The sequence below is a fragment of the Herbiconiux aconitum genome (assembly GCF_024979235.1).
Lineage (GTDB): Bacteria > Actinomycetota > Actinomycetes > Actinomycetales > Microbacteriaceae > Herbiconiux > Herbiconiux aconitum.
Map to the genome: position 1 here is coordinate 911715 of NZ_JANLCM010000002.1, position 459343 is coordinate 1371057.

Sequence of the window (459343 nt, forward strand, 5' to 3'; positions counted from 1 at the left end):
GCCGTAACCCTCGTTCATGAGGTGCACCGCCACCGACCCCACCGCGCTGACGGCCCATTCGAAGGCCGGATCGGCGTCGTCGTCGGAGCCGGACTTCCAGCGCGTGGCGCTGTCGCGTGCGAAGGAGTGGGCGTCGAGCACGATCACCGCGTCCTGGTCGTTGCGCTGGTCGTCTTGCCGCACCATCAGTTCGCCGTGCTTGGCCGTCGCCGGCCAGTGCACCCGGCGCATCGAGTCGCCCGGCAGGTACTTGCGGGCGATCACGTCCTGCTCCCCCGCCCCGACCAGTCGGCGCGAGACCTGCTCGGCGCCGTCTCCCGTCGACAGACGCAGATCGATGCGGGCCAGGTCGTAGACGGTCGGCGTCACCAGCACCGTGTCGGTGCCGCCGAATCGCACCCGGCGGATGGCGCAGCCGAACGGATCGGTCAGCGTCACTTCGAACGGGCCGATCTGGTGCGCCCCGCGGTAGGAGGTGTCGAGCCGGTACCGCAACTGGTGCAGGGCCGGCTCATCGAGGGTCGACGAGGTGTAGCCCGGCAGCGTCGGCAGCGCGGTCGGATCGCTCGAGCGCAGCGGCGCCTCGGCCTTCTCGACCCAGACCGCTGCGGGGCTGCGGAGGCTGCCCCAGTTCTGCACGAAGATCGTGGCCGTCACCGTCTGATTCACCGACCCGGATTCGGGCGAGAACCGCCGCCGCACCTTCAGGGCGACCCGGCGCAACGCCACCCAGGCGAGGGAGAACACCGGCACCGCGAGCAGGAAGCAGGCCAGGTAGGCGATCTCCTGCCGCCGGAACACCTGCGTGAGCACGAAGGCCACGATCGAGGCCGCGACGAGTCCCCACCCCCGCACCGTGAGGCGCGGAACGGTGCTGGTGGATCGCGGCCGGGCCATGCGATCAGACCGAGCGCGAACGGTTCAGCGGCACGGGGGTCGACGCCACGATCGCCCGCAGCGCATCCGCGATCGCCTGCGATCCGCCACCCCGGCTGTCGCTCGCCGCCCGCCGCGTGGCGACGATTCGATGCGCGAGCACCGGCACCACCAACTCGTTCACGTCGTCGGGCACCACGAATTCGCGACCGTTCAGCGCCGCCAGCACCTTCGCCGCCCGCACCAGGTGCAGCGTGCCGCGCGGGCTCGCACCGAGCCGGAACTCGGGGTGCACCCGCGTCGCCTGCACGATCGACACCACATACGACTCCACGGCCCGGCTGACGTAGACCGAGCGGGCCGTCTCGATCATGGCGTGCAACTGCTGCTTGTCGACGACGGCGGTCAGCTTGTCGAGAGGGCTGGCGAGTTCGCGCTGGTGCAGCATGGAGAGCTCGGCCGCGGCATCCGGATACCCCATCGAGATGCGGGCCATGAACCGATCGCGCTGCGCCTCGGGCAGGGCATAGGTGCCCTCCATCTCGATCGGGTTCTGCGTGGCCACCACGATGAACGGCCGGTCGAGCGGATGTGTCGTGCCGTCGAGCGAGACCTGCCCCTCCTCCATGCACTCCAGCAGCGCCGACTGGGTCTTCGGGGAGGCACGGTTGATCTCGTCGGCGATCACGATGTTCGCGAACACCGCACCGCGTTTGAACTCGAAGGCGTGGTCGACCTGGTTGTAGATCGAGACGCCCGTGACGTCGGAGGGCAGCAGATCGGGAGTGAACTGGATGCGCGCGACCGAGCATCCGACGCTCGTCGCCAGCGCCTTCGCCAGCGTTGTCTTGCCCACCCCGGGCACGTCTTCGACCAACAGGTGCCCCTCGGCGACCAGCACGATCAAGGCGAGGGTCGCCGCCTCGGTCTTGCCGTCGATCACGCTCTCGAGGTTCGACATGATGGCGCCGGCGTACTCGTCGAACTCGGCCAGACTGAGCGGCGCGTTCGAACTCGGCGCGCTCTGTGTGCCGGTGACGGCGGAGGCGGTGGATTCGGGGGTCATGGACGGTGCTCCCATCGGGTGGCGAGGAGGAAGAGGGTACCGATCAGGGTAGCCAGCCCGATCGCGACCAGCCAGGGGGCCAGCTGGGCGAAGAGGACGCCGACGATGTAATCGGTGGTCGGTCCGTACGACGAACTGCTGAAGCGGACCATCGCGTTGGTGACCCCGATCACACCGAACACGAGCAGACCCACTCCGATCGCCCAGAGAGCGATCACGAATCGGTCGACGAGCGGCCGGGCACGCGGGGCGGGTGACCCCTCGAGCGGCCCTGCGGTGGGTGGCGTCTCGACGCCCCGCGGGACCTCCGCGAAGCCGATGCCCGCCAGATCGTCGAACCCGGGCTGAAAGGCGGCGTCGAACCGGGAGTCGAACTCCCTGTCATCGGTCGTCTCGCGCACATCGCTCCTCGTTGATCCGCAGCTCTCGCCGTCGTTCCACGATAGGCTCACACACCGACATTTGCGATAGCCATGAAGGGCTGGTGCAGGATGACGAGGTTCGTGTTCGTGCCGGGTGCGGGAAGCGATTCCTGGTTCTGGCACCTCGTGACGCCGCGACTCGAGGCCGCCGGTCACGACGTGCTGGCAGTCGACTTGCCGTGGGCCGACGAACGCGCCGGGCTGCCGGAGTACGTCGACGTGATCGTCGAGGCGATCCGGGCTGCTGAAGCGGCCTCCTCGGATGCTCCTCCGCAGTCCCCCGTGCTGGTGGCCCAGTCGATGGGGGCGTTTCCCGCCGTGATGGTGTGCGAGCGGCTGCCCGTGGCCGAGCTCGTGCTCGTGGCGCCGATGATCCCCGCTCCCGGCGAATCGGCCGGCACCTGGTGGGAGAACACCGGTCAAGGGGCCGCCATGCGGGCCTTCGCGCGGGAAGAAGGGCGCGACCCCGACGCCCCGTTCGACGAGGTCGAGGTGTTCTTGCACGACCTGCCGGCGGCTCTCGTGGCCGAAGGCGCCGAGCATGAGGGCACCGTGCCGGCCGACGTGCCCTTCGCTTCGGTGTGGACGGCGGAGCGGTGGCCGGATGTGCCGACCCGCGTGATCGCGGGCCGCTACGACCGCCTCTTTCCGCTCGACTTCGTGCGCCGGATGTCGCGGGAGCGCCTCGGCGTCGAGCCCGCCGTCATCGACACGGGCCACATGACCGCGCTGGTGCGCCCCGACCAGCTCGCCGAGCTGCTGCTCGTGCCCTGATCGAGTGGGCACGTTTCGTCGCACCGCCGCGCGAGTTGCAACGAAACGTGCCCACTCGATGGCGGTTACCGCGCCATGCGGCGACGCAGGGCCGCGGGAGCCAGAGTGGCTGCGCCGAGGAGGAGCGCCAGCGTTGCCAGGACGAGTGCCGGGGCGGGCGCCGCTCCGGTGGCCGCGAGGGCACCCTTGCCGCCGGTGCCGGAGCCGGAGCCGGCCGTTGGCGAACCCGGGTCGGCGGGCACGACGGCCGCCGCGACGGTGATCGTCACCGTGGTGACGGTCTGCGTCGCAGGAAGCTTCGTCAGGTCGACCTCGAGGTACTCCCCCTGGTCTTGCGTGCCGTCGGCGTTGATCTTCGGATCGAGCACGAAGGGCGAGGTCGCGTCAGCGACCGTGCCCTTCAGGCCGAAGTCGCTGTCGTTGGAGATGAAGAGCTTGCTGCCGCCATCGATCGGGAACACACCCTCGACCTTGTCGTGCCCGAAGAAGGTGCCTTCGGGGCTGAGCTCCGCCAGGGTGTCGGTGAGGTTCAGGTAGTCCGACTTCGCGCCCGGCGTGATGCCGCGTGCGGTCAGTGCCGCTTGCGCCGCATCCGTCGTCACCGCTCCGACGAAGCTCTCGATCGTCTGGCCGCCCTGGTCGTCGAGCAGCAGGCCGCCGTTCGCCGCGTCGTAGGTGGAGTCGGCCAGGGTGGAGTCGGGGCCGACATCCGTTGCTCCGCTGATATCGACCTGGTAGATGAGCTTGCGGTTCGGCGCCGGAGGCAGGTTGCCGTCGCGCTCGAGCACGAGGAACTTCGTGGCCGAGAGGGCCGTGATCTCGCTGCTCGCGTCGGCGGTGGTGGCCGGATCGGTGGTGAGGTAGAGGTATTCGTGCACCGACTGATCGATCAGGCTGATGGTCACGATGCGGGTGGCCGGCACCTTCTTGGCGTTCACGGAGCCGAGGTCGGGCTGCTTCAGCGCGCTCTGCATCAGACCGACGAGGCTGGTGCCGTCGGGCGTGATGGTGAGGCCCTCCATTCCCTGGTTCGCGGTGCGGTTGCGGAGTTCTTGGGGCAGACTGCCGTCGAAAGGCGAGAACTGCCCGAGCCGCTTGCCGTCGGCGTCGAAGTGGGCGATGTAGGGGCCGTACTCGTCGGAGACGTAGAAGGTGCCGTCGGGCATGGCCACGAGACCCTCCGAGTCGAAACCGTAGGGCGAGGGCGGCAGCGGGTTGCCGTCGAGGTCGACGATGGTCTCACCGGTGGTGGCCTCGGTGCTGACTTGTCCGTTCAGGGGCGACCCGTCGGCATCCTTCAGCGGGATGTCGCGCACGAGCACCGCCTGGCCACCGACGAGTTGGAACTCGCCGATCGATGGGGTGAAGTCGGGCAGCGGTTCGACCTTCACACCATCGGCGCCGTCGACGTTCGGTCCGCGGTCGGTGAGACCGTAGACGAAGCCGGGCTTGCCGGGCACGGCGACCACGGAGGAGCCGTAGCCGTTGCCGGTGACCGGCACCCCACCGAACACACCGAGGTCGGCGCCTCCGGTCGTGTAGAGCTTCACAGCGTCGGAACTCGACACGGTGAAACTGTCGGTGCCGATGAATCCGGCCTTGGGTGTGTAGGAGTAGTCACCGTTCGGGCCGATCGAGAGCGTGCCGTTCGCCGGCTCGGTGTGACTGATGACCGCGTGCGCATACCCCTCGTTCGTGCCGAATGCGTTCGCGCTGAGCTCGCCGCCGGGCGTGACGGATGCGCCCGACCCACTGGGCGCTGAATCGGTCGGCGCAGCGGCCAGGGCCGGCTGGGCGCCGAGCAGGCACACACCCGCGAGGGCGCCGGCTACGGCGAGGGCCGCGGTGGTGCGGGCCGCCGGGGCGACACGGATTCGTCTGGTCACTTCGTTCTCCTCTGTCGACATCGCGGTCGCCGTCATCGGCGACCCGACTAGCGCACGCTAGGGCGCGGAGGAGGACACGAGTTGGCCTACCGGTTAACGAACGGCAACGACCGCGCCGGCGGGCGGGAGAGCGAGGAGATCAGTCGCTCCAGCGGGCCCTGACCGACGAAGAGTCGCCACAGGGTCGCGAACACCAGGCTGCATGCGCTGAGCGCGAGGAACGGGAACCAGGTCTCGAACCCTGGCGCGCCGAATCCGCGCCAGGTCGCCAGCGCCAGCACGTGGGCGGTGTAGATCGTGAGGGGCATCGATCCGACGGCGCGAAGGGGAAACAGAATGAAGCCGGCGATGCGGGCGACGGTACCCATCCCGCTCGTCACGAGGAGCAGACCGGCGATCAGTGCTACGGCGAAGCCGATCGCCGAGACGTGCACGAGCAGGTCGCCGAAGAAGGTGTCCGACGACCCCGGGGCCGAGGTGGTGAACGCCGCATCGACCACGGCGGCGAAAAGCACGACGCCGATCACCAGCAGCACGAGCTGCGTGCGGCGGCGCGACAGGTCGAGTCGCGAAATGGCGTAGCCGAAGCCGAGGAAGGCGAGCCAGATCAGCAGCGGGTAACTGCCGGTGGTGAGCCAGTCGAGGAGTTGCAGCAGCTCGGTGTGCAGCACCAGCACGGGATTCACGGCGGTGCCGACCCAGAGCTTCACCGCCGTTCCGACGAGGAGGAGAACGGTGGAGCCCGCGAGCAGCGGCACGTTGCGCACCCGCAGGAAGGGCAGGGCGATGAGGAAGAGCAGCCCCCAGGTGTCGAGCACGACGGAGACGCCGGATGCCATGGTCTGCAGGAACAGGCCGAGAGCGATCAGGAAGACGCCACGGATGGCGATGGTGCGCCGCAGTTCCCGGAGGTCGCCCCCGCGACGGAGTCCGGATGCGACGAACAGGCCGAGAGCGAGCCCGCCGGTGATCGCGAACAGTGTGCGCGGCCGTTCCCCGCCGCCCGCGATGGTGAGGAGGTGACCCCATCCGCTGGTCTGATCGGGTTGGGCGTGGGCGATGAACATCGTGAGCACCGCGTAGCCGCGGGCGATGTCGATCGCGGCGATGCGGTGGGCGTCGAAAACCCTCAAAGACCGTCCCCCTCATCGAGCAGAAATCGAGAAGCCCCCGTGGCGGCACATCCGTAGCATGGGACCGACCCCCGACGGAACGCGCATGAAGGAGCCTATCAATGAGCGACACCCCGACCGCCGCCCGGAAGACCGACAAGTACGACGGATTCACCGAGGAGGAACGGGAGGCGATGAAGGAGCGCGCCAAAGAGCTGAAGACGGCAGCCCGCCGCCCTGCGCGTTCGAAGAAGGTCGACGGCCTCACCGATCTGCTCGAGAAGATCGCCGAGATGCCTGACGAGGATCGCGCGATCGCCGAGCGGGTGCACGCCGTGATCATGGCCAGCGGGCCCGACCTCGAGCCGCGCACCTGGTACGGCCAGCCCGCCTACGCGAAGGACGGCCAGGTGGTGTGCTTCTTTCAAAGCGCGTCGAAGTTCAAGACCCGCTACTCGACGCTCGGCTTCAACGAAGCGGCGAAACTCGACGACGGGCCGATGTGGCCCACCTCCTTCGCCCTCGTCGACGTCACCCCGGGGGTCGAGAAGCAGATCGCCGCGCTGGTGCAGAAGTCCCTCGGCTGACGGATCGTCGGGGAATGTCGCCCGACCCGAAACCGTTCTGACCGATGCAACCCTGACCCAGGTGGAAAGAAGAACATCGTCATGACGGACACCGTGCTGCCCTACACACAGTCGAACACCGCCGAACTGCTCGAAGCGTGCGACGAAGGCCCGGCCAGCGGCGAATTCGTTCGCGACCTGGTGAGCAAAGTCGGCGACAAGTGGTCGATCTTGACCCTGTCGACCTTGGCACGCGGGTCATTGCGTTTCACCGAACTGCAGCACGCGATCCCGGGAATATCGCATCGGATGCTCTCCGTCACGCTGCAGTCCCTCGTCAGAGACGGACTCGTCGAGCGCGAGTCGTTCGGCGAGGTGCCCCCGCGCGTCGAGTATTCGTTGGCACCGCTCGGCGAGACACTCCTCGGCCCGATCCGGGCGCTCGTCGTCTGGGCGAACGAACACAGTGCCGACGTGGAGAGCACGCGCAGTTCGGACGCGAACCGCACCGCGTGAGGCAGGCACCCGGCAGACCGGCTGGTCTCCGCCAGCCGGTCGGTGCCGAGGTGCACAGCCCGTGAACGGGGTTCGCTCAGACGATCACCACGCGGTTGCGCCGCCGTCGACCGCGTAGTTGGCGCCCGTGATGTAGGAGGCGCGGTCGGATGCCAGGAACGCCGCCAACTCCACGATCTCCTCGGGTCGGGCGAATCGCTTCAGCAACGTCTTGCTGGTGATGGCGTCTCGAGCAGCTTGGTCGTCTCCGAGGTCCCGATCACTTGCTGGGGTCAGCACCGGGCCGGGGCTGATGGCGACCGCACGAATGCCGTGAGGTGCGCCCTCGAGCGCCATCTGCCGCGTCATCCCGATGACACCGGCATTGGCTGCCGTGTGCCCGACCATCGGTGGAACCTGGCCGGCGATCATGCCGGCCTCCGACGCGACGTTGAGGATGACCCCGCCGCCGCGCGCGATCAGGTGGCGCCAGGCGTACTTCGAGACGAAGAACGGGATGTCCAGTTCCCCGGCGATGGTCTTGCGCCAGTGCTCCACAGAGAAGTCCGACATCGGCCCGAAGTACTGGATGGCCGCGTTGTTGTAGACGACGTCGAGTGCGCCATAGGCAGCGACGGCGCGTTCGACGAGAGCTTCGGCCTGTTCAGGGTCGGTCAGGTCGATCGGTGCGATGCCGGTGATCTCGCCGCCCGCACGCCGCACCATGTCGATTGTTTCTTCGTTCGCGGCAGCGTTGATGTCCGAGCCGATCACCCTGGCGCCTTCGCGAGCGAAGACGCCGGCGGCGACGCGGCCTTGGCCGCCGCCGGTTCCGGTGATGAGAACGATCTTTCCGTCGAGAATTCCCATTGTGTTTTTCTCCTTGCTGTTCTTTTTCTTTGACTTCGACTAGCGGGCCGACGCCGCTGCGTCGCGATACGGCTTGAGTGCCTCCGACCAGCCCTCGATCTGGAGGAAGAGGTTGCTCAGGGCATCGTTGTGCTGCGGTCCGGGCGCGAAGGTCACGAAGTCCTTGTAGTCGGTGAAGAGCGAGAGCGCGACCTGCGAACGCACCGTGGCCATCTGGAGCTCGGCCGCGATCAACCGGAGGTGCTCCACAGCGCGGGTGCCGCCCACGCTTCCGTAACTCACGAACCCGGCTGCCTTGTTGTTCCACTCGGCGTAGAGGTAATCGATCGCGTTCTTGAGTGCCCCGGAGGTCGAGTGGTTGTATTCCGGGGTCACGAAGATGTAGCCGTCGTGCTTCGCGATCTCTGCGGCCCATTCCTTCGTGTGCGGGTTGGCGTACTGGCCCATGGCCGGTGGCATCGCCTCGTCGAGGAGCGGTAGCGGGAATTCGGCCAGATCGATGATGTCGTAGGTGACGCCGGGGCGTCCTGATGCGGCTTCCTGCACCCAGCGGGCGATTTCCTCACCCTTACGTCCGGGTCGAGTACTGCCGATGATGATTGCTATGGAGGTCATCTTCTTCTTTCGTCGTGCGGCAACGACTCGCCGAGAACCGGCGAATCACAGGTGCACAACGAACGAGAAACGGCAGTATTCCTACCGGTCCATACGCACTATTTCCTGCGTATCAACACGCACGTCGAGGTAATCGACGCTCGAAAAAGTAACAATCGTCAGAATGCGGGCAAGGCGGAGCCGTCCCGGTGAGAAGGTCTGTTCAGTAGGGCGGACGGGACTTGAACCCGTGACCGACGGATTATGAGTCCGCTGCTCTAACCAGCTGAGCTACCGCCCCGCGCATCCACCAGGCCCGCGAGCGGGCGGCGGTAAGAGCGCCTGACCACGATACCGCGGCTCGGCGTCGACGCAGGTCAGGCCCGTTCTTCGGCCGACGCGTCGACGTCGCTGAGCTCGGACTTCGGCACCACGACGACGGGCGCCGTCACCGGCTCGCCACGGTAGAGGTGCTCGAAGGTGTTCAGAGTGCGCTGGATGTCGTGCGCCGCCACGATGGTGAGCGACTCCCGCTTCAGCACGTCGAGCTCCTCCTGCGGCAGACGCAGGATGTGCTCCAGCCGATCGGCCAGCTGCTGCGCGTTCCCGGGCTCGAACAGGAAGCCGTTCTTGCCGTCGTGCACGAGGTGCGGCAACGCCATCGCGTCGGCGGCGACCACGGGCAGACCGCTGGCCATCGCCTCCATCGTGGCGATGCTCTGCAACTCGGCGATCGACGGCATCCCGAAGATCGTGGCGCGCGTGTAGGCCCGCCGCAGCTCTTCTTCGGTGACGTATCCGGTGAAGGTCGCGCGGTCGCCGATGCCCAGCTGGTGCGCCATCGCCTGCAGGTTGCGGAGTTGATCTCCACCGCCCACGATCTCGACCTTCGTGTCGAGATCGGCCGGCAGCAGCTGGATGGCCTTCAGCAGCACGTCGATCTGCTTCTCGCCCGCCACGCGACCCACGAAGAGGATGCGGTTCTCGGTGCGCGGGGTGAAGTCGGCGACGTAGTTGTCGACGTTGATGCCGCAGGAGATGGCATAGACGTTGTCGATGCCCGTGGCCTTCTCGAAGAAGTCGGCGGCACGGCGCGTGGGGGCGGTGACCGCATCCGCTCGGCTGAAGGAGCGGCGCGCGGCCGCCCAGGCCAACCCGATCGCCCAGTTCTGCAAGAACTTCGGGATGATCACGGTGAAGGCGAGAAGGTTCTCGGGCATCACGTGGTTGGTGCCCACGATGCGGATGCCGCGCTTCTTGGCCTCGGTGGAGACGCCGCGACCCACGATGATGTGCGACTGGAAGTGCACGACGTCGGGGTTCACCTCGTCGATGATCTTCGCGCTGTTCTGTTTGATGCGCCACGGCAACGCGAAGGTGAGCCAGTCGTGCGGATACCAGCGCCAGCTGTAGAGACGATGGACCGTGATCTTCTGGCCGTCGTAGACCTCGGTGTGCGTGCCCGTGGGCAGCTTCGCCGATGGCGCCACGACGTGCACGTCATGCCCGCGCGAGGCGAGGCCGGAAGCAAGGTGCTCGGCGAAGCGCGCAGACCCGTTCACGTCGGGCGAGAACGTGTCTGCGCCGATGAGTATCCGAAGAGGCCGGCTCGTCGTGCCGGGCGCGTCAGGCGCATCCGTGCGAGTGTGCGGATCTCGGGAGTCTGTCAAACCGTGTCTCTCCTGCTCGGGTTCCGGGGGCGTCGCTCGTGGCTCGGCGTCTCGGGGGCTGTGAAAGAACTTACCCTAGCGCTGGGCCTGAGGGTGGTAGCGCGCCAGGCCGAACACTCCCAGGATCGCGATCAGCCCCGAAGCGAGGAACGCGAACGTCGCCCAGAGTGGCGCCTGCGACGCCTCGCCGAGCACGATGATGCCGATCGCCACCGCCACCAAAGGATCGATCACGGTGAGCCCGGCGATCACGAGGTCAGGGGGCCCGGATGCGTAAGCGTTCTGCACGAAGTAGCCGCCGAGTGCCGCCGCGGCCAGCAGCCCCACCAGCGCGAGCACGGTGAGCCATTCGAATTGCGCCTGGAAGATGCGGCTGATCACCGCTTTCGCGAGGGTCGCCACGAATCCGTAGAGCACGCCCGCCCCGACGATGTAGGCGATGGCCTTGAACCGCTTGCGGAGGAAGGCGAAGGTCACCGCGAACAAGGCCAGCACGACGGCCAACACGATCAGGATGATGATGAGATCGGTGGTGCTGACCGGCTTGTCGACCGCCGTGAACGCCGCGACGAGCACGAAGAGGCCGACGCCACCCACGCAGAGCACGATCGAGATGATCGAGCTGCGGTTCAGCTTCACATGACTGATCCGCGAGTTCAGGATGGCGGTCATGACCAGTGCGACCGCGCCGAGCGGCTGCACCACGATGATCGGCGAGAAGCCGAGGCTGGTGAGCTGGAAGACGATGGCGAGCCCGAGCATCAGGGTGCCGATGACCCAGGAGGGCCGACTGAGCAGCGCCATCAGCTGACGAACGCTCAGGCCTTTGTCGGCGTCGTGCGTTTTCGCCTCGACCTTGGTGACCCCGCGATACTGGAACTGGGCACCCAGGCTCAAGAAGATGGCACCGACCAGAGCGAGCGGGATGCCGATGAATTGCTTCGGGTCGAGCGCGATCTGGTCGCTGAGCTCGAACAGTTCAGGAGGCACTCATCGACAGTACCCCGGAAGGCTCGCCGTTAGGCTTAGCGAATGGCTGTTCTCCCGATTCGAATCTCCGGAGATCCCGTTCTCCACTCCCCCGCCGCCCCGGTCGCCGTGATCGACGACGACGTGCGCCGACTGGTCGAGGACATGTTCGAGACGATGGATGCGGCCCCGGGCGTCGGTCTCGCCGGCCCGCAGGTGGGCGTGCCGCTCCGCCTCTTCGTCTACAGCTGGACCGACGACGACGAGGTGCTGCACCGCGGAGTGGCGATCAACCCCGAGCTCTTCATCACCCCCACTTCGATCGAACCGGCCGACCCCGAAACCTCGTCGGAGGGCTGCCTCTCCTTCCCCGGTCCGCGCTTCCCGCTGGCTCGTGGCGCTGCGGCGATCCTGCGCGCATCCGATCTCGACGGCAACCACTACGAGATCGAGGCCACCGGATGGCTGGCCCGCATCTTCCAGCACGAGTTCGACCACCTCGACGGCGTGCTCTACGTCGATCGGCTCGACCGGGAGTATTCGAAGGCCGTCGCGAAGATCATCCGCAAGCGGGGTTGGGGCGTCGACGGCAACGCCTGGCTCCCCGGGGTCGACGACCTCGACGCGTAGGGCGTGTCGCGGCCGGCCTAGGTGACGGCACGGATGAGGGCCGCGACCCCTGCGGCCACGATCACCACCACCACGAACGGCACGCGCAAGGCGTAGAGGCCCGCCGCCACGAGCACCGCCGGCACTCGCGCATCCACTTGGATGGACTGCCCGGCGCCGAGCGTCTGCACCGCGATGAGCGCGGCCAGCAGCGCGACCGTCATCAAGTTGGCGATGCGGGCGACCGTCGGGTGCTCGAAGGCGCGCGGCGGGATCAGGTAGCCGGCCACCTTGAGCCCCAAGCAGATGACCGACGCGAGAATGACGATGTTCCAGCTGCTCACGCGGCATCCCCTCGGCTACTCGATCGGCGGTCACGGCCCAGCAGATTGAACGCGCCGACCACGATGGCGACGACCGCGGCCACCAGCACGGGCAGGCCGGGCGTGAGGAACGGTGTCAGGAGGGCGGCGACGAAGGCGGCTCCCACCGCCACGGCCTGGGTCTGCCGCTCCTTCAGTCGCGGCCAGAGCAGCCCGAGGAACGCCGCAGCGGCCGCCGCATCCAGACCGTAGGCACTCACGTCGCCCAGCAGGTCGCCGATGAGGGCGCCGACGAGGGTGGTGAGGTTCCAGCCGAGGTAGATCAGGATGCCCGTGGCCCAGAACCCGACCCGCTCGGCGGCGGGCGTGCGCTGGGCGGCGGAGACGGCGACCGACTCATCGATGGTGAGCTGTGCGGCCGCGGCTCGTTTGAGGAATCCGGGGCCGATGACGGGCGACATCCGGATGGCGTAGAAGACGTTTCGCGTGCCGAGCAGCGCCGCACTCGTGACCGCGGCGGGCCCCGCCGCGAGACCACCCGACGCGAGCACGCCGATGAGGGCGAACTGGGAGCCGCCCGTGAACATCACGAGGCTGAGGAAGCAGGTCTGCCAGATGTCGAGACCGGAAAGGGTGGCGAGGGCACCGAAGGAGATGCCGTAGGCGGCGGTGGCGAGGCCGACCGCGAGGGCTGCCCGGATGGCGGCCGTCTCTTCGGGGGTTCGCCGGGATGCGCGGGGCATCATCCGATGATGGCAGAGCCCATTCGAAACTGGGAAAACAACCCCTTTCCACCAGGATGCGGTCGGCGTAGATTCTGACTCGACGCACAGTGGAAAGTAGACGGTCCATGCCGATTGAACACGAGTACAGCCGCGTGATCCACCACGGTGGACGCAGCTTCTTCGCCACGAGCACGATGGCGGACATCTTCATCGCTCACGCCCGCGACACCGCGGAGCGCGGCGACACCGAACTGGTTCCGCTCCTGCACAAGGGCGGCGTGGAACTGCTGCTGGTCGGCCCGCTGACACGGATCGCAATGAGCGAGATCGAGGTGGGCACGGCCCTCGACGAGGTTCCGCCCCCGAAGTCGCCCCGACGCCTTCCCGCGCCCGCTTCGGCGGGTTCGTCTTCGTCGTCTGCGCGCCGCCACCGCGTCGCCGGCTGACGAGTTCCTCACCGGCGATCCCTCGGGTCGCGGGCTTTTTTCGTGTGCCGCAAACGAAGAAAGGCCCCGCGGGTGGAGCCGCGAGGCCTTCGCTCCCCGACTTGGACTCGAACCAAGAACCTGCCGGTTAACAGCCGGCTGCTCTGCCAATTGAGCTATCGAGGAATGTTGCTGAAACAGCGTCAATACATTATCACTGTTTCGGCACCCGCTTTGACCACTCAGTAGCCCGCCTGGGGGTCGACCCGTCCGGCGAAGTCTCCTTCGCCGAGCAGAGCACGCACGTTGTGCCGAACGCGCGCCGCCAACAGCGGCGCCGTCATCTCGGGCGTGTCCGCCGTGTGGGGCGTGATGAGTGCGCGGGGCTCCGACCAGAGCGGATGCCCGTCGGGCAGGGGTTCCGGATCGGTGACGTCGAGCCCCGCACCGGCGATCTGTCCTGAGGCCAGTGCAGCGGCCAACGCGTCGGTGTCGACCAGTCCGCCGCGGGCGATGTTGATGAGATATGCCGTTTGCTTCATATGACCGAACTGGGCTTCGCCGAGGAGCTTCTCGGTTCCCGCGGTCAGGGCGGCGGCCACGACGACCACGTCAGCGGCGGGCAGCACCTCGTCGAGACGGTCGTTCGTCACCGTGCGGCCCGCTCCGGGCACAGCGAGCTCGGAACGGCGCACGATGGTCGACTCCACACCGAAGGGCTCCAGCAGCCGCAGGAGCTCCAGGGCGATGCCGCCGGCGCCGATGACCACCACGTCGAGACCGTAGAGCGACAGTCCCGTCTTCGCACCCCAGGTGGTGGCGCGAACACGCTCGGGCAGGTGGCGCAGCAGAGCCAGCATCAGCGTCAGCGCATGCTCGGCCACCGGCTGGGCGTAGGCGCCCTTGGCGCTGGTCCAGACCAGGCGGGGGCGATCGTGGCTGCGCAGCACCTCGGCGAAGGCGTCGACCCCGGCCCACGGCAGCTGCACCCATTCCACCTGCGGGTTCGCCTCGAGGGCGGCGGCGAAGTCGTCGGCGCCGCGCGAGCTCAACCAGACGATCCCTCGGGTCTCCGGCCCGAGTGGCGCCACGGCGCCGCCCGCCTCCTCGATCGCCTGCACGAAGAGTGGTTCAGCGGTGGGCAGCACCGCGATGGGCCCCGGGTGCGGCCGTTCATCGACCGGCAGGGATTCGGCGGGAACCGCGAGCACCTCGCGGTGGCGACTCGGGGTGGTAGCTCGGTGCATCAGCGATTCTCCTCGCGGCGAGCTTCGGCTCGGGCGCTGTCGGCGTCTTCGTTGGCTTCATATTCGGCTTCGGCCGAGGCGTCATCGTCGTCACCGCCGGCCTCATCCATCTCGTCGCCCTCGTCGCTCTCGTCCTCATCGGCGTAGGTCTCGCGCGCCAGCCCGGCCACGTAAGGGTGCCGCGGGTCGCCGAGCACCTCGTCGATCGGGCCGAGCCCCACCACCACGCCCTCGTGGATGACGGCGATGCGGTCGACCGCCCGGCCCAGCGCATCCAGGTCGTGGCTGACGATCAGTGCGCTCGCTCCGCGCGAGCGCTGCAGGCCGGCGATGACGTCGACGACGGCGCCCCGAACCGAGACGTCGACGCCCGCGGTGGGCTCGTCGGCGATCAGCAGCACCGGATCGAGGATGAGCCCGCGGGCGATCGCCACGCGCTGTCTCTGGCCGCTGGAGAGCTCGTGGGGCTGCTTCAGCATCGTTCCCACGGGCAGGAGCAGAGCATCCACCAGCGTGGCGGCTTTCAGCCCGGCCTCCTGACGGTTGAAGCGCTTGTCGCGGAGGAACAGCGGTTCGGCCACCAACTCGGCGACCGTCATGTTCGAGGTGAGGTTCGACCCGGCATCCTGTGCCACGTAGCCGACGCCGAGCGTCAGCTTGTTGAGATTCGCGCGCTTGAGCCCGCGCATCTGAAAGCCCAGAACGTCGAGACTGCCGCCGATGATACGGGGCGAGTTCTCTTTCGAGCCCCGGATGGCGGCCTGGCCCGACGCCACCTGGGCGAGCGTCGATTTGCCCGACCCGCTCGATCCGACGAGCCCGACGATTTCGCCGGGTTCGATCACCAGGGTGAAGCCCTTCACCGCCGTGAACGCCGAGCTCACGCTGTGTGCCGGGTATTCGATGGTGACGTCGGAGGCGGTGAGTACGTTTCGGTCAGCCATAGGATTCGAGCCTAGGCGTTCGCCGCTACTCCGCCTGCAAGGCGCGGCGGTCGGCCTCGAGTTGCACCAGTTCGCGCTGGATCTCGCGGTAGATTTCGGGATTCTCGACCGCGTCGGTGCGCTGCAACCGCCCTTTGACATCTTCTTTGCGGCGCAGAAGGTGCCGCTGGATGAGGTCGCGGGTGATGCGGCGCAGATAGATCTGCGGCTCGCGATCGGGTCGCTCCGGCAACGGCGCCACGGCGATCTCCTCGACCAGCCGGCGATACTCCTCGGGCACATCGGCCTGGATCACCGTCACCCAGTCCTGGCGTTCGAAGGAGTCGACGTTGCGGCCGATCGCGTCGCGGATCGCCGCGAGCGGCGCATTGCTGAACCCGCAGCCGCTCGCCTGCAACAGCAGGTCTCGACCGACGACGGTCGGAGCCTGCAGCATCGCCATCAGTGCGTCGCGCTCGGTGCGGGCGGCGGTCGTGGCGGGAAGCTGGGTGATGGTGACGCTCGGGCGCACCACCGGGGCCTCTTGGAGGGAGGTGACGGAAGCCACCAGCGGATCGCCGGCCGGGTCGATCGAGCGCGGACGCTCGGCGACCACCACGGCCGCAGCGCCGCGCTCCGGGCCACCCCGGTCGGACGCACCCCGGTCGAGGGCTCCGCGGTCGAGAGTGCCGCGGTCGCTTCCGGATGCGCCGCGCGAGCGGGACCCGCTGCTCTCCACAGCACGCTGCACGTCGTCGAGCTCCATGGCCAGCATCTTGGCGAGCTGGCGGGTGTACGCCGGTCGCAGCGCCGAATCCCGGATGTCGGACACGATCGGTGCCGCATCCCGCAGGGCCGCGACGCGGCCCTCGACGGTCTCGAGGTCGTAGGCCGAGAGCTTCTGCTTGATCACGAACTCGAACATCGGCTTCTTGCCCTTGATCAGCCGTCGCACGGCGTCGTCGCCCTTCGCGAGCCGGAGGTCGCAGGGGTCGAGACCGTCGGGCGCCACCGCCACGTAGGTCTGGGCGGCGAAGCGCTGCTCCTCGCTGAAGGCGCGCAGGGCGGCTTTCTGGCCGGCCGCATCCGGATCGAAGGTGAAAATGACCTCACCGAGACCGGCACTGTCGTCGGAGAGCACCCGACGCATGATCTTGATGTGCTCAACGCCGAAGGAGGTGCCGCAGGTGGCGACCGCGGTGGTGACACCCGCGAGGTGGCACGCCATCACATCGGTGTAGCCCTCCACCACCACGACCTGCCGGCCGCGCGCGATGTCGCGCTTGGCGAGATCGAGCCCGTAGAGCACCTGCGCCTTGTGATAGACGAGCGTCTCAGGGGTGTTGAGATATTTCGGGCCCTTGTCGTCGTCGAAGAGCCGACGAGCGCCGAAACCGACGGTCTGCCCCGTCTGATCGCGGATCGGCCAGATCAACCGGCCCCGGAAGCGGTCGTAGCTTCCCCGGTCGCCCGAACTGAGGAGACCGGCTTCGCTGAGCTCCTTCTCGGTGAAGCCCCGGCTCTTGAGGTGCTTGCCCAGGTTGTCCCACCCCTGCGGTGCGTAGCCGACACCGAAGTGCGCGGCGACAGAGGCATCGAAGCCGCGTTCGCCGAGGAAGGCCCGCGCGGTGTCGGCCCCCGGCATCGTGAGCTGCTCGGCGAAGTACTCGCGCGCCGCCTCGTTGGCGGCGAGCAGGCGAGCCCGATTGCCTTGATCGACCGCGGCGCCGCCGTCTTCGTAGTGCAGCTGGAAGCCGATCTTCGCCGCGAGGCGCTCGACCGCTTCAGCGAAGGTCACGTGATCCATCTGCTGCAGGAACTTGTAGACGTCGCCGCCCTCCCCACAGCCGAAGCAGTGGTAGAAGCCGACCCCCGGCCGCACGTGGAAGCTCGGGGAGCGCTCGTCGTGGAACGGGCAGAGCCCTTTCATCGACCCGGAGCCTGCGCTCTTCAGCGTGACGTAGTCGCCCACCACATCGGCGATGTTGACCCGGGAACGGACTTCGTCGATGTCGCTTCGACGTATCAGCCCTGCCATGTCTCTAGGATACGTTCCGGCTACCGACACGCAGCCCGGTGGAGTGGGGTTCGACCAACCGGGTGTGCCAGGCGTCGGCCGTCTGATCGGTGAGGCTCGCCACCTGGTCGACCACGATGCGCTTGCGTTCGGCGTCGCCGGCGGCCAGGCGCCAGTCTTCTGCGAACGCCGTGTCGAGCGCCCGGCCGTCGGACTCCCAGAGGGCGTCGGCCAACTCGAGCAGCTGCGTTCGCTGGGTCTGGTAGATCGGCTGCCGGGCGTCGTTGCTCATCACGAACACCGACACGATGCCCTTGAGCGTCGCGATCTCGGCCTCGACCCAGGGCGGCACCACGACATCGGCCCCATAGCGCGTGATGCTGGTGGCCGGGAAGGACTCCCGGGTGGCGCGGGTGGCTGCGCCGGCGAATCGGCCGATCAACTGGCTGGTGAGGTTCTTCAGGCGAGCGTGCGCCTGGCGCGAGTCATCCCACTCCGACAGCCAGACCTGCAGCGAGTCGAGCCGTTCGAAGGCCTCCGTCAGATCGTCGAGGCTGAACGCCCCGCCGGCCCGCGAGTGGATGCTGCGGATGAGCGCCGCGTGATCGGCACGCGCACCGAGCACCGAGACGTCGATGTAGCCGTTCAGCACCGCGTCTTCGAAGTCGTGCACCGAATAGGCGATGTCGTCGGACAGGTCCATCACCTGGGCCTCGACGCAGAGCTTTCGATCGGGCGCACCGTGCCGGAGCCACTCGAAGACCGGCGCGTCGTCGTCGTACACCCCGTATTTCAGCCGACCGCTCGCATCCGGAACCGGGGCGGACACCGTCCACGGATACTTGCAACTCGCATCGAGGCTCGCCCGCGTGAGGTTGAGGCCCACACTGCGGCCCTCGCCGTCGAACACCTTCGGTTCGAGCCGGGTCAGGATGCGCAGACTCTGCGCGTTGCCCTCGAACCCGCCGATGTCGCGGGCCCAGTCGTTGAGGGCCCGCTCGCCGTTGTGCCCGAACGGCGGATGCCCGAGGTCGTGCGCGAGGCACGCGCTGTCGACCACATCGGGATCGAGATCGAGGCTGTTGGCGAGCTCGCGGCCGACCTGGGCCACCTCGAGCGAGTGCGTGAGGCGGTTGCGGGCGAAGTCGGCCACCACGGCCGGGCTCAGCACCTGCGTCTTGGCCGCGAGTCGCCGCAGCGACGAGGAGTGCAAGAGGCGCGCCCGGTCGCGCGCGAAGTCGCTGCGACGGGTGTAGTGCTCCTCGGGGAGGAATCTCTCGGCGTCGGCTTCGGAGTAGCCCTTCGTGGGCGTCGCGGTCGACAGGTTGTGCAGGGGCTCAGCCACCACTGTGACTCAGTTCTGCCTCGGCGAGGTCGACCCGCCCGGCGCTCTCGAGCGAACGGGACTTCAGCCATCCGTCGGGCAGCGCCGGGTTCTTCGGGCTGCCGGCCCGGCCGCGCGGGCCCTCGGCGTCGGCGCCCGGGTAGGGCTCCGACCAGTCGAGGGTGGCGAGGATCTCATCCATCTGGGCCAGGCTCGTGACGGTGCTGAGCGCGGCCCGCACCTCGTGGCCGGCCGGGTAGCCCTTCAGATACCACGCGACGTGCTTGCGGATGTCGCGGCAGGCGCGATTCTCGTCTCCGAAGAACTCCACCAGCAGCTCGGTGTGCCGGCGGAGCGTGCGCGCCACGTCGCCGAGCGACGGGGCGGCCCGCAGCGCTGCCGCCTCGTCGGCCGTGAGCTCACCGGCGCGCACCCGGAACGCCGCCGCGAGGTCGCCGAACAGCCACGGGCGGCCGAGGCAACCGCGCCCCACGACGACCCCGTCGCATCCGGTCTCGTCGACCATGCGCAGCGCGTCTTCGCCCGACCAGATGTCGCCGTTGCCGAGCACCGGAATGCTCGTGATGGTCTCTTTCAGCCGCGCGATGGCCGACCAGTCGGCCTGACCGCTGTAGAAATCGGCCGCCGTGCGCGCGTGCAGCGCGATGGCCTTCACACCGGCACCCTCGGCGGCGCGGGCCGCTTCGAGGTAGGTGAGGTGGTCGGTGTCGATGCCCTTGCGCATCTTGACGGTGACCGGGATGTCTCCGGCCGCGTCGACCACCGACTCGACGATCTCGCGGAAGAGATCGAGCTTCCAGGGCAGTGCTGCACCCCCACCCTTGCGCGTGACCTTGGGCACCGGGCAGCCGAAGTTCATGTCGATGTGATCGGTGCGGTCTTCGTCGACCAGGATGCGCGCCGCCTCGGCCATCGTGGCCGGATCGACCCCGTAGAGCTGGATGGAACGAGGCGTCTCGGACGGGTGGTGGGTGATGAGCCGCATCGTCTCGGGCGTGCGCTCGACGAGGGCCCGGCTCGTGATCATCTCGCTCACGTAGAGGCCGGCGCCGAACTCGCGGCAGAGCCGTCGGAACGCAGTGTTCGTGATGCCCGCCATGGGCGCCAGAACGACGGGCACGTCGAGCCGGATGGGCCCGATGGCGAGCTTGTCGTCGACGGAGGTCAGCGCGTCGCCGACGGCCTTCGGTGCGGGGGCGGTGAGTGTTGGAGTGGACATCGTGGTCAATTCTCCCAGACTGGCGCCGGGGGTGTGTCGGGATCGGGAATCCTGTGGAGAGTCGGGCTGTTGAACACGATTGTGAGTGACAAGAACGGTATCGACAGAGTGCTCCATGACGCCGAGGCCCGGGGCATCCCGGTGGAGGTCGTCGAGCGGCCCGCCGCCGACTCGCTGGAGGCGGCTGCCGCGCTGCTCGGGCTCGCACCCGGCGACGTGATGAAGAGCCTCGTGGTGAAGCGTCACGACGGCGGCTTCCTGTTCGCCCTCATCCCGGGCGACCGTCAGATCAGCTGGCCGAAGCTCCGCACCCTGGTCGGGGTGAACAGGCTCTCGATGCCGCATCAGGATGTCGCGCACGAGGCCACGGGCTACGAACGCGGCACGATCACCCCGCTCGGCTCGACCACGGCCTGGCCCGTCTATCTCGACGCCTCGTTCGTGGGCAAGCGCGTCGCGATGGGCGCCGGCGCCCATGGGCACAGCGCTTTCGTCGACGCCGACACCCTGGCAACGGGGCTGGATGCGGTGGTCGCCGACATCTCCGACCCGATCCCCGCGCGCGACTGACATCGAGTGGGCACGAATCGTCGCCCAAGCCCAGGGGAACCGACGAATTGTGCCCACTCGATGATGCCGAGGGCGCCTGAGCGTCAGATCGCGCAGGCGTCGCCCTCGCAGGCGGCACCCGGGTCGCCCACGAGGGTGAGGGTCAGCGGTGCGCGAGGCAGGATCTGTACGGGCTGAGGGGGCGTCGCGGCGGGAGCAGCCTCGCCTGCGGCATCGGCGGTCACGCGCCGACCTCCGTCTTCTCGTCGGTCACCTGGCGCAGCACCTGCGCGAAGGTCGCCGGGTCTTGCGCGCCCGAGACGCCGTACTTCCCGTCGATCACGAAGAACGGCACGCCCTGGATGCCGTAGGCGATCGCGGTCTGCTGATCGGCGCGCACGTCGGCCAGGTACTCGTTCGAGCTCAGCGAGCGCACGACGTCGTCGCGGTCGAAGCCGAGTTCGGCACCGAGATCGGCGAGTCCGTCGATCGTGCCCACCTGACGGCCCTCGACGAAGTAGGCCTTCAACAGCCGTTCCTTGGCCTCGAGCTGCACTCCCCGAGCTTTGGCGTAGTGGATGAGTTGGTGCGCGAGCACGGTGTTCGCGTGCTTGAGGTTGCCGTAGTCGTAGTCGAGACCCACCGAGGCGGCGATGCCGGTCACCCGCTCGATCATCGGCCCGATCTGCTCGACCGGGAAACCCTTCGTGGCCAAGAACTCCTCGTGGCTGCCGTCGAAGTCGACCGGCGTATCGGGCGAGAGCTCGAAGCTGTGGTATTCGATCTCGACGGGTGCAGCGCCCTCGTCGCCTTCGTATTCGGCGATGCCGTATTCCAGTTTGCGTTTTCCGATGTAACACCACGGGCAGGCGATGTCGGACCAGATGTCGATTTTGATGGCTTCAGTCACGAAGAAGCCAACGCGGGCATCCGCGATCTCATTCCGCGACGGAAGGGCGTCAGACCCCGATCTCGTCTTCGGTCGGGTCAGGCGCATCCACGGCCCCGCCGAACCGCCGGTTGCGTCCGGCGTAGTGCTCGATCGCCTGCCACAGGTCGACGCGCGTGAAATCGGGCCAGAGCCGGTCGAGGAACACCATCTCGGCGTACACCGACTGCCAGGGCAGGAAGTTCGAGGTGCGCTGCTCCCCCGAACTCCGCACGAAGAGATCGACGTCGGGCAGCTCGGGCACGTAGAGACGCTTCTGGATCAGCTTCTCCGACACGGCCGAAGGGCGGAGGCGCCCGGCCGCGACGTCGTCGGCGATGGTGCGCACCGCATCCGTGATCTCGTTGCGGCCGCCGTAATTCACGCACATGGTGAGGGTGAGGGTCGAGTTGGCGGCCGTGAGGCGTTCGGCGAACTGCAGTTCCTTGATGACCGAGGCCCAGAGCCGCGGCTTGCGGCCGGCCCAGCGGATGCGCACACCCCACTCGTTCAGCTGGTCGCGCCGGCGGTGCAGCACCTCCCGGTTGAACCCCATCAAGAACCGCACTTCGTCGGGAGAGCGTTTCCAGTTCTCGGTGGAGAAGGCGTAGACGCTGATGTGCTTCACCCCGATCTGGATGGCGCCGGCCACGACGTCCAAAAGCGCCGCCTCGCCCGCGCGGTGCCCCTCGATGCGGGTGAGACCACGCTGGTTGGCCCACCGCCCATTGCCGTCCATGACGATCGCCACGTGCTTCGGAACGGCGCCGGCAGGAATCGACGGCGGGTGGATGCCCGTCCAGTCGAGGGGCCGGAACGGCTCCGCCAACGGGGAGGTCTTCTGAACGGGACTCACTGCGGTTGAACCTTCTTCGTCTGCGACCGTTCGACGTGCTCGAGCGATCGGAGCCCGCGTTCCAGGTGCCATTGGGTGTACGCCGCCACGATACCGCTCGCGCGTGAACGGGTGCCCGACTCCGCGGCGTCGGCCGCCGCCCAATCACCCGTGAGCAGGGCGCCGAGCAGGCCCAGGGTGGCGGTGTCGAGTCGCGGCGTGCCGGGCGGGGCCACCTCGTCGCTCACCACGCCGCCGAGCTGCACCACGAAGGCGGAATGCGGCCCCGCCTCACCGGTGACCGCGCAGTCATGGAAGCTCGGCGCCCAGCCCGCCATCGAGAGGGCGCGCAGCAAGTAGGAGTCGAGCGTCATGGTGGGTCCGTGCTCGCCGCGAGCGAGCGAGCGCAGGGCGCCGACGAGCAGCAGGTACTGCTGCAGCGAGGGCTCCTCCTCGGTGAGCTTGTCGGCGGTCTCCACCATCGCGCTCGCGGCCGTGTAGCTGGCGTAGTCGGCGGTGATCTCGGCCCCGTACGACCCGATCGTGACCGCCTGGGTGATGGTGTCGAGGCTTCGGCCCTCGTAGAACTGCACGTCGGCCACCATGAAGGGTTCGAGCCGTGCCCCGAACTTCGAGGCCGTGCGTCGCACCCCCCGGGCGACGGCGCGCACCTTTCCGTGCTGCCGGGTCAGCAGCGTGACGATGCGATCGGCCTCACCCAGCTTGTGGGTGCGCAGCACGACGGCTTCATCTCGGTAAACGGGCACCCGTCAAGTATCCCGCCGACCGCTGACAGGATGCCGGAGCGACCCGGATCGCCCGACCAGAACGCGATCAGAACGCCTCGAATGCCCGCCCGAGCTGGAGGGCGCCCAGGATGACGAACAGCACCGCCATGATGACGTTGTTGTGCCGGATGAGCCCCGACTTCGCCGAGGCCAGAGCATCCGCCACTGTCCGCGACCCGGAGCCGCCGACGATGGTGAGCACGATGAGGCCGAGGCACGAGGTGGCGGCGAACACCGCCGCGCAGAGGAACACGAGCGACCACGCCATGTCGGCGGAACCGATCGTCGCACCGGCCGCGATGGCAATCGGCACGTTCTTGATGTTGGCCACGCCGAGCAGCAGACCGAGTCCGGCCGACTTCACGACACCGAAGGAGTCCATCGCAGCGAGCCATTTCGGTTCGACCGGTGCGACATCCTTCTTCGGCCGCTTCTGCCAGCTGCGGAACGCGAGGTAGAAGAACAGCGCCGCGAACGCGAAGCCGATCACGATGTGGAACACCGTGGCGAAGAAGGAGTCGTTCTCGGTGGTGCCCTTCGACCCGGAGGCGAGCCCCAGGGTCAGCGCGAAGAACGACACTGCGAAGGCGACCGTGAAGGCGACGGCGTTTCCCCGGCCGCGCGGCCCGAGCAGCAGCGTGATCACGGCCACCAACGGCATCGGAGAGATGATGACCGCGAACGCAAGAGGAACGACCTCCCCCAAGGCTTGCCAGAACATACCCCGAGCCTAGCGAGCCGCAACATGCCCGACATATTCGCCGTATACCCTCTTTCGAGTGCCACTCCCGCTACAACGCTCCCGGGCCGGAGTGTCCTTTCTCCTCGCGCTCGGCGCGGTCGTTCTGATCGCTGTCGCACTCCTGGGGGGCACGAGCAGCTTCCTGGCCGGTTCGACGCTGCAGGCCATGCGCACCACGTTGGCCGACGCTCCCCCGACCGAGGCCGCCCTGCGCGTCTCGAGCTCGTTCGACCCCGCGACCGCTGGCGCTCAGGATGCCGCGACCCGCGTGGTGGTCGACGACGCGTTCCCTGGAGTGCCGCTCGCGGTGTGGCGCACCGTGCGCACGGCGCCGGTTCCCCTGCAGATCCTCGACCCGAAGGCGCCTCCGGCCGGAGCCGACGGTGGCTCCGGTCTGCCCGCCGTCGTGCTGCAATCCGACGACCGGTCCGATACGGGCATCACGACCGTGACCGGCACCTGGCCGACCGCGCCGGGCGAGGCCGCGCTCGAGGAGCGCGCCGCTGCCGCTCTCGGTGTCGACGCCGGCGACCGTGTGCTCGTGGGCCCGGACACCGGCCGCAGCGAATTCCTGGTCACCGCCCTCTGGCACGCCGACGACCCGACCGGCGCGCGGTGGTTCGCCGACCCCGCAGTGGCCTCCGGACACGCCGGCGACGCGGTCGGACCCCTCCTCGTCTCCGACGCCGACCTGGCGGGCGTGACCGCTGCCGCCACCACGCGATGGGTGATCCAACCGGATGCCGCCACCCTCACCTCCGCGGACTGGACCGCGGTCGAGGCCGCCTCGCGCGACGGCGCTCTCGCCGAGCTGCTGGCCCGGGCGGACGTCTTCGGCGCCCAATCGGTGACCGTCGAGGGCGACCTGCACGCCGAGACCGCGCGTGTGACGCAGGAGGCCTCGGCCGCCCAGGCCGTGACGCTCGTGCCCGCGGTGCTCGTCGCCACACTCGCGGTGATCGCTCTGCTCCAGCTCGCCACCTTGCTCGCGGGCAGCCGCTCCGCCGACACCCATCTGCTGCGCGCCCGGGGCGCATCCGTCACCCAGGTGACTCTGTGGACGGCCGCCGAGACCGCGGTCGTGGCGGTGGCCTCGGCCGTCGTCGGCGGCACCCTGGGGGCTGTTGCGGGATGGGTGCTCGCCGGCGGTGTCGGCGGCCTCGCCGAAGCGTTCGCTGCCGGCGGCGTGATCGCGGCCGCCGCCGCCGTGGTGACCGTGATCGTGGTGACGGCACGAGGAAGTGCCGCGGCCTGGGCAGCCGGGCGGCGCGCACTCGCACCGCGGTCATCCGGAGCGCCGGCGCTCGTCGCTGCGCTGTTCACGGCGGCTCTGGCCGCGTTCGCGGGGTGGCAGCTCCTCGCTGCGGGCTCTCCCCTGATCGCGGGCGGATCGGTCGGTGGGCCCGGCGGAGCCGACGTGAATCCGATCGCGGTGCTGGCCCCGGGTGTCGGGATGCTCGCGCTCGCCTTGTTCGCGGTGGCCGGGATCTCCCCCATCACCCGTCTCCTCGGTGCCGGTGCCGCGCGCGGCCGCTCCCTCACCCGACTGCTCGCGGTGCGCACGCTCACCCGGCGCGCCTCTCTCTTCACGGTCGCCGTTCTCGTCACCACCCTCGCCGCGGGCGGAGCCGTGTTCGCCGCCGCCGTGTCAGGTTCGCTCCACGAGACCGACCTGCGCACGGCCGCACTCCAGACCGGCGCCGACGTGCGCGCCCAGGTCGCGGTGCCCGCCAACGTCGACCTCGATGGCCCCCGGGTGTCCTCGCTGCTCGCGGCCGGGGCACCGGGGACGTCCGCCGCCGCCACCGCGCTGTCGACGACCGCGACCCTCGGCACCGACGACATCGGCCTCATCGGACTTCCGGTCGCGAGCGTGCCGCAGGTACTCCCGGGCACGCAGCTGGCCGGCGCGGTCGGCGATCTCGGTGCCGCCTCCGGCGCAGCACCCGGTCTCGGAGTAATCCCTGAACAGTCCACCTCACTCACCCTCACGGTGACTCTGACCGGAACGGACTCGGCGGAGCTCACCGACACCGCGGGAACCGTCACCGTCGCCGCCTGGCTCGCGGACAGCAGCGGCGCGATCTCGGAGATCTCCCTGGGCGAGATCGACGCCGCGACGACCGCGAACGGGGCCGGCTTCAGCGCACCGCTCCCTTCCGCCGTCGGCGAACTCACCCTGCTCGGGCTCGATGTCGCACGGGTCGGGTCGGCCGAAGGCTCCCGCTCCGCCCTCGTGCTCGACGCCGCGGCCGTCGCGAACGCTGACGGTCAGACGGTGCCGGTCGAACTCGTGGCAGGCGGCAGCTCCGGAGCCCTCTCGACCACCGTGACGCGCCAGAACCCGCGCGGACGTATCCTCGCGCCCGCCGCCCAGGAGCGCGTGCCCGTGCTGTTCACCGCCGCCCTCGCCGAGCGGTTGGGGGTGAACGCCGGTGCCACGTTGACCCTCATCCCGTCGACGGGGCGACCCGTCGAGATCGTGCTCGCCGCGACCGTCGACGCGGTGCCCGGCTCCGGCCGCGAACTGGTCGCCTTCGCTGACACGACGGCGCTCGCCCAGGGCATCCTGCAGGCGGGCGGGGCTGTTCCCCTTCCCGCTGAGGTCTGGGTCGCGACATCCGATCCCGCCGGCACCGCCACGACGATCACGACCGCGTCGGCCACGGCGGTGACCGTGACGACGCGGGCGAACTCCTCCGCCGCACCGATCTTCGAGCCGGCGGTGGCCGCGGTTCGGGCCGGGGTGGCCGGAGGGGTCGTCGTCGCGCTGGTCTGCCTCGTCGCGGTGACGGCGGCACTGCTGGGCGCCCGCCGCGGCGAATCCACCGTGCTCGGAGCGCTCGGCAGCGTGCGCCGCGACGACGTGGCCGAGCGTCGTGGCGAAGCGGGCGCGGCGGTCGTCTACGGTCTGCTCGCCGGGGTGGTCGCGGGCGCGGTCGTGGCGACGGCCTTCGCGGGTGTGTTCGCCCGAGCCGCCGTTCCAGGGGCCGATGTCGTCGAGGCACTGGCCGGCTTCGATCTGCCGCAGGCAGCCATCGCCTTGGCTGCGCTGACCGTCGGTGCAGCCGCGGTCGTCGGGGCCTACGGATCGCTCGTCAGGAGGTCGCGATGAAGGCTCGTCATGTGCCGACAGGGCACGGTCGCGCGCTTGCCACGGGCGGGCTGCTCCGCCGCTCCATCCTTGCGGGTCCGGCAGCCACGATCGCGCTGGCGGTCGTGGTGGGGTTGACGGCGGGGCTCGCCGCGGCCGCACCGGATCTCCTCTCCCGCTCGGCGACCGCAGCCGTGCGGTACGACGTCGCGACGGATGCGCCGGCCGATCAGGCCGACGTCATCGCCCAGGCCACCGGTGGGCCCATCACGGGAGCATCGGCCGGCGGCGCGGCATCCACCGGGCTGGCGCCCGATGTCGACCCCATCTGGGGTGCTCAGGAAGACGCTCTGCGCGAACTCCGCGACAGTCTCCCGCAGCCGCTCGACGAAGCGCTCGGCGACCCGGAGATCACCGTGACGAGCGACCGGCTTCCGCTCACCGAACTCCCGGGCCTGCCGCCGACGCGCCATGCCCAGCTCGGCTTCGGGTTCGACCCCCGCTACAGCGACCGGATCGAACTCGTCTCCGGCGCTTGGCCCGGCCCTGGCGACGACTTCTTGTCAACCGGCTCTCCGATCGAGGTCGTGCTTTCGCAACCGGTGAGCGACGCGATGGAGTGGGCAGCCGGCGAGACACGCCAGGTCGTCTTCGGAGACGGGCAGACGCATCCCGTCATCCCCACCGGCATCATCCGGGCGATCGACCCGGACGCCCCGTACTGGTTGCACAGTCCGACCATCGTGGAGCCAGGGCTCGTGCAAGACGGCTCCGGTGGCACCAGCGTGGTGGCCGAGGCCTTCGTCAATCCCGCCGCGTGGGTCGCCGCAGCCCGCTTGCCCGTGCACGAGCAGACCCGGATGTGGTTCCCGGCGATCCCGGATGCGCTCACCGTGTCATCGGCACCGGTCGTGAGTCGCCAGCTCCGCGAGTTCGTGAGTTCGCCGCATCCGATCGCTCCCGCCTCTGCAGCCTCGAACCTGCCGCCCCTGCCCACCGAGCCGGGCGCGCCACCCGCCCCGCTTCCGGCGTTCGAGCCCGGCGTGACCTCACTCTCGTTCGGCTCTCGACTGCCGACCCTGATCGACGACTCGCTGGCGCGCAACGCCGCCACGAACGAGGTGATCGCCATGGCCGTGAGCGGTCCGGTCGGGGTGCTCGCCGGCGTGGTGCTGCTCGGTGCATCCCTGCTCCTGCGGCGGCGGGGCAGCACTCTCGCGCTGCTCGGCGCCCGCGGCGGGTCTCCCGGCCAGCTCCGCGGCCTGCTCGCGGTCGAAGGAGCGGCCATCGGGCTCGCCGGGGCCGCGATCGGCACGGCGGCGGGGCTCGCCGTCTCCGCCGCCCTCGTCGGGCCGAGCACGTTCACCATCACTCGTGTGCTCACCGTTGTGGGCATCGGCCTCCTGCTGGCGGTGATCCCGGTCGTCGTTCTGGTGCTGCAGGGAGGGCGGAGCCGCGGCGGGCGGTTGGTCGGAGTCGGAGCCGCGACGGAGCCGGGGGCGAACGGGTCGGGAGCGAACGGGTCGGGAGCGCGCCGCATCCGCTGGATCGCCGACGGCGTCATCCTGCTCGCGACGGCGGCGTCGATCGTCGTGCTCGCCGTCGGTGGGTCGGCCTCCTCCTCCTCGTCCTCCTCCGGGGCGTCGTTCGACCCGGTGCCCGCCGCAGCACCGCTCCTCATCGCCCTCGCCGTCTGCGCCATCACGGTGCGCGCCTACCCCTCGATCCTTCGCTGGACCGCCGCCTGGGCGCGATCCCGATCCGGTGTCGTGGCCTTCGTCGGGGCGACCCGAGCCCGCCGCCGCCCGCCCGGCGGCACGGTGCTCGTGTTCGCTGTCGTGATCGGCGTGGGCATCGCCCTGTTCTCGACGGTGTTCCTCAGCACGGTGCGGTCGGGCATCGAGTCCGCGGCGGTCGCCGATCTGGGCGCCGACATCTCGATCCGCGGACAGGGCATCCCGGAGGCGGTGCTCGACGACGTGGCCGAGGTGCCCGGGGTCGAAGCGACCGCGGCTGTCTTCGCCGACCAGCCCGTCGTGGTCATCGTCGGCGGCTCGCGCACGCGCATCCGCGCCGTCGTGGTCGACACCGACCGGCTCGCCGAGGTGCAGCGCGGCCGTCCGGGCGCCATCGCCGTTCCGCCGGGCCTCGCCGCCGACACCGGCGACGGCCAGGACTCCGTCATCCCCGTGTTCGCCTCCGCACCGGCGGTCGCCGATCTCGGCGGCGCCGAACCGCGCCTGAACGGGCATCCGCTCGACGTGCTCGCGACCTCGGCCACCGCTGCTCTGCCGTTCACCACCGCGACCTCGTGGCTTCTGGTCGACCGCGAGAACGGCGCGTCGGTGGTGGGCGACATCACCTCGGCCGAGCGGGTGCTCGTGCGCGTCGCCGCCGATGCCGACACGGCCGAGGTGGCGAAGGCCGCACAGGCGGTCGTGGACGACGCCACCGGCACCAGCTCCGTGGTCACCACCGCCCAGGACATGGCTCGCTCGACCGCCGCGAATCCGCGGATCGCCACGTTGCAGACCGCGCTCCTGTTCGCGATCGGCTTCGCACTGCTGCTGTGCCTCGGCGCGGTCGTGATGACCCTCGCGCTCGGCCGGAGCGCTCGCGCCCGACTGACCGGACTGATGTCGGCTCTCGGCGCGGATGCCCGTCAGAATCGCGCCCTCGCCGTGTGGGAGATGGCTCCGACCATCCTGATCGCGACCGTGGGCGGCGTCGTCGCCGGTGCCGCCGCCTCGGCCCTGGTGCTCACGCTCGCGGATCTCACCGCGTTCACGGGAGGCACGGAGAGACCGGGCGTGACAGTCGACCCGTTGACCGCCGCGAGAGCGGTGGCCGGGTTCCTGGTGGTGGCCGTTGCAACACTCTTGATCAGCACGGTGCGCCGGTCGCGGTCTGCGATCCCTCGTTCGCCCGGTGAGGAAGGATGACCAGATGACCGTCGAGAGCACCGCATCCGTCGACCCGCACATCCTGTGCGTCGACCTGGTGCGCATCTTCAGCACCCGCGGGGTCGAGGTGCAGGCGCTGCAGGGCCTCAACCTGCGCGTGGAACCGGGCGAGATCGTTGCCGTGATCGGAGCCTCGGGCTCGGGCAAGTCGACCCTGCTCTCCATTCTGTCGGGGCTCGACACGCCGACCGCCGGCTCCGCCAGCGTGGCCGGCCACGACCTGCTCAGCATGGGCGGCCGCGAGCGGGTGCAGTTCCAGCGTGGCAGCGTGGGATTCGTGTGGCAGCAGACCTCGAAGAACCTGCTCCCCTACCTCACCGCGGCCGAGAACATCGAGGCGGTCACCGCGATCGCCCGGAGCGGTGCCGCCCGCGACCGCCGCCGGCGCACCGACGAGCTGGTGGAGTTGCTCGAGCTCGGCGACATCCGGAACCGGCGACCGGATCAGCTCTCGGGCGGACAGCAGCAGCGCGTGGCCATCGCGGTCGCCATCGCCAACGAGCCGCGCGTGCTGCTCGCCGACGAGCCGACCGGTGAGCTCGACGAGGCGTCGAGCGTCGACGTTCTCGACGCCCTGCGTTCGGTCAACGAGTCGCGCGGCGTCACCACGCTCATCGTGACGCACGACCCGTCGGTGTCGTCGCACGTTCGGCGTACCGTGCAGATCCGCGACGGCCGCACCTCGACCGAGGTGCTGCGCAGCACCCGCATCGCCGACGACGGGTCGGAGCACGCCGTCGCCGAGGAGTTCGCCGTTCTCGACCGGGTGGGCCGCTTGCAGCTGCCCGAGAACTTCACCACCGAGCTGGGCCTCCGCGATCGGGTGCGCCTGGCGCTCGAGAGCGATCACGTCGGGGTGTACTCGGGTGATTCCGCCGCCCCGCCCCGGGCTCTGAACCGCACCACCCGGCCCCGCTCGACGGTCGAGACCGTGCCAACACCCGCGCCCGCCGTCGAGGCCTCTGCGTCGCCCGGCTACCCCACGGAACCGGCCTCCGTGCCACGCCGGCGCGCGCGCCACGCCGGGCCGTTGGAGCAGCCCGCCACCCCACAGGAGGAGACCCCGTGACCGATCCGACAGCGAACACGGCGCCGCATCCGCCGACTACAGCACGAACGGCGCCGGCCCGCGCGCGCAGCGCAACCGGCTCAGCATCCGGGCCCGCCACCACCCCGCCCGTGCTCAGCGCGCGCGGCCTCACCCGCGTGTTCACCACCCCCGCCGGTGAGGTGCGCGCCTGCGACGACATCTCGTTCGACGTCGCCCCCGGCGAACTGGTGGTGGTGCGCGGCCCCTCAGGGGCGGGCAAGACGACACTGCTCAACCTGGTGGGCACCCTCGACCAACCCACCTCGGGCTCGATCGAGATCGACGGAGTGGCCGTCGCAGGCCTCGACGCCGACAGCGTCGCCCGGTTGCGGCGCGACGCCCTGGGCTTCGTGTTCCAGGGCTTCGGCCTGCTCGACGTGCTCACGGCCGCCGAGAACGTCGAGGTGCCGCTGCGGCTGCGTCGAACGGATGCCGCCGAGCGCGACGCCCGGGTGCGCGAAGCCCTCCGCACGGTCGGTCTCGCGGATCACGCCGATCAGCTGCCCGACGAGCTCTCCGGCGGTCAGCAGCAGCGGGTCGGCATCGCGCGAGCACTCGTCGCGAATCCGCGCCTGCTCCTCGCCGACGAGCCCACCGGTCAGCTGGACAGTCAGAACGCGCAGATCGTGATGGATCTCATCGCCGAGCTGGTGCACCAGCGCGGGGTCGCTGCCGTCGTGGCGACGCACGACCCCGTGTTCGCGGCGCGTGCCGACCGCGTCATCGAGCTCCGCGACGGCCGTCAGCAGCCGCGCAAGAACGACGTGAAGTAGCGCAAAGTCGCCCTTACGAAGCCCGCAAAGGCGACTTTGCGCGACCTGGCGAGCACCCGCGGGTGCTCGAGATCAGACCGCGGCGAGCTCGCGGTCGGCGTCACGCACGCGGATGGCGCGGTTCACGGCCGAGACCACGGCCTTCAGGCTCGCCGTCGAGATGTCCGCGTCGATGCCGACACCCCAGAGGCGCGTGCCGTCGACCTGCAGCTCCACGTAGGCGGCCGCCAGCGCGTCACCGGAAGCGCTCAAGGCATGCTCGACGTAGTCGTACAGTTTGATCTCGATGCCCTGCTCGCTCATCACGTTCAGGAACGCGGCGATCGGGCCGTTGCCCGTTGCGCCCGTCTCGATCACCTCGTCGCCCACCCGCAGCTCGACCTCGAGCGAGACCGACCCGGAGAGGTCGCTCGCCGTGCGGGTGCGCGTGAGCTCGAACCGGCCCCACTTGTCTTCGGCCCGGTCGGCCGGAGCGGGCAGGTACTCGTCGTTGAAGATCGACCAGATCTCGTCGCTCGTGACCTCGCCGCCCTCGGCATCCGTCTTCGTCTGCACGACCCCCGAGAACTCGATCTGGAGCTTCCGCGGCAGGTCGAGCGCGTGGTCGGTCTTCAGCAGGTAGGCGACGCCACCCTTGCCCGACTGCGAGTTCACGCGAATGACCGCCTCGTAGCTGCGCCCCACGTCTTTCGGGTCGATCGGCAGGTAGGGCACTGCCCAGACCAGCTCGTCGACTGTGACGCCCTGGCGGGCGGCATCGGCCTCCATCGCCTCGAAGCCCTTCTTGATGGCGTCTTGGTGCGATCCGCTGAACGCCGTGTAGACGAGGTCACCGGCCCACGGGCTGCGCTCCGGCACCTTCAGCTGGTTGCAGTATTCCGCGGTGCGGCGGATGTCGTCGAGATCGGAGAAGTCGATCTGCGGGTCGATGCCCTGGGTGAAGAGGTTGAGGCCGAGCGCCACCAGGTCGACGTTGCCGGTGCGCTCCCCGTTTCCGAAGAGGCACCCCTCGATGCGGTCGGCGCCGGCCAGGTAGCCCAGCTCGGCTGCCGCGACGGCGGTGCCGCGGTCGTTGTGCGGATGCAGCGACAGGATGATGTTCTCGCGGTGGGCGAGACGGCGGCTCATCCACTCGATCGAGTCGGCGTAGACGTTCGGCGTGGCCATCTCGACGGTGGCGGGCAGGTTGATGATGACCTTGCGCTCGGCCGTGGGCTCGAACACCTCGATCACCTGGTTGCAGATGTCGACCGCGAACGCCAGCTCGGTGCCGGTGTAGCTCTCGGGCGAATACTCGTAGTAGACGGCGGTCTCGGGAATCGTCTTCTCGAACTCGCGGCACAGGCGCGCGCCCTCGAGGGCGATGTCGACGATGCCCTGCTGGTCGGTGCGGAACACGACGTCGCGCTGCAGGATGCTCGTGGAGTTGTAGAGGTGCACGATCGCCTGCTTGGCACCGGCGATCGACTCGTAGGTGCGGCGGATGAGGTGCTCACGCGCCTGGGTCAGCACCTGGATGGTGACGTCATCCGGAATCGCGTTCTCTTCGATCAGCGACCGCACGAAGTCGAAGTCGGTCTGCGACGCGCTCGGAAAGCCGACCTCGATCTCCTTGTAGCCCATGCGCACGAGCAGGTCGAACATGATGCGCTTGCGCTCGGGGCTCATCGGGTCGATGAGCGCCTGGTTGCCGTCGCGCAGGTCGACGGCGCACCAGCGCGGTGCCACCTCGATGCGCTTGGTGGGCCAGGTGCGGTCGGGCAGCTCGACGTCGATCTGCTCGTGATAGGGCCGATACTTGTGGATCGGCATGGCCGAAGCGGCCTGATTGTTCTTCATCGGTGCGTTCCCTCGTGAATTGGTGTGGTGGTCAGCCGACAGCGAACTCCGCGACGAGGGAGGCCTGAGAACTAGGACTCGTCGCGGCAGCTAAGAAGGAGCAGACCGAAAAGCACGGGGTCAGCGTATCACGGAGCCCTACGGGGCCACCCGCCCGTTGGCGTCGAAAGCCGCTGCCGTCAGAGGCATCAACTCGGCCCAAACGGCCTCCATCTTCTCGGCGCACATCTCGATCTCGCGCTGCGGGAAGCTCGGAAAGTGTGTGTCGGCGCGCTTCGTGCGCAGCGACAAGAAGTTCATCAGCGAGCGGGCGTTCATCGTGACGTACATCGACGAGTAGATGTTCAGCGGCAGCACGATGCGCGCGACCTCGCGGGCGATGCCGGCTTCGAGCATCCGTTCGTACGACTCGAAGGCGGCGGTGCAGACGGCACGCACCTCCTCGGTCACGAGCTCGGTCTGCGACGGCGTGCCGGGCAGGAAGTCGTAGGCGCCGGGCTTGCCCACCTGCACGAGGTTGCGCGACGCGCCGGGCACATAGAACACCGGACGCAGCTCCCGGTAGCGGCCCGATTCCTCGTTGTAGCTCGCGATGCGGTGCCGCATGAACTCACGGAACACGAAGATCGGCGCCTGCACGTAGAAGGTCATCGAGTTGTGCTCGAACGGCGAACCGTGCCGGTCGCGCATCAGGTAGTTGATGAGACCCCGGTCGCGCTTCGGGTCGGCCTCCTCCCCGGATTCGGCCGACGAGAGCGTCTGCTCGCCCTGCGTCGACACACGCGCCGCGAACAGCACATCGGAATCGTGGGCACTCGAGCGCACCAGCTCGACGGTCACATCGCTTCGGAACTCGATCACACTTGACCATAGCTGCCGGAGGGCCCGTGCTTCGCGCGGGCTCTCCGGGCGTCGCCGGTCCCTGCCCGGCGCCGCGCGACATGTTCCGGTGAGGTCGCTTCGCGGCCTCGCCGTCACCCTGGGTCGTTGAGTAAGGCCTGTTGCGTTCGAATTTCGTTTCGCTCTTCCTCCCTTTCCTCTGCTCTGCTGTGCTCTGGTCGTAACAATCGTCATGAACGGATGCGACGGGGCGGGGCCGCCTACGCTGCGATCACCATGAATCTTCTCGTCGTCATCGCGTTCCTCATCGGCCTCGTCGCCGTGAGCACCCTCGTGGGCTTCGCATGGAAGTCGCGGCAGGGCGCCGCTCGCGCCGTGGCGGCACAGCCATCCGTGCCACCCGAGCTCTTCGACGCCGCCGCCGGAACCACACCACCCCGATTCGGCGAGCGGGCGACCCTGGTGCAGTTCTCCACCGAGTTCTGCTCGGGCTGCCCCGCCACCCGCCGCGTTCTCGCCGAGATCTCGACCCGCACGAGCGGTGTCTCCTACCTCGACGTCGACGTCACCCACCGGCCCGATCTGGTGCAGCGCTTCAGCATCCTGCAGACCCCGACCACGCTCATCCTCGACCGCGACGGAGTGGTTCGCACCCGCATCGGCGGCGCGGTGCGCCGGGCCGTGGTGGAGACCCGATTGAAGGAGCTCGCATGATCGACCCCCGCGCCCCACGGTTCACGGCCGGCATCACCGCCGTTCTGCTGCTGGTCACGATCGTGCTGAGTTTCGCCTATCCCACCGATACGCAGTTAGCGCCGGTGGCACGCATCCTCTCCCCCGCCTTCCTGCTGCTGGCCGCCCTCAGCCTCCTCTTCCTCTGGGGCGCCACCGCCGGCGTCAAGCGGCACCCCTTCGGCTGGTTGTTCCGCACGCTGGTGCGACCGAGGCTGGCCCCTCCGGCCGAACTCGAAGACCCGAAGCCGCCGACCTTCGCGCAGCTCGTCGGCTTCATCGTGACGCTCGCCGGTCTCGTGCTCGGAGCGCTCGGCGTGCCGTTCGCCATCACCATCTTCGCCTCGCTCGCCTTCGTGGCGGCCTTCCTCAACTCCGTCTTCGGCTACTGCATCGGCTGCCAGCTCTACCTGCTTCTCATCCGGGTGAGGCCGGTTTCGCCCCGCACCTGAGGAAATGGCCTGACGCTTCGGGCGAAAGCGAATAGTCTGGACGCACCGACGGAGAGGTATGTCCCATGACTGTCACCAGCGAGTCCACGACCGTATGGCGCGGAGATCTGCTCACCGGGTCGGGAACGACCACGCTCGACACCTCGAAGGCCGGCACCTTCGCCGTGAACTGGAAGGCGCGTTCCGAAGGAGAGGGGGCCGACAGCGTCACCACACCCGAGGAGTTGCTCGGCGCGGCGCACGCCTCCTGCTTCTCGATGGCGTTCGCGAACGCCCTGGCCCGCTTCGGGTCGAGGCCGGAGTCGTTGCAGACCACGGCCGCCGTCACCTTCGACCCCGCCGAAGGCGTCACCGGAAGCCACCTGCTGGTGAGCGCGGTCGTTCCCGGCATCTCGGAGACCGACTTCCAACGCATCGCCGAGGAGGCGAAGGCCGGCTGCCCGATCTCGCGTGCCCTGGCGGGCATCCCGATCACCCTCGAAGCGAGCCTCGCGTAGTGATCGCACCGGGGATCGTCACGGCGGCGAGGACGAGCTGATGACCGAACCGCGCACCGTGCTCATCGCCGGTGGTTCGGGCTTCATCGGAACCGAGCTCGCCGCCCAGCTCCGCGCCGACGGGCACACCGTGCTGATCCTCGTGCGCCGCCCGGCGCGCACCCCGCTGGAGCGCACCTGGGACCCGGAGGCCCGCTGGATCAAGTCCAGCATCATCGACGGCGCAGATGCCGTGGTGAACCTCTCCGGCGCTTCCATCGCGAGATTGCCGTGGACGCTGTCGTACAAGCGGGAGATCCTGCAGTCGCGCATCCAGGCCACCTCGACGCTCGCCGATGCGATCCTGCGTTCGGAATCGCCGCCCGACGTCTTCATCAGCGGCTCGGCCGTCGGCTTCTACGGAGACCGGCCCGGTGAGTTGCTGACCGAGGCCGCGCCGGCCGGCGATGGCTTCCTCGCCAAAGTCGCGGATGCCTGGGAGCGCGCGGCAGCACCGGCCGCGGCTCGCACACGGGTCGTCGTCGTGCGCACCGGACTGGTGGTGGGAGCGGGCGGTGGCGCCCTGAAGCCCCTGAGACTGATGGCCAAGGCCGGCCTCGCCGGGCCGCTCGGCACGGGCGATCAGGTCTGGCCGTGGATCGGCCTCTACGACGAAGCCGCCGCCATCCGGCACCTGCTGAACTCGTCGCTCGACGGCCCGGTGAACCTCGTAGGCCCGGAGCCCGCCGCCGCGAGTCTGGTGGTGCGCGAACTGGCCGAGCAGCTGCACCGGCCGTACTGGCTCCGCGCGCCGGCCTGGGCGCTGAAGGCGGCTCTGGCTGACGCGGGCAAAGACCTCCTACTGTCCGATCAGGATGTCTCGAGCCAGCGCCTCGCGGCCGACGGCTTCACCTTCCGCGACGACACCCTCGAGAAGGCCCTGGCCGCCGTCTAGAGCAGCTAACGCCCCTTGCGTTCCAGGGCGATCGCCGTGCGCAGAGCCCCGCGCGCACGACGGCGGTCGCCGCTGGCGTCGTAGGCGAGGCCCAGTCGGAACCAGGCGCGCCAGTCGGTCTCGTCGGCCTCGACGGCGTCGCGGTACTGCGGGAACTCCTCGTCGGCGGCCGCGCGGAGTGGCCTCCCGCTCGCTTTCTTCGGCAGGTCGTCGACCGGCAGCTCGCCTTCCCTCTCGAGCTGCTCGACGAGGCGCTGGGTGCGCATCCCGAACATCAGCTCGCGCACGAGCGCCCAAGCGCCGACGATCGGCAGGATGATGAGTGCCACCCCGATCCCGATCGCGATCGGCACCCCCGTCAGCACGAACTGCACGGCGCGCACCCCGACGAGCACGATGTAGACGGCCAGCAGCACCGCCATCAGGAGGGCGGCGAAGCGGTTCTTCACGGATGCACACTCGTGGCGGTGGCCGCCTGTCCGGACACGTTCTCGGGGTCGGGGTCGGTCGGCAACGATGCGGAATCGGTCGACGCGGCATCCGTCGCCCCGGCGCCGGCGACGGGATGGCCGCCCTGGGCCGACCCGGAATCGAGGCCGAGCAACTGGTCGAGCCCCAGGATCACGCCGCGTGCAGTGGCCGCCGCTGCGAGAGCCAGCGTGATTCCGGCCGCGTAGGCGCTCGGCGAGATGGTCTCATGGGTGATCGTGAGCACTTCGCCGGTGCCGCCGAACACGACGTCCTGCTTGGCCACGATCCCGTTCAGGCGCAGGCTGTGGATGGGGATGCTCGCCACCTGCTGCCCGCGCGCCCGCTGGTCGGTGTGAGGAGCGGCGACCGGTCCGATGGCGGCCCGCGCCGCACCCATCAGTTCGGCGGTGCGCACGGCGGTGCCCGAGGGCGAATCGACCTTCGTGGAAGCATGCGTCTCGACGATCTCGATCGAGTCGAAGTACCGCGCCGCCATCGCGGCGAACGACGTGGCGAGAACGGAGCCGAGCGAGAAGTTCGGAATCACCACGATGCCCGACGTGGGCTCGTCGCCGAGGCTGCGACGGAGGCCCGCGATGCGGTCGGCCGACCATCCGGACGTGCCGATCAGAAGGTTCTTGCCGTTCGCCACCGCGAACTCGACGACCCTCTGGGTGACACCAGGCACCGTGACGTCCACCACGAGCTCGGCCACCAACATGTCGTCGAGGGAGCTCCGCGAATCCAGCGAGGCGACGAGTTCGAACTCGGGCGACTCCTCCACGAGACCCGAGATCAGTCGGCCCATCTTCCCTGTCGCACCGACGACGGCAACCTTCGTAGTCATTGTTCCAGCTTATTGCGCGCCGCCGCCGCTGCGGCGCGCCTTGCGAAGTGGTCGTGGGAGCCCACGCACCGGGCGCTCTCACCGCAGAACGCGCCGTCACGCCGCCGCGTTCCGCCGACCCCATTTCGTTGACCGCGCTTCGTTGACCCCATTTCGTTGACCGCGCTTCGTTGACCGCGTTTCGCCGACCGCGTTACCCCGACCCCACTTCGCCGACCGCGTTACCCCGACCCCACTTCGCCGACCGCGTTCCGCCGGCCCCGTTCCGCCCGGGCCCGTTTCGCCGGGCCCGCTTCGTCGTGCCCGCTCGGTCGGCCGGCGGCTCGTAGGCTGGGGGCATGCGCATCCGAACCGGCGACGTCACCGGCGGCCCCGAACGAGCTCTTCTCGACGACTACTTCGCGTTCCGTGCCGGGGCGTTTCCGCAGTCCGGCGGGCCGTACACCGTGTCGTACCCGTCTCCCGTGGACTTCGACGGCGTGAACGGCGTCTTCCTCGTGGTCGAAGACGACGAGGGAACCCCGGTGGGCTGCGGCGGCATCCGGATGCTCGCCGACGCGGATGCGGGCGTCGTGCGCTTCGAGGTCAAGCACGTCTGGCTCTCTCCCGCCATGCGGGGGCGCGGTTGGGCCGGGCTGCTCATGGCAGACCTGGAGCACCGGGCGCGCACCTTCGGCGCCACCGAACTCGTGCTCGACACCCACGACACGCTCGACGGGGCGGCCCGCCTCTACGCACGCCTCGGCTACGAGCAGATCCCGCCCTACAACGACAACCCCAACGCGACCCGCTGGTACCGCAAGCTCCTTTAGAACTTGAACCGGGAATGTGGGTACCGCTTCGCCCCTTCCCGCGCTCGCCCGGCCTTCGGCTGGTCGGGCGCTCATTGCTCGCGCCGCCGCTGCTGCGGCGCGAGGCGACATGTTCGCGAGCGGTCGCTGACGCGGCCGCGCGCTCACCTTGGGTCATCGAGCGCGGCCCGCAGCCTGCGCTCTCGTTCCCAAGTCAGAGGGCGGTGGGATGTGGCGGCAAGCTAATACGGCTGCGGGTCGTTCACACCGGTACGCAACTCCACCGGCAAGTGGCCCAGGTCGTTGTAGGCCACGAGCTCAGGCAGGCGGCCGGCCTTGAATCGGATGATCGTGAGACCCGCGTGCGCCTGGTTCAGCCCGGCCCAGCGCCACTCCGGCGCATCCATCGCCTCCCGCACGAACCAGGCGATCACGAAGTTGTGCGTGATCAGCAGGTCGTGGGTGGTGGCGCGTGACGGGGTCAGGAATTCGGCCACCGCATCCGACATCTGGGCGCGTCCGGCCTCCACCTCGTCTTCGGTGACGGAGTTGAAGAAGGGCTCGAAGTTGTGGGGCATCTGCGGCGAGTATCCGGTCGGCACACAGTCGAAGAGCAGGGCGCTCGGCTTGGGGTCGAGGGCCGGCAGGTGCTCGCTCATGATGAGCGCGGTCTGCTCGGCGCGCTGCAGGGGCGAATGCCAGACGTTGTCGAAGGGCACACCGCCGAGCCGATCCGCGATCAGCCGTGCCTGGCGTTGGCCGCGCGGGGAGAGGGGTCCGTCGTCGACGCCGTGCTCGGCGTCGAGCTGCTCCCCGTGACGCACGAGGTAGAGGGTGTGGGCCATCAGATGTTCACCACTTGGCGAAAGGCGTCGTCATCGACCGGGCCGACCGCGGCGATGCTCACCGGATGCGCAGCCAGCTCCTGCGCGAGTTCCTGCACGTCGTCGCGCGTCACGGCCATCAGGCGGCGCACACTCTCGTCGAGGTCGACGAACTCGCCCAGGGTGAGTTCGGAGCGGCCGAGCCGCGACATGCGCGTGTCGGAGTCTTCGAGTGCGAGGGCGGCAGAGCCCGAGAGCTGGCCGTGGGCGCGATCGAGTTCGTCGGCCGAGATGCCGTCGGCAGCGAGGCGGCGCAGCTCGCTCAGCATGAGTTCGCTGACCGTGCCCGAGCGCTCGGGGGTGCAGCCGGCGTACATCGTGAACACGCCCGCATCCGAGTAGCTGGCCGCGTAGGAGTAGACGGAATAGGCGAGGCCGCGCTTCTCACGCACCTCCTGGAACAGTCGCGACGACATTCCGCCGCCGAACGCGGAGTTCAGCACGGCCATCGTGGTGCGACGGTCGTCGGTGGCGACGAGTCCGGGCATGCCCACCATCACACTCGCCTGTTCGGTGGGTTTGGCGACCACGCTGACCGGGCGAGGGCGACCGAGCACGGCCGGCTCGACGGATCGGCGGGGGCGCGGGGCAGCGATGATCGAGAGGTCCCAACCCGACGCATCCAGAGCCGCCGTCACGGCCGCCACGATGGCATCGTGATCGACGGCACCGGCTGCCGAGACCACGAGGTCGTTGGGCCGGTAGGAGGCGGTGTAATGCTCCCACACGGCGTCGCGAGTGACGGCGCGGATGGTCTCCGGCGTTCCGCCGACCGGGCGGCCCAACGGATGCTCGCCGAGCACGGCTTCGAACAGACGCTCCCCCACGAGATCCGACGGGTCGTCTTCGGCCATGGCGAGCTCTTCGAGGATGACGCCGCGCTCGGTTTCGAACTCACCGTGCTCGAGGAGCGAGGAGGTCAGCATGTCGGCGATGACCGTGACGGCCATCGGCAGGTCGGCGTCGCGAACCTTCGCGTAGTAGCAGGTGTACTCCTTGGCCGTGACGGCGTTGTGCTCACCGCCGACCGAGTCGAACGAGATCGCGATGTCGAGTGCGGTGCGACTCGGCGTGCCCTTGAAGAGCAGGTGCTCGAGGAAGTGCGTCGACCCGAATCGCGACGGCACACCGGCAACGGCGCCCAGCTCGTCGCGCGAGCCGGCGGCCACCCAGTAGCCGATGGTGGCGCTGCGACTGCCCGGGATGTGCTCGGTGAGGATGCGCACCCCGCTCGGCAGGATCGTTCGCCGCACCAGCCCTTCGGCGACGGTGCCGATCGAGAGTTCCGGAAGGTCAAGGGGTAGTGGCACGGCGTTGTTCATCAGGGGCAAGCCTACCTTCCCTCGCTCCGGGAACGTGGGTACCGCTTCGCCGCTTTACCGCGGGCGTCGAGTAGGGCCCGTTGCGTGCCGCGCCGCATTCGAGTGTGCGAAACGACGGAGTTTCGCGCCCCAGACCGGAAACGACGGAGCCTCAGCCCGCAGTTCCGCGCCCCCTCCGTCGTTTCGCTCTCGTTTCCCAAGTCGTGGGGAACGAGACCGCAGGCCGCGGGCCGCGCTCGACGCCCCAGGGTGAGCGCGAGGCCGCGAAGCGACCTCACGCGAACATGTCGCCTCGCGCCGCAGCAGCGGCGGCGCGAGCAATAAGGGCCCGCCCAGCCGAAGGCCGGGCGAGCCCGAGGGGCGGCGGGTCGGCACCCGCGAATCTGGCGGCCCTCCGGCAGGCGGCACCCCCGCTCACCCCCACAAACGACGGATGCCCGCCCCGACGAATCGGGACGGGCATCCGGTGCTGCAGTGAGACCTAGCCTTCGGCCGGGTCGGTCGGGCCCTCGCTGTGCGCGGCGGAACCCTCGGTGTCTGCAAGCTCGGCGAGCACCGGAGCGAGCGACAGCTTTCCGCGGTCGTCGATCTTCGTGATCTCCACGAGGATCTTCTGGCCGACGCCGAGCACGTCTTCGACGTTCTCGACACGCTTGCCACCGGAGAGCTTGCGCACCTCGGAGATGTGCAGCAGGCCGTCCTTGCCCGGGAGCAGCGAGATGAACGCACCGAAGGTCGCGAGCTTGACGACGGTTCCGAGGAACTGCTCGCCGATCTCGGGGTTCTGCGGGTTCGCGATGGCGTTGACCTGCTGGCGGGCAGCCTCGGCCGAGGGGCCGTCGACGGCGCCGATGTACACGGTGCCGTCTTCCTCGATCGAGATGTCGGCGCCGGTCTCGTCCTGGATCGCGTTGATCGTCTTGCCCTTCGGGCCGATCAGCTCGCCGATCTTGTCGACCGGGATCTGAACCGAGATCACGCGGGGCGCGGTCGGGGCCATCTCGTCGGGCGCGTCGATCGCGGCGTTGATCACGTTGAGGATCGCGTCGCGAGCGGCCTTGGCCTGCTTGAGGGCACCATCCAGAACCGAGGTCGGGATGCCGTCGAGCTTGGTGTCGAGCTGGATCGCGGTGATGAACTCAGACGTGCCGGCGACCTTGAAGTCCATGTCACCGAGGGCGTCTTCGGCGCCGAGGATGTCGGTGAGAGCCGCGTAACGCGTCTCGCCGTCGACCTCGTCCGACACCAGACCCATAGCGATACCGGCGACCGGGGCGCGCAGCGGCACACCGGCGTTCAGCAACGACAGGGTCGAGGCGCAGACGGAACCCATCGAGGTGGAGCCGTTGGACCCGAGGGCCTCCGACACCTGACGGATCGCGTAGGGGAACTCCTCGCGGCTCGGCAGCACCGGCACGAGCGCGCGCTCGGCCAGGAAGCCGTGCCCGATCTCGCGACGCTTCGGCGAACCCACGCGGCCGGTCTCACCGGTCGAGTAGGGCGGGAAGTTGTAGTGGTGCAGGTAGCGCTTCTTCGTGATCGGGCTCAGGGAGTCGATCTGCTGCTCCATCTTGAGCATGTTCAGCGTGGTGACACCCAGGATCTGGGTCTCGCCGCGCTGGAAGATCGCCGAGCCGTGCACGCGCGGGATGACCGCGACCTCGGCGTCGAGCGGCCGGATGTCGGCCAGTCCACGGCCGTCGATGCGCACGCCCTCTTTCAGGATGCGACCACGCACGACCACCTTGGTGACCGACTTGTAGGCGGCGGAGACCATGGGCGGCACGTCGCCACCCAGCTCACCGGCGTCGACCTTGACCTGAACGGCGGCCTTGACGCGCTCCTTGAGGGCGTCGTCGGCGTTCTGGCGCTCGATCTTGTCGGCGATCTGGTAGATGTCGACGAGCTCGGCGTAGGCCAGCTCGGCGACCGCGTCGTAAGCAGCCTGCGAGTAGGGCAGGAACACGGGGTACTCCTGCACCGCCTTGTTCGCCTGCTGAGCCATCGAAGCCTGAGCCTCGACGAGCTGCTTGATGAAGGGCTTGGCGGCCTCGAGGCCCTCGGCCACGATGGCCTCGTTCGGCTTGGTGGCGCCGCCCTTGATCAGGTTCCAGCTGTTCTCGGTGGCTTCGGCCTCGACCATCATGATCGCGACATCCTGGTTGCCGTTCTTGTCGGTCACGACACGGCCGGCCACGACGAGGTCGAACACGGCCTCTTCGAGCTGCGAGTACTTCGGGAACGCGATCCACTGGTCGGGCTCTGAGCCGTAACCCGGCATGAGCGCGAGGCGCACACCACCGATCGGACCCGAGAACGGGATGCCCGAGATCTGCGACGACGCGGAAGCGGCGTTGATCGCGAGCGAGTCGTAGAACTCGTCGGGAGCGATGCTCAGAACGGTGATGACGACCTGGACCTCGTTGCGGAGGCCGTTGACGAACGACGGACGCAGCGGGCGGTCGATCAGACGGCAGACCAGGATGGCCTCGGTCGAGGGGCGACCCTCGCGGCGGAAGAACGAACCGGGGATCTTGCCGGCGGCGTAGGAACGCTCTTCGACGTCGATCGTCAGCGGGAAGAAGTCGAAGTTGTCTTTCGGGTGCTTGCTCACGCTCGTGGCGGAGAGCAGCATGGTCTCTTCGTCGAGGTAAGCGGCAACGGCGCCCTGGGCCTGCTGCGCGAGGCGGCCGGTCTCGAAGCGAACCGTGCGGGTGCCGTACTTGCCGTTGTCGAGAACGGCTTCGGCGAATTTGATCTCAGGACCTTCCAAGAGGTCTGTCTCCTTTGTTTAGCGTCGCAACCCCGTGTGGGTCGCGACTCCTCGCGTGGGAGCAGGCGTGACGGCAGCGAAAACGAGCCGTTACGTGTGTCGATGGGCGACGCTGTGAATGAACACATGCTGGCCACCAGTAGAAGACCTCCGCGACGCGTCTGCATGATGCAGAACGCGATTCGGAAAACCACCACCGAGGACCAGCTTCCTGCCAGCCTGCTCTCAACCTCTTTATCCTAACAGGCGGGGGGCGGAGAACCGAGGAACGCTCGCCGTGGGTCCAGCGGGCACTCAGGCCGGGATTTCGCCGAGGCCGAAGTCGACGGTGAACGGGCGCGCCGACCCGTGGATCGTGACCGGCACGACGACGGCAGCCCGGCGTGCCGCCAGGCGCCGGAGAGCGGCGCCCAGCTCGAGATCGACCTCAGGCGGTACGAACCCGGCGCGGTAGATCTGGCCGTCTCCCCCGATCAGGTCGACGGCCACGCGCAGCTCGCGGCCGAGCCAGCGACTCGCATCCGGCGTCAGCACCGCTGTCACGGGGCCTGAGGTCTTCGCCTGCGCGGCGTCGATCGCGTTCTGCCGGCGATCGGAATCGACCACCCGCAGCGTCTTCGTCGGGTCGACCTCGAGGAGTTCGACGCCCTCGAGGCTCTTCCGGGTGTTCTCACTGTCTCGGCCGTTGGGGAGGAACAGCGGCAGCACGAGCAGCACGGCGATGCCGACGGCCCCGACGAGCAGCACGATCGCAAAGATCGGACCCAGCACCGGCCAGTCGGCCCGGGTCACGAAGTTGGCGGCGATCGCCAGAACGAGAACCATCGCGAAGAGGAAGGCCTCCCACCGCCAGAACGGCTTCCATCTGCGTGTGTAGTTCATAGGGGTATTCTGCCGTGTCGGTACCGCTTCGCCGGTTCCCGCGATGCGCGGCCGGCGGTCGCGCGTCGCTTATTGCTCGCGCCGCCGCTGCTGCGGCGCGAGGCGACATGTTCGGCTTCGGTCGCTCGCGCGGCCGAGGCCTCACCCTGGGTCGTCGAGCGCGGCCCGCGGCCTGCGATCGCGAACCGCACCTTCTGCAAGTGACCTGCCGCTTCGGCTCAGCCCAGCATCAGCGCGTCGCGGTCGGTGGGGCTCACGCGGAACGGGTACATCGCCCCGGGCTGCCAATTCGGCAGCGCCGCCTGCGCGATCACGGTCTTGTAGACGGTGCGGTAGGGCTCCGCGCCCGGCAGCGTGACGTCGAGGTCGACCGCGAAGATCACGTCGCCGCCGATGCGTCCGCCGGTGTCATGCAACGCGACGACCGTGCCCGAGCCCTGGATCATCGACGCGTACATGCTCAGGTTCGTGAACGGATTCGCCGTCGCGGCGCCGTGCGTGCCAAGTGGTGCGTTCGGGTCCTTCCCGGCGAACTGCTCGGCGAGATCCGCCGACTGCCGCAGGTTCTCGGCATAATCGGTCTGCGCCGTCTGCTTGGCTCCCGCCTTCACGAGACGCCACACGTCGTTGAAGACACCCATTGGTGCGTCGGTTCAGCTCGTGAGGGCGATGGCCTGCGGGTTCGCCGGGTCGACGGCCACGGTGTGCGTGGTGCCCTCGGCGTAGTTCGCGAGGAACTGCGGCGGCACCATCTCGCGTTTGGAGACCGTGTACGGAGTCTGGCCGGGAAGCGTCACCTCGATCTCCAGCTGGTACCAGGGGTTGCCCGAGGTGCGCTCCCCCGTGTCGACCGAACTGCGGATGACGGATGCCCCGGGTGCGCCGACCGCGATGATGCGGTTGAGCTCCTGGCCGTAGGCGTTCAGTACGTCGTGGTCGGCCGACATCTGCGCGCCGACCGATCCGGCGTTCGCCATCGTGACCGGGGCGCCGTCGGTGTATCCCGCGTCGCGCATGGCCTGGTCGGCCATCTGCTGCGCTGCGGCCGCCTGGGCCGCCATGTCTCCCCCACCGAACGCGTTCTTCGCTTTGCCGAACAGACCCATGACCATCCCTTGTCTCGCCTTGTCGCTCAGTGTGCCAGAGCCGGAACCTCCGAACAAGGCACACCTCGACACCTGTCGCACTCGGCGATCCTCAGAACCGATTCAAGGAATCCTGACGGTGGACTGCCGCGGAACGGCCGAGGAGTCGTCCGACCAGGTGACCAGTATTCGTTTCGCAGCGAGTGTCGACCGGGGGGATGTCCGGACGACGAAGGCCGCACCCGGAATCAGGGTGGGGTGCTCCGCATCGGAGACCAGAAGTCCCGCGTGCTCGGGCGGGTCGGTGCTGAGGGTGACGTCACGCGCCTCGATCGATCCGACGTTCCGGAGACGGAAGGAGTTGGGTTGGTCGCGTTCTTCGACGATCCACTCCACGCCGGACTCCAGCACCAGCGCGTCAAGATCGTCATCGAGCGCTTCCGCGAGGAGGGTGCCGGCCTTGGCGCCCGATCGTTGAGCCGCGATCAGTTCGACGGCGGTCGCAATGCGCTCGGTGGCTTCGGCGCTCTTCACCAGGGCCGCTGAGGCATCCGCTTGAGCATCCGCGGCCGCGGCCTCGGCCGCATTCGCGCGTCGACGGGCGAACACCGAAACGACGAAACCGATCGCACCGCCCGCCAGACCGATGCTCGAAAGGATCAGGCTGGCAAACTCGAACGGAGTCATGGCCGAAGCCTAGCGAGGTGTTTCACGCGCCAGAAGCCCGATTGGGCCAGTAGTCCGGTTCACTCAGGTAGTCCGATTCACTCAGAGGGAGTGCATCGTGAAGGCACGCGCCAGGCGGTCGTGCAGCGCAGGAGTCGACGCCGCCCGCACCACCAGGCGGCGGGCCGCGAATCCGAGCCGTGTGGTCGGCCGGCCCATGACCATGTTGAACTCCGCCGTGCGCGATGCCCGGGCCGCCGAACCGAGGCGACCCCGTTCGAACTCGCGCACCAGGGCCGATGCCCGGGCGCCCGCGTTCCGCTCGGCGGCCAGCAGGTCGGGAACGATGCCGGCCAGCGCCTCCGCGTCGAGCCAGCCGAGGTTCATGCCTTGCCCGCCGATCGGGCTCACCTCGTGCGCGGCGTCGCCGATCAGCAGCATCCTGCCGTCGCCCATCCGCGGCACCGTGCGCCGGCGCACCCCGAACACGCTCGTCATGGTCGATGTGCGGGCGTCGGTACGCACCCCCGTGCGCTCGAAGATCAGCCGAGAGAGTTCGGCCGCCACGACCGGGTCGTTGGTCTCCCCGGAATCCGGCGCGGCCGCGTTCGCCAGCGCTCCCCCGTTCGGCAGATGCGTCACCCAGCGCCGCCGCCCCCCGGGCAGCGGGAACGATTCCACGATCCCCTTCGGGTGCAGGTGCAGCACTGCCACCGGGCCCTCGGCGGTCTCGTCGAGCACGTCTCCCATGACGTAGCGGTAGGGATACGGATACACGGTGTCGCGGATGCGGGCCGCCGACCGAACCGCACTGAGCGGGCCGTCCGCACCCACCACGAGACGCGCTTCGACGCGCAGATCATCGCCGCGTGCCGTGTGACCGAGCACCCCGACACCCCGTGCCCGGCGCTCGAAGCGCTCGACCTGCACGCCGCCACGCAGCGCATCCGGTGCCCGCGTCGCCAACTGCGACCTCAGGATGCGCTCGGTCGCCACCTGCGGCAACGACACGACGAACGGAAACGGCTCCGGCACCCCGCTGAAGTCGAGCTCGGCCACCATCTCGCCGTCGATCCGCACGATGCCGCGATCGATGCGCACCCCCGCCGCCAGAACCGGCTCGAGCACACCGAGTCGGTCGAGCGCCGCCAGGGAAGGCGGGTGGATGCCGATGGCGCGGGAATGCAGGCGCGGGCCACCGCGCCGCTCCAGCACCACCACGTCGATGCCGCGCTCGGCGAGTGCGGCGGCCAGGAAGAGCCCGGCCGGGCCCGCGCCCACCACGGCCACGTCATGCATCCGGTTCTGGTCCTCCGCTCCGGGCGGCGCTGCTCGCCGCATAACTCAGCAGGTTGCGAAACGGGAACAGCGCCTCGACGGTCCAGCCACGACGCGCCGCCACGCGGAGTTCGGCCGTCGTGTAGCTGCGACGGATGGACGTGAGTCCGTCGACGCGGATGTACGAGCGACGGAAGAACGGCAGCGTGCCGGCCGAGAAGGCACCGTAGGCGACGGCGCTGCGACGGATGTCGCCGTGCAACGCCAGCCCACGGCAGAGCAGCTCGCTGTCGATCTGCAGGTCGGCGAGCTGCTCGGAGCTCAGGTGGTGCAGCACGTGGTTCGAGATCACGAAGTCGAAGCGCTGCGCGGCATCCACCAGTTCGCTGCTCTCGGCGAGCAGGAACCGCACGCCGTCGGGGTTCGGGGTACGCCGGGCGAACTCGAGGGCGCGGGCATCCGGGTCGATCCCGGTCACCTGCAGCTGCAAGCCGTCGGCCGCCGCCCAGCGGGCGAGGGCGCGGGCGATGTCGCCGCCGCCGCAGCCGATGTCGAGCAGGGTCGACGGCAGCATCGGCGATAGCAGGGGGCGGATGCGGTCACGGTAGATGCCGTGCCAGCCCGAGACGAGCGAGTTCACGATGCGGAACTGATCGTAGGTGCGGGCGAGGAGCACCGGATCGCAGTCCGGATCGTCCATCAACTCGTGCGCGTCGATGGCGCGCCGCCGGAGAGTCGATCGGGCCACGACTACGCCTCCGACACCTCGGCCAGCACCCTCGCCGGAGTCGTCGCGGGAGAAGGGGTCGGTGCAGGAGAAGGAGCCGGTGCGAGAACCGGAACCGATGCCGTTGCAGGCACCTCGACCAGCGCGTCTGCCGCCACCGCTGCCGTCGCGTCGGCCGGCACCGCGCGCACCGTCATCAGTCCGGTTTCGACGGTGAGTCCGGGCCCGAAGGCCATGGCGCACACACGATCGCCGTCGCTCGGCGGGGTCTCCGATTCGAGGATGGCCTTCAAGACGAACAGGATCGTGGCGCTCGACATGTTGCCGTAGTCGTGGAGCACCGCGCGCGACTGCGCCATCTGCGCCTCGGAGAGGCCGAGCTTCGACTCCACCTTGTCGAGGATGCTGCGCCCGCCGGGGTGCACCGCCCAGTGGGCGATCGACTCGTGCGGAGCGGAGACCAGCTCAGGTTGACGCGCGAGCAACGGCTCGAGCGCACCCGCAATGTGCTCGTCGATGATCTTCGGCACATAGGAACTGAGGATCATCTCGAATCCCTCGTCGCCGATCTTCCAGGCCATGTCCTGCTCCCCCACCGGGGTGAGCACGCTCTCGAAGAAGTCGAGGTCGAGCACGAATCCGTCCTCCGCACCGGCGGGCATCGGCTTCGCCGTGATGACCGCCGCGGCGGCGCCGTCGGCGAACACCGAGGAGGCCACGATCTGGTCGGGCTCGTTCGAGGAGCGCACGTGCAGGGTGCAGAGTTCCGCGCTGACGACCAGCACGACGGCATCCGGATCGGCCTCGCAGAACGACTTCGCCATCCGGAGCGCGGGGAAGGCGGCGTAGCAGCCCATGAAGCCGACGTGGTAGCGCAGGGTGCTCGGCGCGAGGCCGAGCTCGCGCACCAGCACGTAGTCGGGTCCGGGCGCGAAGAACCCGGTGCACGACACGGTGACGACGTGGGTGACGTCGGCCGCTGTGAGCCCCGGCACGGCGTCGAGTGCCTTGCGGGCGGCTTCGGTGTAGAGCAGGGAGGCGCGCTCGATGTAGAGCTCGTTGCGCACCCGGGTCGAGGGCGCCAGCAGGGCCCCGGATGCGAGGTCGAAGAACTGCGGATCGTCGAACTGCCGATCGAGCGTCAGCTCGTCGATCACGGAGTACCGCGTCTCGATGGCCGATCCGTCGAAGGAGGCCGTCACGAGTCGTTGACCCAAGCGGGTGAGCCCCTCTTGGCTGGCGAACACGTCACGCACTTCGTGCTGGGTCAACACGGTTGCCGGAATCGCGGTCTGGATGGTGCGAACAGTCACTGCCATAGGCCCATGTAAGCACGATCATGTGCTTGCATGGGCCCAACTCAGCAATGTCGGATGCGTCGCGCCGCTGCTCCGCCGCTACTGCGCTCCGTAGCCGCCGACCGGGCTGAACGAGGCGTCGAGCGCGAAGGGGTCCACGACGCGGCTCGAGCGCTCGGAACGCTGCACCGAGTCGGCGAGTTCGCTCGCGGCGCGGTGGATGCGATCGGGCAGCGAGGCGACGCCATCGGCCCCTGAACCCCAGTCTTCCGACGAAGCGTAGACGCTCGTCGGCATGACGGGTGCGCGCAGGTAGCTGAACAGTGGTCGAACGGCGTGCTCGAGCGCCAGGGAGTGGCGCGGAGTGCCGCCGGTGGCCGCGATCAGTGTCGGCAGACCGGTGAGAGCAGTGTTGTCGATCACGTCGAAGAACGACTTGAACAGGCCGCTGTAGCTGGCGGTGAAGATCGGGGTGACCGCGATCAGCCCGTCGGCTCCGGCGACCGCGTCCAGCGCGCTCTGCAGCTTGGCGCTCGGGAACCCGGTGACCAGGTTGTTCGTGATGTCCTGGGCGATGTCGCGGAGCTCGATCGTGCGGAGCTCCACGTCGACGCCGCGGTCGCGGAGATCGGCGACCGTCGCATCCGCGAGCCGGTCGGTCAGCAGTCGGGTCGACGACGGCTGGCTGAGGCCCGAGGAGATGGCGACGAGCTGCTTGGGGGCGGTGTTCGTGGTGTCGGTCATGATCAGGCTCCCTTGATGCCGAAGGCTGCGCCGGTGTGGGCGGAGGAGCCCCCGGCACGCGTGGCTTCGTCGGCGACGGCGGACCGGCCGTCGACGTCGGCGACCTGACGGGCGGCCTCGCGGGCACGCATCCGCTCGATCTCGGAGGCGTGCGTCGGGCCGTCGGGCACGTGGGCGGGGCGCTTGGCGTCGAGCTCCTTGCGGAGCGTGGGCACCACGAGCTCGCCGAGCATGTCGAGCTGCTCGAGCACGGTCTTGAGGGGCAGGCCGGCGTGATCCATCAGGAACAACTGGCGCTGGTAGTCGCCGAACGTCTCACGGAAGGTGAGGGTGCGGTCGATCACCTGCTGCGGGCTGCCGACGGTGAGCGGGGTCTGCTCGGTGAAGTCTTCGAGGCTCGGGCCGTGTCCGTAGACGGGCGCGTTGTCGAAGTAGGGGCGGAACTGCTTGATCGCGTCCTGCGAGTTCTTGGCCATGAAGACCTGGCCGCCGAGGCCCACGTAGGCCTGGTCGGCCTTGCCGTGGCCGTAGTGCTCGAAGCGCTGACGGTAGTAGTTCACCAGGCGCTGGAAGTGCTCCTTGGGCCAGAAGATGTGGTTGGCGAAGAATCCGTCGCCGTAGTAGGCCGCCTGCTCGGCGATCTCGGGGCTGCGGATGCTGCCGTGCCAGACGAACGGCGAGACGTCGTCGAGCGGGCGCGGGGTGCTGGTGTAGCCCTGCAGCGGAGTGCGGAACTGGCCCTCCCAGTCGACCACCTCTTCGTCCCAGAGGCGGCGGAGGAGCGCGTAGTTCTCGATGGCGAGCGGGATGCCCTGACGGATGTCCTTGCCGAACCACGGATACACGGGGCCGGTGTTGCCGCGGCCCATCATGAGGTCGACGCGGCCGTCGGCGATGTGCTGGAGCATCGCGAAGTCTTCGGCGATCTTCAGCGGGTCGTTGGTGGTGATGAGGGTCGTGGCGGTGCTGAGGATGAGCTTCTCGGTCTTGGCCGCGACGTAGCCGAGCATCGTGGTGGGGCTCGACGGCACGAACGGCGGGTTGTGATGCTCGCCCGTGGCGAAGACGTCGAGTCCGACCTCTTCGGCCTTCTGCGCGATCGTCAGGATCGCCTTGATGCGCTCGCCCTCGGTGGGGGTGGTGTTGTTGGTGGGGTCGGTGGTGACGTCTCCGACGGTGAAGATTCCGAACTGCATGTCGACCTCGCTGCTGTCTCTCTGCTGCTGTCTCAAGTTCAATGCGTTTGCATGAATATTACTCTCAACAGCCGGGCGTCGAAACTATTCCCTCCCCAGATTGCGGCGTCGAGCCGTCTGCGCCGCATCGCTCGACTTGACTGCTTCCATGAGCGAGCAAGGGGAATCTTTCGGTCGGGCAGCCACGCGGCGATACCAACTTCGTCTCCTCGTCGACGAGGTCGCCGCGATCGATGGGTTGCTCGAACTGCTGGAGATTCGCCGAGCCCGCGTGCACCTGGAGGTCCGCCTGCTCCTCGATACCCCACTCCATCCAGTGTCGGTGGCTGGTGATTGAATTATTCTCATGAACGAGAGCGGGATGCGCATCGACGTCATCCTCGACGAATTGGTCGCCGAGGAAGCGATTCGGGCTGCGTCGTCGGCGCGCACCGCCGTGCTGCTGGCCGAGGCGACGACGCTTCGGCTGGCGGAATCGCGGTCGGATCAGCACGGACTGGCGATGCGCTCGCTCGCCGCAGAGATCTCGTGCGCGACCCGTCTTCCGGAGGGGACGGTGATCCGATTCCTCAACGAGGCGGAGATCCTCGTCAACACCCTTCCCGCCACGCTCGAGGCGCTGACTGCCGGCGCGATCAGCTACCGACACGCCCAGGTCATGGCTTCCGCTGCCGGCTCGCTGCCGCGGGAGGCTCGCGGTGCCTTCGAGCGCGAACTTCTGCCGGTCGCTGCGTCTGCGACAGCCGCACGGTTCGAGCGCACGGCGCGGCACGAACGCGAACGCCTGCACCCGGAGACGATCGAGACCCGAACGGCCACCGCGGTCGCCGAGCGTAGCGTCGAACTCACTCCGGATGCGGATGGCATGGCGTAGCTCACGTGCCACCTCCCCGCGGTCGCCGCGGTGGCGATCGACACCCGCCTCACCCGGATCGCGCGCGCCGCCCACACGAGTGCAGAACCGCGGACGCACACGCAGCTCCGTGCCGACGCGCTCACGACCCTGCTGCTCGGCGATGGCGTGCGGTCCAGGCATGCCGAGGCATCATCTCGCGGAGACCAGGCGCGGAATGGCCGCTCGCTCGACGACTCCCCCCTCGGATCAGCATCCGCCGCAGGCAGGCTCGCCGACGCGCTGCCGGCCGACCACGCACCCTCAAGCCCTGTGGCCGCTGACGTCGCCGTCGACGCCGACGACTCGGCCGGCCTCGAACCGGGCGACTATTCGCTTGCCGCGACGCCACCGGTTGCGAGTCAGGATGAGCGATTCGAGATCGATGACGCATTCCTCGGGATCGTGCCGACCGTCGTGGTGACCGTGCCGGCGCTATCGTTGCTCGGGCACGACGCCGGTGCGGCTGAGCTGCACGGGTTCGGGCCGATCGACATCCGCACCGCCCGGAGGCTCGCCGCGCGGGCGCCGAGCTTCGTGCGCATCCTCACCCACCCCGACACCGGGGAGACGATCTCCGTGGGGCGCACACGATACCGGCCGCCGCCCGACCTGCGGCTCGCGCTACTGCTCGACGACGAGAGCTGCCGGTTCCCGAACTGCAACCGGCGGGCCGAATCCTGCGAGCTCGACCACACCGCCGACTGGGCCCACGGGGGTGAGACGGGGCGCGCCAACCTGCACCACCTGTGCCCCAAGCACCACCACCTGAAACACGACTCGACAGGGTGGAGCGTCGCCGCGCGACCAGGCCGCACTCTCGAGTGGAGGTCGCCCACCGGGCGGCACTACGTAACTGCGCCGCGAGACCGAGCGAGCAAGCCAGCACGCCCGACCTTCGTGCCTGCGGGCGATCCTCAGGGGGTGGTCGCCTGATAGCGCGAACGACGAAGGCCGCCACCCCGCAGGGTGACGGCCTTCTGAAGTAGATCGTGTCAGCGGCGAAGAGCTGCCGGTGTCATCGATGCCACGGTGTCGCCTGGAGGGCGAACAGTCAATACTGTGCCCAGAGGGCGGACCATTGGCTCAGCGGCGCAGGCCGAGTCGCTCGATGAGCGAACGGTAGCGGTCGATGTCGATGTCCTGCAGGTAACCCAGCAGGCGGCGACGCTGGCCCACGAGCAGCAACAGACCACGACGTGAGTGGTGGTCGTGCTTGTGCTCCTTGAGGTGCTCGGTGAGATCCTTGATCCGCTTGGTCAGGATCGCAACCTGAACTTCGGGGGATCCGGTGTCACCGGGGTGGGTTGCGTACTCTTCGATGATCGCCTTCTTGACGTCTGCTTCGAGTGCCATAGATGGGATCCCCTTTCTCTCGTTGCGCGGTGCCAATCAGCCGGATGCTGTGGCTCTCTTTATCCGCGGCCGTCTTCACGGCAACCTGTAGAGACTACCAGAAACACACCCGTAACATTCAGGCCGCCGAATCGACTCCGGAACGGGAACACTCCATAGTGGGAAGTCGTTAGTAGTTCGCGGAACGGAAATACTTATGACTCTCAGCACCCCCGGCACGGCGACCCTTCCCGTGCTCGACTTCTCGCGGCTCGCCGAGGGCGACGCAGAAGCCGCGGCCTTCCGCACCGAACTGCGCGAGGCCACTCACGACTACGGCTTCTTCTCCCTCGTGGGCCACGGAGTCCCCCAGGAGCTGATCGACCGCATCATGCTCACCGCCCGCCGCTTCTTCGACCTTCCCGAAGCCGACAAACTGGCCATCGAAAACCTGAAGAGCCCGCATTTCCGCGGTTACACCCGGGTGGGCGGCGAACTCACGCAGGGCAAGGTCGACTGGCGCGAACAGATCGACATCGGCACCGAACGCGAACCGGTCGCGATCACCCCCGAAACCCCTGACTACCTCCGCCTCGAGGGCCCGAACCAGTGGCCCGCCGCATTGCCCGAGCTGCGGGAAGTCGTGACCGAATGGCACGACGAGCTCACCCGCGTGAGTCTGACGCTGTTGCGCGAATGGGCGCTCTCGCTCGGCGCCGATGAGCACGTCTTCGACGCCGCCTTCGCGGAGCGCCCCTCGACCCTGATCAAGATCGTGCGCTACCCGGGCAAGAGCGACCCGGAACCGAAGCAGGGTGTCGGCGCCCACAAGGACTCCGGCGTGCTGACACTTCTCCTCGTCGAACCCGGTAAGGGCGGCCTGCAGGTGGAGAAGGATGGCGAGTGGATCGACGCTCCCCCCATCCCGGGCGCCTTCGTGGTGAACATCGGCGAGCTCCTCGAGGTGGCGACGAACGGCTACCTCAAGGCCACCGTGCACCGGGTGATCTCGCCGCGCATCGGCGACGACCGCATCTCCATCCCCTTTTTCTACAGCCCGGCATTGGATGCGACGATCCCCGTGCTTCCGCTGCCCCCCGCGCTCGCGGCGCAAGCACGCGGTGTCACCACCGACCCCGACAACCCGATCTTCACCACCTATGGGGAGAACGCGCTGAAGAGCCGCCTGCGGGCGCATCCTGACGTCGCAGCCATCCACCACGCCGACCTCGTGTCGAAAGCGGTCACCCCCGCATCCGTCGACGAGTGAGCGACCAACCCGCAGCAGCACCGGGGCCGGTACCGGAGGCCGACGCCGACGAGCCGGCCCGGCGGCGCAACCCCTTCGCCGACCTGACCCCCCTCCGTGCGAGCCCCGCGTTCGCGCGCCTGTGGGCCGGTCAGGCGATCTCGGGAATCGGCAGCCAGATGACAATCGTGGCCGTAGGGCTCGACATCTACCGCCTCACCGAATCGACGCTCGCGGTCGCCGGCGTCGCGCTCTTCGCACTGGTTCCGATGATCGTGTTCGGTCTCTACGGCGGCATGCTGGCGGATGCGTTCGACCGGCGAGCCGTCGCCCTGATCGCGGCCATCGTGGCCTGGTCGTCGACGGCGGCCATCGCGATCCTGGCCTGGTCGGGCGCCGACAGCGTCGTTGCCCTCTACGCGCTCTCCACGGTGAACGCCGTAGCCGCGACCGTCATCACGACCACGCGCTCGGCGATCTTCCCGCGCCTGCTCCCCCGCGAGCTGCTGCCCGCGGCGGCGGCTCTGAACGGCATCACCTTCGGCATCATGGTGACCGTGGGCCCGGCTTTGGCGGGCGTACTCGTGGCGACGGTCGGCTTCGGCTGGACCTATTCGGTCGACGTCGTGCTCTTCGTCGCCGCGTTCCTCGGCATCGCGAGCCTCCCGCGCATCCTGCCCGAAGGCGAGGTGCAGCGACCCGGCTTGGCGTCACTGCGGTACGGATTCGCGTTCCTGAAGCGAGCCCCGAACATCCGGGCGTCGTTCCTGATCGACATCTTCGCGATGACCTTCGGTCAACCCCGCGTACTCTTCCCGGCGATCGGGGTGCTGGTGCTGGGCGGCGGAGCGATCACGGTCGGCATCCTCACCGCCGCGTACGCGATCGGCTCGACGCTCACGGGCGTGTTCTCGGGGCGACTCGGCCACGTGCGGATGCAGGGCCAGGCGATCGCGCACGCCGTGCAGGTCTACGGCGGGTTCATCGCGGCCTTCGGCGGGGTGGTGCTCATCGCATCCACCGCCGGAGCACCGGTGTCGCAGGATCTCGGCGACGCGAACGTGCCGGCCCTGGTTCTGGCCGCTGTCGCGCTGATCGGCGCCGGCGCCGCCGACGAGGTGAGCGCCATCTACCGAGGCACGATGCTGCAGACCGCCGTGCCCGACAACATGCGCGGACGCCTGCAGGGCGTGTTCACGGTGGTGGTGACCGGTGGGCCACGGGTCGGCGACCTCTACGTCGGAGCTCTCTCGGTCTTCGCCGCGCTCTGGTTCCCGCCGCTGTTCGGCGGCGTCGTGATCGTGGTGGCGGTCACGATCATCCTGCGTCTGGTGCACTCCTTCCGCGCCTATGACGCGGTCGACCCCCGGCCCTAGGAGCCGGCGGCCCCAGGGAACCTCGGCCTCAGCAACCCTCAGCCCCCCACGAACGCTCGCCTCAGAGCCCCGCGGGTGGCTCCTCGCCGGGCGCCAAGAGGAGCGCGAGACGCTGAGTGGGGCGCGTCATCGCAACGTAGAGAGCCGAGGCGCCGCGGGTGTTCTCGGCCACGATCCCGGCCGGTGAGACCACGACCACCGAGTCGAACTCGAGGCCCTTCGCTTCGGCCGGCTCGAGCAGGGCTACCCGGCGCGAGAGGCCGGCGACACCGACGCCGACACCGGAACCGAACGCATCCGTCAGCACTCGCGTCAACGACGGGATCAGTGAGACGGGCGCGATCACGGCGACCGTTCCGCCCGCGGCGGCCATCGCGGAAGCCTCGTCGGCTGCATCCGCGACGAGCGACGCCTCCGAGTCGCTCGACCTCGCCGTCACCGGCCATTCCGTCGTGCGCACCGAACGCGAGCGTGTGACCGTCAGTCCGCTGGCGTGCGCCACCCGCTCGGCCGCATCCACGATCTGTGAGGGCGTTCGGTAGTTCACCGTCAACTCCTCGAGCCGCCAGTTCTCGCCGATCAGCGGTTCGAGAGTCGATGACCAACTCGTCGACGAGGCCGCCGAACTCGCCTGCGCGACATCCCCCACGATCGTGAAGGAGCGCAGCGGCGACTTGCGCAGCAGCACACGCCACTGCATCGGCGAGAGCTCCTGCGCTTCGTCGACCACGATGTGCCCGTACGTCCACGAGCGATCGGATGCCGCACGCTCCGCCGTGGTGAGGCGCACCGTCGACTCCTCGAAACCGGCCACCACCGACTCGGCCGAGACCAGACCGCCGACCTCCATGTTGCGGATGGCGTTCTTCGCGTTCTCGAGATCGCGCTTGCGTTGCGCCTTCTCGGCACGTTTCACGGCGGCGTTCCCCGGGTCGTATTCGCCGAGCAGTTCGGCCGCCTCGTCGAGCAGCGGAACATCCGAGACCGTGAAGGCGCTTCCCCGCTCTCGGCTCAGCAGCTCGCGCTTCGCCTTCGACCAGTGCCCCGTGATCGTCGCGAGCCATTGCGGGCGGGCGTAGAGGTCTTCGACCAACTTCTCGGGGGTCAGGGGCAGCCAGGCCGTGTTGAGCGCGACGCGCACGTCGTAGGCGGTGCGGATATCCTCCCGGAGGTAAGCGAGATCGGAATCGTCGACCGTGCTCCCCCGCCGCCGCAACTGGTCGGCCAGCTGACGCGTCAGCTGCGCCAGCACGTTCTTCACGAACTGCACGCGCCCCTCGTTGTAGGGCTTGCCCGACTCGCGCGCCTTCGCCATCGCGTCGGCGATCACCGCGGGTTGGAGCAGCAGCTTCTCGCCGTTGATCTCGAGGGCGATCGCTTCTTCGGGCACGCGCTGCCGCGATCGCACCGCGCGACGCACCAGCGCCGCCATCTCGGCCGATCCTTTCAGCGCGGCGACGGCGGGCGCATCCTCCTCGAGCGCTTCGAGGCCGGGGTACAACTGCCCGAGACTCGACAACACGACGCCGGTCTCGCCGAGGCTCGGCAGCACCGCATTGATGTATTGCAGGAACGCCGGGCTGGGGCCGACCACGAGCACACCGCTCGACCCGAGCCGCTCCCGGTAGGTGTAGAGCAGGTAGGCGGCGCGGTGCAGCGCCACCGCCGTCTTGCCCGTTCCGGGGCCGCCCTGCACCACGAGCACGCCACCCAGTTCCGACCGGATGACGCGATCCTGCTCGGCCTGAATGGTGGAGACGATGTCGTGCATCTGTCCGGTGCGCTGTGCGGAGAGGGCCGCGAGCAGGGCGCCCTCGCCCTGGAGCTGGGTGCCCTCCTCGTCGAGCAGGGTGGAGTCGAAGACCTCGTCCTCGATGCGAACGACCTCACGGCCGCGCGTGGTGAGGTGGCGACGGGCCCGGGCGCCGAGCGGTGTGGCCGCCGTGGCCTGGTAGAAAGCCCGGGCCTGCGGGGCACGCCAGTCGAGCAGCAGCGGTTCGAGGTCTTCGTCACGCAGGCCGATGCGTCCGATGTAGCGCAGCCGGGAGCCGTCGGTGTCGGGATCGATCAGTTCGAGCCGGCCGAACGCTAGTCGTTCTCCGACCTCGCGAAGCTGGTGGATGCGATCTTCATACGCACGGGCGAAGGCATCGCGCTCCGAACGGCTCTGGTGATTGCCACCGACATTCTCGCGCCGCACGGCGGCGAGTTCTTGCTCGGCCTCGCTGCGCAGATGATCGAGGCGAGCATAGAGTCCTTCGACGTAGTCACGCTCGCGCGCCAGTTCTTCCTCCGCCACGGCACCTCCCGGATTCGGCAAGCAAGTCTACGCCGCGAATGCCGGGAAGATGCCGAGGCGAAGGTTTCCGGAGGGTGAATCCGAGGTGTTAGGGAACGTCGACCAGGTCGATCACGAAGATCAACGTCTTCCCGGCGAGGAAGTGGCCGCTGCCCTCGGGGCCGTAGGCCAGGTGCGGCGGGATGGTGAGCTTGCGACGACCGCCGGCCTTCATGCCCGGGATGCCTTCCTGCCAGCCGGCGATCAGGCCGTTCAGCGGGAAGGTGATGGTCTCGCCGCGGTTCCAGGAAGAGTCGAACTCCTCGCCGGTCTCATATTCGACGCCGAGGTAGTGAACCTCGACGGTCGCGCCGGGAGTGGCCTCCGCGCCGGTGCCCTCGACGACGTCGACGATCTCGAGAGCGGTGGGGGCCGGGCCCTCGGGGAATTCGATTTCGGGCTTGGTGCCGATGGGATCTGTCATGTCTCCATCCAATCCCACCCCGGGGGTCAGGTCAAAGCGGACGCCGCGGCCAGCGCGACCCTGTCGGCCAGGATCGCGTCGAGCAGCTCCGCCTCGTCGTGCTTCGGCGCGATGTTCGCGCGGTCGACGAGAAGCCGTTGCCGCACGAACGCCAAACGGGTGGAGTCGCGGATGAACGACTTCAGTGCGGCGGGACCGTTGCCGCCCGGCAGCGTGCGCGCCCAGCGCCGCGCCTGCCGCCTTCCCGCTCCCGACGAGAGCATGTCGACCTCGGCGGGGCTGAACCAACCGGCCTCCGCGTATTCGCCGAGCCTCGCCCGGGTGAGTCGCGCCTCTGATTTGCGCAGCAGCACAACGAACACCACGGCCAGGGCGAAGAGCGGCACCTGCACCACGAAGTAGATGAGGAAGAAGCCGTCGAGGCCCTCGACCACGAAGGTCGAGCCGTTCCAGAGCGCGTGCAGCGCGATGGCCAGCAGGAGGCCGGCGAAGAAGATGCCCACGCCCTTCAGCCAGCCCTTGCGTCGAGCGGCGAAGCCCAGCGCGACACCGGTGCAGGCCGTGAACATCACGTGCGCGAACGGCGACATGATGCCGCGCAGCACGAAGGTGAAGCCGAGCCCCACCCCGCCCGACTCGATCAGCGCCTGACCGAAGTAGAGGATGTTCTCGGTGAAGGCGAACCCGGCGGCCACTGTGGAGCCGTAGACCAGTCCGTCGACCGGACCATCGAACTGCTTGCGGAAGAACAGCAGCAGGATCAGGACGCCGACGGCTTTCGCCCCCTCTTCGACGATGGGAGCCTGGATCACCGACCCCCACAGCTCGCTCGTCGTGCTCTGGCCGTCGCTTGCGATGGCGACGGCCACCTGCACCCCGAAATCGACGATCAGGGCGATGGCGATGGATGCCGCAGCCCCCCAGAGGAACGCGAACCAGAGTGCGGGCCGGGGTTCGGGTTCCCATCGGTCGATCACCGTGATCGCGGTGACGACGACGGCAAGCGGCACCAGGGCGAGGATGGCGCAGATGACGAACGCCGCCGGCCCGAGCCCGAGCACGAGATAGCCCACGACGGCGAGGAAGACGAAGCCCAAAAGGATGAAGCCCACGATCGCCAGCGCGAACACCGCGGTGCGGGTGCGGCGCGGTGGGGGGCCGGGCGCGATGACGGGCATCGGTGGCAACGCGACCGTGGGCGGCTGCACCGCTCCGGGTGCGGATTCGGGGGCAGCGCCGTTCTGCGGCTCCGCGGACACGGGATCGAACATCGTCAAGAGCAATCCTCACCTTCGCAACACTCGACAGCGTAGCGGACCGGGGCCCCGCACCGCAGCTTCTGACTGCCGCCGAGCTGCCATCCGGTACACCGGTCGTGCCCGATAGCCTGGGCAGGTGAGATTCGCGCACCTGTCCCCCCGTTCCACAGCCGGAAGGGAGCCCGCAGGCTTCTACGTCGTCGACGGGCACCGAGTGCTTCCGGTCGGAGCGGTCGCCGACGATGCTCCGCGAGACCTCCAAGAGCTGATCGAGCGGGGAGACGGCGAACTGCAGCGCCTCCGTGCCGCCGTCGCCGCTCACGGATGGAACGACGCCGCCGACCTCTCGGGGTTCGAACACGCTCCCGCGGTCTCCCGGCCGCCCTCGATCATCGCCATCGGGCTGAACTACGGCGCGCACGCCTCCGAACTCAACCTCGACATGGCGGCGGCGCCCACCGTCTTCGCCTTCTGGCCGAGCTCGCTCGCGCCGCACGAGGGCACCACGAGCTGGCCAGAGTCGCTCAGCAGCGAGGTCGACTACGAGGCCGAACTGGGCGTCATCATCGGCAAGCCGGCCAAAGACGTCAGCATCGCGGATGCCCTCGACCACGTCTTCGGATACACGATCGTCAACGACATCACGGCGCGCAACGTGCAGTTCAGCGAAGCCCAATGGATCCGTTGCAAGAGCTTCGACGGTTTCACCCCGGTGGGGCCCGTGGTGGTCACCGCAGACGAAGTGCCCGATCCGCAAGATCTGCGACTGGGCACGGTGCTCGACGGTCGCACGGTGCAGGACTCCTCGACGAGCGAGATGATCCACAGCGTCGCGAAGCTGATCAGCGTGCTCTCGCAGTCGACCACGCTGCTGCCCGGCACGCTGATCTCCACCGGTTCACCGGCCGGCGCCGGCTACTCGCGGAAGCCCCAGATCTTCTTGAAGAACCACTCCACGGTCACCATCTGGATCGACGGCATCGGCCAGCTCACGACGCACTGCCGGGTGATCGGGGAGTAGCGCTCGCTGGGGTTGACCTGGAGTGGGGTCCAGGTTGCAGCATGGGGGTATGCCTCCTGTCCCGCTTCCCCGTCTCGACGTACCGGTGCCGGCCGACGGACTGTCAATCGGCGATGTCGCACACGCGACCGGGCTGAGCATCGACACCCTGCGGTACTACGAAAGCGCCGGGCTGATGCTCGACCCCACGCCGCGTGATCCCGGCGGTCGCCGCCGCTACACACGCAACGACCTCGACTGGATCGCCGGGCTGATCATGCTCCGCGAGACCGGCATGTCGATCGCCGACGTGCGACGGATGGCCGAGCTCAGCCGCGAGGCCGGCACCGAGGCCGACCGTCTCGTCGTGCTCGAGGGCCACCGCGCCCGCGTGCTCGCCGACCTCGCCCGAACGCGGGCGCACCTCACCGCCCTGGAGAAGAAGATCACGTCGTATCGCGCGGCAATAGAGGCAGATACGAACGCAGATACGAACGAGACCGAAAGCCGCGGGCCGCACTCACCCACCCCGGGGTGAGCGCGCGGCCGCGTCAGCGACCGCACGCGAACATGTCGCCTCGCGCCGCAGAAGCGGCGGCGCGAGCAATAAGGGCCCGCCCAGCCGAAGGCCGGGCGAGCCCGGAAAGCGGCGATTCGGCACCCCCACCCACCCGAAAGGACCCCGCATGACCACCCCCACATCCCCCCTAGGCGACGGCCTCTCCGTGTCGGCCATCGGACTCGGCGCCATGGGCATGAGCGCCTTCTACGGCGCGAGCGACGAGACCGAATCGATCGCCACCCTGCGCCACGCCCTCGACCTCGGTGTCACGTTCATCGACACCGCAGAGGCGTACGGCCCGTTCGAGAACGAGAAGCTGATCGCGCGTGCGCTCGGCGACCGCCGCGACGAGGTGACGCTCGCCACGAAGGCGTCGGCCGAGACCGACGACGACGGCACCGTGCACGGTCGCAACGGCACCCCGGCCTACATCCGCAAGGCCGCCGAGCGCTCGCTGCGCCACCTCGGCACCGATGTGATCGACCTCTACTACCTGCACCGCGTCGATCCCGGCGTTCCGATCGAGGAGAGCGTCGGCGCCATGGCCGAGCTCGTGGCCGAGGGAAAAGTGCGGCACATCGGGCTGTCGGAAGCCTCGGCGACGACGATCCAGCGGGCGCACGCCGTGCATCCGCTCGCCGCCGTGCAATCGGAGTTCTCGCTGTTCGCGCGCGACGTGCTGCACAACGACGAGAAGGCCACCACCGACGAACTCGGCATCGGGTTCGTCGCGTTCTCGCCACTCGGACGCGGATTCCTCACCGGCGACATCCGCTCGGTCGACGACCTCGACCCCGACGACGCACGGCGGGGCCTGCCGCGGTTCCAGCCCGATGCCATCGCCGCGAATCTCGCACTCGTCGACCGGGTGAACGCGATCGCAGCCGAGAAGGGCGTCTCGAACGCCCAGATCGCCCTGGCCTGGCTGATGGCGCAGGGCGTGGTGCCGATCCCGGGCACACGCAGCCGCCGGCGGCTCGAGGAGAACGCTGCGGCGACGAGTATCCGCCTCGACGCCTCCGAGCTCGCACGCCTCGCCGACGCGCTGCCTGACGACGAGATCGTCGGCGGCCGCGACTTCGTCGAGCACGCCGCAGGCGTCGATCGCTGATGAGTTACTACGGATTCGAAGAGGAGTGGTGGCCTATAGGGCACCGGTCCCCTTCGAATCGGTAGTAACTAGTCACCACCCCGTGATGCGAGCTGGGGCGACGGATACGGCAACGGATTCGCGTGCCGCGGCAGCAGGCCGTCCAGCGCCAGCGCGAGGTAGCGACGCCAGAGGGCGGGCTCGCTGCGGGCCAGCGGCGCTGCCGTCTGGTAGATGCCGCTCAGCAGCAGGGCGATGTCGTCTCCCGTGACGTCGGCGCGGATGGCGCCGGCCTCCCGGGCGCGCGCCGTGAGTGCGCCGACGAGGGCGTGCAGCCGCTCGATCGACTCCTGAACCCGCTCGTTGTCGGCGGATGCTCCCGCCACGACCTCGCAGAACGCGCGGTCGTCGGCCTGCCGGTGAATCGCCTCAGTCATGAACTCCCGCAGCGCGTCGGCCGGCGGGAGCGTCGCCGCGAGCTCCTGGCCGCGAGCGAGCAGCGTCTCGAGCACGTCGCACACCACCTCAGCGACCAGCGCGTCCTTCGACGCGTAGTGGCGGAACACCGTGCCCTTGCCGACGCCCGCACGAGCGGCGATGTCGGCGACCGAGACCTCCGTTCCGTCGCGCGCCAGCAGTTCTCCCGCGGCGGTGAGCAGGCGCTCTCGATTGCGTCGGGCATCCCGTCGCAGGGCCGGTGCCTGCTCGGGCGCGGTGTTCGAAGCCTGTTCGCTCATGGCTCAAGGATAACCTGACCGCGTGGTCCGATTGCCGGGGGAAGTGCCATTACGATCAAACTGACCGAGCGGTCCGCTTAGAGGACCCGGGGATTCAAGGAGATCGATCAGTGACCGACATGTCGAAGACCAGCCAGACGATGAGCGGAAAGGTCGTGCTCGTCACGGGCGCGTCATCCGGGATCGGGGAGGCGGTGGCACTGTCGCTCTCTGCAGCCGGCGCGAAAGTGGCCGTCGGAGCGCGACGGGTCGACCGGCTCGACGCGCTGGCGCAGCGAGCGGAGGGCGAGGTGTTGCCGCTCGAGCTCGACGTGGCCGATCAGGCCTCCGTGCGTGCCGCCGTCGCGGCCACCCTCGAGCGGTTCGGGCACCTCGACGTGCTCGTGAACAACGCCGGCCTCATGCTGAGTGGCCTGATCGACGGCGCCGACACCACGGAGTGGGATCGGATGGTGGGCACCAACCTGCTGGGCACCCTGTACATGACCCACGCGGCGCTGCCCCACCTGCTGGAGAGCAAGGGCACGATCGTGCAGCTCTCCTCGACCTCGGGGCGCATCGCGAACGCCGGCGGAGGCGTGTACGCGGCCACGAAGTTCGGGGTGAACGCGTTCTCCGAGGCCCTGCGCCAGGAGGTCACCACGCGGGGCGTGCGGGTCGTCGTGGTGGAGCCGGGGTTCACCTCGACCGAGCTCACCACCCACATCTCCGACCCGGTGTCGCGCGCGATGGCCGCGCAGCTGGCGACGCAGATGCGCACCCTGCAGCCCGCCGACATCGCCGCTGCCGTGCTCTACGCGGCCTCGCAGCCGGCGCACGTCGCGGTGAACGAGATCCTCATCCGTCCGACCGATCAGACGCAATGACCTGAGGTCGTCACGGATGGCGGGTGCATCCGGTCGGAGTTCGTGAGGGCCGAGCAGCACACGTCTGGCCGGTCTAGCTGCGCCGCCAGCGGTACGGGGTGGTCGTCGAGACCTTCTGCAGACCCGAACGCTCGAGGATCGGTCGCGAGTACTCGGTCGAATCGCTGTGGATGAGCGACTTCCCCGCGGAGATGGCTGACTGCGCCCGCGCGGCGGTGAGCGCGCGGTAGAGGCCACGACCCCGCCACTCCGCGCGCGTCGCCCCGCCCCAGATGCCGGCGAACGACGTGCCGGCAACGGGTTCGAGGCGACCCGCGGACACGATCTCGCCCTCCACTTCGACCACCCAGAGCTCCATCCCGTCACCGAACCCGAGTCGACGAAGCAGCGCGTTCGCCATCTCATCGGAGGGTGCGTCTCCGAAAACCTCGTCCTGCATGGCGCTCATCGCTCGAACGTCGGCTTCCACGCTCACCTGGCGCAGCGTCGCGCCGGCGGGCAGCGGAATATCGACCGCGAGCGCCTCCGCCGAGCCGATCATGATGGACTCCTGCTCGTCGGGGGTGAACCCGTGGTCGAGGAGTGCCTCATGGAGGCCGGGTGCGATGTCGTGCCCGCGAGTCTTCCACTCCACCCGGGTGATCTCCGGGTCGGCGCGGTAGTGCGCCAGGGCCTCGGCGACGAGTCGTCGGATCTCGCCCGCATCGGCTCCCCCGAGGTCGCGGTAGGTCACGAATCCGCGGCCGTTCGCGAAGGTCACGAGGCGCAACGGCCCCAGAAGGGCGACTTCGATGGCGCTCGGCGTCTCGGCGTCGGTGCGCAGTTGGTCGTCGTAGGCGGCAAGGAGTTCAGCAGTGCTCATGGATCACCATGATGCCGGATGATCGCCCGCCCTTGCCGACCCGAGCCCGGTGCGGCGACCGCCGTCGGGCATGCCGGATCGGCTTCCACGGTTGGAACCATCATGAGTACCTTCTTGATTCTCGGTGGCACCGGCAAGACCGGGCGCCGCCTCGCCCAGCAGCTCCGCATCGCGGGCCACGCTCCTCGACTGGCGAGCCGCGGGCCTCGCGGCGACGTGGTCTTCGACTGGCGAAACCCCTCGACCTACCCCGAGGCCCTCCGCGGCGTGGAGGGCGTCTTCGTGGTGGGCCCGGGATCGGCGACCGACTGGACACCGCAGCTCACCGAGTTCCTCCGCGTCGCCGATGCCGCCGGGGTGGCACGCGTCGTGCTGCTCTCGGCCCGGGGCGTCGAGTTCCTGCCCACCGGGATCGTCGCCCGGGCAGAGGATGCCTTGCGCTCGGGGCCTGTGCCGAGCACCATCCTCCGGCCCTCGCATTTCGCCCAGAACTTCACCGAGGCGATGTTCGTTCCCGTCGACGGGCGGGTCATCGCGCCGGTAGGCGACGGCGCCGAGCCGTTCATCGACGTGGCCGACATCGCCGAGGTGGCTGCCGTCGTGCTGGCCGACGACGGCTTCGACGGCGAGGTGCTCGAGCTCTCGGGACCCGAGGCGATCACCTTCGATCAGGCCGTCGGCGCTCTCAACGCTGTCACCGGTCACAGCGTCGTCTTCGTCGACGAGAGCGACGATGACCACATCGCGAGACTGCGAGCCGCGGGCACGCCCGAGGCCTACGTGACATGGCGGATGGCGATGCTCAGGGGCATCCGGAGCGGCGCGGATGCCCGGGTCAGCGACGGCGTGCAGCGTGCGCTGCACCGGGCGCCGACCTCCTTCGCCGACTGGGCTGCCCGAGAGGCCGCTTGACTTTTGTTGACCGATCGTCTATGAATGTCTCATCAGTAGTTGACTGATCGTCTACCAACATCGGAAGAGAACGGAATCATGAGCACACAGAAGAAGGTCGTCGTCGTCACCGGAGCATCCCAGGGCATCGGAGCGGGTGTCGTGGAGGGCTTCAGGAAGCGCGGCTTCGCGGTCGTCGCGACCTCTCGATCGATCACACCCTCGAACGACCCCGACGTCGTCACCATCGCCGGCGACATCAGCGATCCCGAGACCGCCCGGCGCGTGGTCGCAGCAGCCGTGGAGAATTTCGGCCGCATCGACACCCTCGTCAACAACGCCGGAGTCTTCGCCTCCAAGCCGTTCACGGAGTGGACGCAGGAGGACTTCGAATCCACCCAGGCCGTGAACGTCGGCGGCGTCTTCCACGTCACGCAGGCCGTCGTCGCCCGCCTGCTCGAGCAGGGTGAGGGCGGCCACGTGGTGAGCATCACCACCGCGCTCGTCGACCAGCCCGATGCCCGCGTTCCCGCCGCCCTGGCGTCGATCACCAAGGGCGGTCTCAACGCCCTCACCAAGGGTCTCGCCATCGAATACGCGAGCCGCGGCATCCGGGTCAACGCCGTCGCCCCTGGCTTGATCAAGACACCGATGAACCCCGAGGCCTACCACGAGACCCTGGCCGGCATGCACCCGTTGAACCGGATGGGCGAGATCGACGACATCGTCGACGCCATCCTCTTCCTCGACTCCGCGACCTTCGTGACGGGTGAGATCCTGCACGTCGACGGTGGCCAGAACGCCGGGCACTGAGATCATGGCCCAAAGCGAAAGCGAGACCGACACCATGAGCGACACCGAACGCACGGTCGCAGCCGTGCTCGACGGCTGGAAGGCCGCCATCGAGAACCACGAGCCGGAGAAGGTCGCCACCTTCTTCACCGAGGACGCCCTGTTCCAGGGCTTCCGCCCGACCCATTCGATCGGTCGCGCCGGAGTCACGGAATACTATGCGTCGCAGCCGCTCGGCCTCACCGCCGACTACCGCATCCTCGACGCCCGGCAGCTGGCCGACGACGTGATCGTGGGCTACCAGACCGTGGACTTCGGGTTCACCGATCGCCCCACCATCGCGGTGCACCTCACGGTGGTGCTGCGGAAGGTCGGCGGGGAGTGGCTGATCAGCCATTACCAGGTGTCACGGATCGACTGAGACAGCACCCCGATCGAGGCCGCCGCGACTGAGCGCAGTCGTCAGGAGAGGGCGGGGATGACCCGTTCCTCGAGCAGACGGATGCCCGAGAGGTCGTAGGCGGCCTCCGGTGCGTAGAAGATGCTGTAATCCAAGCCGCGCGCGGCCATGTCGGCGAGGCGTTCGGTGACCTGCTCGACCGTTCCGACTCCGAGGGCGTTGGGGCCGCGGTAGGCCTGCATGAAGGTCTCGGTGGTCTTCTCGCCGAGGTGGGGCGCGACGCGCTCTTCGATGATCCGGAGGCGGTCCTCCACCTCCGACTCGGTCTCCCCCACGACCGCACCGTAGTTGGTGGTGCGGGTGATGGTGCCGAAATCGCGCCCGAGGCGGTCGCAATGCGCGCGCAGCACGGCACTCTTGTGGTCGAACTCCTCCGGCGTGCCCCCGAAGTTCGTGTAGTCGGCGTACTGGGCGGCGATCCGCAGAGTCACCTTCTCGCCGCCACCCGCGACCCAGATCGGGATGCCGCCCGGCTGCAGCGGCAGGGGGCGGACGATCGCACCGTCGAGGGTGAAGTGCGCGCCCTGGTGCGAGACGACACCGTCGGTCCAGGCCGCGCGGAAGATCTGCACCGTCTCGTCGAGCATGCCGAGCCGGTCGCCGATGGCGGGGAATCCGTAGCCGTAGGCACGCCATTCGTGCTCGTACCAGCCACCGCCGATGCCCATCTCGACGCGGCCACCCGAGATCGCGTCAACGGTGGCGGCCACCTTCGCGAGGTAGGCCGGATTGCGGTAGCCCGCGCAGGTGCACATCTGCCCGAGCCGCACACGGGAGGTGGATGCCGCGAGCGCGCTCATCAGCGTCCAGGCCTCGTGCGTGGCCTCCTCACTCGGCACCGGGGTGGTGTGGAAGTGGTCGTAGACCCAGACCGACTCCCACACACCGGCATCGGCGTGTGCGGCGATCGACCGCATCGTGCTCCAATGATCCTCGGTGGGGATGCCCACCAGATCGAAACGCCAACCTTGGGGAACGAAGAGACCGAAGCGCATGGGCCGAGCGTAGCGCGGTCACCCCGCGAATCCGGGACCCCACTTCGTTAACGTGTGGCAAATAAATGCGGGTGACCCATTAGAGGGGCTCAGTGCACCAGGATCTTCAGCAGCACCGCCATGAGACCGAGGCACGCGGTCGCGAGCGCTCCCCCGACCCGCCAGTACCAGCGGTTACCCCGCCCTTCGAAAGCGATCCAGCCGATCACGGCGAGAGACGCGACCCCCACCCAGAGCGCCGCCCAATAGGCGACGATGCCCTCGTTGACACCGAACAGCCCGATCACGAGGAAGACGGTCGGCAGGATCGCGGCGAACAGGAAGCCCCGCGATTTCGCCAGGGCGATCCGGAGGGACTTGCCGAGGTCGACGGAGTCGTCCGACGTGCGTCGACGCTGCTCCGCCACGGTGTGCGAGAAGACTTCGGTGAACCAGAAGACGAGCACGCTCACCACGGTGATGGCGAAGACGTCGAGCACACCGTCGTTCTGGTCGGCCACGGCCACGAAGACGCTGACCAGAACGATGCCGGAGACCAGCTCGGGCGTGACGAGGGTCTGACGCAGGGTTCGCTCCGACACCATCCGCACTGACTCCATCCGCACTGACAGCATCCGCGCTGACAGCATACGCACTCACACCATCCGTGCTGACACCATCACCTAGCTGTTCGCCGTGATCCGCCCCGACTCGGCCGCCGCCCGCACACTCTCGTAGTCCGCGTCGTTCTGATCAGCGTAGCGGTCAGCGAACTCCGCAACAGCCTGATCGAACACGTCTCGGGCGCCCAGGTAGGCGCTGATCTCGAGCCGGCTTCCGGCTCGGGCGTGCGCCCGGGCGAGGGTCTCCCCGCAGAGCCGGGCGTAGATCAGCGCACCCGCAGGCCGAGCCCGCTCCATGTCGACGGATGCCTTGCCGTCACTGAGCTGACGGATGTAGTAGTCCCGCGACGTGCCGTCGACCCGATCCACCCGTTGCCAGCCGAGGAACGAGTCGCTCGCAGCCTGCATCAGCCGCTGGCCCCGCACCACCCGTTCGCCGTGGTTCTCGTACTCCGGCGCATCCATTCCGAACTCGAGAACCGATCGCTGGGCTTGCTTCGCCTGCAGCAGCAGCGGATCGCCCGCATCCGTGCCCTGCAACAGAATCACCCATGCCCGGGTGCCGACGCTCCCGACTCCCACCACCTTCCGGGCGAGATGGTAATAGCTGAACTCCCGCAACGGATGCGGCTGGTCGAGCAGCGTGGACTGGTAGCTGCGCAACAGGGCCGGGATGGCCACACGGTCGTCGACCAGGTCGCCGCCGCCGAACCCGCCCTCGTCGGGGGGCAGCTCCTCGACCGGCACGATCAGCGGCGGCGTGGAGACGAACTTCAGTCGGCCGTCGACCTCGCGCACCAACTTCGAGAAGGCCCGGGCACTGTCGTGCTCGTTGGCCGACGCGATCGTCGACTCGGTGACCTTCATCTGGTGCTGCTTGGCGGTGCCCTCGGCGGCGGCCTCGCGCAGCAGAGCGCGCACCTCGTTCGCCTCGAGGCGCTCGTACCAGCTGTCGAGAACCCTGCCTGAAGCGGCGCGGCGGATCGCACTGCGGTAGGCGCCCGCCACGGCCAGAACGGTCGCCCGCCGGTCGGCGTCGGAGAACCCCCGATGCCGCGCGGCGATCTCGAAACTGGCCGCGAGCCGCTTCACGTCCCACTCGAAGGGGCCTCGCGCGGTCTCGTCGAAGTCGTTGAGGTCGAAGATCAAGGATCGCTCGGGCGTCTTGAACAGGCCGAAGTTCGCCAGGTGGGCATCGCCGCAGAGTTGCGTGACGATGCCCGAGTCGGGCAGGGCGGCGAGATCGCCCGCCATGATGGCAGCGCCTCCCCGGTAGAAGGCGAACGGCGAGCTGAGCATCCGTTGGTAGCGCACCGGGATGAGGGAGCGCACTCGCGACTCCGCCTGCTTCTCGAGCGTGTCGACGACGTCGGTGCGGTCGTCGGCTGGTCGCCAGACGGCGTGGCTCCGCCGGGGAGAACGGGCTCGAGCGGAACGCCCCGCATCGGTACGCTCGGCGTTGCTGCGCGAGAGGGGCACCCCGCTGTCGGCCGCGATGGTGACGAGCGAGTTGGTGGTCATGATCGTTCCTCCTCAGAGCACCACGGGCTTCAGTGCGGGTGGATTCCAGGTGCCGTCGAGGGCCGACGGCTGGGGCGAGTAGAGCCGCATGATGATCCGCAAGGGTCCGGCCGGCGCCGGCAACCAGTTCGCGGTGCGGTCGCCGCCGGGGTCGGTGGCGCTGTAGTAGAGGTCGAGCGACCCGTCGGGGTTGTAGACCAGCGGATCGCGGTCGCCGAGCGCGAAGCGATCCAGCGGATTGGCTGCCTGGAAACTGTCCTTGTCGTACATGGTGACCGACCAGAAGGCGTCCACCGGGGGCAGCTCGGTCTTCTCGAAGTGCTGCAGATACGATTTCTCGCCCACGATCGGTGATCCGTCGGAATCGGCGACGACCATCGGGTACACCGCGTCCTCGGCGGGGTTCGCGCCGAGACCCACCATCGCCACGATGGCGCGTTTGAGGTAGAAGTTGCCGTACACCCCCATCGTGTCGGTGTTCATCACCCACCCGTTCGTGACGCGGGCCAGGGTCGGCAGCTCGGCCAGCTGGTGGGCGAGCGCATCCGCCTTGCCGGCTTCCAGCGCGGCCAGCCCGTCGGCATCGAGGCCGGAGGCATCGAACTCCTCCCCCGGCATGAAGCCGAGGCGGGCGATCCGGGCGAGCACCGAGAAGTCGGTGGCGTGCGGCGGATACTGCTGCACGAGCCGTGCCGCGTAGCCGAGGAAGTCGACCGCCGAGAGTCCGTTCACGATGTGCAGCGGCTCGCCCGTCAGGTCGACACCGGACGGGGCGACGGATGCCCGCACCTCGTGTGTGAGGTCGCCGCCGTCGAGCGCACTCAGCGTCAACCCGCTCTGAAAGCGGTGCACGGCGTCGTAGTCGGCCGGCCCGTCGGTCTGGGTGCGGCCGATCAGCCACACCACCGAGGTGGTCGCACGGATGAGGTGCGCGCCCGCCGGCACGTCGCCGCTCCAATCCGGCCCCGCGATGACGAAGGTTCCGGCGCCGGTGCCGGTGGTTCGTTTCCCCGGCACCGCGAACACGTCGGTCCACATGTCGAGCAGGGGGAGCAAGTAGTAGCGCCCGCCGGAATCCGCGACCCCGAGCACGATCGGGCCGTCTTCGAGGTCGAGCCAGACGACGCTGTACAGGGTGTCGAAGTTCGGCGCGACGACGCTCCGGAAGTCGGCCGGCGGAAACTGCTGCACGTGTGAGAACGCGTTCGGGGCGCTGTGCCCGACGGCGGTGGCGTCGGTGGTGTCGGTCAGCTGCATCCGGGTCACGTCCATGGTGACGATCGGGTACAGATAGGAGAAGGCCTCAGCGGCCAATTCGCGGATCTCGCCCGCGTCAATCGTGCTCATCGTCGTTCCTCCGGGGTCGCTGCTGCGAGTCAAGCGGAGCCCGGTAGCACTGTCGTCATCCCACTCGGGTGATCCCGACAGGGGCACATCCGCCTCAGAGTCGCGTGATCCCGTCGCCGATGACGACCACGCCGATGATCAGCAGGATGAGCGTCGTGACGGTCGCGTTGTTCTTCTCGATCCAATGGCGCATCGCCTGCAGCCAGCTCTGCGCGTGCTGCGGCGAGGCCGCGGCGATCACGATCGGGGCGATCACGGTGGAGGTGGCGAGAAGGGTGAACACGAGCACCAGCACGGTCAATTCGCCCGGGGAGAGCCGGTCGCCGCGCACCGACAGCCCGGCGGCCGCGCAGATCAGAATCGACTTCGGTCGGAAGCAGAGCAGCAGGCCCAGCCCCGCGGAGCGCAACGGGCCGAATCGCGTCACGATGTTCATCCACTTCGGCACGCCCGGTGATTGGTTGTGCATCGCCTGCACACCCGACACCACCGCGAGCACGACGAGGGCAGCGCCGATCACGATCAAGGCGATCCCGAGCGCGGATTGCGGATGCTTCACGACCGGTGTCGGAATCACCTGGGCCAAGGCGATGCATCCGGTGAACACGCCGGCGACCCCCACCACGAACCCGATCAGAAAGGGGAACGCCGAGCGCCGCGAATTCGGCGAGAGCAGGATGAGGATCGTCACGAGGATCGGCACCGAACTGATCGCCAGCGCGACCGCCAGTGGGAGCACTCGTCCCAGCGCATCGGCCATCGTCACTCCAGGGCGGAGGTGAGGCGGGCGACTCCGTCGAACACCGTCCGGCTGAGCGGCTCCCGCTCCCACTCCTCCCGGGTCAGCTCGTGCCCGATCGCCCGGTAGTGCTCCTCGACCGCGCGCATGCCGTCGACGAACGAGCTGCCGCGCACCAGCAGCGAGATCTCGAGATCGAGGTTGAACGACCGGATGTCCATGTTGCTCGATCCGATCACCGCGAGATCGTCGTCGATCGACAGGTGCTTCGCGTGCAGGATGAACGGGGCCGGGTACTGGAAGATGCGCACCCCCACCTCGAGCAGCGCGCCGTAGTACGAACGCTGGGCGTGGAACACCGGCCCCTGGTCGCCGATCTCCGAGACGAACAGCTGCACCTCGAGCCCACGCTGGCAGGCCGCCGTGATGGCGTACATCATCGCCTCGTCGGGAACGAAGTAGGGACTCGTGATGATGACCTTGCGTTCGGCCCCGTAGATGAGGCCGAGGAACATGCGCAGGTTGTTCTCGAAGGCGTACCCGGGGCCGCTCGGCACGAGCTGGCATTCCAGGGCGTCGGGCCCGGAGGCGCGGGGCTGGAGAGCCGCGGGAACGTTCTCTTCGGTGATCAGCTCGCCGGTCTCGGTGAACCAGTCGCCGAGGAAGATCGCGTTCACACTGGCCACGACCGGTCCGCTCAGCCGTGTCACCAGTTCCTGCCATTTGAGACCCCGTTTGAGGTTCTTGGGCGTGTTGTAGGTGCGGTCGATGAGGTTCTGCGACCCCATGAACGCCACCCGGCCGTCGACCACGACGAGTTTGCGGTGATTGCGCAGATCCGGTCGCTGGATCTCGCCTTTGAACGGGCGCACCGGCAGCATGTACGACCAGATGACCCCGATCCGGTCGAGTTCGGCGAACGTCTCCTTGCTGTGCACGGCACGGGTGGACGAGAGGTGGTCGGCGAGCAGGCGCACGGTGACACCGCGCTTCACGGCCGCCTCCATCGCGGCGAAGAAGTCCTTGGTGGTGGCGTCGAAGGAGACGATGAAGTACTCGACGTGCACGAAGGTGGTGGCCAGCTCGATCTCCGCCGTCATCGCGGCGATCGAGCCCTCGTAGTCGCCGTAGAGCGTGGCGGTGTTGCCGTCGGTCGGCGGGATGCGCGTCAGCCGCTCGTTCTGGATCACCAGATTGTCGAACCACACCGGCCATGACGATCGCCGCGGCGTGAGGTCGAGGCCCGCGGCCTTCTCGGCGATCATCCCGTCGACCGTGTCCTGCAGGGCGAGGCGCTTCTTCGGCAGCTTCGTGCGGCCGATCACGAGGAAGAGCAGGATGCCGATGAACGGGATGAGGAAGATCGCGAGCAGCCAGGCCATGGCCGCGGTGGGCTTGCGACCACGGGGCACGATGATGAGCGCCGCGATCCGGATGGCCAGATCCGCCGCGACGACGACGATCCAGATGAGGTTGGTGAACAGGACGTCGCTCATGAGGGGAACCTAGCGAACCGCGCCGCCGCGCTGCATCACCCTGACGGGATGACGACAGCCGCGCGGCCGCCCGCCTACCGTGAGGGCATCTGAACGAGCGGGAGCACGCCGATGACCGACAGCACCGAGTCACGATCGCCGTATCCGCGCGGGGCCATCATCCTGGTCGGGCTCGCCTCAGCCGTCGTCGTGGCCATCGGGATCAGCTCGCTGCGGGGCATCCTGGCGCCGGTTCTGCTCACCTTGATCCTCACGATCTGCGCGAGCCCGGTGCGCACGGGCCTCGAGAAGCACGGAGTGCCGCGGGGCCTGGCCACGGGAGCGGTCATCCTGGTGGTGTTCGGCCTGCTGGCCGCGTTCACCTACACGATCCTGATCGCGTTCTCGCAGTTCGTCTCGATGCTCCCCGACTACGCGTCGCAGTTCCAGCAGATCGGGCAGGCGATCGGCAGCTGGCTGACCGGTCTCGGCATCGACCAGGCCCAGATCCAGGACATCGTGAAGGGCATCGACCCCGGCAACATCGCGGCCGCGGTGAGCGGCGCCCTCGGCAGCGTCGCCGGCATCACGGGCGCGCTGGTGATCGTGCTGACGATGATGATCCTGATGGCCGCCGATGCCGTGTACGCCAAGACGATCCTCGGTCAGCTGAAGACCCGCAAACCCGCTCTCGTGGCCGCGATCACCTCCTACACCTCGAACGTGCGGCGCTACATGGTGGTGACGACGGTGCTGGGCATCGTGCAGGGCGTGCTCGACACGATCGCGTTGGTGATCCTGCAGGTGCCGGCCGCTCTGCTCTGGGGTTTGCTGGCGTTCCTCATGAGCTTCATCCCGAACATCGGATACTTCTTCGCCATCATCCCGCCGGTCATCTTCGGGTTCCTGGTGGGCGGCTGGCCGACCGTGATCGCCATCGTGATCGTCTACGGCATCATCAATGCGGTGGTGCAGTCGATCATCCAGCCCCGGGTGGTCGGGCAGGCGGTCTCGCTCAGCCAGACCATCACCTTCTTCTCCGTGCTGTTCTGGGCGGTGGTGATCGGCCCGATCGGCGCCATCCTCGCGGTGCCGCTGACCTTGCTCGGCAAGATGATCCTCATCGACGCGAATCCGGATGCGCAATGGTGGCGACCGGTGCTCGGCCCCACGGCCGAGACGCGCGGCATCCTGCAGTCCGACTACGTGGAGGAGAAGACCGCGCGCAAGTCGGCCAAGGCGCAGAAGGCTGCTCTGGCCGGCCGGCGCGGCGCGGCGCCGCCGGCGGCGGCGAACGAGCCGGCACCCGACGAGGCGCCCGAGTCGCCTACCGCGCCGCCGCCGGGTTGACCGACACCAGGTCGATGTTCAACTCCCCGAACATCGAGAGCAGACCGTGCAGGGCAGCCTGATCGACCACGAGCCCGGTGACGTGCGTGAAGGAGTCGTCGTCGACGAACACCTGGTAGCCGGTCAATGACGCCGCGAGTTCGGGGCTCAACCGGCCCCGCACGACGATCTCGAACGTCTGCTCCCGCACTCGCGCCTCCGAAGCGTCGCCGATCGAGGGAATCTCCCTCGTCATCGAGTGTGCGCCGCCGGGCGAATCAGGGCGTCATCCGCCATGGATGACTTCTGCCCTTCGCTGCCATACTGGGGTTCGGGCGCGGGAAAAGAGGCCGGATGGGTCAGCTGCATGTTCCTCCGCGTCACGCGGTCGACCGACCGGGCCTGCGGCATCTGCTCGACGACGGACAGTCCGGTCCGGCCACGTTGATCGTCGCCCCGGCCGGCTCCGGTAAATCGGTGCTGATCAGCCAGTGGGCGGCCTGCCGCAACGATCTCGTCTTCGTCTGGCTCGACGTCGGCCCCGAAGACAGCGATGCTGCCTGTTTCGCTCGACGTCTGACGGCCGCGCTCACCCCGCTCTCCCCGGGCATCGCGACCATCGGGTCGAAAGTGGTCGCCGCCGGCGGCGGTCTGGGTCGGCCCTTCGTCGACGCGCTGAGCGATCGGATGCAGTCGTTGCCGGAATGCGTGATCGTGCTCGACGACCTCCACCTCCTCGCGAACGAGAAGGTGCTCGCCGATCTCTGGACCCTCGTCGACATCGTGCCTCCGCAGATCCACTTCCTGCTGTCGTCGCGGCGCGACTTCCGGCTGGGTTGGGGGCCGCTGCGCCTGCGGCACAACCTTCTCGAGATGCGGCAGTCGCACCTCGCCTTCGACGACGAGGATGCCGCGGAGGCGGTGGTGCGCATCAGCGGCCGTGCGCTCGCCCCCGAGGACGTCTCGGTGCTGGTCGAGCGCACCGAGGGCTGGGCGGGCGGTGTGCAGCTGGCGGCGCTGACACTGCGCGACTCCGATGATCCGGAGGTCTTCGCCTCGGTGATCGCCGGAAGCGATCGGCTGATCGCCGACTACCTCGGCGAAGAGGTGCTGCTCGCCCAATCGGAGGGGCGCCGCGAGAGCTTGCTCCGACTGTCGGCCCTGAAGGAGATGAACGCCGATCTGGTCGCCGCCTGCACCGGGAAGCCGCAGGCGCAGGCCGCCGAGCTGCTCGAATCGTTGCAGGACCAGTCGATGTTCCTGCGCCCGGTGACGGGCAAACCCGGGTGGTACCGCTTCCATCACCTCTTTCGTGAGTTGCTGCGCTACCGGCTGCACGCGAGCGATCCCGACGGTGAGACGACGGTGCTCCTGCGGGCTGCCGAGTGGTCGCTCGAACACGACTCCTTCGAGAAGGCCATCGGCTACTTCATCGAGGCGGAGCACTGGGATTCGGTTCTCGCGGTTCTGCTGGCCCGCGGATCGGACGTCTTCGAACGTGGGCAGACCGCCACCATGCTCAGCTGGCTCGACGCCGTTCCGGAGGGTGCGCTGCGACACAATCCGGAGGCGCGTCTGCTCCGCGGCATGCTGCTCGGCCTGAGCGGGCGCGTGGCCCAGGCGGAGGATCTCTTTCGCGAACTCGGGGCCGACCCCGCTCTCACCCCGGGTCAGCAGCTCGTGGCCCACAGCTACCTCACGGCGCGGGTGCAGTTCCGGCCGAGCCCTGCCCTCTCGTTGAGCGACGCCGAGGTGGCGGTGGGCCTGCTCACCGCCTACGACGGTTACCCGGTGCCTGATCTCCTGCGCCTGACCAGCGTCAAGATGCTCTGGCCGTTCGTGCTGGCCGCGGGCGGCCGGTCACTGTTCTTCCTCGGCCGGCTCGACGAGGCGAGAACGTGGCTGCAGCGCGGCCTGGACACCCCGGGTGGACGGTATTCGGCCTACCGCATCCACCTGCTCGGGAGCCTCGCGCTGGTGGATGTCTGGGAGGGCCACCTCGAACGAGGTCTCGACACAGCCGACGAGGCGATCCAGCTCGCGCGAGAAGTGGGACTGCTCGGGCACCCCGCTCCCGCCGACGCCTATCTCGCCCGGTGCTTCGCGGCCATCGCTGTCGGTCGCACCGAAGCCGCCGTGTCGGCCATGCGCGAAGCCGAAGCGCTCGCGGCGCTCAACAATCGCACGCAGTTGCTCTGGTTGGTGCGTCTGGCGAAAACGCTTCTGCTCGGCCACTTGTTCGTCGACGACGAGGCCATCGGTCCTCCGCCTCCGGTCGTGGCCGCCGAACTCGGTCGCGCACGCGACGCGGTGCCGCTGGCGGCCACGACCTCGCCGCTGCCGGTTCCGCTCACCGATCGCGAGCGTGAGCTGCTGGCCTACTTCCCGAGCCGCTATTCGAACGCCGAGCTCGCGTCACGGCTGTTCGTGTCGGTCAACACCATCAAGACGCACATGGCGCACATCTACCGCAAGCTCGACGCCCCCGACCGGGACGCCGCCATCCTGCGGGCGCGAGAGCTGGGGCTGTTGTGAAGGCTTCTTCGGGCACGGCCGGGCGGTTTCCCGGGCTCGCCCGGCCTTCGGCTGGGCGGGCCCTTCTTGCTCGCGCCGCCGCTTCTGCGGCGCGAGGCGACATGCTCGGCTGAGGTCGGAGGGCCCGGCCTGCGGTCGGACCCTCCGGCCTCGGCCTCACCCTGGGTTGTCGAGCGCGGCCCGCGGCCTGCGGTCTCGTTTCCCCACGACTTGGGGAACGAGAACGAGAACGAGACCGAGACCGAGAACGAGAACGAGAACGAGAACGGAACGACGGAGGGGGCGCGGAACTGCGGGCGGAGGCTCCGTCGTTTCCGGTGTGGGGCCTGAAACTCCGTCGTTTCGTAAGCGAGGCGCGCTCGTCTCCGCGCACGGCGGCGGAGCGCAATCAGGCCAGCGCGGCCTTCTGGCCCTCGCGGAGTGCACCTCCGGGGTGGCGGTCGGGGAGCAGAGGGCCCCGGCCCTCGAAGAGGCGTTCGCGGAGCGTCTCGTTCGGGGTGTACGCGGTGCGGTAGCGGCCGCGCTTCTGGAGCTCGGGTACAACGAGCTCCACGAAGTCCTCGAAGGTGCCGGGTGAGAGGTATTGCACCAGGTTGAAACCGTCGAGCCCGATCGAGTCGGCGAGCTCCTCGATCCGGTCGGCCACCTGGGAAGGCGTGCCGTAGACGAAGAACGGATCGGAGAACGGGTCGTCGTAGTGGTCGACGACGCTCTGCACGGTCTTGTCGGCGAAGGCCGACTCCAGCGACTGCACGTGGTCGCGCGCCTTGTACTCGATGTACTCCTCGGCGCCGAGCTTCGACAGGTCGATGCCCGAGCCACCGCCGAAGTGCACCAGGTAACCCACCACGTCGCGGTACGACAGGATGTCGTCGAGCTTCTTCTTCACCTCGGCCTCGGTCTCGGCCACGACGACGTTCAGCCCCAGCAGGAACCGGATGTCGTCATCCTGCCGCCCGAGCGACACGGCGAGCTCCTTCACCTCGGTGATGACCTTCCGCGCCTGTTCCGGTGTGCGGGCGCCCACGAAGATCGCCTCGGCGTGCCGCGCCGCGAAGACCCGGCCGCGGTCGGAGGCGCCGGCCTGGTAGATGACCGGCGTGCGCTGGGGAGACGGCTCCGAGAGGTGGGGGCCGGCCACCGTGAAGTAGCGCCCGTCGTGGTCGATCTGCCGCACCTTCTGCGGGTCGGTGTAGAGGTTCGCCGCGACATCCCGCACCACCGCATCCGCTTCCCAGGAGGTCTCCCACAGCTTGTACGACACCTCGAGGAACTCCTCGGCCAGATCGTAGCGGTCGTCGTGCTTGACCTGGTCGCTCAGACCGAAGTTGCGAGCGGCATCGGGAAGGTAACCCGTCACGACGTTCCACGCCACCCGGCCTCCGGTGAGGTGGTCGAGCGTGCTGAAGCGACGGGCGTTCGGAAAGGGCTGCTCGTAGGTCGTGGTGAAGGTCACCGCGAAACCGAGGTTCGAGGTGACGGCCGCCATCGCCGGCACGAGCAGGAACGGGTCGTTGTTCGGCGTCTGCACCCCGCGAACGACCGCCGGGTCGCGGCTGCCGTCGTAGACGTTGTAGGTGCCCACGACGTCGGCGAGGAAGATCGCGTCGAAGAGCCCGCGCTCGAGCAGCTTCGCCGTCTCGGTCCAGTACGACAGCTCGGTGTAGCGGTGTCGGTTGTTCTCCGGATGCCGCCAGAGACCGTGATTGATGTGGCTCGGCGTGTTCATCTCGAAGCCGTTGAAGTGCAGCTCTTTCGTCATTCCGCCACTCTCGATGCCCTTCTCGCGCGGGCGCAAGCCGCACGTAACACGGCGCAAAACAGTTACGCCAGGCGTCGTCATGTGACGGCGGCGGCTATCGGTCGCGCCGTGCCGCCCCCTACCGTCTGAGCATCCCCCGACCACCGACCTCCCGTTCAGGAGAACAGCTCGATGTCCAATCACTTCCGAGTCCTGCCGATCGTGGCCCTCGCCACCGCAGCAGCCTTGACGCTCGCCGGATGCTCCGCGGGCGCCTCGGCCGGACCCGCCGCCGATGCGCAGCGCGTCGAGGGCGGCACCATCGTCTACGGCCACCAGCAGGAACCCGCGTGCGTGTTCGGCGGCTGGATCGAGCAGGCCTACCTCTCCACCCAGGTGCTCGACAGCCTGGTCTCACTCGACGAGAACTCCCAGGTCGTGCCGTGGCTCGCGGAGTCGTGGGAGGAATCCGACGACCAGCTCACCTGGACCTTCCACCTCAAGCCCGGTGTGACCTTCACCGACGGCACGCCCGTGAACGCCGAGGCCATCGCCTACAACTTCGACTACTGGGTCGGCGGCGGCAACAGCACCGCGAAGGTGTGGCTGCAGGGCTACTACCAGTCGGCCGAGGCGATCGACGACACCACGGTCGCCATCCATCTGCAGAAGCCCTACGCGCTGCTGCCCGAGACGCTCACCCAGGGCTATTTCGGCATCCAGTCGGAGCAGGCGCTGAAGACGCGCTCCGACGAGGACAACTGCAACAGCCCCATCGGCTCCGGAGCCTTCGTCGTGAAGCAGTGGAACCGTGGGCAGGACATCGTGCTCACCCGCAACGACGACTACACCTCACCGCCTGCGAACGCGAAGCACACGGGGCCCGCCTACGTCGACGAGATCGACTGGAGGTTCGTGCCCGACCCCACCACCAGGGTCGCCTCGCTCCGCGCCGATGAGACGAACGCCATCTACGACGTGCCGGCGATCGAGTGGTCGACCCTCGAGGGTCAGGGTTACCAGCTCGAGAAGTACGTGACCCACGGCCGCCCGCAGCAGCTGACCTTCAACACCGCCGAGGGGCCATTCACCGACGAGAACGTGCGCAAGGCCTTCGCCTACAGCCTCGATCGCGAGCCGCTGGTCGAGACCATCGGGCACGGCGTCATCCCCTACGAGGGCAACGGCGGCGTCAGCCAGACCACGCCGGGCTACAGCCAGGCAGCGGCCGACACCTACTCCTTCGACGCCGACAAGGCGAACGAGCTGCTGGATGCCGCCGGCTGGACAGGCCACGACGCCGACGGCTACCGCACGAAAGACGGTCAGACCCTCGAGGTCGTGCTGCCGTACGGCGCCGGCTCGATCATCAATGCCGACGGCGCCTCGATCCTCCAGGGCGTGCAGGAGCAGGTGAAGGCCACCGGCTTCAAGGTGAAGCTCATCCCCGTGCCGCAGAGCGAGTTCTTCTCCGGCGCCTACTCCAAGCCCTCGGAGAAGGACATCAGCGCGGGCTACTGGACGAGCGTCGGCTCCGGCATCCTGCTGATCAACTGGGGTCAGAGCACTCCGGATGCCCCGAACTACAACAACGCGGCGTTCTACAACAGCCCCGAGCTCGAGAACGACATCCTGCAGGCCAATTCCACGGCCGACCCGGATGCGCGGAACGCCCTCTACGCCCAGGCGCAGCAGTACATCGCCGACCACGCCCTGGCCATCGGCCTCTACGACCGGCTGAGCACCCTCGCGGTCTCGCCGTATCTGAAAGACGTGTGGCAGGAGAACGCACAGGGAGGCCCGGTGTTCTATGACGCCTACTTCGTCAAGTGACACGCTGACCCCGCCCGCCGCGCCGGCCCCCTCCGGGCCGGCCGGCGGCGGGGCCCGCGCCCCCCGCCGCTTTCCGTGGCGGATGATCGCCGGCAAGCTCGCCGGCGCCGTCGTGGTGCTCTGGGGCGCCGCCACCGCCGCGTTCCTGGCGCAGACCGCCCTACCGGGTGACCGCGCCACCATCATCCTCAACATCCGGGCCGGCCAGGCGATCGAGCGCACCCCCGCCGAGCTCGCCGCCATCAACCAGGAGTACGGCCTGCAGAACCCCCTGCTGGTGCAGTATCTCGAGTACCTGCGCGGCATCGTCACCGGAGATCTCGGAACCTCCTACCAGCAGCACCGCCCGGTCGCCGCCATCATCGGCGAGCAGATGTGGCCCACCATCGTGCTGACGCTCACCGCGGTCCTTCTCGCCTGGGTGATCATGGTGGTCTGGGTCACCCTGACGGCCGGCCGCGGCACGAAGGTCAGCTCGGTCGGCGCGGTGCTCGACACCGCAGTGGCGGGACTGCCCCACTACTGGCTCGGCATCATCCTGCTGCTCGTGTTCGCCCTCACGCTGGGCTGGTTCCCCGTGATCAGCGGCACCAGTCCGAACGGGCTGTTCCTCCCCGCGCTCACCCTCGCCATCCCGCTCGCCGGATTCATGGGGCAGGCCACGAGGGCGGAGTTCGAGCGCTCGCTCGACCAGCCCTTCGTGATCACCGCCCGGATGCGCGGCATGGGCGACTGGGCCGTGCGGCTCAAACACGTGCTGCGACACTCGGTGCTGCCCGCGGTCACCCTCTCGGGCTGGGCGCTCGGCGCCACCATCTCGGGTGCCGTGATCGTGGAGTCGATCTTCACCCGCTCGGGCATCGGATCGGTGCTCGTCACGGCCGTGAACACCCAGGACCTGCCCGTCGTCACAGGCATCGTCATCCTGATCGCCGCGCTCTACGTCGTCGCGAACATCCTCGTCGACATCGCCTACGTCCTCATCGATCCGAGGTTGAAGAAATCATGACCGCATTGGGCCAGCCGCTCCTCACCAAGCCCGTCTCCGCGAAGCTCGCCGCGACGCCGTGGGGCTTCTTCCTCTCGATCGCGGTGCTGCTGTTCTTCGTGGTGGCCGCCGTCTTCCCGGCGGCGCTCGCCACCCACGATCCGTATGCCATGGATTTCGCGAACGCCCTGCATCCGCCGTCGTTCGTGTTCTGGTTCGGCACCGACGAGTCGGGCCGCGATCTCTACAGCCGCGTGATCTACGGCACCCGCGAGTCGCTCCTGATCGGCGTCGGCGCGACGGCCGTGAGCCTCAGCCTCGCGCTCGTGCTGGGCTCGCTCGCCGCCCTGTCGGGGCGTTTCGCCTCTGCCGCCGTGAACCGCATCATCGAGGTGCTGTTCGCCTTCCCCACCCTGCTGTTCGCCCTGCTCCTGGTGGCGGTCATCGGCCCGTCGGCGATGTCGCAGGTGGTGGCCGTCGGCGTCGGCACGGCGCCGGGGTACGCCCGCATCATCCGCGGCCAGATCCTGAAGGCGAAGGACTCCGGATACGTCGAAGCGGCGGTCGCGCTCGGTCACCCCCGCGCGTGGATCCTCCGCAACCACGTGCTGCCGAACGCGCTGCGGCCCCTGGTGGCGATCTTCGCGCTCTCGGTCGGCCAGTCGATCGTGTGGGCGTCGAGCCTGTCGTTCCTCGGGCTCGGAGTCGCACCGCCGTCGCCGGAGTGGGGCGCGCTGCTCGACGCCGGCAAGCAGTACATCACCCAGGCGGGCTGGCTGACCGTGCTGCCCGGCCTCGTGATCGTGGTGCTCGCGCTGGCCGCGACCACGCTCGGCAAGCACATCCAGAACATCCTCGAGAAGGACGAGAAATGACGACCGCGGCTGCCTCTGCGAATCCTCTTCTGCGCGTCGACCACCTGAACGTCGGCTTCACCCGGGGCGGCGAGACCCGTTCCGTGGTGAAAGACGTCTCGTTCACACTGCAGGCCGGCGAATGCCTCGCGATCGTGGGTGAATCCGGGTCGGGCAAGAGCGTCACGGCCCGCACCATCGTGGGCCTCACCGGGGCGAACGCCGTGGTCGAGGCGGAGACGCTCGAACTCGACGGGATCGATCTCGCGACCGTGCCCGAGAAGGCGTGGCGCGGCATCCGCGGCCGCCGAGTGGGCTTCATCCTGCAGGATGCGCTGGTCTCGCTCGACCCGCTGCGGCCGGTCGGCAAGGAGATCGAGGAGGCGCTGGCACTGCACGGGTGGGGCTCGCGCGCGGCGCGCAAGCGCAAGGTCGTCGACCTGCTCGAGTCGGTCGGCGTGCCGAACGCGGCCGTGCGGGCGCGGCAGCGGCCCGACGAGCTCTCCGGAGGTCTGCGCCAGCGCGCGCTGATCGCCTCGGCACTCGCGCTCGGCCCCGAACTGGTGATCGCCGACGAACCCACCACGGCGCTCGACGTCACGGTGCAGGCGCAGGTGCTCGACCTCATCGCGGGCATGAAGAAGCGCGGCGTCTCGGTCATCCTGATCAGCCACGACCTGTCGGTGGTCGCCCGGCTCGCCGACCACATCCTCGTGATGAAGGGCGGATCGGTTCTCGAGAGCGGGTCGGCGCACCAGGTGCTCACCGCGCCGGAGCACGAGTACACGCAGGCTCTGATCGACGCCGTGCCCGGGGGGCACACCCGGGGCGAGCGGCTCGGACCGGCGCTCGACGTCGCGCTGCCGGCGCCCGATTCCCGGGTGCCGCTGGATGCGTCGGAGGGTCCGGTGCTCGAGGCCCGCGACCTGGTGAAGCGGTTCCGCGGCCCCGGCGGCGTGCCGAGCACGGCGGTCGATCACGTGTCGTTCACGCTCGAGCGCGGGGCCACGCTCGGCATCGTCGGCGAATCCGGATCGGGCAAGAGCACCACCGCGCGCATCGCGCTCGCGCTCACGGGCGCCGACGAGGGCTGGGTGAAGCTGGTCGGCCAGGACTGGTCGAGCGTGAAGGAGTCGAAGCGGCGCCACCTGCGCAACCGCATCGCGGTGGTCTACCAAGACCCTCTCAGCTCCTTCGATCCGCGCTGGACCGTAGAGCGCATCCTCGTCGACGCGGTGGGGCAGGCCGACCGGGTGTCACCGGATGCGCATGCCCGGGCCCGCGATCTGCTGCGGCAGGTGGGACTGACCGACGAGGTGCTGCCTCGGCTTCCGCTCAAGCTCTCGGGCGGCCAACGCCAGCGCGTGGCGATCGCGCGGGCGCTCGCCACCGAGCCCTCGATCATCGTGCTCGATGAGGCGGTGTCGGCGCTCGACGTGTCGGTGCAGGCGCAGATCCTCGACCTGCTGGTCGAGCTGCAGGACCGCATCGGCCTCAGCTACCTCTTCATCTCGCACGACCTCGGCGTGATCCACCACATGAGCGACACGGTGCTCGTGATGAAGGACGGCGCGGTCGTGGAGCGCGGAACGGCGGATGACGTGTTCCTGCGGCCGCAGCATCCGTACACGCAGGAGCTCGTGCGGTCGCTGCCGACGCTGGAGGAGCCGCGCGGGGCAGGGGCGGCGTCTGCATCATCGACCGGCTCCCTTCCGACCCGAGCCACGGAGGCGGCCGCACGGTGACCGAGTTCGTCGACACGATCGTCGCCGGAGGAGGCACCGCCGGTTCGGCCGCCGCCTGGCAGCTCGCCCGGCGCGGCGCCGAGGTGCTGCTGCTGGAGACGTGCCCAGCCGTCGACGACAGCCCCGGCCGGGCCTTCGAACTTGCGTACGCCGATCCGGTGTATCAGGCGCTCGCGACGGAGTCGGCGGAGCTGTGGGACTCGGTGTCGGCGGCGGGCCAGGGCGGCTCGGCGCCGGTGCTCGATCGCACCGGTGCCGTGCTGCACGGCCACGCTCCTCGGCTCGAGGTGGCCGCCGAGGCGCTCGTCCGGGCCCGGCTCGCTCACGAGATCCTCTCGGCGGCCGACGCCGAGTCACGGTGGCCGGGGCTGCGGTTCGGCGGAAGCGTGCTGTTCACCCCGCAAGGTGGACGGCTGCGGGAGGGCGCGGCGATCACGGCGCTGCGAGGGGCCGCGGTGGCTGAGGGGGCGCGGGTCGTCGCCGGCGCGACCATCACGCGCATCCGCATTCTCGGCGACGACCTCGCGCGGCTCGAGGTGCGCAGGGCCGCGGCGGGCGACGACCCGACGCCCCCGCACGGATCGACATTCGGCGAGGTGCAGGAGATCGACTGCCGGCGGCTCGTGGTGGCGCTCGGCGCGTCGACGGCGAAGCTGCTGCGCGGGCTCGTGGCGCTCCCCAGGATCACGTCGACGCGGGACTCGTCGATCGTTCTCCCGACCTCGCGGGGAACCGCTCCGGCCGTGCTGCACCTCCCCGATCCCACCGCTCCCGGGCAGCGCTACTGGCGCGGTGACGCCGCTGTGCTCGGCGGTGAAGGCAGCGTGTCAGTGGGCTGGCGCGACATCCGGTCGTCCGGGGAGTCGTCTGCGCGCTCGGGCGCGGTGCCGCCCCGCGAGCTCGCCGCGCTGCTGCGCTACGCGCGCGAATGGGCGCCAGGCGCCGATGCCACGGTGCCGACGCTGACCTCCCGGGTGCGCACCTCGGCGCACCACGGCGATTTCGTGATCGACCGGATCGGCCCCGTGATCGTGGGTGCCGGCTTCGGAGCCGCCGGTGCCGGCCTCGCGCCGGCTGTCGGGAGGCTCCTCGCCGGGCTGGTGGAGGGTACGGCTGCTCCCGGCCGCTTCGCCCTGCGCCCCGATCGCCGTCGCGCCTTCGATCCGGCCGCACCCGGGAGATCAGTTCGTCGCGCCTGACGCACGTCGCCCCCACCCGGCCCGCCGGCCGCCGCCCGCAGCAAGCGCTTGCCGTCACCACTCGTGGCGTGCACCGGCCGACCGCGCACGCTGCAGCACCGTGTTGACCCACACCGGCTCGTCGTTGGCCGACTCCGCGAGGCGCACCATGCCGGGCCAGCCCGCGTAGAACCCGTCACCGAGATCACTCGCGATCACTCCGGCGCCCTTCGCCGCCAGCGCTCCGACGAAGCTCCGCAGCTCGCGCGCATCCTGTGCAGCCGACGGCGGATCGAGCACGACCACGTCGTCCTCTCCCACCTCACGAAGCACCTCGAACAGGCTGCCCACCGAGAGGGAGACGTCGCGCGAACGCAGCAGAGTCGCGAGTTCACGGAGTCCGGCCGCGTCGAAGGCGACGGCGTCCCGCCCGTAGTGGGCGTCGCCGAACTCCTGCAACGGTTCGCCGGCGGCATCCGGGCGCGCCGTGCCCCGCAGGTACACGAATCGGGCTGCCCGCGTGACCGACGGCATCCGCTCCACCGTCTCGGCCGGTTGATCGCGCACAGCAGCGAACCGGGCCGGGTCGTGGGCGGCGGCGAGATCCTGGATGCCCGCGACCAGCCCGCCGACGTCGTCGCGCACGCTCTCCCACACCGCCATGACATCGGGGTTCGGGCTGCTGAATCCGAACCAGCCCTCCGGATGGCGCTGCAGGAGCGCGATGGCCGCCGCCCCGCCGTCGAGGAGAGGCAGGAAGCATCCGCGGATCTCCTCCGGCGCCGCCGCCGCGAGGAAGCCCGAGACGCGGCGCCGACGCGGACTTTCGAGATAGGGCGACGGGATGCGCCGGGATCGGGTCACCCCTCCATCATCCCGCGCCCTGGTCATAGCCGGGCCCGTTCGCAGACATGTAAAGAATCATTGACATCAAGTCGACTCTTCTTTACTCTGGCAGATGTCAACATTCTTTTACATTCAGATCGGAGTTCGCATGTCGTTCGAAGAGAGGAACACGTGGGCGTTCCTGTTCATCGCCGTCGCGGCCTACCTCTGCTATGTCGTGATCGTGCTGGTCGTGGCAGGCGGTCGCCCGCTCGTGGAGGTCGACTACGGGCCGATCATGCTCTCGACCATCGGAGCGGCGATCGTCGCCGGCATCCTCGCGAACATCGTGATCTCGACCATCTGGCGCAAAGGCGCCGGCAAGGCCGACCAGCGCGACAAGGAGATCAGCCGATTCGGCGACCACGTGGGTCAGGCTTTCGTGGTGATCGGCGCGGTGGTCGCGATGCTGCTGGCCATCGTGCAGTTCGACTACTTCTGGATCGCGAACGCCGTCTACCTGGCCTTCGTGCTCTCCGCCCTGCTCGGCTCGATCGCGAAACTCGTCGCCTACCGTCGGGGGTTCCAGCCGTGGTGAAGCCCACTCGCGTCACCAACAGCATCCGCTCGCTCCGCTTCAGCCAGGGCGAAATGACCCAGGCAGCCCTCGCCGACCGCATCGGCGTCACCCGTCAGACCGTGATCGCCATCGAGCAGGGGCGCTACTCCCCCTCCCTCGAGATGGCGTTCCAGATCGCCCACGTCTTCGGGGTGCCCCTCGACGACGTGTTCCACTACCCCGAACCGCACTAGAGTCCTGCTCCGGCAGGGAGAGGTCATCATGACACGCTCCGGCACGAACGACAGCAACCCCGTCCACCCGGCCACCACCGCAGGTGCGCCCGCACCCACACCCACGCCCGCACCGACAATGCGCGCCGTCACCCAACCGCGATACGGGTCTCCGGATGCGCTCCGCGTGACCCTGGTTCCCGTTCCGTCGCCCGGCCCGAACGAGGTGCGGGTGCGCATCCGGGCCGCGGGCGTCGACGCGGGCACCTGGCATCTGGTCACCGGCAAGCCCTACCTGATGCGTCTTCTGGGCTTCGGCGTGCGCGGGCCGCGCTCGGGCACGCTCGGCCTCGCCTTCGCGGGCGAGGTGGATGCTGTCGGTTCGGCCGTCACCGCATTCCAACCGGGCGACCGCGTGTTCGGCTCGCACGGCGGTGCTTTCGCTGAATTCGTCTGTGCCCCCGAGTCGATGCTGGCGCGGATGCCGTCCGACGCGGGATTCGACGCCGCTGCGACGCTTCCGGTCTCGGGCGTGACCGCCCTCCAAGCCGTGCGTGACGCGGGCGAGGTGCACGCCGGTCAGAGCGTGCTGGTGATCGGTGCGGGTGGCGGGGTCGGCAGCTTCGCTGTTCAGCTCGCGGTAGCCGCCGGCGCGACGGTGACCGCGGTGTGCAGCGGTTCGAAGGAGTCGTTGGTGCGCTCGCTCGGCGCATCCGAGGTCGTGGACTACACGCAGACCGATGTGACGGCACTCGACCGCCGCTGGGACGTCATCATCGACATCGCCGGCAACCGCCGCCTGTCGCGGCTGCGCCGCATCCTCGGCAAGCGCGGCACGCTCGTGCTCGTCGGCGGCGAGAACGGCGGACCGGTGCTCGGCGGGATGGAGCGGATGCTCGGGGCCACGGTGCTGAACGCATTCACGTCGCAGCGGCTGCGCGGCTTGATCTCGCGCGAGAACGCGGCCGACTTCGACGTTCTGGCGGCCGCAGTGACGTCGGGCGCGATCGTTCCGGCGATCGACACCCCCTACCCCTTGGCCGAGGCGGGTGCGGCGGTCACCCACGTCGCCGCCGGTCGCGCCCGCGGCAAGGTCATCCTGGTGCCGTGACCCCCGGAGACGCTCGGCGCAAACCGATCAGTCGCGGGCTGCCAGACCGTCTTCCCAGGCATGCAGCGAGCGCCGAACCGAGGCGAGGTAGGCAGCCCGGTCGTCGACCCAGATGCGCAGCACGCGCACCGATTGCGGCTTCCTGTTCACCGGCACCACGATCGGATGCTCGAGCTCGATCTCGACGTTCGTCTCCTGTTGCACCGAGATGGCGAGCAGCTCGCCGTCGATCCGGAACGTCTTGGCGCCCTCGATGTGTTCGTGGAGCGGCGCCACTGACGCGACGTCGTCCCAGCCGACCACGATCTCGGTCTCATCGCCGTGACGGATGCGCAGCCCGGCCGGGCCGACCGCGTGCGGACGCGTGAGATAACCGAGTAGCAGCCCGATCATCCAGGTGAGACCCCAGATTCCGAGCACGAGCAACGGGATGCGCACGGCCGCCCAGGAGTGCACGATCAGGTCGATGATGGGGATCTCGATCGCCGACAAGACGATGAAGACGATCAAGACCGGCCGGATCGGTTTGTCGTAGCTGAAAGCGTCGGCGCCTCGGGGAACGCGGGGTCGCAGGGTGGCCCAGCGGAAGAGGCTCCTCCAGACGCCGAGCTCCATCCGCCAGACGACGCCGGCGATCCGGCCGACCCGGTGCGCGATCGTCATTCGCCCTTCTCCCGTGGTCATGGCTCACTCATCCTCCGTCGACTCCGCCGTGCTCGTGAGAAGCGACCGGGCCGGCAGCGGCGGACTCATCCGCTTCGACAAGGGCCTCGAGACGTTCGATCGTGGCGCCGAGCCCCCGGATGAGCGCCTGGCGGTCATCCGGGGCGACAGCCCCGAGCAGCTCGGCGGAAAGCTGGTGGTAGTCGCGTTCGGTGCGCTCCATCGTCGACGTGCCGTATTCGGTGAGGGTGACGAGAATGGCACGGCGATCACTGGGATGCGGCTGCCGGGTCACGAACCCTCCGTCGGTCAAGGCGTCCACGAGACCGGTGACGTTGCGTGGAGTGACCCGCAAGCTTTCTGCGAGTTGCTGCTGGGTCAGAGGACCCCGGCCGTGCACCAGCCAAAGCAGGTGCATCCGCGACGGGCTCAGGCCGATCGCTCCGAGGTTTCGTGACATGTCGCGCTGCAGCAGCTCGTTGGCCATGAGCAGCAGATCGAGCAGGCGATGCGCATCTGTCATACCGTGATAGTACTACATTATGTATGTCATTCACTATGATATTGCGCGCTGCAATCGCTGACGCACGAGGGGCCGAAACCGTATGATCGGCCTCATGGATGCCGTGGCGCCGCTCAGACGACCGGGGCTCGTCACGTTCTCGGTCGTGCTGATCTACATTGCCGGAATCGTCGACGTGCTCCTCGGCATCGCCGCGATCTTCGTTCGCTACCTCCCCGAGGCGGAGGCCGACGGTCTGGTGTTCCCGGTGACGGTGGTGGGCGCCGCCATGATCATCATCGGCCTCGCGATCGTCTCGCTGGCCTCGGGCGTCGCGCGCGGCAGTCGCTTCGCACGCGGCGCGATCACGATCCTGCTCCTGGTCGGCCTCGTCCTCGGCATCGTGGAACTCGTGCTCGATCCCGACGACGGCCCCTCCGGCCTCATCGGCCAGGCGGTCGCGTGTGTCGTCGTCGCACTCCCCCTGTGGATCGGCCCGGGCGGGCGCTTCTTCGGCCGCTCACGCTCCTGAGGCGCCGCGCTTCGGTCACGCCTCCGATCGATCGATCGCCGCCGCCCGTGCCGCGGTGGCCCGAGCCGAGTCCCGCGCCGCAACACGACGATGCACGAACCGCACGATCTCGATCAGCCCGATCGATCCGGCCGAGACCACGAGCACCAGCACCGCCGTCGGCAGCGTCGGGTCGACGAGCTGGAGGAAATCGCGCACCAGAGGTATGGAGAACACCAGCACCAAGCCGATCATCATCGCCCCGATCACGAACGACTTGAACCGGGTCACCGGCCGGGACAGCACCACGAGAATCCACAGCCCCACGATGGTGAGGATGAGCGTCGCTCCCGTGCGGATCTCGGCCTCGGGGATCTTCCACGCCGATGCGGCGAGCGCGTACAGCGCCAACCCGAGCGTCACCACGGCGCCCGCCGGGATGGCGAAGGTCAGCGACCGTCGAAGGAATCCGGGCACGTAGCGCTGTTTGTTGGGGAGGAGTGCGAGGAAGAACGCCGGCAGTCCGATCGTCAGCCCGTCGATGACCGAGAGCTGCCGGGGCAGAAAGGGGAACGGGAGCATCAGCGCACCGAAGACCACGGCGAGGAACGTCGCATACGCCGTCTTGGTGAGGAACAGCATCGACACCCGTTCGATGTTCGCAATCACCTGCCGCCCCTCGGCGACGACGCGTGGCAGATGCGAGAACTTTCCGTCGAGCAGCACCAGTCGTGCCACGGCCTTCGTGGCGGCGGCACCGGAGTTCATCGCCACCCCGATGTCGGCCTCCTTGATGGCGAGTGCGTCGTTCACCCCGTCGCCCGTCATCGCCACCACGTGCCCCGCCGTCTTCAGGGCGATGACGATGCGCTTCTTCTGATCGGGCGTCACCCGCCCGAACACCACGTTCTCGTCGAGCACGCGGATGAGGTCGCCTTGGTCGTCGGGCAGGTTGCGGGCGTCGAATCCGGTCGGTGCATCCAGGCCCACGTCGCGGGCGATGGCGGCCACCGTCTGCGGATTGTCGCCGGAGATCACCCGCACCCCCACTCCCTGCTCGGCGAAGTACTCGAGGGTCTCCCGCGCATCCGGCCGGATGTTCTCACGGAAAGTCAGCAGAACGACGGCCTCGGCGTCGGGCGGCACCGTCTCGTCGAGCGTCGGCGAGCCCTGCGCGAGAACCAAGGTGCGGCGCCCGGATGCCGCGAGCTCCGACGCGCGGGAGAGGAGCGCAGTGCTTCCCTGCGGGAACACCATCTCCGGCGCGCCGAGTATCCACATCTCGTCGTCGAACACGACGGCGCTCCACTTGCGGGCCGAGGAGAACGCGACACGATCCGACGGCGCCACGGCGGGCTGCGCCGTGAACGAATCGGAGAGACTGCGCGCCGTGGCATTCGCGTCGTTCTGCACGCCGTACCAGGCCAGAACGCCCTCCCAGCCCGATCGCTCGACGAGCGGATGCGCGCCGTCGAACACGATGTCGCCCTGCGTGAGCGTGCCGGTCTTGTCGAGGCAGATGAGATCGACCCGGGCGAGCCCCTCCACCGCCGGCAACTCCTGCACCAGCACCTGCTGCCGGGACAGTTTCACGGCCCCCACGGCGAAGGTGATGCTCGTCATGAGCACCAGGCCGAGCGGAATCATGGCGACCACCGAGGCGATCGTTGCCACTGCGGCGTCACGCCAAGCGCCGCTCTCGATCGCCGGCCCCCAACCGCCCTGCGCCACCATCTGTGCGTTCAGCACGAGCAAGAAGATGGGCCCGATGATCCAGGCCACCCACCGCAGCACCCGGTTGATCGACGACCGGAGTTCGGATGCCACGAGCGAAAACCGCTTCGCCTCTTGGGCGAGCGTGTTGGCGAACGACGCGGCCCCCACGCGCACGACCACCGCTCGGCCTTCACCGCCCACCACGATCGAGCCGGAGAGCACCTCGTCGCCGGGCGTCTTCTCGACCGGCTCGGACTCCCCCGTGAGCATCGACTCGTCGACCTGCAAGCCGAGCGAGGAGAACACCGCTCCGTCGGCCGGGATCTGGTCGCCGGCTCGCAGCACGGCGACGTCGCCCTCGACGACCGTTCCGATGGCGATCTCCTGCTCTTCCCCATCACGCACCACCCGAGCGCTCGGCGCGTTCACCAGCGCCAGCCGGTCGAGAGCGCGCTTCGCGCGGTATTCCTGCACCGTGCCGATGACGGCGTTGGCGAGCGCACTCACCCCGAAGAGCGCATCCTGCCAGCGGCCGATGACGAGCAGCACCAGAAAACACGCCACCACGATGCCGTTGAAGAGGGTGAGCACATTGGCCCGCAGGATGCTCCAGATGCTGCGGCTGCTGTCGGGCACGAAGGCATTCGTGCGCCCCTCCGCGGTGCGGGTTGCGACCTCGGCGGCGGTCAGCCCCGAAACCGGCGCGACCGTGTCGGCTGCACTCACGCGCTCCCCCTCGTCTCGACGAGCTCGCCCACCACCCGTGCGACCAGCGGAAAGGGAACGGGTTGCCTGAGCGAGAACTTCAGGGTGTCTTTCGCCGCACGGTAGGGCGCCAGCTCGGCCTCGAGCTCCCCGTCGAACGCCGGGACGGCGTAGAGCGCGACATGCGTCTTCCACCCCGCGAAGAAGATCAACGGCCGATCACCCGTCGCATAGGTGGGCATGTGGTAGCTGATGCTCTCGCCCGCACCGGGTGCCGCCTGCTGAATCGTCTGACGCAGTTGCGACAGCACGAGCTGCACCTCATCCGGGAACGAATCGATGTAGTCGTCGACTGTGGCGAACTGCTGCTCGACCATCAGAGTCCCTGCACCAGACCGCCGTCGATCGTGATGTTCGTGCCGGTGAGGTTCGCCGCCCGGTCGCTGGCCAGGAACACGACCACGTCGGCCACCTCCTCCGGATGCGTGAACCGTTGCGTGGCCGAACCGGCGACCGCAGCGCTCGCCACCTCGGACGGTGCGAGTCCGCTCGCCCGCGACACCGTCTCGGCGACTCCCCCTCCGCCGAGCCACAGATCGGTCTCCACCGGCCCGGGGCTCACGCAATTCACCCGGATGCCGCGACCCCCGAACTCCTTCGACAGCGACTTCATGGCGTTCAGCAGCCCGGCTTTGCTCGCGCTGTAGTCGATGACCGCCGGGTCGGGCAGCAGGGCGTTGACGGATGCGACAGTGACGATGGTGCCGTGGCCCGCGGTGAGCATGCCGGGCAGCACGGCACGGGTCGTCCGCACGGCGGCCAGGAGGTTGAGGGTGAGCGAGTTCAACCACTCCTCGTCGGTGACCGAGAGGAATCCCCCCACCCTCGATGTGGCAGCACCGACGTTGTTGACCAGGATGTCGACACCACCGGCCGCCGTCGCGAGCGCGGCGGGAGCGTCGGCGGATGAGAGGTCGGCCGGCACGAATCGCACGGCGCCCGTGGCGACCAGTGCGTCGAGCTCGGGCGACGACGATCGCGACGCCGCGACCACGACGGCGCCCGCGTCGACCAGCCCGCGCGTGATCGCCAGCCCGATCCCCTTGCTCGCCCCCGTCACGAGAGCGGTCTTGCCCTCGAGCTGTCGGTCAGCGCTGTCACGCATACGATCTCCCTCGTCTCGGTCACCAACGGTGCGCGTTGGCTCTGAAGGTATCGGAGGCGCCGCCATCGTGCCAGAGTCGATGGCGAATGTGGACGATTCAGGGAATTGCACAGCCTCGTGCTGCAGGGGATGCTAGACGCATGGCTACCGAAACTGCGATCAAACCCGAGGTCCCGCCGTCCGGCACCGGCTGCGTCGAGTGCATGGAGAACAGCGGTTGGTGGTTCCATCTCCGCCGCTGCGCCGAATGCGGTCATGTCGGATGCTGCGACTCCTCCGTCGAGCAGCACGCGCGTCGGCACGCGGAAGAGACCGGGCATCCGGTCATCCAGTCCTTCGAGCCGGGTGAGGACTGGTTCTGGGACTACGAGACCGCCGACTACGCCGAAGGGCCGCGCTTGGCCGCTCCGGATTCGCATCCCGAGAACCAGCCCGCGCCCGGTCCTGACGGCGCGGTGCCGCCCGACTGGCGCGAAAAGCTCCACTGACCAGGGCTGCCGCGCCGAACGCGGCACCCGCCCGGATCAGACCCCGGGCTCGTCGAAGTACGAGACGTTGACCTCGTTGCGCTCCCGAGCGGCCGCGGCGCGCTCCTGACGCAGGCGCTCGGCCCGCTCCTGGCGCTCGCGCAGCGCATCCGGGTCGACCTCGACCTTGCGCACCGTGAGCGACCCCTTGGTGGCGGGGCTCGACCTCTTCGCGGCCGACGAACCGGCCGACGTCGAGGTGCCGGACGACGGCCGGCCACCGCTGCGGCTCGCCGCTGCAGCGCGAGCTGCGGAGACCACGGGAGCCTGGCTGCTACCGGCGCACCGCTGCCCCGTCTTGTCCTCGTGCTGGATCAGGGTCTGCGACACCAGCCCCACGGCGATCGATCTTCCACACACCGGGCATTTCGTTCCTGCACTGCTGGCCATGGTGGCGTTCGACCCTTTCGATCGGCTGATTGCGACATCCCCCGAGATTCGATTTTCGCACGGATCGGAGGCGCATTGAACCGCCCACCGGCGGCCTGCACAAACGTGCGGTGATGCATTTCTGCATCACCGCATGTTTGCACTTGCGCAATTATGCATAGTGCGCAATAATTAGCGAGTGCCATCCACTCCTCTCGGTCTCCGCGATCGCAAGCGTCAGGAGACCCGCGCCCGCATCGAACGGGCGGCCGCCGAACTCGTACTCGCGCACGGCTTGGAGGGCGTGACCGTCGACGCGATCAGCGGGGCGGCCGAGGTCTCCCCCCGCACCTTCTTCAACTATTTCGAGAGCAAAGAGGATGCGATCGTCGGCCTGCGAGGGCTCGACGAGACGCGCGAGACCATCGACGCCCACCTCGCCCGCGCCGACGAGGAGCAGAGCGATCTGGTCACCTCGATCGTGCGACTGCTCTTCGAGGTCTGGGGAGCTGCTCTGCCCGACTCCGGGCTGCGCGAGACACGCATGGAGATCCTGCGTCGGAATCCCGAGCTGCTCGAGCGCCACCTGGCGCAGATGGGCCGGATGATGCAGCAGCTCTCCGAGGCCGTGCGCACGATGGCCGACCGCACCACCACCACCGACTCCCGCCCCCTCCCCGATTCCCCCTCCTGGGCCGAACCCGTCCTCGCCCTCTGCGGGATGGCCGTCCGTCTCACTATGAAGGACTGGATCGCCGGCGGCAGCACCGAATCACCCGACGTTCTCGAGTCGCGAACCATCGCGCTCGTCAGAGAGGCAATCGAAACACTCCGATGACCCAGACACTCCCCGCGCCGGCGACCACCGGCACCGTCTCCGTGGCCGGCACCGCCCCACATCCCGCGAGACGCAACATCCTGCTCGTCTTCGCCGGGCTGATGGTCACCATGCTGCTCTCGTCGCTCGACCAGACGATCTTCAGCACCGCCCTGCCCACCATCGTGGGTGAACTCAACGGCGTCGACCACATGCTCTGGGTCACCACCGCCTACATCCTCGCTTCCACGATCATGCTGCCGGTCTACGGCAAGCTCGGCGACCTGATCGGCCGCAAGGGCCTGTTCATCGGGGCGATCGTGCTGTTCATGGCCGGTTCCGTCATCGGCGGCATGGCGCACGACATGACCTGGCTGATCGCCGGTCGCGCCGTGCAAGGCCTCGGCGGCGGCGGCCTGATGATCCTCTCCCAGGCGATCATCGCCGACGTCGTGCCCGCCCGCGAGCGCGGCAAGTACATGGGCATCATGGGCGGTGTCTTCGCCCTGTCGTCGGTGGCGGGTCCGCTGCTCGGCGGCTGGTTCACCGAGGGCATCGGCTGGCGCTGGGCGTTCTGGATGAACATCCCGCTCGGCATCCTGGCCATCGCCTCCGCCGTGCTGTTCCTGCGCCTGCCGAAGGGTGCGCAGCGCCGGCCGCGGCTCGATTTCGCCGGAATGGGCCTGCTCGCCATCGCGTCGACCTGCCTGGTGCTCGTCACCACCTGGGGCGGCACGACCTACGACTGGAACTCCCCCGTCATCATCGGTCTCATCGTGGGCACGATCGTGGCCGGCGTGCTGTTCGTGATGACGGAGCGCCGCGCCGTGGAGCCGATCATGCCGCTGCACCTGTTCAAAGACCGCAACTTCAACCTCACCACCATCGCCGGACTCATCATCGGCATCGCGATGTTCGGCGCCCTCGCCTACCTGCCCACCTATTTGCAGATGGTCACCGGCGTGAACGCGACGAACGCGGGCCTCCTGATGATCCCGCTGATGGCCGCGCTCCTGGTCACCTCGATCATCTCCGGCCAGCTGGTCAGCCGCACGGGCCGCTACAAGTGGTTGCCCATCACGGGCACGGCCATCGTCGCGGTGGCCCTGGTGCTGCTGTCGACCATGACACCGGCGCTGCCGATCTGGATTCTCTGCTCCTACCTCGCGATCATGGGTCTGGGGCTCGGCATGAGCATGCAGATCCTCATCCTGATCGTGCAGAACGCCTTCCCGGTCAGCCAGGTCGGCACGGCCACCGCCTCGAACAACTACTTCCGTCAGATCGGCGCCTCCCTGGGTTCCGCGATCGTCGGCAGCCTGTTCGTGTCGCGCCTCACGACGCTGCTGGCGGAGCGGATGCCGGCAGGCGGCGGCGCCTCGGCCGGCGACAGCAACTCCTTCACCCCGGCCATGGTGAACGCGTTGCCGGATGCGGTGCGGAACGTCATCGTCGGCGCCTACAACGACGCCCTCACGCCGGTGTTCCTCTACATGGTTCCGCTGGTGCTGGTGGCGGTGGTGCTGCTGCTGTTCGTGAAGGAGAAGCCCCTGGCCACGTCCATCGAACGCGAGATCCTGCCCGAGACCCTCGAGATCGACGGCGCGACACGCACGGTACTGTGATTCCATGCCGCTGTCAGGAGAGTACGAAGTCGGAACGTCGGATTGGGCGAACAAGCAGCTCGAGACCTACGAGGGCTCCGGCGGCACGAAGGGCACCACCCTCCGTGGCATGCCGGTCATCATCCTCACCTCGGTCGGCGCGAAGAGCGGCAAGCTGCGCAAGAATCCGCTGATGCTAGTGGAGCACGACGGCGAATACGCGGTCGTGGCGTCGCTCGGCGGTGCCCCGAAGCATCCGGTCTGGTACTACAACCTCCTCGCCCACCCGCACGTCGAGCTGCAAGACGGCCCGGTCAAACGCGACTACCTCGCCCGTGAGGTCACGGGCGAGGAGAAGTCGCTGTGGTGGGAGCGCGCGGTCGAGGCCTACCCCGACTACGCGAACTACCAGAAGAAGACAGACCGGCAGATCCCGGTCTTCGTGCTCACTCCGGTCGACGTCGTCTGACCCGAGCCCTCGGGCTTCGGGTCAGGCCTCGCCGAACCCGGTCTCGATCAGGTCGGCCAGGGCGTCGACCGCCTCCTGCGCATCCGGACTCTCCCCCGAGACCACCACGGTCGACCCTTTGGTCAGCCCCATCGACATGATGCCGAGCAGGCTCCGTGCATTCTTGCCGTTCACCGTCACCTTCACGGGAAAGGTGTTGGCGAGTTTCACGAACTCCGCGGCGGGGCGGGCGTGCAGACCGTCCTTGTTGATGATCGTCACCGTGCGCGTCGGGTTTCCGGATGCTCCACTCGGCTCGCCCGCATCCGTTCCCGTTCCCGTTCCCGACGCGGCGTCGACATCGGATTCGGCTTCCTTCTCCACATTCGCCGACTCGGCGGCCTCGAGCACGCCGGCCAGGTCGGCCCCCGTCTCGGCGGCCACCGCCGCGGCGACGCCGCCCTCCACGAGCGGCGCCGAGGCGATCCGCACCCGGGCGCGCACGTCGTCGTCGAGGAAGTCGAGGGCGGTCTCCGTCGTGAGGATCGCCGAGCCGAGGTCGCACAGCACCACGACCCCCGAACCTGAGTCGGCGGCGGCGATCGCCGAACTGACCTTCTCGAAGCTGGTGCCGATGCCCCCTTCGTCGGTACCGCCGGCCGCGACAAGGGTGGCGCCCTCCGCCATCTGCCGCGCGAGATCGACCAGACCATCGGCGATCAGCGAACTGTGCGAGACGAAGACGACGCCCACCTTGCCGGCTGTACCGGCCACCCTAGGCGCCCTTCGCGGCGTCGGCCGCCGCCCGGAGGATGAGCGACGACGACTGCGCCCCGGGGTCGCGGTGCCCGATGGCCCGCTCCCCCAAGTAGCTCGCCCGGCCCTTGCGGGCCACCAGCGGCTCGGTGGCCACCGCACCCGCCTCGGCGGCGGTCGCCGCCGCATCCAGGATCTCGGCCTCGCTCTTGCCGGCAGCGAGAGCGGCGCCGGCCGCATCCACCGCGGGAGTCCAGGCGTCGATCATCGTCTTGTCACCGGGCTCCGCCTTGCCGCGCAGCACGATGCCGTCGCGCGCCGCCGTCAGCAGAGCCACGATCGCCGCGCCGTCGAGTTCCTTCTCGGTGCCCACGGCTCCCGCGGCCTTGAGGTAGGCGGTGCCGAGCAGCGGGCCCGACGCACCGCCGACCGTCGAGATCAGCGTCGTCGCCACCATCTTGAGGGCATCACCCGGAGTGGAATCCGCCGGCAGGTCGTCGACCTTGGCCAGCACGGCCGAATACCCCCGGTCGAGGTTCTCGCCGTGGTCGCCGTCGCCGATCGCGCGATCGAGGGTGACCAATTCGACGCGGTGCTCCGAGACCACGTTCGCGGTGCGCCGGATCCAATCCGTCGTCCAGGTGATGCCCAAACTCATTCGTCTACCTTCCCCAGCGCAAGGCTGCAGTCTGTACCGGTGCGTCGTAGAGCTCGGTCAGCTCGTCGTCGAGCTTCAGCACGCTGATCGAGGTGCCCTGCATCTCGAGCGACGTCACGAAGTTGCCCACCAGCGAGCGTGTCACCTCGATGCCCTTGTCGGCGAGCACCTGGGCGGCGTGCCGATAGACGATGTAGAGCTCCACCTGCGGCGTGCCGCCCATGCCGTTCACCATCAGCGCCACCTTGTCGCCGGATGCGAACGGCAGGTCTTCGAGGATGGGCGTGAGCAGACGATCGACGATCGCGTCGGCCGGCTCGAGCTTGATGCGCTCCCGACCCGGCTCGCCGTGGATGCCGATGCCGATCTCGATCTCGTCGTCGGCCAGCTCGAAGCTCGGCTCCCCCGCATGCGGCACGACGCACGGCGTGAGTGCCACGCCCATGGTGCGCACCTGCGAGTTCACCTTCTCGGCGACAGCGGCCACCGCGGCCAGGTCGTCTCCGCGCTCAGCGGCAGCCCCGGCGATCTTCTCGACGAAGACCGTGCCGGCCACGCCGCGGCGACCGGCGGTGTAGAGCGAGTCCTTCACGGCGACGTCGTCGTCGACGACCACCGTGCGCACCTCGATGCCGTCGGCGCCCGCGAGATCGGCGGCCGTCTCGAAGTTCAGCACGTCGCCGGTGTAGTTCTTCACGATGTGGAGCACGCCCGCTCCCCCGTCGACCGCCTTCGTGGCGGCGAGGATCGGGTCGGGCGTGGGCGAGGTGAACACCGGACCAGGAACGGCGGCATCCAGCATCCCGTAGCCGACGAAACCGCCGTGCAACGGTTCGTGGCCGCTGCCACCACCGCTGACGAGGCCGACTTTGCCCGACACGGGAGCGTCTTTGCGGGCGATGAAGATCGGGTCGTGCGACACGGTGACGAGATCGCCGTGCGCTGCTTCGAATCCGGCGACCGCCTCTTCGACGACGTTCTTCGGATCGTTGATGAGCTTCTTCATTGAAAAATCCCTTCGATCGGACGTTCGTCGCCCGCGACGGGAGCCCGAACCGGGCCATCCGGTGCAAATCTACGCCGTCCGGCTCGTGCTCCGGTAGACCCCTCCGCGCCACGCCCGGGCAGCAAAGGGATATACCTGGCAAGTTCCTGGGGATATCGTTGGGGCAAACCCGATCACCACGGGGGTCACAGTGGGTGACCGAAAAGTGCGAAGGAAGGTCATCGTGGACAATCTCGGTATCGATTTCGTTTCGGAGCTGGTGGGCACAGCCCTACTTGTCCTCCTCGGCACAGGCGTGGTCGCCAACGTCGCTCTCACGAGGACGAAAGGCTTCAACGGCGGCTTCTTGATGGTCACCATCGGATGGGGCCTCGCGGTCTTCTCCGGTGTCATCGTCGCGTACGCGTCAGGAGCCCACCTCAACCCGGCGGTCACCCTGGGGCTCGTCGCCAACGGAGCGACATCCTTCGGCTCGGAGGCGACAGCGGTCGACGTCAACTTCGTGACCGTCATCGTCTACATCCTGGCGCAGATGATCGGTGCGATCATCGGTGCGGTCTTCGTCTGGCTGGCTTACAAGCAGCACTTCGACGAGGAGCCGGAGCCGGCGGCCAAGCTCGGCGTCTTCTCGACCGGACCGGCCATCCGCTCCTACGCGTGGAACCTCATCACCGAGATCATCGGCACCTTCGTGCTGGTGTTCGTGGTGATCGCCTTCGGCGGCGGCCGTCAAGGTGAAGGCGGTCTGGCGGCCCTCGGGGCACTGCCCGTGGCGCTCCTCGTGATCGCGATCGGTGCGTCTCTCGGTGGTCCGACCGGATACGCCATCAACCCGGCCCGTGACCTCGGACCGCGCATCGCGCACGCGTTCCTGCCGATCCGCGGAAAGGGAACCTCCGACTGGTCGTACGCCTGGGTGCCGGTGGTCGGCCCGATCATCGGTGGTCTGATCGCCGGCTGGTCGGCGCTGGTGCTGCTTCCGATCCTCACCTAGAACACACAGAGGGCCGGTCCACAGTGAAGTGGACCGGCCCTCTTTTCGTGCCGTGCCACCGAAGGAGTTGTCATGACGGACTACATCATCGCGATCGACCAGGGAACCACGAGCACGAGGGCGATCGTCTTCGACCACTCCGGCTCGATCGTGAGTCAAGGGCAACTGGAGCACAAGCAGATCTTCCCGAAGGCGGGATGGGTCGAACACGACCCGAAGGAGATCTGGGACAACACCCGGGAGGTCATCGGGCAGGCGCTCTCCCGAGCCAACATCACGCGGCACAACGTCAGAGCCGTCGGCATCACGAATCAGCGCGAGACCACCGTCGTGTGGGACAAGAACACCGGCGAACCCGTCTACAACGCCATCGTCTGGCAGGACACCCGCACCCAGGAGATCGTCGACCGCCTTTCCGCCGACGGGGGCGCCGAGCGGTTCAAGGACATCGTGGGGCTGCCGCTGTCGACCTACTTCGCCGGCACCAAGATCGTCTGGATTTTGGAGAACGTGGAGGGCGCCCGCGAGAAGGCGGACAACGGCGATCTGCTCTTCGGCACCACCGACTCCTGGGTCACCTGGAACCTCACGGGCGGAGTCGACGGGGGCGTGCACATCACCGATGTGACGAACGCCTCCCGAACCCTGTTCATGGATCTGAAGACCCTCACCTGGCGCGACGACATCCTCGAGGTCTTCGGGGTGCCCCGCTCGATGCTCCCCACCATCAAGTCGTCCTCCGAGGTCTACGGCACCGTGCACACCTCGTCGCTCCTCCGCGAGGTGCCGGTCGCCGGCATCCTCGGCGACCAGCAGGCCGCCACCTTCGGCCAGGCGGCCTTCGATGCCGGGGAGGCGAAGAACACCTACGGCACCGGCAACTTCCTCATCTTCAACACGGGCACCGAGATCGTGCACTCGAAGAACGGATTGCTGACGACCCTCGGCTACCAACTGGGCGACGACGTGCCCCACTACGCGCTCGAGGGATCGATCGCGGTCACGGGTTCGCTCGTGCAGTGGTTGCGCGACAATCTGGGCCTCATCGCCGCCGCCCCTGAGATCGAGGAGCTCGCGGCATCCGTCGACGACAACGGCGGCGCCTACTTCGTGCCGGCGTTCTCCGGGCTCTTCGCGCCGCACTGGCGATCGGATGCGCGTGGTGCGCTGGTGGGCCTCACCCGTTACGTGAACAAGGGCCACATCGCACGAGCGGCCCTCGAAGCGACGGCATTCCAGACACGCGAGGTGCTCGACGCCGTGAACGCGGACTCCGGTGTGCCGTTGACAGAGCTGAAGGTCGACGGCGGGATGATCGCGAACAACCTGCTCATGCAGTTCCAGGCCGACATCCTCGACGTTCCGGTGGTGCGGCCGGTGGTCGCCGAGACGACCGCCGTCGGCGCGGCCTACGCTGCGGGGCTCGCGGTCGGCTTCTGGGCCGACCTCGACGAGCTCCGTGCGAACTGGCAGGAGGACTCCCGCTGGGAGCCGCACCTGGACGATGCGGAGCGGGCCCGCCTCTACCGCAACTGGAAGAAGGCGGTCACGAAGACCCTGAATTGGGTCGACGACGACGTGCTGTAGCCCGCGATGGAAAGCCGGGGGCCGCGCTCAGACGACCCAGGGTGAGCGCGCGGCCGCGTCAGCGACCGCTCGCGAACATGTCGCCTCGCGCCGCAGTAGCGGCGGCGCGAGCAAAAGGGCCCGCCCAGCCGAAGGCCGGGCGAGCCCGGGAAGCGGCGAGGCGGTACTCAAGAATGCCTACGCCCTCTGGGTGGCCGCGATCCAGGCGTCGAGCTTTGCCGCCGCCGCACCGGAGTCGATCGCCTCCGAGGCGATCGACATCTTCTCGGCCAGGCGTTCCACGATGCCGCGGTCGAGCTCCGTGGGATCGGAGACCAGCTCGAACGCCACGAGTCCGGCGGCCGCGTTCAGCACCACCATGTCGCGCACCGCGCCCTGCTCCCCGCCCATCACACGACGCACGATGTCGGCGTTGTGTGCCGCGTCGCCGCCCTGCAGCTCCTCGATGGAGGCGCGCCGGATGCCGAGGTCACGCGGGTTGAGATCGTGCTCCTTGACCGATCCCCGCGACACCTCCCAGATGTGGCTGTGCCCGGTGGTGGTCAGTTCGTCGAGCCCGTCGTCACCGCGGAACACCAGGGCGGTGGCGCCACGGGTCTGGAAGACACCGACGATGAGCGGAACCCGATCCAGATGCGCCACACCCACGGCGGATGCCTCGGCTCGCGCAGGGTTGCACAGCGGCCCGAGGAAGTTGAACACCGTCGGCACACCCAGATCGGCCCGCACCACTCCCGCGTTCTTGAAACCGGGGTGGAATTTCGAGGCGAAAGCGAACGAGATCCCGGTCTCCAGGAACACTTCGGCGACCCGCGACGGCTCGAGGTCGATGTCCAGGCCGAGCGCCCGCAGCACGTCCGACGAGCCAGAGAGCGAGCTCGCCGCCTTGTTGCCGTGCTTGATGACGGGAACGCCGCTCGCCGAGGCCACGATCGACGCCATCGTCGACACGTTCACCGTGCCGAAGGCGTCGCCGCCGGTGCCCACGATGTCGAGCGCGAACGGATCGATGTCGAGGGGCAGCGAGTGCTCGAGGATGGCGTCGCGGAAGCCGACGATCTCGTCGACGGTCTCGCCTTTCGCCCGCAGCGCCACGAGGAATCCGGCCAGTTGCGCCTCGGTCACGTCGCCCTCCATGACCTTGTTCATCGACCAGGTCGCCTCCGAGATCGACAGATCCTCGCCAGCGAGAAGCTGGGCGATCATTCCGGGCCAGGATTGCGTGTGCGCCATAGCAGCGATCTTATGGGGCGTCGCTCGGCGAACACCGACGTGTATCCCTGCACGGACACGCCGATGACCTCGCCCCCTACCCCCCTAAATGCAAAATCAGCTGACGATTTCGGACATAATGGATCTGTGACGAGCAGCTCATTGACCCATTCTCAGAGTGCCCCAATGGTCCAGCGCCCCAACATCGTGGCGGTGGGCACCATCGTGTGGCTGGGCAGCGAGGTCATGTTCTTCGCGGGCCTGTTCGCGATCTACTTCACCCTGCGGTCGACGAACCCCGGAGCGTGGGCCGAACAGGCCAACACGCTGAACGTTCCGTTCGCTCTCGTGAACACGATCATCCTGGTTATCTCGTCGTTCTGGTGCCAGTTCGCGGTGTTCGCCGCCGAGCGCGGGCAGACCAAGCGCACCAGCTGGAAGCCGGTCGACTGGGGAATCACCGAGTGGATGTTCCTGGCCTACGCTTTCGGCGCCATCTTCGTCAGCGGCCAGGTGCTCGAGTACGCGACGCTCGTCTCCGAAGGCATCACGATCGACGGCAGCGCTTACGGTTCCGCCTTCTACCTCACCACCGGTTTCCACGCCCTGCACGTCACCGGCGGCCTCATCGCGATGCTCCTCATGCTGGGGCGCGTGTTCGCGGTCAAGAACTTCGGTCACAAAGAGGCGACGAGCATCATCGTCGTCTCCTATTACTGGCACTTCGTCGACGTGGTCTGGATCGGCCTGTTCCTGGTGATCTACGTGCTGAAGTAGCGCAGTGATCACTGTCCACCGACGTCATCCCGAACAGAGAGTAGAGAGAATGGCCCGCAAGAGCAGGAAAGCCAACAGACGCCACCCCCTGGCGACTGTCGTGCTGATTGCTATCGGCCTGGTCGTCACAGGCGGCGGGTACGCGCTTCTCAGCAGCACGACCACCGCTACCGCCGACACCAGCGCTACCAGCCAGGAGACGATCGAGGAGGGGCAGAAGCTCTTCGCAGCGAACTGCGCCACCTGCCACGGCATGAGCCTCCAGGGCACCGCCGACGGGCCGAGCCTCATCGGCGTCGGCGCTGCTTCGGTCAACTTCCAGGTCGGAACGGGCCGGATGCCGATGGCCATGCAGGGCCCTCAGGCCATGCAGAAGCCGCCGCAGTTCACCGATGAGCAGACCGCGGCACTCGCGGCTTACGTCGCCTCCATCTCCCCCGGCCCGGCGATCCCCGACCCGAGCCTCTTGCAGGGCGACGGCGACGCCACGAACGGTGGCGAACTGTTCCGCATCAACTGCGCCATGTGCCACAACGTGCACGGTGCCGGCGGTGCCCTCACCGAGGGCAAGTTCGCGCCCGAGCTCACCGGTGTCGCGGCAACGCACATCTACGAGGCGATGCTCACGGGCCCGCAGAACATGCCCGTGTTCAACGACGACAACCTCACGCCAGAAGACAAGCGCGACATCATCACCTACCTGAAGTACCTCGAGAACAACCCTTCCCCGGGCGGTGTCGAGCTCGGTTCGCTCGGACCGGTCGCCGAGGGTCTGTTCGCCTGGATCTTCGGGCTCGGCGCGATCGTCGCACTGATGGTCTGGCTCACCGCCAAATCGAACTAGCCCGCCCGGATCTCGTGAACACCGGCACAGCAGCACACACCAGCACAGCTCGAAAGGGACAACAATGGCACATGACGAGGTGAGCGGAGCAGAGTCCTCCGCCTCCGATTCGTCGGCCGTCGAGACGAGTCGAACGGCATCGACCAGCACCGCGGTCATTGCGTCCGACGTCGAGAACCCGGGCGAGCCCACCCACCGCCAGCGCGTCACCGACACCGACCCGAAGGCCGCCCGTCGGGCGCAGCGGTCGATCTACACGCTCTTCTACCTCTCGATCGCAGGCAGTGTCTTCGCGCTCGCTGCGTACATGGCGTTCCCCATCGAGAACGAGGACGTCGGCTCCGTCCGGCTGAACACGTTGTTCATGGGCATCGGCATCGCGCTGGCCCTGTTCGGAATCGGCCTCGGCGCCGTGCACTGGGCCAAGGCCCTGATGTACGACAAAGAGGGCATCGACATCCGCCACCCCGTCCAGGGATCGGATGAGACCCGCGCCCGCGCCGTCGAGATCTTCGACGAGGCCGACAGGGAGTCGGGCTTCGGTCGCCGCACGCTCATCCGCAACAGCCTGATCGGTGCGCTGATCGCGTTCCCGTTGCCCGGAATCGTGCTCTTCCGCGGTCTCGCTCCGCAAGACGAAGACCCGGCCGAACTGCTCAGCCACACGATGTGGAAGAAGGGTGCGCGTCTCACGCTCGACCCCTCCGGCATCCCGGTCAGGGCATCCGACATCACCATCGGATCGGTGTTCCACATCATCCCCGAAGGTCTGAACGACGCGCCCGACCGCCTGGAGCAGAAGGCCAAGGCCGCCGTGCTGCTCATGCGTCTGAACCCGGCCGACCTCAACATCAGCCCCGGGCGTGAGAACTGGTCGTACGACGGCATCGTCGCGTACTCCAAGATCTGCACCCACGTCGGCTGCCCTGTCGCTCTCTACGAGCAGCAGACGCACCACCTGCTCTGCCCGTGCCACCAGTCGACGTTCGACGTGGTGAACGAGTGCCAGGTCATCTTCGGACCGGCGAAGAGGCCCCTTCCCCAGCTGCCGATCGAGGTAGACTCCGAGGGATACTTGGTGGCCCAGAGCGACTTCAACGAGCCCGTCGGCCCTAGTTTCTGGGAGCGTTCATGACCAGCACAATCGAAAGATCGGATGCCCCGGCCGACGTCACGACCCCGGCGCCGGCGAAGAGCGGCGGCTTCACGGCCGCGGCAGCGAACTACATCGATGAGCGCACGAGCATCTCGGGTGTCGTCAAGGAGTTCGGCCGCAAGATCTTCCCCGACCACTGGTCGTTCATGCTCGGTGAGGTGGCGCTCTACAGCTTCGTCGTCATCATCCTCTCCGGTACCTTCCTGACCTTCTTCTTCCAGGCCTCGATGGCCGAGGTGACCTACAACGGCTCCTGGGCTCCGCTGAAGGGCATGGAGATGTCGGCGGCCATGGATTCGGCGCTGAAGATCTCGTTCGACATCCGCGGCGGTCTCCTGGTTCGCCAGATCCACCACTGGGCGGCTCTGCTGTTCATCGCGGCCATCGGCATCCACATGCTGCGCATCTACTTCACGGGTGCGTTCCGCAAGCCGCGTGAGCTCAACTGGGTCATCGGCTTCACGCTCTTCGTGCTCGCGATGGCCGAGGGCTTCACCGGATACTCGCTCCCCGACGACCTGCTCTCGGGCAACGGCCTCCGCATCATCGACGGCCTGATCAAGGGCATCCCCTTCATCGGCACCTGGATCTCGTTCCTCCTGTTCGGTGGCGAGTTCCCCGGCACGGCGATCATCGGGCGTCTGTACACCTTGCACATCCTCTTGCTGCCGGCGCTCGTCGTCGCGTTCATCGCGCTGCACCTGGTGTTCGTCGTGGTGCACAAGCACACGCAGTTCGCCGGTGGTGGCCGCACAGAGAAGAACGTGATGGGCTACCCGATCCTCCCGGTGTACGCCGCGAAGGCCGGTGGCTTCTTCTTCCTGGTGTTCGGTGTCATCGCTCTGATGGCCGCGTTCTTCACGATCAACCCGATCTGGAACTACGGTCCATACGACCCCTCCCCCGTTTCGGCGGGTACGCAACCGGACTGGTACATCGGATTCGCCGACGGCGCTCTCCGATTGATTCCACCGGGCTGGGAGTTCGTCTGGCTCGACCACACCTGGTCGTTCAACATCATCGTGCCCGTCGTGGCTCTGGTGCTGCTTCTCGCCCTCGTCGCGATCTATCCCTTCGTCGAAGGCTGGGTCACCGGCGACAAGCGAGAGCACCACATCCTCGACCGCCCGCGCAACGCTCCGACCCGCACGGGTATCGGCGCCGCCGGTGTCACCTTCTACGCCGGCCTCTGGGCGGCGGCGAGTTCCGACATCATCGCGACGCATTTCCAGCTGTCGCTGGAGAGCGTGACGCATGCCATCCAGGCCTGGGTCGTGCTCGGCCCGTTCCTGGCCTACTTCGTCGCCAAGCGCGTCTGCATCGGTCTGATGAAGAAAGACCGCGAGATCGTGATGCACGGCTATGAGTCCGGCCGCATCGTTCGTCTGCCCGGTGGCGAGTACATCGAGGTGCACGAGCAGGTCGACGACTACGAGCGCTGGAAGCTGCTCGACTACGAGGTCTACGAACCGCTGATGCTCCGCCCGAACAGCCAGGGCAAGATCACGGCGGGTGCGCGTCTGCGGGTGCGTATGTCGAAGTGGTTCTTCGAAGACCGCATCGCCCCGGCCACCCGCACCGAGCTCGAGGCCGGTCACGGCCACGGTCATGCCCCCCAGGGCCTGCACGGCGACGGCACCGATCACTCCCTCGAGGAGGGCCCGGGCCTCAAGTAGCCTCGTCCCCTCCCCCGACTCAGGGCCCAGCACCGCACTTTTGCGGAGCCGGGCCCTTCGTCGTTGAGTACCAACCCGAACCACCCGAGCCGGTCGAGCAGGGCTGCTCGCCGCCACCACTGTGTCACTCGGCGTCGTCGTCGCCACCGTGCTCGCCGCTCCCTTCGCGGCCTTCACCTGACCTCAAGGCGACGACGGGCAAGACGGTGCTTCGCATCGAGGGCGACGACCGCTTCATCGTCTCCGCCAACGTCAGTGCGGAGTATTACACCGGCCCGATCGACACAATCTTCGTCGCGACCGGCGCCAACTTCCCTGATGCCTTGGCTGGCGGCGTGCTGGCTGGCACCGCGAAGTCATCGATCCTCCTGGTGCAGAAGTGCTGCGTGGCGGCTGAAGTGGCGGCTCATCCGGGCCACTACAGCCGAAGCGCATCGTGCCCCTGGGCGGCCCGAACAGCCTCGACGCCTACCTCGAGCGCCTGCCCCTCTGCGCCTCGAAGCTGGCGTGCCGGCGGAGGGCCCAGCTGACCTAGTTTGGCGGGCCCTCCTCTGTCGTCGGTGCCCGCACGACGGGGGCCAGGAGCGGTCCGCGCTCACGAGGAGCACGGGTCCAATCGGGCGGAGTAGCCCCGGTAGTACTCGAAGACCCAGCCGACGATCGCAACGAGCAACACGGCACCGGCGATGACGGACATCCTGGACCCGACCGCGAGGCCGAACGGCAAAATCGTCCCTGCTACCCACCACCGACACCGCTGATCTGGGTAGGAATTGCTCATGTCCAATCACACGATTCCCGCGCGAAGCTTGACCTGTCTTTGGATTCTCATTGGAGTGTGCGTTGGTTGCTCAGCCTTCGGCTTCGGCCCTCCTCGATCGGGCGACCCGTTACGCGCTGTACGAATCCTTGGATGACGCCCACTCGGGCGACCGCGCGTGGAGCGAGTTCCAGCGTGCGGGCGCCCGCATGGAGGGAGATTCGAGCGAGTTCCGCGACCTCGTCGCGGCTATCGTCATCGACGGCCGAGAGGATGTACTCGAGGTGGTCGTCATGAATCCGCGAGTGCCCTTCGCGTCGATGCTCGCACTCGCCGAAAGTGGGCTCGCGGTCATGGCTATCGCTCACGTCAATCGCGGGTACGAAATTGCTCGCGTTCTGGCCGACAAGTTCGGTGCGCGCGAGGCCGTCACCACCGTTGCCGTCACTCTCTACTGCTCGCCACAACACAGCGACGAGGAGTTCCGGCGCTACCTGAATCGATATGCCGACGACGACATGGTCATGTACAACCTCGATGTTCGGCAATCTGAGGCCAGTTCGCCGGCAAAACGCGCCATTCTGCAGCCGCACCTCGACGCCTGGTTGCTCGACGTCGAGCAGGACGACGGCGGTCCCGACGACTGACAGAGCCTACGCGGCAAAGTCCCGCCTGCCTGCGTCCGACCTCCCCGGCGTGTTGACTCCGTTCGATCGGCGCCGATCGGTGCCGATCGGGTACGGATGGGTGCGGATGGGTGCGGAGGCCGTCGGCCTAACGAAAAGACCCGCGCTCTCGAGGAGCACGGGTCCAATCGGGCAAGCCGAGGGGTCAGGGAGCCTAGCGGGCGAAGTAGCCCCGGTAGTACTCGAAGACCCAGCCGACGATCGCGATGAGCAACACGGCACCCGCGATGAAGGAGATCCAAAACCCGACCGCGAGGCCGAGCACCATGAGCGCTCCACCACCGGCGAGGATGATCGGCCACCAGCTCCACGGGCTGTAGAAGCCCATCTCGGGATCCCCGTCGTCGATGTTGGAGTCGAGGCGGTCTTCAGGCAGCTCAGCACCCTGTGCCTTGTGCACGCGGCCCAGGTAGAAGGCCAAGAACGCCGACAGGATCGCAGCCAGACCGATGCCGACCGTGCCGACCCACTCGACCTGCCCGCCGTACCAGATCAGCGACCAGATGGTGTAAGCCGCATCGGCCACCACCATGAAGGCAAAGAGGATCCAGAAGAGATTGGTATTCGCCCTCATTGCGTTACTTCACCTTGCCCTGTGAGAGGTCGTACGTGGGAGCATCCGGCGCGTCTTTCGCCGGCCCGACGCCGACGGGGATGCCGGCCTCCGGGTGGTTCAGGTCGAACGCCGGCGATTCCGAACGGATGCGCGGGATCGACGTGAAGTTGTGCCGCGGCGGCGGGCACGACGTCGCCCACTCGAGCGAACGGCCGTAGCCCCACGGGTCGTTCACCGTGACCTTGGCCCCCTTGCGGGCGGTGATGTAGACGTTGAGGAAGAACGGGATCATCGACGCGGCGAGGATGAACGCACCGATCGTCGAGAGCTGGTTCATCCACGTGAATCCGTCTTCGGGCTGATACGTCGCATAACGACGCGGCATTCCGATGACGCCCAGCCAGTGCTGGATGAGGAACGTGGTGTGGAAGCCGATGAACAGCAGCCAGAAGTGCCAATAGCCGAGCCGCTCGTTGAGCATCTTGCCCGTCCACTTCGGCCACCAGAAGTAGAAGCCGGAGAACATGGCGAACACGACGGTACCGAAGACCACGTAGTGGAAGTGCGCCACCACGAAGTAGGTGTCGGACACATGGAAGTCGAGCGGCGGCGACGCGAGGATGACACCGGTCAGACCACCGAAGGTGAAGGTGATCAAGAAGCCGATGGCCCAGATCATCGGTGTTTCGAAGGTCACTGACCCTCGCCACATCGTGCCGATCCAGTTGAAGATCTTCACACCCGTCGGCACTGCGATGAGCATCGTCATCAAGGCGAAGAACGGCAGCAGCACCGATCCGGTGACGTACATGTGGTGCGCCCAGACCGTCACCGACAGCGCGGCGATCGCGATCGTCGCGTAGATCAGGGTCTTGTAGCCGAAGATCGGCTTACGACTGAAGACAGGGAACACCTCGGAGACGATGCCGAAGAACGGCAGCGCGATGATGTAGACCTCCGGATGCCCGAAGAACCAGAACAGATGCTGCCAGAGCAGCACACCGCCGTTCGCCGCGTCGTAGATGTGAGCGCCGAAGACGCGGTCGGCGCCGAGTGCGAAGAGCGCGGCAGCCAGCACCGGGAAGGCCATCAGCACGAGGATCGACGTCACCAGGATGTTCCAGGTGAAGATCGGCATGCGGAACATGGTCATGCCCGGCGCGCGCAGCGTGATGATCGTGGTGATGAAGTTCACGGCACCGAGGATCGTTCCGAAGCCCGAGAGCCCCAGCCCGAACACCCACATGTTTCCGCCGTCACCGGGTGTGAACGTCGTCGACGACAGCGGCGCATAGGCGAACCAGCCGAACGACGCGGCACCCTGCGGGGTGAGGAAGCCGGAGACCGCGATGAGGGAACCGAACAGGAACAGCCAGAAGGCGAACGCGTTCAGACGCGGGAACGCGACATCCGGTGCCCCGATCTGCAGCGGCATGATGACGTTGGCGAAGCCCGCGAACAGCGGCGTCGCGAACATCAGCAGCATGATCGTGCCGTGCATCGTGAAGAGCTGGTTGTACTGGTCTTTCGTCTGCAGCAGTTCGAGACCCGGCTCGAACAGCTGCGCGCGGATGACGAGAGCCATCACGCCACCGAGGCAGAAGAAGAGGAACGAGGCGATCAGGTACATGTACCCGATGGTCTTGTGGTCGGTGGAGGTGATCCACTTGATGAAGATGTTGCCCTTGCGGCCCACCGACTTCGACGGAGTCGGAATGGGGGTCGCGGTGCCGGGCGATACCGCCACTGTTGCTGTCATGGCGCGCTCCTACTCTTCTTCGTGCGCGGGCGTGCCGATGCCCGGGAGGTTCTGGTTGCGGTTGTACTCCGGGCCCAGTTGACCCTCTTGACCGGCGTCTTTCAAGGACTGGATGTAGTCGTCGTACTCCTGCTGCGAGACGACCTTCACGTTGAAGAGCATCAGCGAGTGGTATTCACCACAGAGCTCGGCGCACTTACCGCTGAACGTGCCTTCACGTTCCGGCGTGACGTACATGAAGTTCGTCTTGCCGGGCAGCATGTCTTTCTTGTAGAGGAAGTCGATGACCCAGAAGGAGTGGATGACGTCGCGCGACTGAAGCTCGATCTCCACCTTCTTGCCGACGGGCAGGTAGAGCACCGGGATCTCGGACTCCACGAGCGATCCGTTCGCGTCATCCGGGTCGTCTTGGCCCTGGATGCCGGGCGAGTAGACGTTCTCGTCGACGTAGTTGAAGTCCCAGGCCCACTGCTTGCCGAAGACCTGGATCTTCACATCGGGGCTGTCGTACTTCGCCTCGATCTCGCTCTGGTCGCGGGCGGTGAAGGCGAAGAAGCCGAGCACCAGGATGAGCGGAACGATCGTGTAGAAGATCTCGATCGGCAGGTTGTAGCGCAGCTGCACCGGCAGACCGGTCTGCCCCTTGCGGCGGCGGTAGACCACGATCGCCCAGATGGTGAGGCCCCAGGTGATGACACCCACGATGAGCAAGACGATCCACGACGTGACCCAGAGGCCGATGACGCGGTCGACGTTGTTGGTGGTGCCGGGCTCCGTCGGAAGCCAGCCTTGCAGCTGGTCTTGGGTGCACCCGGCCAAGACAACGGACAGTAGCGCCGCGATAGGAATCGCGACCCATCGGAGACGTCGGTTAGAGCGCACCACAGACCTTTCGGGAAGCTACACCACAGTGTATTTGACCTCCTCATAGCCTACTGGGTCGAGGTCGCCGCCGTTGCCACAGGCACACCGGATGCGGTCGCTTCGGATACGAAAAAGGGGCCGTTCCCGAAGGAACGGCCCCTGAATCCGTAGATTCGCATTGCTCTAGTGGAATGAGTCTCCGCAGGCGCAGCTTCCGGAGGCATTCGGGTTGTCGATCGTGAAGCCCTGCTTCTGGATCGTGTCTTCGAAGTCGATGGTGGCGCCCTCGAGGTAGGGAACGCTCATCTTGTCGACGATGACCTCGACGCCGTCGAAGTCGACGACGCCGTCTCCGTCGAGCATCCGCTCGTCGAAGTAGAGCTGGTAGATGAGACCCGAGCATCCGCCCGGCTGCACGGCGACGCGAAGACGCAGGTCATCGCGGCCCTCCTGCTCGAGCAGGCTCCGCACCTTGTCGCCCGCGGCGGGCGTGATGCCCACCTTGTGCGCCGGCGCCTCGACCCCGGCGGTCAGCGTTGTTTCGCTCATGTGCGATCCCTTCGTTCGGAAGTATGCAGAAAGTCTAACTCGGGCAACTGGGGGGTCGCCGCATCTATTCCCGGGAGTTCAGGCGCAGGAGGAGCAGAGCCTCCGCGGCGATGGCACGCTTGAAGACGCCGAGGTGCAGGGACTCGTTCGGGCTGTGGGCACGGGTGTGCGGGTCTTCGACACCCGTGACGAGAATCTGGGCCTCCGGGAAAACGCGCACCAGGTCGGCGATGAACGGGATCGATCCGCCGACACCGGCCTCGACCGGCTCCGCCCCCCAGGCGTCGCGCATCGCATCCTTCGCCGCAGCGACGGCCCAGCCCGAGGTGTCGACGAGGAACGGGCTGCCCGTGTTGACGTCGCTGATCTCCACCTGCGCTCCGAACGGTGTGTGCGAACGGATGTGCTCCTCGAGCGCCACCAGGGCCTCGCCCGCATCCTTCCCCGGCGCGATCCGCGCGCTCACGCGCACCGACACGCTCGGGAGGAGGGTGTTCGACGCGTTCGCGACCGTCGGGGCATCGATGCCCGTCACCGTGACGGAGGGCCCGGCCCACAGTCGCGACAGGATCGTGCCGGTGCCGATCGGCTGCACGCCGTCGAGCAGCCCGGTCTCGGCGCGGAGTGTCTCCTCCGTGTACTCCGGTGTCGGCATCTCGCGCGAGGTGAGGCCGGCGACCGCCACGGAGCCGTTCTCGTCGTGGAAGGTGCTGAGCAGTCGGATGGCGGCCAGCATCGCATCCGGAACCGCCCCGCCGTACATGCCGGAGTGCGAGGCGTGGTCGAGGGTCGAGACCGTCAACTTCAGGGTGACATTGCCACGGAGGCTGATGGTGAGCGAGGGGGTCTCCGTGTCCCAATTGTCGGAATCGGCCACCACGATGACATCGGCCGCCAACCGTTCCCGGTTGGTCTCGAGGAAGTTCGCGAACGACTGCGAGCCGAACTCCTCCTCGCCCTCGATGAACACCACAAGGCCCAGGTCGAAGTCGGCACCGGCCACTGCCGACAGCGCCCGCACCGACGCCAGGTGCGAGACAACGCCCGCCTTGTCGTCGGCCGCACCGCGGCCGTAGAGGCGGTCGCCGCGCACAGTGGGCTCATAGGGCGGTGAATCCCAGTCCGCATCCTGCCCGGGAGGCTGCACGTCGTGGTGCGCGTAGAGCAACACAGTGGGCTTGCCGTTCTTGGCCGGCCGCGTGGCGAGCACCGCCGGCTGGCCGAGCTCCCCCGACTCGGTGGAAGCGCGCAGCACGTCGACCGAGTCGAACGCCCCGGTCGCGCGGAACAGCTCCGCCACGGCATTCGCGCTGGCCGCCACGTGCGCCGGATCGAACGCCGCCCACGAGACGGAGGGGATACGCACCAGATCGCTGAGATCGGCGATGCTCACCGGGAGCCCGAGCTCGACGGCCTCGGCGAGAGCCTCTTCGAGAGCGATCTGCGGCGGATTCTGGGCGAACGAGGAGCCATTGCTGTCTGTCATGCAGGTAATCTTAAGAGACGAACGAACGAGGACACCGTGGCAAAGAAATCCAGCACGACCGAAGCGCCCATCGAGGCTCCTGTGGAGGAGCAGTCGGGTAAGGGTCACGCGACCCCCACCCGCAAGGAGCGTGAGGCGGCCAACAAGCGACCCCTCGTTCCCACCGATCGCAAAGAAGCCGGCCGGGATTACAAGCGTCGTCAGCAGGAGATGCGCGACAAGGCGCGGGTCGGCATGGCCAACGGCGACGAGAAATACCTCCCCGCGCGCGACAAGGGCGTTCAGCGCCGCTACGTGCGCGACTACGTGGATGCCCGCTTCAACCTGGGTGAGTTCCTCATCCCCGTGATGTTCGTCGTCATCCTGCTCACCCTCGTGCCGATGCCCGAGATGCAGGCCGCCGTGATGCTCGGCCTCTACGCCTTCGTGGTGATCGTGATCGCCGACAGCCTTTTCCTCGGCCTCCGTCTCATGAAGAAGATGCGGGAGAAGTTCGGGGCCGACAAGGTCGAGAAGGTGCGCTGGTACGCCACGATGCGCGCCCTGCAGTTCCGTCGGCTGCGCCTGCCGAAGCCGCAGGTGAAGCGCGGCCAGTACCCGAGCTGATCTTCGGCGCCGCACTCGGCGATCGGATGCCGCGGGTCAACCCGCGCGGGTCACTCCCCCTGGCGGGTACGCCGTAGCCGGGCCAGACCGATGTTGATGCTGCGCACCCAGAACGGGCCGCGATAGAGGAACGCCGTGTAGCCCTGCACGAGCGTCGCTCCAGCGGCGAGCCGCTGGTCGACGTCGTAGGCGGAGTCGACTCCCCCGACCGAGATGACGCACAGCGACTCCGGCACCACCGAGCGGATGAGCTTCAGCACTTCGAGCGAGCGCGCCACGAGGGGCGTGCCCGACAACCCGCCGGCGCCCGCTGCCTCGACGACTGCCGCCTCGGTTTTCAGTCCTTCGCGGGAGATGGTGGTGTTCGTGGCGATGATGCCATCGAGGCCGAGCGACACCGCGAGCCGCGAGATCGCCAGCACCTCCTCGTCGCTGAGATCGGGTGCGATCTTCACGAGCAGCGGCGTCGCTCCGGCCTCGGCCTTCACGGCGGACAGCAGGGGTGAGAGCTTCTCGAGCTCCTGCAGCCCCCGGAGTCCGGGCGTGTTGGGCGAGCTGACGTTCACCACGAGGTAGTCGGCCATCGGGGCGAGGGCACGTGCGCTCTGCCGGTAGTCGTCGATCGCGTCATCCACCTCGACCACGCGGCTCTTGCCGATGTTCACGCCGATGACGGGTCGAGGATGCGTGAGCGAGCGCACCCGGGCCAGTCGCAGCGAGGCGCTGGCGGCCCCGGCGTTATTGAAGCCCATGCGGTTGATGACGGCGCGATCCGGGATCAGGCGGAACAGCCGCGGGCGCGGGTTGCCGGGCTGAGGCCGCGCGGTGATGGTGCCCACTTCGACGTGCCCGAACCCGAGCGCCCCGAACCCGCGGATGGCCTTGCCGTCTTTGTCGAAGCCCGCCGCGAGCCCGAACGGGGTCGGGAAGTGCAGGCCCAGGGTGTGCACCGAGAGGTCGACCGGACTCTTCGTGAACCGGGAGACGACGCCGTCGAGTTTCAGGAACGGGATCGCCCGGATGACGTCGAAGGCGAGGTGGTGCGCCCGCTCCGGATCCATCTTCGACAGCACGTGCCGGAAGAGAAGGTCGTACATCCCGCTACTCAGGAGTGGCGGAGCCGTCGGCGGCGGCCCCATCGGCACCGACACCGGAGGCGGCCTGGTCGTGCTCCACTCTGAGCAGGGTGATCGCGGTCTCGAAATCGTCGAGCGAGTCGAAGCCCTGATAGACGCTCGCGAAGCGGAGGTAGGCCACCTCGTCGAGTTCGCGCAGCGGCTGCAGGATGGCGAGACCGATGTCGTTGGCCTCGATCTGCGCGGCACCACTCAGGCGTACGGTCTCCTCGACCCTCTGGGCGAGCACGGCGAGATCACTGTCGGTGACCGGCCGGCCCTGGCAGGCCTTGCGCACGCCCGACACGATCTTCTCGCGGCTGAACGGTTCGACGACGCCCGAGCGCTTGATGACGCTGAGCGACGCGGTCTCGGTGGTGCTGAAGCGCCGGCCGCAGTCGGGGCACTGGCGGCGTCGGCGAATGGCGAGACCGTCGTCGGTCGTGCGCGAGTCGACGACGCGGGAGTCGGGGTAGCGGCAGTACGGGCAGAACATGTCGCGTCAATGCTAGCCGTCGTTTGCGGTGGGGAGGTGCGTCTGCGGCATCCTCGCGTGCCGTAGGTCGATCAGGGTGGACCGGGCGCAGAAATTCGGGACTCCCGCTCGGCGTCTCGAACGCTTAGCATGATGGCGATGGAATCAAGCCGGCTCGACGCCCAGCAACTCCCTCCGCTCACGGATGCCCAGTGGGCGCGACTGCTCGCGTACGGAACCGAGCACGACGTCGCCGCGGGCGACTACCTCTTTCGCTCCGGTGACCGCGACTACGACCTGATCCTTGTGGAGTCGGGCGAAGTCGAGGTCGTGCGGGACCCCCTGGGCTGGGTCGACGAGAGCGTGATCGCCCGGATGGGCCCACGATCCTTCGTGGGCGAGCTCGGCCTCCTGCAGGGTCAGGGCGCTTTCCTGTCCGCGCGGATGAGTGAACCAGGGCGCATCCTCCGGGTGTCGCGCGGCGAGCTGCGGACGCTCATGGCCGACGACGACGAGCTGGGCGACATCGTGCTCCACGCGCTCTGGGCCCGGCGCGAAAACCTTCGGCGCGGGCCGGCGGCGCTCACCCTCAAGTTCGTGGGTGCGGGTTCCGATCGCGACTTCCTGGCGCTCCGCCGCTTCGCCGAACGGCTCGACCTCGTGCACGTCGCCGTCGAGCTGCCGCCCGGCGAGCTGGGCGCGTTGACGGGCCACAACATCACCGCCGACGACCTTCCCGTCGCCTTCGTGCAGGGCGAGCCGATCGCCCGCGCCACTCCCGGCATCGTCTCGGAGCGCCTGGGCCTCAGCTACCGGGGCCAGGCCGACGAGATCGCGGATCTCGTGGTGATCGGCGGCGGACCGGCCGGGCTCGCCGCGGCGATCTACGGCGCATCCGAGGGTCTCAGTACCGTGCTGGTCGACGCGATCGCCCCGGGCGGGCAGGCGGCTGCGACCTCCCGCATCGAGAACTTCCTCGGGTTCCCGTTCGGGGTGAGCGGCCGCGACCTCATCGGACAGGCCTGCCTGCAAGCCCTCAAGTTCGGGGTGCGGGTCTATGCCCCGTGCGAAGCGAAAAGCCTCGAGACCGTGGGTGACCTGCTCGAAGTGACGCTGATGGACGGCGCTGTCGTGCGGGCGCGCACCGCGATCGTGACCGCGGGGGCGGCCTATCGCACTCTCGATCTCGACCGTTGGGCTGACTTCGAACGCTCGGGCATCTACTACGCCGCGACCCAGCTCGAGCTGCGCCAGGTCAACGACTCCCCGGTCGTGGTGGTGGGCGGCGCCAACTCGGCCGGTCAAGCATCCCTCTATCTCGCGGCGAACGGGTGTTCGGTGCGACTCGTCGTGCGCGGCGCCGACCTGGGGGGCCGGATGTCGGCCTACCTCGTCGATCGCCTCCTCGAGGATGCGAGAGTCGAAGTGCACACCGGGTCGCGAGTCGTCGGGCTCGATGGCGGCGACTCCCTCGAGCGCGTGCGCATCGACAGCGTGGGCGAGGTGGATGCGCGAGGGCTGTTCTGCTTCATCGGCGCCGATCCCGCCACGGGGTGGCTCGCGACCCTCGATCGCGACTCGGACGGCTTTCTGCGAACCGGCACCGATCTCGCCGCTCAGTCGCTGCTGTGGCAGAAGCTGGGGCGCGAACCTCTTCCGTTCGAGACATCGATTCCGCGCGTCTTCGCCGCGGGCGACGTGCGCCGAGGCTCGATGAAGCGGGTCGCCGCCGCCGTGGGCGAGGGGTCGAGCGCGGTCGCCTCGGTGCACCGGGCGCTGGCTGGCTAGCTAGCTGAACCGCGCCGTGACGGCATCACCGTGGGCCGGGAGGTTCTCGGCGGAGGAGAGCGCCACGATACGCTCGGCCACCTGCTCGAGCGCCGCGCGGTCGTAGCGGATCACCTGTTGCGGGCGCAGGAAGGTGTATGCGCCGAGGCCCGACGCGAAGCGCGATTGACCGCCCGTCGGAAGCACGTGGTTCGAGCCCGCCAGGTAGTCGCCGAGGCTCACGGGCGAGTAGGGGCCGAGGAAGATGGCGCCGGCGTCGTGGATGTCGCGGAGCGTCGCATCCGGTTCGGCCGTCTGGATCTCGAGGTGCTCGGGCCCGTAGGCGTTACTGAAAGCCGCCGCCGTGGCCATCGAGTCGACCAGCACGATCGCCGACTGGGGTCCGTCGAGTGCGACCGCCACCCGGTCGGCGTGCCGGGTCGAGGATGCCACCCCGGCCAGTTCGGCCACGACAGCCTCCGCCAGGGCCACGGAATCGGTGACGAGCACCGCGGCGGCGAGCTCGTCGTGCTCGGCCTGGCTCACCAGGTCGGCGGCGACGAAGGACGGGTCGGCGGCGGCATCCGCGATGACGAGGATCTCGGTCGGCCCGGCCTCGGAGTCGATGCCCACGGTTCCGCGCACCACTCGCTTGGCGGCGGCGACGAAGACGTTGCCGGGGCCGGTGATGACGTCGACCGGGTCGAGGCCGATCTCGTCGACGCCGAACGCCAGGGCGCCGATCGCACCTGCTCCCCCGATGGCGTAGACCTCGTCGATGCCGAGCAGCCCCGCGGCGCCGAGGACGGTGGGGTGCACGCGGCCGCCGAACTCCTTCTGCGGCGGCGAGGAGATGGCGATCGATCCGACACCGGCCGATTGCGCCGGCACCACGTTCATCACGACGCTCGAGGGGTAGACGGCCTTGCCGCCCGGCACGTAGAGGCCGACCCGCTGCACGGGGTGCCAGCGCTGCTCGACGACCGCACCGTCGGCGAGCGTCGTGAGTCGCGCATCCGGGATCTGCGCCGCCGTCGCCTGACGCACGCGCCGGATGGCCTCTTCGAGCGCCGCTCGCACGTCGGTGTCGAGCCCCGCGACGGCCTCGGCGATGTGCCCGGCCGGCACCCGCACGTGCTCCGGCACGACACCGTCGAAGCGTTCGGACTGGTCGCGCAGGGCGACGAGTCCGTCGGTGCGCACCGCCTCGACGATCGCGGCCGCGACCGCGGCGGCGACGGCCACGTCGGTGTCGGCGCGCGGCACGACGGCGGCGAGTTCGGAGCGGGAAAGGGTGCGGCCGCGGAGGTCAATCGTCTGGATCATGGCCCGTCAAGCCTACCGACCCGGCATCCCGGCTGTTCCAGCGCCCGAACCCTCGGACTTCTCCAAACGAGACGCCAACCTGCGGCACAGGGCGTCGCGGTTGGCCGCTCGTTTGGAGTTGTCCGCAAACAGGGTCAGACGAGGTCCTTCGCGAGCATGCTCTCGGCGGCCGCCACGATCGCCTCGGAGGCGGGGCGCGGCTCCCAGCCGAGCACCCGGCGCGCCTTCTCGTTCGAGGTCAGCTTGGGCAGGCCGGGCTCGCCGGACATCGACTCGGTCGGCACCTTCGCCGCCGCGACGCCGAGTCGGTCGTGCAGCAGCGCGCCGATCTGCGACAGTTCCATCGCCGGTCCGTCGGAGAGCAGCAGGCGCTGACCGGCCGCCTCGGGCGCCGTCGTGGCAAGGATGTGGGCGGCCGCGACATCCCGCACGTCCACGACCGGAATCCACAGGTGCGGGAAGGCCGGGAACGCGCCGGCGAGCATCCGCTGCACGATCTGATTCGCGCCCGAGATGTCGGAGCCCATGACGGGGCCCATCACCGCCACCGGGAGCATCGTGGTGAGCTCCATCGAACCGCCCTCGGCGGCCATGAAGTCCCAGGCCGCGCGCTCCGCGAGAGTCTTGCTCTTGCCGTAGGCGTCGACGTCCGGGCCGTCGAGGATGGTCCAGTCGTCTTCGGTGAACACGTGGTCGCTCGCCGGGTGACCCCAGCTCACGGCGTGGAACGCCGAGGTCAGCACCACCCGCGACACACCGGCGTCGCGCGCCGCGCGAAGCACTCGCAGTGCACCGTCGACGGCGGGGCGGATGAGGTCGTCGTCGTTCTCCACGTGCCCCGGCTGCACGGGGGAAGCCACGTGCAGCACCGTGTCGACACCGTCCACCGCTTCGGCCCAGCCCGCATCGCTCGTGAGGTCGGCGGCGGCGAAGCTGAGCGCATCCGGATGCACCATGCCCGCGTCGGTGAGCACCGCGCGAACCGCCCCTTCCCGGCCCGGCGACCGCACGGTGGTGCGCACGCGCTGCCCCTGCTCGAGCAGCTGCAGGATGATGTGTCCGGCGATGAATCCCGATCCGCCGGTGACGAGAACGTGGTGCGCAGTCATGATGGTCACTCCTTGGTGGGCCGCGGCCGGCCCCTTGTCGTTCCTCGAGTCTCGGTCGCGGGTGCGCGCACAACCAGTCGTCCGGATGTCCTAGGACTGGCGGACACAGGACAAGAACGTCGTCGGCGCGCAGACTGGACCCATGGAATCGTGGGAATTCGGCCGGATGCTGCGCCATCGGCGGGACGGAGTGGCGCCCGAGACCGTGGGGCTGTCCACCGGCGGGCATCGGCGGGCGACCGGATTGCGCCGCGAGGAACTGGCCGCACTCACCGGCATCTCGGCCGACTACCTGACCCGGCTCGAACAGGGCCGTGCGACGTCGCCGTCGGCCCAGGTGGTCGAGGCGCTCGCCCGTGCCCTGCGCCTCAGCGATGCCGACCGCGAACTGTTCTACCGCCTGGCCGGGCTCACGGTTCCAGGCGTCGACGTCGTGCCTTCGCGCATCTCGCCGAGCGTGCAGCGCCTGCTCGATCGCTTCGCGAACACCCCGCTCGCCGTCTACGACGCCGCGATGACCCTTCTCGTCGCGAACGCGCCCTACGAGGCACTCCTGGGGGTGAACGCGAAAGCCCGCGGGATCGAGCGCAACGCGATCTGGCGCAACCTCGTCGGGCCTGGAACCAGAACCGTGATGACCGCCGCCGAGAAGGCCGCGTTCGAGGCCGGAATCGTTGCCGAGCTGCGGCTGACCGCCGCCCGCTATCCCGCCGACCGGGCACTCCGGCGGCTCGTGCGCGAACTCGCTGCCCAGAGCCCCCGGTTCGCCTCCCTCTGGGAGTCCGACGAGGTGACCCCGCGCCATGACCCGGCCCGGCGCAAAGTGATCGAGCACCCGACGGTGGGCCGCATCACCCTCGACTGCGACACGCTCGTGGTGGCCGGCGACGACCTCCGCGTCATGATCTACACGGCCGAGCCGGGAACCGAGGATGCCGAGCGCCTGGCTCTCGCGATCGTGCTCGGCACCCAGACACTGGTCGAGTAGCCACCCGCCGCTCTGCCCTGACGGTCGCCCGAGCGAGGAGCCCCCGTGGCTAACGTCCGGCGATCGCCCGGTCGAGCCACTCCAGGAGGAGCTGTCGTTCGGCCTCGCTCAGCGAATCGAGGCCGGGCGCGATGGCCCGGAACGCGACGGTCGTGGCGATCGCGGCTCCATCGGCGGGCTCGGGTGCATCAGTGAGGATCTGACGCAGAACCGCCTCGTAGAGGTCGTCGGCGAGACCGAGGTCCCGCTGCTCGGGCGGCGTGCCCAGCATCGTCTGAACGGCCCCGGTGCCGGCCGCCTGAATGATCCCGACCGCCCGCTGTTCGCTCACGCGGAGACGCCCGGTTTCCGCGACCCGATGCACCCGGGCTTCCAGAACGCGCTTGCCCGACGCCAGCGCGGGCGAATCCCGCACCCGATTCGATTCGCTCACGAGTCGGAAGAGGTCGGGGTTGTTCAGGCCGAAGTCGATCTGTGTCTGCCATCCGGCCCGCAGGTCGACGAGCGGATCGACGCCGTCGACGGATGCCGCCTCGACGACGGCCGCCTTCTTGGACACGTAGCTCGCCATCACGTGCTCGGCCACCGCCTCGAGCAAACCGTCTTTGTCGCCGAAGAGTCGATAGATCGTCGGCGCCTGAACCCCCGCGCCCTGGGCGACGCCGCGGGTCGTGACCGCCGCAGGGCCGTGATGCTGGAGCAGTAGCGCAGCGACCTCGATGATCTTGTCGCGCGTGCCGACTCGTGTGCTGATCGCATCCGTCATTTTTCAATGCTAACGCACTGGTGATATCAACGGAAATTCCAGTGATACGCTTTCGTTGTTTCCATTGTTAACACGAAAGGACGAACCATGATCATCGTCACCGGAGCCACCGGTTCCCTCAACGGAGCCACCGCCGACCACCTGCTGCGGCGGATGTCGGCGAGCGAGATCGTCGTCGTCGCCCGCGACGTCGCCAAAGCCCAGCGTTTCGCCGACGCCGGCATCGCGGTGCGGCGCGGTGACTACGCCGATCCGGACTCGTTGCCGTTCGCGTTCGACGGCGCCGACCAGCTGCTGCTCGTCTCGGCGAGTGACCCGAGCGCCGACGCCGTGAGCCTGCACCGGGCCGCGATCGATGCGGCCGTGACCGCCGGAGTGGGTCGCGTGCTCTACACGAGCCATCAGGGCGCCTCGCTCGAGAACCCCTTCCGGCCCGCGGTCGACCATGCCGTGACCGAGCGTCTGCTCGCCGAGTCGGGTCTGCCCTGGACATCGTTGCGCAACGGCTTCTATGCGCACAGCCTCCTCTGGTTCGCCGGCCCGTGGCGCGAGACCGGCGTGATCGCCGTGCCGGCGAACGGGCCGGTGTCGTGGACAGCGCGCGAGGACGCGGCCGAAGCGGCAGCCGTCATCCTGGCTTCCGATGGTGCGCACGAGGGCCCGATCACCCTCACCGCCGGTGCCGCACCGACGTTCGAGCAGGTGGCCGCCATCGCGTCGGAGTCGACCGGACGGACGGTCGAGTGCGCGGCGCTGAGCGAGGAGGAGTGGATGGCCGCTCAACTCACCGCGGGGCAGCACGAGGTGCAGGCGCGATTCCTGCTCGGCGTGTTCCAGGCCGCCGAACGGGGCTACTTCGCCGGGGTCGACCCGCTGCTCGGCACGCTTCTGGGCCGCGAACCGCGCACGGTGCGTGAGCTGCTGGCAACGGCCGAGGAGCCCTCCGTGCGGGCCGCGTAGGGCGGGTGGCCGCGGGCTACACCAGGCAGTTCGGCCCGAGCAGCGACTTCAGCTCGCCATACAGATCAGCCGTCACGTTCACGCCGAACGGCACCTCGAAGATGCGCACGTTGTCGTTCTTGATGAGCTTCAGTCGCACCTCGGTGTCGCCGGCGTGACGGATGAGCACATCGTTCAGCGCCTGCACGGTATCGGTGGTGGCGCGCGTCTCGGCGAGCGAGATCTGGAGTGGGCCCGCGGTTCCCACCTGCCCGAGATCGGGCTGGAACATGCTGAAGGCGTGGAGGTTCATGCCGTCGTCGCGGAGCGACACGCGACCGCGCACCACCACGATGGCGTCGTTCGTGAGTGCCGGCCCGAACTCCTGATAGGTCTTGCCCATGAACATGGCGGTGATCTCGCCGTTGAAGTCCTCGACGGTGATCATGCCGTACTGATTGCCCGAGTTCTTCGCCACGCGATGCTGCACGCTCGTGATGAGCCCCGCCACGGTGACCTGGTCGCCGTCTTGCGTGTGCTCGCTCTCGAGAAGATCGAGGATGGACGTCGACGCCACCTTCGCGAGCGGGATCTCGAGCCCCGCGAGCGGGTGATCCGACACGTAGAGCCCCAGCATGTCGCGCTCGAACGCCAGCTTGTCGCGCTTGGCCCACTCGGGGCGCACCGGGATGTCGTGAACCTCTTCGGGCGCATCCCACAGCGAGTCGAAGTCGAAGCCCACCTGGCCGTTGGCTTCGTTGCGTTTCTCTGAGACCGCGTTGTCGATCATCGCCTCGTGCACCTCGATGAGGGCACGCCGGGTCGATCCGAGGGAGTCGAAGGCGCCGGCCTTGATGAGCGATTCGATGGTGCGCTTGTTGGTGGCCTGCAACGGGATCTTCTTCAAGAAGTCGCCGAAGGAGGTGAAGGCGCCCTTCTCTTCGCGGGCGGAGCGGATCAACTCGACCACGTTCATCCCGACGTTCCGCACCGCACCCATGCCGAAGCGGATGTCGGTGTCGACGGCGGTGAAGAACCCGATCGACTCGTTCACATCCGGCGGCAACACCTTGATGCCCATGCGACGACACTCGCTCAAGTAGAGCGCCATCTTGTCTTTGGAGTCGCCGACGCTCGTCAGCAGCGCCGCCATGTACTCGGCCGGGTAGTGCGCCTTCAGGTAAGCGGTCCAGTAGGAGATGACTCCGTAGGCGGCCGAGTGCGCCTTGTTGAACGCGTAGTCGGAGAAGGGAAGCAGGATGTCCCACAGAGTCTTGACCGCGGCCTCGGAGTAGCCGTTGTCGTGCATGCCCTTCGAGAAGCCCTCGTACTGCTTGTCGAGCTCCGACTTCTTCTTCTTGCCCATCGCGCGGCGCAGCAGGTCGGCCTGGGCGAGCGTGAAGCCGGCGAGTTTCTGCGCGATCGACATCACCTGCTCCTGGTAGACGATGAGGCCGTAGGTGCCGCCGAGCACCTCCTTCAGCGGCTCTTCGAGCGAGGGGTGGATGGGGGTGATCGGCTGCAGCCCGTTCTTGCGCAGCGCGTAGTTGGTGTGCGAGTCGGCACCCATCGGCCCTGGTCGGTAGAGAGCCAGAACGGCCGAGATGTCTTCGAAGTTGTCGGGCTTCATCAGCCGGAGGAGACCGCGCATCGGGCCACCGTCGAGCTGGAAGACGCCGAGCGTGTCGCCGCGCGCGAGCAGATCGTAGGACGCCTTGTCGTCGAGGTCGAGGTCTTCGAGCACGAGCTTCTCGCCGCGGTTCGACTGGATGTTGTCGAGGGCGTCGTCGATGATGGTGAGGTTTCTGAGCCCCAGGAAGTCCATCTTGATGAGGCCGAGCGATTCGGCCGCCGGGTAGTCGAACTGGGTGACGATCTGGCCATCCTGCTCGCGCTTCATGATGGGGATGATGTCGATCAGCGGATCGCTCGACATGATGACGCCGGCCGCGTGCACGCCCCACTGGCGCTTGAGGTTCTCGATGCCGAGCGCCGTGTCGAAGACCGTGCGGGCCTCGGGGTCCATCTCGATGACGGTGCGGATGTCGACGGCCTCTTTGTAGCGCGGGTGCGCCTTGTCGAAGATGCCGGAGAGCGGGATGTCTTTGCCCATGATGGGCGGTGGCATCGCCTTCGTGAGCTTCTCGCCCATGCTGAACGGGAAGCCGAGCACGCGCCCCGAGTCTTTCAGCGCCTGCTTGGCCTTGATGGTGCCGTAGGTGACGATCTGCGCCACCCGCTCGTCGCCGTATTTCTCCGTGACGTACTTGATGACCTCACCGCGCCGCCGGTCGTCGAAGTCGACGTCGAAGTCGGGCATGCTCACCCGGTCGGGGTTCAGGAATCGTTCGAAGATGAGGCCGTGCACGAGCGGATCGAGGTCGGTGATCTTCATGGCATAGGCGGCCATCGATCCGGCGCCCGAGCCACGCCCGGGGCCGACGCGGATGCCGTTGCGCTTGGACCAGTTGATGAAGTCGGCGACCACGAGGAAGTAGCCGGGGAATCCCATGCCCTTGATGACGCCCACCTCGTAGTCGGCGCGCTCGCGCACCTCCTGGGTCACGCCGTTCGGGTAGCGCTCCTCGAGGCCCTTCTCGACCTCTTTCTCGAACCAGGTGGCCTCGGTCTCGCCCGCGGGAACCGGATAGCGCGGCATGTAGTTCGCCTTCGTGTCGAAGGCGACCTCGCACCGCTCGGCGATGAGCAGGGTGTTGTCGCAGGCATCCGGGTAGTCGCGGAACAGCTGCCGCATCTCCTGGGCCGACTTCAGATAGAACTCGTCGGCGTCGAACTTGAACCGGTTGGGATCGGAGAGGGTCGAACCCGACTGCACGCAGAGCAGCGCGGCGTGGGATGTCGCGTCATGGGCGTGCGTGTAGTGCAGGTCGTTCGTGGCGACGAGCTTGAGGTCGAGCTGCTTGGCCAGCCGCAGGAGGTCGGGCATGATGCGGCGCTCGATCTCGAGCCCGTGATCCATGATCTCGGCGAAGAAGTTCTCTTTGCCGAAGATGTCGCGGAAGTCGGAGGCGGCTTTGACGGCTTCGTCGTACTGACCGAGCCGCAGGCGGGTCTGGATCTCGCCCGACGGGCATCCTGTGGTCGCGATGAGGCCCTTGCCGTAGGTGGAGAGGAGCTCGCGGTCCATGCGCGGCTTGAAGTAGTAGCCCTCGATGCTCGCTTTCGACGACAGCCGGAAGAGGTTGTGCATGCCCTCGGTGGTCTCGGACAGCAGCGTCATGTGGGTGTACGCGCCGGCGCCCGACACGTCGTCGCCACCGCCGTTGCCCCAGCGCACCCGCGTCTTGTCGCCCCGATGGGTGCCGGGAGTGAGGTAGGCCTCGGTGCCGATGATGGGCTTGATGCCCGCTTCGGTGGCCGTCTTCCAGAAGTCGAAAGCACCGAAGACGTTGCCGTGGTCGGTGACGGCGACGGCCGGCATCCCCTGCTCTTTGGCCGCCTCAATCAGGGGTTTGACTCGCGCCGCGCCGTCCAGCATCGAGTATTCGCTGTGGACGTGCAGGTGCACGAAGGAGTCGTTCGAGGGCACTGATTCTCCGGCTGTCTCGGCTTGGGTACCAAGTCTAAACGCCGGGTGGATGCGCCGTCCGGCGTGTCGTGCCGCCCGACGCATGCCGTGTCGGCCCAGCCCGTTCGATCGGAGGTCACAGGCGGGCACTACGCTGAGCACGCCACCGGCTCCGGCGGCATCCAGGGCCGCTTGCAATGCGGCTTGCAGTGGGGGAAGAAATGACATTCACCGCGCGCACCAGCGCTTACATCATCGTCGCAGCAGCACTGGCAGCGGCCTTCGGGGCGGGAGGCACCGGGGCGTCAGCCACCGATCTCGTGCCGGCCCCCTCGACTGCCACCGTCCATCAATTGGGCAGGTCGCTTTCCGGCACCTGGCGCGCGCCCTTCTCCGTTCCTGACACCCGCACCCTGCACGTCGACCTGCCCCCCGAACTTGCCGGATACGACATCGACGGTCTGAACTGGTCGCTGAGCGGATACTCCGAGGACGTGACAGGATCGATCCCTGCCACGGTCACCTCCTTCGACATCGCTGTGCCGCAAGAATTCCCGAGGAGCTCCCTCGTCGAGGTGACGATCACAAGCGCAGCCGGGTCGTCTTCCGACCACGTGCGACTCGAAGCCATGCTGGACAACTCTGTCGGTCCTATCGGCGTCCCGCCGCGCACCGTCGCCGACGTGGACTTCTCACTCACGAAGGCGCTGCAAAGCCAGGTCGACTACTCATACTCCGCATTCCCTTCGCCCGCATTCATCTCACCCGGCGGCACACTGACGCTCGCGGGCACGTATGACCTGTGGGGCAAAGGTCCGAACGGAGACTGGAGCGACCCAGACAGTCTGTTCGTCGAAGCCGACCTCATCGACGCCGCCTCCGAATCCAGCATCCAGCTTGACTACGACATCGCCGACGATGGTGATTCTTTGCAGTTGACCGTCCCGGCCACTCTGCCGGCAGGATTCGAGGAGTCGAACGATCTGAGAGTGAGTGTGACGATCATCCCGGACGCGTCCGGTTCGGCGCTCACCACGCGCCTGAGCTTCAGCGTGCGCGTCCTCTTCGACCAGGACCCGGTGATCGACCGGATCACGGGCGCCGATCGCACTGCCGTGGCCGTGGCCGTCTCCGAGCAGGCCTACCCCGACGGAGCGCCGGTCGTCTACGTCGTGACGGGCTCGAACTTCCCGGATGCGCTGAGCGCCGGCCCCGCGGCGGCAAAAGAGGGCGGGCCCCTGTTACTGACGACGGGTGCGAGCCTTGCGCCCGCCGTAGCGGACGAGCTGCACCGGTTGCATCCGTCGAAGATCGTTGTCGTCGGCGGGCCGGCGTCCGTTCCTCAAAGCGTCTTTGCCCAGTTGAACCAGATCGCGGCCACCGATCGAGTGTCGGGAGCGGATCGCTACGAGGTGTCGCGCAACCTGCTCGCCTACGCGTTCCCGAACGGCAGCTCGTTCGCCTACGTGGCCACCGGCGCAACCTTCCCGGACGCCCTGAGCGCAGGCGCACCAGCCGGCAAAGCGGGAGCGCCGGTCGTGCTCGTGAACGGCGCCTCCGATGCCGTCGACGCCCCGACAGCGGAAGCGCTGCGCTCGCTGCACCCGGAATCGCTGACCGTGGCCGGTGGACCGGCCTCCGTGTCGCCTGGCATGGAGAAGTCGCTCGCCTCGATCGTGATCACGAACAGGATCGGAGGCGCAGACCGCTACGCGGTCTCGACGGCGATCATCGACAGCGCCTACGCCTTCGTGAATCGCGCCTTCTTGGTTACCGGGTCGAACTTCCCCGACGCGCTGTCCGGCGCGGCGTGGGCTGGGGTGCTCGGCGCACCGCTCTATGTGGTGCACACCGACTGCGTGCCGCCCGCGGACCTCGCGGCGATGCGCCTCCGTGGAGTGCAGGAGGTCACGCTGATCGGAGGCCCGGTGTCGCTCACAGAAGATGTCTTCGAACTCACACCGTGTGCTTCCTGATGCGCCGCGCGCTGTCCGGGGTGCGGTGAACGCGAGCCGCCGTCGTCAGAGCAGGAGTTCGTCGGTGTAGACCAGGCGACGCTCCCAGACCGCGTTCCCGGGATGCCCGGCCTCGTCTCCCGGGATGTCCGGGTCGCCCGCGAACTCCTCCCATTCGCGCACCCGGACCCGCCAGAGCGAGGCCGGTGGGTCGGCGGGCTCCGATCCCCCACCCGCGAGCGGACGTCGCAGCGGCAGCACCTCGGGCGAGACGAGTTCGGCGCCCCAGATGAGATCGGCGGGTGGCTGCCGATCCGCCGACCGGGCACCCCACTCGCCCATCGGGGTGTGTGCCACGGTCGTCCAGCCGAGGTCTCCCCCGATTGCCGCATCGAAGCGTTCGAGCGACGCCGACATCGCGCGGCGCCTCTCGCGCGCCACCGTGGGGTCGTACTGCTCCGCCGCACCCGAGACGAGAACCCGGATGCCGCGCTCGTCGGTGCGCAACACCGTGAGCGCGCGTTCTGGCGGCAGCTGCGCGAAATCGGCGCGCACCGCAGTGGAGAGGTGGAGCCCGGCCAGGCTGACCGGCTGGTACCGCGCCACCGCCAGCCGCACGAACGGCCACAGCGCCGGCGTCTTCTCGAATGCGATGTCGACGAACCACAGACCTCGCGACGCGCTGAAGGCCGGGGCGTAGGCGACCGCCTCGACCGAGACCATCTCGGGCACCGCATCCGTCGACAGCGGAAGGGAAAGCCGCAGCTGCCCGGTGGCGGGATGACCACCTGCGGCGTCGCCGAGCGCGAGATCGGGCGCTTCGAGGGTGATGGGCCGGATGCGGCGGGCCGGCAGGGTACGGCCGGCCCACACTGGGTCGCGACCCCACTGGCTCACCCAGTCCACGTCGTCGGCGGCCGACGCACGCGAAGGCTCCGCCGCCATCAGCACGGCGAGCAGCTCGCCCTCCCCCGTGGCGAACCAGGGCCGTTCGAGGTAGACACGCAGACCCGACCGCCGTTCCCGTCGGCGGGCGAACGGCTGATCGGCGGCCGGCTCGTCGAACCAGCGGAACAGCGGCACGACCGAGTGCACCGCCGGCGCGGGCGGACGGGCCGACGACGGGATGTCGAGCACGATCGGATCGCTCAGCACGCTCTTGCCGTCGTCGCGCGGCCAGACGGCATCGGATCGGGGGTCGGATGCCGGCAACTCCGCCGGGTCGCCCCCCGCCTCCGGTCCAGCCCCCACCGGAGAAGGCGGCGCGGGCAGCGGAACCGGGGCGATCGCATCCGGGCCGAAGTATTCACGGAACCGTGTGGTCGCCCGCAGCCGGTAGGTCACGCGGCGAAAGCGGGTGTCGGCGAACTGGTGGTTCGCCTCGGCGAGCGCCCACCCGTCGTCGTTTGCTCCGCCCGGCAGGATGCGGCCGTTGAGTTCGGCGACCGTCTGACGCGGGTCGATGCCGGCGGTGAACCCGATGTCGGTCATCCATCGGAACACCGGACCGAGCGCCGCCGGGTCGTCGACCGTCTCCCGCCAGCGCGCCTCGGCGGTGAGGGATTCGGTGCTCGATCCGTGCACCACGACGGTGCCGCGGAGGGTCGCCACGGCGGCCGCGACGTTCCGCAGCACGAACAGGCCGCCCGCGCGGGGTGCGGCGACGGGGCGGGGTACCGCGTGCACCAGACGCAGTTCTTCGGCCGGTGTGAGTGCCCACAGCGCGCCGTCACGGGCCGCGGCGGAGGCGACCGAGGTGAACGACCACGGGAGCGCCCGCCACACCCCGAAGAGGTCGAGCGAACGCCCTTCGAGCGACGACGACAGCGCGAACCGCTGCTCGGAGCCGGCCGGCAATCCGAACACGATGCGACGGCCGTCGACCCGGGCGTCGAGCACGTCGGCGGCGGCGAGCTCCAATCGGAACGGCTCGGCGAACGGCCACGTGCCGAGATAGGGAGCCGTCACCGCGGCCTCGCTGAGCACCGGCCGATACCGCTCGTCGCGCCGTGGCGGGAACGACAGCGAGAGTCCGGCGGCGAGCGGATCGGGCAGATACGGCAGTTCGGCGAACTCGGTGTCGTGCACCACGTACTGCCCCGGTGCGAGAACATCGTTCGGTCCGGGCAGCGTGGTGGGAACGTCTTTGTCGCGGAGCGCTCCCGGCTCGGTGTGGAGCGACACGTAGCCGAGCGGATGCGGGGGTGCGGCCGGATCTGCGGCATCCGAGACCTCGTCGTCGAAGAACGAGCCGCTCTCGCGGAACGACCAGGCGAGCATCGTCGACCGCGCGGCCGCCGCACCGGCGCCCGTGGTGTCGAGTGCCTCGTCGAAACGGCCGTGCAGCTCGCACTGCAGCTGACTCGTCTTCGGCGGCGCCAGATGGCGAGCGGATGCCGGCACCACCGGGTCGTGGACGGTCACCGCCCCGGTCGCGCGATCCTGGGTCACCTCGGAACGCAGCACCACCACGCGCAGCGACTCGCCCTCGGTGTAGGGCTTCTCGGGAACGATGGCGGGCGGCGGCACCGGGTCCCAGCGCAGGAAGGGCGCGGGCGGGGTGACGGCGCGGAGGGTCTCGGCGTCGGCGACCCCTGGGTCGAGCGGGCCCCGCGGGTCGGCGGTCCAGTCGTCGAGCAGATGCTCGCGCGTGTTGCCCGCGAGGTCGACGCCCCAGGCACGGAACGCGTAGTCGCGGCCGAACCGCAGTCGCGGCAGCGATCCCGGCTCGACCCGGTGGTCGAAGCGGAACGGGTCGGGCGGTGCCTCGGCGGGCTCGGGCGGCTCGGCGTCGACTTTCTCGTCGATCGTGTAGCCGCCGTCGGCGTCGCGGCTGAGCTCGTCGCGCAGCCACCGCCCGGGCCGCGGGGCGGAGAGACTCCAGCCGTCCCAGCCGAACAGGGTCTCGTGCACGTGCAGGGTCGCATCCGGGGCGTCGGAGTTCTGACGCGCGGCCGTGCCCTGCGTGAAGCCCTCGAGCGGCACGTCGTCGAGGATCAATTCGCCCGCTCCCGGTCCCCCGCGGCCACCGGTGTCGTCGAGGCGGAGCGTCGTGCGGCGCCGGTGCAGCGAGTGCCAGAGGCCCGTCGTGAGGTCGAGCGCCTCGACCCGGTATCCCCGGGTGACGTCGGTGGCACCGACGGTCGGAGCGGTCGTGACGTCGGGGTTCGCCTCGAGCTCGACGACGAGCGCGCGCTGCCGCTCGGCCTGCGGGGCCGTCTTCTGATCCTGGCGCAGCCGCGCGACCGCGAACCCGGTCGCGCGGAGGGCGGGCGGGGCGCCGGTGACGTCGTCGCCGTTGCGCTCGAGGCGCGCCATCCGGGGCAGCGCCATCACGAAGCGCTCGGTCTTGAGCGCCGACCCGTCGGGATCGACCGTCATCAGCGCGAAGGCCTCCGAGTTGCCGACCGCCAGGCGCCCCTCGCTCCACTCGGCGGCCCGCGACGGGTCGGGCTCGGCGATGAGCGATCGGTCGTCGAGCATCCGCACGAGGGTGCGCGGCGATCGCGACAGGCTCTCGTCGCCCGCCACCGCGACCACGGCGGCGATCCATTGCGACCCCGCCAAGCGCCCGGGGTCGGAAACGCGCAGGTCGAGTACGAGCCCGAGTCGTCGGAGGAGCTCAGGATGATCGCCGGCCGAGCCGACCCGGCGGTGGAACTCGGCACCCGGCACCGGGAGGGGCTGGGGCGGGATGTCGATCGCCGCCGACCGGTCGTCTTCGTAGAACCTTCGCGCCTTGTAGGAATCGGCGACGAGCGCGTGCACCCACTCCGCGGAGTAGACGGGTGCTCCCTGCTCGTCGGTCTGCCACTCCACCCGGTCGAGACTCGGGTTGTCGCCCTGACGACGCGCGATGGCCTCGGTGATTCCGGGTTCGTTCACCGGCGGAGCCGTGCGCGAATACTCCGACTCGTCGACGAAGGGCACGTCGAGCCGGCGCAGCACCTCGCGGAGCGGTTCGAACAACGGATGCCGCGAGGGCGCGGGCGGCACGCTCGGCCCGGCCAGGGTCGACGCCACGACAATGCTCTTCGACGCCTCCGACAGGCCGGCCGCCGGAAAGCTCGCCCACTCGCGGGCCGACCAGTCGGGCGGGTCGTTCGACTCGACCGGCAGTTCGGGCGGGAACACCCGTGCCCACAGCGAGGAGTCGCCGTTCGGCACCAGCTCGCACTCGATCGGTCCGTCCTGATCGAGGAGGGTCACCGTGATCTCGCCCTGGCCGAGCAGCTCACCCCAGCGTGCGAAGACTCCGAAGTCACCGAGGGGCTCGCCCGCGACATCCGGAACCAGTCGCGGGGTCACGAACAGCGACACGTGAAATCCGGACGCGGGTGCGTCGGCCGCCGAATGCGGCAGGGCGGTGGCGATGAACGACTCAGACGGCACGGCGGGCTCCTTCGCTTCTCGACCGCTGCTATTCGACGGCGAACGCGTCGAGGTACTCGTCCCAGGCGCTCGTCGAGCCGTCGGGTGCGGTGATCATCTCGCGGAAACTGGGGTCACCACCCGAGCCGGCGAAGCGCCGTTCGGCGTGGAAGCTGACGGACTTGCTGAAGCCGAACACCTCGATCGTCAAGGTCACCGTTGCCGAACCGATCATCTTGCCGGTCGAGAACTCGTAGGTGAGCACGATCGAGAGTTCGAGCGATGCCGAGGCGATGCCGAGCACGTCGACCTCGCCGCGCATCCGGAAGTATCCGGTGAGCGATCCGGCGTCGCCCTCCAACCGCAGGTAGATGCCGATCGCGACCGAGATCGAGCCGGAGGCGACCCCGAGGTCGACCGACAGATAGGCGCCGGCCTCGAGACCGAGTTCGAGCAGCTCGAGCCGCTTCGGCGACATCCTGAGGCCGAACCAGCCCCCTCCTCCGATGCAGAGCACGGTCAACGTGAACGGCCGTTCGCGACTGCAGAAGTCGAAGCCCACGCTCACCGATTCGCCGAGGAACGGCACGCGCACGTACGCACCGAGCGAGATGTTCGCCAGCGCGAAGATGCCCACGGCGAGGTTCGGCAGGGCGAGCGTGAACCCGGCCTTCAGCTCCGATGGCGAGATGTCGGTGTAAGGCGGATCGGAGAATCCGTCGAAGGGAATGAGGTCTTTCAGGGTCTGCACGAACGAGAGCACGCCGACGAACTCGATGTCGCGGAACACCACGTCGACCTCGGTCTTGCCGCTCGATCCGGAGTGGAACGAGAAACGATCGAACAGCACCACCACCATGTCGGCCCCCGGCATCAGGTGCAGCTCGAAGTCGACCAGCTCGGCCAGGATCTCGACGGAGGCGTGCCCGGTGCCGCTGGCCCGACCGGTGACCGAGAGAGTGAGGTTGCGGCCACGGTTCGGCCCGGCCAGCACGAAGACGGGGCTTCCGGCGGGCCAGTCGGTGATCTCGGGCTGCCAGTCGTAGCGGTAGACCAGCTCCGCTTTCGCGAGGTCGCCGGAGGTGAGAGCGCGGTAGGCGGCACGGATGTCGCCGATGAGGCTCGTGAGCGACGCCGCATGTTCGAGGGCCTCTCCGACGTCGGCGAGCTGGTGGCGGATGAGCGGTGGCAGCTTCGCTCCGAGAGCACGGATGTCGGCCGCCACCCGCGCGAGCCCCTCGCGGAGCTGCTGCTCGGCAGCCACGGCGGCAGCGTCGTCGGCACCGACGGCGGCCGTCACGATGTCGGGCAGGGCGGCGGCCAGCGACGCGGCGTCGGTGGCCAGGGTCTCGGCGGCCGCCAGGGTCGCCTTCGCGTCGTCGATCATGGACTGCGCCGCGTTCGTGAGGCCGGCGACCTGCTGCTGCGCCTGCTGCACCGCGTGTTCGGCGGCGGCTTTCGCGCGCTCCACGTCATCGGCGAGTTTCTGCAGAGCATCCATCGTCTGCGACACGACGGCCGGCGCCGACGAGAAGTCGTGGCCGATGATCTCTTCGAGGGGAATCAGCCCGAAGAGCTTCGGCAGAGCGCCGGCCAGCGCCGCCGACGGGTCGAACTGCTGCGTCATCGCGCCGTCGGGGTCGCCGACGATGCCGGTGAGCGCCGACAAGCCGGCGAGCGGCTGGCTCGGCTGCACGAATCCGCCGCCCGACTCGCTGCTGTGATCGGGGTCGCCGAACGAAAGGATCGGCACCTGCTGCAGGGTCGCTTCGCCGTCGAGCACGACATCGACGTAGTCGACGTTCGTGATGTGCTCCTCGGTCAGGGCGATGGCCCAGACCTTGCCGGTGTTCGCGGCCGAGAACCCCTCGGTGCGATAAGTCGAGTGGTAGGCGATGGTGAGCGAGTCGACCCCCGCGATCTGTTTCGCAGCGGTCACCACCACATCCGCGGAACTCACGCGCGGAGTGGCGGTGCCGAGGCCCGCCTTGCCCCGGAAGCGCAGGAGCCTGGTCTCGACGATAGGGTCACCGCCGCCCGGCGGCGAGACCGGGCCCGATCGCGGCAGCGGTGGGGCGAAGGCGATGCGCTGCCCGCGGGCGGGCACTGAGCGAAGCGGGCTCGCGTCGTACTCCGCGTCGATGGCCGCCTGTTGGGCCGCAGCCGACGCGTGCTCGGCGACCCAGAGCAGGGGCATGTCGAGGTGAGTGGTCTTTCCCGACTTGTCGATCCCCTCGACGTGGAACGGAAACGGCATCCCGCCCACGGTGGGCCAGAACTTGTCGCCATTCGTCGCCCCCTCGTCGAGGTCGGGGGTGATGACCGGCGACAGACGAATGCTCACGAAGGGGAACTCGTTCGAGTCATAGCTGTTGACCGGCTGGGTGACCGCCAGGAAGCGGTGCTGCACGAGCTCGGCGACCGGATCGTCGGAGGGCCGGATGACACGTTGCGTGACCTTCACCAGCACGGTGCGGTGCCCGAGCGGGTAGAGGTAGCCGGGGTAGACGACGCGCACGTACTGGTCGCGACCCCCGGTGGCGACGTGATCCCAGGCGAGGATCGACGCGATGCCCGCCGCGGAGTAGGGCTTCGTGTTCCATTGGCCGTGCAGGTCGAGTGCTGCGCCGTAGGCCGAGAGCCAGAGACGGCGCGCGGCGACGGGAACCGGCGGAATGGGGGTGGCACGACGGTTCGGAGCCCACGACTCGCTCGACTGCCGCACGAGTCTCTGGCGATCGGAGCGGTTGAGGCTGCCGAGGAAGGGCTTCTCGTCGGCGGGTGTGGCGTCGAAGAGGGCGCCACCGGCCTGGTCGGCTTTCGGATCGGTCCACTGCTGGTCGAGCAGGCCGTCGCGATCGCGGGTCCAGACGGCGCGCACGATGCGCCGACGGTCGTCGGGATCGTCGACACCCTCCGGATCGCGCACGAGGCGGGTGTGCCACAGCTCGACCAGCTCGGGTCGCCCCGTCTCGGGCGGGTCGTCGCCGTGCACGGGCTCTGCGGCGTGCATCCAGCGTGCGTCGGCAGCGGGCGAGACGGCGAGGCGGAAAGGGGCCTCGATCGAGGTCTCGCCGGCCTCGGGGGGTCGACTCAGCGTCGATGGGTCGAGCTCGACGCCCGGAAAGAGCTGCCCACCCGGAAACACCGGGCGCAACCAGTTCGGGTTGCGGTCGATCGTGAATCCGCGAGCGGGCTGCAGCGGGTTGGTCTGCAGGGCGTCGAGCACACTGCTGCGGTTCTGTGCGAAGAGGTCGCGCGTGGCGCTGCGAGACAGCTTCTCGAGGCGGGCCTTCTCCGTCGTGGTCGTGGCGGCGAGCTCGACGACGCCGTCGCGGAGGCGCGCCCGCATGCCGGTGTCGACGATGATCCAGGGCCAGATGAGGATCGGCGGGAAGTCGGGATACGCGACCGGCGCCTCACCGGGTGTGGCGAGCGGATGCACCCGCATCGTCAGAGAGGGCAGCAGCGCCAGGATGCCTGCCGTGCTGAGCGGCACCGCCAGGTCGGCGGGCAGCGCGAAGACGAGACGGGATGCGCGGGCGGGGCGGAACCGGGTCGGCCCGCCGGGCACCACCACGTCGGGTGCCGGTTCGGCCGCGCTCGTCGAGGGCAGCATTGGAGGTTGGGGGGCGCCGGCCGCCTCGTAGCGCGCGCTCTCGTGCGCGTGCTGGAACGGGAAGTGCACGGCCAGGGTCGGAGGATCGGCCGCGACATCCACGCCCCCTGCTGCGCGTAATTCGGGGCCGGTCGCGCCGTCGACGGCTTCGACCCCGTGCCAGACGGTGACGAGGGAGACGAGATCGCTCGCCCGCGTGACCGGCACGACCAGGTCTCCGTCGCCGATGGGCGGGAGGGCCACGCCATCAGACCGCGGCGCGATCGCCTTCCATTCGGCCGCGGCCCACACTCGCACGCGTTCGTCGACAGATCCTGGCATCGCTGCCCCCACCGGATAAGGCTCGCAACGCGTGAGCGTCTGCACATCCGCTCCACCGCGTCAGCCAGATTTTAGGGACTTGGCAATTCCACGACAAGGCTTTCGGGTCAATTCGCCTCGCTTCCCTCGCGCCGGCATTCGCGGCGATACCGCTGGGGCGCTCACCACGGCAGCATCCCCAGCTCGTCCTGGAACGTGCCCGTCGGGCCGACCCCACTCCCGTCAGCACCGCGCGTCGCCAGCCGCACCACGATTCGAGCACTCTCCTCGGGCGACCGCCCACCCTCGAACCCGGCGGTCATGTCGGTCGTGGTGTAACCGGGCTCGAGAGCGTTGAACGTGATGCCCGGCTGCGACTTGGCGTAGTGGACGGTCAAATCAGTCTCAACGCCGACCGGATGCGCCGGGCGGCGTGTCGCGACCGGGTCGCGCCGATGAGGACATCGAGCGACGACGTTGCCGCGATCGGGTGATACGAAGTCCGACGCTGCGACCCACGTGCAACTGGATCACCAGAGTGATCGTTCCGGCCACGATCAGCCCGACCACGTTGATCCCGAGTTGCACGAGCGACGCTAGAGCCTCGTCCCAGGCTCCGACGGCCGCGGTGAGACCGATCGTGCCGACCGCGGGAACGGTCGTGATGGAGATGAACACGCCGACGAGCGCGGACGATTTGGAGCTCGTCATCGAGAGCACGCCGGCGACACCCGCCAGCAACGCGATGACCAGAGACCACCCGTCAGGCTTGACGATGAATTCCGTCAACGGGCCCGTCGTCGCGGCGACCCGATCGACCAGGCCGATGAGATTCGCAACGGCCCAGAAGAAGTACGAAACGACCGCCGCGAGCAGGAAACCACTCACGAGCGTGAAGCCGGCCGGAGCGAGGATCGCCTTTCGACGCCTTGCGAGCGCGTAGCAGATGGCCGCGATCGGTGCGAACTCGGGCCCCACGACCATCGCCCCGATGATCAGGATCGGCTGATCGAGATAGCGCCCCACCCCCGCGATCAGCGCGGCGAGCACCAAGAACACGTAGAACGCCCACGAGGGCCGCGCGTCCTCGCGCGACCGGTCGGCCAACTGGGCCCACACCACGCCGTCGCCGGGGTGTCCTGGCGCCGCCTGCTCAGCTCGATCCGCCGCATCCGACAACACCGCCATCGGCTCACTGATCGTCACCGACCCGACGGCCGGCACTCCGAGATGACGGAGCATCCGGTTGACGTTGTTGGCATTCTCTCGTGCCATCTCGAACGAGATCAGATCGCCCGCACCGTCGTCGACAGCACCCCTCACGACGGCGAGGTTCGCGATCGTCGGGTCTGCCCGCAGCTCCTGGAGAACCTGTTGGGAGAGTTCACGGGGAGCGGTCACCCGAACCGACAGCATCTGATCAGTGTGCCATGACGTGACCTGTCGCTGCCCCCGACCCGCTAGGTGGGAGGTGCCGCCCGACGGCGACGCAGGATGAATGCCAGCGCGGCTGCAACGACCACCACGACTCCGATCGACGCACCGATCAGCCACGGAGCGAGGTCGCCACCGGTCTGCTGCGGGGCGGCCGCGGCCTCTTCGGCCGCGACGCCCGCCGGCAGGATGTCGGAGTCCGAGGCACACACGATGGGTGGATCGGTGGGGCTGACGAGGGCGCAGGCGACCGTCGCCAGCCGCAGCAGCTCAACGGGGGTCTCTCCGACGGTCATGGTGGTGCGGAGGGTGGCCGTCTCGGCCGCCTTCACCTCGATCGTCCAGCTGACCGTCGACGCGCTGAGCGTTCCGCCGTTGTCGGCGGTCGAGAAGGTGAGTCCTTCGGGCACGGTCTGGGTCAGGGTCAGATCGAACGCATCCGCCGTGCCGAGGTTCTCGACGACGACCGTGTACACCAGCTCGTCGCCGGAGGCTGCCGCGTCCACGTCGTCGCTGAGCGAGATGCTCAACTGAGGCGGCGTCGGGGCGGGGTCGCGCGGCACACCGAACGCCGGCGCCGACCCGCCCAGAACCCCGGCCAGCAGCACCAGGCCGGCGCCCGCTACCGAGGCGGCGCGGTGGAGCTCAAGTCCCGTCCGTCCGCGGTGTGGTTGGTTCGCTGTCATTATTCCTGCTCCTTGCTACTGCGCACTCACGATGTAGTCGAGCGTGCCGGTGTAGGTGTCGCCGCTGACGAACGGAATGTCGACCCGGAAGTCGTTGCTCACCGCATCACCCGACGGCGGGGTTGCCGAGTTCTGGTTCCCCACGACGATCGGGGCGGGCGACAACGGCACGAACACCGTGTCACCGCTCCCCCGCACGGCGAGGTCGGTGATCGGGATGATGTCGGGGTTCGCCGGATCGGCACCGGTCAGCGCGGAGCCTTGCGATTGCACCGACACGACGTATCCGCCGGCGCTGTTGGTGGTGACGGTCATCGTCACTGCCCCGTTCGACGTGACGGTGGTGTTCGGCATGCCGGAGAGGGTGAAGCCTTCCGTCAATCCGGAGAGGCTGATGGTTCGCGCCGCGACCGGCACCGACACGGAGCAGGGGGCGGTGGCCTCGCCACCGAGGCAGGTACTGCCGAGCGAAGTCGACGACACGGAGTTCACGAGCACCGCGGTGTCGCTGGCGCTCAGGTCGGCGGTGACCGAGTAAGTGATGGTCACCGTCGCGCCGCGCACGAGCAGTCCGCTCCATTTCAGTGTCGAACCGTCGAGGCTCAGCGAGCCGAGGCTGCTTGTCGCGTCAGCGTTGTAGACGGCGTTCGTCAGTACACCGCTGAGGTCGTCGGCGAGTTCGGCCGCCGGGTAGTCGACCTCCCCGGTGTTGGTCGCTTGAATCGTGTAGCGCAGCTCGCCACCGGCGACGACCGCGCTGCTGTCGGCCGTCTTGCTCACCGATAATGCCGGAACGAGCACGGTGACGGTCGTGGAGCATCCGGGCTCCGTCGTGGTGGCACAGGAGGCACCCGGCGCCGCTGATGCGACGGCATTCGTCAAGGTGCGGTCGCCGCCAGCCGGGAAGAGCGCGGTCACCGAGTAGGAGACTGTCACAGTGTCGCCCATCGCGACGGCTCCCGTCCAACTGAGCGCCTGGGCACCTCCGGAGTACGCGACGTCGCCGCTGGTGGCCACCGCATCGCCGTTGTAGCTCGCGTCATCGAGCACCTCGGTGAGCGAGTCGACGAAGGTGGCCGGCGCGTAATCGGTCTCGCCGGTGTTCGTGAGCGTGACCGTGTAGGTCACGATCTCTCCGGCGGCGACGCTCGTCACGTCGGAGGCCTTCGTGATGGCCAGAGCGGGCACGAGAACCTGCACCACGGTCAGGCAGGCCGAGGTCGTGCTGCCGGGCGGGCAGGTGCTGCCGGGTGCCGACGACTCCACGGAGTTCGTCATCGCCTTGTCTCCGAGGTCGGGGTCGTCGACCGTGATGCTGTAGCGGATGGTCGCGCTCGCTCCGATCGCCAGGTCGCCGGTCCAGCTGAGTACGGGCGATGCGAACTGGAGCGTGCCGCTCGAGGCCGTCGCGTCGCCGCCGTAGACGGCGTCCGTCAACACGCCGGCGAGGGAGTCCGAGACGACCGCGGCCGTGTAGAACGTCTCGCCGGTGTTGGTGATCACGATCGTGTAGCCCATCGACTCCCCCGGGGTGACGGTCGCTGCATCCGCTGTCTTGATGATCGTGAGCTGCGGCACCAGCACGGCGACGGACACGGTGCACGACGGGTCGGTGCTGCTCGGGGAGCACGTGCTGCCGGCATCCTCGCCGACGACGGCGCTCGTGAGCACCCGGTCGCCCTCGTCCGGATCGTCGACGATGGCCGCAAAGGTGATGACGGCGGTCTGACCCACGAGGAGGCCTCCGGTCCAGGTCACGTCGCCATCGACGACCTGGGCCACACCGACCGTCGCGTTCGTGGCTCCATCGATGCGCCCGTCGTCGACAACGCCGGCGAGCGAGGCGTGCACGGTCGCGGCCGGGTAGGCGGTCTGCCCCACGTTCGCCACCGTGATGGTGAACACGACGCGACTGCCCGGCGCGGTGGTGGTCTCGGATGCGGCGATGTCGATGGCGAGCCCCGGCACGAGCACGGCGACGGTGCTGGTGCAGCCGTCGACGCTGCAGACTGTCCCGGGTTCGGCCGAAGCGACCGTGGTGGTGAGGGTGAGGTTGCCGAGGTCGGGGTCGTCGACGACGAGGGCATAGACGATCGTGGCGGACTGCCCCACAGCGAGGTTGCCGGTCCACGCCAGGGTGGATTCGGCCGCCACGAACACCACGGTCCCCCTGCTGGCGGTGGTGCTCGCCGTCGACGGAGCGGCGGTGTCGTCGAGCGCCCCGGCGAGCAGCACCGCGACCTCTGCGCCCACGTAGTCGGTCTGACCCGTGTTGCTGATGGTGACGGTGTAGCCGACGGATGCGCCCGGCATCGTCGTGGTCATATCGGCCACCACGGAGAGCTCGAGCCCCGGCACCAGCACGGTCACGATGTTCGAGCACGTCGCGCCGCCGCCACCGGGTCGACAGGTATTGCCGAGCTCCGTGGAGCTCACCGAGGTCACCATCTCCCGGTCGCCCGGGTCGGGGTCGTCGACCCGGATGACGTGTGTGATGACGACCTCGTCGCCGACTCCGAGATCGCCCGTCCAGCGCAGGGTCGGGCCGGTCAGCACCAGGGCGCCCCGATCGGCGGTGCCCGACTCGTAGATGCCGTCGTCGAGCGCCCCGTTGAGCGCGATGGTGACGGATGCCGCGGTGTACGGCGTCTGCCCCGTGTTGCGGGCGGTGGTCGTGTACGTCACGAGCGACCCGGGCGCAGCGGTGGAGGTGTCGGCGGTCGTGCTGATGGTGAGCGCCGGCAGCAGCACGGTTACCGAGGTGGTGCACCGCGCATCCGCCGAACCCACCGGGCAGTTGTTCGCGATGGCGTCGGTGCTGAAGACCGTGCTCACGACGCCGTCGCCGGCCGGCGGATCGATGACCGTCACCGATCCGGTGACCGTCACCGTCTGCCCCACGTCGATGGTGCCCGTCCACACGACCTTTCCCGAGCCGGCAACCAGGATCAGGCTGCCGGAGTCGGCCGTGGCGTCTCCGTTGTAGACCGCGTCGTCGAGGGCGCCGACGAAACTGTCGCTGATCGTAACGTCGGTGTAAGGCACCTGGCCGGTGTTGATGAACGTTCCGGTGTACCGGATGACGTCGGTGGGCTTGGCGGTCGCCACGTCGACGCTGTTCACCAGCTCGAGACTCGCGATCGGAACCGAGGTGGAGCATCGGGGATCGGTGGCCGTCAGCTGGCAGTTGTTGCCGATGTCGGCGGACACGACGGTCTGCTCGAGACGGTACGTTCCCGACGGCTGATCGACGACGGTCACGGCATAGGTGATGGTCGTCGAGGCGCCGACGGCGAGTGTGCCGGTCCAACTCAGCGTCTCGTCGCTCACGGTGACCGAACCGGATGTCGCTGCCGCAGCCGTCGTGAGCACGGCGTTGCTCAGAACGCCTCCGAGGTCGACCGTGAGATCAGCGGGAGGGTAGGCCACCTGTCCGGTGTTCGTGGCGACGATCGTGTAGGTGACGGTCGCTCCTGGCTGCGTGCTGGAGGCATCCGTCGCCGAGGTGATCGTGAGGGCCGGGGTGAGCACAGCTGTCGTGACGCGGCACGCAGCGTTGCTGCTGGCGGGCGTGCACGTGCTGCCGACATCGGCTGATGAGACCGCATTGATCATGATCTTGTCGCCCGTGGCCGGGTTCAGCGCCGAGGTGGAATAGGTGATGAGCGCGCTCTGGCCGACGGCGAGGTCGCCCTCCCAGCTGAGAACGGGGGTGTCGAACGCGACTGTGCCGACGGTCGCCGTGGCGTCGTCGTTGTAGCTCGCGTCGTCGAGAACGCCGATCAGCGAGTCGGTGAAGGTCGCGCCCTGATACGGAGTCTGCCCGGTGTTGGTGACGGTGATCGTGTACACCGCACTGCTACCGGGTACGACGAACGGCACATTCGCGGTCTTCGTGATGGTGAGTCCGGGCAGCAGCACCGGAACGGCCGCCGTGCAGCGGCTGTCGGTGCCGGCCGGCGGGCAGGTGTTGCCGAGCGCGGTCGAGACGAGGGTTCCGGTCACGAGCTTGTTGCCCGGGTCGGGGTTCTTCACGGTGAGGGTTCCGGTGACGGTCACCGTTTCGCCGACCGGGATGTCGCCGGTCCAGACGATTCCCGTGGCGGTCAGCACGAGGGTGCCGGAGGTCGCCGTCTGATTGCCGTCGGGAGTGGCGTCGTCGGTCGTGTCGGCGCTCGACGCGCTCACAGTGATGCCCTCGTAGTCGACGGCTCCCGTGTTGGTGAACGTGCCGGTGAGGTGGATGACCGAGCCCGGAGTCGTCGACGCCTCCGTGTAGTGCTGCTCGATCAGAAGGGCGGCGATGGGCACCGTGCTCGTGCAACGCGGGTCGGTGCTGTCGGCGACGCAGTTGTTGCTCGTGGCGACCGACGTCGAGGTGACCGTGCCGGAGAGCGTCTGCTCGTCGGCCACGACACCATCCACCGTCACGGAGTAGGTGATGGTCTCCGTTCCCCCGGCCGGAACGGAACCCGACCAGACGAGGTTCGGGGTGGTGAAGTCCACGGTGCCCGTCGTGGCCCCGGCGTCGTCGTTGTAGGTGGCGTTGTCGAGAACGTCGGCGAGCGGGTCGGTGAACTCCGCCGGGATGGTCGAGGCGCTCGAGTTCGTGACGGTGACCGTGTAGACGACGACCGCGCCGGCGACGGTCGACTGCACGTCGGCGGTCTTGTCGAAGGTGAGACTGACCGAGTCGGTCACGGCGACGACCGCGGTGCAGCGGGAGTCGACGCCGGCCTCCGCGCAGTTGCTGCCCGTGTTCGAGGAGACGACGGTGTTGCTCAGGCTGTGATCGCCCGAGGAGGGATTGTCGATGACCACCGAGTAGGTGATGGTGGCCGACGCGGTGGGAGCCAGGCTCCCGCTCCAGGTGATGGTGCCGACGGAGTAGTCGACGGTGCCGCTCGTGGCCTGAAGACTGGCGGGGACATAGGCGGCGTCGTCGAGCACTCCGGCGAGGGAGTCGGTGAACGCTGCCGCGCCGTAAGGCGTCTGGCCGGAGTTGGTCACGACGACGGTGTAGTCCACCTCGGTTCCGAGAGTGGCGTTGTGCGCGTCGGCGGTCTTCACGATGGTGAGACCCGGGGTGAGCACGACAACGGTCGTGCGGCAGGCCGCCGAGCCGCTCGCGGGAGCGCAGCTGCTGCCGACCGATGCCGAACTGATCGAGGTGATCATCGTCTTGTCGCCCGACACCGGGTCGTTCAGGGTGACCGAGTAGCTGATGGTGACGGTGCCGCCCACCGCGATGGGACCTTGCCAGGTGAGCGACGGCGCCGCGTAGTCGACCGCGCCCGCGGTAGCGGTCGCATCGCCGTTGTAGGCTGCGTCGTCGAGCACACCGGCGAGGGCCGCGGTGAGGTCGGCCGAGGCATACGGCGTCTGTCCCGTGTTCACCAAGGTGATGGTGTATCCGACGATGGCCCCGGGAACGGCGGTCGACGAGCTGGCGGCGGTGGTGATGGTGAGGCCCGGAACCACGACCGCGAGGTGCGAGGTGCAGCGGGCATCCGACCCGCCGACCGGGCAGTTGTTGCCGGGCGCCGACGACTGCAGGGTGCCGGTGACGTCGCGGTTTCCGGTGGGTGGGTCGATGATGCGCACTCCACCCGTGATGGTGACTACCCCGCCGACCGGGATGCTGCCCGTCCAGGTGATCGCGCTCGCGGTCAGCGACAGCGTGCCCGACGACGCCGTCTGATCGCCGACGGGAACCGCGTCGTCGGAGGAGTCGGCACGGAGGGTCGACACCGAGATGCCGGTCAAGGGAACGGTGCCGGTGTTCGTGAACGTCGCCGTGAGCGTCACCGTGGATCCGGGAGTCGCACTCGCCTGCGAGAAGCTCTGTTCGAGCAGGAGCCGGGCGATCGGGATGCTGCTGGTGCAGCGTGCGTCACCGGCACCGGCCGGGCAGGTGCTGCCCGCGGTGCCTGAGACCGCCGTGTTCGCGAGCAGGTTGTCGCCACCGGGCGCGACATTCACGAGCACCGAGTACGTGATGGTGGCGACGGCTCCCGGAGAAAGGGCGCCGGTCCAGCTCACCGCCGATGCGGCGTAGCTCGCGGAGCCCGTGTCGGTCGAGAGATCGTCGTTGTAGGCCGCGTCGTCGAGCACACCGGAGAGGGAGTCGGTGACCGTGGCGGCCGTGTAGGCGGTGGGGCCGCTGTTCGTCACGGTCACCGTGTAGCCGACGTTCGCGCCCGGAACGGTGGTGACGGCATCCGCTGTCTTCACGATGGTGAGGCTCGGAACCAGCACGTCGACAGTGCTGGTGCAGCGCGAATCGGTGCTGCCGGTGGGGCAGTTGTTGCCGGGCGCGGCCGAGCTCACGGTGTTGATGAGGCGCTTGTCGCCGGGCGCCGGGTCGAGCACCTCGACCGGATAGCTCACGGTGGCGCTCTCGCCCGGAGCGAGCGTGCCCGTCCAGGTCAGCACGGTCGACACATAAGCGAGGATGCCGGTGCTGGCCGAGGCGTCGGCCGGGTCGAACGACGCGTCGGTGAGCACGGTCGCGAGGTGGTCGTCGACCGCGGCATCGGTGTAGGTGGTCTCGCCGGTGTTGGTGATCTGAATGGTGTACTCGACGGTTGCGCCCGGGCTGACCGTCGAGGTGTTCGCAGTCTTGCTGATGACGAGGCCTGGCACCAGAACGGTCACCGAAGCCGCGCATCCGGTGTTCGCCGAGAGCGGGGGGCAGGTACTGCCGGCCGCCACCGACGAGGTGCGGATGACCAGAGACCGGTCTCCGGTGTCGGGATCGGCGACGGTCAGCGACAGTGAGAGCGACGCGGTCGCCGAGCCGCCGGGTGCGAGGGAGAGCGTCCAGGTGAGGTCGCCGTTCGCATCGAGGTTCAGGCCGCCGGCCGTCGCGGCGGCGTCGAAGTTGTAGGTGGCGTCATCCAGGGCCCCGGCGAGGTCGAGCGTGACGGGGAGCGCGTTGTAGGCGGTCTGACCCGTGTTGGTGACGGTGGCCGTGTAGTTCACCACCGAACCGGGGGAGGTCGTGGCCGTGTCGAACGAGCTGCTGAACGAAAGGCCGGGCACGAGCACGTCGACTCGGGTCGCGCAGGCCGGGTCGCTGCCGTCGACCGGGCAGTTCGCGCCCGCAGCGGTCGTGCTGACCGTGCTGAGGAGTGCGAAGTCACCGGTGTCGGGATCGTGCACCGTCACCGTGTAGGTGATGGTGACCGTGGCGCCCACCGCCAAGTTCCCGGTCCACTCGAGGGTGGAGCCGGTGAACGATGTGTCTCCGCTCGAGGCGCTGGCGTCGTTGCTGTAGGTGGCGTCGTCGACCACGCCGGCGAGCTGATTCGCCACGGTGATGCCGTTTTGCGGAGTCTGGCCCGAATTCACCGCCGTCAGGGTGTAACGCACCACCGAACCGGGCGTGGTGGTGGCTCCGTCCGCCGAGGTCGAGACCGTCACGGCGGGCACGCGCACCTGCACCGTCGTGGCGCAGGCCGGGCCCGACCCTCCGGGCAGGCAGGTCGATCCCGGCGCCGAGGATGTCGTGCTCGTCGACAGCACTCCGTCGCCGGTGCCGGTGCCGTTCGGCAGCACCGTGACGGATGCGGTGACGGTGACCTCCGCGCCGATCGGGAGGGCACCCGTCCAGGTGATGGTCTTGGCGGTCGCGTCGTAGACAGCAGTGCCTCCCCCACTGAGGGTGACGTCGCCGTCGTAGGTGGCGTCATCCAGCGCCTCGTCGAGAGCGAGCACGACGCTGGTGCCGGCGGGATAGGCGGTCTGGCCGGTGTTGCTGATCGTCGTGGTGTAGGCGACGGTCGCACCGGGGGTCGTCGTCGCGGCGGGGTCGGCGGTCGTGGCGATCGCCAGTGCGGGCACCAGCACCGGCACCGTGCTGGTGCATTGTGCCGCGGGCGACACTGCTGGGCAGGGCGTGCCGGCCGATGAGGAGACGACCGTGTTGCGCAAGGTGCGGTCGCCCGCATCCGGATTCGACACGGTGATCGAGTAGGTGACCGTGACGGAGGCGCCCACCGCGAGCGGCCCCGACCAGTTCAGCACCTGACCGGAGTAGGAGACGTTGCCGGATGTCGACGCACCGTCGAGGTTGTAGTTCGCGTCGTCGAGCACACCGGCGAGGTTGTCGGCCAGCGCGGCCGGAGCGTATGCCGTCTGGCCGGTGTTGGTGACCACGATGCTGTAGTGCACGACCTGGCCGGGCGTCGCGGTCGCCGCATCGGCTGTTTTCACGATGGAGAGGCCCGGAACCGTGACGGTCGAGGTGCATCGGGCATCCGTGCCGCCCGCCGCGCAGTTCGTGCCGAGGGTCGACGAGGTGACGGTGTTGGTGAGGATGCGGTTGCCGGTGACCGGGTTCGTCACGGTGACGCCGTAAGTGATGGTGACGGTGGCGCCGGCGGCGATGGTTCCCGACCAGTTGACCGTGGAGGACGAGTAGCTCACCGCACCACTCGTCGCCGTGGCGTCGGCGTTGTAGGCGGCGTCGTCGAGCACCCCGGAGAGCAGGTCGGCGAGGGCTACGTTCGGCACGGCGGCGCTGCCCGTGTTGGTGGCGGTGATCGTATAGGTCACGACCCCGCCCGCGGCGACAGACGACACGTCGGCCGACTTCACGATCACGATGGGCCCGACACTAGTCACGAGGCTGACCGACCGGGAGGTGCTCTTGCCGTTGGCGTCGACGACCGTCACCCTGAAGGCCGACGTGCCGGTCGTGGTCGGGGTGCCGGTGAGCATTCCCGTGCTCGCTCCGAGAGAGAGGCCGGGCGGCAAAGCACCCGCGGTCGTCGACCAGGTGAGCGGCAGCGTCCCGCCGGCGACGTCGAGGGAGATGCTGTACGCGACGCCGACCTGCGCGGGCGGTGGCGTCGCGAACGTGAATGTGGGCAGGGCCACGATGATGATGGTGACCGTCGTGGAGGCGACCTGGCCGAACGCATCCGTCGCGGCCACGGTGACGGCGAAATTTCCCGCGGCGGTCGGCGTGCCGGTGATGGCACCGGTCGCGGCGTCGATGCCGACGCCGGGCGGCAGGCCACCGGCGCTGATCGCCCAGGCGAACGGCCCGGTGCCGCCGGACACCGTCGGCTGTTGCGCGAACGCGACGCTCACCTCGCCCGGGGCCGGCGTGAAGCTCAGGATGGGGGTGGCCGCGATGACCAGCGTCACGGCTTTGCTCGCGGTCTGGCCGCTCGCATCCACGATCTGAACGGTGAAGGTGGAGGTTCCCGCCGTGGTGGGGGTTCCGCTCAGCAGACCAGTGCTCGCGCCCAAGGTGATACCCGGCGGCAACGAGCCGGCGGTGACCGACCAGGTGAAGGGCGAGGTACCGTTCGTCACGGTCAGCTGCCGGGAGTAGGGCACGCCGACTTGGCCCGAGGGCGGAGCCGGGAAGGTGAGTGTGGGTGACACGTTCGGAACGACCGCGCCCGAGCGGGTGGAGGGCGCTCCGGTGCCGGCGGCGTTCTGGGCGGCGACGGTGAACGTGTACGACGTGCCCGGTGTCAGTGCGGTGACGGTCTGGGTGGTGCCGGCTCCGGTGAAGTTCCGCGGCGTCTGAGCCACGTTGTTGACATACGGGGTGACCACGTAACCGGTGATCGCGCTGCTGCCGTTCGACGGCGTCGTCCAGGTGAGCACTGCTGAGGAGTCACCGGCTGTGGCCGCCGTGATCGTCGGAGGACCCGGCACCGTGTAGGGAACGGCGACGGCCGATTTCGGGCTGGCGGGCGAGGTTCCGTAGGCGTTGGTGGCGGTGACGACGAAGGTGTAGGAACCTCCGACAGTCAGGCCCGTAAAGGTGCGTGACAGCACGGTCGGCCCCACCTCCACCGGGGTTCCGGCGACGGTGCCGAGGTACGGGGTCACCGTGTAAGAGGTGATGGCGCTTCCGTTGTTGGCAGGAGCGACCCAGGTGGTGGTGGCGCTGGTGACACCTGCTGTGGCGGCCGGGGCCGCGAGGGTGGCGGGAGCGGAGGCGTAGGTGTAGGCGGCCGCGGACGCCAGCCCCGACGTCACGACGGTGATCGAGACGGCGCTCGCGGCAGTGCGGGCGGGCATCGACGAGATGGTGATGACCGTGCCCGACTGGGTGAAGCATCCGGTAGCGGCAACTCCCCCGGGACACGGGAGCAGCACCACCGGAGTCGCGGCGGCCTGTTCCGCCGTGGTGCCGATCTCGACCGCGGTGGCGTCGTCGGTGTTCGTGCCGGTGAGCGTCACGGAATCCCCGCCGGACACGGGCCCGATGGCGGGCGAGGCGGTGACGGCCGACGGCGTCGTCGGCAGCGTGCCGGGAGTGGTGACGGTGACCGTGTCGGGGTTGGCATCCGCCGACGACACCCGGGCGACGGAGGAGTTCTGCACGATTGCGGCCGACATGCTCGCACTCGTGACGATGCCGACCACGGTGATGACGGGCAGAGTGGTGCCGTTGGCGAAGGTCGAGGCGCTCGTGGTGCAGGTGACGGTCTGCCCGACCGGTGTCTGGCAGACCCACCCGGTGCCGTACGCCCCGACCGGAACCACCCCGGAGGGGGTCGTCTGGGTCATGGAGATGGGGGCGGCCTCGTCGGTACCCACCTGCACGCTCGGCGTGATGGTGTACGTCACCGGAGCGCCCGGGGCCGGGTTCGCCGCGGTATAGCTCGTCGAAGCCACACCGAGCTGCGCCACCGGATTGAATGTGAGCACCTTCACGTCGGAGGCCTCGTGAGTGTCGATCACCGACCCCGTCGACCCCACGAAAGCGAAGGCGAGCTGACGGGGCACGCCGTCGGCGTTGAGCCAGCTCGAGGAGGGGTACAGAGTCGGTGAGACCGACGGCAGCGGCCCGGCCAGAGTTCGCACGGCCTGACCCACCGGCGTCACCACGACTTTGTAGGTCTTCGGATCGACGGTGACACCGGTGGTCGAGGTGAACGCGGTGGCTGTCGGGTTGATCAGAACCTGCACCGGCACCACGGAGCCAGCGCGAGTCGGCGCCCGCAAGGGGATCCGGGACGCCGGCGTGCCGGTATAGGTCGTCGTCAGTCCGCAGTACCCGGCCGAGTTGGTGCCCGGGCCGCGCACGACGACTGCCCCCGGTACCGTCGTGGTGAGATTCGGCACGGTGGGGCATCCGGTTCCTTGGAAGGTGGGATTGCTGAAGTTGCCGAAGACGTCGAGACCGACGCCCAGGTAGGCGTTCGGAAGCCCCTTGATCGTTCCCGCCGGGCTGTAGCCCAGGGAGCCACCGGTCGGGCCGATGGTGGTCGGCGCTGCGGGGTTCGTCGGATTGACCGCGGCCAACAGGAACGACATGCCGTCGCCCCCGTTGCCGCCCCACTGATAGGAGTTGAAGGTCACGTCGAGCCCGTTGGAGGTGGGGAAACTCGTCTCGCCGAACACGCCGCCGATCAGGTTCGTGCCGGTGGCCGTGAGGCGGAGCTTTCCCGATCCTTGAGGGTCGGATGCTCCCGCGCAGGAGAAGAGCGGCCGCGTCGCACTGTTGCCCGACGCCGTCAGGCACACGGTGTTCGTGCCGCTCGTGGGCGTCGGCACGACGACCGAACCGACGCCGTCGACCGTGCGGTTGTTGAACGCATTCTGGAACAGGATCGTGCCCGCCGCCGATGCCGACATCGGATTCAACACGCTGATGACTGCGGTCAGGAGCGCTGTCGTCGCGACCATCGCGACGAACCTCTTGTGGAAGGGTGCCCGGTCACCCATCCGCGCCGCCGGAGGCCTGCAGCGCAACCGCGGCCTGCCGGACCCCCTTCTGATATTGCTTGTAGGCGAAGACGACCAGCAAGATGACGAGTGCGATGCCGCCGACGAGGATGATCGCGGGCAGCACCGGGAAGACGATGACCTGCACCGTCTGGGTGGTGGAGACGCCCCCGGTGTTCGCGATCGACACGCTGACGTTGCAGATGCACATGAGCGGTGGCTGCCATTCGGCGGAGATCTCCCGCTCACCGCCGCGTACGACAGTGAAGTCGGGGAAGGATGTCGATCCCCCTCCGTCGATGGGCAGCGCCGTGTCTCCGCGGAAGTCCCGGTGCACGGTTCCGGTGTTCTCGACCGTTGCAGTCACCTTCACGGTGCCGCCCGCTGAGAAACCGGGCGCGGCCAGTTCGCTCACCGCCGCCGAGTCGTCGATCGGCCCGGGCACGGTGATGTACACGGGAATCGCGACACCGCGGTTCACCTTGATGTTGGCGTCGGTCTCGCCGGCGGGCACGAGAAAGACGAGGGCGACCTGGTGGTCGCCGGACTCCGGTTCCGGCGGCACGACGATGGTGATGGTGACGACCTGCTTGGTGCCCGGCTGCAGGTCGAATGTCATCGGCGAGACGTCGACCCATTCCGAGGCCGAGTAGGGAGCGTCTTCTTGGAACACGAGGGTTCCGTCGATGCCGCCGACGAAGCTCTTCGCGCTCATGTCGACGTGCACGGGTGCGGTGCCCCGGTTCACCACACTCACCTCGTGGGTCTTCTCCGTGTCATCCGGGCCGACGATCAGCCGGGTGGGGCTCACGGTCAGGTTGAACTCGTCGGGGACGGTTTGGTACGTGGTGGTCTGTCCGGGGCTCGGCACGGGGCTCGGAGTGTCGTCAGCGCGCGCCGCTACTCCCCCGGAGACCAGGAGGAACGAACAGAAGAGGGTCGTGCACGCGGCCAGAATGCGACCGCGTGCACGCCGAGTGATCACGGTGCGACCGTGAAGCGGTGAAACACGTCGGTTTCAGGTCACAAGGTGGCCGCGACGTAGGTGAGCGTCGTGGTGTATGTGTCGGAGTTCACGAAAGGAATCTCGACCGCGTAACCGTTGGTGAGGGCGTCGCCGCCTTCGGCCGACCTGTTCGCCTGCGTGTGCACGACAACGGGTGTGACGGCGCTGAGGGCCCCGCCGCCGGTGTCACCGGTGACGGAGAGGGCACCGATCGGAATCTCATCGGTGTTTCCCGCCGCCTGGGGCAGAAGCGTGGCGGTGGTGCTCTGCACGGTCACGGTGTAGCCCGCGAGGTTGTTGGTCTCGACGGTGAAGGTCACGGCGGTCGGGTCGGCCGGGATGTCGCCCGGGGCGCCCGTGAGAGTGAAGCTGTCGGTCAGGGCGGTCAGCGAGATCGCAGACTCGACAACGACGTTCGCTTCGGTGCTGTCGGTGTCTTCAGCCGCGTTCGCGCCGAGACTGCCGGCGGCGACCAGCCCCATGGTGGCCGCAACACCCCCGATGCCGAGCAGAGTGCGGTACCCACGTGGCGGGCTGACCTTTAAGCGCACGTTCATTATTTTCCCCCAAATATTAAGAGCAAGAAAACCTTTGCCCTGGAGGCACACGGTACATCGGTGCGCGACGTTTGTATATGAACTCGCCAGCATCGCTCGAATTATTATCGAGATCCACCAAAACCTGCGTGCGCCAACTCCTCCGAAAGCCGCTACACGGCGGCGCCGGGCGCGGAGAGCGCCGAGAAGCGGCGTCTCCTCATCCCAGTACGGGAAAGCTCGTCGTCCGTCCCTGATACCCGGAGTCCAGGGCATCCTGAACGATGGCGGCCGTGCGAGCCGTGAAGGCGTCTCCTGGATAGAACTCGCCGAAGATCTCCTCGGCCTCGTCGACGGAGTGCACGCCGGCCGCGGCAGCGAGGACCGCGATGTCACGGAACTCGCGCATTCCTCGGCGTTGCGCGGCCAGGAGCTTCATCGCCAGCAGCATGGTCGCCGATCCCACTTCGATCACGACGTGACCGTCGTCGTGCACGGTCACCCACTCTTGTTCCCGCCCGCCGTAACCAGCGGGCAGGAAGTGGGCGGCTGCATCGTTGATCCAATCCTTGCCCCACCCACGACGAGCGCCGACAGCCGTTGCCACGTCGAGCACTGCCGCGCGCGGCAGGAGCTGACCGTCGATGTCGACAGTGCTTCGGCGGTCGGCGTCGTAGACGAGGCTGATCGCGGCTCCGCCGACCAACCTCAGGAGAACCGGTTCGGGCGACTGCGCGAGCGCCGCAACCAGGTCAGCGAGCCCCGCCGCAAGGTCGTCACGGGTCAGGCTCACCGCCCCGGCGGTAGGGTTCCGCGGCTCAGAGTGTCGCTCGGTCACACGGATTCCAACTCGTGTTCGGCGAGCCACACGCCACGCCGTAGCAGGGGTTCAGGCACGTCGTCTGCCTCGGCGCGCACAGTGCCCGGCCAGATCGACCACTTCCACCGTGGGTCGCCGATGGTGTGGATCACCCATTCGGGCGAGGGCAGGGCGACCTGCTCGAGCCTCCATTCGACGATGCCAGCCATCGCCGCATCCCACTCCGGCGAGAGAGACCGGGGCGCTTCGGCCGCCAGAAGCAGCTTCGCGAACGGGTCAGCGACCGCGAGGTCATTCGCGAGCTGGACCAGCAGGCGGGCCTTGCCCCACTCGTCTTCGCCGGACGCCGCCACAGCGTCGGCGACTTCTGTGACAGGGTGTCGCCCCCCGAGATCTGCGACCACCAGGTGGAGGCCGGCGCCGCGGGCGGCACGATCGAGGTTGCGCGCAGTCGGTTCGCGGCTCCCGCCCTCGATGGCCGAGAGATTGCTCGCCTGAAGTCCGCTGCGCCGAGCGACTTCCGCGATGCTGAGGCGCTTTCGGCGTCGAGCGCGGGCAATCGCCTCGATGGTGCTCATGTGACCTCCTGCTATGCCGTTATCGTATCGTAAACGATACGCATGAGCAATCATCACTTCGATCATGCATCACGATCGCTGGAGCCGCAATGCCGAGCCGGGCATGCGCCCCCGAGCTCGGCAGCCGGACGTTGCGCGCCCTCGCCGACCGGGAGGCCGTGGTCGACCAGGAGCGGCACCGCGAGCGCTGGTGAGGAAGGGTCGGTCGGCAGGCATCGTCCCACGTCGGCGCTGCGTTTCAGCGGCGACCCGCGATCGCCCGCCCGAGTGCGTCACCCGAGGCCCACGCGGTCGCGACCGAGGAGCGGCCGCCCCAGGCGTCGCCGCACACCCCGATCCGTTCGTGCAGGGCGAAGGGCTCCGGATGCGTCGACGCGGCTCGCGCGAACGTCCACCGGTGGGCGTGGTTCCAGGCGGGCTGGATGCTCGGCTCGAGACCGAGCAGGGCGCGCAGTTCACCGGGCACCGCGCTGACCGCGCCCTCCGGAGCGTCGAGGTGCTCGCGAGCGAAGGCCGCGGTGCTGTGCGCGACGATCACCGGTGCGCGGTCTCCGCGACGGTCGCCGTCGTCGGCGACGAACGTCAGCACCGAGGAGCCCTCGACGAACGCGCCGTGCAGCTCGGCCGGCCAGGCGCGCTCGGCGAAACCGAGTGCCACGGCGATCGTCGGTTCCCAGGCAGCGGTGTCGAGACGAGCGATGAGAGGCGACGCGGGCGCGAGCATCCGGGCGGCCTGCGGTTCGGGCATGGCGAGCACGACGGTGTCGTACTGCACTCCATCGACCGTGCCGTCGTCGGCGACCTGGGCGACGTCGCACTCGAGGCCGACGTCGAGGCCGTCGGCGAGGTCGACGACCAGGGACCGGAGTCCGTGTGCGGCCGAGTACCTCATCGGACCCTTCGTCGTGCGCGCATCGGGTCCCGTGCCGATGACGGCGAAGGTGTCTGTCCACGGCCGCGCCAGGCCCTTCTCCACCCAGCGCTCCACCACGCCGGAAAACCCCGAGCCGGCCGGAACGGTGAAGTACGAGGCACCGAGGTCGACCACCCGGCCTTGCAGTGTGCGCCCCGACATCCGCCCACCCGGCCGCCGTGCGCGGTCGACGACCCGCACTGTCACGCCGGCGTCGCGCAGCGCTCGGGCGCAGGCGATTCCCGAGATACCGGCGCCCACCACGAGCACTCCCGTCGGAGCCGCGGAATGAGCGATCGAAGAGGTCACGACTTCAGACTGGCCCAGGTGAGCCCGGGTGGCATGGAGTCTCCCCCGCGCCGGGCGGCTCTGCTAGCGTCGGCGGTGATTTCGACTGCGCTCCTCGACCGTTCACCGCAGAGGCGCGGAGACCTCGAGACGAAGGATCGAACCATGGCCCGCGTGCGACTCGTCCCCGCAACGACACTTCACCTCGCGGCGTTCCTGCGGGATCCGCACGAACTGTCGACGCAGCTCGGGTGCGCCATCCCGGTCGGCTGGCCGGAATTCCCCGAGGCGATCCCCCACACGCTCGCGGTGCTGGAGAGTCGACCCGAAGAAGCCGGCTGGTGGATGCACTTCTTTCTCGACGCGGAGAGCGGCGTGCTGGTCGGCTCCGGAGGATTCGCCGGGCCGCCCGTCGACGGCCAGGTCGAGATCGGGTACGAGATCGCGCCCGAGCACCGGCGGCAAGGATATGCGACGGCGGCCGTGCTCGCGCTGATTGATCGCGCGATCTCCTCCGGCGAGGTCGACCGGATGCTCGCCCACACGCTGGCGACGGATGTGCGCTCTCCCGGCGTTCTGCGCGCGTCGGGTTTCACCGCGACCGGCCGGCGGGCCGATCCTGACGACGGCGAGCTGACCGTCTGGCAGCGGAGCGTGGGAGGGTGAAGGCATGAGCGACGAAGACGACGTGCGCCGCCTCGCCTTGGCACTTCCCTCGACCGAGGAGCGCACGGCTTACGGAACCCCGGCGTTCTACGTCGGCAAGAAGATGTTCGCCCGGTTGCATGACCAGCCCGGGGTTCTGGTGTGCTGGCGTGCCGATCTCGGAGAGCGGGAGGCACTGCTGCAGAGCGATCCGTCGGCATTCTTCACGACCCCCCACTACGACGGCCATCCGAGCGTGCTGGTGCGGCTCGACCGGGTGCCGCCCGAGCGACTGGGCGAACTCCTGCGGGAGGCCTGGGAGTGCCGGGCGCCGAAGCGGATCACGGGGCGGTGAACGCGGCCTCAGCCAACCCGCCGGCCCACGATCGCTCCGAGCGGGCGGTGGCCGATGCCGGTGCGCGTGTGGGTTTCGATCACCTCGAAGCCGTTCGCCTCCAGGAGATCCCCTAGTTCGGGTGCCGGCCATCGGAACGCCGGCGTCACCGCGTGGTCGAACTGTTCGACGGTCTCGCCATGGAAGAAGCCGAGCACCAGACCACCGCCCGGCCTGAGAACCCGGGCGAACTCCGCAATCGGCTCGGAGACGCGGGTCGGGTGATGATGGATGGTCGAGTACCACGACAGCACACCACCCAGGGAACCGTCGGGCAGGTCGATCTCGTCGATGCTGCCGCGCTCGAATGACACGCCGGGGTAGGTGGCTCGCGCGTGATCGAGGAAAGCGGGAACCAGATCGATGCCGCGCACGTCGAACCCGCGGGCGGCGATGTGGTTCGTCCAGTGTCCGGGCCCGCAACCCGCATCCAGAACGGGCCCGACCAGGGTGTCCAGCCAGCTGTCGATGAGCTGTCGATCGGAGGGATGCACGGCGTCCATCGACCCGAGTAGGTCGGTGTACTCGGCCGCGCGCCAGGAGTAGGCGTCGGTCACGTCATCCATCACGTCGAGAGTATCGACATCCGGGCCTCTTCGGTGGCCTGCGCTACCTCCAACCGAGCGCCGGCGCGACCTCCGTGAGGATGGACTCGATGACGTGCGCGTTGTACTCGACGCCGAGCTGGTTGGGCACGGTGAGCAGAAGGGTGTCGGCCTCGGCGATCGCCTCGTCTTCGGCGAGCTGCTCGACGAGGCGAGACGGTTCGGCAGCATAGCTGCGACCGAAGATGGCGCGCATGCTCGCGTCGATGTTGCCGATCTGGTCTTCGCTGTCGTCACCACCGCCGAAGTAGGCGCGATCTTGGTCGTTGGTGATCGCGAAGATGCTGCGACTCACCGACACGCGGGGCTCGAACGAATGCCCGGCCGACGCCCACGCATCCCGGAACTCGCGGATCTGCTTCGCCTGCTGCACATGGAACGGCTCCCCCGTCTCATCGACCTTCAGGGTGGACGACTGCAGGTTCATGCCCAGCTCCGCGGCCCAACGAGCGGTCGCGTTCGACGCGGCGCCCCACCAGATGCGCTCCCGGAGACCCTCCGAGTGCGGCTCGATGCGCAAGAGCCCCGGCGGGTTCGGGAACATCGGTCGCGGGTTCGGCTGCGCGAAACCCTCGCCTTTCAGCACCTCCAGAAAAACACGGGTGTGCTCACGGGCCAGATCCGCGTCGTCCTGGCCCTCGCCCGGCTGGTAGCCGAAGTAGCGCCAGCCCTCGATCACCTGCTCCGGTGACCCCCGGCTGATGCCGAGCTGCAGCCTGCCGCCGGAGATCAGATCGGCCGATCCCGCATCCTCCGCCATGTAGAACGGGTTCTCGTAGCGCATGTCGATGACGCCCGTGCCGATCTCGATCGTCGAGGTGCGGGCGCCGACCGCGGCCAGCAGCGGGAACGGCGAGCCGAGCTGCCGGGCGAAGTGATGCACGCGGAAGTATGCGCCGTCGGCACCCAGCTCCTCCGCGGCGACGGCGAGGTCGATCGACTGCAGGAGGGTGTCGGACGCGGTACGCGTCTTGGACTGCGGCGACGGCGTCCAATGCCCGAAGGACAGGAAGCCGATGTTCTTACGATTCGTTGCACTCACAGAGAAGGCAACGTCGACTCGTGGATGCGCATTCCGATCCGACCACCCGGATCACGCCCGGCCTTTGAGGATCAGGTTCCAGTAGACCCAGGGCAGCACGTACCGGTCGGCGACGAAGGTGAGACGCCGCTCCTTCACGAGCCCTTTCCAGAACGGGATCGTCGGCTTCGGACGGTAGCGATCGTCGAACTCGGCGAACACCACCGTCGACCGCGACACCGTGAACGGGCAGACCGAGTAGCCGTTGTACACCTGGGGCAGCGGCTTTCCCGCCACCGCAGCGACCAGGTTCTTGGCCACCACCAGGGTCTGCTGCCGGAGAGCACCACCCGATTTCGAGCTCGTCGTGGCCGCGGCGTCACCGAGCGCCCAGACATCCGGATATCGGGGATGGCGCAAAGTCAGCGAGTCGACCTCGACGAAGCCTCCGGGATTGCCGGGGTCGGCCAGAGCACCTTCCGCCAGCCAGTCCGGTGCGGACTGCGGCGGCACGGCGTGGAGCACGTCGTAGGAGAGGCGCTCCACCGGCGCCGAGGCTTCGCCGAGCTGCCCGCGGTCGGGACCGCCTTGGCGCGGGGCCTCGGCGATCGCCACCGACCGGTTCTCCGCATCCACCTCGACCAGTTCACGGTCGTAGTGCACCTCGATGCCGTATTCCGTGACCTTGCGCGAGAGTTCGGCATCGACCGACGGCATGCCGAACAACGTCGGGGTCGGCACCACCAGCACCACGCGGATGTCGCGCAGCACGCCCGTCGCGCGCCAGTAGTCGCAGGCCAGGTACATCGGTTTCTGCGCGGCGCCCGCGCAGGTGGCCGGGCCGGACGGCTGGGTGAAGACCACGGTTCCCGAGCGCACCTCGCGCAACACCTTCGACGCCTTGTGGGCGTACTCGAATTCGTAGTTCGAGATGCCGACGGGCGAATCCATGGCCTCCGGCAGGCCCGGTACGGCGTTCCAGTTCTTCTGGATTCCCGGGCACACCACGAGCTGGCCGTAGCCGACGGTCTCGCCCGTGCTGAGCGAGACCGTCTTCGCTTCGGGATCGATGGATTGCACGCGCGCCCGGAGCCAGGTCACGCCCTTCGGCATCACCGCGCCTTGGGGCTGGGTGGCGATGCCCGCGGGCGCGGTGCCGCCCGCGACGTGCGAGAACATGGGCTGGTAGAGGTGGTGCTCGCGGGGTTCGATGACGGCGACATCCTGGACCCCTTCGCGGCGCAGCCGACCGGCCACCGACAGTCCGGCGTTGCCGCCGCCGATGATGACCACGGCGTGATGGATGTCGGTGCTGGTGCCGGTCATGCGCTGTCCGCTCTCGAGGTGTCCCCTTGGTGTGAACCTAGCCCGACTAGCGGTTGACGGCGCGGCGTCCGGCGAAACGGGTCCAGATGAGCAGCACGATGATGGCGCCGATGACGGAGCCGATGATGCCGGCGGGCTGGAAGAAGCCGTCCATCGGGTCGCGCTGGAAGATGAGGAACCCGAGGAATCCGCCGACGAACGAGCCGACGATGCCCAGCAGGATGGTCATCAGGATGGAGAGGTTCTGTCGGCCGGGAACGATGAGGCGGGCGAGGGCTCCAGCGATGATGCCGATGACGATGAGGCTGATGATGAGACCGAGCATGATGTGCGTCCTTTGATTCGTAGCCGGGTGACTGGTGTCGGGTTGACAGCATTCAGCGAACCATGATGGGAGGTGGATCGGACCACCCCGAGGGGTGGTCTTTGGAACCCCCTCTCGGTGTACCGTCGGAGGATGAGTGGAACGGCACGCGGTGGCCCCATCCGGGTGGCGCTCGTCGACGACTACGACGTGGTGCTGGCCGGCCTCGCGCACATGTTCGATCGCTATCGCGACCGGGTCGTGGTGTGCGAGATCGATGCGAACGCGAACCTCGACGACGAGGTCGACATCGTCTTGTACGACTCGTTCGCCCAACCGGAGTCCGACCATCACGAACTCAGCGAGCTCGTGCGCAACCCGCGGGCGAGCCGGGTCGTGGTCTACACCTGGAACTTCCATCCCGAACTCGTCGAGAGCGCCCAGGAAAAGGGTGTCCACGGCTACCTCTCGAAGACCCTCCCGGCGCGAGACCTCGTCGCAGCCCTCGAGTCGGTGCACGCGGGCGAGACGATCATCAGCTCGCCGCCGCGGCGTGCAGGCAGCGCCCTGGGGCTCGACTGGCCCGGGCGACACGAGGGCCTCACCGACCGGGAGGCGGAGATCCTCGCTCTCATCACGCAGGGCAAGAGCAACGCCGAGGTCGCCACGCTCACCTATCTCAGCCCGAACACGGTGAAGACCTACATCCGCAGCACCTACCGCAAGATCGACGTGACCAGTCGAACGCAGGCCGTGCTCTGGGGCGTCGCCCACGGTTTCACCCCCGACCACCACCGCATCGACCACTGGCTCGGCGGCCCCTGACCGACGCCGAGAATCACCTGTATCGAGGCCTTGACGTGCCACTTGTTTTTTGCAAGTGTTGACCGTGTTCACAGTCGAACCACGAGAAGAGGACCACGATGCCCACCATGATGTTCGTCAACCTGCCGGTGACCGACCTGGAGCGCGCGAAGGCGTTCTACACGGCCCTCGGATTCAGCGTCAACCCGAAGTTCACCGACCACAACGCAGCCTGCGTCGTGGTGGAGCCCGACCACAGCGCGTTCATGTTGCTCACGCGCGAGTTCTTCCAGACCTTCAGCGAACGCCCGATCGGCGACCCGTCGAAAGACATCTCGGTGGCGACCGCGATCTTCCTCGACAGCCGCGACGACGTCGACACCGCCGTGGCCGGTGGCCTGGCTGCGGGCGGCACCGAGGCGCAGGCCGCATCCGACTACGGCTTCATGTATCAGCGTCAGCTCACCGACCCCGACGGCAACATCCTCGAGTTCGGCTGGATGGACCCGGTCGCAGCCGAGCAGGGCCCCGAGGCCTTCGCGAACCAGCAAGCCTGAGGCCGGCCTGTGGCCGCCCGCGATTACGGGCAGTACTCCGGCATCACCCGAGCCATGGAGTTGGTGGGTGAACGCTGGGCGCTGCTCATCATCCGCGACCTGCTCGTCGGGCCGCGCCGATACGGAGAACTCGCCGCAGGACTCCCCCGCATCCCGAGCAACATCCTCGCGGCGCGGCTCAAGGAGCTGCAGGCGGCCGGCGTCATCCGCCGGGCGCCGCGCTCGCGGGTCATCGTCTACGAGTTGACCGCCTACGGGCGGGAGCTCGAGCCGGTCGTGCTCGCGCTCGGGGCGTGGGGTTTCAAGGCTCTCGACGATCCGCGCGACGAGCAGATCATCACGCCCGACTCGATGACGATGGATCTCCGCACGGCCTTCCAGCCGCAGGTGGCGCTGTCGCTTCCGGCGACCGCCTATGCGGCGCGCTTCCAGGGTGCGGAGCTGCTCGTGCGGGTCGACGGCTCGGCTCTCGACGTGAGGCGGGGAGACGGGCCGGTCGACTTCGCGTTCTCCATGACGGCCGGCGCGGGCATCCGCAGGCTGATCTCAGGCGAACTCGCCCCGGAGCACGCGATCGCCACGGGAGCCGTCGAGGTGCTGCGCGGGCCGAGCGATCTCCTCAGCCGCTTCGCGAACACGTTCCATCTGGCCGCGTGAATCGCGCCGCGGCGACCGCGGCGCCCGCGGCGATCAGGTCGCGTTCGGGCCCGCCGGTGCGCTCGGGCGAATGAGCGGCAAAGCGCCCGGCTCGAGGCGCAGGAGCCGGTCGCGAGCCGACTCCAGCGCCGCCGCGACGGCTCCGGTGGCGACCGAGTTCGCTCCGAGAGCCGAGAGAACGAGCTCCGGAGCGGGCAGATCGACCTCCGCCGGAAGCCGTGTGCGCGCCACGTCGACCACATCGTCGAGACCGTCGGCCACGGCACCCGACACGATGACCCGCGCCGGGTCGTAGAGGCTGCCGAACAGAGCGGCTATGCGGGCGAGCATTCCGCCGGCCCGCTCCACGAAGGTGCGCGACCAGGCATCGCCTTCGCGCGCGAGCTCCAGAACGGCTTGACCGGTGAGTCGTTCGATCGGCACGTCGGCGAGCGGATGCCGCGGCGGCACCTCCCCCGCGGCGGCCGCCTCCCGCACCCACTCCGTGAGACGTGACCCGACGCCCGTGGCCGACTCCACTCCCGCCACGAAGTCGAGCGCGACCAATTCGCCCACCCCGCCATGAGCACCCCGGAGCAGCGCTCCGTCGATCACGACACCCGCACCGAAACGGTCGCCGGCGAGGAGCACCACGTAGTCGCGGCATCCGATCGCCGCCCCCGTCGACCCCTCGGCCACGGCCGCCAGAGCGGCGTCGTTCTCGATGCGCACGATCGGAACCCACTCCTCCAAGATCTCTTTCAGGCCGGGGTTCATGCGCTCCCAGAAGCCGTCGCGGTGCCGCGGCGAGTGACCGCGGGAATCGACCGGCGCCGGCACCCCCACGCACACCGCGACCACGCTCGACCGGTCGCGGCCGGCCTCACGCAGACCGCGATCGATCGCGTCGAGCACCGCCGAGCGCCGCGCCTCGGGATCGTCGTGGTCGGTGTCGAGCTCGACCGAGAGCCGCCCGAGCGCGGTGCCCCGCAGATCGGCCACGGTGACGGTGACGTGCGAACGACCGGCGTCGACGCCGATCACCACGGCGGCCTCGGCGCGGAGTTCGAAGCGCCGGGCCGGCCGGCCCTTGCTGTACTCGCCCACGGCGCGGGCATTCGGCAGCTCGTGCAGCAGTCCGAGATCGATCAGCTCATCGAGCGCGTCGATCGCCGTCGAGCGGGTGAGACCGGTGACCGCCATGGCGTCGGCACTCACGAAGACACCGGCGTTCCACGCGAACGCGAGCAGCGCGTCGAGGCTCGCCCTCGGGGCGGACGAGTCGCGTGGTGGTGTCGGCACGGGCTTGACCCCTTCGTGGTCCTGATGCATCATTGTTGCAGCAGATTTGATTTGATAGCTAAATCTACTCCGCGAATAAAGAGTGGACCAATGACGGTTCCCGAAAGGACGATGACGTGCCTCGACCTCTGCGCCGCACCTCCCGCGTGCTGGCAGCCACCCTGGGCCTCGCGCTCACCGCCTCAGCGCTCGCGGGCTGCGCAGGAGGTGGAGGCCCCGAGACGGTGCGCTTCCACCTCAGCAAGCCCGAGGCCATCCCGTACTTCCGCGATCTCATCAAGCAGTACAACGCCGAGCACGACGACGTGAACGTGGTCTTCGACGCGTCATCGAACCTGCAGGCCGGATTCCTCCGCGCCAATCCGCCCGACCTGGGGCTGCTCAACTACAACATGGAGATGGCCCGCTTCATGGAGCGCGGCGCGCTGAGCGACCTCTCCGACATGCCGGAGGCCGAGCGAGTCCTCCCCGAGGTGCAAGAGCTCGTCGACCAGTACGCCACCTACCCCGGGCGAACGAGCGTGCTGCCGTATTCGGTGATGGCGGCATCCGTCATCTACAACACGAAGATCTTCGAGGAGCAGGGCATCGAGGTGCCGCAGACCTACGAGGAGCTCATCGCCGCGTGCGACACCCTGAAAGCCGCCGGCATCACCCCGTTCTACGGCACTTTCAAAGACCCGTGGACGGTGGCGCAGGGTTGGTTCGACTACACCGTCGGTGGTGAGGTCGACGTGGCCGACTTCTACGACGAGCTCGGCGACCTCGGCACCGAGGTCGGCCCCGACTCCCCCGTGTCGTTCGAGAAGACTTTCGCCGATCCGGTCGAGCGCATGCAGCTGCTGATCGACGAGTACGCGAATCCGGATGCCGCGAGCAAGGGCTACGGCGACGGCAACCTCGCGTTCGCCAACGGAGAAGCGGCGATGTATCTGCAAGGCCCGTGGGCCTTCGGCGAGATCGCCAAGACGAATCCCGAGCTCGAACTCGGAACCTTCCCGCTGCCGATGACCGATGACCCCGACGACCTCCAGGTGCGCGTGAACATCGACCTCGCAGCCTGGATTCCCGAAGCGTCGAAGCACAAAGAGGCAGCGCGCGAGTTCTTGAGCTACCTCTTTCAGAAAGACGTGATGGATGCCTACAACGCGGCCCAGCTGGGCTACGGCACCACCACGGATGCCGCGCCGGTGACCGACCCGCGCATCCTCGGCATGAAGGACTACTACGACACCGCCGCGTTCTACCAGGGAGCGTCGAAGGCGATCCCCCTCACCATCCCCACCGAGAACTACATGCAGGGAATCGCCCTGGGCGGCGATGTGCAGAGCACCCTCGGAACCCTCGACGCGGACTGGGCGCGACTCGCGCTCCGACAGTAAGCAAAGGAGCTGACCATGTCGACCACCACAGCGCCCCCGGCGGACACGCCGACCCGAGCGGATTCCCCCGCTCCGGCGAGCGCCCCGACCAAGCGACCCAAACGCAAGGTGGAGGGCATCTACTACGCCTTCCTCCTGCCGAGCCTCATCCTGTTCACCCTCGCCATCACGGTGCCCGCCGTCATCGGCATCTTCTTCAGCTTCACGAACTCGATCGGGTTCGGTGACTGGGAGTTCATCGGGTTGATCAACTACGTGGCGATGTTCTCCGACCCCGCCATCCTGTCCAGCTACCTGTTCACGTTCGGCTTCGCCGCCGTCACCGTCGTGCTGGTGAACGCGCTCGCGTTCCTCCTGGCGGTGGGGCTCACCTCGAGGATCAAGCTGAAGATGGGTCTGCGGGCGGTGTTCGTGATCCCGATGGTGGTGTCGGGCATCATCATCGCCTACGTCTTCAACTTCCTCTTCTCGAACTCGCTGCCCGCCTTCGGGGCAGCGACGGGCGTCGGCTGGCTGAGTGAGAGCATCCTGGCCAACCCCGACCTAGCGTGGGTCGCGATCGTGATCGTGACGGCGTGGCAGGCCATCCCCGGCACCCTGCTGATCTACATCGCCGGACTCCTGGCCATTCCGGGCGAGGTCTACGAGGCCGCCGACATCGACGGGGCAGGCAAGCGGCAGCAACTGTTCCGCATCACCCTGCCGCTCGTTCTCGGCTACGTGGTGATCAACGTGCTGCTCGGCTTCAAGAACTTCCTGAACGCCTACGACATCATCGTGGGCCTCACCAACGGCGGGCCAGGAACAGCCACCCGGAGCATCCCGATGACGATCGTCACGGGCTTCACCGGCGGCGATTACGCCTACCAGATGGCCAACGCGACCATGTTCTTCGTGATCGTCGTGGTGATCTCCCTCCTGCAACTCCGGATCACTCGTGGAAGGAACGCGATCTGATGTCGGTTCAGCCCGCCCTCGCCGTCGAGAACATCGACGCCACCGCCACCCTCGAAGGGCAGCCCGCCCGCCGCACCCCATCACCCGACCGCCGCAGTGGCGGCTCCGGCCGGCCGGGCCGAGCAGGGTGGCCGCTCACCGTCGTGCTCCTGCTCGCCGCCGTGACCGTGATCGTGCCGCTCTACGTGACGATCTCGATGGCATTCAAGACCCAGAGCCAGGCTGTTGACGGCAACGCGTTCTCGCTGCCCGCACCCTTCAGCTTCGACGGATTCGTCACCGCCTGGAACCTCACGAACTTCCCCGCCGCGTTCGTGGTGTCGGTGCTCGTGACGGCCGGCACCGTGGCGGGCACCGTCATCCTGGGTGCCCTCGCCTCCTATGCGATCTCGCGCAACTGGAACAAGCGGCTGTTCCGCTGGTCGTTCTTCTACCTGCTGGCGGCCATGTTCATCCCGTTCCCCGTCGTGGCGTTGCCACAGATCCAGCTGACCGGGCTCGCGGGGCTCGACAACCCGGTGGGGGTGACGCTGCTGCACATCATGTTCCAGCTGAGCTTCAGCATCCTGCTCTTCACGGCGTTCCTGCGCTCCATCCCCTCCGAACTCGAAGAGAGCGCGCGATTGGATGGCGCGTCGACCTGGCAGACGTTCTGGCGGCTGATCTTCCCGTTGCTCGCGCCGATGAGCGCGACGGTGGGCATCTTCGCCTTCCTCGCCTCGTGGAACGACTTCATGATGCCGTCGCTGATCACCTCCGACCCGGCGTTGCAGACGCTGCCGGTGGTGCAGAGCATCTTCCAGACGCAGTTCAGCAACAACTACAACGTGTCGTTCGCGTCGTATCTGATGGCGATGGCGCCCGCGATCATCGTGTACCTCTTCACGCAGCGCTGGGTGATGGAGGGTGTCACGCAGGGCGCCGTGAAGGGCTGAGCCGCCTGCCCTCTCGTCTGCACGACAACAAGCCCGAACAACGAACATCGAACCCTGAACAACGCAGTCTGAGAACGAAGGAGACCCCCACCCGTGAGCATCGTCGACGTCGTGAACGCCCCCGAACGCAATGAACTCGGCGAGCCGGCGCCCTGGTGGCGACAGGCCGCCGTCTACCAGATCTACCCCCGCAGCTTCGCCGACGCGAACGGCGACGGACTGGGCGACCTCCCCGGCATCACCTCCCGCGCCGACTACCTCGCCGAGCTCGGCATCGACGCGGTGTGGCTGAGCCCGTTCTACCCGTCGGCGCTCGCCGACGGCGGCTACGACGTGGCCGACTACCGCAACGTCGACCCGCGGCTGGGAACACTGGCCGACTTCGACACGATGCTCGCCGCACTGCACCAGCGCGGCATCCGGGTGGTCGTCGACATCGTGCCGAACCACACCTCCGACCTGCACGAATGGTTCCAGGAGGCTCTCGCCGCCGGGCGCGGTTCGGCCGCGAGGGAGCGCTACATCTTCCGTGAGGGCACGGGTGCGGATGGCGCGGAGCCGCCCACCGACTGGGTCTCGGCCTTCGGCGGCTCGGCCTGGGAGCGGGTGGCCGACGGGCAGTGGTATCTGCACAACTTCGCGATCGAGCAGCCCGACCTGAACTGGGCGCATCCGGAGGTGCGGGCCGACTTCGTCACGACGCTGCGGTTCTGGTCGGATCGCGGGGTCGACGGATTCCGGATCGACGTCGCGCACATGCTCACGAAAGACCTCACCGAGCCCCTGCCCTCGCGCGCCGAACTCGATGCCCTGCCGCGTGACGGCAAGCATCCGACGATCGACCGCGACGACGTGCACGAGGTGTACGCGGAGTGGCGTGCGGTCTTCAACTCCTACGACCCGCCGCGCACGGCGGTGGCCGAGGCGTGGGTGGACCGCGCACGCGTTCCGCTGTATTCGAGCCCGGACAGCTTGGGGCAGGCCTTCAACTTCGATCTGCTCGAGGCGGATTTCGACGCGGCCCAATTTCGCGAGGTGGTGCAGGACAACCTCGACCTGGCCGCCACCTCGGGGTCGTCGAGCACCTGGGTGCTGTCGAACCACGATGTGGTGCGGCACGCCACCCGCTACGGTCTGCCGCATCCCGCGCGCGACGCCGCCGGGCATCCGACGCGCAAGCACGGCATCGACTGGGTGATCGCGGTGGCATCCGGCGGCGGGCCGGCCGGCGACGCCTCACCCGTGCTCGACCGGGAGGCCGGGGAACGACGGGCCCGAGCGGCGACCCTGTTCATGCTCGCCCTGCCCGGCTCGAGCTACCTCTACCAGGGTGAGGAGCTCGGCCTGCACGAAGTGGCGGAGATCCCCGACGCCGAACGGCAGGACCCCACCTTCTTCCGCAGCGCCGGCGACGACTTCGGTCGCGACGGATGCCGCGTGCCGCTGCCCTGGGAGGCGATGAGCGCTACGGGCTCGTCGTCGTTCGGATTCGGCGCCGACAGCTCGCACCTGCCGCAGCCGGAGTGGTTCTCGGAGCATGCCGTCTCGGTGCTCGACGGCGACCCGGAGTCGACGCTCACCCTCTATCGTCGAGCCCTGGCACTGCGTCATCGGTTGCAGACCGAGGAGCGGCTCGAGTGGATCGAGACCGGGCGGGCCGACGTGCTGCACTTCCGTCGCCCCAACGGCTGGGAGGTCGTGACGAACTTCGGTGCCGAACCCTACCCGCTCGACCGCGCCGGTGTGGTCCTCGCGTCGGAACTGCTCCCGGCCGGCATCCTCCCCGCCGACACGACGGTCTGGTGCAGCCCCCTCCGGTGAAGCCGGTGAAGCCGGTGAAGCCGGTGAAGGTGTAGGTCGGTGAGGGGGCCGGGTGCCATCATGGCCGGATGGCCTCGACTCCCCCACCCGACCGCGCCGTGCCGAACCTCCCGTCGCGGGATCTCGACCGAACGGACGGCTTCTACGGCGCCTTCGGCTTCGAGCGGGTGTTCCGCGACGAGGGCTGGCTGATCCTGGCCCGGGGCGGCCTGCAGCTGGAGTTCTTCCCGGCCCCCGATCTCGATCCGCTCTCGAGCACCTTCATGTGCTGCCTGCGGGTCGCCGATGTCGACGAGCTCTACGGCGCCATCCGCCGATCGGGTGTCGTGGAGGCCACGAGAGGGATGCCGCGTCTTCACCCGGTGCGGATGCAGGACTGGGGGCTGCGCGCGGGATATCTCGTCGACCCCGATGGCACCCAGCTGACGCTGATCGAGCAGCCCGCCTGACACGATCGCCCCGGCCGATCTCCTTGCCATGTCCAGGATATCGCCTGGCAGGGGGCTTGCGGCAAGACCCCCTCCGTCACGCAGAATGGCTGGTCGCGGGCCCGATTCCCGCGAGATCGGGGTTCTCATGTTCGACGTGATCATCAGCGGCGGCGGACCGACGGGGATGATGCTGGCCGCCGAATTGCGATTGCACGACGTCGATGTGCTCGTGCTGGAGCGGGACGTGGAGCCGAGCAAGGCCGTGCGCTCCCTCGGGCTGCATCCGCGCAGCATCGAGATCCTCGACCAGCGCGGCCTGCTCGAGCGGTTCCTCTCGCTGGGCACGCAGTACCCCGGCGTCGGTTCCTTCGCCGGGATCGCCCAGCCGCGGGCGGCACACCTCGACACTGCCCACGGCTACATCCTCGGCATCCCCCAGCCGGTCACCGATCGCCTGCTGACCGAGCGCGCCGCCGAACTCGGCGCGCAGATCCGGCGCGGCAGCGAGGTGACGGGCCTCGACCAGGATGCGAGCGGGGTCGACGTCGAACTCGCCGACGGCACCCGGCTGCGCTCGCGCTGGCTGGTGGGCTGCGACGGCGGACGCAGTCTCGTGCGCGGACTGCTCGGCATCGCCTTTCCCGGCGAACCCGCCACGACCGAGTGGCTCCTGGGCGAAGTGGAGGTGACCGCGGCTCCGGAGGAGGTGGCCGCGGCGTCGGACGAGGTGCGCAAGACCCACCGAGGGTTCGGCATCGGCCCCGCCGGTGAGGGCATCTACCGCGCCGTCGTGCCCGCGGCATCCGTGGCCGAGGATCGCACGGTTCCACCGACTCTGGAGGAGTTCCGGATGCAGCTGCGCGCCTACGCAGGCACCGACTTCGGCGTGCACTCCCCGCGCTCACTGACCCGCTTCACCGATGCGACGAGGCTGGCCGATCGATATCGGGAGGGCCGGGTTCTGCTCGCCGGCGACGCCGCGCACGTGCACCCGCCGCTCGGCGGCCAGGGCCTGAACCTCGGCATCCAGGATGCCTTCAACCTCGGCTGGAAACTCGCCGCCGAGGTCGACGGGTGGGCTCCGGAGGGCCTGCTCGACAGCTACTTCACCGAGCGCCATCCGGTCGCCGAAGACGTGCTCACCATCACCCGCGCCCAGAGCGAACTGCTCTCCCCCGAGCCGGGACCGCAGGCGGTGCGCCGGCTGCTGACCGAGCTGATGGGCTTCGACGACGTGAGTCGCTTCCTGGCCGAGAAGGTCAGCGGCACGGGAATCCGCTACGACTTCGGCGAGGGACCCGAGCCCGAACTGCTCGGCAGGCGACTGCGTGACATCTCTCTGTCGCAGGGGCGACTGTACGACCGGATGCACGACGGACGCGGCCTCCTGCTCGATGCGACCGGCGCCCTCTCCCTGAGCGGATGGACCGGTCGCGTCGACCACGTCGTCGACGTCAGCCCGGAGCTCGATGCGCCGGGGGTGCTGCTGCGACCGGACGGCCACGTCGCGTGGATCGGCAGCTCCCAGGCCGACCTCCTCGACCATCTGCCGAGATGGTTCGGGGCGGCCGAGGGCGCCTGAGTTTCCCGGTCGGCGACCCTATCCCTCCGCCGCGCACCGGCGGTACTCTGGGCGCGTGCCGTTCACTGCCGACGAATATCGAGCGCCGCTCGCGCAAGCGGTGCAGCACGCGACGGCGTGGCTGGACTCCGTTCCCACCCGGCCCGTGAAGCCGCGAGAGGGCATCGACGAACTCGAGTCGGCGTTCTCGGGGTCGCTGCCCGAACATCCGTCCGACCCGGCAGCCGTCGTCGACGAACTCGCTCGGCTGGCCGAGCCGGGACTCATGGCGATCGGCTCGGGCCGGTTCTACGGCTGGGTGATGGGCGGCACGCTGCCGGCTGCTCTCGCGTCGGACTGGCTCGTGAGCGCCTGGGACCAGAACGGCGGGCTGCGCTACGCGACCCCCGCAGCCGCAGCGATCGAAGAGCGGGCGGGAGCCTGGTTGCTCGAGCTCCTCGGCCTGCCCGCGACGAGCACGGTGGGCTTCACCACCGGTGCCACGATGGCGAACTTCGTCGGCCTCGCGGCCGGGCGCGGAGCGGTGCTCGAGGCGGCGGGGTGGAACGTCAATCGCGACGGCCTGACGGGCGCACCCAGGATCACGGTGCTCGTCGGCGGCGAGGTGCACAGTTCGGTCGAGATCGCACTCCGCTACCTGGGCCTCGGCGAACCCACCCGCGTGCCCTCCGACGAGCAGGGTCGGATTCGGCCTGATGCGCTGGCGGAGGCCCTGACGACCGTCGAGGGTCCGTTGATCGTCGCGCTCCAAGCCGGCAACCTGCACTCGGGCGCGTTCGATCCGATGCGCGAGTGCATCCGGCTCGCCCACGAACACGGCGGGTGGGTGCACGTCGACGGGGCCTTCGGGCTCTGGGCGGCCGCGAGTCCACGCTGGGCCGAGGCGCTCGACGGCCTCGGCGGCGCCGATTCCTGGGCCACGGATGCGCACAAGACCCTCAACGTGCCCTACGACTGCGGCGTCGCCATCGTGGCGAAGCCGGGCGACGCGCAGTCGGCCTTCTCGGCACAGACGAGTTACTTCATCCGAGACGGCGCCGGCATCGCCGACCCGATGGACAAAGTGCCCGAGCTCTCCCGACGCGCCCGCGGCATCCCGGTGTGGGCGGCGCTCCGCTCCCTCGGCCGCAGCGGCACGGTCGAGCTGGTCGAAGGGCTGGCGGCCAACGCGCGGTCGCTGGCCGAAGGACTGTCGTCGCTCCCCGGCGTCGAGGTGCTGAACGACGTGGTCTTCACCCAGATCTCGCTCGCGTTCGGCTCCGACGAACGCACGCGCGCCGTCACCCGGGCCGTGATCGCCGACGGTGCGGTCTGGATGTCGGGATCGGCCTGGGCCGGTCGTGACGTGCTGCGCATCTCCGTCAGCAACTGGTCGACGGATGCCACCGACGTCGCCGTCTCGATCGATGCGGTCGCGAGGGCGATCGCCACGGTCGATGCCGAGGAATCCTGAGGGCGTGAGTCCGATCGGCCACCTGCGTGCAGCCCGCGCGGACGCTACGTTTAGAGATATGCGTATCGCGGCGTGACAGCTGCCCGCGACGAACGAGCCTCAGGAGAAGCAATGACCGAATCGGCGCCCATCGACCCGACCGCAACCGACGCCTGGAAACAGCTCGAGGGCATCGCTTCCGGATTCGCTCCCGACCTGCGCGGCTGGTTCGCCTCCGACGCGGATCGCGCTGACACGTACACCTTCCAGGCCGGCGACCTCACCGTCGACCTGTCGAAGAACCTCGTGACCGAGGAGATCCTCGCGCAGCTGCTCGCGCTCGCGAAGGCTGCCGGGGTCTCCGAGCGCTACGAGGCCATGATCTCCGGCGAGCGCATCAACGTGACCGAGGATCGCGCCGTGCTGCACACCGCGCTCCGGCGCCCCGCGGCGGGCAGCGCAGGCGCAGGAGACCTCGTGCCGCCGGCCGGCTTCGTGATCGACGGCGCCGACGTCGACGCCGAAGTGCATGCCACCCTCGACAAGGTCTACGCCTTCGCCGACCGCGTGCGCGACGGCTCGTGGACCGGCGTCACCGGCAAGCGCATCGAGACCGTCGTGAACATCGGCATCGGCGGCTCCGACCTCGGGCCGGTCATGGTCTACGAGGCCCTCAAGCCGTACGTGCAGCCGGGTCTCGAGGTGCGCTTCGTCTCGAACATCGACCCCTCCGACATCTACGAGAAGACGGCCGGCCTCGACCCCGAGAGCACGCTCTTCATCGTCGCGTCGAAGACCTTCGGCACCCTCGAGACCCTCACCAACGCCCGCCTGGCCCGGCAGTGGCTGTGGGAGCGACTGGGAGCATCCGGAGCCATCGCCGACGATGACGACGCCCGCACCGCCGCCGTCGCGAAGCACTTCGTCGCCGTGTCGACCGCTCTCGATAAGGTCGCGGCGTTCGGCATCGACCCTGAGAACGCGTTCGGCTTCTGGGACTGGGTCGGCGGCCGCTACTCCGTCGACTCCGCCATCGGCACCTCGGTCGCGATCGCCATCGGACCCGACGGATTCCACGACTTCCTTGCCGGCTTCCACGCGATCGACGAGCACATGCGCACCACCCCGCTCGAGCGCAACGTGCCCGTGCTGATGGGCCTGCTGAACGTCTGGTACACCAACTTCCTCAACGCGCAGAGCCACGTGGTGCTGCCGTATGCACAGTATCTTCACCGATTCCCCGCCTACCTGCAGCAGCTCACCATGGAGTCCAATGGCAAGAGTGTTCGCTGGGACGGCTCGCCGGTCGTCACCGACACCGGCGAGGTCTTCTGGGGTGAGCCCGGCACGAACGGGCAGCACGCCTTCTACCAGCTGATCCACCAGGGCACCCGGCTCATCCCGGCCGACTTCATCGCGGTGGCCAACCCCGCGCATCCGTTGAAGGATGCGACCGGAGACGGCAAGGCCGTGCAGCCCGGGGCCGACGTGCACTCGCTCTTCCTCGCGAACTTCTTCGCGCAGACCAAAGCGCTCGCGTTCGGCAAGACCGCCGACGAGGTGCGCGCGGAAGGCACCGCCGAATCGGTGGTGCCGGCCCGCGTGTTCAGCGGCAACCGGCCGACCACATCGATCCTCGCGCCCGCGCTCACCCCGAGCGTCGTGGGTCAGCTGATCGCGCTCTACGAGCACATCGTGTTCACCCAGGGCACCATCTGGGGCATCGACTCGTTCGACCAGTGGGGTGTTGAGCTCGGCAAGCAGCTGGCACTCGAGGTCGCACCGGCGGTCGACGGGGATGCCGCGGCTCTCGCGTCGCAGGACTCGTCGACGAAGGCGCTGATCGCGAAGTACCTCTCGCTGCGCACGAACTAGCCGTCCGGGCCGCTGCGGGCCGACCTCTCAGCGCGCAGCGGCCAAGGTCAGCGCAGCCCGCACGCCTCTGACGTAGTCGTCGGGGCGTTCCCACGCCGAGAAGTGGCCGCCGTGCTCGAGCTGCTCCCAGCTCTGCACGTTCAGGTACCGCTCCGCGAACTCCCTTCCGGGGTTGACCGGGTCTTTCGGAAAGATCGAGACCGCCACGGGTGTCTCGACCCGGCGCTGCGCCTCGTCTCCCCGCGCCGGGCCCGCGTAGGGCACGAACGACGTGCCGATCGAGCCCTCGAACCAGTAGGCCGAGATCCAGGTGAGCAGTTCGTCGAGCGTGAACACCGACGTCAGCTCGCCATCGTTGTCGCTCCAGGACCGCAGCTTCTCGAGAATCCACGCCGCCAGGCCGGCCGGCGAGTCACCGAGACCCACGGCGAGCGTCTGCGGCTTGGTGGCCTGCTCGCGCATGTAGCCGCCTTCCGTGTGCTGCCAGTCGCGCACCCGCCCCAGGTAAGCGCGTTCGGCTTCGGACGGATCTTTCGGAGGATCGTCGAGCGCGTGCCGTTGCGACACGTCGGCCAGGTGCAGCGCCGACACGGATTCCGGACGGATGCGCGCAATCGCCTCGGCCACGTCGCTCCCGATGTCGCCGCCCGAGACCAGGTATCGCTCGTACCCGAGATCGGTCATGGCCGCGGCGACGACCTCCGCCATCCGGTTCGACGGGAGCCCTCCCTCCGCCAGGGGAAGAGCGAACGGAAAGCCCGGAAGGGCCGGGATGACGAGGTTGACATCGCTGAGCAGCGGCAGCACCCGCTCGAAGCGGAGCACCGAGTCGGGCCAGCCGTGAAGAAGCAGCACGGTCGGCGCATCCGGCGACACGAAGCGGTGCACGAGCCGGATCGGCGTCGATCGCCCGGCCGTCTGCCAGCCGAGCGCCCGGATGCGCTGCTCGTGTTCGCGCCAGTCGTAGCCCGACGCCCAGTACGCCACGAGTCGGCGCAGGAAGTCAGGGTCGACACCGCGCTCCCAGCCGGTACCCGCCACATCCACCGAGCGGAAGCGCTCGAGCCGGTGCTTCAGATCGGCGACTCTCTCGGCCGGCACCTCAGCGGGCGGCGTGTTCTCGGGCTGGGTCATGGGCGAGCCTTCCTGTTCGAACGGGCGTCGTGGTGCCCTCTCCTCTCCACAGTGCAGCAGAGACGCGACATCCGCCTCAGGCGAAATCCCTATCTTCGCCCCGACCTGGTCGCCGGGTGAGGCACTCAGGCCGTGAGCACCAGCGGCCCCTCGGCCGTGACGGCGAGGGTGTGCTCGGAGTGCGCTGCGCGGCTGCCGTCGGCGGAACGCACGGTCCAGCCATCCGGATCCATGCGGATGCGCGACGTCGTCTTCGCCCACCAGGGCTCGAGGGCGAAGACCATGCCTGGGCGGATGGGGTAGCCGCGACCCGCGCGGCCGTCGTTGCCGATGAAGAGGTCGCCGTGCATGGTGCGCCCTACCCCGTGCCCGCCGAACTCGAGGTTGACGGGATAGCCGTACTCCGCCGCGACCGCGCCGATCGCCGCAGACACGTCACCGATGCGGTTGCCGGGCTGTGCAGCGGCGATCCCGGCCGCGAGAGCCTCCTGCGTGGAGCGGATCAGTCGGGAGTCGGCGGGGTCGGAGCGGCCGACGATCACGGTGACCGCGGCATCGGCCACCCAGCCGTCGACCGAGACGGCCAAGTCGAGACTCAGCACGTCGCCGTCGCGCAGCCGGTAGTCGTGCGGCAGACCGTGCTGAGCGGCGTCGTTCACCGACAGGCAGATGACGTTCTGGAACGGACCGTTGCCGAAGGAGGGCGCGTAGTCCCAATAGCAGGACGTCGCTCCGCGACGGGCGACGGCCGCCCGCGCCGCGTGCTCGATGTCGAGGAGGTTCATGCCGACCGCCGCTTGCGCCGATAGGGTGGCGAGGGTGTCTCGCACGAAGGCACCGGCCGGGCGCATCCGGTCGATTTCGGCAGGCGTGTGAAGTTCGATCATGCTGGTATAATAATACCGGATTCCGGTATGAAAATACCGCCCGGTCACGATGGAGGTTCAGGATGATGGTTCGCGCTCCGCTCACCCCCGAGCAGCTCGAGGCCGGCCGCCGTCTGGGCGAGACCCTGCGGCGAGCGCGCGGAGCCCGCTCCCTGAACGAGGTGGCGGCGCAGGCGGGAATCTCTCCCGAGACCCTGCGCAAGATCGAGACCGGTCGGTTGCCGAGCCCCGCCTTCGGGGTGGTCGCGGCCTTGGCCGGAGTTCTGAGCCTGTCTCTCGACGACCTGGCGGCAGAGTGGTCCGGGGAGTCGGCGCACGCACCGGCGACGCACGGCGTGAGGAGCGCCTAGTGTCGGTCGGCCTGCTCGCCGTCGTCGATGACATCCTCACGGCCGCACTGAAAGCGAGCGCCAAGACCGCGGGCGTCGTGATCGACGACGCGGCCGTCACCCCGCAGTACGTGCAGGGGCTCACGCCGGCTCGCGAACTGCCCGTCGTGTGGCGGATCTCGCTCGGCAGCCTGTTCAACAAGTTCATCATCATCATTCCCCTCGCTCTGCTGCTCTCGGCTTTCGCCCCGTGGGTGCTGCCGTTCCTCCTCATCATCGGCGGAACGTACCTGTGCTTCGAGGGCGCCGAGAAGGTCACCGAATGGTTCGGAGTGCATCACGGCTCCGACGAGACTGAGGCGCGCGATGAGCGCAAACTCGTGTTCGGCGCCATCCGCACCGACCTCATCCTGAGCACCGAGATCATGCTGATCGCCCTGGCCAGTCTCGATCCCGATTTCGGAATCTGGATGACGCTCGGTGCCCTCGCGGTGATCGCTCTCGGCATGACCGTGCTCGTCTACGGCGCGGTCGCCCTGCTGGTGAAACTCGACGATGTCGGATTGCGGCTCATGAAGAGTCCGGCGCGAGGCGTGCGCCGCACCGGTGCGCGGATCGTGGCGGCGATGCCCGGAGTGTTCCGCGTCATCAGCGTCATCGGCACCGTCGCGATGCTGTGGGTCGGTGGACACCTGGTGATCGCCAACCTGGCCGAGACGTTCTGGCACGGGCCCTACGATCTGCTGCACACGGTGACGCATGCCATCGAAGCCGCAGGGCCGGTGGTGGTGTGGATCGCCGACACCGCGATGTCGGCCGTGTTCGGCCTGGTGCTCGGGCTCATCATCGTGGCGATCGTGACCGGGATGTCACGCCTGCTCAAGCGCAACAAGGCGGCCGCCGTCGCGCACTGATCTCGGCCGATCGAGCGCCGATCGTGCGCCTCGCGGAATGAAGCCGGGCGCCGCGGGCGTTGCAACGAGCATGAGAGCCATCGTCTACACCTCCAACGGCACCTCCGATGTTCTGCGGCTCGAGGAGCGGCCCGTTCCCGAGCCCGCGGCCGAGGAGGTGCGGGTTCGGGTCGTCGTGTCGGCGGTGAACCCCACCGACTGGAAGAACCGCGCGGGCAGTGGATCGACCGTCGAGGAGATCGAGGAGCAGTCGCCGAACCAGGACGGTGCGGGCGTGGTCGACGCTGTCGGCCCCGGGGTGACATCGGTCGCCCCCGGCGATCGGGCGTGGCTCTTCCTGGCCGCGTATCAGCGCACCAGCGGCACCGCCGAAGAGTACACCGTCGTCCCGGCGGAGCGGGTCGTGAAGCTGCCCGACGAGGCCTCCTTCGACGTCGGCGCATCACTCGGGGTGCCCGCCATGACAGCCCATCGCGCCCTGACCGTGCATGACGGCGGGCCCTCGCGACTCGCTCCGGGAGCCCTGACCGGGCGCACCGTGCTGGTGGCCGGTGGTGCAGGCGCGGTCGGTCACGCCGCCATCCAGCTCGCCCACTGGGCCGGAGCGACCGTCATCACGACGGTGTCATCGCCCGCGAAGGCCGAACTCGCCGCCGCCGCCGGAGCCGACGTGATCGTGAACTACCGCTCGGAGGATGCCGTGGCACGCATCCGCTCGGCTGCACCGGACGGCGTCGATCTGGTGGTCGAGGTCTCCCCCGCCCGCAACGCCGACCTGAACGCCGCGGTGCTGGCGAACCACGGCACCGTCGCGGTCTACACCACCGACGGCGGCTCGCAGATGTCGCTCGACGTGCGCTCCCACTTCGCCCTCAACGTGCGCTATCAGTTCCTGCTGCTGTACACGGTGGGCCCCGAGGCGTTGGCCGCGGCGGCCGACGACATCACGGCGGCACTGCGCGACGGCGCATTGCCGGTCGGCGTAGGGGCGGGGCTGCCGCTCACCCGGTTCCCGCTCGCGGCCACCGCGGCGGCACACGACGCGGTGGAGCAGGGCGCCGTGGGCAAGGTGCTGATCGACGTCGCGTCGCTCTGAGCGATCACCCCGCTTCACCGCGCTGCGCGTTGCTTCGCCTACGGCGCCGACCGCGGCCGGCGCGGAACCCAGCAGCGCACCGCGCGGCGATAGCGCAGGAACTGGTCGCCGAAACGGAGTTCCAGATCGGCCTCCTCCTGCGGGCGCACGACGTAGTTCCACACCAGCGATCCGGCCACGGCGTACACGATCACCAGCCACGACGACAGGATGAGACCGACCGCGACGCCCTGCGCGATCCCGGCGAGCGCCATCGGATTGCGCACCCAGCGATACGGCCCCGCGATGACCAACCTGTTGGCCGTCGACGACGGTAACGGGGTGCCGTCGCCGAGCGTCGACATGACGATCGCCGACCAGATGCCGAGGCCGCTGGCGAGCACCAGCGCGACGACGCCGACGACGCCCACGACCCCAGCGAACCCCGACACTGCGAGACCCACTGCCCAGCGGCGTTCGAGTGTGGCGATCACGAGCGGGATCACGACGAGGAAGAGTCCCCAGAACACCACGATCTGCGCGAAGGTGCCAGTCACGTTCGCCGCGACGGTGCGCCGGGCGTCGGCCGTGCGGAAGGCGAAGGGCCCCCGGATGACCCAGTCGGTCGGAATGCGATCCAGCACGACCACGCAGACCGCGAGAAGCGATCCGGCGGCTGCCGCGGCCATGACGACCACACCCCACCCTGCCTCGGTCGTGATCGTGGCGTACACGGCGAGCGCTGTCGCGACGAGCGTCGTCCACCCCGCTGCGACGACGGCGGCCGCCTTGAACCCCATTGCGGCGAGCGCCGACGCGACGACGAAGAGCGGGATGTCGAACACGGCGACGGCGACGGGGTCCAGGTCACCGAGGGTGGCCTCCCGCACCGCCGGCCAGGTGAAGACGGCGACCCACCAGGCACCACCGGCCACCGCCTGGAGAGCGAAGTAGGCGCGAGCCCACCGCCGGAGCCGGGTCATCGGGTGGTTTCGATCATGGGGCGCCTTCGTAGGGAGGTCGACGCGGGTGGTGAAGCGGCCGTCGACGCGTGATCGCCGGAGCCGAGACCCAGGTTAGGGCACCGTGCCACGGTCGGGCACGCAGGCCAGTTCGGTGCGCCTCAATATGAGCGTTCACAATTTGCACCGTTGGCCGGTATCACGCCGATCCGAGCGTTATTGATCCGTTATCCGATTGCCAATTGTGAGGGCTCACAATTTGTGGTTACTATGACCCATCAGCCCCGACGTGGCGGCTGCACCCGGCACCATCACGCAGCACGTTCGCGGCCGGGACGTCTGAACAGAGAGGTTCACACGATGAAGAAGAAGTTCTTCGGTATGGCAGCGGCAGGGGTCATGCTCCTCACGCTCGCCGGCTGCGCCGGTGGCGGCACGACCGACAGCGTCGACTCCGCCGCAGGCCCCAAGTCCCTCGACGAACTGGTCGTCGGCTTCGCCCAGGTCGGCGCGGAGAGCGGATGGCGCACCGCCAACACGACCGACATCCAGACCGCCTTCGAAGACGCCGGCATCGAGCTCAAGTTCTCCGACGCCCAGCAGAAGCAGGAGAACCAGATCAAGGCCATCCGCTCCTACATCCAGCAGGGAGTCGACGTGATCGCCTTCTCCCCCGTGGTCGAGACCGGCTGGGATGCCGTGCTCAACGAGGCCAAGGCGGCGAACATCCCGGTGGTGCTCACCGACCGCGCCGTCGACTCGCAAGACGACTCGCTCTACGTGTCGTTCCTCGGCTCCGACTTCATCGAGGAGGGCAAAAAGGCCGGTGAATGGGTGGTCGAGGAATACAAGGACTCGACCGATCCCGTGAAGATCATCCAGCTCGAAGGCACCACGGGAGCCGCTCCGGCGATCGACCGCGCCGAGGGCTTCGCCGAGGTGACCGGCGCCGACGACAAGTTCGAGATCGTCGCCAGCCAGACCGGCGACTTCACCCGAGCCGGCGGCAAGCAGGTCACGGAGGCGCTCCTGAAGTCGAACCCCAACGTCGACCTCATCTACGCCCACAACGACGACATGGGTCTCGGAGCGATCGAAGCGATCGAAGCGGCGGGTCTGAAGCCCGGCGAAGACATCAAGATCGTCACCGTCGACGCCGTGAAAGACGGCATGCAGGCCCTCGCCGATGGCAAGATCAACTTCATCGTCGAGTGCTCGCCGCTGCTCGGCAAACAGCTCGTCGACATCGTCAAGCAGGTCAATGACGGCGAGACCCCCGAGAAGCGCATCATCACGGAGGAGACCACCTTCACCCAGGAGCAGGCCATCGAGGCCCTGCCCGACCGCCAGTACTGATCACGGGAACGAGGTGACGGATGCCGCGACGCGAGTCCCGGCATCCGTCACGTCTCTCGAAACCGCCGTTCCACGAAGAAGCCCGATCCCTCGAAGAAGAGAGAGCTCATGACCGAACCCGTGGTCGAGATGACCGGCATCACGATCACCTTTCCCGGGGTGAAGGCACTCGATGCAGTGGACTTCCGCATGTTCCCCGGGGAGGTGCACTCGCTCATGGGCGAGAACGGCGCCGGCAAATCGACGCTGATCAAGGCTCTCACCGGTGTGTATCCGATCGACGACGGCGTCATCCGTCTCGGCGGCCAGACCGTCTCGTTCTCCGGGCCGGCGCACGCCCAGGCGGCCGGCATCTCCACCGTCTACCAGGAGGTGAATCTGCTGCCGAACCTCTCGGTGGCCGAGAACATCCTGCTCGGGCGGGAGCCGCGACGCTTCGGTTCGATCGACTACCGCACCATGCGGCGCCGAGCGGCCGAACTGCTCGCGGGGCTCAACCTCGACATCGACCCGGGGTCGCTGCTCGGCTCGCACTCGCTCGCGGTGCAGCAGCTCGTGGCCATCGCCCGGGCCATCAACGTGAACGCCACCGTGCTCATCCTCGACGAGCCCACCTCGAGTCTCGACGCCGACGAGGTGGCGGAGCTCTTCCGTGTCATCCGCTCGCTCCGTGACTCCGGCGTCGCCATCCTCTTCGTGTCGCACTTCCTCGACCAGATCTACGAGATCACCGACCGGCTGACGGTGCTGCGCAACGGCCAGCTCGTGGGCGAATACCTCACCGAGGAACTGCTGCGCATCGATCTCGTACACAAGATGATCGGCAAGGAGATCACCGCCCTCGACGAGATCGGCAAACGCGCCCACGCGGCCACCGGCTCCGCCTCGGCGAGCGCCACCGACGACGCCGCCGCCCTCGGCATCCCCGCCTTCGCGGCGGCCAGCGGCTACGGGCGCAAGGGCGCCATCGATCCGTTCGACCTCGTCGTCGGGGCGGGCGAGGTCGTGGGGCTCGCGGGCCTCCTCGGCTCGGGTCGCACCGAATTGGCCCGCATCCTGTCGGGCATCGACCGAGCGGATGCCGGACACCTCGAGATCGAGGGCAAGGCAACCCGCCTCCGCACCCCACGTCAGGCCATCGGCAAGCGCATCGCCTACTCGTCGGAGAACCGACGGAGCGAAGGCATCATCGACGACCTGACCGTGCGTGCCAACATCGTGCTGGCGCTGCAAGCCGATCGCGGCTGGTTCCGGCCGATTCCGAAGAAGCGCCAGGAGGAGCTCACGCAGAGCTACATCCAGGCGCTCAACATCCGGCCCGCGAACCCCGACGCGCTGGTGCGCAATCTCTCCGGCGGCAACCAGCAGAAGGTGCTGCTCGCGCGCTGGCTGGCGATCGCACCGCGCCTCCTCATCCTCGACGAGCCCACCCGCGGCATCGACATCGGGGCGAAAGCCGAGATCCAGAAGCTCGTCTACACCCTCGCCGAGAACGGCATGAGCGTGATCTTCATCTCCGCCGAGCTCGAGGAGGTGCTGCGGCTCTCGCACCGCGTGGCCGTGCTGCGAGACCGGCGACTCGTCGCCGACATCGAGAACGACGGGCTCACGGTCGACGCCCTGCTCGCCCTGATCGCCGACGGTTCGGTGGCCGACGAGGCCCCGCCGCCCGACCCGCACCCCTTCGGGCCCGCCTACGACGAGCCCGCCACCACGTCCCTCACCTCACCCGCAGGAGACCTCCGATGAGCGCCGTACTCACCCGCATCGTGTCGAGCCGGCTGTTCTGGCCCATCGTCATGCTGCTCGTCCTGGTGACGATCAACGTCATCGCCTTTCCGGGCTTCCTCACCATCACGGTGAAAGACGGACACCTCTTCGGGTCGGTCATCGACATCCTCCGCAACGGGGCACCGACGCTCATCATCGCGGTGGGCATGACCCTGGTCATCGCCACCCGGGGCATCGACCTGTCGGTGGGGGCCGTCGCCGCCATCTCCGGCGCCGTCGCCTGCTCGATCATCTTGAGCTCCCCCGACCCCGGCAGCGTCGGCACCGTCGTCGTGGCCGTGGCGGTCGCGCTCGTGATCGCCCTCGTGCTCGGGCTCTGGAACGGATTCCTGGTGTCGGTGATCGGCATCCAGCCCATCATCGCGACCCTGATCCTCATGACCGCGGGTCGCGGCGTCGCGATGCTCATCACGGAGGGGCAGATCCTCACCGTGAACAGCCCGCCGTTCAAGGCCCTCGGCTCCGGCTTCCTGCTCGGACTGCCGGTGGCGGTGGTGATCGGCACCGTGATCTTCGCGATCGCCGCCCTCCTCACCCGGCGAACGGCTCTCGGCATGCTGATCGAATCCGTCGGCATCAACCCCGAGGCCAGCCGCCAGGCCGGCGTGCGCGCCCGGGGCCTGTTGTTCTCGGTGTACACCTTCTGCGCATTCTCGGCCGGCATCGCCGGACTCATCCTCACCGCCAACCAGACGGCAGCGGATGCGAACAACACCGGCTTGTTCATCGAACTCGACGCGATCCTCGCCGTCGTGATCGGCGGCACCTCACTCGCCGGCGGACGCTACTCGCTCGCCGGCACCCTCGTGGGAGCGCTCGTGATCCAGACCCTCGTCACGACGGTCTACACCGTGGGCATCCCACCGATCGTGACCATGGTGTTCAAGGCCGCCGTGGTGACCGCCGTCTGCCTGTTGCAGTCGCCCGCCACGAACGCCGCCTTCGGCCGGCTCCGCACCCGGTTGACGGCACGCGCCGGAAAGGGGATCACCGCATCATGACCACCACCCTCGACGCTCCCGCCTCCGGCCCGGCTCCCGGCCCCGGCGCTCCGTTCCGGCCCACGAAGCCGTCGGTTCTCGACCGGCTGCGCGACGTGCTCACCAGCCCCAAGTCGGGGCCCGTTCTCGTCACCGCCGCACTCTTCGTGGTGGTGTTCGTGATCGGCGGCCTCCGCTACCGGGGGTTCTTCTCGGGGCAGGTCTTCCTCAACCTGTTCGTCGACAACTCCTACCTCATCGTGCTCGCGGTGGGCATGACCTTCGTCATCCTCACCGGGGGTATCGACCTCTCGGTCGGCGCCGTGGTGGCGGTCTCGACGATGATCGCCGCGAGCTTGCTGCAGTCCGGCTGGTCGCCGGGCGCGGTGATCCCGCTCATCCTGGTGCTCACCTCGGTGCTCGGACTCCTCGTGGGCCTCATGATCCACGTCTTCAAGGTGCAGCCGTTCATCGCCACCCTCGCGGCGATGTTCCTCGCCCGCGGGCTCTGCTACGTGATCTCGAAGGACTCGATCTCCATCAGCGAGCCGACCTTCGTGGCGCTCGCGGTGACCCGCATCCCGCTCGGGGGCGGATTGAGCATCACCCCCAGCGTCGTGATCGCCCTCGTGGTGGTGATCGTGGCGGTGTGGGTGCTCGGCTTCACCCGCTTCGGGCGCACGGTCTATGCGATCGGCGGCAGCGAGCAGTCCGGTGTGCTGATGGGACTTCCGGTCGCGCGCACCAAGGTGATCGTCTACGTGGTGAGCGGATTCTGCTCGGGGCTCGCGGGCATCCTGTTCTCGTTCTACACACTGTCGGGATACCCGTTGACTGCGGTCGGAACCGAACTCGACGCCATCGCGGCCGTCGTGATCGGCGGAACGCTGCTCACCGGAGGCTACGGCTTCGTGCTCGGCTCGGTGCTCGGGGTGCTCGTGCTCGGCGTCATCCAGACCATCATCACCTTCGAGGGCACCCTCTCGTCGTGGTGGACGAAGATCTTCATCGGCGGGCTGCTGCTCGTGTTCATCATCTTGCAGAAGGTGCTGACCTCCCGCCGGAGGCGTTAGCAGCCCGCGGCGCGGCGCCCAGGGGCAGCCGCGATGACGCGATAATCAGTAGAACGCGCCTGACCGCGCCCGACGAGGATCCACCGTGACAGAAGACGACAAGGCGCGAAGCGCGACCATCTTCGATGTCGCGCGTCTGGCCGGTGTGTCGCATCAGACGGTGTCGCGGGTGCTGAACGACATGCCGAACGTGCGACCGGGAACGCGGTTGCGGGTCGAAGACGCCATCAAGCAGCTGCGCTACGTGCCCTCGCCCGCCGCGCGCGCCATGGTCACGCGGCGATCGCGCATGATCGGTCTCATCACGACCGGTTCGGCCGACTTCGGACCGGGGTCGACGGCGCTGCATTTCAACGAGACGGCTCGCGACGCGCGGTATGCCGTGATCACCGCCGGGCTGCTCGAGGCCAACGCGGCGAACGTGCGTGCGGCGGCCGAGCTGCTCGTGCGGCAGAACGTCGAAGCGATCGTGCTGATCGTGCAGCAGCGCTCGGCCGTGGAGGGTCTCGGCGGATTCGATCTCGGGGTGCCGGTGGTGGCGATCGCGTCGGAAGACCGGGGGCCCGCCCATCGGGTGTGGCTTGATCAGTACGGCGGTGCGCGAGCGGCGGTCGACCATCTCGTGGCGCTCGGCCATCGCGACATCCGGCTCATCGCCGGACCCTCCGAATCGATGGATGCCGCGGAGCGCAGCCGTGGCTGGTTCGGCGCTCTCGCCGCCCACGGACTGGTGAGCCGCGAGCCTCTGGTGGGTGACTGGACTCCGGCCAGCGGCTACGCGCACGGGCGGACGCTCGCCGCCGACGGCGCCACGGCAGTTTTCGTCGCCAACGACCAGATGGCGCTCGGGCTCATGCGGGCCCTCGCCGAGGCCGGACTCTCGGTGCCCCACGACGTGAGCGTGGTGGGGTTCGATGACATTCCCGAGGCGGAGTACTTCGCGCCTCCCCTCACCACGGTGCGCCAAGACTTCGTGCGTCTGGGCCGGGAGGCGATGGAGGCCGTGCTCGCCGTGCTGGGCGAGCCGGGCAGCGCCGAACGCGCAGACGACGCCCGGGTGGCTGCGGGTACGGAACTCGTCGTGCGGGGAAGCACGGCACCGCCGCGGGCAGGCGCAGCCGGGCCTGCTGCGGCGGGCGGCGGAGGCACGGCGGTGGTGGCGGGTCAGACGACGTCGGCCGATGAACAGGACCGGTCGACGCAGGCGCGCGTCTGAGAGACCGGCGAGCGGGAACCAGCACAGCGCCTGTTCCCTCGCCGTCAGAACGATCCGCCCGCGCTGATGCTCTCGGTTCCCAGCACGTCGAGCAACGCGAGCGCCTCCGCGTCGCGCGAGCCCTGCGGCGCCGAGTACAGCACGAGGTGCTGATCGCGGTCAGTGAGCGCCAGGGAGTCGCAGTCGACGGTGACGTCTCCGACGACGGGGTGCCGGAACGTCTTCGTGAGAGCCGGCACAGTCTGCACGTCGTGCCGTTCCCAGAGTCGGGCGAAGTCGGCGCTGCCCGATCGGAGCTCATCGATGAGGGCCAGCACGCTCGGGTCCGTCGGGTATCGGGCGAGTGTCGCGCGGAGCCGCATCACGACGGTCTGCCGGAACTCCGCGCCGTCGGAGATGCCGTACAGTGCCGCACCCGACCACTCGGGTTGCGTGAGCGGCGCCGCCGGCGACACCGGCAAGAACGCCTTGCGGGCGAGATTGCGATCCGGCGGCGCGAGCGCGCCGAAGTCCTCCATGAGGGCCGTCGCGAGGTCGTTCCAGGCGAGCACCTCGAACGTCGCCGACGTCACGAATCCTGCGGTCTGCGGAAGCCGCTCCAGGAGCGCCAGGATGCTCGGGCGAACGTCGCGGCGATGGAGGCCGGTGCGGATGGGCGCCGTGCCGGCGAGCCGATGCAGGTGCTCCGACTCCTCGTCGGTCAAGAGCAGCGCAGCCCCGATGCCGGCCAGCACCTCGCCCGACGGGCGCGGTGCCCTGCCTTGCTCGAGCCGCACGTAGTACTCGGTGGAGATGTGCGCGAGCACCGCGATCTCTTCCCGGCGGAGCCCCGGCGTCCTCCGACGTGAGCCAGAGGCGAGGCCCACGTCCTCCGGTCGGAGCCGCTCGCGCCGAGTGCGGAGAAAGGCTCCCAGTTCGTGCTTGTCCATGGCTCCAGTGTGCGCCTCGTCCGGCCGGCGATCGTAGTACCGTCGGTGCCTGCCTCCGGATGCCGCCACCGGCCCACACTGGCGACATGACAAACACCATCGTCGCCACCCCCATCGGCCCGCTCTCGGGCCCCATCGGCCTGCTCACGGGCAAGGTCGTCTTCATCACCGGCGCCAGTCGCGGCATCGGCGAGGCCGCTGCCCGCCTCAGTGCTCAGGAGGGCGCATCCGTCGTGCTGGCAGCCCGCAGTACCGCTGCGCTCGAACGCATCGTCACCGAGATCCGGGCCGCGGGTGGAGTGGCCGACGCGGTCACGCTCGACCTCGCCGACCCTGCGAGCATCCGCGCCGCCGTCGAGCACGTCGACGACCTGCACGGCCGACTCGACGGCGCCTTCAACAACGGCGCCGTGATTCAGCAACCCGGCCGGCTGGATGCGACGAGCGACGACGACATCGACGCCCAGTTCGCCGTGAACTTCCGCGCCCACTGGACCGCCATGACCGCCGAGGCCGCGCTCATGCGACGCACCGGCGGCGGGGCCATCGTCAACACCTCGAGCATCGGCAGCCGCCGCGCGAACCCTGCCCTTCCCGCCTACGGCGCGATGAAGCGGGCACTCAACAGTCTCACCGAGACCGCTGCGGTCAGCTGGGCCCCCGACGGCATCCGGGTGAACGGCATCACACCAGGCGGCACCGCGACCGAGATGATCGACGCCTGGGAGAAGGCGACCCCCGGTGTGATCGAGCGGATGTCGGCCACGATTCCGCTCGGGCGGATGGCCCAACCCCGCGAGGTCGCCGAGGTGGCCGCGTGGCTGCTCAGCGACCGTGCTTCCTATGTCACCGGCGCGATCGTGCCGATCGACGGCGGGGCCGGCGCCTGAACGGAGCGACGACCCACCGACCCACTGCGTCTCAGCCGGTGGGCGGTGAGAACAGGTTGACGAAATTGCCGTCGGGATCGCGGAAGATCGTCGACCGATTTCCCCAGGGCATCGTGGTGGGCTCGAGCACGACGTCGTCGAGCACTTCGCGAAGCCGCGCGAACTCGGCATCCACGTCGTCGACCTGGAACTCGACGATGACCGTGGCGTTGCTGCCCGGGCGTGGTGCGCTCTCGCCCAGCATCGCCACGGTCGCGGTGCTGCCGATCGCCAACCCTGCGCCACCCGAGGTGCGGATCTCGGCGAACACGGGTGCCGGGCGTGCGGCAACCTCTCCGGTGACCCGTTCGTAGAAGGCGGTGAGCCGATCGACGTCAGCGGTGATGATGCGGATGGATGCGAACTCCATGACTGTCCCTTCCGGCGGGTGATTCGACCCGACGCGTCCATCCTGCGCCCAACCCCCGACATCCGTTCAGCCGGCCGCATCACCGAGCAGGCGCCGGCTCCCGCAGGATCGAGGTCATCCTCTTTCCGCGCGCGACCTCGTCGACCAGCTTGTCCATGTAGCGGATCTTCTGCATCAGCGGGTCGTCGATCTCCTCGACGCGGAGACCACAGATCACCCCCGTGATGAGGGCCGAGTTCGGGTTCATCGCCGGGGCGTCCGCGAAGAACGTCTCCAAGTCGACCCCGTCGGCGATGGCCGTCTCGAGACCGGCCTCGTCGTATCCGGTGAGCCACGCGATGACCTCGTCGACTTCGGCCTTGCTGTGCTCTTTGCGCTCGACCTTCTGCACGTACAGCGGGTAGATGCTGGCGAAGCTGGTGCCGAAGATGCGGTGACCTGCCATGGCTCGACCTCCCTGACGGTGACTGATCTCAGAAACAGGGTAGCGGGCGGGCCGCACGACACGATAGAGAAGAACCACGACCTCCACCCAGGAGCAACGACAGGAGACAGACGATGAGCACCTTTGAGTTCGAAGCCGCGATCGCCGGAGCCCGGGAGGCCGCGAGCGCGGCGAGCTACGACATCCAGAAGCTCCCGGAGGACTCGGTCGAGCGGCAGGCGCTCCATGGCATCATCACGGCGATCGACCGCCTGATCGAGGCCTTCGACGCCCAGTCCGACGACGAGGATTAGCCTGCGCCGGTGACCGGGCTGGGAGCGGTTCCCCCGTAGAGCTCGTCGGCCCGCCAGCAATACCAGGCGAGCACACTGCGATACGGGCGGAACCGCTCCCCCGCCTGCAGCAGCTCCTTCGGTGTGGGCGTCGGCACCTTCCACGCCGACCCGTACCCCTTCCGCACACCGAGGTCACCGATCGGAAGCACGTCGATGCGGCCGAGATGGATCATCGTGAAGACGTCGGCCGTCCACTCCCCGATGCCGCGCACGATCGTGAGCCCGGCGACGATCTCCTCGTCGCTGAGCTGGGCGAGCGACTCGTCGTCGACCATCACGGTGCCGTCGTGCACTTTCGACGAGAGATCGAGAATGGAGGCGGCTTTCGCCCCGGAGAGGCCCACGGAGCGCAGCTCGTCGGGGCTGAAACGCAGGATGCGCTCCGGTTCGACCGCGTTCTCGAGCAGGGCCGCAAGTCTGCCGTAGATCGCCTGCGCGGCCGATCCGGCGAGCTGCTGATAGGTGATCGCTCTGACGAGAGCCGCGAAGTTGGAGTCGGTCTGTTGCGGCAGGCTCACCGGGCCTGTCACCTCGAAGAGGTGCGCGATGACCGGATCGCGTTCGGCGAGTTCCCGAGTGCCCAGGTCGTAGAGTTCCTGCTGCGTAGTCATGATCTCGCGAGGCTAGTCGCGCTCGGGCGGCGAGGGAAGACCCCGGCAGCGCGGACTTCGTGCTCCTCGGCTACGCCCTCCGCTTCGCGATCGCCGTCGCCCTGGTCTCGGTGCCGCGGTGTTCGCCGCCGAGTACTCCTGGCCGATCCTGCTGCACGCGAGCACCGATCCGAGCATCTTCCGGCAGAGCGCGCATCCGGCCACCCGCGCTCTCTCACCGCTCGCGGGCCTCGGCACCATCGCGGTCATCCTCGTCGGACTCGTCGATCGTCTCCATCCGAGGGCGGCGCGACCCGCGATGGGATGGCGCGGCCGACCTGAGTCGACGAGGATGAGTCGGATGAGCGAGCAACCCGACAACGGCCGACCCGACAGTGAGCATCCTGATCGATGGAGCAAGGCCACGGTCTACCCCGACATGTGGGTGAACCCCGACGACGATCCGCGCAACGTCGGCGGGGGCAGCCCGGAGGGCGAACTGGCCACGCTGCACGACTTCCTGGCCGACTACCGGTTGACACTCCGGATGAAGTGCGACGGCCTCGATCCGGAGCAGCTGGCCCGCCGGTCGGTGCCACCGTCGACGATGTCGCTGCTCGGTCTCCTCCGCCATCTCGCCGAGGTGGAACGCGACTGGCAGAACTGGATCACGACGGGCGATCCGGCACCACGCCTCTACGGCGAGAAGGACGCCGACTTCGATGGAGCCGTCGCCGACCAGGCCGTCGTCGATGCGGCCTACAGCGACCTCGCTCGGGAGCAGGACGCCACCGACGCGCTGCTGGCCACGCATCCGGATCTCGGTGAGCGCGTAGGGCGCGAGGACATCGCCGTGAGAGAGCTCCTGGTGCACCGCATCGAGGAGTACGCCCGGCACTGCGGGCACGCCGACCTGTTGCGGGAGTGCATCGACGGCCGAATCGGGCAGTGAGCTCCGCAGGCGTGTCAGGCTCTCCGGAAGGATCGGCTCGGGCGTCCTGTCTCAGGCTTCTGCGACGGGCCGGCCTGGTGCTGAGGCGACCGGTTCCGCCGGCGCTGTGGTGAGTGCCTGCAGGCCCGTGACCCGCAGGAGATCGAGCTTGGCCTCATCCGCACTTCCCGGCGTCGCGGTGTAGACCACGATGCGCAGATCGCCGCCCGGCACTGTCAGCACGTCGCAGTCGACCGTGATCGGTCCGGCCGGGGTGTGCGTGATCGTCTTGCGACTCGACCGATGTTCGGCCACCCGCGCCTCGGACCACCGACGCTCGAACTCGGGCGATCGCGCACGCAACTTCGACACCAGCTGTGCGAGTGCGCCGTCTTGCGGATACCGGCCCACCGCGGTGCGCAGGTCGGCCGCGAGGTCGCTCGCGAACTCCTCTTCGTGCACGGCGTCGTACTCGATTCCGCCGTGCCCGGAGGTGAAGTGGCGCCACACCAGGTTGCGATCGATGCCGACATAGCGCGACGGATCACCGGTCAGCGCCGCCCAGAGCGGATTCCACAACAGGATGTCGTGGGTCGCCGAGAACACCGCGATCGGCACATCGCCGAGTCGGTCGACGATGCGCTGCACTCCGGGTGTGATGTGCTGCGGCACGACGCTCCGCGACGGAGGAGCGATGCCGGCGACGCGGTAGAGGTGGTCGCGTTCGTCTTCGCTGAGGCGCAGGGCGAGGGCGAGCGCGCCGAGGAGCTGGGGAGACGGATGCGTCGCCCTGCCCTGCTCGAGACGCACGATGTAGTCGACGCTCACTCCGGCCAACGCCGCCAACTCTTCACGGCGGAGGCCGGCGGTTCGGCGTCCTGAACCCGCGGGCATGCCGACATCCGCTGGACTGACGCGGTCGCGCCAGGCTCGGAGCACGCTGGCGAATTCGCTCATGCCTCCATCCTGTCTCCTGCGGATGTGTGCCGGGTGGTACTGCTGGTCCCACCGTCCACGGGTGCCTGGGCGATGCGCGGCGCCGCCCGCAATCTGGACTCATGACAACAACACTCATCACCGGCGCCAACAAGAGCCTCGGCCTCGAAACCGCCCGACGCCTGATCGACGCCGGCCACACCGTGTACGCCGGGATGCGCGACCCCAAGAACGGCGATGCGGCACGTGCTCTCGGGGCTCGGGTCGTGCAGCTCGACGTCACCGACCAGGCGAGTGTCGACGGTGCACTCGCCACCCTGCCCGAACTCGACGTGCTCGTGAACAACGCCGGCATCCTCGGAACCTCGTTCGGAGTCGACGACCTCTCCGTTGCGGCGATGTCGACCGTGTTCGACACCAACGTGCTCGGAATCGCACGTGTCACGCAGGCGGCTCTTCCTCTGCTCGGTCGATCGGCGAATCCGGTCATCGTGAATGTGGCGTCGGGCGTCGGCTGGCCGCGGTTCCTCAGCACCGAGGGGCGTGACGAGTTCCCGGTGGCGGCCATCCCATACGCGTCGTCCAAGGCAGCGGTGATCACATTGACCGTGCAGTATGCGAAGAATCTGCCCGGCTTTCGGGTGAACGTGAGCGACCCCGGCTACACCTCCACCGACTTCAACCGGCACAGCGGTCACCAGACGGTGACGGAGGGAACGGATGCGACGGTGCGGCTCGCGCAGGTCGCCGCCGATGGGCCCACGGGCGAGTTCCACGATCGGGAGGGGCGCATCGAGTATTGACCTGTCGGGGCGGAGGCGCGGGCGCGGGCGCCGGCGCCGGCGAACCTCGGGGCGATGTCGGTGGGTGGTGGTTGACTTATCCTCATGAAGCAGTCGCGCGTCGCATTCACCCCTGAGCCCTCCCAGGGCCCGGATGCGCGGGGTCGCGACGGGGTCGGTGCCGGGTTCGACGTGGGCGGTGCCGGGGTCGATGAGCTCGGTGCCGGGTTCGATGAGCTCGGTGCGCTGTTCGACGCGGAGGTGCGGTCCATCGTGGCCGAAGCGGCCGTGGTCGCCGCGTCCGACGCCCGCCGCGCCCGGCACGTCGCGAAAGCCGCCACCCTCGCCGACCGGATGGCCCGGCTCGACGGTTCCGCCGCGACCGCGGCCGGGCGGGAATGGGCCCGCCGTAGGCTCGCCACCGAGATCGCCTGCGCCACCCGCCGCTCCGAGCGCGCCATCACCATCCTGATCGGCGACAGCGAACACCTCGTCGACGAGCTCCCCCTCACCCTGGCAGCCCTTGAACAGGGCACCATCTCCTACCCGCACGCCCGAGCCATGATCGGCCACGCCAGCACCCTCCCAGCACCCTCCCGGAACCCTCGCGCGGAGCGTTCGAGCAGCACCTCCTGCCACACGCCGAGGCTCTCCCCCCGCACCGCTTCGACGACCGGGCCCGACGCCTCCGTGAGAAGACCCACCCGGAATCGATCATCACCCGCACGAAGGCCGCGCGAGAAGATCGGCACGTGCGCTTCCAGCCCGACTGCGACGGCATGGCCACCCTCTCCCACTACCTCCCTGCCGTCGATGCGTTGGCCATCGACGACTTGATCGACAAGATCGCCCGCGCCACCCGCACCACCGCTACGAGTGCCGCGCGGGGCACCGACGCCGATCCCCGCACGCATGCGCAGCGCCGCAGCGACGCCCTCACCGACCTGATCCTCGGCCGGGGCGACCGGCCCCGCATCACCCCCACCATCCTCATCACCGCACCCGCCACCACCATCGCCGGCACGTCCGACCAACCCGGCGACCTGCACGGCTACGGCCCCATCGACCCCGCCACCACCCGCGCCATCGCCGCGACCGCACCCACCTTCCTCCGCGCCCTCCTCAGCCCCGAAACCGGCCAACCAACCACCATCACCCGCCACCGCCACCGCCCCGTCGCCGACCACCCGAACCCCAGTCCAACCACCCAAACCAGAACACCACGCCACAATCACCCCAGCCCCACCGCCAATCCCCACCACCCGGACGCAGGCCCGACGGAAGCACCACCTGACGGTCGCGACCGCTACACCCCGTCACCCGCCCTCCGCACCGCGCTCACCCTGCTCGACGAAACCTGCCGCTTCCCCGACTGCGGCCGCCGCGCAGCACGCTGCGAACTCGACCACACGAAGGCCTGGGCCGAGGGCGGCACCACCACCCCCGATAACCTCGCCCACCTGTGCTCGCGCCACCACCACCTCAAACACGAAGGCGGCTGGACCGTCACTCCCGCCCAAGACGACACCCGAACCCTCACCTGGACCAGCCCCCGAGGCGCCCCCTACTCGACCGCCCCACCAGAGGCTTCACCACCACCACCACCACCACCGTCACCGTCACCGCCACCGCCACCGCCACCGCCACCGCCACCGCCACCGCCACCGCCACCGCCACCGAACACCTCACCACCAGCGACCTTCGGCAGCTATCCACCTCCCTAACGAACCCGCGGCGAGTAGGGCGGGAACTCGCACGGCCGTCCCGAGAAGTTGAGGGGTGTGGTGGGTTTCGGGTTGGGGCGCCTTTGAGCTCCGCTCAACCGAAGCCCCAACCCGAAACCCACCACAGCCCGACCCCACCACACCCCGGCCCCTCCACAGCCCGTCCCGTCCCGTCCCGTCCCGTACCAACCCCACCACCACGAAGCGCTAGACCCAACCCGACACATCCCGACGCAAACAACCGTTTACTTAACCCAGACTGGCTATGCTCAACACATGCCTCGATCGGGTTGGATCAAACCAGATGTCGACCATCGACTCTCCGACCACCTGGCCTTCGCCATGCTGACGAGGGTCTACCCGCCCGACGTCGTCGACGAGGTCATCGCCGAGGTCGGCCGTCTACAGCGCCGCACCCGGATGCTGCCCTCGCGCATCGTCGTCTACTACGTGCTCGGGCTGGCCCTGTTCTCGAACTCGTCCTACGACGAAGTCATCCGACTCTTGATCGCCGGCCAGTCGTGGTCGTCGGGGTGGTCGCAGTCCTGGCCGGTGCCCACCAAGGCCGCCCTGTACAAGGCGCGACTGCGACTCGGTCCCGAACCGCTGCATCTGCTGTTCGACCGCGTCGCCCAACCCATCGCCACCCCCGGCAGTGATGCCGGCTCCTATCGCGGCCGGCGACTGCTCGGAATGGACGTCATCTCCCTCGCCATCCCGGGAACACCCGCCAATGAAGCCGAGTTCGCGGGCCCGATCCCGCAGACCGACGCGGACCCCACGGCCGCAGCAGCCGACACCGCCACCACAGCCACAGCCACAGCCACAGCCACCACCAGAGCCGCCGCCACGTCCACAGGCACAGCCACCGGCACCAGCCCTTCGCGTCGGCTCTCGGTGCGGGTACTGGGTCTCACCGAGCTCGGCACAGGCGCGGTGATCGGCGCATCCATCGGCGGCGCGCACGACGAGCTCAGCGCCAGTGCAGCCGACCTGCTCCCCGCTCTGGGTCCAGGTCAGCTCCTGCTCGGCGCACCGGAGTTGTACGACCCACAGCTCTGGGCCCGAGCCGCGGCCACCGGAGCCGACCTGCTCTGGGAGCTCCCACCCGAGGTCGCGTTCGCCGTCGACTCGCGTCACGCCGACGGGTCGTTCAGCGCGCGAATCGCAACGAGTCCCGACGGCCCACCGCAGTCATCCGACAGCCACCCCGTGCGCATCGTCGAACATCCGGTATCAGCCGGAGGCAGAGCCGTCTCGGCGATCGGCGATTCGCACCGGCGCTACGCCACCACCCTCCACGACCCCGATGCCGACCCGGCCGTCGATCTCGTCGGCCTTCTCTCGAGGCGTCGCAGTTTGGCCTCCGCTTTCGACGAGTTCCGGGCTCACCGCAATAGTCCTCAGGTCGTGTTGCGGTCGAAGATCCCAGCCGGGGTGCGGCAGGAGATCTACGGCTATCTCTGCGTGCACTACGCGATGCGCTGGATCATGAACGCTCCCGATACGCACGCCCTCGACGTCGAATTCACCCATTAAGTAAACGATTCTTCAATTCTGCTTGTCCTGATGGACGATCCCGTGGTAGACCTCACGTGGTAGCTCCGATTGGGGGGGCGGTCCCTTCGGTGGAAAGCGTCGAGGCTGCAAGCCACAGGCACGACAAATCAGGGGGAGGCCATCATGGCCAGAACGATTCGGCGCGGAAAAAAGCGCATCACCATCGGTGTCATCGCATTGCTGACAGTCGCCGGCGCGGGGGCCGCGTTCGCGTACTGGACCTCGACGGGTAGCGGCACCGGAGCCGCCACCACGGGCGAGAGCGTCGCGTTCACCATCACCAGCGAGACCGCTGTCGGCACGATCGCCCCCGGCAACGCCGGACAGACCGTCGACTTCACCGTCACGAACCCGGGCGAGGGCTCGCAGTATCTCACCACGGTGACGGTCGCGCTGGCCACCGCCGCGGGTGTGCCGTGGGTGCCGGCGGGCGATTGTTCGATCGACGACTACGTGGCCACCATCAGCACGGCACCGCCCGCCGGACAGATCGCCGCCGGCGCATCGGTCGACGGCACCGCGACGGTGACGCTCACGAACACCGCCGAGAACCAGAACGACTGCCAGGGCCAGACGGTCCCGCTGTACTTCGAGGCGTCCTAAGCACCAACCGAGCGTCTCCGGATGCGTCGCCGTCACGCGGCGCATCCGGAGCACCCGGCCGGACCGTTCCATGAATAGATCCACTTCCACCCAGCAGGCATCTCGGATGCGCCGTACCGGCCGATCCGCGTTCGTCCTCCTCGCCTCTTTCGCGCTCGTCGCAACGGGCGCATCGTCAGCCTCGGCCTACTGGACCGCTGCCGGTTCGAACGCCTCGCAGGCCACGACGTCGACACTCGGCCCACCCACCGGCGTGACGGTGCCCGCGACCGCGGTCGCCTCCGTTCCCGTCAGCTGGACGGCTTCAGCCGGGGCCGTCACCCCCGAGGGCTACTACGTCACCCGCAGCGACGCCGCCGACGGCACCGGCACCGTCGCCGCCTGTTCAACCGGCCCGACCGCGCTCACCGCGGCGACCTCGTGTTCCGATCCGGCCGCCGCGGGCGCCTACCGCTACACCGTCACCGCGGTCTACCGGTCATGGACGAAAGCCAGCGAACCCAGCGCAGCCGTCACCGTCTCCGATCCATCACTGCTCGGGGCGGCGCAGAGCTACTCCGTGCTGGCGTACACCGCCGTGGTGAACACCTCGACCTCCGTCATCAGCGGCGACGTCGGGGTCAGCCCCAGCATCGCGGTGTCCGGCTTCCCGCCCGGGCAGGTCGGCGGCGACATCCATGCCGGCGACGCCCATGCCGCGGCCGGGCAGGTCGCGGTCGACGCCGCACTCACCGAGCTGAGCGCACGAGCTCCGGATGACGTGATCGTCGGCGACCTGGGTGGCCGCACTCTCACGGCCGGCACCTATCACTCGGTCGCCGCCCTCGCCATCACCGGAATCCTGACTCTCAACGCAGAAGGCGACCCGGATGCGATCTTCGTGTTCCAGACGGATGCCGCGTTCAACACCGCGGCGGCCAGCAGGGTCGTGCTCGAGAACGGTGCCCAGCCGTCGAACGTCTACTGGGTCGCCACCGGCGCTGCCGGCACCGGGGCGGATTCCTTCCTCTCGGGCACCATCCTCTCCCGCGGAGCCATCACGCTCGGGGCGAACACAGAGCTCATCGGCCGGGCCCTCTCTCGAGGCACCGTCACCCTGGCGAGCAACATCGTGCGGTTCACGGTGGCGCTTCCGCCGACCATCACCATCGACGGCGGGGCCGTCGCGGTCACCCAAGACACCACGCCGACGTTCTCGGGCACCTCGAACGCCGCCGTCTCCAGCCCTGTCACCGTGACGGTCGCCGGCCAGATGTTGTACACGACCGTCGGCGCGGGCGGTGTCTGGAGCGTCACCGCCGCGGATCTCACCGCGTGGACGTATCCGGTCGTGGCCAAGGTGCGCGAAGCCTCCGGAAACGGCACGGCGGCATCGCAGTCGCTCACCGTCGAGGTGAACCCAGCGACGATCGCGCTCGGCACGTCGGGCAGCTACTCGGTGCTGGCAGCGACCGCCGTCGTGAACACCGGCTCGACCTCGCTGAGCGGTGACCTCGGAGTCTCGCCCAGCACAGCCGTGACCGGCTTCCCGCCCGGAACCCTGGGCGGAGCCATCCACGCCGGCGACTCGTTCGCGGCGACGGCTCAGGCCGATCTGCTGGCAGCGATCGAGGACGGGTCGTCGCGAGCGCCGCACACCGAGATCATCGGCGATCTCGGCGGCCGCACCTTCCACATGGGCGTGCACCACAGCACGGCAGCCTTGGCGATCACGGGCATCCTGACGCTCGATGCGCAGGGCGATCCGGATGCGGTGTTCATCTTCCAGACCGATGCCGCGTTCGACACGGCGGCGGCGAGCACCGTCGTGCTCGAGGGCGGCGCTCAGGCCGGCAACGTGTTCTGGGTCGTGGAAGGCGCGGCCGGCACCGGCGCGAACTCCTTCTTGTCGGGCGCCGTGCTGGCCCGCGGCGCGATCACGCTCGGTGCGTCCACGGCTCTCGCCGGACAGGCACTCTCGCTCGGCACGGTCACGTTGGCATCGAACGCGGTCACCGGCGCCGTGCCGGCACCCGCGGAGCCGGCCGCCGGCGCACGCCTGGCACCGACGGATGCGCCGGCCGACGCGCTGTGGGGTCCGGCGGCGCCCGAGCAGATCGCGGCGCCGACACCGAGCCCTTCGCCCGATCCCACCCCGGCCTCCACCGCTGAGCCACTCCCCCCGACCCCCACCACAACCAGCCAACCGGTGATGCCATGATCTGCGACCAGTTACCGAATACGGGCTTCAGCCCGCAGCTGTGGATGATCGCGATCGGCGCCCTCGTCTGTGTCTTCGTGGGCGCCGTCGTGCTGGCTCGCCGTCGCCGGCTGGGGGTGGCTGCGGCCCTCATCCTCGTCGTCGCGCTGGGCGCGACCGCCGTGGGCCTGCCCGCTCAGCCCGCCCAAGCATCCACCGCAGGCTGCACCAGTGCGCCCGCTTCCGTCACCGTCGTGCAGACCTCCGTCATGGAGGGCCTCGCACCCGGCATCGCCCCGACCGCCATCGCCGGGCTTGTGGAGAACACCGGCACGGCGCGCATCCACGTCGTCGCCGTCGACGTCGAGATCACCACGATCAGCACGGTGCCCGGCTCCGCCACAGGTGCGTGCGACCCCAGCGACTATGTGCTCCTCGACCCGCGCATGCCCGTCGATCGCTCACTCGACGCGGGCCGGTCCACACCCTTCGCCGGCGCATCCATCGGTTTCAGCAACAAGGTCACCCGCCAAGACGCCTGCCAGAACGCGATCGTGAACCTGCTCTACACGGTGCAGGCTGTCGAGAATTGAATCCTGTCAGCTCCGGGCGAGCACGAACGACGTGACTCGCGCGGGCGGGGGCAGCGCGCCCTCGCCCCCGGATGCGCGGAAGCCCTCGATCGCCAGCGCCGCGAACCGGCGGGCGGCGGCCACGCGCAGTTCGTCCGTCGCGGCCGAGATCCCGCGTCCCGCCATCAGCACGAGCACCAGGTCGTCGAGCACGACGTCGGATCGCATCGCACCCGCAGCCTGCGCGCGCCGGCACAGCTCGGCGAGGGAGCGCAGCATGCCGGCCCGGTGTGCGGCGAAGTCGACCGCGTCGGGGAACGTCGCCATGAAGGCATCGATGAACCCCTGGTTGTGGGCGTTCAGTTCGCCGATGCGCACGAGCACCGACGAGAATCCTCGCCAGGCATCCGGGTCGGCGAATCCCTCGGCCACGATCGCCCGGCAGGCCTGCAATTCGTCGGTGAACGCCGCGTCGATGAGGGCCTGTTTGGTGGGGAACCGTCGGTAGAGCGTGGCCGGGCCGACGCCAGCCCGGCGCGCGACGGCCCGCATCGGCACGTCGAGCCCGCGCTCGGAGAACAGCTCCCGCGCGGCCGCGAGCACACGGGTGCGATTGTCTTCGGCGTCGGACCGCAACATGTGAGGCAATCGCTCGGGCATGCGTCTCAGTTTAGCCAAGTGGACGGGGGCGTCCGGTAGCGTCACCGGAGTGCTGGGCGGATGCTCGGCTTTCGATCGAACAGGAGCACGACGACGATGCAGGCAGTCACCATTCAGAGTTTCGGAGATGCGGACGGGCTGGCGGTGGTCGACCTCCCCGAACCTGAACCCGCGCCCGGACAGATGCTCGTCGAGGTCGAGGCGATCGGAGTGGGCGGTGTCGACGCGGTCATCCGGCGCGGCACCCTCGGCACGTCGGGGTTCCGCGAAGGGCTCGTGCCCGGCAGTGAGGTTGCCGGCCGCGTGATCGGGGTCGGCGACGGGGTCGACAGCGGGTGGATCGGACGGCGGGTCTGGGCGTTCACAGGCGTCGGCGGCGGCTACGTCGAGCGCGCCGTCGCCGCGGTCGACGACGTGACGGCGTTGCCCGATGGCCTCTCGCCGATCGACGCGGTGACGCTCGGAAGCGCTGCACCGGTGGCCCATTTCGCTCTCGCCCACGCGCGGTTCGCGCCGGGCGAATCCGTTCTGGTGCGGGGGGCGGCCGGAAGCATCGGCATCGCGGCGGTGCAGCTGGCAGCGGCGGGCGGGGCGCGGGCCATCGGCGTCACGACATCGTCACTCGAGCGCGGGGAACGGCTGCTGGCACTCGGCGCGACGGAGATTCTCGACCGAGCGGGCAACGCCAGCGCCTCCGCGGACTCCCCGGGCGCCCTCTCCGCACCGACCGGGTTCGACGTCGTGATCGACATCGTGGGTGGCCCGGATCTGCCCGCTGTCATCGAGCGACTGGCGCCGAACGGACGCCTCGTGTCCGTCGGTGTCGTGGCCGGTCATCCGCCGGCCGACTTCGGGATGTCGCTGCTGCGGTCGTTCCAGCGTTCCTTGTCGTTCGCGACCTTCAGTCTCAACACCGTACCCGTGCCGGAGCGCAATCGGGTGCGCGCCGACCAGTTCGCAGCAGCAGCCCGCGGCGAGCTGCGCGCCGTGGTGCACGATCTGCTCCCCCTTGCTCGAGCCGCCGAAGCGCACCGGCGCATGGACGCGGGCGAGGTCTTCGGTCGCATCGTGCTGACCCCCTGACGGCATGGAGCCACCCGCGTGAAAGGCCTCAGAGCGCCGCCGCGTGATCGGGCACGAATCGGTGGCCGTCGAGGGGCGGCCGTGTCTCGTCCTGCGCGCCCGGCCGCTCCGGGAACTCGACGTCGTCGGGGTCGAGGTGCTCGTACGGCACCTGACTCAGGATGTGGTTGATGGTGTTGATACGCGCTGAGCGCTTGTCGTCGCTCTCGATGGTCCACCACGGCGCCTCGACGATGTCGGTCACCTCGAACATCGCATCCTTCGCGCGGGAGTAGTCCTCCCACTTCGTGATGGAGAGCAGGTCGGTCTCCGAGAGCTTCCAGCGCCGCATCGGATCGTTCAGCCGCGAGCGGAAACGCTTCTCCTGCTCGGTGTCACTGACCGAGTACCAGTACTTCAGGAGGATCATGCCGTCGTCGACGAGCATCCGTTCGACCACCGGAACCTGATCGAGGAAGCGGTCGTACTGCTCGTCGGTGCAGTACCCCATCACGCGCTCGACCCCGGCCCGGTTGTACCACGAGCGGTCCATCAGCACGATCTCGCCCGTGGTCGGAAGTCGCTCCACGTAGCGCTGGAAATACCACTGCCCCTTCTCCCGATCACTCGGCTGAGGCAGCGCCACCACGCGGGCGCTCCGCGGGTTGAGGTATTGCATCACCCGTTTGATCGCTCCCCCCTTGCCGGCGGCGTCGCGACCCTCGAAGATCACGAGCACGCGCGCACCGGTCGCGGTGACCCACTGCTGCATGCTGACGAGTTCGATCTGCAGGCGCCGCAATTCGGTCTCGTAGAGTGCCTTGTCGAGGCGATGGGCGGAATGGGACTTCTTGTGGCTCATCACCCCATCCGAGCACGGCATTCCGCATGCGGCCGGGGGTTGCGCTCGGGGCCCGGCAGCACTACCGACCTGTGCCGCCGCCGTCTCGCGGGCGCCGGCGCCCGATGCCAGAGAGGCGGTTCACCAGCGCCAGCAGTCTCAGCGCTCCACGCCGCCCGACCGTGGCCTCGCTGACTGTAGGAAACATGCGGAAGGTGAGCTGCGCCACCACGTCGCCGGCGACCGCATCGACCGGAGCGCCGTCGGGGGCCCCGATGGTTTTCAGCGCCTGGCGCGCCAGATATCGGTGGAGCACCCGGCCGGCCGCCGTTCCCTGCATGTCGCGAACGGCGGTGTCGAGCGTGTAGTGCCCCGGTCGGGCGGGGATGTTGGGTGGAGACGGATGCCCGAGCAGATGCTCGAAGTCGGCCGCGGAGAATCCGAGCTCGCGCGACGGGGAGCGGTAGGCAATGGGCTCACCGGTGCTGCCCTCGAGCGCGGTGGGCCTGGTGGGCTCCGGCGCGCCGTCTCCACCGAGCTCGACGGTTCCCCGCCAGTGGATGTCGCGCGACGAGCGTCCCACCCGGATCTCGAAGCGGCCCGGCTCGAGCACCCACCCCCGTGCCGTGGGACTCCAGAAGGAGAACGCCCGACGGTCGAGACGGATGCTCAGCCTCGACGCGGCGCCGGGTTCGAGCGACACCTTCTCGAACCCTCGCAACTCCTGCTCGGGCCGGAAGATGCTGGACTCGACATCGTGCACATAGACCTGCACCACCTCCGACCCCGCCCGGTCGCCGGTGTTCGTGACGGTGAGCTGCACCGTGACCACGTCGCCATCCGCATCCGTCGACACCGCGACATCCGACCAGGCGAAGCTCGTGTACGAGAGCCCGTGCCCGAACGGGAACGCGACGTCCGACCCCACGCTGTCGAAGTACCGGTAGCCGACGTAGAGGCTCTCCCGGTATTCGACCGTGACGGGCCCGTTCGGCAGGAGGGAGACCGGATGGTCGGAGTAGGCGACCGGGAACGTCTCGGCGAGTCGACCGCCCGGTTCGGCCGCGCCCACCAGCACGTCGGCCATCGCGCTGCCCGACGCCTGGCCGCCGAGATAGCCTTCCACGATCGCGGGCACCTCATTGCGCCATGGCAGCTCCACCGGCGACCCGTTCTGCAGCACCACGACCGTCGCCGGGTTGACCGACAGCACCGCTTCGACGAGGCGATTGTGCGACTCCGGCAGACGCAGATGATCTCGATCGACCCCCTCGGTCTCGAAGACCTCGGGCAGCCCGATCACCACCACCGCGACATCCGCCGACCGCGCCGCATCCTGGGCTTCGGCGATCTGAGTGCGCGTCGAGACGCTGTGCGTGCGATCGTAGCCGGGTGCGTACACGACGGAATCGACCCCGAGGGCGTCGCCGAGCGAGGTGAGCAACGTGTCCACGCGCGTCGGCACGACGTGAGAACTGCCGGCGCCCTGGAACCGTGGATCGGCGGCGAACGCTCCGATGAGCGCGACGCGGCTTCCTGCGGGCAGGGGCAGCGTGCCCTCGTTCTTCAGCAGCACGGTGCCGGCGGCGGACGCCCGGCGGGCGAGACGGTGGTGGGCGTCGAGATCAGGAGGGTCGACCGGGTCGACCGCTGCGCCCGCATGCCGCGACACCAGCGCCAGGATGCGCGCCGCCGAGGCATCGAGTGCGTCGGGCGCCATCGCCCCCGACCGCAGCGCGTCGAGCACGTAGTCGTCGTCGCGGGCGCCGAGACCGGGCATGGCGAGATCGTTTCCGGCCGGGATCGACACCGTGCGGTCCCAGGCCGCGCCCCAGTCGGAGACCACGACTCCCTCGAAGCCCCATTCCCGGCGCAGCACCTCCTGCAGAAGCCAGGCGCTCTCGGTGCAGTGCGATCCGTTCAGTTGGTTGTAGGCCGCCATCACGGTCGCCGGATGCTCGTCGATCACCACGGATTCGAAGCTCGCGAGATACAACTCCCGCAGAGCCCGCTCGTCGACGATCGCGTTCACGCCGTAGCGACGCTGCTCGGTGTTGTTCGCGGCGAAGTGCTTGAGCGAGGCTCCGATACCGGTGCTCTGCACCCCGCCCACCCACGCGCCGCCCATGCGCGACGAGAGATGCGGGTCTTCGGAGAAGTACTCGAAGTTGCGGCCGCCGACCGGAGTTCGCTTGAGGTTCACGCCCGGGCCGAGCAGCACGGCGATACCGTGGCCGGCGGCTTCGCGGCCGAGCGCCTCGCCCACCTGGCGCACCAGAACCGGGTCCCACGACGAGCCCAACGCCGCCGCTGTGGGGAAACAGGTGGCCGGATGCGAGTCGAACATCGACATGCCCGATCCGTCGTGCGGCTTCCGCACCCCGTGCGGCCCGTCGCCGAGCCGGATGGCCGGGATGCCGAGGCGCGCGATGGGGCGTGTGCTCCAGGCATCCGCTCCGGCCGTGAGGGAGACCCTCTCGGCAGCGGTGAGCTGCGCGAGCAGATCGGCGGGAGTCGTGTCTGGCATCAGCCTCCATGCTAGACGGGCCCACGCGCTCGAGCCCAGAGAAGACGGGCCATGGCAGACGGGCCCGACCTCTGCCAGACTTGCCGCGTGACCACCACCGAACTCCTGCCGACCGTCTCGATCGTCATCCCGGCCTACAACGAGGAGGCCGGCATCCGGCACTGCCTCATCGCGGCCATCGAGCAGACCGTGGCGCCGCACGAGATCATCGTGGTCGACAACCGCTCCACCGACGGCACCCGCGCCGCGGTCGAGGCGATGCAGCGGGCGTTCCCGGAGGCCGGCATCCGACTGGTCGAACAGGATGCGGAGCAGGGCATCACGGCCACCCGAAACGCCGGCTTCAACGCGGCGACGGGCACCGTGATCGGGCGGATCGACGCCGATTCGGCGCTCGAGCCCGACTGGGTGGAGCAGGTGCAGAAGGCCTTCGCCACGGGCGAGTTCGTGGCGGCCAGCGGTCCGGTGGAGTACTACGACATGCCGATGCGGGCGTTCGGGCACCACGCCGACGACACCTTCCGCAAGATCCAGGTGAAGCTCGCGGGCAAGTACGTCTTTCTCTTCGGCACCAACATGGCCATCACGAAAGAGGCGTGGCTCGCCGTTCGCGACGACGTCTGCCCCGATCACGAAGACCTGATGCACGAAGACATCGACCTCGCTGTGCACCTCGCCCTGAAGGGACTCAAGGTCGGCTACGTCTCGGCGATGGTGGTGGGCATGTCGGCGAGGCGCCTCGACTCCTCGCCCCGCGACTATCTCTACTACGTCGAGCGTTTCGAACGCACCTACGCGCACCACGGCATCCACGACCTGCGCCTGCTGGCCCCGATGGCCGTGTTCCTCGGCATCTACCCCGCCCTCCACGCCGAGCGTCGCCTGCACGAGCATCACACGGCGCAGGCCTGGGGCGGCGTTCCCCACCCGTCCCCGACCGGCGACGCAGCTCCCGCCGACTAGAGCAGCGTCAGTCGGCGGCCACGACGTCGAGGGCGTGCTGCAGGTCGGCCGGGTAGTGGCTCTCGAACGAGACGTACTCGCGGGTCTCCGGATGCACGAATCCGAGGCGCATCGCGTGCAGCCACTGTCGTGTGAGGCCCAGTCGCGCCGAGAGCACAGGGTCGGCGCCGTACATCGTGTCTCCGCAGCACGGGTGCCGCTGAGCAGCCATGTGCACCCGGATCTGATGCGTGCGCCCCGTCTCCAGGTGGATCTCGAGCAGCGTCGCCGCCCGGAACGCTTCGAGCGTCTCGTAGTGCGTCACCGACGGTTTACCCGACGCCGTGACCGCGAACTTCCAGTCCGAGCGCGGATGCCGCCCGATGGGCGCGTCGATCGTGCCGGCGAAAGGATCGGGGTGCCCCTGCACGAGCGCGTGATAGATCTTGTCGACCTCGCGGTCGTGGAACGCCCGCTTCAGCCAGGTGTAGGCGGCCTCGGTCTTCGCCACCACCATCAGGCCGCTGGTGCCCGCATCCAGCCGGTGCACGATGCCCGCTCGCTCGGCGGCTCCGCTGGTCGCGATGCGGTAGCCCGCACCCGCGAGGGCTCCGAGCACGGTGGGCCCGTCCCAGCCGACCGAGGGATGCGCGGCCACGCCGACCGGCTTGTCCACCACGATGATGCTGTCGTCGTCGTAGACGACCGTCAGTTCGGGCACGACCACGGCGATGATCTGCGGTTCCTCCCGCGGCGACCACTCGACCGAGAGCCAGCTGTCACGCCGCAGTTTGTCCGACTTGCCGACGGTGCGGCCGTCGACGGTCACTCCCCCGGCGTCGACGACCTCGGCCGCGAAGGTGCGCGAGAATCCGAGCAACTTGGCGATGCCGGCATCCACGCGGGTGCCGTCGAGTCCGTCGGGAACGGGGAGGGTGCGCGATTCCATCAGACCTGCTCGTGCTCTTCCTGCTCGTGCTCGTCGCTCTTCTGCTCGACGTGGTCGCTCTGACGCGTGCCATCTAGGCCGATGCCGCGGATGGTGAGAATGAGGAACAGCACCATCGCGGCGGTGATCGATACGTCGGCCAGGTTGAAGATGGCCGGTAGGAGCGGGATCGTGATGAAGTCGATCACGTGCCCCACGCCGAAGCCCGGCTCCTTGAACAGCCGGTCGAGCAGGTTGCCGAGTGTTCCGCCGAGCAGAAGGCCGAACACGACGGCCCAGGCGAGCGAACGGATGCGCCGCGCGAACCAGATGATGAAGACGGTGACGGCGGCGGCGAGGATCGAGAAGATCCAGGTGTAGGCGTTTCCGATCGAGAACGCGGCACCGGAGTTCTTCACAAAGTGAAATTGGATGAGGTCGCCCACAACGGGGACGACCTCACCCAATTCAAGATTCTGAACAACCAGAAGCTTCGTGATCTGATCGATGGCGACCGACGCTGCTGCGACGGCCACCAGGACGATCAGGACCCGGGGACGAACTCTCGAACGTTCCCTATCCGCCAAAGCCGCTGAAGCTGGTCGACGGGCTCTTCTCGCCGTCGACGCTCGACGACGTCAGGTCTTTGAGCTGGTCTTCGATGTAGGTCTTCAGACCCGCGCGGTAGTCCTTCTCGAAGGTGCGCAGTTCGTCGATGCGGTGCTCGATGCCGGCCTTCTCCTGGTTGAGACGGGCCAGCTCGTTGCGCTGCTTGGTCTCGGCCTCAGCCACGATGCGAGCGGCGGTGGCATGACCTTCCGCGATGAGGGCGTCGCGCTTGTCGGCGCCTTCCTTCACGTGCTCGTCGTGCAGGCGGCGGGCCAGCTGCAGGAGGTTCGTGGTCGAACCGGTCTCGTCGTCGACATCGACGGCCGGAGCGGCGGCGACAGGTGCCGGAACCTCGGCGACGGGCGCGGGGGCCTCGACGACGACCTCTTCGACGACCGCAGCAGCCTCGACCGGAGCAGCAGCCACGGGGGCGCCGCCGGTCTCGAGCTGAGCCTTCAGCTCCTCGTTCTCCTGCGTCAGCCGACGAAGCTCGACGACGACCTCGTCGAGGAAGTCATCGACCTCGTCCTGGTCGTAACCTTCACGGAACTTGGTCTGAGAAAATCTCTTGTTAACAACATCTTCCGGAGTTAACGCCATGGTTTTCCACCCTTATTGCTTTGACAACAGTGATAACGCGTTGCTAACCGTAGCAACATTCCCGACGAACGTCCCGTGAACGGGACGATCAGTTTGAGGAGCCGTTGTGTTCAGGATACATGGGCACCCTATTGCGAACGCACGAAACCGGCCACCGAGAGCGCGATGATGACGATCAGCATCACGATGCTCCACCCGAAATCCAGCGAGATCGAGCCCACCCGGAGAGGCGGGATGACGCGCCGGAAGAACCGGATCGGCGGGTCGGTGACGGTATACGTCACCTCAGCGAGCACCAGCAGGGCTCCGGCCGGTCGCCAGTCACGGCGAACCGTCCGGACGAGGTCCAGGATGAACCGGCCCCACATCAGGAAGAAGTACAGCAGCAGCGCGAAATAGACGACGGTCGCGATGATGGTGACGAGGGAACCCACTCAGTAATTATGACTGGACGAAGAAGGAAGTTTCTGCGCGAGCTTCGCCGGCGGCGTCTCCGGAGACCGAGACATGCGACGGCGAGAGCAAGAAGACCTTGCTCGTGACGCGCTCGATCTTGCCGTAGAGGCCCTGCGACAGGCCGCCCGCGAAGTCGATCAGGCGGCGCGCATCGGCATCCGTCATCTGCGACAGATTGATGATCACCGGGATGCCTTCGCGGAAGTTCTCGGCGATGACCTGGGCGTCCTTGTACTGCTTGGGGTGGACGGTGAGGATCTCATTCATTTCAGCAGGAGCCACATTCTTCGTGTGCGAGGTCTTGCGGAGCGGCGTGACCGGGGCGCGGTTCGCGACGGGCGCCTGGGAGACGGTCGCCTGCGGGTGCGGATGCGGCACAGGAGCCACGGGCGCGGCCTGAGCGGGCGCCTCGTCGTATTCGAGTTCTTCGTCGGCGAGACCCAGGTAAACCATGGTCTTGCGCAGTGGGTTGGCCATGCGAACCTCCGGTAGCGGTAACTTTTCCTACCCCGAGATTAAACGCGCACGGGCCGGTTTCCCGTGATTGCGGTGCCGATGCGGAGGTGTGTCGCGCCTTCGGCGATCGCTTCGCGGAAGTCGTGCGACATCCCGGCCGAGATCGACGTCGCGCCGGGCACGACGCGCGCCACCGTGTCGCGGAGTTCTCGGAGACGCGCGAACGCCGGCCGAGGCTCTTCGCCCAGCGGCGCGACGGCCATCACGCCGAGCAGTCGCAACCCCTCGGCAGCGGCGATTGCTTCGGACAGGGATGGCACCTCGGCCGGCTGCGCTCCCCCGCGTTCGGGGTCATCGGTGAGGTTGACCTGCAAGAAGCAGTCGATCGGGGGCGTGCCGGCCGCCAGCGCCGCGATGAGTGCTTCGCGGTCGATCGAATGGATGACGCGGGCGTACTCGCGCACCTGACGCGCCTTCTTGGTCTGCAACTGCCCGATGAAGTGCCAGTCGAGCTCGAGATCGGCGAGTTCGAGCGCCTTCTCACGCGCCTCCTGGTGGCGGTTCTCGCCGAAGTCGCGCACCCCGAGCGCGTAGAGCTCCCGCACCAGCGACGCCGGATGGAACTTGGTCACCACGATGGTGGTGAGTTTGGCCGGATCGCGGCCCGCCGCGTGGGCGGCATCCGCGATCCGGCCGGTCACCTCGTTCAGGCGCTCGGAGAGCGAGAGTTCACTCGGGAGCTCTGTCACGCGTTACCTACTTCAGGAAGTCGGGGACGTCCAGATCGGCGTCGTCGTCTTCTGACGCGGGATCGAGCGCGACCGCACCGGTGAGCCCGAGATCGCTCGCGGGAGCCGACCAGGTCTGCTGCTGCGGAGCGGGCGCCTCTTCGACCACCTCGGTCTTCTGCTCGCGACGGAGGGTCGCGGTGGCGGCGCCCCGACCGAAGGGGTCGCCCTCGTCTTTCGCGGCGACGAAGCCGCCGCGGCGCGTGTCGATCGAGGCGTTCGGCTCACCGCCGTCGAATCCGGCCGCGATGACGGTGACGCGCACCTCGTCGCCGAGGGTGTCGTCGATCACGGCGCCGAAGATGATGTTGGCTTCGGGGTGCACCGCATCCTGAACCAGCTTGGCGGCGTCGTTGATCTCGAAGATGCCGAGGTTCGACCCGCCCTGGATGGAGAGCAGCACTCCGTGCGCTCCGTCGATCGACGCCTCGAGGAGCGGGCTCGCGACCGCCAGTTCGGCCGCCTTGATGGCGCGGTCGGCGCCCCGCGACGAACCGATGCCCATGAGGGCCGATCCTGCACCCTGCATGACCGACTTCACGTCGGCGAAGTCGAGGTTGATGAGGCCCGGGGTGGTGATGAGGTCGGTGATGCCCTGCACACCGGCGAGCAGCACCTGGTCGGCCGTGGAGAAGGCCTCGAGCATGCTGATGCCGCGGTCGCTGATCTCGAGCAGGCGGTCGTTGGGCACCACGATGAGGGTGTCGACCTCGTTCTTCAGTGTGGCGACACCGTCTTCGGCCTGGGCGGCGCGGCGCTTGCCCTCGAAGCCGAAGGGCTTCGTGACGACACCGATCGTCAGAGCACCGATCGACTTCGCGATTCGGGCGACGACAGGGGCGCCACCGGTTCCGGTTCCGCCACCTTCACCCGCGGTCACGAACACCATGTCGGCGCCGGCCAGTGCCTCTTCGATCTCTTCTGCGTGGTCTTCGGCGGCACGGCGGCCCACCTCGGGGTCGGCTCCGGCGCCGAGCCCACGGGTGATCTCGCGACCGACGTCGAGCTTGACGTCGGCGTCGCTCATCAGCAGCGCCTGCGCGTCGGTGTTGATGGCGATGAACTCGACTCCGCGAAGACCGAGCTCGATCATGCGGTTCACGGCGTTCACGCCGCCGCCGCCGATGCCGACGACCTTGATTACGGCTAGGTAGTTCTGGTTTGAAGTCACGTCCGGCCTCCGCTGAAACGTTTGGGCTAGAACCTTAAAGTTCTACTTGAAAGTTAATGTTATTCCGAGTATGTATTTCCTAGACATGAACCTAGGCGACGATGCCCGGGCCGCCCACGACGCCGCGCCGCGTGTCGCGATTGCTTCAGCGGATGACGGGGCTCTGCGGGCTCGACACGTCGTACTCGACCGGCAGCGACGGGTCTTGCGTGGCGATCAGGCGCTGCAGGATGCGCGCCTTCAGATCCGAGTCGTCGGCGTCTCCCCAGACCACGCGTTGGCCCGCGCCGGTGAACACCATCGTGACGCTGTCGGGCGTGGTGCCGCTGATGCGGTCGACCTGGGCGATCAGGGCATCCGGCAGCGACATCAGCACGGCCGAGGCCGCCCGGAAACCGGCACTGCCGATCTCGGTGCCCGTGAGATCGAGCACCGGGAAACCCGGGATGCGCTCCGGCGACTCCTGCACGGAGACACCGGCCGAGTCGATCAGCGTGAAACCGGCGTCGTTCTGTACCTGGGCGACGGGGCGCCGTTCGATGATGCGCACGGCGAGCGTGTCGGGCGGGCGGGCCTCGACCGAATACGACTCGATGTACGGGAACTGGGCCAGGTCACGCTCGATCGCCCCGTAGTCGACCAGGGCGAGCGGGCGGCCGAGCTGGTCGTCGAGGGCGGTGGTGACCGTCGTGGGGTCGAGCCGGGTGAGTCCCTCGACCGTGAGCGTGCGCACCGCGAGGAGCGGCGAATAGGCGGCCAGCAGCACCACCACGACCAGAGCGGCGACGGATGCTCCGGAGATGAGCCAGGCCATCCGGCGTCGGCGGGAGCGTTGGGTGAAGCGGCGCGACTCGGCTTTTTCGTAGCGACGGCGGTCTTTGATGGCGGCGCGGAGGGTGGCTGTGCCTATTGCCGCGCCGCCGCTACTGCGGCGCGGGGGGACATGCTCCGGGGAGGTCGCTGCCGCGGCCTCGCCGTCGCCCTGGGTTGTCTGGGAGGGCCCCGTTGTCTTCGGTCGCGTGCGTGACTTCTTGCCGAGAGGGACGGTGGCATTCGGATCTGACGGGGCAGCGGCCTCGGTGCGCGACTTCTTGCCGAGGGGGACGGTTGCGTTCGCGTCGGACGGCGCGGCGGACTCCGTGCGCGACTTCTTGCCGAAGCGGACGCTTGCGTTCGCGTCTGATGGGGTGGCGGGCGGCGGGGTGGGGTCGTCGTCGGCCGCTGAGGCGGGGGTGGTCCACCAGGGGGCGGCGTCGGTGGTGCGTCGGGCGGGGCGCGCGGGAGGTGGGGTCTGGGTGGCGCGCGGAGACGCGAGCGGCTGGGAGGGGCTCGGGGTGGTGCGGGAGGCGCGGGCCGACGGGGGCAGGGGGTCGATGGGAGCCGTTTCGGCGTCGCGCACGTCGATGGGGGCGCGGGTGGGCTTCGACGCGGGGGGCGCATCCGGGGCTGCGGGCGACGGCCGCTTCTTGGCCGGCTTGGGGCGCGCCGAACGGCCCGCAGAAGCCGGGGGGTCGACCGGCGGCGGGGGCGGCGGTGGCGTGATGCCCGGTGGCCTCTTCACTCTCCTCCCGCACCCGCACGGGAGGACGACGAGGAGGCCTGCTCGAGCGAATCGAGCAACTGCGGCACGATGAGGTTCACGTCGCCGCAGCCGAGCGTGACCACGAAGTCACCGGGCCGGGCGTACGACGCGAGGAAGTCGGCCGCGCGCTGCCAGTCGTCGATGTAGGTGACGTGCGATGCGTCGTCGAAACGCGACGAAACCGTCTCGCCCGTGACACCGGGGATCGGATCTTCGCGCGCCCCGCAGACGTCGAGCACGATCGTGAAGTCGGCGGTTCGCTCCAACGTCGACGCGAACTCCCCTGCCATCAGCTGCGTGCGGCTGTAGAGGTGCGGCTGGTGCACCGCGATGATGCGGCCCTCCCCCACCACCGTGCGCGCCGCCGTCAGCGCCGCGTCGACCTCGGTGGGGTGGTGGGCGTAGTCGTCGTAGACGCTCACGCCGCCGACGGTGCCGTGCAGTTCGAACCGGCGGCCGGTGCCGCCGAAGGAGCCCACGGCGGCGATGGCCGCATCCGGAGCGAAGCCCAGCCCCACCAGCACGGCCACGGCTCCCGTGGCATTGATGGCGTTGTGGTGCCCGGGCACACGCAGCAAGCCCGGGTAGCTGACGCCCTCGTGGTCGACGACGTACCGCACCGGGCCGGAGGTGTCGATGGAGTGCACCCGGAAGTCGGCATCGGGAGCTTCGCCGAAGGTGAGCACCCGGGGGTGCGACACCCGCGACGACACCCGCAGCGCGCCCGCGTCGTCGGAGGAGATCACCACGAGTTCGGATGCCGCGTCGGCGAACCGCACGAACGCATCCTCCACCGCTTCGACCGAGCCGTAGTGGTCGAGGTGGTCGGGGTCGACGTTCGTGATCAGCGCCACGGCGGTGTCGTAGAGCAGGAACGACCCGTCGGATTCGTCGGCCTCCACCACGAAGATCTCACCGTCACCGAGGGCGGAGCTCGTGCCGAGCTCGGAGATGACACCACCGTTCACGAACGAGGGCTCCTGCTCGAGTTCGAGCAGCGCGGTGACGATCATGCCGGTGGAGGTGGTCTTGCCGTGCGCGCCGGCGACCGCGATGAGTCGCTGCTTGTTCACGAGCCAGGCCAGCGCCTGCGAGCGATGCAGAATGGTCAGACCCCGCTCCTGGGCGGCGAGGTATTCGGGGTTGTCGGCCCAGAGCGCACTCGTCACCACGAGGGTGTCGGCGTCGCCGATGTTCGTGGCGTCGTGCCCGACGGCCACCGGGATGTCTTGGGCACGGAGCTTCGCGGCGGTCTTCGAGTCGCTGCGGTCGGAGCCCGTGACGGTGAGACCGGACGCCTTGAACAGGCGGGCGATGCCACTCATCCCCGCTCCGCCGATGCCCACGAAGTGCACGGCGCCGAGGGTGTCGGGAATCTCGATCGAGAGGTCGGGCTTGATCACGGGTGCTCACACTTTCCAGCGAATTCGGAACGCTCAGGATGCTCGGCGCGGCCGCGCATCGCAGACAAGGTTACGCTCACGCGGCGCCCTTCCCGTCGGTGGCCCCACGGAGGGACCGCTCGATCAGCGCGACCAGGCGAGCTGTCGCGTCGGGAATGCCGACACTCTTGGCCGCCGCCGTCATGCTCGCGATGCGCTCGGTGTCCGCCAGCAGCGGAATGACCTCTCGGTCGACCCAGGCCGGCAGGAACTCGGCGTCCGTCACCAGGATGGCGCCTCCCGCATCCACCAGGTCGCGCGCGTTGTAGCGCTGTTCGCCGTTGCCGACCGGATAGGGCACCAGCACGCCCGGAACGCCGATCACGGCGAACTCGCTGAGCGTCGACGAGCCGGCGCGGGAGATCGCGAAGTCGGCGACGGCGAGAGCGAGGTCCATCCGGTCGCAGTACTCCAGGAAGACATAGCCCGGCAGCTCTGGGTCGTCGACCTCCGACCGGTTGCCCGCGATGTGGAGCACATTCCACCCGGCGTGCAGGAAGGCGCGGGCGGAGGCGTGCACCGTGGCGTTGATGCGGCGGGCGCCGAGCGATCCGCCGGTCACCAGCAGCGTGGGCCGCGAGGCGTCAAGCCCGAAGAGCTCGTGGGCGGTGACGGCTGAGGCGGCGCGCGCACCGGGATCGGCGAGCGCCGTGACCTCCGCGCGTAGGGGCATCCCGGTGAGCACGGCGTGCCGCAACGGCGTGGCCGCGAAGCTTACGCCCACCCACGGCGAGTAGCGCGCGCCGAGGCGATTGGCGAGTCCGGGCTTCGCGTTGCCCTCGTGGATGACGAAGGGCACGCCGGCACGCCGAGCGGCCAGGTAGCCCGGCGCCGACGCGTAGCCGCCGAAGCCCACTACCACGTCGACGCCACGGGACCGGATGATCTCGGTCACCGAGGCGATGGTGCGGCGGAACGCGCCCGGAAAGCGCAGGGCCGCACCGTTCGGCCTCCGCGGGAACGGCAGCTTGGGAATGGTGAGCAGTTCGTAGCCGCGAGCCGGCACCAGCCGCGACTCGAGCCCCTCCGCGGTGCCGAGCACGATGACCTGGGCCGCCGGGTCGCGGCGGCGCAGTTCGTCGGCCGTGGCGAGCAACGGGTTGACGTGACCCGCTGTGCCGCCCCCGGCGAGGAGATAGGTGGTCATCGTTCCCGCGCGTTCGTGAGGGAGTTCTCGCGCGCGCTGTCCCGGGCGATGGCGAGCACGATCCCGATCGCCGCCAAGGTGGTCAAGAGAGCGGAGCCGCCCGACGATATCAGGGGCAATGGCACGCCGAGCACCGGGAGCACGCCGAGCACCACGGCGATGTTGACGAAGGCCTGCCCGATCAGCCACACCATCACGGCACCCGTGACGACCTTCGAGAACATGTCGCGAGACGAGCGGATGATGCGGATGAAAGCGATGGCCAGCGCGATGAACAGCAGCAGCACCACGATCGCTCCGACGAGGCCGAGTTCTTCGCCGATGATCGCGAAGATGTAGTCGTTGTCGGCCGCCGGTAGCCACGACCATTTGGCTTTCGAGTTGCCGAGCCCGACCCCGAAGATGCCCCCGCCGGCCAGCGCCCACTCGCCGTGCTGCGCCTGCCAGTCGGTGCCCTGGTAGTCGGTGCCCGAGCCGTTGAAGAACGACATGATGCGCGTGGTGCGGCTCTCGCTGGAGAAGGCGACCGTCACGGCGATCAGAGCGCCCGCGATCACCGGCAGCACGAACATCCGGAGCTTGATGCCGGCGAAGAACAGGGCGCCGAACACGAGCCCGGCCATGATCATCACCGTTCCGAGGTCGCCTCCGAGCAGCACGAGGAGGATCGCGCCGCCCGCCACCGGGAGCACCGGGATGGCCACGTGCCCGAGCTTGCCAAGCAGTGCCTCTTTCTTCGCAAGGATCGCGCCCATCCAGATCACCAGGGCGAGCTTCACGAGCTCCGAGGGTTGGAAGGTGTAACCGCCGATGGCGATCCAGTTGAGGTTGCCGCCCACCTCGTCGCCGAGGGGGGTGAACACGAGCAGCTGCACGCCGATCGCCACGAAGATCGCAAGCCACGCCCAGCGTTTGAACAAGCGGATGGGCAGGCGCGAGACCACGAGCATGAGCGGGATGCCGATGAGAGCGAACAGACCCTGCTTCCAGAACACGCCGAAGAAGCCCTGGCGTTCGGTGAAGGAGTCGATCGAGCTCGACGAGAGCACCATCACCAGGCCGAGCAGCACCAGGAAAAGCGTGGTGCCGAGAAGCAGGAAGTAGTTGCTCGATTCGGCGGTGAAGACCTGGCCGAGCGAGATGCGGGCGGAGTGCCCGCTCGACGCATCCGCCGCCGGAGCGCCGGCCCTGGGCTTCGCGTTCGCTCTACCGCGGCCGAATCGAGGGAGAGTCCGGGAGGGTGTCGTCACCGTCAATACCTCCCACGTGCTTCCGCACCGCCTCCGCGAAACGCGTTCCTCGGTCGGCATAGTCTGCGAACTGGTCCATCGACGCCGCCGCCGGTGCCAGCAGCACCACGTCTCCGGGCCGGGCCGCTGCGGCTGCCAAGGCGACCGCTGCGGACATTACGTCACTAGTCTCTGCGTCGTCGACCTCGAACAGCGGCAGCTCCGGCGCGTGTCGTCGTAAAGAGGCGACGACCTCCGTGCGGTCGGCTCCGATCACCACGACGGCACGCACACGGCTGCTCTCTCTGCCGGCTTCCGGGGCGACGGATGCCTGCACCAGCGGATCGATGTCGACGCCCTTCAAGAGCCCCCCGACCACCCAGACGATCGACGGGTAGGCGCGCAATGACGCCGCTGCGGCGTGCGGGTTGGTGGCCTTCGAATCGTCGACCCAGGTGACTCCCCCGGCGGTGACGACGTGCTCGATGCGGTGCCGATCGAGCGTGAACTCGGCCAGCGCGGCACGGATAGCTTCGATCGGTGCGCCGTAGCTCCGCGCGAGTGCGGCGGCGGCGAGCACGTCGGCGACGGTGTGCGGGGCGGCCAGGCCGCGCATCCGGAGCTCGTCGACCGTCACGATCTCGAGGGCTGCGTCGCGGCGGTCGTCGAGGAAGGCGCGGTCGCAGAGGATGCCGTCGACCACGCCGAAGTCGCTCGGGCCGGGCACGCCGAGACCGAAGCCGATGGCGCGGGCGCCGTCGACCACCTCGGCGTCTTCGACCATGCGCATCGTCAGCTCGTCGCCCTTGTTGTAGACGCAGGCGACCCGGGTGTTCGTGTACACGCGTGCTTTCGCGGCCGCGTAGGCCTCGAAGGAGCCGTGCCAGTCGAGGTGGTCGTCGGCCACGTTCAGAACGACGGAGGCCCAGGGCGACATGCTCGAGGTCGAGTGCAGCTGGTAGCTCGAGAGCTCCACCACGAGCACGTCGAATCCTTGCGGGTCGCGGATGGCGTCGAGCACGGGGATGCCGATGTTGCCGCACGGCGCCACCCGGAGGCCTGCGGCCAGCAGCATCGACGCGGTGAGCTGCACCGTGGTGGTCTTGCCGTTGGTGCCGGTGACGGCGATCCAGTCGGCGGGCCGGCCATCCGGTCGCACCACCTTGTCGCGCAGTCGCCAGGCGAGCTCCACGTCGCCCCACACCGGTGTGCCGGCCGACTCGGCCCAGACGATCAGGGCGTCGTCGGGATGGTAGCCGGGCGATGCCACCACGAGCTCCGGTTCGAAGTCGGCGAGTTCGGCGGGGATTTCGCCCGCCGGTGCGAGCACGAGCTTCGCACCGATCACGGGCACGAGGTCGGCGTACTCCTTCTTCGCCGATTCAGCGACGACGAGAACGGATGCGCCGAGCTCGGTGAGTGTGTCGGCGACCGAGAATCCGGTGACGCCGAGACCCAGCACCGCGACGCGGAGGCCGGCCCAGTCGGCGTGCCAGCTGGTCAGTCCGTCGAGGCGGGCCGACCCCGACGGCAGCGCGGCGTCATCCGTCATCGCGAGAGCCACTCGAGATAGAACGAGCCCACGGCGCCGGCCACGAAGAGCCCCGCGATGATCCAGAAGCGCACCACGATGGTGACCTCGGCCCAGCCCTTCATCTCGAAGTGGTGGTGCAGCGGACTGGCGCGCCAGATGCGTTTGCCCTTGGTGAGCTTGAAGTAGGTGAGCTGCACCGCCACCTGGCCGGCCACGATCACGAAGATGCCGCCGATCAGGATGAGCAGGAGCTCGGTGCGGGCGAGGATCGCCAGGGCCGCCAGCGCGCCACCGAGGGCGAGCGAACCGGTGTCGCCGAGGAAGATCTTCGCGGGGTTGGTGTTCCACCAGAGGAAGCCGATCAGGGCTCCGACGATGGTGGCCGCCACCACGGCGAGGTCGAGCGGATCGCGCACGTCGTAGCACTTGTCGAGCACGTCGGTGTCGAGCGTGACATTCGCGCACGACTGGTTGAACTGCCAGAACCCGATGATCACGAAGGAGCCGATGGCGAGGATGCTCGACCCGGGCGCCAGGCCGTCGAGCCCGTCGGTGAGGTTCACGCCGTTCGAGGTGGACATGACGATGATGCAGATCCACACCACGAAAGCGATGACCCCGATGACGGCGCCCCAGGAGAGGAAGTCGAACGGCAGGTCGCGGATGAAGGAGATCTGCGTCGATGCGGGCGTCTCGCCCTGCTTGTTCGGGAACTGGATCGCGAGCAGCGCGAACACCACGCCCACGATGACCTGCCCCGAGATCTTCGCCCAGGGGGTGAGGCCGAGACTGCGCTCCTTGTGCACCTTCAGGAAGTCGTCGATGAACCCAACGACACCGAGGCCGGTCATCAGGAAGAGCACGAGCAGGCCCGAGACCGTCGGAGGTTCCTGGGTCAGCAGGGCCGAGACGAAGTAGCCGAAGAGCACCGCCAGGATGATGACGATGCCGCCCATCGTGGGTGTTCCGCGCTTGACGTGGTGCGCATCAGGGGTGTCGACGTTGATGAACTGGCCCCAGGCGAGGCGCTTGAACATGCGGATGAACACCGGGGTGAGAAAGAGCGAGAAGGCCAGCGAGAGCGAGGCCGAAGCGAGCAGGGTGATCATGCGTTCGCCTCCGCAATCGAATCAGCGGGCGCAACCGAGTTCGCCTCCGCGATGCGGTCGCCGAGGAACCGGAGGCCGGCGGAGTTCGACGACTTCACGAGGATCAGGTCGTTCGGCCGCGTGTCGGCCTCGATCAGGGCGAAAGCCTCGTCGGCGGTGTCGACGAAGATCGCCTCGCCACCCCAGGAGCCTTCGTGCTCGGCGGCGAGATGGATGGCGCGAGCGCCCTCGCCCACCACGATCAGGCGGTGGATGTTGAAACGCACCACCATGCGCCCGATGCGGTCGTGCTCCTCGACGGAGTAGGGGCCGAGCTCGCTCATCTCGCCGAGCACAGCGGTGGTGCGTTGCTCGGGCGTCGCGATCAGCGCGATGGTCTTGAGGGCGGCAGCCATCGAGTCGGGGCTGGCGTTGTAGGCGTCGTTGATGACGCGCACGCCGTCACGGCCGCCCATCACCTCCATGCGCCAGCGTTCGGCGCGGGTGACCGATTCGAGGCCGGAGACGATGTCGTCGGCGGGCACACCGAGCACGTGGGCGGCGGCGGCAGCGGCGAGGGCGTTCATCACGTGGTGCTCGCCGAGCACGGCGAAGCGCACGGTCGGCGCCGTTCCGTCGGGCAGGTGCAGCACGAACGAGGTGCCCGCCGCGGTGGCGTCGATGTCGGTGGCGCGCACGGCAGCCTCGTCGGAGAGTCCGAACCACAAAACCCTTGCAGCCGTCTTCTCGGCCATGCCGGCCACCCGCGAGTCGTCGCGGTTCAGCACAGCGACGTCACCGGGCTCGAGGTCTTGCACCATCTCGGTCTTCGTGGCGAGGGTGGTCTCGATGCCGCCGAACTCGCCGGCGTGCGCGAGACCGACGGTGAGCACCACGCCCACGTCGGGCTTGGCCATCCGGATCAGTCGCGTGATCTCGCCTTTGCCGCTCGCGCCCATCTCGGCCACCAGGAAGCGGCTGGAGGGGGTGAGTTTCAGCATCGTGAGAGGCGCACCCACCTCGTTGTTGAACGAGTCGCGCGGCGCGACCGTCTCGCCCACGCGTTCGAGAATCGACTTCAGCAGGTTCTTCGTGGTGGTCTTGCCGTTCGAGCCGGTGATGCCCACGATTCTGAGGTCTCCGGATGCGCGCACCCGAGCCACGACATCCGTCGCGAAATATCCGAGCGCCAGCACCGAATCGGCCACCACGATCTGCGGAACGTCGACGTCGAAGACGTGCTCCACCACGACGAGTGCCGCACCCGCCTCGACGGCCGACGTCACGAAGCGGTGACCGTCGTCGAACTCGCCCCTCTTGGCGACGAAGACGTCACCCTCGCCGATCAGGCGCGAGTCGGTGTCGACCGTTCCGTTCACGACGGTGTCCGGGGAGAACCCGGCGCCCGCCGCAGCATCGGTGATCACGAGTTCGCCCTGGAGCGCCTCCGCGATCTCGGTCAGAGTGAGATCGAGCATGTATCAGAGCCATCCGTGTTCGTGCAGCGCGTTGCGTGCGTCGTCGCGAGCAGAATACGGGATCCGCTCCCCCGCGACCTCGTGGTAGTTCTCGTGTCCGGGCCCGGCGTAGAGGATCACGTCACCCTCGTCGGCGATCGAAAGCGCCTTCCGGAAAGCCGCACGGGGTTCGGCGACCTCGTGGATCTCGCGCTCGGGAACGGCGGCGCGGGCCGCGTCGAGCAGCACCCGCCGGATCGCCGCCGGGTCTTCGGAGCGCGGGTGGAAGTCGGTGATCACCACGGCATCCGCGAGCCGGGCCGCGATCGAGCCCATCTCTTCGCGCTTGGAAGGGTCGCGGTCACCGTCGGCGCCGAAGAGCATGATGATGCGGCCGTCGGTGACCCGCCGGATCGACTCGAGCGTCGAGGTGAAGGCATCGGGGCTGTGGCCGTAATCGATGTAGACGATGGGGCCGCGCTCGCCCGAGATCTTCTCGGCCCGGCCGGGGATGTACACGTCGATTCCCGCGACACGCCCCTCTTCGAGCCCGCGTTCGTGCCCTTCGGCGTCTTCGGAGGGCTCGTTGAGCGCGTGGGCGATGGCACCGAGGTCGAAGCCCGACTCCACCAGCATCACGATCGCGAGAGCCGCGTTGGCGGCCATGTAGCTGCCGAGCAGCGGCACCGAGGTGGAGAGCTCACGCCGCTCCGGGCCGCGCAGGGTGAACGCCGTGCGATCGGCCAGCTCCTCGTCGATCGTGAGGGTCCATTCCGCGTCGGATTCCGGCGAGGTGGAGATGGTGGTGAGCGGGATGCGGGATTCCTGCACCAGACGGGCACCCCAGTATCCGTCGACGATCACGACGCCGCGGCGGGCGCGATCGGGTTGGAAGAGTTCGCGCTTGGCCTCGAAGTAGACGTCCATCGTCTCGTAGTCGTCGAGGTGGTCGTGGGTGAGATTCGTGAAGCCCACCACGTCGAAGACGATGCCGTCGACGCGGTGCTGCGTGATGGCCTGGGCCGAGACCTCGAGGATGACCGAGCGCACGTGCGCCTCGCGCATCCGGGCCAGCATGGCGTGGATCTCGGTGGCTTCGGGCGTGGTGAGTTTCGACACGATCGTGACGTCGCCGATCCGTCGCTCCGCCGTGGTGCTGAGACCGGCCACGATGCCGAGCTGGCGCAGGATCGCTTCGAGCAGGTAGGCCACGCTGGTCTTGCCGTTCGTGCCGGTGACGCCGAACATCGTCGGCGGCTGGTCGCGGGTGCGGTAGATCCATGCCGCCAGTTCGCCGAGCGCGAGGCGCGGTTCGGGCGTGACGATGACCGGCAGGCCGGACTCGGCCGCGAGGTCGACGCCCTCGGGATCGGTCAGCACGGCGACGGCCCCCGCTTCCTTCGCGGCGGCCGCGAAGGAAGCCCCGTGGAATCGCTGGCCCTTCAGCCCCACGTAGAGGTCTCCGGGCATGACGTCGCGAGACGAGATCGTGATACCCGAGACCACCTCGGAGACCGAGGGGCCGACCTGCTCGAAGCCGAAGTCCTCGACGAGGTGCGGCAGCGACCGTGCGATCGGATGCTCCGGTCGGAGAGCCGAGGAACCCCGATCAGTCACTGGTCTCCTCGTGCTCAATACGTCGTGGGAAGGTCCGGACCCGGAACCGTCGAAGGCAGTACCCGGTGTTCTTTCAGAACCTGCGACATGATCTTCTGAAAGACCGGTGCCGCCGCCAAACCGTTCTCAATGGTAACGGGCTTCGCGATGGTGACCGAAACGACGTACTGCGGATCGTCGGCTGGAGCGAGTCCGGCGAGCGAGGTGATGTAGCTGTCGCCGTAGGCTCCCGACCCGTCGCTCATCTGCGCTGTTCCGGTCTTCGCGGCCACCCGGTAGCCCGGGATCAGCAGGTCGGCGGAGGCGTATCCGCCGGTCGCGACCGTCTCCAGCATGTTGATGGTGTCGGTCGCGGCCTGGGGTGAAACCACCTGCTGGCCGCTCGCATCCGGAACCTGCGTCACGGTGCCGTCGGCCTGCTTGCAGCCGGAGACCAGCTGCACCGGCAGGCGTACGCCGCCGTTTCCGAGGGCCTGGTAGACGCTGGCCATCTGCACGGCCGTGGTCGCGAGCCCCTGACCGAAGGTGGTGGTGAGGTTGGTCTGGTCGTCCCACTCGTCCCACGGGTGCAGGATGCCGCCGGACTCGCCCGGGAAGCCCACCTCGCTCGAGGAGCCGATGTGGAACTTCGTCATGTAGTCGTAGCGCTGCTGCGGCGAGAGCAGTTCGCCGAGCATCGCAGTGCCGGTGTTGGACGATTCCTGGATGACGCCGGCGAAGGTGAGCCGCAGCGGGTCGACGTGGAACTCGCTGTCGCGGGTCGAGGCGCCGTTCGGGTCGGTGAAGATGTAGGGCGCTTCCACCTGGGTGCCGACGTTCGCGAGACCGGCGTCGAGAACGGATGCCGCGGTGAGGGCCTTGAAGGTCGAGCCGGGCTCGAACGGCGCCTGGAACGCGATGGAGCCGCGGTCTTCGCTGGGCGTCGCGTCGAGGTTGTTGGGGTCGACGCTCGGGTAGTCGGCCACGGCCAGCAGCTTGCCGGTCTTGACCTCCTGCACCACGGCGGTTCCCCAGGCTGCTCCGGTCTCCTGCACGCGCGCGGCGAGAGCCTGCTGAGAGAACCACTGCAGATCGCTGTCGAGGGTGAGCATCGCGGTGCCGCCGGGCTTAGCCTCGGTGGTGGTGACCGTGCTTCCGGGGATGGCGACGCCGTCGGCGCCGCGCTCGTAGGTCTGCACGCCGTCGGTGCCGGTCAAGCACTGGTCGTCGAGCTGCTCGACGCCGGCGGTGCCCATTGCCTTGCCGTCTTCTTCGCCCATGAACCCCACCACGCTGCCGCCGACGGCGCCGTTCGGATAGGTGCGCACGGGGTTCGAGGAGTAGTAGAGCCACGGGATGCCGAGATCGCGGATGGACCGGAACGCGTCGACGTCGATCCCCTGTACCACGTAGGCGAAGTTCGAGGAGGGGTCGGCGGTCAGGATGCCGTAGACCTGGTCGGCCGTCTGGCCGGTGATCGCCGCGATCTCGCCCGCCGCCTGGGTGGGGGTGACCGTCGTGGTCTTACCGGCGTCATCCGTGCGGTCGAAGTCGGTCACCGATTTCGGCGAGGCGGTGACGTCGTAGCGCAGCACCGTGGTGGCGAGCACGGTGCCGTCATTGTCGACGATGTCGCCGCGCAGTCCGTAGGTGGTGGTCTCGGCCGAGAGCTTGTCGAAGGATGCCGCGTTCAGCGTGTCGGCCTGCACCACCTGGATGGTGACGAGGCGCACGACGAAGACGGCCACGACAGCCACCACGGCGAACACCGCCACGGTGGCTCGGCGGCGGGTGCTGCGGCTGGCGGTTGCGTTCACTGCGAGGTCTCCAGCTGGTGCGTCATGCGGGGGCGATCACCGCGTGGTCGGAGAGGGAAGCGCACCCTGCCACGGTACGTCGGGCTGCACGTCGGGTGCGGGAGGCGCGCTGTCCGCTCCGGCGGCAGCGGCTCCGGCGCCGGCCGCGGTCGCTCCCGCGACCGTCGGCGGCGTCAGAAGTGAGTTCGGCACGAGCGCCTGACCGCCCGTGACCGAAGTTCCGCCCGCGGCGACCGGCGAGCCGAGAACGGCCCCGTCGGACAGGCGCAGGTAGACCGGCGCACTGTTGGTCACCATGCCGAGCGACTCGGCACTCGCGGCGAGGTTCTGGGGCGACGACAGCTTGTCGAACTGCTCGGAGAGCACCTGGTTGCTGCGGTCGAGTTCTTTCTGCTGCGACTGCAGCGACGAGATCTCGTAGGCGCCGTCGGAGAGGCCGATCGAGAGCAGCAACTGGGTCACCACGATTGCGAGTACGCCGGTCACCACCACGGCGGCGTAGGCGATCTTGGGCCGTGCCCGCTTCTGGGTGCGGGTCGGCACGATCTCGATGTGCGGGGTTCGCGGCGTGAGGTGCGGGGTGCGGACGGGTTCGGCGATGCCCGCGCTCGGGCGGGCCATGAAGGCGCCGGCCAGATTCGTCATGCGATGCTCCTGATCTTCTCTGCGGCGCGGAGACGCACGGGGATGGAACGCGGATTGCGCGCACGCTCCTCGTCGTCGGCGAGTTCGGCGCCGCGCACGAGGAGTTTCAGTTCGGGACGGTGTTCGGGCAGTTCGACCGGCAGCCCGGCCGGCGCGGTGGAGCTCGCCCGGGCTTGGAACTCGCGCTTCACGATCCGGTCTTCCAGCGACTGGAAGGCGAGCACCACGATCCGGCCGCCGAGCACGAGGGCGTCGATGGCGCGCGGGATGGCGCGTTCGAGCACCGCGAGTTCGGCGTTCACCTCGATGCGCAAGGCCTGGAAGACCCGCTTGGCGGGGTGTCCCGAGTGCGAGAACTTGGCGGGCGTGGCCGCCTGGATGATGTCGACGAGGTGTCCGGAGCGCAGAATCGGACCGTTCGCCCGCTCGGCGACGATGCGCCGGGCGTAGCGGTCGGCGAGCTTCTCCTCGCCGTAGTCGCGGAAGATGCGGCGGAGGTCGGCCTCGGAGTAGGTGGCGATGATCTCGGCGGCCGTGAACTCGGCCGTGTCGTCCATCCGCATGTCCAGCGGCGCATCCTTCGAGTAGGAGAAACCCCGCTCCACCTGGTCGACCTGCATCGACGAGATGCCGAGGTCGAAGAGGATGCCGTCGACCCCGTCGATGCCGAGACCTTCGAGCGCCTCGTCGATCTCGTCGTAGACGCAGTGCACGAGGTCGATGCGGTCGGCGAACGGTGCGAGCCGCTGCCCCGCGAGCCGCAGCGCATTGGGGTCACGGTCGAGCCCCACGAGGTGGAGTTCGGGGAAAGCGCGGAGGAACGCCTCGGAGTGACCGCCGAGGCCGAGGGTGCAGTCGACGAGCACCGCGCCGGGTTTGCCGAGCGCAGGCCCGAGCAGCTCGAGGGTGCGCTCGAGCATCACGGAGGTGTGGATCTCGGAGTAGTCGAGGGAGTCGTCGGCCATGAGCATCCGGATTCCGGTTCGCAACCCCTGATCCCCATCCATTCCGACCTGGCACCGGGGAAGTGCGCCAGGGCTGTGAACGGCTGGGAGTCAGGGGCGACGACTCAGAACAGGCCCGGGATCACCTCCTCGTCGGTCTCGGAGAAGGCGGCTTCTTGCGCCTCGAGGTAGGTGTTCCAGGCCTCGGCGTCCCAGATCTCGGCCCGGCTGCCGGCACCGATCACGACGAGATCGCGGTCGAGCTTGGCGTAGGAGCGGAGGGGGGCCGGAACCGTCACACGGTGCTGCTTGTCGGGGGTCTCGGCGCTGGCGCCGGAGAGGAAGACGCGGAGGTAGTCGCGCGCCTGCTTGCTGGTGACCGGCGCCTGTCGGATCTTCTCGTGCAGGTCTTCGAACTCACGGGTCGAGAACACGTAGATGCAGTTCTCCTGGCCGCGGGTCATGACGACTCCCCCGGCCAGTTCGTCGCGGAATTTCGCCGGCAGGATGATGCGCCCTTTTTCGTCGAGCTTGGGGGCGTAGGTGCCAAGGAACATCACCCTCCCCTTACTCTTCCGGCCAGAATTGCGGGCTATGGCTCCACTTTACTCCACTTCCCACCACCAAACAATGAAGAGCGCTCTTCTGGCGCGTCGGAACGCCACATGATGCCCTATTTCACGCGGATCTCGCAGGTGGAGGGAAATGGAGGCACATTGGCCTTCCCGGGGAGCCGAAGGCACAAAAAAAGACCGGCCCGCGGGCCGGTCTTCTTTTCAGGGAGGGTTGTGGAGGTTACTCCTCGCGGTCGTCGCGCCGCTCCCAGCGGTCGTTCAGTCGATCCATGAACCCCGACTTGTTCGACGTGGAGCTACCCGACGAACGCGGGGCTCCGGATGCGCCGGCCGGGGTCGCGGGGGCGCCTCGCCCGCGCTTGGAGCGTCGGAGGGCGAGCAGCACGCCACCGAACATGGCGACGAAGCCCACCAGGCCGATCAGCGGTTGATGGAAGATCACGCCGCCGATCACGATGCCGAGGCCGAGGATTCCGACGAGGATTCCCAGCACAAGCGCGCCGTAATTGAGTCTCCCTCGACCACCGCCGACTGCCGAGACGAAATCGGCATCGTTGTGGTAGAGGCTGCGCTCCATCTCATCGAGGAGTCTCTGTTCTTGCTCCGAAAGCGGCATCCTATTTCACCTCAGGCTCGGGACCGACGCGTGATATTGCTGATTGTAGTGCGCGCAGTCTAGCTAGGCTAGGCGAGTGATGGAAAGCCCACGCCTAGTCAATCTTGTCGACGCACGAATCAACGAATTTCTCGCATCGCGTGATTCCATTCTCGTCCGCATCGCCCCTGAGCTCCGACCCTTCGCGCAGTTCTCAAGGGATCTTCTCAGCGGCGGGAAGCGGTTCCGAGCACAGTTCTGCTATTGGGGTTGGCGGGCGGTCTCGCCGGCCAACAGCTCCACCACCGTGCCGGGCGAAGCAGAGCTGGACGCCCTGCTCGATCTGTGCGCCGGACTCGAGCTCTTCCACGCGGCCGCGCTGGTGCACGACGACATTATCGACAACTCCGACACCCGCCGCGGGATGCCCGCCGTTCACCGGCGCTTCGAGGCCCTGCACCACGAAGAGAACTGGCGCGGCGCCGGCCGCAGTTTCGGGGAGGGCAGCGCCATCCTGCTCGGCGACCTGCTGCTCGCCTGGAGCGACGAGCTCATCTCGCGCGCCGTGCTGGCCGCGCCGTCGTTGCAGACATTGATCGCCACCCGCGAAGCGGTCGACGTGATGCGCACCGAGGTCACGCTCGGGCAATACCTCGACCTGCTCGAGGAGCGGGCCTGGGCCACCACCGATCCCGCGCGCTCGCTCGAGCGTGCGGAGCGCGTCATCGTCTACAAGTCGGCGAAGTACAGCGTCGAGGCCCCGTTGCAGATCGGCGCGTCGCTCCGCGGGGCTTCGCTCGAACAGCTCGACAGCCTGCGCCGTTTCGGTCTGCCGCTCGGCATCGCCTTCCAGCTGCGCGACGACGTGCTCGGCGTCTTCGGCGACGCGGCCCGCACCGGCAAGCCGAGCGGCGACGACCTGCGCGAGGGCAAGCGCACCGTGCTGGTCTCCCTCACCCGCGAGCGGCTCGACAACTCGGCCCGGCGTCTGTTCGACGAACTGCTCGGTGATCCCGACCTCGAGGATGCGCAGATCCGCATGCTGCAGCAGACCATGCGCGACACCGGTGCCGTCGCCTCGGTGGAGACGATGATCGGCGAGCGGGTGCGCACCGCCCTCGACGAGCTCGAGCGGGCGCCGATCGGTGACACCGCCCGCGCCGAATTGGCGAGTCTGGCGCGCACCATCACGCAGCGCGAGACCTGAGCCGTCAGGAACCCGAGGCGGTCAGGTGCAGGCGGTTACGAGCTCAGAAGGCGAGCGCCTGCGCCACCCGGCGCACCTCGGCCTTGCGGCCCGCACGGAGCGCATCGATCGGTGCGATGTCGAGCAGGTCGTTCGGCACCAGCAGCCACTCCACGATCTCGTCGTCGGTGTAGTGGTTGTCGGTCAGCAGGATGATGGTTCCCCGGAGCTCGGTGAGCGGTTCGCCGTCGCGCAAGAAGCTGGCGGGCACGGAGAGCACACCGTCGCGGCGGGTGCCGACCAGATGGCGGTCTTCGATCAGGCGGCGCACCTTGCTCGGGGTCAGGTCGAGCAACTCGACGAGGTCGGGAACGGTCAGCCACTCGGTGGCGGGCAGATCAGTCACGCATACAGATTGCCATGCATCGCGGCACGCGTGGCAATCCCCTTCCGTCACGAAAGGATAAAGATGGGTGTCGGAACCGCAACCACTCGGTGTCTATGCGGCTAAGTGGATACCCTGCTCCCTAAACTCGAAGCGTGACCACCGCACCACCTGACCCCATGATCGGACGTCTCATCGACGGCCGATATCAGGTGCGTTCCCGCATCGCGCGCGGCGGTATGGCCACCGTCTATCTGGCGACCGATCTGCGGCTCGAACGCCAGGTCGCCATCAAGATCATGCACGGACACCTGGCCGACGACGTGGTGTTCAAAGAGCGCTTCGTGCAGGAGGCGCGCTCGGCCGCTCGGCTCGCGCATCCGAACGTCGTGAACGTGTTCGACCAGGGTCAAGACAGCGACATGGCCTACCTCGTCATGGAGTACCTGCCGGGCGTCACCCTGCGCGACCTGCTGAAAGACTACGGAAAGCTCACCACCGAACAGACCGTCGACGTGATGGATGCCGTGCTCGGCGGCTTGGCCGCCGCGCACAAGGCCGGCATCGTGCACCGCGACCTCAAACCCGAGAACGTTCTGCTGGCCGACGACGGCCGCATCAAGATCAGCGACTTCGGTCTCGCCCGTGCCGTCTCGGCCAACACGGCCACGGGTCAAGCGCTGCTCGGCACCATCGCCTACCTCTCCCCCGAACTGCTCACCCGGGGCATGGCCGACGCCCGCAGCGACATCTACGCCGCCGGCATCATGATGTACGAGATGCTCGTCGGCGCCCAGCCCTACGTGGGCGACCAGCCGATGGCCATCGCGTTCCAGCACGCCAACGATCCGATGCCCACGCCGAGCGACGCGAATCCGGGCATCCCCGAGCAGCTCGACGACCTCGTGCTCTGGGCCACGGCCAAGGAGCCCGACGAGCGGCCCTCGGATGCGCGGGAGATGCTCGAGCGTCTCCGCACGGCCGAGATCGAGATCGTCAGCGCGAAGCCCTCCGCCACGCTGACGCAGCGCACGATGGTGCTGCCGCCCGACACCTTCGACGCCGACCTCGACCAGGCGCAGACGCAGGTGCTCGAGGCTCGGCGACGCACCGATCCGGTGAAGACCATCGCGCCCGATGACGCGACCTCCGCCACCACCGTCTACGGCAGTGCGGTCGCCGCGCCGGGAGGCCCCACACCGCCTCAGGGCCCCAAGGACAAGCTGGCCCGCAAGGCGTCCTCCCGCCGCAAGCGGGGGTTCTGGATCTTCGCGCTCGTGCTCGTGGTCGCCGTCGCCCTCGGCGGCAGCGCCTGGTACTTCGGTGCCGGCCCCGGGTCGATGACCACCATCCCCGACGTCGCGGGTCAGCAGCCGGATGCCGCGGTGGCGACTCTGACCGCGCTCGGGCTCGAGGCCACCCCAGCCGATCAGACGAGCGTCACCGTGCCGGCCGGCACCGTGATCGGAACCGACCCCGCTTCGGGCGCTGGGGTGAAGAACGGATCAGCGGTTTCCGTTCTCGTCTCGATCGGCCCGGCGAACATCGCCGTTCCTCAACTCGCGGGCCTGGCATCCGCCGATGCGACGGCCGCGCTCGAAGCGGCGGGATTCACCTCAGGCGACGTGAAACAGCAGTTCAACGGCGACGTGGAAGCCGGCGTCGTGATCGCCGCCCTCGGCACCGCTGGCAACGCGCTCGGGCCCGACACCCCCGACGGCACTCAGTACCCCGAGCAGCAGCCCATCGCCCTGGTCGTGTCGGCGGGTTCCTTGCCCGATGTGGTGGGCCAGACCGCCGACGAGGCGAAGGCCACCCTGTCCGGAGTGGGCCTCGTCGGGGTCGACGGGTCGCAGGACTTCAATGACGACATCCCCGAAGGCCAGGTCTACGAGGCGATCTACACGACCGACCCGGTCGTTCCGGGCGACAGCGTCACGCTGAACGTCTCTCGCGGGCCGGCACCCGTCGCCGTGCCCGACGTGCTGGGCCAGACCTGGGACAAGGCGAAGCAGACCCTCATCGACGCCGGCTTCTCGCTCGACTACAACTTCGGCGCCGACCTCGCGCCCGGCCTCGTGCGGGTGACCGGGACGAACCCTTCACCGGGCACCATGGTGCCGAAGGGTTCGACCCTCACCGTCTCGTTCGTGTAGAACGAAGGTCAGCTACCGCCGACCGTGTTCATCGAACGGCGGTCAGCGACCGCCGTTGGTGGCCACGAGCTCCTCGGCCACCAGGAACGCCAGCTCCAGCGACTGCATGTGGTTCAGGCGCGGGTCGCAGAGCGACTCGTAGCGGGTGGCCAGCGTCGCCTCGTCGATGTGCTCCGAGCCGCCGAGGCACTCGGTGACGTCGTCGCCCGTGAGCTCCACGTGGATGCCACCCGGGTGGGTGCCCACGTTGCGGTGCGCCTCGAAGAAGCCCTTCACCTCGTCGACCACGTCGTCGAAACGACGGGTCTTGTAGCCGTTCGGCGTGGTGAGGCCGTTGCCGTGCATCGGGTCGGTGACCCAGAGCGGCTTGGCGTCGCTGTTCTTGACGGTCTCGAGCAGCGGCGGCAGGGCGTCGCGGATCTTGCCCGCACCCATCCGTGTGATGAAGGTCAGGCGGCCGGGCTCGCGGTCGGGGTCGAGCTTGTCGATCAACCGCAGCACGTCGTCACCGGTCGTCGACGGGCCGAGCTTGACGCCCAACGGGTTGCGAACGCGCGACAGGAAGTCGACGTGCGCTCCGTCGAGGTCGCGGGTGCGCTCGCCGATCCAGACGAAGTGGCTTGAGGTGTTGTATGGCAGTCCGGTGCGCGAGTCGATGCGGGTCATCGGGCGCTCGTAGTCGAACAGCAACGCCTCGTGGCTCACGAAGAACTCGGTGCGCTTCAGCGCCTCGAAGTCGGCGCCGCACGCCACCATGAACTTCACGGCGCGGTCGATCTCGCCGGCCAACTGCTCGTAGCGCACGTTCGCCGGGTTCGAGGTGAAGCCCTTGTTCCAGGTGTGCACCTGGCGGAGGTCGGCGAAGCCGCCCTGCGTGAACGCCCGGATGAGGTTCAGCGTCGACGCCGCCACGTGGTAGCCGTCGAGCAGCCGCTGCGGATTCGCGGTGCGCGACTCCGGAGTGAAGTCGTAGCCGTTCACGATGTCGCCGCGGTAAGCAGGCAGGGTCACGCCGTTGCGCGTCTCGGTGTCGCTCGAGCGGGGCTTGGCGAACTGTCCCGCCATCCGGCCCATCTTGATGACGGGCATGGAGGCGCCGTAGGTGAGCACGACGGCCATCTGCAGAACCGTCTTGACGCGATCCTTGATCTGGTCGGCGGTCGCTCCCGCGAAGGTCTCGGCGCAGTCGCCGCCCTGCAGCAGGAAGGCCTGCCCGCTGGCGGCCGCGGCCAGGCGCGAGCGGAGGTTGTCGACCTCGCCGGCGAACACCAGCGGCGGGAAGGAGGCGAGGTCGCGCGACACGGCTTCGACGGCGTTCTGATCCGGCCATTCCGGCTGCTGCTTGACCGGAAGGGTGCGCCAATAGTCCAGACCCGCAATCACCGATTCATCCGCTTCGACGATTTGCTCTGTTGGATCTACCACTGGACTGTTTCCCGTATCTATTTGGTGTCTCTGCTCGGAGAGACGGTCCGCGCGACGCTCGCGCGTTTCTCCTTAACCGAAGTCGCATACACGTCGGCGTATTCCTGTCCGCCGAGGCGGTGGAGCTCGTACATGATCTCGTCGGTCACGGAGCGAAGGATGAACCGGTCGGATTCCAATCCCTCGAACCTAGAAAAATCTAGTGGCTTGCCGATGATGATGCCAATCCTCCGGATCTTCGGGATCTTCGACCCGATGGGCATCACCTTCTCGGTGTCGATCATGGCGACCGGGATGATCGGAACATGCGCTTCGAGCACCATCCGCGCCACTCCCGTGCGCCCCCGGTAGAGCTTCGCGTCGGGGCTGCGCGTGCCCTCGGGGTAGATGCCGAGCAGGTCGCCACGGCCGAGAACCTTGAGCCCGGTGTTGAGCGAGGCCTCCGAGGCCTTGCCGCCGGAGCGATCGATCGGCAGCTGGCCGGAGGCGGTGAAGAAGAGCTTCACCAGCCACCCCTTGATGCCCTTGCCTGTGAAGTACTCGCTCTTGGCGAGGAAGGACACCTGCCGGTCGACCACGACGGGCAGGAACACCGAGTCGCTGAACGAGAGGTGGTTCGAGGCGAGGATGGCCGCGCCCTTGGCCGGGATGTTCTCGAGGCCGATCACCCAGGGCCGAAAGAAGGTCTTCAGTACCGGGGCCACCACGAGGTACTTCGCGAGGAAATAGAACATCGGGCCTCAGATCGTCTCGGCGTAGCGGCGGGCGAGGTCGGCGGCACCGACCACACCGGCATCGTTGACGAGTTCGGCGATGCGGAATTCGGGCTCCGGATGGTAGCCGCGAGCGGGCAGTGCCTCGAGGAAGGCCACGCGGATCGGGTCGAGCAGCACGTCGCCCGATTGAGCGACTCCCCCACCGATCACGAAGAGCTGCGGGTCGAGCACGGCCGAGAGACTCGCACAGGCCTGGCCGAGCCAGGTGCCGAGCGTGCGCAGCGCCGAGAGCGCCCCCGGGTCTCCGATGGTGACGAGTTCGCTGATGTCCTGACCGGTCAGCACGCCGTTGCGGGTGCGAACCGAGGCGAGCACCTGGCCGATGCCGCCGGCATCCGCGAGTTCGTTGGCCATGCGGAGCAGCGCCCGGCCGGAGCCGTACTGCTCGATGCAGCCGTGCGCACCGCAGCCGCAGGGCAGGCCGTTCGGCACCACGCGCAGGTGGCCGAGTTCGGCACCGGCTCCGAAGCCGCCGCGGAACAGGCGATCGCCGCTCACGATCGCGCCGCCCACACCGGTGCCGATGGTGAGGATGACCATGTCGCTGACCAGACGGCCCGCGCCGAAGCGGAACTCGGCCCAGCCGGCGGCGTTCGCGTCGTTCTCGATGATGATCGGCAGGTCGAGGCGCTTCTCGAGCTTCTCGCGGAACGGCTCTTCGCGCCAGTTGATGTTGGGGGCGTAGTACACGGTCGACTGCGACGCGTCGATGAACCCGGCGGCGGCCACGCCGACGGCGGAGATCTCCTGGCCTTCGGAGAGGTGCTTGACCATCTCGACCACGGTGTCTTCGATCACCTGAGGCTCATTGGCGGAGGTCGGGCGGCGATCCTGCGTGATGATGGCGCCCAGTTCATCGACCACGGCCCCGGCGATCTTGGTGCCACCGATGTCGATTCCGATGGCGCGCATGCGAGGTGGTTCCTTTCGCCGGGGTGTCATCGCATCAGGGAAGCCCCGGATGCACCAAGTAGAGTGTAGATGAGTTGCACTCGACCGGTACCAAAGGAGTTGCCGTGGACCAGTATTCCGTTCCCCCCGTCGTCACAGCCGACCCCGACGCGAACGCCAGCGACCTGCTCATCGAGCGGGTCCGTCTCACCCCCGATGGCCCGTTGTTCGCCGTGCCCGAGGGCACCGGATGGCGCGACATCAGCGCCGCCGAATTCCTCGCGCAGGTTCGTGCCATCGCGAAAGGCCTGATCGGCTCCGGCATCCAGCCCGGAGACAAGATCGGCCTGATGTGCAAGACCCGCTACGAATGGACGTTGATCGACTTCGCCACCTGGTTCGCCGGTGCCGTGCTGGTTCCGATCTACGAGACGTCGGCGCCTGCGCAGGTGCAGTGGAACCTCAGCGACTCGGGCGCGATCGCCGTGATCGTCGAGACCGCCGACCACTTCGCCCGCTTCGACGAGGTGCACGCCGATCTGCCCCTGGTGACGCAGGTCTGGCAGGTGGATCTCGGCGACCTCGACAAGCTCGCCGCCGCCGGCGAGGGCGTCTCCGACGAGGAGCTGGAGCGGCGGCGCACGCTCGCGAAGGGCTCCGACCTCGCCACGCTGATCTACACCTCCGGCACCACCGGGCGGCCGAAGGGCTGCATCCTCACCCACTCGAACTTCGTGGAGCTCTCGCGCAACGCCGCCGTCGTGATGAAAGACGTCGTGCAGCCGGGCGCATCCACCCTCCTGTTCATCACCACGGCGCACGTGTTCGCGCGGTTCATCGCCGTGCTGAGCGTGCACGCGGGCGTGAAGGTGGGGCACCAGGCCGACACCAAGCAGCTGCTGCCGGCGCTCGGCTCGTTCAAGCCGACCTTCCTGTTGGCCGTGCCGCGGGTGTTCGAGAAGGTCTACAACTCCTCCGAGCAGAAGGCCGAAGCCGGGGGCAAGGGCAAGATCTTCCGTCGCGCCGCTGCCGTGGCAGTGGAGCACTCCGAGGCGCTCGACGCCGGCAAGGTGCCGCTCGGGCTGAAGATCAAGTTCGCTCTGTTCGACAAGTTGGTCTATTCCAAGCTGCGGGCAGCACTGGGCGGCAACGTCATCTACGCCGTGTCGGGCTCGGCTCCCCTCGGGCACCGACTCGGGCACTTCTACCGGAGCCTCGGTGTCAAGATCCTCGAGGGCTACGGCCTCACTGAGACCACGGCGCCGGCGACCGTCAACCTCACCGACAAGTTCAAGATCGGCACCGTCGGCCCCGCGCTTCCCGGTGTGGGCGTGAAGATCGCCGACGACGGCGAGATCTGGGTGCAGGGCATCAACGTCTTCGGTGGCTATTGGAAGAACGAGGCCGCGACCGCCGAGGTGATGGACGGCGATTGGTTCAAGACCGGCGACATCGGCTCGCTCGACGACGAGGGATTCCTCACCATCACCGGCCGCAAGAAGGAGATCATCGTCACCGCGGGCGGTAAGAACGTGGCGCCGGCTGTGCTCGAAGACCCGATCCGGGCGAATCCGCTGGTGGGGCAGGTCGTCGTGGTGGGCGATCAGCGACCGTTCATCGCCGCACTGATCACGCTCGACGCGGAGATGCTGCCGGTCTGGCTCGGCAACAACGGCCAGTCGGCGACGCTCACACTCGCCGAGGCCGCCGAGAACCCGGCTGTGCTCGCCGAGATCCAGCGGGCCGTGGATGCGGCGAACGCGCTGGTCTCGCGGGCCGAGTCGATCCGCAAGTTCGTGGTGCTCTCGACCGACTTCACCGAGGCGAGCGGTCACCTCACCCCGAAGATGACGATCAAGCGCAACGTCATCGTGAAGGACTTCGCGTCGACCATCGAGGGCATCTACAACGCGGCTCCCGCCACCGAGGGCCAGTCCCTGGTGCACTGACCCCCGCATCCTCCCTCACGAAACGCCAAAATCCGCCCTCTTCCACGTCGGAAGGGGCGGATTTTGGCGCCTCGGAGGCGGATCAGCAGGGCTTGAGCGCCTCCACCCCGGAGCCGAGGGTGTTGGGGCCGCCGAGCACGACGATCTTCGTGGGCTCGAGCCGCACCACCTCCTGCAGCACCGACGCGGGCACGCAGTTCTGCTGCACGAGGTAGATGGGGTTGCCGGCCGCGCCTGCTACCGGGGCGGCGCTCAGAGCGTCAGGGAACACCAACCCACTCGCAAGGTAGATCGTCGGCGACGTGAAGAACTCCTGATTCACTGCGACGGCCGCCTCGAAGCGGTCGGCGCCGCTGGCCCGGGTGACCACGAACGGCGTCTCCAGCGCGGTCTGCAGCGCCTGGCTCACCGTCGCAGTGCCACCGGCGATCTGGATGTTCGTCACGCCGAGCGAGTCGAGCAGGGCCGTCTCGGCCGCCGTGGGCGCAGTCTCGGCGCCGTTCACGAGCAGCACCGGGGCATTCTTGGTGACGGCCGCGGGCGAGGCGGCCAGGGCATCGGGGAAGTTGGCTCCCGTCGCCAGATAGACCCAGCTCGCTTCCGGCACACCGAAGTTCTTGTCGGCGATGAGGTTGCGCGACACCTCGAACCGGTCAACGCCGCCGATCCGCGTCACGGTAGCGGGACCGAACGTCGCGGTCAAGTCGTCGATCACCGGCTTCGAAACAGACGCTGAGCCGCCCACCACGACGATGTGTTCGGGGCGCAGTCGAGCGATCTCGGCCTTCGTGCCCGCTGTCAATTCTCCCGCCGGCGTGAGCAGCAGTGGCGCCTCGTGCACGCCGGCCACCGCGCCGGCGCTCAGCGCATCCGGGAACTTCTCCCCGCTCGCGAGGTACACCGTGTCGGCGTGACTGAACGAGGCCTTGGAGATCTGCACGGCCTGGTCGTAGCGATCGGTGCCCTGGATGCGGCTCACTGCAGGCGGAGCCGACACCACCATGGTGCAGGCGATCGTCTTCTGCAGAGCACCGTCGAACTCCGCCTTAACGGTGAAAGTCGAGGTTCCGGTAGCCGTGGGAGTGCCCTCGAATTGGTAGGGCACCCGCCTGACCAGGTCGCCGGTCAGCTTCACTCCGGTGGGGAGGGTGCCGGCCGAGATCGAGACCTGAGCGCTCTTGTCGACGAAATCGAGCGCCGGCGTGGGTGCGATCGGAATCCCTCGCACCGCCTTCGCCGGCGGACACACGGGGTTCTGAACGTCGATGGCTGCGGCGGGAGACGCGACGAGCAGGGAGCCGGCAATGGCGAGCAATGCGAATGCACCGGCGCCGTGGACGAGACGGGTTTTCACGACAGAGTACTTTCTGATGATGGCAAGGACGGGTATCCATCCATCATCAGAGCGAACCAGCTCCGAGCGTTATGAGTAGTCGTCGCCTAATTCGGAGTCAGAACCAGGTGGACTCACGCACCTGGCGCATGGCCTCTCGGCGGGAGGGCTTGTCGAGGCGGTCGAGGTAGAGCAGGCCGTCGAGGTGGTCGGTCTCGTGCTGCAGCGCCTGCGCCAGCACCCCGGTGCCCGAGACCTCGACGGGGTTGCCGTCGAGGTCGATCCCGGTGGCGCGCGCGAACGGGTCGAACGCGCTGGTGTCGCGAGCCGAGTCGACACTCTCGACCTCCTTCACGGAGGACAGCGGCCACCTCACCCCGAAGATGACGATCAAGCGCAGCGTCATCATGAAGGACTTCGCCGCCGTCATCGAGGGCATCTACAACGCGGCTCCCGCCACTGAGGGTCAGTCCCTGGTGCACTGGCCCCGCGCGGAGTCGCCTAGTTGCACCGCTTCAAGGACTCGACCTCGGGGGAGATAGTGTCAGATCCCCCGAGGACGATGACCTTCGTCACAGCAAGGCGCGTGATTTCCTGGAGGACACGGTCCGGAACACAATCGCGCGGCACCAAGTAGATCGGACTTCCGGATCTGCCCGCAATCGGAGCAGCGCTCAGCGCATCCGGGAAGACCAGTCCGCTGGCGAGGTAGACCGTCGCGGCAGTCGAGAAGGCCATCTCATTGACGCTGACCGCCACCTCGAAACGGTCTGCACCGCCCGCACGGTCCACAGACGCATGCGCGCCAAAACTGAACGCCAACGAATCACTGACGGATGCGGGCCCCCCGACGATCCGAACGAACTGAACGCCGAGATTGCCCAAGAGTCGTACGTCGGACAGGGACAACGTCGCGGCCCCGTTGTCCACGAGCAAGACGGGCGCCCTCAGCTTGGTCGCCGCTGGGGACGCCGCCAGCGCGTCCGGGAAGTTCGAACCGGCGGCTACGAAGAGCCACGACGAAGACGTGATCCCGAAATCGGGATCGACGATCAGTGCTCTCGACACCGCGTATCGATCGATCCCTCCGATGCGTTTGACCGTCACCCCAGGAACCAACGACTTCAGTTCGTCGAGCACACTGTCATGTACGGACGCTGGCCCACCCACGACGACGATTGTTCTGGGTCGCAAGCCCATGATTTCCGCGCGTGTTCCCGAGGTCAAAGCCGCAGCAGGCGTCAGCAATAGCGGCGAATCGTGTATTCCTGCGATCGCCCCTGCGCTCAACGCATCCGCGAACTTCTCCCCGCTTGCGAGATACACAGTGTCGGCTGAAGCGAACGCGGAATTGGTGACCTGGACCGCCTGGTCGTAGCGATCGACTCCCCGAATCCGAGTCACGTTCGGGGTAGCTTGCAGCGCGCCGCATTCGACCACGCAGTGCATCGAAGGCTCCAGCTCACCAGCCGATGCGGGCTGAACCGCGACGAGAGACCAAATCACGACGATAATCATGGACAGTGCGCTCGCCACCGAGCGAGCTTGAGCGGACGGGGTCATATGTGATCGCTTTCAAGGCTGGGGACGGTTTCCCAATCTTTGAACACAGCGATCCAGGCGGGTTATGAGCAATTCCTACTCACGGCGTGCGGACGCGCCGCTCCGACGCGGCGAGTGGTCGCCTCCTAATTCGGAGGTCAGAACCAGGTGGACTCACGCACCTGGCGCATGGCCTCTCGGCGGGAGGGCTTGTCGAGGCGGTCGAGGTAGAGCAGGCCGTCGAGGTGGTCGGTCTCGTGCTGCAGCGCCTGCGCCAGCACCCCGGTGCCCGAGACCTCGACGGGGTTGCCGTCGAGGTCGATCCCGGTGGCGCGCGCGAACGGATAGCGCGACGTCTTGAACCACAGGTCGGGCACCGAAAGGCACCCCTCGTCGATCAGCTCGGGCTCCCCCGACACCTCCACCAGCACCGGATTCAGGATGTAGCCCACCTGGCCGTCGACGTTGTAGCTGAACGCCCGCAGGTTCACGCCGATCTGCGAAGCGGCGACGCCGGCGCGACCCGGCACCTGCACGCTGTCGAGCAGGTCGGCGACGAGCGACCGCACCCGTTCGTCGATCTCGCCGATCGGATCGGACACGGTCTTCAAAACGGGGTCGCCAAAGAGGCGGATCTCGCGAACGGTCACTGGGGCGTCACGACGACGATCAGGTCGCCGGCCTCCACCTGCTGGGTCTTCGGGATGGCCAGTCGGGTCACGACACCGGCGACCGGGGTGGTGATCGCGGCCTCCATCTTCATGGCCTCGATGGAGGCGACCGCCTCACCCGCCGACACCGTCGCGCCCTCCTCGACCTTCAGGGTCACGACACCCGAGAACGGGGCAGGAACCTGGCCGGGCTTCGACCCATCGGCCTTCTCGGCAGCCTTGGCCTCCACGGCGATGCTGCGGTCGCGCACGTTGACCGGGCGGAGCTGCCCGTTCAGCGTGGTCATCACCGTGCGCATCCCCTTGTCGTCGACCTCGCCGATCGCCTCGAGACCGACGAACAGGCGCACGCCCTTGTCGATCTCGACGACGTGCTCGACTCCCTGGGTGAGGCCGTAGAGGTAGTCGACGGTGTCGATCACCGAGAGGTCGCCGAAGAGCTCGCGCATCTGCTCGAACTGGCGCGTGGGCGCCGGGAAGAGCAGCCGGTTGAGAGTCGCGCGACGCTCGAGTGCGTCGCCGTGCAGAGCTTCACGGTCGGCGTCGGTGATCGGGGTGACGCCGATCTTGATGTTCTTGCCTTCGAGCACTTTCGTGCGGAACGGCTCCGGCCATCCGCCCGGCAGTTCGCCGAGCTCGCCGGCCATGAAGCCGATGACCGAGTCGGGGATGTCGTACTTCTGAGGGTTCTCGGCGAAGTCGGCCGGATCGGCCTTGACCGCCGCGAGGTGCAGGGCCAGGTCGCCGACGACCTTCGACGACGGGGTGACCTTCGGGATGCGGCCGAGGATCTGGTTGGCCGCCGCGTAGAGGTCTTCGATGCGTTCGAAGTCGTCGGCGAGGCCCAGGGCGATCGCCTGCTGGCGCAGGTTCGACAGCTGGCCGCCCGGGATCTCGTGGTGGTAGACGCGACCCGTGGGGCCGGGCAGTCCCGACTCGAAGGGGTGGTAGACCTGACGCACGGCCTCCCAGTAGGGCTCGAGGTCGGAGACGGCCTGGAGCGACAGCCCGGTGTCGCGCTGCGTGTGCGCGAGTGCCGCGACCAGAGCGGATGCCGAGGGCTGCGACGTCGTGCCGGCCATCGGCGCGCTCGCCACATCCACCGCGTCGGCGCCGGCCTGCGAGGCCGCCAGCAATGTCGCCAGCTGCCCGCCGGCGGTGTCGTGCGTGTGCACGTGCACCGGGAGGTCGAAGTTCTCACGGAACGCCGCCACCAGCTTCGCAGCGGCCGTGGGGCGCAACAGGCCCGCCATGTCCTTGATGGCGAGGATGTGGGCGCCGCTCGCGACGATCTGCTCGGCCAGCTTGAGGTAGTAGTCGAGGGTGTAGAGGTCTTCGGCCGGATCGAGCAGGTCGCCGGTGTAGCAGACCGCGACCTCGGCGATCGTGCTGCCGGTGCCGAGCACGGAGTCGATCGCGGGGCGCATCTGCTCGACGTCGTTCAGCGCGTCGAAGATGCGGAAGATGTCGACACCGGTCGATGCCGCCTCCTTGACGAAAGCATCCGTCACCTCCGTGGGATACGGCGTGTATCCGACGGTGTTGCGGCCACGCAGCAGCATCTGGATGGCCACGTTCGGCAGAGCCTCGCGCAGCGTGGCGAGCCGCTCCCACGGGTCTTCGCCGAGGAAGCGCAGCGCCACGTCGTAGGTGGCGCCACCCCAAGCCTCCACGGAGAGCAGCTGCGGGGTCATCCGCGCGACGTAGGGCGCGACGGCCACCAGGTCTTTGGTGCGCACGCGGGTCGCGAGCAGCGACTGGTGCGCGTCGCGGAACGTGGTCTCGGTGACGGCAAGTGCGGTCTGCGCGCGCAGCTCGGCGGCGAAGCCGACGGGGCCGAGCTCGAGCAGGCGCTGACGAGATCCGTCGGGCGCCGGGGTCGAGAGGTCGATCTTCGGCAGCTTGTCAGCCGGCTGCAGCGTGCCGACCCGCACGCCGTTCGGCTGGTTCACCGTGACATCCGACAGCCAGTTGAGGATCTTGGTGCCCCGGTCTTTCGACTGGTGCCCGGCCAGCAGCTGCGGACGCTCCTCGATGAAGGAGGTCGAGAGGTCGCCCGCGATGAAGTCGGGGTCATCCAGCACACCCTGCAGGAACGGGATGTTCGTCGATACGCCCCGGATGCGGAACTCGGCCAGCGCACGACGCGCCCGTCGCACCGCGGCCGGGAAGTCGCGGCCACGGCAGGTCATCTTGGCCAGCATCGAGTCGAAGTGGGGCGAGATCTGCGCGCCGACGTCGACAGTGCCGCCGTCGAGACGCACTCCGGCTCCACCGGGCGACCGGTACGCCGCGATCTTGCCCGTGTCGGGCCGGAAGCCCGCGGTGGGGTCTTCCGTCGTGATGCGGCACTGCAGGGCGGCGCCGTGCAGCACGATGTCGGCCTGGTGCAGACCGATCTCGTCGAAGGTCATGCCGGAGGCGATCATCATCTGCGACTGCACGAGGTCGACATCCGTGACCTCCTCGGTCACCGTGTGCTCGACCTGGATGCGGGGGTTCATCTCGATGAACACGTGCTCGCCGGCACGGTCGCCCACCGTGTCGACCAGGAACTCCACCGTTCCCGCGTTGACGTAGCCGATCGACTTCGCGAACTTGATCGCATCCGAATGCAGGGCCTCACGCAGCTCGTCGCTGATGTTCGGGGCCGGAGCGATCTCGACGACCTTCTGGTTGCGGCGCTGCACCGAGCAGTCGCGCTCGAAGAGGTGCAGGGTCTCCCCCGCGCCGTCGGCGAGGATCTGCACCTCGATGTGACGCGGGCGGAGCACCGCCTGCTCCAAGAACATTGTGGGGTCGCCGAACGCACTGTCGGCCTCGCGCATGGCCGCCTCGAGGGCGCCGCGCAGCTCCTCGGGGGTCTCGACCCGGCGCATCCCGCGCCCGCCGCCACCGGCGACGGCCTTCGCGAAGATCGGGAAGCCGATGTCGGCCGCACCGGCGATGAGCTCTTCGATGTCGCGCGTGGCCGGCGTCGACTTCAGCACGGGAACGCCCGCGGCGATCGCGTGCTCCTTCGCCGTGACCTTGTTGCCCGCCATCTCGAGCACGTGCTCGCCGGGGCCGATGAAGGTGATGCCGTTCTCGGCAGCCTGCTTGGCAAGCTCGGGGTTCTCCGACAGGAAGCCGTAGCCGGGGTAGATCGCGTCGGCGCCCGACTCCTTCGCCACGCGGATGATCTCGCTCACGTCGAGGTAGGCCCGCACAGGATGCCCGACCTCACCGATCTGATACGCCTCGTCTGCCTTCAAGCGGTGCAGGGAGTTGCGGTCTTCATAGGGGAACACCGCGACCGTCTTCGCACCGAGCTCATAGGCGGCCCGGAACGCCCGGATCGCGATCTCACCGCGGTTGGCAACCAGAATCTTTGTGAACATCGAGACCTTTCGGGCGCATGCGCGTACAGCGAACAGTTAGGTTCTCTAAGCCTAGTGAAGGTAACGTAGTCGATTGTGCATGTACTCAGCGTCTCTTCCCTCAAGGGAGGTGTGGGCAAAACCACAGTGACGCTCGGACTAGCCTCCGCGGCGTTCGCCAAGGGTTTGCGCACCCTCGTCGTCGACCTCGACCCGCAGTCGGATGTCTCGACCGGCATGGACATCCGTGTCGCCGGTCACCTCAACGTGGCCGATGTGCTCGCCTCTCCGAAGGAGAAGGTCGTTCGCGCGGCCATCGCCCCCTCGGGGTGGACGAAAGATCGCGGCGGCAAGATCGACGTGCTCATCGGCAGCCCGTCGGCGCTGAACTTCGACGGCCCGCATCCGTCGATCCGCGACATCTGGAAGCTCGAGGAGGCCCTCGCCACCGTCGAGACCGAATACGACCTCGTGCTGATCGACTGCGCCCCGTCTCTGAACGCCCTCACGCGCACCGCCTGGGCGGCATCCGACCGCGTCTCGGTCGTCACCGAGCCCGGCTTGTTCTCGGTGGCCGCCGCCGATCGCGCGCTGCGTGCGATCGAGGAGATCCGCCGCGGCCTCTCCCCCCGTCTGCAGCCGCTCGGCATCATCGTGAACCGCGTGCGGTCGCAGTCGCTCGAGCACCAGTTCCGCATCAAAGAGCTGCGCGACATGTTCGGGCCGCTCGTACTCTCGCCCCAGCTGCCGGAGCGCACCTCGCTGCAGCAGGCACAGGGCGCCGCGAAGCCCTTACACGTGTGGCCCGGTGAAGGCGCGCAAGAGATGGCGCGCAACTTCGACCTGCTGCTCGAGCGCGTGATGCGCACGGGCCGCGTCGGCGAGTATGCGGACGTGACCAAAGCGTAGTTAGCTGCCTCGGGCGCCGTGCTTCGCGCGGCGTCCTCGGGTCGCGCCGGTCCCTGCCCGGCGCTCCGCGACATGTTCGCGTGAGGTCGCTGTCGCGGCCTCGCGCTCACCCTGGGTCGTCCGGGAGCGGCCTGTTGCGTTCGTCTTCCGTCCCGCCAGTCAGGGAGCAGTAGTCGGTGACCCGGACCACTCTCCGTCTTCGCGGATGGATCGGAGGATGCGGCGGCTGATCTCCCGCAGCTGCTTCTTCTGGGTGGGCGTCAGCGGGTCGAGTACCAGGCGGCGCACCGTCTCGACATGACCCGGGGTGACCTGCGTGCACTTCTCCCGGCCCTCCTCCGTCAGGGTGGCCAGGGTGTAGCGGCCGTCGGACGGGTCGGGGCGACGGTGCACCCAGCCGCGCTGCTCCAGGCGCGCCACGGCCCGGGAGAGGCGCGACAGGGAGCTGTTCGCGTAGGCAGCCAGCACGCTCATGCGGAGGGTGCGGTCAAGAGCGTCTGCCAGGGCGAAGAGGATGCCGTATTCGAAGTGCGTGATGTCCGCGTCGCGGAGCAACTGGGCGTCGAGCGCCGCCGGAAGCCATTCCAGCACGGTCGCCAAGGTGGCCCAGGTCTGCAGGTCGTCGCCACTCAGGGCCTGGCGATCCGTGTCATCCGTCATGCCGCCAGGCTATCACCGTGACTTGACTGAGAAAGTGATCGTGCTACGGTTTCACTTTACTGAGCAAGTGAACGGAGAATCATGGATCTCGAGCTGACCGAACGACGGGCCTTCGTGAGCGGATCGACGCAGGGCATCGGCTACGCCATCGCCAAGGCGCTCCTTGGCGAAGGAGCGTCGGTCGTCGTCAACGGACGACGCGACGAGACGGTTCGGATCGCCGTCGAGCGACTGCAGGCCGAGTTTCCCGGCGCAAGCGTGTCGGGGATCGCCGCCGACTTCGAACGCCCGGCCGAAGTCGCCCGGCTGCTGGAGGCGCTGGGCGAAGTCGACATCCTGGTGAACAACGTCGGCCTGTTCGGGGTGGCACCCTTCGAGGACATCTCCGACGACGACTGGCACCGCTATTTCGACGTGAACGTGATGAGCGGAGTGCGCCTGGCGCGACATCTGCTTCCCGGCATGCTCGCCCGAAATCGGGGTCGCGTCGTCTTCATCAGCAGCGAGTCGGGCGTGAATGTGCCGGCCGACATGCTGCACTACGGCATGACGAAGGCCGCAATGCTCGCCGTGAGCAACGGCCTCGCCAAGCTCACCCGGGGCACCGAGGTGACGGTGAACAGCGTCCTCGGCGGCCCCACCTACTCCGACGGAGTCGCGCAGGTCGTCGAGCAGCTCGCAGGCGCCCAGGGAGTGCCCGCCGACGATCTGAAGGCGGCCATCATCGGAGGCAACCAGACCTCCCTCTTGCAGCGCTTCATTGGCCCCGCCGAGATCGCGAACCTGGTGCTCTACCTGTCCAGCCCGCTCTCCTCGGCCACGAACGGCGCCGCCCTCCGAGCCGACGGCGGGGTGCTGACCACGACGCTGTAGTCCTGGACTTCTCCAAACAGAAAAGCCACCACGCGCCCCTAGGGCGTCGGTGGCTATCTCGTTTGGAGAACTCCGGGGCTAAACCGCTTTTCGGGCGGCGCGGCGGGCGGCCAGCTCGTCGGCCGGGTCCAGAACGACCGAGTCGAGCTCGACCAGGCTGTTCTCGACCTCGCGGAGCACCTTGCCCACAGCGATGCCGAACACGCCCTGGCCGCGGCTGACGAGGTCGATGACCTCGTCGTTCGAGGTGCAGAGGTAGACGCTCGCGCCGTCGCTCATCAGCGTCGTCTGCGCGAGGTCGTTGATGCCGGATTCGCGCAGCTGGTTGATGGCGGTGCGGATCTGCTGCAGCGAGATGCCGGTGTCGAGCAGTCGCTTCACGAGTTTGAGCACCAGGATGTCGCGGAAGCCGTAGAGCCGTTGCGATCCCGATCCGGCGGCTCCACGCACGGTGGGTTCGACGAGCGCGGTGCGCGCCCAGTAGTCGAGCTGGCGATACGTGATCCCCGCAGCGCGCGCGGCGACAGCCCCACGATATCCGCTCGCGTCATCGAGGTCGGGAAGACCATCGGTGAACAGGAGCCCGAGATCGTAGCGCGAATCGTCGTCTTGGATCAACTCGCTCATCAGCGCCTTCCATCGTCCGGGGCATCCGGTACTCGTCTTGTGCTTACCCCACGCTATCGAGGGTGACTCCGTGGGGCAACGACATCACCACTTCGGTGTGCGGCGTGTCGCGCACCGGGTCGAATCGTTATGCGCGATCCGCCCCGTCATTCCGGGCCGACACGCTCTAGGGAGCGATTCGGCCGAGTGCAGAACGAATCAGACTCGATCGCACGATCTCCAGCTGGCCGGCGATCTCCATCGCCATTTCGGCGACCTTCGCCCGACTCGAAGGGTCGCGCCGACGTGCCACCGGCATCAGCGCGCTCTCGATGAGCCCGAGTTCGCGCTCGGTGGCCTGGCGGAAACCCCGCAGGTGACGCGGTTCGATGCCGCTGCGCTGCAACTCGACGAGGGCCTTCAGCACCACGAGCGAGTCTTCGCCGTAGGACTCGGCCGGAGTGAGCACCGAGGAGGAGAACGCATCCTGCACGAGCATCGGCGTGGCCCCGGCCTCCCGCGTGAGGTCGTCGCGGCTCAACCGTCGCCCGGTCTGCAGGATGGAGGCCCCGCCCGGCAGCGCCGAACCGGGCATCGGCGGGTTGAGTCCTGCGTCGACGTCGGCCAAGTAATCTTTGATGACGGCCAACGGCAGGTAGCAGTCGCGCTGCATGGTGAGGATGAGACGCAGCCGACTCAGGTCGTTCTGCGAGAACTTGCGGTAGCCCGACTGCGTGCGCGCCGGATGCACGAGGCCGCGCTCTTCGAGGAAGCGCAGCTTCGAGGGAGTGAGGTCGGGAAAGTCGCCCGTGAGCTTCGAGAGCACCTGACCGATGCCGAGCAGCTGCGACGACGCGCCGGATGCCGGTGCGACCGAGGGTGCGGAGGATCGCGTGTGCTCCGACGACGACCGCTGGTCGGAAGGCTGGACTGCGGCCGCCACTACTCTCCCGCTGCGGTGACGACGTCGATGCGCGACGGGTAGAACGTGAGGCGGAACTTGCCGATCTGAACCTCTGCTCCGTCTTCGAGCAGCGCCTCGTCGACGCGTACGCCCTCGAGGTAGGTGCCGTTCAGTGAACCGAGGTCGCGAACCTGGAAGGTGTGACCGTGGCGCGAGAACTCCGCGTGCCGACGCGAGACCGTCACGTCGTCGAGGAAGATGTCGGCGTTGGGGTGGCGACCGACCGTGCTGACATTGGTGTCGAGCAGGAAGCGAGCGCCCGAATTGGGGCCGCGGCGTACGATCAGCAGAGCCGACCCCGACGGGAGCGCTGCGATTGACTCCAGCTCTTCACTGGTCACTCCGCCTTCGAGGGCGGCGAGCTGTGCAGCGAACTCACCGGTGAGCGACAACGTGGTGTCGCCCGTCGTGGTGGGCACGGGGATGCTCGTCGTGTGGTCGATGTTCGCGTCGTTCGTCATCCAGCTGCCCTCCTTGCTCAGACCAGCGTAGCCGATCCGCAGCGCGCGCCAACCGGGAATTGCCCATGCATCTGCCGTGCGCGGCCTACACTTCTGCCATGGCTCCGTTGACAGCTTCGATCTGGGTGTTCGCCGCGATCTGCTTGGTGGTCTGGGTCACCTCGCTGATCACCCGGGAGTATTCCTGGGTCGACCGGATCTGGTCGGTCATCCCGGTCGTCTACGTCTGGATCTTCGCCGGCGCGGCCGGCTTCACCGACCTCCGGCTCGACCTGCTGGCGGTGGCCGTCACCCTGTGGGGGGCCCGCCTCACCTTCAACTTCTCACGCAAGGGCGGCTACGCCCCCGGCGGCGAAGACTACCGGTGGGCCGTTCTGCGCTCCCGCATGAAGCCCTGGCAGTTCCAGGTCTTCAACCTCTTCTTCATCACGATCTATCAGAACGTCATCCTGCTGCTCATCACACTGCCGGCGTTCATGATGTTCGAGCACCGATCGACGCCGTTCGGTCTGCTCGACGGACTGTTGTTCGTGCTCTTCCTGGCCTTCCTCGTGGGCGAGACGGTGGCCGATCAGCAGCAGTGGAACTTCCATCAGTGGAAGAAGGCCGAGCAGGCTGCGGGTCGGGATGCGCGGCCGCGTTTTCTGCAGACGGGCCTGTTCCGCGTCTCCCGCCACCCGAACTTCTTCTTCGAGCAGGCGCAGTGGTGGGTGGTCTTCTTCATCGGAGCCACCGCCGCCGGCACGGTGCTGCAGTGGACCGTGGCCGGAGCCGCGCTGCTGACCCTGCTCTTCATCGGCTCGACCGTCTTCACGGAGAGCATCACGCTGTCGAAGTATCCGGAATACGCCGACTACAAGAAGCGGACGTCCGCCCTCATCCCCTGGTTCCCGGGGAAGAAGACGGACGTCCGAGTGGCTCAGACCAGCTGACGCTTCGCCGAGCTCAGTTGATTTCGAGCGGGTGACCGCCGTTGCGGCCGTCTTCTCCGCGATCGAGCGTCGCGATCGTCGCGATCTCGACGGCCGAGAGCTCGAAGTCGAAAATGTCGAAGTTCTCCGCCATCCGCTCTTTGTTGTTGCTCTTCGGGATGACGATGTTGCCGATCTGGGTGTGCCAGCGCAGGATCGTCTGAGGCACGGTCTTGCCGTGCGCCGCGGCGATGCCGACGAGCTCCTCGGACTGGTTGATCTTGCCCTGGCCGAGCGGGCCCCAGGCTTCGATCGCGATGCCCTGCTCGGCCGCGAAGGCACGCAGTTCGGCCTGCTGGAAGTCGACGTGCAGCTCCACCTGGTTCACGGCCGGAACCACGCCGGTCTCGGCGATGATGCGCTCGAGGTGGTCGATGGTGAAGTTCGAGACACCGATCGCCTTCGCGCGACCGGATTCCTGGATCGCGATGAGCGAGCGCCACGCCTCGACGAAGGTGTCTTTCTCCGGCGTCGGCCAGTGGATGAGGTAGAGGTCGACGTAGTCGGTGCGGAGGCGCCCGAGGCTCTTCTCGAAGGCGTCGTGCGCGTTCGTCTGGTCGGAGTTCCAGAGCTTGGTGGTGAGGAAGAGCTCCTCGCGGGCGATGCCCGACTCGGCGACGGCGTGGCCGACGCCCTCCTCGTTCTGGTAGATCTTCGCGGTGTCGAGGTGGCGGTAACCCACCTCGAGGGCGTCGCGCACGATGCGATCGGTCTTGTCGGGATCGACGCGGAACACTCCGAAGCCGAGCTGGGGAATCTCGATCCCGTTGTTGAGAGTGACGGTGGGAACGGCGTTTTCAGTCATTGCTTCAGCCTATTCCCCGACCACCGGTCGCCGTTTCATCGTCTTCGGTGACCAGACTCTGAACGATGAGATCGAGCACGGCTTCGCCGTAGGAGTCCTCGGCCGTCAGCGCCTCGTAGCTCCGCTCCGTGCCTCGGATGACTGCGGTCACCACGAAGAGAGGGTCTCCCCCGTCGCGGTCGACCGCGAGCGAGCGGAAGCCGTCGCGGAGGAGTTCCCGCAGTTGGTCTTCGCGCGGCAGCCAGAGGGTGTCGGTGACGTCGACCGAGTCGAGCGCCCACTCGGTGGTGCCGTTGAAGCCGATCAGCGCTCCGGTGGGAAAGTCATGCACCTCCACCGTCATCTCGGCGACGGTGAAGATGTCTCCGGCCGACTCGGAGGTCTCGATGACGAAGCCGTCGCCCGAGCGCGGATGCCACCGCAGACCGGCGGTGCGGAGGGCGCGGGCGAGCTCGATGGAGATCATCAGCCCATCATTCCAGCGTTCGCCGCCCGGCCCCAGCGCGGAATGCCGGATCGTTGGCTAACGTGGAGGTAGGGCCTGCCCGTATCGGCATCCCCGCGACCCCCGACCGAAACGGCACCGCAGAATTGGCAATCGAGCGACGGACCTTCCTGGCTGGGGCGATCTCCGCAGCCTCGCTCGCCGCGCTCAGCGCGTGCACACCCCCGAAGCCCACGCCGCCGACCCCCACGGTCACCACCACGTCGATCCCGCCCTCACCCGTTCCCCGTCCGGCCTCTTTCTTGCGGAGCGCGTGGGCCACCGACCCGTACTCGCTCGGCTCGTTCAGCATGACGCCCGTGGGCGCGACGCCGGCCGACCGCGCGACGCTTCGTGACACCGTCGCCGGTCGCGTGTTCTTCGCGGGCGAGGCGGCTTCCAGCGAGTTCCCCGGCACGGTGATCGGCGCCGAGGCGTCCGGAACGGCCGTCGCCGGTCGCGTGTCAGCGCTCGCCCGGCCCGAGGAACGGATCGCGGTGATCGGTGCCGGGATGGCGGGCGCGACTGCCGCGCGCGCGCTGGCCGACTCCGGATTCGACGTGGTGGTGGTCGAGGCCCGCGACCGGGTCGGCGGCCGGATCGACACCCGGAACGACGACTCGTGGCCATTTCCGGTGGAGCTCGGCGCGGCATCCGTCGCCGGCGACACGCTCGATCAGCTCTTGCGGGTGAACTCCGTGGGCACCATCTCCCTCGATGCGACTCGGGAGACCCGCACGATCGACGGGGTAGTGGTGCCGCCATCGAACGTCGGGCCGGATGCCGTCACCACCGCAGTGGACTGGGCCCGGGCGCAATCGACTGACAACTCCCTCGCGAGCGCACTCTCGGCATCCGGGGCATCCGGGCTCTCCACCACTGCCGCAGCCGACGGTGTCTCCCCCAGCGATGAACTGGCGCACTACCTCGAAACGGCGATCGCGAGCGAATACGGCGCGAACTCGTTCCGGCTCTCGGCGAGCTACGGCCTCGACCGCACCGGGCTCGCCGCGGGCAGCTCACTCGTGGTGGGTGGACTCGAATCGGTGGTCGAGAACGCGCTCGACGACCTCGACGTGCTGTTGTCGAGCATCGTCATCCGCATCGCCTACGACGACGACGGGGTGAGTCTTCGGCTCGGCACGGGCGAGTCGTTGTCGGTCGACCGGGTCGTGGTCACCGTACCGATCGGGGTGCTACAAGCAGGCACCATCGAGTTCGACCCGGCTCTGCCCACCGCGACCACGACGTCGATCGAGGCGCTCGGCATGGGAACCCTCGAGCAGCTCTGGCTCCGGTTCGACGAGCCGTTCTGGTCGACCGACGCGACCGTGCTCTCCGTCGTCGACGAGACCTCCGAGATCGCCGAGTGGATCAACCTGCTGCCGTCGACCGGTCAGCCCATCCTGGTGGGGTTGACCGCGGCCGAAGACGTGCCGGTGACGCTGAAACAGAACGACGACGACTTCATCCAGGCGGCATTGCAGACGCTTGTTCCGTTCGTCGACCCATCACTTTCGACCGCAACGCCCTCGCCGACCCCGACGGTCGTGCCCTGAGTCGCTCATCGGTGCGTTCACCGCGGGGCAGGATCGGACGCAGCCGGGTGAGTGCCACGAGGCCCGCCTGGATGCCGGCGAACAGCCCGATGGCGATGCCGCAGTAGAGCGCGAACTCACCCGGCCCGCTCACCTGATCGGGGTCGAGGAAGAAGTAGGGGTACCAGCGCACGATCGATCCCCGGATGAGCGTGAAGACACCCCAGACCACCGGGAACGCCAGCGCGATCAGGGCCGTGCGCCAGCGGATGCGCACTCGGCCGACCCCGATGATCCAGTCCAGCAGCAGGAACGCCGGAATCCAGAAGTGCAGGATCTGACTCGACCAAGGCACATCGATGCGGTAGTTGTGACTCCCCGCCTGCGAGACGATCAGTGCGAACACGATTCCGGAGACGATGACGTAGGTCGTGATGATGGCCCGGACGCTCACGAGGAACGGCCCCACCCGCCGACCCACCAACAGCAGCGTGCCCGAGGTGCCGAGCACCAGCACGTTCACGAGGTTCGACTGGAAGGTGAAGTAGCTGAAGTAGTTGATCGTGGAGAAGGTGCTGAATCCGAGCACGTAGTCGAAGTCGAAGATCAGCGCGATCGCGCCCAGCACGGCGACCGCGAGGCGCGCGACACCGAAGGCACGTCGCACGCGGGCTCCGATCGTCTGCTCCTGGTCTGCTCCACGCGGCGGGTGCGCCCGCGGAACGAGGTCGTCTTTCGAGGGTAGTCGCTCTCGCGTGACAGGATTTCAGGGTGATACATCGGCGTGTGGTGGTGCGAGGCGAGGTGCAAGGGGTCGGCTATCGCTGGGCGACCCGCGAACACGCCCTCGCGCTCGGCATCTCCGGTTACGTCCAGAACCTCCGCGACGGGTCGGTGCTCGCCGAGTTGGAGGGCGAAGCGGGCACGGTCGAGGCGATGGTCGAGTGGATGCGCTCGGGTCCGCCGGGCGCCGGCGTCGCGTCGGTCGAGGTCGTCGAGGTCGAGGTCGAGGCGAGCGGCGCGACGGAGGCATCCGGCCCGTTCGTGCCATCCGGCTTCGAGATCCGCCGTTGAGCTGACCTCAGTCTCGAAGGAAGGCGGTCAGCCCCCGAAGCACGGAATCGGCTACCGTGTTCGCGCCGCCAAGCACGATTATCTTCGTCGGAGCGAGGCGTGTCAGTTCTCTCGCCACTGCCGGAGGAATAGCGGATGCGGTGACGAGTAGCACCGGGCCTTTGCGCGCGATGGCCGCCGCAGACCCCGAGAGCGCGTCAGCGAAAACAGCACCAGACGCCACGTACACCACACGGGTGCCGGCCGGGAACACAGCCCCCGATACGGCAGCCGACACGGCGTATCGATCGGCTCCCGCGATTCGGACCGTCGGCGCGGTGTCCTGCAATGCGGCGACGACCGAATCGGCAATCGTGTTCGTACCGCCCAACACGACGATGCGACCAGGCTGCAGGCGAGACAGTTCGGCGGCGACGGCATCGGGGACGGCATCTTTGGTGGCGAGGAGCACAGGGCCGCCTTCGTGGCCCGAGGCGGCGGACCCCGGCAACGCGTCGGAGAACACTGCACCGGATGCGATGTACGCAATGGGCACGCCAGCAGTGAAAATCTGCGCCGAAACCGATGCCGACAGTGCGTACCGATCATCGCCGGCGATTCGTTCGACAACGGGCGCATAGGCAGTCAGCGCCGTTTGAACCGAATTCGCAAGAGTCGCAGTGCCGCCCAACACGACGATCTTCGCCGGACGCAATCTGATCAGCTCGGCCGAGATGACCGGGGGGAGGTTGTCCTTCGCGGCAAGGAGAACAGGGCCACCCCTCTTGCCTGCGGCCGCTGAGCCGGACAGCGCGTCAGCGAATGCCGAACCGGATGCCACGAATGCGACCGGAACGCCCGGGGTGAAAGTCGACTGCGATATCGCGGCGGAGACGGCGAAACGATCGGCTCCTCCGAGTCTGCCGATAGTGGGCGACTCGTACATCTGGACTTTCGCGCCTCCGACGTTGTAGTTCTCGGAGACAAATAGTCGGTCCGTTCCCATTTCGACAGTGACGCCGGAATAGTCGAGCCCAGAGTCGACGGCACCCTCGCTCTCCAGTGTTTCAACCTTGAGAATCTGGATGCTCGACGGTGCCGATGAGGGATAGACGACGTAGACCTCACCGGTGGGGCTGACAGCTAAGTCGGTCGGCACCGACGAGAGATCGGGCGACTTCGCGACTCGCTCCCAGGACCCCGAGTCGAAACTTTCAATATGGGCCTTGATCGACGAACCAGCTGGATACTCCGTTGCGATCAGAAGCTTGCCGTCCGCAAACTCGAGTCTCACCGGACTTACTGCCAACGGAGCGTTGGACACCGCACCGTCGTCACGCACGATCGTCACGCTTGAATCGAGGCGGCTAGAGGCATAAGCCACGTGCGCCGCGCGATCTACGACCAAGTCGGTCGGTCTTCTACCGACGGGTACGAGCACATGCGAGGCATCCGTCGTCGTGATGATGGATACGTCGTTCGACTCGCGATTGGCAACGAAGATCGTGTCGGCGTCATCAACCGCGATCGTCGAAGGAAAGCTCCCGCCCGTGGCGATCGACTGGAGCACGGTGTATTCCGTCGTCGACGCGGGGTCGATGTCGATAACGCTGACTTTGTTGCGGACGCCCTCGCCGACATAAAGGCGATGAGTTGATGCATCGATGGCGAGACTCACCGGGGTGTCGATGCCGGCCACCAGCGTCGTGACCAGGGCAAAGTCGTCTCTGGCGACGTCGTAGACCTCGATCCTCTTGTGATCGCGATCGATCACGTAGCCGCGGTGATTGATCTCGTCGATCACCATCGAGCTGATAAAGGTCGACCCCCCGGGATTCACCGAAGCAACTTCCGCCAACCGGGCCGGCAGAGGCACCGTGGATGCGGCTGCACCAGATGAGACAGCCACCGACGTCAGTAGGCCCGAGCACACCAGGAGCGAGAACGCAATGCGGGCTCTATCGCCAGAACGGATCATTTAGCGAGCATAATTCAGTTCTGATGATACGTCCATCCCATCCGGAGCCCTGAGGTCTCCGAAACACTTGCATGAGCACACCCACACGCTCACGCGATTCGGCCGCGCCCACAGCCGATTCGCGCGACTCCCGATCCGTTCCCTATGCCCCTTTTCCGCTCCGCGCCGACCCGGCGCTGCTCGGACTCACCACCCGGCGGGTGATCACCCGGCTCGGTCCCCTCGCGGTGCGGACCAGTCCGTCGCGCACCGGCACCACCGCCACCGTGCTGCTGCACGGTGCTGCCGGGTCGTGGTCGACCTGGACCCCGCTGCTGGAGGCAGCCCGCAGCCGCGGCGCAGAGGTGGGCGACCTCGTGCTCGTCGATCTGCCGGGCTGGGGCGGTGCGCCTCTGCCTGATCGGCCGTTGCGGAACGGTCGCGACTCCCGCACGACCGACGCCTATGCCCGGGCGGTGGCCGACGCGGTGCGATCGCTCGGCTATCTCGAGTGGAACCTGGTCGGGCACTCGCTCGGCGGATTCCTCGCCCTGCACCTGGCCTCGATCGAGCCCGTGCGAACCCGGTCGGTGGGTCTGGTCTCGCCGACGACGTTCTCGGTGATGGCCGCCGCCGCGCATCCGCTTCGCCGTTTCGCATCGCTCCCCGCCTACTCGGCCCTGCTGGCCGTCATGGCGATGTTCGCGCCTTTCGGCGGTGCCGCTTCAGTGCTCCTCGCAGCACTCAACCGCGCGCGGTTGCTGCGGGCCGTCGTGTCACCGCTGTTCGCGCATCCCTCGCTCGTGCCCCGGTCGATCCTCGACGCGTTGGCGGCCGAGGTGCGACCCGAGGCCTTCGTGATCGCCTCCCGCCAGGCCGGTGCCTACGAGGCGGTCGAACACTGGCGGCGGATCACCTGCCCGGTGCGCTCGGTGCGCGGCGAGCACGACGCCTTCGTGACCGTCGAGGACGACCGGATGCTCGGCACGATCATCCGGGGCGCGAGCACGGCCGTGCTGACCACGGCCGGCCATTTCGGTCACATCGAGGCGCCGTACTCCGTGCTCGACGCCTTGGCCGACTCGTTCTCTCCCCGCTCGTAGACCCGCTCGGCCGGCCCGACGATCAGCGGATCGGCTGAGCCGACGATCTCGGCATCGCGCTCGGCGTAGTCGAACAGACTGAGCACGTGCCGCATGGCTTCCAGACGGGCGCGCTTCTTGTCGTTGCTCTTCACCACGGTCCAGGGTGCGAGATCGGTGTCGGTCGCGGCGAACATGGTCTCCTTGGCGACCGTGTACGAATCCCACTTGTCGAGCGAGGCGATGTCCATCGGACTCAGCTTCCATTGCCTGACCGGGTCGACCTGACGGATGGCGAAGCGGGTGAGCTGCTCGCTCTTGGAGACCGAGAACCAGAACTTCACCACATCGATGCCGTCTTGCACGAGCATCCGCTCGAAGGCCGGAGCCTGCTGCAGGAACTCCTGGTACTGGCGGTCGTCGCAGAACCCCATCACCCGTTCGACGCCGGCGCGGTTGTACCAGGAGCGGTCGAACATCACCATCTCGCCTGCGGCGGGAAAGTGCTGCACGTACCGCTGGAAGTACCACTGGGTGCTCTCGCGCTCGGTGGGCTTCTCGAGGGCCACGACCCGGGCGCCGCGGGGGTTCAGGTGTTCGGTGAATCGTTTGATGGTGCCGCCCTTGCCGGCGGCGTCGCGGCCCTCGAACACGATGACGAGGCGGCGGCCTTCGAGCTTGATCCAGTTCTGCAGCTTCAGCAGCTCGATCTGGAGCAGGCGCTTGGTGCCCTCGTACTCCTCGCGATCCATCCGCTCGGCGTAGGGGTAGCCCTCGCGCCAGGTGTCGACGACAGCGCCGTGGCGGTCGATCAGCACCGGGTCGTCGTCATCGTCGTCGACCACGGCGTAGCCGAGCATCTCGTTGAGGTCGAGCTGTGCGATCGTGGCGTCGTGGGCCATCGGTTCTCCTTCACGCGGGTGCGTATCGGAGTCTCGCGCAGTGCGCGAACCGATGGTCGACGGCCTGGTGAACGGATGCTTAACGCGCGCGGGTGGGGGTGGGGTGGTAGCCGTCGCGAACGAGTCCGCGAGCGGCGGCGACGACGCCCCAGAGAGCGAGTGAGCCGAGTGCGATGGTGAAGACGATCATGATTCTTGCCTCCGGTGAGTGGGTGTGAGTACACACTGCTCGCTGAGGTGTCTCGCGCTCATCGGGCGAATGCCCTATCTTCACCGGAGGCCGGAACGGGCGTCTAAGACGGCTACGCGTCGCTCTCGATCGCTTCGAAACTGCGGGCCAGGAACGCGGCCTCGGTGCGGGAGGAGGTGTTGGTCTTGCGCAGGATGTTGGAGACGTGAACACTCGCCGTCTTCGCGCTGATGAACAACTGCTCGGCGATCTGGCGGTTGCTTCGGCCCTGGGCGATCAGCGTGAGCACCTGACGCTCGCGCTCCGTCAGATCGTCTTCGACCGAGCGCACGGCGGGCTGGGCGACTGCGTCGCGACCGCCCGGGATGCGCACCAGACCGACCCGGCGCTCGAGGTCGTCGACACGGTCGACGATGATGCCCATCTCGATCCGCCGGGCGGCGATCCGCGCCTCGTCGGCCCGCAGTCGGGCAGCCGCGCGGTCGCCGCCGGCCGCCAGAGCCTCGGCGTGCCGATAGCGGGCGTAAGGCTCGAGCTGAGCCGGCGCGATCGGCGATCCCGCCGCCTCGACCGCGGCCGCCCACAGCGCACAGTCGCTGCCCGCGCGCTCGGCACCGCCCAATTCGGCCTCGAAGAGGGCGACGTAGGCGCCGGCCGTGGGCCAGTCGGCCACGAGGGCGAGAGCTTCTCGCAGGCGACGCTCGATCTCGTCGAGATCGCGGCCTGCGGGGTCGCCTCCGTTGCCCAGATCGACACCGGATGCCCGCGCACAGCCGAGCACACGCGCGGCGATCGCGAGCAGCGGCAGGTCGTGGGCCGGGAAGGTGCGGTGCTCGGGGGCCAGGATGACGCTCACCTCACGCCACGCCTCGGCCACGTTACCTCGGGCCAGCGCGATCTCTCCGGCCACGGCTCCGAGGCCGAGCCGCGACTGCGCGTCGATCCGCAGTTGCAGGCTGAGCGGCGCGCGCCAGCCCCGCAGCAGCTTCTCGGCGAGAGCCGTGTCGCCCGACCAGACCGTGGCCTGCAGTTTCATCCGCTGCAGGTGGGCACTGAAACCGATGGGCGGATCGAGTTCGAGCGCGCGATCGAGCATCTCGTTCGCCCGACGCGACTCGCCCAGCGAGAACAACGGGGCGATGACATTGAGCATCAGCATCGCGCCGGAGGTGCGCTCCACACCGCGCTGGCGGGCACGCTCGGCTCCGGCCTCCGCGATGCGGATCGCCTCGTCGAAGCGGCCGAGCAGGCTCATCGCGTCGGATTCGTTCACCCAGTACCGCAGGCGGGCCGACTCGTTGCCCTCGGCGAGTTCGCCGGCGAGTGCCAGGTCGGCGAGACCGCCTTCGATCTCGCCCAGGGAGAGTCGGGAGATTCCGCGGATGTTCGCGGCCACCGACATCCTGGGCCGGGAAGCCACCTCCTCGGCCTCGGCGTACGCCGAATCGGCCGTCGCCACCGCCTCGTCGAAGAGCGCTTCGAGCATCAGGCGTGCGGAGAGTTCCCCGAGCACGTTGGCCCGCAACACGCTGCGGGGTCGGCCCTCCAGCACCGTGAGCGCTTCGCGCAGGAGGTCGATCGACCCGGTGTGACCGATGTTGGCCAGGAACGACGCCTTGTCGCGCAGGAGCTTGGCGTAGCTGTCGGCTTCGGCGGGCGAGGAACACGCGATCGCCTCGTCGATCAGTGCGATCGCGCGCTCACTCTCTCCGGCATTCCGAAGGATGTAGCTCGTCTCGGCGAGCAGCTCGACCCGCGTGCGGTCGGCCAGCGCCTCGGCGTCGGGCACCTGCTCCCAGAGCTCGATCGCGCGCTCGCCCATCCGCGCCGCGGTGGAGTTGGCGAACGACGCGCGGGCCTGCGCCATGGCCGTGAGCGACGCGGTGAACGCCGCGCGCAGGTTGTGCGCCGCCATCCAGTGGTAGGAGATGGCGGTCGAGTCGACGCTCGGCGCACCCTGCCGGTCTTCGAGGGCTTGCGCGTAGCAGGTGTGGAAGCGCATCCGCTCGCCCGGCAGCAACTCGTCGTGGATGGCCTCGCGCACGAGAGCGTGCCGGAAGGAGTAGCCGGTGTCGTCGACCACCAGCACGCGGGCCGTGACGGCTTCGCGCGCCGCGTCGTCGATGACGTCGGGCGCCGCGTCGCTCACGTCGGCCAGCAGCTCGTGCTCCACGCGCACACCGCCCGCCGCGATCAGCCTCAGGATACGTTGCGTGGGTTCGCTGAGGGTTTCGTAGCGCGCGAGCAGGATGTCGCGCAGTGTGTCGGGAAAGCTCTCGACGGTCTCGAAGTCGCAGCCGAGAATTTCTTCGATGAAGAAGGGCACCCCGTCGGTGCGCTGGAACACGATGCCCAGGTCGTGCGCGTCGAGCGGCGTGCCGAGCAGGGCGGTGGAGAGCTGGCGCACCTGACGGCGGTTCAGGCGCGGAAGTTCGAGCCGGGACACCCGGCGGTTGCGGTCGAGCTCGGGAAGCCAGGCCCGGAGCGGATGCCCGCGGCCCAGCTCGTCGCTGCGGAAGGTGAGCACGAACAGGATGCGCGATTCCTCGACCACCCGCAGGAGGAAGCGGAGCAGACCCAACGACGCCTGATCGGCCCAGTGCAGGTCTTCGATCACGAGCACGATCGGCCGTGTTCGCGACACGTTCTCGAGCACGGTGGCCACGGCGTCGTACAACCGGTCGGGGCCGCCGCGGCGTTGCGCCTCCGGCGCATCCGTCTCGGCCAGTTCAGGCAGCAGGATGGCCAGCGCGTCGCGCGAGAGGCTCGCAGCCGAGCCGGTGGCCTCGAGAATCGCGGCCTCGCCGATTTCGGCCATGAGCGCACGCAACGGCGTGACGATCGGAGCGTAGGGCGGAGCATCCCGGTCGAGGTCGATGCACTGACCGCGCAGCACGATCGATTCGGTCGGAACGTGGCTGAGGAATTCGGCCACGAGACGGGTCTTGCCGATGCCGGCCTCGCCGCTGACGACGACCGCACGAGTCGACCCCGTTCTGCTCTCCCGCACCGCGGTGCGCAAGGAGTCGAGGTCATTCTCGCGGCCGATGAGCAAGGGGCTCGTCGTCTGCATACCTACATCGTGCCACCGGCCACCGACATCCGTCGAAGCCAGCGGCCGACCCGCTGGGGAACGCTCGGAGCCGTAACCTGCTGCTCCGCCCGCTCGGCGGCGACGCGCCGGAACTCCAGTTCCCGCGTGAGCTGCTCTTCGTGCGCCTGGTTCAGCCAGCTGAACGAAAACTCGGTCATCGACATGGTGTCCTCCGTTGGTCTCTCGATGGTTCGAGATTCCTCTCTAAGGCGGAGGCCGGACATCGGGAAGATGCCCTATTCCTTCCCTGAGGCGCGGAGGGCGGGTAGGCCGGGTGCGACCACGCGCCTCAGTGCGAGGGTGACGACTGCGGCCACGAGACATCCGCCCGCGATGATCAGGAGCGTCGGCGCCAGGCCCAGCGAGGCCTGCACCAGGGGGAAGAGGAAGGTGCCGAGCGCGGCGCCGGCCTTGCCACTCGCCGCCGCGAAACCGGCGCCCGCACCGCGCGTGAGCGAGTCGAAGGCGAGGGTCGGCAGGGCGAAGGTGGTGGAGTTCGGACCGGCGTTCATGAAGAGGTTGAACGCGGCGAAGCCGACGAAGACCAGTGTGAGCTGCGTGGGGGTGTCCTGCGGCAGCAGGTTGGTGACGGCGAGCAAGGCGAGCCCGAGGGCCATCACGACGAATCCCGCCACTTGCAGCACGATCATGCCGAGCCGCCGCACCAGGAACAGCGCCGCCGCGAAGCCGAGCACGAGAAAGAGGTCGAGGAAGGCCGCGCCCTCGGTGGAGGTGATGTCGTCGGCGATGAACTGCGAGTTCGCGCTCGAGGAGAGGGCGATCGCGGCGATGATGGTCGGTGTGAAGACGCCGACCCCGTAGGTCGCGATGTCCATGAAGAACCAGGGCACGCTGGTGAGCACTGTGGCGCGGCGCAGGCGCTTCGAGAACAGCGAGCGCTTCGGGATGCCGGGTTCGGCATCCGCCGGACGCAGGACGCCCGTGATGATCGGCGCGGGCATCGGCACGGCGGCCGCTTCACCGCGCGCGATGGCGACGCCGGTGAGCTCGATCGCCGTGAGCGCTGGTGGGGTGTGTTCCCGTCCCGTCCCGTCTGCGTCGAGCTCGACGACCTCCGGGCCGGTCGCCGTGAGCTCTTCGACGGTGACCGTGCGCCCCGTGAAGACGCGCAGCGATTCCGCCGCCTCGGCGAAGCGGGCTGTCGAGGCCAGCCAGAGCGGACTCTCCGGCACGGTGCGGCGAAGCACCACGATCACGAGGGCCGGCACCACTCCGACGGCGAGCATCCACCGCCAGGCATCCGGATGCGGATCGAGGGTCAGCACTGACAGCCCCACCACCGCGCCGAGCAGCTGGCCGACGGCCTGGAAGCTGAACGCGCCGATCAGGAGGCGCGAGCGCAGGCGGGCGGGCGCGATCTCCGAGACGTAGCTGGCGCTGATCGGGTAGTCGGCGCCGACACCCACACCGAGCAGCAGGCGGAACAGGATGAGCCACCACACGCCTGGAGCCAGAGCAGATGCCAGGGCGAACACCACGAAGAGCATGAGGTCGATGCGGAAAGCAAGCCGCCGGCCGATCCGGTCGGAAAGGGGGCCCATCACGGCCGCGCCGACGATCGCGCCAATGATGGCGGCCGAGCTGATGAGGCCGGTCTCGAGCGGCGTCGTCGACCAGTCGACGACGATCAGCGGCAGGGCGACACCCATGATGAAGAAGTCGAAACCGTCGAGCATGATGCCGAGCGAGGAGAGCAGCCAGACGCGCTTGTGCGCCTTGCCGAAGCGCAGCCCGTCGATCAGGCGCGCGATGGCGGTCTCCGGCATGTCCGCATCCTCCCCGGCCTGCGTGAACAACCCGTGAACCTCCTCGCGAGACGCCAAAATCCGCCCCCGAACCGAGGTTCGAAGGGCGGATTTCGGCGAGTCGCGATGAGGATCGGACCCGGGGGTGTCGGGGTTAGTCGGCCAGGATGAGGTAGAGGGCGCGGCGGGCCTCGTCGACCTTGGCGGTCGCCTGGGCGCGCTGCTCATCGGTGGCGGCGAAGCGGAACTGCTGCACCACTCCCATAAGCTTCGCGACCGCCGCGTGGAACTCCGCGTCGGCGGCGGACTGGCCGGGCGTGGCCTCCCAGGCCTTGGTGAGCTCCTCCTGGTGCTCGGCCACGTAGGCCTTGCCCGCATCCGTCAGTTCGAACTCGGTGCGCCGGCCGTCTCCGGTCGACACGATGAGCTCTTCGTCGACGAGCTGCTGGAGGGTGGGGTAGATCGAGCCGGGGCTCGGGCGCCACACTCCCCCGGTCTTCTGGGCGATCGCCTTGATCAGGCCGTAGCCGTTCGACGGAGCCTCGGAGAGGAGGGACAGGATGGCGGAGCGCACGTCGCCGCGGCTCGCCCGCTGCGGGCCGCGCGGACCGAATCCGGGGCCGAAGCCGCCGAATCCGGGGCCTCCGGGGCCACCGGGACCGAAGCCCCGGCCGCCGCGGCCGCCGTGCCCGTGGGGGCCGCGCTGCCAGCTGTGGTGTTCGTGAATGGTTGTGGTGTCGTGAATGCCTCGCATGGGAGCATCCTTTCTGTCAGAGTCTGTGTCGCGAGTGTTACGCGATGTGTTAAAGATATATCGCTCAATTCAGGAATGTCAAGTCTCCGATATATCGTTCACAGGCAACGTTTAGAATCGCTGCATGCACGAGGATGCCTGGGACCGCACCACCATCGAGCCGCAGAGCGTCAACGCTCCCCTGTCGACGTCGGCGATCTTCTTGACCGTCACCATCCGTGACGGGCAGGATGCCGCCGACCGGGTTCGCGACATCGTCTCCGACATCGGCGGGCTGGTGCGCGCCGTCGGCTTCCGCGACCTGAACGGGCACCTCTCGTGCAACGTCGGCATCGGTTCCGACGCGTGGGATCGCTTCGGGCACCCGACCCGCCCGGCCCAGCTGCGCCCCTTCTTCGAGCTGCGCGGGCCGGTGCACACCGCTGTGGCCACCCCCGGAGACCTGCTCTTCCACATCCGCGCCGAGCGCACCGACCTCGCGTTCGAGCTGGAGCGTCTGCTCCTCGGCAAGCTCGGCGACGCCGTGACCGTGGTCGACGAGGTGCAGGGCTTCCGCTACTTCGACTCGCGCGACCTGCTCGGCTTCGTCGACGGCACCGAGAACCCCACGGGCTCGTCGATGGCGTACTGGTCGCTGGTCGGCGACGAAGACGAGGAGTTCGCCGGCGGCAGTTACGTGGTGGTGCAGAAGTACCTGCACGACCTCGACGCCTGGGGGCTGCTCACCACCGAGCAGCAGGAGCACATCATCGGTCGCACCAAGGCCGACAACGTCGAACTCGACGAAGGCCCGCACGACCGCAAATCGCACAAGACCCTCAACACCATCGTCGACGCGAACGGGCAGGAGCACGACATCCTGCGCGACAACATGCCCTTCGGTCGACCCGGCGTCGGCGAGTTCGGCACCTACTTCATCGGCTACGCGCGCGAGCTGTGGGTGATCGAGCAGATGCTGCGACGGATGTTCGTGGGCGACCCGGTGGGCTCCTACGACCGCATCCTCGACTTCTCGCGCGCCGTGACCGGGTCGACCTTCTTCATCCCGTCGGCCGACATGCTGGAATCGCTCGGCGACTCCTGACTGGTCAGGCGCGGCCGGCTCGGAAGGCGTGTCCGCGGTGCGTCTTCGGCAGGTGAGCGGTGCCGTCGGGGAACAGCCGCTCCCGTAGGGTCGCGCCCTCGTATTCGCTCCGAGCCAGGCCCCGGCGGCGGAGCTCGGGCAGCAGCAGCTCGATGAAGTCGTCATAGGTCTCGGGAGTCAGGTGCGGCTGGATGAGGAATCCGTCGGCCCCGGTCTGCCGCACGAACTCCTCGACCTGGTCGACCACCTCCGTCGGGCTGCCCACGAACACGCTGCCGTTGATGCCCGTGCGCCGGAAGTTCTCCAGGATGTCGCGCACCAGTGGTGCCGGCTTGCCGTCGCGCCCGAGGTAGCGCTCGAGGTTCGACTGCCCCAGCTCGGTGCGCGACTGGGCGATCGGTTTGTCGGGATCGAGCGCCAGCAGATCGACCCCCGTGTTGCCGGCGTAGATCGCCGCGGCACCCTCCGGGGTCGACATCGCGAGCATCTCGGCGTGCTTCGCCCAGGCCTCCTCGCTCGTCGGCGCCGTGATGAACAGGGCGCCGACCACGATCTTGATGGCGTCGGCAGGTCGTCCGGCGGCGACCGCACTCGCTCGAACGCCCGCGATGGTGCGCGCCACCGTCTCGGGCTCGCCACCTCCCACGAACACCGCTTCGGCATTGCGCCCCGCGAAATCGCGCCCGCGCCCGGAGGCGCCGGCCTGCACGAGCAGCGGGGTGCGCTGCGGCGAGGGCGGCAGGTTCAGGATGCCGTCGGTGCGGAAGTACGGCCCCTCATGATGCACGATGTGCACCTTCTCGGGGTCGGCGTAGACACCGCTCGCCTTGTCACGCACCAGGGCGTCGTCTTGCCAGGAGCCCTCCCAGAGGGTGAGGTTCACGTCGAGGTAGTCGTCGGCCATGTCGTAGCGGAGGTCGTGTGCGATCAGCTCCTTGCCCATCAGGGCTGCGGCGGTGGCTCCCGACGAGCCGGTCACGATGTTCCAGCCGATCCGGCCATCGGTGAAGTGGTCGAGGGTGGCGAAGCGGCGCGCGTTGGCCGCGGGAGGTTCGACCGTGGTCGAGGTGGTCACGATGAAGCCGAGATTCTCGGTGACGGCCGCGACCGCCGAGATGAGCGGCATCGGGTCGCCGTGCGGGATGCCGCGCCCCTCGCGCACCGCCGCCGGCAGCAGTTCGCCGTCGAGGGCCGGGAAGCCGTAGCTGTCGGCGAGGAAGAGGAAGTCGAACCGCGCGTCCTCGAACTTCTTCGCCAGCGCGGTCCAGTGCGAGAGTTTCGTGAAGTCGGCAGAGGTGTCGCGCGGGTGCTGCCACGCGGAGCCGACTGTGCCGTTCGGACCGATGTACTGGAAGATCCCGAGAATGAGGGGGTTCATGGGATATTTATGTCATATATATCTTTCCAGCAGATTTCGGGAGGTTTCGTGGTCGTGAAATCCGGCGGGGCGGGCGCGGGGCGATCGACGGGCCCGCTCGACGAGGAGGCTGTGGCAATGGGTGGGCGCATCCGGAGTCTGCGGCGGGAGCGCGCGCTGACATTGGTGCAGTTGGCCGGGCTCGTGGGGATGTCGCAGCCGTTCCTCAGCCTGGTCGAGCGGGGTCACGCGCGGCTCAGCCTCGCCTCGATGGCTCGGCTCTCGGCAGCGTTGGGCGTGCCCTCGGGCGCCCTGCTCGCCACACCGCCCTCGGAACGGCTCACGGGCGGCGGCGTCGACGTGGTGCACGCGAAGGAGCGGCCGGCGGCGGGGCATCGGGCTGTCTGGCAGCTGGCACAGCTGCCGCGCGGCCTCTTCGGCATCGAGATGGTGGGCGTCGAACGCGAGTACACCGAGTTCGCGACGCACGAGGAAGACGAGTTCCTCTACCTCCTGGGCGGCACGCTCCAGGTCGGTCTCCTCGACGGCACGGGGCACACCCTGCGCCCGGGCGACTCGCTCGCGATCGAGGCCGGTGTCGCACATGGGTGGCGCGCCATCGGGCCGCGCGGCTTCCGCGTCGTCATCGTGACCTCGGGCGTGCCCTCGCACTGAGGCGTGGTGAGGTTCCACCGGTGTGGGAGCGACCGATCCGATAGAGGCATCGGTCGACACTCATCACCCTCAGAACCCGACGACCTCCGAGACGGCCAGCGCGTCGATCCGTTCGGGCGAGAGCACGTGCTCGATCGCGAGCACGCCGGCTCCGATCAGTCCAGCATCCACCGCCGCCCGCGACTGCACGATCGAGAGGTGTTCGGTGGCCAAAGGCATCGACCGCGCATAGACGACCTCGCGCACGCCCGCGATCAGATGTTCGCCGGCCTGCGCCATCGACCCGCCGATCGCGATGACCGAGGGGTTGATGAGACTGACGCACGCAGCGAGCACCTCGCCGATGTCGCGGCCTGCTTGGCGCACGGCTTGGATGGCCTCCACGTCGCCCGCCCGCACCCGAGCGATCACGTCGGCGCCGTTCGGGCTGTCGATGCCCGCTCGGCGCAGGGACTCGGCGATCGCAGGTCCGGAGGCGACGGCTTCCAGGCATCCGCGGTTTCCGCAGCGGCACGGCGTGTCGGCGCCGTGCGGAACCTGCACGTGCCCGATGTCGCCCGCGATTCCCTGTGCGCCCCGCTGCAGCACGCCGCTCGAGATCACGCCCGATCCGATGCCGGTCGCGACCTTCACGAAGAGGAAGTGCTGCACCCCCGGCCAAGCGTAGGCGACCTCCCCGAGCGCCATCAGGTTGACATCGTTGTCGACCAGCACGGGCACGTCGATGCGGTCGCGCACGCGGGCCGGCACGTCGACGCCGTCCCATCCGGGCATGATCGGAGGGTTGGTCGGTCGGCCCGAGGTGTGTTCGACCGGGCCGGGCAGGCCGATCCCGATCGCGGCCAGGTCGCCCTCGTCGTGGCCGGCCTCGTGCAGCAAATCCAGCCCTGCCTCCACCAGCCAGCCGAGCACGCGGTCGGGGCCGTCGGTGATGTCGATCGGATCACTGTGGCGGGCCTGAATGGTTCCGCTGAGGTCGCTGATGCCGATGGTCGCGTGGGTTGCGCCGAGATCGGCGGCGAGCACGACACGCGCCCGCGGGTTGAACGCGAAACGCGACGACGGGCGACCTCCCGTGGAGATGGCCTCGCCCACCGGGGCGATGAGGCCGAGGGCGAGCAATCCGTCGATGCGGGAGGCGATCGTGGATCGGGCGAGCCCGGTCTGGGCGGCCAGCTCGGCCCGGGTGCGCGGCCGGCCGTCGCGAAGGATCTGGAAGAGTCCGCTCGCACCGTTCCCCGGCGCCGAAGCGGCACTCGGGCCGCCGAACACTCCACTCATGCGGCCCAGTAAACCACAGCACCGACGCCGAGCTGCCGCGGAAACGTAACGAACCGGACACTTTTGTCGAAAGACCTGCAAAAGTCGACCTGCTGGTGTCATAATCCTTGTCGTGGGCGACGATGCCATCGAGCGGAGTCGCGACTGACGACGCAGGAGGCACAGATGCAGCACGAGCTGGAGCTCAACGCCTGGGTGTGGAACGCTCCCCGATCGGCGCGTGACGTGCGCCGGGTCACCGAACTCGCCGAGGCCGTGGGCTTCCGCAGCGAAGACATCGGCGCCGATTCCGGCACCGTCTTCGTGGTGCGGATCATCGCCGTCGAGTCCTCCAACGGCATCGCGGCCACCACCACTCCGCGCACCACGGTCACGATGAGCGACGCCGAGGTTCCGCTGGACGCGGCCGCCTTCTACGCGAACATCGCCACGGCCGTCGGACGCACCATAGCCCGAACGGATGCTTATCCCGGCTCGCCCACCACCAGCATCCAGATCGACAGCACGCAGTTCGTCGTGCGGGCTCCCAGCCCCTCGACGGCGCTCGACGCGGTGCTCGGGCGGGTGAGCGTCGGCCGCGCCGACCTCCGGTCGACCACCCCCGACCTCATCGCGGTCTGAGGAGCACACGCCATGACCCGCGCTCGCAACGTCGTGCTGGTGCACGGTGCGTATGCCGACGGTTCGTCGTGGGCCGACGTCATCCCCCTTCTGCAGGAGGCCGGCCTGCGGGTGACGGCCGTGCAGAATCCACTGACCTCGCTCGCCGACGACGTGGCGGCGACACGACGCGCGCTCGCGCTGCAGGAGGGTGCGACCGTCTTGGCGGGCCACTCCTGGGCGGGCACGGTGATCAGCGAAGCCGGCACCGACGAGCGCGTCTCGGCCCTGGTCTACGTCGCCGCACGGGCACCGGATGCCGGCGAGGACTACGCGGCGCTGGCCGGCCGGTTTCCGACACCGCCCGCCTCGGCAGGGCTCGTTCACTCGAATGGCTTCGCGCAACTCTCCGAAGAAGCCTTCCTCGCCGATTTCGCGAACGGCATCGGAGCTGAGCGCGCCCGCACGCTCTACGCCGTGCAGGGGCCTGTGGCCGACACGCTGTTCGCCTCCCGCACGACGGCAGCGGCGTGGCGCTCGCGCCCCACGTACTACTCCGTCTCCACGCGCGACCGCACGACGTCGCCCGAGCTGGAACGCTTCCTGGCCGACCGGATGAAGGCTGAGACCATCGAACTCGACAGCGGCCACCTGGCGATGATCAGCCACTCGCACGACGTGGCCCGATTGATTCTCGCAGCAGCAGAGCACTGACGTCAGATAAAGCACGTCAGGGCAAGCACGTCAGAGCGACGGTCAAGCGAGGAGAGGCCGGCAGGATGACGCCGGTGGAAGTTCTTCGGTGGACCCGAGGGGATTCGAACCCCTGACCCCCTGCATGCCATGCAGGTGCGCTACCAACTGCGCCACGGGCCCAATCTGTGTTGCCACATCTTGGTTTCGCTGCCTCCACTCGCGCGGAAACAACTTGTCTAGATTACTACATGCCGAGCCCGCTCGCGAACCACGCCAGGCTCCGGATGCGTGGGTTACGCATCCGCCGCCGTCACCTGCAGCGGAACGACGGGGCAGTCTTTCCAGAGCCGCTCGAGCGAGTAGTACATGCGGTCTTCTTCGTGGAAGACATGCACGACGAGGTCGCCGAAGTCGAGCAGGATCCAGCGCCCCTCCGACCAGCCTTCCCGCCGGATGACCTTGCTGCCGGCTTCGGCCAGGCGGTCGGTGATCTCTTCGGCGATGGCGACGACGTTGCGCTCGTTGCGGCCGGATGCGAGCAGGAAGACGTCAGCGAGCGGAAGCGGTCCGGAGACGTCGAGGGCGACGAGATTCTCGGCCTGCTTGGAGTCGGCCGCCGAAGCGGCGAGCTGAGCGAGTTCGATCGAGTTGATTGAAGCAGTCACGAAGACTTTCTGTTCAGTTCGGGCCAGGCCGCAGCCTAGAAGACCCGGAAGACGAAGACGGCGAGCAGCAGACTGACCACGCCGACGGCGAGGACGCCCGCTGTGATGGCGAGCACGACGGGCGCGTTGGCACGCGCCCGCTTCGGAGGGGCGATGAGCGACGTCGACGAGGTGTTCGTCGAGATCGCTCGGCTCGCGCTCACGGGCGCGACGTCGGATGTGCCGGTCTCGCCCTCTGAACGGTCGAGCAGGGTGTCGAGGTCGTTCGACTCGAGACCGGATGCCGGAGCACCGGTGGCGCCGAAACTGGCCGGCAGATCGATCGAGCCGGTGATGATGACTTCACCGGTCTCATCGAGCGCCGTGCCGACGTCGCCGGAGCCCGGCACGTTCGGCAGCACGAGAGCGCTCGTGGTGGAGATCGAGTTGGTGGCCGCGGTGTTGCGGAGCGAGATCAGGTCGTCGAAGGACGACGGCAGTTCTTCGCTCGAGACCGGGGTGCGATCGCCGGGGCTCTGGAACATCGGCGCGAGGGTGGGCTCTGCCTCGGCGGCCTGACGCTCTTCGGCTTCGACATGGGCGGCGGCCTCGGCGGTGGGGTCGACGGTGTCGGCGATCGGAACGTCGATCACCATCTCTTCGATCACGGTCTCGCCCGTGTCATCGGTGACGGTGACGATCTCGGCGTGCTCCGCCTCGTCGTCGTCGCCCTCGTCGGCGAACTGGGTGTCGTTGTCGGACGACGGCACGAGCACGGGCTCCGACATCGGCACTACATCGATGATGGGCTGAGCGAGGGTCGCGGGCTCCGTGTCATCCTGCAGGTCGTCTTCGGAGTGGACGATCTCGGGGATGATGGTGTCTTCGACGATCTCGGTATCGGCAGCGTTTTCGGCATCGGCACCGTCGTCGGCGACGACACCGGACACCGCGCCGACCGCAGCATGCTCGGTCGTTTCGCGCTCGGCCTGGGCCTTGCGCGCAGCCTCAGCTTCTTCTGCCGCCTTGGCGTCGGCTTCGCGCTCCTTGCGCGGTTTCTGACGCTCCAGCTCGCGTAGCTGCCTCCGCGTCAGCGGCGGCTCTCCATTGGACGAACTCATTCAACACTCCGATATAGATGGTGCTTGGTGATGTACTGAACGACACCGTCGGGTACCAAGTACCACACCGGAAAACCCCGGCCGACCCGGCCGCGACAGTCAGTGGACGATATCGCAAGCGCCGGAACTTCCAAATAGCTTACGTCCTGGCGCGGTAAAGACGAAATGGCGAAGGTGTGACCGGGCCGGGAGACTGCTACGAAATGAGCGAGTTCCCAGAGCTCGTCGACGTCTTTCCAGTTGAGGATCTGCGCGATCGCGTCGGCCCCCGAGATGAAGAAGAGGTCGGCATCCGGATGCGAGGCCTGCAGATCGCGCAGCGTGTCGATGGTGTAGGTGACGCCGCCGCGGTCGATGTCGACTCGGCTCACGGTGAACCGCGGATTGGATGCCGTCGCGATGACGGTCATCAGGTAGCGGTGTTCGGCCGGTGTGACCGGCGACTTGTGCCACGGCCGGCCGGTGGGCACGAACACGACCTCGTCGAGGTCGAAGGAGGTCGCGACCTCGCTGGCGGCCACGAGGTGACCGTGGTGGATCGGGTCGAAGGTGCCACCCATCACGCCGATGCGGCGCCGCCGTTGATGCTGGGCCGAGCCAGCGTCCGCACGGCGCGAATCGATCGTCATCCGGCCGTGTCAGTGATCGGCACCCGTGCGGTCGGCATGACCGTGGACGTCGTGGGTCTGGGCGAACCGGGCGGACTTGTGGGGGTGACGGTTCGACACGTCACGGTAGGTCCAGGTGACGACGCCGAGGGCGATGAACACCACGGCGGCGATGAGACCGAACACGATGGGAGGGAAGGGAAGCTCGACCGGCACGTCGACACCGACGGCGGCGAGCACGGTGACCATTGCAGACATCTCTTCTCCCACGGGTAGAACGAACGAACGTTCCTACGATACCGCTATCTGCGGAATTGCCCCGAACCCCGCACCAGCCACTTGGTGCTGGTGAGCTCCGGCAGCCCCATCGGGCCACGGGCATGCAGCTTCTGGGTCGAGATTCCGACCTCGGCGCCGAAGCCGAACTCCCCGCCGTCGGTGAACCGGGTCGAAGCGTTCACCATGACGACCGCCGAGTCGACCTCGTTGAGGAACCGTTCGGCGTTGCCCAGGTCGTTCGTGATGATCGACTCCGTGTGATGCGTCGAGTAGCGGCGGATGTGCTCCATCGCCTCATCGACGTCGCGCACCACGCGCACGGCCAGGTCGAGGCTCATGTACTCGGTCTGCCAGTCCTCCTCGGTCGCGGGCACCGCATCCGGGAACAGCGCCCTCGTCGCCTCGTCGGCGTGGATGACGACGCCCGACGCGGTGAGTCGGGTGAGCACCGGCCCGAGCAGTCGTTCCGCGGCATCCTCGTGCACCAGCAGCGTCTCGAGCGCATTGCAGACACTCGGTCGTTGCACCTTGGCGTTGTGCACGATGTCGACCGCCCACTGCTCGTTCGCCGAGGCGTCGAGGAAGACGTGCACGACGCCGGCGCCGGTCTCGATCACGGGCACCTTCGACTCGGTGACGACGGTGTCGATCAGCTGCGCGCTCCCCCGCGGGATCAGCACGTCGACCGCCCCGCGCGCCTGCATCAACCGCTTCGCTCCGTCGCGCCCGAATTCGTCGATGGTCTGAACGGACGCGCCGGGCAGGCCCACCGACTCCAGCGCGCCCTGGATGAGGCCAACCAGCACGCGGTTCGTGTTCTCGGCCGCCGATCCGCCGCGCAGCACCACGGCGTTGCCGCTCTTGATCGCGAGGGCCGCGATGTCGACGGTGACGTTCGGGCGCGCCTCGTAGATGGCTCCCACGACGCCGAACGGCACCCGCACCTCGTCGATGCGCACACCGTTCGGAAGGTTGCGGCCCCGCACGGTCTCGCCGACCGGATCGACCAGGGCGATGAGCTCCCGCACGGCAGCGGCGAGTGAGGCCAGTCGCACCTCGTCGAGCCGCAGACGATCCTGCAGGGCTGTGGAGAGGCCGTTCTCCCGCCCGTTGGCGAGGTCGAGGTCGTTGGCCGGCACGACCTGCCCAGCACCGGACTCGATCGCCGCCGCGATGGCCTCCAGGGCCTGGTTCTTCAGGTCGGTGTTCGCGGTCGCCAGCACGAGCGATGCGCTGCGGGCCGCGGCCAGCTTCTCGTCGAAACCCGACGCGGCGGCAGTCTCCAGAACGGTAACCTCAGGCATGCCAGAAGTCTACGCGTCGACCGCGACCGGCCGGCCGGAGAGGGGTGGCGAGTGATCGTCGTCGTTCTGCTCAGCGTGGCATCGAGCCTGTTCTACGGCACCTCCGACTTCCTCGGCGGGCTCGCCGCCCGGCGCCTCGCGGTGCTGCCGGCGACACTCGTGAACTATCTCTTCGGCACGGCCGTGATCGCCGTCGCTCTCGCCTTCGGCGGCTGGTCGTGGAGCGTCGAGGCGACGGTCTCGGGCTCGGCTGCCGCCCTGTTCGCCGTGGTCGGGTTCATCACCTTCTACGCGGCGATGGCGATCGGGCCGATGAGCCTGCTCTCGCCCGTGGTCGCGCTCATCCAGGCCCTCGTGCCGGTCGCGGCAGCGCTCGTCACCGGGCAGGGTCTGAGCCCCCTCGGCTGGGGCGCGGTCGCACTGGCCGTCGTGGCCACCATCCTCATCTCCCAGCAGCACGTGGATGCCGCGGTGCGGGTGACGATGCCCGGCGCCGTGCTCGCGGTGGCCGCGGGAATCCTGCTCGGCGCATCCGTCGTCGCGCTCGACGCCTCGCCGGCCGACTCGGGCCTGCTGCCAGCATTCCTCGAGATGGCGGGCGGGGTCGTCGTGCTGGCGGCCCTGATCGGGGTGCTGCGACTCCTCCGGCGGGAGATCCCGTGGTTCGCGGCACAGCCCGAAGCCGAGCCGGCGGCCGGTGTGCGGCAGCTGCACCTGTCCCGCCGGGCCGCGTGGCTCGCCGCCGTGGCCGCGGGCGTGCTGCTCGGTGGCGCGAACGCCTTCTTGATGAGCGCGCTGCACCTCGGCAACCTCGCGGTGGTCTCGGTGCTCTCGAGCCTCTATCCGTTGGCGACGGTGCTGCTGGCCGCGATCGTGCTGCGCGAACGCGTGTCGCGCGTGCAGATCGTGGGCATCGGGCTGGCCATCCTGGCCGCGGTGCTGCTGAGCGTCTCCTGACCCCGACGGAGGGTCAGAGCGGGGCGGGCTCGAAGAAGGTGCCGAGGTCGGCGCCTTCGAGAGCCTCGGCGACGCGCGGGGTGGCCGTGACCAGCACCGCGGTGCCTCCGGCGGCCGCGAGGCGTGCGGCGGAGACTTTCGTGGCCGCTCCCCCGGTGCCCACTCCCGACGAGCTGACGTCGCCGAAGGTCACTCCGGCGAGGTCGTCGCCGATCGGCACCTCCGTGATCTTGACCGCTCCCGGCTCCTGCGGCGGGCGCGTGTAGAGCGCGTCGACGTCGGAGAGCAGGATGAGCGCATCCGCTCCCACCAGCTCGGACACCATCGCGGCCAGCCGGTCGTTGTCGCCGAAGCGGATCTCGTGCGTCGCCACCGTGTCGTTCTCGTTGACGATGGGCAGGATGCGGAGCCCGAGCAGTCGGTCGACGGCGCGCTGGGCGTTCGAGCGGTGCGTGGGGTTCTCGAGGTCACCGGCCGTCAAGAGCACCTGACCGGCCACGATGCCGTAGCGGTCGAGGCTGTGCTGGTAGCGGAAGATCAGCACGTTCTGGCCCACCGCTGCCGCGGCCTGCTGGGTGGCGAGGTCGTGGGGGCGGGCGTCGAGCTGCAGGTAGGGCATGCCGGTGGCGATGGCCCCGGAGGAGACCAGGATGATCTCGGTGCCGCGGGCGTGCGCGGCCGCGAGGGCGTCGACCAGAGGCTCGATCTGCCCGGCGTTCTCGCCGCTGATCGACGACGAGCCGACCTTCACGACCACGCGACGGGCATCCGGGATGCCGGCGCGCGTGAGCACCGGGCGACGGGTCACAGCTCGTCCTCGTCTGCCCAGAGCCCCGCTTCCTTCTCGCGCACCAGTTCGGCGCGCGCCTCGGCCTTGGCGTCCATCAGCTCGAAGTACTCCTCGCGACGCTGGTTGCTGGTGCGGCGGCGCTGGCCTTCGAGGCGAGGATCGGAACCACGCGGGCTCGTCACCAGTTCGGCCGTGGAGGTGAGCGTGGGCTCCCAGTCAAACACCACACCGTTGCCGCGGCCGATGACCACGGCAGAACCCGAGACGGCGCCCGACTTGAACAGCTGGTCTTCGACCCCGAGCTTCGCCAGGCGGTCGGCCAGGAAGCCGACGGCCTCGTCGTTCGTGAAGTCGGTCTGCTGCACCCAGCGCTCGGGCTTGGCACCGATGATGCGGTAGACGTTGCCGTGCGTTCCGCCCTCGACCTTGATGACGAAACCGGCGTCGTCGACGGCCCGCGGGCGCATCACGATCTTCGCCGGCTTCGGATCGGCGGCAGCCGCGATCCGGGAGTCTTCGACCAGTTCGGCCAGCGCGAAGGAGAGCTGACGCAGACCCTCGTGGCTCGCCGTCGAGATCTCGAACACGCGATAGCCGCGGGCCTCGAGGTCGGGCTTCACGAAGTCGGCCAGCTCGCGCGCCTCGGGCACGTCGATCTTGTTGAGCGCGATCAGCTGCGGGCGATCCAGCAGCGGCACCTGACCCTCGGGCACCGGGTAGGCGGCGAGTTCGCCCAGGATGACGTCGAGGTCGCTGATCGGGTCGCGGCCAGGCTCCAGCGTGGCGCAGTCGAGCACGTGCAGCAGGGCGCTGCAGCGCTCCACGTGGCGCAGGAACTCCAGGCCGAGGCCCTTGCCCTCGCTGGCGCCCTCGATGAGGCCGGGAACGTCGGCGATCGTGTAGCGCACGCTCCCGGTCTCGACCACGCCGAGGTTGGGGTGGAGCGTCGTGAAGGGGTAGTCGGCGATCTTCGGCTTGGCGGCCGACATCGCGGCCACGAGGCTCGACTTGCCGGCCGAGGGGTAGCCGACCAGCGCCACGTCGGCGACGGTCTTGAGTTCGAGGAGGACATCGCCCTCCCAGCCTTCGGTGCCGAGCAGGGCGAATCCGGGGGCCTTGCGCTTGGTGGTGGCGAGCGAGGCGTTGCCGAGGCCGCCCTGGCCGCCCTCGGCCACGACGAAGCGCATACCGGGCTCGGACATGTCGATCAGCTCGACACCATCGGCGTCTTTCACGACGGTGCCGATCGGCACCGCGAGTTCCAGCTCGCCGCCGTTGCCGCCCGCGCGGTGGTCGCCCATACCGGGGCCGCCGTTGTCGGAGGACTGGTGCGGATGCCGGTGGAAGCCTAAGAGCGTCGTGGTCTGCGGGTCGCTCACCAGCACGATGTCGCCGCCATGGCCGCCGTTGCCGCCGTCGGGGCCGGCGAGCGGCTTGAACTTCTCACGGCGCACGGACACGCATCCGTTGCCGCCGTGGCCCGCCTTCAGGTGGAGGGTGACGTGGTCGACGAAAGTCACCATTCCGGTTCCCTCACCATTTCTGTGGATTCGTTACTGCAGTGTTCAGTGCTTAATGCCAGAAGCAGGGGCAGGCATCGGCCCACCCCTGCTTCATCGCGGTTCTTGAGTGTGCTACTCAGCCGCGACGACGATGTTGACGACCTTGCGGCCACCCTTGGCGCCGAACTCGACCGAGCCCGCCGCGAGGGCGAAGAGCGTGTCGTCTCCGCCACGGCCGACGTTCACGCCTGGGTGGAAGTGGGTGCCGCGCTGGCGGACGATGATCTCGCCCGCTCCGACGACCTGGCCACCGAAGCGCTTGACGCCCAGACGCTGTGCGTTGGAGTCACGACCGTTGCGAGTGGAACTCGCACCCTTTTTGTGTGCCATGTGCCCTGATCCTTACTTGATTCCGGTGACCTTGACGCGGGTGAGCTCCTGGCGGTGGCCCTGGCGCTTCTTGTACCCGGTCTTGTTCTTGAACTTCTGGATGACGATCTTCGGGCCGCGGAGGTCTTCGAGAACCTCGGCGGTGACCTTCACCTTGGCGAGCGACGAGGCGTCGGAGGTGATCTTCTCGCCATCGACGAGCAGCACAGCCGCCAGCTCGATGTTGCCGTCTTTGTCGGCCTTGATCCGGTCGAGAGTGACAATGGTGCCAACCTCAACCTTTTCCTGCCGACCACCGGCGCGCACAACTGCGTAAACCAATTTACGTACCTAACTCTTTGGGGGCCCTCAAAAGCGCAATCTGCGACGCTTGGAAGTCATGGCGATCAGGAGAGCATTGCTCTACGCACACCAGCGGTCAAGCCTACTCGATGCAGTGATTTCGGTCAAACCGACGCGAGTGCGATACTCGGCAGCGTGACCGTCTTGATCGATCAGCCGATGTGGCCGGCCCACGGAACCGTCTGGGGCCACCTGGTGAGCGACGAATCGCTCGACGAATTGCACGCTTTCGCGGCCCGCGCCGGGCTGCCGCCGCGGAGCTTCGACCTCGACCATTACGACGTTCCGGCCGACCGCTACGAGGAGCTCGTGGCGGAGGGCGCACTGCCGGTCTCCTACCGCGACCTGGTGGTGCGCCTGCGCGCCTCCGGCCTCCGCGTGCGCGGCAAGGACCGCCCCGCGCGCTGACTGCTCGCGACTCGCCACAATCCGCCCTGAAACAGCGCGGAGAGGGCGGATCGTGGCGAGTCGCGAGGGAGGGATCAGGAGTCCGCGGGCTCGACGGGGGCCGACACCGCCGCCGTGGAGACACGACGACTGCGCGAGCGGCCCTGGCCGGGCTGCTTGGGCTCGGGCAGGGCGTCGAGCACCGAATCGAGCAGCTGGGTCGCGTCCTGCGGAGCGACCCGCGGTGCGCGCGCGGCCTTCTTGACCGGGATGTCGAGGATGGCGATCGCGGGCTCCGCAGCGTCGGCGACAGCATCCTCGGCCGATGCTTCGGCCTTCGCTGCCGGCGGCTCCACAGCCGGAGAGGCCTCGGAAGCGGTCTCGCCCACGTCGCCGTCGGGCTTCGTGTGCCGCGCCTTACGGCGTCGCGAGGAAGAGCTCGCCGCACGGCCGACGTCGGGCGCCGACTGCTCCGGCTGAGCCTCTGCCGCCGGGGCGGCGGAGGCCTCGGCCGGGGTGACCTCGGCCGGCGCGTCCGTCGTCGACGCCTGCTCGGCCTTGTCGTGACCGTTCGCCGCCGCGATGGTGGAAGCCGCGATCTGGGCGAGCGCGTTCTTCGCGTCGTCGGTGATGGCGTGGGTGACGACGCTGCCGCCGCCATTGCCGTTGCCGGAACCCGAAGAATGCGACGAGCCGTTCGATCCGCCGTTGCCGCCGGAGTTGCCGCCCCGACCACGGCGACCGCCGCCGGATGTCTGCTGCTGGCCACCGCCGTTGCCGTTGCCCGAAGACCGGTGCTTCACCACGGGGTCGTGGTGGATGATGATTCCGCGGCCGGCGCAGACCTCGCAGGGCTCGCTGAACGACTCGATGAGCCCGAGGCCGAGCTTCTTGCGGGTCATCTGCACGAGTCCGAGCGAGGTGACCTCCGCCACCTGATGCTTGGTGCGGTCGCGGCTCAGGCACTCGATCAGGCGTCGGAGCACCAGATCACGGTTGGTCTCGAGCACCATGTCGATGAAGTCGACCACGATGATTCCGCCGATGTCGCGGAGGCGGAGTTGCCGCACGATCTCCTCGGCTGCTTCGAGGTTGTTCTTCGTGACGGTCTCTTCGAGGTTTCCGCCGGAGCCCACGAACTTGCCCGTGTTGACGTCGACGACGGTCATCGCCTCGGTGCGGTCGATCACGAGCGAGCCGCCGGAGGGCAGCCAGACCTTGCGGTCGAGCGCCTTCTCGATCTGCTCCGAGACGCGGTACTCGTCGAAGGCATCCCGCTCGCCCTCGTACTTCTCGACACGCTCGAGCAGGTCGGGCGCCACGGCGCGCAGGTAGTTCTCGATGGTGGCCTGAGCCTCGTCGCCCGAGATGACGAGCTTGTGGAAGTCTTCGTTGAAGACGTCGCGCACGATCTTGATCAGCAGGTCGGGCTCGGAGTGCAGCAGGTGCGGAGCCTGCTGCTTCGTGACCTGCTCGCTGATGTCGGCCCACTGGTTGGTGAGGCGGGTGACGTCGAGCGTCAGCTGCTCCTCGGTGGCGCCCTCGGCCGCGGTGCGCACGATCACGCCCACGTTCTCGGGCAGCACCTCCTTGAGGATGCGCTTGAGGCGTGCCCGCTCGGTGTCGGGGAGCTTCCGCGAAATGCCGTTCATGGAGCCGTTCGGCACGTAGACGAGATAGCGGCCCGGCAGGCTCACCTGGCTCGTCAGGCGCGCGCCCTTGTGACCCACCGGGTCTTTCGTGACCTGCACGAGCACGGTGTCGCCCGACTTCAGCGCGAGCTCGATGCGGCGGGGCTGGGTGCCCTTGCCCTCGGAGTTCTCGGCCGCGGCATCCCAGTCGACCTCGCCGGAGTAGAGCACGGCGTTGCGGCCGCGCCCGATGTCGACGAAGGCGGCCTCCATGCTCGGCAGCACGTTCTGCACGCGGCCGAGGTAGACGTTGCCGATGAGCGAGGCGTCCTGCGCCTTCGCGACGTAGTGCTCGACGAGCACACCGTCTTCGAGCACACCGATCTGGATCTTGTTGTTCTTGGCGCGCACCACCATCACACGATCGACGGCCTCGCGGCGGGCGAGGAACTCAGCCTCCGTGATGACCGGGCGGCGGCGACCGGCGTCGCGCCCGTCGCGGCGGCGCTGCTTCTTGGCCTCGAGGCGGGTGGAACCCTTGATGCGCTGGGGCTCGGTGATGAGATCGGGCTCACGCGGCGTGCGCACCTTGACGACGGTGTTCGCCGGGTCGCCTTCTCCCCCACGGTTCTCCTCGCCGGAGCGGCGACGCGAGCGCCGGCGCACGGTGGAGGAGTCGGAGGGCTGGTCGTCGTCGCGCGGGTCGCGGTCACGAGGATCGCGGTCGCGCGGGTCACGGTCACGCGGGTCACGGTCACGCGGATCGCGGTCGCGCTCGCGCCCGTCGCGGTCGCCCCGCGGCGGAAGTGGCGGCAGATCGGGCAGATCCGGCGCCTGGAAGATCAGCGAGGTGGTGCTGAGCGCCCGAACGACCGGCTTCTCGGCCACCGGGGTCTCGACGGTTCCGCTGGATGCGACCGCGAACGGCGCGAGGCCGGGCTCGTCGTCGTGCCCACCCTCGACCACGGGAGTCCCCGCGACCGGAGCGTTCGGCTCGGCGATGGGCCCACCGCCCGACCCAGCGTCAGCAGAGGCCACCACCGGGGCTTCGGGAGCCGCGACCGGATTGTCGGGAACGACGGATGCCGGGGCATCCGTCTTCTTCACCGCTCGGCGTGAGCCGAACAGCCGGGACTTGCGACGACCCGATCCCTCTCCGTTGTTCGAACCATTGTCATTGTCTGAAATTTTCTCCACCATCTCTGGTGCACTCCTTGCCAGCCGGAGGCCTTCGCCTGCCAGCAGGTACTCTCACGAGCGAAGTTCCGCGTTCGCGAAATACTCCGCCAATCTCGTTGACCAATGCGCGGTTTCGCGCTCTATCCGTTCGGGTCTCGTGCCGCGCGGCGCGCAGCGGGCCCGATAAGTCTTCTTCAGAGGTTCCACGTCATTCGTGGACTTCCACGCTCGATTATCGCACGCATTCCCAGATTGCTCGCGATTGGCCTGTGCAACAATCGGAGCGTGCCAGCCCAGACCGAGCCATATCGCCGCCCGATCGGTCTCGCCGTCTTCCTCATCGTGGCGGGTGTGGTGGGCTGGTACTCCGCGTTCGATCTGACGCTGGAGAAGATCCGGACGCTGATGAATCCCGGTTATGTGCCGAGCTGCGACATCTCGCCGCTCGTGACCTGCGGGCCGAACATGGCCAGCGCCCAGGGGTCGGTTTTCGGCTTCCCCAATCCGATCATCGGGGTGGCGGCCTTCGTGGCGCCGATCGTGGTCGGCGTCGCCATCCTGGCCGGCGCCCGCTTCGCGAAGTGGTTCTGGGTGCTGTTCAACCTCGGCTTCGCGCTCGGCCTGGCCTTCGTGGTCTGGCTGATCGGCCAGTCCATCTTCGTGCTCGGCACGCTCTGCCCGTATTGCATGCTGGTGTGGCTCGTCATGATCCCGCTGTTCCTCTACGTCACCGCCTACAACCTCAAAGAGGGCAACTTCGGCAACGGGGCGGGCAGCCGGGAGATCGCGGCGCTGCTCTACCCGTGGGTGTGGATCGTAGCGGTACTCTGCTACCTCGTGATCGTGGTGATGGCGCAACTGCGGCTCGACGCCATCACCTCGATCATCCAGTCCCTCTAGTCGAACCAGAGGGCGAGCTCGCGGGCCGCCGACTCCGGCGAGTCGCTGCCGTGCACGAGGTTCTGCTGCACGGCCAGACCCCAGTCGCGGGCGAGGTCGCCGCGGATCGTGCCGGGAGCGGCGGTGGTGGGGTCGGTGGTGCCGGCGAGCGAGCGGAAGCCCTCGATCACGCGGTTGCCGGCGATCCGCAAGGCCACGATCGGGCCCGACTCCATGAACTCGACCAGCGGCTCGTAGAACGGCTTGCCCTGGTGCTCCTCGTAGTGCTTCGAGAGCAGTTCACGATCGGGCTCGACGAGCTTCACGTCGACGAGCTGGTAGCCCTTCGCCTCGATGCGGCGCAGGATCTCGCCGGTGAGGTTGCGGGCGACGCCGTCGGGCTTGACGAGGACGAGGGTTTCTTCGACGTGCGTGGTCACGATGATCCTTCCGGGGGTTGCCGCGAGGTGCGGCGCGAGTTTTCCGAGATCACCCTAGCGGGCGCGACTAGACGTCGTCTTCGGGGGTGTCGGATGCCGCGGAAGCGGCCGCGGCGTTCATCTTGTCGATCTGCGCACCCTTCACCATGCAGTAGATCCAGAGGCCGATGAAGATGGCTGCCACGATCGACAGCAACGGCACCAGGATGCACGCCAGCGCGATCACGCCCTGCAGCACCCAGCCGAGGGCGTAGCCCCAGCGGTAGCGGAGCAGGGCGGCGTTCGCGAGGAGCAACAGACACAGCACCGCTCCACCGATCAGAGCGACAGGAGCCGGCAGCGCCTTCAGTCCGAAGATGACCAGCGCGGCGAAGAACATCACCACCGACTCGAACCCGAGCACGATCGCGCCGAGGTTCTGCCGAACCGAGCTGCTTCTCATGCCGGGCCGCCCATCATTTCCATTCCTCGGCGGCGGCGATCTGGATGACCTCGCCCACCAGGGTGATCGACCCGGTGACGACCACAGCACCCTTCTCGGTCTCGCCCGCGAGGTCGCGGGCCTGCTCGAGGGCGGAGGCGAGGTCGGGCTCGACCAGCACGCGGTCGGCACCGGCGATGCGCACGACGATCGAGGCGAGCTCGTCGGGGTCGATCGCGCGATCCGACGACGAGGAGGTGACGACGAAGTCGGTAACTGCGGGGTCGAGGGCGCGGATGATTCCCTCCACGTCTTTGTCGGCGAGCACCGCGATGACGGCCACCACCTTGTCGAAGGTGAAGTACTCGCCGAGTGCGGCCGCGAGAGCCCCTGCCCCGCCGGGATTGTGCGCGGCATCCACCAGCACGGTCGGTTCGGTTCCGACCAGCTGGAGCCGGCCGGGCGAGCTGGCGGTGGCGAAGCCCTCGGTGATGACACCCTCGGTGAGCGCCTGCGTGCCGCCGCCGATGAACGACTCGACGGCCGCGACAGCGACCGCCGCATTGTGCCCCTGATGGTTGCCGTAGAGCGGCAGGAAGATCTCCCGGTACGTACCGGCGAGTCCCTGCACCGAGACCAGCTGGCCGCCGACAGCGACCGTCGACTCGAGCAATGTGAAGCGGTCGCCCTCGACCGCGAAGGTCGACTCGGAGAGTTCTGCGGCGCGTTCGAGCTCGGCGAGCGCCTCGACGGGCTGGGCCGCACTGACCACCTGGGCAGCCGGCTTGATGATGCCCGACTTGGTGCGCGCGATCTCGGCCACCGTGTTGCCGAGCCGTGCCGTGTGGTCGAGAGAGATCGGCGTGAACACGGCGACCTGGCCGTCGCCGACGTTCGTGGAATCCCACTCGCCACCCATGCCGACCTCGATCACAGCGACATCGACCGGGGCATCGGCGAAGGAGGCGAAAGCGAGCACCGAGAGCGCCTCGAAGAAGGTGAGGCGCGGCTCCCCCGCGGCATCGAGCTCGGTGTCGACCAGGTCGAGGAAGGGTTCGATGTCGCGCCAGTTGGCCGCGAGCGCCTCGTTCGAGATAGGCACGCCATCGATGGTGATGCGTTCGTTCACGCGCTCGAGATGAGGGCTCGTGAACAGACCCGTGCGGAGACCGGATGCGCGAAGCAGACTTTCGATGATGCGGCTCGTACTGGTCTTGCCGTTGGTGCCGGTGATGTGGATGATCGGATACGACCGCTGCGGGTCGCCGAGCAGCTCCACGACGCGCCGGCTGGCGGAGAGTCTCGGCTGCGGGGCCGCCTCGCCGAGACGGGCGAGCAGGTCGGCGTAGACCGCGTCGCCCTCCTCCACGAACTCGTCGGGCGCATCGAGGCCGGCCGATTCGAAGTCGCCCTCGCGTTCGCCGTCGAACTCGGCGTTCTCGTCTTCCGGGTCGTCTGCGGGCGGGCCGAAATCTCCACCGAAGAACTGATCAGACATTCTGGGTCACCGACTTCCGGCTCACGGCGATGAGGAACTCATCCTGGTTGGCGTATTTGCCCGCACTGACGCGGGCGAAGTGCTCGGGAGCTGCCGAAGCCACCGTGCCGAGCCACTCCGAAGCGAGAACATCACGATAGCCCTCGATCGACGGCGTGTCGCGGGGCGAGTGCACCGCGAAGTCGGTGGCGAGGGTCTCCCCGGCCACGTCGACGGAGGCGCCCCCGTCGCCACCCGTACCGCCGGCGACGGCTGACGCCACCGCGTCGGCATCCGCGTCGGAGAAGAAGACCAGGTCGAGGGCGATGCGGTCGCTCACGTCGAATCCTGCCGACTTGCGCGCATCCTGAACCGCGCGGATGACGTCGCGGGCGAGACCCTCGGCCTCGAGCTCGGGAGTGAGGGTGGTGTCGAGCAGCACGAAGCCGCCGGTGGGCAGCAGCGCCAGCGCGCTGGTGTGCGCTTCGCCTGTGCCGTCAGCGGATGCCGCGGCGGCCGCCTCGAGCACCAGCTCGTACTCCCCCTGCAGAAGGTCGATGCCCCCCGACGTCACCACGCCGTTGGCCTCCGACCACTGGCCGGTGCGGGCGCCCTGGATGGCCTGCTGCACGCTCTTGCCGAGCCGCGGGCCGGCCACCCTCGCGTTGACGGTGAGCCGGGACGTGATGCCGAACTCGGCCGCGGTGGTTTCGCTCTGGTTCACGAAGGTCACGCTCTTGACGTTGAGCTCGTCTTTCAGGATGCCCTCGAACTGCGCGAGCGCATCCGCGTCATCGGTCACGATCGTGAGCCCGGCGAGCGGCAGGCGCACCCGCAGGCCGTTGGCCTTGCGGAGCGAGAGCACCGTCGAGGAGATGGCGCGCACGGAGTCCATGGTGTGCACGAGGCCCGCATCGGCTGGGAAGAGGTTCTCGCTCGGCCAGTCGGTGAGGTGCACACTGCGGCCTCCGGTGAGGCCCTTCCACATCGATTCCGCGACCAGCGGGATGAGCGGGGCCGCGACCCGCGTGACCGTCTCGAGCACCGTGTAGAGGGTGTCGAATGCGGCGTGGTCGTCGCCGGTCCAGAAGCGGTCACGGGATCGCCGCACGTACCAGTTCGTGAGCACGTCGGCGAAGTCGCGGAGCTTCGCCGCCGCGAGCGTCGCATCCAGCGATTCGAAATCGGCGGTGACGCTCTGCACGAGCTCGCGGGTCTTCGCGAGCAGGTAGCGGTCGAGCACGTCGGTCGAGTCGGTGCGCCAGCGCGCTTCATATCCGCCCGGTTCGGCGGTATTGGCGTAGAGGGTGAAGAAGTAATAGGTCGACCACAGCGGCAGCAGCAGTTCGCGCACGCCCTGGCGGATGCCCTCCTCGGTCACGATCAGGTTGCCGCCCCGCAGCACCGGGCTCGACATGAGGAACCAGCGCATCGCATCCGAGCCGTCGCGGTCGAAGACCTCCGAGACATCCGGATAGTTGCGCAGCGACTTCGACATCTTCTGACCGTCGTTGCCGAGCACGATGCCGTGGCTGATGACGTTCTTGAAGGCCGGCCGGTCGAACAGCGCGGTCGAGAGCACGTGCATGAGATAGAACCAGCCGCGGGTCTGCCCGATGTACTCCACGATGAAGTCGGCCGGGCTGTGGGTGGCGAACCACTCCTGGTTCTCGAACGGGTAGTGCACCTGGGCGAAGGGCATCGATCCGGAGTCGAACCAGACGTCGAAGACATCCGGGATGCGCCGCATCGTGCTGCGCCCGGTGGGGTCGTCGGGGTTCGGTCGGGTGAGGTCGTCGATGTAGGGGCGGTGCAGATCGGGCTCGCCCGAACTGTTCACGGGAAGGCGGCCGAAATCGCGCTCGAGCTCCTCGAGCGAGCCGTAGACGTCGATGCGCGGGTGGTTGGGGTCGTCGCTCTTCCACACCGGGATGGGCGAACCCCAGTAACGGTTGCGCGAGATCGACCAGTCGCGGGCTCCGGAGAGCCACTTGCCGAACTGGCCGTCTTTCACGTTCTCGGGAACCCACTCGATCTGCTGGTTGAGCTCCTCCATCCGCTCGCGGATGGTGGTGACGCGCACGAACCAGCTCGACACCGCCTTGTAGATGAGCGGATTGCGGCACCGCCAGCAGTGCGGGTAGCTGTGCTCGTAGCTGGCCTGACGCACGAGCCGTCCGGCCGCGCGCAGCATCTGCGTCAGCGGCTTGTTGGCATCGAAGACGTGCTGCCCCTCGACATCCGGAACGCTGGAGAGAAAGCGGCCGCCGTCGTCGACGGAGATGATGACCGGGATGCCCGCCGCCTCGCAGGCCTTCTGGTCTTCTTCACCGTAGGCGGGTGCCTGGTGCACGATGCCGGTGCCGTCGCCGGTGGACACGTAGTCGGCCACCAGGATCTGCCAGGCGTTCTGGGTGCCGTACTTCTCGGTGTCGGCGTAGTAGTCCCAGATGCGGTCGTAGGCCACCCCCTCGAGGTCACGGCCGTAGTAGGCGGCGCGGCGGCCGGTGCCGGGCTCGGTGGCCCAGCGCTCGGCGGCGGCGAGCGCCTCGGCGGCCGACTCGTAGCCGAGGTCTTTGGCGTAGGAGCCCACGAGCTCGCGGGCGAGCAGGAACTCCTGGCCCTGCAGGTGCTCCTGCACACCGCTCCGCTCCCCGGGCGCCAGAGCGTGCGGCACCACGACGTATTCGATGTCGGGGCCCACGGCGAGGGCGAGGTTGGTGGGAAGGGTCCAGGGGGTCGTCGTCCAGGCCAAGGCTTCGACGCCGGTGAGGCCGAGCGACTCCGCACGCGTGCCGACGAGGGGGAAGGTGACGGTGACCGTTTGGTCTTGACGCATCTTGTAGACGTCGTCGTCCATCCGCAGCTCGTGGTTGGAGAGCGGGGTCTCGTCTTTCCAGCAGTAGGGCAGCACGCGGTAGCCCTCGTAAGCGAGGCCCTTCGTGTGCAGCTCCTTGAAGGCCCAGAGCACCGACTCCATGAAGGTGATGTCCAGCGTCTTGTAGTCGTTGTCGAAGTCGACCCAGCGGGCTTGGCGGGTGACGTAGTCCTGCCACTCGTGCGTGTACTTCAGCACCGACTTGCGGCTCGCCGAGTTGAAGACCTCGACGCCCATCTCCTCGATCTGGCTCTTCTCGGTGATGCCGAGCTGCTTCATCGCCTCGAGCTCGGCGGGCAGGCCGTGGGTGTCCCAGCCGAAACGGCGCTCCACCTTCTTGCCGCGCATGGTCTGGAAGCGCGGAAAGAGGTCTTTGGCGTAGCCGGTGAGGAGGTGCCCGTAGTGGGGCAGGCCGTTCGCGAACGGCGGGCCGTCGTAGAAGACCCACTCCGGCGCATCCGCCCGGTTCTGGATGCTGGCGCGGAAGGTGTCGTCGCCCTTCCAGAACGCGAGCACGCCCTCTTCGAGCGCGGGGAAGCTCGGCGAGGGCACGACGGCGCTGAACTCGTGGGAATCTTTGGGGTACATGGTTCTCCTGGACGGCCTGATCTGTGCTGCTGCACTGTCCGCACTGCGGATCGATGCTGCTCTGTCCACGAGGACGGATCGGAGCTCCGCTCCCCACCGTGGTACCACCTCGCTTGCCGGTTCCGCCGCTTTCGCGTGGCGCCGACCGCTTGTTCTTAGGCTTTGACGGGCCCGACCCGTTCGGTTCTACCGGATGCTCGCGCACCCTTCTTCCGACGACTCCCCGGTGATTGCCGGTTCACAGCCATGGTGCGGTAATTCTAGCGGATTCCCGGGCCGTCCTGGCCGCCGACCCCGCCGAATCCGCGGAGCACCGGATGCACCGCACGATCAACGTAGGAGACGAGCGGCGCCCGGGCCGGGCCGTCGGCGGCCCAACGGCCCACGGCGGCCGCGGCGGCGCCGATGACGGCGAGCGCGATCGCTCGGGCTTGCAAAGGCCGGTCGGCGGACTCGGGATTCCGGGCGTAGAGCCGGGACACCAGGTAGCGCTCGATCAGGTCGGCATGAGCGAGGGCGCGCGCGAGCCCACCGGCCCTCGACTCGGCCTCGATGCCCATCACCTCATACTGCGTGAGCACCAGGGGTGCGCGTTCGGCGGTGAAACCGGCGGCGGTGACGAGCAGCGCCTCTTCGACCGCTCCGAGGGGGTCGTCGGTGCTCGCCCGCTCGGCGAGCGCATCCGTCAGCGCCTGCAGGCTCGCGTCGAGCTCGACCCAGAGGAGTTCGCTCTTCGACGCGAAGTAGTTGAAGAAGGTGTTGCGGCTCACGCCGGCGCGCTGGGTGATCTGCTCGATCGTGGTCTTCGCGTAGCCGCTCTCGAGGAAGAGCTCGGACGCAGCCTCTTCGAGCATCCGTTGGGAGGATGCGCGGGGTCTGCCAGCCATCGTCGCCTCCGTGCGTCTTGAGTCCGGCGTCTCGAGCCCGGGAATAAATAGATCCAGTCCAACAATTAGACTGGAGACGATCGCAGCAGATCGCACCCCCACCATTCCACATCAGGCAGGCTTTCTCGTGTCCCACCGCAGCATCACCCTCCTGGCCGTCGCGGCCGCATCCGCTCTGCTTCTGGCCGGGTGCGCCCCTGCGGCCGGCCCCGCGAGCTCGACCCCCGCGGCCGGCGGCACGCTCACCTACGCGACCGGGTTCGGCGAACCCGACTGCCTCGACCCGCACAACGGCGGCAACATGCCGCAGGCACTCGTGGGCACCAACTTCCTCGAGTCGCTGTTCTCCCAGGACGCCGACGGCACCATCGTGCCCTGGCTCGCCACCGCAGGCACCCCCTCGGCCGACGGGCTGAGTTGGGACATCACGCTCCGCGACGACGTCACCTTCACCGACGGCACGCCGTTCGACGCGGCAGCGGTGAAAGCGAACATCGAGCAGATCCAAGATCCGGCAACCGCGTCGTCGACCGGCATCCTCGCGCTCGGCAAGGTCACCTCGGTCGATGTGGTCGACCCCACCACCGTGCGCTTCAACCTCTCGGAGCCCGACAGTGCCTTGCTCGAGTCGCTGGCCCAGACCTGGCTCGCCATGGAGTCCCCCGCCGGGCTGGCGCGCGGCCTCGAAGCGAACTGCGAGGCACCGATCGGCACCGGGCCCTTCATCGTCGACAGCTGGACCAAACAAGACAGCATCACGCTCGTGCGGAACGAGAACTACAACTCCGCGCCGGCCGGAGCCGCTCACGACGGACCCGCCTACCTCGACAAGATCATCTGGCGCTTCATCCCCGACTCCGCCACCCGCTTCGCAGCCCTGCAGTCGGGCCAGGTCGACGTGATCGACGAGATGCAGCCCGACAACGTGGTGGCCGCCGCGTCGAGCGACCAATTCGACGTGCTCACCGGCGCACTGCCCGGCGCCTCCATCCGTCTGGAGCTGAACTCCGGGTTCGCGCCCTTCGACGACGAGCGGGTGCGCAAGGCCTTCGTGCACTCGGCCGACGTGAACCCGGGCATCGAGAGTCTGTTCTTCGGCACGGCCGAACGGTCCTACTCGGTGCTGTCGTCGAGCACGCCGTTCGGGGCATCCTTCCCCGACGACTTCACCATCGACACCGCACTCGCCAACCAGCTGCTCGACGAGGCCGGCTGGACCGGCCGCGACTCCGAGGGCTACCGCACGAAGGACGGCAAGCGCCTGGTAGTCGACTTCCCGATCTCGACGAACCAGTCGATTCCGGCCGAGCAGTCGTTGTTCGAGCAGATCCAGGCCACCACGAAAGACGTCGGATTCGACGTGGAGCTGCACCCGCTCGACCTGTCGTCGTGGTACTCCGCGCTCGGGTCGTGGGACTTCGGGGTGACCAGCGCGATCTACACCAAGAACTCGCCCGACGTGCTGCGCATCCTGTATCACTCGTCGAACATCATCCCGGCACCGAGCGGCTACCACGCGAACAACGCGCACGTGTCGATCCCCGAGCTGGACTCGCTGCTGACCGAGGCCGGCGAGACGACGGATGACGCTTCGCGCGCCGACCTCTACGAGCAGGCCCAGAAGATCCTCTCCGACGGCGCGTACGTGTTGCCGCTCTACGACCACCTGCAGAAGATCGGCTACTCCACGAAGGTGCAGGGGCTGTCGCTTCTGCCGACGCTGCAGATCCCGTACTTCGGAGACGTGTGGGTTCAGCAGTAGCTCTCCCTTCCGCTCCCCCGGCTGCGCCTTCGGCGGGCCGGGGGTTTCGGCGTGCCCGCGTGGGGTCTTCGGTGCGGTGGGTGCTGCTGCGACTGGGCGGTGCCGTGTTCGTGCTCTGGGCGGCGGCGACGCTCACCTTCTTCGGGCTGCGGCTCATCCCGGGCGACCCGGCTCAGGCCATCCTCGGCGGGCCGGGATCGCAGGCCAGCGCAGAGGCGCTCGCCCAGGTTCGGGCCGAGTACGGGCTGGACCAGCCCCTGCTCGTGCAGTATTTCGCGCAGCTCGGCCGGCTCGCGACGGGAAACCTGGGCACCTCCTACTCGCTCAAGACACCGGTGATCGAGGTGATCGGGTCGCAGATCGGTGGCACGCTGCTGCTGGCGGCGCTCGCCCTGATCGTGGCGTGGGTGATCGCGCTGGGGCTGGCGCTGTGGTCGACGCGAGGCGGGCGCGTCGCCGCCGCCGTCGGGTCGGCGCTCGAGATCGTGGCCGCCGCAGTGCCGCACTTCTGGCTGGCGACCGTGTTGGTGCTGGTGTTCAGCACGACGCTGCGCTGGCTTCCGGCGGTGAGCACGGCCGGGCCCTCGGGGTTGGTGCTGCCTGTGCTCACTCTGGCGCTGCCGCTGGCGGGATTCCTGGGGCAGGTGATGCGCGAATCCGTGCTGGATGCCCTCTCGGCGCCGTTCACGCTGTCGGCGCGGGCGCGTGGCGAAGGCGAGAACGGGGTGCGCTGGCGGCACGTGCTGCGGCACGGATCGCTCCCCGGCATCGCGCTGTCGGGCTGGGCCTTCGGCTGGTTGATCTCGGGAGCCGTGGTGGTGGAGACGATCTTCGCGCGGCCGGGGCTCGGACGCACGCTGCTGAACGCGGTGCAGCTGCGTGACGTGCCGCTGGTGGTGGGCGTGGTGCTGGTGGTGGCGTCGGGGTACGTGATCATGACGGTGGCGACGGATGCCGCGAGCCGGCTCGCCGACCCGCGGGTGAGGGCCTCATGAGCGGGGCGAGGGATGCACGCGGCCGACTGCGCCCGGGTGCGTCGGCGCCGTATCGACGGAGTTCCGCACCCAAAGCGGAGCGAGACTCCTTCGTTTGGCACATTCGCGCCGAAACTCCGTCGTTTTCGAACGGCGCGAGGCAGGTGGGGGGCGTATGACTCTGCCGACGAGTGTCATTGCAGGAGGGGCGCCGCCTCACGAGTCAGGTGCCGGCGCCGGCGCGACGCGCGAGGAGGACGTGCGTGCCGCGTCCGGGCGCGGCCTCGGAAGAGCCCGTGGGGTGCGCGGGTTCTTCGGCGCGCTCGGAGTGGGGCAGTGGATCGCGGTGGGTTTTCTGCTGCTGCTCCTCGTGGCGGCGTTCTTCCCCTGGCTGCTGGCGCCCGGCGACCCGCTCGCCATCGACCCGGGCGACGCGTTCAAGGCGCCGGGGTGGGGGCATCCGTTCGGCACCGACGAATCGGGCCGCGATGTCTACACCCGCGTGGTGCACGGCACGGCACCTTCGCTCGTGATCGGCGTCTCGGCGACGGCCATCGGCATCCTGCTCGCCCTCGTGCTCGGCACCGCGGCCGCACTCGGCGGACGGATCGTGGATTTCGGGGTCAGCCGTTTTCTCGAGGTGCTCTTCGCGTTTCCGGGGCTGCTGCTGGCGTTGCTCGTGATCACTGTCTACGGGCCGGGGATCGTGACGTCGACCATCGCGGTCGGGTTGGCGACGGCACCCGGGTATGCGCGGATCATCCGTTCGCAGACGCGGGCGGTCGCGTCGTCGGCGTACGTGGAGGCGGCGGTGGTGCTCGGGAAATCGCGGGGGCGGATTCTGGCGCGGCACATCCTGCCGAACGCGGTGGCGCCGGTGTTCGTGCTCGTGACGCTCGGTGTGGGGCAGGCGATCGTGTGGGCGGCGGCGCTCAGCTACCTGGGGCTCGGGGCCGAGCCGCCCGCGGCGGAGTGGGGCGCGATGCTGTTCGCCGGCAAGAACTACGTGACGACGGCGTGGTGGATGACGTTCTTCCCCGGCCTCGCGATCGTGCTGAGCGCGGCGGCCACGACGGTGCTCGGGCGCGCTCTGCAGCGGCGGGGTGCGCGGTGAGCGGCGGTTCGGGCGCAGGGGCGCTGCCGGGAGGCGACGCCCTGAATCGACGGAGGCTCGGCGGAAATGCGGACTCAGACTCCGTCGTTTCGGGGAACGGTGCCGAAACTCCGTCGGGAGCGGGCGGCGCGGGGCGGACGGGGGCGGAGCGGGGCGGCCGGGAGTCCGGCCGCGGATCCGGCCGCGGGTCCGGCGGCAGGTCCGGGGTGCCGCTCGTGCGGGTGCGGGAGTTGCGGGTGGGGTTCGGGCGACGCGATTCGGTGCCCGTCGTCGACGGGGTGTCGTTCGAGTTGCACGCGGGGCGGGCGCTGGCGATCGTCGGGGAGTCCGGATCAGGCAAGAGCGTCACCGCACGGTCGCTGGTGGGGCTGGCGGGCGCGGGGTCATGGCAGTCGGCGGAGGCGCTCGACGTGCTGGGCGCATCCGTGCTCGGGCCGGGTGGGAAGGGCACAGGCGCCGGGAGATCCGGCGGGCGCGATGGGCGTGGCGAGCGCGATGGGCGCGGCGATCGGGAGGGGCGCAGTGAGCGCGATGGGCGCGGCGAGCGGGAGGGGCGCGGCTGGGACGCACAGGAGGGCGATCGCGGGTGGCGCGGCGGCGACGCAGAAGGCGGCCGCCCGGGTGACCGCTCGGGGCGGGGGGACGCGGGGCGGGGGGACGCGGGGCGGGGAATGTCGGCGGCGGCGTGGCGGCGCATCCGGGGGCGGCAGATCGGACTGATCGTGCAGGACGCTCTGGTGTCGCTCGACCCGCTGCGGCCGATCGGGCGCGAGATCGCCGACGGATTGCGCCTCCACACGACGCTCTCGGTGGCCCAACGGCAGGCGCGGGTGCTCGAACTGCTCGACTCCGTCGGGATGCCCGATCCGGCGTCGCGCATCGGTCAGCGCTCGGGCGAGCTGTCGGGTGGCCTGCGGCAGCGGGCACTGATCGCGGCGGGGTTGTCGGCCGATCCGCCGGTGCTCATCGCCGACGAACCCACGACGGCGCTCGACGCGACGGTGCAGGCGCAGATCCTGTCGCTGCTCGAGACAGTGAAGGCGCGGGGCACGGCCCTGTTGTTCATCAGCCACGACCTCGCGGTGGTGTCGCGGATCGCCGACGACGTGCTCGTGATGCGCGGTGGCCGCGTGGTGGAGTCGGGTCCGACGGATGCGGTGCTCCGCGACCCGCAGCACGCGTACACGCGGGCGCTGCTGCGCGCCGTGCCCACGGATGTCCCTCGTCGCGTGCGCCTGAGCGCCCCCTCGGCGCCTGCCGCCGCTTTCGCCCATTCCACTCGTCCCGAAGCGGGCGAAAACGGGGCTGACCTGCCCACTTCAGGACGAGTCGTCCCGCCCGCTACCGGCGGGAAGACGGCGGTGCTCGAAGTGCGGGGGGTGCGCAAGGCGTTCCCGATCCGGGGTGCGGGGCGCGGGGTAGAGCGGGTGGCGGTCGACGACGTGTCCGTCGTGCTCGAACGCGGCACCACTCTCGGACTGGTGGGCGAGTCGGGGTCGGGCAAGACCACGCTCGCGCGCATCGTGCTCGGGCTGACCGCGCCCGACGCCGGCACCGTCACCCTCGACGGGCAGCCATGGGCACCCCTGCCCGAGCGACAGCGCCGCCCGCGCCGCAACCGGCTCGGAGCGGTGTATCAGGATGCGCTCTCCTCCTTCGACCCGCGCCTCACGGTGCAACAGATCCTGGCCGATGCGCGGAGCGGGCGGCGCGACGCGCACTCCGACCCGCTCGCAGGTGCAGGTGCGACCACGAGCATGCGCGAGCCCCTCGCATCCATCGCCCAGCTGGTCGACGACGTGGGGCTCACGCGCAGCGTGCTCGAGCGCCGGCCGCTCGAGCTCTCGGGCGGACAGCGGCAACGCGTGTCCATCGCTCGCGCCCTCGCCGCCGATCCGGCCGTGCTGATCTGCGACGAACCGGTGTCGGCGCTGGACGTGTCGATCCAGGCGCAGATCCTCGACCTCTTCGACGAACTGCAGCAGCGGCACGGCCTCAGCTACCTCTTCATCTCGCACGACCTCGGAGTGGTGCAGCACATGAGTGACCGCATCGCGGTGATGAAAGACGGGCGGATCGTGGAGGAGGGCGAGACCGCCGCGGTGTTCGCAAGCCCCGCGCATCCGTACACGCAGGCCCTGCTCGCGGCAGCACCGCGCCTCACGACCCGCTGACTGTCGGCCCGGACGCTTTTCGGGCGGGACGCGTGCATTTCGGGAGGAGGAGCGCGCAACCGGGCCCGTATACGGGTTTCGTTGCGCGCTGCTCCTCCCGAAACGGGGAGTTCAGCCCTCGGCCGAAGACAGCGCGGGCGGCTTCCGCGACGACGCGGAGGAAGAACGGCGCCCGCAGGCGCGCTTTTCGGGAGGAGCTGCGTGCAACGAGGCCCGGCTGAGGGCTTCGTTGCACGCTCCTCCTCCCGAAACGTCACCCGGCCGAGTGGCGGCCGCCCGGGGCGGCGTCCGAGCGCCGCGCGCGACGCACCAGGAGCAGCACCGCACCGAGCGCCAGCACGAGGCCCGCACCGAGCGCCAGCGACCAGACCGGTAACCCGGTCGACGCCAGCACGTCGGCCGGCACGGTCACGCTGCCGCCCGGGGTGTCCGAACCGCCGCTGTCGCCGCCGTCGGCCGCGACCGCCACCAGCACGAGCGAATGCTCGCCGCCGGGGAAATCCGCCGGCACCGTCACCACTGCCGCGACCACTCCTCGGGCGTCGGCGACCGCCGTGCCGAGCACCGCGACCTCCGAGTGCAGCTCGAGGCGCACCGTCTGTCCCGGCAGGAATCCACTTCCCTCGACCAGGATGCTCGCACCCGGAGTGACCGTGAGCGCCGCGGGCGTCTCCGATCGCGTCAGCGTGAGTTCCGAACCCATGTTGCCGGCGAGGTCGACCGCCCGAAGCACCACCGAGCTCGGCGACGCCCCCTGCGCGATCAGAGCGGAAAGCCCGTCGATCCAGGCGTCGCCATCGAGCGAGTACTGCACCCGGGCGATGCCCGAGCCCGCGTCGGAGGCGGAGTCCGAACCGGCGGATGCATCGGCATCCGTCGCCACCGTCGTCACCCGTCCGCTCGGCGAGAGCCAGCCCCACACGGTCGGCGCGATGCCGTCGACGCGCGACTCCACCGAGACCGCGGCGCTGACGTTGCCGGCAGTGTCGCTCGCTCGGTACTGCACGGTCACGACGCCCTCCGGCAGGGCGACCGGGGCGGTGTACGCCGCCCAGTCTCCGTCACCGAGACGATAGGAGACCGTCGGCGAGTGCGTCTCATCGTCGGTCGCGGTGAGGGTGAGCTCCGCGCCCGCGAGGTGCCAGCCGTTCAATCCCTCGTTCGAGATCGACGCCGAGACGACGGGGGCCGTGGTGTCGGGGATCACGATCTCACCCGAGATCGAACCGACCTCCTCGACGTTGCCCGCGACATCCGTCGACCGGAACTCGAGGGTGAAAGCACCGGGTTCCGTCACCACGACCGAGGTGCCGTCGAGCGTCTGCCAATCGCCCGAAGCGACGCGGTAGGAGGTCGAGGAGACCCCTGACGTCGCGTCGGTGGCGGACAGGTCGACCGTGCCGGGCCCGGATGCGACGCTGCCGTCGAATCCGTCGCCGAGCGTCGCCGTGGTCTCCGGCGCCCTGGTGTCGATCTTCACGCCGGCCGTCTGCGGAGCCGAGGTGTTTCCGGCCTCGTCCTGGGCCTGGAACGACACCGTGTGGGCGCCGTCGGCGTCGAACGAGAGCGGCCCGGTGTAGGGCGCGAGCGCACCACCATCGGTGCCGGCCGAGATCGCCGCGTCGCCTCCGCGGTCGTCTTGCGCCGCGATCGCGACCCCGACCGGAGCGCTGGTGAACCAGCCGGTAGCGGGGTTCGGCGCAGACGGAGTCGTGGTGGCGACCACCTGCGGAGCCGTCGTGTCGGCCGGAACCGGAAGGGTCAAGACATCGGCGATGGACGGGTCGTAGAAGGCGTGGTCGTCGAGGTTCTCGAACCTCACCCGCACGGTGTCGCCGGCGGCGTGGGATGCGTCGACCACCAGCTCGTAGGTCTCGGTTCCGACCCCGGTGGTATGGCTGAACTGCCGCGTCGTGATCTCCTCGCCGTCTACGTAGACCTTGTACTTCTTGGTCTGCGCGCGGTCGTAGGTCTCGGTGACACGCAGCAGGAAGGGCGAGCCCTTCTTGACCGCCGTGTCGAACTCGAAGTACGAGAAGTCGGTGAGGTGCCCGGCGTACCGGCGGGTCAGCCCCGCCTCCGAGTTCGTGCCCGAGGAGCTCGACGCCGTGAGGCCGTGCGCCTGCTCCGACGCGCTGTCGCCGAGGTCGACGTGGTCGTACACGATCGCGGGCAGCGGCGCGAGCGTCACCGTCAGCGACGCCTGGGCAGACGCGAACATCGTTCCTTCGTGCACGAAGTCAGCGGTCAACTGCGCTGTGCTCGAGGCGTTCGCAGCTGCGAGCGGAACCGCCACGGGGACCCGCACCGTCGCCTCCGACCCGCCCGGAACGATCAGCGTGGCGGTCGGCAGCGGAGCCGCCCACCCCGACGGCACCGATACCTCGAGGTGCCCGGCGGCCGGCTGCGTGCCCGAGTTCGACACGACCGCCACCAGTTCGGCCACCCCGCCCGGGGCGACCGTCGACGGATCGAGCGTCACACTCGAGAACTGCACCGGCGAGTCCACCCCGACGGAGGCGTCGAGCGCGAGCGCGATGGCACTGCCCGCGAACTCGTAGCCCAGCGGTACCGACGCGGGAACCGCACCCGGCACCTGGCCGAGCGGCACGGTGAAGCCCAGGTCGGCGGATGCCTCGGCACCGGCCGCGACGGAGGCTGCGATCGGCGTCGGGTCGCCTTCCACCGCCCAGCCCTCGTCGAGACCCTCGAGCGACGCCTGGACGTCGGTGATCTCGGCCGTGCCCCCGTTGGAAACGGCGACCGTGACGGCCCCGGCCTCGCCCGGCTTGAACCCGGCGCGCGCCGGCGTCGCCGTTGCGGTGACGTGCAGCAGCGTCGAGATGGTGACACCGAGTTCGGTGCGCACGGCGGCGGCCGCGACCGCGATCGCCGAGATGGCACCATCGCCGCCGGAACCGCCCGAACCGCCGGAACCGTCGCCGAGTCGCTCGATCCACCCGTCCGGCCCATCGATCGCGTCGAGCGCTGCGAGCGCCTCGGTGAGTCCTCGGGCCGTTGCGACGTCGTCGGTCCCGCCCGCGAGGTCGAGCGCGGCGGCGGCACGCGAGCGGGTCGCGGCGACGAGCGCCTGACCCTCGTCGCGCTGAGCGGCGTCGATGGCGCCGGCGGTGAGCGCCGCGTCGATCGAGGCCGCGAGCGCGTCGATGCGGTCGATGACCGCACCCACGGCTTCGGCGCGGTCGTCGACCACGAAGGAGTAGTCGCCCGATCCGATCGTGACGAGCACCGAGCCGTCGGCCTCGGAGACCGAACGCACGCCGTCGACCTGGTCGAGCATCCGTCCGCCCTCGGTGACGGCCCAGCGGTTCGCCGCCGGCACGTGCACCACGGCGGTCGACCCGACCGGCACGTGCGTGGCCAGCGTCAGGGTGTCGCCGGTGCGCTTCCAGTCGGTGCTCACCGGCCCGAACGGCGTCTGCGTCGTGGCCTTCGCCCAGGCGAGCTGGTCGGTCACCGCCGGCGCGATCGTGATGTCGCGGTAGCCCGTGGTCTCCGACGAGCGGATGCCCGCGACGTCGTGATAGAACCAGTCGTCGACCGTGCCGAGGAAGTAGTGTCCGCGCGAACGCGCGTCGAGCGACCAGTGCTCCCACATCGTGGTGGCGCCGTTCTCGATCATGTAGCCCCAGCTCGGGTACTCGGTCTGCACCGCCACCTTGTAGGCGAGATCGGCGTGCCCGTACTGCGTGAGCATCGGCAGCAGGTACTTCGAGCCGAGCGAGCCGGTGTTGAGCTTGTCGCCCTTCGCCACCACGTCGGCGGCGAGGCTGTCGGCCACCCGCTGAGCGGTCTCCGCGTCGGGCGCCAGGTCGAAGGCCAGCGCGAGGGCGTTGTGGGTCTGGCGGTAGCCGTTGTCGCCCGAACCGCGGTAGTAGCCCGCCGCGGGGTCGAGGAACGCCTTGTTGAAGCCCTCCTTCACCACGGCAGCGTTCGCGGCGAAGTGCGCCGCGTCATCCGCGTTGCCGAGCAGGCTCGCCGTCTTCTGCATCGACGTGAGCATCGTGTAGAGGTAGGCCGTGCCGCTGACCCGCGAGTCTTCGGGCGCATTGCCACCGGCGGGGCTCGCTTCGGGGCTCACCCAGTCGCCGAGCCGGTTGTCGGGCACGACTCCGCCGGGCGAACGGCCGAATTCGAGATCGACATAGCCCTTCATGCCGTCGTAGTACTTCTCGAGCACCTGGATGTCGCCGCCGTACTGGTAGAGCCACCACGGGATGAGGATGTACGCCGAGTGCCACGGCGTCGCGACGCCCCACTGCCCCCACTGGTCGGAGCTCGGCGCGATGACGAGCGGCGCACCGGCCGCGTCACGCGAGTCGTTGATGTCGCCGATCCATTTCTCGAACAGGTTCTGCGTGTCGAGGTTCATCAGGAACATCTCGGCACCCACCGCGGCGTCGCCGGTCCAGCCGTTCTTCTCGAACATGGGCGTGTCGGTCGGGATCGAGTGGATGTTGTTGAGCAACGTGTCGACCACGGCGCGGTGGGTCTCGTTCATGATGCGGTCGGAGCTTTCGAACGAGCCGGTCTCCGGCGCATCCGTGTGCAACGCCAGTGCGGTGAAGGCGTCGACGCTCGGCGCCTCTCCGCCCGGCCAGCCGGTCACCTCGATGTATTGAAAGCCCTTGTACGAGAACTTTCCGCCCCAGCTCTCCGGCGTACCGGTGCCGGCGAGGGTGAAGGTATCGGTCTGGAAACCGTTCGCGAATCCGCCGTTGTTGCTGAAGTTCGGCCGGCCGTCGGCGAGCAACTTCTCGCCGTATTGCGCACGGATGCTCGTGCCCGCCGCTCCCTCGGCCGTGAACCGCACGGTGCCCGCGAGCACGCGCGGGAACTTCACCACGTAGTCGCCGTCGGCGACCTCGGTCACCGACTCGGCCGGCAGCTCCTCGGTCACGCGGATGGGCTGCTGCTGCTGGTTCATCAGCTCGCCCTTCGGCCCTGCGACCTCACTGGCCGCGACCCAGCCGCGGGCGGCGAAGCCCACGGTGTCGAAGCCGGGCTGCGCCTTGCGGGCGTCGTAGCGCTCGCCGCCGTAGAGGTCGTCGACCAGGGTCGGGCCGTCGTGCAGTTTCCAGCTGTCGTCGGTCACGACATCCTTCGTCGTGCCGTCGGTGTACTGGATGCGCAGCAGCGCGCGGCCCACGGGCTCGTCGTGGAACGGCGGGCTCTGCCAGTTCCACACGTTCGGGTTGGTCATGCCGTAGAAGCCCCGACCGAGTTCGAGGCCGATGGCGTTGGCACCGGGCTGCAGCTGGGTGGTGACATCCGTCACCGTGTACTGAGCGTGGTCGTCGTAGTCGGTGAAGCCGGGCGAGAGGATCTCGTCGTTGATCGGTGCGCCGTTCAGGCTCACGTTCGCGTAGCCGCCGGCGGCGACATAGAACTTCGCGGAGGCGACCGCGGCACCGCCGTCGACCGTGAACTCCTTGCGCAGCAGGGGCGCCGGTGCGACCGGCGGGGTCGGCGGGCGCACGCCCGAGCCCCACGGCCCGGAGCCGTAGACGGCCTGAACGGCAGCGGCCGGCCAGGCCGAGTCGTCGAATCCGGCGGCCTCGAAGCCTGACGGCACGACCTTGACAGCCTTCCAGTCCGCATCGGTGCGGAACACCTTCGCGCTGCCGTCGGAGTAGGTGACCTCGATGGCCGCGAGAAGACCCGCGGGCGAGTTCGGCCCGTTGTTCGTGCGCACGGCGACGACCGGGTCGGAGTCCGACTCGGACAGATCGACCGTGAACAGCTTCGCCCCCTGCCACTCGTTGACGGCCCCGGTCGTCTTGCCGAGCTCCTCGCCGTTCAGCCAGAGCGTGTACGAGTCGTCGGCGGTGATCACGATCTCGGCCGACACGGGGTCGAGTCCGGCGGGCGACACGAGCGTCTTGCGGAAGGCGCGCGGCTCGGCGGGTGCGGAGGGCGCACCGGCTTCGGGCGTCCAGATCCAGCTCGATCCCTGCACCGACACGGCGTCGTTCGCGTCGTGCCGGGCGTTGCCGATCCAGGCGCTCCCGGCCCAGTCGGCGTCGTCGAAGAGACCGGTCGAGAAGGTGGAGCGGGCCGAGGATGCGCCGGCCGAGGTCTCCACGTCGACCTGCCAGACGTAGTCGGTGGCGGGCGCGAGGGCCGCTCCCCCGAACGCGACGGCGGTCGAGGCGTCGGAGGCGACGACCCCGCTGTCCCACACCGCGCCGCTCGCCAGGTCGGCTTCGGTGGTGGCCACGCGGATGCGGTACGACGTCTGCGTGACGTCACGCGCCGCCGAGCTGGTCACCCAGGAGAGCCGCGGAGCAGCGACGTCGATGCCGAGCGGCTCGCTGCGGTTCTCGACCTCCAGCGTGCCGAGGGAGACACCGGCGGCCGGCGCAGTGGCGGCCGGCGCACCTGTGAGCGCGCCGGAGGCCCCGAACGCGGCGGCGGGAACGGCAGCGCCGCTCACCACCAAACCGAGGGTGACGAGCCCGGCCAGGAGGCCGGGACGGAGGCGGCGAGGAGACAGATTCACAGCGAGGAGTTCCAATCGTCGTCGATCGATGGGGGTCATGCGGAGCGTCGGCGGCGCACGAGCACGACCGCCAGGCCACCGAGCAGCACCAGCAGCGCTCCGCCGATGACGAAGGGCAGCACGGTCGCTCCGGTGTTCGCGAGCACGGTGGCGGGGATCGTCACGGTACCGTCGCCGGTCCCGGGGTTCGCTCCGGGACCGGTGCCGGGGTCGGTACCGGGGTCCGTTCCGGGGTCGGTGCCCGGGTCGGCCACGACCGTGAACACCAGGCTGTGCTCGCCGCCCGGCAGGTCGGCCGGGATGAGCACCGAGACCGAGATCACGCCCACCGAGTCGGCTACCGGGATGCCGAGCAGCACCGGGTCGGAGTGCAGTTCGACCCGCACCTTCTGGGCTGGCTGGTAGCCGCTCGACTGCACGATCGCGCTCTGGCCGGGCTCGATCGTGAGCGCCGGAGGTGTGGCGACCGGTGCGAGGGTCAGCACCTCGCCGCGGTTGCCGGCCACGTCGACCGATCGCAGCTGCACCGACGAGGGCGTCGCATCCAGAGCTGCCAGGTCGGAGAGCCCGGTTACCCACTGGCTGCCGTCGAGTGAGAACTCGATCGACTCGATGCCCGATCCGCCGTCCTGGCCGAAGGCCACGACCCGCTCGCCGGCAGCACCGCTGCTCAGCCAGCCCCAGGTGGTGGGCTCGGTCGCGTCGACCCGCAGGGTCTCGGTGACCGGTTCGCTCACGTTGCCGGCCACATCGGTGGCGCGGTAGGAGAACTCGGTGCTGCCCTCGGGCAGCGCGACCGGGTTCTCATACGCGGTCCAGGCACCGGAGCCCAGGCGGTACTCGATGTCGTCGACCCCGCTGCGGGCGTCGTCGGCTCGCAGCGTCGCGGTGGCTCCGCCGAGGTACCAGCCGTTCGCGCCGGCCTTCGACACGTCGAGCATCACCGAGGGGGCGACGGCGTCGCCCGGCACCGGAAGGGTCCAGACATCCGCCACCGACGGATCGTGTGTGCCGATGCCGTTGAAGCGCATCCGGATGGTGACCGTTCCGGAGGAGGTGAGGGTTCCGTCATCCGGAACCAGCACCTGGTAGGTCGCGAGTCCGGCCGTGTTCTCGACGCGCTGGTTGAGGCGCGTGTTCACCGGGGTGCCGTTGACGAGGATGTCGTAGGACTTCACCTGCGCCTGGTCGTAGGTCTCGATGGCTCGGATGAGGAACGGCTCGTTCGGGGTGACCTTCAGGTCGAACTGGAACCACGATCCCACCACGCCGAGGCCCGAGTAGCGGCGCGAGAGCCCCGCTTCGCTCGAGGTGCCGCCGTTGCCTGAGGAGGTCACGGCGTGCGCCTGCTCCGAAGGCGCGTCGCCGAGATCGACGTGGTCCGTCGGGTCGGCGGGCGGTGTCGCCAGCGTGATGTCGGTGCTCGTGCCCGTCGAGGCCAGCGTCACGGTGTCGGCCACGAAGCGCACGGTGAGGTTCGCGGCTCCCGCGTTCACCGTGAGCGGGATGGCGACGGTCACCGAGGCCGGCACCGTGCCGCCCGCCGGGATCGTGACCTGACGCGAGGCGATCGGCACGGGCCAGCCGCTCGGAGCATCCACCACGAGGGTGCCCGTGATCGCGGTGCGGGCCGCGTTGGCGAGCACCGCGTCGACGCGGGCCGTCTCGGGCGACGCACCCGCGGCACCCTGCTGAGTGGTGGTGATCGAGCCGAAGCTCACCGCCGGAGTGACCGTGACGAGGGTGGATGCCACCTCGAAGTGCCGCGACTCGGCGGAGACCGTGGCGTCGACCGCCGCGGAGACCGTGACGTCGCCGACCGGCAGCACCACCGGGAGCGCGACCGTGAACGGCAACTCCTGCGTCTCGCCCGGGGCCACCGTGTCGAGGGCGAGGGTGGCCGGCGCGGCGGCGAGCTCGCCGGAGCCGGGGCCCGAGACCGTCAGCGCCGCCGAGAATCCGGTGACCGGCGTCGTGCCCGTATTGCTCACCCGCACCGTGCCGCCGACGCTCTCACCCGGCAGCGACGCGGGTGTCGACGACACGACCTCGACCGTGATCCCGCTGTTCGCGGGGTCGGAGGAGAAGGCGTAGGAACCGGAGCCGACGGCGACCGTGACCGAGCCGCTCTCCGCCGACACGGCGGTGAGGCCGGGAACCTGGCTGAGCGGCAGACCGCCCTCGGTCACGGCCCACCGGTTCGCCGCCGGGATCGTGACCGTCGCCGCGGTGTTCACCGGCACCGACACGGCGAGGTTCGTGGTGCTGCCTTCGACCGTCCAGTCGGAGGCGATCGTGCCGTAGACCGACTCGAAGGTGCCCTTGCCGTGCGTGAGCCCACCACCGATCGACGGAGCGATCGCGAAGGTCTTGTAGCCCGCATCCGTGGCCTGGATGCCGCCGATGTTCTGGTACATCCAGTCGCCGACGGCGCCGTAGGCGTAGTGGTTGAAGGAGTTCATGCTGACGTCACCGAAAGTGCCGTCGGGCCGCAGGGAATCCCAGCGCTCCCACATCGTGGTGGCGCCGGAGGCGACTTCGTAGCCCCAGGAGGGGTAGGTGTCGTTGTTCAGCAGGCGGTACGCGACATCCTGATGCCCCGTCTTCGTGAGAGCGGGCAGCAGCCACGGGGTGCCGAGGAAGCCGGTGGAGAGGTGGTAGTCGCGGCTGGCGATCTTCGCGACGAACATGTCGCCCACCTTGCCGAGGAGGCCTTCGGGCACGAGATCCATGCCGATGGCGATGGCGTAGGCAGCCTGGCTGCCGCCCTGCACGGTGCCGTCGGCGGCGATGAAGCGGGCCGCGAAGGCATCCTTCACATCGCTCGCGAGCGTCGCGTAATGGGCGGCGTCGGCGGTCTCGCCGATCGCGGCGGCCATCTGGCTCATCTGGTCGGAGATGAAGGCGTAGTACGCGGTGCCGAGGAGGCTCGCGTCCGTCGGATCGTTTAGGTGCAGCCAGTCGCCGTAGCCACCGCTCGAACGGATGAGGCTCGGGCCGGTCGACGACTCCACGTACTCCATGAAGGTGCTCATCATGGCGTAGTTCTCGCGCACCACCCGGGTGTCGCCGTAGCTCTTCCAGAGCGTGTACGGCACCGTGATGCCCGAATCCGACCAACCGGTTCCGCCGCTGCAGCACGCGGCCGCCACCGGAGCGACGCCGGGCAGGTCGCCGTTGGACTGCTGCGAATCGCCGAGGTCGACCAGCCACTTGCTGAGGAACGCGAGGGTGTCCTGGTTGAAACTCGCGGTGGGGGCGAACACGTTGATATCGCCGGTCCAGCCGAGTCGCTCGTCGCGGGCCGGGGTGTCGGTGGGAATCGACAGGAAGTTGCCGCGCTGACCCCAGGTGATGTTGCTCTGCAGCTGGTTGAGCATGGCGCTGGAGGTCTCGAGGCTGCCGGTCGTGGTGAGGTCGGAACCCCAGACGAGGCCCGTCACCTGGTCGAGCGTGGGAGGCGTCGCGACGCCCGTGACCTCAAGGTAGCGGAACCCGTGGAAGGTGAAGGTCGGTGTGTAGGTCTCGGTGCCCGTGGTGGCGAAGGTGTAGAAATCGGTGGCCTTCGCACTCCGCAGGTTCGCGGTGTAGAGCGTGCCGTCGGGGTTGAGCATCTCGCCGTAGCGGATGGTGGCTGTCGAGCCCGCGGTGCCGGTGAGCTGCAGCTGGGCGACGCCGACCATGTTCTGGCCGAGGTCGTAGATCCAGGTGCCGGGTGCCGATTCCGCGACGCTGACGGGGGTGCGCTGTTCGGTGACACGCACCGGTTCGTCGCTCTGCGCCTCGAGCAGATCGGTGGCGTCGGATGCCGCGGCGTCGGCCACGGTGACCGGCGACCAGTCTGCGGCGTCGAATCCGGGGCTCTGCCAGCCGGGCTGGGCGCGCGTGGCGTCGTAGCGCTCACCCATGATGATGTCGGATTCGACCAGCGGGCCGTAGGAGGCTTTCCAGCTGTCATCGGTGGCCACGACGTCGGAGCTGCCGTCGGAATAGTCGATGCGCAGCTGCGCGATCACCGACGTCTCGGTGCCCCAGACTCCCGTGCCGAAGCTCGCGATGTTGCCCGCGTACCAGCCGTCGCCGAGCATCGCGCCGAGGGTGTTGGCGCCGCCCTGCACGAGGCCGGTCACGTCGTAGCTCTGGTAGTCGATTCGCTCGTCGTAGTCCGTCCAGCCGGGGGCGAGCTCCTCATCGCCCACCTTCTGGCCGTTGAGGCTCAGCTCGTAGACGCCGCGGGCGGCGGCGTAAATGCGGGCCGAGGTGACGGTCTTGGCGTCGGTGGCCACGTCGAAGTCCTTGCGCAGGATCGGCTCCGACGGCTCGGCACGGAAGATCGCTTCGGTGGGCGCGCCCACCTTGAGGCCGCCGGCGACCAGCGTGCCCCCGGTGAACGGGTTCCGGCCGTCGCTGAAGTCGGTGTCGAGCAGCACGCCGTTCTGGGGCGAGGTGACGGTGATCTTGTGGATCGTCGACTCCTCAGGGCCCTCCTGGGCGACCGATTGCCGGAATCCGACGTAGCCTTCGCTGTGGCGGGTGTCGGTGCGCCGGTCGATCTGCTTGCCGTCGAGGAGGGTCGTGATGGTGCTGCCGTCGAAGGTGATGCTGACGTTGTGGGTTCCGGTGGTGAGCGCATCCTTCGAGATGAACGCGGAGATGTCTTTGCTCTCGAGCAGCGAGTATCCGCCGTTCACCTTCACGTGCGGGCGGAAGCGCGGCGTGCCGTCGGCCACGCTGAGCTGCCACATGTAGGCATTCGAGAGATCGGTGGCGCGGGCGTAGACACCGAGCACCAGGCTGTCCATCGTGAAGTCGACGGATGCGGTGTAGTCCGACCAGCGGTCGAGCTGGGCGGCCGGGTCCGGTCCCCCGATCCAGTCGGCCTGCCACTCGTCGGCCGCCAGGAGGCCGGTCTCGAACCAGGCCGGCGCGCTCCACTCCGACGAGGCACCGAGGTTGCTCTCGGTGCGCACCTGCCAGAAATAGCGGGTCTGCGACGCCAGGGCCGGGCCGCCGTAGACGACGTTGAGCTGCTCGGCGGACTCCACGCGGCCCGACTGCCACACGTCGGCGCTCGCCAGAGCGGCTTCACTCGACGCGACCCGCACCTCGTAGGCGGTCTGGATGACGCCGCGATCGGGTGAGGTGCTCTTCCAGCTGAGCACGGGCGCGTCGCCGTCGATTCCGAGCGGGTTCACCCGGGCGTCGGTGCGGAGGTCGTCGGTGACGAGGGGGCCGGAGGCGACGCGCGGAGCGGTCGCGGCGGCGCCCGACCCGGTGGTCGACGTGACGGCCGACGCGGGAGTCGCGGCGAACAACAGGCCGCCGATGGCGACGGCAGCCACCGCGACGCCGGCGACCGAAGCCCGGAGAGTCGACACGGTTCCCGATCTCGTGGATGCCCGGTGTGAGCTACTGGACTTCATGAACGGCGTCGTCTCCTGCGTCTCTTCGTCGAGTACGTCGGTGCCGGCTGAGGGGCCAAGCACCGTCGGAGGCGCAGTGAATCGATTCAACGTCCCCCAACTTTGGCGAACCTATCACGGCGCCTTCTCCCAGAGCAAGTGAGCGATTGGTGAGCGCGCGGCGGCCCGCTCGATCTAGCGATAACTTCGACAGTGGTCGAGCAAGACCTCCGCTGAGCATTTCTTGACCATTCTGACCCCTACTTCGGGGGTCGGATTCGCCCGAGTCGTAGCCGTTTCACCAGGAATTCTCAGCCTGTTCGCACCGTCGACGAGCATCCATTGGGCCAGATCGCCGGTTGACAGGCTTCTGCCCGGCCCGGTAATCTCGACATGGGGATGTATTGAATCGATTCACCATACGAGGGTGGAAAGCTGCGATCCCTTCGCCCCATCGATGACGATTGGACCGACGATGACGTCGCACACGCCGCCCACTTTCGCCCGCAGACTGCTTCCCGCCGCACTCGCCGTGGCCGCTCTGATTCTGACCCCGCTCGCGCCCGCCGCGGCAGCGAACGCATCGTCGCAGAGCGCTTTGGCACCGGCCGGATCGTCGGCGGCGCTGGCCGCGGTCGTCGCCGACCCGCTGCTCGAGATCCCCGGCTTCGACGTCTCGGCGTTCCAGCATCCGACCGACCAGAAGCCGGCCGTGCTCTGGTTCTGGGATCGCACGCAGACCGAGGCGCAGATCGACGCCAAACTCGAATCCATCCACGCTGCCGGATTCACCGAGACGGTGATCTTCCGCTGGTTCGGCGACATCCCGGAGGCCTACTTCTCGGGGGCCTGGTTCGACCGGGTGGAACACCTGCTGCAGAAGTCGCGCGAACTCGGCATGACGGTCTGGCTCGACAACGACGACAAGTTCCCGAGCGGATCGGCCGGCGGCTTCATCGTGAACGGCGGCACCGTCGGCGACACCACGTACGCGCCACGGCCCGACCTGCGCGTGAAGACCCTGGCATCCGGTGGCTCTGCCGTGCGGAGCGGCGGACGGCCGATCGCGCTGCAGGATCTCTTCGGCAGCAGCGTGCAGCTCGAGAACGGGCAGGTGGTGGCCGATTCGACCAGCGCGCCCGGCATCACCCTGCTGCGCGACGGCGCCGGCTGGACCGACTACGCGGTCGACGCGACCTTCAGCATCGTGCGGGCCACGGCAGGATTCATGGTGCGCTCCCCCGACGAGCGGAACGGCTACCTCGTCGACGTGCGCGCCGACGGCAAGATCGACGTGTGGAACCAGCGCGACGGCGTTTTCAGCGCGCTGCGGGTCGGGTCGACCACCCGGCCCGGCTGGTCGGCGACCGCTCCGCACGACATCTCGATCAGCGTGGTCGGGTCACAGATCGCGATCACGCTCGACGGTGTCGCCGAACCGCCGCTCTCGGATGCCACGCATCCGGCCGGCGGCCTGGGCATGCGGGTCGACGGCAATCAGGCCTGGCGACTCGACGACCTGAACATCGCCTCCGTTCCCTCGGGCGAGGTGCTCTACGCCAACGACTTCAGTTCGGAGGACTCCGTCTCCGACTTCGACGCCGAGACCTCGATGCTCGAGAACGTGGTCGCCGTGGCCGCCCGGCCGGCCAGTGGCCCCGGCGCCACCGACCCGGACCAGATCGTCGACGTGACCCAGGACTACCTGGGCGACGGTGTCTGGGACGCCCCCGCGGGCGACTGGCGTATCGAGGCCTACCGGTACACTTTCCGCGCCGGAGACCGCGAATCGTATGCCGACACCCTCGATCCGGAGGCGCAGGATCTCTACACGAAGATCGTCTTCGACGAGTACTACGACCGGTTCAGCGACTACTTCGGCAGCACTCTGGTCGGTTTCGCCGACGACGAGCCGGAGGTAGGCCGTCACGGCGACGACCTGCCGCCCTGGACGCCGGCGCTGGCCGAGCGCCTCACCGACTCGGGGCTCGACACCGCCACCGTGGTGTCGTCGCTCTTCAACGATTACGGCGCGGCCGGTGAGACCCTGCGGTCGCAGTACTACCGCGCGATGTCCGACCAGTGGGTCGACGCCTACTGGAAGACCAAGTACGACTGGGCCGAGGCGCACGGCGTGAGCGTGCTGTCGAATCCGCTCTACGACGAGTACGGCCCGGCCGGCCGCGTGCACGAGTCGGGCAACCTGCTCACCATGCACCAGTGGGCGCAGGTGCCGGGCACCGACCTGATCGCCGATCAGGTGGAGAACGGGATGGTGCGCAACCTGCCCTACGAGCCCGCCAGCGTCGCCCACCAGCTCGGCCGGCCCCTCGTCTACGACGAGCTCATGGGCGCCACCGGATGGCAGAAGTCGCTCGCCGACGTGCGCCAGGGCACCGCGATGTCGGCGGTGCGCGGCATCAACAAGGCACTGTTCCACGCCACCTTCGACGCGCCGGAGACGGCGCCCTTCCCGCCGACCTTCAGCGACGACAACGTGTGGTGGAAGTTCCTGCCCGAGGTCACCGAATGGACCGGCCGGCTGATGGAGTTCGGTCGCCACACCACCGCCGCACCGACCGCCGTGCTGCAGATGCAGCGCGCGGCCGAGGCCGTGCAGCTCGGCGACCAGTCGTCGGTCGACCAGCCGTTCTTCGCCGTGGAGCATTCGCTCGAAGACGCCCAGGTGGACTTCGACCTGCTCGACGAAGGGGCCCTGAGCGGCGATCCGGCGATCCTCGCCCCCGCCGTGGTGACGGCCGACGGCACGCTCACGGTGGGCCGGATGACGTACTCGACGGTCGTCGTTCCGCAGGCGCCGCTGGTGTCGCTCGAAGCCGTGCAGACCTTGCTCGCGTTCGCCCAGGCCGGCGGCGAGGTGGTGTTCGCCGGTGCTCCTCCGATGACCGAGCTCCACGGGCGCGACGCCGAACTAGCATCCGCTCTCGCCGCCATCAGCGCGGCCGGCGGCGAGCGCGTGGTCACCACCGAGGTTCCGGGCGCGGCCGGCGCCGCCGCTGCGGCACTCGGCCAGGCGGGCGTGCAGCTCGCCGCCCCGAGCCCCAACGTGCGGGTGCTCCGTTTCCAGGAAGGAACGACCGCAGGCTACCTGCTGCTGAACGAGGGCAAGTCGGCGGTCGCGACCGACGTCACCTTCCCGGCCGCGGGCGTTCCGGTGCTCTGGGATCCCGACACCGGCGACGTGACCGAATTCTCGACCTACCGCACCGACGACGCGGGAACCACCGCGCGGATGACCCTCGAGCCCGGTGTGCCGGTGGGCGTCACCATGTCGGCCGCCACGTCGGAGCCGGCGGCGCACGCCCTCTCCACCACGGGCCCGGGGGTCGTTCAGGCGGTGTCGGGGGCGAACGGCCAGGTCACCGCCTCCGTGCGCAGCTCCGAATCCGGAACGACGGATGTGCGAGCCACCGACGGCCGCACCGAGTACTTCGGATCGGTGGTCACCCCCGAACTGCCCGCGGGCATCCCGCTCGACGGTGACTGGACGATGCAGCTCGGCAACGGCTCGGCCGCGGTCGACCGTCCCCTGAAGAGCTGGACCGATCTCGCCGCGAACTACTCCGGCACCGCCACCTACACCCACGAGTTCGATCTCACCGCCGCGCAGGCTGCGACGGCATGGACGCTCGATCTCGGCCGGGTCGCCAATGCGGCGGAGGTCAGCGTGAACGGCACGGCGATCGGAGACCGCATCGCGGCGCCCTACCGCCTCGACCTCGGCGACGCCCTGGTCGAAGGAACCAACACGCTCACCATCACGGTCACGAACACCGACGGCAACTCGCGCGGTATCGTCGCCGACTCCGGTCTGCTCGGCCCGGTGGCCCTGACCCCGTTCGCGGTCACCACGGCCGAGCTCGGCGCCCTGTCCGACGGCGGAGTGCGCACCACCGGGGCGAGCGCCACGATGGACGCCTCCGGCGTGTTCGCCGCGGTGACGGTCGAGGTCGAGAACACCACCGACGAGGAGGTCACCGGCGTCGCCGAGATCTCGGGGTCAGGATGGCAGCCCGGGCCGGGCGCTCCGGTCACCGTTCCGCCGGGTGGCACGGCCACCGCAACGGCCACTGTGTCGGCATCCGGATTCATCCCCGACGGCACGGTGGAGCTCACCGCCGCCTTCGTGGTCGACGGCAGCCGGGTGGATGCGCGATTCGTCACGCTCGATACCTCGTTCAGCACCCCACCGGTGGAGGCGGGCGACCACGTCGACCTCGGCGACGCGGCCTCCGAGTCGGCGCACCACGTCACCGCCTCGGCCACGAGCGGCACGAACACCGAAGCCGGACTCACCCGCCGCTACGGCGGCTACCGGGTGCCCGACGCCTGGTATCAGTTCGATCTCGACGTGACGGCCGGGCAGCCGTTCCTGCTGCAGGGTCTCGAGACCTACAACGGCGACCCCCAGGTGAAGGGCTATCGGGTGTTCGTCGACGGTTCGCTCGTGGCCACGCGCCTCAATGTGCGCGACCTGCACCAGGAGGGCACGGCCGCTTACCGCCTGGTCGTGCCGGCCGATGCCGTCGCCTCCGACCGGGTGACGGTGCGGTTCCAGAGCCTCAGCAACCCCGACTACTCCGATCCGTCGGTCGCCGACGTCTGGGCCGTGCCGCTCGCGGCCGACACCACGGCCCCCGTCGTCACGGCCTCCGTCTCGGCCGGCCTGCCAGGAGACGGCGGCTGGCAGCGCGGGCCGGCGACGGTGCTGCTCACGGCGGTCGACGACCGCCCGGGCGACATCGACCTCGAGTACGACGCGGGCGACGGATGGACCGCCTACGAGGCAGGCATCACGGTCGCCGCCGAGGGCATCACGACGATCGCCTACCGCGCGACGGATGCCGCGGGCAACGCGTCGGAGTCGGGCACCGTGCCCGTGCAGATCGACTCGATCGCTCCGGCCGTGACGGCGGCGCTCGACCACGAGTACGCCCCGGATGTCGCGATCGCTCCGGCGTCGCTCACCCTCACCGGAACGGATGCCGGCTCCGGTGTCGCCGAGACCCGCTATCGGGTCGACGAGGGCGCGTGGACGACGGGGGCGCAGATCGACCTCGCCGATGCGGGAACGCACACCATCACCTACGCCGCTGCCGACGTGGCGGGGAACGTGAGTGCCGACGCGGAGTACCGGGTGACCGTCCTCGCTGAGGCGCCCACGGGGCCGATGGTCTCGGCGTCGGTGTCGAAGGCGGGGCAGGCCGGCTGGCATCTCGGCGGCGCAGCCGTCACGCTCACGGCCACCCCCGGCTCGGCCTCGGCGGCGATCCCGTCGATCGAGTACGCCCTCGGCGACGGCGACTGGCAGAGCTACTCGGCGCCGGTCGCGCTCGCGGAGGGGTCGACGACGGTGAGGTACCGCGCTACGGATGACGACGGGCGGGTGAGCCCGGCCGCCTCCATCACGGCGCGGGTCGACGCCACCGCACCCCGCGGCTGGGCCTGGTTCAGCACGGAGGGCGACGCCTACACGACCGTGCAGGACGAGCTGTCAGGAGCCGGCCTCGGTCAGTACTCGGTCGACGGCGAGTCCTGGTTCGGCGGTCTCGACGCGCTGGTGGCCGGCACGGAGCTGTCGGGGCATCCGGAGCTCTGGTTCCGCTCCACCGATGTGGCCGGCAACAGCGGCGAGATCGTGCGGGCGGAGCGGCAGGAGGCGCCCTCGTCGCTGGACGTTCTTCCCGGAAGGACGATCGTCGCCGAGGGGTACGCGTTCACGCCGGGCTCCGAGGTGCGGGTGGAGCTGCATTCCGACCCGGTGCTGCTCGGCACGGGTGTCGCGACGGCGCGGGGGGTGGTGACGGTGCACAGTGTGGTTCCGGCCTCCGTGGCCGCGGGCTCGCACAGCTTGGTGTTCGTGGAGGAGGCGGGCGGATCGGTCACGATCCCCGCCGACGTGCTCGCGAACACGGGCAGCGGCGCGCTCCTGCCGGCCGGCATCGCCCTGGTGGTGCTGCTGACCGGAGGGCTGCTGGTGGTCGCCCGGCGCATCCGTCGTCGCCCGGACGCTCGCACCTCAGGGCACTGACACCCCGCGCACGATCGCCAAGATCTGCGCCGGCACCGCCTCGTCTTGCAGACTCGTGGTGTCGCCCAGAGCCCGACCGTCGACGATGTCGCCGAGGAGGCGCCGCATGATCTTGCCCGAGCGGGTCTTCGGCAGGTCGGGCACGAGCACGATGTCGCGGGGCTTGGCGATCGGGCCGATCTCCTTCGCGACGTGAGCGCGCAACTCGGACTGGATCGCGGCGGCGGCACGGCGCCATCCGTCGGCATCGAGCTGCTCTCCCCCGGCGCCGCTGCGCTGGGCGGGGATCACGAACGCGGCGATCCCCTGACCAGTGGTGTCGTCGTGCACGCCCACCACGCCGGCTTCGCCGACCAGCGGATGCGACACCAGCGCCGATTCGATCTCGATCGTCGAGAGACGGTGACCGGAGACGTTGATGACGTCGTCGACGCGGCCGAGCAACCAGATGTCGCCGTCGAGGTCGTATTTCGCGCCGTCTCCGGAGAAGAAGTAGCCCTGCTCGGCGTAGCGGCGCCAGTAGGCGTCGAGGTAGCGCTGCGGATTCCCCCACACCGTGCGGGCCATGCTCGGCCAGGTGCCGGCCACCACGAGGTAGCCGCCGCTGCCCCTCTCGACCTCGGTGCCCTGCTCGTCGACGACGAGGGTGCGGAGGCCGGGCAGTGCGCGAGTTGCACTCCCGGGCTTCAAGGTGGTGACGCCCGGCAACGGCGCCATGATCGCCGCGCCCGTCTCCGACTGCCACCAGGTGTCGACGATGGGCGCGCGGCCGGCCCCGATGTTCTCGTGGAACCACACCCAGGCCTCGGGGTTGATCGCCTCGCCGACCGTGCCGAGCAAGCGGATGCTCGACAGGTCGTATTCGGCTGGCACGCCATCCGGGAACCACGTCATCAGCGTGCGGATGAGGGTCGGAGCCGTGTAGTAGGTGGTGACGCCGTAGCGTTCGATGATCTCGAAGTGCCGCGCAGTGTGCGGGCTGTTCGGGATGCCCTCGTAGATCACCTGGGTGACGCCGTTGGAGAGAGGGCCGTAGATCTCGTACGTGTGCGCGGTGACCCAGGCGAGATCCGCGGTGCACCAGTGCACGTCATCGGGCTTCACGTCGAACATGGCCCAGTGGGTCCAGGATGCCTGCGTGAGGTAGCCGCCGGAGGTGTGCACGAGGCCCTTGGGCTTTCCGGTGGTGCCGCTGGTGTAGATGATGAACAGCGGCGTCTCGGAGTCGAAGTACTCGGGGGTGTGCTGGTCGCTGGCCTGGTCGACGGTCTCGTGCCACCAGAGGTCGCGGCCTGGCGTCCACGGCACATCCGGGGTCTCGTCGCCGGTGCGGCGCACCACGAGCACGTGCTCGATGGCGTTCTCGCCGGCTACGGCTTCGTCGGCGTTCTGCTTGACGGGCACGGCCTGGCCGCGCCGGAACTGGCCGTCGGTGGTGACGAGCAGCTTCGCCCCGGTGTCCTCGACCCGGAATTTGAGGGCCTCGGCCGAGAAGCCACCGAACACGAGCGAGTGGATGGCGCCGAGGCGGGCCACTGCGAGGGTGATGATGACCGTCTCGGCGATGACCGGAAGGTAGATGACGACCCGATCGCCTTTCGTGATGCCGAGCTCGGTGAGGGCGTTGGCCGCCTTGGCCACCTCGCGCTGCAGCTCGGCATAGCAGATCTCCCGCCGGTCACCGCGCTCGCCTTCGACGTACAGGGCGATCTTGTCGCCCCGGCCCGCAGCGACATGTCGGTCGACGCAGTTCACGGCCACATTGAGGGTGCCGCCGGCGAACCACTCTGCGGCGGGCACGGTGAGCTCGGCGGTGTCGGTATCGCTGCCGCCGCCGCCGTGGCCGCGGGCGCTGTCGGCGCTGCGGGCATCCCGCGCGGGCGTCCAGCTGTGCGTGGTGTGCCACGGCGTGTGCCAGTCGAGGCGCCGTGCCTGCTCGGCCCAGAACCCCACGGCGTCCTCGGCCGCGGCCGCCCAGAGGCTCCCGTCGACGTTCGCCTGACCCGCGAACCCGGCGCTCGGCGGGTACCGCCGGCTCTCGTTCGACAGATTGACGATGGTCTCCCCCGAGGGCGCAGCACTACTCACCCTCCGACGCTAGAACGTCCTGCCAGGCAGCCAAAAACGTCCCGACACCGGGCGTAATGCGAGGTAGTTTGAGCTGTGGACGATCGAATCCGACCCGAGCACCTCTGCTCGCCGCCACCTGTCGCCGATGCGAAGCCCGGCACGACCTGGAAGTGCCGCACCTGCCGCGCCCGCTACACCCGTCGCGGAGCATCCTGGCAACAGACGAAGAAGCCCCGCAGTCGCGTCTGGGCGATCATCAGGTCCATCGTCGACGGCATCCTCAGCATCCCGTAACCGCGGGTCACCGGGCTGCGGCACGCCGCGCTTCGTTACGCAAACGCGATCCGACTGTGATTCGCGCGGCTCTACAGTCGACACATGGCCCGCCGTCTCCGGATCCTCTTCGTCGCCGGCGCCGTCGCGGTGCTGCTGACCGGTTGCAGCCCCGTCCAGCAAGGCCAGATCGGGATCACCCGAGATGCCCAGGGCGGGATCGTCGCGCTCTTCGAGACGTGCAGCGAGTCGATCGACCTCGTCGTCATCGCCGGCAAGGCCGTGCTGCGCGGCGATCCAGACGTCGACCTGCATCGTTGGGATTTCGACGGGCCCGTCGCTCCGCTGCCGTTCCTCGACGATTTCGGCCTCGACCCCGACACCAGGTACGTGTTGGATGCCTCGGCGATCGACCCCGGGTGGGGCTGGTCGGCCAACGAACGAAAGAACCTCGGCTCGGTCTGGTTTGATGCGCAGGATCTCGACCTCCTCAACCCCGACACGGTGCTGTTCGGAGATCCGGAGCATCACGGGGCGACGCTGGTGACGACGCCGGAGCGGTTCCGCTCGATCGCGTGCCCGGTCGATTAGCGGCTGCGCTACCAGCGGCGTGTGAAGGGGAGGGGCTTTCGCATCCGGATCAGCAGCAGGATCGGGATGATGACGTACGGCAGGTTGAAGGCCAGGAACTTCAGCGGATTCTGCGTCTGGAATTCCGGCTCGCCGAAGAACTCGACACCGAACACCACGACACCCGTGATCATCGAGATCGCCGAGGCGTAGATGACGGCAGGCAGCTGGATCCAGTTGCGCCCCGTGAGCAGGCAGAAGGCCAGCAGCAGGTAGAACGGGCCGTAGACGAAGGCCGACAGGCCAGTGACGAAGCGCATCCAGACCGGCGGGTCGATGAACAGCGGATCGGCGTCGTGGCCGTACCAGTAGTTCGACTGAGCCAGCCAGTTCGTCGAGTCGGCGGTGATCGGGATGCCGATGGTCGGCACCAGATCGCTGATGCCGCTGGTGACCGTGAAAACCAGGAAGATCACCGCGAACGCGATGTCGAACGGCCGCTGCCGGAGCGGCAGATTGATCGGCTTCGGCGGCTTCGCCCCACGCGCATCGATCGTGACCTCGAGGGTCGGAAGCGGGGCGGCGGCAGCGGGTTCAGCGGGAGAGTCAGCGGTCACCCCGGAATTCTACGACCGGTCGACGCTGCAGCCGGGGAGCGGCGCGACCCGTGTACGCTGAGTGCTCAGACATCTGAGGAGCCCGTCATGAAGTCGCTGAAGCGCAGTGGTCTGGTCGAACTCACGGCCGAAGCGCTCACCGAGCAGATCGCCGCCGGCACCTGGCCGGTCGGCTCGGCGCTGCCGGGCGAGGTCAAGCTCGCCGAACAGCTCGGCGTCGGCCGCTCCACCGTGCGCGAAGCCACGCGCGCCCTCGTGCAGGCAGGCCTCCTCGAATCGCGCCAGGGCTCGGGCACCTACGTGCTCTCCACCACCCCTCGCGACAGCTGGGGCTCTGCGCTGCACGCCGCCCAGGTCATCGAGGTCTACGAGGTGCGGGAGGCACTCGAGGTGCAAGCCGCCGCCCTCGCAGCGCACCGACGCACCGACGACGACCTCGTGCGCATCCGTGCCGCCTTCGAGGCCCGCGAAGCACTGGTGGCCGACCAGGTCGCCCGAGCGGTCGCGTTCGTCGACGCCGACCTCGTCTTCCACCGCGCCGTGGTCGAGGCGGCGCACAACCCGTTGCTGCTGCGCATCTTCGACTCCTTCGTGCCGAAGCTCACCGAGACGCTCGTCGCCGTGGTGCGCGAGCAGTCGCTCGTTGGCCACGACCTCGACGCCACCCATGCCGAACTCCTCGACGCCATCGTGGCCGCCGATCCGGCTGCGGCCATCGCTGCCGTGACCTCGAACGTGCACGAGACCATCCAGATTCTGCGCGACTGAGATGAGAAACCCCCAGCGCCCCCGCTCCGGAGCCACGGCCACGGCCACCACCCCTGGCCTCTGGCTCCTGGTCTCCACCCACACGGTCAACGATTTCTACACCGGCGCCGTCGCCGCGCTCCTGCCCTTCCTCGTGCTGGAGCAGCGCTACGACTACGCGGCGGTGGCCGGCATCACCCTCGCCGCGAGCTCGCTCTCGAGCGTGGCGCAACCCGTCTTCGGCATTCTCAGCGACCGCTTCGCGTCGCGCTGGCTCATCCTCGCGGGAATGGCGGTGGCCGCCACCGGCATCGCCCTCAGCGGCGTCGTCTCGGGCTCGTACTGGCTCACCTGGATCGTCATCGCCCTCTCGGGCATCGGCATCGCCGCCTACCACCCGGCCGCCACCATGGCCGCGCGCGAAGCCGGCGGCGGGTCGAACCGCTCGATGAGCATCTTCTCCGTGGGCGGCAACGTCGGCGTCGCGCTCGCGCCCACCGGCGTCATCCTCACCGTCGGCACGCTCGGGCTCGGGGCGACTCCCCTGCTCGCCATCCCCGCGGTCGTCATGGTCGTCGTGTACCTGCTCCGGATGCGCGTGGTGCGCAGGCGCGCCCGCCCCGTCACCGCCTCGGTCACCCCTGCGCCCGCCGGTGAGTCGTTTCCCTCCGACTCGGAGTCGCGCGGCGCCGCCCTGGAGCCCGCGATCGACGTCGCACTCGAGGAAGAGCTCGTCGAGAACGCCGCGAGCTCGGCGTCTGCGTCAGCCGACGGGAACTCGGCGACGGATTCGGCGCATCCGCTCGACCCACCCCTCCGCGACGACTGGCGCGCCTTCGCCTGGCTCACCCTGGTGCTCGCGTTCTGGTCGGTCGCCTACATCGGCGTCTCGTCGTTCATCTCCCTGTTCCAGATCCAGCAATTCGGCGTCGACGAGGCCACCGCTTCCATCGCGCTCACCGTCTTCCCGGCCGCGGGAGCCGCGGGCACGCTCGCCGGGGGCTTTCTCGCCGACCGGTGGGGTCGGATGCGCACCATCCGCTCGGGCTACATCGCGGCGGCGCTCGGCACGATCGTGATCGTGTTCGCGCCGAACACGGTCGTCGTGGTTGCCGCGACCGCCGTCGTGGGGTTCACGATCTTCTTGCCCTTCGCGCCGCAGATCACCCTGTCGCACTCCTACCTGCCGAACCGCGTCGGCACGGCGAGCGGTCTCACCCTCGGTTTGACGCTCTCGCTCGGCGGATTCCTCAACCCGCTGCTCGGCGTGCTCGCCGACAACACCACGGTGCACACCGTCTTCGCCCTGATCGCCGTGTTGCTCGCCGTCGGGTTCGCCCTGTCGTTCCTCCTCCGCGAGCGCACCGCGCTGAGCTCCACGAAGTCGCTCTAAGTCGGCCTCAAGGAGGCGGCAGAGGCTACTTGGCGCGACTTCGCGACGCCGTTCGCGCTACTTCGCGACGCCGGGAGCGGCGGGGCGCGTGAGCATGAGCATGTCCATGCGACCCGACTGCACGATCTCGTCGCGCTGGTTGCGGAGGGTCAGGCGGCGCTCGACCACACCCGTCGTGCCCGAGGAGGTGAGGCGCAGGCCCAGGATCTCGACGGTGCAGGTCAGAGTGTCACCGATGAACACCGGGGCGGTGAAGCGCCACTCGTCGATGCCGAGGAGTGCCGCCGACGAGCCCTCGAACACGCCGGTGCGGGCGATCAGCCCGAGCGCGAGCGACGCGCCGTAGAGGCCGTGCACCAGGCGCTGCCCGTAGCGGGTGGCCGCCGCGAACTCGGCATCGGTGTGCAGCTGGTTGTTGTCGTTGGTGAGCGCGGCGAACATCACCACGTCGGTCTCCGTGACCGTCTTGCCGGGCGTGACGAAGGTCTGCCCGGCCTGGAAGTCCTCGAAGTAGTGCGGCATGATGCGGCAGGCCTCAGGCGGTGACGACTTCGGGCGACCCGACGGCGCCGGCCGGCATCTCGGCGGCGAGGCGGTTCGCCTCCTCGATCAGCGTCGCCACGATCTCCGACTCGGGAACGGTCTTGATGACCTCGCCCTTCACGAAGATCTGGCCCTTGCCGTTGCCCGAGGCGACCCCGAGGTCGGCCTCGCGGGCCTCGCCCGGGCCGTTCACGACGCATCCCATCACCGCGACGCGGAGCGGAACGGTCATGCCCTCGAGCCCGTCGGTCACGTCGTTCGCGAGCGTGTAGACGTCGACCTGGGCGCGCCCGCACGACGGGCACGACACGATCTCGAGCTTGCGCTCACGCAGGTTCAGCGACTGCAGGATCTGCAGCCCCACCTTCACCTCTTCGGCCGGCGGGGCCGAGAGCGAGACGCGGATGGTGTCGCCGATGCCTTCGGAGAGCAGGATGCCGAACGCGGTCGCGCTCTTGATGGTGCCCTGGAACGACGGCCCGGCCTCGGTGACACCGAGGTGCAGCGGCCAGTCGCCGCGCTCGGCGAGCAGACGGTAGGCCTTCACCATGACGATCGGGTCGTTGTGCTTCACCGAGATCTTGAAGTCGTGGAAGTCATGCTCCTCGAACAGCGACGCCTCCCAGACGGCGCTCTCCACGAGCGCCTCGGGAGTGGCCTTGCCATACTTCTCGAGCAGGCGCGGGTCGAGCGACCCGGCGTTCACACCGATGCGGATGGAGACGCCCGCGGCCTTCGCGGCGGCGGCGATCTCACCCACCTTGTCGTCGAACTTGCGGATGTTGCCGGGGTTCACCCGAACACCCGCGCACCCCGCGTCGATCGCGGCGAACACATAGTTCGGCTGGAAGTGGATGTCGGCGATCACGGGGATCTGGCTCTTCTTCGCGATGATCGGCAGCGCTTCGGCGTCGTCACGCGACGGCACCGCCACCCGCACGATGTCGCATCCGGATGCCGTCAATTCGGCGATCTGCTGCAGCGTCGCGTTGATGTTCGGCGTGGGTGTCGTGGTCATCGACTGCACGCTCACCTGCGCATCGCCACCCACGAGAACCTTGCCGACCTTGATCTGGCGGGACTTGCGCCGCGGCGCCAGGGTTTCGGGAGCCTTGGGCATCCCTAAGTTGATTGCAGCCACCATTTCAGTCTAGGACCGCAATCTGAACGGCGGGTCAGCAGCGGCCGAACGGTCAGGCGCGCCCGGCACCGTCAGCCGAAGATGTTGATCGGCTTCACGATGTCGGCGTAGACCAGCAGCGCGGTCATGCCGCCGAAGAAGATGACCACCACGAAGGTGAGCGGCATCAGCTTCGCCGCATCCACGGGGCCCGGGTCTTTGCGCTTGAACAGCTTCGCGAAGCCGCGCCGGATGGCCTCCCAGAGGGCCGCGGCCACGTGCCCGCCGTCGAGCGGCGTGAGCGGCACGAGGTTGATGACGAACAACGCGATGTTGAGCGAACCCAGCAGGCCCAGCAGGCTCGCCGCCTTGGAGGCGAGCGGGATGGTGTCGATGGACGCGATCTCGCCCGCCACCCGGCCGACGCCGACGACGCTGATCGGGCCGTTCACGTCGCGCTCCCCCGAACCGAACGCCGCCTGGGCGACGTCATAGAGGCGCTGCGGGAGGTTCGCCACGATGCCGACCGTGCTGCCGATGTTCTCACCGATGAGCGGGAACACCGCGGTGATCGGTTGCGGAACGAGCTCGGAGGCCGCTCCGATACCCACGAAACCGACGTCTTCGGTCTTCTTCGTGCCGTCGGCGTTCAGGGCCACCTCGCCCTTGTCGTCGAGCACGTAGCGTTGGGTGAGCAGCGGTGTGACGCTCAGTGTGGTCTCGACGCCGTCGCGCAGCACGACGAGTGCCAGGGTCTCCCCGGCCGACTCCCGGATGATGTCGGTCGACTGCGCCCAACTCGTGATCGGCGTGCCATCCAGACTCACCAGCTTGTCACCGGGTTTCAGGCCCGCCGCCGCGCCCGGCGACTGCTGGTCGCCCGTCGCGCACTCCGTCTGGTCGCTGGTGGCCGGGAGCACGCAGGCTGAGACGCTGCCCACGGTGGTCGAGGTCTGCGCCGTGCCGAAACCCACCAGCACGATCGAGAAGAACACCACGGCGAGCACGAGGTTCATGAACGGGCCGCCGAGCATCACGATGATGCGTTGCCAGACGGGCTTGCGGTAGAAGGCGCGGTCTTCTTCGAGACCGATGGAGAGCTGGCTGACCTGGCGCGCATCCTGCACCATCGATTGGAAGAACCCCGTGCTGTTGGCCACGGGCTTCTCGCCGGCTCGGCGCGGCGGGAACATGCCGACCATCGAGATGTAGCCGCCGAGTGGCACGGCCTTCACGCCGTACTCGGTCTCCCCGCGCTTGCGGGAGAAGACGGTCGGCCCGAAGCCGATCATGTACTGCGTCACCTTGATGCCGAAGAGTTTGGCCGGAACGAGGTGCCCCACCTCGTGCAGACCGATGGAGACGGCGATGCCGACGGCGATGATGAGCACGCCGAGAATGAACTGCAGGACCGTTTCCACAGGAGGACACTACCTTGGCTGCCGAGGACGCCGCTGATGGTTGGCTGAGCGCCCGATGAACGGATGCGCGGGCCCGCGCCGGCGCGTCAGACCGCGGCGATGAGTGCGTCGGCCGTCGCCCGCGCCCATTCCTCCGACTCGGCCAGCGACTCGCGCGTGACGACCTCGGAGTGCATCTCGTGCGCATCCACCACCCGCGCCACGGTGTCGACGATGTCGAGGAACCCGATCCGCCCGGCGTGGAAAGCCGCCACCGCCTGCTCGTTCGCCGCGTTGAACACGGCCGGGAAGCTGCCGCCGGCGCGCCCCACCTGCTTGGCGAGCTCCACGGCGGGGAAGGCTTCCTCGTCGAGCGGTTCGAAGGTCCAGCTGTGCGCGGCGGTCCAGTCGATGGGCCTGCCGACGCCCGACACGCGGTGCGGCCAGTCCAGGCCCAGCGAGATCGGCAACCGCATGTCGGGCGGTGAGGCCTGCGCGATGGTCGATCCGTCGGTGAACTCCACCATCGAGTGCACGAGCGACTGCGGATGCACGGTCACCTCGATGTCGCCATAAGCGACGTCGAAGAGCAGATGAGCCTCGATCACCTCGAGACCCTTGTTCACGAGCGTCGCCGAGTTCGTGGTGACCACGAGACCCATGTCCCAGGTGGGATGCGCGAGGGCCTCGCGCGGCGTCACATCTTTCATCGACGCACGGCTACGACCCCGGAACGGGCCCCCGGATGCGGTGAGCACGAGCCGGGACACCTCGCCCGCGGTGCCCGACCGCAACGCCTGGGCGATGGCCGAGTGCTCGGAGTCGACGGGCACGATCTGCCCGGGTCGCGCGGCGTCGCGAACGAGGTCGCCGCCGACGATGAGGCTCTCCTTGTTGGCGAGCGCGAGAGTGCGTCCTGCTTCGAGGGTGGCGAGCGTCGGGCCGAGCCCGACCGATCCGGTGATGCCGTTCAGCACCACGTCGGCCTCGATGTCGCGCACCATCTGCTCGGCTTCGAGCGCACCGAGACCGGTGTCGGCCACGGCGAACTCGTTCGCCTGCGCATCGAGCGCCTCCCGATTGCTGCCCGCGACGAGGCCGACGACGTCGAACAGCTCGGGATTCGAGCGGATGACGTCGAGCGCCTGAACGCCGATGGAACCGGTGGAGCCGAGGATGATGACGCGTCTCATAGCGCCATCATCCCATCACGGCCGGGTGGCTGCCGGGGCGCTGAAGCTCCCCGGCAGCCCGACGGCGTGCGTCAGCCCGCGTCGGGCGTCGCCGCCGGCGGGGCCGAGGCCGACGCCAGGATGTCGATCACGAACACGAGGGTGTCGGTGCCGGTGATGCCCGCGGCGCTGTTGCCCTCGCTGCCGTAGCCCTGGTCGGGCGGGATCACGACGACCACCTGCGAACCGACCGTCTGGCCGATCATCGCTGCGGCGAAGCCCTTGACGACGCCCGTGGTCGGGAAGGTGCGCGGACCGCCCTGGCCCCAGCTCTGGTCGAAGACCTTGCCGGTGCCCCAGACGAGACCCTGGTACTGCACGGTGACGTTGTCGCCATCGGCCACGACCGCGCCGTCGCCCTTCTTCAGCACCTCGGTCTCGAGGGTGGTGGGCGGATCGGCCTGCGGCACGGTGACCGTCGGCGCTCCGGTGTCGTCGAGCGTCACGGTCGGGAAGCCGTCCTGAGCCGGCTGGTCTTCACCATCGGCACGAACCGGGATGATGGCCTCGACATCGGCGACCATGACCATGGAGTCGGTCGCGGCGATGCCGAGCTGGTCGTTGCCGGTGTCGCCGAAGCCCTCAGCGGGCGGGATGACCGCGACGACGCGCGATCCGACCGGGGAGCACGCCACCGCGTTCACGATGCCGGGGATGAACTGCGTGTCGTCGACGGTGAGCTGCAGCTGCGTGCCGCCGGCGTCGAGCGTCGAGAAGACCTGCTTGCCGCTGGTGCCGTTGTAGATCGTGAAGTCGATGGTGGCGACGTCGCCCTTCTGCACGACATCGCCGTCGCCCTCGGTCACGACGGTGCGCTGGGTCGTGTCGACCGTCAGCGGACCCGTGAACGCCGTCTTGGGCGCCGACTTGAAGTCACCGGTGACCGTCACGCCGTTCGAGGCGCTGCCGGATGCCGCGGGCGAGCAGTCTCCCGCGGCGCCGGTGGCCGAGGGGTCGGGGCTCGACGCGGCGCAACCCGCGAGCAGAAGTGTGGCGGCGACGGCGGCTGCAGCCAGTGCCGGAATTGAGCGCATGTTTCCTCTTCGTGAAAATCAGGGGGGATTCGAGACAGTCTTGCTCAGTCCTCTTGGTGCAAGCTGGTGACCCGCTGGGAGCGAGGTAAACGCTTGGGGTTCTGGATGCCGATCAGCGACACCAGGCCGCCCGCGAAGAAGAACACGGCCGTGACCAGCACCACCCGGTGGAACCCGATCAGGTCGAGCACCGTCATGCCGGCGATGACGCTCGCGAGCGCCACTGCGATGAGACCCGCCACCCGCGACACCGCGTTGTTGACGGCCGACGCGATGCCCGACCGGGCTGGTTCGATGGCGCCCAGGATGGCCGCGGTCAGCGGGGCGACCGTGATGGCCATCCCGAGTCCGAACACCACCACGGCGGGCAGCACCTCGGTGACGTACGGCGCCTGATCGGTGAAGCGGAGCATCAGCAGGAATCCGATGCCCGAGAGGATCGGGCCGATCGTCATGAACAGCCGCGGTCCGATCCGTCCGCTCAGGCGGCCGAACGGGCTCGACAATCCGATGAGCAGGATGCTGGTGGGCACGAGCGCGAACCCGGCCAGGGTGGCGCTGTACCCCGCCACCTGCTGCAGGAAGACCGCGACGCTGAAGAATCCGAGCGAGAGCGCACCGTAGATGAGGAAGGTCGAGACGTTGCCGACCGAGAAGTTGCGCACGCGAAAGAGTTCGAGCGGCAGCATCGGCTGAGCGGTGCGCTGCTCCCAGAGCACGAACAGCACCAGGGCGATCACGCCGACGACCAACGGCGCCATGACCACCGGCGATCCCCAGCCGAAGTTCGTCTGCTCGATCAGGGCGAACACCGGGAAGCCGAGGCCGACGATACCGAGCACCGCGCCCACGTAGTCGATGCGGGTGCCCTTCACATGCTCCAGGTCGGGCGCGAGCTTCGTGAGGAGGTAGAGCGTGATCGCGATCGGAACGACGTTGATGATGAACACGAATCGCCAGGTCAACGAATCGACCAGCACCCCGCCGATGATCGGGCCCGCGATGTTCGCCGCACTCGTGAAGGCCGTCCAGGTTCCGATCGCCCGACCCTGGCCCATCCCGGTGAAGTTGGCGAGGATGAGCGCGAGCGAGCTCGGCACGAGCAGCGCGCCGGCGATGCCCTGCAGACCGCGTGCGACGATGAGGAATTCGATGGAGGGTGCGAAGGCGCAGGCGAGCGAGGTGACGCCGAAGCCGATGAGGCCGACGAGCAGCACCTTCTTGCGCCCGTACACGTCGGAGAGCGATCCGGCCAGCAGGATGACGGCACCGAGCGTCAGCAGGTAGGAGTCGACCACCCACTGCTGCGACGCCAGACCACCGCCGAGCTCCTCGCTGATGGCGGGCAGCGCCACATTGATCACGGTCGCGTCGAGGAAGGAGATGAACGACGAGAGCACGGCGACCACGAGCACGAACTTCTGCTGTCTCGTCATCGCGGTGTTCGCCATGGACTCCAGTCAATCCCATCGGGGCGCTCATCGCGAACGGCGGCAGAATGAACGGGTGGATGCGGGGACGGATGCCCGGATGGGGGCGCGGGGCAAGAGCTGGGACGCCCGCGCCGAGCGCGCCCAAGACGCCCTGACCTCGGCGTTCGGCACCCGGCTCCGGCGAGGCGGGCTGCGCAACACGGCGCCCTGGCGACTGCGGCAGGCGTTCGCGTTCAACTACTGGTGGCTCGCTCACGCCGTCGAGGTGCGGATCGACGGCTTCACGCGCACGGGAGATCCGTCTCATCTGGAGAGCGCCCGCCGGTTGCTCCACCTGCTCCGGAGACGCAACCACGGCACCCTGGTGAACGACTATTTCGACGACATGGGCTGGCTGGCGATCGCCTTGCTCCGACTGCATGCCGTCACGGGCGACCACGGCCTGCTCGACGAGACCGTCGGCCTGTGGGAGCAGATCCGGCGTGCGGGGTGGAACGACACGTACGGCGCGTCGGTGGCCTGGCGAAGGCAGCAACCCGACTACAAGAACGCGCCCACGAACGGCGTGTTCGCACTGCTCTCCGCGCGCTTGTCCGCCGTGACCGGTGACGCCCGGTACTCCCGCGCCGCCCGTGACGCGCTGGCCTGGCTCGAGACGACGTTGGTCGATCCCGCGACCGGCATCGTCGCCGACGGGGTCAACCGGGTCGGCGACGGGCGCCGCGACACGGACTGGGTGTTCAGCTACAACCAGGGGCTCTACATCGGCGCGCTCATCGAGGCGTCGGCGCTCCCGGCCGAGGATGCGCTCGCTCGCGCCGAGCGCACCGCGGTGTCGGCCATCGCGCTGTTCGCGCCCACCGGCGTGATCCGCACGGAGAACTCCCGGCTCGACCAACGCGGCGGAGGCGACATCGGGCTGTTCAAGGGAGTGTTCCTGCGCTACCTCGGCGAGCTGATTCCTCGGCTGCCGGAGAACTCCGCCGGCCGGAGCGAACTGGAGCGCTTCGTGCGCACGAGCACGGATGCGCTGTGGGCGAGCATCCGTCGATCGCCCAGTCTGCGAGCGGCCGACGACTGGAGCCGCCCGGCACCCCGGGTGACGTTCCTGTCGACACAGCTGAGCGCCGTGATGGCGCTCGAGACCCGGGCCCGCCTCGAACGGGGCGGGGGTTAGTCGCGCGTCAGCACGTGCACCCGGAAAGCCAACGGCACGCCGCCGGCGTTCGGTCGAACGCGCACGACGGCCCGCCGCGTGAGGTCGACACCGGGCGGACCGGGGATGGGCCGGATGCCGTCGAGCTCGTCGACCATGACCTCGAACGCCGACTCGCCCGTGGTCGAATCGGCCGAGCCCGTCGTGGAGCCGAACGTGGGATCGGCGACCCCGGCATCGACGCTCACGGCGCCGGCGCGCGTGACTGCCACGGCGGTCAAGTCGACGGTGCGGCTGAGGCCCGACTGCACGGTGCGCGCATCCGCTTCGACCTCACTACGGCCGTCTCCGCCGCTGTCGGTGCCGTGCAGACTCTCGAAGCGGGCGATCGCCTCAGCCCGGAAGGCGTCGCCCAACGTGCCGCGCAGGGTGCGGCCGATCACGAACAGCTCGACCGGCTCCGCGGAGCGCTCGACCGGCTCGGCGGAGTGGTCAGGCCGCGACGACGACACGGGGCTCGTGGTGCACCGGAAAGTTCACCGAGCTCGCGATGAAGCACACCGCGTTGGCCTCGTGGTGCAGGGTCGCCATCAGTTCGTCGTCGACGGGTTCGGTGACCGTGACCACCGGATGCAGGGTGACACTCGTGAACCGGCCGCCGTCGCCCTGCTGTTCCATCACTCCCCGAGCGGCATCCGTGTAGTCGGTGACGACCACCCCGTGTTGCACGGCCACGTGCAGGAACGACAGCATGTGGCATTCGCTGAGGGCGGCCAGCAGCAGTTCTTCGGGGTTCCAGCGATCGGCGTCGCCGTGGAAGGTGCGATCGGCGGAGGCCTCGAGCGGATGCTTGCCTGCCGCGGTCACGACGCTCTGCCGGCCGTAATCGCGGTAGCCGCTGGTGCCGCTGCCACGATTGCCAAGCCAGGCCACATCGACGGTGTAGTGATGCTCACGATTCACCCCGCCATGCTATCTCCGGTGCCCAGGATGCCTGGCCTAAACTTGTCGGACTATGACTGACACCATCGACGCCTCGGCGGCCGCGCCCGCGACCACGCCCGCCACCGAGCAGGTTACGGCTCCCGTGTACACGGTCACCCAGGAGCGGAGGATCGTGACGGCGATCCCCGGTCCCAAGTCCCAAGAACTCCACCAGCGACGACTCGCCGTCGTGCCGCCCGGGGTCTCGAGCGCCCTGCCCGTCTACATCGCCAAGGCGAACGGGGCCGTGCTGGTCGACGTCGACGGCAACCAGTTCATCGACCTCGGCGCCGGCATCGGCGTGACCACGATCGGCCACACCGAGACCGCCGTCATCGCCGCCGCCGCCTCGCAACTGCAAGACGTGGTGCACACCCTCTTCACCATCACCCCTTACGAGGAGTACGTGCGGGTGGCTGAGCTCCTGGCCGAGCACACCCCCGGCGACTTCGCCAAGCGCACCGTGCTGGTGAACTCCGGCGCCGAAGCGGTGGAGAACGGCGTGAAGATCGCGCGCAAGTACACCGGCCGCTCCGGAGTCGCCGTGCTCGAGCACGCCTACCACGGCCGCACCAACCTCACGATGGCCATGAACTTCAAGGCTGCGCCGTATTCGACCGGATTCGGGCCGTTCGCGGGCGACATCTACCGCGCGCCGAACTCCTACCCGTACCACGACGGTCTGTCCGGTGCCGAAGCCGCCGCCCGCACCATCAACTACCTCGAGAAGACAGTCGGCGCGGCCGATCTCGCGTGTCTCGTCGTGGAGCCGATCCAGGGTGAGGGCGGGTTCGTCATCCCCGCCGAGGGCTACCTGCCGGCGCTGCAGGAGTGGTGCACGGCGCAAGGCGTGGTGTTCATCGCCGACGAGATCCAGAGCGGCATGGCTCGCACCGGCGAATACTTCGCGAGCACCCACTTCGGATTGGTGCCCGACATGGTGCTGACGGCCAAGGGCATCGCCGGAGGCCTCCCCCTCGCGGGCGTGACCGGCCGGGCGACGATCATGGATGCCGCCCAGCCGGGCGGTCTCGGCGGCACCTTCGGCGGCAACCCCGTCGCCGCTGCAGCCGCAGTCGCCGTGTTCGAGCAGATCGAGAAGGGCGCCCTGTTGGGCGAGGCCGCACGCATCGAGCAGACGCTCACGACGGGCCTCCGCGCGCTGCAGGACAAGTACGACATCATCGGCGAGGTGCGTGGCATCGGCGCCATGATGGCGATCGAGCTGGTCGAACCCGGAACCGGGTCGACCACCAAGACGCCGCACGCCGAGGCGGTCAGCGCGATCGCCGCGTATGCCGCCCAGCGCGGTGTGCTCATCCTGACCGCGGGAACGTACGGCAACGTGCTGCGCTTCCTGCCGAGCCTCGCGATCTCCGACGAACTGCTCGAAGACGCCCTCGCGGTGCTCGACGAGGCGTTCGCCCAGCTCGCCCGATGAGCGACGCGGCGGAGGGCGGGACTGCTGCCGCCGGCGGCCCGGGCGTGGCCGAATCGGCCGATTCCCTCGGACAACTCCAAACGACGAGCAACGCTCCGGCCTATTCGCCGAGGTCGGCCGCAGGATTGGAGAAGTCCGCGGCCGGGGGACTTTCCGAGCCCGGAACAGCGAGCTTCGCTGACTCGGTGGAGCTCGCGGTCGTCGACCGCAGCGGATTCGTGGAGTCTCGGCACGCGGGTTCCGCCGTCGTCGTCGACGCGGCCGGGGAGGTGGCGATCTCGATCGGATCGCCGGAGCTCCCCGTCTACCCGCGCTCGTGCATGAAACCGTTCCAGGCCCTCGCAGTGCTGGAGAGCGGGGTCTCGCTCGATCCGGTGCAGACGGTGCTGGCCACGGCCAGTCATGCGGCCACTCCGGAGCACGTCGCCGTGGTGCTCTCGATCCTCGATCGTGCCGGCCTCTCGACCTCCGACCTCGGCTGCCCTGCCGATTGGCCGGGAGCATCCTCCGCGCGCGACGAGGTCATCCGCGCGCACGGGCATCCGGAACGGGTGTTCATGAACTGCTCGGGCAAGCACGCCGCGATGCTGCTCGCGTGCGTCGAGAACGGCTGGGACACCGCGAGTTACCTCGACCCGGCGCATCCGCTTCAACAGCGAATCCTGTCGGTGGTCGAGCGGGAGACCGGTGAGCCGGTGGCTCATTCCGGGGTCGACGGATGTGGCGCTCCGGTGCACGCGCTCTCTCTCACCGGCCTGGCGCGGGGCATCGGGCGCATTCGCCGTGCCGACTCCGGCCCGGCGAAGTGGCTGACCGACAGCATCCTCGCGAACGGCTGGGCCATCGACGGGCCCGGGCGTGCGAACACCGTGGTGATCGACCGGCTCGGCGTCGTGGCGAAGCTCGGCGCGGAGGGCGTGATGGTGATGGCGACGCCCGACGGCGCCTCCGTGGCCCTGAAGATGCTCGACGGCAACCTGCGCGCGGCGTCCTTGGTGGCCCTGACGCTGCTGGCCCGCCATGGGTCGCTCACGACTGAGCAGGTCAGCGGCATGACCGATCTCCTCGACCTCACCGTCTCCGGCGGGGCCGACCCGGTCGGCCGCATCCGGGTGTCGCCCGAGCTGTAGCTGTTGCTGTTGCTGTAGCTCAGCCCTGTTTGGCGAGGCGCTTGGCTCGCGCTGCCCGGCTCACCTGAGCCACCACCACGATCACGATCGCGAGCAGGAAGACCGCCGACGCGATGACGTTCACCTGCGCCGGAATGCCGCGGGCCGCCGCGATGTAGATGAACTTCGGGAAGGTGTCGACCGCGCCCGAGTTGAAGTTCGTGATGATGAAGTCGTCGAAGCTCAGCGCGAAGGAGAGCAGGGCGGCCGCCGCGATACCGGGCAGCAGCAGCGGGAAGGTGATGCGCCAGAACACCTGCGAGGGTGAACCGTAGAGATCACGGCCGGCCTCTTCGAGCGCGGGGTCGAGGCTGGCGACCCGCGCTTTCACCGTCACCACCACGAAGCTGATGCAGAACATCGTGTGCGCCAGGATGATGGTGACGAGCCCCTTCTCGGCCCCGATGGTGAGGAACTGCGCGGCGAGACCGGCACCGAGGACGACCTCCGGGGTCGCCATCGGCAGGAAGAGCAGCAGGCTGATCGACGATCGGGCACGGAACCGATACCGCACCAGAGCGATGGCGATCAGTGTGCCGAGCGCGGTGGCGATGACGGTGGCGACGACCCCCACCAGGATGCTGTTGCCGAACGCCTCGCAGAGCCCCTGCGTGTTGCAGACCGTGAGCCACTTGTCGAAGGTGAAGCCCTGCCAGGCGATGTTGAGCTTGCCGGAGTCGTTGAACGAGAAGATGAAGGTGTAGGCAATCGGGATGAGCAGGAACAGCAGGGCCAACGCCGTGTAGATGGGAAGCCCGATTCCGCCCATCCGGAACCGTCGACGCGACGCGGGTGAGGGCTCGAAGGAGGCCTGCTCGAAGGCCTTGGCCGGCACGGCACTGGTCATATCAGGTCCTCCGTTCCGGAGCGGCGCACGTAGAACCCCACGATGACGAGGATCACGGCCATGAGCACGATCGACAGTGCCGCGGCGATCGGATAGTTCTGCAGCACCAGGAAGTTCGCCTCGATCGCGTTTCCGACCATCGCCGTCGACGAACTGCCGAGGAAGTCGCGGCTGGCGTTGATGTAATCACCGGCCGCCGGGATGAAGGTCAGGAGCGTTCCGGAGACGATTCCGGGCATGGACAACGGAATGGTGACCTTGCGGAATGTGGTCCACGGGCTCGCGTAGAGATCGGCGCCCGCCTCGATGTAGCGGGTGTCGAGGCGTTCGAGCGTGGCGTAGAGGGGCAGGGTCATGAACGGGATGAAGTTGTAGGTGAGCCCGAAGATCACCGAGAAGGCGGTGCCGGTGAGATGCCCGTCGGAGGGCAGCACCGCGATGGACTTGAGGAAGACGACGATCGGCCCCTCGTCGGACATGATCTGCTTCCAGGCGAGCGTGCGGAGCAGGAAGCTGATGAAGAACGGTGCGATGACCAGAGTGAGCATGAGGCTCTGCAGCAGCGGCCAGCGCCGGGCCTTCACGCCGATGAAGTACGCGATGGGGTAGCTGATGACCAGCGCGAGCACGGTCGCGATGAGCGCGTAGCCGAACGACCGCAGGATCAGGGGCCAGTACTCCCCCAGGGCGTCGGTGTAGTTCTGCCACTGGAACCCGGTGGTGAATTCGCCGATGTCGCCGTCGAGCACCGGCTGCTGGAACGAGGTGATGACGAGCGAGATCAGCGGCGCGAGGAAGAACAGCACCAGGTAGAGGATGCCGGGCAGCAGGAGCACAAGCGCGATGAAGCTCCGCTTGCGCGGCACCGGAGGGGCGACGGCTTGCGACGAGAACGCGGTGAAGGCCACGACCCCGCCCTACGCCTGTTCCAGCTCTTCTTCGAGCGCCGCCCGGCGCTGCACCGCGATCGATTCGGTGGAGTCGTCGGGCGCGAACCGGGGAGCGTCGGCCGGGTCGTCTTCGAGTCCGAACCCGTGGTCGGCATTCCACGAGATCCACACCTCGGCGCCCTCGTGAACGACCGGGCCGAACACCATGTTCTGGGCGAAGACGGTGAGTTCGGCGACCCCCGGAACCGCGACGAGGTATTGCGTGCTGACTCCGCTGAACGAGACATCGGTGACGCGGCCGGGGCCGAGCACGTTGCGGCCGGCTTGCGGTGTCGGAGCCTCGGTGAGCAGGGAGACCTTCTCGGGCCGCACGCCGATGGTGACCTGGCCGGCGTGCCTCTTGGCACGCGCTCGGGGCACGGTGATGGGCACCCCGGCGACGTCGACCACGATGGCGTCGGCCGAAGTGCCGGTGACGGGGCCGGTGAACAGGTTCGACTGGCCGAGGAAGTTCGCCACGAACGCGGTGCGCGGCAGCTCGTAGAGTTCTTCGGGAGCCCCCATCTGCTCGATTCGGCCTTTGTTCATCACGGCGACGGTGTCGGCCATGGTCATGGCCTCCTCCTGATCGTGCGTCACGTGCAAGAAGGTCAGGCCCACTTCGGTCTGGATGGTCTTCAGCTCGAGCTGCATCTGTCGCCGGAGCTTCAGATCGAGGGCACCCAGGGGCTCGTCGAGCAGCAGGAGCGCGGGACGGTTGACGATCGCCCGGGCGAGCGCCACGCGCTGCTGCTGACCGCCCGAGAGCTGCGAAGGCCGTCGCGTGGCGAGGTGGTCGAGTTCGACCAGTTTCAGCGCCTCGTGCGCCTTGGCCACCGGATCGCCGACCTTCCGTCGCCGTAGCCCGAACGCCACGTTCTCGAGAATAGTCATGTGCGGGAAGAGCGCATACGACTGGAAGACGGTGTTGACCGGGCGCTGGAACGGCTTGGTCGAGGTGACGTCTTTGCCGCCGATGAGGATCCGCCCGGCGGTGGGCTCCTCGAGACCTGCCACCAGCCTCAGCGTGGTCGTCTTTCCGCACCCGGAAGGGCCGAGAAGCGCGAAGAAGGACCCAGCCGGGATCGAGAGGTCGAGCGCCTCGATGGCGGTGAAGCCCGGGAACCGTTTCGTGATGCCGACCAGTTCGAGGTCGGCGCCCTTGTCGGCGAACGATGCGATGGCCATCAGCTGCCCAACAGCACCTTCTGGAACTGCGCCTGGTAGTCGTTCTCCTCCTGCGGTGTCAGGGTGCGGAACACGTGCACCGTGGAGAGCGTCTCTTCGTCTGGGAAGATCAACTGGTTCTCGGCGAGCTCGGGGTCGAGCGCGATCGCGGCCTCTTTTGCTCCCACCACCGGGGTCACGTAGTTGACCCAGGCCGCGAGTTCGGCGGCGACCTCCGGCTCGTAGTAGTAGTTCATGACCGCTTCGGCGTTCTCTTTGTGGGCCGAGCCCATCGGCACCACGAAGGTGTCGTTCCAGAGCGTGCCGCCGGCATCCGGGATCGCGAACTCCCACTTGTCGCCGGCCTGGGCGTTCAGCGAGGTGATGTCGCCCGACCAGCAGATGGCGGCGAAGGTGTCTTCGCTCTGCAGGTCGTTCAGGTAGGCGTTGCCCTTGATGTTGCGGATCTGCCCGTCGTCGACCTGCTTGGTGAACTGGTCCATCGCGTTCGCGTACTCGTCGTCGCCCCACTCGCCTGTGATGTCGACGCCCTGCGCGAGCATGATGAGACCCATCGTGTCGCGCATCTCGGAGAGCACGCCCACGCGGCCCTTCAGAGCCGAGTCCCACAGGTCGTCGACGCTCTTCAGCCCATTGGGCACCTTCTCCTTGTTCCAGCAGATGCCGGCGAAGCCGCCCTGCCAGGGCAGCGAGAGATGACGGCCCTCGTCGAAGTCGGGGTTGGCGAACGACGGACTCAGGTTCGCGATGTTCGGGATCTTGGCGTGATCGAGTTCCTGCACGTATCCGTTCCGAACCAGGCGGGCGACCATCCAGTCGGTGAGGCACACCGTGTCGGCCCCGATGTCCTGCCCCAGCGCCAGCTGGTCTTTGACCTTGGCGTAGTAGCTGTTGTTGTCGTCGACGGCCACGTTGTAGGTGACGGTGATGCCCGACTGGTCTTCGAAACCCATGAGAGTCGGGTAGTTGCCGGCGTCGTCTTCATCCATGTACGCGGGCCAGTTGTCCCACGTGAGCGTCTTCTCGGTCGCCGAGACGTCTTTCGCGGGCGTCAGCTCTTTCTTCTCGCCGGTCGAACAGGCGGCGAGCGCCAACGCCGTGGCGCCGAAGCCCGCGGCGCCGAGGAATCCGCGACGGGAGAGTGAGAGCGCACGCGCACGCTGCACGGCCTGGGAGTGCCGGATCGCCTGCAGGATCATCGGGTCTTGTGGGGGTCTCAAGGTCATCCTCTTCACGCTTTCCTCTAAGGGGCCAGGCCGTGTGCGAGCCACGATTCCGGGAGGCTGTGGAGCCCGGAAAATGGTAGGTCTGATATTGGCACACGAGGTGCTCGATTCGACAGCATCCACGACGAAAACCAGCACATCGAAACAAACTCTTTACGAAATCAGTGCCACAGCAGCGGAATGACCTCCGTTTTCGTCTGCCCGGGCATGCCGACCAGTACGCTCGCGGCCACGCATCCGTGCTGCCTCGAGGAGGGCAGGGAACTCGGCACGCGAAGTCAGCAGGCAACGGACGCGAATTCGCGCATCAGCGTGGAGAAGCGCCCACGGCACATCGTCGATCGTGAGCCGAGGGGTGTCGCCGTTCGGCGTCGGCGGCGGCGGCCTGACGGTCTCGTCGGTGACCAGCGCCACCACGGGAACGTCGTCGATCGTGATGCGGTCATCGGCCCTCAGGAGCACGGGGGCAGCGCACTGGGCGGTCAGCTGCACGATCAACGACCGTGCGACAGCGAGGACGGGTTGACGCCCACCGACCACCAGCAGACGGGCGTCGGAGGCGCCGAGCGCGAGCGGCACGGGTTCGCCGTGGGCGGTGAATCCGAGGCGGACGACGCGGGAACGGGGCTGGTGGGTCATGCACCCAGTCAACGCGACGGGCTCCCCGTGCCGGCGGCACGCATCCGATCTGTGGAGAAGAATCGGTTCGGGGCGGATTGTGGAGAACTCACCGCGTCAGTGCACGTCGAGGTACTGGTCGCCGATGCCGATCCGGGTGCCGCGGGGCACGCGCATCCGCTCCCCCGGAACGAGATCGATGGGGTCGACCAGATCGAGCCCCAGTCGGGTTCCGTTCGCCGACCCCCGGTCGGCGATCCAGAGCCGGTCGCCGTCGACCCCGAATTCGAAGTGGGTCTTCGAGACGCTGCGCTCCGGGTCGACGATCTGCACGAGGTATTCGAACGACTCGCCCTCGCCAGCCGCCGGATTGCGCCCGACGAGACCGCTACCCGAAACGCGGATGCTCTCTCCCGTGCTGAACACCAGACTGAACAGGGGACCGCTGCGGGAGACCGCGGCGGGGTCTGCGGGCGACGGCGCCTCAGGAGGGGCTGACGGGGCGGCATGCGCGGGCGCGGAGGCGGCATGCGCAGGAACACCGTGCGCGTGAGGGGCGGCCGGCTTCGAGGAGACGTGGGCAGGAGCGGCGTGAGCCGGCGCCGATGCGGACGCCTCCCGCGCCATCGCCTCGAGCAGCGCCCGGCGATCGTGCCGTTCCGTGTCACCGAGCGTCGGACGCGGTGCGATGGCGGAAGTGCCGCACTCACCGCAGAGCAATGCCCCCGCGGTCAACGTCGTGCCGCACGTTCTGCACTTCACCGGATGTCCCGCCTCTTCTCTCCCCTGCCATGATACGTGCGCAACGACCGCGTCGACACTCGCGCCGAGAGCCGCGCGAACCACCCTCGCGACTCCAGCAGACGCCGGCGCTCGGCGTCGGAGGCCTCCCAGATCTCCTCGATCTCGCGGTCGGGCGGGTCGGTGGGAGCGTAGACCGCACCGTCGATCCGTTCGGCCAGGAGAACGGCCGAATCGCCGCCGAGCGACCGGGCGGCCTCGCGCCGGGTCGCGTTCGCCGGGGGTGCCTCGGCGACGTCGCGTGCCGCATCCACCAGTTCCGCCCAGCCACCGGCCGCGCGGGCTCGGGCGGAGCCCTGGGTGCGCCGGCGGGTGCGCCGCTTCTTCTTCAAGGCGAGCACGATCAAGAACGGGGCGAGCACGATCGCGATCACCGCGAGCGAGAGCACCGCCACGAGCGCGATCCGCAGCACAGCGGCGAACACGTCGTCGTCGGGAGCCGGCTCGTCGTCTTGCTGGAGCGGGGCCGCCTCCACCGGGTCGTCGGGGTCGTCAGCAGCCGGCGGAACGACGTCGGGCGGCTGCACCGCGGTGGAACTGTCGTCCCGTTCGGCCTCCGGGATCGGTCGGGGCTCCGGCGCCGCGTCGAAGGGAACCCAGCCTTCTTCGGCGGTGTAGACCTCGGTCCAGGCACTCGCGTCCCGGCCCCGGACGTCGACCGGCGCACCGGCCGCACCGGGTCCACCGGGTCCGCCGCCGGAGTCGCCGTCGCTGGGCACGGTGAACCCCATCGCCACACGCGCCGGGAATCCGGCGGCTTCGGCCAGCAGGGCACCCGCCACCGCGTACTGCTCGTCATCGCCGAGCATCGGCGACACCGTGAGGAGCTCCTGGATGCGGTCGGCCCCGTGGCCGGATCGGCTGAACACCTCCCCGTCGCCCGAGCCGGAGAGGTAGCCGGTGTGGAGTCCCTCGACGATGCCGGAGAGCCGCTCTCCAGGCGAGCCGGACGCGGGCGCCCACTCGGCCACCCGCACGGCGACCGCATCCGGAACCGCCTCGCTCTGCGCGGGCGGCGTGGCGCCGGGCGTCAGTTCGGCGAGATCGACGGATGTCGACGCTGCGGTCGCGGCTGGCGCATCCCGCGTGGTGAGGGTGTAGGAGTCTCCCTCTCGAAGCCCGGCGGTGTCGGCGACCGTGGCGAGGGCAGCGCTGAAGTAGAGCGAATTCTGAAGCGCCTCGGCGCCTGGTCCTGAGAACGAGATCGCCACCGGATCGCCCGTCGTGGGAACCCAGACCGAGTCGTAGTCCCCGACCCGGATCTCGGCCGTGCTCGTCGATCCCCCACCAGGCGATCCCCCGAACCCCGCATTCGTGCCCGATCCGCCGAGGCGCTCGGGCACGCGGGAGAACAGCGCATCCGAGTCCTCGGCACCGCCGACGTTGTAGACCACTCCGTCGTAGTCGTTCATCCGCGCCAGAACGATTCGCGAGCCCGACGCTGCACCCGTGACGGTCAGCACCACCGAGTCGGCCAGCGGTTCTTTCGAGTAAGCACGGAATCCGGAGAGCGGGCTCGGATAGTCGCGGGCATCGAACGGCTGCTCGACCGCATCCCGAGCCACCACGCGGTCGGGAGCGGGGAGCGCGACCGTCACACCGACGGCCACCACGAGTCCGGCCGCCACGACCCCCGCCGCAGCCGCCACCGCCCGCCCGGGCACACGGATGCGCGACACGACGAGCCAAGCGACGGCGACGGCGGCGAACAGTCCGCCGACCGCGATCGGAGCGAATGCCACCGCCCCGCCGAACGCGATCCCGCCGATCAGAACGAGGGCGGGGATCGCGACGGCGAACGCCGGTCGAGAAACCCGGGTGGCGACCGACACGCCGAGCACCGAGGCGACGAGGAGGGCCACGAACACAGGAACAAGCAACGCTTGGTAGTCGCCCACCGGCAGCTCGATGGTGAGCAGCTGCCGCCAGCCGGCCGCGGTCGTGACGACGAGATCGGCGAGGCCTGCCGGGGTCGGAAGAACTCCCCAGAGGGCCTTGGCCGGCACAGCGAGCGGCACGCCGAGCAGGAGCCAGGCGACGAGTGTCGCGAGAAGCACCAGGTGACTCGGCCACGACCAGCGGGCGCCCGCGGCTCCGAGGGCGATTCCGACGGTGACGGTGACCAGCGCGAGCAGCACGAAGGCCGGCGACTCGTAGATCGGCCACCAGGCCGCTGCGGCCACCAGAGTGAGCATCTCGAACACGATCGCCGCCGCCACGATGCGCCCGGTGGGCATCCGATCGCCCGGGCCGCTCGGCGCCCGGCTTGACCGTCCGCCCCGAACCGCAGCTGGCGCGCTCACGCGCCCACCGCCCGCGTGAGAGTGCGCACGAGGTCGTCGAGGTAACCGATCCGCGTGATGCGGAGCGAGTCGATGCGCACCAAGGTCGCCTCCGCCTCGGGTTCGGCGATGACTGCGACCACCTCGACACCGATCGCGAAGTGCGAGGCGGCCGCCCTCAATTGGCGAGCCGTGACCGTCGATCCGCACGCGAGGAAGACCACCGAGGCATCCGGGGCCGACTCGCCCACCGACCGGGCCACCGCGGGCACGCGCGCGGCCCGCGCAGAGCCCGACTCCTCGATCGCACTCAGGTCGTCGAGCAGTTCTCGCGGGGTGCGCACGCGGAGCCGCGCCCCGCCCTGAGCGCGTCGCCTCACACCCTCCCCCGCGAACACCGAGACCGTCGTGCCGTCGGAGATGGCGCGCACCCCGATCGAGCCGACCACACTCACCGCGAGCTCGAACTCCTCGTCTGAGGCGTAGTCCGCCGCACTCAGCGACTGCACCACGATCAAGTGACTCCGCCGGGTCTGCTCGAACTGGCGCACCAGGAACGCCCCGGTCTTCGCCGTGCTCTTCCAGTGGATGTGCCGCCGGTCGTCGCCCGCGACATAGGGCCGGAGCGCATGGAACGACATGTCGCTGTCGGTCAGGTCGGCGGTCGGGATGCCTTCGAGGTCGCGCAACAGACCGGTGGTGCTGACGGGGAGCGACACGATCGTGGGGTGAACGTAGAGCTCAGCGGTGTCCGACCGCACGGATTCGCGTCGGGCGAGGCCGATCGGATCACGTCGCACGATCGTCACCGGACCCACGGTGATGACACCCCGCCGCACCGTCGGAACCGAGACGAGCACCTCGCGGGACTCCCCTGCCGCGAGCGACGGTAGGCGAATGATCTCCGTACGGCCGCCCACCACGAACTCCGCCTGGTGCGCTCGTCGGCTGCGCGTCGCGTCGTTCGTGACACGCACCGCCACCGTGGCCGCCTGGCCCGCCACGACCCGGCGGTCGAGCACGTCGATCTCGATCCGGCCGCTCGACCGACCCACCAGGAAGGCCGCCGCGACGAGTGCGACGACCAGCGCCACCAGGCCGACGACGACCAGCTCCGTCCAGCCGAAGGCGATTCCGCAGCCGAGGCCCACGAGGGCCATTCCGACGACGACCCACCCGCTCGATGCGATCGAGACCGGCAGCCGGCGCTCGCTCATGCGGCCGAGACGTCCCCGGGCGGCGGGACGTCGAGCAGGATCTGCGAGATGACGCCGAGCGAGGTCACCCCGTCGAACTCGGCCTCGGGGTCGAGCACCAGACGGTGGGCGAGCACGGGGCCGGCGAGCGACTTCACGTCGTCGGGCACCACGTAGTGCCGTGCATCGGATGCCGCGTAGGTCTTCGCCGTGCGGATGAGCGCGAGCGCGGCTCGCACACTCGCCCCCAACCGCGTTTCCGAGGCGTCGCGGGTGGCCTGCACGAGCCGCGAGACGTAGTCGTTGATGGTGGGGTCGACGTGCACCGTGCGTGCCTCGGCGGCCAGCAGGGAGACGCCCTCCGCGGTGATGATGGGCGGCAAGGGATCGCCGTGCGCCTTCTGCGTCGCTCCCTCGAGGATGCGCAGGGTCGTGGCGTGGTCGGGGTAGCCGATCGAGGTCTTGATGAGGAAGCGGTCGAGCTGCGCTTCGGGCAACCGGTAGGTGCCGGCCTGCTCGATCGGGTTCTGCGTTGCGACCACCATGAAGGGCTCGCCGACCGGATGCGCGCGGCCGTCGACCGTCACCCGCCCCTCCTCCATGACCTCGAGCAGTGCCGACTGCGTCTTGGGCGACGCCCGGTTGATCTCGTCGGCGAGCACGACGTTCGCGAAGATCGGGCCGGGGTGGAAGGTGAACGCTCCGCTGTTCTGGTCGTACACGCTGACGCCCGTGATGTCACCGGGCAGCAGATCCGGGGTGAACTGGATGCGGCTGCTGGTGCCGCGCACACTGTCGGCGAGCGCCCGGGCGAGCGAGGTCTTGCCGGTGCCCGGGGCGTCCTCCAGCAGCAGGTGACCCTCGCTGAACAGCGCTGTGAGCGCCAGACGGATCACGTGCGACTTGCCGTGCAGCGTGCGTTCGACGTTGCTGGTGAGGCGATCGAAGACGTCGGCGAATCGCGCCGCCTGCTCGGTCGTCATCGTCATGTGCGCACCTCTCCGCTAGCCAAGGTACACATAGCCGTAGCCGCCGATCTGCACATACAGGGCCGGGTCGGCCACCGAGGTGCTCGGGGTGCAGGAGTTCGCACCGACCACCTGGTCTTGCGGCAGATTCTCGGGATGATCCTCGTTGGCGAGGTAGACCGCGTGCGAACCGCACCAGTACTGCGGCTGGAGGGGGCCGTTCTGCGGCCCGGTCGCCCAAGTCCAGGGTGCGCCGTCGAAGCTCGGCGGAGTCGGGTCGAAGTCGAGGGTGATCGACGGCGCCGGGGCGGTGACGGGCGCCGAGTACGGGCCGCACACCTCGACTCCGCTCCAGACGTTGCAGGCGCGAATGATGAAACGGTAGATCTCGCCGAAGTCGCCGCCGGTCAATTCGCGGGGGAAGTTGCCGAGCTGGATGGCGACGGCTGGGCCGCTCGCGGTGCCGCCGCCGTCGACCGGGCGCACGTAGTAGCGGAGGTTCGCGACCGCTTTCGGCGTGGGCGCCGCATCGAGCCGCACGTCGACGGAGAGCCCCCCGTCGAGTGGCTCCATCGACAGGGCGACTCCGGATGCGTCGATCTGGCCGGGGCTCGGATAGGCGACTGCCGACACCACGGCCGAGGCGACGCAGCCGGCCGCGTTGTAGCCCCAGACCACGAACGCATAGGTCGAATCAACCTTCGTGAGGCCCTCGAAGGTGGCGCTGCGGCCGTCGGCACCGAGGTTCTGCTGGGCGACGACGTCGCCGCCGACGCGCGGCGGATCGACCGTGCCGGGCGCGGGCCTGGACACCGAGCAGGACTGGGCGCCTCCCGGCACCGAGCCGACGCCGTCGGCGAGCAATTGCGCGAAGTATCCCGTCACCCGGTCGCCGTTGCCCGAGAACTCCGGCCAGGAGACGGTGACCGAGCCCGGGCCGCTGTCGAGGTTCGCCACCGCGGAGACCGTCGACGCCGATGGCGGACCGAACGGCGTGCCGCTCGCCGACGCCGACGGCCACACCGCCAGGGCCGGATACGCCCCGTTACGCGCCGTGACCGTGACGGTGCTCGACTGTCCGTTCGCGAGGCCCGTCACCGTCGTCTGGCAGCCCGCGGTCGCGCATCCGCTGCCCATCGCCTCGAGAGTCGCGACCGGGCGCCCGTCGACCGTCACCGCGTATTCGCGCACCGGAGATCCGCCGGCGCCGACGGTCGACGCCGACCAGCGCACGTCGAGCGCACCGTCGCGCGGAGAGACCGTCACGGCGCCCGGTGCCGACGGCAGCAGATCCGACCACACCGGGGTCGCGTAGTCGGCCGCATCCGAGCTGCCGATCGCGTTCTTCGCGGCGACGCTCACGGTGACGGCATTGCCTGGTCCGTTGCCGGGCGTACCGACCACGCAGCTGGTGCTGGCGCACTGGCTCACGATGGCCGATCCGGAGTCGGAGCGGGTCACCACGTCGAAACCGGTGATCGGCGAATTGTTCGCGGGCCCGGCGGCGAAGGAGACCGTGACCGTGCGGTCGCCGAAACCGGTGACCGTGAGGCCGGTGACCGGGCCCGGTCTGTCTTGCACGGCGATGCGCACCGTGCCCCAGGTGGCGCGATCGGGATCTCCGGTGCCGTCGAGCACCTGGTATTGCAGCGTGACGTCACTGGGCGGCGAATCCGGAGCCACGGTCACCTGAAGCACGCTCTTGTCGGCGCTCGGAACCACGGTGACGCCCGCGGGCAACGAGCCGGCGTCGGCCCCACGCACCGCTGCGACGGTGAGCGGCTGCTGCGGGAACGGATTCGTTGCGCTGTCGTTGGCGAGAACGTCGACCGTGGTGGTTTGGCCGCGCGGTGCGATCACCGTGTCGGTGGCCGGCACCGCGAGCGGCTTGGTGGACGGCACGACCGACATCTCGATGCGGCCGGTGGTGCCGGCGCTCACTCCGTCGCCGACGCCGATCGCGAGGGTGCCCTGAGCGCCCTTCTTCGCGCCGACGTCGGCGGTGACGGTGAGGGTCGACCCGAGCAGCAGCGCCGTGAAGCCCGCAGGTTTCGGATCGAGCAGCTGGTAGCGGAACGATGCCGACGACACACCCGAGGGCGAGCTGGTCAGCCGGCCCAGATCGAGCACCTTCTGCTGACCCGGCTCGAACTCGATCGTCGCACCCGAGAACACGGGCGGCTGATCGTCGCGCGGGGTGACGGTGATGGGCAGCACGAGCGTCGCCGTGCGGGCGGTCGCACCGGCCCCGTCGGACACCTCGAACGAGATCGACGCGGGGCCGAAGTACTTGTCGGCGCTGCGGAACACCAACGACCGCGAATCGGCCACCAGCGGCGAACCGTCGGCGTGGGTCGCCCGCACCGAGTTCGGGTCGGTGATGGTCACCTGCCGACCGCCCACCGCCACCACATAATCGTTCAGGGCGATCTTCAGCGGGCTGCCGCTCGGCACCTCGAGCTTCGGCGCGTCCGGGCGCAGCTGAGGCAGCGCGTCGTCAGAGCCCGGCACCCAGATGAACCCGGTCGCCCGCACGTTCGGGTCGTCGGGATGAGCGACGGAGAACGGGATGACCTGCCGCTCCGGTTCGATCCGCACCCGCACTCGCGCCTGATCGACCTGGGCCACCGAGGCGTAGGCGGGGAGCACCGAAAGCCAGAGCTCGCTGTTCGGGCCTTCGGCGAAGAAGACGTTCTGGAGCACGTCGACCTCGACGGAACCCTTGTCGAGGATGTCGGTGAGCGAGAGCACGGTGTCGGTCACCTGCGGGCGGGCCAACGGCGCATCGGCGCTGACGTCGACGGTGGCGAAGCTCGAGCTGGTGCCGCCGCGGGCGTTCGCGATCGTGTAGATGAAGCCGTAACGGCCCGGAGTGCCGGGCGTCACGATCGAGAGCATGTCGTCGACGATCGTGGCGGTAGCTCCCTCGGTGACCGGCGCGGCATCCGTCACGGTCAGGGCGCCGCCGTCGGGGTCGGAGTCGTTCTCGAGCACCCGCATCAGCACGGTCTTGCCCGGGCGCACGAGCACCTCGTCCGGCGTGGCGACCGGATTGCGAGCGCCGTCGAGCCGTGCGCTCACGCCGACCCGGATGCTGCCGGAGGCTCGCGCGCCGAGTCGGTCGACGACGGTGTAGCGGAAGTCGTCGGTGCCGGTCGAGTAGTCGCCCGCGGTGTAGTCGATCCAGTCGGAACCGGTTTCTCCCACCGTGCCTTTGTCGGGCACCGAGTCGATGCCGAGGAACTGCACCGAGTCGCCGTCGGGATCGATGCCGGTGAGCGGAACGGGGATGCGCACCGTCTCACCGGCGATCACCCGCGCCGTGACCTCGTGCGGCACGGGCGCGGCGTTCGCCGTCGCATCCGCCTCGCGCACGCTGATCGTGACGGGTGCCGTCGCCCATTGCCCGTCGGGGGCGTCGACCCGATAGACCGCCGTGAAGTCGCCGGGGGTGTCGGGTGCGAGATAGCGCAGCCGGGACCCGGAGGTGAAGAGGATGCCGGAATCGGCTCCGAGACCCTGCACGAGTTCGGGAGCGAGCGCGAGGGAGTCGCCATCGGGTTGCACGTCATTCGCGAGCACCGGGATGTCGACGACGTCACCCACCCGCACCGACGCGGCATCGGGCACCGCGACCGGTGGCTGGCGGTGGAGAGGGTCGGGGATGCCGACGACGCTCACCGAGCCCTGCGCATCCGCGAGTCCGTTGGTGACGGTGTAGGTGAAGGTGCTGCTGCCGCTCTCCAGCGGTCGGGTGAGCGTGACCCGGATGATGCGCTGATCGATGATCTCCACGCGCAGTCCGTCGGCGGCGGAGACCCCGTCGACACCGCTCACGATCAGCACTCCCCCGGCCGGGTCGAAGTCGGTGGCCAGCACGTCGACCAGCACACTCGTGTTCTGACGCGCGAAGGCGGCGTGCGGCACGGTGACCGGGCGGGTATTGGCGTCCGGCGGGAGGGTCGCGATGATGCGGATGACGCCCGACGCCGTCTTGGCGCCGTCGGACACGGCGTAGTCGATGGTGTCGGAACCGGCGGCCTGGGCGGTCACGCGAACCGTGCCGCCCGCATAGTCGGGCGTGATCTCGAACCCCTCGTGCGCCGGCACGTTCGCGAGCCTGGCCGCCGGTGACGCGCCGCGCACGTGGTCGAGCGGAGTCAGCTGCACCGACTGGCCCACTTTGGCCAACACCACGAAGCCCTCCGCGATCAACGGGACCTCGGCCGCCTGGTGCGCCGAGACCCCGATCGTGCCGGCCGTCGCGGCCAACCCGTCGCTCACGCTGAGCGAGACCTCCTTCGTTCCCGTCGCCTGACCGGCGTCGGTGAAGGTGACGACGCCATCCGGCGTGGATGTGACGACATCCGGAGCGGGCGCGGCGGCCGATTGCACGAAGAACGCGTCGCCGTCGGGGTCGTACCAATCGCTCCGGATGTCGGACTCGGCGCGGCCGCCGGCCGCCACGTCGACGGTCGACCGGTTGCTCTGCACGGGCGGCGAGTTCTCGGTCGGTGCGCGCACCGCGACACGCACGGTGGCGTCGGCCGTTCCGCCACGGCCGTCGGAGATCGTGTAACCGAACGCGATCTCGCCGCTCGCGGTGGGAGGGAGGCTGAGCTGCAGCTGCTGGTCGTCGGTGATCTTCTCGACGGTCCAGTCGACCCCGTCGGGCAGCCGCACCTCGTCGATCACGATGACGTCGCCGTTGGGGTCGTAGTCGTTCAGGAGCACGGGCAGCACCGTCGAGCGGCCCGGGCGGGCGCCCAGCTCGTCGTCGACGGCGACCGGCGGACGCTGGGCAGGATCGACGGTGACGGGCTCGTCGGTCACCGTGTCGTCGGACTGCTCCTCGGCCGTGGTGTCGGGAAGCAGGTCGTTCCAGTTGTCGATCGGCGCGTTGTCGCGCGTGACATCCCAGGATCGCCCCGTGACCGTGTCGCTCAGCAGCACACCGCCCAGGCCGTCGGTGCGGAAGGCGAGCCCGTTGGCCGACGCGGCGCCGGCCAGCGTGCCCTCTTTCGGCTCTTCGTCGGCGCAGCGCTGCCACGACCTGCCGTCGGACCAGCCGGCATACCAACACCCGCCCACCTCGACCGGTGAGGCGGAGAGGCCGGTGTGGCCCGATGACAGCACGGTGGCCGAGCCGTCGGCGAGCGAGAATTCGAGCAGAGCCTCGGCGGTGGCCACGAGAACGCCCGGGGCCGTCGCCGAGGCGGCCTGCAGCCACGACTCGTCGGCGCCGGTCGGGAGCTCCACCTCGAACGAGTCGCTCGCGGTGAACACGCGGCCGGCCGTGCGATCCAGAACCACCCAACGGTCGCCGACGGCGGAGATCGACAGATCGTCGGCCGGGTCGACGGCGATCGGAGTCATCGGGGCGTCGCCGCCGCCGGCCGCGGGATCGACGGCGAACACCATTCCGGTCGCAGCCGAGACCGCGAACACCGTGCCGTCGTCGGCGATCACCGTGTCTCCACCGGCGCCGAGCGTGAGATCGGCCGGCGCGGCCGGGTCGAACGTCGCCAGTGAATCGGGCGAGGTGAGCCAGACGTCGCCCGTGGTGCGGGAGGTGATGACCGCGACGGATGCGGTCAGTGCGATGCGCACGTCTCCCACCGGCAGTGAGACCGTGTCGGCGACGACCGCGCTCGCGGTGTCGAGGATGCGTGCCTCGCCTCCACCGAGGTCGCTCACCACGACCGTCTGACCGTTCTGGCTCACCGAGAGGGAGCCCGACTCCATCCGGATGGCCGTGTTGAGTTCGCCGATCTGCGGATTCGCGCGACCGACGGCCTGGTGCTGATCGCTCGTCACCCAGACCGTTGCATCGTCGAGATCGACCTTCTGCGCCGTGTACCCCGTCGACGCGACGGCGGCCACCGCGACGAGCGCCGCGACCACGGTGCCGCTGGTGAGTGACGCGACGAGGGATTTGTGCGAGGCGACCCAGGTCGCCAGGCCGGAACGGGTGATCATTCCAGGGCTGCGCACTTCTCTGAACTGGCGGCCCCGGACTTGCCGGCGCGCACGACCGCCACCGAGATGCAGACCGACGAGCCGTCGGTGGGGAACGCGGCGAACTCGTTGCTGCGCTGCACGGAGCTCTGGCCGGCACCGGTGGTGACGCGGTAACTGTCGCCGTCGCCGAGTCCCGGGTCGTTCCAGGAGAACAGGATGCGGCCGCCGGTGGTGGCGGCGCTGATCTCGCCGACACTCGGTATCGACCGCCCCGCATCCTGCTGGGAGAGGGCGATGCCTCCGGCAGCGAGCCCGCCGGCCACGACGACCGAAGCGGCCACGATCACGGCGATGCGGATGCCGCGACCTCGCCCGGTGCCGTCGGGGCGCCCCGTGCCGGCGCTCGTTCCCCAACGCTCGCCAGTGTCGGATCGGGAGGTGCGCGTGGGGTGCCGGTCGGCGGAGCCACCCGACGGTGGTGCGATTCCGGCCGCGCCAGGCCCGCCACCGGCCCGCGTGGCGGTCGACGCGCTCGCCCGTCGACGACGCGCAGACGCGGTGGAACCCGTAGCCCCAGCGGCGTGCAGCACGGTGCGATCGTCGGAATCCCGTGCGTAATCGCCCGCCCACTCGGCCATCGCGATCTCGGCACTGGTCTGCGAGAGGCCGAGTTCGGTCTCGACCGCCTGCAGCTCACGCAGCAGTTCGAGCGCCGACGAGGGTCGCTGCGCCGGGTCTTTCGCCATGCCCCTCGCCAGGATGCGTTCGAGCGAGCCCGGAACGTCGCTGCGGCCGATCGGCGCGAGCTTCGCCTTCGCGATCCTGCGGGCGAGGTCGCCGGGCGACGATCCGCTGCCCGGCTGCTCGAAAGGCGAGCGGCCGGCGAGGAGGGAGTAGAGCGTGGCCGACAGCGCCCACACTTCCGACGCCACGGAACCCTGGGTCTCCTCGGAGAGCACCTCCGGCGCCGACCACGGGATCGACATCCCCACGACGTCGACGGCCGCGTTGCCCCGAGTCGACGCAGAGATGCCGAAGTCGGAGAGCACCGGAGCACCGTATGCCGTGAGGAGAATATTCGACGGCTTCACGTCGCGGTGCAGGATGCCCTGCTCGTGCGCGGTGTGCAGCGCGCCCGCGATCTTCACGCCGATCCGCAGCACCTCGGCCACCGGAAGCGGCTCGTTGCGGTAGCGCTGACCGAGCGATGACGAGCACAACTCCATCACCAGGTAGGGGCGGCCGTCGGAGGAGACGCCGGCCTCGTACACGGTGAGGATCGACGGATGCGCGCTCAGCTTGGCCATCAGATCGGCCTCGACCTGGAACATCCGCCGCACTTGCTCGTTCACCACCTCGGGCAGCATGACCTTCACGGCCACCTGGCGGCGCGGCATGTTCTGCTCGAACAGGAAGACGTCGGCGAATCCTCCGGAGCCCAGCACGCGCACCGAGGTGAACCCGGGGAGAGGTGGGGGCGGGGAAGGCAGACGCCGGACCATCGGAACCTCAGTTCCGCCCGGTGCCGCGACGCGTGCCGTGCGACTCGACCGGCTCGGCGAGGGACTCGTCGGCCTCGACGTCGACCACCACGACGGTCACGTTGTCGCGCCCGCCGTTCGCCAGGGCTGCGGTCACGAGCTCGGTGGCGGCCCGCTCGGCCGTCGGCGTCGTGGAGAGGTAGTGGCGGATGCCGTAATCGGTGAGCTCTTTGGTGAGGCCGTCGGAGCAGATCAGGATGCGCTGCCCCGCCACCATCGGCAGGATCGAGTAGTCGGGCACCGGCTTCTCGTGAAAGCCGACCGCGCGGGTGATGACATTGCTGTCGGGGTGGTGCTCAGCCTGTTGCGGGGTGATCAGCCCGGCGTCGATCAGCTCTTGCACGACCGAATGGTCGACCGTCAGTTGACTCAACTCACCCTCGGAGAAGAGGTAGACCCGCGAGTCGCCGATGTTGAACACCATCCAGGCGAGGTCGTCGTCGACTTCGCTGAGCGCCACTCCGGTGACCGTCGTTCCGGTGCCGAGCACCGACTCGTCGCCCACCCGGTCGATGTCGGTCAGCGCCCGGGCCAGAGCCAGTTCGATGGAGTCGGCATCGGTCACCGCCGAGCCGATCTCGCCCAGGCGGTCGACCACGGCGGCACTCGCCACGTCGCCCGCGGAGTGCCCACCCATGCCGTCGGCCACCGCGAACACCGGCACCTCGGAGATGGCGCTGTCTTCATTGGCGGCGCGCTTGTTGCCCTTGTCGGTGAGCGCTGCCCACGACAGGGTGATGCGGCGCGGATGCGCTCCGGCGCGGGTCACGCTGACGCGCGCGCTCGTTCGACCGATCTGGGTCACTAGGTCAACTCCTGACAGCTATCCGGGAATCCTAAACGGTGATCCCGGTGTTTCCCCGGTCTCGCGACGAGATGTGGATAACGTTTCCGTCGCCGATTTCGACGATAGCCGACCCGGATGCGACCACCGAATCTCCTTGACGCAGCCGCATCGCGGGCCGGCCGGGAATCCGGACCGTGGTTCCGTTGGTCGACCTCAGATCGGTGACGACGACCGTGCGGCCGCTGAGCGCGATCTCGACATGGTTCGCCGACACCTCCTGGTCGGGAGAATCGACCGTGATCAGGGCTTGTGCCGGAGCTTGGGTGAACAGTCGGTCGGGTGACCGTCGTGGCTGGGGGCGCCGGCCGATCACGACGGCACCGGTCAACTCGAGAACGGGCTGGTCACCCACCCGGATCTCGTAGAGGGGAACAGGCTCGTCGGCTGCGAGGTCGAAGGGTGCCTCAGCACCGTCGCCCGTCCTCTCCTCCACAACCGGGGCGACGGTGTCGACCGTTGCCCGGGACCGGAGCCCGATGACGGTGTCCCCGTCAGCCGTGTCGGGGTCGTGGTCGATGCCTTTTGTCGGGCTTTCCGCGGTGTCGCCGTCGCGGTCCATCCCTCGCTCGTTCACGATCGTTTCGGCAGATGCAGCCCACAGTATGCGCGAGGCGTGCGCGATCCCGTGATCGAGGCGGCGCGCATCCGTGGGTAGACGCAGGAGCGATTCGGGCACCGGGGGCAGGGCTCCCGTCGAGACGCCGATGACCGAGGGGAACTCGGCGAGCGCCCACGGTTGCATGCCCGCCGAACCGAAGCGTCGTGAGCCGCCCACGGAGAGGAGGTCGACAGCCGCCGAGCCGCGTGCGACGACCGTCGCCGTCCACGCGAGAGGCGGATGCGCCGGGTCGAGAGCAACACCGCCGTCGGGCTCGAAGCGCACCACCGTGAAAGAGGAGTCGGCGGCGGCACCACGGATCGGAATGCTCGACACGACGGATTCGATCGACGCGTCCGTGGCTCCGAGCGCGGTCCAGATCTCATCCACCACCGCATCGGGCACTCCGGCCGAGATGGTGACCACCGTCGGCCACGCCGCCAGCACCGTCCATTCACCGTCGGCGGGCACGAAACGAAGACTCCCCATGCGGTCACGGTACTACCGCCACGCCCCAACCGACCGCGGTCCGCCCCGGCGGTCGATCGATCGCGCGACGCGACCGAACACCCGACTACTGTTGATTTCCTCAGTCGAATCTCTGATTTGCTACGGATTCGCTTGCCGGTGCCCCGTTGACCTGACAGTATCGAGCAATGGGCACCAAGCCGCGACCATCCCAGCTCGACGACACCTCCAAGGCGATCATCGAGCAGCTGCAGGACGACGGTCGTCGTTCTTACGCCGAGATCGGCAAGGCCGTCGGGCTGAGCGAAGCGGCGGTGCGGCAACGCGTGCAGAAGCTGACGGAGTCGGGCGTGATGCAGATCGTCGCGGTCACCGACCCGCTGCAACTCGGCTTCTACCGGCAGGCCATGATCGGCCTGAAGGTCTCCGGCGACACCCGCGTGGTGGCCGACGCGCTCGCCAAGATGCCCTCGGTCGACTACGTGGTGCTGACGGCCGGCACCTTCGACATCCTGGCCGAAGTGGTCTGCGAAGACGACGACGACCTGATCGCCCTGCTGAACTCCGAGATCCGGCAGCTCAAGGGCGTGCAATCCACCGAAACATTCGTCTATCTGAAGCTGCACAAGCAGCTCTACAACTGGGGCACACGATGACAACCACCGAACAACCCGTCTCCTCCGCCCAAGCGCGCGCCAACCGCAGCGATGCCGAGCTGCAGCGGATGGCGAAAGACCACCTGTGGATGCACTTCGCCCGCCAGTCGGTCATGGAGTCCGGCGCCGGGGTTCCGATCATCACCCGCGGCGAGGGCCACCACATCTGGGACTCGACGGGCAAGAAGTACATCGACGGTCTCGCCGGCCTGTTCACCGTGAACGCTGGGCACGGCCGCAAGCGGCTCGCCGAGGTCGCCGCCAAGCAGGCCGAGGAGCTCGCCTTCTTTCCGATCTGGTCGTATGCGCATCCGTCGGCCATCGAACTCGCCGACCGGCTCGCGCACCTCGCACCCGGTTCGCTGAATCGCGTCTTCTTCTCCACCGGCGGCGGAGAAGCCGTCGAGACCGCCTTCAAACTGGCGAAGCACTTCTGGAAACTGCAGGGCCGGCCCACCAAGCACAAGGTCATCTCCCGCGCCGTCGCCTACCACGGCACCCCGCAGGGCGCGCTGGCGATCACGGGCATCCCGGCCATGAAGGAGATGTTCGAGCCGGTGACACCGGGGGGCTTCCGGGTGCCCAACACGAACTACTACCGGGCGCACGAGATGGGCTTCGACGGCACCGAGGAGGCCTTCGGGTTGTGGGCTGCGAACCGTATCGAGGAGATGATCCAGTTCGAGGGCCCTGAGACCGTCGCCGCGATCTTCCTCGAGCCCGTTCAGAATTCGGGTGGATGCTTCCCTCCTCCCCCCGGCTACTTCCAGCGGGTGCGCGAGATCTGCGACAAGTACGACGTGCTCCTGGTGAGCGACGAGGTGATCTGCGCCTTCGGCCGCATCGGCAACTACTTCGCCTGCGACAGCTATGGCTTCGAGCCCGACATGATCACCTGCGCGAAAGCCATGACGAGCGGCTACTCCCCCATCGGCGCGACCATCGTGAACGAACGGGTCTACGAGCCCTTCAAGCACGGCCAGACCGCGTTCTACCACGGCTACACTTTCGGCGGGCATCCGGTCTCGGCCGCCGTCGCCCTCGAGAACCTCGACATCTTCGAGGAAGAGGGTCTCAACGAGCACGTGCGTGAGAACTCGCCGATCTTCCGCCAGACCCTCGAGAAGCTCACCGACCTGCCCATCGTCGGCGATGTTCGCGGAGACGGCTTCTTCTTCGGCATCGAGCTGGTGAAAGACAAGACCACCCGCGAGACCTTCGACGACGACGAGTCGGAGCGTCTGCTCCGCGGATTCCTCTCCAAGGCCCTCTTCGACGCCGGCCTCTACTGCCGCGCCGACGACCGAGGCGACCCGGTCATCCAGCTCTCGCCGCCCCTGACGGTCGGCCCGGCCGAATTCGACGAGATCGAGCAGATACTCCGGAGCGTGCTCACCGAAGCTTGGTCGCGACTCTAGCCGCGCGCCCGATGCGCGACTATCGCGACGTATCGTTCTGGTTCGATTCCCTTGCAGAATCGAACCAGAACGAATTCACCCCTCGGGCGCCGCTTTCGGGCGACGTCTCGACCGGTGTCTGTATCGTCGGCGGCGGCCTCACCGGTCTCTGGACGGCCTACTACTTGAAGAAGGCCGACCCGTCGCTCGCCATCACGATCGTCGAGAAAGAGGTCGTGGGGTTCGGAGCATCCGGCCGCAACGGCGGGTGGTGCTCGGCCCTCTTTCCTCGATCGACGGATGCGCTGCGCCGGCACTACGGCGACGATGCGGCCCGCGCGATGCGACAGGCCATGATCGACACCGTCGACGAGGTCGGCCGGGTGGTCGAGACCGAAGGCATCGACTGCGACTTCCGGAAGGGCGGCACCATCGTGTTCGCCCGCGACGCCGTGCAGCGGGCCGCCGCTGTGGCCGATGTCGACTCGGCGCGCGACTTCGGGGTCGACCGGCTCGAGCTGGTCACCACCGGCTCCCACGACGACCCGCGCACCCGCTCCCTGCAGGCGAGCTCTTCGCTCGCCGCCTCGTTCGACCCGTCGTGCGCCCGGGTGCACCCGGCGAAGCTGGTGCGGGCGCTGGCGCGCGTGGTCGAAGGTCTCGGTGTCGTCATCGCCGAACAGACCGAGATCGTGGAGTGGGCGCCGCGTCGCGCCCTGTACACCGCACAGGGCGGCGAGGGGCTCATCTCCTGCGACGAACTCGTCATCGCGACCGAAGCCTACGGGTCGCAGCTTCCTGGCGTCGGGCGACGGATCATGCCGCTCTACTCGTTGATGATCGCCACCGAGCCGCTGCCCGACGAGCTCTGGGACGAGATCGGCATCGAGCACGGCATGACCTTCAGCGACTACCGGCACCTCCTCGTCTACGGGCAGCGCACCGCCGACAATCGTTTCGCCTTCGGTGGGCGAGGCGCCCGCTACCACTGGGGCAGTTCGATCAAGCCCGACCACGACCGCGTCGATCGGGTGTTCGACCACCTCGAACACACCCTCGGCGAGCTCTTTCCGGCCGCCCGCGGCAGGGCGGTGACGCACCGCTGGGGCGGGCCGCTCGGCGTTCCGCGAGACTGGCACGCCACGGCGAGCTACAACCCGCGCACCGGCGTCGCCTTCGCGGGGGGCTACGTGGGCGACGGGCTGAGCACCACGAACCTCGCCGGCCGCACGCTCGCCGACCTCATCGGCCGGCGGTCGACCGAACTCACCGCTCTCCCGTGGGTCAACCACCTGTCGCCGAAGTGGGAGCCCGAACCGTTCCGCTTCTTGGGCGCGAATCTGGGGCTCGTCGGCACCGGCGCGGCCGACGTGGAGGAATCGGTGACCGGTCGTCGTTCGCTCGCCGCACGCATCCTCGCTCCCCTCACCGGCCACTGACGGCGAGGCGCACATCGGAACGCCCATCGGAGCGCACACCACGATCGTCACCGGGATCGGCAGAGCGTCGGGCCCGCATCGACGCCGATCCACTCGGGAACGAAGCCGTGCTGGATCATGACCTGCAGCAGGCGAGCCAGTCGGTAGTCGGGATCGGCGCGCCGGCACGCCTCAAGGTAGGAGTCGGCCGCCAGGCCGCGGCCTCGCGCCCACTCCAGCCAGGCGAGCATGGTGAGCGCCGGCGCCGTGATCGATTCGGGCGCGCAGGACACCAGGTGCCGGAGGAGCTCGATGGCCGAACGGAGCCCCGCCGCGTCGGGCGGCCGGGTTCCGACGCCGAGGACGGTGTCGTGCACCGCCTGTCCGCCGACGGTGGCATCCTCAGGCTCGGTGGCCTCGTGCAAGGTGATGACCCCGGCATCGAACCCCCAGGCGCACAGCATGAGCACACAATCGCGCACGACCCGGTGGCGAATCGACCAAAGCAGCGCCACGGCCCGGGCGTCGGAGGGCAGAGGTGAACCGGGCCCGGCGGTGAGCACCGCGTTCCAGCGCAGCAGGGTCTCGACGACATCGACCTCCGACAGTTCTTCGGCCCCGCCTCCCCCGCCTCCGCCGCCACCGCTGTCAGGGTGGGCACCCCCGTCGGGAGCGTCGGCTGGCAGGGCGTTCATGAGCACACCGAGGGCGGCCATCGCCCGCGCACGCCTGTGCTCCGACGCCGGGGCGATCGGCACGAACGGACCGTGATGCAGATCGGGCGGATGCGCCGCGATCTCCGCAGGGGCGCCACCGCGCCCCGAAGATCCGACCGGCAGACGGCGCCACGGATCGGCGCCCCCCTCGATCTGCGCGTCAGCCCAGTGACCACGCACGACGAAGAGCACGCGCGGCACCTCGAATCCGGCCGCCACGAGCCGCGAGCGGATCACGCGCACCAGCGGAGCGTTCCCCCGCATCGACGGCCGGTCGTCGGACTCGCGGCCGTAGACCACGATCTCGGCGGAGACCGCGGCGGGCACGCGCGCGACCAGGCCGGTCAACGCCCGCGCCAGCTCTTCGGCGTCTCGCGCGTTCCCGGCCGGTAGATCGACGCGCAATGCCGCGGGTGGCCGTCGCCGCCGACGCAGATAGAGCGCGACACTCGCCACCGGCCGATACCCCAGCAGGGCTTCGACGTCGAGCAAGGATGCGGATGAGGCGGGGGCCGACCGTGGCGGCGATGAGATCGTGGTCATGCGGACAGTGTCGTCGACTGCTCGCGGGCGGGGTCCGTTCGCGCGCGATCTGTGCACGGATCCGGGGGCGACGAGGATTGTGGAGAACTCACCCTCATTCCGGAGACCGCGGAGACCGGAGAGCCCGGAGACGCCGGACGCCGCCGGCGGAACGAATTCCGACCGGCGGCGTCGCGCATCCGGAGTCCTGCGGCCGATGGACCGGCCGCAGCTGCGGGAAAGACTACGGCTGGAGGACTGCCTGGACCTCGATGGTGATGGTGACCTTGTCGCCCACCAGCACGCCGCCGGTCTCGAGCGCCGCGTTCCAGTTCACGCCGAACTCGTTGCGGTCGACCTCGGCCTTGGCGCTGAAGCCGGCCTTGTAGTTGCCGTAGGGGTCGGTGCCGAAGCCACCGAACTCGAAGTCGAAGGTGACGGGCTTCGTGACACCCTTGATGGTGAGGTCGCCGTCGATCTTGTAGTCGCCGCCCTCTTCACGCACACCGATCGAGACGAAGCTCAGGGTGGGGTGGGTGGGTGCGTCGAAGAAGTCGTTGGTGCGGAGGTGTCCGTCGCGGTTCTCGTCGTTCGTGTTGACCGAGGCGACCTCGGCGGTTGCGCTGACGGTGGTGTCGAGCGGGTTCGGAGCGGTGACGAAGGTGGCGTCGAACTTCTCGAACTTGCCGCGCACCTTGCTGATGAGCATGTGACGCACGCTGAAGCTAACTTCACTGTGCGAGGGGTCGACCGTCCAGTTGCCGACCTTGTAGCCGGGAATCTCGATGGTGTCTGTCATGGTGTGTGTCTCTCTTCGTGGATCGTCGATTTCAGGCGCGAAGATGGCCCGCATCCATACAAATGCATAGACCTGATGGTTTATTCCCGCGCGGGTGTCAGTTCAGGCCGATCACCGGAGGATCTCGACCATCAGCACCCAGGCGTTCAGGACCGACGTGATGAAGATCAGGATGAATCCGGCCGCCACGAAGAGCAGGCCAGCCGGGTTTCCCGTCGCGACGAGAACGCCTCCGATCAAGACCGGGAGCAGCTGTCCGACGCCGAGCACCGCATCGCCGATCTTGGCGCGCCGGCTGCCACCCTGGGTCGTCGCGAACATCTGGCGGAGCGCCACCCACTGCAGCACGAGGGCGGCGATGGCGAAGAGGATGAGTTCGCCACCGAGCGCGACGGCCAACTGATCGGGGATGAGCATGGCCACCGAAGCCACCACGATCACCACCACGGAACCGATGGTGGCGCCCGAGCGGGCCGGCAGCGCCGAACCCTGCACGATCTCCTTGATGTTGACCGACATGGCGACGATGATCAGCCCGGCGAGCGCTCCGGCGGCTCCGGCGGAGGCGACGGCGAAGTCGTGCCAGCCATCGATGGCGATGGGATCCATGCCCGAATCGTATCGGGGACGCGCGCGGGAGTTGGGTACATCTTTCACTTCCGTCACATAGCCTGGTGCCCATGTGGAAGCCCTCTGCCCGCGCGCTGGGCGTGGTCGTCGCCCTCGTGGCGCTCGTCGCCACGCCGAATCTGGCGGCGACGGCGAGCCCGGCAGCGAGCCTCGCGGCAGCTCCGGCTAGCTCAGTGCGCGCGGACTACCCCACCTGGGACGAGGTGAACGCAGCCAAGCTGAACGAGCAGGCCAAGCAGACCGAGGTCAACAACATCCTCGCGGCGCTCGACCAACTCGAGAACGACGCCGCCCAACGCACGCAGGAGGCGCTCCAGCGCGGCCAGGAGTATCTGCAGGCCACCTACGACCTGCAAGCCGCGACCACGTACGCCGACACTCTCGACACGCAGGCCGCCGCCGCAACCGAGAAGGCCAGCACCGCGAACACGCAAGCGGGTCAGATCGCAGCTCAGCTCTACCGGGCGGGTGGTGACTCCACCCTCAATCTGATCCTGAACCAGAACGATTCCGATTCCTTGCTCTATCAGCTGGGCACCATGTCGAAGCTCACAGAGCAGACGGCCGGCATCCGCGATGCCGCCGTCGCCGCGCAGAACACGGCCGACGCCCTGACCGATCAGGCCGCCCTCGCCAAGGCTGAGCGAGACAAGCTCGCCCAACAGGCGAACGACCGCCTGGCCGCGGCCGAAGAGGCACAGGAAAAAGCGAAGGCGAAGGTCGCAGAAGAGACGACGCACAAGGACCAGCTCTACGCGCAGCTGGGCTCCCTGCAGAACACCTCCGCAGCACTCGAGAAGGAACGCGCGGATGGCATCGCGCAGGAAGAGGCCGACCGGATCAAGCGGGAGAACGCCGCCGCCGAAGCCGCCGCTGGAGCCGAAGGCGGGGGTGACCCCGGCAGCGCCTGGGTTCCGGGTGACGGCTCGATCATGTCTCCCGGCGAAGCGCAGGCCTACGCGTCGAGCATCATGGGCTCCTACGGTTGGGACGGCGGGCAGTTCGACTGCCTCGTGCGCCTGTGGATCGGCGAATCCGGATGGCGGGCGAACGCGCTCAACGAGTCGAGTGGGGCCTACGGCATCCCGCAATCCTTGCCCGCGAACAAGATGGCGTCGGTGGCTGACGATTACCTCACGAACGCCGCCACCCAGATAATCTGGGGCATGAACTACATCGCCGGACGGTATGGCACGCCCTGCTCAGCACTCTCGACGTGGAACGCCCGCGACCCGCACTGGTACTGAGCCGCGATCGCGGTGCCGCTCAGTGCCAGCGGTGATCCTGGATGGTCATGCGCGGGCCGTGCCGGGGTGCGCGGAAGCCGCTCGCGAACACGAGTCGCACGATCCGCTGCCGTTGGCCCGCCCAGGGCTCGAGCAGCTCGGCCAGAGCGTCGTCGTCGATCGCCTCGCCCACCAACGCCCAGCCGATCTGGGCGGCCAGGTGGTAGTCGCCGAAGCTGACGGCATCCGGATCTCCGTGGGAACGCTGCGAGGTCTCCGCCGCCGTCCACACCCCGACGCCCGAGACCGTGCGCAGCAACCGCTGCACCTCGGCGCCGCCGCGCTCGTGCACGGTGGTGCGTTCGAGACCGCGCGCGACCGTCGCCGCCGCGATCACCGTACGGGAACGCCGTGGGTCGACACCGGCTCGATGCCACTCCCACGAGGGGATGCGTCGCCACTGCTGGGGGGTGAGCGGCACCCGTAACTGCGGGGGCACGGGGCCGGGGGGCCGCTCGCCGTGCGCCGTCACGAGCACCCGCCAGGCGCGGAACGCCTCGGTCGACGTGATCTTCTGCTCGATGATCGCCGCGGCGAGGGAGTCGATCACCCGGCCGGTGCGCGTGAGACGCAGACCGGGATTTTGATGCAGCGAGGTGGCGAGCAGTTCGTGCCTTGAGGCGTCGAGGTCGCTCCAATCGTCGCCTCTGCCGAGCAGCTCGGGCGCGGTCTGCAGAGCAGCGGATGCGCCACTCCCCCAGGCGCGCACCAGCACGCGCCCGCGGGTGCCCGAGACATGCAGGCTCGCGGTGCCCTCGGGCGTGCGCATTGCGATCCAGATGCCACCGCCCGACTCGTCGAAGCGCACGCACGGGTCGCCCGGGCCTCGGCGGAGCGGAGCGAGCGTCGCCCGGAAGTCGACCGGATGCGGCGGCTCGTAGACCAGCTCGAGCGGCTCGCGCACGGCGGGACGCGCATCCGCCGTGCCCTGCTCACCCGTGATCGTCATCTCGCAGCCAGACTACGTGAGCCCGCGGACATCGCGTTGCCCAGCCGGGCGCGCCGAGCGCGGACAACTCCAATCCTCCGTCGAACCGCCGTTCTCTACGGCGCCGCTGCCTGCCTCGTTTGGAGAACTCCGGGTGTCAGGGGCGGATGACGGCGTCGAGGAGGTCGAGGAGCCAACGCGGGCCCCGCACCTCGGCGCCGAACGCCGCGACTCGGTCGGAGAGCTCCCGATCGGCGGTGACCACGATGGTGGTGGCCTGGTCGCCGGGCGCGATTCGCGTCGACCGCGCGACTTCGGCCACGATCGCGTCGTCGCCCGACCCCTCCGCGCGCACCACAGTCACCTCGGGGGTCAGCGCCGCCATCGACGGCTCAACACCGTTCTGCACGGAACTGCGCGACGCTCCATCCGATTGCTCGCCCGGCGATGACGCTCCATCCGATTGCTCGCGCGGCGTCGAGGCTCCATCCGGCGCGCCCTTCCTCGCCTGACCTTCCAGAACCACGGAGAACTGCGGCCACGTGCGCCCCATCGACAGCCCGAACTCGCTCGCGTCGACGCCGGCCGCGCTCAACGCCTCCACCTGCCGAAGGAGCCGTGCCGCCGCGCCCGCTCGGTCCTTCCACCAGCCGTCGGGCCGCGAACCCACGACGTTGGCGGCATCCACGACGATCCGGTGGCTCTCGCCCAACCGCCCACGGAGCTGTGGCCACGACGCACCGAAGCCCGGGTGCAGCGGAAGCGCGTCGACCTCGTCGAGCGGAACCCAGCGCAGCTCGAGGCTCTCGGTGTCGCCGATGCTCGGCTGGAACGGGCGCAACGCCCGCGTCACCACCGTCTCGTACGACCAGAAGCCGAGCTCGAGCACGGACGTGAACGCGATCTCCAGCGCGTCCGCCGGCACCCCGGCCTCTTCGCCGGCTTCGCGGATGGCGCCGGCCATGGCCGACTCGCCCTCGTGCCGCGCGCCACCCGGGAGCCCCCAGGTTCCTCCGAAATGGCTCCACTCGGCACGATGCTGCAACAGGATGCCCGACGCCGGGTCGTGCACGAGCAGGCCGGCCGCGCCGTAGCGGCCCCAGAAGCGCCGGCCGTCGGGCCCTTCCACCCAGGCGTCGCCGCTGTCGCGCGGCGGATGACGGGGCGGGACGTCGGTCATGCTCCCAGCTTCTCACGGCGTGCGTTCCGGTTCGAACGGCCATGATGGAGGAATGCACGAAGCTCCCGGCCTGCCGTATCTGCCTCCGCTGGCACATCCGGTGCGTCAGCTGGGCACGCGGCACTTCGACTTCGACCGCCGCATCGCCGTGATGGCGATCGTGAACCGCACGCCCGACTCCTTCTTCGATCAGGGAGCCACCTTCACGCTCGACCGTGCCATCGACCGAGCGGTCGCGGCGGCCGACGCGGGAGCCGACTGGGTCGACATCGGGGGTGCGAAGTTCGCGCCCGGGCCCGAGATCTCGGCCGACGACGAGCTCGACCGGGTGCTCCCCGTGGTCGAAGCGGTGGCTGCCCGAAGCGACGTCGTGATCTCGGTCGACACCTTCCGCGCCTCCGTCGCCGCCGCGTGCATCGCCGCCGGCGCCCACGTGGTGAACGACACCACCGGACTGAGCGACCCCGACCTGGCCGACGTGGTCGCCGCATCCGGAGCCTCCCTCGTCATCACCCACAGCCTCGCCGAGCCACGCAAGCCCTTTCCCCACCCGCACTACGACGACATCGCCGCCGAGGTGCGGAGCTTTCTCGAAGCCCGGGTCGAGCGGGCGTTGGCGGCGGGTGTGCCGGCCGACCGCCTGTTCCTCGACCCCGGACACGACCTCAACAAGAACACCGTGCAGAGCCTGGAGTTGACGAGGCGGATGGCCGAGATCACGAGCATCGGCATCCCGACGCTGGCGGCGGTGTCGAACAAGGACTTCGTGGGCGAGAGCATCGGCGCCGAGAAGAGCGACCGGCTGGAGGGCTCGATCGCGGCGGCGACCACCTGCGTGCTGCTGGGCGCCCGGGTCGTGCGCATGCACGACGTGCGCGCCTCGGTGGCGGCGATGCGGATGCTCGAAGCCATCCTCGGGTTCCGTGAGCCCGTGCAGGCGCTGCACAACGTGTGATCGGGGAGGCCTGGAGATGACGGAGATCGAGGAGCTGTTCCCTCATCCGGGGGGCGCACTCAGCCCCGCGGAGGTGCTCGCGCGGTACGAACCCGACGACCGCGTCAAGCCGCTCCTGCGGGTGAACTTCATCCAGAGCGTCGACGGGTCGGCCACTCTCGCGGGGCGATCCGGCGGCCTCGGGCAGCCCGCCGACAAGGTCGTGTTCGACGTGCTCCGCGGTGTCTCCGACGTGGTGCTCGTCGGAGCGGGAACCGCCCGCGCCGAGGGCTACGGCGCACTCACCGCGACCGATGAGCTGGTGAGATGGCGGCTCGCACAAGGCCTTCCGGCGCATCCCACCATGGCGCTTGTGAGCCGCAGCCTCAACCTCGACTCCGAGAGCGACCTCTTCACCCGAGCGTTCGCGCGACCGATCGTCTTCACCGTGCCGCCGGCGCCGGCGGATGCGCGAGCGCGGCTCTCCGAGGTGGCGACGGTCATCGACGCAGGCGACGGGGGCACTGCAGGCGCGGGGGGCGCCGGGGGTGCGGCCGAGCGGGTCGATCCGCTTCTCGTGCGCCGCGAATTGATCGCCCGGGGCCTGCCGCAGGTACTCTGCGAGGGCGGACCCCGGCTGTTCGGCGACCTGATCGCCGCCGACCTCGTCGACGAGCTGTGCCTCACCCTGAGCCCGGTACTCGAAGGCGGGGCGGGCCCGCGGATCGCGTCGCCCGCGCCCGGCCCCACCGCTCCGCGAGGGCTCGAGCTCGATCTGCTGCTGCGCAGCGAGAGCATGCTGCTCTCCCGGTGGTCGCGCGACTGACACGCTCGCGGCCATCCCGCAACGCGAAAGTGAACAGCAGCCGGATATGAGCAGTGTCACCCAAACGGGTGGCGTCGCGGCTCCGAATGACTTCCATGCCGCCGCCCATGACGTCGACCCTCGATCGTGGTGCCGCATCCGGTGCACCGGATGCGAGCAGCGCGCTGCCGAACACTCCCCCGGCCGGTCCGCCCCGGCAACGCAGGGGGCCGGCCGCTTGGTTGCGCCGCCATCGGGTGTCGCTCGCCTGGTTCTTGCCGGCCTTCGCGGTGGGGTTCGCGGCGCAGATCGTCAACCTCGCCGGCTCACCGGTGCGCACCGGCTCTGAGGGCACCATCACGGCACAGGCATGGGCCGTCGGCAAGCTCGGCGAATTGTCCCCCTTTGGTTCCGGGTACGACCATCCGCCGCTCGGCTGGCTGCAGCTGGCCGGCTACACGACTCTCACGAGCGCCTTCGAGCGTCACGACATCGCGGTGCTTGCAGGTCGCGAGTTCATGGTGATGGTCACCCTGGTCTCGGCTGCCTTGCTGTGGATGCTCGCCCGACGGCTGCGACTGAGCCGACCCGCAGCGACCGGCGCCCTCCTGCTGTTCACCCTCTCCCCATTGGCACTGCAGTTCCACCGCACGGTCACCCTCGAGGGCATCGCCATGATGTGGCTGCTCGCCGCTTTCGTGCTGGCGCTCAGCCGGCGCAGACAGCTCGCGGCGTTCCTCGGTGCCGCGGTCGCCTTCGGCGTCGCGGTGCTGAGCTCACAGACCGTTCTTCTCACGCTGCCGCTGCTGGGCTGGTTGATGTGGCGGAACGCGCATCCGTCGAGCCGCCGGAGGACCCTGTCGCTGGCTGCGAGCGTGCTGCTGGCGATCGGCGTCGGCTCCGTGCTCCTGGCGTTCCTGAACGGGGCGCTCACAACCGGCGGCGGGCGGGCCGGCCTGATCGACGGCGTGATCATCCACCTCGGCTGGGGTCAGACGGGTGATTCGCTCGCCGATCCCGACGGCCTCGTCTCGACGACGTTCGGCCAGTGGTGGCAACTCGACCGGGTGGGCATCATCGCCGCTGGTGTCGCTGCTGCCGGAGCCCTGTTCATGCGGCGGCTGCGGCCCTTCGGCATCACCTTTCTGCTGCTCAGTGCTTTCCTCCTGGTCAGTGCCTTCCTGCTCCGACCCGGCGGGTCTGTGCCCGCGTCGGTCGTCGTGCTGCTGATCCCGTTCGCGGCACTGCTGATCTCCGGTGTCGTGCTGAGTGCCGCGAGCTCGCTGCTGCCCAAGTCGTCGGACACGTTCCCGCGGCAGGCCATCGGTGTCGTCATGGTCGCGGCCGCCCTGGCCGCGGGTATCGTCGCCGGCCCGCTCTGGACGACCCAGCTGCGCGGCCTCGTTCTCGCCGACCGGGATCAGCCGATGCGCGACGCCCAGAGCTGGATCGAAGCCAACATCACCACGGACTCGCGGCTCATCGTCGACGACGCGATGTGGGTCGAGCTGATGCAAGCCGGCTTCGCCCGGGACGCCGTGATCCGATACTCCACGCTCGACACCGACCCCGACACCGCCGCTGCCGCCGATCCCGACACCGCCGCCGACACCGACACCGCCGCCGCCGCCGACTCGGCCGTGCCCGTGCCGGCACGATCCTCTGACGGCTGGCGGGACTCCGACTACGTCGTCTCGACCGACTCGATGCGGACACTCACGCGCCCCGGAGACGGCGCGCGTCAGGCCATCGACAATTCCCTCGAGGTCGCCCGCTTCGGCCAACGCGAGCAGCGCGTCGACATCCGTGAGGTCGCCCCCGACGGCATCGATGGGGCGAACGCCGAGCTGCAGGCCGCGTACGCGGTTCGCGCGGCGGCCGGCAGCCAATTGGCCGCCAACCCTGCACTCTCGCTCGAGGGCGACTCGGGCGACCTCCTCGCCGGTGGCCGCGTGGATTCGCGCGTCATCCTCTCGCTCGGTCAGCTGCTCGGCGACGGAGCGGTGACGGTCGAGGCATTCCCGCTCGTCGCGGGCGAGAGCGACACCGTGCGCCGGCAGGTGCTCGTGTCGTCGAACGACGACGCGTCGCTCGACGACTGGTTCCGCTCGCTGGGTGCGCCGGTCGCCCCTTCCTCGGTCGTCGCGACCTCCGACGGCGTTCTCGTCACCTTCCCGCTCGGAGAACCAGAAGCACTCCTCCCCCCGGTCGCACCCTGACCGACCCACCCCAGCACCGATCCCACTCAGGAAAGGAACAGACCATGAAGACCCGAAAAGATCACTCCCGGATGAACCGTCTCGCCACCACAGGAGCCGCCCTCGCGGCGACCCTCGCCTTCGGAGCCTTCGGAGTCGTCGGCGTCGGCGCATCCGCCGCTCACGCCGATGAGCCGGGCAACGGCTGGGTGCGCGTCGCCCACCTCTCGCCCGACACCAAGTCGGTCGACGTGAAGCTCACCGCACTCTCTGGTGGCGATCTCGTCTCCGAGCTCTCCGGAGTCGCCTACGGCGCCGTCTCCGACTACATCGAGGTTCCCCCAGGAACGTATGTGGTGTCGATGGTGCCGGCCGGCTCGGCGAAATCGACCGCCCCGATGATCCGGCAATCCGTGAACATCCTCAGCGGACGACCGGTGACCGTCGCCGCCTACGGGCGCAACGCCGATCTCGACACGACGGTCTTCTCCGACGACCTCACCCCACCGGCCGACGGCCAAGCGCGGGTGCGGGTCATCCAGGCCTCGACGACCGCCCGATCGGTCGACATCGCCACCACGACCGGCGTCTCGGTCACCAAGGATGCGAAGCAAGGCACCGCCAGCGGGTATTCGAGCGTCGGTGCCGGGCCCTGGACGCTCAGCATCGTCGGCGACCCGGCCACGTCGAGAAGCCGCACCTCCGAGGCGCAGATCGATCTCGCGTCGGGTTCGGTGGCGACCCTATTTGTTCTCGACACGGCCAACGGCGGCGTCACGGTGAAGCCGGTGGTCGACTCGGCGAGCGTCGGTGATCTGCCGACCGGCGGCATCCAGACCGGCGGCGGCGGAACAGCCACGGAGCACGTCGGCACCGCAGCGGCCGCCGGCACCGCAGGCACCCCCGACGCCACGACCGGCTCGCTCGGCGGCGGAACGCCGTTCGGGGCAGGGAACGCGGTAGGGGTGGGCGCGTTGGTGCTGCTGTTCGGCGTCATGGGCGCAGCCGCCCTGCACCTGCGCCGAAGCGGCCGCGCGGGCGGAACACGCTGATGCACCGTCGCTCGGCCCTCGGCCGGGCGGCGCCGCCGGGGCTGCTCCTCGCCGGAGCGATCGTGGCCGTCGCCGGGCTGATCGCCGGGCTGATCGCCGGATGCACGGGCGTCGGGGCGAGCCATTCCGGAGGCGTCGGCGAGGCCACGTCCGCTGCGACCGCCACAGCATCGGCCTCGGAGTCGGCCGACGCAGGCCGATCCGATCCCGCGATCGGCGCGGCGGGCGGATTCCAGAACCCGCAGCTCGAGGAATCCGCACCTGCCGGACGAACGGATGCGCAGCCCGTGCGGGTGCGCATCCCCGGCATCGGCGTCGACTCCGGCCTCGAGGCACTGACGCGTGATGCGGCGGGCTGGATCGAACCACCCACCGACTTCGGCAGCGCCGGTTGGTATCGCGACGGCGTCGTGCCCGGCCAGCTCGGGCCGGCGGTCATCGCGGGACACATCGATTCCGTCGTCGGCCCTGCCGTCTTCTACGACCTCGTGAAGCTCACGCCGGGCGACACCGTGCAGGTCGAGCTCGCCGACGGCAGCACCGTCGCCTTCCGGGTCGACCGGAGCATCCAGGTGCCGAAGAACGACTTCCCCACCGAGGCCGTCTACGGGCCGACCCCGGATGCCCAACTGCGGCTCGTGACGTGCGGCGGCACCTTCGACGACGCATCCGGCCACTACGTCGACAACGTCGTGGTGTTCGCCACGAAGATCTGAGGGGTGTGCTGTGTTAGTTGCCTCGGGCGCCGTGCTTCGCGCGGCGTCCTCGGGCGGCGCCGGTCCCTGCCCGGCGCCGCGCGACATGTTCCGGTGAGGTCGCTTCGCGGCCTCGCCGTCACCCTGGGTCGTCGAGTAGGGCCTGTTGCGTGCCGTGCCGTGCGCTCGTGTGCGAAACGACGGAGTTTCGGGCCCCACATCGGAAACGACGGAACCCCAGCCCGTAGTTCCGCGCCCCCTCCGTCGTTTCGTTCCCGTTCTCGTTTCCCAAGTGTTGGGAAACGAGACCGCAGGCCGCGGGCCGCGCTCGACGACCCAGGGTGAGCGCGCGGCCGCGTCAGCGACCGCACGCGAACATGTCGCCTCGCGCCGCAGAAGCGGCGGCGCGAGCAGTTAGGGCCCGCCCAGCCGAAGGCCGGGCGAGCCCGAAAAACGGCGAGGCGGTACCCATCCCGCGCCTACAACTGGTCCACCGCAGTAACCCGCACCACCGCAACGCCTGCCTCGTTCGAGGCGGCGAGGTCGATCTCGGCCGAGATGCCCCAGTCGTGGTCGCCGGCCGGGTCGTCGAAGATCTGACGCGCACGCCAGACGGTGGGCGTCTCCTCGAGGATGAGCAGCGCGGCACTGCGCGCGTGCGGGCCGATGCCCACGGCGTCGTGCACGTCGTAATAGTCGTCCATCGCTTCGGCCCAGCGTGTGGCCGAGAAGCCGGATGCGGCATCCAGTTCGCCGAGCTCGGTCCACGCCTCGCGCGCGGCGAGCGTGACCCGGCGGAACAGCTCGTTGCGCACCAGGATGCGGAAGGCCCGCGGGTTCGAGGTGAGCAGCCGCGGCGCCGGCGGCACGATCGCCTCTTCCGAGTCCTCCCGGGCGGCGGCCGCGGCGACCGCCTCGGGGTTGATCAGCGCCTCCCACTCGTCGAGAACACTGGAGTCGGTCTGCCGCACGAGCTCGCCGAGCCACTCGATCAGGTCGAGCAGGTCGTCGTTCTTGTACTCGTCGGGAACGGTCGTGCGGAGCGTGCGGTAGGCATCCGAGAGGTAGCGGAGCACCAGCCCCTCCGAGCGGGCGAGCCGGTAGAACGTGGTGTACTCGCCGAACGACATCGCCCGCTCGTACATGTCGCGGATCACCGACTTCGGCGAGATGTCGAAGTCGCCGATCCACGGCTGCGTCGCCCGGTAGGTGTCGAACGCCTCGCCGAGGAGTCCGGCGAGCGGCTTCGGGTAGCTCACCTCGTCGAGCAGCTCCATCCGCTGCTCGTACTCGATGCCCTCGGCCTTCATGGCCTGCACCGCCTCGCCGCGGGCCACGAACTGCTGCGCCGAGAGCACGGGGCGCGGGTCGTCGAGGATGGCCTCGGTCACCGACACCACGTCGAGCGCGAACGTCGGTGACTCCTCGTCGAGCAGGTCGTAGACGGCGAGCGCGAAGGGCGAGAGCGGCTGGTTGAGCGCGAAGTTCGGCTGCAGATCGACGGTGAGACGGATGAGGGTCTGCCCGGTGGTCGCATCCGTCACCTCCTCCACCACCCCGGCCGTGCGGAGGGTGCGGTAGATGGCGAGAGCTTGGCGGATGAGGTCGCGCTGCCGCGGCCGGGGCTCGTGGTTGTCTTCGAGGAGGTCGCGCATCGACGTGAACACGTCTCCGCCGCGAGCGATCGTGTTCAGCACCATGGCGTGCGTCACCGTGAGGTGTGAGGTGAGCCGCTCCGGCTGCGCCGCGATCAGCTTCTCGAAGCTCGGCTCGCCCCACGAGACGAAGCCCTCCGGCGCTTTCTTGCGCACGAACTTGCGCCGCTTCTTCGGGTCGTCGCCCATCTTCGCGAGCGCCTTGAGGTTCTCGGTCTCGTGCTCGGGCGCCTGCACCACGACCGTTCCCGCCGTGTCGAAACCCGCTCGGCCGGCCCGACCCGCGATCTGGTGGAACTCGCGCGCGGTGAGCTGGCGCATCCGGGTGCCGTCGAACTTCGTGAGCGCCGACAGCAGCACGGTGCGGATCGGCACGTTGATGCCGACGCCGAGCGTGTCGGTGCCGCAGATGACCCTGAGCAATCCGCGCTGGGCGAGGCGCTCGACCAGGCGCCGATACTTCGGCAGCATGCCCGCGTGGTGCACGCCGATGCCGAGACGCAGCAGGCGCGAGAGCGTCTTGCCGAATGCGGTGGTGAAGCGGAAGGGCCCGATCAGCTCGGCGATCTCATCCCGCATCGCCCGGGTGGCGACCGTGATGCTCGAGAGCGCCTGTGCCCGCTCCACCGCCGCGAGCTGGGCGAAGTGCACGATGTAGATCGGTGCGCGCTGGGTGGCGAGCAGTTCCTCGACGGTCTCCTGGATGGGCGTCGTGGCGTAGCTGTAGCTGAGCGGCACCGGGCGGTCGACGCCCGTGATGACCGTGGTCTCGCGGCCCGTGCGGCGGGAGAGGTCTTCAGCCAGCCAGTCGACCTCGCCGAGGGTCGCCGACATCAGCACGAACTGCACGCCGGGGAGGGTGAGGATGGGCACCTGCCAGGCCCAGCCTCGGTCGGGGTCGGAGTAGAAGTGGAACTCGTCCATCACGACCTGGCCCACCTCGGTGCCTTCGCCGTGGCGGAGTGCGAGGTTCGCAAGGATCTCGGCCGTCGCGCAGATGATCGGCGCATCCGCGTTCACGCTCGAGTCGCCCGTGACCATGCCCACGTTCTCGGCGCCGAAGATCTCGACCAGGTCGAAGAACTTCTCCGACACGAGGGCCTTGATGGGCGCGGTGTAGTAGCTGCGGATGCCCTGGGCGAGAGCCACGGCGTGGGCGCCGACCGCGACGAGCGACTTGCCGGTTCCGGTGGGGGTGGAGAGGATGACGTTCTCGCCCGAGACGATGGCGACGATCGACTCGTCCTGCGCCGGGTAGAGCGGGGTGCCGCGATCGGCGGCCCAGCTCGCGAAGGCGTCGTAGGCGGCATCCGCGTCGTAGGGCGCCGGCATGGCCGGGCGGGACGGGAGGGTGGATGTCGGCACCCGCCCAGCCTAGGCGGTGGGTGCAAGGTGCCGGCCGCGCGGGTGGCGCCTCCCTTTCGGGAGGAGGAAACGCGAACGACCCTCCCCACGAGCGGTCGTTCGCGCTTCGTCCTCCCGAATCGACAGCACCGTGGCTCCCGGCCCACGCGCGGCGGGATGTGCGAGGCTGTCGGCATGGTTTCGGAAGGCTCCGTGCGCGTCGACAGCTGGCTCTGGGCGGTGCGCGTCTACAAGACGCGGTCGGCCGCCACCGCCGCCTGCCGCGCCGGCCACGTGCGCCTGAACGGCGAACGCGTCAAAGCCGCTCAGAACGTGCGGGTGGGCGACGAGGTGCGGGCCAGGATCAGCGGCTTCGACCGCATCCTCACCGTGCGCGCGCTCGCGGTGAAACGCGGATCGGCGGCCGTCGCCGCCACCTGCTTCACCGACCTCACTCCGCCTCCTCCGCCCCGCGAATCCGTCGCCTTCGTGCCGGTGCGCGACCGCGGAACGGGGCGCCCGACCAAGCGCGATCGCCGAGAGATCGAACGGCTGCGCGGTGTCAGGGACGACTACTAACCTTGACTCTGACGAGCCGCAGCGACGAGCGGCCGCCATCCCCTTCACCGCAAGGCCAGTAGGAGCATCATGTCTGACGCCACCACGACCGAATACCAGCTCACCGGGCGCGACCGCACCGCTCTGAAGTTCGTGGGGGCGTCGCTGCAGATCGGCAGTCCCGAGTTCCGGCAGCGCTACGAGACCATCGTCGACGAGCTCTACCGCCACCACTTCGTCGACCCCACGGCGCGCCCCGCCTACGAGCCGCCAGTCGTCGTTCCGGTCGAAGAGGTCGAGACCGAAGACCCGCTGGAGATCATCCGCGAGCAGTTGGGCCTCGTCTTCGACGACCGCCGGGCCCGCGACACGGCGAGAACGGATGCCGAGACCCGGCTCGCCGCCACGGAGGCGCAGCTCGCCGAGATGACGGCACGCTACGAGGACACGCAGGCGCGGCTGGATGCGACGGCCGCGACGCTCGCAACCCGCGAGAACGAGTTGGCCGCCCTGCACCAGCAGTACGCGGTGGACACGGCGGCGCTGCAGCAGCAGCTGTCCGACGAGGCAGCACGTCACGGCGCCCAGCTGGCCGACGAGACGGGCCGGCTGCAGGCCGACCTGGCCGCGACGACCGCGCGCCTCACCGAGGAGCAGCAGACCTCCACCGCCGGCTACGAAGCGCAGATCGCCGGGCTGCTCGCCGCTCACGCGACGCAGCTCGAAGAGTTGCACGCGGCGCACACCACCCAGGTGGCGCAGCTCACCGGCTCGCACGACTCCCAGGTGTCGCAATTGACCGACGCCCACGCCGCCCAGCTCGAAGAACTGCAGCTGGCGCACGACACCGAGACCCGGCAGCTGCGTGCCGGACACGCCTCCGAGTCGGAGGAACTGCGGTTGCACGACGAGCAGTTGCGCGCGGCGCACGCCGCCCAGCTCGAGGAGCTCGTCGCCCAGCACAGCGCAGAGACCGCACAGCTTCGAGAGCAGTCGGCGGCGGCGCTCACGGAGCTGCGGGCCGAGCACGCGGCCGAGACCGAGCGGTTGCGCGCCGAGGCCGCTGCGGCCGCCGAGCAGGCGCGCGGCGACCACGAGGCGACGGCGGCGGAGCTGCAGCGCACCCGCGCCGAAGCCGCTGCCGAGACCGAGCGCGTGCGGGCCGAAGCCGACGCTGAGGCCGAGCGGATGCGTGCGGCTGCCGCCGCGGCCGCTGCCCTGCTCGCCTCCGAGCACACGGCGGAGACCGAGCGGTTGCGCGCCGAAGCCGCCGACGAGGCCGAACGACTCCGCGCCGAAACCGAATCCGCCCGCGCCGAAGCCGAAGAGCTGCGCGCCAGCCACGCCGCGGAGTCGGAGGGGCTGCGGGGCGAGGCGACGGCGGAGGCAGAACGGCTGCGCGCCGAGGCGGAAGCCGACGCCGACGCTGCGCGCGCCGAGGCGGAGGCCGAGACCGAGCGCATCCGCGCCGAAGCGCAGGCCGAGGTGGAGACCGCCCGCGTCGAAGCCGAAGCAGCCCGCGCCGAAGCGGAAGCCGAGACCGAGCGCGTGAGGGCCGAGAACGCCGCGGCGCTCGACCGGCTCACGGCGGAGGCCGAGCAGCTCCGCGCCGAGCACGCTGCCACCCTCGCGGGGCTGTCGGCCCAGGGTGAGGGCGCCGAGGCGCAGGCCGCCCAGACCGCCGCCGACCTCGACGAGGCCCGTGCCCGCATCACCGTACTGGAGAGCGAACTCGCCGCCGCTCGCGACGAGACCGAGGCGGCCCAGGCGGCCGTCTTCGCCGACGAGAGCCCGTCTGAGGCCGACGCCGCCGCCCTCGACGAAGCGCTCGCTCGCGTCGGCGAGCTGGAGGAGCAGCTGGCCGAGGCACAGGCCACGGCCGAGGCGGCCACTGCTGCAGCCGCCACGGCGACGGCAGCGAGCTCGGCTGCGGTCGCCGCCGCTGCCGCGCGACCCGAGGTCGAGACCATCGCACCTCCGACCGTCGACCCGATGGAGTTGGAAGACGCCCGCGACCGCGTCGCCGAGCTCGAGAACGAGCTGCGGGATGCGCGCACCGAGATCGGCATCCTGGCCGACGAACGCGACCGAGCACTCTCCGACTCGGCGATCTCACTCGAAGACCGCGAGAAGCTGAGCGACGCGCTCACCGATCTCCAGGCGAGCCAGAACCTCTCGGTCGGCGTCATCGAAGCCGATCTGCGTTCCGCCCGGGCACTGGTCGACGAGATCGAGGAGATCGCGACCGGCCAGCTGTGCGCCGAAGACGAGACGAGCGAGTACGCCATCGGCGCGAACGACGCGGCCGTGCTGGTGCTCAACGCGATCGCGGGCGAGGCCGACTGAGTCGCGCCGATGCGCGATGAGGGGTCATCCGGCTTCTCGATGTGTACACTGTCCACAACAGCGCGGCTCCGGTTGACGATCGGATGCGTGCCCGACCACTCCGAAAAAGCCGTCACCCGGCTCGATCCACCCGGCAGAAGGCTCCGATGAGCGACGATCCCGAATCCCCCGGTCGCACCACCTACCGACACGGCGATCTCCGCGGCGCCCTCCTCGCCGCGGGAGTCGAGATGGCCCGGGAGGGCGGGCCGCGGGCCGTCGTGCTCCGCGAGGCCACCCGGCGCGCCGGCGTCTCGCCCAACGCCGCCTACCGCCACTTCGCCGACCGCGCCGCATTGCTGCACGCGGTCTCCGACACCTGCCTCGGATTCGCGGCGGACCGCATCCAGGAGGCCCTCGACGCCAACCGGCCCACCGGCGACGCCGCGGCCGACGCCCGCATGGGCCTCCGCGCCGTGGGCGTCGGCTACATCGCCTTCGCCCGGGAGGAGCCGGGCCTGTTCCGCACCGCGTTCTCGGTGCCCGACGACCTACGGCAGGCCGCGTCGCCCGCCAAGGCAGGCCGCAACGGCCTCACCCCGTTCCAGCTCGTCGGCGGCGCGCTCGACGCCCTCGTCGCCGCGGGCGTCTTTCCGCCCGAACGTCGTGAGAACGCGGAGTTCCTGGCCTGGGCCGCCGTGCACGGCCTCGGCATGCTCGTGATCGACGGCCCCCTCCGCGGCCTCGACGACCGCATGATCGACTACTCCACCGAGCGCCTGCTCGACATGGTCGATCGCGGCCTCTGACCCGGTACCCAGCTCCCTGTCACCCGGGACATTCGACCCGGAAACTAGACTGAGCGCATGACCGACCGCGAAGTCGACACCTCCCACCCGGGGGCCGACGCGCGGATCGTCGCCGCCACGCTGGCGCTGCTGCGCGACCGGGGGCCGTCGGGGGTGAACGTCGAAGCGGTGGCCGCGGCATCCGGAGTGGCGAAGACCACGATCTACCGGCGCTACGAAGACCGCGAGGCTCTGCTCACGGCCGCGATCGACGCCGCCACCACCGAGGTCACCCTGCCGAGCGGCATGTCGACCTACGACACCCTGCATTGGCTGCTCGGGGCCGCCCGCATCCGGGTGCAGGACATCGTGGGGCGCGGCACGGTCGCCGCCATCCTCATCGACGACGGCGCACCGTTCACCGAGCAGTTGCGCGACATGATCCGGATGCGCAGCCACCAGTTGGTCGCATTCCTCGATGAAGCGGTCGCCCGCGGAGACCTCCGCGCCGGCCTCGACGTGAAGCTCGTGGTGAGCGTGCTGCTCGGTTCGGCCGTCGGCCACGTCATCCGCGGCGGCGAGCCCGACGAGGAGTGGGCCGACCGCCTGCTCACGCTGCTCTGGCCCGCCCTCACCCCACCCGACTAGCCGGAACCGCGCGGCCACAACGACGGACTTTCGGCGCCGAAAACGGAAACGACGGAGGGTCAGCCCGTCAGGGGGCCGATCCTCCGTCGTTTCGGCGGGTGGGAGAGCGGGGAGAGCGCCCGGGTCAGGCCTGGGCACCTGCCGGGGAGGCGGGAGCCGCCGCCGCACCGGGCGCCACGCCGGCGCGCGGTGCCGCTGCCACGATCTCGGCCACGTCGGCCGCCGAGACCTGCAGCGTGCCCAAGACCTTGCCCGGGTTGAAGAGGTGCTGCGGATCGGCCGAGTCGAACAGGCCCTGCATGAGTGCCACGCCGCCGGCCGAGATGTCCTGCTCCATCCACGGCGAGTGCTCCACACCGACACCGTGGTGGTGCGAGAGCGTGCCGCCGGCATCCTGGAACGCCTGCTGGATGGAGTACTTCACCACTTCGTACTGCGCGATCGGGTCGTCGCCGTGCACGAACGCGAAGGTGAAGTACAGGCACGCGCCCGAGTGGTAGGAGTGCGAGAGGTGGCACATGATCCAGCCGTGCACGCCGAGCGCCTCGTAGGCCTTGTCGGCGGCCGCGCGAGTGGTGTCGTACACCTCTTGCAGGCGAGACCACGGTGCAGCCGTCTCCGACACGTCGGCCGCAGCACCCCGATCGAGCAGGAAGTCGCGGAGGTAGGGGGTGTCGAACTTCTTCTGGTCGTAGAGGGCGCCGGGGCCTTTGCCCACCCCGAGTCCGCCGTGCTTCTTCACGATGGCGCCGACGAGCTTCTTCTCGTAGGAGACGTGCGAGGAGGAGCCCTCGTAGCCGATGAACGACAGGCACATCTCGTCGAGGTTCCAGCCGCGGCGCTTCAGCACCGACATCAGCACACCCTGAGCCGCACCCGAGATGCCCTTGGACGCTTTGCGGGTGGCCAGCGAGAACCCGCTCTCCCGCGCATCCGACACGCGGGTGATCGACGGCGAGGCGTCGCTCTCCGAGATCTCGTGCATGGCAGCGAGCCCGGCCTTCCAGTTCGGGAAGAAGTAGGCCTGCACCTCGCGCACCTCGGGCACACGGTGCACCTGCACGGTGACCTCGGTGATGACGCCGAGGCGGCCTTCGGAGCCGATGATCATCTCGCGAACGGATGGGCCGGTGGAGGTCGACGGCAGGGGCCGCAGCTCCACGATCGTGCCGGGGCGCACCATCCGGAGCCCGCGCGCGATGTCGGCGATGTCGCCGTACTTGTCGCTCTGCATGCCCGAGGAACGGGTGGCGACCCACCCGCCGAGCGTCGAGTGCGTGAAGCTGTCGGGGAAGTGCCCGAGGGTCCAGCCTTTGGCGCCCAGCTGCTCTTCGATGTCGGGGCCCTGAGCACCGGCCTGGATGCGGGCGAGACCCGATCCTTCGTCGATCTCGAGCACACGGTCGAGGCGCCCGAGGTCGAGCGACACGATGGTGCGCGTCTCGTCGGGCAGGGGCTCGAGGCTGCCGGCGATGTTGCTGCCGCCGCCGAACGGGATGATGACGGCGCCCTCGGCGACGGCGGCGTCGACGATCTGCTGCACGTCCCACTCGTCGGCGGGGTACACCACCACGTCGGGAACCCGCGCGATCTCGTTGCGGCGGATGCGCAGCAGGTCGCGGATGCTCTTGCCATAGGTGTGCACGACACGAGCCAGGTCATCGGTCTGCGTGTTGTCTTCCCCGACGATCGCGACCAGCGTGGCCTCGAACGAGGGCGAGAGGCGGGGCGGGGCGACGGTGAGCTGATCGAAGTCGAGCGGCGGAACCGGCGGAGTGCGCACATCGAGGGCCACGGCCTTCTGCACGAAGGGCACGAAGTCGGGCTTGTCCTCGAAGTGGAAACCGACGCCCTCGAGGCCCCAGCCCCACCACTTCATGTGCTTGACGTCGGTCATGCTGCCCCTTTCTCGGAGTCTGGGATGGTCGCCGAGGTGATCGGCAACGCGGGGATGGCAGCGGTGCCGGCCCCGGTGGAGTGCAAGCGGCGCACTTCGCGTTCGATGCGGGTGGAGAACTGGTCGGGCGTCTCACCGGGAAGGGCCAGCATCGGCTGGCCGAACACCACGGCGACCGGCGGACGGCCGGGGATCGGCCAGTTGCGCCCCCGCGGCATGGCGAGACTCGCCCCCACGATGGCGACTGGCACGCAGGGCACGTCGCACGACATCGAGAGCGCGGCGGCACCGGGCTTGAAACCGGCCATCGCGCCGGTCTTCGAGCGCGTGCCCTCGGGGAAGACGAGAAGCGGAACCCCGCGTGTGAGCAGCTTCTTCGACACCCCGGGCTTCGCGGCCGTTCCGGTGCGGTCGATCGGGAACGCGTTGAAGAAGAGGGAGGTGAGGATGCGCCGCCACCAGATGTCGAAGAAGTAGTCGGCCGCGGCTCCCGCGGCGAGGTAGCGGCCGAGCCGACGGGGCAGCGCGCACATGATGAGTGGAGCATCGAGGTGGCTGGAGTGGTTCGCCACGGCGATGAACGCGCCGTGCACCCCCTTGACGGCATCGTGACCGCGCACACTGACGCGGGTGATCGACCACACCACGGGCTTCAGCACCATCCGCTGCGCGACGAAGCGCATGCCGGCCATGACCCCGGAGGTGAACCGGTCTTTGGGTGCCCGGATCAGGTGCGGATGCTTGTCGGTCATGATTTCACCGTCGCTTCTGCCGGCTTGTTCCGGCTCGAGGAGATCCGGCCCGAGACCCAGCGCACGACGCGCCGGGGCAGGTGACGGGTGAAGAAGAGGAGCACTTTGAATCGTGCCGACGGCACCGAGATCACCTTGCCGCGAGCCACATCGCGGAGGCACTCCTCGACGAGAGCGTCGGCATCGAGCCAAAGCGCGTCCGGGATGGACTTGGTGCGGATGCCGGCACGGTCGTGGAACTCGGTGCGCACCCAGCCGGGCAGCACCGCGGTGACCTGCACGTTGGTGGCGCGGAGCTCCACGGCGAGCGACTCGGTGTAGGCCGTGGTCCAGGCCTTCACCGCGGAATAGTTGCCCGTGGCGATCGTGCCCGCGACGCTCGAGACGTTGAGGATGGTGCCCTTGTGACGAGCGGTCATCGCCCGGCCCGCCGCACCGCCCAGGATGAGCACCGCGAGGCACATCACCGTCAGCGCCTTCTCCTGCACGCTCACGTCGCGTTCGAGCAGCGAACCGTGCATGCCGAAACCGGCGTTGTTCACGAGGAAGTCGATCGGTTCGTCGGTGCTCTCAAGGCGCGCCGCCACACGATCGATGTCGGCACGCACCGAGAGGTCGGCCGACATGGTCTCCACGCGCGTCGCTCCGTCACGGCCGAGTTCCTCGGCCATGCTCTCGAGCCGCGATTCGTCGCGAGCGACCAGAACGAGGTCGAAGCCTCGTAGAGAGAGTGCTCGGGCGAATGCGGCACCGATACCGGATGTGCCACCGGTCACCAGAGCCGTCGCCATCTGCTTAGGATACGCTACGGAGTGCGTAGCGTCAGACGTACGCCCCTGAAATCCACCCCATGTACGCCGCCCACGCGGAGGGATTCCGTTGTCCGGAGAGCAGACGATGTCGGTCGAAGACGAAGCACCCGAGCGCTTCGACGTGCGCGATTTCGCCCGCACGGCGGTCGGCAGCCATCGCGACTCCCTCGACCTCGAGGCGTTCGCCGAGCATCCGCTCGACCCCGGCACCGTGCGCATCCTCGCCTATCTGCGCGAACTCGAGCGCTCGACCATGACCTACCTGCGCAACGTGCTCGTCACGCCCACGCACAAAGATGCGCGCGTCACCGCGTTCCTCACCACGTGGGCGTTCGAGAAGTACTGGATCGCCGACGCGTTCGACGTGATCGTGCAGGCGCACGGCTACGACCAGGCCGGCATCCAAGACCTCCCGCGCCTGCGCGCCTTCGCGCTCGAGGTCGCCGAACGCGCCACCCCGATCGTGGAGGCGTTCCGCGCCAACGCGATCGGACCGGATGTGATCGGCGTGCACCTCGCCTCGGTCACGGTCGACGAGTGGATCACCGAGGCCGCCTACCTCCGCCTCGCCGAACTCGACCCGCACCCCGTGCTCGTGCCGCTGCTGGAGACCGTGCTCACGGTCAAGGAGCGCCACCGCCGCTTCGTCGAGCCCGAGGCCGAGCGCCGACTCTCCGCGTCGGCTCGCGCCCGCTCGCTCGCTCGCCGCGCGCTCCGCCGCACCAGCTGGCCGATCGGCGCCTCGAGCCTCCGTAAATCGGAGACCGGCGTCTTCTACGAGACCCTCTTCGACGACACCCTGGCCGATCGGATCGACGCCCGCGTGCAGGCACTCCCCGGCTTGGCCTCGTTGCACCTCGTGCGCTCCGCCCGCCGCGCCGCGGGCGCCTCGTCGACCGCCTCGACTACGCTGGGCCGCCGGATGGGGCGCGCGATGTCCGCTCTGCGGCATCCGAAGCGCGCCGTCGCCGGCACCACCGACACGACCTCCACCGACACCGAACAGAAAGGACGAGCGCAGGGATGACCGACGCCTCCCCCACCGACCCCACGACGCCGCACGACACCGCGAACCCCGGATTCACCCTGGGCTCGTCGCACGTGCTGCTCACGGGGGCCACCGGCTTCGTGGGGCAGGCCGTGCTCGAGCGGCTGCTGTCGTCGCATCCGGACACCCGGATCTCGTTGCTGATCCGCCCGAAGTCGACCGCCAGCGGCGAATCGCGACTCACCACCCTGCTGAAGAAGCCCGTGTTCCGGGTCTGGCGGGAGTCGGTCGGCGCCGACGGCGTGGAGCGCGCGGTGCGCGAGCGCATCACCGTCGTGCAGGGCGACCTCGCGAACCCGGGTGAGCTGCCCGGCGACCTCGACGTCGTGATCCACGGCGCATCGACCGTGAGCTTCGACCCGCCGATCGACGAGGCGTTCCAGACCAACGTCGACGGCGCCACCGGCATCTACGGCGCGCTGCTCGCCTCGGGCAGCGACCCGCACGTCGTGCACGTCTCCACCGCCTACGTGGGCGGGATGCGCAAAGGCGTTCGCCTCGAAGCCTCCCTCGAGCACGAGATCGACTGGCGCATCGAGAACGCCGCCGCGAAGTCGGCCCGTCTCCGCGTGGAGATGGCCTCACGTCAGCCCGAGGTGCTGCAGAGCCTCTTGAACACCTCTCGCGCCAAGCTCGGCAAGGTGGGCCCGCAGGCCGTCGCGGCCGACGCCGAGGCTGCCCGTATCGAATGGGTCACCAAGCGGCTCATCGAGAGCGGCCGCATCCGCGCCGAGTCGCTCGGGTGGACGGATGTCTACACCCTCACCAAGGCCTTCGCCGAACGCGCCGCCGAAGAACTCTGGGGCACCGCCGGGCACCGCCTGTCGATCGTGCGGCCCTCCATCATCGAGAGCGCGCTGCGGCATCCGTTCCCAGGCTGGCTCGACGGCTTCAAGGTCGCCGACCCGCTGATCATGGCCTACGGTCGTGGGCAGCTGCCCGAGTTCCCGGGCGTGCCCGACTCGATCCTCGACGTCATCCCGGTCGACTTCGTGGTGAACGCCATCCTCGCCGCCGCGGTCACACCCGCGAAGGTCGACGAGCCGAACTACTACCAGGTGGTCTCCGGCGCCCGCAACCCGCTGCCGTTCCACACGATGTACGAGAACGTCAAAGAGTTCTTCACCACCAACCCGATGCCGCACGTCGACGGGCCGATCCAGGTGCCGTCGTGGCGTTTCCCGGGCGGCCGATCGGTCGAGCGCACGCTCAAACTGCAGGAGCGCCTGGCCTCGGCCGCCGACGACATGGTGGGACGGATGCCGTCCACCACCCGCACCCGCCGCTGGACCCAGGCGCTGCACCGCCGCCAGTCCGGGCTCACCCAGCTGCGCTACTTCGCCGAGCTCTACCGCGCCTACGTGCAGACCGAGCTCATCTTCGACGATCGCAACACCCGAGCACTGGATGCGAGCATCCCGTCGGAGCTGCGGGCCGACCGCTCGTTCGACGTGGTGGACATCGACTGGCACGACTACTTCCAGAAGGTGCACTTCCCCTCGATCACCGGCCTCACCAAGGCCTACGCGTCGCGTCCGGCCGGCAAGGCCCGCGCCAAGCGCGCCCTTCCGGTGCGTGACGATGTGCTCGCGGTCTTCGACTTCGAGGGCACGGTCGTGGAGTCGAACCTCGTGGAGCAATACCTCTGGGTGCGGCTCGGCCTCATCCCGAAAGCGCAGTGGCCTCAGGAATTCGCCTCGCTGATGCTCTCGGTGCCGAAGTACCTGCGGGTCGACCACCGCGACCGGGGCGAGTTCATCCGCACCCTGGTGCGCCGCTACCGCGGCATCAAGGTCGCCGACGTGCAGCAGCTGGTGCGGGGGCGCTTCGGCGCCGCCATGCTATCACGAGCGATTCCGGATGCGCTCGATCGCGTCGCGCAGCACCGCGCCGCCGGTCACCGCACGGTTCTCGTCACCGGTGCCACATCCTCTGCGGCAGAGCCCTTTGCGCAGTTCTTCGACGACGTCGTGGCCGGCGAGATGCACGCGAACAAGGGCGTGCTCACCGGCTACCTCGCCACTCCCCCGCTGGTCGACGAGGCGCGGGCCGCGTGGCTCCGCGAATACGCCACGAAGCACGGCGCGAACCTCAGCCAGTCCTACGGCTACGGCGACAGCCTCGCCGACGTGGCGTGGCTCCAGTTGCTGGGAAACGCCACAGTGGTCAACCCCGACACCGAACTGTATCGGCACGCGCAACGAACAAAGTGGACAGTCGAAGACTGGACCAGGCGTACGTCGGAAAACCAGGTGATTCCGGGTAACCTGAGCCTGCTACCCGACGCACCGCGGCCGACCGCCGCACAGCCCGCACCCGAGGAAGGAGACCGGTCGAACGCGAACGACGCGCGCTGACCGACATCTCTCATGGCATTCGACATCGACAAGTACACGGAGACCTCGCAGAAGGTCGCGTGGCAAGATCTCGACTTCTCGGACTTCCGCGAGCATCCGCTGCCCGAGGGCACGCTGCGCTCGCTCCGCTACATGTGCGACATCGAGTACCACACGGTGTGCTACCTCCGCGACATGCTGGTGACCCCCTCGCACAAAGACGAAGACGTCACGGCCTTCATGACCATGTGGAACCGCGAGGAGTTCTGGCACGGTGAGGCTCTCGCCGCCGTTCTGGCCGAGCACGACATCATCGTCGACTTCGACGAACTGAAGGCCACGCGCCTGAAGCTCGGCTGGAAAGACCGGCTCGACCCCGTGAAGCAGTCGCTGCTCGGCAACATCGTGGGCTCGGGATTCATCGCCGTGCACATGGTGTGGGGGGCGGCCAACGAATGGTCGGCCGTCGCTGCATACAACCGTCTGGCCGATCTCGAGGCGCATCCGGTGCTCGCCGAACTGCTGCGGCGCATCGCGAAGCAAGAGGCGCGGCACGTCGCGTTCTACGCCACCCAGGCCCGCGAACGCCTCGCCAAGAGCAAGAAGGCCCAGGTTCTGGCGCGCTTCGCGCTGAAGAACTTCTGGGGCCCGGTGGGCTCGGGCGTGATGACGGATGCCGAGGTCAAGCACGTGATGGGCCACCTGATGGGAGGCCCCGACGGCCGTCGTGAGGCCGCCAAGATCGATGCCCACATCGCGCGGATGCCGGGCCTCGACGGCCTCACCATCGTGCAAGACGCCCTCGACGCCCGAGGCATCGCGGCGTAACGCCCCCGCTCGTCGCGCGCACCTCCTCGCGGCCCGCGCGCACCTCCTCGCGGCTCGCGCGCACCTCCCCGCTCGTCCGCACCTCCTCGCGGCCCGCGCGCACCTCCTTGCTCGTCGCGCGCACCTCCTCGCGGCCCGCTCGCACCTCCCCGCTCGTCGCGCGCACCTCCCGGCGACTCGCCACAATCCGCCCTCTTCTCGCGATTTCGGGGCGGATTGTGGCGAGTCGCGATGAGGTCAGCGGTCGACGGTCGACATGTCGGGGTAGCGGTCGCCCGCCGCGGGGGCGATGGCGTCGAGACGCTCGAGTTGCTCGGGCGTGAGAGTCAGCGCGGCCGCGCCCACGTTCTCCTCGAGGCGGGTCACATGCTTCGTGCCGGGGATGGGGGCGATGTCGTCGCCCTGCGCCAACAACCAGGCGAGCGCCACCTGCGCCGGCGTCGCGTCGAGTTCGGCCGCCACCGCGTCGACGACCTCGACGATGCGGATGTTCGCTGCGAGGTTCTCGCCCTCGAACCGAGGGTTCTGTCGGCGGAAGTCGCTCTCGTCGAGGGAGTCCAGCGATCGGATCGTGCCGGTGAGGAAGCCACGGCCGAGGGGCGAGTAGGGCACGAAGCCGATTCCGAGCTCTCGGAGAGTGGGCAGGATGTCGGCTTCCGGATCGCGCGACCAGAGCGAATACTCGGTCTGCAATGCGGTGACGGGTCGCACCGCGTGGGCGCGCCGAATGGTCGCCGGAGCCGCTTCGGACAGCCCGTAGTGCAGGATCTTGCCCTCGTCGATCAGCTCGCCGAGAGCCCCCACGGTCTCCTCGATCGGGGTGTCCGGGTCCATCCGGTGCTGGTAGTAGAGGTCGATGTGATCGGTGCCGAGGCGCTCGAGGGAGCCCTCCACCGAGAGCCGCACGTTCTCGGCGCTTCCGTCGAGTCCGCGCGATCCGTCGCCGCGGTGCAGGATCGTGCCGAACTTGGTGGCCACCACCACTTCGTCGCGCCGAGCGCCGAGGGCCTTGCCGAGCAATTTCTCATTCTCGTAGGGCCCATAGATCTCGGCCGTGTCGAAGAAGGTCACGCCGAGATCGATTGCTCGCTGGATGGTGCGGATCGACTCGGCCTCATCCGTTCCCGCGCCGGTGTAGAACGCGCTCATGCCCATGCAGCCCAGACCCAGCTGCGACACCTCGAGGGGGCTCTGCGCGCCCAAGGTCACTCTTTTCATCGTTCGTTCCTTTCTTTGTAGCTCGCGATCTTGTAGTCGATCGCGGCCAGACTCTTGGTCATCTCGCCCAACTGGGCGACGACCGACATCCGGTGCCGCAGCAGCAGTTCGAGCCGCGCCTCCTCGGTGTCGGCGCCGTCGCGGGCGAGAACGGCGTATTCCTTGATGCGCGAGATCGGCATCGCGGTGAGCCGCAGTTTCGTGAGGAAGCGCAACCAGGTCACGTCGCCCTCCGTGTAGCGCCGATGCGTCGATGAGGCACGGCCGATCGGATGCAGCAGCAGGCCCTCGCGCTCGTAGTACCGGAGGGTGTGCGTCGAGACTCCGACCAGCTCGGCGACCTCGGCGATCGAGAGAGGTTCGTCCGTCATCGTCATGTCATTCACGATAGAACTTCGAGTGCACTCGAAGTCAAAGCACTGTCGGCATTCGCGTCGAACGTCCATACTTCACTCATGAAGTTCACGAGCACGATCCTGGCCAGCGGCAAGACGGCGACCGGCATCCCGGTGCCGGAGAGCGTCGTGGAGGAGCTGGATGCGGGCAAGCGCATCCCGGTCGTCGTCACGATCAACGGGTACAGCTACCGCAGTTCGATCGTGTTCTACACGGGGCAGTACTTGATCGCGCTGAGCGCCGAGAACCGTGCGGGTGCGGGTGTTGCGGCGGGCGACGAGATCGAGGTCGACGTGCAGATCGACGACCAGCCGCGCGAGGTTGAGGTGCCGAAAGCCCTTGCCGACGCGCTGGCGCAGGATGCCGACGCCGCAGCCGCTTTCGCCGCGCTCTCCTACTCGAAGAAGCGCGCCATCGTGCTCTCGGTCGAGGGTGCGAAGACCGACGAGACGCGGGAGCGCCGAGTCGCCAAAGCGCTCGACGAACTGGTGTGAGTGGGCGGGGGGTCGGGGGGCCGGAAGGCGGTACCGAGGCTTAGGGGCGCTCGACGGGGGTACCGGCCCGCCGCCCTTCGGGCTCGCCCGGCCTTCGGCTGGGCGGGCCCTTATGCTCGCGCCGCCGCTTCTGCGGCGCGAGGCGACATGTTCGGCTGAGGTCGCTATCGCGGCCTCGGCCTCACCCTGGGTCGTCGAGCGCGGCCCGCGGCCTGCGCTCTCGTTTCCCAAACACTTGGGACGCTCAACGGAACGACGGAGGCGGCGCGGAACTACGGGCTGAGGCTCCGTCGCTTCCGGTGTGGGCCCCGAAACTCCGTCGTATCGCACACGCGGGGGCGGCACGGCACGCAACAGGCCTTTATCGACGACCCAGGGTGACGGCGAGGCCGCGAAGCGACCTCACCGGAACATGTCGCGCGGCGCCGGGCAGGGACCGGCGACGCCCGAGGACGCCGCGCGAAGCACGGCGCCCGAGGCAACTAACTCAGTGCCGACGCTGCGTCGGCAGCACCGAGAACACGATGAACAGCGACGCCGAGACGCAGAGGATGCCGCCGAAGAACACCCAGGCGTTCGAGAACTGGCCGAAGAGGAAGAGTCCGAGGAGGAAGAGCAGGATCGCCCCGATTGCAGCGAGCACGTTCATGGTCAATCCTCCGATATCTGCGACTTCCCCAATACTAGAGGGTGTGAGCGAACGAGCCGACGAGACACCGGGTGTTGTCGTGGGGGCGGACGGACTCGCCCGGCCTCCCTGGGCATCCGTCGACCCGCTGCTGCAGGAGTACTACGACACCGAGTGGGGCATGCCGGTACGGGATGAGCAGGGGTTGTTCGAACGGGTGAGTCTCGAGGCGTTCCAGTCGGGCCTGTCGTGGGCCACGATTCTGCGCAAGCGGCCCGCCTTCCGGGTGGCCTTCGACGGCTTCGATCCGGATGTCGTGGCGGCCTACGGCGACGAGGACGTGGAGCGCCTGCTGCAGAATGCGGGGATCATCCGCAACCGCGCGAAGATCACGGCCACCATCCACAACGCCCGCGCCACGGTGGCGTTGCGCGACGACCCCACGGTGTCGGGTGGGCTCGCCGGCTTGATCTGGTCCTTCCAGCCCACGCGCACGCCGGAGCCGGTGGCGTTGGCCGACATCCCGACCACGTCGCCGGAATCGTTGGCGCTGTCGACGGCCCTGCGCATCAAGGGGTTCCGATTCGTCGGCCCCACCACGATGTTCGCGCTCATGGAAGCGGTGGGTGTGATCGACACCCACCTGCTCGGCAGCCACCGACGGGGCAGCTCCGGGGTCTGGGCGCGGTGACCGCCACCGACTGATCGGGCCCCGGATCGGGCCCCGGATCGCGCCCCGGATCGCGCCCGGCATGGCGCTCGGGCTCGCGGATCGGCCGCGGGTCTGGTTCGCTAGAACCATGAGCGACGAGAAGCAGACGGAGACCGTCATCCGCAACGAGCCGGAGCAGCACCGCTACGTGATCGAGGCCGATGGCCAGGAGGTCGGGTTCACGCAGTACACCGACCGTGGTGAGCAGCGCGTGTTCCTGCACACCCTGATCGACCCGGCGCAGGAGGGGCGCGGTTACGGCAGCACCCTGATGGCGGGCGTGCTCGGTCAGGTGCGGGATGCGGGCCTGCGTGCAGTGCCGATCTGCCCGTTCATGGCGGGCTACCTCGAGCGGCACCACGAGTTCGACGACGTGGTCGACCCGGCCACGATCGAGTTACGCGCCTCGCTCCGCTGATTCGGGAGGAGAAGAGCGCAACGGCGGCCGCAGACGACCGTCGTTCGACGCAGCTCCTCCCGAAAAGACGCGGGTCAGTCGGTGAGCACCGACAGCACGTTGCCCGACGGGTCGAGGAACCACGCGATGTCGGGCCCCATGTTCGCGGCCCTGCCGCGCAGCACACCCTTCTCGTCCTGCTCCTCCATGCCGTCGTAGTGCTGCATCGACACTCCCGCCGCCGCGAGTTCGTCGATGGCCACGTCGATGTCGTCGACCACGAGGTTCAGCACGGTGAAGGTCGCGGGTACGTGGTCGTCTTTCGGGTAGGCGATCACCGACGCACCTCCCGGCAGGGTGATCTCGAGGATGCCCATGGCGTCCGGACTGACCTTGAGGCCGAGGGTCTCGGTGTAGAACGCCCGGGTGGCCTCGATGTCGCGAACGCTGAAGCCGCTGAAGCCGTGTTTCGTGCTGAGCATGTGGTCGATCCTTCCGCATCATGTGAACAGTGTCCACAATGGCACGGACGCCGCCTCGCGTCCACCGCTCATCCGACAGCCGCGTGCCGACCGACCTTCGAGCGCAGATCCTTGCGCAGGATCTTGCCCGAACTCGACTTCGGAATGACCTCGATGAACTCCACCATCCGCACCTTCTCGTGCCCGGCGACCCGCTCGGCCACGTAGGCCATCACGACCTCTTCGTCGAGGTCGGCGTCGGCTCGGCGCACCACGAAGGCCTTCGGCACCTCCTGTCCGTCTTCGTCGTCGATGCCGATCACGGCCGCGTCGACGACCTCCGGATGCGTCAGCAGCACGGCCTCGAGCACGGCCGGGGCCACCTGGTAGCCCTTGTACTTGATCAGCTCCTTCAACCGGTCGACGATGACGTAGACCCCCTCGGCATCGACCGTGGCGATGTCACCGGTGTGCAGCCAGCCCTCCGCGTCGAGGGCCTGCGCGGTCGACGCCTCGTCGGCGAGGTAGCCGGTCATCACCTGGGGTCCGCGAACGAGGAGCTCGCCCGGGGCGCTCGGCCCCGACTCGGGCACGGCGACATCCTCCCCCGTCTCCGGATCGATCACGCGGCACTCGGTGTTCGGCAGCGCCAGCCCGATCGACGAGCGGTCGATGTCGGCACGCGCCACCGGGATCGCGTGGGTGACGGGGCTCGCCTCGGTCATGCCGTAGCCCTGGCAGACGGTGCAGCCGATCCGCTCGGCCACCGCTTGGGCCAGCGCACCGTCGAGCGGCGCCGCTCCGGAGAAGATGACGTCGACGCCCGTGAGGTCGTAGTCGTCGACCAGCGGATGCTTCGCCAGGGCGACGGCGATCGGCGGAGCGATGAACAACCACGTGCACACGTGTTCGCTGGTGACGCGGAGGAACTCGGCCAGCTCGAACTTCGGCATCGTGACGAGGCTCGCGCGCTTCAGCAGCGCGAAGTCGAGTAGCACCGAGAGGCCGTAGATGTGGAAGAACGGCAGCACGGCCAGCACGCGGTCGTCGCGGCCGAGCGGGATGACCTGCTCGCTCTGCAGCACGTTCGCCACGAGGTTCTGATGCGTGAGCATCACGCCTTTCGGGTGACCGGTGGTTCCCGAAGAGAACGGCAGCACGGCGAGATGGGTGGCCGGATCGAAATGCACGTCGGGCGGCGCCGCACGGTCGAAGAGCAGGTCGCGGAGCGAGGGATGCCCTTCGGCACCGTCGATCACCACGAGGTGGTCGTCGGCGATACCCACGGCCAATGCGGCCTCGGCCGCCTGCGGAAGGAGGGGCGAGACGGTGAACAGCCAGTGCGCATCCGCGCTCTTCAGCTGGCTCGCGATCTCGCCGACGGTGTAGAGCGAGTTGATGGTGGTGGCGGTGCCGCCGGCGCGGAGCACGCCGTGGAAGACGGTGGCGAACTCCGGCAGGTTGGGGCAGAGGATGCCGACCGTGTCGCCCACCCCGAGGCCTCGGGCGGCGAGCGCGCCCGCCAGGGCGTCGACCTGCGCGATCAGCTGGCGGTAGGTGGTCTCGTCTCCCGTGCTGCCGTCGACCAGAGCGATGCGGTCGAGGTCGGCGTCGTCGAGGTCGCCGAAGAGCAGCTCGTAAACGCTCTGGGCGGGAATCTCCACATCAGGATAGGTCGATCGGGCCATCCTCTATCTCCTTCGATAGCAATTGAGCTATTTGACTACCCCTCAGCACTTCTCCGCAAGACCGGGGCCGCGGGCACTACCGTGGTTCCCATGAAAGCCGTTCTGATCCGGGAGCCCGGCGACGCATCCGTTCTCGAGCTCGGGGAGGTGCCGCAGCCGGCACCGGGTGAGGGCGAGGTTCTCATCGACGTCGCTGCCGCCGGCGTCAACCGGGCCGACATCGCGCAGCGCGAAGGCCATTACGCGCCTCCGCCCGGGGCTCCGGCGTGGCTGGGGCTCGAGGTGTCGGGCGTGGTCGCCGAGGTCGATGCCGGCGTCGACGGATTCTCTCCCGGCGACCGCGTGTGCGCGCTGCTCGGCGGGGGCGGGTATGCCGAGCGGGTGGTGGTTCCGGCCGGGCAGGTGCTGCCGGTGCCGGCGAGCATCGACCTGGTCGAGGCAGCAGGCCTGGCCGAGGTGGTGGCGACGGTGTGGTCGAACGTGTTCCTGCTCGCCGACCTGCGAGCCGGCGAGACGTTGCTCGTGCACGGCGGATCGAGCGGGATCGGCACGATGGCGGTGCAGCTCGGCCGGGCCTTCGGCGCCCGGGTGGCGGTGACGGCGCGGTCGGCCGTGAAGCTCGAGGCGTGCCGGGAGCTCGGCGCCGAGATCCTGATCGACTACACGAAAGACGACTTCGTGCACCGCATCACCGACGAGACCGGTGGAGCCGACGTCATCCTCGACGTGGTGGGCGGCGACTACCTGAACCGCAACGCGCGCGCACTCAACGTCAACGGACGCATCGCCAACATCTCGAGCCTCGCCGGTCGCCAGGCGAACCTCGATCTCGGAGCGCTGATGATGAAGCGCGGCACGATCCGTTCCACCAGCCTTCGGGCCCGGCCCGCGGTGGAGAAGGCCGAGATCATCGCGAGCGTGCATGAAAACGTCTGGCCCCTGATCGAGAACGGCACCGTGCGTCCGGTGATCGGCGCGCGTTATCCGCTGGCCCAGGCATCCGAGGCGCACCGGTTGATGGAATCGTCGGGGCATGTGGGAAAGATCCTGCTCGTGGTGTGAGGGTCAGTTCTCGGCCAAGACGATCACCCGGTCGCCCGGGGCGAAGACGATGCGGGCGGGTTTCGTGGGGTTCACGTGAACGCCGTAGGCACGGGTGGCGTCGTGGGCGTCGGCGGCCACGCGGTAGCCGATCGCGGTCTCACCGCGGAGGAGAGCAGCCTCGGCGACCGTGTAGAAGTCGACCGCGACGCCGGGCTCGATGTAGGTGTCGGCCGGCCGTAGGTAGATCTCGCTGCCCTCGCTCGAGAACAGCGTGGCGAAGACCTCCGCGAGCATCCGGTTCTCGCTCACCTGCGAGAGCATCAGGCTCACGAGCTTCTCGCTCACGATGAAGTCGTCGGCGTTCGTGACCTCGGCGAGTTCGCGGTTGCGGTCGTCGAGCATCTCGCTCACCACGTTGAGGTCGACGTCGTGCCGTTCGGCGATGTCGCGCAGGTGCAGCAGGGTGATGAGGGTGCGGGCATCGGCGCGCTGGGCCGGCAGCGACTCCTTCTCGGCGAGCACGATGATGTGGTCGTAGCGGTAGACCTCCAACGCATCCAGGGCACCGCGGCTGGTCGGGTCGGCGCGCTCCACCCTGACGTCGAGACCGTCGAGGGCGGGCAGCTCGGGGCAGTCGCCGGCCGCGACCACACGCACCGTCGACCCGGGGGCCACGTAGTCGTGCAACTCGCGGAGCATCAACACCAGCCCCGAATTGCAGCCCAGCACGAGCGTGTGCTCGGGGCGCGCAACCGTCGCTCTGGGGGCGACGATGGCGGCACGGTCGGGCGCGACCCGGTCGGCGAGGGCGATGGTGCTGTCGTCTTCGGCGATGACGATGAGCTGGTCGCCGGGAGCGAGCAGCATCGACGCGGGCGGGTTGATGGTGACCGACGGTGCGGCGACCGGCGCGGTCGTGCCCCGAACCGCGACACCGCTCGCGATGCCGATGACGGTGGATGTCGCGAAAGCGGTCTGCACCTCGCCGAAGTTGCGGCCGACGAGCGTCGGCTGTTCGGTGAAGTAGATCTCGTCGCCTCCGAAGTCGAGCAGTTCGGTATAGACGACGCTGAGCCCGCTCTGCCGGCAGGTCTGCACCGTCACCCGGCTGATGAGGTCGCTCGCCAGCACCCAGTGCGTCTCGTCACGACCGACCAGCCGGGCGGCTTCGAGGTTGGCCGGGTCGTCGAGCTCGGCCACGATGTGGAACTCGTCGGCGCCACGATTCGGGTTGTTGGTGAGGGCGAGGGCGGTCTTGATGACGGTGGAATCCGCATCGTCGTCTCCGTCGGAGGCGAGGATGACGATGCTGCGCGCATCGTGCGGACTGCCGAGCTCGAGGTCGTTGAGGTTCATCGGGTCGCCGGATCGGCAGATCACCCGGGTGCGACCGGTCGCTCCCACTTCGGCGCGGATCGCATCCTCCATCTCCACCTTGTCGCGGTCGGCGAGCACCACGATGGCGCTGCGCCCGCGGGACTCGTTGGCGATGGCGAGTTCGCTCACGATCGAGAAGACCTTCGGGCTCCAACCGAGAATCAGGGTGTGCCCCGATTCGAGCACGCGCGAGCGACCCTTGCGGAGCTCGTCGACCTTGCTGTCGAAGGCGCCGGAGATGATGCCGATCAGGCTCGCCACGATGATGAGGCCGCCGACCGTGACCACGAGCATGAGCGCGCGGAAACCCCAGCCGGTGTCGCCGCCCATGGTGCCGGGGTCGAGGGTACGCATGAGGTTGCCCCAGAGCACATCCCAGAAGTCGGCCGTCGGGGCGTCGTCGGGGTAGGCGCGCACGACGTAGACCACGACGGCGAGGATGATCACGAAGACGGCGGTGGCGGCGCCGAGCAGGAGCATCAGGGCGACGGTGCCACGCGACATCCAGTCGTCGAAGCGATAGCGCACGCGTTCGCGCAGGGTGGGCTTCTGCATCGGGGCTCCTTCGGCCGGGCTGCTCGAACCCTATTGCCTGAGAACCTCTCACGTCTCGCCCTCGTTCGGGGGCGCGTGATCAGGCGAGCCGGATGCCGCTCTGCAGCCGCGTTCGCAGTTCGAAGGCCCGGTCGATGCTCGCCCGGTCGGTGGTGCCCACGCCGTTCCGCAGGAGCTGCGGCAGCAGGGAGCGGCGCACCACGACCGCGCCGGCCAGCCGCCCGCGTTCGACCACCCGCATGGGTTCGGCCAGCGAGTCATCCGGAACCACGACGACGAGCCCGGTGAACTTCACACCGAGCGAACGACCGAGCGAGCGAGCACCGCGGCTCAGCTCGCGCAACGGTTCGTCGTCGGGGTGCACGCCGTCGCCGACGATCTCACCCTTGTGGAGCGTGACCTCGCCGCCCCAGTCCTCCGACTGGATCGCGAACAAGCCGGCGGGGCCGAGCACGACGTGGTCGATGGTCTCGGGCACGCCGTCGATGCGGCGACCGGTGAGCACGTTGTTCCAGATGGTGAAGCCGATGCCGAGCGTGCCGACGATGCCGGCGGTCGACTCCTCGGCGATGGCCTTGGCCAGCCATCCACGGATCTCCCGCGGCGCCGACCGCACGAGTGCGGAGTCGTAGGGGTCGGTAATCGTGACACCGCGACCCACCCACTCACGCAGCAGGCTCAGGTATTGCTCGCGCTCCTGGCCGCCCGGATGCCCGTAGCTGCGGGCACGCACCGACGAGCTCTGCGCGCGGCCGGTGCGGAAGCCGCTCTGGAACCCGGCGCCGGGAGTCGAGGCCGATCCGGAGGCGCCGGCGGTGTGCGCCTGGGCACCGTAACCCTCCGGCGCCATCGTGCGTGCGCCCTGGCCGCGGTCGTAGGCGGCGCGGTCTTCGGGGGTGCCGACCCGTTCCCAGGCGTGCTGCACCTGCACGAAGCGGGCGGCGTCTCCCCCGGTGTCGGGATGCGTCTGCCGCAGCAGCCGGCGGTAGGCCCGTCGCAGTTCGTCTTCGCCGATCGAGGGGTCGACCCCCAGCACTTCATACGGGGTACGCGCAGCGGGACTATCGGACACCTGATCACGATATAGCCCGAATCCGCACGTCAGCCCCAGGCCCGCTGTTTCTTCGCCCACAGCGCACCGGCGTACTCTACGCGGAGAGCACCCAGTAGCCCCTACTCCACGCGCAGCACGATCACCGGGCACGGCGCGTGGATCAGCACGTCGTGGCTGACCGAGCCGAGCAGGAAGCGGCTGAGTCCGCGGCGTCCGTGGCTGCCGATCACCAGCAGCGACGCCTCTTTCGACGCCTTGATGAGGGCTGTGGCGGGCGCATCCAGTTCGACCGTCGTCGTGATCTGCACTTCGGGATGGTCGGGGTCGACCTGCGCGAGCGTGTTCTCGACACCGTGTCGTGCGCGCTCTTCGAGGGCGTCGTAGAGTTCGGAGCCGTCGGCGAAGTCGGGCATCGACAGCGGCGGGACTGTCCAGGCGCTGACGACGTGCAACGGCTCGCCGAGGCGTGCGGCTTCAGCGATGGCGGCCTCGAGCACGGGTGTGCACCCATCCGATCCGTCGACGCCGACGACGACACCCGTGCGGTGCACGATCGGCAGATCGGGAATCACGGCCACGGGCACCTTCGCGGCTGCGGCCACCCGGATGCTCACGGCACTGGTGGTGAGGCGCTCGTAGGCGTCTTTGCGGTAGGTGCCGACCACGAGCAGGTCGGCGCCGATCTTCTCGGCCTCCGCGCAGAGCACCGCGGCCGGATTGCCCGAGACGACCCGCGAGGTGACGGTGACGTGCGGCGCCTTCGTGTCGGCGTTGAAAGCGGCGCTGCCGAGCACGACTTCGCCGTGCTGTTCGAGGAGCGGCGCGGCGGTGAAGGCCTCCGAGTCCCACGAGGTGTCGGCGACGTAGATCACGTCGACGTCGTGCTGCGTGGCCTCCGCCCGACGCAACGCCCAGTCGAGGGCCACCTTGCCCGACGGCGATCCGTCGTACCCCACCACGATCGTGCCGGTCATCATGCCTCTTTCCGCGAGTACTGCGTGTGGTGCCTGTGTGCTGTGACGTCTGGCGTCACTGCGGCATCCCGACGCCAGTATGACCGACGACGGATGCCCGCCGCTCAGCCCGTGATGTCGACTCGCGAGATCCGGTCTCCCTCGAGCGCGAACGCCATCGTTCCGCCGCCGTTGTAACCGTTGCCGGTGACCGTGATGGTGACGGCGTAGACCCCGTTGGTCTCGGTGAACCCCTCGACCTCGAAGTGGCTCTGCACGCCCATGTTCTCGTTGTCGTTCCAGGACGAGATGCCGTCGTGGCCGCGGAAGGAGCGACCCCAGTCGTCGAGAACGGCGTCGCTCGAAAAGGCGGCCAGGAAGCGTTCGCGGTCGGATTGGTTGGTGGCGTCGAAGAAATCGGCGATCGCGGGCGGGAGGTTCTCGAGACCGGACATGCTTCCATCCTGACGGTTCCCGCTCGGGCGCACCAGAGACGCTGGGCGTCTCCTCAGGGTCGCGCTGTCGCGTTTGTTCACGAGAGTGTCGGAGCGCATCCGTAGCCTGGACGGATGAGCGAACACGACACCATCACCGCCCGCTTCTCCGTCACCGGCTGGGAGCCGGCCGAGCTGCCCGGCCTCGCCGGCGACGACGCACCGGCCGAGTGGGTGGGCGCGATAACCATGCGCAAGACGTACTCCTCGGGCCTCGTCGGCACGAGCGTCGCCCACTTCGTCTCGTCGGGCGAGGAGGATTCAGGCCGCGGCTACCTCGCCGCCGAGCGCATCACGGGAACGCTCGACGACGGCAGAACCGGATCGGTGACCGTGCACCACGGCGCGCTCCAGCATCCCGACGACCCGTCGGCGTTCGGATACGTCGTGCCGGGCACCGGAACCGGCGACTTCGCGGGCTTCCGCGGCCAGGCGCGCATCCTGCACGACGCCGAGGGTGCCTACTTCGTGATCACCCTCGAGTCCTGATCCTCCTCGCGCCTCGCTCGCGGGCGGGAGTCAGCTGGCGAGCTGGGGGTAGAGGGTGGTGATGGGGGCCGAGAGACCCTGCTTCACCGACGCGCTCAGCTCGTCGGCCAGCACCTCGTATTCGCCAGCCAGGAGCGCCGCGTACGAATCGCGCACCACCACGGCCGGGTCGTTCTTCGGGTCGTCGGAGTGCGCCGCCATCGGGGTGTCGACCCAGCCGACGTGCAGGCCCGTGACGAGCGTGCCCTGCGGCGCGAGCTCGAGGCGCAGCGAGTTCGTGGCCGACCACAGGGCCGCCTTGGCCGCGCTGTACGCGCCGGCGACGCCGATCCAGCTGAGCACCGAGTGCACGTTGAGGAGAGCGCCGCCCCCGTTCGCCGCGAGCACCGGCGCGAAGGCGCGGGCCACGCCGACGGCACCGAAGAAGTTGGTCTCGAACATGGCGCGGAGTTCGGCATCCGTTCCGGTCGCGATTCCACTGCCCGCACCGACGCCCGCGTTGTTCACGACCACCGTCACGTCGGTGGCGGCTGCGGCTGCCGCGGCGATCGATGCCGCGTCGGTGACGTCGAGCTGCAGGGGCACGACGCGCTCGTCATCCCACTCCCGCGGCGTGCGGGCGGTCGCGTAGACCTTCGCGGCGCCGGCCTCGAGTGCCTGACGCACGAACTCGGTGCCCAGACCGCCGTTGGCGCCGGTGACCAGCACGACGGCCGAATCGAACGTGGTGAGTGACATGGATGCTCCTTCTCGGTTGTGAATCCGAACCTAGCATGCTGAGTCCTAACTCCCTACTCAGGGGTAGAATCGACCCCATGACCGCTCTGCTCGGCAAAGATCTGAACTGCTCCATCGCCCGCAGCCTCGAGGTGCTGGGCGAGAAGTGGACGCTGCTGATCGTGCGAGAAGCGTTCCGTGGCCGCACCCGGTTCTCGGAGTTCACCGACTCGCTCGGCATCGCCCGCGACATCCTCGCCACCCGCCTCAGCACGCTCGTCGAGTTCGGCGTGCTCGAACGGCACCCCTACCGTGACGCCGGCGAGCGGGAGCGGGAGGAGTACCTCCTGACGACCGCGGGCCGTGAACTGATGCCCGTCCTGGCCGCCCTCACGGCGTGGGGCGACCGCCATCGGCCGACGGAGCCCGGGCCGACGGTGCTCTACGAAGACGCCGATTCGGGCGCACGCGCCGAACTGCGCTTCACAACGGCCGACGGCCGCATCCTCGAACTCGCGGATGTCGCAGCCCGGCCCGGCCCCGGGCAGATCGACGCCGAGACGCTCACCTCCTGAGCCCCCTGCACTCGTGCCCGTCTCACGGAATACTGGACCTCATCCCGTCGTTGGCATCGGCGACGACAATTGATGCGTATGCATGAAAAGAGCTGCAAGCGGCTCGAGCGAGGGATGAGGAGCACCCCATGACAGACCAGATCGAGCTCGGACTCGACACCTTCGGCGACGTCACGGCCGACGAGAGCGGCACCCCGCTCCCCCACGCCCAGGTGTTGCGCAATCTCGTGGACCAGGGCGTGCTCGCCGACGAGCTCGGCATCGACTTCATCGGCTTCGGCGAGCACCACCGCAACGACTTCGCGGTGACCAGCCCCGAGGTGGTCTTGGCGGCGGTCGCGGCCCGCACCTCGCGCATCCATCTCGGCTCCGCCGTCACCGTGCTCTCCTCTGACGACCCGGTGCGGGTCTTCCAGCGGTTCTCGACCCTCGATGCGCTCTCGAACGGCCGCGCAGAGGTCATCCTGGGTCGCGGTTCGTTCACCGAGTCGTTCCCGCTGTTCGGCTACGAGCTCTCCGACTACGAGGAACTCTTCGAAGAGAAACTCAACCTCTTCGCCGAGGTTCGGAAGCAGGAGCCCGTGACCTGGTCGGGCAACACCCGCGCGGCACTGACCTCGCAGCAGGTGTATCCGCCGGTCGAGAACGGCCTGCTGAAGACCTGGGTGGGCGTCGGCGGCAGCCCCGAGTCGGTGGTGCGCACCGCTCGCTACGGATTCTCGCTGATGCTCGCGATCATCGGCGGCGACCCGGTGCGGTTCGCGCCCTATGTCGACCTCTTCCAGCGGGCGCAGGACCAGTTCGAGACGGGCCGCCAGCCGATCGGCGTGCACTCGCCCGGCCACGTCGCCGACACCGACGAACAGGCCCGCGAAGAGCTGTGGCCGCACTACTCGGCCATGATGAACCGGATCGGCCGCGAACGTGGATGGTCGCCCATGGGGCGCGCCCACTTCGAGCAGGAAGCCGGGCCGCAGGGCTCGCTCTACGTCGGATCGCCCTCGACGGTGGCTGCCAAGATCGCCAACACCGTCAAGACGCTCGGCGTCGACCGCTTCGACCTCAAATACGGCAACGGCGGCCTCTCGCACGAGAAGCTCATGCACAGCATCGAGCTCTACGGCACCCAGGTGGTGCCGCAGGTGCGCGAGCTGCTCGCGTAGGCATCCGCTCGCAGGCGACTCGTCCCGAACGGGGCAGAATTCGGCGATCCTGCCCGGTTCGGGACGAGTGAGCGCGCGCTCAGGCGGCTTCGCGGGCCAGGAGGGAGCGCTTGACGTGGAGGCCCCAGGCGAAGCCGCCCAGGGAGCCGTCGCTGCGGAGCACGCGGTGGCACGGCACGAAGAGGGCGGGGGCATTGCGCGCACACGCGCTCGCCGCCGCGCGCACCGCACTCGGGCGGTCGAGAGCCGCGGCGAACTCCTGGTAGGTCAGGGGCTGCCCGGGTTCGATCTCGCGGAGCTTCTCCCAGCCGAGCATGTGGAACGCGCCGCCCTGCTGCACCACCACGACATCGTCGATCGCGTGGATGTCGCCCTCGTAGTAGGCGCGCACCGCGTCGGCGGCGGCGAGCGCCCCCGGCTCGAGGGACTCGGGTCGGCGGGCGGGTGCGAGGCGGGCCAGCAGAGCCTCCGGATCGGCGGTCCAGCCGGAGGAGAGCACCCGACCCTCCTCGTCGGCGATGATTCCGAACGGACCGTCGGGGGTGTCGACGAACTGGATGATGGCGGTCATGGGGTGGTCTCCTTCGAGAGAGCAGGGGGCGTGGATGCCGGGCGGCGCCGGGCGGGTGGTGGAGCGGCCGGCGGTGCGGGGGCGGCGGTGCGCGGAGGGGGCTCCGGTGTCGGCGCGTCGGCGGGGGCGGGGCCGGGGCCGGGGCGGGCGGGCCGGCGGGCCGTCGCCGCATCGGCGGCCGCACCCCAGAGGTGCAGGCACAGGTAGGAGCGCCAGGGTGCGTAGTCGGCGGCCCATCCGGCCAACTCGCGCGGCGCATCCGGAAACCCGAGCGACCGGGCTCCGGCTCGCACCGCGACATCGCCCGTGAGCAGGATGTCGGGGTTGCCGAGCACGCGCATGGCGAGGTAGCCGGCGGTCCAGTCGCCGATGCCGGGGAGCGCGGTGAGCCGGCGGCGGAGCTCGGCCGCGTCGTCGCCCGACGAGAGTTCGAGCTCGCCGGACACCAGGGCTTCGGCCACGGCGACCACGGTGGCGATCTTGGCCCGTGGTCCGTAGAGCACCGATCCGGCGTGCTCGGCGATTTGCGCCGCAGTCGGGAAGAGCAGAGTGGGCGCGCTCGGGGTGCCGCCGGCGAGTCCGGCACCCGTCGCCGTCGCCGTCTCCGTCGCAGTCTCCGTCGACTCGAAGGGTGAGCCGGCGGCGACGGCGAGGCGGTGCAGCATCGTGCGGGCGGCGGAGACGGTGATCTGCTGACCGATGATGGCGCGGAACAGCATCTCGTGCGCGTCGACCGCGCCCGGCAAGCGGATGCCCGGCACCCGGGCGATGCGCGCGGTGAGCGCTCGGCGCGCGGCATCCAGGCCACCTGCCGCGATTTCGGGAGGAGCTGCGTGAGACGAAGGTCGTATGCGGGTGTCGTGCGACGCTGCTCCTCCCGAATCGACACCCGCGCCCGTGGCAACGGCCGCGAGGGCCGCATCGATCGCCACGGGGTCGGCATCGAGATCGAAGAGTCGACGGATGCGCGCCACGAGCACCGGCAGATCGCCGAGTGCGGTGAGGTGCGCTTCGAGCAGCAGACGCGACCCGCTGTGCCGCACGGTGAACCACGCCGGTCCGCCGGGCAAGGCGAGCGACCGGGTGTACGAGTCGGGGGCTGCGATCTCCACGCCCGGGATCGCCCGGGCCGCGAGCCACGCGAACACCCCGGCCGCGTCGAAGGGCTCGCGATAGGGCAGCGACAGCGCGATCGACCCCGGTGTCGCGACGTTCGCCCGCGACTGCCGGGCCCGGATCTCGGTGGGCGTCAGCTCGAACACCTCGCCGACCGTGTCGTTGAACTGCCGGATGCTCGTGAACCCGGCAGCGAAGGCGATGTCGGCCATCGGGAGATCCGTCGAGGTGAGCAGGGTGCGTGCGGTCTGCGCCCGGTGTGCCCGCGAGAGCGCGAGCGGGCCGGCGCCGAGCTCCTGGCGCAGCACGCGGGTGAGGTGGCGGGAGGAGTAGCCGAGGCGCCGGGACAGACCGTCGACGCCCTCGCGCTCGATCAGCCCGTCGGCGATCAGCCGCATGGCGCGCGCGGCCAGGTCGTCTCGCAGGTTCCAGGCCGGGGTGCCGGGCACGGCTTCGGGCAGGCAGCGTTTGCAGGCGCGGTAGCCCGCCTCGTGGGCCGCCGCGCTCGTCTCGTAGAAGGTGACGTTGACCGCCTTCGGCGTGCGCGCCGGGCAGCTCGGGCGGCAGTAGATGCCGGTCGAGCGCACCGCCGTGATGAACTGACCGTCGAATCGCGGGTCGCGGGAGGCGATGATCCGGTAGCGCTCGTCGAAGTCCATGGGTCGATTCTGACACGGGCCTCCGACGCCTTCTAGCGGGAATCGGACATCGCGGTGCGGTGTCGGTGGCCCGACGTATGGTCAAGACATGCCGACCAATCCCCGCGACATCTGCCGAGCAGCATCCCCGTCTCGCCCGCCTCTTCGCACCCTCCGCGCCCAGTCGATCGTGCCGCCCTACCTGCTCGCGCGCATCGCCGCGGCCGACGCCTTCGGCATGGCCAAGGCGGCCGAAGCGGCGCGCAGGTCGTTGCTGGCCGACCCGCCGTTGCGGGAGGAGCGGGAGCGCGCATCCGATCGCACGCCCGCGACTCCCCCGTCGGCGCTGGCGGTCCCGGGCGCGGCTGCAGCCGTCGATCGCACCGTCTTCGACGCGGGCAACACCGAGACGCTGCCCGGTCGGGTGGTGCGCCGAGAGACGGATGCGCCGGTCGACGATGTGGCGGTGAACGAGGCGTTCGACGGCCTGGGCGCCACCCACGCGCTGCTGCTGGAGGCGTTCGGTCGCGATTCGGTCGACGGCAAGGGCCTGCCGCTCTTGGCCACCGTGCACTACGGCCGCGACTACGACAACGCGTTCTGGGACGGGGAGCGCATGGTGTTCGGCGACGGCGACGGCGAGGTGTTCGGCCGGTTCACGGCGTCGCTCTCGGTGATCGGGCACGAACTGACGCACGGCGTCACGCAATACACGGCGGGCCTGGTCTATGAGGGGCAGTCCGGTGCGTTGAACGAGTCGTTCTCCGATGTGATGGGCGCACTCGTCGAGCAGCATCAGCTCGGCCAGAGGGCGGATGCGGCGAGCTGGCTGATCGGCGAAGGGCTCTTCACCGACGCGGTCGAGGGGCGCGCGCTCCGGTCGATGATCGCGCCGGGCACGGCCTACGACGACGACGTGCTCGGCAAAGACCCGCAACCGGCCGACATGGCGGGGTACATCGACACCCGAGACGACAACGGTGGGGTGCACCTGAATTCGGGCATCCCGAACCGGGCGTTCGCGCTCGCGGCCACCGAGCTCGGTGGGTTCGCGTGGGAGGGTGTGGGGCAGGTCTGGTACGACACCGTGGTGGGGGTCACGGAGCCTCTCGACCCTCGCGCGACGTTCGCGCAGTTCGCTGACGCGACGGTGGGCGCCGCGCGGGCGCGCTTCGGCGCGGAGTCGGCGGAACTCTCGGCGATCGAGCGGGCATGGCGTACCGTGGGCGTGAGGAGCGATGACACCCCAGGATGACGACACGACCCCCCGTTCACCAGCGGCTGGGGCCTCGGATGCGGGCGGCGACGGCGCCGGCCCGGCGGAGGACGCCGGCGGGCACGAACTGCGCATCACGGTCGCACGCTCGGGCGGGATCGCGGGCATCGGACCGACCTGGTCGGTGACCGCGTCGGAGGAGGCGGATGTCGACTCCTGGCTGTCGCTCGTCGAGTCATGCCCCTGGGACCCACCGGAGACCGCTGAAGCAGGCGCTGCCGGTGACGGACGCCCGATCGGCGGCGGTGCCGATCGCTTCGTCTACACGATCCGCGTCTTCCTCCCCACCGCGGAAGAGCGCGACGCCCGAGTCCCGGAGCAGCGCCTCGACGGGCCCTGGCGAAACCTCGTCGATCGGGTGAAGGATGCGTCCCCCCGGACCGGAGGCGGGCCGCGCTGAGCGGGCACAGTGTAGATCGCTCGGTCGAGCTGTCCGCCGGCACCCGTCGCGTGCCACCTACCGACGCCTGAGCAGGTCGCGGGGGGCTCCGAGCGAGCCACTCCTCGGGCCACGGCAGAATGGGAGGATGAGCTCCGCAGCCGGCCCCGACCGCACCTCGGCCGCACCCGGTTCCGGCGCGGTGCTCGAGTTCCGCGACGTGCGCTTCGTGCGTCGCGGGCGGGTGATCCTCGACGCCATCGACTTCGCGGTGCGCCCCGGCGAGCACTGGGCCCTGATCGGCCCGAACGGTGCGGGAAAGAGCACGATGCTGAGCCTTGGCGGCGCCCTGCAGCATCCGACGTCCGGCGAGGTCTTCGTGCTCGGCCACCGCATCGGGCGGGTCGAGTTGCAGCAGCTTCGGCGATCCATCGGGCACGTGAACCCGCGGCATCCGTTGACCTCGGCACTCACCATCCGCGAGGTTGTACTCACCGGCATCACGGGCACCATTGAACTCGTGCCTCGCTGGGAGCCGACTCCCGCCGAGTTCGCGCGGGCGAACGACTACGTGCACCTGCTCGGCCTCGACGGCAAGGCGGAGGAGGCGTGGACGACGCTGTCCCAGGGCGAACGCGGCCGCACCCTGATCGCGCGGGCCCTGATGACCGACCCCGAGCTGCTGCTGCTCGACGAACCCTCGACCGGCCTCGACGTCGCCGCTCGTGAGCAGTTGCTCGACACCGTCGACCGCGTGCGCATCGCCCACCCCGCTCTCGCCTCCGTGCTCGTGACGCACCACCTCGAGGAACTCCCGCGCAGCACCACGCACGCGATGCTGCTCGCCGACGGACGCATCACCTCGATCGGACGGGCGACGGATGTGCTCACCACCGCGAACATCACCGCCTGCTTCGCGCATCCGATCGAGATCGAACACCGCCACGGCCGCTGGCACGCACGCTCGACCGCGCACGCGGCGCCGTCGAGCTCCCCCTGAGCCGCCCGCGTTGACGGATCGAGTGGGCACGATTCGTGCCTGAACTCCCGCGTAGGGAACGAATCGTGCCCACTCGATGCGGGATCGCCGGTCAGGCGTAGTCGGTGCGGATGCGCGCCACGTAGTGCCGCTGCGGCCAACGCCGCAGGGCGCGGGGCAGCACCCGGTAGACGGGGGTGCCGACGCGCACGAGGCGCGCGAACTTCCGCTGCCGCCTGGACGACCAGGCGAAGCGGTACTCCCGCCGCACCGACTCGGGAAGCAACGCCACAGTCACGAGCCGCGCCACCGGCATCACGGTGCGGATCGGCAGGGGCGCCTTCTCGGCCCGCAGCAGCGCATCCGCCACCCCGCGGATCGTGTCGTCGACGCGCAGTGTCGCCACGGTCTCGTTCCAATAGGCGCGGAACGTCGCGCGATCCGCCGGCCACAACTCCTCGGGCATCTGGAGAGTGGTGCCGAGTCGGGCGTATTCGCGATAGACGTGATCGGCCGACGCGTCGTCGAGCGGGCCGTACACGGTCTGGTACACGGTGAGCGCCGTGTCGTAGAGCGTCGCGGCCACCCAGAGCTGCAGCTGCGGGTCGTAGGCGTCGTACGCCGGGTCGGTCGGATGCGCGGCGCCGGGTGCGGGCACCCCGGCGAGCGCGTCTTCGTGCGTGTCATGGGGCGGCTCGGTCAGCTGGGTTTCGCCAGTGGTGTTCATTTCGGGAGGAGGAGCACTAGACGAGGCCCCCACAGGCCGGTCGTGCGCGTCTGCTCCTCCCGAAACGGAGGCCGAACCGTTCTGCGACGGACGCGGCGGGTTGCGCACCCCCGCGTGCGCCCGGTTCACGGCGCGGCGCATGAGGCGCACGTCGTCGTCCGACCCCGTGGCGAGCGCGTAGATGTAGCTGAGGGTGGCGTTGAGTCGATCCATCGGGCGGTTCGCGAAGTCGCTGTGGCGGGCGACGCCGTACCCGATCGCGGGGTAGGCGATCTGCAGCAGGATGGCACGCCCGGCGCCGGCGAGCAACACGCTCTCGGGGGCGATGTCGGCGAGCGTCAGCATGCTGCGACGGTAGCATCGCGAGCTCGGAGCACGACGATAGCCTGAGGACATGGAGCGCGATCCCGAGCATCCCGACCTTGAGGGCACCGCCGCGCCACGCACCGCCCCCACCCCCGACTGGGCCTCCCCCGTCTGGGACGTGCTCGTCGTGGGCGCCGGCCCCGCCGGCTCCTCGGCCGCTCGCACCGCCGCCGAGGCGGGCGCGTCGGTGCTGCTCCTCGACCGGTCGCCGTTTCCCCGCTACAAGACCTGCGGGGGCGGGTTGCTCGGCGAGTCGCTTCGGTTGATCCCCGAGCGGGCGCGCGCGACCATCGAATCGCGGGTCGCGGACACGCGATTCACGTCGCGCTTCGGCCGCCCGTTCCGGCTGCGCCGGGCCGATCCCTACCTCGCCATGGTGCAGCGAATCGAGTTCGACCAGGCCCTCGTGGAGGCCGCTCAGGATGCCGGTGCCCGCTTCGTCGACGGAGTCGCGGTGCGCGAGATCACACAGCCGGGCGACGACAGCCCACTCGTCGGGGCCACAACGCCGGAAGAGTCCGTCGATCCCGCCGACGACGCTGCGATCGTGAGCGGATCGGATGCGGTCCCCCGCGAGCCCGACGACGCATCCGACCCCCTGATCACCGTGCGCACCACCGCCGGCACCGTGCGGGCGCGCGTCGTGATCGGCGCCGACGGTACGGGCGGTCGCGTGGGCCGCTACGTGGGCGTCACGCCCGGTGGCATCGACCTCGGCCTCGAAGACGAGATCGCGATGCCCGCCGACGACACCCGCTGGCGCGACACCGTCTACCTCGACTGGGGTGGCGCATCCGGAAGTTACGCCTGGGTCTTTCCGAAGGGCGAGTCGCTGACGGTGGGGGTGATCCAGCGGAAGGGCGCTCCGGATGCGACGCGCGACTACCTCGCCGCCTGGCGCGCGCACCTGGGGCTGGCCGGCGCCCGGACGCTGCACTCCTCGGGACACCTCACGCAGTGGCGCACCGACTCCTCCCCGCTCCGTCGTGGCCGCGTGCTGGTGGCGGGCGATGCGGCCGGCCTGCTCGAGCCGTGGACGCGCGAGGGCATCTCGTTCGCCCTCCGATCGGGGGCGTGGGCCGGGGCGGCAGCAGCTGGAGCTAAAAGAGCAGCAGCCTCGACGCCTCAAGCGGCCGGAGACCCTGCCGAGAGGGCCACACCACCGCACCCACCCGCCGAGCCGCACACATCCGCCACCCCGCGCGCAACCACCTCCCCGCGCGCACCCGACGACGCCCTCGCTGCCTACGAAGCGCGCGTGCTCGCGGAGCTCGGCGCCGAGCAGCGTGCCGGCGCTGCCATCCTCGCCACGTTCGAGCGGCACCGCGGCCTCGTCCACACTCTTCTCCGCACCCCGTGGGGCGCGCGCTACTTCGTGCGCTTCTGCCGCGGCGAGACCTCACTAGCCCGCTTCGCCCGCCACCGCTGGGCGATGCGCCTCGTGCGCTCCCTGGACTGACCCCCGCCCAAGCGATGCGCCGCTCATCCGCGGACATTGGCGCTAGCCCAGTCCCGGAATTCGCGAAAGCCCGCGGATCAACGCCGCGCGTGCGTTGCGGACGCCTCGCCCCGGCTGGCCTCGCCGCGCCCAGCGAACGCCGCGCCGCGCCTCGCCCAGCCAAGGCCACGCCTCGCCCAGCCACGCCACGCCTCGCCTCGCGAACCCCAGACCACAGAGCAAACCCTCAGACCGCCGGGCGAACCCCGCAGGCCGCCGGGCGAGCTCGCCTCAGCGCCGCACGATCGCGACGAACGGCTCCCGCCGGCGCAGGCTCAGACGCAGCCAGAGGCCCGAGCGCCGCGCGATCAGCACCCCGATCACGATCGCCGCCACCGCCGGCACCGCCCCCGACAGCACCATCCCGACGTGCGCGCCGAAGTGCTCCACCACCCACCCCATCGCCGGTCCGCCGATCGACTGCCCGCCGAGCAGCACGAGCACGTAGAGCGACATCACCCGCCCGCGAATAGCCGTGTTCGACGACATCTGCACGAGCGCGTTCGCGCAGGTGATGAACATCAGCCAGCCGAACCCGACCAGCACCAGGGCCGCACCGAACAGGTATTCGGTGGGCATCCATCCGCTCGCCGCCTGCAGCACGCCGTACACCCCCGCCAGCCCGATCACCGTGCGCAACCGCACCACCCGCCGGCGGGTCGAGAGCAGCGCACCGGTCAGGGCGCCGACCGCGACGAGGGTGTTGAACAACCCGTATCCGCCCGGCCCCGCGTTGAAGACCTCGCTGGCGTAGGCGGCGAGGATGACGGGCATGTTCTGCGAGAACACGGCCAGTACGGCGATCATCACGATGGTCCAGAGGATGGCGGGCTTGCTGCGCACATAGCGCACACCCTCGATCAGCTGCCCCTTCGCCCGCGGCGCCACCGGAGCCGGGAAGAGCTCGCTGACCCGCAGCCGACTGAGCGCGAACACGACGAGCGCGCAGGCCACCGCGTTGATGCCGAACGACCAGCCGGCCCCCACCGCGACGAGCAAAGCCCCGCTCACGGCCGGCCCGATCAGGCCGCCGAGCTGGAACATCGAGGAGTTGAGGCTGATCGCGTTCCGCAGATACCGCGGCCCCACCAGCTCGTTCGTGAAGACCTGCCGTGCCGGGTTGTCGATCACGGTCACGAGCCCCAGCACGACGGCCACCACGTAGATGTGCCACACCTGCACCGTGCCGGTGAGGGTCAGGATGGCCAGGGTGAGACTGGTGAAAACGGCGGCGGTCTGCGTGATCATGAGCAGCACCCGCTTCGAATAGCGGTCGACGATCACCCCGCCCACCAGCCCGAACACGAGCATCGGCGCGAACTGCAGTGCGACGGTGATTCCCACGGCCGCGACGCTTCCCGAGAGCTCCAGCACGAGCCAGTCCTGGGCGATGCGCTGCATCCACACCGCTGTCATCGCGACGAGGTTCGTCAGGGCGAAGATGCGGTAGTTGCGCACCGAGAGGGAGACGAGGGTGTGTCGCCACGGAGGCGGGGAACTCTGGACGGTGATCGGTTCGGTCTTCGGATATTCGTTGAGAGTCGCTGTCACATCAGTTCCTGGTAGATAGTTCGCCTTCTACAACGGTAGGGGTGCCGGCAGCATTCCGAGACTAAATTGGAGCTATAAGTCCTATTGGTTTTTCGAATGATGAACGGATGCGCCGTGTTCGATCCCGCTCTCCTCCGCACCTTCCTGGCCGTGGCCGAGACGCACAGCTTCACGAAAGCGGCGGCCCAGCTCGGCCTCAGTCAGCCGACCGTCAGCCAGCAGGTGCGCAAGCTCGAGGCCGCGTCGGGCCGCCTGCTCATCGCGCGCGACACCCGGGTGGTGACCCTCACCGACAACGGCGATGCCATGGCGGGGTTCGCGCGCACCATCCTCGCGGCGCACGCGTCAGCATCCAGCTACTTCTCCGGGTCGGCGATGCGCGGGCGTCTGCGATTCGGCGCCGCCGACGACCTCGCCATCACGCAACTGCCGCGCATTCTGCGCCACTTCCGGCAGCTCTACCCGCAGATCAATCTCGAACTCACCGTGAACCAGAGCCTGCCGCTCTACCGACAGCTGAAGGCGGGGCGGCTCGATCTCATCTTCATCAAGCAGATCCCGGATGCGCCCGACGGCGCCATCCCGGAGCTCGGCCGGGTGGTGCGGCGCGACACGATGGTGTGGATCGCCGAGGAGAAGACCATCATCGAGCCGGGCGAACCGGTGCCGATGATCGCCTATCAGGCGCCGAGCATCAGCCGGCAGCTCGCCATCGACGCGCTCGAAGCCGCGGGCCGCACCTGGCGCATCACCTGCAACACGCGCGAGGTGAACGGCGTGCTGGCGGCGGTGCGGGCGGGGATCGGGGTGGCGGCTTTTCCACACACGCTCATCCCCGACGACCTGGTGAAGGTGAGCAACAAGTTCGACCTGCCCGATCTCGGCGACGTCGACTTCACGCTGCTCTCGAACCCCGCAGCCCCCGCCGAGCCCGTCGAGGCGCTCTCCTCCGCCATCCTCGGCCGCGCGCTCTCCCGCACGGGCGCCTGACCCTCCCGACGTCGCGCGAAGTCGCCTCCCCCTCGCGAAGTCGCGCTAAGTCGGCTCTGGGGACGCTCGAAGGGCGACTTAGAGCGACTTCGCGAGCGGGGATGCACGAGGGATGCGGCGAGCGCAGCGGAGGGTCAGCGCTGGAGCCAGGCGAGCACTGCGAGCACGCGGCGGTGGTCGGTGCCGGTGTCGTCGAGAGCCAGCTTCTGGAAGATCGATGTCACGTTCTTCTCCACGGCACCCACGCCGATCACGAGGCGCGCTGCGATGGCCGCGTTCGTGCGGCCCTCGGCCATCAGGGCGAGCACCTCGTGCTCACGCGGGGTGAGCGTCTCGAGCGGATCGTGCCGCCGCCCGAGCAGCTGCCCCACCACCTCGGGGTCGAGCACGGTGCCGCCCGCGGCGATGCGGCGCACGGCGTCGTCGAGTTCGGTGAGCGACGCCACGCGGTCTTTGAGCAGGTAGCCGATGCCGCCGGCTCCGGATGCGAGCAGTTCCTGCGCGTAGGTCACCTCGACGTACTGCGAGAGCAGCAGGATGCCCACTCCCGGCCGGAGCTCGCGGGCCCGGATCGCCGCGCGCACACCTTCATCGCGGAACGTCGGCGGCATCCGCACGTCGAACACGGCGAGATCGGGTGCGGTGTCGGCGAGGGTGTCGAGCAGCGAGTCGCCGTCGCCGTAGGCGCCGACCACGTCGACCCCGGTCTCGGCCAGCACCCGCACGAGCCCTTCGCGCAGCAGCACCGAGTCATCGGCGACGACGACCCGCAGTGCGCGCTCGTCGCTCGCCTCCGAAACACTCACCCGCCCAGCCTAGAGCGCCGGGCGTCTCACCCCTCGGGTCCCGCATCGCCGCGCACGTGACGAACGGATGGAGGTGGTGCCGGATTCGACACCGCCCTCCATCCGTCGTCACGATCCGCCGAGTCGCCACCCGTTCGTCACTCGATCGGATGCGCCGCGCAGGTCAGATGAGCGGATCGGCCGGGTAGGCGCCGGGTCCGGTATCCGCGGGCCGGTCCGATCGCGACACAGCAGCCGACGCTGACCCCGGCACGGCGGTCGACGCCTGCGCCGATCCCGAGGCTGCCTCGGCAGCCGACCCCGCGGACGACGCGGCGGCCGAGGCCGACGCGGCCGCCACCGTGAACGGGAGGTGCGCCGCGAGCACCGTCGGGCCACCGACCGGGCTCATCAGCTCGAGCGAGCCCCCGACACCCCGGAGACGCTGCTCGAGCCCGGCGAGACCGTGGCCCTCGAGCGGTGCCGCTCCTCCGCGCCCGTCGTCCATCACCGTCACGTCGAGCCACGACGGCACACCGGCACCACCGGGCGTCGCACCGCCCACCGCGCCGGCCACCGCCGCGGCCGCGCCGGCCTCCGCGCCGACGGGCGGCCGCACCGCGACCCGCACCTCCACCGACCGGGCTCCCGCGTGCTTGGCCGCATTGGCCAACGCCTCGCTCGCCACGAAGTACGCGTTGCGTTCGATCTCCTGCGGCACCCGCAACCCCACCGGGAGCGCGCTCACGATCCGCGTCGGCACGGGACTCCGCACCGCCGCCGACTCCAATGCCGCCACGAGCCCTCGATCCATCAGGATCGGCGGCGCGAACCCACGCGACAGCGACCGCAGCTCATCGAGCGCCTCGCGTGACTGGGTCATCGCCTCGTCGATCAGCTGCCGTGCCCGCGCCGGATCGGTGTCGATCTGGCGCTCGGCGGCCGCGAGGTCCATCTGCAAGCGCACGAGGCGCTGCTGCGGTCCGTCGTGGATGTCGCGTTCGAGCCGTCGCAGGGAGTGCCCCTCGGCGGCCACGGCGGCCCCGCGCGACGCCGAGAGCTCCAGCACCTCGCGACGCAGCGCATCCGACCGGAACGGGCCGAGCATCCCGCGCGCGATTCCGTAGTGGATCGACACCAGCCCCCGGGTGATGAACGGCAGCGTCACCAAGAAGATCACGCCGGCCACGAACAAGACGATGTTGTCGCCGAGCCGTTCGTCGACGCCCGTGCTCGTGCCCGGAACGAAGAAGTCGACGATGACGCTGTAGAGGCTCCATCCGCGGTCGCCCTGAGGAATCCACCGGCTGTAGAACCAGTACGTCACACCGCCGAGCCCGCTCGCGACCCAGGTGATCGTGATCGACCAGGTCGTCACGCCCACGACGAAGTTCACGACGGAGCCGTGCAGCAGAGCGAGCCAGTAGTGCCCGTTGCGAAACACGGTGAACATCCGCGTGAACCAGCCACCCCCGGTCACCACCCGCCATTCGGGCGTCGGGATGCCCGGGAAGCCCGCCGCGCGCAACCGCAGCACTTCGAAGGCACCGAATCCCCGGGCCACCCACATCGTGGCCACCAGCAGGAAGAAGCCGACCACGATCACCAGAGTGCTGACCCCCGTGCTGAACAGGGTGACCAGGGTCACGAAGCTCGCGATCACGATCGGCAGCGTCGGCAGCAGGAAGCCGAGCTCGCGCGGCACACCACGCCAGAGGTTTCCGTAACGGATGCCGCGACGGGCGGGAGGCGATGACGCCATGCGCGGGCCTCCCTGCTCCTCGTGCGTGTGCTGATCGGCGTGCCGCCGACTCTCGTCGGCCTCGATGCCGACGACTTCGTCGTTCTCAGTGGTGGTCATGTCCGGTCCCTTCGATTGTCCCAGCACCCTGGCCCGGTTCGACAACCACGAACTGGCCCATCATGCCCTGGTCTTCGTGCCACAGGAGGTGGCAGTGGTACATGTACGGCGCATCCGGATCGGCGTAGTCGTCGAACCGCATGATCAGGCGCACCTCGGTGTCGGGTGGCAGGTACACGGTGTCCTTCCACCCCCCGAGCTCGGGTGGAGGAGGCGCACCGCCCACGCTCAGCACCTGGAACTGCACGTCGTGCACGTGGAAGTTGTGGGGCAGCTGCATCTCGTTCCGCACCGTCCAGAGTTCGGTGGCGCCGAGCTCCACGACCTGGTCGATGCGGTCCATCTGCATCACGTCGTCGTCGATGGCGAAACCGTCGAGGGTGATCGTGCGCCGGGCGGTCACGTCGGATTCGCGGAGGCGCTCGATCGTCGTCAGCCTGGCCGGCGCATCCGGGGCCGAGGCTGCCGGTGTCAACGACGCCGCGGCCCGCAGCTGCAGCACGTCGAAGCGGTCGGCGCCGCCGTTGCGACTCGCCACTTCGGGCTCGGTGCCGAGATCGGGCGGGGTGGACCGCAGCGTCGTGGTCTCGCCGGGAACGAAACGCACCACGATCTCGGCCCGCTCTCCGGGAGACAGACGGATGCGCGTCGCCGGCACCGGCGCATCCAGCAGCCCGCCGTCGCTCGCGATGAGCTGCACGGTGCGGTCGTCGGCGAACTCGAAGTCGTAGGTGCGCGCGGTCGAGGCGTTCAGCAGGCGCAAGCGCACCGCCTCGCTCGTGACGTCGAGGTAGGGACCGAGCGTGCCGTTGACGAGGAGCGTATCGCCGAGGGCGCCGACGAAGCCGCGGGTGCCGTCGTCGAAGGCGCCGTCGGAGGTGAAACGTTTGTCTTGCACGATGAGAGGGATGTCGTCGACGCCGTAGTTCCTCGGGAGCGCGAGGGCCGCTTCCTCCGGATCGCGCACGAGGAAGAGCCCCGCGAGTCCGCGTGCGACGTGCGCCTCGGTGCGGCCGTGCGGATGCGGGTGGTACCAGAGCGTGGCGGCGGGCTGGTCGATGGTCCAGGTGGGCGACCATGTGGTGTCGGGAGCGATCGGCTGGTGCGGACCGCCGTCCATCGCGGCCGGGAGGTGCATGCCGTGCCAGTGCACGGTGGTGGCCTCGGGGAGTTCGTTGCGCACGTCGACGCGCACCTTCTCGCCGCGATCCGCGACGAGAGTGGGGCCGAGGTAGCTGCTGTTGAAACCCCAGGTGGGTGTCTGTGCACCGGACTGGAATTCGGTGGTGCCGGTCTGTGCGGTCAGGTCGAAGACGCGGGTTCCGGATGCGTCGAGCCGGCCTTCGTCGAGGGGCGGAACGGCGAGCGCACGGTCGAACTCCACCGCTCCGACCGTGTCGACCCGCCCGCCGTCGAGCAGTCCGGGCACGATGCCGCCGAGCGCACCGCACCCGCCCAGTCCGATGGCGAGTACGGCGCCGCCGGCGAGCAGCACCCCCGCGGCGGCGAGGGTGGCGCGCGGCCTCCGCACTCGCGTGCGCGGTCCGATTCGTGGGGATGTCCTGACCATGTCCCCAGCCTCGCGAAATCGCGGCGCTCCCCCCATCCGGCCCGCTCACGAATCGGGGGTGGGGTTATCCCCCGTCCCCGCTCCCACTCGTCCCGAATCGGGCCAAAAGAGCGAGGGAAGGCCGATTTGGGGCGAGTCGCGCGAGCTCGCGACGCGGTGCCCGCGAGGGCGCACGCTACAGGCCCTTGTCGACGACCCAGGGTGAGCGCGAGGCCGGGGCGCGAGCCCGCGACGCGGTGCCCGCGAGGGCGCACGCAACAGGCCCTTGTCGACGACCCAAGGTGAGCGCGCGGCCGCGTCAGCGACCGCACGCGAACATGTCGCGCGGCGCCGGGCAAGGACCGGTGCCGCCCGAGGACGCCGCGCGAAGCACGGCGCCCGAGGACAGCTAGCGCCGGCGCCGGACGTCAGGCAACAGGGCGCCCCACGACCGCCCCCGAACCGCACTCACCCACACCCCCGCGCCGTAGGCGAGGTCGTCGAGGCGGCGGGCCAGCGCGAACCGCACCGGATCGAGCCTCACCCGCGTGCGCCGGTGCTCGATCGCCACGTCGGCGAGGTGCGCGACGAGAACCGCGCGTCGCAGGCGGGCCGATAGCAGGCATCCGATCGCCACCGCCGGCCACCAGTGCCGCAGCAGCAGAGCCATGGCCTGCACGAGCGAGGCGAGCAGTCCGTTGGCGGTGAGCCCCGCTGCCACCCGCACCGGATGCTCGCTCTTCGACAGCTTCGACGCCAACCGCCACACGGTCACCGCACTGATCGCGAGCGCCACCGGCACCGACCACCGGCGTTGCGCGAGCAGAACCGCCACCACTGCGGCGCTCCACGGCGCGAGCACGGCGGGCGCGATGTCGTGCGGGTGCCGTTGGGCGAGCGGATGCGCGCCGGTTCCGTAAAAGGACTTCCGCGCCATCCACTCGCCCACCGTCGTGCGGTGCTCGTGCCACACCGTCGCGGCGGGTTCGTAGCGCACGCGGAGGCCCTGGTCGGCGAGCCTCCACACGAGGTCGACGTCTTCGCCGACGCGCATCCCGGCATCGAAACCGTCACCGAGGGCGTCGACGCGTGCCACCAGGAACGTGCTCGACACCCACGACACTGGCGCGCGCTGGCGCACGATCGCGGGCTGTTCCCCGAGGTCGAGGCTCGATCGGGCATCTTCGTAGCGCCCGATCCAGTTGAGGCCCTTCTCGCCCGGCAGCCCCAGCACACGCGGGGCGACGAGGGCGACCTTCGGGTCGGCGAAGTGGCGGAGCAGCGTGTCGACGGTCTCCGGATGCGCCACCACGTCGGAGTCGACGAACACCACGAACGGGGTGGTCACGAGCCGCAGTCCCGCGTTGCGGGCGGCCGCGGGGCCGGCGTTCTCGGCGAGCTCGAGCACCTCCGCGCCCCACCGCGCGGCGGCGGCGCGGGTGCCCCCGGGGTCGACGGAGGCGTCGTCGACGACGATGATGCGCGGGTGCGCCACCGACGCGGTATCGCGCTCGCCGGGCGCGGGACGCGCTCGCCCACCGCGGCCGATCGGCCACCCGGGCCCGCCTTCGGGTGAGGAGCTCGAGCGCTGCGGATCACCGTCGCCACCCGACACCGCGCCGGAACGCGAATCACCCCACCCCCGGGGCCCGGGCATGGCCGCAGACGACGTGAGCGCCGCGAGGAGGCGGTCGAGCGCCACCGGACGATCGCGCACGGGGATGACGTAGGTGACCTCGGCCGGGTCGCCCGGCCGAAGCGTCGAGACGACGGGGTCGGCGATGCCCGCCTCGAGCAAGCGGTCGGCCAGCACGGCGGTCGGGCGGTCGCGGATACGCAGCTCGCGTCCGTCGAACAGGCCAGCGGCCGCAGCGGTGAGGTAGAGCACGCGGGTGGGCGCGCCGCCGATGAGTGCGCGCCCGCCGTCTTTCACCCGCACCCGCCGGTTGAGTCGCACCACGCTCCCCGGCGGTAGCCCGCCGGACCGCGGCGCCTCCGCCGCCCCTCCGACGTGATCGTCGCCCGAGCCGCCACGAGCGCCGCCCTGTGACGCGTCGATCCGGGGTGGGGTGCCGCCATGCGCCGGCGTGCCGGAATGCGGTGGGGCGTCCGACTGCGGTGACACGTCTGCCTGCGGTGGCGTGCCGCCCTGCGGATGCGTGCCGTCGCGCGGCGAGGCGCCCGCCCGCGGTGGGGTGCCCCCCTGCGGTTGCGTGCCGTCGCGCGGCGAGCCGTCCGCCTGCGGTGGCGTGCCTGCGCGGCGATCGGGCGGTGGGTGATCCGTCATCGCAGCATCCCACGGGGGTCGGGAGCGTCGGCGGCGACGCGACGGAGGGCATCCGTCACCATCGCGTCGAAGAGCGCCGCGCCCTCGGCAGCGGTCGCTCCGCTCGGGTCGCCCAGGATGCCTGACTCCGACACCGCGGCGACACCGCCCGCCGCCAGGAGGGGCAGCAATTCGGTCATCGGCGCCGTGTTGCCCGCACCGGGCAGCGGAAGCCGCACCGCCGTCGGCGCGAGGTGCAGCATGAGCGAGGTCTCGGTGCGCCCGGCGTGCGCGTCGCGCACAGACCCGCCGAGCCCGGCAGGCGCGTCCGCCACGGAGCCTGCGGGCACGGCGGGCGCATCCGCCAGCGCCCCGGCCTCGCCGGCTCTCGACGCCGCGCCGCGCTCGGGGGCCGGCACGGCACACGGCAGCCACGCGACGCCGTGGTTCTCGGCGCGGAGCTGGGGCACCGCCGACACGAGGGTCGCCACGTTGCCGCCGTGGCCGTTCACGATGACGACCCGCGCCGCCCAGGTCGACAACGAGCGCACCAGTTCGATCAGCACGAACCGCAGTGCCTCGTGTCCGATCGAGATCGTGCCCGGGAACGACTGGTGCTCCCCGCTGGCGCCGTAGGCCAGCACCGGCGCGACCACCACCGGGTCGCCGGCGGAACGCATCCGTTCGCCGACAACGGATGCGACGGCGCGCGCGATCACGGAGTCGGTGTCGAACGGCAGGTGAGGTCCGTGCTGCTCGGTCGACCCGATCGGCAGCAGAACGGTCGCGCCCGGCGGCACGGACGGCCAGCTCAGGGCGTCGAGTCCGGTCACGTCGCCCACGCTATCCGTTGGGCTCCCCGAACGCCCGCGACGGCCTCTTCCCGCCACAGGTTCGCGTCGAGAAACGCAAACGTGAAGTCCACCTCGTGCTACTTCTTCTCAGCCTCGGCCTTCGCCAGTGGCTTCGCGGTGCGCGTGCGCGGCCCCGCCTTCGACCCGGCGCCGGCCGGCGGCGCAGCAGCGGCGCTCGACGCCGCAGCCGACGATCCGGCAGCACCCCCGGCCCCACCGTCGTCACCCGCGGCCGATCCCGCCCCGAGCGTGCGCGTGAACCCTTCAGGAATCACGAGGTCATCAGGCCCGAGCTCGTGCACCGACGCATGCCCGGTGCCGAGCACCGCCGAATCCAGTCCGCCGCGCAGGATGTCGAGCACGTTCTCCACCCCGGCCTGCCCGTTGGCCGCGAGCCCCCAGAGGTAGGCCCGCCCGATCATCACGGCCCGGGCCCCGAGCGCGACCGCCTTCGCCACGTCTCCGCCGCGCCGCACCCCACCGTCGAGCACGACCTCGATCTGGTCGCCGACCGCCGCAGCGACCGACGGCAGCATCCGGATGGTCGCCGGCGTGGTGTCGAGGTTGTTGCCGCCGTGGTTCGACACCGAGATCGCGGTCACACCGGCGTCCACCGCACGGAGCGCGTCGTCGATCCGCGTCACGCCCTTCAGCATGAACGGCCCGCCCCACTCCTCACGCAGCCATGCGACGTCTTCCCACGTGGGCGGCGGTGTCTGCATCCACTCGTAGTAGGCCCCGAAGAACGTCGGCGCCACGCCCCCGGGCGGCTGCAGGTTCGGCGCGGTCAGGTCGGGCAACTCCCGCCGCCGCAGGTACGCCAGAAGCCAGGCCGGATGCGGCAGCACGTTCGGCGCGAAGTTCACCATGGTCTTCAGGTCGAGCTTCTCGGGAATCGAGGGGCTCCCCCAGTCGCGCCCGTTCGAGAACGACCAGTCGAGGGTGGCGATCAGCCCGCGCGCACCGGCCTTCCGGGCCCGGTCCATCCGCTGGATCATCGCATCCCGCGTTCCCGTCCAGTACATCTGGAACAGCGTGTTCGGGTTCGCCGCGACGACCTCTTCCACCGGCTTCGACGCGAACGAGGACAGCCCCATCGTGATGCCTCGATTGGCGGCGGCGCGTGACACCGCGACCTCGCCATCGGGATGCACGGCCTGCACCCCCGTGGGAGAGATCATCACGGGGAACGAGAGCGGCAGCCCCATCACCGAGGTCGAGAGATCGCGGGAGGGCTTGTGCCCCGCGACGTGCGGCGCGAATCCGATCTCCGAGAAGGCGCCGATGTTGTCTTCGATCGTGAGGCCGCGCTCGGAGCCGGCCACCAGGGCCCCGTACACCGAGGAGGGCAAGCGCTTCTGCGCCCGGCGCTGCGCCTCGGCGACCGTTTCGAACCAGGGATTCGCCATCGAATTCTCACTCTCTTCTCGGTACGACGTCGACGAGAACAACTGCCGACATTCTATCTGACACTCGGTGCCAAAACATCATCGATCATGTTCGGAACAACTCCCCCAGCGCCGGCGCGATGTCGTGGAAGGTGCGGATGGCGTGGAACCCACCCCGCCCGATCCGCGCCAGTTCGCGCCCGAGCTCGACATCTTTCTCTCCGCTCGTATCGAGCAGCACGTCGAGCCGGGGCAGTCGCCCGGCGAACGGTCGCGGGTCGGGCCCGGCGTTGTGCACGCAGTCGGAGAGCAGGATGACGCGGGCATTCCGCGGAGGCACCCCCGCCAGTTGCGTGGCCGCGAGCTGCAGCGGGAACGCGATGTTGGTGAGCCCACGGGCCGGGATGCGGAGCATCTCGTCGAGCAGCTCCATGGGGCGCACCGGGTCGCCGAGCCGCTGGAGCACGGCGGCATCCGACCAGAACGCGATGACCGCCAGCGCGTCGTGCCCGCCCTGCCCGATCTCGGCGGCGAGCGCCCCCACGGTCGCCGCCGCAGTGCGCACCCGCTCCCCTTTCATCGACCCCGACACGTCGACCGCGAGCACCACGGAGCGCCGGGCGCGCACGCGTTCGCGCACGATGATATCCTCGTCGTCGGGCACCGGATGCTCGGCGAGCATCTCGAGGGTCTGGTCGAGGTCGATGTCGTCGCTCCCGCCGCGATACGGCACGCTCGCGAAGTGGCCCGAGCCGCGGTCGCGCGCGGTGTCGACCTTGGGCTTCGGCACCGAGAGGCGGGCCGCGATCTGCGCGGCGCGGGCTCGCACCACCGGGTCGAGTTGAGGATCCTCGTCGCTGAGAGGGATGACGGAAGCCGGGTCGTCGGTGAATCCCGCCCCCGACCCGGTCGGCCGACGCGCACCCGAGCCGGCGGAACGCCCCGGCTGCGGCCGCAGCACGAGCCCAGCGCTCGAACCGGCCACGTCGAACACGGTCGGATCGGCGTCGAGCTGCTTCGGCTTGCGCCTCAACGGCTTCGCCCCGCGCGGAGGCTCAGCACTGCGTCGCGACACCGGGGAGTCGGCCTCGACGGCTCTTCATCCGGGCTCGGCGCGGGCGGGCTCCAGGATGAAGTGGTCTTCCCAGATCTCGCGCAGCACCCGCTCGGGCGTTGTCTCGGCGGCTTCGTCGAGGTGGATGCGCCCCGACAGCGACACGAGCATGGCGTCGAAGAGGGTGGTTCGATAGGCGTCGTCGGTCGGCGCCGGTGACGACTCGTCGAACCCCCGAAGCGCGAACAGCTCGTGCGCCACCAGGGCGCAGTCGATCGCGCCCCGCACGCTGGAGCCCTGCCGCACATCCGGATGCGTGCGGGTCGCCCGGGTGAGCGCGACGGCGTCGGGGATGATGCGTTCGGCCAGCGGGCCCAGCAGTCCGGTGCGGAGCGCGACGATGCCACGTTCCGATTCGGCGTCCTGGTAGCCCACGACGATGCGGTTGAGGCGGTCGGCGACGCTCGTCGAGAGCCGCGTGGTGCCGACATTGTCGAAGGGGTTCATCGACGCGATCACCCGGAAGGTGGGCTGCGCTTCGATGAGCCCCACCCGCGGCACCTCGATCGCGCGGTCGGCCATCGCGGTGAGCAGCGTGTTGAGGGTGTCCTCCGGCGCACGGTTGAACTCCTCGATGTAGAGGAAACCGCCCTGTCGCATCGCTTCGACCAGGGGCCCGGCCACGAAGTTGTCGGCGCTGTAGTCCTCGCGCAGCACCCGTGCCGGGTTGTGGTGGCCCACCAGCTTCGCCGGCGTCAGGTCGGCGTTGCCCTCGACGAAGAGCAGCGGGATGCCCCACTCCTCGGTGATCGCCTTGAGCATCGTCGTCTTCGACGTTCCCGGCGGGCCCTCGAGCACGAGGTCGCGGCCGGCGGCGACGGCCGCGAGCGCGAGTTCGAGCTCGCGTTCACGGCCCACCAGGTGCGCGGCGATCCTGCGGCGGGTCTCCGCCACATCCGTCTCACCCATGCATCCATCCCTCCAGCCCGGTCGACCCGGGCACAGCCCTCACTTGATCGTGTACCCGGCGTCGATCTTCAGCTCGGTTCCCGTGACGTAACGCGCCTCGTCGGAGGCCAGATACAGCACGGCGTTCGAGATGTCGATCGCCTCCACCCAGGGGATCGGCAGCGCGTTGGTGGTGGCGAAGATCTCGGCCGCCGCCTCCTGAGTGGGGTGTTCGACATCCGGCATGAACAACCGGAAGGTCGCCTCGTTGAGGATCATGTCGGTGGCCACACCCGTGGGATGCACCGTGTTCACGCGGATGCGGTGCGGAGCGAGTTCCAATGCGAGCGTGCGCATGATCCCGACCACGGCGTGTTTCGACGCGGTGTAGGCCACCACGTTCGGCGTGCCCTTGAGACCCGCTGCCGAGGAGGTGATGATGATCGACCCGCCCGTGCCCTGCTCGATCAGGTGCGGGATGACGGCTTTCGCCGTGTGCCAGACGCCTTTCGAGTTGATGTCGTTCACCATGTCCCACTCGTCGTCGGAGACCAGGTGCGACTGCTCACCGAACGCGAAGATGCCCGCGTTGGCCGACACGATGTCGACGTGCCCGAGTTCGGCCACGCCCTCGTCGAGGGCGGCCTTCAGCGCGTCGTAGTCGCGCACGTCGGCCTTGCGCGCCACGATCCGCCGATCGAGCGCCTCCACCTGGCGCACCGTCTCGGCGAGATCCTCCTCGGTGGCGCCCGGGTAGAACCGGTCCATTCCGGGAATCGACTCCGCGATGTCGATCGCGATGATGTCCGCACCCTCCGCCGCCAACCGCAGGGCGTGCGACCGCCCCTGCCCACGGGCGGCGCCGGTGATGAAGGCGACCTTGCCGTCTACGCGTCCCATCCGGCGGCCCTCACTTCACCGCAGCGCCGGCGTCGACCGGCAGCATGACGCCGGTGACGTAGCGCGCTTCGTCGGAGGCCAGCCAGAGCACTGCGTTCGAGATGTCGACCGCTTCGACCCACGGAATGGGCAGCGCGTTCATCGCGATCGCGGCGTCGGCGAAGTCCTGCTTCGTGGGGTTCTCGAGGTCGGGCCGGAACAGGCGGTAGATGGCGTCGTTCTGCACCATCGGGGTGTCGACCGTGGTGGGGTGGATGCTGTTCACGCGGATGAAGTCGGGTGCGAGCTCCAACGCCAGGGTGCGCATGAGCCCCACCACGCCGTGCTTGGCCGAGACGTAGTGCGAGATGTTCGGGTAGGCGAAGATGCCGGCATCCGAACTCGTCAGAATGATCGACCCGCCGTTGCCGCCGGCCCGAAGGTGCGGGATCGCAGCCTTCGCGGTGCGCCACACTCCCCCGAGGTTGATGTCGATCATGTTCTTCCATTCCTCATCGGGAATGTCTTGCGACAGGTTCGGCGAACCCGAGATGCCGGCGTTCGCCGAGACGATGTCGAGCCGGCCGAGTTGGGCGACGCCCTCGTCGAGCGCTCCCTTCAGCTGGTCGAAGTCGCGCACGTCGGCCTTGCTGGCGACGATGCGGCGGTCGAGCGCTTCGACCTGCCGCACGGTTTCGGCGAGATCCTCCTCGGTCGCTCCGTCGTAGGGGTTCTCGGGGATCGCCTCGCAGATGTCGATCGCGATGATGTCGGCGCCTTCCTGCGCCAGCCGGATCGCGTGCGAGCGCCCTTGCCCGCGAGCCGCGCCGGTGATGAATGCGACCTTTCCTTCTACACGCCCCATTGCGTGCTCCTTTCGTCGTGAGCCCGCAGGCCCGTGAGCCCGGAGGCTCGGATCTATTTGATGAGCGAACCGGCATCCACCGGCAGAGTGACGCCGGTGACGTAGCGGGCCTCGTCGGAGGCGAACCACAGCACGGCGTTCGAGATGTCGACCGGATCGACCCACTTGATCGGCAGCGCATTGAGCGTCTGGAACCGCTCGCCCACCACGTCGCGAGTGCGCTCGGCCAGCGGCAGGTCGCCCGCGAACAGCGCGTAGGTGGCGTCGTTGTGGATCATGTCGGTGTCGACACTGGTCGGATGCACGGAGTTCACCCGGATGAAGTCGGGCGCGAGTTCGAGCGCGAGGGTGCGCATCAGCCCCACCACGCCGTGCTTCGCGGCCACGTAGTGTCCGATGTTCGGGATGGCCATCAGTCCGGCCGTCGACGAGGTGAGCACGATCGATCCGCCCTTGCCGCCCGCCTTCAGGTGCGGCACGGCCGCCTTGACGGCGTGCCAGACGCCGGTGAGGTTGGTGTCGAGCATGTCTCCCCACTGCTCCTCGGTGAGCTCCTCCATACTGCCGAAACTGAAGATGCCCGCGTTCGCGGCCACGATGTCGAGGCGGCCGAGTTGTGCGACCCCGTCGTCGACCGCCGCTTGCACGGCCTCGTAATCGCGCACATCCGCTCGCGTGGCGACGATGCGCCGATCGAGCGCTTCGACCTGGCGAACGGTCTCCTCCATGTCGGCCGGAGTCGACATCGGGTAGGGCACCGAGTCGATCTGGTCTTCGATGTCGACCGCGATGATGTCGGCGCCTTCCTGCGCCAGCCGGAGCGCGTGGCTGCGCCCCTGCCCCCGTGCCGCGCCGGTGACGAACGCCACCTTTCCTTCTACACGCCCCATTGCGTGCTCCTTTCGGTTGATCTTCTCGACGCCCGGATGGTCGGGTCAGTACTGCGTGTTGCCGGCGTCGACCGTCAGCTCGAGACTCGTGACGTAACGCGACTCGTCGGAGGCCAGGAACAGCACCGCGTTCGACTGGTCGACCGGCTCGGTGATCTCGATCGGCAACAGGTTGGCGAGCATGCCGCCGAGCTTCGGATGCGCTTCGAGCAACGGGCCGAACGCCCCGCCACCCAGCGTGCCCATGGGCGTGTTGACGCCGGTGGGGTGGATGGTGTTCACCCGCACGTTGTACTCCGAGAGCTCGGTCGCGTAGGCCCGCATGAGACCGACGACGGCGTGCTTCGAGGCGACATAGGCCGAGAGGAACGGCAGGCCCTTGATGCCCGCGGCCGAACTCGTCATGATGATCGATCCGCCCCCGTTGTCGATGAGGTGCTGCGCGGTGGTCTGCAGGGTGTTCCAGGTGCCCGTGAGGTTGGTGCCGATGGTCTGGTTCCAGACGTCTTCGGAGGTGCCCTTCCAATCGGCGATCACGCAGATGCCGGCGTTCGCCACCACGATGTCGAGCTTGCCGAGCTGTGCCACGCCCTCGTCGACCGCGGCTTTCAGGGCGGCGCGGTCGCGCACGTCCACCTTCGTGGCGATGATCCGGCGGTCGAGAGCTTCGACCTGACGCACGGTCTCGGCGAGATCCTCCTCGGTGGCCGAGGGGTAGTCGATGTTCGGGATGTGGTCGGCCAGGTCGACCGCGATGATGTCGGCTCCCTCTTCCGCCAACCGCACGGCGTGCGATCGACCCTGTCCGCGGGCGGCTCCGGTGATGAAAGCGACTTTGCCTTCGACTCGACCCATTGTTTGTTCCTCTCTCTCCACACACGGGTCGTGGATGCGGCCCGTGGCCTTGCTCCCGGGTCAGTGTCCCGGGGTGAATCCGGCGAGGGGGTTCTCCTCGCACGCGCTGACCGGCGGATGCGCCGGGCGGGTGAGCGACAGCGTCACCGCAACGGGGCGGCGGGTCTTCACTGCGTCTGCCGTGATGAGTCCGGTGGAACTCGGTTTGCCGTCACGCCGCGGGCCGCGCACGGTGCTGTGCGAGTGGTCGCCCTCGGGCTTCGGAATCGACCCGTCCATCTTGCGCTTCTCGAGCGCCGCTTCTCCGAACCCGCGCACGCACTCCGGGTCGGGGCCGTCGAGCGGCAGGCCGGTGAAGAACTTGGCAGCCATGCAGCCGCCCTTGCAGGAGTCGAAGAAGCTGCAGCTCGTGCAGGCGCCGCCCGACTGGGGCTTCCGGAGCCGTGTGAACAGCTCGGAGTTGCGCCAGACCTCTTGGAATCCGCCGGTCTCCCGAACGTTTCCGGCGAGGAACTCGTCGTGGATCGCGAACGGGCAGGCATACACGTCACCCACCGGGTCGATCAGGCACACCACTCGCCCCGCGCCGCAGAGGTTCAGGCCCGGCAGCGCCGAACCGTAGGCCGAGAGGTGGAAGAAGGAGTCACCGGTGAGCACGTTGTCGCCGTTGGCGACGAGCCAGTCGTAGAGTTCGCGCTGCTGCTCGGGCAGCGGGTGCAGTTCGTCCCAGACATCCGCTCCCCGGCCCGACGGGCGCAGGCGGGTGAGGCGCAGCTGGGCACCGTATTCGTCGGCGATCGCCTTGAACTCGTCGAGCTGCGGGATGTTCTGACGCGTGCAGACCACCGAGATCTTGAACCCGGTGAATCCGGCGTCTTTCATGTTCTGCATGGCGCGCATCGCGGTTGCGTAGGAGCCCGGGCCGCGCACGTGGTCGTTCACCTCGGCGGTGGCGCCGTCGAGCGAGATCTGCACGTCGACGTAATCGGAGCTCGCGAGTTTCTGGGCGACCTCGGGCGTGATCTTCACGCCGTTGGTCGAGAACTTCACGCCGACCTTGTGGGCGGTGGCGTAGTCGACGAGCTCCCAGAAATCAGAGCGCACCGTGGGCTCGCCGCCGCCGATGTTGACGTAGAAGACCTGCATCCGCTCGAGCTCGTCGATGACCGCTTTGCACTCCTCGGTGCTCAATTCGCGCGGATCGCGGCGGCCGGACGACGACAGGCAATGCACGCACGACAGGTTGCAGGCGTAGGTCAGTTCCCAGGTGAGGCAGATCGGCGAATCCAAGCCGTATTCGAACAGGTCGACCAGTCGCCCCGGTTTGGCCGGGGTCGACGGCGACGGCGGGGCCGAGGGTGTGGGTGGCGGGCCGGGCTTCGGGGCTTCGGGGCGGGCATCCAGGAGTGTCATGACGACCTTTCGACGACCATCGACGACTGCGCGAGCGTGTGGAGGGCCTGCTGGTAACGCGGCAGATCGGCGTCGCCGACGCCCGCCGATTCGCAGGCCGCGCGCACGGTGGGAGCGGTCGCGAGCGATTGGACCACCGCGAGCAGCGTGCGGTCTTTGAGGAACGACAGCTTGCGCGTGCCGAAGTGATAGAGCAGAGCGCCGAACGGTTCAGGACGCACGGACACCTGGGGATGCAGATCCCACGCCGTGTCCAGATCCAGCCCGCTAGAATTCAGCACAGGCATGACAGCGGCTCAGTAGACGCCGCACATGCCATCGATCGAAACTTCTTCGACCAGCGAGTCGGACTCGATCACCGCCGTGTCGTCGGCGAGGATCTCAGCCGAGGTGGTTGTTTCACGTGCACTCATGGGATTCTCCTCATGGTCGTAATTCGTCAACATCGTCGATTTACTGTGATGGAGACGATACTAATGACACCGAGTGCCGAATGGAAGGGGTGACCGGATGACGACGCAGGCCCGACTCGGCCGGGCGCCCTCCACCTCTCAGGCCGAGCTCAGTCACATCGCCCTGCAGCTGTTCGTGGAGCACGGATTCGACGCCACCACGATCGACGAGATCGCCGCGCGGGCGGGCATCGGCCGCCGCACCTTCTTCCGTTACTTCCCCTCGAAGAACGACCTGCCCTGGGGTGACTTCGAACACCTGCTCGACCGGATGCGCCAGTATCTGCAGGACCTGCCGGCGTCGCTTCCCCTCGTGGAGGCGCTGCGGGCGGCCGTGATCGAGTTCAACCGCTTCCCGGCAGCGGAGGTGCCGTACCACCGGCAGCGTATGGAGCTGCTCCTGAACGTGCCGACGCTGGTGGCGCACTCGACGCTCCGGTACGCGTCGTGGCGGCAGGTGGTGGCGGAGTTCGCAGCCGCGCGTCTGGGGGTGCCAGAAGACAGCCTGCAGCCGCAGGCGATCGCCTGGACTTATCTCGCCGTGTCGCTCTCGGCCTACGAGCAATGGCTGAAGCACGACGACGCCGACCTGATCGCGCTGCTCGATTCGGCGATCGGGATGCTCGACACCACGTTCGACTCGCGCTCGTCGCGGTAGGGGTGGCCGGCGTGGCGGTGAGCGCGGGCGGCTCTCTGACCGAGCCCGAGTACGACGTGATCGTCGTGGGGGCCGGCGGGTCCGGGGCGCCTCTGGCCGCGCTGCTCGCCGCAGACGGGTCGCGACGGGTGCTGCTGCTCGAAGCGGGGCCGGCACCCGCCACCGCCGCCGGGATGCCGACCGAGCTGCTGGATGCCGGCACGATCCGCGGGGCCGACCCGGCGCATCCGGACAATTGGGCGTTCGAAGCGCAGCTCATGCCGTCGCGGGCATATTCCGTCGCGCGCGGGCGCATCCTCGGTGGGTCGACGACGATCAACGGTGGGTACTTCGTGCGGCCGCGCCGCGCCGACTTCGACGACTGGGTGGCGCTCGGCAATTCGGAGTGGAGCTACGAGGCGTGCCTGCCGTTCCTGCGGGCGCTCGAGTCCGACGCCGAGTTCGGTGCCGATGGAGCGCTGCACGGTTCGACCGGGCCGATGCCGGTCGCTCGTCCGGCGCTGCGGCGCGGAGAGGGCGGCGCGGGTGGGGAGTCGGGCCCGGTGCGCGCGAGCGCGGTGGTCGGCCACGCGGGTAGTGACGTGGAATGGGCCGCGGGGGCGCATCCGGTGACCGCCGCGTTCGCCGCTGCCGCCGACGCCGAGGGCTACGCCCGCGAGCTCGACAAGAACGGCGAGCAGCCGGCGGGCCACGGTCCGCTGCCGATGAACGTGCGCGACGGCGTGCGCTGGAACACTGCGCTGGCCTACTTGCTGCCGCTCGCCGGCCACCCGAACCTCGAGGTGCGGGGCGACACGGTGGTGCGCCGTGTCGTCTTCGCGGGCACGCGCGCGGTGGGGGTGGAGGTGGCGGAGGGGCGCGGCATCGGCCACGCGGCCGGCCTGGCTGGCGCGGCGAGCGCGGGCGACGCGGCGCGCACGGGCGACGCGACCAGCCTGGCCCACGCGGCGAGCGCGGGCGACGCGGCCGGTGATGCGAAGCCTGCCGGCCCCGCGACCGATGATGCGAAGCCCACCGTCATCCGCGCGCGGGAGGTCGTGCTCGCGGCGGGGGCGATCCAGTCCCCCACCCTGCTGCTGCGCTCGGGCATCGGGCCGCGGGGCGAGCTGGAGCGGCTCGGCATCCCGGTGGTGGTCGACTCCCCCGGCGTCGGTGCGGGCTTCAGCGATCACCCGCAGGTTCAGCTCACCTGGCGCCCGCGGGCGGAGGTGGCCGCCCTCGACCCCCGCCGACGACCGGCGATGGAGAGCGTGCTCAACGCCACGCTCGACGACGGCACCGAGCTCGAAGTGCTGCCGCTGCTCAAACCCATGACCTACCTGCTCACCGGCGAATCCGTCGGCGAACCCGACCTCACCGTCCTGGTGGCCGTGCAGAACGCGGAGTCGCGTGGAAGCATCCGTCTGCCCTCGTCCGACCCGCACGCACCCCCGATCATCGACTACGACTACCTCGCTTCCCCCGCCGACCGCGCCCGGATGCGCGCCGCCGTCCGCCACGCGGCCGCCCTCCTCGAGTCCCCCGCCTTCACCGCGGTCTCACGCGGCCTCACGAACATCGACGCCGCCACCCTCGCCGACGACTCCGCACTCGACGCCTGGGTGCGCGCCACTCTCGGCACGGCCATCCACCTCTCCGGAAGCGCCCGGATGGGCCCGCCCGACGACCGCGGCGCCGTGGTCGACCAGCACGGTCGCGTGCGCGGTGTCGAAGGTCTCCGGGTGGCCGACACCTCGATCCTCCCGACGGTCCCCCGCCGCGGCCCGGCCCTCACGGCGGTGCTCCTCGGCACCCGCCTGGCCCACATCCTCGCCGCCGACTGACCCCCTCCCCACCTTTCTCCTCACGAATCGCCAAAATCCGCCCTCATTTCGGGGTTGGGAGTGCGGATTTTGGCGACTCGCGAGGAGGGGCGGGAGGAAGAGGGGGAGGAGGACAGAGGACGGAGGGACGAACGACGGGGGCGGTGGGAGGATGGGGGCATGGCCAGAGACAAGTCGTTCGCGCTCTCGTTCGGAACCGAAGCCGCCGCCTACGACCGCGGGCGCCCCGGATATCCTCTCGACGCCGTGGAGTGGCTGCTCTCCCGCGCCGCCACCGACGACGGACGCCAGCCCGACGTGGTCGACGTGGGTGCCGGCACCGGCAAGTTCACGGCCGAACTCGTAGAGCGCGCGGCATCCGTCACCGCCGTCGAACCGGATGCGCAGATGCGCGCTCGCCTTTCCGCGAATCTTCCCGGGGTGGTCGCCGTGGCCGGTACCGCCGAGGCGATCCCGCTCGGCGACGACTCCGCCGACGTGGTGGCCTTCGCGCAGGCGTGGCATTGGGTCGACGTCGACGACGCCTCCCGCGAAGCGGCGCGCGTGCTGCGGCCGGGCGGGGTGCTGGCTTTGATCTGGAACATCCGCGACGACTCGGTCGACTGGGTGGCGCGATTGGGCGAGATCATGGGCGCATCCGAAGCCGAGCGCTTCGCCAGCACCACCCCGCCCCTCGGCGAACCGCTCACCCGCGACGCCTACGCCGAGTTCCACTGGGTGAACCCGCTCAGCCACGACGAGTTGCTCGCGATGGTCACCTCCCGCAGCTATGTCATCGCGATGCCCGCGACCGAGCGGGCGGCGATGCTGGACCGCATCGAAGAACTGCTGCGCACCCACCCCGACCTCGTCGGCCGCGACCGCTACGACATGCCCTACGCGACCCGCGTCACCATCGCTCGCGAGTTCTGAGCCGGGCGCCGCTGTCGGCGGCCCGCGATAGCATCAGGTAATGGCATCACTCACCCTCGTCCGCCCCCAGAAGCACACGGTGGTGAGGTCGTTCGCGGGTCATCTCGAGGCGGCTCCGGATGCGGTCTTCCGCGGTCTGGTGCAGCGCTTCGGCACCCTGCGGGGTGGCGACGAGGGCCAGTCGTTGGTCGACGAGGCGAGCCGCACGGTGATCGTGCAGGGCAACTGGTGGTACCGCGGCGAATACCGCGCGCGGCCCGAAGGCACCGGCACACTGCTCGAATACGAGATCGTCAACGTCGCTCCCACCGTGCACTGGGCGGGGCCGATCGCGGGCCGTCGGGAGATCCGCAGCGCACCCGCGGCCTTCCAGGCCCTGCTGACGGAGCTCGAGGCCGAGGCCACCGCATGACCGCCGTCGACGGGGTCGGCTTCCGCTCGAAGCGCGGCCCGATCCTCATCGCCCTCATGGTCACCACCGGCCTCGTGGCCATCGAGGCCACCATCCTCGCCACCGCCGTGCCCTCGATCGTCAAAGACCTCGGCGGTTTCGCGCAGTTCCCGTGGCTGTTCTCGATCTACCTGCTCTCGCAGGCGGTGTCGGTGCCGATCTACGCCAAGCTCTCCGACATGGTCGGCCGCAAGCCGATCATCCTCATCGGCATCAGCCTGTTCCTCGTGGGCTCGATCCTCTGCGGTTTCGCCTGGAGCATGCCCGCCCTCATCGCCTTCCGCGCCGTGCAGGGGCTCGGCGCCGGCGCCGTGCAGCCCATGGCGCTCACCATCGCCGGAGACATCTACACCGTCGCCGAGCGCGCCAAGACCCAGGGCTACCTGGCGAGCGTGTGGGCCATCTCCTCGGTGGTCGGCCCGACGCTCGGCGGCCTGTTCTCCGAGTTCGTCTCCTGGCGCTGGATCTTCTTCGTGAACGTGCCGATCTGTGTCGTGGCGGGCTGGATGCTCATCCGCCGCTTCCACGAGACCATCGAGAAGCGGCCGCATCGCATCGACGTGCCCGGGGCGGTGCTGCTCACGGTCGGCATGAGCGCGATCATCCTGGCCTTCCTCGAAGGCGGGCAAGCGTGGGCGTGGGTCTCACCCGAGAGCTTCGGCGCTTTCGCACTCGGGTTGGCCGCACTGGTGGCGTTCTACTTCGTCGAGAAGCGGGCGGCCGAGCCGATCATCCCGATGTGGATCTTCTCGCGGCGCCTCCTGGTCACCACCACCCTGCTCGGCCTCGGGGTGGGTGCGATGCTGATCGGGCTCACCTCCTACATCCCCACCTATCTCGAGGGCTCGATCAACGTCTCCCCGCTGGTCTCCGGGCTCGCGCTCGCCGCGCTGACACTGGGCTGGCCGGTCTCGGCCTCGCTCTCGGGGCGGCTCTACTTGCGGATCGGCTTCCGCGCGACCGTGCTCATCGGGCTGAGCCTCGCCGTGCTCGGCACCCTCGCGCTCACCCTGTCCGCATCGGCGCCGTCGATCGCGATGGTCGCCATCTGCTGCTTCGTCATCGGCTTCGGGATGGGCTGGGTGGCGGCTCCGAGTCTCATCGCCGCGCAGTCGAGCGTCGCCTGGAGCGACCGCGGCGTGGTCACCGGCACGAACCTGTTCGCCCGGTCCATCGGCAGCGCGGTCGGCGTCGCCGTCTTCGGCGCCATCGCGAACGCGATCCTGGCCGCAGCGCCCGAAGGCGAGCACGACCCGGCCGCCATCGTCGCGGCATCCGGAGCCGTGTTCACGGCCGTCGCGGTGTGCGCGGTGCTGACGGTGGCGGCGGGCCTCCTGATGCCGCGGTCGCGCGTCGAAGACGTCGAACTGGTCGCCACGCGGGAGTAACCGAGCAGGTCTCGCCCGGCGTCGTGGCCGGACGGTATCTTTGCACCATGTCCGAGACCCTCACCCCGGCCGCTCCCCCGGCACCGGCCTCGGCTCCGGGCGCGCGCCGGCGGCGAAAGTTCTCGATGAACGCCGTGCTCGACAATCTGTTCTTCGTGGTGGCGGGTCTCGCCTCCATCTGGCTCGCCTATCTGGTGCTCACCGACGGCTTCTCGATGGGCTGGGCGCAGGTCTGGTTCTACGTGGTGTTCTGGGTGATCGTGGCGTACGTCGCGCTGCCGCGGCTGCACCGCATCCTCACCAACATCTACGTGCCCAACTACTTCATCGGGCGCACCCGCACGAGCGACGGTCTGCTCGGAGATCCGGTCAACCTCGGCCTCCTCGGCAGCGAGGAGCAGGTGCACACCGCCATGATCGCGGCCGGCTGGACGAGGGCCGACGACCTCACCTTGAAGAGCGCCAGCCGCATCGTGGCATCGACGGTGCTCCGCCGCAGCTACAACGAAGCGCCGGTGAGCCCGCTCATGCTGTTCGGCCGCAACCAGGACTTCGCCTACCAGCAGGAGGTCAAGGGCAACCCCGCGAAGCGCCACCACGTGCGGTTCTGGCGCTGCCCGGATGCCTGGCTGTTGCCCGGCGGTCACCACACCGACTGGCTCGCGGCGGGCACCTACGACCGCGCGGTGGGCTTCTCCCTCTTCACGCTGCAGATCACTCACAAGATCGACGAGAACACCGACATCGAACGCGACCACATCGTGACGACGGTTCAGGATGCCGACCCTGCGGTGACCGTGCGCGTGCTGGAGGACTTCGCCACCGGCTATCACTCCCGCAACGGCGGCGGCGACACCATCGTGACCGACGGCGACCTGCCGATCGTCGACCTTCAGGCCGTGCAGCCGAGCGCCGAATCGGTGGCCGAGACGCTCGCCCCCGTTCCCACCCCGCACACCTCGGCGAACGCGAGTGCCCTGCCGGAGAAGGCGGTGCGGCGCCCGGCGCAGATCACCTTCGGCGCGGTCGTGGTGCTGCTACGCGCTCTGACACCGATGGTGCTGATCGTGCTCATGCTGGTCGACTGGCAGAACATCCGTGACGGCCTCGAGGTCGACCTCGGCATGGACCTGCCCACCGTCGACCTGCGCGACGCCACGCTCTGGGTGCTCATCGGGTTCACCGCCGCCTTCGGGGTGGCCGAGGTGCTGTTCGGGCTCTACGTGTTCTTCGGCAGCAACGTGGCACGCATCGCGGTGATGACCTTCAGTGTCATCAACATCATCATCGCCGCGGTCGAGCAGGCGACGGGGCACCAGGCGATCACGCTCGGAACGAACCTGATCGGGGTGTCTCTCGACATCCTCATCCTGATCGCCCTGTCGAGCAGCCGGGCCCGCGACTTCGCCCGGCGGCCCCGCGACAAGAAGGCCTCGCGCGCCGCGGTGTGACCCCCTTCAGACTGTGACCGGCATCACGCGTCGGCGGGCACGCGGATCTGCACACCCCCGGGCGCGACCCAGGTCTTCAGCGCCACCGCCCGGCCGAAGCCGTCGCCGTCGAGCTCGATCTCCTCGGGCTTGCTCAACTGCACCACGAGTTCGCGGCCCTTCAGGTAGTTGAGCGCCCGCACCTCTTTCGTGGCGCCCATCAGCTTGCGGCCGGCGGTCGTGCGGCGCAGCACGCCGTTCTCCCAGAAGATCTTCACCATGATCTGCACCCACCCGATGAACCCGTCGGGTCGCAGGATGACGATGTCGAAGACTCCGTCGTCGATCGACGCGTCAGGGAGCAGCAGGATGTTGGCCGGCAGCGAACCGCAGTTGCCCACCATGATCGAGTTGGCACGCACCGACCGGTTGCCGCGTTTGTCGAGGTTGTACCGGATGCGCAGGTGGTTCTTGTCGCGGAGCACCTGAACGATCGCCTTCGCGTAGGCCAACCACCCCACGCGCTCCTTCAGGTCCTCGTCGGTCGCGGCGAGCATCTTGGCATCGAGCCCGAGGCCGGCCATCACGAGGTAGGCGTGCTGGGTGACGGTCTGGTCTTCGTGGCGGATGCGGATGATTCCCAGATCGACGGGCCGGTTCTTTCCTTGGAAGGCCGTGTGCAGCGAATTGCCCACGTCGTCGAGCGTGAGGTCGAGGTTTCTGGCGAGCAGGTTGCCGGTGCCGGAAGGCAACAGGGCGAGCGGAACCTTCGAGTCCTGCAAGCTCTCCGCCACCGCACGAACCGTGCCGTCGCCGCCGGCCGCGATCACGAGATCGACCCCCTCGTCGAGGGCCTTCTTCGCCTGCCCCTGGCCCGGGTCGTCGACCTCGGTCTCGAGCCAGAGCGTCTCGGCCCAGCCCGCGGCCTGCTCCTCCGCCGTGACGGCGGCACGCAGGGCTTCGAGGTCGACTTTGGTGGGGTTGTACACGAGAGCGGCGCGCCGGGTCGAGGTCATGCTGGCGACCGTACCAGGCGTCGAGCACTCACGCCCCTCTTCCGAGCTCGGGGAAGTCGTCGCCGAAGAGAGCCCGCAGGTAGCCCTCGGTGCGGTCGAGATCGCCGTCGACATACGCACCGATGGCACGCCGCGAGCTCGACGCGGCCCGCTCGATCGGGAACTGCGCCTCGAGGGCCCGCCCGAGCGTGGCGCAGGCGCGCACGGGCTGGGTCTGTGTCGGGCTCGTGAGGTCGGCCACAGGGGCGAGGGCGTCGGAGGAGAGCCGTTCCCAGATCCAGCAGAGATCCCAGAGCAGGCTGAACGAACGCTGCTGCAGGGCTTGGCGGATGGCGACGGACTCGAGGTAGTACGACGACACGGCGACCTGCTGCCGATGCTTCCAGGCGAGCAGCAGGCGGATGAGGATGCCCAGCGACCCGTCGTCGTCGATGCGCGAGAGCAGCACGGTGCGCGCTGTCGGCCGGTGTCGTACCCAGCGATGCCCCGCATCCGGAACCCAGAGCGAGTCGGCGGTGTCGGCCGGATCGCCGCTCGCCTCGTAAGCCGGGATGAGGCGCACACCCGGGCTGCCCAGACGCTCGATCACGAGCGAGTCGTCGCGGGTCGTGGCGGCCGAGAGCGCGTCGACGGGGATGACGGCGTGCAGCAGCTCGAGCGAACGCGCGAGCGACTTGGGTTTCGCACCGCGCAGCACCACCACGACGTCAAACAGGCTTCCGCCGTGCACTGCGGTTCCGTGCAGGAACGACCCGGTGTCGACCATCCGCAACACCCGGCCGTCGGTGGCGACCGAGTCGGCGATGCGGTTGCGCAGCTGCGTGGATGCGTCGACCTCGGCGGTCGAAGGGCGTACCGATTCACCGAAGGCCAGAAAAGCGTCTGCGATCTGCTCGGGCACGGTCATCCTCCCGGCTTCGAATCTACTCCGATCTCCTCCGATCCCGTCCGAGCGCCGCTTGCCGACTCAGAGCCTTAGGAGGAGCGGCCCCGCTTCGGCTTGCCGCCGTAGTGCTGGTCGGCGAGCTCCCAGAGGTCGAATTCGCGGAGGCGGCGCATCCGTTCGTCACGGTCGCGGAAGTACTCCTCGTCGACCACCACGTTCGACACGCGTTCGACGTCGTCGAGACGGTTGGACAGTTCGCGGCCGATGTCGTCCCAGGCGGCTCCGCGGGCGTCTTCGACGACGGTCGCGACCCACTTCGGATCGGCGGCAGCCAGACGGATGTCGCGAGCGACGTCGTGGTAGACCCGGCGCCGCGCGGCCAGCAGTTCCACGTCGCGCGACTTGTAGTCGTGCTCGTGACGCGCCACCCCGCGGTCGCCTTCGGCATGCTCGATGACCTCGTCGGCGTGCTCTTCGTTCATCTCCTGCTCGAGCGCGACCTCTTCGACGACGGCGCGCACGATCTCCGCCGCCCGGTCACGATCGAAGCGCTGGTCGTCGCGGAGGGCCGCCACGATCAGGCGGTTCTTCACGGCCATCACCACCGAGAACCGGGCGATGAGCATGCCGTCGACGATGGCCGCTTCGACGCTCTCCGGACCGAACGACTCGGGCGCCTCGACCGGTTTTCCGGTCGCCAGCCAGCGGGGTGCCCGCTCTCGACGCCGCCAGCCCATGGTCCACCCTCCTCGCCCTTCCAGGATACGGGCCCGCTCCCGCCGCGCCGGCGCGCCGCCGACCGCTCTTCGGGAAGGCCGCGACGGGGGCAGGGGCAGGAACGTCAGCCTGCGGGCGGGGCCGCGCAGAGACGGTGCGCGATCCACGTCGACGCCTCACCGAGCGCCAGGCGACCGGATGCGACGAGCCGCGTGAACTCGATCGCCGCGTCGGTCAGACGCCCATCGGCCGAATCGGGTCGATCCCGACCGAGGTGCACCGACGCCCAGCGTGCGGGAGTGGGTCCGATCCGGGTGGCCACGGCGACGATCCCCGCGAAGTGCCGGGCCTGGCCGCGCGTGCTGTCGTCGAACTCGGGCGCGAAACCCTGGCCCACGATGCGATTGCGCCCACCCCGAGCCGCGTCGAGCAGCCAGAGCGGCCCGGTGCGCACCCCTCCGGCGGCGTGCCCGAACTCCACCAGGAAGCGGCGGGGCGTTGCCCGGGAGGCGATCGCCCGCCCCGCGATCTCGTCGGCGACCGAGCAGAGCCGCGTGCACGCATCCATTCTCCGAGCGTAGTGACGCCGGCTGAACCCGCGCCGGGATGCACCCCTCCCGATTCCGCAGCGCCGAGGCCGAGCCGATAACATCGCCCTGAGAGGCAGGGGGGCCATCATGGGAACACTCGTGTACGGACCGCACGGTTCGGAATTCGAGTTCGACGACCGCGTGCTCGCCCACCTGCGAGTGGTGATCGTCACCAAGTTCCGGCGACGCGAGTCGTTCACCCTCAGCTGGGAGCTCCACCGCGAGAGCGGGGGCGGGCGGGTGTCGCTGTGGCTCGACCCGGCCATTCCACTGCAGTTCCACTTCTTGGGCGGTCGGGAGCCGGCGCTCAACCGCGAGTGGATCGAACAGCTCGCCATCATCGCGGGCACGACCACGGGGTTGGTTCCGCTCGAGGAGCCCGGAGCGCCCGGCGCCTGAGGCGGGTTCGGAGCTAGGCCGGCGGAGACCAGAACGGATCGCGCCCGATGAACCCGAGCAGGCGGGTCTGCGCATCCGATCCGGCCGGCACCGGCACCCGCGCGCCGTACTGACCCGATGCCCTCATGACGGGCTCGATCGGCTCCATGCCACCCAGCAGATCGGCGCAGAAGTCGAGGTCGAGGTGGGCGTTCTGGCCGGTCGCGGTCGCGAGATCCCAGGTGTGCATGAACACGTCGGCGGTGTAGAACTGGTCGATCGCCTGCGGGAGCGGGATGTCGCCGATGTGCCGGTCCGCGAGCATCCGCTCGCGTGTGGCAGGGTCGTCGAGCAGGCCCTGGATCGCGTCGGTCTGCGTGCGCCAGGCGTCGACGGGATCATCGTCGACGGATGCGCCACGCGGCAGCACGACACCGCTCCCGTTCTCGAGGAACGCCGGAAACCATTCGACCAGGTGCCCGACGACGTCGCGGGCGGTCCACTCGGCGACGGGTGAAGGCGCATCCCACCCGTCGGGGTCGACGGAGGCCACGCGGGCGCTGAAGATCGCGGCGATCTGCCGATGCCGCTCGGCCGGCTCACTCGCGAACATGCCCCCACGGTACCGGGCCGAGGTGGCGGGTGGCCAGTACTCGGGCCACGAAGCGGGGCTCAGGGCGGGGGCGCCGTGAGCAGCGCGGCGCGCTCGGCGAGGTACGCGGCCACCGGAGTGAGGCCTGCCGGGCCGGGCTGCTTGTTCCAGCGCACCATCACGGTGCCGTCGGCGAGCGCCACGGGGCCCGACCCGGCGATCAGGCTCGCGGCGTCGAGCGCGATCGGCGTGGTGTCGTAATTGACGGTGTCGCCGCGATCGAAGGCGCCTTGATAGGCGGCGCGTCGGTAGTCGCGGCGCTCCTCGGCGCGAGGCGACTGGTTCGTGACGCGGCCCGGGTCGATGGCGCGCGTGACGGCACCGACCTCGTGCAGCCGGCCCTCGGCATCCAGGAGCAGCACGCCGAGTCGCCAGACCCGCGTGATCGGCACGAGCACGGGCCCGCGACGGATGCCCAGGATGCTCCGCCGCTGCTTGAACGCCCCGAGCGCCTCGGTTCGTGCGCCCGACTCGGTGAGGCTGCGCACGAGGTCATCGAGCGTCACGCGAAGCGCCGCAGAGGCCGCTGCGGCCGCTGCCGCCACCTCGGCGCCTGTTTCCCCGGCCCCCGTCGAGTCGCCGCCATCCATGCTCCGACGCTACTAGGTCGTGTTGCTCAATCATCAGAAGGCAAAGACCGTGAATCGTCGCGGTAGGCCGCCGGTGAATCAGTGCGCTTCGCCGGGGACTGGTGGCAGCGGATAGGTGATGCCGGTCAGTCGTTCTGAGGCCTGCCACAGCGCGTCCTGGGCACCGGGGTCTTTGGATTGGGTGTTCGAGTCGACGCGGGTCGGGTATCCGGTGAGTTGGAAGGGCCCGGCCGGGCCGTAGTACTCGCCGCCGATCGCTGCCGGATCCGTTGCGGCTCGGGCTGGGGAGAGGACGCCGATGGACTTGTCCTGCATGATGAGGCCGGTCAGCCAGCGCGCCCGGGGGCCGTAAAGGAACCGGGCGAGCGGGCTGAGGTCCCGGGTGAACTCGGTGCGGGATTGTCCGGGGTGCGCAGCGAGCGAGACCGTGTCGGCATGACCGGCAGCGAGACGGCGCTGCAACCCATAGGCGAACATGAGGTTCGCCAGTTTCGAGCGCGAGTAGACGCCGTTGCGGTCGTACGCCGTATCGGCCATCAGGTTGTCGAAGTCGAGCCGGGACCGAGCGTTGGAAATACTGCTCATCGTCACCACTCTCGATCCCGGGGTGGATGTCATGGCACCGATCAGCAGCCCGGTGAACGCGAATACCCCGAGATGGTTCGTGGCGAACGTCAACTCGAAACCCTCCGGGGACACGCGTCGCTCAGCAGAGCCAAGCATCCCGGCGTTGTTGATCAACAGATCCACTCGTTCGTGCCGGTCCAGGATGTCTGCGGCCGCGTGCCGCACGGAGGCGAGTGAGCCCTGTTCCATGAGCACCGCGTCCACCTCTGCACCGCGGTGCGCGGACCGGAGCGACTCAGCGGCGCTGGCAGCACGCTCGGCCGACCGGGACACCATCGTCACGGCGGCGCCTTTTGCCAGGAGCAGGCTCGCCAATTCGAAACCGAGTCCAGCGTTGCCTCCGGTGATCACGGCCCGCCGTCCCAGCTGGTCCGGTACCTGCTCCTGTGTCCATCGATTCGCCATCGGGTCCCACTCTCGTACACTGAGACGGGACAAGCATCCCGTTTAGAAGCGACTATACGGGATGCGCGTCCCGTTTAGGAGTGGATCATGACGAAGACGCGTGCGGACGCGGTCCGGAACCGCAGCTCGATCCTCGATGCCGCAGTGGAATTGTTCGCAACGCAGGGACTCGAGGCGTCGGTGCAGGCCATCGCCGACCAGGCGGGAGTGAGCACCGGCACCGTGAGTCGACACTTTCCGACAAAGGATCTCCTTTACGAGGCGGTGCTGAGTAGAGGCATGGACGAGCTCGCGGAACTCGCACGGTCCTACCGATCCGAGAGGGATCCCGGGCCGGCGTTCTTCGCGCTCTTCGACGCGGTCGTGACAGCGGGTTCAGTCAACCGAGGTCTCGCGCAACGACTGAATGCCGCCATCAACCCGAAGGCCATCGCCTCGATCGGGAAGAGTGTCCAGATTCTCTGCGACGAGCTGGAAGCCACACTCAGCGCAGCGCAGCGGGCGGGAGCGGTCAGGCCGGAGCTCACCCTCGAGGATGTCGAGACACTCATGGACGCATGTATGAGCCGAACCGACGCTCCGCAGCGGCTGGCTGCCGTCGTGAAACAAGGGCTTCGACCCGTGAGCAACACGCCCTAGTCCGAGGCGGATGCGCGCTCGCGCTCCCGCGCCTCCAGCGCGTCCCAGTAATCGTGGGGCCGCAGCCCCGCCAACCAGCTGAGCAGGATCACCCCGGCGACCCCGCGCGTCGACGCGAACAGCGGGAGCAGGAGCGTTTCGAGGTGGAACCCGAAGGTCAGGGCGGTGAGGCCGAACGCCGCCGCTGCGACGGCACACGACCCGAGCACCGTCACGGCCCAGCCCGGCAAGCGCGCCGCCCAGGCGAGGGCGAGAACTCCGGCCGTGAACCCGCCCACCCCGATGCCGAGCAGCGCCCCGACGCCTGCACCGACCATCGCGCCGAAGATCGCCAGCCCGACCGACCCGCTGCCGCCGAGCCACACCGGATCGAGCAGGAGATTCGACACAGTGGAGACGAGCGAGTACTCGACACCGATCTGTGCGCCGACGACGATTCCGCCGGGAATCGCGAGCACCGCGACCCGGGCGAGCGGTCGGCGACGGGCGGTCGCCGACTCGCTCGCCCGTTCCGTCATACTCCGCCGCCTCCGCCGCTTCCGCTCGCGTGGTCGGCGACCCGCTGCCAGTACAGTAGCCAATTGGCTCCGGCGATGCGGGAATTCGCCACGTTGACGAGCACCCCCAGATCACGCAAGATCTTCGCGTGCACGTAGAGGTGGATGTACCCGCTCGGATCGTTGTACCAGGAGAACGTGACCATCGACCCCGCGCCGTCGAAGTGCCCGGCCTGGGCGAGGAACTGCATCGCTCCACCGTTGGCGGTCTGCATCCGCACCGGTGCCGCCGTGAGCTCCAATGAGAAGGGGCTCGCGTTCAGATTCAGGATCTGACCGTCGACCGGATAGGAGCGCGGCGCTCCGTTGATCGGGAAGTAGCAGTTGAAGCAGGTGTGCAGCAGCCGGTCGACGGCGGATTCCGTCGCCTTCGGATAGGTGGCGTGATATCCCGGGAGTGCTGCCGAGAAATCGTAGGTGTAATACCAGGTCGGATCGATGAGCACCGGATACGCCGTGTCGGCCGCGAGCTCGACGTGCTGGGTGAGCGTCGACCCACTCCACGAGTACGACGTCGGCAGCGCCCTCCCCTGCGCATCCACTGCCCACGCCTCGCCGAGCGAGCCGATGTAGTGGTGCGACGGGTCGGACAGGATCGTGTCACCTCCCGGCAGTGCGGTGGTGTAACTGCCCGCGGGAACGCCGAAGGTGTAGGAGAAGTCGTCGCCGGCGGACGCGTCGGCCAGAGCCGTGAGCATCCGCACGCCGTTCTGCACGGGTTGCAGGTAGGCGGCCGAAGACGCTCCGGGCTCGGCGAACGTCGTGATCCCCTGCGCCACCTGGGCTTGCCCGCGGGCGCCGTCGATCGTGACCGAGACCGGCAACCCGGCCCCCTCGGTCTCGGTGGGTGAGAGGAGCAGCGGATGCGCCGGGTCGGTGGGAAGGTCGGCGCGGAACGGTGCGACGCCGGTCTCCGCCTCGACCACCGCAGCCTCGGCGGCGGTGGGTGGGATGCTCGTCTCGGCGAGGATCTCGGGGGCCAGCCGCCCGATCAGACCGAGCGGATCGGTGATCGGGGGCGGCGCATCCGGTGGCGAGGTGATGGCCCCGGCCGGAGTGCTGATGAATGCGCTTGCAGCGGTCGCAACCACGGCCAGTGCTGAGGTGAGAAGCCGCAGCTTGAGTCGATGAGAAATGGGCATCGAGAGGCCTTTCGTGTGACACCACCCCCGAGGCCCTGCCGACGACGACAGCTTATACACATGATGTGTTTAATGCTCATGTGTACGGAGCATTTCTCAGCTTCGTGTCGCGGCGACCTCCGGAATCGATCCCGTCGACGGGGCGCCCGTCGCGCGCCGCCGCCAGAGCCAACCGACCTGGAACACCACGAGCGCGAGCAGCAACGCTCCCGCCGCGACCTCGGGCACCAGTTCGCCGCCACCGATGCCGAAGGCGGTCGCGCCGAGGGGCGGGGCCAGGGCGATACCGGCGTACATCGCGGTCGAGAACCACGAGAGAGCGATTCCGGAGGTGGCCGGATCGATCTCGATCAGTCGGTGCTGCAACGGCAGCGTCGACGCGTTGGCTGATGCGCCCCAGAGGGCGAACAGCACCGCCGTGCCGACCAGACTGTCGGCCACCAACGGCAGCGCAGCGAGGGCGGCGAGCTGAAGCATCAGGGCGGCCGCGGTCATCACGCGGCTGCCGAAGCGGTCGACGAGGCGACCGGCGAGCACGTTGCCGACGACTCCCGAGACCCCGAAGACGAGCAGGAGCACGGCGAGCAGCGAGCTGATGTCACCCGTCGCCTGACTCGTGACGGCGGAGCTGAAGATGTAGACCGCGTTGAATCCGCAGAACACGAGCAGCGCTGCGGCGAGGGTCAACAGGATGCGCGGGTCGGCGAGGGTCGCGAAGCGGCGACGCACCGAGACGGAGTGACCGAGGGGAACACTGCGCACGAAGAAAACGATGGCGACGGAGACGAGCACCGCGAGCCCGGCGAGCGCGAACAGCGGCAGCCGCCAGCCACCGAAGGTCGCGAGCGCGGTGCCGAGGGGAGCGCCGAAAGCCGAGGCGGCAGTGAAGCCCACGGCCACGAAGGCGATGGCGCGCCCACGTCGCTCGACCGGAGCGAGCGCTGCCGCGGCCGCCGTGGCGGCAGGCACGAGAGCGGCGCCACCCAACGCGGCGACGAGGCGCCCGGCCGTGAATACTTCGAGGCCCGGCGCGGCAGCGGCGATCACCGTTCCGACCGCGACGAGCGCGGTTCCGGCGGCCATCAACGTGGTGCGCGAGAGGCGCGGCAGCAGGATGGAGATGGCCGGAGCGGCGATGGCGACGACGATCGCGTAGTAGGAGATGGAGTAGCTGACCTGGTCGGGCGACACCCCGAACGACGAGGCGATCGACGGCAGCAGGCCGGCGATGACGAACGCATTGGTGGCGACCACGAAAAGACCGACGGCGAGGATCGCCAGGCGCGAGGTGAGCCGATGCGCGTATGATTGTTCGATCGATGTCATACGATTACGATAGCATAGTTTGATGTTCATCGAACTATCGACGATCGACCCGATGGATGTGCTGCGAGGGCAGCACCCGCGATCGGCGAAGAAGGAGGACGGATGACGAACGACTACCCGGTGCCCGACATGGCCGACGTCGAGTTGGTCGACGTGCTGCGCGCGGTCGCCGATCCGATCCGGCTGCAGATCGTGACGGTGCTCTGCGACGGCGAACCGCACCCGAAGAGTGCTCCGGAGTGGGGCTTCGAGGTGCAGAAGTCGACGCTCGCCCACCACTTCAAGGCCCTGCGCGAAGCGGGAATCACGCGCACCATCGTCGACGGCCGCACCCACGCCATCCAACTGCGCCGGGCGGAGCTGGATGCCCGGTTCCCGGGGCTCGTGAACGCATTGACGCACGCCGGGCAGGCCGCTGTCTGAGGCTTGGTCGATGTCGGAGGTGTCGGGCATAGTCGGAGCATGAACGACAGCGACTCCTCACCGACCGACCCGGCCAAGGCCGTGCTCCTCGGTTACTTACGCAAACGCCGCGCCGATCTGCTCGCCAAGCTCGACGGGCTCGGCGAATATGACGTGCGCCGCCCGATGACGCCGACCGGCACGAGTCTGCTCGGGCTGGTGAAGCACGTCGCGAGCGTCGAGCTCGGCTATTTCGGCGAGGTGTTCGACCGGCCGACGCGGGAGCTTCCCTGGTATGCAGATGGCGCGGAGCCCGACGGCGACATGTGGGCGTTCGCCGACGAGACGCGCGCCGAGATCATCGAGCTGCACCACTACTCGGCCGAGCACAGTGATGCGACGATCGAGGCCTTGCCGTTGGAGGCGCGCGGCGAGGTGTCGTGGTGGCCGCCGGAGCGGCGGGAGGTGACGTTGCAGCAGATCCTCGTGCACATGATCGCCGAGACCGCGCGGCACGCGGGCCACGCCGACATCATCCGCGAGTCGATCGACGGGGCGATCGGCAACGGTCCTGCCGACCCGAACATCCCGGTGCGCTCCGCCGCCGACTGGGAGGCCTACCGCTCCCGCCTCGAGACCGCCGCGCGCGCGGCCACTGCAGCCGCCGGCTGACGGTCGCTCCGGAGCCCTACCGGGTAGGGCATTTCCTGCGCTCGTGGAGGCGCAGAGGTCCTCTGCGGCGCACCGCCGAGCGCTACTCCGGCGCCGACTCGGGGTCGCACTTCGTGAGGTCGGTCTCGGCCAGCGGGTCGCCTTCGGGGATGACGTAGGTCACGAGCAGAACCACGTCGCTGTCGCCCTCGTTCTTACCCTCGTGCACGTAGTGCGGGCCCTCCACGATCGAGTCGCCCGTCTGGTAGACGTGCACGCCGCCCGGGTAGACGGGCGCGTAGTGGGTGAGAGCGCCCTGCTCCACCACGGCGATCAGCTGTCCGTCGTGACAGTGCTTGCCGGTGCCGGCACCCGGGTGGATCGTGATGCGCCGGAACGCGACCTGCGTGGGGCCGGCGACCTCGACGTCGACCGCCGCGTCCTGCTCTCCCTTGCCGAGCTCCTCGACCACGACGGGGGCGTCGGTCGCCGGCGCGGAAGCCGTCGGCGTGGGCGACGCGGCCGGTGTGATCGCGTCGGCGCTCGACGAGGGTGAGGCGACGGATGCGGTGGGCGTCGCCGCGCATCCGGCGGACGTGGCGGCGAAGACGACAGCCAGGGCTAGAACGACGGCGGTGGCGGGGCGGTTCTTCACGGTGGACCTCTTCGTTGGCGGATCGTGGAGGGTGCAGAATCTGGACCGGCGCCGGGTGGAGCCGTGCGGGGTGGAACGGCGACGAGTGGAGCGGTGCGGTGGGGAGTGGCGCGGTCGGCGTCGGCAGGGAATCCCTGATCATCGTCGCAGAACGCCCCACCGAGCGTCCGGCCCGCCGCACCCCCACTTCGGGGAGCGCGCGGAAGGCCGCAGATAACGAGTCGATTGCGACGATCCACCGCCCGGCGCGCCTGCCACTCCGACGCGGATGCCGCTGCCTACCCTGATCTCGGATGCGGACAGGGCCGGGGGCGCATCCGTCGACCGCATCGGTTTCGGGCGGCGATCGCAGGCGAATCGGCCGAGAGCTGCGACACGATGACGACGACCAGGGAGCGACTCGAGCGCCGGTGGACGCCCGGGCGCGTCGTGCTGCTCGTCGTCGGCATCGTCGTGGCCGTGCTCGTCGTCGGGGCGGGGGTCGCGCTGTGGTGGCTGCCGCCGGTGCTCGCCGAAACCCCGCGGGAGCGCCTCGTGACGTCGACGCCGGTGCGGGTTCAGGATGCGTCCGGCAGCGCCGGCGTGGAGGTCGCGCCCGGCTGGGTGCCGCTCGGCATCGGCCCCTTCCTGTCCGACGACGCCGCGACACTGCTCTCCCCCGACGGCGTATACCGTGCAGAGCTCGGCCTGGCCCCACTGCCGGAGGTGAGCCCGACGTCGGTCGCATCCGCGCTCGCCGCTCTGCTCGCAGCACACGACCTGGACGCAGGGGCCGCGGACTCCTCGGAGCGAGCTTCGAACCCGGATCGCGACACCGGCGCCGATGCCGACAGCGGACCCGCGGGCCCGACCGACGAGGCGGCGAGCGGCATCCGCTGGAGCGAAGAGACCCTCACGTCGGGCGTCACGGTGCGCTACGCCGACATCGTTCGCGGCGACACGACCTCCACGGTCGCGATCGTGCTGCCGCCGGTGGGCTCCCTCGCCGATCCGGCGGCAGGCACGACCGCGGGCACCGCCGCCTCGGCATCACCCACGCTCGCTCTCACCCTGGTCGCCGCGGTCCCCACCGCCGACGCCGCTGCCTACCGCACCGTCACGGCCGACCTGGTGGCCACCGCGACTTTCGCGCGCGCAGCGACCGGTTCGCCGACCCCACCCGCAGCCGGCGCCGCCAGGGCGGGTGGTGCATCATGACGCATCGAGCCCGGCATATCGTGCAGCCCCTTCGCTCCGCCCTCGCCCGGGTCTCCGGCCACGCGTCCCTCCCTCCGCGCGCCGGACGCGCCGTTCCCGTTCGCCCGACTCCCGGCGAGCGCCCCCGTCACACCGCCCTCGCGCCGGTCTCCCGCCACGCGTCCCTACACCTGCGCGCCGGACGTGCCCGACCCGATCGCCCGACGACGGGCGCGCACCACCGTCGCATCGCCTCCGCCGTGGGCATCCTCACCTCCGTCGCCCTGCTCGCGGGGTGCGCGAGCATCCCCTCCGCCCCGGCCTGGGCTCCGCGCGAGCCCGCGCCAGCAGCCCTCAGCATCTCCGGCACCGGCGCGACACCCGCCCAACCCGCCGACTCCCCCGCCCCGGGAACCCCTGCCGGTCTCGACGTGCGCCTCCTCTACAGCGACGACGTCGCCTCCCCCATCGCCGCGCGCTGGGCAGAGATCCCCGGCAACCAGCCCTTCACCGACACGCTCCGCGGTCGCGTCACCACTGCCATCGCGGAGCACGCCGCCGCGACGGGCACACCCTACGAGCCCGCCGCCGACGCCCCCGACATCCCACCCGAGGCCCGTGGCTGCGTTCCCGGCTCGTCAACCCGGCCCGCGCTCGAGCTCCTCGCCGATCCCGCGCTCACCCCGCCCGGCGGCGGGCCGTCGCTCACCATCACCTGCGAGATCATCGCCGCCGCCGGCACGGTGCTCGTCGAAGCCCTCCGCACCACCACCGCGGAGGCCGGCCAGGTCATCTCCGACGACACCACCGTCTACTACGCCGACACCTCTGGTGCCTTCGTGACCACGAGTGACACCCTGATCAGCGACGACGGCCTCCGCACTCTGCTGCGCCTCGTCGTGCAATCATTGAAAGTGCGAGCCGGCGCCCTGGAGCCCGAAATGGTGCAGAGCGTCGACGAGTTCCCGGTGGAGCAGCTCCGCACCCTCTTCGCTCACTTCTCCTTCGCGCCCGACGGTTCGCTCGTCGTGCACGTCCCGGCCGACTTCAGCACTCCCGAGCTCGACCGACTCCGCGGCGGTGGAGCGGGAGCCGCAACCGGTGCCGCAGCCACGACCGCACCCGAATCCGCCCCCTTCTTCGTCACCGTTCCCGCCACCACCGCGGCCGCCCTCCTCACCCAACCGGGCTCGCAGGTGCAGTCGGTGCTCGCATCCGGAGCACCGCTCGCCGTGCCCGCCGCCCCGTGGCGCGGCACCGAGAGCGTCGACTGCGCCCTCTTCGCCTGCGTCGCCGTGACCTTCGACGACGGCCCGGGCGAGCACACCGCCGACGTGCTCGACGCCCTCGACGCCCGCCGCGCGGCCGCGACCTTCTTTCTGCAGGGGGTGAACGTGGGCGGCCACGCCGGCGAGGTCGCGCGGATGCAGGCCGAAGGGCACGAGATCGGCAGCCACACCTGGAACCACCCCGACCTCACGAAGCTCACCGACCCCGAGATCGCCGACCAGCTCGCCCGCACGAGTCAGGCGATCCTGGAGGCGTCGGGGCAGCGGCCGTCCACGTTCCGTCCGCCCTACGGAGCCGTCGACCCTCGGGTGCTCGCCCAGACCGAGCTCCCCGCCATCCTCTGGACCATCGACACCAACGACTGGCGACTGCCCGACGACGAGACCCTGCTCGATCGCGCCGCGCTGCAGCCGAAGCCGGGCGCGATCATCCTGCTCCACGACGTTCACGAGAACACCGCGAGGATGACGCCCGCCATCCTCGACGGCCTGCTCGGCCGTGGTTTCACCCCGGTCACGGTGCAGCAGCTGCTCGGTGGCCGACTGCCCGCCGCGCACACGACGACGACGCACGGCTGACCGCGATACATACAACCGAAAGGTTGCGCAGACCATCGACCGCGAGTATCGTACAACCAAATGGTTGCACAATTGATGAGCGAGACCGAGGCGGATGCCGTCTTCCACGCCCTCGCCGACACCACCCGCCGCGACATCGTGCGGCGGGCGATCCGGCGGGAGCAGTCGATCTCGAGCCTGGCCGAGCGCTACACGATGAGTTTCGCGGCCGTGCAGAAGCACGTCGCGGTGCTCGAACGTTCGACCCTCATCGTCAAGGAACGACGAGGCAAGGAGCAGATCGTGCGAGCGAACCTCGACACCCTGCGCCGGGCCACCCGTCTCCTCGACGAGTTCGAAACCATCTGGCGCGACCGCGTGGTGCGCATCGACGCCCTCCTCGCCGAGGAGACGTCGCACGACGAAACACCCCCGCAGAAAGCAGAAAGGTAAGAACGATGCCGGTCATCAGCACTGACAAGAACACCGATGCACTCAGCCTCACCTTCGTCGCCGAATTCGACGCCGACGTCGAGCGGATCTGGCAGCTCTGGTCCGACCCGCGCCAGCTCGAGCGCTGGTGGGGTCCGCCCACCTGGCCAGCCACCTTCACGCAGCACGACGTGGTGGTGGGCGGCGAATCGCGCTATCACATGACGGGGCCGGAGGGCGAGAAGTCGCGCGGATGGTGGCGCATCACCGCCGTCGACGCCCCCACCCACCTCGCCTTCGACGACGGCTTCGCCGAGGAGAACGGCGAACCGAACGGTGACATGCCGGTCGTCCACGGCTCCGTGAGTCTCGAAGACGTCGACGGCCGCACCCGGATGACCACGGTCAATCAGTTCGAGTCGGTCGACCAGATGGATCAGCTGATCCAGATGGGCATGGACGAGGGCATGCGCCTTGCGATGGGCCAGATCGACGAGTTGCTGGCCACCGCCCGGGCTTAGGCGCCGATCGGTTCGCCCGCGTCACCGGCGCGCTTCGTCTTGACCTTGCGCACCTCGCGCAGCACGATCTGCTCGGGGCACACGGTCGAGAGGAAGTCGCCGACCGAGAGGGCGAGCCGGTCGCCCACCAGCGAGTAGAGGATGCGGTTGGCGTCGCGCCGCTCGGTCACGAGACCCGCCGCGCGCAGCACCGACAGGTGCCGGGAGATGGTGGGACCGGACGCCTCGAACCGCGCCGCGATGTCGCCCGCGGCCAACTCGCCGTCTTTCAGATCCTGAAGGATCTGGCGGCGGGTCGGATGCGCGAGAGCCGAGAAGATGTCGCTCGTGCTGTCAGCCATATTAGCAACTTAGCACATGTGCTAATTAGCGAGCGGTGGGCACTGTTCGGCCTGCCCTCCGGAGCCCACCAGGACTATCCTCGAAGCATGACCGATTCACGGAGTGCAGCGGGCAGAGACCCCGATTCCGGTCTGGGTTCGGGCGAAGAAGTCGACTCGTTCGACCGCGATCTCGAAGACAAGATCCACAAGTACATCGCGGCCGCGACGCCCACCGACGGCCCGGCTCCCGCCGGTTGAGCGCCTTCGCCTCTGCACTCGAGGCCGTGGACTCCGTCGAGCCCCTCGATGACGCCGATCGGGCGACCCGGATGCGCGTGCTCGCGTTCTTCGAGGCGGGCCCGGCGATCCTGGCCCGCCACCCGCATCCGGTGCACGCCACCGCGAGCGCCTTCGTGTTCGACGCCGAGTACCGGCAGGTGCTGTTGTGCTTCCACAAGAAGGGGCGATTCTGGGTGCAGCCCGGCGGACACCTCGAACCGGCGGACGCCACCGTCATCGACGGCGCCCTGCGCGAGGCCCGAGAGGAGACGGGAGTCGAACCCCCGGCCGGAACCGCACCGACGATCGTCGACGTCGATGCGCATCGCCTCTCCAGCCGTTTCGGGCACTGCACCGAGCACCTCGACATCGGCGTGGCGTTCACGGCCGATCCTGCCACCGCACTCCGCGCGAACGACGAGGTCGAGGGCGTGCGCTGGTGGCCGGTCGATGCGTTGCCGGGCGACGCGGCGACGGGTCTGGATGCGCGGATCGCCAAGATCCTCGAGCGCCTGCGTTCCCGCTGAGCCGGAGACGCGGGTCGCGGGTCGCGGGTCGGCGGCGTCAGGCGTCAGGCGTCAGGCGTCCCGCAGGAACGCCTCCTGCCGATAACTCCCGTCTTCGAGCACCGCGACCGTCGACTCCGGCACTTCCACGAACGCGCCGGGCAGGTCGCTGAGCGGTTCCGACACGATCACCCGCGCTCCCGCGCCGTATTGCCGCAGCCGGTCGATGTCGGGGTAGGTCTCCTGCAGAGCACCCATGTCTTCGGAGTAGAACAGTGTGCGCGACCGGTGCTCGCTCGAGTAGCGGAACGCCCAGATGGTCGATCCGTCGGTCACCGCGAAGGTGCCCTGCACCGGATGCGGCACGCTCAGCGCGTCCCCGATCCGTTCGACCTCCCGGATCGCCCGCCCCATCGCCCCGATCGGGTCGGCGGCGAGCCCGAACGTCACGGCGAGGTAGAACAGCGCCTCCGAGTCGGTGGTGCCCCGGATCGAGCTGAACAGGGCCGGCTCGATCTCGAGCAGGATGTCGCGTTTCATCACGCCGAACTGCCGCAGCACTCCGTTGTGCATGAACATCCAGTTCTGATGGCGGAACGGATGGCAGTTGGTCTGCTGGATGGGCGGCCCGCTCGCTGCACGCACGTGCGCGAAGAACAGCGGACTCTCGATCGCGTGCGCGAGCTCCTGGAGGTTCTCGTCATACCAAGCCGGCTCGATGCTGCGGAAGAGTGTGGGCGCCCTGCCCGGCGCGGCGTCTGCCGGATACCAGCCGATCCCGAACCCGTCCCCGTTCACCGTCTCCTTGCCGAGCGGCGAGTGCAGCGACTGCGCCACCAGCGAGTGCGGGGTGTCGAGGATGAGGGTCGACGGATGCAGATCCGGCCCCGCGTAAGCCACCCACCGGCACATCTGCGAACCTCCCGACTCCCCGATCTCGACCCTACGCGCGCCCGATGCGCCGGCACCAGAGGGAACTCGGGCCGACCGGCGGGTAGAGCGCTCACCGCCCGAGGTGCTGATGCACCGAGGAGATCACCACCGACCCCTCGCCCACGGCCGAGGCCACGCGTTTCACCGACCCGCGTCGCACGTCGCCCACGGCGTAGAAGCCGGCCAGCGACGACTCGAGCGGCGCAGGCGGCTCGTCGTGCGGCCAGGCGAGGCGTCCGCCCTCGACCACCACGTCTCGCCCCGTGATCACCGACCCCCACTTGTCGCGCAGGATGGCGGGCGGCAACCAGCTCGTGTGGGGCCGGGCACCGATGGTGATGAACAGCGCTTCGCAGGCTACGACGCTCTGTTCGCCCGTGAGGGTGTCGGCCAGCACGATCCGTTCCAGAAGCGGTGCCGCCGGCGGGTGCGCGGCCTCCGCTCCGACCACGCGCGCGCGCGTGACGATCCCGACCCCCGCGGCGGCGAGCTCGTCGATCAAGTACTGCGACATGCTCTCGGCCAGAGCCGCACCGCGGATCACGAGCGCAACGGATGCGGCGTAGCGGCTGAGGTGCAGAGCCGCCTGCCCGGCGGAGTTGCCGCCCCCGACGACGTACACCGCCTTCCCCTCCTGCGCCCGCGCCTCGACGGAGGTGGCGCCGTAGAACACCGACACGCCCACGAAAGGCTCGAGCTCCGGCACGGCGAGCCGCCGGTACGAGACGCCGCTCGCGAGAACCACCGCACCGGCCCGCACGCTCGAACCCGGCTCCTGTTCCCCGTTCGCGCCATCCGACTCCCCGCCCGCCTGGGCCTGGGGACCGACGTCGCCTGCCGGCGGCGCCTCGAGCACGAAGGCGCCATCGGCGTCGAGCTGCAGGCCCGTGGCGCGGCGAGCGTGCGCGAAGCGCGCCCCGAAGGCCCAGGCCTGCTGGTAGGCCCGCTGGGCCAGATCGGCGCCGGACGCCCCGCGCGGAAATCCGAGGTAGTTGCGGATGAGCGAACTCGACCCGGCCTGCCCACCGATCGACTCCGCCTCCAGCACCACCGTGGTCAACCCCTCCGAGGCGGCGTAGACCGCCGCCGCGAGTCCCGCCGGCCCGGCTCCGACGATCGCGAGATCGACCGGCTCCCGCGGCAGCGACGTGGTGAGTCCGTAGGCGGCGGCGAGGGCCGCATCGTCGGGGTCGCGCAGAATCCGCCCGTCCGGCACCCGCACGAGCGGCACCCCGGTGTACTCGGCACCGGTGCCGGCAAGTAACGACTGCGCCTGCGTCGACGTCGGCGCCACCGCATCCGCTCCCACCCCTCCTCGCGTGAGCAGGATGCGCAACGCGTGCGTGCGGGCGACCGCCGGATCGCCGATCACGGCGAACCCGGTGCGCACCCGTCCGGATGCGCGCTCCCAATCGTGCAGCAGATCGGTGACGGCGCGGTGGAACGACTCGTCGGGCTCACGGGCCGGAACGACGAGGTAGTAGTCGACGAGGGTACGGGCCATCAGGTCCGAGATCGTGCGCGCTGTCTCGGACTGCGCCCACGACCCCCAGTCGATGAGCACGCTGCGCCGCACGTCGGGGTAGAGACTGCGGGCCCAGGCGAACAACGGATGCGCGGGGTCGCCACCGCCGGCCCGCGCGATCACCAGCGCCAGGTCACGCCCGTCGCTCTGCAGCGCATCGAGCCGGCCGCGCGCATCCGTCTCGCTCGCCGACGGAAGCACTTCGTAGTCGCTGCCGTACCGCCGCCGGAGCTGACGCACCACGGCCTCGCGGGCGGGCGCATCCGGAGCGCACACCAGGATGGCCGCCCGTTCGTGCGTCATCGCGATCCACTCCTTCCGAACCGCTCGAACAGCGGCGATGGTACTCGCCGCGGGCGTCGGTGACCAGAGTCCCCGGCGCCTTCCGGCGAGGCTCCGACCGGAATTCCGCACCGCACGACCGGTGCGCGCTGCATCGCGGTAGAGTCGCGACATGAGTGACGTTGACAGCTATCTGGCCCGACTTCTTGCCGATGAGCCGTCCGGAATCGGTGCCACGGCCATCACTGTCCCGGTCGACGACGGCAAGGCGCACGAGCTGATCGCCTTGCACAACAGCGACGACATGTACGACGTGTGGAAGACCGATTCCACGAAGATCGAGGGCGGCAGCTGCACCTACGGACTCTTCGAGCACAACATGCCCGACCCGGGAGAAGCTTTCCTCGTCACCCCCGCCTGAGCGAGTCGCATCGGCTCGCTACGGGCGATGCGAGGCGAGGCGCAGCTGCAGGAAACGGAAGACCTGATCCGATCCGGTGACCCGGCCGTATTCGTCGGTCACCCGCGTGACGAACTCGTCGTGCCGCTCCGGCGGCAACCGGTCGGTGTACGCCGTGAAGCCGAGCGCGCACCAGGCGCGGAAGGCCGCGGCGCTGCCGAAGTCCCAGGCGAGGTCGCGCTCGGTCGCGTCGTCGACCACGAGTCCGGCCGAGGTGGCGATGTCGCGCCACTCGCCTCGCGTGCGGTGCACGTGCGGGGCGCCGAACCCGCCGAACCAGTCGGCCCAGGCCGGCGCGGTCGCCACCGAGAACGCCACGTCTTCGACCGAGGGCCGCTCCCCCTCGGGCACGAACTGGCAGACGACGGCGGCTCCCGGATGCACGGCCTCGCGCAGCCGCGACAGCGCCGCCACCGAGTCGTGCACCCAGTGCAACGCGTTGAGCGACACGGCCAGGTCGAAGGGCTGCGCCGTGGTGAAGGTGGTGACGTCGCCTTCGATGAACTCGATCGACGGATGCGCGTCGTCCCGTGCCGCGCGGATCATGAGCGGCGAGGGGTCGAAGCCCACCACCTCGGCGACCTCCGGCCGGTCGGCGATGAGCCGGGTCACGAATCCGTCGCCGCATCCGGCGTCGAGCACACGCGCGTTCGGTGGCGGGCTCAACTCGGCGGCGAACCGTCGACCGAGGTCGTGCTGCAGGGTGGCGATCTCGGCGTAGCGGTCGCCGTCCCAGTCGGGCGTGGTCACGCGGATCGATCCCCGATCCCGGTCACGCCAGCGGCCGCAGTTCGGCGGGCATCGGCCACGCGAGCTCGTACTCCCGCAGCGGCACGGTGATGTCGCCGAAGTCGTCTTTCTTCACCCGGATGCGCTGGGTGCTGACCTCGGTGATCCGCACGCGCAGCGACACTCCGTCGACGTCGAGCAGGAACGGATCGGCGAGGTAGCGGAGGCCGCGCTCGTCGAGCAACTCCTCGGCGTCGAACCAGTCGATCGGGCCGCTCACCTCGCGTCCCAGCAGGTCGATGACGACGAATCCGTCGCCTTCGGGTCGCATCCACCCCACGAGCTCCCCGTCGCCTCGCCGATGCTCGATCCATTCGTCCACCCCTCGACGCTAATGGATGCGCGCCGTTTGCGGTGAAGATGTCCTACGCGCCCGACTCAGCTCAGGTGGCCCGAGAGGCGGCGGTGGAAGACGGAGCTGCGCCCGTCGAGCCCCTCGACCGAAGCCTCGATGCCGTGCTGCCGGTACTTCGTCACCACGGAGTCGAGCGCGGCGACGCTCGAGGCGTCCCAGATCTGCGAGTCGCTGAAATCGATCACCACCGCGGGCGGATCGTCGGCGTAGGAGAAGCGCTCCACCAGGTCGTTGCTGCTGCCGAAGAACAGCGGCCCGTGCACGGCATACCGCGCGACGGCATCGGGGCCCGAACCCGCCACCACCCGCGTCACGCTGATGACGTGCGCCACCCGTCGAGCGAACAACACCATCGCGAGCACGACTCCCACCAGCACCCCGATCGCGAGGTTGCCGGTCGCCACCACCACCGCGATCGTCACCGCCATCACCAGGCTCTCGGGCAGCGGCATCCGGCGCAGCGTCGAGGGCCGCACGCTGTGCCAGTCGACCGTGGTGATGGCCACGATCATCATCACCGCGGCGAGCGCCACCATCGGGATCTGCGCCATCACGTCGGAGAGCAGCGTCACCATGGCGAGCAGCACGAGCCCCGCCACGAAGGTCGAGATGCGGGTGCGGGCCCGGGCCATCTTCACGTTCACGATGGTCTGGCCGATCATGGCGCATCCGGCGATGCCGCCGTAGAAGCCTGCCAGGATGTTCGCGACGCCGAGCGCCCACGACTCACGGTTCTTGTGCGAGCGGGTGTCGGTGATGTCGTCGACCAGCTTGGCGGTGAGGAGGGTCTCGAGCAGGCCGACGAAGGCGACGCTGAGCGCGGTGGGCCAGACGATGGCCAAGGTCGACAGGTTCAGCGGCACGAGGAACGGCGTGATGCCGGGCAGCGCTCCGCCGATGGCGCCCTCGTCGCCGACGTTCGGCACGGTGAGGTGCGCGAGCATGACGATGGCGGTCACCACGACGATCGCCACGAGCGGCGCGGGCACGGCCTTGGTGAAGCGCGGCAGCACGAGGATGATCACGACCGTCAGCGCGAACAGCGGATAGACCAGCCAGGGCACGTCGATGAGGTGCGGAACCTGCGCGACGAAGATGAGGATGCCGAGGGCGTTGACGAAGCCGAGCATGACGCTGCGCGGGATGAACCGGGCCAGGCGGGCGAAGCCGAGCAGACCGAACGCGATCTGCACGATGCCGGCGAGGATCACCGCGGGCAGCAGGTATTCGACGCCCTGATCCTTCACGAGCGGGGCGACCACGAGCGCCACCGAGCCGGCAGCGGCGGTGACCATGGCGGGCCGGCCGCCGAGCACCGACATGCTGAGCGCCAGCACGATGGATGCGACGAGGCTGACCTTCGGGTCGACGCCCGCGATCACCGAGAACGAGATGACCTCGGGGATGAGGGCGAGGGTGGTGACGATTCCCGCCAGCACCTCGCGGCTGAGGAGCACCGGTGAACGGAGAGCGCCGACGGTGGTGATCTCGCGCTGCGGGCCGGACGCACCGTTCTCGTGAGCGATCGTCGTCCCCGTCTGCCGTGATCCGTGCCGGGCACGCGCGTCGCCCGTGCGCGACTGTGCCCATCGATTCTACCGAGGCGGGCGAGGGTGAAATGTCTCATCGCAGCCGGACATGAGCCATCGTGGACTCTGTGAAAAGCACCGACCGGTTCGACCAGCACCTGCACCTGGTGCTCGAACCGCTCCGCCGCTATCTCGCGCGCCGCACCGATGCGGCCACGGCCGACGACGTGCTCGGCGAGACATTGCTGGTGCTGTGGCGGCGGGCCGACGACATCCCGGAGCATGACGCGGATGCCCTCCCCTGGGCGATCGGCGTCGCCCGCTTCCAGTTGGCCAACGCCGAGCGCACGGCCCGGCGGCAGAGGCGGCTGTTCGCGCGCATCGTGACCGTCGACCGGCCCGAGGCGGCGATCGACCCGCACCACGGGCGGGCGTCGCACGACGGCGATGGCTGGGACGGTGGCGGCGCGGGTCGTTGGGGTGGGGGCCAGGGCGACGACGGCGACGCGGTCGAGCGCATCCGGTCCGCTCTGGCGGCACTGCGCCCTGCGGACGCCGAGATCCTCCGTCTCGCAGTCTGGGACGAGCTGGGCATCCCTCAGATCGCGATGGTGCTGGGCATCACGTCGAATGCGGCGAGCATCCGGCTGCACCGGGCACGCAAGCGGCTGCGCGCGGAGTTCGAGCGCATCGGAAAGGGCGGGGGCTCATCCGGACATGACGGGGTGAAGGAGGGAGAGACCGCATGAACCCGCACGACGACGAGAACACGCCACGGCCGCCGGCGAGCGCCGCGACGCCACCGCCCCCGGGCACGCCCGACCGGACGGCAGCGTCGCAGCAGCCGGCCGACGCGGATGCCGCGCTGGAGCGCCTGCTCAGCCGCGCCGATCCGGCCCGCTCCCTCCCCCCGCTCGACCCTGCACGCACCACGTCCCTGAAGGAGACCACCATGAGCCGCGCCGACGAACGAACCGCCACCCCCTCCCCGGCCCCCCGCCCGCGCCGCCGCCTGAGCTGGGCGATCGCCGTGGGTGCCGCGGCCGCCGTGCTGGCCGTGGTGGGCATCTCCGTCGCCGTGCAACTCGGCGCTTCGTCGCCGCAGGTCACCGAGCTCGCGGCCGGCCCGGGCAACGGTGCCGAAATCGCGATGAAGTGCGCGGAGATCACGCCCGAGATGCTCGCCGGCTACGCGGATGTCGCGTTCGAGGCCACAGCCACGAGCATCGCCGACGACGGCACGGTCACGCTGTCGGTCACCGACCGCTACGCCGGAGACATCACCGACATCGTGGAGGTTCCGCAGGGCGACGACGTGATGCTCGACGGGATGCCGCTGCACTACGACGAGGGTTCGTCGTACCTCATCGCCGCGAGCGACGGGTCCATCCTCAGCTGCGGTCAGAGCGGCCCCGCCACCCCCGCCCTCGAGCAGCTCTACGCCGCCGCGTTCGGCCGCTGACGCACTCCCGCCATCGAGTGGGCACGAATCGTCGCGCATCCGGCCTGTCTCCGACGAATCGTGCCCACTCGATACGCGCGGCGTAGGGTGACGGCATGCCGGACACCCTGTTCCGCCCCGAACCGTTCACGATGAGCACCGATCCTGCGGCGCTCGACGACCTGCGCCGCCGGCTCCGCGCCACACGATGGCCGGATGCGATCGAGGGCGCGGGTTGGACGCTCGGTACCGACGTCGCCTACCTCCGCGAGCTCATCGACTACTGGGCGAACGACTTCGACTGGGCCGCGCAGGAGGCCGCCCTGGCCCGGCATCCGCATTTCCGCGCGCGACTCGGGAGCGGTGCGCACGGTGGCGCTAGCACCGGTCTGGACATCCATTTCGTCCATGCCCGTGCCGCAGGGGGAACGCATCCGCTCCCCCTCGTGCTCTCCCACGGGTGGCCGGATTCCTTCTGGCGCTACACGAAGGTCATCCCGCTCCTCACCGATCCGGGCGCACATGGCGGCGACCCCGCCGACGCCTTCGACGTCGTCGTTCCCGACATGCCGGGCTACGGCTACTCCGATCGCCCCACCGATCGTCCGCGCAACTCCATCGACGTCGCCGCTCTCTGGGCCGAGCTCATGCACGGCCTCGGTTACGACCGATTCGTAGCCGCCGGCGGTGACATCGGCAGCCACGTGAGCCGGTATCTCGCGCTCGATCACCCCGACAGCGTGATCGCCGTGCACCGAACGGATGCCGGCCTCCCCCACTTCTCCGGCGACCCGGCCCTGCTCACAGCCGAAGAACGGCAGTGGATCGACGAGTCGGTGCGCTGGGCCGCGACCGAGGGAGCCTACGGCGCCATCCACCGCACGAAACCGCAGACGGCCGCCGCCGGGCTCAGCGATTCTCCGGCCGGGCTTGCCGCGTGGATCGTGGAGAAGCTCCGCTCGTGGAGCGACTGCGGCCCCGACGGCGACCTCGAGAGCGTGTACAGCAAGGACGAGATCCTGACGAACATCACCATCTACTGGCTCACTGAGACCATCGGATCGTCCATGCGCATGTACCACGCCAATGCCGCCATCCCGCCCGAACAGCTCGCCCGCCGCGTCGAGGTGCCGAGCGGGTTCTCCCTCTTCCCGGGCGACATCATGCGCCCGCCACGCGCCTGGATCGACCGCACCGCGAACGCCGTGCGGGTCACCGAGCCTGCGCGCGGCGGCCATTTCGCCGCCTTCGAGCAGCCCGAGCTCTACGCCGAGGAGCTGCGCGCGTTCTTCCGTCCCTTCCGCCGGTAGCCCGCATGCGTCGGGCCGCAGAGCGGCCGGCGGCCGGCGGCCGGCGGCCGAGAATCCACGACGCAGGAACGGATCGAGCAGGAATCGAGAAGCGTCGGCCGTGGCGCATCCGTAGCGTCGTCGTCATGACAACCATCGACTCCATCACCCTCGACGTTCCGGATGCCGCCGCCGCGGAGACCTTCTATGCCGCGTTCGCACTCGGCGACCGCCTGCGAGTGCGTCAAGCCGGCGCTGCCGACGGTGCCGCCAACGCCGCCGCCACGCACGCCACCTCCGGGTTCCGCGGCTACACCCTCTCGATCACGGTCTTCCAGCCCGCCACCGTCCATGCCTTGATCGACGCGGCCGTCGCCGCCGGCGCCACCGTTCTGAGGCCTGTCGCGAAGTCGCTCTGGGGCGTGGGCGGCAGCATCCAAGCGCCCGACGGCGCCATCTGGAAGGTCGCCACCACGGCCAAGAAGGACACCGACCCGAGCGACCGCCGCATCGACACGCTGGTGCTGCTCCTCGGAGTCGACGACGTCTCGGCGAGCAAGAAGTTCTACGTCGAACACGGACTCGAGGTCGGCAAGAGCTTCGGCAAATACGTGGAGTTCGCGCTGCCCTCGAGCCCCGTGAAGCTCGGCCTCTACAGCCGCAAGGCACTGGCGAAGGATGCCGGTGTGCCACCCGAGGGCAGCAGCTCGCACGGCCTCGCCATCGCCGGCGACGCGGGCGCATTCACCGACCCCGACGGCTTCGCCTGGACTGTCTCCCTCCCCACCCCCGCCTCCACCTGAGCGCACCCGCATCGGCGCGCCGCGAAGTCGCGCTAAGTCGCCCCTGCACGGCACTCAGGGGCGACTTAGCGCGACTTGGCGGGCAGATCCTGCGCGACCAGCACCCGCGGGTCGTCGGCGTTCCACTTCTGCACCGACTGCAGCACCCAGAACGCGACGAACAATGCCAGCGCGATCGCCTCGCCCACGAACAACGGCGAGGGGGTCACCTCGAGCGTCAGACCGAAGCCGACCACCGCGATGATGGCCGCCAGGTCGACCACGAGGGCGGCCGCGACGATCCAGTAGCCGACCCGCAACCAGCGCGGCGGGCGGCGCTCCCGCGGGTCGACCGGATCGAAGGCGTTGGCGACGGCGACCGCGGCGATCAGGCCGAAGAAGATGACGGCCGACACCAGGTGCGCCGAGGCCAGAAAGACGTCGGGCGCGAGCAACCAGCCGAGCAGCACGCTGATCAGCACCACGAACGCGATGGCGAAGGAGGGCGCGACCGTGCGAACCACCACTCGCCCCTCACGCGCGACCCGCACGGACGCCACGACGATCGCCACCACCAGCACCAGCGTGCCGAAGACGAGGTAGGTCCACACGCCGAGCTCGACCTCCGGCAGTACGGCGTCGGGAACGCAGGTGAGCCCCGGCCCGCACCGGTACGGCGTGCCCGGCACCCGCCCGGGCGCCAGCAGGGTGGGCACCAGCGCGATGATCGGGGCGAACAGGGCCGCAGCATCCAGGAGCACCCGTTGGATGCCCTGCCCCGAGAGCGCGAGCATGGCGAACGACGCCGTGATGAGCGCGCCCACGAGCACGTTTCGGGCGGGCGTGTAGTAGTAGGCGCTGACGGAGACGAGGATGCCTTCCTTCACCGAGATGATCGCCACGGCGACCCCGATCAGCACCACCGTGCCGGCGATGCCGAGGCGGAGGTTGCGGTAGGTGCGCTGCAGCGTCGTGCTCACGGTGCCATTCGATCACTGCAGCACCGACATCGCCAGGCGTGAGCGCTAGCGTTGAGGCCATGACAGATCTTCGCCAGACCCGACCGTTCGGACGCACCGGATTCGACGTCACCCCCCTCGCCCTCGGCACGTCGTCGTGGGGGCAACTCCGCGCGGGCGAATCGGGCGACGAGCGCGACGCCCGCATCCTCGAGGTGGCGCAGGCGTTCTTCGCCGATGCGCTCGACACCAACCTCCTCGACACCTCGAACATGTACGGCCCGACCGACGCCGGTCATCTCTCCGAGCTGTTCGTGGGGCAGGCCCTGGCACAGGCCGGCGGCGTGGCCACGGGGCTGGTCATCCAGACCAAGCTCGACCGCGACACCACGACCGACGACTTCAGCGGCTACCGGATGCGCCGCTCGCTCGAGGAGTCGCTGGATCGGCTCGGTCTCGATCGCGTCGACGTGCTCTACCTGCACGACCCCGAGGTGGTCGGCTTCGACGCCGTGATGGAGCCGGGCGGCGCGGTCGAGGCGCTGGTGGAGATGAAGGAGCAGGGCCTCGCGACCTCGATCGGCATCTCGGGCGGCCCGGTGGACATGCTGCAGCGCTTCATCGAGACGGACCTCTTCGACGCGCTGGTCACCCACAACCGCTTCACCCTGCTCGACCGTTCGGCAGGCGCCCTGCTCGACGCAGCGACCGAGCGCAACGTCGGCGTCTCGAACGCGGCGCCGTACGGCGGCGGGGTGCTCACCGGTGAACTGTCATTGGCCGGCCGCTACGGCTACCGCCCGATCCGCCCCGAGATGGCGGCCGCGCTGGCCCGACTTCGCTCGATCTGCGAGCAGCACGGTGTGGCGATGGGTGCGCTGGCGCTCGGCTTCAGCCTGCGCGACCCACGGGTGCACACGACGATCGTCGGCGCCTCTTCGCTCGACCGGTGGACGCAGGCGGTAGCGGATGCGACGGCCGCGGCCGCCGTGCCCGAGGAGGTCTGGGCCGAGCTCGCCGACCTGGCCGACGGCGTCCCGCCGCACGACGCCGAGTAGCCGCTGTTCCCCTCGCCGAAACGACGGAGAACTCGGGCGACACGCCGCTCGCACCTCCGTCGTTTCGGTGCGGGGCCCGACTTCTCCGTCGTTTCGGCAGCCGGGTGAGATGTCGGGCCGCGGCCGCTCACGGCAGGAACAGCCGCGGCCCGGCTCGCATCTCGCTCGCGTCGAACGCGAAGGCCGGCCGGGATGCGTCGCCCACGTGGATGCCGTACTCGTCCAGCCCCTCAGGCACGCCCTCGATGACGATCGGGAACCCGCATCCGACGACACCGTTGGCCGACATCACGTCGGAATCCCACTGTCCCACCTGGATCTCCCCCGCGGCGAGCACGCCCGACGGCCCGACGACTTGTGCCTCGCCGCCGGCCACGATGTCTTCGAACCCGGCGGGGGCGACGCAGCTGGAGTCGCCGTCGTCCCACACGCGTTGCCGCCGCTCGGCATCCTTCTCGGCGGTCATCTCACGGTCGGTGATGAGCACGAAGCCGTAGACCGTGCGGGTCTCGGCGACGGCCGCCGCGGTGGGCGACGCCGGTTCCCCGGCCCCGGGCAGCAGCGGCGGCCCTGGCAGCAGGGAGCACCCGCTCAGCACCCCGCCCACGATGCCTGCCGCCACAACTGCTCCGCCCATGCGTCGCGCGATCGCCCTCATACGCCCCTCATTCCCATTGCAGGCAACCGCTCGCTGCCCCGTCGATCCTGCCAGATCCCGAGAGGGCCAGGACACCCTGGTCGGGCTCCGCCTCAGAAGGTTCTGGTGCCCGCCTGATCGAGGCGGTCGATCGGCAGATCGAAGAGGTGCGGCGTGACGTAGAGCCCCAGTGCCTTGTCGAGCGGCACGCTCGTGTACGGCCCGAGCGCGATCTCCCCGAACTCGTCGAGGCGGGCATCGACCTCGGTCGCCGTCTCGGCATAGAAGTTGGCCGCGGTCGACGAGCGCACGGCGGCGATCGACGCATCCGTCGGCTGCTCGCCGGCGAGCGGAAGGTCGGCGGCGAGCACGTCGAGGTCGGCGCAGGCGCCGTTGACACCCACGAACCACGATTGCGTGCGCGCCGCGTTGCTGCCCGACTGGATGCCGACCTCGGCGACCTGAGCCGGGCTCGACACGCTCAGGGGCGGCACCGCGACGAGCTGCCGTGAGTTGAGCACCTCGTCGGCCGGCGCAGACCCGACGTTCTCGGCTTCGCCCAACGCGCGGTCTTGAAGATGCACGGTGCTGCGGATCGGCGTGGTGAACGTGGGCATGAATTCCGGATCGCACGACAAGACCGAGTAGAGCACCACACGCCCAGCGTCGTCGGCGACGGTCATCACCGAATGGTCGCGGCGCAGGTAGATCGACTGGGTCAGCCCTGCTCCGGGAACACTCTGGACGAGCGCCGGCTGGCCGAGCAGGCTGGTGACGAAGTCGGCCGAATCGCCCGCGTGGATCTGGCTCAGCAGGTTGTACTCGACCGGACGCCAGAAGATCGTGTTCACGGCGTTCGGAACGAACAGAACGAGAGCGCTGATGGCTGCGAGCAGTCCTGCGCACCAGGTGACGGCCTTGCCACCGTTCAGAAACCACTGCGCCGGCCGGGCGAGCGGGAGGGATGCGCGTGGCGTCGTGCCCATGACCTGATCATGCCACCACCAGCCGACGACAGCCGGATGCGCGGCCGGTCAGTCCTCTGCGACCTGCCCTGCCGAGACGTGCCAGTGCCGGTTCAGCCGCACCGTCGACAGCATCCGCCGATCGTGGGTCACCAGCAGCAGGGTGCCTGTGTACGACTCGAGCGCCTCTTCGAGCTGCTCGATGGCCACGAGGTCGAGGTGGTTGGTGGGCTCGTCGAGCACGAGCAGGTTCACGCCGCGGGCCTGCAGCAGGGCGAGCCCCGCTCGGGTGCGCTCCCCCGGCGACAGCTCGTCGACGGGCCGTCCCACGTGATCCGCCTTCAAACCGAACTTCGCGAGCAGCGTGCGCACCTCGGCGACGGGCCAGTCAGGCACCTGCGCCTCGAAGCTGTCGGCGAGAGACGACGTGCCGGCCAACACCGCGCGCGCTTGGTCGATCTCGCCGATAGCGACGGATGCGCCGAGCGAGGCCTGCCCCGCAGTCGGCGCGACCCGCCCCAGCAGCAACCGCAACAGGGTCGACTTGCCCGCTCCGTTGGGCCCCGTGATGCCGATCCGGTCGCCCGCATCCACCTGCAGCGACACCGGGCCCAGCGTGAACGTGCCCTGCGTCACGACGGCGTTCGACAGCGTCGACACGACCGACGACGACCGCGGCGCCGACCCGATGGTGAACTGCAGTTGCCACTCCTTGCGCGGCTCCTCCACCTCGTCGAGCCGCGCGATGCGGCTCTCCATCTGCCGCACCTTCTGGGCCTGCTTCTCGCTCGACTCAGCGGATGCCTTGCGCCGGATCTTGTCGTTGTCGGGCGCCTTCTTCATCGCGTTGCGCACCCCCTGACTCGACCACTCGCGCTGCGTGCGGGCCCGGCCCACGAGATCCGCCTTCTTCTCGGCGAACTCGTCGTACTCCTCGCGCGCGTGCCGCCGGGCCGTCTCGCGCTCTTCGAGATAGGCGTCGTACCCCCCGCCGTAGACCCGATTGCTGCCCTGCGCGAGGTCGAGTTCGAGCACGCGGGTGACGCTGCGGGCGAGGAACTCGCGGTCGTGACTCACCAGAACAACGCCGCCGCGAAGACCCCGGATGAACGCCTCGAGCCGCTCGAGACCGTCGAGGTCGAGATCGTTGGTGGGCTCGTCGAGCAGCACGATGTCGAAGCGCGACAGCAGCAGGGCGGCGAGACCGACGCGAGCCGCCTGCCCTCCCGAAAGGTCGGTCATGAGAGCGTCGGATGCCACCCCCAACCCGAGCTCGGAGAGCACCACCGGGAGTCGCTCCTCCAGATCGGCGGCGCCGCTCGCGAGCCAGCGGTCGAGGGCGGTGGAGTAGACGTCGGCCGGGTCGGGGGCTCCGGATGCCGCGGGCTCGGTGTTTCCCAGAGCCTCTGCCGCGGCATCCATTTCCGTCGTCGCGAGGCTGGTGCCGGTGCGTCGCCCGACATACTGGGCGACGGTCTCGCCGGCAACTCGCTCGTGTTCCTGGGGCAGCCATCCGATGAACGCATCGGCGGGAGCCAGGTCGACGCGACCCTCCATCGGGGCGTCGATTCCGGCGAGGATGCGCAGCAATGTCGACTTGCCGGCCCCGTTCGCGCCCACCACACCGACGACGTCGCCCGGAGCGACCACGAGGTCGAGCCCACTGAAGAGGGTGCGGTGGTCGTGGCCTCCGGCCACGCCTTTGGCGACGAGTGTTGCGGTCATCCGTCAATGCTCTCGCATTCGACGGCGCACCTCGACCGAAGGCGCACCGCGACCGAGCACGGGCGCAGGCGGTCGCTCGCTCACCGCCGTAGGATCGGGAGCGTGACGGGGGAAGCGCACGACGACGCGGTGCGTGCTGACGACGAGCCACCGCCCGACCACATCCCCGACCCCCGACCGAAACCGACACCGCTCTGGGCCCTGCTCTCGCGCTGGCTGCTCGCCCTCGAAGCGTGGCTGCGCTCGCACGGCGGGGCACCTCTCCGCCGCAGCCTCTGGGCCTTCTGGGGTGTGGTCGCCCTCGCGGGCGGCGTGCTGCTCTTCGGCCCGGTGATCAACCCGCCTCTCACGCTGGACGACATCACCGACGCCGCCTCCGACGCCACCGACCAGTGGATCGCCCGTGACTTCGACGCCGACTACACCATCACCCGCGCACCCGACGGACGGCTGCAGGCGGATGTCGTCGAGACGATCGACGCCTTCTTCCCCGACGACCTCGCCGCCTCGGAGGCCGGCGGTATCGTTCGCGTGCTCCCCACCCAGTACCAGGGGCATGCCCTGGCGCCGGAGGCGATCGAGGCCACCCTCGACGGCGAACCCCTGGCAATCGACCGGGCCGAGAGCAGCGACCAGCTGACGCTCACGCTCGACGCGAGCAGGGGCGCGAGCGCGGGCGGGAACGGGGACGCGAACAGCGCGGCGAAACTCACCGGCGACCACGAGTTCATCCTGAGCTACACCCTCCACGACCTCGCCTACGAGTCCGTCGACGAGGCGACGGGCGCCCCCGTCGACCTCCTCGCCTGGGACGTCTTCGGCCCCTCATGGCCTCAGGCATTCAGCGGCCTCGACGTCACGGTCACGCTGCCCGACGAGCTCGACGACTCCCTCGTGCGTCAGCCTCGCGGCATCCTGGCCTGGACGCTGCTCGGCGCCGGCGCCTGGCTCGAGCCCGAACCCGACAGCCCACCCGGCCAGGTCACCTACAACTTCACCAACGACCAGAACATGCCGCCCCACGCCCAGGCGCGCTTCACGATGGCCTTCGCCGACGGCACCTTCACGATGCCTCCGCCGACGCCGTTGTTCCTCGTGCAGACCTTCGGTCCGCTCCTGCCACTCGTCTTCCTCGCCCTCACCCTGCTGCTCGCGCTCGCCGCCCGGGCGGTGGCGTGGAGCGACGAGCGCGGTCGCCCCTGGTTCGTCGCCCAGTTCAGCCCACCGGATGGCGTCAGCGCCCGCACGGCCGCCCAGATCCTGGGCACTCCCCGCCCGCTCGAACTGGCAACGGCCCTCACCTCGGCGCAGCGCGCGTCGAAGGCCGACCGCCGAGACCGCTTCGAAGCGGCGGCGCGCGCGGCGAACCGCACCGGGCGAGCGGGCGACCGGATGCGCGCCCTCCTCGTCTACCTCCGCGCCCCGGAGCGAGGGGTCCAGCTCACGGAGGGTTTCCGCCGCATCCCGAGCGGCTTCGTGCGTGACCTCTTCATCGCCGCGCCGCTCGCGTTGACGTTGCTGCAGTGGGGCATCGTGCGCCAGCTCTCGCACCAGACCACTCTGGCGGTGGTGTGGTGGCCGGTCGCGTTCGTGCTCGTCTCCTCGGCCGTCTCCATCGTGGTGCTCGCGATCGCGCTCTCGGCGCGGCCTCTCACCCGGAGCGGTGCTCTCGTGAAGCAGCATCTCCAGGGCATCGCGGTTTTCGCCGAGCGCACTCAGCTTCTCGAACGCGCGACGGTGAGCGACAAGCTCCTCCCCTACGTGGTGCTGACGGAGAATCCGCGCACCGCCGGCCGACGCGTGGCCGAGCTGATCGCGCACGATCTCGGTGATGCCCGAGCGGGTTCAGGATGGCGCACTCTCGACTTCGTGAGCGGCCCGCGCATCCTCCTGCGAACGGTGGCGGTGCTCCTCCTCGCGGGCGCGATCACCGGCGCCGCTCTGCTGCCGAACCCGTACCCGCGGTCGTTCGATCCGCTCTCCTATTCGGGCGACATCCCCGGAACGTACTTCAACACGGTCGACTCGGCCGAGATCGCCGCCGAACTCGCCAGAACCGATGACGGTCGCGCGCACCTGACGGTGACCGAGACGCTCACCGTCAGTTTCGACGACGGGGGCTCGGCGGTGCCGCAGTTCACGCAGCAGTGGCCCGACCGCATCGAGGGCCAGGATGTCGGATTGCAGGTCTCCGATGTGCGGGTCGACGGCCAGGGCGCTCCGTATACGACGTCGCGCGACGGCGACACGCTGCTGCTCGCGACCCGGTTCACCGAGGTGCTGAGCGGTGCGCACGAGGTGCAGATCGACTACACCGTCGACTCGGCGGCGGTCGCGGCGGCGAACCAGGCGGGCACGGTGGTCGATCGCGTGCGCTGGGCCGCCCTGCTCGAGGGCTGGGAGTACTCGAGCCAATGGGGCAACGACCCGGCCACCGACCCCCTCACGATCGAGTTCCGGATGTCGGACGACCTCTCCGCCCTCGCCACCGCGGCCGGCTGGATCACCGAAGACACCGATGCGTACCAGAGCCCGCGCCAGTGGGCCGAGACCGTCATCCCGTTCGGCAGCTTCGGCACCGATGAGGCGTCGACGACGTCGGAATCGTCGTCGGCTCGCGATGCCGCATCCGAGCACCGACTCGACCTGCGCGAGACCGACAGCGGTTATCCGTTCGAGCTCACCGTGACCGACCTCGGGGTGCTGGCCGACTTCCCGGCGGGCACGTTCGCGGGCCCCGATGCGGGCGCACTGCAGTTGCAGCAGGTGCGAAGTGTGCTGCCGATGGTGTTCGTGCTCGGGCTCGGCGGAGTGGCGCTCGGCATCGGCATCCTGAGCGTCGTGGCCGCACGCATCCGTGGGTCTCGTCGTCTGCGGCCGGGCGCTCTACGCGACGCGATCTGGTGGCTCGGCACCTCCACCGCCGTCTCGACCGTGTGGCTCTTCGTCTGGGCGAGCTCCGACATGCCCGACGATTGGCCCGAGTTCCCCCCGCTCGGCATCGCGGCCCTGGCGGCCATCCTCGGCGGCACGCTGAGCCTTCTCTTCACCCTCCGGGAGCAGCCCCGCCCCGCCGGCGGCAGTACTGCCGCCTCCGGCTCCCGCACCGCCTCCGACACCCGTGCTGCCACGGCCGCCCTCAAGCCCCGCTCGCGCCGTCGCCCCGGCCGCCGCAGGCGCTGACCCGCCGCCCTCGTCTGCACGCGGTGGCGCTTAGCGTCCGGCGAGCTGATGGAGCCGATGGAGCCGCTCGTGATCTTCGTGATGGGCCGCACGACCTACACCGACATGCGGCGCATGGAGGCCCTGGTCGCGGCGAGCGGTCTCGACGTCACGATCGTGCGCCCCTCCGGCTTGTTCGACGCGGATGCGGTGAGCGACTACCGGGTCGAACTTCATGATCACGGCCCTGGCCGACCCCACCTGGGTCGGTCGGCCGCGAGTGCTCGACTTCTTCCGTGCAGAGGCGCTGAACTAGGCCACGAGCACGGTTAAAGTAAACTCGGCCCCAGAGGGACCGAGCGGTATGAATCGATCATCGCACATATCCGCAGGCCAATCTCGCAAATTTGAGAATCTCTCCGCTACCATTCGTCTGGCTTCGACAATCTTCCTAGCGACGCGGGCAGCTGCGATTGGCACAGTTCATCGCGGCTGAGTCGGTGCCACCAATGCCCACCCACGCCTTCGGCTGGGTCCCCATTCAAGCGTCCGGCGGGAAAGCCTGCGGTCGGATTCACAAGACCGACCGGCACCCGCTTGCGTGCCTCCCGCACGGGAAACTCGAGGTCGCTGTCGTTACTCACCACGATCACGGCGTCAACGCGTGTCTCCAAGACATCGATGAGCAGATGGGAAGCGACATTGACGTCGCTTCCCTTCTCTTCCCGTCGCGCAACCGATGCCATGAACCTTGCGTCGGCTTGAGGCGCGCCCGCCCCATCCTGAACCATGATCGGCCATGAAGGACGATGAATAACGGGCCGCCCGCGCGAATCCGCTGTCGCCAACGGTGACGTCGAAACGCGGGAGACGTAATTGCCGAAGGCGATCTCGTCAACAGACCCAGCAGCCCGAAGCGCACGGAGATACACGTCCTGATCCTGCTGCCCACTGGTATTCCCCGAGCCGCTGATGCGCGCAGTGCAGTACACGACCCTCGTCTCAGTCGATCCGCTCCACCGCGAATGCGACAGGATCAATCGCTCGGCAAGCCCACGGAGATCCAACCAACGCCAGCCCGGCGTCGAACGGCCGCAGATCGCGCGCGCTCCGTAATAGAGGTTGAACCCATCGATGTAGATGCCGACGATCATGCGGATCAGGATAGCGAACTGTCTGATCATTACTCACTTTATATTGGTATTGCACGCGCGGGTATCCCAGCCCGCGGCGGGGAGCGGTGAGCGGTGTCCGGCGTGATCGGCGAGCGCCGAAAACGCCGTGAAGAGGCCGAGCGGGAAGCGTGAACGCAAGCCACCCGTCTGACGGCGTGGGTGGTCACGTGCAGATCGAGGCACGCATGCGCGACCACACCGTGAAGCGCTCGATCGACCTGCGGATCGTTCCCCCGGGAGACCTCTTCATCGGCCACCAAAGCGCGAGCGGGACATGGCAGCTGCCCGTTTGTGCCGACGGTCGATCGCTCGACGCGCTGACTGCCACCGACAGATTCAGCGTCACGCGGATGCGAT

Annotated in this window: 411 protein-coding genes, 3 tRNA genes and 1 pseudogene (2 of these 415 only partly in view); 168 read left to right on the forward strand and 247 right to left on the reverse strand. The window is 68.9% G+C overall.

Features of this window, described 5'->3' with window-relative positions; genetic code table 11:
- The 3 genes in view from N1027_RS15810 to N1027_RS15820 are tightly spaced (at most 4 nt apart) and all read right to left on the reverse strand, a layout consistent with a single transcriptional unit that may run on beyond the window.
- Positions 1-897, reverse strand: partial view of a DUF58 domain-containing protein gene (locus N1027_RS15810; protein WP_259509090.1) — the 5' portion only. It extends 429 nt beyond the left edge of the window; 897 of the gene's 1326 nt are visible here — the first part of the coding sequence; the start codon lies at positions 895-897; its stop codon lies off the left edge, out of view.
- Positions 898-901: 4 nt separating this feature from the next.
- The gene (locus tag N1027_RS15815; protein ID WP_372499750.1) at positions 902-1942 is read right to left on the reverse strand and encodes an AAA family ATPase; all 1041 of its coding nucleotides are present in this window, start codon (positions 1940-1942) and stop codon (positions 902-904) included.
- On the reverse strand, positions 1939-2343 hold the full coding sequence (locus N1027_RS15820; RefSeq protein WP_259509091.1) for a hypothetical protein: 405 nt from the start codon (positions 2341-2343) through the stop codon (positions 1939-1941). Before N1027_RS15820 ends, N1027_RS15815 begins: the two co-directional genes overlap by 4 nt.
- 90 nt (positions 2344-2433) lie before the next feature.
- Here N1027_RS15820 and N1027_RS15825 point away from each other — a divergent pair, with 90 nt between their 5' ends.
- Positions 2434-3138, forward strand: coding sequence for an alpha/beta fold hydrolase (locus tag N1027_RS15825; RefSeq protein WP_259509092.1), 705 nt, complete (start codon positions 2434-2436; stop codon positions 3136-3138).
- Between the two features lie 65 nt (positions 3139-3203).
- On the opposite strand, the gene N1027_RS15830 is transcribed toward N1027_RS15825, so the two are convergent.
- The gene (locus tag N1027_RS15830) at positions 3204-5024 is read right to left on the reverse strand and encodes an esterase-like activity of phytase family protein (protein WP_259509093.1); all 1821 of its coding nucleotides are present in this window, start codon (positions 5022-5024) and stop codon (positions 3204-3206) included.
- An 86-nt stretch (positions 5025-5110) separates the two neighbouring features.
- Positions 5111-6157, reverse strand: a complete 1047-nt coding sequence (locus tag N1027_RS15835) for a DUF418 domain-containing protein (protein ID WP_259509094.1) — start codon at positions 6155-6157, stop codon at positions 5111-5113.
- Positions 6158-6258: 101 nt separating this feature from the next.
- Here N1027_RS15835 and N1027_RS15840 point away from each other — a divergent pair, with 101 nt between their 5' ends.
- Complete coding sequence (locus tag N1027_RS15840) at positions 6259-6723, forward strand: iron chaperone (RefSeq protein ID WP_259509095.1); 465 nt, start codon at positions 6259-6261, stop codon at positions 6721-6723.
- Positions 6724-6804: 81 nt separating this feature from the next.
- Positions 6805-7218: a winged helix-turn-helix transcriptional regulator gene (locus N1027_RS15845; RefSeq protein ID WP_259509096.1), complete on the forward strand. Its 414-nt coding sequence runs from the start codon at positions 6805-6807 to the stop codon at positions 7216-7218.
- Between the two features lie 84 nt (positions 7219-7302).
- Here the strand turns inward: N1027_RS15845 and N1027_RS15850 are convergent, their stop codons facing one another.
- The 5 genes from N1027_RS15850 to N1027_RS15870 all read right to left on the reverse strand — a co-directional run bounded on the left by N1027_RS15850 (position 7303) and on the right by N1027_RS15870 (position 11321).
- Positions 7303-8067 (reverse strand): SDR family NAD(P)-dependent oxidoreductase, encoded by a 765-nt coding sequence (locus tag N1027_RS15850; protein ID WP_259509097.1) that lies wholly within the window; start codon positions 8065-8067, stop codon positions 7303-7305.
- Between the two features lie 39 nt (positions 8068-8106).
- Positions 8107-8682, reverse strand: a complete 576-nt coding sequence (locus tag N1027_RS15855) for an NADPH-dependent FMN reductase (RefSeq protein WP_259509098.1) — start codon at positions 8680-8682, stop codon at positions 8107-8109.
- Between the two features lie 206 nt (positions 8683-8888).
- Positions 8889-8962 (reverse strand) — tRNA-Ile (locus N1027_RS15860).
- 76 nt (positions 8963-9038) lie between these two features.
- Positions 9039-10331 (reverse strand): glycosyltransferase, encoded by a 1293-nt coding sequence (locus N1027_RS15865; protein ID WP_284439052.1) that lies wholly within the window; start codon positions 10329-10331, stop codon positions 9039-9041.
- A 75-nt stretch (positions 10332-10406) separates the two neighbouring features.
- Positions 10407-11321: a DMT family transporter gene (locus N1027_RS15870; RefSeq protein WP_259509100.1), complete on the reverse strand. Its 915-nt coding sequence runs from the start codon at positions 11319-11321 to the stop codon at positions 10407-10409.
- 42 nt (positions 11322-11363) lie between these two features.
- Here N1027_RS15870 and def point away from each other — a divergent pair, with 42 nt between their 5' ends.
- Entirely contained in the window at positions 11364-11930 is a 567-nt protein-coding gene (gene def / locus N1027_RS15875) for a peptide deformylase (RefSeq protein ID WP_259509101.1), read from the forward strand.
- Between the two features lie 17 nt (positions 11931-11947).
- On the opposite strand, the gene N1027_RS15880 is transcribed toward def, so the two are convergent.
- Together N1027_RS15880 and N1027_RS15885 are read right to left on the reverse strand one after the other, a co-directional pair.
- Entirely contained in the window at positions 11948-12253 is a 306-nt protein-coding gene (locus tag N1027_RS15880) for an AzlD domain-containing protein (RefSeq protein ID WP_259509102.1), read from the reverse strand.
- A complete protein-coding gene (locus N1027_RS15885) occupies positions 12250-12975 on the reverse strand; it encodes an AzlC family ABC transporter permease (protein ID WP_259509103.1) in 726 nt (241 codons plus the stop codon). The genes N1027_RS15880 and N1027_RS15885 overlap by 4 nt, the downstream gene beginning before the upstream one ends.
- Before the next feature lie 107 nt (positions 12976-13082).
- On the opposite strand from N1027_RS15885, the gene N1027_RS15890 reads away from it, so the two are divergent.
- Positions 13083-13403, forward strand: a complete 321-nt coding sequence (locus N1027_RS15890; protein ID WP_259509104.1) for a hypothetical protein — start codon at positions 13083-13085, stop codon at positions 13401-13403.
- A 92-nt stretch (positions 13404-13495) separates the two neighbouring features.
- On the opposite strand, the gene N1027_RS15895 is transcribed toward N1027_RS15890, so the two are convergent.
- The 6 genes from N1027_RS15895 to dusB form a co-directional block, all read right to left on the reverse strand.
- Positions 13496-13568, reverse strand: a tRNA-Asn gene (locus N1027_RS15895).
- Positions 13569-13624: 56 nt separating this feature from the next.
- A complete protein-coding gene (locus N1027_RS15900; protein ID WP_259509105.1) occupies positions 13625-14629 on the reverse strand; it encodes a D-isomer specific 2-hydroxyacid dehydrogenase family protein in 1005 nt (334 codons plus the stop codon).
- Positions 14629-15573 carry an ATP-binding cassette domain-containing protein gene (locus N1027_RS15905; protein WP_259509106.1) on the reverse strand — a complete coding sequence of 315 codons (945 nt, stop codon included), beginning with the start codon at positions 15571-15573 and terminating at the stop codon, positions 14629-14631. Before N1027_RS15905 ends, N1027_RS15900 begins: the two co-directional genes overlap by 1 nt.
- A gap of 25 nt (positions 15574-15598) precedes the next feature.
- On the reverse strand, positions 15599-17590 hold the full coding sequence (gene dnaG / locus N1027_RS15910; RefSeq protein WP_259509107.1) for a DNA primase: 1992 nt from the start codon (positions 17588-17590) through the stop codon (positions 15599-15601).
- Between the two features lie 4 nt (positions 17591-17594).
- Positions 17595-18917 (reverse strand): deoxyguanosinetriphosphate triphosphohydrolase, encoded by a 1323-nt coding sequence (locus N1027_RS15915; protein ID WP_372499751.1) that lies wholly within the window; start codon positions 18915-18917, stop codon positions 17595-17597.
- On the reverse strand, positions 18907-20133 hold the full coding sequence (gene dusB, locus N1027_RS15920; RefSeq protein WP_259509109.1) for a tRNA dihydrouridine synthase DusB: 1227 nt from the start codon (positions 20131-20133) through the stop codon (positions 18907-18909). The genes N1027_RS15915 and dusB overlap by 11 nt, the downstream gene beginning before the upstream one ends.
- A gap of 69 nt (positions 20134-20202) precedes the next feature.
- On the opposite strand from dusB, the gene N1027_RS15925 reads away from it, so the two are divergent.
- Complete coding sequence (locus tag N1027_RS15925) at positions 20203-20703, forward strand: aminoacyl-tRNA deacylase (protein WP_259509111.1); 501 nt, start codon at positions 20203-20205, stop codon at positions 20701-20703.
- Between the two features lie 83 nt (positions 20704-20786).
- Here N1027_RS15925 and N1027_RS15930 read toward each other — a convergent pair whose 3' ends face one another.
- The 5 genes from N1027_RS15930 to N1027_RS15950 form a co-directional block, all read right to left on the reverse strand.
- Positions 20787-20927 (reverse strand): hypothetical protein, encoded by a 141-nt coding sequence (locus tag N1027_RS15930; protein WP_259509113.1) that lies wholly within the window; start codon positions 20925-20927, stop codon positions 20787-20789.
- Entirely contained in the window at positions 20924-21592 is a 669-nt protein-coding gene (locus tag N1027_RS15935; protein WP_259509114.1) for a DsbA family oxidoreductase, read from the reverse strand. Before N1027_RS15935 ends, N1027_RS15930 begins: the two co-directional genes overlap by 4 nt.
- Positions 21593-21641: 49 nt before the next feature.
- Complete coding sequence (locus N1027_RS15940) at positions 21642-22466, reverse strand: isoprenyl transferase (protein ID WP_259509115.1); 825 nt, start codon at positions 22464-22466, stop codon at positions 21642-21644.
- A complete protein-coding gene (gene recO / locus N1027_RS15945; protein WP_259509116.1) occupies positions 22463-23212 on the reverse strand; it encodes a DNA repair protein RecO in 750 nt (249 codons plus the stop codon). Before recO ends, N1027_RS15940 begins: the two co-directional genes overlap by 4 nt.
- 67 nt (positions 23213-23279) lie before the next feature.
- Entirely contained in the window at positions 23280-23954 is a 675-nt protein-coding gene (locus tag N1027_RS15950; RefSeq protein ID WP_259509117.1) for a GAP family protein, read from the reverse strand.
- Positions 23955-24045: 91 nt separating this feature from the next.
- Between N1027_RS15950 and N1027_RS15955 the strand changes: the two genes are divergently transcribed.
- Genes N1027_RS15955 through N1027_RS15970 form a run of 4 tightly spaced genes read left to right on the forward strand, consistent with a single transcriptional unit; the run spans position 24046 to position 31895 of the window.
- Positions 24046-27090 (forward strand): hypothetical protein, encoded by a 3045-nt coding sequence (locus tag N1027_RS15955; RefSeq protein ID WP_259509119.1) that lies wholly within the window; start codon positions 24046-24048, stop codon positions 27088-27090.
- Positions 27087-30011 (forward strand): FtsX-like permease family protein, encoded by a 2925-nt coding sequence (locus N1027_RS15960; RefSeq protein ID WP_259509120.1) that lies wholly within the window; start codon positions 27087-27089, stop codon positions 30009-30011. Before N1027_RS15955 ends, N1027_RS15960 begins: the two co-directional genes overlap by 4 nt.
- Before the next feature lie 4 nt (positions 30012-30015).
- The gene (locus N1027_RS15965; protein WP_259509121.1) at positions 30016-31101 is read left to right on the forward strand and encodes an ABC transporter ATP-binding protein; all 1086 of its coding nucleotides are present in this window, start codon (positions 30016-30018) and stop codon (positions 31099-31101) included.
- A complete protein-coding gene (locus tag N1027_RS15970) occupies positions 31098-31895 on the forward strand; it encodes an ABC transporter ATP-binding protein (RefSeq protein WP_308199804.1) in 798 nt (265 codons plus the stop codon). The genes N1027_RS15965 and N1027_RS15970 overlap by 4 nt, the downstream gene beginning before the upstream one ends.
- A 72-nt stretch (positions 31896-31967) precedes the next feature.
- Here N1027_RS15970 and leuA read toward each other — a convergent pair whose 3' ends face one another.
- Both leuA and thyX read right to left on the reverse strand, forming a co-directional pair.
- Positions 31968-33734, reverse strand: coding sequence for a 2-isopropylmalate synthase (gene leuA / locus N1027_RS15975; RefSeq protein WP_259509122.1), 1767 nt, complete (start codon positions 33732-33734; stop codon positions 31968-31970).
- A 138-nt stretch (positions 33735-33872) separates the two neighbouring features.
- Positions 33873-34595: an FAD-dependent thymidylate synthase gene (gene thyX, locus N1027_RS15980; protein ID WP_259509123.1), complete on the reverse strand. Its 723-nt coding sequence runs from the start codon at positions 34593-34595 to the stop codon at positions 33873-33875.
- Between the two features lie 255 nt (positions 34596-34850).
- Here thyX and N1027_RS15985 point away from each other — a divergent pair, with 255 nt between their 5' ends.
- The 4 genes from N1027_RS15985 to N1027_RS16000 all read left to right on the forward strand — a co-directional run bounded on the left by N1027_RS15985 (position 34851) and on the right by N1027_RS16000 (position 37189).
- Positions 34851-35288 carry a TlpA family protein disulfide reductase gene (locus tag N1027_RS15985; RefSeq protein ID WP_259509124.1) on the forward strand — a complete coding sequence of 146 codons (438 nt, stop codon included), beginning with the start codon at positions 34851-34853 and terminating at the stop codon, positions 35286-35288.
- Complete coding sequence (locus N1027_RS15990) at positions 35285-35758, forward strand: DUF4395 domain-containing protein (protein WP_259509125.1); 474 nt, start codon at positions 35285-35287, stop codon at positions 35756-35758. The genes N1027_RS15985 and N1027_RS15990 overlap by 4 nt, the downstream gene beginning before the upstream one ends.
- Before the next feature lie 65 nt (positions 35759-35823).
- On the forward strand, positions 35824-36255 hold the full coding sequence (locus N1027_RS15995; protein WP_259509126.1) for an OsmC family peroxiredoxin: 432 nt from the start codon (positions 35824-35826) through the stop codon (positions 36253-36255).
- Positions 36256-36295: 40 nt separating this feature from the next.
- Positions 36296-37189, forward strand: a complete 894-nt coding sequence (locus tag N1027_RS16000) for a TIGR01777 family oxidoreductase (RefSeq protein ID WP_259509127.1) — start codon at positions 36296-36298, stop codon at positions 37187-37189.
- A 5-nt stretch (positions 37190-37194) separates the two neighbouring features.
- Here the strand turns inward: N1027_RS16000 and N1027_RS16005 are convergent, their stop codons facing one another.
- Both N1027_RS16005 and dapB read right to left on the reverse strand, forming a co-directional pair.
- Positions 37195-37638, reverse strand: coding sequence for a tetratricopeptide repeat protein (locus N1027_RS16005; RefSeq protein WP_372499752.1), 444 nt, complete (start codon positions 37636-37638; stop codon positions 37195-37197).
- On the reverse strand, positions 37635-38507 hold the full coding sequence (gene dapB, locus N1027_RS16010; protein WP_259509128.1) for a 4-hydroxy-tetrahydrodipicolinate reductase: 873 nt from the start codon (positions 38505-38507) through the stop codon (positions 37635-37637). Before dapB ends, N1027_RS16005 begins: the two co-directional genes overlap by 4 nt.
- A gap of 338 nt (positions 38508-38845) precedes the next feature.
- On the opposite strand from dapB, the gene N1027_RS16015 reads away from it, so the two are divergent.
- Complete coding sequence (locus tag N1027_RS16015) at positions 38846-39319, forward strand: GNAT family N-acetyltransferase (protein WP_259509129.1); 474 nt, start codon at positions 38846-38848, stop codon at positions 39317-39319.
- Between the two features lie 221 nt (positions 39320-39540).
- Here N1027_RS16015 and N1027_RS16020 read toward each other — a convergent pair whose 3' ends face one another.
- The 12 genes from N1027_RS16020 to N1027_RS16075 form a co-directional block, all read right to left on the reverse strand.
- Complete coding sequence (locus N1027_RS16020) at positions 39541-40143, reverse strand: histidine phosphatase family protein (protein ID WP_259509130.1); 603 nt, start codon at positions 40141-40143, stop codon at positions 39541-39543.
- Entirely contained in the window at positions 40143-41504 is a 1362-nt protein-coding gene (locus N1027_RS16025; protein ID WP_259509131.1) for a M16 family metallopeptidase, read from the reverse strand. The genes N1027_RS16020 and N1027_RS16025 overlap by 1 nt, the downstream gene beginning before the upstream one ends.
- 481 nt (positions 41505-41985) lie before the next feature.
- A complete protein-coding gene (locus N1027_RS16030) occupies positions 41986-44277 on the reverse strand; it encodes a polyribonucleotide nucleotidyltransferase (RefSeq protein WP_259509132.1) in 2292 nt (763 codons plus the stop codon).
- A gap of 294 nt (positions 44278-44571) precedes the next feature.
- Positions 44572-45159, reverse strand: a complete 588-nt coding sequence (locus tag N1027_RS16035; RefSeq protein ID WP_259509133.1) for a hypothetical protein — start codon at positions 45157-45159, stop codon at positions 44572-44574.
- A gap of 218 nt (positions 45160-45377) precedes the next feature.
- The gene (locus tag N1027_RS16040) at positions 45378-45800 is read right to left on the reverse strand and encodes a hypothetical protein (protein WP_259509134.1); all 423 of its coding nucleotides are present in this window, start codon (positions 45798-45800) and stop codon (positions 45378-45380) included.
- A gap of 12 nt (positions 45801-45812) precedes the next feature.
- Positions 45813-46271, reverse strand: coding sequence for a hypothetical protein (locus tag N1027_RS16045; protein ID WP_259509135.1), 459 nt, complete (start codon positions 46269-46271; stop codon positions 45813-45815).
- 96 nt (positions 46272-46367) lie between these two features.
- The gene (locus N1027_RS16050; RefSeq protein ID WP_259509136.1) at positions 46368-46931 is read right to left on the reverse strand and encodes a hypothetical protein; all 564 of its coding nucleotides are present in this window, start codon (positions 46929-46931) and stop codon (positions 46368-46370) included.
- An 81-nt stretch (positions 46932-47012) separates the two neighbouring features.
- Complete coding sequence (locus tag N1027_RS16055) at positions 47013-48209, reverse strand: FAD-dependent oxidoreductase (RefSeq protein WP_259509137.1); 1197 nt, start codon at positions 48207-48209, stop codon at positions 47013-47015.
- Entirely contained in the window at positions 48202-48936 is a 735-nt protein-coding gene (locus tag N1027_RS16060) for a class I SAM-dependent methyltransferase (RefSeq protein WP_259509138.1), read from the reverse strand. The genes N1027_RS16055 and N1027_RS16060 overlap by 8 nt, the downstream gene beginning before the upstream one ends.
- Positions 48937-48938: 2 nt before the next feature.
- Positions 48939-50234, reverse strand: a complete 1296-nt coding sequence (locus N1027_RS16065; RefSeq protein ID WP_259509139.1) for a type III polyketide synthase — start codon at positions 50232-50234, stop codon at positions 48939-48941.
- Positions 50235-50312: 78 nt separating this feature from the next.
- Positions 50313-50957 carry an FMN reductase gene (locus tag N1027_RS16070; protein ID WP_259509140.1) on the reverse strand — a complete coding sequence of 215 codons (645 nt, stop codon included), beginning with the start codon at positions 50955-50957 and terminating at the stop codon, positions 50313-50315.
- Positions 50958-50959: 2 nt separating this feature from the next.
- A complete protein-coding gene (locus N1027_RS16075) occupies positions 50960-52153 on the reverse strand; it encodes an LLM class flavin-dependent oxidoreductase (RefSeq protein WP_259509141.1) in 1194 nt (397 codons plus the stop codon).
- 148 nt (positions 52154-52301) lie between these two features.
- Here N1027_RS16075 and N1027_RS16080 point away from each other — a divergent pair, with 148 nt between their 5' ends.
- Genes N1027_RS16080 through N1027_RS16090 form a run of 3 tightly spaced genes read left to right on the forward strand, consistent with a single transcriptional unit; the run spans position 52302 to position 53981 of the window.
- A complete protein-coding gene (locus N1027_RS16080; protein WP_259509142.1) occupies positions 52302-52490 on the forward strand; it encodes a hypothetical protein in 189 nt (62 codons plus the stop codon).
- A gap of 9 nt (positions 52491-52499) precedes the next feature.
- Positions 52500-53027 carry a DUF222 domain-containing protein gene (locus N1027_RS16085; protein WP_259509143.1) on the forward strand — a complete coding sequence of 176 codons (528 nt, stop codon included), beginning with the start codon at positions 52500-52502 and terminating at the stop codon, positions 53025-53027.
- Positions 53028-53057: 30 nt separating this feature from the next.
- Positions 53058-53981 (forward strand): HNH endonuclease signature motif containing protein, encoded by a 924-nt coding sequence (locus N1027_RS16090; protein ID WP_259509144.1) that lies wholly within the window; start codon positions 53058-53060, stop codon positions 53979-53981.
- Positions 53982-54131: 150 nt separating this feature from the next.
- Here the strand turns inward: N1027_RS16090 and rpsO are convergent, their stop codons facing one another.
- On the reverse strand, positions 54132-54401 hold the full coding sequence (rpsO, locus tag N1027_RS16095; RefSeq protein ID WP_022898789.1) for a 30S ribosomal protein S15: 270 nt from the start codon (positions 54399-54401) through the stop codon (positions 54132-54134).
- A 196-nt stretch (positions 54402-54597) separates the two neighbouring features.
- On the opposite strand from rpsO, the gene N1027_RS16100 reads away from it, so the two are divergent.
- Complete coding sequence (locus N1027_RS16100; protein WP_259509145.1) at positions 54598-55650, forward strand: isopenicillin N synthase family dioxygenase; 1053 nt, start codon at positions 54598-54600, stop codon at positions 55648-55650.
- Complete coding sequence (locus N1027_RS16105) at positions 55647-57005, forward strand: MFS transporter (protein WP_259509146.1); 1359 nt, start codon at positions 55647-55649, stop codon at positions 57003-57005. The genes N1027_RS16100 and N1027_RS16105 overlap by 4 nt, the downstream gene beginning before the upstream one ends.
- Before the next feature lie 61 nt (positions 57006-57066).
- Here N1027_RS16105 and N1027_RS16110 read toward each other — a convergent pair whose 3' ends face one another.
- The 3 genes from N1027_RS16110 to N1027_RS16120 all read right to left on the reverse strand — a co-directional run bounded on the left by N1027_RS16110 (position 57067) and on the right by N1027_RS16120 (position 61038).
- Positions 57067-59304 (reverse strand): HelD family protein, encoded by a 2238-nt coding sequence (locus tag N1027_RS16110; RefSeq protein WP_259510439.1) that lies wholly within the window; start codon positions 59302-59304, stop codon positions 57067-57069.
- An 88-nt stretch (positions 59305-59392) separates the two neighbouring features.
- Complete coding sequence (locus tag N1027_RS16115) at positions 59393-59767, reverse strand: FKBP-type peptidyl-prolyl cis-trans isomerase (RefSeq protein WP_259509147.1); 375 nt, start codon at positions 59765-59767, stop codon at positions 59393-59395.
- 26 nt (positions 59768-59793) lie between these two features.
- Positions 59794-61038, reverse strand: coding sequence for a PrsW family intramembrane metalloprotease (locus tag N1027_RS16120; RefSeq protein ID WP_259509148.1), 1245 nt, complete (start codon positions 61036-61038; stop codon positions 59794-59796).
- Between the two features lie 124 nt (positions 61039-61162).
- On the opposite strand from N1027_RS16120, the gene N1027_RS16125 reads away from it, so the two are divergent.
- The 3 genes from N1027_RS16125 (at position 61163) to N1027_RS16135 (ending at position 63699) form a co-directional block, all read left to right on the forward strand.
- Complete coding sequence (locus N1027_RS16125) at positions 61163-62047, forward strand: fumarylacetoacetate hydrolase family protein (protein WP_259509149.1); 885 nt, start codon at positions 61163-61165, stop codon at positions 62045-62047.
- A gap of 49 nt (positions 62048-62096) precedes the next feature.
- On the forward strand, positions 62097-62564 hold the full coding sequence (locus N1027_RS16130; RefSeq protein ID WP_259509150.1) for a MerR family transcriptional regulator: 468 nt from the start codon (positions 62097-62099) through the stop codon (positions 62562-62564).
- 148 nt (positions 62565-62712) lie between these two features.
- A complete protein-coding gene (locus N1027_RS16135; RefSeq protein WP_259509151.1) occupies positions 62713-63699 on the forward strand; it encodes an aldo/keto reductase in 987 nt (328 codons plus the stop codon).
- A gap of 68 nt (positions 63700-63767) precedes the next feature.
- On the opposite strand, the gene N1027_RS16140 is transcribed toward N1027_RS16135, so the two are convergent.
- Positions 63768-64415 carry a TetR/AcrR family transcriptional regulator gene (locus N1027_RS16140; protein ID WP_259509152.1) on the reverse strand — a complete coding sequence of 216 codons (648 nt, stop codon included), beginning with the start codon at positions 64413-64415 and terminating at the stop codon, positions 63768-63770.
- Positions 64416-64534: 119 nt separating this feature from the next.
- Here N1027_RS16140 and N1027_RS16145 point away from each other — a divergent pair, with 119 nt between their 5' ends.
- A complete protein-coding gene (locus tag N1027_RS16145; RefSeq protein ID WP_259510441.1) occupies positions 64535-65281 on the forward strand; it encodes an SDR family NAD(P)-dependent oxidoreductase in 747 nt (248 codons plus the stop codon).
- A 73-nt stretch (positions 65282-65354) separates the two neighbouring features.
- On the opposite strand, the gene N1027_RS16150 is transcribed toward N1027_RS16145, so the two are convergent.
- Positions 65355-66143: a GNAT family N-acetyltransferase gene (locus N1027_RS16150; protein WP_259509153.1), complete on the reverse strand. Its 789-nt coding sequence runs from the start codon at positions 66141-66143 to the stop codon at positions 65355-65357.
- A gap of 102 nt (positions 66144-66245) precedes the next feature.
- Here N1027_RS16150 and N1027_RS16155 point away from each other — a divergent pair, with 102 nt between their 5' ends.
- The 3 genes from N1027_RS16155 to N1027_RS16165 all read left to right on the forward strand — a co-directional run bounded on the left by N1027_RS16155 (position 66246) and on the right by N1027_RS16165 (position 68247).
- On the forward strand, positions 66246-67055 hold the full coding sequence (locus tag N1027_RS16155; RefSeq protein WP_259509154.1) for an NAD(P)H-binding protein: 810 nt from the start codon (positions 66246-66248) through the stop codon (positions 67053-67055).
- Positions 67056-67133: 78 nt separating this feature from the next.
- Positions 67134-67847: an SDR family NAD(P)-dependent oxidoreductase gene (locus N1027_RS16160; protein WP_259509155.1), complete on the forward strand. Its 714-nt coding sequence runs from the start codon at positions 67134-67136 to the stop codon at positions 67845-67847.
- 34 nt (positions 67848-67881) lie between these two features.
- Positions 67882-68247 (forward strand): SgcJ/EcaC family oxidoreductase, encoded by a 366-nt coding sequence (locus tag N1027_RS16165; RefSeq protein ID WP_259509156.1) that lies wholly within the window; start codon positions 67882-67884, stop codon positions 68245-68247.
- A gap of 41 nt (positions 68248-68288) precedes the next feature.
- Here N1027_RS16165 and N1027_RS16170 read toward each other — a convergent pair whose 3' ends face one another.
- The 6 genes from N1027_RS16170 to cls form a co-directional block, all read right to left on the reverse strand.
- The gene (locus N1027_RS16170; protein ID WP_259509157.1) at positions 68289-69281 is read right to left on the reverse strand and encodes an LLM class F420-dependent oxidoreductase; all 993 of its coding nucleotides are present in this window, start codon (positions 69279-69281) and stop codon (positions 68289-68291) included.
- A gap of 89 nt (positions 69282-69370) precedes the next feature.
- A complete protein-coding gene (locus tag N1027_RS16175) occupies positions 69371-69865 on the reverse strand; it encodes a hypothetical protein (RefSeq protein ID WP_259509158.1) in 495 nt (164 codons plus the stop codon).
- Positions 69866-69943: 78 nt separating this feature from the next.
- On the reverse strand, positions 69944-71404 hold the full coding sequence (locus tag N1027_RS16180; protein ID WP_259509159.1) for a DUF2252 domain-containing protein: 1461 nt from the start codon (positions 71402-71404) through the stop codon (positions 69944-69946).
- 12 nt (positions 71405-71416) lie between these two features.
- A complete protein-coding gene (locus N1027_RS16185; protein ID WP_259509160.1) occupies positions 71417-72751 on the reverse strand; it encodes a DUF1254 domain-containing protein in 1335 nt (444 codons plus the stop codon).
- Positions 72752-72845: 94 nt separating this feature from the next.
- Complete coding sequence (locus N1027_RS16190; RefSeq protein ID WP_259509161.1) at positions 72846-73511, reverse strand: GAP family protein; 666 nt, start codon at positions 73509-73511, stop codon at positions 72846-72848.
- A 2-nt stretch (positions 73512-73513) separates the two neighbouring features.
- On the reverse strand, positions 73514-74986 hold the full coding sequence (cls, locus tag N1027_RS16195) for a cardiolipin synthase (RefSeq protein ID WP_259509162.1): 1473 nt from the start codon (positions 74984-74986) through the stop codon (positions 73514-73516).
- 111 nt (positions 74987-75097) lie between these two features.
- Between cls and N1027_RS16200 the strand changes: the two genes are divergently transcribed.
- Positions 75098-76315, forward strand: coding sequence for an AI-2E family transporter (locus tag N1027_RS16200; protein WP_259509163.1), 1218 nt, complete (start codon positions 75098-75100; stop codon positions 76313-76315).
- On the opposite strand, the gene N1027_RS16205 is transcribed toward N1027_RS16200, so the two are convergent.
- Positions 76293-76550, reverse strand: coding sequence for a DUF8691 family protein (locus tag N1027_RS16205; RefSeq protein ID WP_259509164.1), 258 nt, complete (start codon positions 76548-76550; stop codon positions 76293-76295). The two genes, N1027_RS16200 and N1027_RS16205, sit on opposite strands and share 23 nt — an antisense overlap.
- Before the next feature lie 98 nt (positions 76551-76648).
- Between N1027_RS16205 and N1027_RS16210 the strand changes: the two genes are divergently transcribed.
- Positions 76649-78829: a winged helix-turn-helix domain-containing protein gene (locus N1027_RS16210; RefSeq protein WP_259509165.1), complete on the forward strand. Its 2181-nt coding sequence runs from the start codon at positions 76649-76651 to the stop codon at positions 78827-78829.
- Positions 78830-79217: 388 nt separating this feature from the next.
- Here the strand turns inward: N1027_RS16210 and N1027_RS16215 are convergent, their stop codons facing one another.
- Entirely contained in the window at positions 79218-80591 is a 1374-nt protein-coding gene (locus N1027_RS16215; protein ID WP_259509166.1) for an LLM class flavin-dependent oxidoreductase, read from the reverse strand.
- A gap of 171 nt (positions 80592-80762) precedes the next feature.
- On the opposite strand from N1027_RS16215, the gene N1027_RS16220 reads away from it, so the two are divergent.
- The 5 genes from N1027_RS16220 to N1027_RS16240 are packed head-to-tail and all read left to right on the forward strand — an operon-like array spanning position 80763 to position 87189.
- Entirely contained in the window at positions 80763-82403 is a 1641-nt protein-coding gene (locus tag N1027_RS16220; protein ID WP_259509167.1) for an ABC transporter substrate-binding protein, read from the forward strand.
- Complete coding sequence (locus N1027_RS16225; protein WP_259509168.1) at positions 82381-83412, forward strand: ABC transporter permease; 1032 nt, start codon at positions 82381-82383, stop codon at positions 83410-83412. The genes N1027_RS16220 and N1027_RS16225 overlap by 23 nt, the downstream gene beginning before the upstream one ends.
- Positions 83409-84266 (forward strand): ABC transporter permease, encoded by an 858-nt coding sequence (locus N1027_RS16230; protein ID WP_259509169.1) that lies wholly within the window; start codon positions 83409-83411, stop codon positions 84264-84266. Before N1027_RS16225 ends, N1027_RS16230 begins: the two co-directional genes overlap by 4 nt.
- Positions 84263-85990 (forward strand): dipeptide ABC transporter ATP-binding protein, encoded by a 1728-nt coding sequence (locus N1027_RS16235; RefSeq protein WP_259509170.1) that lies wholly within the window; start codon positions 84263-84265, stop codon positions 85988-85990. Before N1027_RS16230 ends, N1027_RS16235 begins: the two co-directional genes overlap by 4 nt.
- Positions 85987-87189, forward strand: coding sequence for an NAD(P)/FAD-dependent oxidoreductase (locus N1027_RS16240; RefSeq protein ID WP_259509171.1), 1203 nt, complete (start codon positions 85987-85989; stop codon positions 87187-87189). The genes N1027_RS16235 and N1027_RS16240 overlap by 4 nt, the downstream gene beginning before the upstream one ends.
- A gap of 54 nt (positions 87190-87243) precedes the next feature.
- Here the strand turns inward: N1027_RS16240 and N1027_RS16245 are convergent, their stop codons facing one another.
- Positions 87244-88032 (reverse strand): DNA adenine methylase, encoded by a 789-nt coding sequence (locus tag N1027_RS16245; protein WP_259509172.1) that lies wholly within the window; start codon positions 88030-88032, stop codon positions 87244-87246.
- Between the two features lie 130 nt (positions 88033-88162).
- Here N1027_RS16245 and N1027_RS16250 point away from each other — a divergent pair, with 130 nt between their 5' ends.
- Genes N1027_RS16250 through N1027_RS16260 form a run of 3 tightly spaced genes read left to right on the forward strand, consistent with a single transcriptional unit; the run spans position 88163 to position 89896 of the window.
- Positions 88163-88591: a hypothetical protein gene (locus N1027_RS16250; protein WP_259509173.1), complete on the forward strand. Its 429-nt coding sequence runs from the start codon at positions 88163-88165 to the stop codon at positions 88589-88591.
- Entirely contained in the window at positions 88585-88806 is a 222-nt protein-coding gene (locus tag N1027_RS16255; protein WP_259509174.1) for a helix-turn-helix transcriptional regulator, read from the forward strand. Before N1027_RS16250 ends, N1027_RS16255 begins: the two co-directional genes overlap by 7 nt.
- Positions 88807-88834: 28 nt before the next feature.
- Positions 88835-89896: an NAD(P)-dependent alcohol dehydrogenase gene (locus tag N1027_RS16260; protein WP_259509175.1), complete on the forward strand. Its 1062-nt coding sequence runs from the start codon at positions 88835-88837 to the stop codon at positions 89894-89896.
- Positions 89897-89923: 27 nt separating this feature from the next.
- On the opposite strand, the gene N1027_RS16265 is transcribed toward N1027_RS16260, so the two are convergent.
- On the reverse strand, positions 89924-90580 hold the full coding sequence (locus N1027_RS16265) for a hypothetical protein (protein ID WP_259509176.1): 657 nt from the start codon (positions 90578-90580) through the stop codon (positions 89924-89926).
- Between the two features lie 7 nt (positions 90581-90587).
- Positions 90588-91082 (reverse strand): MarR family winged helix-turn-helix transcriptional regulator, encoded by a 495-nt coding sequence (locus N1027_RS16270; protein ID WP_259509177.1) that lies wholly within the window; start codon positions 91080-91082, stop codon positions 90588-90590.
- 94 nt (positions 91083-91176) lie between these two features.
- On the opposite strand from N1027_RS16270, the gene N1027_RS16275 reads away from it, so the two are divergent.
- Positions 91177-91593, forward strand: a complete 417-nt coding sequence (locus N1027_RS16275; RefSeq protein WP_259509178.1) for a DUF7144 family membrane protein — start codon at positions 91177-91179, stop codon at positions 91591-91593.
- 15 nt (positions 91594-91608) lie between these two features.
- On the opposite strand, the gene N1027_RS16280 is transcribed toward N1027_RS16275, so the two are convergent.
- From N1027_RS16280 to N1027_RS16290, 3 genes are read right to left on the reverse strand one after another with little or no spacing between them, the layout of a single operon-like run.
- Positions 91609-94014 (reverse strand): HAD-IC family P-type ATPase, encoded by a 2406-nt coding sequence (locus N1027_RS16280; protein ID WP_259509179.1) that lies wholly within the window; start codon positions 94012-94014, stop codon positions 91609-91611.
- Entirely contained in the window at positions 94011-94370 is a 360-nt protein-coding gene (locus tag N1027_RS16285) for an iron chaperone (RefSeq protein ID WP_259509180.1), read from the reverse strand. The genes N1027_RS16280 and N1027_RS16285 overlap by 4 nt, the downstream gene beginning before the upstream one ends.
- The gene (locus N1027_RS16290; RefSeq protein ID WP_259509181.1) at positions 94370-95158 is read right to left on the reverse strand and encodes an SDR family oxidoreductase; all 789 of its coding nucleotides are present in this window, start codon (positions 95156-95158) and stop codon (positions 94370-94372) included. Before N1027_RS16290 ends, N1027_RS16285 begins: the two co-directional genes overlap by 1 nt.
- Positions 95159-95298: 140 nt before the next feature.
- Between N1027_RS16290 and N1027_RS16295 the strand changes: the two genes are divergently transcribed.
- The gene (locus tag N1027_RS16295) at positions 95299-95646 is read left to right on the forward strand and encodes a UBP-type zinc finger domain-containing protein (RefSeq protein ID WP_259509182.1); all 348 of its coding nucleotides are present in this window, start codon (positions 95299-95301) and stop codon (positions 95644-95646) included.
- A gap of 36 nt (positions 95647-95682) precedes the next feature.
- On the opposite strand, the gene N1027_RS16300 is transcribed toward N1027_RS16295, so the two are convergent.
- The gene (locus tag N1027_RS16300; RefSeq protein WP_259509183.1) at positions 95683-96075 is read right to left on the reverse strand and encodes a hypothetical protein; all 393 of its coding nucleotides are present in this window, start codon (positions 96073-96075) and stop codon (positions 95683-95685) included.
- A 178-nt stretch (positions 96076-96253) separates the two neighbouring features.
- On the opposite strand from N1027_RS16300, the gene N1027_RS16305 reads away from it, so the two are divergent.
- The 3 genes from N1027_RS16305 to N1027_RS16315 are packed head-to-tail and all read left to right on the forward strand — an operon-like array spanning position 96254 to position 98944.
- Entirely contained in the window at positions 96254-96892 is a 639-nt protein-coding gene (locus N1027_RS16305; RefSeq protein ID WP_259509184.1) for a TetR/AcrR family transcriptional regulator, read from the forward strand.
- On the forward strand, positions 96889-98496 hold the full coding sequence (locus N1027_RS16310; RefSeq protein WP_259509185.1) for an MDR family MFS transporter: 1608 nt from the start codon (positions 96889-96891) through the stop codon (positions 98494-98496). Before N1027_RS16305 ends, N1027_RS16310 begins: the two co-directional genes overlap by 4 nt.
- Positions 98497-98500: 4 nt before the next feature.
- Entirely contained in the window at positions 98501-98944 is a 444-nt protein-coding gene (locus N1027_RS16315; protein ID WP_259509186.1) for a nitroreductase family deazaflavin-dependent oxidoreductase, read from the forward strand.
- A 21-nt stretch (positions 98945-98965) separates the two neighbouring features.
- Here N1027_RS16315 and dhaM read toward each other — a convergent pair whose 3' ends face one another.
- The 3 genes from dhaM to dhaK are packed head-to-tail and all read right to left on the reverse strand — an operon-like array spanning position 98966 to position 101343.
- On the reverse strand, positions 98966-99697 hold the full coding sequence (dhaM, locus tag N1027_RS20160; RefSeq protein ID WP_259509187.1) for a dihydroxyacetone kinase phosphoryl donor subunit DhaM: 732 nt from the start codon (positions 99695-99697) through the stop codon (positions 98966-98968).
- A 1-nt stretch (position 99698) separates the two neighbouring features.
- Positions 99699-100337: a dihydroxyacetone kinase subunit DhaL gene (gene dhaL, locus N1027_RS16325; RefSeq protein ID WP_259509188.1), complete on the reverse strand. Its 639-nt coding sequence runs from the start codon at positions 100335-100337 to the stop codon at positions 99699-99701.
- A 4-nt stretch (positions 100338-100341) separates the two neighbouring features.
- Entirely contained in the window at positions 100342-101343 is a 1002-nt protein-coding gene (gene dhaK / locus N1027_RS16330) for a dihydroxyacetone kinase subunit DhaK (RefSeq protein WP_259509189.1), read from the reverse strand.
- A gap of 223 nt (positions 101344-101566) precedes the next feature.
- On the opposite strand from dhaK, the gene N1027_RS16335 reads away from it, so the two are divergent.
- Together N1027_RS16335 and glpK are read left to right on the forward strand one after the other, a co-directional pair.
- Complete coding sequence (locus N1027_RS16335) at positions 101567-102337, forward strand: MIP/aquaporin family protein (protein ID WP_259509190.1); 771 nt, start codon at positions 101567-101569, stop codon at positions 102335-102337.
- A gap of 72 nt (positions 102338-102409) precedes the next feature.
- Positions 102410-103924 carry a glycerol kinase GlpK gene (gene glpK, locus N1027_RS16340; protein ID WP_259509191.1) on the forward strand — a complete coding sequence of 505 codons (1515 nt, stop codon included), beginning with the start codon at positions 102410-102412 and terminating at the stop codon, positions 103922-103924.
- A 177-nt stretch (positions 103925-104101) separates the two neighbouring features.
- On the opposite strand, the gene trpD is transcribed toward glpK, so the two are convergent.
- On the reverse strand, positions 104102-105157 hold the full coding sequence (gene trpD, locus N1027_RS16345; protein WP_259509192.1) for an anthranilate phosphoribosyltransferase: 1056 nt from the start codon (positions 105155-105157) through the stop codon (positions 104102-104104).
- A 165-nt stretch (positions 105158-105322) separates the two neighbouring features.
- Here trpD and ctaE point away from each other — a divergent pair, with 165 nt between their 5' ends.
- The 6 genes from ctaE to N1027_RS16375 all read left to right on the forward strand — a co-directional run bounded on the left by ctaE (position 105323) and on the right by N1027_RS16375 (position 110996).
- The gene (gene ctaE, locus N1027_RS16350) at positions 105323-105913 is read left to right on the forward strand and encodes an aa3-type cytochrome oxidase subunit III (protein WP_092552299.1); all 591 of its coding nucleotides are present in this window, start codon (positions 105323-105325) and stop codon (positions 105911-105913) included.
- A gap of 49 nt (positions 105914-105962) precedes the next feature.
- Positions 105963-106757, forward strand: a complete 795-nt coding sequence (qcrC, locus tag N1027_RS16355; RefSeq protein ID WP_259509193.1) for a cytochrome bc1 complex diheme cytochrome c subunit — start codon at positions 105963-105965, stop codon at positions 106755-106757.
- A gap of 64 nt (positions 106758-106821) precedes the next feature.
- Complete coding sequence (gene qcrA, locus N1027_RS16360) at positions 106822-107892, forward strand: cytochrome bc1 complex Rieske iron-sulfur subunit (RefSeq protein WP_259509194.1); 1071 nt, start codon at positions 106822-106824, stop codon at positions 107890-107892.
- Positions 107889-109589 carry a cytochrome bc1 complex cytochrome b subunit gene (gene qcrB / locus N1027_RS16365; protein ID WP_259509195.1) on the forward strand — a complete coding sequence of 567 codons (1701 nt, stop codon included), beginning with the start codon at positions 107889-107891 and terminating at the stop codon, positions 109587-109589. The genes qcrA and qcrB overlap by 4 nt, the downstream gene beginning before the upstream one ends.
- A 206-nt stretch (positions 109590-109795) precedes the next feature.
- The gene (locus N1027_RS20250) at positions 109796-110119 is read left to right on the forward strand and encodes a cell wall-binding repeat-containing protein (RefSeq protein WP_372499753.1); all 324 of its coding nucleotides are present in this window, start codon (positions 109796-109798) and stop codon (positions 110117-110119) included.
- 313 nt (positions 110120-110432) lie between these two features.
- Positions 110433-110996 carry a hypothetical protein gene (locus tag N1027_RS16375; protein WP_259509197.1) on the forward strand — a complete coding sequence of 188 codons (564 nt, stop codon included), beginning with the start codon at positions 110433-110435 and terminating at the stop codon, positions 110994-110996.
- A gap of 193 nt (positions 110997-111189) precedes the next feature.
- Here the strand turns inward: N1027_RS16375 and N1027_RS16380 are convergent, their stop codons facing one another.
- The 5 genes from N1027_RS16380 to N1027_RS16400 all read right to left on the reverse strand — a co-directional run bounded on the left by N1027_RS16380 (position 111190) and on the right by N1027_RS16400 (position 116249).
- Positions 111190-111609 carry a cytochrome c oxidase subunit 4 gene (locus tag N1027_RS16380; protein ID WP_259509198.1) on the reverse strand — a complete coding sequence of 140 codons (420 nt, stop codon included), beginning with the start codon at positions 111607-111609 and terminating at the stop codon, positions 111190-111192.
- A gap of 4 nt (positions 111610-111613) precedes the next feature.
- Positions 111614-113350, reverse strand: a complete 1737-nt coding sequence (gene ctaD / locus N1027_RS16385) for an aa3-type cytochrome oxidase subunit I (RefSeq protein WP_259509199.1) — start codon at positions 113348-113350, stop codon at positions 111614-111616.
- A gap of 9 nt (positions 113351-113359) precedes the next feature.
- Positions 113360-114232 (reverse strand): aa3-type cytochrome oxidase subunit II, encoded by an 873-nt coding sequence (gene ctaC / locus N1027_RS16390; RefSeq protein WP_259509200.1) that lies wholly within the window; start codon positions 114230-114232, stop codon positions 113360-113362.
- Between the two features lie 165 nt (positions 114233-114397).
- Positions 114398-114763 carry a HesB/IscA family protein gene (locus tag N1027_RS16395; protein ID WP_259509201.1) on the reverse strand — a complete coding sequence of 122 codons (366 nt, stop codon included), beginning with the start codon at positions 114761-114763 and terminating at the stop codon, positions 114398-114400.
- Between the two features lie 64 nt (positions 114764-114827).
- A complete protein-coding gene (locus N1027_RS16400) occupies positions 114828-116249 on the reverse strand; it encodes a dipeptidase (RefSeq protein ID WP_259509202.1) in 1422 nt (473 codons plus the stop codon).
- A 36-nt stretch (positions 116250-116285) separates the two neighbouring features.
- Here N1027_RS16400 and N1027_RS16405 point away from each other — a divergent pair, with 36 nt between their 5' ends.
- Entirely contained in the window at positions 116286-116855 is a 570-nt protein-coding gene (locus tag N1027_RS16405) for a DUF3043 domain-containing protein (protein ID WP_259509203.1), read from the forward strand.
- Between the two features lie 50 nt (positions 116856-116905).
- On the opposite strand, the gene N1027_RS16410 is transcribed toward N1027_RS16405, so the two are convergent.
- Positions 116906-117952 (reverse strand): quinone-dependent dihydroorotate dehydrogenase, encoded by a 1047-nt coding sequence (locus N1027_RS16410; RefSeq protein ID WP_259509204.1) that lies wholly within the window; start codon positions 117950-117952, stop codon positions 116906-116908.
- Positions 117953-117956: 4 nt separating this feature from the next.
- Positions 117957-118466 (reverse strand): transcriptional regulator NrdR, encoded by a 510-nt coding sequence (gene nrdR, locus N1027_RS16415; protein WP_259509205.1) that lies wholly within the window; start codon positions 118464-118466, stop codon positions 117957-117959.
- 138 nt (positions 118467-118604) lie between these two features.
- Here nrdR and N1027_RS16420 point away from each other — a divergent pair, with 138 nt between their 5' ends.
- Positions 118605-120233: an FAD-dependent oxidoreductase gene (locus N1027_RS16420; protein WP_259509206.1), complete on the forward strand. Its 1629-nt coding sequence runs from the start codon at positions 118605-118607 to the stop codon at positions 120231-120233.
- On the opposite strand, the gene hisD is transcribed toward N1027_RS16420, so the two are convergent.
- Together hisD and N1027_RS16430 are read right to left on the reverse strand one after the other, a co-directional pair.
- Positions 120234-121538, reverse strand: coding sequence for a histidinol dehydrogenase (gene hisD / locus N1027_RS16425; RefSeq protein WP_259509207.1), 1305 nt, complete (start codon positions 121536-121538; stop codon positions 120234-120236).
- A gap of 134 nt (positions 121539-121672) precedes the next feature.
- Positions 121673-122647 carry an SDR family oxidoreductase gene (locus tag N1027_RS16430; RefSeq protein WP_259509208.1) on the reverse strand — a complete coding sequence of 325 codons (975 nt, stop codon included), beginning with the start codon at positions 122645-122647 and terminating at the stop codon, positions 121673-121675.
- 142 nt (positions 122648-122789) lie between these two features.
- On the opposite strand from N1027_RS16430, the gene N1027_RS16435 reads away from it, so the two are divergent.
- On the forward strand, positions 122790-123635 hold the full coding sequence (locus N1027_RS16435; protein WP_259509209.1) for a helix-turn-helix transcriptional regulator: 846 nt from the start codon (positions 122790-122792) through the stop codon (positions 123633-123635).
- Positions 123636-123684: 49 nt separating this feature from the next.
- On the opposite strand, the gene N1027_RS16440 is transcribed toward N1027_RS16435, so the two are convergent.
- Positions 123685-124401 (reverse strand): TetR/AcrR family transcriptional regulator, encoded by a 717-nt coding sequence (locus N1027_RS16440; RefSeq protein ID WP_259509210.1) that lies wholly within the window; start codon positions 124399-124401, stop codon positions 123685-123687.
- A gap of 87 nt (positions 124402-124488) precedes the next feature.
- Between N1027_RS16440 and N1027_RS16445 the strand changes: the two genes are divergently transcribed.
- The gene (locus N1027_RS16445) at positions 124489-125361 is read left to right on the forward strand and encodes an SDR family oxidoreductase (RefSeq protein ID WP_259509211.1); all 873 of its coding nucleotides are present in this window, start codon (positions 124489-124491) and stop codon (positions 125359-125361) included.
- Positions 125362-125377: 16 nt separating this feature from the next.
- On the opposite strand, the gene dnaE is transcribed toward N1027_RS16445, so the two are convergent.
- Positions 125378-128839 carry a DNA polymerase III subunit alpha gene (gene dnaE, locus N1027_RS16450; RefSeq protein WP_372499780.1) on the reverse strand — a complete coding sequence of 1154 codons (3462 nt, stop codon included), beginning with the start codon at positions 128837-128839 and terminating at the stop codon, positions 125378-125380.
- Between the two features lie 251 nt (positions 128840-129090).
- Between dnaE and N1027_RS16455 the strand changes: the two genes are divergently transcribed.
- The gene (locus tag N1027_RS16455) at positions 129091-130845 is read left to right on the forward strand and encodes a cell wall-binding repeat-containing protein (protein ID WP_259509213.1); all 1755 of its coding nucleotides are present in this window, start codon (positions 129091-129093) and stop codon (positions 130843-130845) included.
- Between the two features lie 45 nt (positions 130846-130890).
- On the opposite strand, the gene N1027_RS16460 is transcribed toward N1027_RS16455, so the two are convergent.
- The 11 genes from N1027_RS16460 to N1027_RS16510 all read right to left on the reverse strand — a co-directional run bounded on the left by N1027_RS16460 (position 130891) and on the right by N1027_RS16510 (position 157096).
- A complete protein-coding gene (locus tag N1027_RS16460) occupies positions 130891-135216 on the reverse strand; it encodes a hypothetical protein (RefSeq protein WP_259509214.1) in 4326 nt (1441 codons plus the stop codon).
- Between the two features lie 28 nt (positions 135217-135244).
- The gene (locus N1027_RS16465) at positions 135245-139135 is read right to left on the reverse strand and encodes a hypothetical protein (protein ID WP_259509215.1); all 3891 of its coding nucleotides are present in this window, start codon (positions 139133-139135) and stop codon (positions 135245-135247) included.
- Positions 139136-139296: 161 nt separating this feature from the next.
- On the reverse strand, positions 139297-139512 hold the full coding sequence (locus tag N1027_RS16470) for a Rossmann-fold NAD(P)-binding domain-containing protein (protein ID WP_259509216.1): 216 nt from the start codon (positions 139510-139512) through the stop codon (positions 139297-139299).
- A gap of 7 nt (positions 139513-139519) precedes the next feature.
- Positions 139520-140530, reverse strand: coding sequence for a DUF389 domain-containing protein (locus tag N1027_RS16475; RefSeq protein WP_259509217.1), 1011 nt, complete (start codon positions 140528-140530; stop codon positions 139520-139522).
- A 44-nt stretch (positions 140531-140574) separates the two neighbouring features.
- A complete protein-coding gene (locus N1027_RS16480) occupies positions 140575-141234 on the reverse strand; it encodes a DUF11 domain-containing protein (protein ID WP_259509218.1) in 660 nt (219 codons plus the stop codon).
- A 15-nt stretch (positions 141235-141249) separates the two neighbouring features.
- Positions 141250-152895 (reverse strand): DUF7927 domain-containing protein, encoded by an 11646-nt coding sequence (locus N1027_RS16485; protein ID WP_259509219.1) that lies wholly within the window; start codon positions 152893-152895, stop codon positions 141250-141252.
- A gap of 31 nt (positions 152896-152926) precedes the next feature.
- On the reverse strand, positions 152927-153805 hold the full coding sequence (locus tag N1027_RS16490; RefSeq protein ID WP_259509220.1) for a fimbrial biogenesis chaperone: 879 nt from the start codon (positions 153803-153805) through the stop codon (positions 152927-152929).
- A 152-nt stretch (positions 153806-153957) separates the two neighbouring features.
- Entirely contained in the window at positions 153958-154491 is a 534-nt protein-coding gene (locus N1027_RS16495; protein ID WP_259509221.1) for a hypothetical protein, read from the reverse strand.
- A gap of 205 nt (positions 154492-154696) precedes the next feature.
- Positions 154697-155269, reverse strand: coding sequence for a nucleotidyl transferase AbiEii/AbiGii toxin family protein (locus N1027_RS16500; protein WP_259509222.1), 573 nt, complete (start codon positions 155267-155269; stop codon positions 154697-154699).
- 41 nt (positions 155270-155310) lie between these two features.
- Complete coding sequence (locus N1027_RS16505; protein ID WP_259509223.1) at positions 155311-155940, reverse strand: helix-turn-helix domain-containing protein; 630 nt, start codon at positions 155938-155940, stop codon at positions 155311-155313.
- Between the two features lie 172 nt (positions 155941-156112).
- Positions 156113-157096, reverse strand: a complete 984-nt coding sequence (locus tag N1027_RS16510) for an NAD(P)/FAD-dependent oxidoreductase (protein WP_259509224.1) — start codon at positions 157094-157096, stop codon at positions 156113-156115.
- 144 nt (positions 157097-157240) lie between these two features.
- Between N1027_RS16510 and N1027_RS16515 the strand changes: the two genes are divergently transcribed.
- On the forward strand, positions 157241-157741 hold the full coding sequence (locus N1027_RS16515; RefSeq protein ID WP_259509225.1) for a GNAT family N-acetyltransferase: 501 nt from the start codon (positions 157241-157243) through the stop codon (positions 157739-157741).
- 4 nt (positions 157742-157745) lie between these two features.
- On the forward strand, positions 157746-158075 hold the full coding sequence (locus N1027_RS16520; protein ID WP_259509226.1) for an MmcQ/YjbR family DNA-binding protein: 330 nt from the start codon (positions 157746-157748) through the stop codon (positions 158073-158075).
- Between the two features lie 8 nt (positions 158076-158083).
- Here the strand turns inward: N1027_RS16520 and N1027_RS16525 are convergent, their stop codons facing one another.
- Genes N1027_RS16525 through N1027_RS16540 form a run of 4 tightly spaced genes read right to left on the reverse strand, consistent with a single transcriptional unit; the run spans position 158084 to position 161391 of the window.
- A complete protein-coding gene (locus N1027_RS16525; RefSeq protein WP_259509227.1) occupies positions 158084-158680 on the reverse strand; it encodes a class I SAM-dependent methyltransferase in 597 nt (198 codons plus the stop codon).
- A 43-nt stretch (positions 158681-158723) separates the two neighbouring features.
- The gene (locus tag N1027_RS16530) at positions 158724-159761 is read right to left on the reverse strand and encodes an LLM class flavin-dependent oxidoreductase (protein WP_259509228.1); all 1038 of its coding nucleotides are present in this window, start codon (positions 159759-159761) and stop codon (positions 158724-158726) included.
- 51 nt (positions 159762-159812) lie between these two features.
- Positions 159813-161066: an NAD(P)/FAD-dependent oxidoreductase gene (locus tag N1027_RS16535; RefSeq protein ID WP_259509229.1), complete on the reverse strand. Its 1254-nt coding sequence runs from the start codon at positions 161064-161066 to the stop codon at positions 159813-159815.
- A 46-nt stretch (positions 161067-161112) separates the two neighbouring features.
- Complete coding sequence (locus N1027_RS16540; RefSeq protein ID WP_259509230.1) at positions 161113-161391, reverse strand: GlsB/YeaQ/YmgE family stress response membrane protein; 279 nt, start codon at positions 161389-161391, stop codon at positions 161113-161115.
- 132 nt (positions 161392-161523) lie between these two features.
- Here N1027_RS16540 and N1027_RS16545 point away from each other — a divergent pair, with 132 nt between their 5' ends.
- The 3 genes from N1027_RS16545 (at position 161524) to N1027_RS16555 (ending at position 163388) form a co-directional block, all read left to right on the forward strand.
- A complete protein-coding gene (locus tag N1027_RS16545) occupies positions 161524-162195 on the forward strand; it encodes a response regulator transcription factor (protein WP_259509231.1) in 672 nt (223 codons plus the stop codon).
- Positions 162196-162293: 98 nt separating this feature from the next.
- Positions 162294-162731 (forward strand): VOC family protein, encoded by a 438-nt coding sequence (locus N1027_RS16550; RefSeq protein WP_259509232.1) that lies wholly within the window; start codon positions 162294-162296, stop codon positions 162729-162731.
- Positions 162732-162740: 9 nt separating this feature from the next.
- Positions 162741-163388 (forward strand): winged helix-turn-helix transcriptional regulator, encoded by a 648-nt coding sequence (locus N1027_RS16555; protein WP_259509234.1) that lies wholly within the window; start codon positions 162741-162743, stop codon positions 163386-163388.
- A 33-nt stretch (positions 163389-163421) separates the two neighbouring features.
- Here the strand turns inward: N1027_RS16555 and N1027_RS16560 are convergent, their stop codons facing one another.
- A complete protein-coding gene (locus N1027_RS16560) occupies positions 163422-164702 on the reverse strand; it encodes an ROK family protein (RefSeq protein WP_259509236.1) in 1281 nt (426 codons plus the stop codon).
- A gap of 83 nt (positions 164703-164785) precedes the next feature.
- Here N1027_RS16560 and N1027_RS16565 point away from each other — a divergent pair, with 83 nt between their 5' ends.
- The 8 genes from N1027_RS16565 to pgi all read left to right on the forward strand — a co-directional run bounded on the left by N1027_RS16565 (position 164786) and on the right by pgi (position 175084).
- Entirely contained in the window at positions 164786-166051 is a 1266-nt protein-coding gene (locus N1027_RS16565) for an ABC transporter substrate-binding protein (RefSeq protein WP_259509237.1), read from the forward strand.
- 15 nt (positions 166052-166066) lie between these two features.
- Entirely contained in the window at positions 166067-167008 is a 942-nt protein-coding gene (locus N1027_RS16570) for a carbohydrate ABC transporter permease (protein ID WP_259509239.1), read from the forward strand.
- Positions 167008-167943, forward strand: a complete 936-nt coding sequence (locus N1027_RS16575; protein WP_259509241.1) for a carbohydrate ABC transporter permease — start codon at positions 167008-167010, stop codon at positions 167941-167943. Before N1027_RS16570 ends, N1027_RS16575 begins: the two co-directional genes overlap by 1 nt.
- Positions 167944-168036: 93 nt before the next feature.
- Positions 168037-169764 carry a glycoside hydrolase family 13 protein gene (locus N1027_RS16580; protein WP_259509243.1) on the forward strand — a complete coding sequence of 576 codons (1728 nt, stop codon included), beginning with the start codon at positions 168037-168039 and terminating at the stop codon, positions 169762-169764.
- A 68-nt stretch (positions 169765-169832) separates the two neighbouring features.
- Entirely contained in the window at positions 169833-170213 is a 381-nt protein-coding gene (locus tag N1027_RS16585) for a bleomycin resistance protein (RefSeq protein ID WP_259509245.1), read from the forward strand.
- Positions 170214-170340: 127 nt separating this feature from the next.
- Positions 170341-171777: a rifampin monooxygenase gene (gene rox / locus N1027_RS16590; RefSeq protein ID WP_259509246.1), complete on the forward strand. Its 1437-nt coding sequence runs from the start codon at positions 170341-170343 to the stop codon at positions 171775-171777.
- Between the two features lie 55 nt (positions 171778-171832).
- Positions 171833-173230 carry a pyridoxal phosphate-dependent decarboxylase family protein gene (locus N1027_RS16595; protein WP_259509248.1) on the forward strand — a complete coding sequence of 466 codons (1398 nt, stop codon included), beginning with the start codon at positions 171833-171835 and terminating at the stop codon, positions 173228-173230.
- A gap of 111 nt (positions 173231-173341) precedes the next feature.
- On the forward strand, positions 173342-175084 hold the full coding sequence (gene pgi / locus N1027_RS16600; RefSeq protein ID WP_259509250.1) for a glucose-6-phosphate isomerase: 1743 nt from the start codon (positions 173342-173344) through the stop codon (positions 175082-175084).
- Positions 175085-175111: 27 nt separating this feature from the next.
- On the opposite strand, the gene N1027_RS16605 is transcribed toward pgi, so the two are convergent.
- Both N1027_RS16605 and map read right to left on the reverse strand, forming a co-directional pair.
- Entirely contained in the window at positions 175112-176218 is a 1107-nt protein-coding gene (locus N1027_RS16605) for an epoxide hydrolase family protein (protein WP_259509252.1), read from the reverse strand.
- 125 nt (positions 176219-176343) lie between these two features.
- Positions 176344-177105: a type I methionyl aminopeptidase gene (map, locus tag N1027_RS16610; RefSeq protein WP_259509253.1), complete on the reverse strand. Its 762-nt coding sequence runs from the start codon at positions 177103-177105 to the stop codon at positions 176344-176346.
- Positions 177106-177170: 65 nt separating this feature from the next.
- Between map and N1027_RS16615 the strand changes: the two genes are divergently transcribed.
- From N1027_RS16615 to N1027_RS16625, 3 genes are all read left to right on the forward strand, one after another.
- Positions 177171-177455: a helix-turn-helix domain-containing protein gene (locus N1027_RS16615; RefSeq protein ID WP_259510443.1), complete on the forward strand. Its 285-nt coding sequence runs from the start codon at positions 177171-177173 to the stop codon at positions 177453-177455.
- Positions 177455-178348 carry a DUF808 domain-containing protein gene (locus N1027_RS16620; RefSeq protein WP_259509254.1) on the forward strand — a complete coding sequence of 298 codons (894 nt, stop codon included), beginning with the start codon at positions 177455-177457 and terminating at the stop codon, positions 178346-178348. The genes N1027_RS16615 and N1027_RS16620 overlap by 1 nt, the downstream gene beginning before the upstream one ends.
- A 70-nt stretch (positions 178349-178418) precedes the next feature.
- Positions 178419-179444 (forward strand): NADPH:quinone reductase, encoded by a 1026-nt coding sequence (locus tag N1027_RS16625; protein WP_259509257.1) that lies wholly within the window; start codon positions 178419-178421, stop codon positions 179442-179444.
- A gap of 38 nt (positions 179445-179482) precedes the next feature.
- On the opposite strand, the gene N1027_RS16630 is transcribed toward N1027_RS16625, so the two are convergent.
- The gene (locus tag N1027_RS16630) at positions 179483-180406 is read right to left on the reverse strand and encodes a methyltransferase family protein (protein ID WP_259509259.1); all 924 of its coding nucleotides are present in this window, start codon (positions 180404-180406) and stop codon (positions 179483-179485) included.
- Between the two features lie 339 nt (positions 180407-180745).
- On the opposite strand from N1027_RS16630, the gene N1027_RS16635 reads away from it, so the two are divergent.
- The 5 genes from N1027_RS16635 (at position 180746) to N1027_RS16655 (ending at position 186801) form a co-directional block, all read left to right on the forward strand.
- Positions 180746-181741 carry an ABC transporter substrate-binding protein gene (locus N1027_RS16635; protein ID WP_259509261.1) on the forward strand — a complete coding sequence of 332 codons (996 nt, stop codon included), beginning with the start codon at positions 180746-180748 and terminating at the stop codon, positions 181739-181741.
- Positions 181742-181849: 108 nt separating this feature from the next.
- Entirely contained in the window at positions 181850-183490 is a 1641-nt protein-coding gene (locus N1027_RS16640; RefSeq protein WP_259509263.1) for a sugar ABC transporter ATP-binding protein, read from the forward strand.
- A complete protein-coding gene (locus N1027_RS16645) occupies positions 183487-184533 on the forward strand; it encodes an ABC transporter permease (RefSeq protein ID WP_259509265.1) in 1047 nt (348 codons plus the stop codon). Before N1027_RS16640 ends, N1027_RS16645 begins: the two co-directional genes overlap by 4 nt.
- Positions 184530-185585 carry a galactofuranose ABC transporter, permease protein YjfF gene (gene yjfF, locus N1027_RS16650; RefSeq protein ID WP_259509267.1) on the forward strand — a complete coding sequence of 352 codons (1056 nt, stop codon included), beginning with the start codon at positions 184530-184532 and terminating at the stop codon, positions 185583-185585. The genes N1027_RS16645 and yjfF overlap by 4 nt, the downstream gene beginning before the upstream one ends.
- Before the next feature lie 85 nt (positions 185586-185670).
- On the forward strand, positions 185671-186801 hold the full coding sequence (locus tag N1027_RS16655; RefSeq protein WP_259509269.1) for a LacI family DNA-binding transcriptional regulator: 1131 nt from the start codon (positions 185671-185673) through the stop codon (positions 186799-186801).
- Between the two features lie 44 nt (positions 186802-186845).
- On the opposite strand, the gene N1027_RS16660 is transcribed toward N1027_RS16655, so the two are convergent.
- On the reverse strand, positions 186846-187730 hold the full coding sequence (locus N1027_RS16660; protein WP_259509270.1) for a helix-turn-helix transcriptional regulator: 885 nt from the start codon (positions 187728-187730) through the stop codon (positions 186846-186848).
- 86 nt (positions 187731-187816) lie between these two features.
- On the opposite strand from N1027_RS16660, the gene N1027_RS16665 reads away from it, so the two are divergent.
- Positions 187817-188620 (forward strand): SDR family NAD(P)-dependent oxidoreductase, encoded by an 804-nt coding sequence (locus N1027_RS16665; protein ID WP_259509273.1) that lies wholly within the window; start codon positions 187817-187819, stop codon positions 188618-188620.
- Between the two features lie 31 nt (positions 188621-188651).
- Here the strand turns inward: N1027_RS16665 and N1027_RS16670 are convergent, their stop codons facing one another.
- Both N1027_RS16670 and N1027_RS16675 read right to left on the reverse strand, forming a co-directional pair.
- Entirely contained in the window at positions 188652-189029 is a 378-nt protein-coding gene (locus tag N1027_RS16670) for a VOC family protein (RefSeq protein ID WP_259509275.1), read from the reverse strand.
- Positions 189030-189108: 79 nt separating this feature from the next.
- On the reverse strand, positions 189109-189474 hold the full coding sequence (locus N1027_RS16675) for a DUF2200 domain-containing protein (RefSeq protein WP_259509278.1): 366 nt from the start codon (positions 189472-189474) through the stop codon (positions 189109-189111).
- Positions 189475-189587: 113 nt separating this feature from the next.
- Between N1027_RS16675 and N1027_RS16680 the strand changes: the two genes are divergently transcribed.
- Entirely contained in the window at positions 189588-189767 is a 180-nt protein-coding gene (locus tag N1027_RS16680) for a hypothetical protein (RefSeq protein WP_259509280.1), read from the forward strand.
- Here the strand turns inward: N1027_RS16680 and N1027_RS16685 are convergent.
- Complete coding sequence (locus tag N1027_RS16685; RefSeq protein ID WP_259509281.1) at positions 189764-190420, reverse strand: DNA-3-methyladenine glycosylase family protein; 657 nt, start codon at positions 190418-190420, stop codon at positions 189764-189766. The genes N1027_RS16680 and N1027_RS16685 overlap by 4 nt on opposite strands.
- Positions 190421-190538: 118 nt before the next feature.
- Between N1027_RS16685 and N1027_RS20165 the strand changes: the two genes are divergently transcribed.
- Entirely contained in the window at positions 190539-191351 is an 813-nt protein-coding gene (locus tag N1027_RS20165; RefSeq protein ID WP_308199805.1) for a DinB family protein, read from the forward strand.
- A 51-nt stretch (positions 191352-191402) separates the two neighbouring features.
- Here the strand turns inward: N1027_RS20165 and N1027_RS16695 are convergent, their stop codons facing one another.
- A complete protein-coding gene (locus N1027_RS16695; RefSeq protein ID WP_259509282.1) occupies positions 191403-192287 on the reverse strand; it encodes a helix-turn-helix transcriptional regulator in 885 nt (294 codons plus the stop codon).
- A gap of 101 nt (positions 192288-192388) precedes the next feature.
- Between N1027_RS16695 and N1027_RS16700 the strand changes: the two genes are divergently transcribed.
- The 6 genes from N1027_RS16700 to N1027_RS16725 all read left to right on the forward strand — a co-directional run bounded on the left by N1027_RS16700 (position 192389) and on the right by N1027_RS16725 (position 199707).
- On the forward strand, positions 192389-193069 hold the full coding sequence (locus tag N1027_RS16700; RefSeq protein ID WP_259509283.1) for an SDR family NAD(P)-dependent oxidoreductase: 681 nt from the start codon (positions 192389-192391) through the stop codon (positions 193067-193069).
- A 611-nt stretch (positions 193070-193680) separates the two neighbouring features.
- Positions 193681-194772, forward strand: coding sequence for an HNH endonuclease signature motif containing protein (locus N1027_RS16705; protein WP_259510453.1), 1092 nt, complete (start codon positions 193681-193683; stop codon positions 194770-194772).
- Positions 194773-195048: 276 nt separating this feature from the next.
- A complete protein-coding gene (locus tag N1027_RS16710) occupies positions 195049-196311 on the forward strand; it encodes a transposase domain-containing protein (RefSeq protein WP_259509285.1) in 1263 nt (420 codons plus the stop codon).
- A gap of 144 nt (positions 196312-196455) precedes the next feature.
- Positions 196456-196935, forward strand: coding sequence for a hypothetical protein (locus N1027_RS16715; protein WP_259509288.1), 480 nt, complete (start codon positions 196456-196458; stop codon positions 196933-196935).
- A 106-nt stretch (positions 196936-197041) separates the two neighbouring features.
- Complete coding sequence (locus N1027_RS16720) at positions 197042-199135, forward strand: ice-binding family protein (RefSeq protein WP_259509290.1); 2094 nt, start codon at positions 197042-197044, stop codon at positions 199133-199135.
- Complete coding sequence (locus N1027_RS16725) at positions 199132-199707, forward strand: LPXTG cell wall anchor domain-containing protein (RefSeq protein WP_259509292.1); 576 nt, start codon at positions 199132-199134, stop codon at positions 199705-199707. The genes N1027_RS16720 and N1027_RS16725 overlap by 4 nt, the downstream gene beginning before the upstream one ends.
- 6 nt (positions 199708-199713) lie before the next feature.
- On the opposite strand, the gene N1027_RS16730 is transcribed toward N1027_RS16725, so the two are convergent.
- Complete coding sequence (locus N1027_RS16730) at positions 199714-200346, reverse strand: TetR/AcrR family transcriptional regulator (RefSeq protein WP_259509294.1); 633 nt, start codon at positions 200344-200346, stop codon at positions 199714-199716.
- Between the two features lie 96 nt (positions 200347-200442).
- Here N1027_RS16730 and N1027_RS16735 point away from each other — a divergent pair, with 96 nt between their 5' ends.
- Positions 200443-201429 carry a zinc-binding dehydrogenase gene (locus N1027_RS16735; protein ID WP_259509295.1) on the forward strand — a complete coding sequence of 329 codons (987 nt, stop codon included), beginning with the start codon at positions 200443-200445 and terminating at the stop codon, positions 201427-201429.
- 28 nt (positions 201430-201457) lie between these two features.
- On the opposite strand, the gene ppk2 (N1027_RS16740) is transcribed toward N1027_RS16735, so the two are convergent.
- Both ppk2 (N1027_RS16740) and N1027_RS16745 read right to left on the reverse strand, forming a co-directional pair.
- Positions 201458-202270, reverse strand: coding sequence for a polyphosphate kinase 2 (ppk2, locus tag N1027_RS16740; RefSeq protein ID WP_259509297.1), 813 nt, complete (start codon positions 202268-202270; stop codon positions 201458-201460).
- 61 nt (positions 202271-202331) lie between these two features.
- The gene (locus tag N1027_RS16745) at positions 202332-204776 is read right to left on the reverse strand and encodes a glycoside hydrolase family 3 C-terminal domain-containing protein (RefSeq protein ID WP_259509299.1); all 2445 of its coding nucleotides are present in this window, start codon (positions 204774-204776) and stop codon (positions 202332-202334) included.
- A gap of 87 nt (positions 204777-204863) precedes the next feature.
- Here N1027_RS16745 and N1027_RS16750 point away from each other — a divergent pair, with 87 nt between their 5' ends.
- Positions 204864-205739, forward strand: a complete 876-nt coding sequence (locus tag N1027_RS16750; RefSeq protein ID WP_259509301.1) for a glycosyltransferase family 2 protein — start codon at positions 204864-204866, stop codon at positions 205737-205739.
- A gap of 7 nt (positions 205740-205746) precedes the next feature.
- Here the strand turns inward: N1027_RS16750 and N1027_RS16755 are convergent, their stop codons facing one another.
- The 20 genes from N1027_RS16755 to N1027_RS16850 all read right to left on the reverse strand — a co-directional run bounded on the left by N1027_RS16755 (position 205747) and on the right by N1027_RS16850 (position 226398).
- Positions 205747-206667 (reverse strand): RluA family pseudouridine synthase, encoded by a 921-nt coding sequence (locus N1027_RS16755; protein WP_259509302.1) that lies wholly within the window; start codon positions 206665-206667, stop codon positions 205747-205749.
- Positions 206667-207182, reverse strand: a complete 516-nt coding sequence (gene lspA / locus N1027_RS16760) for a signal peptidase II (RefSeq protein ID WP_259509304.1) — start codon at positions 207180-207182, stop codon at positions 206667-206669. Before lspA ends, N1027_RS16755 begins: the two co-directional genes overlap by 1 nt.
- Positions 207183-207222: 40 nt before the next feature.
- Positions 207223-207855: a DivIVA domain-containing protein gene (locus tag N1027_RS16765; protein WP_259509306.1), complete on the reverse strand. Its 633-nt coding sequence runs from the start codon at positions 207853-207855 to the stop codon at positions 207223-207225.
- Between the two features lie 128 nt (positions 207856-207983).
- The gene (locus N1027_RS16770; protein ID WP_259509308.1) at positions 207984-208289 is read right to left on the reverse strand and encodes a YggT family protein; all 306 of its coding nucleotides are present in this window, start codon (positions 208287-208289) and stop codon (positions 207984-207986) included.
- A 7-nt stretch (positions 208290-208296) separates the two neighbouring features.
- Entirely contained in the window at positions 208297-208788 is a 492-nt protein-coding gene (locus N1027_RS16775; protein ID WP_259509309.1) for a cell division protein SepF, read from the reverse strand.
- Positions 208789-208826: 38 nt separating this feature from the next.
- Positions 208827-209516 (reverse strand): YggS family pyridoxal phosphate-dependent enzyme, encoded by a 690-nt coding sequence (locus tag N1027_RS16780; protein WP_259509310.1) that lies wholly within the window; start codon positions 209514-209516, stop codon positions 208827-208829.
- Between the two features lie 7 nt (positions 209517-209523).
- Positions 209524-210726, reverse strand: a complete 1203-nt coding sequence (gene ftsZ / locus N1027_RS16785) for a cell division protein FtsZ (protein WP_259509313.1) — start codon at positions 210724-210726, stop codon at positions 209524-209526.
- A gap of 145 nt (positions 210727-210871) precedes the next feature.
- Positions 210872-212287, reverse strand: a complete 1416-nt coding sequence (locus N1027_RS20170) for a cell division protein FtsQ/DivIB (protein ID WP_259509315.1) — start codon at positions 212285-212287, stop codon at positions 210872-210874.
- Positions 212284-213711, reverse strand: a complete 1428-nt coding sequence (murC, locus tag N1027_RS16795) for a UDP-N-acetylmuramate--L-alanine ligase (protein WP_259509317.1) — start codon at positions 213709-213711, stop codon at positions 212284-212286. The genes N1027_RS20170 and murC overlap by 4 nt, the downstream gene beginning before the upstream one ends.
- 76 nt (positions 213712-213787) lie before the next feature.
- Positions 213788-214897: a UDP-N-acetylglucosamine--N-acetylmuramyl-(pentapeptide) pyrophosphoryl-undecaprenol N-acetylglucosamine transferase gene (locus tag N1027_RS16800; protein ID WP_259509319.1), complete on the reverse strand. Its 1110-nt coding sequence runs from the start codon at positions 214895-214897 to the stop codon at positions 213788-213790.
- The gene (gene ftsW, locus N1027_RS16805; protein ID WP_259509320.1) at positions 214894-216147 is read right to left on the reverse strand and encodes a putative lipid II flippase FtsW; all 1254 of its coding nucleotides are present in this window, start codon (positions 216145-216147) and stop codon (positions 214894-214896) included. The genes N1027_RS16800 and ftsW overlap by 4 nt, the downstream gene beginning before the upstream one ends.
- Positions 216104-217678, reverse strand: a complete 1575-nt coding sequence (gene murD, locus N1027_RS16810; protein WP_259509321.1) for a UDP-N-acetylmuramoyl-L-alanine--D-glutamate ligase — start codon at positions 217676-217678, stop codon at positions 216104-216106. The genes ftsW and murD overlap by 44 nt, the downstream gene beginning before the upstream one ends.
- Entirely contained in the window at positions 217675-218769 is a 1095-nt protein-coding gene (gene mraY / locus N1027_RS16815; RefSeq protein WP_259509323.1) for a phospho-N-acetylmuramoyl-pentapeptide-transferase, read from the reverse strand. The genes murD and mraY overlap by 4 nt, the downstream gene beginning before the upstream one ends.
- On the reverse strand, positions 218766-220226 hold the full coding sequence (locus N1027_RS16820) for a UDP-N-acetylmuramoyl-tripeptide--D-alanyl-D-alanine ligase (RefSeq protein WP_259509325.1): 1461 nt from the start codon (positions 220224-220226) through the stop codon (positions 218766-218768). The genes mraY and N1027_RS16820 overlap by 4 nt, the downstream gene beginning before the upstream one ends.
- A gap of 3 nt (positions 220227-220229) precedes the next feature.
- Positions 220230-221822 carry a Mur ligase family protein gene (locus N1027_RS16825; protein ID WP_259509327.1) on the reverse strand — a complete coding sequence of 531 codons (1593 nt, stop codon included), beginning with the start codon at positions 221820-221822 and terminating at the stop codon, positions 220230-220232.
- 14 nt (positions 221823-221836) lie between these two features.
- Positions 221837-223618 carry a peptidoglycan D,D-transpeptidase FtsI family protein gene (locus tag N1027_RS16830; RefSeq protein ID WP_259509328.1) on the reverse strand — a complete coding sequence of 594 codons (1782 nt, stop codon included), beginning with the start codon at positions 223616-223618 and terminating at the stop codon, positions 221837-221839.
- A gap of 36 nt (positions 223619-223654) precedes the next feature.
- Positions 223655-224263 carry a cell division protein FtsL gene (gene ftsL / locus N1027_RS16835; protein WP_259509330.1) on the reverse strand — a complete coding sequence of 203 codons (609 nt, stop codon included), beginning with the start codon at positions 224261-224263 and terminating at the stop codon, positions 223655-223657.
- The gene (gene rsmH, locus N1027_RS16840) at positions 224260-225228 is read right to left on the reverse strand and encodes a 16S rRNA (cytosine(1402)-N(4))-methyltransferase RsmH (RefSeq protein ID WP_259510455.1); all 969 of its coding nucleotides are present in this window, start codon (positions 225226-225228) and stop codon (positions 224260-224262) included. The genes ftsL and rsmH overlap by 4 nt, the downstream gene beginning before the upstream one ends.
- A 104-nt stretch (positions 225229-225332) precedes the next feature.
- Complete coding sequence (mraZ, locus tag N1027_RS16845) at positions 225333-225764, reverse strand: division/cell wall cluster transcriptional repressor MraZ (protein WP_259509332.1); 432 nt, start codon at positions 225762-225764, stop codon at positions 225333-225335.
- 238 nt (positions 225765-226002) lie between these two features.
- Positions 226003-226398 carry an SCO2097 family morphological protein gene (locus N1027_RS16850; protein WP_259509333.1) on the reverse strand — a complete coding sequence of 132 codons (396 nt, stop codon included), beginning with the start codon at positions 226396-226398 and terminating at the stop codon, positions 226003-226005.
- Positions 226399-226474: 76 nt separating this feature from the next.
- On the opposite strand from N1027_RS16850, the gene N1027_RS16855 reads away from it, so the two are divergent.
- A complete protein-coding gene (locus N1027_RS16855; protein ID WP_372499756.1) occupies positions 226475-227584 on the forward strand; it encodes a polyprenyl synthetase family protein in 1110 nt (369 codons plus the stop codon).
- A gap of 43 nt (positions 227585-227627) precedes the next feature.
- Here the strand turns inward: N1027_RS16855 and N1027_RS16860 are convergent, their stop codons facing one another.
- Positions 227628-227969: an Rv2175c family DNA-binding protein gene (locus N1027_RS16860; RefSeq protein ID WP_259509336.1), complete on the reverse strand. Its 342-nt coding sequence runs from the start codon at positions 227967-227969 to the stop codon at positions 227628-227630.
- Between the two features lie 134 nt (positions 227970-228103).
- Between N1027_RS16860 and pknB the strand changes: the two genes are divergently transcribed.
- Positions 228104-230104 carry a Stk1 family PASTA domain-containing Ser/Thr kinase gene (gene pknB / locus N1027_RS16865; protein ID WP_259509338.1) on the forward strand — a complete coding sequence of 667 codons (2001 nt, stop codon included), beginning with the start codon at positions 228104-228106 and terminating at the stop codon, positions 230102-230104.
- A gap of 42 nt (positions 230105-230146) precedes the next feature.
- Here the strand turns inward: pknB and N1027_RS16870 are convergent, their stop codons facing one another.
- Genes N1027_RS16870 through N1027_RS16880 form a run of 3 tightly spaced genes read right to left on the reverse strand, consistent with a single transcriptional unit; the run spans position 230147 to position 233217 of the window.
- Entirely contained in the window at positions 230147-231487 is a 1341-nt protein-coding gene (locus tag N1027_RS16870; protein WP_259509340.1) for a class II 3-deoxy-7-phosphoheptulonate synthase, read from the reverse strand.
- Between the two features lie 59 nt (positions 231488-231546).
- The gene (locus N1027_RS16875) at positions 231547-232263 is read right to left on the reverse strand and encodes a lysophospholipid acyltransferase family protein (RefSeq protein ID WP_259509342.1); all 717 of its coding nucleotides are present in this window, start codon (positions 232261-232263) and stop codon (positions 231547-231549) included.
- Positions 232264-232269: 6 nt separating this feature from the next.
- Entirely contained in the window at positions 232270-233217 is a 948-nt protein-coding gene (locus N1027_RS16880) for an ROK family glucokinase (protein WP_259509344.1), read from the reverse strand.
- A 104-nt stretch (positions 233218-233321) separates the two neighbouring features.
- On the opposite strand from N1027_RS16880, the gene N1027_RS16885 reads away from it, so the two are divergent.
- A complete protein-coding gene (locus N1027_RS16885; protein ID WP_259509346.1) occupies positions 233322-235145 on the forward strand; it encodes an AMP-dependent synthetase/ligase in 1824 nt (607 codons plus the stop codon).
- Positions 235146-235227: 82 nt separating this feature from the next.
- On the opposite strand, the gene N1027_RS16890 is transcribed toward N1027_RS16885, so the two are convergent.
- The 5 genes and pseudogenes from N1027_RS16890 to N1027_RS16915 all read right to left on the reverse strand — a co-directional run bounded on the left by N1027_RS16890 (position 235228) and on the right by N1027_RS16915 (position 242071).
- Entirely contained in the window at positions 235228-236499 is a 1272-nt protein-coding gene (locus N1027_RS16890) for a cell wall-binding repeat-containing protein (RefSeq protein ID WP_259509348.1), read from the reverse strand.
- Between the two features lie 97 nt (positions 236500-236596).
- A pseudogene (locus tag N1027_RS16895) lies at positions 236597-236782 on the reverse strand (peptide deformylase); the annotation flags it as partial.
- Between the two features lie 197 nt (positions 236783-236979).
- On the reverse strand, positions 236980-238014 hold the full coding sequence (locus N1027_RS16905) for a cell wall-binding repeat-containing protein (protein ID WP_259509350.1): 1035 nt from the start codon (positions 238012-238014) through the stop codon (positions 236980-236982).
- 164 nt (positions 238015-238178) lie between these two features.
- Positions 238179-238670 (reverse strand): peptide deformylase, encoded by a 492-nt coding sequence (locus tag N1027_RS16910; protein WP_259509352.1) that lies wholly within the window; start codon positions 238668-238670, stop codon positions 238179-238181.
- Complete coding sequence (locus N1027_RS16915) at positions 238667-242071, reverse strand: pyruvate carboxylase (RefSeq protein WP_259509354.1); 3405 nt, start codon at positions 242069-242071, stop codon at positions 238667-238669. The genes N1027_RS16910 and N1027_RS16915 overlap by 4 nt, the downstream gene beginning before the upstream one ends.
- Positions 242072-242146: 75 nt before the next feature.
- Here N1027_RS16915 and N1027_RS16920 point away from each other — a divergent pair, with 75 nt between their 5' ends.
- Positions 242147-242959, forward strand: a complete 813-nt coding sequence (locus tag N1027_RS16920) for a ParA family protein (RefSeq protein WP_031282071.1) — start codon at positions 242147-242149, stop codon at positions 242957-242959.
- Positions 242960-243118: 159 nt separating this feature from the next.
- Here the strand turns inward: N1027_RS16920 and N1027_RS16925 are convergent, their stop codons facing one another.
- Positions 243119-243619 (reverse strand): MarR family winged helix-turn-helix transcriptional regulator, encoded by a 501-nt coding sequence (locus N1027_RS16925; RefSeq protein WP_259509358.1) that lies wholly within the window; start codon positions 243617-243619, stop codon positions 243119-243121.
- An 81-nt stretch (positions 243620-243700) separates the two neighbouring features.
- Between N1027_RS16925 and N1027_RS16930 the strand changes: the two genes are divergently transcribed.
- A complete protein-coding gene (locus N1027_RS16930; RefSeq protein WP_259509360.1) occupies positions 243701-244492 on the forward strand; it encodes an SDR family NAD(P)-dependent oxidoreductase in 792 nt (263 codons plus the stop codon).
- A 78-nt stretch (positions 244493-244570) separates the two neighbouring features.
- Here N1027_RS16930 and N1027_RS16935 read toward each other — a convergent pair whose 3' ends face one another.
- The 3 genes from N1027_RS16935 to N1027_RS16945 form a co-directional block, all read right to left on the reverse strand.
- A complete protein-coding gene (locus N1027_RS16935) occupies positions 244571-245119 on the reverse strand; it encodes a MerR family transcriptional regulator (protein WP_092553871.1) in 549 nt (182 codons plus the stop codon).
- A 166-nt stretch (positions 245120-245285) separates the two neighbouring features.
- Positions 245286-245942: a transcriptional regulator FtsR gene (gene ftsR, locus N1027_RS16940; protein WP_259510456.1), complete on the reverse strand. Its 657-nt coding sequence runs from the start codon at positions 245940-245942 to the stop codon at positions 245286-245288.
- Positions 245943-246040: 98 nt separating this feature from the next.
- Positions 246041-246523 (reverse strand): FHA domain-containing protein, encoded by a 483-nt coding sequence (locus N1027_RS16945; protein WP_259509363.1) that lies wholly within the window; start codon positions 246521-246523, stop codon positions 246041-246043.
- 98 nt (positions 246524-246621) lie between these two features.
- Here N1027_RS16945 and N1027_RS16950 point away from each other — a divergent pair, with 98 nt between their 5' ends.
- Complete coding sequence (locus tag N1027_RS16950) at positions 246622-247455, forward strand: DUF1295 domain-containing protein (protein ID WP_259509366.1); 834 nt, start codon at positions 246622-246624, stop codon at positions 247453-247455.
- A 13-nt stretch (positions 247456-247468) separates the two neighbouring features.
- On the opposite strand, the gene N1027_RS16955 is transcribed toward N1027_RS16950, so the two are convergent.
- Both N1027_RS16955 and N1027_RS16960 read right to left on the reverse strand, forming a co-directional pair.
- Positions 247469-248299: an aldo/keto reductase gene (locus N1027_RS16955; protein ID WP_259509368.1), complete on the reverse strand. Its 831-nt coding sequence runs from the start codon at positions 248297-248299 to the stop codon at positions 247469-247471.
- A gap of 4 nt (positions 248300-248303) precedes the next feature.
- A complete protein-coding gene (locus N1027_RS16960) occupies positions 248304-248765 on the reverse strand; it encodes a pilus assembly protein CpaE (RefSeq protein WP_259509369.1) in 462 nt (153 codons plus the stop codon).
- A 62-nt stretch (positions 248766-248827) separates the two neighbouring features.
- Here N1027_RS16960 and N1027_RS19970 point away from each other — a divergent pair, with 62 nt between their 5' ends.
- A complete protein-coding gene (locus N1027_RS19970) occupies positions 248828-250342 on the forward strand; it encodes a flavin monoamine oxidase family protein (RefSeq protein ID WP_308199806.1) in 1515 nt (504 codons plus the stop codon).
- Here N1027_RS19970 and N1027_RS16975 read toward each other — a convergent pair.
- Positions 250251-250988 carry a Pr6Pr family membrane protein gene (locus N1027_RS16975; protein ID WP_259509371.1) on the reverse strand — a complete coding sequence of 246 codons (738 nt, stop codon included), beginning with the start codon at positions 250986-250988 and terminating at the stop codon, positions 250251-250253. The two genes, N1027_RS19970 and N1027_RS16975, sit on opposite strands and share 92 nt — an antisense overlap.
- A 104-nt stretch (positions 250989-251092) precedes the next feature.
- Here N1027_RS16975 and N1027_RS16980 point away from each other — a divergent pair, with 104 nt between their 5' ends.
- A complete protein-coding gene (locus N1027_RS16980; protein ID WP_259509373.1) occupies positions 251093-251395 on the forward strand; it encodes an acylphosphatase in 303 nt (100 codons plus the stop codon).
- A 7-nt stretch (positions 251396-251402) separates the two neighbouring features.
- On the opposite strand, the gene N1027_RS16985 is transcribed toward N1027_RS16980, so the two are convergent.
- Positions 251403-253181, reverse strand: coding sequence for a cell wall-binding repeat-containing protein (locus N1027_RS16985; protein ID WP_259509375.1), 1779 nt, complete (start codon positions 253179-253181; stop codon positions 251403-251405).
- 242 nt (positions 253182-253423) lie between these two features.
- Between N1027_RS16985 and N1027_RS16990 the strand changes: the two genes are divergently transcribed.
- On the forward strand, positions 253424-254434 hold the full coding sequence (locus N1027_RS16990; RefSeq protein ID WP_259509377.1) for an alpha/beta fold hydrolase: 1011 nt from the start codon (positions 253424-253426) through the stop codon (positions 254432-254434).
- Here the strand turns inward: N1027_RS16990 and ppk2 (N1027_RS16995) are convergent.
- From ppk2 (N1027_RS16995) to N1027_RS17020, 5 genes are all read right to left on the reverse strand, one after another.
- A complete protein-coding gene (gene ppk2 / locus N1027_RS16995; protein ID WP_372499759.1) occupies positions 254371-255315 on the reverse strand; it encodes a polyphosphate kinase 2 in 945 nt (314 codons plus the stop codon). The genes N1027_RS16990 and ppk2 (N1027_RS16995) overlap by 64 nt on opposite strands.
- Positions 255316-255617: 302 nt before the next feature.
- Positions 255618-258578 (reverse strand): helix-turn-helix transcriptional regulator, encoded by a 2961-nt coding sequence (locus N1027_RS19975; protein ID WP_284439056.1) that lies wholly within the window; start codon positions 258576-258578, stop codon positions 255618-255620.
- A gap of 2 nt (positions 258579-258580) precedes the next feature.
- Complete coding sequence (locus tag N1027_RS17010; RefSeq protein WP_259509379.1) at positions 258581-258763, reverse strand: hypothetical protein; 183 nt, start codon at positions 258761-258763, stop codon at positions 258581-258583.
- A 72-nt stretch (positions 258764-258835) separates the two neighbouring features.
- Positions 258836-260386 carry an MFS transporter gene (locus N1027_RS17015; protein WP_259509381.1) on the reverse strand — a complete coding sequence of 517 codons (1551 nt, stop codon included), beginning with the start codon at positions 260384-260386 and terminating at the stop codon, positions 258836-258838.
- A gap of 133 nt (positions 260387-260519) precedes the next feature.
- The gene (locus N1027_RS17020) at positions 260520-261119 is read right to left on the reverse strand and encodes a PadR family transcriptional regulator (protein ID WP_259509383.1); all 600 of its coding nucleotides are present in this window, start codon (positions 261117-261119) and stop codon (positions 260520-260522) included.
- Between the two features lie 124 nt (positions 261120-261243).
- Here N1027_RS17020 and N1027_RS17025 point away from each other — a divergent pair, with 124 nt between their 5' ends.
- The gene (locus tag N1027_RS17025) at positions 261244-262203 is read left to right on the forward strand and encodes a Dyp-type peroxidase (protein WP_259509385.1); all 960 of its coding nucleotides are present in this window, start codon (positions 261244-261246) and stop codon (positions 262201-262203) included.
- 4 nt (positions 262204-262207) lie between these two features.
- Here the strand turns inward: N1027_RS17025 and N1027_RS17030 are convergent, their stop codons facing one another.
- Positions 262208-263581, reverse strand: coding sequence for an NtaA/DmoA family FMN-dependent monooxygenase (locus N1027_RS17030; protein WP_259509387.1), 1374 nt, complete (start codon positions 263579-263581; stop codon positions 262208-262210).
- A gap of 48 nt (positions 263582-263629) precedes the next feature.
- Between N1027_RS17030 and N1027_RS17035 the strand changes: the two genes are divergently transcribed.
- Complete coding sequence (locus N1027_RS17035) at positions 263630-264235, forward strand: helix-turn-helix domain-containing protein (protein ID WP_259509390.1); 606 nt, start codon at positions 263630-263632, stop codon at positions 264233-264235.
- A 69-nt stretch (positions 264236-264304) separates the two neighbouring features.
- Here N1027_RS17035 and N1027_RS17040 read toward each other — a convergent pair whose 3' ends face one another.
- A complete protein-coding gene (locus N1027_RS17040; RefSeq protein ID WP_259509393.1) occupies positions 264305-265516 on the reverse strand; it encodes an ROK family transcriptional regulator in 1212 nt (403 codons plus the stop codon).
- A gap of 165 nt (positions 265517-265681) precedes the next feature.
- Between N1027_RS17040 and N1027_RS17045 the strand changes: the two genes are divergently transcribed.
- Together N1027_RS17045 and N1027_RS17050 are read left to right on the forward strand one after the other, a co-directional pair.
- Positions 265682-266137: a hypothetical protein gene (locus tag N1027_RS17045; protein WP_259509395.1), complete on the forward strand. Its 456-nt coding sequence runs from the start codon at positions 265682-265684 to the stop codon at positions 266135-266137.
- 12 nt (positions 266138-266149) lie between these two features.
- Positions 266150-266830: an alpha/beta fold hydrolase gene (locus tag N1027_RS17050; RefSeq protein ID WP_259509397.1), complete on the forward strand. Its 681-nt coding sequence runs from the start codon at positions 266150-266152 to the stop codon at positions 266828-266830.
- Between the two features lie 89 nt (positions 266831-266919).
- Here N1027_RS17050 and N1027_RS17055 read toward each other — a convergent pair.
- The 6 genes from N1027_RS17055 to N1027_RS17080 form a co-directional block, all read right to left on the reverse strand.
- Positions 266920-266992, reverse strand: a tRNA-Ala gene (locus tag N1027_RS17055).
- A gap of 113 nt (positions 266993-267105) precedes the next feature.
- Positions 267106-267477, reverse strand: coding sequence for a ribosome silencing factor (gene rsfS / locus N1027_RS17060; RefSeq protein WP_259509399.1), 372 nt, complete (start codon positions 267475-267477; stop codon positions 267106-267108).
- 35 nt (positions 267478-267512) lie between these two features.
- Positions 267513-268577 carry a hypothetical protein gene (locus N1027_RS17065; RefSeq protein WP_259509401.1) on the reverse strand — a complete coding sequence of 355 codons (1065 nt, stop codon included), beginning with the start codon at positions 268575-268577 and terminating at the stop codon, positions 267513-267515.
- Entirely contained in the window at positions 268574-269206 is a 633-nt protein-coding gene (gene nadD / locus N1027_RS17070) for a nicotinate-nucleotide adenylyltransferase (RefSeq protein WP_259509403.1), read from the reverse strand. The genes N1027_RS17065 and nadD overlap by 4 nt, the downstream gene beginning before the upstream one ends.
- Positions 269207-269215: 9 nt before the next feature.
- A complete protein-coding gene (locus N1027_RS17075) occupies positions 269216-269443 on the reverse strand; it encodes a hypothetical protein (protein WP_259509406.1) in 228 nt (75 codons plus the stop codon).
- Positions 269444-269487: 44 nt separating this feature from the next.
- The gene (locus N1027_RS17080) at positions 269488-270768 is read right to left on the reverse strand and encodes a glutamate-5-semialdehyde dehydrogenase (protein ID WP_259509408.1); all 1281 of its coding nucleotides are present in this window, start codon (positions 270766-270768) and stop codon (positions 269488-269490) included.
- A gap of 51 nt (positions 270769-270819) precedes the next feature.
- Here N1027_RS17080 and N1027_RS20175 point away from each other — a divergent pair, with 51 nt between their 5' ends.
- Positions 270820-271725 (forward strand): EamA family transporter, encoded by a 906-nt coding sequence (locus N1027_RS20175; RefSeq protein WP_259509410.1) that lies wholly within the window; start codon positions 270820-270822, stop codon positions 271723-271725.
- A 13-nt stretch (positions 271726-271738) separates the two neighbouring features.
- Here N1027_RS20175 and proB read toward each other — a convergent pair whose 3' ends face one another.
- From proB to rplU, 4 genes are all read right to left on the reverse strand, one after another.
- Positions 271739-272533 (reverse strand): glutamate 5-kinase, encoded by a 795-nt coding sequence (gene proB, locus N1027_RS17090; RefSeq protein ID WP_259509411.1) that lies wholly within the window; start codon positions 272531-272533, stop codon positions 271739-271741.
- Positions 272530-274038, reverse strand: a complete 1509-nt coding sequence (gene obgE, locus N1027_RS17095) for a GTPase ObgE (protein ID WP_259509413.1) — start codon at positions 274036-274038, stop codon at positions 272530-272532. The genes proB and obgE overlap by 4 nt, the downstream gene beginning before the upstream one ends.
- A 111-nt stretch (positions 274039-274149) precedes the next feature.
- Positions 274150-274407 carry a 50S ribosomal protein L27 gene (gene rpmA, locus N1027_RS17100; protein WP_092553949.1) on the reverse strand — a complete coding sequence of 86 codons (258 nt, stop codon included), beginning with the start codon at positions 274405-274407 and terminating at the stop codon, positions 274150-274152.
- A gap of 12 nt (positions 274408-274419) precedes the next feature.
- A complete protein-coding gene (gene rplU, locus N1027_RS17105) occupies positions 274420-274728 on the reverse strand; it encodes a 50S ribosomal protein L21 (RefSeq protein WP_092553951.1) in 309 nt (102 codons plus the stop codon).
- Between the two features lie 156 nt (positions 274729-274884).
- On the opposite strand from rplU, the gene N1027_RS17110 reads away from it, so the two are divergent.
- Complete coding sequence (locus N1027_RS17110) at positions 274885-275157, forward strand: DUF4031 domain-containing protein (protein ID WP_259509416.1); 273 nt, start codon at positions 274885-274887, stop codon at positions 275155-275157.
- A gap of 74 nt (positions 275158-275231) precedes the next feature.
- On the opposite strand, the gene N1027_RS17115 is transcribed toward N1027_RS17110, so the two are convergent.
- Positions 275232-277967, reverse strand: a complete 2736-nt coding sequence (locus tag N1027_RS17115; protein ID WP_259509418.1) for an Rne/Rng family ribonuclease — start codon at positions 277965-277967, stop codon at positions 275232-275234.
- 264 nt (positions 277968-278231) lie between these two features.
- On the opposite strand from N1027_RS17115, the gene N1027_RS17120 reads away from it, so the two are divergent.
- Entirely contained in the window at positions 278232-278846 is a 615-nt protein-coding gene (locus N1027_RS17120) for a vitamin K epoxide reductase family protein (protein ID WP_259509420.1), read from the forward strand.
- On the opposite strand, the gene ndk is transcribed toward N1027_RS17120, so the two are convergent.
- From ndk to N1027_RS17145, 5 genes are all read right to left on the reverse strand, one after another.
- Entirely contained in the window at positions 278843-279265 is a 423-nt protein-coding gene (ndk, locus tag N1027_RS17125; protein WP_259509422.1) for a nucleoside-diphosphate kinase, read from the reverse strand. The two genes, N1027_RS17120 and ndk, sit on opposite strands and share 4 nt — an antisense overlap.
- A 67-nt stretch (positions 279266-279332) precedes the next feature.
- On the reverse strand, positions 279333-279707 hold the full coding sequence (locus N1027_RS17130; protein ID WP_259509424.1) for a DUF4233 domain-containing protein: 375 nt from the start codon (positions 279705-279707) through the stop codon (positions 279333-279335).
- Between the two features lie 13 nt (positions 279708-279720).
- Complete coding sequence (locus N1027_RS17135) at positions 279721-281184, reverse strand: bifunctional folylpolyglutamate synthase/dihydrofolate synthase (RefSeq protein ID WP_259509426.1); 1464 nt, start codon at positions 281182-281184, stop codon at positions 279721-279723.
- Positions 281177-284629, reverse strand: coding sequence for an isoleucine--tRNA ligase (ileS, locus tag N1027_RS17140; protein WP_259509428.1), 3453 nt, complete (start codon positions 284627-284629; stop codon positions 281177-281179). Before ileS ends, N1027_RS17135 begins: the two co-directional genes overlap by 8 nt.
- 260 nt (positions 284630-284889) lie before the next feature.
- The gene (locus N1027_RS17145; RefSeq protein WP_259509430.1) at positions 284890-285516 is read right to left on the reverse strand and encodes a TetR/AcrR family transcriptional regulator; all 627 of its coding nucleotides are present in this window, start codon (positions 285514-285516) and stop codon (positions 284890-284892) included.
- Between the two features lie 127 nt (positions 285517-285643).
- Between N1027_RS17145 and N1027_RS17150 the strand changes: the two genes are divergently transcribed.
- From N1027_RS17150 to N1027_RS17165, 4 genes are all read left to right on the forward strand, one after another.
- A complete protein-coding gene (locus N1027_RS17150; RefSeq protein ID WP_259509432.1) occupies positions 285644-287278 on the forward strand; it encodes an ABC transporter substrate-binding protein in 1635 nt (544 codons plus the stop codon).
- Between the two features lie 59 nt (positions 287279-287337).
- Positions 287338-288273, forward strand: coding sequence for an ABC transporter permease (locus N1027_RS17155; RefSeq protein ID WP_259509434.1), 936 nt, complete (start codon positions 287338-287340; stop codon positions 288271-288273).
- A 238-nt stretch (positions 288274-288511) separates the two neighbouring features.
- Positions 288512-289366: an ABC transporter permease gene (locus N1027_RS17160; protein ID WP_372499760.1), complete on the forward strand. Its 855-nt coding sequence runs from the start codon at positions 288512-288514 to the stop codon at positions 289364-289366.
- A gap of 206 nt (positions 289367-289572) precedes the next feature.
- Positions 289573-291540, forward strand: coding sequence for a dipeptide ABC transporter ATP-binding protein (locus N1027_RS17165; RefSeq protein WP_259509437.1), 1968 nt, complete (start codon positions 289573-289575; stop codon positions 291538-291540).
- A 253-nt stretch (positions 291541-291793) separates the two neighbouring features.
- Here N1027_RS17165 and N1027_RS17170 read toward each other — a convergent pair whose 3' ends face one another.
- Positions 291794-298102, reverse strand: coding sequence for a family 78 glycoside hydrolase catalytic domain (locus N1027_RS17170; protein ID WP_259509438.1), 6309 nt, complete (start codon positions 298100-298102; stop codon positions 291794-291796).
- Positions 298099-303441, reverse strand: coding sequence for a family 78 glycoside hydrolase catalytic domain (locus N1027_RS17175; protein ID WP_259509440.1), 5343 nt, complete (start codon positions 303439-303441; stop codon positions 298099-298101). The genes N1027_RS17170 and N1027_RS17175 overlap by 4 nt, the downstream gene beginning before the upstream one ends.
- Positions 303442-303940: 499 nt before the next feature.
- On the opposite strand from N1027_RS17175, the gene N1027_RS17180 reads away from it, so the two are divergent.
- Complete coding sequence (locus tag N1027_RS17180) at positions 303941-309517, forward strand: OmpL47-type beta-barrel domain-containing protein (RefSeq protein WP_259509442.1); 5577 nt, start codon at positions 303941-303943, stop codon at positions 309515-309517.
- Here N1027_RS17180 and acs read toward each other — a convergent pair.
- Positions 309506-311605: an acetate--CoA ligase gene (gene acs, locus N1027_RS17185; protein WP_259509443.1), complete on the reverse strand. Its 2100-nt coding sequence runs from the start codon at positions 311603-311605 to the stop codon at positions 309506-309508. The two genes, N1027_RS17180 and acs, sit on opposite strands and share 12 nt — an antisense overlap.
- Positions 311606-311680: 75 nt before the next feature.
- Between acs and N1027_RS17190 the strand changes: the two genes are divergently transcribed.
- Positions 311681-311881 (forward strand): hypothetical protein, encoded by a 201-nt coding sequence (locus tag N1027_RS17190; protein WP_259509444.1) that lies wholly within the window; start codon positions 311681-311683, stop codon positions 311879-311881.
- A gap of 84 nt (positions 311882-311965) precedes the next feature.
- Positions 311966-312451 (forward strand): hypothetical protein, encoded by a 486-nt coding sequence (locus N1027_RS17195; protein WP_259509446.1) that lies wholly within the window; start codon positions 311966-311968, stop codon positions 312449-312451.
- Positions 312452-312459: 8 nt separating this feature from the next.
- Here the strand turns inward: N1027_RS17195 and N1027_RS20180 are convergent, their stop codons facing one another.
- Positions 312460-313047, reverse strand: a complete 588-nt coding sequence (locus N1027_RS20180; protein WP_259509447.1) for an EXPERA domain-containing protein — start codon at positions 313045-313047, stop codon at positions 312460-312462.
- Positions 313048-313134: 87 nt separating this feature from the next.
- Here N1027_RS20180 and N1027_RS17205 point away from each other — a divergent pair, with 87 nt between their 5' ends.
- Complete coding sequence (locus N1027_RS17205; RefSeq protein ID WP_259509449.1) at positions 313135-313815, forward strand: FadR/GntR family transcriptional regulator; 681 nt, start codon at positions 313135-313137, stop codon at positions 313813-313815.
- Between the two features lies 1 nt (position 313816).
- Positions 313817-315187, forward strand: coding sequence for an MFS transporter (locus N1027_RS17210; protein WP_259509452.1), 1371 nt, complete (start codon positions 313817-313819; stop codon positions 315185-315187).
- A gap of 57 nt (positions 315188-315244) precedes the next feature.
- Here the strand turns inward: N1027_RS17210 and N1027_RS17215 are convergent, their stop codons facing one another.
- From N1027_RS17215 to N1027_RS17240, 6 genes are all read right to left on the reverse strand, one after another.
- On the reverse strand, positions 315245-315709 hold the full coding sequence (locus N1027_RS17215) for a MaoC/PaaZ C-terminal domain-containing protein (protein WP_259509454.1): 465 nt from the start codon (positions 315707-315709) through the stop codon (positions 315245-315247).
- Positions 315710-315722: 13 nt separating this feature from the next.
- Positions 315723-316871 (reverse strand): flavodoxin-dependent (E)-4-hydroxy-3-methylbut-2-enyl-diphosphate synthase, encoded by a 1149-nt coding sequence (gene ispG, locus N1027_RS17220; protein ID WP_259509456.1) that lies wholly within the window; start codon positions 316869-316871, stop codon positions 315723-315725.
- Between the two features lie 71 nt (positions 316872-316942).
- Positions 316943-318271, reverse strand: coding sequence for a M50 family metallopeptidase (locus tag N1027_RS17225; protein WP_259509458.1), 1329 nt, complete (start codon positions 318269-318271; stop codon positions 316943-316945).
- An 86-nt stretch (positions 318272-318357) separates the two neighbouring features.
- Positions 318358-319443, reverse strand: coding sequence for a 1-deoxy-D-xylulose-5-phosphate reductoisomerase (gene dxr, locus N1027_RS17230; RefSeq protein WP_259509460.1), 1086 nt, complete (start codon positions 319441-319443; stop codon positions 318358-318360).
- 71 nt (positions 319444-319514) lie between these two features.
- The gene (locus tag N1027_RS17235) at positions 319515-320516 is read right to left on the reverse strand and encodes an FKBP-type peptidyl-prolyl cis-trans isomerase (RefSeq protein WP_259509462.1); all 1002 of its coding nucleotides are present in this window, start codon (positions 320514-320516) and stop codon (positions 319515-319517) included.
- 44 nt (positions 320517-320560) lie between these two features.
- Positions 320561-321952, reverse strand: coding sequence for a DHA2 family efflux MFS transporter permease subunit (locus tag N1027_RS17240; RefSeq protein ID WP_259509463.1), 1392 nt, complete (start codon positions 321950-321952; stop codon positions 320561-320563).
- Between N1027_RS17240 and N1027_RS17245 the strand changes: the two genes are divergently transcribed.
- A complete protein-coding gene (locus N1027_RS17245; RefSeq protein ID WP_259509465.1) occupies positions 321900-323126 on the forward strand; it encodes a glycoside hydrolase family 76 protein in 1227 nt (408 codons plus the stop codon). The genes N1027_RS17240 and N1027_RS17245 overlap by 53 nt on opposite strands.
- Here the strand turns inward: N1027_RS17245 and N1027_RS17250 are convergent.
- Complete coding sequence (locus N1027_RS17250; protein WP_259509467.1) at positions 323123-323617, reverse strand: hypothetical protein; 495 nt, start codon at positions 323615-323617, stop codon at positions 323123-323125. The genes N1027_RS17245 and N1027_RS17250 overlap by 4 nt on opposite strands.
- Positions 323598-324068 (reverse strand): OsmC family protein, encoded by a 471-nt coding sequence (locus tag N1027_RS17255; protein ID WP_259509469.1) that lies wholly within the window; start codon positions 324066-324068, stop codon positions 323598-323600. Before N1027_RS17255 ends, N1027_RS17250 begins: the two co-directional genes overlap by 20 nt.
- A 52-nt stretch (positions 324069-324120) precedes the next feature.
- Between N1027_RS17255 and gabT the strand changes: the two genes are divergently transcribed.
- Positions 324121-325530 (forward strand): 4-aminobutyrate--2-oxoglutarate transaminase, encoded by a 1410-nt coding sequence (gene gabT, locus N1027_RS17260; RefSeq protein WP_259509471.1) that lies wholly within the window; start codon positions 324121-324123, stop codon positions 325528-325530.
- The gene (locus tag N1027_RS17265; protein ID WP_259509474.1) at positions 325527-326660 is read left to right on the forward strand and encodes an asparaginase; all 1134 of its coding nucleotides are present in this window, start codon (positions 325527-325529) and stop codon (positions 326658-326660) included. Before gabT ends, N1027_RS17265 begins: the two co-directional genes overlap by 4 nt.
- 19 nt (positions 326661-326679) lie before the next feature.
- Here the strand turns inward: N1027_RS17265 and N1027_RS17270 are convergent, their stop codons facing one another.
- From N1027_RS17270 to N1027_RS17330, 13 genes are all read right to left on the reverse strand, one after another.
- Positions 326680-327468, reverse strand: a complete 789-nt coding sequence (locus N1027_RS17270) for an ABC transporter permease (protein WP_259510463.1) — start codon at positions 327466-327468, stop codon at positions 326680-326682.
- A 74-nt stretch (positions 327469-327542) separates the two neighbouring features.
- Positions 327543-328454: an ABC transporter permease gene (locus N1027_RS17275; protein ID WP_259509477.1), complete on the reverse strand. Its 912-nt coding sequence runs from the start codon at positions 328452-328454 to the stop codon at positions 327543-327545.
- A gap of 9 nt (positions 328455-328463) precedes the next feature.
- A complete protein-coding gene (locus N1027_RS17280; protein WP_259509479.1) occupies positions 328464-329663 on the reverse strand; it encodes an ABC transporter ATP-binding protein in 1200 nt (399 codons plus the stop codon).
- Positions 329663-330889: an ABC transporter substrate-binding protein gene (locus N1027_RS17285; protein ID WP_259509480.1), complete on the reverse strand. Its 1227-nt coding sequence runs from the start codon at positions 330887-330889 to the stop codon at positions 329663-329665. Before N1027_RS17285 ends, N1027_RS17280 begins: the two co-directional genes overlap by 1 nt.
- 153 nt (positions 330890-331042) lie before the next feature.
- The gene (locus tag N1027_RS17290) at positions 331043-331528 is read right to left on the reverse strand and encodes a hypothetical protein (RefSeq protein ID WP_259509482.1); all 486 of its coding nucleotides are present in this window, start codon (positions 331526-331528) and stop codon (positions 331043-331045) included.
- Between the two features lie 96 nt (positions 331529-331624).
- Complete coding sequence (locus N1027_RS17295; protein ID WP_259509484.1) at positions 331625-332269, reverse strand: FHA domain-containing protein; 645 nt, start codon at positions 332267-332269, stop codon at positions 331625-331627.
- Positions 332266-334545 carry a transglutaminaseTgpA domain-containing protein gene (locus N1027_RS17300; protein WP_259509486.1) on the reverse strand — a complete coding sequence of 760 codons (2280 nt, stop codon included), beginning with the start codon at positions 334543-334545 and terminating at the stop codon, positions 332266-332268. The genes N1027_RS17295 and N1027_RS17300 overlap by 4 nt, the downstream gene beginning before the upstream one ends.
- Positions 334546-334607: 62 nt before the next feature.
- Entirely contained in the window at positions 334608-335807 is a 1200-nt protein-coding gene (locus tag N1027_RS17305) for a DUF58 domain-containing protein (RefSeq protein WP_259509488.1), read from the reverse strand.
- Positions 335804-336775 carry an AAA family ATPase gene (locus N1027_RS17310; RefSeq protein ID WP_259509490.1) on the reverse strand — a complete coding sequence of 324 codons (972 nt, stop codon included), beginning with the start codon at positions 336773-336775 and terminating at the stop codon, positions 335804-335806. The genes N1027_RS17305 and N1027_RS17310 overlap by 4 nt, the downstream gene beginning before the upstream one ends.
- Before the next feature lie 15 nt (positions 336776-336790).
- The gene (locus N1027_RS17315; protein WP_259509492.1) at positions 336791-342733 is read right to left on the reverse strand and encodes an Ig-like domain-containing protein; all 5943 of its coding nucleotides are present in this window, start codon (positions 342731-342733) and stop codon (positions 336791-336793) included.
- On the reverse strand, positions 342730-344217 hold the full coding sequence (locus tag N1027_RS17320) for a serine/threonine-protein kinase (RefSeq protein WP_259509494.1): 1488 nt from the start codon (positions 344215-344217) through the stop codon (positions 342730-342732). The genes N1027_RS17315 and N1027_RS17320 overlap by 4 nt, the downstream gene beginning before the upstream one ends.
- Before the next feature lie 7 nt (positions 344218-344224).
- A complete protein-coding gene (locus tag N1027_RS17325) occupies positions 344225-345061 on the reverse strand; it encodes a PP2C family protein-serine/threonine phosphatase (RefSeq protein WP_259509497.1) in 837 nt (278 codons plus the stop codon).
- 31 nt (positions 345062-345092) lie between these two features.
- Positions 345093-346190: an FHA domain-containing protein gene (locus tag N1027_RS17330; RefSeq protein ID WP_259509499.1), complete on the reverse strand. Its 1098-nt coding sequence runs from the start codon at positions 346188-346190 to the stop codon at positions 345093-345095.
- 167 nt (positions 346191-346357) lie between these two features.
- Between N1027_RS17330 and N1027_RS17335 the strand changes: the two genes are divergently transcribed.
- From N1027_RS17335 to N1027_RS17345, 3 genes are read left to right on the forward strand one after another with little or no spacing between them, the layout of a single operon-like run.
- Positions 346358-346825: an Lrp/AsnC family transcriptional regulator gene (locus N1027_RS17335; RefSeq protein ID WP_259509501.1), complete on the forward strand. Its 468-nt coding sequence runs from the start codon at positions 346358-346360 to the stop codon at positions 346823-346825.
- Entirely contained in the window at positions 346822-348243 is a 1422-nt protein-coding gene (locus tag N1027_RS17340) for an aspartate aminotransferase family protein (RefSeq protein WP_259509503.1), read from the forward strand. The genes N1027_RS17335 and N1027_RS17340 overlap by 4 nt, the downstream gene beginning before the upstream one ends.
- 11 nt (positions 348244-348254) lie before the next feature.
- On the forward strand, positions 348255-349661 hold the full coding sequence (locus N1027_RS17345) for an NAD(P)/FAD-dependent oxidoreductase (RefSeq protein WP_259509504.1): 1407 nt from the start codon (positions 348255-348257) through the stop codon (positions 349659-349661).
- A gap of 47 nt (positions 349662-349708) precedes the next feature.
- Here the strand turns inward: N1027_RS17345 and N1027_RS17350 are convergent, their stop codons facing one another.
- The 3 genes from N1027_RS17350 to N1027_RS17360 form a co-directional block, all read right to left on the reverse strand.
- On the reverse strand, positions 349709-350899 hold the full coding sequence (locus tag N1027_RS17350; RefSeq protein WP_259509506.1) for a DUF4192 family protein: 1191 nt from the start codon (positions 350897-350899) through the stop codon (positions 349709-349711).
- Positions 350900-351122: 223 nt separating this feature from the next.
- Entirely contained in the window at positions 351123-351677 is a 555-nt protein-coding gene (locus N1027_RS17355) for a YceI family protein (RefSeq protein WP_259509507.1), read from the reverse strand.
- Between the two features lie 111 nt (positions 351678-351788).
- Positions 351789-352286, reverse strand: a complete 498-nt coding sequence (locus tag N1027_RS17360) for a hypothetical protein (RefSeq protein ID WP_259509509.1) — start codon at positions 352284-352286, stop codon at positions 351789-351791.
- A 71-nt stretch (positions 352287-352357) separates the two neighbouring features.
- Between N1027_RS17360 and N1027_RS17365 the strand changes: the two genes are divergently transcribed.
- On the forward strand, positions 352358-353554 hold the full coding sequence (locus N1027_RS17365) for a coiled-coil domain-containing protein (RefSeq protein WP_259509511.1): 1197 nt from the start codon (positions 352358-352360) through the stop codon (positions 353552-353554).
- Between the two features lie 19 nt (positions 353555-353573).
- Here the strand turns inward: N1027_RS17365 and N1027_RS17370 are convergent, their stop codons facing one another.
- Together N1027_RS17370 and N1027_RS17375 are read right to left on the reverse strand one after the other, a co-directional pair.
- Entirely contained in the window at positions 353574-354542 is a 969-nt protein-coding gene (locus N1027_RS17370) for a DNA-3-methyladenine glycosylase family protein (RefSeq protein ID WP_259509513.1), read from the reverse strand.
- Between the two features lie 136 nt (positions 354543-354678).
- The gene (locus tag N1027_RS17375) at positions 354679-355701 is read right to left on the reverse strand and encodes an NUDIX hydrolase (RefSeq protein WP_259509515.1); all 1023 of its coding nucleotides are present in this window, start codon (positions 355699-355701) and stop codon (positions 354679-354681) included.
- Positions 355702-355753: 52 nt separating this feature from the next.
- Between N1027_RS17375 and folP the strand changes: the two genes are divergently transcribed.
- The 5 genes from folP (at position 355754) to N1027_RS17400 (ending at position 361406) form a co-directional block, all read left to right on the forward strand.
- Entirely contained in the window at positions 355754-356656 is a 903-nt protein-coding gene (gene folP, locus N1027_RS17380) for a dihydropteroate synthase (RefSeq protein WP_259509517.1), read from the forward strand.
- A gap of 16 nt (positions 356657-356672) precedes the next feature.
- Complete coding sequence (locus N1027_RS17385) at positions 356673-357461, forward strand: pyrimidine reductase family protein (RefSeq protein ID WP_259509518.1); 789 nt, start codon at positions 356673-356675, stop codon at positions 357459-357461.
- 107 nt (positions 357462-357568) lie between these two features.
- On the forward strand, positions 357569-359659 hold the full coding sequence (locus N1027_RS17390) for an ArnT family glycosyltransferase (protein ID WP_259509520.1): 2091 nt from the start codon (positions 357569-357571) through the stop codon (positions 359657-359659).
- A gap of 44 nt (positions 359660-359703) precedes the next feature.
- Entirely contained in the window at positions 359704-360690 is a 987-nt protein-coding gene (locus N1027_RS17395) for a DUF4397 domain-containing protein (protein ID WP_259509522.1), read from the forward strand.
- Positions 360690-361406 (forward strand): class F sortase, encoded by a 717-nt coding sequence (locus tag N1027_RS17400; protein WP_259509524.1) that lies wholly within the window; start codon positions 360690-360692, stop codon positions 361404-361406. Before N1027_RS17395 ends, N1027_RS17400 begins: the two co-directional genes overlap by 1 nt.
- Positions 361407-361864: 458 nt before the next feature.
- Here N1027_RS17400 and N1027_RS17405 read toward each other — a convergent pair whose 3' ends face one another.
- The gene (locus N1027_RS17405) at positions 361865-364372 is read right to left on the reverse strand and encodes a DEAD/DEAH box helicase (protein WP_259510465.1); all 2508 of its coding nucleotides are present in this window, start codon (positions 364370-364372) and stop codon (positions 361865-361867) included.
- 207 nt (positions 364373-364579) lie between these two features.
- On the opposite strand from N1027_RS17405, the gene N1027_RS17410 reads away from it, so the two are divergent.
- From N1027_RS17410 to N1027_RS17425, 4 genes are all read left to right on the forward strand, one after another.
- Positions 364580-364963 carry an RNA-binding S4 domain-containing protein gene (locus tag N1027_RS17410; protein WP_092554733.1) on the forward strand — a complete coding sequence of 128 codons (384 nt, stop codon included), beginning with the start codon at positions 364580-364582 and terminating at the stop codon, positions 364961-364963.
- Between the two features lie 69 nt (positions 364964-365032).
- On the forward strand, positions 365033-367288 hold the full coding sequence (locus N1027_RS17415) for a coiled-coil domain-containing protein (RefSeq protein ID WP_259509527.1): 2256 nt from the start codon (positions 365033-365035) through the stop codon (positions 367286-367288).
- Positions 367289-367434: 146 nt separating this feature from the next.
- Positions 367435-368076, forward strand: coding sequence for a TetR/AcrR family transcriptional regulator (locus tag N1027_RS17420; RefSeq protein ID WP_259509529.1), 642 nt, complete (start codon positions 367435-367437; stop codon positions 368074-368076).
- 57 nt (positions 368077-368133) lie between these two features.
- Positions 368134-368703: a TetR/AcrR family transcriptional regulator gene (locus N1027_RS17425; protein WP_259509531.1), complete on the forward strand. Its 570-nt coding sequence runs from the start codon at positions 368134-368136 to the stop codon at positions 368701-368703.
- A 124-nt stretch (positions 368704-368827) separates the two neighbouring features.
- Here N1027_RS17425 and N1027_RS17430 read toward each other — a convergent pair whose 3' ends face one another.
- Genes N1027_RS17430 through N1027_RS17440 form a run of 3 tightly spaced genes read right to left on the reverse strand, consistent with a single transcriptional unit; the run spans position 368828 to position 372143 of the window.
- The gene (locus N1027_RS17430; RefSeq protein ID WP_259509533.1) at positions 368828-370600 is read right to left on the reverse strand and encodes an FAD-binding oxidoreductase; all 1773 of its coding nucleotides are present in this window, start codon (positions 370598-370600) and stop codon (positions 368828-368830) included.
- Positions 370597-371352 (reverse strand): lysophospholipid acyltransferase family protein, encoded by a 756-nt coding sequence (locus N1027_RS17435; protein WP_259509535.1) that lies wholly within the window; start codon positions 371350-371352, stop codon positions 370597-370599. The genes N1027_RS17430 and N1027_RS17435 overlap by 4 nt, the downstream gene beginning before the upstream one ends.
- Positions 371349-372143 (reverse strand): SDR family NAD(P)-dependent oxidoreductase, encoded by a 795-nt coding sequence (locus N1027_RS17440; RefSeq protein ID WP_259509536.1) that lies wholly within the window; start codon positions 372141-372143, stop codon positions 371349-371351. The genes N1027_RS17435 and N1027_RS17440 overlap by 4 nt, the downstream gene beginning before the upstream one ends.
- Positions 372144-372231: 88 nt before the next feature.
- On the opposite strand from N1027_RS17440, the gene N1027_RS17445 reads away from it, so the two are divergent.
- The 3 genes from N1027_RS17445 to N1027_RS17455 are packed head-to-tail and all read left to right on the forward strand — an operon-like array spanning position 372232 to position 376376.
- Positions 372232-373191, forward strand: coding sequence for a hypothetical protein (locus tag N1027_RS17445; RefSeq protein ID WP_259509538.1), 960 nt, complete (start codon positions 372232-372234; stop codon positions 373189-373191).
- Positions 373188-375569: an HAD-IB family hydrolase gene (locus N1027_RS17450; protein WP_259509541.1), complete on the forward strand. Its 2382-nt coding sequence runs from the start codon at positions 373188-373190 to the stop codon at positions 375567-375569. The genes N1027_RS17445 and N1027_RS17450 overlap by 4 nt, the downstream gene beginning before the upstream one ends.
- Positions 375570-375581: 12 nt before the next feature.
- Entirely contained in the window at positions 375582-376376 is a 795-nt protein-coding gene (locus N1027_RS17455) for a ferritin-like domain-containing protein (protein WP_259509543.1), read from the forward strand.
- 237 nt (positions 376377-376613) lie between these two features.
- Here the strand turns inward: N1027_RS17455 and N1027_RS17460 are convergent, their stop codons facing one another.
- Both N1027_RS17460 and N1027_RS17465 read right to left on the reverse strand, forming a co-directional pair.
- Entirely contained in the window at positions 376614-377594 is a 981-nt protein-coding gene (locus tag N1027_RS17460) for an aldo/keto reductase (protein WP_259509544.1), read from the reverse strand.
- Positions 377591-377971, reverse strand: a complete 381-nt coding sequence (locus N1027_RS17465; RefSeq protein ID WP_259509546.1) for a MerR family transcriptional regulator — start codon at positions 377969-377971, stop codon at positions 377591-377593. Before N1027_RS17465 ends, N1027_RS17460 begins: the two co-directional genes overlap by 4 nt.
- A 78-nt stretch (positions 377972-378049) precedes the next feature.
- Between N1027_RS17465 and N1027_RS17470 the strand changes: the two genes are divergently transcribed.
- Positions 378050-378484 (forward strand): YdeI/OmpD-associated family protein, encoded by a 435-nt coding sequence (locus N1027_RS17470; RefSeq protein WP_259509547.1) that lies wholly within the window; start codon positions 378050-378052, stop codon positions 378482-378484.
- Positions 378485-378971: 487 nt separating this feature from the next.
- On the opposite strand, the gene N1027_RS17475 is transcribed toward N1027_RS17470, so the two are convergent.
- Positions 378972-379133, reverse strand: coding sequence for a hypothetical protein (locus tag N1027_RS17475; RefSeq protein WP_259509549.1), 162 nt, complete (start codon positions 379131-379133; stop codon positions 378972-378974).
- Positions 379134-379176: 43 nt separating this feature from the next.
- Here N1027_RS17475 and N1027_RS17480 point away from each other — a divergent pair, with 43 nt between their 5' ends.
- Together N1027_RS17480 and N1027_RS17485 are read left to right on the forward strand one after the other, a co-directional pair.
- A complete protein-coding gene (locus tag N1027_RS17480) occupies positions 379177-379803 on the forward strand; it encodes a DNA-3-methyladenine glycosylase I (protein WP_259509551.1) in 627 nt (208 codons plus the stop codon).
- 109 nt (positions 379804-379912) lie between these two features.
- On the forward strand, positions 379913-380242 hold the full coding sequence (locus N1027_RS17485) for a GNAT family N-acetyltransferase (protein WP_259509554.1): 330 nt from the start codon (positions 379913-379915) through the stop codon (positions 380240-380242).
- Between the two features lie 74 nt (positions 380243-380316).
- Here N1027_RS17485 and N1027_RS17490 read toward each other — a convergent pair whose 3' ends face one another.
- Positions 380317-380703, reverse strand: coding sequence for a VOC family protein (locus tag N1027_RS17490; RefSeq protein WP_259509555.1), 387 nt, complete (start codon positions 380701-380703; stop codon positions 380317-380319).
- Positions 380704-380771: 68 nt separating this feature from the next.
- On the reverse strand, positions 380772-382370 hold the full coding sequence (locus N1027_RS17495) for an AMP-binding protein (RefSeq protein WP_259509557.1): 1599 nt from the start codon (positions 382368-382370) through the stop codon (positions 380772-380774).
- A 90-nt stretch (positions 382371-382460) separates the two neighbouring features.
- Between N1027_RS17495 and N1027_RS17500 the strand changes: the two genes are divergently transcribed.
- Entirely contained in the window at positions 382461-383432 is a 972-nt protein-coding gene (locus N1027_RS17500; RefSeq protein WP_259509559.1) for an NAD(P)H-quinone oxidoreductase, read from the forward strand.
- Between the two features lie 3 nt (positions 383433-383435).
- Here the strand turns inward: N1027_RS17500 and N1027_RS17505 are convergent, their stop codons facing one another.
- From N1027_RS17505 to N1027_RS17520, 4 genes are all read right to left on the reverse strand, one after another.
- Positions 383436-385346, reverse strand: a complete 1911-nt coding sequence (locus N1027_RS17505) for a CASTOR/POLLUX-related putative ion channel (protein ID WP_259509561.1) — start codon at positions 385344-385346, stop codon at positions 383436-383438.
- Between the two features lie 79 nt (positions 385347-385425).
- Entirely contained in the window at positions 385426-386418 is a 993-nt protein-coding gene (locus N1027_RS17510) for a DnaJ domain-containing protein (protein ID WP_259509563.1), read from the reverse strand.
- Positions 386419-386519: 101 nt separating this feature from the next.
- Positions 386520-387374: a universal stress protein gene (locus tag N1027_RS17515; RefSeq protein ID WP_259509566.1), complete on the reverse strand. Its 855-nt coding sequence runs from the start codon at positions 387372-387374 to the stop codon at positions 386520-386522.
- A 104-nt stretch (positions 387375-387478) separates the two neighbouring features.
- Positions 387479-387808, reverse strand: coding sequence for a nuclear transport factor 2 family protein (locus N1027_RS17520; protein WP_259509567.1), 330 nt, complete (start codon positions 387806-387808; stop codon positions 387479-387481).
- Positions 387809-387922: 114 nt separating this feature from the next.
- Between N1027_RS17520 and N1027_RS17525 the strand changes: the two genes are divergently transcribed.
- Positions 387923-388336, forward strand: coding sequence for a DUF3224 domain-containing protein (locus N1027_RS17525; RefSeq protein WP_259509570.1), 414 nt, complete (start codon positions 387923-387925; stop codon positions 388334-388336).
- A gap of 30 nt (positions 388337-388366) precedes the next feature.
- On the opposite strand, the gene N1027_RS17530 is transcribed toward N1027_RS17525, so the two are convergent.
- Positions 388367-389074, reverse strand: coding sequence for an SDR family oxidoreductase (locus N1027_RS17530; protein ID WP_259509572.1), 708 nt, complete (start codon positions 389072-389074; stop codon positions 388367-388369).
- Positions 389075-389151: 77 nt separating this feature from the next.
- Here N1027_RS17530 and N1027_RS17535 point away from each other — a divergent pair, with 77 nt between their 5' ends.
- On the forward strand, positions 389152-389628 hold the full coding sequence (locus N1027_RS17535) for a winged helix-turn-helix transcriptional regulator (protein WP_259509574.1): 477 nt from the start codon (positions 389152-389154) through the stop codon (positions 389626-389628).
- 128 nt (positions 389629-389756) lie between these two features.
- Positions 389757-390791 (forward strand): LLM class flavin-dependent oxidoreductase, encoded by a 1035-nt coding sequence (locus N1027_RS17540; RefSeq protein ID WP_259509576.1) that lies wholly within the window; start codon positions 389757-389759, stop codon positions 390789-390791.
- Positions 390792-390870: 79 nt separating this feature from the next.
- On the opposite strand, the gene N1027_RS17545 is transcribed toward N1027_RS17540, so the two are convergent.
- Positions 390871-391362 (reverse strand): methylated-DNA--[protein]-cysteine S-methyltransferase, encoded by a 492-nt coding sequence (locus N1027_RS17545; RefSeq protein ID WP_259509578.1) that lies wholly within the window; start codon positions 391360-391362, stop codon positions 390871-390873.
- A complete protein-coding gene (locus N1027_RS17550) occupies positions 391359-393137 on the reverse strand; it encodes a DNA-3-methyladenine glycosylase 2 family protein (RefSeq protein WP_259509580.1) in 1779 nt (592 codons plus the stop codon). The genes N1027_RS17545 and N1027_RS17550 overlap by 4 nt, the downstream gene beginning before the upstream one ends.
- Positions 393138-393225: 88 nt before the next feature.
- Here N1027_RS17550 and N1027_RS17555 point away from each other — a divergent pair, with 88 nt between their 5' ends.
- From N1027_RS17555 to N1027_RS17565, 3 genes are all read left to right on the forward strand, one after another.
- Positions 393226-394371 (forward strand): M4 family metallopeptidase, encoded by a 1146-nt coding sequence (locus N1027_RS17555; protein WP_443669358.1) that lies wholly within the window; start codon positions 393226-393228, stop codon positions 394369-394371.
- Complete coding sequence (locus N1027_RS17560) at positions 394355-394792, forward strand: protealysin inhibitor emfourin (protein WP_259509582.1); 438 nt, start codon at positions 394355-394357, stop codon at positions 394790-394792. The genes N1027_RS17555 and N1027_RS17560 overlap by 17 nt, the downstream gene beginning before the upstream one ends.
- Before the next feature lie 127 nt (positions 394793-394919).
- Positions 394920-395771, forward strand: a complete 852-nt coding sequence (locus N1027_RS17565) for an ABC transporter ATP-binding protein (protein WP_259509585.1) — start codon at positions 394920-394922, stop codon at positions 395769-395771.
- A gap of 91 nt (positions 395772-395862) precedes the next feature.
- On the opposite strand, the gene N1027_RS17570 is transcribed toward N1027_RS17565, so the two are convergent.
- Positions 395863-396822, reverse strand: a complete 960-nt coding sequence (locus N1027_RS17570; protein WP_259509587.1) for an oxygenase MpaB family protein — start codon at positions 396820-396822, stop codon at positions 395863-395865.
- A 49-nt stretch (positions 396823-396871) separates the two neighbouring features.
- On the opposite strand from N1027_RS17570, the gene N1027_RS17575 reads away from it, so the two are divergent.
- Complete coding sequence (locus N1027_RS17575) at positions 396872-398302, forward strand: geranylgeranyl reductase family protein (RefSeq protein ID WP_259509589.1); 1431 nt, start codon at positions 396872-396874, stop codon at positions 398300-398302.
- A 270-nt stretch (positions 398303-398572) separates the two neighbouring features.
- On the opposite strand, the gene N1027_RS17580 is transcribed toward N1027_RS17575, so the two are convergent.
- The gene (locus N1027_RS17580) at positions 398573-399892 is read right to left on the reverse strand and encodes an MFS transporter (RefSeq protein WP_259509591.1); all 1320 of its coding nucleotides are present in this window, start codon (positions 399890-399892) and stop codon (positions 398573-398575) included.
- 114 nt (positions 399893-400006) lie between these two features.
- On the opposite strand from N1027_RS17580, the gene N1027_RS17585 reads away from it, so the two are divergent.
- A complete protein-coding gene (locus N1027_RS17585; protein ID WP_259509593.1) occupies positions 400007-400882 on the forward strand; it encodes a LysR substrate-binding domain-containing protein in 876 nt (291 codons plus the stop codon).
- A 134-nt stretch (positions 400883-401016) separates the two neighbouring features.
- On the opposite strand, the gene N1027_RS17590 is transcribed toward N1027_RS17585, so the two are convergent.
- The 15 genes from N1027_RS17590 to mftA all read right to left on the reverse strand — a co-directional run bounded on the left by N1027_RS17590 (position 401017) and on the right by mftA (position 416902).
- Entirely contained in the window at positions 401017-401688 is a 672-nt protein-coding gene (locus tag N1027_RS17590) for a response regulator transcription factor (RefSeq protein ID WP_259509595.1), read from the reverse strand.
- 163 nt (positions 401689-401851) lie between these two features.
- Positions 401852-403528, reverse strand: a complete 1677-nt coding sequence (locus N1027_RS17595; protein WP_259509596.1) for a sensor histidine kinase — start codon at positions 403526-403528, stop codon at positions 401852-401854.
- Positions 403515-405098 (reverse strand): multicopper oxidase family protein, encoded by a 1584-nt coding sequence (locus N1027_RS17600; RefSeq protein WP_259509598.1) that lies wholly within the window; start codon positions 405096-405098, stop codon positions 403515-403517. The genes N1027_RS17595 and N1027_RS17600 overlap by 14 nt, the downstream gene beginning before the upstream one ends.
- Before the next feature lie 388 nt (positions 405099-405486).
- Positions 405487-407364, reverse strand: coding sequence for a mycofactocin biosynthesis glycosyltransferase MftF (gene mftF, locus N1027_RS17605; RefSeq protein ID WP_259509600.1), 1878 nt, complete (start codon positions 407362-407364; stop codon positions 405487-405489).
- The gene (mftE, locus tag N1027_RS17610) at positions 407361-408176 is read right to left on the reverse strand and encodes a mycofactocin biosynthesis peptidyl-dipeptidase MftE (RefSeq protein ID WP_259509602.1); all 816 of its coding nucleotides are present in this window, start codon (positions 408174-408176) and stop codon (positions 407361-407363) included. Before mftE ends, mftF begins: the two co-directional genes overlap by 4 nt.
- Before the next feature lie 98 nt (positions 408177-408274).
- Entirely contained in the window at positions 408275-409606 is a 1332-nt protein-coding gene (mftD, locus tag N1027_RS17615) for a pre-mycofactocin synthase MftD (protein ID WP_259509604.1), read from the reverse strand.
- Positions 409607-409691: 85 nt separating this feature from the next.
- Positions 409692-410618: a vWA domain-containing protein gene (locus N1027_RS17620; RefSeq protein WP_259509606.1), complete on the reverse strand. Its 927-nt coding sequence runs from the start codon at positions 410616-410618 to the stop codon at positions 409692-409694.
- Between the two features lie 66 nt (positions 410619-410684).
- On the reverse strand, positions 410685-411608 hold the full coding sequence (locus tag N1027_RS17625; protein WP_259509608.1) for an AAA family ATPase: 924 nt from the start codon (positions 411606-411608) through the stop codon (positions 410685-410687).
- 39 nt (positions 411609-411647) lie between these two features.
- Entirely contained in the window at positions 411648-412487 is an 840-nt protein-coding gene (locus N1027_RS17630; protein WP_259509609.1) for a mycofactocin-coupled SDR family oxidoreductase, read from the reverse strand.
- A 10-nt stretch (positions 412488-412497) separates the two neighbouring features.
- Positions 412498-413331 carry a mycofactocin-coupled SDR family oxidoreductase gene (locus tag N1027_RS17635; protein WP_259509611.1) on the reverse strand — a complete coding sequence of 278 codons (834 nt, stop codon included), beginning with the start codon at positions 413329-413331 and terminating at the stop codon, positions 412498-412500.
- Positions 413332-413384: 53 nt separating this feature from the next.
- Positions 413385-414221 carry a mycofactocin-coupled SDR family oxidoreductase gene (locus N1027_RS17640; protein WP_259509613.1) on the reverse strand — a complete coding sequence of 279 codons (837 nt, stop codon included), beginning with the start codon at positions 414219-414221 and terminating at the stop codon, positions 413385-413387.
- A gap of 45 nt (positions 414222-414266) precedes the next feature.
- Complete coding sequence (locus N1027_RS17645; RefSeq protein ID WP_259509614.1) at positions 414267-415076, reverse strand: mycofactocin-coupled SDR family oxidoreductase; 810 nt, start codon at positions 415074-415076, stop codon at positions 414267-414269.
- A gap of 60 nt (positions 415077-415136) precedes the next feature.
- Positions 415137-416489, reverse strand: coding sequence for a mycofactocin radical SAM maturase (mftC, locus tag N1027_RS17650; RefSeq protein WP_259509616.1), 1353 nt, complete (start codon positions 416487-416489; stop codon positions 415137-415139).
- Positions 416486-416776, reverse strand: coding sequence for a mycofactocin biosynthesis chaperone MftB (gene mftB, locus N1027_RS17655; RefSeq protein WP_259509617.1), 291 nt, complete (start codon positions 416774-416776; stop codon positions 416486-416488). The genes mftC and mftB overlap by 4 nt, the downstream gene beginning before the upstream one ends.
- A 9-nt stretch (positions 416777-416785) precedes the next feature.
- The gene (mftA, locus tag N1027_RS17660) at positions 416786-416902 is read right to left on the reverse strand and encodes a mycofactocin precursor MftA (RefSeq protein WP_259509619.1); all 117 of its coding nucleotides are present in this window, start codon (positions 416900-416902) and stop codon (positions 416786-416788) included.
- A 97-nt stretch (positions 416903-416999) separates the two neighbouring features.
- On the opposite strand from mftA, the gene mftR reads away from it, so the two are divergent.
- The 6 genes from mftR to N1027_RS17690 all read left to right on the forward strand — a co-directional run bounded on the left by mftR (position 417000) and on the right by N1027_RS17690 (position 423624).
- Positions 417000-417599: a mycofactocin system transcriptional regulator MftR gene (mftR, locus tag N1027_RS17665; RefSeq protein ID WP_259509620.1), complete on the forward strand. Its 600-nt coding sequence runs from the start codon at positions 417000-417002 to the stop codon at positions 417597-417599.
- A gap of 11 nt (positions 417600-417610) precedes the next feature.
- Positions 417611-419422 carry a GMC family oxidoreductase gene (locus N1027_RS17670; RefSeq protein WP_259509621.1) on the forward strand — a complete coding sequence of 604 codons (1812 nt, stop codon included), beginning with the start codon at positions 417611-417613 and terminating at the stop codon, positions 419420-419422.
- Between the two features lie 159 nt (positions 419423-419581).
- Positions 419582-420334 carry a class I SAM-dependent methyltransferase gene (locus N1027_RS17675; RefSeq protein WP_259509622.1) on the forward strand — a complete coding sequence of 251 codons (753 nt, stop codon included), beginning with the start codon at positions 419582-419584 and terminating at the stop codon, positions 420332-420334.
- A gap of 40 nt (positions 420335-420374) precedes the next feature.
- Entirely contained in the window at positions 420375-420746 is a 372-nt protein-coding gene (locus N1027_RS17680; protein WP_259509623.1) for a hypothetical protein, read from the forward strand.
- Complete coding sequence (locus tag N1027_RS17685; protein ID WP_259509624.1) at positions 420743-422173, forward strand: MDR family MFS transporter; 1431 nt, start codon at positions 420743-420745, stop codon at positions 422171-422173. Before N1027_RS17680 ends, N1027_RS17685 begins: the two co-directional genes overlap by 4 nt.
- A gap of 47 nt (positions 422174-422220) precedes the next feature.
- Complete coding sequence (locus N1027_RS17690; protein ID WP_259509625.1) at positions 422221-423624, forward strand: LssY C-terminal domain-containing protein; 1404 nt, start codon at positions 422221-422223, stop codon at positions 423622-423624.
- A 23-nt stretch (positions 423625-423647) separates the two neighbouring features.
- Here N1027_RS17690 and N1027_RS17695 read toward each other — a convergent pair whose 3' ends face one another.
- The 4 genes from N1027_RS17695 to N1027_RS17710 all read right to left on the reverse strand — a co-directional run bounded on the left by N1027_RS17695 (position 423648) and on the right by N1027_RS17710 (position 426790).
- On the reverse strand, positions 423648-424619 hold the full coding sequence (locus N1027_RS17695) for a diacylglycerol/lipid kinase family protein (RefSeq protein ID WP_259509626.1): 972 nt from the start codon (positions 424617-424619) through the stop codon (positions 423648-423650).
- 28 nt (positions 424620-424647) lie between these two features.
- Positions 424648-425520 (reverse strand): nucleotidyltransferase family protein, encoded by an 873-nt coding sequence (locus tag N1027_RS17700; protein WP_259509627.1) that lies wholly within the window; start codon positions 425518-425520, stop codon positions 424648-424650.
- Between the two features lie 74 nt (positions 425521-425594).
- Complete coding sequence (locus N1027_RS17705; protein WP_259509628.1) at positions 425595-426242, reverse strand: hypothetical protein; 648 nt, start codon at positions 426240-426242, stop codon at positions 425595-425597.
- A 104-nt stretch (positions 426243-426346) separates the two neighbouring features.
- A complete protein-coding gene (locus tag N1027_RS17710) occupies positions 426347-426790 on the reverse strand; it encodes a hypothetical protein (protein WP_259509629.1) in 444 nt (147 codons plus the stop codon).
- A 109-nt stretch (positions 426791-426899) separates the two neighbouring features.
- Here N1027_RS17710 and N1027_RS17715 point away from each other — a divergent pair, with 109 nt between their 5' ends.
- Positions 426900-427211 carry a DUF7882 family protein gene (locus N1027_RS17715; RefSeq protein ID WP_259509630.1) on the forward strand — a complete coding sequence of 104 codons (312 nt, stop codon included), beginning with the start codon at positions 426900-426902 and terminating at the stop codon, positions 427209-427211.
- Positions 427212-427224: 13 nt separating this feature from the next.
- Here N1027_RS17715 and N1027_RS17720 read toward each other — a convergent pair whose 3' ends face one another.
- The 3 genes from N1027_RS17720 to N1027_RS17730 form a co-directional block, all read right to left on the reverse strand.
- Positions 427225-427803, reverse strand: a complete 579-nt coding sequence (locus N1027_RS17720; RefSeq protein WP_259509632.1) for a TIGR03086 family metal-binding protein — start codon at positions 427801-427803, stop codon at positions 427225-427227.
- A 59-nt stretch (positions 427804-427862) separates the two neighbouring features.
- Positions 427863-428432 (reverse strand): hypothetical protein, encoded by a 570-nt coding sequence (locus tag N1027_RS17725; protein WP_259509634.1) that lies wholly within the window; start codon positions 428430-428432, stop codon positions 427863-427865.
- A gap of 78 nt (positions 428433-428510) precedes the next feature.
- Positions 428511-429464, reverse strand: a complete 954-nt coding sequence (locus N1027_RS17730; RefSeq protein WP_259509636.1) for an oxidoreductase — start codon at positions 429462-429464, stop codon at positions 428511-428513.
- Positions 429465-429551: 87 nt separating this feature from the next.
- On the opposite strand from N1027_RS17730, the gene N1027_RS17735 reads away from it, so the two are divergent.
- Positions 429552-430103 (forward strand): TetR/AcrR family transcriptional regulator, encoded by a 552-nt coding sequence (locus tag N1027_RS17735; RefSeq protein WP_259509638.1) that lies wholly within the window; start codon positions 429552-429554, stop codon positions 430101-430103.
- Here N1027_RS17735 and N1027_RS17740 read toward each other — a convergent pair.
- The 3 genes from N1027_RS17740 to N1027_RS17750 form a co-directional block, all read right to left on the reverse strand.
- Entirely contained in the window at positions 430100-430621 is a 522-nt protein-coding gene (locus N1027_RS17740; RefSeq protein ID WP_259509640.1) for a hypothetical protein, read from the reverse strand. The two genes, N1027_RS17735 and N1027_RS17740, sit on opposite strands and share 4 nt — an antisense overlap.
- Positions 430618-431802 carry a hypothetical protein gene (locus N1027_RS17745; protein WP_259509642.1) on the reverse strand — a complete coding sequence of 395 codons (1185 nt, stop codon included), beginning with the start codon at positions 431800-431802 and terminating at the stop codon, positions 430618-430620. Before N1027_RS17745 ends, N1027_RS17740 begins: the two co-directional genes overlap by 4 nt.
- 96 nt (positions 431803-431898) lie before the next feature.
- Positions 431899-433128 (reverse strand): MFS transporter, encoded by a 1230-nt coding sequence (locus tag N1027_RS17750; protein WP_259509644.1) that lies wholly within the window; start codon positions 433126-433128, stop codon positions 431899-431901.
- 102 nt (positions 433129-433230) lie between these two features.
- Between N1027_RS17750 and N1027_RS17755 the strand changes: the two genes are divergently transcribed.
- Both N1027_RS17755 and N1027_RS17760 read left to right on the forward strand, forming a co-directional pair.
- Positions 433231-433551 (forward strand): ArsR/SmtB family transcription factor, encoded by a 321-nt coding sequence (locus N1027_RS17755; RefSeq protein ID WP_259509646.1) that lies wholly within the window; start codon positions 433231-433233, stop codon positions 433549-433551.
- A 39-nt stretch (positions 433552-433590) separates the two neighbouring features.
- The gene (locus N1027_RS17760; protein ID WP_259509649.1) at positions 433591-434202 is read left to right on the forward strand and encodes a DinB family protein; all 612 of its coding nucleotides are present in this window, start codon (positions 433591-433593) and stop codon (positions 434200-434202) included.
- 82 nt (positions 434203-434284) lie between these two features.
- Here the strand turns inward: N1027_RS17760 and N1027_RS17765 are convergent, their stop codons facing one another.
- Entirely contained in the window at positions 434285-434836 is a 552-nt protein-coding gene (locus N1027_RS17765) for a cupin domain-containing protein (RefSeq protein WP_259509651.1), read from the reverse strand.
- A gap of 378 nt (positions 434837-435214) precedes the next feature.
- Between N1027_RS17765 and N1027_RS17770 the strand changes: the two genes are divergently transcribed.
- From N1027_RS17770 to N1027_RS17785, 4 genes are read left to right on the forward strand one after another with little or no spacing between them, the layout of a single operon-like run.
- The gene (locus N1027_RS17770) at positions 435215-436033 is read left to right on the forward strand and encodes a hypothetical protein (RefSeq protein WP_259509652.1); all 819 of its coding nucleotides are present in this window, start codon (positions 435215-435217) and stop codon (positions 436031-436033) included.
- Positions 436030-437880 carry a polysaccharide deacetylase family protein gene (locus N1027_RS19990; RefSeq protein ID WP_284439059.1) on the forward strand — a complete coding sequence of 617 codons (1851 nt, stop codon included), beginning with the start codon at positions 436030-436032 and terminating at the stop codon, positions 437878-437880. The genes N1027_RS17770 and N1027_RS19990 overlap by 4 nt, the downstream gene beginning before the upstream one ends.
- Before the next feature lie 60 nt (positions 437881-437940).
- Positions 437941-438312, forward strand: coding sequence for an ArsR/SmtB family transcription factor (locus N1027_RS17780; protein ID WP_259509654.1), 372 nt, complete (start codon positions 437941-437943; stop codon positions 438310-438312).
- Positions 438313-438317: 5 nt separating this feature from the next.
- Complete coding sequence (locus N1027_RS17785; RefSeq protein WP_259509656.1) at positions 438318-438812, forward strand: SRPBCC family protein; 495 nt, start codon at positions 438318-438320, stop codon at positions 438810-438812.
- Here N1027_RS17785 and N1027_RS17790 read toward each other — a convergent pair.
- Entirely contained in the window at positions 438809-439153 is a 345-nt protein-coding gene (locus tag N1027_RS17790; RefSeq protein WP_259509657.1) for a metalloregulator ArsR/SmtB family transcription factor, read from the reverse strand. The genes N1027_RS17785 and N1027_RS17790 overlap by 4 nt on opposite strands.
- An 87-nt stretch (positions 439154-439240) precedes the next feature.
- On the opposite strand from N1027_RS17790, the gene N1027_RS17795 reads away from it, so the two are divergent.
- Together N1027_RS17795 and N1027_RS17800 are read left to right on the forward strand one after the other, a co-directional pair.
- Complete coding sequence (locus N1027_RS17795; protein WP_259509659.1) at positions 439241-439393, forward strand: hypothetical protein; 153 nt, start codon at positions 439241-439243, stop codon at positions 439391-439393.
- A 26-nt stretch (positions 439394-439419) separates the two neighbouring features.
- Positions 439420-439941: an NUDIX hydrolase gene (locus tag N1027_RS17800; protein WP_259509661.1), complete on the forward strand. Its 522-nt coding sequence runs from the start codon at positions 439420-439422 to the stop codon at positions 439939-439941.
- A gap of 51 nt (positions 439942-439992) precedes the next feature.
- Here N1027_RS17800 and N1027_RS17805 read toward each other — a convergent pair whose 3' ends face one another.
- Complete coding sequence (locus N1027_RS17805; protein WP_259509663.1) at positions 439993-440832, reverse strand: class II glutamine amidotransferase; 840 nt, start codon at positions 440830-440832, stop codon at positions 439993-439995.
- Between the two features lie 91 nt (positions 440833-440923).
- The gene (locus tag N1027_RS17810; RefSeq protein ID WP_259509666.1) at positions 440924-442681 is read right to left on the reverse strand and encodes an NAD(P)/FAD-dependent oxidoreductase; all 1758 of its coding nucleotides are present in this window, start codon (positions 442679-442681) and stop codon (positions 440924-440926) included.
- A gap of 151 nt (positions 442682-442832) precedes the next feature.
- Between N1027_RS17810 and N1027_RS17815 the strand changes: the two genes are divergently transcribed.
- Entirely contained in the window at positions 442833-443081 is a 249-nt protein-coding gene (locus tag N1027_RS17815) for a hypothetical protein (protein ID WP_259509668.1), read from the forward strand.
- Positions 443082-443099: 18 nt separating this feature from the next.
- On the opposite strand, the gene N1027_RS17820 is transcribed toward N1027_RS17815, so the two are convergent.
- Genes N1027_RS17820 through N1027_RS17830 form a run of 3 tightly spaced genes read right to left on the reverse strand, consistent with a single transcriptional unit; the run spans position 443100 to position 445721 of the window.
- On the reverse strand, positions 443100-443870 hold the full coding sequence (locus N1027_RS17820) for a class I SAM-dependent methyltransferase (RefSeq protein WP_259509670.1): 771 nt from the start codon (positions 443868-443870) through the stop codon (positions 443100-443102).
- 22 nt (positions 443871-443892) lie between these two features.
- Positions 443893-444231 (reverse strand): hypothetical protein, encoded by a 339-nt coding sequence (locus tag N1027_RS17825; RefSeq protein WP_372499763.1) that lies wholly within the window; start codon positions 444229-444231, stop codon positions 443893-443895.
- 56 nt (positions 444232-444287) lie between these two features.
- A complete protein-coding gene (locus tag N1027_RS17830; protein WP_372499764.1) occupies positions 444288-445721 on the reverse strand; it encodes a SulP family inorganic anion transporter in 1434 nt (477 codons plus the stop codon).
- A gap of 200 nt (positions 445722-445921) precedes the next feature.
- On the opposite strand from N1027_RS17830, the gene N1027_RS17835 reads away from it, so the two are divergent.
- The 4 genes from N1027_RS17835 (at position 445922) to N1027_RS17850 (ending at position 449326) form a co-directional block, all read left to right on the forward strand.
- Positions 445922-446542 (forward strand): RNA polymerase sigma factor, encoded by a 621-nt coding sequence (locus N1027_RS17835; RefSeq protein ID WP_259509672.1) that lies wholly within the window; start codon positions 445922-445924, stop codon positions 446540-446542.
- Positions 446539-447255, forward strand: coding sequence for a hypothetical protein (locus tag N1027_RS17840; protein ID WP_259509674.1), 717 nt, complete (start codon positions 446539-446541; stop codon positions 447253-447255). Before N1027_RS17835 ends, N1027_RS17840 begins: the two co-directional genes overlap by 4 nt.
- Positions 447256-447350: 95 nt before the next feature.
- On the forward strand, positions 447351-448544 hold the full coding sequence (locus N1027_RS17845) for an epoxide hydrolase family protein (RefSeq protein ID WP_259509676.1): 1194 nt from the start codon (positions 447351-447353) through the stop codon (positions 448542-448544).
- A gap of 125 nt (positions 448545-448669) precedes the next feature.
- A complete protein-coding gene (locus N1027_RS17850; RefSeq protein ID WP_259509678.1) occupies positions 448670-449326 on the forward strand; it encodes a VOC family protein in 657 nt (218 codons plus the stop codon).
- A gap of 65 nt (positions 449327-449391) precedes the next feature.
- On the opposite strand, the gene N1027_RS17855 is transcribed toward N1027_RS17850, so the two are convergent.
- Positions 449392-450285, reverse strand: coding sequence for a hypothetical protein (locus N1027_RS17855; protein WP_259509680.1), 894 nt, complete (start codon positions 450283-450285; stop codon positions 449392-449394).
- 59 nt (positions 450286-450344) lie between these two features.
- Between N1027_RS17855 and N1027_RS17860 the strand changes: the two genes are divergently transcribed.
- Positions 450345-451322 carry an aldo/keto reductase gene (locus N1027_RS17860; protein ID WP_259509682.1) on the forward strand — a complete coding sequence of 326 codons (978 nt, stop codon included), beginning with the start codon at positions 450345-450347 and terminating at the stop codon, positions 451320-451322.
- 127 nt (positions 451323-451449) lie between these two features.
- Here the strand turns inward: N1027_RS17860 and N1027_RS17865 are convergent, their stop codons facing one another.
- The 3 genes from N1027_RS17865 to N1027_RS17875 form a co-directional block, all read right to left on the reverse strand.
- Positions 451450-451980, reverse strand: coding sequence for a hypothetical protein (locus tag N1027_RS17865; protein ID WP_259509684.1), 531 nt, complete (start codon positions 451978-451980; stop codon positions 451450-451452).
- Positions 451981-452072: 92 nt separating this feature from the next.
- Positions 452073-452945 (reverse strand): ETEC_3214 domain-containing protein, encoded by an 873-nt coding sequence (locus N1027_RS17870; RefSeq protein ID WP_259509686.1) that lies wholly within the window; start codon positions 452943-452945, stop codon positions 452073-452075.
- A 48-nt stretch (positions 452946-452993) separates the two neighbouring features.
- Complete coding sequence (locus tag N1027_RS17875) at positions 452994-454649, reverse strand: ABC-F family ATP-binding cassette domain-containing protein (protein WP_259509688.1); 1656 nt, start codon at positions 454647-454649, stop codon at positions 452994-452996.
- A 102-nt stretch (positions 454650-454751) separates the two neighbouring features.
- Here N1027_RS17875 and N1027_RS17880 point away from each other — a divergent pair, with 102 nt between their 5' ends.
- A complete protein-coding gene (locus tag N1027_RS17880; protein ID WP_259509690.1) occupies positions 454752-457832 on the forward strand; it encodes a DUF2207 domain-containing protein in 3081 nt (1026 codons plus the stop codon).
- A gap of 48 nt (positions 457833-457880) precedes the next feature.
- On the forward strand, positions 457881-458144 hold the full coding sequence (locus N1027_RS17885) for an NAD(P)H-binding protein (protein WP_259509692.1): 264 nt from the start codon (positions 457881-457883) through the stop codon (positions 458142-458144).
- 89 nt (positions 458145-458233) lie between these two features.
- Here N1027_RS17885 and N1027_RS17890 read toward each other — a convergent pair whose 3' ends face one another.
- Positions 458234-458995: an NYN domain-containing protein gene (locus N1027_RS17890; RefSeq protein ID WP_259509695.1), complete on the reverse strand. Its 762-nt coding sequence runs from the start codon at positions 458993-458995 to the stop codon at positions 458234-458236.
- A 119-nt stretch (positions 458996-459114) separates the two neighbouring features.
- Between N1027_RS17890 and N1027_RS17895 the strand changes: the two genes are divergently transcribed.
- Positions 459115-459343 carry the 5' portion of a hypothetical protein gene (locus N1027_RS17895; protein WP_259509697.1) on the forward strand. It continues 65 nt past the right edge of the window, so the window shows 229 of its 294 coding nt (coding positions 1-229); its start codon is at positions 459115-459117; the stop codon falls past the right edge of the window.

What these genes read in the sequence shown, in the direction of transcription:
- N1027_RS17195 (WP_259509446.1), top strand. Translation starts at nt 311,966, where the DNA reads ATGGCCCGCCGTCTCCGGATCCTCTTCGTCGCCGGCGCCGTCGCGGTG.
- N1027_RS16745 (WP_259509299.1), bottom strand. Translation starts at nt 204,776, where the DNA reads ATGCCAGACACGACTCCCGCCGATCTGCTCGCGCAGCTCACCGCTGCC.
- N1027_RS16700 (WP_259509283.1), top strand. Translation starts at nt 192,389, where the DNA reads ATGACAACAACACTCATCACCGGCGCCAACAAGAGCCTCGGCCTCGAA.
- N1027_RS17520 (WP_259509567.1), bottom strand. Translation starts at nt 387,808, where the DNA reads ATGTCCGGTCTCGAGAACCTCCCGCCCGCGATCGCCGATTTCTTCGAC.
- N1027_RS17505 (WP_259509561.1), bottom strand. Translation starts at nt 385,346, where the DNA reads ATGCAGAAGCCCACCCTGCGCGAACGCGTGCGCTATCGCTTCGACGAC.
- N1027_RS16315 (WP_259509186.1), top strand. Translation starts at nt 98,501, where the DNA reads ATGCCGCTGTCAGGAGAGTACGAAGTCGGAACGTCGGATTGGGCGAAC.
- N1027_RS17240 (WP_259509463.1), bottom strand. Translation starts at nt 321,952, where the DNA reads ATGACGAGACAGCAGAAGTTCGTGCTCGTGGTCGCCGTGCTCTCGTCG.
- N1027_RS17370 (WP_259509513.1), bottom strand. Translation starts at nt 354,542, where the DNA reads ATGACGATCACGGGTGAGCAGGGCACGGCGGATGCGCGTCCCGCCGTG.
- N1027_RS16275 (WP_259509178.1), top strand. Translation starts at nt 91,177, where the DNA reads ATGGATGCCGTGGCGCCGCTCAGACGACCGGGGCTCGTCACGTTCTCG.
- N1027_RS17450 (WP_259509541.1), top strand. Translation starts at nt 373,188, where the DNA reads ATGACCGACGCCTCCCCCACCGACCCCACGACGCCGCACGACACCGCG.
- N1027_RS15815 (WP_372499750.1), bottom strand. Translation starts at nt 1,942, where the DNA reads ATGACCCCCGAATCCACCGCCTCCGCCGTCACCGGCACACAGAGCGCG.
- N1027_RS16505 (WP_259509223.1), bottom strand. Translation starts at nt 155,940, where the DNA reads ATGATCGAAGTGATGATTGCTCATGCGTATCGTTTACGATACGATAAC.
- N1027_RS16170 (WP_259509157.1), bottom strand. Translation starts at nt 69,281, where the DNA reads ATGCGCTTCGGTCTCTTCGTTCCCCAAGGTTGGCGTTTCGATCTGGTG.
- trpD (WP_259509192.1), bottom strand. Translation starts at nt 105,157, where the DNA reads ATGGCGCACACGCAATCCTGGCCCGGAATGATCGCCCAGCTTCTCGCT.
- N1027_RS16990 (WP_259509377.1), top strand. Translation starts at nt 253,424, where the DNA reads ATGAGCACACCCACACGCTCACGCGATTCGGCCGCGCCCACAGCCGAT.
- N1027_RS17320 (WP_259509494.1), bottom strand. Translation starts at nt 344,217, where the DNA reads ATGGTCCGGCGTCTGCCTTCCCCGCCCCCACCTCTCCCCGGGTTCACC.
- N1027_RS16025 (WP_259509131.1), bottom strand. Translation starts at nt 41,504, where the DNA reads ATGAACAACGCCGTGCCACTACCCCTTGACCTTCCGGAACTCTCGATC.
- N1027_RS17135 (WP_259509426.1), bottom strand. Translation starts at nt 281,184, where the DNA reads ATGTCTGATCAGTTCTTCGGTGGAGATTTCGGCCCGCCCGCAGACGAC.
- N1027_RS15990 (WP_259509125.1), top strand. Translation starts at nt 35,285, where the DNA reads ATGATCGACCCCCGCGCCCCACGGTTCACGGCCGGCATCACCGCCGTT.
- N1027_RS16225 (WP_259509168.1), top strand. Translation starts at nt 82,381, where the DNA reads ATGACGCCTACTTCGTCAAGTGACACGCTGACCCCGCCCGCCGCGCCG.
- dxr (WP_259509460.1), bottom strand. Translation starts at nt 319,443, where the DNA reads ATGAGACGCGTCATCATCCTCGGCTCCACCGGTTCCATCGGCGTTCAG.
- N1027_RS17850 (WP_259509678.1), top strand. Translation starts at nt 448,670, where the DNA reads ATGACAACCATCGACTCCATCACCCTCGACGTTCCGGATGCCGCCGCC.
- N1027_RS16575 (WP_259509241.1), top strand. Translation starts at nt 167,008, where the DNA reads ATGTCGGTTCAGCCCGCCCTCGCCGTCGAGAACATCGACGCCACCGCC.
- N1027_RS16210 (WP_259509165.1), top strand. Translation starts at nt 76,649, where the DNA reads ATGGGTCAGCTGCATGTTCCTCCGCGTCACGCGGTCGACCGACCGGGC.
- qcrB (WP_259509195.1), top strand. Translation starts at nt 107,889, where the DNA reads ATGACCAGCACAATCGAAAGATCGGATGCCCCGGCCGACGTCACGACC.
- N1027_RS16640 (WP_259509263.1), top strand. Translation starts at nt 181,850, where the DNA reads ATGACCGAACCCGTGGTCGAGATGACCGGCATCACGATCACCTTTCCC.
- N1027_RS17330 (WP_259509499.1), bottom strand. Translation starts at nt 346,190, where the DNA reads ATGGGGAGTCTTCGTTTCGTGCCCGCCGACGGTGAATGGACGGTGCTG.
- N1027_RS16585 (WP_259509245.1), top strand. Translation starts at nt 169,833, where the DNA reads ATGGCCTCGACTCCCCCACCCGACCGCGCCGTGCCGAACCTCCCGTCG.
- ppk2 (WP_372499759.1), bottom strand. Translation starts at nt 255,315, where the DNA reads ATGGCCCACGACGCCACGATCGCACAGCTCGACCTCAACGAGATGCTC.
- N1027_RS16175 (WP_259509158.1), bottom strand. Translation starts at nt 69,865, where the DNA reads ATGGTGTCGGAGCGAACCCTGCGTCAGACCCTCGTCACGCCCGAGCTG.
- N1027_RS16435 (WP_259509209.1), top strand. Translation starts at nt 122,790, where the DNA reads ATGGAATCGTGGGAATTCGGCCGGATGCTGCGCCATCGGCGGGACGGA.
- map (WP_259509253.1), bottom strand. Translation starts at nt 177,105, where the DNA reads ATGATCGAACTTCACACGCCTGCCGAAATCGACCGGATGCGCCCGGCC.
- N1027_RS17065 (WP_259509401.1), bottom strand. Translation starts at nt 268,577, where the DNA reads ATGAGTTCGTCCAATGGAGAGCCGCCGCTGACGCGGAGGCAGCTACGC.
- N1027_RS16465 (WP_259509215.1), bottom strand. Translation starts at nt 139,135, where the DNA reads ATGCCAGGATCTGTCGACGAACGCGTGCGAGTGTGGGCCGCGGCCGAA.
- N1027_RS17010 (WP_259509379.1), bottom strand. Translation starts at nt 258,763, where the DNA reads ATGTCGATGACCGAGTTTTCGTTCAGCTGGCTGAACCAGGCGCACGAA.
- N1027_RS17420 (WP_259509529.1), top strand. Translation starts at nt 367,435, where the DNA reads ATGAGCGACGATCCCGAATCCCCCGGTCGCACCACCTACCGACACGGC.
- N1027_RS16850 (WP_259509333.1), bottom strand. Translation starts at nt 226,398, where the DNA reads ATGCCGCTTTCGGAGCAAGAACAGAGACTCCTCGATGAGATGGAGCGC.
- N1027_RS15845 (WP_259509096.1), top strand. Translation starts at nt 6,805, where the DNA reads ATGACGGACACCGTGCTGCCCTACACACAGTCGAACACCGCCGAACTG.
- N1027_RS17535 (WP_259509574.1), top strand. Translation starts at nt 389,152, where the DNA reads ATGACCGCTCTGCTCGGCAAAGATCTGAACTGCTCCATCGCCCGCAGC.
- N1027_RS15960 (WP_259509120.1), top strand. Translation starts at nt 27,087, where the DNA reads ATGAAGGCTCGTCATGTGCCGACAGGGCACGGTCGCGCGCTTGCCACG.
- N1027_RS16000 (WP_259509127.1), top strand. Translation starts at nt 36,296, where the DNA reads ATGACCGAACCGCGCACCGTGCTCATCGCCGGTGGTTCGGGCTTCATC.
- N1027_RS16055 (WP_259509137.1), bottom strand. Translation starts at nt 48,209, where the DNA reads ATGCATGACGTGGCCGTGGTGGGCGCGGGCCCGGCCGGGCTCTTCCTG.
- N1027_RS17635 (WP_259509611.1), bottom strand. Translation starts at nt 413,331, where the DNA reads ATGGGGCGTGTAGAAGGAAAGGTCGCATTCATCACCGGCGCGGCTCGC.
- N1027_RS16230 (WP_259509169.1), top strand. Translation starts at nt 83,409, where the DNA reads ATGACCGCATTGGGCCAGCCGCTCCTCACCAAGCCCGTCTCCGCGAAG.
- N1027_RS17560 (WP_259509582.1), top strand. Translation starts at nt 394,355, where the DNA reads ATGACACCCCAGGATGACGACACGACCCCCCGTTCACCAGCGGCTGGG.
- N1027_RS17720 (WP_259509632.1), bottom strand. Translation starts at nt 427,803, where the DNA reads ATGTTCGCGAGTGAGCCGGCCGAGCGGCATCGGCAGATCGCCGCGATC.
- N1027_RS17485 (WP_259509554.1), top strand. Translation starts at nt 379,913, where the DNA reads ATGAGCGACGAGAAGCAGACGGAGACCGTCATCCGCAACGAGCCGGAG.
- N1027_RS17595 (WP_259509596.1), bottom strand. Translation starts at nt 403,528, where the DNA reads ATGACCACCACTGAGAACGACGAAGTCGTCGGCATCGAGGCCGACGAG.
- N1027_RS16820 (WP_259509325.1), bottom strand. Translation starts at nt 220,226, where the DNA reads ATGCTCGATCTCACTCTGACCGAGATCGCGGAGGCGCTCCAGGGCGAA.
- N1027_RS16675 (WP_259509278.1), bottom strand. Translation starts at nt 189,474, where the DNA reads ATGGCAGGTCACCGCATCTTCGGCACCAGCTTCGCCAGCATCTACCCG.
- N1027_RS16150 (WP_259509153.1), bottom strand. Translation starts at nt 66,143, where the DNA reads ATGAGCACTGCTGAACTCCTTGCCGCCTACGACGACCAACTGCGCACC.
- N1027_RS17345 (WP_259509504.1), top strand. Translation starts at nt 348,255, where the DNA reads ATGCGCGACTATCGCGACGTATCGTTCTGGTTCGATTCCCTTGCAGAA.
- N1027_RS16445 (WP_259509211.1), top strand. Translation starts at nt 124,489, where the DNA reads ATGATCATCGTCACCGGAGCCACCGGTTCCCTCAACGGAGCCACCGCC.
- N1027_RS17025 (WP_259509385.1), top strand. Translation starts at nt 261,244, where the DNA reads ATGCACGAGGATGCCTGGGACCGCACCACCATCGAGCCGCAGAGCGTC.
- N1027_RS17180 (WP_259509442.1), top strand. Translation starts at nt 303,941, where the DNA reads ATGACGTCGCACACGCCGCCCACTTTCGCCCGCAGACTGCTTCCCGCC.
- N1027_RS17795 (WP_259509659.1), top strand. Translation starts at nt 439,241, where the DNA reads ATGACCGATTCACGGAGTGCAGCGGGCAGAGACCCCGATTCCGGTCTG.
- N1027_RS17885 (WP_259509692.1), top strand. Translation starts at nt 457,881, where the DNA reads ATGGAGCCGATGGAGCCGCTCGTGATCTTCGTGATGGGCCGCACGACC.
- N1027_RS16020 (WP_259509130.1), bottom strand. Translation starts at nt 40,143, where the DNA reads ATGGCCCACACCCTCTACCTCGTGCGTCACGGGGAGCAGCTCGACGCC.
- mftD (WP_259509604.1), bottom strand. Translation starts at nt 409,606, where the DNA reads ATGGCGAATCCCTGGTTCGAAACGGTCGCCGAGGCGCAGCGCCGGGCG.
- dhaL (WP_259509188.1), bottom strand. Translation starts at nt 100,337, where the DNA reads ATGAGTTTGGGCATCACCTGGACGACGGATTGGATCCGGCGCACCGCG.
- qcrC (WP_259509193.1), top strand. Translation starts at nt 105,963, where the DNA reads ATGGCCCGCAAGAGCAGGAAAGCCAACAGACGCCACCCCCTGGCGACT.
- obgE (WP_259509413.1), bottom strand. Translation starts at nt 274,038, where the DNA reads ATGGTGACTTTCGTCGACCACGTCACCCTCCACCTGAAGGCGGGCCAC.
- N1027_RS17360 (WP_259509509.1), bottom strand. Translation starts at nt 352,286, where the DNA reads ATGGATCCCATCGCCATCGATGGCTGGCACGACTTCGCCGTCGCCTCC.
- N1027_RS17235 (WP_259509462.1), bottom strand. Translation starts at nt 320,516, where the DNA reads ATGCGCTCAATTCCGGCACTGGCTGCAGCCGCCGTCGCCGCCACACTT.
- N1027_RS16045 (WP_259509135.1), bottom strand. Translation starts at nt 46,271, where the DNA reads ATGGTCATGGGTCTGTTCGGCAAAGCGAAGAACGCGTTCGGTGGGGGA.
- N1027_RS17770 (WP_259509652.1), top strand. Translation starts at nt 435,215, where the DNA reads ATGACGACGACCAGGGAGCGACTCGAGCGCCGGTGGACGCCCGGGCGC.
- N1027_RS16130 (WP_259509150.1), top strand. Translation starts at nt 62,097, where the DNA reads ATGCCTCCTGTCCCGCTTCCCCGTCTCGACGTACCGGTGCCGGCCGAC.
- mftA (WP_259509619.1), bottom strand. Translation starts at nt 416,902, where the DNA reads ATGAGTGCACGTGAAACAACCACCTCGGCTGAGATCCTCGCCGACGAC.
- N1027_RS17640 (WP_259509613.1), bottom strand. Translation starts at nt 414,221, where the DNA reads ATGGGGCGTGTAGAAGGAAAGGTGGCGTTCGTCACCGGCGCGGCACGG.
- N1027_RS17865 (WP_259509684.1), bottom strand. Translation starts at nt 451,980, where the DNA reads ATGAGGGCGATCGCGCGACGCATGGGCGGAGCAGTTGTGGCGGCAGGC.
- dusB (WP_259509109.1), bottom strand. Translation starts at nt 20,133, where the DNA reads ATGTCCACTCCAACACTCACCGCCCCCGCACCGAAGGCCGTCGGCGAC.
- N1027_RS16050 (WP_259509136.1), bottom strand. Translation starts at nt 46,931, where the DNA reads ATGACTCCGTTCGAGTTTGCCAGCCTGATCCTTTCGAGCATCGGTCTG.
- N1027_RS16395 (WP_259509201.1), bottom strand. Translation starts at nt 114,763, where the DNA reads ATGAGCGAAACAACGCTGACCGCCGGGGTCGAGGCGCCGGCGCACAAG.
- N1027_RS16570 (WP_259509239.1), top strand. Translation starts at nt 166,067, where the DNA reads ATGTCGACCACCACAGCGCCCCCGGCGGACACGCCGACCCGAGCGGAT.
- yjfF (WP_259509267.1), top strand. Translation starts at nt 184,530, where the DNA reads ATGACCACCACCCTCGACGCTCCCGCCTCCGGCCCGGCTCCCGGCCCC.
- dnaG (WP_259509107.1), bottom strand. Translation starts at nt 17,590, where the DNA reads ATGGCAGGGCTGATACGTCGAAGCGACATCGACGAAGTCCGTTCCCGG.
- pgi (WP_259509250.1), top strand. Translation starts at nt 173,342, where the DNA reads ATGACCGAATCGGCGCCCATCGACCCGACCGCAACCGACGCCTGGAAA.
- N1027_RS15885 (WP_259509103.1), bottom strand. Translation starts at nt 12,975, where the DNA reads ATGCCCCGCGCATCCCGGCGAACCCCCGAAGAGACGGCCGCCATCCGG.
- rpsO (WP_022898789.1), bottom strand. Translation starts at nt 54,401, where the DNA reads ATGGCACTCGAAGCAGACGTCAAGAAGGCGATCATCGAAGAGTACGCA.
- N1027_RS17525 (WP_259509570.1), top strand. Translation starts at nt 387,923, where the DNA reads ATGAGCGAACACGACACCATCACCGCCCGCTTCTCCGTCACCGGCTGG.
- N1027_RS15950 (WP_259509117.1), bottom strand. Translation starts at nt 23,954, where the DNA reads ATGTTCTGGCAAGCCTTGGGGGAGGTCGTTCCTCTTGCGTTCGCGGTC.
- N1027_RS16535 (WP_259509229.1), bottom strand. Translation starts at nt 161,066, where the DNA reads ATGACCGGCACCAGCACCGACATCCATCACGCCGTGGTCATCATCGGC.
- N1027_RS17685 (WP_259509624.1), top strand. Translation starts at nt 420,743, where the DNA reads ATGACCGCCGTCGACGGGGTCGGCTTCCGCTCGAAGCGCGGCCCGATC.
- N1027_RS16480 (WP_259509218.1), bottom strand. Translation starts at nt 141,234, where the DNA reads ATGACAGCGAACCAACCACACCGCGGACGGACGGGACTTGAGCTCCAC.
- N1027_RS16545 (WP_259509231.1), top strand. Translation starts at nt 161,524, where the DNA reads ATGAGTGGAACGGCACGCGGTGGCCCCATCCGGGTGGCGCTCGTCGAC.
- N1027_RS16400 (WP_259509202.1), bottom strand. Translation starts at nt 116,249, where the DNA reads ATGACAGACAGCAATGGCTCCTCGTTCGCCCAGAATCCGCCGCAGATC.
- N1027_RS17245 (WP_259509465.1), top strand. Translation starts at nt 321,900, where the DNA reads ATGAACGACGAGAGCACGGCGACCACGAGCACGAACTTCTGCTGTCTC.
- N1027_RS16250 (WP_259509173.1), top strand. Translation starts at nt 88,163, where the DNA reads ATGTCGTTCGAAGAGAGGAACACGTGGGCGTTCCTGTTCATCGCCGTC.
- N1027_RS16775 (WP_259509309.1), bottom strand. Translation starts at nt 208,788, where the DNA reads ATGGCCAACCCACTGCGCAAGACCATGGTTTACCTGGGTCTCGCCGAC.
- N1027_RS16680 (WP_259509280.1), top strand. Translation starts at nt 189,588, where the DNA reads ATGAGCACCTTTGAGTTCGAAGCCGCGATCGCCGGAGCCCGGGAGGCC.
- qcrA (WP_259509194.1), top strand. Translation starts at nt 106,822, where the DNA reads ATGGCACATGACGAGGTGAGCGGAGCAGAGTCCTCCGCCTCCGATTCG.
- N1027_RS16925 (WP_259509358.1), bottom strand. Translation starts at nt 243,619, where the DNA reads ATGACGGATGACACGGATCGCCAGGCCCTGAGTGGCGACGACCTGCAG.
- N1027_RS17540 (WP_259509576.1), top strand. Translation starts at nt 389,757, where the DNA reads ATGACAGACCAGATCGAGCTCGGACTCGACACCTTCGGCGACGTCACG.
- N1027_RS15905 (WP_259509106.1), bottom strand. Translation starts at nt 15,573, where the DNA reads ATGGCTGACCGAAACGTACTCACCGCCTCCGACGTCACCATCGAATAC.
- N1027_RS16765 (WP_259509306.1), bottom strand. Translation starts at nt 207,855, where the DNA reads ATGGCGTTAACTCCGGAAGATGTTGTTAACAAGAGATTTTCTCAGACC.
- N1027_RS16525 (WP_259509227.1), bottom strand. Translation starts at nt 158,680, where the DNA reads ATGGATGACGTGACCGACGCCTACTCCTGGCGCGCGGCCGAGTACACC.
- N1027_RS17745 (WP_259509642.1), bottom strand. Translation starts at nt 431,802, where the DNA reads ATGCCCATTTCTCATCGACTCAAGCTGCGGCTTCTCACCTCAGCACTG.
- N1027_RS17780 (WP_259509654.1), top strand. Translation starts at nt 437,941, where the DNA reads ATGGTTGCACAATTGATGAGCGAGACCGAGGCGGATGCCGTCTTCCAC.
- N1027_RS17265 (WP_259509474.1), top strand. Translation starts at nt 325,527, where the DNA reads ATGAGCGACGCGGCGGAGGGCGGGACTGCTGCCGCCGGCGGCCCGGGC.
- N1027_RS17715 (WP_259509630.1), top strand. Translation starts at nt 426,900, where the DNA reads ATGGGAACACTCGTGTACGGACCGCACGGTTCGGAATTCGAGTTCGAC.
- N1027_RS16755 (WP_259509302.1), bottom strand. Translation starts at nt 206,667, where the DNA reads ATGGAATCGCGCACCCTCCCCGTTCCCGACGGACTCGACGGCACCCGC.
- N1027_RS16915 (WP_259509354.1), bottom strand. Translation starts at nt 242,071, where the DNA reads ATGTTCACAAAGATTCTGGTTGCCAACCGCGGTGAGATCGCGATCCGG.
- cls (WP_259509162.1), bottom strand. Translation starts at nt 74,986, where the DNA reads ATGAGCGACGTCCTGTTCACCAACCTCATCTGGATCGTCGTCGTCGCG.
- N1027_RS17400 (WP_259509524.1), top strand. Translation starts at nt 360,690, where the DNA reads ATGCACCGTCGCTCGGCCCTCGGCCGGGCGGCGCCGCCGGGGCTGCTC.
- N1027_RS16550 (WP_259509232.1), top strand. Translation starts at nt 162,294, where the DNA reads ATGCCCACCATGATGTTCGTCAACCTGCCGGTGACCGACCTGGAGCGC.
- def (WP_259509101.1), top strand. Translation starts at nt 11,364, where the DNA reads ATGGCTGTTCTCCCGATTCGAATCTCCGGAGATCCCGTTCTCCACTCC.
- N1027_RS17690 (WP_259509625.1), top strand. Translation starts at nt 422,221, where the DNA reads ATGTCCGAGACCCTCACCCCGGCCGCTCCCCCGGCACCGGCCTCGGCT.
- N1027_RS17625 (WP_259509608.1), bottom strand. Translation starts at nt 411,608, where the DNA reads ATGGGTGAGACGGATGTGGCGGAGACCCGCCGCAGGATCGCCGCGCAC.
- N1027_RS17550 (WP_259509580.1), bottom strand. Translation starts at nt 393,137, where the DNA reads ATGGACTTCGACGAGCGCTACCGGATCATCGCCTCCCGCGACCCGCGA.
- N1027_RS16695 (WP_259509282.1), bottom strand. Translation starts at nt 192,287, where the DNA reads ATGAGCGAATTCGCCAGCGTGCTCCGAGCCTGGCGCGACCGCGTCAGT.
- N1027_RS15825 (WP_259509092.1), top strand. Translation starts at nt 2,434, where the DNA reads ATGACGAGGTTCGTGTTCGTGCCGGGTGCGGGAAGCGATTCCTGGTTC.
- N1027_RS16140 (WP_259509152.1), bottom strand. Translation starts at nt 64,415, where the DNA reads ATGAGCGAACAGGCTTCGAACACCGCGCCCGAGCAGGCACCGGCCCTG.
- N1027_RS17435 (WP_259509535.1), bottom strand. Translation starts at nt 371,352, where the DNA reads ATGACCGACAAGCATCCGCACCTGATCCGGGCACCCAAAGACCGGTTC.
- ppk2 (WP_259509297.1), bottom strand. Translation starts at nt 202,270, where the DNA reads ATGAGCCACAAGAAGTCCCATTCCGCCCATCGCCTCGACAAGGCACTC.
- N1027_RS17740 (WP_259509640.1), bottom strand. Translation starts at nt 430,621, where the DNA reads ATGACGGAACGGGCGAGCGAGTCGGCGACCGCCCGTCGCCGACCGCTC.
- N1027_RS16605 (WP_259509252.1), bottom strand. Translation starts at nt 176,218, where the DNA reads ATGACCCAGCCCGAGAACACGCCGCCCGCTGAGGTGCCGGCCGAGAGA.
- N1027_RS16065 (WP_259509139.1), bottom strand. Translation starts at nt 50,234, where the DNA reads ATGGCAGTGACTGTTCGCACCATCCAGACCGCGATTCCGGCAACCGTG.
- N1027_RS16120 (WP_259509148.1), bottom strand. Translation starts at nt 61,038, where the DNA reads ATGTTCGATCCCGTGTCCGCGGAGCCGCAGAACGGCGCTGCCCCCGAA.
- N1027_RS17145 (WP_259509430.1), bottom strand. Translation starts at nt 285,516, where the DNA reads ATGGCTGGCAGACCCCGCGCATCCTCCCAACGGATGCTCGAAGAGGCT.
- N1027_RS17785 (WP_259509656.1), top strand. Translation starts at nt 438,318, where the DNA reads ATGCCGGTCATCAGCACTGACAAGAACACCGATGCACTCAGCCTCACC.
- N1027_RS17890 (WP_259509695.1), bottom strand. Translation starts at nt 458,995, where the DNA reads ATGATCAGACAGTTCGCTATCCTGATCCGCATGATCGTCGGCATCTAC.
- N1027_RS17285 (WP_259509480.1), bottom strand. Translation starts at nt 330,889, where the DNA reads ATGACCTTGAGACCCCCACAAGACCCGATGATCCTGCAGGCGATCCGG.
- N1027_RS16730 (WP_259509294.1), bottom strand. Translation starts at nt 200,346, where the DNA reads ATGCCCGAGCGATTGCCTCACATGTTGCGGTCCGACGCCGAAGACAAT.
- N1027_RS15900 (WP_259509105.1), bottom strand. Translation starts at nt 14,629, where the DNA reads ATGCACCGAGCTACCACCCCGAGTCGCCACCGCGAGGTGCTCGCGGTT.
- N1027_RS17075 (WP_259509406.1), bottom strand. Translation starts at nt 269,443, where the DNA reads ATGTCTGCAATGGTCACCGTGCTCGCCGCCGTCGGTGTCGACGTGCCG.
- N1027_RS17350 (WP_259509506.1), bottom strand. Translation starts at nt 350,899, where the DNA reads ATGACCACGATCTCATCGCCGCCACGGTCGGCCCCCGCCTCATCCGCA.
- leuA (WP_259509122.1), bottom strand. Translation starts at nt 33,734, where the DNA reads ATGAAGAACAATCAGGCCGCTTCGGCCATGCCGATCCACAAGTATCGG.
- N1027_RS17460 (WP_259509544.1), bottom strand. Translation starts at nt 377,594, where the DNA reads ATGAAAAGAGTGACCTTGGGCGCGCAGAGCCCCCTCGAGGTGTCGCAG.
- N1027_RS17465 (WP_259509546.1), bottom strand. Translation starts at nt 377,971, where the DNA reads ATGACGATGACGGACGAACCTCTCTCGATCGCCGAGGTCGCCGAGCTG.
- N1027_RS16295 (WP_259509182.1), top strand. Translation starts at nt 95,299, where the DNA reads ATGGCTACCGAAACTGCGATCAAACCCGAGGTCCCGCCGTCCGGCACC.
- N1027_RS16190 (WP_259509161.1), bottom strand. Translation starts at nt 73,511, where the DNA reads ATGGCCGATGCGCTGGGACGAGTGCTCCCACTGGCGGTCGCGCTGGCG.
- ileS (WP_259509428.1), bottom strand. Translation starts at nt 284,629, where the DNA reads ATGTACCCCAAAGATTCCCACGAGTTCAGCGCCGTCGTGCCCTCGCCG.
- N1027_RS16735 (WP_259509295.1), top strand. Translation starts at nt 200,443, where the DNA reads ATGCAGGCAGTCACCATTCAGAGTTTCGGAGATGCGGACGGGCTGGCG.
- N1027_RS17050 (WP_259509397.1), top strand. Translation starts at nt 266,150, where the DNA reads ATGACCCGCGCTCGCAACGTCGTGCTGGTGCACGGTGCGTATGCCGAC.
- N1027_RS16930 (WP_259509360.1), top strand. Translation starts at nt 243,701, where the DNA reads ATGGATCTCGAGCTGACCGAACGACGGGCCTTCGTGAGCGGATCGACG.
- N1027_RS17395 (WP_259509522.1), top strand. Translation starts at nt 359,704, where the DNA reads ATGAAGACCCGAAAAGATCACTCCCGGATGAACCGTCTCGCCACCACA.
- N1027_RS17390 (WP_259509520.1), top strand. Translation starts at nt 357,569, where the DNA reads ATGACGTCGACCCTCGATCGTGGTGCCGCATCCGGTGCACCGGATGCG.
- N1027_RS17860 (WP_259509682.1), top strand. Translation starts at nt 450,345, where the DNA reads ATGACAGATCTTCGCCAGACCCGACCGTTCGGACGCACCGGATTCGAC.
- N1027_RS17570 (WP_259509587.1), bottom strand. Translation starts at nt 396,822, where the DNA reads ATGCTGACGCTCGCCGACATCGCCCCCGAGAGCGTGTTGCTCGCCGGC.
- N1027_RS17470 (WP_259509547.1), top strand. Translation starts at nt 378,050, where the DNA reads ATGAAGTTCACGAGCACGATCCTGGCCAGCGGCAAGACGGCGACCGGC.
- N1027_RS15840 (WP_259509095.1), top strand. Translation starts at nt 6,259, where the DNA reads ATGAGCGACACCCCGACCGCCGCCCGGAAGACCGACAAGTACGACGGA.
- N1027_RS16035 (WP_259509133.1), bottom strand. Translation starts at nt 45,159, where the DNA reads ATGAACTACACACGCAGATGGAAGCCGTTCTGGCGGTGGGAGGCCTTC.
- N1027_RS16520 (WP_259509226.1), top strand. Translation starts at nt 157,746, where the DNA reads ATGAGCGACGAAGACGACGTGCGCCGCCTCGCCTTGGCACTTCCCTCG.
- N1027_RS17575 (WP_259509589.1), top strand. Translation starts at nt 396,872, where the DNA reads ATGGAGCGCGATCCCGAGCATCCCGACCTTGAGGGCACCGCCGCGCCA.
- N1027_RS16660 (WP_259509270.1), bottom strand. Translation starts at nt 187,730, where the DNA reads ATGGACAAGCACGAACTGGGAGCCTTTCTCCGCACTCGGCGCGAGCGG.
- N1027_RS16165 (WP_259509156.1), top strand. Translation starts at nt 67,882, where the DNA reads ATGAGCGACACCGAACGCACGGTCGCAGCCGTGCTCGACGGCTGGAAG.
- mraZ (WP_259509332.1), bottom strand. Translation starts at nt 225,764, where the DNA reads ATGTTCCTTGGCACCTACGCCCCCAAGCTCGACGAAAAAGGGCGCATC.
- N1027_RS17130 (WP_259509424.1), bottom strand. Translation starts at nt 279,707, where the DNA reads ATGAGAAGCAGCTCGGTTCGGCAGAACCTCGGCGCGATCGTGCTCGGG.
- N1027_RS16180 (WP_259509159.1), bottom strand. Translation starts at nt 71,404, where the DNA reads ATGACCACCAACTCGCTCGTCACCATCGCGGCCGACAGCGGGGTGCCC.
- N1027_RS16260 (WP_259509175.1), top strand. Translation starts at nt 88,835, where the DNA reads ATGACACGCTCCGGCACGAACGACAGCAACCCCGTCCACCCGGCCACC.
- N1027_RS16300 (WP_259509183.1), bottom strand. Translation starts at nt 96,075, where the DNA reads ATGGCCAGCAGTGCAGGAACGAAATGCCCGGTGTGTGGAAGATCGATC.
- N1027_RS16185 (WP_259509160.1), bottom strand. Translation starts at nt 72,751, where the DNA reads ATGAGCACGATTGACGCGGGCGAGATCCGCGAATTGGCCGCTGAGGCC.
- mftB (WP_259509617.1), bottom strand. Translation starts at nt 416,776, where the DNA reads ATGCCTGTGCTGAATTCTAGCGGGCTGGATCTGGACACGGCGTGGGAT.
- N1027_RS17555 (WP_443669358.1), top strand. Translation starts at nt 393,226, where the DNA reads ATGCCGACCAATCCCCGCGACATCTGCCGAGCAGCATCCCCGTCTCGC.
- N1027_RS17280 (WP_259509479.1), bottom strand. Translation starts at nt 329,663, where the DNA reads ATGGCCATCGCATCGTTCGCCGACAAGGGCGCCGACCTCGAACTGGTC.
- N1027_RS17210 (WP_259509452.1), top strand. Translation starts at nt 313,817, where the DNA reads ATGAGAAACCCCCAGCGCCCCCGCTCCGGAGCCACGGCCACGGCCACC.
- N1027_RS16440 (WP_259509210.1), bottom strand. Translation starts at nt 124,401, where the DNA reads ATGACGGATGCGATCAGCACACGAGTCGGCACGCGCGACAAGATCATC.
- N1027_RS17310 (WP_259509490.1), bottom strand. Translation starts at nt 336,775, where the DNA reads ATGACGATGACGACCGAGCAGGCGGCGCGATTCGCCGACGTCTTCGAT.
- nadD (WP_259509403.1), bottom strand. Translation starts at nt 269,206, where the DNA reads ATGACGATCGATTCGCGCCGTGCGGACGCTGGCTCGGCCCAGCATCAA.
- N1027_RS16670 (WP_259509275.1), bottom strand. Translation starts at nt 189,029, where the DNA reads ATGGAGTTCGCATCCATCCGCATCATCACCGCTGACGTCGATCGGCTC.
- N1027_RS16290 (WP_259509181.1), bottom strand. Translation starts at nt 95,158, where the DNA reads ATGCGTGACAGCGCTGACCGACAGCTCGAGGGCAAGACCGCTCTCGTG.
- N1027_RS16685 (WP_259509281.1), bottom strand. Translation starts at nt 190,420, where the DNA reads ATGACTACGCAGCAGGAACTCTACGACCTGGGCACTCGGGAACTCGCC.
- N1027_RS16215 (WP_259509166.1), bottom strand. Translation starts at nt 80,591, where the DNA reads ATGACGAAAGAGCTGCACTTCAACGGCTTCGAGATGAACACGCCGAGC.
- N1027_RS17080 (WP_259509408.1), bottom strand. Translation starts at nt 270,768, where the DNA reads ATGCCTGAGGTTACCGTTCTGGAGACTGCCGCCGCGTCGGGTTTCGAC.
- N1027_RS17805 (WP_259509663.1), bottom strand. Translation starts at nt 440,832, where the DNA reads ATGTGCCGGTGGGTGGCTTACGCGGGGCCGGATCTGCATCCGTCGACC.
- N1027_RS17340 (WP_259509503.1), top strand. Translation starts at nt 346,822, where the DNA reads ATGACAACCACCGAACAACCCGTCTCCTCCGCCCAAGCGCGCGCCAAC.
- N1027_RS15855 (WP_259509098.1), bottom strand. Translation starts at nt 8,682, where the DNA reads ATGACCTCCATAGCAATCATCATCGGCAGTACTCGACCCGGACGTAAG.
- N1027_RS16285 (WP_259509180.1), bottom strand. Translation starts at nt 94,370, where the DNA reads ATGGTCGAGCAGCAGTTCGCCACAGTCGACGACTACATCGATTCGTTC.
- N1027_RS17405 (WP_259510465.1), bottom strand. Translation starts at nt 364,372, where the DNA reads ATGCCGGCGCCCTACGACGCGGATGCCGCCTACGACGCCTTCGCGAGC.
- N1027_RS17815 (WP_259509668.1), top strand. Translation starts at nt 442,833, where the DNA reads ATGAGTGACGTTGACAGCTATCTGGCCCGACTTCTTGCCGATGAGCCG.
- N1027_RS16880 (WP_259509344.1), bottom strand. Translation starts at nt 233,217, where the DNA reads ATGCGCGCCATCGGAATCGACATCGGTGGCACCAAGATCGCCGGGGCC.
- N1027_RS16615 (WP_259510443.1), top strand. Translation starts at nt 177,171, where the DNA reads ATGGTTCGCGCTCCGCTCACCCCCGAGCAGCTCGAGGCCGGCCGCCGT.
- N1027_RS17675 (WP_259509622.1), top strand. Translation starts at nt 419,582, where the DNA reads ATGGCCAGAGACAAGTCGTTCGCGCTCTCGTTCGGAACCGAAGCCGCC.
- N1027_RS16725 (WP_259509292.1), top strand. Translation starts at nt 199,132, where the DNA reads ATGATCTGCGACCAGTTACCGAATACGGGCTTCAGCCCGCAGCTGTGG.
- N1027_RS17440 (WP_259509536.1), bottom strand. Translation starts at nt 372,143, where the DNA reads ATGGCGACGGCTCTGGTGACCGGTGGCACATCCGGTATCGGTGCCGCA.
- mftC (WP_259509616.1), bottom strand. Translation starts at nt 416,489, where the DNA reads ATGACACTCCTGGATGCCCGCCCCGAAGCCCCGAAGCCCGGCCCGCCA.
- N1027_RS17705 (WP_259509628.1), bottom strand. Translation starts at nt 426,242, where the DNA reads ATGGGCTGGCGGCGTCGAGAGCGGGCACCCCGCTGGCTGGCGACCGGA.
- N1027_RS16380 (WP_259509198.1), bottom strand. Translation starts at nt 111,609, where the DNA reads ATGAGGGCGAATACCAATCTCTTCTGGATCCTCTTTGCCTTCATGGTG.
- N1027_RS16410 (WP_259509204.1), bottom strand. Translation starts at nt 117,952, where the DNA reads ATGTACGACCTTCTCTTCCGGCACGTGCTGTCGAAGATGGATCCGGAG.
- N1027_RS17170 (WP_259509438.1), bottom strand. Translation starts at nt 298,102, where the DNA reads ATGACCCCCATCGATCGACGACGATTGGAACTCCTCGCTGTGAATCTG.
- hisD (WP_259509207.1), bottom strand. Translation starts at nt 121,538, where the DNA reads ATGATCCAGACGATTGACCTCCGCGGCCGCACCCTTTCCCGCTCCGAA.
- N1027_RS16075 (WP_259509141.1), bottom strand. Translation starts at nt 52,153, where the DNA reads ATGCAGTTCGGAATCTTCACCGTCGGAGACGTCACCACCGACCCCACC.
- N1027_RS16875 (WP_259509342.1), bottom strand. Translation starts at nt 232,263, where the DNA reads ATGTTCTATTTCCTCGCGAAGTACCTCGTGGTGGCCCCGGTACTGAAG.
- N1027_RS17300 (WP_259509486.1), bottom strand. Translation starts at nt 334,545, where the DNA reads ATGCCCACCGGGCGCATCGTGGCGGCGGCGATCGTGTTCGAGATGCTC.
- N1027_RS17645 (WP_259509614.1), bottom strand. Translation starts at nt 415,076, where the DNA reads ATGGGTCGAGTCGAAGGCAAAGTCGCTTTCATCACCGGAGCCGCCCGC.
- folP (WP_259509517.1), top strand. Translation starts at nt 355,754, where the DNA reads ATGCACGAAGCTCCCGGCCTGCCGTATCTGCCTCCGCTGGCACATCCG.
- N1027_RS17790 (WP_259509657.1), bottom strand. Translation starts at nt 439,153, where the DNA reads ATGGCTGACAGCACGAGCGACATCTTCTCGGCTCTCGCGCATCCGACC.
- N1027_RS17040 (WP_259509393.1), bottom strand. Translation starts at nt 265,516, where the DNA reads ATGAGTGGAGTGTTCGGCGGCCCGAGTGCCGCTTCGGCGCCGGGGAAC.
- N1027_RS16205 (WP_259509164.1), bottom strand. Translation starts at nt 76,550, where the DNA reads ATGACGAGGGAGATTCCCTCGATCGGCGACGCTTCGGAGGCGCGAGTG.
- N1027_RS17455 (WP_259509543.1), top strand. Translation starts at nt 375,582, where the DNA reads ATGGCATTCGACATCGACAAGTACACGGAGACCTCGCAGAAGGTCGCG.
- N1027_RS16945 (WP_259509363.1), bottom strand. Translation starts at nt 246,523, where the DNA reads ATGACGAACGACGCGAACATCGACCACACGACGAGCATCCCCGTGCCC.
- N1027_RS15850 (WP_259509097.1), bottom strand. Translation starts at nt 8,067, where the DNA reads ATGGGAATTCTCGACGGAAAGATCGTTCTCATCACCGGAACCGGCGGC.
- N1027_RS17305 (WP_259509488.1), bottom strand. Translation starts at nt 335,807, where the DNA reads ATGAGCGAGCGCCGGCTGCCGGTCTCGATCGCATCGAGCGGGTGGGTC.
- N1027_RS16800 (WP_259509319.1), bottom strand. Translation starts at nt 214,897, where the DNA reads ATGACCACCTATCTCCTCGCCGGGGGCGGCACAGCGGGTCACGTCAAC.
- N1027_RS16430 (WP_259509208.1), bottom strand. Translation starts at nt 122,647, where the DNA reads ATGACTGCGCACCACGTTCTCGTCACCGGCGGATCGGGATTCATCGCC.
- N1027_RS17870 (WP_259509686.1), bottom strand. Translation starts at nt 452,945, where the DNA reads ATGGGCACGACGCCACGCGCATCCCTCCCGCTCGCCCGGCCGGCGCAG.
- N1027_RS16485 (WP_259509219.1), bottom strand. Translation starts at nt 152,895, where the DNA reads ATGGTCGCGACGACAGCGCTCCTGACCGCAGTCATCAGCGTGTTGAAT.
- N1027_RS17840 (WP_259509674.1), top strand. Translation starts at nt 446,539, where the DNA reads ATGAACCCGCACGACGACGAGAACACGCCACGGCCGCCGGCGAGCGCC.
- mftF (WP_259509600.1), bottom strand. Translation starts at nt 407,364, where the DNA reads ATGACGGATCACCCACCGCCCGATCGCCGCGCAGGCACGCCACCGCAG.
- N1027_RS17475 (WP_259509549.1), bottom strand. Translation starts at nt 379,133, where the DNA reads ATGAACGTGCTCGCTGCAATCGGGGCGATCCTGCTCTTCCTCCTCGGA.
- N1027_RS16015 (WP_259509129.1), top strand. Translation starts at nt 38,846, where the DNA reads ATGCGCATCCGAACCGGCGACGTCACCGGCGGCCCCGAACGAGCTCTT.
- N1027_RS17410 (WP_092554733.1), top strand. Translation starts at nt 364,580, where the DNA reads ATGGTTTCGGAAGGCTCCGTGCGCGTCGACAGCTGGCTCTGGGCGGTG.
- N1027_RS15890 (WP_259509104.1), top strand. Translation starts at nt 13,083, where the DNA reads ATGCCGATTGAACACGAGTACAGCCGCGTGATCCACCACGGTGGACGC.
- N1027_RS16270 (WP_259509177.1), bottom strand. Translation starts at nt 91,082, where the DNA reads ATGACAGATGCGCATCGCCTGCTCGATCTGCTGCTCATGGCCAACGAG.
- N1027_RS17490 (WP_259509555.1), bottom strand. Translation starts at nt 380,703, where the DNA reads ATGCTCAGCACGAAACACGGCTTCAGCGGCTTCAGCGTTCGCGACATC.
- N1027_RS19990 (WP_284439059.1), top strand. Translation starts at nt 436,030, where the DNA reads ATGACGCATCGAGCCCGGCATATCGTGCAGCCCCTTCGCTCCGCCCTC.
- N1027_RS17565 (WP_259509585.1), top strand. Translation starts at nt 394,920, where the DNA reads ATGAGCTCCGCAGCCGGCCCCGACCGCACCTCGGCCGCACCCGGTTCC.
- N1027_RS17630 (WP_259509609.1), bottom strand. Translation starts at nt 412,487, where the DNA reads ATGGGACGCGTAGACGGCAAGGTCGCCTTCATCACCGGCGCCGCCCGT.
- N1027_RS16955 (WP_259509368.1), bottom strand. Translation starts at nt 248,299, where the DNA reads ATGACTGAAAACGCCGTTCCCACCGTCACTCTCAACAACGGGATCGAG.
- N1027_RS17760 (WP_259509649.1), top strand. Translation starts at nt 433,591, where the DNA reads ATGAACGACAGCGACTCCTCACCGACCGACCCGGCCAAGGCCGTGCTC.
- dhaK (WP_259509189.1), bottom strand. Translation starts at nt 101,343, where the DNA reads ATGAAGAAGCTCATCAACGATCCGAAGAACGTCGTCGAAGAGGCGGTC.
- N1027_RS17515 (WP_259509566.1), bottom strand. Translation starts at nt 387,374, where the DNA reads ATGACCGGCACGATCGTGGTGGGGTACGACGGATCGCCGTCGGGCAAG.
- N1027_RS17810 (WP_259509666.1), bottom strand. Translation starts at nt 442,681, where the DNA reads ATGACGCACGAACGGGCGGCCATCCTGGTGTGCGCTCCGGATGCGCCC.
- N1027_RS17500 (WP_259509559.1), top strand. Translation starts at nt 382,461, where the DNA reads ATGAAAGCCGTTCTGATCCGGGAGCCCGGCGACGCATCCGTTCTCGAG.
- N1027_RS17415 (WP_259509527.1), top strand. Translation starts at nt 365,033, where the DNA reads ATGTCTGACGCCACCACGACCGAATACCAGCTCACCGGGCGCGACCGC.
- N1027_RS16720 (WP_259509290.1), top strand. Translation starts at nt 197,042, where the DNA reads ATGCGCCGTACCGGCCGATCCGCGTTCGTCCTCCTCGCCTCTTTCGCG.
- rpmA (WP_092553949.1), bottom strand. Translation starts at nt 274,407, where the DNA reads ATGGCACACAAAAAGGGTGCGAGTTCCACTCGCAACGGTCGTGACTCC.
- N1027_RS16950 (WP_259509366.1), top strand. Translation starts at nt 246,622, where the DNA reads ATGGCTCCGTTGACAGCTTCGATCTGGGTGTTCGCCGCGATCTGCTTG.
- N1027_RS16715 (WP_259509288.1), top strand. Translation starts at nt 196,456, where the DNA reads ATGGCCAGAACGATTCGGCGCGGAAAAAAGCGCATCACCATCGGTGTC.
- N1027_RS17215 (WP_259509454.1), bottom strand. Translation starts at nt 315,709, where the DNA reads ATGCCGCACTACTTCGAGGACTTCCAGGCCGGGCAGACCTTCGTCACG.
- N1027_RS17530 (WP_259509572.1), bottom strand. Translation starts at nt 389,074, where the DNA reads ATGTCACTCACCACGTTCGATTCGGCCGTCGTGCTGGTCACCGGCGCC.
- gabT (WP_259509471.1), top strand. Translation starts at nt 324,121, where the DNA reads ATGACTGACACCATCGACGCCTCGGCGGCCGCGCCCGCGACCACGCCC.
- mftR (WP_259509620.1), top strand. Translation starts at nt 417,000, where the DNA reads ATGACGACGCAGGCCCGACTCGGCCGGGCGCCCTCCACCTCTCAGGCC.
- N1027_RS17030 (WP_259509387.1), bottom strand. Translation starts at nt 263,581, where the DNA reads ATGAACCCCCTCATTCTCGGGATCTTCCAGTACATCGGTCCGAACGGC.
- N1027_RS17015 (WP_259509381.1), bottom strand. Translation starts at nt 260,386, where the DNA reads ATGCCGGAGACCGCCATCGCGCGCCTGATCGACGGGCTGCGCTTCGGC.
- N1027_RS17695 (WP_259509626.1), bottom strand. Translation starts at nt 424,619, where the DNA reads ATGACCTCGACCCGGCGCGCCGCTCTCGTGTACAACCCCACCAAAGTC.
- glpK (WP_259509191.1), top strand. Translation starts at nt 102,410, where the DNA reads ATGACGGACTACATCATCGCGATCGACCAGGGAACCACGAGCACGAGG.
- N1027_RS15985 (WP_259509124.1), top strand. Translation starts at nt 34,851, where the DNA reads ATGAATCTTCTCGTCGTCATCGCGTTCCTCATCGGCCTCGTCGCCGTG.
- ftsL (WP_259509330.1), bottom strand. Translation starts at nt 224,263, where the DNA reads ATGACGAATCTGGCCGGCGCCTTCATGGCCCGCCCGAGCGCGGGCATC.
- N1027_RS17545 (WP_259509578.1), bottom strand. Translation starts at nt 391,362, where the DNA reads ATGACCGCCATCATCCAGTTCGTCGACACCCCCGACGGTCCGTTCGGA.
- N1027_RS16985 (WP_259509375.1), bottom strand. Translation starts at nt 253,181, where the DNA reads ATGGTGATCGACGAGATCAATCACCGCGGCTACGTGATCGATCGCGAT.
- N1027_RS16645 (WP_259509265.1), top strand. Translation starts at nt 183,487, where the DNA reads ATGAGCGCCGTACTCACCCGCATCGTGTCGAGCCGGCTGTTCTGGCCC.
- rox (WP_259509246.1), top strand. Translation starts at nt 170,341, where the DNA reads ATGTTCGACGTGATCATCAGCGGCGGCGGACCGACGGGGATGATGCTG.
- N1027_RS17335 (WP_259509501.1), top strand. Translation starts at nt 346,358, where the DNA reads ATGGGCACCAAGCCGCGACCATCCCAGCTCGACGACACCTCCAAGGCG.
- N1027_RS16220 (WP_259509167.1), top strand. Translation starts at nt 80,763, where the DNA reads ATGTCCAATCACTTCCGAGTCCTGCCGATCGTGGCCCTCGCCACCGCA.
- N1027_RS16665 (WP_259509273.1), top strand. Translation starts at nt 187,817, where the DNA reads ATGACAAACACCATCGTCGCCACCCCCATCGGCCCGCTCTCGGGCCCC.
- N1027_RS17710 (WP_259509629.1), bottom strand. Translation starts at nt 426,790, where the DNA reads ATGGATGCGTGCACGCGGCTCTGCTCGGTCGCCGACGAGATCGCGGGG.
- N1027_RS16155 (WP_259509154.1), top strand. Translation starts at nt 66,246, where the DNA reads ATGAGTACCTTCTTGATTCTCGGTGGCACCGGCAAGACCGGGCGCCGC.
- dapB (WP_259509128.1), bottom strand. Translation starts at nt 38,507, where the DNA reads ATGACTACGAAGGTTGCCGTCGTCGGTGCGACAGGGAAGATGGGCCGA.
- rsmH (WP_259510455.1), bottom strand. Translation starts at nt 225,228, where the DNA reads ATGGCCGACGACTCCCTCGACTACTCCGAGATCCACACCTCCGTGATG.
- N1027_RS17750 (WP_259509644.1), bottom strand. Translation starts at nt 433,128, where the DNA reads ATGACATCGATCGAACAATCATACGCGCATCGGCTCACCTCGCGCCTG.
- N1027_RS16635 (WP_259509261.1), top strand. Translation starts at nt 180,746, where the DNA reads ATGAAGAAGAAGTTCTTCGGTATGGCAGCGGCAGGGGTCATGCTCCTC.
- N1027_RS16200 (WP_259509163.1), top strand. Translation starts at nt 75,098, where the DNA reads ATGACCGACAGCACCGAGTCACGATCGCCGTATCCGCGCGGGGCCATC.
- N1027_RS17115 (WP_259509418.1), bottom strand. Translation starts at nt 277,967, where the DNA reads ATGGTGGAGAAAATTTCAGACAATGACAATGGTTCGAACAACGGAGAG.
- N1027_RS17430 (WP_259509533.1), bottom strand. Translation starts at nt 370,600, where the DNA reads ATGACCGACGTCAAGCACATGAAGTGGTGGGGCTGGGGCCTCGAGGGC.
- N1027_RS16115 (WP_259509147.1), bottom strand. Translation starts at nt 59,767, where the DNA reads ATGACAGATCCCATCGGCACCAAGCCCGAAATCGAATTCCCCGAGGGC.
- N1027_RS16160 (WP_259509155.1), top strand. Translation starts at nt 67,134, where the DNA reads ATGAGCACACAGAAGAAGGTCGTCGTCGTCACCGGAGCATCCCAGGGC.
- N1027_RS16560 (WP_259509236.1), bottom strand. Translation starts at nt 164,702, where the DNA reads ATGATGCATCAGGACCACGAAGGGGTCAAGCCCGTGCCGACACCACCA.
- N1027_RS17020 (WP_259509383.1), bottom strand. Translation starts at nt 261,119, where the DNA reads ATGCGAGGCATTCACGACACCACAACCATTCACGAACACCACAGCTGG.
- N1027_RS17730 (WP_259509636.1), bottom strand. Translation starts at nt 429,464, where the DNA reads ATGGCGAATCGATGGACACAGGAGCAGGTACCGGACCAGCTGGGACGG.
- N1027_RS16235 (WP_259509170.1), top strand. Translation starts at nt 84,263, where the DNA reads ATGACGACCGCGGCTGCCTCTGCGAATCCTCTTCTGCGCGTCGACCAC.
- N1027_RS16515 (WP_259509225.1), top strand. Translation starts at nt 157,241, where the DNA reads ATGGCCCGCGTGCGACTCGTCCCCGCAACGACACTTCACCTCGCGGCG.
- nrdR (WP_259509205.1), bottom strand. Translation starts at nt 118,466, where the DNA reads ATGTTCTGCCCGTACTGCCGCTACCCCGACTCCCGCGTCGTCGACTCG.
- N1027_RS17205 (WP_259509449.1), top strand. Translation starts at nt 313,135, where the DNA reads ATGAAGTCGCTGAAGCGCAGTGGTCTGGTCGAACTCACGGCCGAAGCG.
- N1027_RS17365 (WP_259509511.1), top strand. Translation starts at nt 352,358, where the DNA reads ATGTGGAAGCCCTCTGCCCGCGCGCTGGGCGTGGTCGTCGCCCTCGTG.
- N1027_RS16040 (WP_259509134.1), bottom strand. Translation starts at nt 45,800, where the DNA reads ATGGGTGTCTTCAACGACGTGTGGCGTCTCGTGAAGGCGGGAGCCAAG.
- N1027_RS15995 (WP_259509126.1), top strand. Translation starts at nt 35,824, where the DNA reads ATGACTGTCACCAGCGAGTCCACGACCGTATGGCGCGGAGATCTGCTC.
- N1027_RS16085 (WP_259509143.1), top strand. Translation starts at nt 52,500, where the DNA reads ATGAACGAGAGCGGGATGCGCATCGACGTCATCCTCGACGAATTGGTC.
- murD (WP_259509321.1), bottom strand. Translation starts at nt 217,678, where the DNA reads ATGACGGATGACGCCGCGCTGCCGTCGGGGTCGGCCCGCCTCGACGGA.
- ctaD (WP_259509199.1), bottom strand. Translation starts at nt 113,350, where the DNA reads ATGACAGCAACAGTGGCGGTATCGCCCGGCACCGCGACCCCCATTCCG.
- N1027_RS16625 (WP_259509257.1), top strand. Translation starts at nt 178,419, where the DNA reads ATGAGAGCCATCGTCTACACCTCCAACGGCACCTCCGATGTTCTGCGG.
- N1027_RS17355 (WP_259509507.1), bottom strand. Translation starts at nt 351,677, where the DNA reads ATGACAGACACCATCGAGATTCCCGGCTACAAGGTCGGCAACTGGACG.
- N1027_RS16540 (WP_259509230.1), bottom strand. Translation starts at nt 161,391, where the DNA reads ATGCTCGGTCTCATCATCAGCCTCATCGTCATCGGCATCATCGCTGGA.
- N1027_RS17385 (WP_259509518.1), top strand. Translation starts at nt 356,673, where the DNA reads ATGACGGAGATCGAGGAGCTGTTCCCTCATCCGGGGGGCGCACTCAGC.
- N1027_RS16710 (WP_259509285.1), top strand. Translation starts at nt 195,049, where the DNA reads ATGCCTCGATCGGGTTGGATCAAACCAGATGTCGACCATCGACTCTCC.
- N1027_RS16960 (WP_259509369.1), bottom strand. Translation starts at nt 248,765, where the DNA reads ATGATCTCCATCGAGCTCGCCCGCGCCCTCCGCACCGCCGGTCTGCGG.
- N1027_RS17755 (WP_259509646.1), top strand. Translation starts at nt 433,231, where the DNA reads ATGACGAACGACTACCCGGTGCCCGACATGGCCGACGTCGAGTTGGTC.
- N1027_RS15965 (WP_259509121.1), top strand. Translation starts at nt 30,016, where the DNA reads ATGACCGTCGAGAGCACCGCATCCGTCGACCCGCACATCCTGTGCGTC.
- N1027_RS17680 (WP_259509623.1), top strand. Translation starts at nt 420,375, where the DNA reads ATGGCATCACTCACCCTCGTCCGCCCCCAGAAGCACACGGTGGTGAGG.
- dnaE (WP_372499780.1), bottom strand. Translation starts at nt 128,839, where the DNA reads ATGCTGGACGGCGCGGCGCGAGTCAAACCCCTGATTGAGGCGGCCAAA.
- N1027_RS16630 (WP_259509259.1), bottom strand. Translation starts at nt 180,406, where the DNA reads ATGACCCGGCTCCGGCGGTGGGCTCGCGCCTACTTCGCTCTCCAGGCG.
- N1027_RS17725 (WP_259509634.1), bottom strand. Translation starts at nt 428,432, where the DNA reads ATGGATGGCGGCGACTCGACGGGGGCCGGGGAAACAGGCGCCGAGGTG.
- N1027_RS16475 (WP_259509217.1), bottom strand. Translation starts at nt 140,530, where the DNA reads ATGCTGTCGGTTCGGGTGACCGCTCCCCGTGAACTCTCCCAACAGGTT.
- N1027_RS16080 (WP_259509142.1), top strand. Translation starts at nt 52,302, where the DNA reads ATGAGCGAGCAAGGGGAATCTTTCGGTCGGGCAGCCACGCGGCGATAC.
- N1027_RS17600 (WP_259509598.1), bottom strand. Translation starts at nt 405,098, where the DNA reads ATGGTCAGGACATCCCCACGAATCGGACCGCGCACGCGAGTGCGGAGG.
- ctaE (WP_092552299.1), top strand. Translation starts at nt 105,323, where the DNA reads ATGGTCCAGCGCCCCAACATCGTGGCGGTGGGCACCATCGTGTGGCTG.
- N1027_RS17290 (WP_259509482.1), bottom strand. Translation starts at nt 331,528, where the DNA reads ATGACCCACCAGCCCCGTTCCCGCGTCGTCCGCCTCGGATTCACCGCC.
- N1027_RS19975 (WP_284439056.1), bottom strand. Translation starts at nt 258,578, where the DNA reads ATGCAGACGACGAGCCCCTTGCTCATCGGCCGCGAGAATGACCTCGAC.
- N1027_RS16935 (WP_092553871.1), bottom strand. Translation starts at nt 245,119, where the DNA reads ATGAGCGAGTTGATCCAAGACGACGATTCGCGCTACGATCTCGGGCTC.
- N1027_RS17315 (WP_259509492.1), bottom strand. Translation starts at nt 342,733, where the DNA reads ATGATCACCCGTTCCGGCCTGGCGACCTGGGTCGCCTCGCACAAATCC.
- N1027_RS17735 (WP_259509638.1), top strand. Translation starts at nt 429,552, where the DNA reads ATGACGAAGACGCGTGCGGACGCGGTCCGGAACCGCAGCTCGATCCTC.
- N1027_RS17845 (WP_259509676.1), top strand. Translation starts at nt 447,351, where the DNA reads ATGCCGGACACCCTGTTCCGCCCCGAACCGTTCACGATGAGCACCGAT.
- N1027_RS16145 (WP_259510441.1), top strand. Translation starts at nt 64,535, where the DNA reads ATGTCGAAGACCAGCCAGACGATGAGCGGAAAGGTCGTGCTCGTCACG.
- N1027_RS16310 (WP_259509185.1), top strand. Translation starts at nt 96,889, where the DNA reads ATGACCCAGACACTCCCCGCGCCGGCGACCACCGGCACCGTCTCCGTG.
- N1027_RS17045 (WP_259509395.1), top strand. Translation starts at nt 265,682, where the DNA reads ATGCAGCACGAGCTGGAGCTCAACGCCTGGGTGTGGAACGCTCCCCGA.
- N1027_RS16265 (WP_259509176.1), bottom strand. Translation starts at nt 90,580, where the DNA reads ATGACCACGGGAGAAGGGCGAATGACGATCGCGCACCGGGTCGGCCGG.
- N1027_RS17270 (WP_259510463.1), bottom strand. Translation starts at nt 327,468, where the DNA reads ATGGGCGGAATCGGGCTTCCCATCTACACGGCGTTGGCCCTGCTGTTC.
- N1027_RS16420 (WP_259509206.1), top strand. Translation starts at nt 118,605, where the DNA reads ATGGAATCAAGCCGGCTCGACGCCCAGCAACTCCCTCCGCTCACGGAT.
- N1027_RS16135 (WP_259509151.1), top strand. Translation starts at nt 62,713, where the DNA reads ATGACCACCCCCACATCCCCCCTAGGCGACGGCCTCTCCGTGTCGGCC.
- N1027_RS17495 (WP_259509557.1), bottom strand. Translation starts at nt 382,370, where the DNA reads ATGGCCCGATCGACCTATCCTGATGTGGAGATTCCCGCCCAGAGCGTT.
- N1027_RS17875 (WP_259509688.1), bottom strand. Translation starts at nt 454,649, where the DNA reads ATGACCGCAACACTCGTCGCCAAAGGCGTGGCCGGAGGCCACGACCAC.
- N1027_RS16100 (WP_259509145.1), top strand. Translation starts at nt 54,598, where the DNA reads ATGACTCTCAGCACCCCCGGCACGGCGACCCTTCCCGTGCTCGACTTC.
- N1027_RS17375 (WP_259509515.1), bottom strand. Translation starts at nt 355,701, where the DNA reads ATGACCGACGTCCCGCCCCGTCATCCGCCGCGCGACAGCGGCGACGCC.
- N1027_RS16455 (WP_259509213.1), top strand. Translation starts at nt 129,091, where the DNA reads ATGACATTCACCGCGCGCACCAGCGCTTACATCATCGTCGCAGCAGCA.
- N1027_RS17425 (WP_259509531.1), top strand. Translation starts at nt 368,134, where the DNA reads ATGACCGACCGCGAAGTCGACACCTCCCACCCGGGGGCCGACGCGCGG.
- mraY (WP_259509323.1), bottom strand. Translation starts at nt 218,769, where the DNA reads ATGATCACCCTGCTCGCTTCGGCCTCGCTCTCGCTGGCCTTCTCGCTC.
- N1027_RS16070 (WP_259509140.1), bottom strand. Translation starts at nt 50,957, where the DNA reads ATGACCGACACCACGAACACCGCCCCCAAGCAGCTCGTCGCCATCTCC.